Origin of the sequence: Pseudomonas fluorescens (assembly GCF_902497775.2) — a bacterium.
GTDB lineage: Bacteria > Pseudomonadota > Gammaproteobacteria > Pseudomonadales > Pseudomonadaceae > Aquipseudomonas > Aquipseudomonas putida_F.
This window is the reverse complement of sequence record NZ_OZ024668.1, coordinates 2441866-2891969: the sequence shown is the minus strand read 5'-3', so window position 1 is coordinate 2891969 and position 450104 is coordinate 2441866. Positions and strand designations below refer to the sequence as shown.

The 450104-nt window shown below is 63.2% G+C and carries 398 protein-coding genes, 1 tRNA gene and 8 pseudogenes (2 of these 407 only partly in view); 202 read left to right on the top strand and 205 right to left on the bottom strand.

The genetic code is table 11. From position 1 onward, the window contains the following. The 6 genes from modC to F8N82_RS13145 all read right to left on the bottom strand — a co-directional run. Positions 1 to 249: the 5' end (the start) of a molybdenum ABC transporter ATP-binding protein gene (modC, locus tag F8N82_RS13170; RefSeq protein WP_038995742.1), read on the bottom strand. It extends 840 nt beyond the left edge of the window; the window shows 249 of its 1089 coding nt (coding positions 1-249); its start codon is at positions 247 to 249; its stop codon lies beyond the left edge, outside the window. Positions 250 to 251: 2 nt separating this feature from the next. Next, entirely contained in the window at positions 252 to 932 is a 681-nt protein-coding gene (gene modB, locus F8N82_RS13165) for a molybdate ABC transporter permease subunit (protein ID WP_038995741.1), read from the bottom strand. Next, positions 932 to 1690 carry a molybdate ABC transporter substrate-binding protein gene (gene modA / locus F8N82_RS13160; protein WP_038995740.1) on the bottom strand — a complete coding sequence of 253 codons (759 nt, stop codon included), beginning with the start codon at positions 1688 to 1690 and terminating at the stop codon, positions 932 to 934. The genes modB and modA overlap by 1 nt, the downstream gene beginning before the upstream one ends. Positions 1691 to 1771: 81 nt before the next feature. Next, positions 1772 to 2845 carry an NAD(P)H-dependent flavin oxidoreductase gene (locus tag F8N82_RS13155; protein WP_038995739.1) on the bottom strand — a complete coding sequence of 358 codons (1074 nt, stop codon included), beginning with the start codon at positions 2843 to 2845 and terminating at the stop codon, positions 1772 to 1774. Between the two features lie 33 nt (positions 2846 to 2878). Continuing rightward, positions 2879 to 3049, bottom strand: a complete 171-nt coding sequence (locus F8N82_RS13150) for a hypothetical protein (RefSeq protein ID WP_095162989.1) — start codon at positions 3047 to 3049, stop codon at positions 2879 to 2881. A gap of 4 nt (positions 3050 to 3053) precedes the next feature. Further along, entirely contained in the window at positions 3054 to 3356 is a 303-nt protein-coding gene (locus tag F8N82_RS13145) for a DUF1883 domain-containing protein (RefSeq protein ID WP_038995738.1), read from the bottom strand. A gap of 158 nt (positions 3357 to 3514) precedes the next feature. Here F8N82_RS13145 and F8N82_RS13140 point away from each other — a divergent pair, with 158 nt between their 5' ends. The 7 genes from F8N82_RS13140 to ahpF all read left to right on the top strand — a co-directional run bounded on the left by F8N82_RS13140 (position 3515) and on the right by ahpF (position 10486). Next, positions 3515 to 3865, top strand: coding sequence for a hypothetical protein (locus F8N82_RS13140; RefSeq protein WP_038995737.1), 351 nt, complete (start codon positions 3515 to 3517; stop codon positions 3863 to 3865). Positions 3866 to 3998: 133 nt separating this feature from the next. Beyond that, positions 3999 to 4649: a c-type cytochrome gene (locus F8N82_RS13135; RefSeq protein ID WP_038995736.1), complete on the top strand. Its 651-nt coding sequence runs from the start codon at positions 3999 to 4001 to the stop codon at positions 4647 to 4649. Next, on the top strand, positions 4646 to 5551 hold the full coding sequence (locus tag F8N82_RS13130; RefSeq protein WP_038995735.1) for a c-type cytochrome: 906 nt from the start codon (positions 4646 to 4648) through the stop codon (positions 5549 to 5551). The genes F8N82_RS13135 and F8N82_RS13130 overlap by 4 nt, the downstream gene beginning before the upstream one ends. Before the next feature lie 191 nt (positions 5552 to 5742). Next, the gene (galU, locus tag F8N82_RS13125) at positions 5743 to 6582 is read left to right on the top strand and encodes a UTP--glucose-1-phosphate uridylyltransferase GalU (protein WP_038995733.1); all 840 of its coding nucleotides are present in this window, start codon (positions 5743 to 5745) and stop codon (positions 6580 to 6582) included. Between the two features lie 96 nt (positions 6583 to 6678). Continuing rightward, a complete protein-coding gene (gene gorA, locus F8N82_RS13120; RefSeq protein WP_038995731.1) occupies positions 6679 to 8034 on the top strand; it encodes a glutathione-disulfide reductase in 1356 nt (451 codons plus the stop codon). A gap of 204 nt (positions 8035 to 8238) precedes the next feature. Continuing rightward, positions 8239 to 8802 (top strand): alkyl hydroperoxide reductase subunit C, encoded by a 564-nt coding sequence (gene ahpC, locus F8N82_RS13115; protein WP_010223911.1) that lies wholly within the window; start codon positions 8239 to 8241, stop codon positions 8800 to 8802. Between the two features lie 121 nt (positions 8803 to 8923). Then, complete coding sequence (gene ahpF / locus F8N82_RS13110; RefSeq protein ID WP_038995730.1) at positions 8924 to 10486, top strand: alkyl hydroperoxide reductase subunit F; 1563 nt, start codon at positions 8924 to 8926, stop codon at positions 10484 to 10486. A 67-nt stretch (positions 10487 to 10553) separates the two neighbouring features. Here the strand turns inward: ahpF and F8N82_RS13105 are convergent, their stop codons facing one another. Genes F8N82_RS13105 through F8N82_RS13090 form a run of 4 tightly spaced genes read right to left on the bottom strand, consistent with a single transcriptional unit; the run spans position 10554 to position 14477 of the window. Then, positions 10554 to 11702: an ABC transporter ATP-binding protein gene (locus F8N82_RS13105; RefSeq protein WP_038995728.1), complete on the bottom strand. Its 1149-nt coding sequence runs from the start codon at positions 11700 to 11702 to the stop codon at positions 10554 to 10556. A gap of 19 nt (positions 11703 to 11721) precedes the next feature. Next, complete coding sequence (locus F8N82_RS13100; protein ID WP_038995727.1) at positions 11722 to 12531, bottom strand: ABC transporter permease; 810 nt, start codon at positions 12529 to 12531, stop codon at positions 11722 to 11724. A gap of 6 nt (positions 12532 to 12537) precedes the next feature. Beyond that, entirely contained in the window at positions 12538 to 13455 is a 918-nt protein-coding gene (locus F8N82_RS13095; RefSeq protein ID WP_038995726.1) for an ABC transporter permease, read from the bottom strand. Further along, on the bottom strand, positions 13452 to 14477 hold the full coding sequence (locus F8N82_RS13090; RefSeq protein ID WP_038995725.1) for a polyamine ABC transporter substrate-binding protein: 1026 nt from the start codon (positions 14475 to 14477) through the stop codon (positions 13452 to 13454). The genes F8N82_RS13095 and F8N82_RS13090 overlap by 4 nt, the downstream gene beginning before the upstream one ends. Positions 14478 to 14716: 239 nt before the next feature. On the opposite strand from F8N82_RS13090, the gene F8N82_RS13085 reads away from it, so the two are divergent. Next, the gene (locus F8N82_RS13085) at positions 14717 to 14905 is read left to right on the top strand and encodes a hypothetical protein (RefSeq protein WP_038995724.1); all 189 of its coding nucleotides are present in this window, start codon (positions 14717 to 14719) and stop codon (positions 14903 to 14905) included. A 64-nt stretch (positions 14906 to 14969) separates the two neighbouring features. Here F8N82_RS13085 and ribBA read toward each other — a convergent pair whose 3' ends face one another. Beyond that, the gene (ribBA, locus tag F8N82_RS13080) at positions 14970 to 16091 is read right to left on the bottom strand and encodes a bifunctional 3,4-dihydroxy-2-butanone-4-phosphate synthase/GTP cyclohydrolase II (RefSeq protein WP_150776945.1); all 1122 of its coding nucleotides are present in this window, start codon (positions 16089 to 16091) and stop codon (positions 14970 to 14972) included. A gap of 74 nt (positions 16092 to 16165) precedes the next feature. Here ribBA and F8N82_RS13075 point away from each other — a divergent pair, with 74 nt between their 5' ends. Then, positions 16166 to 16453, top strand: a complete 288-nt coding sequence (locus tag F8N82_RS13075) for a DUF1330 domain-containing protein (protein WP_038995721.1) — start codon at positions 16166 to 16168, stop codon at positions 16451 to 16453. 124 nt (positions 16454 to 16577) lie between these two features. Continuing rightward, positions 16578 to 17585, top strand: a complete 1008-nt coding sequence (locus tag F8N82_RS13070; RefSeq protein ID WP_038995720.1) for an Ldh family oxidoreductase — start codon at positions 16578 to 16580, stop codon at positions 17583 to 17585. Between the two features lie 20 nt (positions 17586 to 17605). On the opposite strand, the gene F8N82_RS13065 is transcribed toward F8N82_RS13070, so the two are convergent. The 25 genes from F8N82_RS13065 to F8N82_RS12945 form a co-directional block, all read right to left on the bottom strand. Continuing rightward, positions 17606 to 19186 (bottom strand): aldehyde dehydrogenase (NADP(+)), encoded by a 1581-nt coding sequence (locus tag F8N82_RS13065; protein ID WP_038995719.1) that lies wholly within the window; start codon positions 19184 to 19186, stop codon positions 17606 to 17608. A gap of 26 nt (positions 19187 to 19212) precedes the next feature. Beyond that, positions 19213 to 20595, bottom strand: coding sequence for a fosfomycin efflux MFS transporter AbaF (abaF, locus tag F8N82_RS13060; protein ID WP_038995718.1), 1383 nt, complete (start codon positions 20593 to 20595; stop codon positions 19213 to 19215). Between the two features lie 69 nt (positions 20596 to 20664). After that, entirely contained in the window at positions 20665 to 21582 is a 918-nt protein-coding gene (locus F8N82_RS13055) for a dihydrodipicolinate synthase family protein (RefSeq protein WP_010223887.1), read from the bottom strand. 124 nt (positions 21583 to 21706) lie between these two features. Then, positions 21707 to 22735: a trans-3-hydroxy-L-proline dehydratase gene (locus F8N82_RS13050; protein ID WP_038995716.1), complete on the bottom strand. Its 1029-nt coding sequence runs from the start codon at positions 22733 to 22735 to the stop codon at positions 21707 to 21709. Positions 22736 to 22831: 96 nt separating this feature from the next. Continuing rightward, the gene (locus F8N82_RS13045) at positions 22832 to 23554 is read right to left on the bottom strand and encodes an amino acid ABC transporter ATP-binding protein (RefSeq protein WP_038995715.1); all 723 of its coding nucleotides are present in this window, start codon (positions 23552 to 23554) and stop codon (positions 22832 to 22834) included. Further along, the gene (locus F8N82_RS13040) at positions 23547 to 24197 is read right to left on the bottom strand and encodes an amino acid ABC transporter permease (RefSeq protein WP_010223884.1); all 651 of its coding nucleotides are present in this window, start codon (positions 24195 to 24197) and stop codon (positions 23547 to 23549) included. The genes F8N82_RS13045 and F8N82_RS13040 overlap by 8 nt, the downstream gene beginning before the upstream one ends. 10 nt (positions 24198 to 24207) lie before the next feature. Continuing rightward, the gene (locus F8N82_RS13035) at positions 24208 to 24879 is read right to left on the bottom strand and encodes an amino acid ABC transporter permease (protein ID WP_038995714.1); all 672 of its coding nucleotides are present in this window, start codon (positions 24877 to 24879) and stop codon (positions 24208 to 24210) included. Beyond that, positions 24872 to 26653 (bottom strand): aconitase X, encoded by a 1782-nt coding sequence (locus F8N82_RS13030; protein WP_038995713.1) that lies wholly within the window; start codon positions 26651 to 26653, stop codon positions 24872 to 24874. The genes F8N82_RS13035 and F8N82_RS13030 overlap by 8 nt, the downstream gene beginning before the upstream one ends. A 10-nt stretch (positions 26654 to 26663) precedes the next feature. Beyond that, the gene (locus F8N82_RS13025) at positions 26664 to 27482 is read right to left on the bottom strand and encodes a transporter substrate-binding domain-containing protein (RefSeq protein WP_038995712.1); all 819 of its coding nucleotides are present in this window, start codon (positions 27480 to 27482) and stop codon (positions 26664 to 26666) included. Positions 27483 to 27724: 242 nt separating this feature from the next. Further along, on the bottom strand, positions 27725 to 28474 hold the full coding sequence (locus F8N82_RS13020; RefSeq protein WP_038995710.1) for an AraC family transcriptional regulator: 750 nt from the start codon (positions 28472 to 28474) through the stop codon (positions 27725 to 27727). 56 nt (positions 28475 to 28530) lie between these two features. After that, positions 28531 to 29787: an NAD(P)/FAD-dependent oxidoreductase gene (locus tag F8N82_RS13015; RefSeq protein ID WP_038995709.1), complete on the bottom strand. Its 1257-nt coding sequence runs from the start codon at positions 29785 to 29787 to the stop codon at positions 28531 to 28533. Further along, positions 29784 to 30020, bottom strand: coding sequence for a (2Fe-2S)-binding protein (locus F8N82_RS13010; protein WP_038995708.1), 237 nt, complete (start codon positions 30018 to 30020; stop codon positions 29784 to 29786). Before F8N82_RS13010 ends, F8N82_RS13015 begins: the two co-directional genes overlap by 4 nt. Further along, complete coding sequence (locus tag F8N82_RS13005) at positions 30013 to 31128, bottom strand: NAD(P)/FAD-dependent oxidoreductase (RefSeq protein WP_038995707.1); 1116 nt, start codon at positions 31126 to 31128, stop codon at positions 30013 to 30015. The genes F8N82_RS13010 and F8N82_RS13005 overlap by 8 nt, the downstream gene beginning before the upstream one ends. Then, positions 31125 to 32057 (bottom strand): 4-hydroxyproline epimerase, encoded by a 933-nt coding sequence (locus tag F8N82_RS13000; RefSeq protein WP_038995706.1) that lies wholly within the window; start codon positions 32055 to 32057, stop codon positions 31125 to 31127. The genes F8N82_RS13005 and F8N82_RS13000 overlap by 4 nt, the downstream gene beginning before the upstream one ends. Before the next feature lie 235 nt (positions 32058 to 32292). After that, complete coding sequence (locus F8N82_RS12995; protein ID WP_038995705.1) at positions 32293 to 32964, bottom strand: GntR family transcriptional regulator; 672 nt, start codon at positions 32962 to 32964, stop codon at positions 32293 to 32295. Positions 32965 to 33056: 92 nt separating this feature from the next. Then, complete coding sequence (locus tag F8N82_RS12990; protein ID WP_038995704.1) at positions 33057 to 33620, bottom strand: NUDIX hydrolase; 564 nt, start codon at positions 33618 to 33620, stop codon at positions 33057 to 33059. 2 nt (positions 33621 to 33622) lie between these two features. Beyond that, complete coding sequence (locus tag F8N82_RS12985) at positions 33623 to 34375, bottom strand: GntR family transcriptional regulator (RefSeq protein ID WP_038999423.1); 753 nt, start codon at positions 34373 to 34375, stop codon at positions 33623 to 33625. A 44-nt stretch (positions 34376 to 34419) separates the two neighbouring features. Further along, on the bottom strand, positions 34420 to 34809 hold the full coding sequence (locus F8N82_RS12980; protein ID WP_038995703.1) for a carboxymuconolactone decarboxylase family protein: 390 nt from the start codon (positions 34807 to 34809) through the stop codon (positions 34420 to 34422). Positions 34810 to 34827: 18 nt separating this feature from the next. Further along, positions 34828 to 35313 carry a flavin reductase family protein gene (locus F8N82_RS12975; protein WP_038995702.1) on the bottom strand — a complete coding sequence of 162 codons (486 nt, stop codon included), beginning with the start codon at positions 35311 to 35313 and terminating at the stop codon, positions 34828 to 34830. A gap of 12 nt (positions 35314 to 35325) precedes the next feature. Further along, on the bottom strand, positions 35326 to 36807 hold the full coding sequence (locus F8N82_RS12970; protein WP_038995701.1) for an aldehyde dehydrogenase: 1482 nt from the start codon (positions 36805 to 36807) through the stop codon (positions 35326 to 35328). Further along, on the bottom strand, positions 36804 to 37637 hold the full coding sequence (locus tag F8N82_RS12965; protein ID WP_038995700.1) for an alpha/beta fold hydrolase: 834 nt from the start codon (positions 37635 to 37637) through the stop codon (positions 36804 to 36806). Before F8N82_RS12965 ends, F8N82_RS12970 begins: the two co-directional genes overlap by 4 nt. 26 nt (positions 37638 to 37663) lie before the next feature. After that, the gene (locus F8N82_RS12960) at positions 37664 to 38254 is read right to left on the bottom strand and encodes an amino acid synthesis family protein (RefSeq protein WP_038995699.1); all 591 of its coding nucleotides are present in this window, start codon (positions 38252 to 38254) and stop codon (positions 37664 to 37666) included. Between the two features lie 189 nt (positions 38255 to 38443). Beyond that, complete coding sequence (locus F8N82_RS12955; RefSeq protein WP_038995698.1) at positions 38444 to 39490, bottom strand: class I SAM-dependent methyltransferase; 1047 nt, start codon at positions 39488 to 39490, stop codon at positions 38444 to 38446. A 92-nt stretch (positions 39491 to 39582) separates the two neighbouring features. Then, on the bottom strand, positions 39583 to 40449 hold the full coding sequence (locus tag F8N82_RS12950; protein ID WP_038995697.1) for an alpha/beta fold hydrolase: 867 nt from the start codon (positions 40447 to 40449) through the stop codon (positions 39583 to 39585). Positions 40450 to 40476: 27 nt separating this feature from the next. Then, positions 40477 to 41532 (bottom strand): sugar phosphate isomerase/epimerase family protein, encoded by a 1056-nt coding sequence (locus F8N82_RS12945; protein WP_038995696.1) that lies wholly within the window; start codon positions 41530 to 41532, stop codon positions 40477 to 40479. Between the two features lie 110 nt (positions 41533 to 41642). Here F8N82_RS12945 and F8N82_RS12940 point away from each other — a divergent pair, with 110 nt between their 5' ends. Beyond that, positions 41643 to 42239, top strand: a complete 597-nt coding sequence (locus F8N82_RS12940) for a TetR/AcrR family transcriptional regulator (protein WP_038995694.1) — start codon at positions 41643 to 41645, stop codon at positions 42237 to 42239. Position 42240: 1 nt separating this feature from the next. On the opposite strand, the gene F8N82_RS12935 is transcribed toward F8N82_RS12940, so the two are convergent. After that, positions 42241 to 42837 carry a DUF4157 domain-containing protein gene (locus F8N82_RS12935; protein ID WP_038995693.1) on the bottom strand — a complete coding sequence of 199 codons (597 nt, stop codon included), beginning with the start codon at positions 42835 to 42837 and terminating at the stop codon, positions 42241 to 42243. Further along, the gene (locus F8N82_RS12930) at positions 42824 to 43378 is read right to left on the bottom strand and encodes a TetR/AcrR family transcriptional regulator (protein ID WP_038995691.1); all 555 of its coding nucleotides are present in this window, start codon (positions 43376 to 43378) and stop codon (positions 42824 to 42826) included. The genes F8N82_RS12935 and F8N82_RS12930 overlap by 14 nt, the downstream gene beginning before the upstream one ends. A gap of 91 nt (positions 43379 to 43469) precedes the next feature. On the opposite strand from F8N82_RS12930, the gene F8N82_RS12925 reads away from it, so the two are divergent. The 7 genes from F8N82_RS12925 (at position 43470) to F8N82_RS12895 (ending at position 50634) form a co-directional block, all read left to right on the top strand. Then, complete coding sequence (locus tag F8N82_RS12925) at positions 43470 to 44201, top strand: SDR family oxidoreductase (RefSeq protein ID WP_038995690.1); 732 nt, start codon at positions 43470 to 43472, stop codon at positions 44199 to 44201. Positions 44202 to 44235: 34 nt separating this feature from the next. Beyond that, the gene (locus F8N82_RS12920; RefSeq protein ID WP_038995689.1) at positions 44236 to 44844 is read left to right on the top strand and encodes a 2-hydroxychromene-2-carboxylate isomerase; all 609 of its coding nucleotides are present in this window, start codon (positions 44236 to 44238) and stop codon (positions 44842 to 44844) included. Positions 44845 to 44923: 79 nt separating this feature from the next. Then, positions 44924 to 45553 carry a LysE family translocator gene (locus F8N82_RS12915; protein ID WP_176470467.1) on the top strand — a complete coding sequence of 210 codons (630 nt, stop codon included), beginning with the start codon at positions 44924 to 44926 and terminating at the stop codon, positions 45551 to 45553. 17 nt (positions 45554 to 45570) lie between these two features. Next, entirely contained in the window at positions 45571 to 46443 is an 873-nt protein-coding gene (locus F8N82_RS12910; RefSeq protein ID WP_038995687.1) for an alpha/beta fold hydrolase, read from the top strand. A 105-nt stretch (positions 46444 to 46548) separates the two neighbouring features. Beyond that, positions 46549 to 48006: an efflux transporter outer membrane subunit gene (locus tag F8N82_RS12905; RefSeq protein ID WP_038995686.1), complete on the top strand. Its 1458-nt coding sequence runs from the start codon at positions 46549 to 46551 to the stop codon at positions 48004 to 48006. Next, positions 48003 to 49130: an HlyD family secretion protein gene (locus tag F8N82_RS12900; protein ID WP_038995685.1), complete on the top strand. Its 1128-nt coding sequence runs from the start codon at positions 48003 to 48005 to the stop codon at positions 49128 to 49130. Before F8N82_RS12905 ends, F8N82_RS12900 begins: the two co-directional genes overlap by 4 nt. Continuing rightward, positions 49120 to 50634 carry an MDR family MFS transporter gene (locus tag F8N82_RS12895; protein WP_095162999.1) on the top strand — a complete coding sequence of 505 codons (1515 nt, stop codon included), beginning with the start codon at positions 49120 to 49122 and terminating at the stop codon, positions 50632 to 50634. Before F8N82_RS12900 ends, F8N82_RS12895 begins: the two co-directional genes overlap by 11 nt. On the opposite strand, the gene F8N82_RS12890 is transcribed toward F8N82_RS12895, so the two are convergent. Beyond that, on the bottom strand, positions 50635 to 51408 hold the full coding sequence (locus F8N82_RS12890; RefSeq protein ID WP_038995684.1) for an AraC family transcriptional regulator: 774 nt from the start codon (positions 51406 to 51408) through the stop codon (positions 50635 to 50637). It abuts the gene before it with no gap. Positions 51409 to 51716: 308 nt separating this feature from the next. Here F8N82_RS12890 and F8N82_RS12885 point away from each other — a divergent pair, with 308 nt between their 5' ends. After that, positions 51717 to 55247 (top strand): RCC1 domain-containing protein, encoded by a 3531-nt coding sequence (locus F8N82_RS12885; RefSeq protein ID WP_038995683.1) that lies wholly within the window; start codon positions 51717 to 51719, stop codon positions 55245 to 55247. A 189-nt stretch (positions 55248 to 55436) separates the two neighbouring features. Here the strand turns inward: F8N82_RS12885 and F8N82_RS12880 are convergent, their stop codons facing one another. The 4 genes from F8N82_RS12880 to F8N82_RS12865 form a co-directional block, all read right to left on the bottom strand. Beyond that, a complete protein-coding gene (locus F8N82_RS12880) occupies positions 55437 to 56723 on the bottom strand; it encodes a hypothetical protein (RefSeq protein WP_038995682.1) in 1287 nt (428 codons plus the stop codon). Then, on the bottom strand, positions 56720 to 58453 hold the full coding sequence (locus tag F8N82_RS12875; RefSeq protein WP_038995681.1) for a hypothetical protein: 1734 nt from the start codon (positions 58451 to 58453) through the stop codon (positions 56720 to 56722). The genes F8N82_RS12880 and F8N82_RS12875 overlap by 4 nt, the downstream gene beginning before the upstream one ends. A 44-nt stretch (positions 58454 to 58497) precedes the next feature. After that, positions 58498 to 59319, bottom strand: coding sequence for a WG repeat-containing protein (locus tag F8N82_RS12870; protein ID WP_038995680.1), 822 nt, complete (start codon positions 59317 to 59319; stop codon positions 58498 to 58500). Between the two features lie 77 nt (positions 59320 to 59396). Continuing rightward, positions 59397 to 59876, bottom strand: coding sequence for a GNAT family N-acetyltransferase (locus F8N82_RS12865; RefSeq protein ID WP_038995679.1), 480 nt, complete (start codon positions 59874 to 59876; stop codon positions 59397 to 59399). Between the two features lie 116 nt (positions 59877 to 59992). Here F8N82_RS12865 and tam point away from each other — a divergent pair, with 116 nt between their 5' ends. Then, on the top strand, positions 59993 to 60757 hold the full coding sequence (gene tam, locus F8N82_RS12860) for a trans-aconitate 2-methyltransferase (RefSeq protein WP_038995678.1): 765 nt from the start codon (positions 59993 to 59995) through the stop codon (positions 60755 to 60757). Here tam and F8N82_RS12855 read toward each other — a convergent pair. Beyond that, positions 60754 to 61137, bottom strand: a complete 384-nt coding sequence (locus F8N82_RS12855) for a DUF2784 domain-containing protein (RefSeq protein WP_038995677.1) — start codon at positions 61135 to 61137, stop codon at positions 60754 to 60756. The two genes, tam and F8N82_RS12855, sit on opposite strands and share 4 nt — an antisense overlap. 128 nt (positions 61138 to 61265) lie before the next feature. On the opposite strand from F8N82_RS12855, the gene F8N82_RS12850 reads away from it, so the two are divergent. Next, positions 61266 to 61895, top strand: coding sequence for a LysE family translocator (locus F8N82_RS12850; RefSeq protein ID WP_038995676.1), 630 nt, complete (start codon positions 61266 to 61268; stop codon positions 61893 to 61895). A gap of 56 nt (positions 61896 to 61951) precedes the next feature. On the opposite strand, the gene preA is transcribed toward F8N82_RS12850, so the two are convergent. From preA to hydA, 3 genes are all read right to left on the bottom strand, one after another. After that, a complete protein-coding gene (preA, locus tag F8N82_RS12845) occupies positions 61952 to 63229 on the bottom strand; it encodes an NAD-dependent dihydropyrimidine dehydrogenase subunit PreA (protein ID WP_095163033.1) in 1278 nt (425 codons plus the stop codon). Continuing rightward, entirely contained in the window at positions 63226 to 64593 is a 1368-nt protein-coding gene (locus F8N82_RS12840) for an NAD(P)-dependent oxidoreductase (protein WP_038995674.1), read from the bottom strand. Before F8N82_RS12840 ends, preA begins: the two co-directional genes overlap by 4 nt. 102 nt (positions 64594 to 64695) lie before the next feature. Next, positions 64696 to 66141 (bottom strand): dihydropyrimidinase, encoded by a 1446-nt coding sequence (hydA, locus tag F8N82_RS12835; protein WP_038995672.1) that lies wholly within the window; start codon positions 66139 to 66141, stop codon positions 64696 to 64698. Between the two features lie 330 nt (positions 66142 to 66471). Here hydA and F8N82_RS12830 point away from each other — a divergent pair, with 330 nt between their 5' ends. Together F8N82_RS12830 and F8N82_RS12825 are read left to right on the top strand one after the other, a co-directional pair. Further along, positions 66472 to 67959 (top strand): NCS1 family nucleobase:cation symporter-1, encoded by a 1488-nt coding sequence (locus F8N82_RS12830; protein ID WP_038995671.1) that lies wholly within the window; start codon positions 66472 to 66474, stop codon positions 67957 to 67959. A 45-nt stretch (positions 67960 to 68004) separates the two neighbouring features. Beyond that, entirely contained in the window at positions 68005 to 69288 is a 1284-nt protein-coding gene (locus F8N82_RS12825; RefSeq protein ID WP_038995669.1) for a Zn-dependent hydrolase, read from the top strand. A 117-nt stretch (positions 69289 to 69405) separates the two neighbouring features. On the opposite strand, the gene F8N82_RS12820 is transcribed toward F8N82_RS12825, so the two are convergent. Further along, positions 69406 to 70275 carry a LysR family transcriptional regulator gene (locus F8N82_RS12820; protein ID WP_038995668.1) on the bottom strand — a complete coding sequence of 290 codons (870 nt, stop codon included), beginning with the start codon at positions 70273 to 70275 and terminating at the stop codon, positions 69406 to 69408. A gap of 190 nt (positions 70276 to 70465) precedes the next feature. On the opposite strand from F8N82_RS12820, the gene F8N82_RS12815 reads away from it, so the two are divergent. The 3 genes from F8N82_RS12815 to F8N82_RS12805 all read left to right on the top strand — a co-directional run bounded on the left by F8N82_RS12815 (position 70466) and on the right by F8N82_RS12805 (position 73994). Beyond that, positions 70466 to 71782 carry an MFS transporter gene (locus F8N82_RS12815; RefSeq protein WP_038995667.1) on the top strand — a complete coding sequence of 439 codons (1317 nt, stop codon included), beginning with the start codon at positions 70466 to 70468 and terminating at the stop codon, positions 71780 to 71782. Between the two features lie 18 nt (positions 71783 to 71800). Then, the gene (locus F8N82_RS12810; RefSeq protein WP_038995665.1) at positions 71801 to 73192 is read left to right on the top strand and encodes an FAD-dependent oxidoreductase; all 1392 of its coding nucleotides are present in this window, start codon (positions 71801 to 71803) and stop codon (positions 73190 to 73192) included. Between the two features lie 94 nt (positions 73193 to 73286). Further along, positions 73287 to 73994, top strand: a complete 708-nt coding sequence (locus tag F8N82_RS12805; protein WP_038995664.1) for a YebC/PmpR family DNA-binding transcriptional regulator — start codon at positions 73287 to 73289, stop codon at positions 73992 to 73994. Between the two features lie 97 nt (positions 73995 to 74091). On the opposite strand, the gene F8N82_RS12800 is transcribed toward F8N82_RS12805, so the two are convergent. Beyond that, positions 74092 to 75384, bottom strand: coding sequence for a leucine-rich repeat-containing protein kinase family protein (locus tag F8N82_RS12800; RefSeq protein ID WP_038995663.1), 1293 nt, complete (start codon positions 75382 to 75384; stop codon positions 74092 to 74094). Positions 75385 to 75526: 142 nt separating this feature from the next. On the opposite strand from F8N82_RS12800, the gene F8N82_RS12795 reads away from it, so the two are divergent. Then, positions 75527 to 77416, top strand: a complete 1890-nt coding sequence (locus tag F8N82_RS12795) for a propionyl-CoA synthetase (RefSeq protein ID WP_150777004.1) — start codon at positions 75527 to 75529, stop codon at positions 77414 to 77416. Between the two features lie 111 nt (positions 77417 to 77527). On the opposite strand, the gene zapE is transcribed toward F8N82_RS12795, so the two are convergent. Further along, the gene (zapE, locus tag F8N82_RS12790; protein WP_224793844.1) at positions 77528 to 78625 is read right to left on the bottom strand and encodes a cell division protein ZapE; all 1098 of its coding nucleotides are present in this window, start codon (positions 78623 to 78625) and stop codon (positions 77528 to 77530) included. A gap of 242 nt (positions 78626 to 78867) precedes the next feature. On the opposite strand from zapE, the gene F8N82_RS12785 reads away from it, so the two are divergent. The 7 genes from F8N82_RS12785 to F8N82_RS12755 all read left to right on the top strand — a co-directional run bounded on the left by F8N82_RS12785 (position 78868) and on the right by F8N82_RS12755 (position 85203). Then, positions 78868 to 79395: a Csu type fimbrial protein gene (locus F8N82_RS12785; RefSeq protein WP_038995661.1), complete on the top strand. Its 528-nt coding sequence runs from the start codon at positions 78868 to 78870 to the stop codon at positions 79393 to 79395. Between the two features lie 32 nt (positions 79396 to 79427). Further along, positions 79428 to 79955 (top strand): Csu type fimbrial protein, encoded by a 528-nt coding sequence (locus tag F8N82_RS12780; protein WP_095163011.1) that lies wholly within the window; start codon positions 79428 to 79430, stop codon positions 79953 to 79955. A 17-nt stretch (positions 79956 to 79972) separates the two neighbouring features. After that, entirely contained in the window at positions 79973 to 80506 is a 534-nt protein-coding gene (locus F8N82_RS12775) for a Csu type fimbrial protein (protein ID WP_038995659.1), read from the top strand. A 33-nt stretch (positions 80507 to 80539) separates the two neighbouring features. Beyond that, entirely contained in the window at positions 80540 to 81013 is a 474-nt protein-coding gene (locus F8N82_RS12770) for a Csu type fimbrial protein (RefSeq protein WP_038999419.1), read from the top strand. Positions 81014 to 81053: 40 nt separating this feature from the next. Continuing rightward, positions 81054 to 81845, top strand: coding sequence for a fimbrial biogenesis chaperone (locus tag F8N82_RS12765; protein WP_038995657.1), 792 nt, complete (start codon positions 81054 to 81056; stop codon positions 81843 to 81845). Positions 81846 to 81913: 68 nt separating this feature from the next. Next, complete coding sequence (locus F8N82_RS12760; protein WP_224793845.1) at positions 81914 to 84241, top strand: fimbria/pilus outer membrane usher protein; 2328 nt, start codon at positions 81914 to 81916, stop codon at positions 84239 to 84241. Continuing rightward, complete coding sequence (locus F8N82_RS12755) at positions 84238 to 85203, top strand: Csu type fimbrial protein (protein ID WP_038995655.1); 966 nt, start codon at positions 84238 to 84240, stop codon at positions 85201 to 85203. The genes F8N82_RS12760 and F8N82_RS12755 overlap by 4 nt, the downstream gene beginning before the upstream one ends. Here the strand turns inward: F8N82_RS12755 and F8N82_RS12750 are convergent. Further along, positions 85167 to 86375, bottom strand: a complete 1209-nt coding sequence (locus F8N82_RS12750) for an MFS transporter (RefSeq protein WP_038995654.1) — start codon at positions 86373 to 86375, stop codon at positions 85167 to 85169. The genes F8N82_RS12755 and F8N82_RS12750 overlap by 37 nt on opposite strands. 91 nt (positions 86376 to 86466) lie before the next feature. On the opposite strand from F8N82_RS12750, the gene F8N82_RS12745 reads away from it, so the two are divergent. From F8N82_RS12745 to F8N82_RS12720, 6 genes are all read left to right on the top strand, one after another. After that, positions 86467 to 86916, top strand: a complete 450-nt coding sequence (locus F8N82_RS12745) for a winged helix-turn-helix transcriptional regulator (RefSeq protein WP_038995653.1) — start codon at positions 86467 to 86469, stop codon at positions 86914 to 86916. Between the two features lie 105 nt (positions 86917 to 87021). Beyond that, complete coding sequence (locus F8N82_RS12740; protein ID WP_038995652.1) at positions 87022 to 88524, top strand: APC family permease; 1503 nt, start codon at positions 87022 to 87024, stop codon at positions 88522 to 88524. Next, the gene (locus tag F8N82_RS12735) at positions 88484 to 89068 is read left to right on the top strand and encodes a DUF3156 family protein (RefSeq protein WP_038995651.1); all 585 of its coding nucleotides are present in this window, start codon (positions 88484 to 88486) and stop codon (positions 89066 to 89068) included. Before F8N82_RS12740 ends, F8N82_RS12735 begins: the two co-directional genes overlap by 41 nt. Before the next feature lie 117 nt (positions 89069 to 89185). Beyond that, positions 89186 to 90130 (top strand): transcriptional regulator FeaR, encoded by a 945-nt coding sequence (gene feaR / locus F8N82_RS12730; protein ID WP_095163014.1) that lies wholly within the window; start codon positions 89186 to 89188, stop codon positions 90128 to 90130. Positions 90131 to 90261: 131 nt separating this feature from the next. Then, positions 90262 to 91485, top strand: a complete 1224-nt coding sequence (locus F8N82_RS12725) for a multidrug effflux MFS transporter (RefSeq protein WP_038995649.1) — start codon at positions 90262 to 90264, stop codon at positions 91483 to 91485. A 27-nt stretch (positions 91486 to 91512) separates the two neighbouring features. After that, positions 91513 to 92097 carry a TetR/AcrR family transcriptional regulator gene (locus tag F8N82_RS12720; RefSeq protein ID WP_038995648.1) on the top strand — a complete coding sequence of 195 codons (585 nt, stop codon included), beginning with the start codon at positions 91513 to 91515 and terminating at the stop codon, positions 92095 to 92097. A gap of 47 nt (positions 92098 to 92144) precedes the next feature. Here the strand turns inward: F8N82_RS12720 and F8N82_RS12715 are convergent, their stop codons facing one another. Continuing rightward, entirely contained in the window at positions 92145 to 92510 is a 366-nt protein-coding gene (locus F8N82_RS12715) for a cupin domain-containing protein (protein WP_038995647.1), read from the bottom strand. 34 nt (positions 92511 to 92544) lie between these two features. Beyond that, positions 92545 to 93843, bottom strand: a complete 1299-nt coding sequence (locus F8N82_RS12710) for an NAD(P)/FAD-dependent oxidoreductase (protein WP_038995646.1) — start codon at positions 93841 to 93843, stop codon at positions 92545 to 92547. 164 nt (positions 93844 to 94007) lie between these two features. On the opposite strand from F8N82_RS12710, the gene hpaR (F8N82_RS12705) reads away from it, so the two are divergent. After that, positions 94008 to 94430 carry a homoprotocatechuate degradation operon regulator HpaR gene (gene hpaR / locus F8N82_RS12705; RefSeq protein ID WP_038995645.1) on the top strand — a complete coding sequence of 141 codons (423 nt, stop codon included), beginning with the start codon at positions 94008 to 94010 and terminating at the stop codon, positions 94428 to 94430. A gap of 73 nt (positions 94431 to 94503) precedes the next feature. On the opposite strand, the gene hpaI is transcribed toward hpaR (F8N82_RS12705), so the two are convergent. From hpaI to F8N82_RS12665, 8 genes are all read right to left on the bottom strand, one after another. Continuing rightward, positions 94504 to 95307 carry a 4-hydroxy-2-oxoheptanedioate aldolase gene (gene hpaI, locus F8N82_RS12700; RefSeq protein WP_038995644.1) on the bottom strand — a complete coding sequence of 268 codons (804 nt, stop codon included), beginning with the start codon at positions 95305 to 95307 and terminating at the stop codon, positions 94504 to 94506. 10 nt (positions 95308 to 95317) lie between these two features. After that, a complete protein-coding gene (gene hpaH, locus F8N82_RS12695; RefSeq protein WP_038995643.1) occupies positions 95318 to 96121 on the bottom strand; it encodes a 2-oxo-hept-4-ene-1,7-dioate hydratase in 804 nt (267 codons plus the stop codon). A gap of 11 nt (positions 96122 to 96132) precedes the next feature. After that, entirely contained in the window at positions 96133 to 97437 is a 1305-nt protein-coding gene (locus F8N82_RS12690) for an MFS transporter (protein ID WP_038995642.1), read from the bottom strand. Positions 97438 to 97488: 51 nt separating this feature from the next. Then, a complete protein-coding gene (locus F8N82_RS12685) occupies positions 97489 to 97881 on the bottom strand; it encodes a 5-carboxymethyl-2-hydroxymuconate Delta-isomerase (protein ID WP_038995641.1) in 393 nt (130 codons plus the stop codon). 76 nt (positions 97882 to 97957) lie between these two features. Further along, complete coding sequence (gene hpaD / locus F8N82_RS12680; protein ID WP_095163016.1) at positions 97958 to 98815, bottom strand: 3,4-dihydroxyphenylacetate 2,3-dioxygenase; 858 nt, start codon at positions 98813 to 98815, stop codon at positions 97958 to 97960. Between the two features lie 120 nt (positions 98816 to 98935). Further along, entirely contained in the window at positions 98936 to 100396 is a 1461-nt protein-coding gene (gene hpaE, locus F8N82_RS12675; RefSeq protein WP_038999417.1) for a 5-carboxymethyl-2-hydroxymuconate semialdehyde dehydrogenase, read from the bottom strand. 5 nt (positions 100397 to 100401) lie between these two features. Continuing rightward, entirely contained in the window at positions 100402 to 101175 is a 774-nt protein-coding gene (locus F8N82_RS12670; protein WP_038995640.1) for a fumarylacetoacetate hydrolase family protein, read from the bottom strand. Continuing rightward, on the bottom strand, positions 101175 to 101846 hold the full coding sequence (locus tag F8N82_RS12665) for a fumarylacetoacetate hydrolase family protein (protein WP_038995639.1): 672 nt from the start codon (positions 101844 to 101846) through the stop codon (positions 101175 to 101177). The genes F8N82_RS12670 and F8N82_RS12665 overlap by 1 nt, the downstream gene beginning before the upstream one ends. A gap of 144 nt (positions 101847 to 101990) precedes the next feature. Between F8N82_RS12665 and hpaA the strand changes: the two genes are divergently transcribed. Then, a complete protein-coding gene (gene hpaA / locus F8N82_RS12660; RefSeq protein WP_038995638.1) occupies positions 101991 to 102893 on the top strand; it encodes a 4-hydroxyphenylacetate catabolism regulatory protein HpaA in 903 nt (300 codons plus the stop codon). Here the strand turns inward: hpaA and F8N82_RS12655 are convergent. The 3 genes from F8N82_RS12655 to F8N82_RS12645 are packed head-to-tail and all read right to left on the bottom strand — an operon-like array spanning position 102890 to position 106888. Then, on the bottom strand, positions 102890 to 104449 hold the full coding sequence (locus F8N82_RS12655) for an ABC transporter substrate-binding protein (protein ID WP_038995637.1): 1560 nt from the start codon (positions 104447 to 104449) through the stop codon (positions 102890 to 102892). The two genes, hpaA and F8N82_RS12655, sit on opposite strands and share 4 nt — an antisense overlap. A gap of 4 nt (positions 104450 to 104453) precedes the next feature. Further along, positions 104454 to 105653, bottom strand: a complete 1200-nt coding sequence (locus tag F8N82_RS12650) for an LLM class flavin-dependent oxidoreductase (protein WP_038995636.1) — start codon at positions 105651 to 105653, stop codon at positions 104454 to 104456. Positions 105654 to 105664: 11 nt separating this feature from the next. Next, positions 105665 to 106888: a lipase family protein gene (locus F8N82_RS12645; RefSeq protein WP_038995635.1), complete on the bottom strand. Its 1224-nt coding sequence runs from the start codon at positions 106886 to 106888 to the stop codon at positions 105665 to 105667. A 274-nt stretch (positions 106889 to 107162) separates the two neighbouring features. Between F8N82_RS12645 and F8N82_RS12640 the strand changes: the two genes are divergently transcribed. The 5 genes from F8N82_RS12640 (at position 107163) to F8N82_RS12620 (ending at position 111868) form a co-directional block, all read left to right on the top strand. Beyond that, positions 107163 to 108236, top strand: a complete 1074-nt coding sequence (locus F8N82_RS12640; protein WP_038995633.1) for a sigma-54 interaction domain-containing protein — start codon at positions 107163 to 107165, stop codon at positions 108234 to 108236. Positions 108237 to 108393: 157 nt separating this feature from the next. Beyond that, positions 108394 to 110076 (top strand): nitrite/sulfite reductase, encoded by a 1683-nt coding sequence (locus F8N82_RS12635; protein ID WP_038995632.1) that lies wholly within the window; start codon positions 108394 to 108396, stop codon positions 110074 to 110076. Beyond that, on the top strand, positions 110064 to 110558 hold the full coding sequence (locus F8N82_RS12630) for a DUF934 domain-containing protein (protein WP_038995631.1): 495 nt from the start codon (positions 110064 to 110066) through the stop codon (positions 110556 to 110558). The genes F8N82_RS12635 and F8N82_RS12630 overlap by 13 nt, the downstream gene beginning before the upstream one ends. 58 nt (positions 110559 to 110616) lie before the next feature. Continuing rightward, complete coding sequence (locus F8N82_RS12625; RefSeq protein ID WP_038995630.1) at positions 110617 to 111123, top strand: GNAT family N-acetyltransferase; 507 nt, start codon at positions 110617 to 110619, stop codon at positions 111121 to 111123. 49 nt (positions 111124 to 111172) lie between these two features. Continuing rightward, a complete protein-coding gene (locus tag F8N82_RS12620) occupies positions 111173 to 111868 on the top strand; it encodes a glutathione S-transferase N-terminal domain-containing protein (RefSeq protein ID WP_038995629.1) in 696 nt (231 codons plus the stop codon). A 62-nt stretch (positions 111869 to 111930) separates the two neighbouring features. On the opposite strand, the gene F8N82_RS12615 is transcribed toward F8N82_RS12620, so the two are convergent. After that, the gene (locus F8N82_RS12615; protein WP_038995628.1) at positions 111931 to 113547 is read right to left on the bottom strand and encodes an inorganic phosphate transporter; all 1617 of its coding nucleotides are present in this window, start codon (positions 113545 to 113547) and stop codon (positions 111931 to 111933) included. Between the two features lie 128 nt (positions 113548 to 113675). Here F8N82_RS12615 and F8N82_RS12610 point away from each other — a divergent pair, with 128 nt between their 5' ends. Both F8N82_RS12610 and F8N82_RS12605 read left to right on the top strand, forming a co-directional pair. Continuing rightward, positions 113676 to 114074: a DUF488 domain-containing protein gene (locus F8N82_RS12610; RefSeq protein WP_038995626.1), complete on the top strand. Its 399-nt coding sequence runs from the start codon at positions 113676 to 113678 to the stop codon at positions 114072 to 114074. A gap of 36 nt (positions 114075 to 114110) precedes the next feature. Then, a complete protein-coding gene (locus F8N82_RS12605) occupies positions 114111 to 114542 on the top strand; it encodes a GNAT family N-acetyltransferase (protein WP_080764751.1) in 432 nt (143 codons plus the stop codon). 267 nt (positions 114543 to 114809) lie between these two features. Here the strand turns inward: F8N82_RS12605 and F8N82_RS12600 are convergent. The 11 genes and pseudogenes from F8N82_RS12600 to F8N82_RS12550 form a co-directional block, all read right to left on the bottom strand. Then, positions 114810 to 115757, bottom strand: a pseudogene (locus F8N82_RS12600) (right-handed parallel beta-helix repeat-containing protein); the annotation flags it as partial. A gap of 248 nt (positions 115758 to 116005) precedes the next feature. Continuing rightward, positions 116006 to 117121, bottom strand: coding sequence for a polysaccharide lyase (locus F8N82_RS12595; RefSeq protein ID WP_038995623.1), 1116 nt, complete (start codon positions 117119 to 117121; stop codon positions 116006 to 116008). Continuing rightward, positions 117112 to 118515 carry an alginate O-acetyltransferase AlgX-related protein gene (locus F8N82_RS12590; RefSeq protein ID WP_038995622.1) on the bottom strand — a complete coding sequence of 468 codons (1404 nt, stop codon included), beginning with the start codon at positions 118513 to 118515 and terminating at the stop codon, positions 117112 to 117114. The genes F8N82_RS12595 and F8N82_RS12590 overlap by 10 nt, the downstream gene beginning before the upstream one ends. Before the next feature lie 2 nt (positions 118516 to 118517). Then, on the bottom strand, positions 118518 to 119162 hold the full coding sequence (locus tag F8N82_RS12585) for an alginate O-acetyltransferase AlgF (protein WP_038995620.1): 645 nt from the start codon (positions 119160 to 119162) through the stop codon (positions 118518 to 118520). Between the two features lie 10 nt (positions 119163 to 119172). Beyond that, a complete protein-coding gene (locus tag F8N82_RS12580) occupies positions 119173 to 120267 on the bottom strand; it encodes an alginate O-acetyltransferase (RefSeq protein WP_038995619.1) in 1095 nt (364 codons plus the stop codon). 9 nt (positions 120268 to 120276) lie between these two features. Further along, the gene (locus F8N82_RS12575) at positions 120277 to 121704 is read right to left on the bottom strand and encodes an MBOAT family O-acyltransferase (RefSeq protein WP_038995618.1); all 1428 of its coding nucleotides are present in this window, start codon (positions 121702 to 121704) and stop codon (positions 120277 to 120279) included. A gap of 14 nt (positions 121705 to 121718) precedes the next feature. Continuing rightward, positions 121719 to 123170, bottom strand: a complete 1452-nt coding sequence (locus tag F8N82_RS12570) for an alginate export family protein (RefSeq protein ID WP_150777029.1) — start codon at positions 123168 to 123170, stop codon at positions 121719 to 121721. After that, positions 123167 to 124615, bottom strand: a complete 1449-nt coding sequence (locus F8N82_RS12565; RefSeq protein ID WP_038995615.1) for a sel1 repeat family protein — start codon at positions 124613 to 124615, stop codon at positions 123167 to 123169. The genes F8N82_RS12570 and F8N82_RS12565 overlap by 4 nt, the downstream gene beginning before the upstream one ends. Positions 124616 to 124639: 24 nt before the next feature. Beyond that, positions 124640 to 125791 carry a PilZ domain-containing protein gene (locus F8N82_RS12560; protein WP_095163021.1) on the bottom strand — a complete coding sequence of 384 codons (1152 nt, stop codon included), beginning with the start codon at positions 125789 to 125791 and terminating at the stop codon, positions 124640 to 124642. 15 nt (positions 125792 to 125806) lie between these two features. Continuing rightward, entirely contained in the window at positions 125807 to 127339 is a 1533-nt protein-coding gene (locus tag F8N82_RS12555; RefSeq protein ID WP_080764750.1) for a glycosyltransferase, read from the bottom strand. A gap of 162 nt (positions 127340 to 127501) precedes the next feature. After that, the gene (locus F8N82_RS12550; protein ID WP_038995613.1) at positions 127502 to 128809 is read right to left on the bottom strand and encodes a nucleotide sugar dehydrogenase; all 1308 of its coding nucleotides are present in this window, start codon (positions 128807 to 128809) and stop codon (positions 127502 to 127504) included. Between the two features lie 658 nt (positions 128810 to 129467). On the opposite strand from F8N82_RS12550, the gene F8N82_RS12545 reads away from it, so the two are divergent. From F8N82_RS12545 to F8N82_RS12525, 5 genes are all read left to right on the top strand, one after another. Beyond that, entirely contained in the window at positions 129468 to 129854 is a 387-nt protein-coding gene (locus tag F8N82_RS12545; protein ID WP_038995611.1) for a helix-turn-helix domain-containing protein, read from the top strand. 99 nt (positions 129855 to 129953) lie between these two features. Then, on the top strand, positions 129954 to 130592 hold the full coding sequence (gene gacA / locus F8N82_RS12540) for a response regulator transcription factor GacA (protein WP_010221877.1): 639 nt from the start codon (positions 129954 to 129956) through the stop codon (positions 130590 to 130592). Between the two features lie 8 nt (positions 130593 to 130600). Further along, on the top strand, positions 130601 to 132424 hold the full coding sequence (gene uvrC, locus F8N82_RS12535) for an excinuclease ABC subunit UvrC (RefSeq protein WP_038995610.1): 1824 nt from the start codon (positions 130601 to 130603) through the stop codon (positions 132422 to 132424). Between the two features lie 32 nt (positions 132425 to 132456). Beyond that, the gene (gene pgsA / locus F8N82_RS12530) at positions 132457 to 133017 is read left to right on the top strand and encodes a CDP-diacylglycerol--glycerol-3-phosphate 3-phosphatidyltransferase (protein WP_038995609.1); all 561 of its coding nucleotides are present in this window, start codon (positions 132457 to 132459) and stop codon (positions 133015 to 133017) included. A 63-nt stretch (positions 133018 to 133080) separates the two neighbouring features. After that, a tRNA-Gly gene (locus tag F8N82_RS12525) sits at positions 133081 to 133156 on the top strand. 257 nt (positions 133157 to 133413) lie between these two features. Here F8N82_RS12525 and F8N82_RS12520 read toward each other — a convergent pair. From F8N82_RS12520 to tssB, 23 genes are all read right to left on the bottom strand, one after another. After that, positions 133414 to 133848: an SMI1/KNR4 family protein gene (locus F8N82_RS12520; RefSeq protein ID WP_052251514.1), complete on the bottom strand. Its 435-nt coding sequence runs from the start codon at positions 133846 to 133848 to the stop codon at positions 133414 to 133416. 151 nt (positions 133849 to 133999) lie between these two features. Continuing rightward, on the bottom strand, positions 134000 to 134338 hold the full coding sequence (locus tag F8N82_RS12515) for a hypothetical protein (protein WP_038995608.1): 339 nt from the start codon (positions 134336 to 134338) through the stop codon (positions 134000 to 134002). A 120-nt stretch (positions 134339 to 134458) separates the two neighbouring features. Then, positions 134459 to 135028 carry an Imm15 family immunity protein gene (locus F8N82_RS12510; protein ID WP_150777031.1) on the bottom strand — a complete coding sequence of 190 codons (570 nt, stop codon included), beginning with the start codon at positions 135026 to 135028 and terminating at the stop codon, positions 134459 to 134461. 68 nt (positions 135029 to 135096) lie between these two features. Further along, positions 135097 to 135894, bottom strand: a complete 798-nt coding sequence (locus F8N82_RS12505; RefSeq protein ID WP_038995605.1) for a GNAT family N-acetyltransferase — start codon at positions 135892 to 135894, stop codon at positions 135097 to 135099. Positions 135895 to 136190: 296 nt separating this feature from the next. Continuing rightward, positions 136191 to 137042 carry an alpha/beta hydrolase gene (locus F8N82_RS12500; RefSeq protein ID WP_038995604.1) on the bottom strand — a complete coding sequence of 284 codons (852 nt, stop codon included), beginning with the start codon at positions 137040 to 137042 and terminating at the stop codon, positions 136191 to 136193. Next, positions 137042 to 139657, bottom strand: a complete 2616-nt coding sequence (locus tag F8N82_RS12495) for an autotransporter outer membrane beta-barrel domain-containing protein (protein WP_425328534.1) — start codon at positions 139655 to 139657, stop codon at positions 137042 to 137044. The genes F8N82_RS12500 and F8N82_RS12495 overlap by 1 nt, the downstream gene beginning before the upstream one ends. A 144-nt stretch (positions 139658 to 139801) precedes the next feature. Continuing rightward, complete coding sequence (locus tag F8N82_RS12490; protein ID WP_038995601.1) at positions 139802 to 140452, bottom strand: hypothetical protein; 651 nt, start codon at positions 140450 to 140452, stop codon at positions 139802 to 139804. Positions 140453 to 140566: 114 nt separating this feature from the next. Beyond that, a complete protein-coding gene (locus F8N82_RS12485; protein WP_038995600.1) occupies positions 140567 to 142306 on the bottom strand; it encodes a dipeptidase in 1740 nt (579 codons plus the stop codon). A 273-nt stretch (positions 142307 to 142579) separates the two neighbouring features. Continuing rightward, a complete protein-coding gene (locus F8N82_RS12480) occupies positions 142580 to 143563 on the bottom strand; it encodes a hypothetical protein (RefSeq protein ID WP_038995598.1) in 984 nt (327 codons plus the stop codon). 12 nt (positions 143564 to 143575) lie between these two features. Next, entirely contained in the window at positions 143576 to 144700 is a 1125-nt protein-coding gene (locus tag F8N82_RS12475; protein ID WP_141231075.1) for a hypothetical protein, read from the bottom strand. A 6-nt stretch (positions 144701 to 144706) separates the two neighbouring features. Continuing rightward, positions 144707 to 145063, bottom strand: coding sequence for a DUF4150 domain-containing protein (locus F8N82_RS12470; protein ID WP_038995597.1), 357 nt, complete (start codon positions 145061 to 145063; stop codon positions 144707 to 144709). A 1-nt stretch (position 145064) separates the two neighbouring features. Next, entirely contained in the window at positions 145065 to 146429 is a 1365-nt protein-coding gene (locus tag F8N82_RS12465; RefSeq protein ID WP_052251512.1) for a DUF2169 family type VI secretion system accessory protein, read from the bottom strand. A gap of 10 nt (positions 146430 to 146439) precedes the next feature. Next, positions 146440 to 148452 carry a type VI secretion system Vgr family protein gene (locus F8N82_RS12460; RefSeq protein WP_038995596.1) on the bottom strand — a complete coding sequence of 671 codons (2013 nt, stop codon included), beginning with the start codon at positions 148450 to 148452 and terminating at the stop codon, positions 146440 to 146442. 24 nt (positions 148453 to 148476) lie between these two features. Next, on the bottom strand, positions 148477 to 148734 hold the full coding sequence (locus F8N82_RS12455; protein ID WP_038995594.1) for a PAAR domain-containing protein: 258 nt from the start codon (positions 148732 to 148734) through the stop codon (positions 148477 to 148479). A gap of 75 nt (positions 148735 to 148809) precedes the next feature. Then, a complete protein-coding gene (locus F8N82_RS12450; RefSeq protein WP_038995592.1) occupies positions 148810 to 149322 on the bottom strand; it encodes an Hcp family type VI secretion system effector in 513 nt (170 codons plus the stop codon). A gap of 120 nt (positions 149323 to 149442) precedes the next feature. Continuing rightward, positions 149443 to 150234 (bottom strand): type IVB secretion system protein IcmH/DotU, encoded by a 792-nt coding sequence (gene icmH, locus F8N82_RS12445; RefSeq protein WP_080764749.1) that lies wholly within the window; start codon positions 150232 to 150234, stop codon positions 149443 to 149445. After that, complete coding sequence (gene tssK / locus F8N82_RS12440; protein ID WP_038995591.1) at positions 150227 to 151573, bottom strand: type VI secretion system baseplate subunit TssK; 1347 nt, start codon at positions 151571 to 151573, stop codon at positions 150227 to 150229. Before tssK ends, icmH begins: the two co-directional genes overlap by 8 nt. A 37-nt stretch (positions 151574 to 151610) precedes the next feature. Beyond that, positions 151611 to 153020 carry a type VI secretion system lipoprotein TssJ gene (tssJ, locus tag F8N82_RS12435; protein WP_038995590.1) on the bottom strand — a complete coding sequence of 470 codons (1410 nt, stop codon included), beginning with the start codon at positions 153018 to 153020 and terminating at the stop codon, positions 151611 to 151613. After that, positions 153017 to 154042 carry a type VI secretion system baseplate subunit TssG gene (gene tssG / locus F8N82_RS12430; protein WP_038995589.1) on the bottom strand — a complete coding sequence of 342 codons (1026 nt, stop codon included), beginning with the start codon at positions 154040 to 154042 and terminating at the stop codon, positions 153017 to 153019. Before tssG ends, tssJ begins: the two co-directional genes overlap by 4 nt. After that, the gene (gene tssF / locus F8N82_RS12425; protein WP_038995587.1) at positions 154006 to 155772 is read right to left on the bottom strand and encodes a type VI secretion system baseplate subunit TssF; all 1767 of its coding nucleotides are present in this window, start codon (positions 155770 to 155772) and stop codon (positions 154006 to 154008) included. The genes tssG and tssF overlap by 37 nt, the downstream gene beginning before the upstream one ends. Before the next feature lie 7 nt (positions 155773 to 155779). Next, on the bottom strand, positions 155780 to 156196 hold the full coding sequence (gene tssE, locus F8N82_RS12420; protein WP_080764748.1) for a type VI secretion system baseplate subunit TssE: 417 nt from the start codon (positions 156194 to 156196) through the stop codon (positions 155780 to 155782). Continuing rightward, complete coding sequence (gene tssC / locus F8N82_RS12415) at positions 156197 to 157675, bottom strand: type VI secretion system contractile sheath large subunit (RefSeq protein ID WP_038995586.1); 1479 nt, start codon at positions 157673 to 157675, stop codon at positions 156197 to 156199. Between the two features lie 61 nt (positions 157676 to 157736). Then, positions 157737 to 158252: a type VI secretion system contractile sheath small subunit gene (gene tssB / locus F8N82_RS12410; RefSeq protein ID WP_038995585.1), complete on the bottom strand. Its 516-nt coding sequence runs from the start codon at positions 158250 to 158252 to the stop codon at positions 157737 to 157739. 355 nt (positions 158253 to 158607) lie between these two features. Between tssB and vasI the strand changes: the two genes are divergently transcribed. The 6 genes from vasI to hemN all read left to right on the top strand — a co-directional run bounded on the left by vasI (position 158608) and on the right by hemN (position 167608). After that, on the top strand, positions 158608 to 159225 hold the full coding sequence (gene vasI / locus F8N82_RS12405) for a type VI secretion system-associated protein VasI (RefSeq protein WP_176470461.1): 618 nt from the start codon (positions 158608 to 158610) through the stop codon (positions 159223 to 159225). Continuing rightward, the gene (tssA, locus tag F8N82_RS12400) at positions 159213 to 160643 is read left to right on the top strand and encodes a type VI secretion system protein TssA (protein ID WP_038995584.1); all 1431 of its coding nucleotides are present in this window, start codon (positions 159213 to 159215) and stop codon (positions 160641 to 160643) included. Before vasI ends, tssA begins: the two co-directional genes overlap by 13 nt. Positions 160644 to 160653: 10 nt before the next feature. After that, positions 160654 to 164253 carry a type VI secretion system membrane subunit TssM gene (gene tssM / locus F8N82_RS12395; RefSeq protein WP_038995583.1) on the top strand — a complete coding sequence of 1200 codons (3600 nt, stop codon included), beginning with the start codon at positions 160654 to 160656 and terminating at the stop codon, positions 164251 to 164253. A gap of 116 nt (positions 164254 to 164369) precedes the next feature. Next, positions 164370 to 164813 (top strand): CopD family copper resistance protein, encoded by a 444-nt coding sequence (locus F8N82_RS12390; RefSeq protein WP_038995582.1) that lies wholly within the window; start codon positions 164370 to 164372, stop codon positions 164811 to 164813. An 88-nt stretch (positions 164814 to 164901) separates the two neighbouring features. Further along, positions 164902 to 166236 carry a hypothetical protein gene (locus F8N82_RS12385; RefSeq protein ID WP_038995581.1) on the top strand — a complete coding sequence of 445 codons (1335 nt, stop codon included), beginning with the start codon at positions 164902 to 164904 and terminating at the stop codon, positions 166234 to 166236. Further along, complete coding sequence (gene hemN, locus F8N82_RS12380; protein WP_038995580.1) at positions 166223 to 167608, top strand: oxygen-independent coproporphyrinogen III oxidase; 1386 nt, start codon at positions 166223 to 166225, stop codon at positions 167606 to 167608. The genes F8N82_RS12385 and hemN overlap by 14 nt, the downstream gene beginning before the upstream one ends. Here hemN and F8N82_RS12375 read toward each other — a convergent pair. From F8N82_RS12375 to F8N82_RS12325, 11 genes are all read right to left on the bottom strand, one after another. After that, positions 167605 to 169089 carry a cytochrome D1 domain-containing protein gene (locus tag F8N82_RS12375; protein ID WP_038995579.1) on the bottom strand — a complete coding sequence of 495 codons (1485 nt, stop codon included), beginning with the start codon at positions 169087 to 169089 and terminating at the stop codon, positions 167605 to 167607. The two genes, hemN and F8N82_RS12375, sit on opposite strands and share 4 nt — an antisense overlap. Then, on the bottom strand, positions 169086 to 169916 hold the full coding sequence (gene cobA, locus F8N82_RS12370; RefSeq protein ID WP_038995578.1) for a uroporphyrinogen-III C-methyltransferase: 831 nt from the start codon (positions 169914 to 169916) through the stop codon (positions 169086 to 169088). The genes F8N82_RS12375 and cobA overlap by 4 nt, the downstream gene beginning before the upstream one ends. A 72-nt stretch (positions 169917 to 169988) precedes the next feature. Further along, the gene (gene nirJ / locus F8N82_RS12365; protein ID WP_038995577.1) at positions 169989 to 171167 is read right to left on the bottom strand and encodes a heme d1 biosynthesis radical SAM protein NirJ; all 1179 of its coding nucleotides are present in this window, start codon (positions 171165 to 171167) and stop codon (positions 169989 to 169991) included. A 14-nt stretch (positions 171168 to 171181) separates the two neighbouring features. Further along, positions 171182 to 171682, bottom strand: coding sequence for an Lrp/AsnC family transcriptional regulator (locus tag F8N82_RS12360; RefSeq protein WP_038995576.1), 501 nt, complete (start codon positions 171680 to 171682; stop codon positions 171182 to 171184). Then, a complete protein-coding gene (locus F8N82_RS12355; RefSeq protein ID WP_038995575.1) occupies positions 171657 to 172100 on the bottom strand; it encodes an Lrp/AsnC family transcriptional regulator in 444 nt (147 codons plus the stop codon). Before F8N82_RS12355 ends, F8N82_RS12360 begins: the two co-directional genes overlap by 26 nt. Beyond that, positions 172093 to 172608 (bottom strand): Lrp/AsnC family transcriptional regulator, encoded by a 516-nt coding sequence (locus tag F8N82_RS12350; protein ID WP_038995574.1) that lies wholly within the window; start codon positions 172606 to 172608, stop codon positions 172093 to 172095. The genes F8N82_RS12355 and F8N82_RS12350 overlap by 8 nt, the downstream gene beginning before the upstream one ends. Further along, positions 172605 to 173063: an Lrp/AsnC family transcriptional regulator gene (locus tag F8N82_RS12345; RefSeq protein WP_038995572.1), complete on the bottom strand. Its 459-nt coding sequence runs from the start codon at positions 173061 to 173063 to the stop codon at positions 172605 to 172607. The genes F8N82_RS12350 and F8N82_RS12345 overlap by 4 nt, the downstream gene beginning before the upstream one ends. Before the next feature lies 1 nt (position 173064). Further along, on the bottom strand, positions 173065 to 174243 hold the full coding sequence (locus F8N82_RS12340; protein WP_038995570.1) for a cytochrome D1 domain-containing protein: 1179 nt from the start codon (positions 174241 to 174243) through the stop codon (positions 173065 to 173067). Beyond that, positions 174240 to 174563: a c-type cytochrome gene (locus tag F8N82_RS12335; protein ID WP_038995569.1), complete on the bottom strand. Its 324-nt coding sequence runs from the start codon at positions 174561 to 174563 to the stop codon at positions 174240 to 174242. The genes F8N82_RS12340 and F8N82_RS12335 overlap by 4 nt, the downstream gene beginning before the upstream one ends. Before the next feature lie 19 nt (positions 174564 to 174582). After that, the gene (locus tag F8N82_RS12330; protein WP_038995568.1) at positions 174583 to 174897 is read right to left on the bottom strand and encodes a c-type cytochrome; all 315 of its coding nucleotides are present in this window, start codon (positions 174895 to 174897) and stop codon (positions 174583 to 174585) included. Positions 174898 to 174921: 24 nt separating this feature from the next. Next, positions 174922 to 176610, bottom strand: coding sequence for a nitrite reductase (locus F8N82_RS12325; protein WP_038995567.1), 1689 nt, complete (start codon positions 176608 to 176610; stop codon positions 174922 to 174924). A 199-nt stretch (positions 176611 to 176809) separates the two neighbouring features. Between F8N82_RS12325 and F8N82_RS12320 the strand changes: the two genes are divergently transcribed. The 6 genes from F8N82_RS12320 to F8N82_RS12295 all read left to right on the top strand — a co-directional run bounded on the left by F8N82_RS12320 (position 176810) and on the right by F8N82_RS12295 (position 182299). After that, positions 176810 to 177604 carry a CbbQ/NirQ/NorQ/GpvN family protein gene (locus F8N82_RS12320; protein ID WP_038995566.1) on the top strand — a complete coding sequence of 265 codons (795 nt, stop codon included), beginning with the start codon at positions 176810 to 176812 and terminating at the stop codon, positions 177602 to 177604. Beyond that, positions 177588 to 178166, top strand: a complete 579-nt coding sequence (locus tag F8N82_RS12315; protein WP_038995565.1) for a cytochrome c oxidase subunit 3 — start codon at positions 177588 to 177590, stop codon at positions 178164 to 178166. Before F8N82_RS12320 ends, F8N82_RS12315 begins: the two co-directional genes overlap by 17 nt. Before the next feature lie 9 nt (positions 178167 to 178175). Then, positions 178176 to 178412 carry a cytochrome C oxidase subunit IV family protein gene (locus F8N82_RS12310; protein ID WP_038995564.1) on the top strand — a complete coding sequence of 79 codons (237 nt, stop codon included), beginning with the start codon at positions 178176 to 178178 and terminating at the stop codon, positions 178410 to 178412. A 97-nt stretch (positions 178413 to 178509) separates the two neighbouring features. Continuing rightward, entirely contained in the window at positions 178510 to 178950 is a 441-nt protein-coding gene (locus F8N82_RS12305; RefSeq protein ID WP_038995563.1) for a c-type cytochrome, read from the top strand. Positions 178951 to 178953: 3 nt separating this feature from the next. Continuing rightward, on the top strand, positions 178954 to 180381 hold the full coding sequence (locus F8N82_RS12300; RefSeq protein ID WP_038995562.1) for a cbb3-type cytochrome c oxidase subunit I: 1428 nt from the start codon (positions 178954 to 178956) through the stop codon (positions 180379 to 180381). A gap of 79 nt (positions 180382 to 180460) precedes the next feature. Continuing rightward, positions 180461 to 182299 (top strand): nitric oxide reductase activation protein NorD, encoded by a 1839-nt coding sequence (locus F8N82_RS12295; RefSeq protein ID WP_038995561.1) that lies wholly within the window; start codon positions 180461 to 180463, stop codon positions 182297 to 182299. Here the strand turns inward: F8N82_RS12295 and F8N82_RS12290 are convergent. Continuing rightward, positions 182296 to 182487 carry a hypothetical protein gene (locus F8N82_RS12290; RefSeq protein ID WP_038995560.1) on the bottom strand — a complete coding sequence of 64 codons (192 nt, stop codon included), beginning with the start codon at positions 182485 to 182487 and terminating at the stop codon, positions 182296 to 182298. The two genes, F8N82_RS12295 and F8N82_RS12290, sit on opposite strands and share 4 nt — an antisense overlap. Then, positions 182484 to 183167 carry a Crp/Fnr family transcriptional regulator gene (locus tag F8N82_RS12285; RefSeq protein ID WP_038995559.1) on the bottom strand — a complete coding sequence of 228 codons (684 nt, stop codon included), beginning with the start codon at positions 183165 to 183167 and terminating at the stop codon, positions 182484 to 182486. Before F8N82_RS12285 ends, F8N82_RS12290 begins: the two co-directional genes overlap by 4 nt. Positions 183168 to 183541: 374 nt before the next feature. Between F8N82_RS12285 and F8N82_RS12280 the strand changes: the two genes are divergently transcribed. Next, a complete protein-coding gene (locus tag F8N82_RS12280) occupies positions 183542 to 184732 on the top strand; it encodes an NnrS family protein (protein WP_038995558.1) in 1191 nt (396 codons plus the stop codon). 17 nt (positions 184733 to 184749) lie between these two features. After that, positions 184750 to 185187: a membrane protein gene (locus tag F8N82_RS12275; protein ID WP_038995556.1), complete on the top strand. Its 438-nt coding sequence runs from the start codon at positions 184750 to 184752 to the stop codon at positions 185185 to 185187. A 61-nt stretch (positions 185188 to 185248) separates the two neighbouring features. On the opposite strand, the gene F8N82_RS12270 is transcribed toward F8N82_RS12275, so the two are convergent. Continuing rightward, on the bottom strand, positions 185249 to 185743 hold the full coding sequence (locus tag F8N82_RS12270; protein WP_080764747.1) for a hemerythrin domain-containing protein: 495 nt from the start codon (positions 185741 to 185743) through the stop codon (positions 185249 to 185251). Positions 185744 to 185851: 108 nt separating this feature from the next. On the opposite strand from F8N82_RS12270, the gene norR reads away from it, so the two are divergent. From norR to ubiT, 7 genes are all read left to right on the top strand, one after another. Then, positions 185852 to 187372 carry a nitric oxide reductase transcriptional regulator NorR gene (gene norR / locus F8N82_RS12265; protein WP_038999409.1) on the top strand — a complete coding sequence of 507 codons (1521 nt, stop codon included), beginning with the start codon at positions 185852 to 185854 and terminating at the stop codon, positions 187370 to 187372. Between the two features lie 81 nt (positions 187373 to 187453). Continuing rightward, positions 187454 to 188101: a pyridoxamine 5'-phosphate oxidase gene (gene pdxH / locus F8N82_RS12260; RefSeq protein ID WP_038995554.1), complete on the top strand. Its 648-nt coding sequence runs from the start codon at positions 187454 to 187456 to the stop codon at positions 188099 to 188101. A gap of 90 nt (positions 188102 to 188191) precedes the next feature. Continuing rightward, positions 188192 to 188746, top strand: a complete 555-nt coding sequence (moaB, locus tag F8N82_RS12255) for a molybdenum cofactor biosynthesis protein B (protein WP_038995552.1) — start codon at positions 188192 to 188194, stop codon at positions 188744 to 188746. Next, a complete protein-coding gene (gene glp / locus F8N82_RS12250) occupies positions 188743 to 189978 on the top strand; it encodes a gephyrin-like molybdotransferase Glp (RefSeq protein ID WP_038995551.1) in 1236 nt (411 codons plus the stop codon). The genes moaB (F8N82_RS12255) and glp overlap by 4 nt, the downstream gene beginning before the upstream one ends. A 132-nt stretch (positions 189979 to 190110) precedes the next feature. Further along, complete coding sequence (gene ubiU / locus F8N82_RS12245; protein ID WP_038995550.1) at positions 190111 to 191106, top strand: ubiquinone anaerobic biosynthesis protein UbiU; 996 nt, start codon at positions 190111 to 190113, stop codon at positions 191104 to 191106. Between the two features lie 10 nt (positions 191107 to 191116). Next, positions 191117 to 192007: a U32 family peptidase gene (locus F8N82_RS12240; RefSeq protein WP_038995549.1), complete on the top strand. Its 891-nt coding sequence runs from the start codon at positions 191117 to 191119 to the stop codon at positions 192005 to 192007. Beyond that, complete coding sequence (gene ubiT / locus F8N82_RS12235) at positions 192001 to 192471, top strand: ubiquinone anaerobic biosynthesis accessory factor UbiT (protein ID WP_038995548.1); 471 nt, start codon at positions 192001 to 192003, stop codon at positions 192469 to 192471. The genes F8N82_RS12240 and ubiT overlap by 7 nt, the downstream gene beginning before the upstream one ends. A gap of 12 nt (positions 192472 to 192483) precedes the next feature. Here ubiT and F8N82_RS12230 read toward each other — a convergent pair whose 3' ends face one another. The 3 genes from F8N82_RS12230 to F8N82_RS12220 all read right to left on the bottom strand — a co-directional run bounded on the left by F8N82_RS12230 (position 192484) and on the right by F8N82_RS12220 (position 195704). After that, positions 192484 to 193161 (bottom strand): Crp/Fnr family transcriptional regulator, encoded by a 678-nt coding sequence (locus F8N82_RS12230; RefSeq protein WP_038995547.1) that lies wholly within the window; start codon positions 193159 to 193161, stop codon positions 192484 to 192486. A 96-nt stretch (positions 193162 to 193257) separates the two neighbouring features. Continuing rightward, entirely contained in the window at positions 193258 to 193905 is a 648-nt protein-coding gene (gene narL / locus F8N82_RS12225; protein WP_038995546.1) for a two-component system response regulator NarL, read from the bottom strand. Further along, positions 193902 to 195704: a HAMP domain-containing protein gene (locus F8N82_RS12220; RefSeq protein ID WP_038995545.1), complete on the bottom strand. Its 1803-nt coding sequence runs from the start codon at positions 195702 to 195704 to the stop codon at positions 193902 to 193904. Before F8N82_RS12220 ends, narL begins: the two co-directional genes overlap by 4 nt. A gap of 315 nt (positions 195705 to 196019) precedes the next feature. On the opposite strand from F8N82_RS12220, the gene F8N82_RS12215 reads away from it, so the two are divergent. The 12 genes from F8N82_RS12215 (at position 196020) to F8N82_RS12160 (ending at position 212169) form a co-directional block, all read left to right on the top strand. Continuing rightward, on the top strand, positions 196020 to 197315 hold the full coding sequence (locus tag F8N82_RS12215; protein ID WP_038995544.1) for an MFS transporter: 1296 nt from the start codon (positions 196020 to 196022) through the stop codon (positions 197313 to 197315). Next, entirely contained in the window at positions 197302 to 198699 is a 1398-nt protein-coding gene (locus tag F8N82_RS12210; protein WP_038995543.1) for a NarK family nitrate/nitrite MFS transporter, read from the top strand. Before F8N82_RS12215 ends, F8N82_RS12210 begins: the two co-directional genes overlap by 14 nt. A 73-nt stretch (positions 198700 to 198772) precedes the next feature. Next, positions 198773 to 202540, top strand: coding sequence for a nitrate reductase subunit alpha (locus F8N82_RS12205; RefSeq protein ID WP_038995542.1), 3768 nt, complete (start codon positions 198773 to 198775; stop codon positions 202538 to 202540). Positions 202541 to 202551: 11 nt separating this feature from the next. Beyond that, on the top strand, positions 202552 to 204090 hold the full coding sequence (narH, locus tag F8N82_RS12200) for a nitrate reductase subunit beta (RefSeq protein WP_038995541.1): 1539 nt from the start codon (positions 202552 to 202554) through the stop codon (positions 204088 to 204090). Positions 204091 to 204092: 2 nt separating this feature from the next. Further along, the gene (narJ, locus tag F8N82_RS12195; RefSeq protein WP_038995540.1) at positions 204093 to 204848 is read left to right on the top strand and encodes a nitrate reductase molybdenum cofactor assembly chaperone; all 756 of its coding nucleotides are present in this window, start codon (positions 204093 to 204095) and stop codon (positions 204846 to 204848) included. Continuing rightward, positions 204841 to 205521 (top strand): respiratory nitrate reductase subunit gamma, encoded by a 681-nt coding sequence (gene narI, locus F8N82_RS12190; RefSeq protein ID WP_038995539.1) that lies wholly within the window; start codon positions 204841 to 204843, stop codon positions 205519 to 205521. The genes narJ and narI overlap by 8 nt, the downstream gene beginning before the upstream one ends. A gap of 10 nt (positions 205522 to 205531) precedes the next feature. Beyond that, the gene (locus tag F8N82_RS12185) at positions 205532 to 206458 is read left to right on the top strand and encodes a peptidylprolyl isomerase (protein ID WP_038995538.1); all 927 of its coding nucleotides are present in this window, start codon (positions 205532 to 205534) and stop codon (positions 206456 to 206458) included. Between the two features lie 10 nt (positions 206459 to 206468). Next, positions 206469 to 207461 carry a GTP 3',8-cyclase MoaA gene (gene moaA, locus F8N82_RS12180; protein ID WP_038995537.1) on the top strand — a complete coding sequence of 331 codons (993 nt, stop codon included), beginning with the start codon at positions 206469 to 206471 and terminating at the stop codon, positions 207459 to 207461. Between the two features lie 172 nt (positions 207462 to 207633). Beyond that, positions 207634 to 209646: a ribonucleoside triphosphate reductase gene (locus tag F8N82_RS12175; RefSeq protein WP_038995536.1), complete on the top strand. Its 2013-nt coding sequence runs from the start codon at positions 207634 to 207636 to the stop codon at positions 209644 to 209646. A gap of 31 nt (positions 209647 to 209677) precedes the next feature. Further along, entirely contained in the window at positions 209678 to 209845 is a 168-nt protein-coding gene (gene nrdD, locus F8N82_RS12170) for an anaerobic ribonucleoside-triphosphate reductase (RefSeq protein ID WP_038995535.1), read from the top strand. Further along, on the top strand, positions 209842 to 210537 hold the full coding sequence (locus tag F8N82_RS12165) for an anaerobic ribonucleoside-triphosphate reductase activating protein (RefSeq protein WP_038995534.1): 696 nt from the start codon (positions 209842 to 209844) through the stop codon (positions 210535 to 210537). The genes nrdD and F8N82_RS12165 overlap by 4 nt, the downstream gene beginning before the upstream one ends. 12 nt (positions 210538 to 210549) lie before the next feature. Continuing rightward, positions 210550 to 212169 carry a methyl-accepting chemotaxis protein gene (locus tag F8N82_RS12160; RefSeq protein ID WP_095162719.1) on the top strand — a complete coding sequence of 540 codons (1620 nt, stop codon included), beginning with the start codon at positions 210550 to 210552 and terminating at the stop codon, positions 212167 to 212169. On the opposite strand, the gene F8N82_RS12155 is transcribed toward F8N82_RS12160, so the two are convergent. The 4 genes from F8N82_RS12155 to F8N82_RS12140 are packed head-to-tail and all read right to left on the bottom strand — an operon-like array spanning position 212166 to position 215256. Further along, positions 212166 to 213545, bottom strand: coding sequence for a 4Fe-4S binding protein (locus F8N82_RS12155; RefSeq protein ID WP_038995532.1), 1380 nt, complete (start codon positions 213543 to 213545; stop codon positions 212166 to 212168). The two genes, F8N82_RS12160 and F8N82_RS12155, sit on opposite strands and share 4 nt — an antisense overlap. Next, positions 213533 to 214387 carry an FTR1 family iron permease gene (locus tag F8N82_RS12150; protein WP_038995531.1) on the bottom strand — a complete coding sequence of 285 codons (855 nt, stop codon included), beginning with the start codon at positions 214385 to 214387 and terminating at the stop codon, positions 213533 to 213535. The genes F8N82_RS12155 and F8N82_RS12150 overlap by 13 nt, the downstream gene beginning before the upstream one ends. Before the next feature lie 17 nt (positions 214388 to 214404). Then, the gene (locus F8N82_RS12145) at positions 214405 to 214725 is read right to left on the bottom strand and encodes a cupredoxin domain-containing protein (protein WP_036995865.1); all 321 of its coding nucleotides are present in this window, start codon (positions 214723 to 214725) and stop codon (positions 214405 to 214407) included. After that, on the bottom strand, positions 214726 to 215256 hold the full coding sequence (locus F8N82_RS12140) for an iron transporter (protein WP_038995530.1): 531 nt from the start codon (positions 215254 to 215256) through the stop codon (positions 214726 to 214728). 174 nt (positions 215257 to 215430) lie between these two features. Between F8N82_RS12140 and F8N82_RS12135 the strand changes: the two genes are divergently transcribed. Then, positions 215431 to 215652 (top strand): DUF3079 domain-containing protein, encoded by a 222-nt coding sequence (locus tag F8N82_RS12135; protein ID WP_038995529.1) that lies wholly within the window; start codon positions 215431 to 215433, stop codon positions 215650 to 215652. Positions 215653 to 215680: 28 nt separating this feature from the next. Here the strand turns inward: F8N82_RS12135 and F8N82_RS12130 are convergent, their stop codons facing one another. The 5 genes from F8N82_RS12130 to F8N82_RS12110 form a co-directional block, all read right to left on the bottom strand. After that, positions 215681 to 215929, bottom strand: coding sequence for a hypothetical protein (locus F8N82_RS12130; protein WP_038995528.1), 249 nt, complete (start codon positions 215927 to 215929; stop codon positions 215681 to 215683). Positions 215930 to 216034: 105 nt separating this feature from the next. Further along, positions 216035 to 217078 carry an LLM class flavin-dependent oxidoreductase gene (locus F8N82_RS12125; RefSeq protein ID WP_038995526.1) on the bottom strand — a complete coding sequence of 348 codons (1044 nt, stop codon included), beginning with the start codon at positions 217076 to 217078 and terminating at the stop codon, positions 216035 to 216037. 94 nt (positions 217079 to 217172) lie between these two features. After that, entirely contained in the window at positions 217173 to 217658 is a 486-nt protein-coding gene (locus F8N82_RS12120; RefSeq protein ID WP_038995525.1) for a flavin reductase family protein, read from the bottom strand. 333 nt (positions 217659 to 217991) lie between these two features. Further along, complete coding sequence (gloA, locus tag F8N82_RS12115; RefSeq protein ID WP_038995524.1) at positions 217992 to 218513, bottom strand: lactoylglutathione lyase; 522 nt, start codon at positions 218511 to 218513, stop codon at positions 217992 to 217994. A 216-nt stretch (positions 218514 to 218729) separates the two neighbouring features. Then, a complete protein-coding gene (locus F8N82_RS12110) occupies positions 218730 to 219089 on the bottom strand; it encodes a histone-like nucleoid-structuring protein, MvaT/MvaU family (RefSeq protein ID WP_038995523.1) in 360 nt (119 codons plus the stop codon). A gap of 365 nt (positions 219090 to 219454) precedes the next feature. Here F8N82_RS12110 and F8N82_RS12105 point away from each other — a divergent pair, with 365 nt between their 5' ends. Together F8N82_RS12105 and cobF are read left to right on the top strand one after the other, a co-directional pair. Then, positions 219455 to 220744, top strand: coding sequence for an OprD family porin (locus F8N82_RS12105; RefSeq protein WP_038995522.1), 1290 nt, complete (start codon positions 219455 to 219457; stop codon positions 220742 to 220744). A gap of 72 nt (positions 220745 to 220816) precedes the next feature. Further along, a complete protein-coding gene (gene cobF / locus F8N82_RS12100) occupies positions 220817 to 221566 on the top strand; it encodes a precorrin-6A synthase (deacetylating) (RefSeq protein ID WP_038995521.1) in 750 nt (249 codons plus the stop codon). Here cobF and F8N82_RS12095 read toward each other — a convergent pair. Both F8N82_RS12095 and F8N82_RS12090 read right to left on the bottom strand, forming a co-directional pair. Further along, positions 221532 to 222851 carry a glycosyltransferase gene (locus tag F8N82_RS12095; RefSeq protein WP_038995520.1) on the bottom strand — a complete coding sequence of 440 codons (1320 nt, stop codon included), beginning with the start codon at positions 222849 to 222851 and terminating at the stop codon, positions 221532 to 221534. The two genes, cobF and F8N82_RS12095, sit on opposite strands and share 35 nt — an antisense overlap. 77 nt (positions 222852 to 222928) lie before the next feature. Beyond that, entirely contained in the window at positions 222929 to 223294 is a 366-nt protein-coding gene (locus F8N82_RS12090; protein ID WP_038995519.1) for a response regulator, read from the bottom strand. Between the two features lie 296 nt (positions 223295 to 223590). On the opposite strand from F8N82_RS12090, the gene F8N82_RS12085 reads away from it, so the two are divergent. The 5 genes from F8N82_RS12085 to F8N82_RS12065 are packed head-to-tail and all read left to right on the top strand — an operon-like array spanning position 223591 to position 230140. Next, positions 223591 to 227082, top strand: coding sequence for a response regulator (locus tag F8N82_RS12085; protein ID WP_038995518.1), 3492 nt, complete (start codon positions 223591 to 223593; stop codon positions 227080 to 227082). Continuing rightward, positions 227079 to 227900 (top strand): CheR family methyltransferase, encoded by an 822-nt coding sequence (locus F8N82_RS12080; RefSeq protein ID WP_038995516.1) that lies wholly within the window; start codon positions 227079 to 227081, stop codon positions 227898 to 227900. Before F8N82_RS12085 ends, F8N82_RS12080 begins: the two co-directional genes overlap by 4 nt. Continuing rightward, positions 227897 to 228472, top strand: a complete 576-nt coding sequence (locus tag F8N82_RS12075) for a chemotaxis protein CheB (RefSeq protein WP_038995515.1) — start codon at positions 227897 to 227899, stop codon at positions 228470 to 228472. Before F8N82_RS12080 ends, F8N82_RS12075 begins: the two co-directional genes overlap by 4 nt. Continuing rightward, positions 228466 to 229710 carry a hybrid sensor histidine kinase/response regulator gene (locus F8N82_RS12070; RefSeq protein WP_150776742.1) on the top strand — a complete coding sequence of 415 codons (1245 nt, stop codon included), beginning with the start codon at positions 228466 to 228468 and terminating at the stop codon, positions 229708 to 229710. The genes F8N82_RS12075 and F8N82_RS12070 overlap by 7 nt, the downstream gene beginning before the upstream one ends. 52 nt (positions 229711 to 229762) lie before the next feature. Further along, positions 229763 to 230140 carry a response regulator gene (locus F8N82_RS12065; RefSeq protein ID WP_038995513.1) on the top strand — a complete coding sequence of 126 codons (378 nt, stop codon included), beginning with the start codon at positions 229763 to 229765 and terminating at the stop codon, positions 230138 to 230140. A 13-nt stretch (positions 230141 to 230153) separates the two neighbouring features. On the opposite strand, the gene F8N82_RS12060 is transcribed toward F8N82_RS12065, so the two are convergent. Genes F8N82_RS12060 through F8N82_RS12050 form a run of 3 tightly spaced genes read right to left on the bottom strand, consistent with a single transcriptional unit; the run spans position 230154 to position 232806 of the window. Continuing rightward, positions 230154 to 230747, bottom strand: a complete 594-nt coding sequence (locus F8N82_RS12060; protein WP_038995512.1) for a TetR/AcrR family transcriptional regulator — start codon at positions 230745 to 230747, stop codon at positions 230154 to 230156. Positions 230748 to 230758: 11 nt separating this feature from the next. Next, the gene (locus F8N82_RS12055) at positions 230759 to 231607 is read right to left on the bottom strand and encodes a 3-hydroxybutyryl-CoA dehydrogenase (protein WP_038995510.1); all 849 of its coding nucleotides are present in this window, start codon (positions 231605 to 231607) and stop codon (positions 230759 to 230761) included. 14 nt (positions 231608 to 231621) lie between these two features. Beyond that, on the bottom strand, positions 231622 to 232806 hold the full coding sequence (locus F8N82_RS12050) for an acetyl-CoA C-acyltransferase family protein (RefSeq protein ID WP_038995508.1): 1185 nt from the start codon (positions 232804 to 232806) through the stop codon (positions 231622 to 231624). Between the two features lie 170 nt (positions 232807 to 232976). On the opposite strand from F8N82_RS12050, the gene F8N82_RS12045 reads away from it, so the two are divergent. Continuing rightward, entirely contained in the window at positions 232977 to 234008 is a 1032-nt protein-coding gene (locus F8N82_RS12045; RefSeq protein ID WP_038995506.1) for an AraC family transcriptional regulator, read from the top strand. On the opposite strand, the gene F8N82_RS12040 is transcribed toward F8N82_RS12045, so the two are convergent. From F8N82_RS12040 to F8N82_RS12030, 3 genes are all read right to left on the bottom strand, one after another. After that, on the bottom strand, positions 233977 to 235506 hold the full coding sequence (locus F8N82_RS12040) for a catalase (protein ID WP_038995505.1): 1530 nt from the start codon (positions 235504 to 235506) through the stop codon (positions 233977 to 233979). The genes F8N82_RS12045 and F8N82_RS12040 overlap by 32 nt on opposite strands. A gap of 158 nt (positions 235507 to 235664) precedes the next feature. Further along, positions 235665 to 236549, bottom strand: a complete 885-nt coding sequence (locus F8N82_RS12035) for a dihydrodipicolinate synthase family protein (RefSeq protein ID WP_038995503.1) — start codon at positions 236547 to 236549, stop codon at positions 235665 to 235667. Positions 236550 to 236585: 36 nt separating this feature from the next. After that, on the bottom strand, positions 236586 to 237368 hold the full coding sequence (locus tag F8N82_RS12030; RefSeq protein WP_038995502.1) for an aldolase: 783 nt from the start codon (positions 237366 to 237368) through the stop codon (positions 236586 to 236588). Between the two features lie 160 nt (positions 237369 to 237528). Between F8N82_RS12030 and F8N82_RS12025 the strand changes: the two genes are divergently transcribed. Both F8N82_RS12025 and F8N82_RS12020 read left to right on the top strand, forming a co-directional pair. Then, entirely contained in the window at positions 237529 to 238065 is a 537-nt protein-coding gene (locus F8N82_RS12025; RefSeq protein WP_038995501.1) for a helix-turn-helix domain-containing protein, read from the top strand. A gap of 5 nt (positions 238066 to 238070) precedes the next feature. Next, a complete protein-coding gene (locus F8N82_RS12020) occupies positions 238071 to 238856 on the top strand; it encodes an AraC family transcriptional regulator (RefSeq protein WP_038995500.1) in 786 nt (261 codons plus the stop codon). Here the strand turns inward: F8N82_RS12020 and F8N82_RS12015 are convergent. Beyond that, positions 238845 to 239432, bottom strand: a complete 588-nt coding sequence (locus tag F8N82_RS12015) for a LysE family translocator (protein WP_038995499.1) — start codon at positions 239430 to 239432, stop codon at positions 238845 to 238847. The genes F8N82_RS12020 and F8N82_RS12015 overlap by 12 nt on opposite strands. Positions 239433 to 239613: 181 nt before the next feature. Between F8N82_RS12015 and F8N82_RS12010 the strand changes: the two genes are divergently transcribed. The 3 genes from F8N82_RS12010 (at position 239614) to F8N82_RS12000 (ending at position 241635) form a co-directional block, all read left to right on the top strand. Beyond that, complete coding sequence (locus F8N82_RS12010; protein WP_038995498.1) at positions 239614 to 240324, top strand: SDR family oxidoreductase; 711 nt, start codon at positions 239614 to 239616, stop codon at positions 240322 to 240324. A 94-nt stretch (positions 240325 to 240418) separates the two neighbouring features. Continuing rightward, a complete protein-coding gene (locus F8N82_RS12005; protein ID WP_038995496.1) occupies positions 240419 to 241030 on the top strand; it encodes a hypothetical protein in 612 nt (203 codons plus the stop codon). Between the two features lie 17 nt (positions 241031 to 241047). Then, positions 241048 to 241635: a hypothetical protein gene (locus F8N82_RS12000; RefSeq protein WP_038995495.1), complete on the top strand. Its 588-nt coding sequence runs from the start codon at positions 241048 to 241050 to the stop codon at positions 241633 to 241635. A 50-nt stretch (positions 241636 to 241685) separates the two neighbouring features. Here F8N82_RS12000 and F8N82_RS27595 read toward each other — a convergent pair. Continuing rightward, positions 241686 to 241760 (bottom strand): annotated as a pseudogene (locus F8N82_RS27595) (DUF7693 family protein); the annotation flags it as partial. Between the two features lie 166 nt (positions 241761 to 241926). Here F8N82_RS27595 and F8N82_RS11990 point away from each other — a divergent pair. From F8N82_RS11990 to F8N82_RS11975, 4 genes are all read left to right on the top strand, one after another. Further along, positions 241927 to 243327 carry a M16 family metallopeptidase gene (locus F8N82_RS11990; RefSeq protein ID WP_338918727.1) on the top strand — a complete coding sequence of 467 codons (1401 nt, stop codon included), beginning with the start codon at positions 241927 to 241929 and terminating at the stop codon, positions 243325 to 243327. 89 nt (positions 243328 to 243416) lie between these two features. Continuing rightward, a complete protein-coding gene (locus tag F8N82_RS11985) occupies positions 243417 to 243923 on the top strand; it encodes a sigma-70 family RNA polymerase sigma factor (RefSeq protein WP_038999408.1) in 507 nt (168 codons plus the stop codon). Further along, entirely contained in the window at positions 243920 to 244894 is a 975-nt protein-coding gene (locus tag F8N82_RS11980) for a FecR domain-containing protein (RefSeq protein ID WP_038995490.1), read from the top strand. Before F8N82_RS11985 ends, F8N82_RS11980 begins: the two co-directional genes overlap by 4 nt. Before the next feature lie 87 nt (positions 244895 to 244981). Then, positions 244982 to 247423 (top strand): TonB-dependent siderophore receptor, encoded by a 2442-nt coding sequence (locus tag F8N82_RS11975; RefSeq protein WP_038999406.1) that lies wholly within the window; start codon positions 244982 to 244984, stop codon positions 247421 to 247423. 39 nt (positions 247424 to 247462) lie between these two features. Here F8N82_RS11975 and gcvA read toward each other — a convergent pair. Continuing rightward, positions 247463 to 248331: pseudogene (gcvA, locus tag F8N82_RS11970) on the bottom strand (transcriptional regulator GcvA). Between the two features lie 150 nt (positions 248332 to 248481). Between gcvA and F8N82_RS11965 the strand changes: the two are divergent. Beyond that, on the top strand, positions 248482 to 249426 hold the full coding sequence (locus F8N82_RS11965) for a DMT family transporter (protein ID WP_038995489.1): 945 nt from the start codon (positions 248482 to 248484) through the stop codon (positions 249424 to 249426). Positions 249427 to 249454: 28 nt separating this feature from the next. Here F8N82_RS11965 and F8N82_RS11960 read toward each other — a convergent pair whose 3' ends face one another. Further along, positions 249455 to 249841 carry a hypothetical protein gene (locus tag F8N82_RS11960; protein WP_176470462.1) on the bottom strand — a complete coding sequence of 129 codons (387 nt, stop codon included), beginning with the start codon at positions 249839 to 249841 and terminating at the stop codon, positions 249455 to 249457. Between the two features lie 296 nt (positions 249842 to 250137). On the opposite strand from F8N82_RS11960, the gene F8N82_RS11955 reads away from it, so the two are divergent. The 7 genes from F8N82_RS11955 (at position 250138) to F8N82_RS11925 (ending at position 255941) form a co-directional block, all read left to right on the top strand. Next, positions 250138 to 250494: a hypothetical protein gene (locus tag F8N82_RS11955; RefSeq protein ID WP_038995487.1), complete on the top strand. Its 357-nt coding sequence runs from the start codon at positions 250138 to 250140 to the stop codon at positions 250492 to 250494. A gap of 13 nt (positions 250495 to 250507) precedes the next feature. Continuing rightward, positions 250508 to 251611: a S1 family peptidase gene (locus F8N82_RS11950; RefSeq protein WP_080764745.1), complete on the top strand. Its 1104-nt coding sequence runs from the start codon at positions 250508 to 250510 to the stop codon at positions 251609 to 251611. 14 nt (positions 251612 to 251625) lie between these two features. After that, positions 251626 to 252561, top strand: a complete 936-nt coding sequence (locus F8N82_RS11945; RefSeq protein WP_038995485.1) for a hypothetical protein — start codon at positions 251626 to 251628, stop codon at positions 252559 to 252561. Beyond that, positions 252555 to 253253, top strand: a complete 699-nt coding sequence (locus F8N82_RS11940) for a M12 family metallopeptidase (protein WP_052251510.1) — start codon at positions 252555 to 252557, stop codon at positions 253251 to 253253. Before F8N82_RS11945 ends, F8N82_RS11940 begins: the two co-directional genes overlap by 7 nt. A 19-nt stretch (positions 253254 to 253272) precedes the next feature. Next, a complete protein-coding gene (locus F8N82_RS11935) occupies positions 253273 to 253914 on the top strand; it encodes a DUF1353 domain-containing protein (protein WP_200889124.1) in 642 nt (213 codons plus the stop codon). A 68-nt stretch (positions 253915 to 253982) separates the two neighbouring features. Continuing rightward, the gene (locus F8N82_RS11930) at positions 253983 to 254681 is read left to right on the top strand and encodes an MOSC domain-containing protein (protein ID WP_038995484.1); all 699 of its coding nucleotides are present in this window, start codon (positions 253983 to 253985) and stop codon (positions 254679 to 254681) included. Positions 254682 to 255017: 336 nt separating this feature from the next. Then, on the top strand, positions 255018 to 255941 hold the full coding sequence (locus tag F8N82_RS11925; protein ID WP_052251506.1) for an EamA family transporter: 924 nt from the start codon (positions 255018 to 255020) through the stop codon (positions 255939 to 255941). A 47-nt stretch (positions 255942 to 255988) separates the two neighbouring features. On the opposite strand, the gene F8N82_RS11920 is transcribed toward F8N82_RS11925, so the two are convergent. Then, positions 255989 to 256804 carry a gamma-glutamyl-gamma-aminobutyrate hydrolase family protein gene (locus F8N82_RS11920; RefSeq protein ID WP_038995483.1) on the bottom strand — a complete coding sequence of 272 codons (816 nt, stop codon included), beginning with the start codon at positions 256802 to 256804 and terminating at the stop codon, positions 255989 to 255991. Between the two features lie 367 nt (positions 256805 to 257171). On the opposite strand from F8N82_RS11920, the gene hpaR (F8N82_RS11915) reads away from it, so the two are divergent. Continuing rightward, a complete protein-coding gene (hpaR, locus tag F8N82_RS11915; RefSeq protein WP_038995481.1) occupies positions 257172 to 257594 on the top strand; it encodes a homoprotocatechuate degradation operon regulator HpaR in 423 nt (140 codons plus the stop codon). A gap of 161 nt (positions 257595 to 257755) precedes the next feature. Then, the gene (locus F8N82_RS11910) at positions 257756 to 258049 is read left to right on the top strand and encodes a hypothetical protein (RefSeq protein ID WP_038995480.1); all 294 of its coding nucleotides are present in this window, start codon (positions 257756 to 257758) and stop codon (positions 258047 to 258049) included. A gap of 42 nt (positions 258050 to 258091) precedes the next feature. On the opposite strand, the gene F8N82_RS11905 is transcribed toward F8N82_RS11910, so the two are convergent. The 7 genes from F8N82_RS11905 to F8N82_RS11875 form a co-directional block, all read right to left on the bottom strand. Further along, positions 258092 to 259237, bottom strand: a complete 1146-nt coding sequence (locus F8N82_RS11905) for a DUF1624 domain-containing protein (RefSeq protein WP_038995478.1) — start codon at positions 259235 to 259237, stop codon at positions 258092 to 258094. 153 nt (positions 259238 to 259390) lie between these two features. Then, entirely contained in the window at positions 259391 to 260179 is a 789-nt protein-coding gene (locus F8N82_RS11900; RefSeq protein ID WP_038995477.1) for an amino acid ABC transporter ATP-binding protein, read from the bottom strand. A gap of 18 nt (positions 260180 to 260197) precedes the next feature. Beyond that, positions 260198 to 261439, bottom strand: coding sequence for an NAD(P)/FAD-dependent oxidoreductase (locus F8N82_RS11895; protein ID WP_038995476.1), 1242 nt, complete (start codon positions 261437 to 261439; stop codon positions 260198 to 260200). Between the two features lie 25 nt (positions 261440 to 261464). Further along, positions 261465 to 262175 carry an ABC transporter permease gene (locus F8N82_RS11890; RefSeq protein ID WP_038995475.1) on the bottom strand — a complete coding sequence of 237 codons (711 nt, stop codon included), beginning with the start codon at positions 262173 to 262175 and terminating at the stop codon, positions 261465 to 261467. Continuing rightward, positions 262172 to 262891: an ABC transporter permease gene (locus F8N82_RS11885; RefSeq protein WP_038995474.1), complete on the bottom strand. Its 720-nt coding sequence runs from the start codon at positions 262889 to 262891 to the stop codon at positions 262172 to 262174. Before F8N82_RS11885 ends, F8N82_RS11890 begins: the two co-directional genes overlap by 4 nt. 136 nt (positions 262892 to 263027) lie before the next feature. Further along, positions 263028 to 263786, bottom strand: a complete 759-nt coding sequence (locus F8N82_RS11880) for a transporter substrate-binding domain-containing protein (protein ID WP_038995472.1) — start codon at positions 263784 to 263786, stop codon at positions 263028 to 263030. 34 nt (positions 263787 to 263820) lie between these two features. Then, entirely contained in the window at positions 263821 to 264690 is an 870-nt protein-coding gene (locus F8N82_RS11875; protein WP_038999396.1) for a MurR/RpiR family transcriptional regulator, read from the bottom strand. A gap of 150 nt (positions 264691 to 264840) precedes the next feature. Here F8N82_RS11875 and F8N82_RS11870 point away from each other — a divergent pair, with 150 nt between their 5' ends. The 9 genes from F8N82_RS11870 to F8N82_RS11830 all read left to right on the top strand — a co-directional run bounded on the left by F8N82_RS11870 (position 264841) and on the right by F8N82_RS11830 (position 281072). Then, positions 264841 to 265866, top strand: a complete 1026-nt coding sequence (locus F8N82_RS11870; RefSeq protein WP_038995470.1) for an Ldh family oxidoreductase — start codon at positions 264841 to 264843, stop codon at positions 265864 to 265866. Between the two features lie 132 nt (positions 265867 to 265998). Next, positions 265999 to 267192, top strand: coding sequence for an aromatic amino acid transaminase (locus F8N82_RS11865; protein WP_038995469.1), 1194 nt, complete (start codon positions 265999 to 266001; stop codon positions 267190 to 267192). A 250-nt stretch (positions 267193 to 267442) separates the two neighbouring features. Continuing rightward, the gene (locus F8N82_RS11860) at positions 267443 to 268720 is read left to right on the top strand and encodes a serine/threonine transporter (protein WP_038995468.1); all 1278 of its coding nucleotides are present in this window, start codon (positions 267443 to 267445) and stop codon (positions 268718 to 268720) included. A gap of 159 nt (positions 268721 to 268879) precedes the next feature. After that, complete coding sequence (gene tpx, locus F8N82_RS11855; RefSeq protein WP_038995467.1) at positions 268880 to 269380, top strand: thiol peroxidase; 501 nt, start codon at positions 268880 to 268882, stop codon at positions 269378 to 269380. A 233-nt stretch (positions 269381 to 269613) separates the two neighbouring features. Continuing rightward, positions 269614 to 270897, top strand: a complete 1284-nt coding sequence (locus tag F8N82_RS11850) for an MdtA/MuxA family multidrug efflux RND transporter periplasmic adaptor subunit (protein ID WP_038995466.1) — start codon at positions 269614 to 269616, stop codon at positions 270895 to 270897. After that, the gene (locus F8N82_RS11845) at positions 270894 to 273989 is read left to right on the top strand and encodes an MdtB/MuxB family multidrug efflux RND transporter permease subunit (RefSeq protein WP_038995465.1); all 3096 of its coding nucleotides are present in this window, start codon (positions 270894 to 270896) and stop codon (positions 273987 to 273989) included. Before F8N82_RS11850 ends, F8N82_RS11845 begins: the two co-directional genes overlap by 4 nt. Positions 273990 to 274107: 118 nt before the next feature. Further along, positions 274108 to 277215, top strand: coding sequence for an efflux RND transporter permease subunit (locus F8N82_RS11840; protein ID WP_038995464.1), 3108 nt, complete (start codon positions 274108 to 274110; stop codon positions 277213 to 277215). Continuing rightward, complete coding sequence (locus F8N82_RS11835; RefSeq protein WP_038995463.1) at positions 277212 to 278717, top strand: efflux transporter outer membrane subunit; 1506 nt, start codon at positions 277212 to 277214, stop codon at positions 278715 to 278717. Before F8N82_RS11840 ends, F8N82_RS11835 begins: the two co-directional genes overlap by 4 nt. 270 nt (positions 278718 to 278987) lie before the next feature. Then, on the top strand, positions 278988 to 281072 hold the full coding sequence (locus F8N82_RS11830) for a putative bifunctional diguanylate cyclase/phosphodiesterase (protein WP_038995462.1): 2085 nt from the start codon (positions 278988 to 278990) through the stop codon (positions 281070 to 281072). Here F8N82_RS11830 and F8N82_RS11825 read toward each other — a convergent pair whose 3' ends face one another. Next, a complete protein-coding gene (locus F8N82_RS11825) occupies positions 281073 to 281333 on the bottom strand; it encodes a DUF1652 domain-containing protein (RefSeq protein ID WP_038995461.1) in 261 nt (86 codons plus the stop codon). It lies immediately after the preceding gene. Positions 281334 to 281641: 308 nt separating this feature from the next. Here F8N82_RS11825 and F8N82_RS11820 point away from each other — a divergent pair, with 308 nt between their 5' ends. Next, the gene (locus F8N82_RS11820) at positions 281642 to 282898 is read left to right on the top strand and encodes a pyridoxal phosphate-dependent aminotransferase (RefSeq protein WP_038995460.1); all 1257 of its coding nucleotides are present in this window, start codon (positions 281642 to 281644) and stop codon (positions 282896 to 282898) included. Here the strand turns inward: F8N82_RS11820 and F8N82_RS11815 are convergent. Then, entirely contained in the window at positions 282824 to 283471 is a 648-nt protein-coding gene (locus F8N82_RS11815) for a DUF1345 domain-containing protein (protein ID WP_038995459.1), read from the bottom strand. The genes F8N82_RS11820 and F8N82_RS11815 overlap by 75 nt on opposite strands. A gap of 115 nt (positions 283472 to 283586) precedes the next feature. Between F8N82_RS11815 and F8N82_RS11810 the strand changes: the two genes are divergently transcribed. The 3 genes from F8N82_RS11810 (at position 283587) to F8N82_RS11800 (ending at position 286053) form a co-directional block, all read left to right on the top strand. Beyond that, on the top strand, positions 283587 to 284393 hold the full coding sequence (locus tag F8N82_RS11810) for a hypothetical protein (RefSeq protein ID WP_141231068.1): 807 nt from the start codon (positions 283587 to 283589) through the stop codon (positions 284391 to 284393). 181 nt (positions 284394 to 284574) lie between these two features. Then, a complete protein-coding gene (locus F8N82_RS11805; RefSeq protein ID WP_038995458.1) occupies positions 284575 to 285489 on the top strand; it encodes a site-specific integrase in 915 nt (304 codons plus the stop codon). 63 nt (positions 285490 to 285552) lie between these two features. Beyond that, the gene (locus F8N82_RS11800) at positions 285553 to 286053 is read left to right on the top strand and encodes a GNAT family N-acetyltransferase (RefSeq protein ID WP_052251502.1); all 501 of its coding nucleotides are present in this window, start codon (positions 285553 to 285555) and stop codon (positions 286051 to 286053) included. 17 nt (positions 286054 to 286070) lie between these two features. Here F8N82_RS11800 and F8N82_RS11795 read toward each other — a convergent pair whose 3' ends face one another. The 3 genes from F8N82_RS11795 to F8N82_RS11785 are packed head-to-tail and all read right to left on the bottom strand — an operon-like array spanning position 286071 to position 289443. Further along, complete coding sequence (locus F8N82_RS11795; RefSeq protein WP_038995457.1) at positions 286071 to 286817, bottom strand: enoyl-CoA hydratase-related protein; 747 nt, start codon at positions 286815 to 286817, stop codon at positions 286071 to 286073. A 24-nt stretch (positions 286818 to 286841) separates the two neighbouring features. Then, complete coding sequence (locus F8N82_RS11790; protein ID WP_038995456.1) at positions 286842 to 287447, bottom strand: helix-turn-helix domain-containing protein; 606 nt, start codon at positions 287445 to 287447, stop codon at positions 286842 to 286844. Between the two features lie 46 nt (positions 287448 to 287493). After that, complete coding sequence (locus F8N82_RS11785) at positions 287494 to 289443, bottom strand: FAD-dependent oxidoreductase (protein WP_038995455.1); 1950 nt, start codon at positions 289441 to 289443, stop codon at positions 287494 to 287496. 184 nt (positions 289444 to 289627) lie between these two features. On the opposite strand from F8N82_RS11785, the gene F8N82_RS11780 reads away from it, so the two are divergent. From F8N82_RS11780 to F8N82_RS11690, 19 genes are all read left to right on the top strand, one after another. Further along, a complete protein-coding gene (locus F8N82_RS11780) occupies positions 289628 to 290665 on the top strand; it encodes an ABC transporter substrate-binding protein (protein WP_038995454.1) in 1038 nt (345 codons plus the stop codon). Between the two features lie 71 nt (positions 290666 to 290736). Next, on the top strand, positions 290737 to 291492 hold the full coding sequence (locus F8N82_RS11775) for a class II aldolase/adducin family protein (RefSeq protein ID WP_052251500.1): 756 nt from the start codon (positions 290737 to 290739) through the stop codon (positions 291490 to 291492). A 124-nt stretch (positions 291493 to 291616) separates the two neighbouring features. Next, positions 291617 to 292261, top strand: a complete 645-nt coding sequence (locus tag F8N82_RS11770) for a TetR family transcriptional regulator C-terminal domain-containing protein (RefSeq protein ID WP_038995453.1) — start codon at positions 291617 to 291619, stop codon at positions 292259 to 292261. Positions 292262 to 292330: 69 nt separating this feature from the next. Continuing rightward, on the top strand, positions 292331 to 293047 hold the full coding sequence (locus F8N82_RS11765) for a response regulator (protein ID WP_038995452.1): 717 nt from the start codon (positions 292331 to 292333) through the stop codon (positions 293045 to 293047). Between the two features lie 4 nt (positions 293048 to 293051). Beyond that, complete coding sequence (locus tag F8N82_RS11760) at positions 293052 to 293822, top strand: substrate-binding periplasmic protein (RefSeq protein WP_052251498.1); 771 nt, start codon at positions 293052 to 293054, stop codon at positions 293820 to 293822. Then, positions 293819 to 296074: a hybrid sensor histidine kinase/response regulator gene (locus F8N82_RS11755; RefSeq protein ID WP_038995451.1), complete on the top strand. Its 2256-nt coding sequence runs from the start codon at positions 293819 to 293821 to the stop codon at positions 296072 to 296074. Before F8N82_RS11760 ends, F8N82_RS11755 begins: the two co-directional genes overlap by 4 nt. Positions 296075 to 296276: 202 nt before the next feature. Further along, a complete protein-coding gene (locus F8N82_RS11750; protein ID WP_038995450.1) occupies positions 296277 to 297680 on the top strand; it encodes an amino acid permease in 1404 nt (467 codons plus the stop codon). Positions 297681 to 297823: 143 nt separating this feature from the next. After that, positions 297824 to 304123, top strand: a complete 6300-nt coding sequence (locus F8N82_RS11745; RefSeq protein ID WP_038995449.1) for a hypothetical protein — start codon at positions 297824 to 297826, stop codon at positions 304121 to 304123. A 395-nt stretch (positions 304124 to 304518) separates the two neighbouring features. Further along, positions 304519 to 305310, top strand: a complete 792-nt coding sequence (locus tag F8N82_RS11740; protein ID WP_038995447.1) for an enoyl-CoA hydratase/isomerase family protein — start codon at positions 304519 to 304521, stop codon at positions 305308 to 305310. Between the two features lie 31 nt (positions 305311 to 305341). Continuing rightward, entirely contained in the window at positions 305342 to 306502 is a 1161-nt protein-coding gene (locus tag F8N82_RS11735; RefSeq protein WP_038995446.1) for an acyl-CoA dehydrogenase family protein, read from the top strand. A 14-nt stretch (positions 306503 to 306516) separates the two neighbouring features. Further along, a complete protein-coding gene (locus F8N82_RS11730) occupies positions 306517 to 308607 on the top strand; it encodes an acetate--CoA ligase family protein (protein WP_038995445.1) in 2091 nt (696 codons plus the stop codon). A gap of 4 nt (positions 308608 to 308611) precedes the next feature. Beyond that, positions 308612 to 310225 carry a 5-guanidino-2-oxopentanoate decarboxylase gene (locus tag F8N82_RS11725; protein ID WP_414602466.1) on the top strand — a complete coding sequence of 538 codons (1614 nt, stop codon included), beginning with the start codon at positions 308612 to 308614 and terminating at the stop codon, positions 310223 to 310225. Positions 310226 to 310253: 28 nt separating this feature from the next. Continuing rightward, entirely contained in the window at positions 310254 to 311444 is a 1191-nt protein-coding gene (locus F8N82_RS11720; protein ID WP_038999390.1) for a pyridoxal phosphate-dependent aminotransferase, read from the top strand. Then, the gene (locus F8N82_RS11715; RefSeq protein ID WP_038995443.1) at positions 311437 to 312852 is read left to right on the top strand and encodes an aldehyde dehydrogenase family protein; all 1416 of its coding nucleotides are present in this window, start codon (positions 311437 to 311439) and stop codon (positions 312850 to 312852) included. Before F8N82_RS11720 ends, F8N82_RS11715 begins: the two co-directional genes overlap by 8 nt. Positions 312853 to 312888: 36 nt before the next feature. Further along, the gene (locus tag F8N82_RS11710; protein ID WP_038995442.1) at positions 312889 to 313590 is read left to right on the top strand and encodes an NAD(P)H-dependent oxidoreductase; all 702 of its coding nucleotides are present in this window, start codon (positions 312889 to 312891) and stop codon (positions 313588 to 313590) included. 161 nt (positions 313591 to 313751) lie between these two features. After that, positions 313752 to 314855 carry a polyamine ABC transporter substrate-binding protein gene (locus tag F8N82_RS11705; protein WP_038995441.1) on the top strand — a complete coding sequence of 368 codons (1104 nt, stop codon included), beginning with the start codon at positions 313752 to 313754 and terminating at the stop codon, positions 314853 to 314855. A gap of 33 nt (positions 314856 to 314888) precedes the next feature. After that, entirely contained in the window at positions 314889 to 316307 is a 1419-nt protein-coding gene (locus F8N82_RS11700; RefSeq protein ID WP_038995440.1) for an aminotransferase, read from the top strand. A 77-nt stretch (positions 316308 to 316384) separates the two neighbouring features. After that, complete coding sequence (locus F8N82_RS11695; protein ID WP_038995439.1) at positions 316385 to 317206, top strand: response regulator transcription factor; 822 nt, start codon at positions 316385 to 316387, stop codon at positions 317204 to 317206. A 23-nt stretch (positions 317207 to 317229) separates the two neighbouring features. Next, positions 317230 to 317982: a phytanoyl-CoA dioxygenase family protein gene (locus F8N82_RS11690; protein ID WP_038995438.1), complete on the top strand. Its 753-nt coding sequence runs from the start codon at positions 317230 to 317232 to the stop codon at positions 317980 to 317982. A gap of 3 nt (positions 317983 to 317985) precedes the next feature. Here the strand turns inward: F8N82_RS11690 and F8N82_RS11685 are convergent, their stop codons facing one another. The 6 genes from F8N82_RS11685 to F8N82_RS11660 are packed head-to-tail and all read right to left on the bottom strand — an operon-like array spanning position 317986 to position 323527. After that, positions 317986 to 318882 (bottom strand): universal stress protein, encoded by an 897-nt coding sequence (locus F8N82_RS11685; RefSeq protein ID WP_038995437.1) that lies wholly within the window; start codon positions 318880 to 318882, stop codon positions 317986 to 317988. A 47-nt stretch (positions 318883 to 318929) separates the two neighbouring features. Then, on the bottom strand, positions 318930 to 320066 hold the full coding sequence (locus tag F8N82_RS11680) for an AI-2E family transporter (RefSeq protein WP_038995436.1): 1137 nt from the start codon (positions 320064 to 320066) through the stop codon (positions 318930 to 318932). A 24-nt stretch (positions 320067 to 320090) separates the two neighbouring features. Beyond that, entirely contained in the window at positions 320091 to 320642 is a 552-nt protein-coding gene (locus F8N82_RS11675) for a PqiC family protein (protein WP_038995435.1), read from the bottom strand. 17 nt (positions 320643 to 320659) lie between these two features. Continuing rightward, positions 320660 to 322312, bottom strand: coding sequence for an intermembrane transport protein PqiB (locus F8N82_RS11670; protein ID WP_038995434.1), 1653 nt, complete (start codon positions 322310 to 322312; stop codon positions 320660 to 320662). Continuing rightward, positions 322302 to 322931 carry a paraquat-inducible protein A gene (locus tag F8N82_RS11665; RefSeq protein WP_038995433.1) on the bottom strand — a complete coding sequence of 210 codons (630 nt, stop codon included), beginning with the start codon at positions 322929 to 322931 and terminating at the stop codon, positions 322302 to 322304. The genes F8N82_RS11670 and F8N82_RS11665 overlap by 11 nt, the downstream gene beginning before the upstream one ends. Continuing rightward, a complete protein-coding gene (locus F8N82_RS11660) occupies positions 322928 to 323527 on the bottom strand; it encodes a paraquat-inducible protein A (protein WP_038995432.1) in 600 nt (199 codons plus the stop codon). Before F8N82_RS11660 ends, F8N82_RS11665 begins: the two co-directional genes overlap by 4 nt. A 142-nt stretch (positions 323528 to 323669) precedes the next feature. Here F8N82_RS11660 and F8N82_RS11655 point away from each other — a divergent pair, with 142 nt between their 5' ends. Beyond that, complete coding sequence (locus F8N82_RS11655; RefSeq protein ID WP_038995430.1) at positions 323670 to 324428, top strand: DUF2092 domain-containing protein; 759 nt, start codon at positions 323670 to 323672, stop codon at positions 324426 to 324428. 12 nt (positions 324429 to 324440) lie between these two features. Beyond that, the gene (locus tag F8N82_RS11650; RefSeq protein ID WP_038995429.1) at positions 324441 to 324998 is read left to right on the top strand and encodes a hypothetical protein; all 558 of its coding nucleotides are present in this window, start codon (positions 324441 to 324443) and stop codon (positions 324996 to 324998) included. A 14-nt stretch (positions 324999 to 325012) separates the two neighbouring features. Here the strand turns inward: F8N82_RS11650 and F8N82_RS11645 are convergent, their stop codons facing one another. The 5 genes from F8N82_RS11645 to napE are packed head-to-tail and all read right to left on the bottom strand — an operon-like array spanning position 325013 to position 329070. Beyond that, complete coding sequence (locus F8N82_RS11645) at positions 325013 to 325609, bottom strand: cytochrome c3 family protein (RefSeq protein ID WP_038995428.1); 597 nt, start codon at positions 325607 to 325609, stop codon at positions 325013 to 325015. Positions 325610 to 325618: 9 nt separating this feature from the next. Beyond that, complete coding sequence (locus tag F8N82_RS11640; RefSeq protein ID WP_038995427.1) at positions 325619 to 326104, bottom strand: nitrate reductase cytochrome c-type subunit; 486 nt, start codon at positions 326102 to 326104, stop codon at positions 325619 to 325621. A gap of 11 nt (positions 326105 to 326115) precedes the next feature. After that, positions 326116 to 328620, bottom strand: coding sequence for a nitrate reductase catalytic subunit NapA (napA, locus tag F8N82_RS11635; protein ID WP_038995426.1), 2505 nt, complete (start codon positions 328618 to 328620; stop codon positions 326116 to 326118). Then, entirely contained in the window at positions 328617 to 328877 is a 261-nt protein-coding gene (locus tag F8N82_RS11630) for a chaperone NapD (protein WP_038995425.1), read from the bottom strand. Before F8N82_RS11630 ends, napA begins: the two co-directional genes overlap by 4 nt. Before the next feature lie 22 nt (positions 328878 to 328899). Beyond that, a complete protein-coding gene (gene napE, locus F8N82_RS11625; RefSeq protein WP_038995424.1) occupies positions 328900 to 329070 on the bottom strand; it encodes a periplasmic nitrate reductase, NapE protein in 171 nt (56 codons plus the stop codon). Between the two features lie 234 nt (positions 329071 to 329304). Between napE and F8N82_RS11620 the strand changes: the two genes are divergently transcribed. Both F8N82_RS11620 and F8N82_RS11615 read left to right on the top strand, forming a co-directional pair. Continuing rightward, positions 329305 to 329673, top strand: coding sequence for a DUF3302 domain-containing protein (locus F8N82_RS11620; protein WP_038995423.1), 369 nt, complete (start codon positions 329305 to 329307; stop codon positions 329671 to 329673). A gap of 3 nt (positions 329674 to 329676) precedes the next feature. Continuing rightward, a complete protein-coding gene (locus F8N82_RS11615) occupies positions 329677 to 330636 on the top strand; it encodes an HlyD family secretion protein (protein WP_038995422.1) in 960 nt (319 codons plus the stop codon). A gap of 27 nt (positions 330637 to 330663) precedes the next feature. On the opposite strand, the gene F8N82_RS11610 is transcribed toward F8N82_RS11615, so the two are convergent. Both F8N82_RS11610 and F8N82_RS11605 read right to left on the bottom strand, forming a co-directional pair. Then, entirely contained in the window at positions 330664 to 331404 is a 741-nt protein-coding gene (locus F8N82_RS11610; RefSeq protein WP_038995421.1) for a Crp/Fnr family transcriptional regulator, read from the bottom strand. A gap of 60 nt (positions 331405 to 331464) precedes the next feature. Beyond that, entirely contained in the window at positions 331465 to 340059 is an 8595-nt protein-coding gene (locus F8N82_RS11605) for a glycoside hydrolase family 94 protein (protein WP_038995420.1), read from the bottom strand. Between the two features lie 154 nt (positions 340060 to 340213). On the opposite strand from F8N82_RS11605, the gene F8N82_RS11600 reads away from it, so the two are divergent. Further along, on the top strand, positions 340214 to 340774 hold the full coding sequence (locus F8N82_RS11600) for a YSC84-related protein (protein ID WP_150776741.1): 561 nt from the start codon (positions 340214 to 340216) through the stop codon (positions 340772 to 340774). A 71-nt stretch (positions 340775 to 340845) separates the two neighbouring features. Continuing rightward, positions 340846 to 340950: pseudogene (locus tag F8N82_RS11595) on the top strand (endonuclease/exonuclease/phosphatase family protein); the annotation flags it as partial. Positions 340951 to 341012: 62 nt separating this feature from the next. On the opposite strand, the gene F8N82_RS11590 reads toward F8N82_RS11595, so the two are convergent. The 7 genes from F8N82_RS11590 to F8N82_RS11560 form a co-directional block, all read right to left on the bottom strand. Further along, positions 341013 to 341960, bottom strand: a complete 948-nt coding sequence (locus F8N82_RS11590) for an NAD-dependent epimerase/dehydratase family protein (RefSeq protein WP_038995418.1) — start codon at positions 341958 to 341960, stop codon at positions 341013 to 341015. Positions 341961 to 341991: 31 nt separating this feature from the next. After that, positions 341992 to 343035 (bottom strand): HlyD family secretion protein, encoded by a 1044-nt coding sequence (locus F8N82_RS11585; RefSeq protein ID WP_038995417.1) that lies wholly within the window; start codon positions 343033 to 343035, stop codon positions 341992 to 341994. A 7-nt stretch (positions 343036 to 343042) separates the two neighbouring features. Further along, positions 343043 to 345175: a TolC family protein gene (locus tag F8N82_RS11580; RefSeq protein WP_038995416.1), complete on the bottom strand. Its 2133-nt coding sequence runs from the start codon at positions 345173 to 345175 to the stop codon at positions 343043 to 343045. Next, the gene (locus F8N82_RS11575; RefSeq protein WP_038995415.1) at positions 345176 to 346504 is read right to left on the bottom strand and encodes a glycosyltransferase family 2 protein; all 1329 of its coding nucleotides are present in this window, start codon (positions 346502 to 346504) and stop codon (positions 345176 to 345178) included. 10 nt (positions 346505 to 346514) lie between these two features. Continuing rightward, positions 346515 to 347909, bottom strand: a complete 1395-nt coding sequence (locus F8N82_RS11570; protein WP_038995414.1) for a diguanylate cyclase domain-containing protein — start codon at positions 347907 to 347909, stop codon at positions 346515 to 346517. 243 nt (positions 347910 to 348152) lie between these two features. Further along, on the bottom strand, positions 348153 to 349967 hold the full coding sequence (locus F8N82_RS11565) for a DAHL domain-containing protein (RefSeq protein ID WP_038995413.1): 1815 nt from the start codon (positions 349965 to 349967) through the stop codon (positions 348153 to 348155). Continuing rightward, the gene (locus F8N82_RS11560) at positions 349964 to 350926 is read right to left on the bottom strand and encodes a cytochrome-c peroxidase (protein ID WP_038995412.1); all 963 of its coding nucleotides are present in this window, start codon (positions 350924 to 350926) and stop codon (positions 349964 to 349966) included. The genes F8N82_RS11565 and F8N82_RS11560 overlap by 4 nt, the downstream gene beginning before the upstream one ends. A 130-nt stretch (positions 350927 to 351056) precedes the next feature. Between F8N82_RS11560 and F8N82_RS11555 the strand changes: the two genes are divergently transcribed. From F8N82_RS11555 to F8N82_RS11535, 5 genes are all read left to right on the top strand, one after another. After that, complete coding sequence (locus tag F8N82_RS11555) at positions 351057 to 352409, top strand: HD domain-containing phosphohydrolase (RefSeq protein ID WP_038995411.1); 1353 nt, start codon at positions 351057 to 351059, stop codon at positions 352407 to 352409. Between the two features lie 134 nt (positions 352410 to 352543). After that, a complete protein-coding gene (locus F8N82_RS11550; RefSeq protein WP_038995409.1) occupies positions 352544 to 353455 on the top strand; it encodes an aldo/keto reductase in 912 nt (303 codons plus the stop codon). A gap of 4 nt (positions 353456 to 353459) precedes the next feature. After that, complete coding sequence (locus tag F8N82_RS11545) at positions 353460 to 354731, top strand: NTP/NDP exchange transporter (protein WP_038995408.1); 1272 nt, start codon at positions 353460 to 353462, stop codon at positions 354729 to 354731. Positions 354732 to 354824: 93 nt separating this feature from the next. After that, complete coding sequence (locus F8N82_RS11540) at positions 354825 to 355274, top strand: YMGG-like glycine zipper-containing protein (RefSeq protein WP_038995407.1); 450 nt, start codon at positions 354825 to 354827, stop codon at positions 355272 to 355274. 49 nt (positions 355275 to 355323) lie between these two features. After that, the gene (locus tag F8N82_RS11535) at positions 355324 to 356277 is read left to right on the top strand and encodes a Dyp-type peroxidase (RefSeq protein WP_038995406.1); all 954 of its coding nucleotides are present in this window, start codon (positions 355324 to 355326) and stop codon (positions 356275 to 356277) included. Positions 356278 to 356280: 3 nt separating this feature from the next. On the opposite strand, the gene F8N82_RS11530 is transcribed toward F8N82_RS11535, so the two are convergent. Beyond that, complete coding sequence (locus F8N82_RS11530) at positions 356281 to 357180, bottom strand: LysR family transcriptional regulator (protein ID WP_038995405.1); 900 nt, start codon at positions 357178 to 357180, stop codon at positions 356281 to 356283. A gap of 224 nt (positions 357181 to 357404) precedes the next feature. On the opposite strand from F8N82_RS11530, the gene moaB (F8N82_RS11525) reads away from it, so the two are divergent. Next, positions 357405 to 357944 (top strand): molybdenum cofactor biosynthesis protein B, encoded by a 540-nt coding sequence (moaB, locus tag F8N82_RS11525; protein ID WP_038995404.1) that lies wholly within the window; start codon positions 357405 to 357407, stop codon positions 357942 to 357944. A 78-nt stretch (positions 357945 to 358022) separates the two neighbouring features. Here the strand turns inward: moaB (F8N82_RS11525) and F8N82_RS11520 are convergent, their stop codons facing one another. Continuing rightward, complete coding sequence (locus F8N82_RS11520) at positions 358023 to 358922, bottom strand: bestrophin family protein (protein ID WP_038995403.1); 900 nt, start codon at positions 358920 to 358922, stop codon at positions 358023 to 358025. Between the two features lie 5 nt (positions 358923 to 358927). After that, positions 358928 to 359932 carry a GTP 3',8-cyclase MoaA gene (moaA, locus tag F8N82_RS11515; RefSeq protein ID WP_038995402.1) on the bottom strand — a complete coding sequence of 335 codons (1005 nt, stop codon included), beginning with the start codon at positions 359930 to 359932 and terminating at the stop codon, positions 358928 to 358930. A gap of 341 nt (positions 359933 to 360273) precedes the next feature. On the opposite strand from moaA (F8N82_RS11515), the gene F8N82_RS11510 reads away from it, so the two are divergent. The 5 genes from F8N82_RS11510 (at position 360274) to F8N82_RS11490 (ending at position 366337) form a co-directional block, all read left to right on the top strand. After that, positions 360274 to 362598: an FdhF/YdeP family oxidoreductase gene (locus F8N82_RS11510; RefSeq protein ID WP_338918719.1), complete on the top strand. Its 2325-nt coding sequence runs from the start codon at positions 360274 to 360276 to the stop codon at positions 362596 to 362598. Positions 362599 to 362696: 98 nt separating this feature from the next. After that, the gene (locus F8N82_RS11505; RefSeq protein WP_038995400.1) at positions 362697 to 364073 is read left to right on the top strand and encodes a cytochrome ubiquinol oxidase subunit I; all 1377 of its coding nucleotides are present in this window, start codon (positions 362697 to 362699) and stop codon (positions 364071 to 364073) included. Positions 364074 to 364087: 14 nt separating this feature from the next. Then, the gene (gene cydB / locus F8N82_RS11500; protein ID WP_038995399.1) at positions 364088 to 365104 is read left to right on the top strand and encodes a cytochrome d ubiquinol oxidase subunit II; all 1017 of its coding nucleotides are present in this window, start codon (positions 364088 to 364090) and stop codon (positions 365102 to 365104) included. A 150-nt stretch (positions 365105 to 365254) separates the two neighbouring features. Continuing rightward, a complete protein-coding gene (locus F8N82_RS11495; protein ID WP_095162781.1) occupies positions 365255 to 365950 on the top strand; it encodes a hypothetical protein in 696 nt (231 codons plus the stop codon). 69 nt (positions 365951 to 366019) lie between these two features. Continuing rightward, a complete protein-coding gene (locus F8N82_RS11490; RefSeq protein WP_038995396.1) occupies positions 366020 to 366337 on the top strand; it encodes a DUF2388 domain-containing protein in 318 nt (105 codons plus the stop codon). A gap of 6 nt (positions 366338 to 366343) precedes the next feature. On the opposite strand, the gene F8N82_RS11485 is transcribed toward F8N82_RS11490, so the two are convergent. The 3 genes from F8N82_RS11485 to F8N82_RS11475 form a co-directional block, all read right to left on the bottom strand. Beyond that, entirely contained in the window at positions 366344 to 367222 is an 879-nt protein-coding gene (locus F8N82_RS11485; protein WP_038999389.1) for an alpha/beta hydrolase, read from the bottom strand. A gap of 115 nt (positions 367223 to 367337) precedes the next feature. Continuing rightward, entirely contained in the window at positions 367338 to 367961 is a 624-nt protein-coding gene (locus tag F8N82_RS11480) for an FMN-dependent NADH-azoreductase (RefSeq protein ID WP_038995395.1), read from the bottom strand. Beyond that, the gene (locus F8N82_RS11475; RefSeq protein ID WP_038995394.1) at positions 367954 to 368415 is read right to left on the bottom strand and encodes a GNAT family N-acetyltransferase; all 462 of its coding nucleotides are present in this window, start codon (positions 368413 to 368415) and stop codon (positions 367954 to 367956) included. Before F8N82_RS11475 ends, F8N82_RS11480 begins: the two co-directional genes overlap by 8 nt. A gap of 87 nt (positions 368416 to 368502) precedes the next feature. On the opposite strand from F8N82_RS11475, the gene F8N82_RS11470 reads away from it, so the two are divergent. Further along, entirely contained in the window at positions 368503 to 369915 is a 1413-nt protein-coding gene (locus F8N82_RS11470; protein WP_038995393.1) for a PLP-dependent aminotransferase family protein, read from the top strand. Between the two features lie 12 nt (positions 369916 to 369927). On the opposite strand, the gene F8N82_RS11465 is transcribed toward F8N82_RS11470, so the two are convergent. Beyond that, positions 369928 to 371319: an aldehyde dehydrogenase family protein gene (locus F8N82_RS11465; RefSeq protein ID WP_038995392.1), complete on the bottom strand. Its 1392-nt coding sequence runs from the start codon at positions 371317 to 371319 to the stop codon at positions 369928 to 369930. Positions 371320 to 371422: 103 nt separating this feature from the next. On the opposite strand from F8N82_RS11465, the gene ptrR reads away from it, so the two are divergent. Continuing rightward, positions 371423 to 372310, top strand: a complete 888-nt coding sequence (gene ptrR, locus F8N82_RS11460; protein WP_038995391.1) for a putrescine utilization regulator PtrR — start codon at positions 371423 to 371425, stop codon at positions 372308 to 372310. A gap of 2 nt (positions 372311 to 372312) precedes the next feature. Here ptrR and F8N82_RS11455 read toward each other — a convergent pair whose 3' ends face one another. Beyond that, complete coding sequence (locus F8N82_RS11455; RefSeq protein ID WP_141231069.1) at positions 372313 to 372510, bottom strand: hypothetical protein; 198 nt, start codon at positions 372508 to 372510, stop codon at positions 372313 to 372315. 123 nt (positions 372511 to 372633) lie between these two features. On the opposite strand from F8N82_RS11455, the gene F8N82_RS11450 reads away from it, so the two are divergent. After that, the gene (locus F8N82_RS11450) at positions 372634 to 373362 is read left to right on the top strand and encodes a TraX family protein (RefSeq protein WP_038999388.1); all 729 of its coding nucleotides are present in this window, start codon (positions 372634 to 372636) and stop codon (positions 373360 to 373362) included. 86 nt (positions 373363 to 373448) lie between these two features. Beyond that, positions 373449 to 373619 carry a hypothetical protein gene (locus tag F8N82_RS11445; RefSeq protein WP_157771862.1) on the top strand — a complete coding sequence of 57 codons (171 nt, stop codon included), beginning with the start codon at positions 373449 to 373451 and terminating at the stop codon, positions 373617 to 373619. A 28-nt stretch (positions 373620 to 373647) separates the two neighbouring features. Here the strand turns inward: F8N82_RS11445 and F8N82_RS11440 are convergent, their stop codons facing one another. Continuing rightward, positions 373648 to 374979 (bottom strand): cation:proton antiporter, encoded by a 1332-nt coding sequence (locus F8N82_RS11440; RefSeq protein ID WP_038995388.1) that lies wholly within the window; start codon positions 374977 to 374979, stop codon positions 373648 to 373650. 196 nt (positions 374980 to 375175) lie between these two features. Here F8N82_RS11440 and F8N82_RS11435 point away from each other — a divergent pair, with 196 nt between their 5' ends. Beyond that, positions 375176 to 375448, top strand: a complete 273-nt coding sequence (locus tag F8N82_RS11435; RefSeq protein WP_038995386.1) for a PepSY domain-containing protein — start codon at positions 375176 to 375178, stop codon at positions 375446 to 375448. A 25-nt stretch (positions 375449 to 375473) separates the two neighbouring features. Further along, positions 375474 to 376034 carry a cupin domain-containing protein gene (locus F8N82_RS11430; protein ID WP_038995385.1) on the top strand — a complete coding sequence of 187 codons (561 nt, stop codon included), beginning with the start codon at positions 375474 to 375476 and terminating at the stop codon, positions 376032 to 376034. Here F8N82_RS11430 and F8N82_RS11425 read toward each other — a convergent pair. The 4 genes from F8N82_RS11425 to F8N82_RS11410 form a co-directional block, all read right to left on the bottom strand. Beyond that, the gene (locus F8N82_RS11425) at positions 376018 to 377187 is read right to left on the bottom strand and encodes an HlyD family secretion protein (protein WP_038995383.1); all 1170 of its coding nucleotides are present in this window, start codon (positions 377185 to 377187) and stop codon (positions 376018 to 376020) included. The genes F8N82_RS11430 and F8N82_RS11425 overlap by 17 nt on opposite strands. Further along, entirely contained in the window at positions 377184 to 378842 is a 1659-nt protein-coding gene (locus F8N82_RS11420; protein ID WP_038995381.1) for an MFS transporter, read from the bottom strand. The genes F8N82_RS11425 and F8N82_RS11420 overlap by 4 nt, the downstream gene beginning before the upstream one ends. Positions 378843 to 378893: 51 nt before the next feature. Then, entirely contained in the window at positions 378894 to 381284 is a 2391-nt protein-coding gene (locus tag F8N82_RS11415) for a DUF3772 domain-containing protein (RefSeq protein WP_038995380.1), read from the bottom strand. A gap of 259 nt (positions 381285 to 381543) precedes the next feature. Beyond that, entirely contained in the window at positions 381544 to 381744 is a 201-nt protein-coding gene (locus F8N82_RS11410; protein ID WP_038995379.1) for a hypothetical protein, read from the bottom strand. Between the two features lie 410 nt (positions 381745 to 382154). On the opposite strand from F8N82_RS11410, the gene F8N82_RS11405 reads away from it, so the two are divergent. Both F8N82_RS11405 and F8N82_RS11400 read left to right on the top strand, forming a co-directional pair. Beyond that, positions 382155 to 383720 carry a hypothetical protein gene (locus tag F8N82_RS11405; RefSeq protein ID WP_038995378.1) on the top strand — a complete coding sequence of 522 codons (1566 nt, stop codon included), beginning with the start codon at positions 382155 to 382157 and terminating at the stop codon, positions 383718 to 383720. Positions 383721 to 383734: 14 nt separating this feature from the next. Then, the gene (locus tag F8N82_RS11400) at positions 383735 to 387994 is read left to right on the top strand and encodes an AAA family ATPase (protein ID WP_235376740.1); all 4260 of its coding nucleotides are present in this window, start codon (positions 383735 to 383737) and stop codon (positions 387992 to 387994) included. A gap of 73 nt (positions 387995 to 388067) precedes the next feature. On the opposite strand, the gene F8N82_RS11395 is transcribed toward F8N82_RS11400, so the two are convergent. Continuing rightward, on the bottom strand, positions 388068 to 389369 hold the full coding sequence (locus tag F8N82_RS11395) for an MFS transporter (protein WP_038995376.1): 1302 nt from the start codon (positions 389367 to 389369) through the stop codon (positions 388068 to 388070). A 67-nt stretch (positions 389370 to 389436) separates the two neighbouring features. After that, positions 389437 to 390750: an L-fuconate dehydratase gene (locus tag F8N82_RS11390; RefSeq protein ID WP_038995375.1), complete on the bottom strand. Its 1314-nt coding sequence runs from the start codon at positions 390748 to 390750 to the stop codon at positions 389437 to 389439. Between the two features lie 101 nt (positions 390751 to 390851). Between F8N82_RS11390 and F8N82_RS11385 the strand changes: the two genes are divergently transcribed. The 7 genes and pseudogenes from F8N82_RS11385 (at position 390852) to F8N82_RS11355 (ending at position 397770) form a co-directional block, all read left to right on the top strand. Beyond that, positions 390852 to 391799 carry a LysR family transcriptional regulator gene (locus tag F8N82_RS11385; RefSeq protein ID WP_038995374.1) on the top strand — a complete coding sequence of 316 codons (948 nt, stop codon included), beginning with the start codon at positions 390852 to 390854 and terminating at the stop codon, positions 391797 to 391799. A gap of 34 nt (positions 391800 to 391833) precedes the next feature. Next, on the top strand, positions 391834 to 392799 hold the full coding sequence (locus F8N82_RS11380) for a LysR family transcriptional regulator (RefSeq protein WP_038995373.1): 966 nt from the start codon (positions 391834 to 391836) through the stop codon (positions 392797 to 392799). Between the two features lie 165 nt (positions 392800 to 392964). Next, the gene (locus F8N82_RS11375) at positions 392965 to 394512 is read left to right on the top strand and encodes a UxaA family hydrolase (protein ID WP_038995371.1); all 1548 of its coding nucleotides are present in this window, start codon (positions 392965 to 392967) and stop codon (positions 394510 to 394512) included. 39 nt (positions 394513 to 394551) lie between these two features. Beyond that, entirely contained in the window at positions 394552 to 396132 is a 1581-nt protein-coding gene (locus tag F8N82_RS11370) for an aldehyde dehydrogenase (NADP(+)) (protein WP_038995370.1), read from the top strand. A gap of 16 nt (positions 396133 to 396148) precedes the next feature. Then, on the top strand, positions 396149 to 396343 hold the full coding sequence (locus F8N82_RS11365) for a hypothetical protein (RefSeq protein ID WP_038995368.1): 195 nt from the start codon (positions 396149 to 396151) through the stop codon (positions 396341 to 396343). After that, positions 396344 to 396532 (top strand): annotated as a pseudogene (locus F8N82_RS11360) (Ldh family oxidoreductase); the annotation flags it as partial. A 20-nt stretch (positions 396533 to 396552) separates the two neighbouring features. Further along, on the top strand, positions 396553 to 397770 hold the full coding sequence (locus F8N82_RS11355; protein WP_038995367.1) for a fumarylacetoacetate hydrolase family protein: 1218 nt from the start codon (positions 396553 to 396555) through the stop codon (positions 397768 to 397770). Here F8N82_RS11355 and F8N82_RS11350 read toward each other — a convergent pair whose 3' ends face one another. From F8N82_RS11350 to F8N82_RS11325, 6 genes are all read right to left on the bottom strand, one after another. Next, the gene (locus tag F8N82_RS11350; protein ID WP_157771861.1) at positions 397771 to 397923 is read right to left on the bottom strand and encodes a hypothetical protein; all 153 of its coding nucleotides are present in this window, start codon (positions 397921 to 397923) and stop codon (positions 397771 to 397773) included. 80 nt (positions 397924 to 398003) lie between these two features. Then, entirely contained in the window at positions 398004 to 399257 is a 1254-nt protein-coding gene (locus F8N82_RS11345; RefSeq protein ID WP_038995366.1) for an OprD family porin, read from the bottom strand. A gap of 92 nt (positions 399258 to 399349) precedes the next feature. Beyond that, on the bottom strand, positions 399350 to 400738 hold the full coding sequence (locus F8N82_RS11340; RefSeq protein WP_038995365.1) for a tripartite tricarboxylate transporter permease: 1389 nt from the start codon (positions 400736 to 400738) through the stop codon (positions 399350 to 399352). Next, positions 400735 to 401211 carry a hypothetical protein gene (locus tag F8N82_RS11335; protein ID WP_038995364.1) on the bottom strand — a complete coding sequence of 159 codons (477 nt, stop codon included), beginning with the start codon at positions 401209 to 401211 and terminating at the stop codon, positions 400735 to 400737. The genes F8N82_RS11340 and F8N82_RS11335 overlap by 4 nt, the downstream gene beginning before the upstream one ends. A gap of 58 nt (positions 401212 to 401269) precedes the next feature. After that, positions 401270 to 402181, bottom strand: coding sequence for a hydroxymethylglutaryl-CoA lyase (locus F8N82_RS11330; RefSeq protein ID WP_038995363.1), 912 nt, complete (start codon positions 402179 to 402181; stop codon positions 401270 to 401272). Further along, on the bottom strand, positions 402181 to 403467 hold the full coding sequence (locus F8N82_RS11325) for a hydroxymethylglutaryl-CoA reductase, degradative (RefSeq protein WP_038995362.1): 1287 nt from the start codon (positions 403465 to 403467) through the stop codon (positions 402181 to 402183). The genes F8N82_RS11330 and F8N82_RS11325 overlap by 1 nt, the downstream gene beginning before the upstream one ends. Positions 403468 to 403604: 137 nt before the next feature. Here F8N82_RS11325 and F8N82_RS11320 point away from each other — a divergent pair, with 137 nt between their 5' ends. Beyond that, positions 403605 to 404975 (top strand): PLP-dependent aminotransferase family protein, encoded by a 1371-nt coding sequence (locus tag F8N82_RS11320; protein WP_038995361.1) that lies wholly within the window; start codon positions 403605 to 403607, stop codon positions 404973 to 404975. A gap of 107 nt (positions 404976 to 405082) precedes the next feature. Next, positions 405083 to 405727, top strand: coding sequence for an acetyltransferase (locus F8N82_RS11315; protein WP_038995360.1), 645 nt, complete (start codon positions 405083 to 405085; stop codon positions 405725 to 405727). A gap of 92 nt (positions 405728 to 405819) precedes the next feature. Here F8N82_RS11315 and F8N82_RS11310 read toward each other — a convergent pair whose 3' ends face one another. Further along, complete coding sequence (locus F8N82_RS11310; RefSeq protein ID WP_338918711.1) at positions 405820 to 407175, bottom strand: MFS transporter; 1356 nt, start codon at positions 407173 to 407175, stop codon at positions 405820 to 405822. A gap of 271 nt (positions 407176 to 407446) precedes the next feature. Here F8N82_RS11310 and F8N82_RS11305 point away from each other — a divergent pair, with 271 nt between their 5' ends. Both F8N82_RS11305 and F8N82_RS27590 read left to right on the top strand, forming a co-directional pair. Then, positions 407447 to 409075 carry a mechanosensitive ion channel family protein gene (locus F8N82_RS11305; RefSeq protein ID WP_080764743.1) on the top strand — a complete coding sequence of 543 codons (1629 nt, stop codon included), beginning with the start codon at positions 407447 to 407449 and terminating at the stop codon, positions 409073 to 409075. Further along, complete coding sequence (locus tag F8N82_RS27590) at positions 409072 to 409332, top strand: histidine phosphatase family protein (RefSeq protein WP_080764742.1); 261 nt, start codon at positions 409072 to 409074, stop codon at positions 409330 to 409332. Before F8N82_RS11305 ends, F8N82_RS27590 begins: the two co-directional genes overlap by 4 nt. Before the next feature lie 139 nt (positions 409333 to 409471). On the opposite strand, the gene F8N82_RS11300 is transcribed toward F8N82_RS27590, so the two are convergent. Both F8N82_RS11300 and F8N82_RS11295 read right to left on the bottom strand, forming a co-directional pair. Then, a complete protein-coding gene (locus tag F8N82_RS11300) occupies positions 409472 to 410131 on the bottom strand; it encodes a YcxB family protein (RefSeq protein ID WP_038995358.1) in 660 nt (219 codons plus the stop codon). A 59-nt stretch (positions 410132 to 410190) separates the two neighbouring features. Further along, a complete protein-coding gene (locus F8N82_RS11295) occupies positions 410191 to 410916 on the bottom strand; it encodes a hypothetical protein (RefSeq protein WP_038995357.1) in 726 nt (241 codons plus the stop codon). Positions 410917 to 411080: 164 nt separating this feature from the next. On the opposite strand from F8N82_RS11295, the gene F8N82_RS11290 reads away from it, so the two are divergent. After that, the gene (locus tag F8N82_RS11290) at positions 411081 to 412247 is read left to right on the top strand and encodes a M50 family metallopeptidase (protein WP_095162805.1); all 1167 of its coding nucleotides are present in this window, start codon (positions 411081 to 411083) and stop codon (positions 412245 to 412247) included. Here the strand turns inward: F8N82_RS11290 and F8N82_RS11285 are convergent. Then, positions 412174 to 413205, bottom strand: a complete 1032-nt coding sequence (locus tag F8N82_RS11285) for a hypothetical protein (RefSeq protein ID WP_038995356.1) — start codon at positions 413203 to 413205, stop codon at positions 412174 to 412176. The genes F8N82_RS11290 and F8N82_RS11285 overlap by 74 nt on opposite strands. A gap of 273 nt (positions 413206 to 413478) precedes the next feature. Between F8N82_RS11285 and F8N82_RS11280 the strand changes: the two genes are divergently transcribed. The 4 genes from F8N82_RS11280 to F8N82_RS11265 all read left to right on the top strand — a co-directional run bounded on the left by F8N82_RS11280 (position 413479) and on the right by F8N82_RS11265 (position 416560). Then, positions 413479 to 414120 carry a dTMP kinase gene (locus F8N82_RS11280; RefSeq protein ID WP_038995355.1) on the top strand — a complete coding sequence of 214 codons (642 nt, stop codon included), beginning with the start codon at positions 413479 to 413481 and terminating at the stop codon, positions 414118 to 414120. Between the two features lie 42 nt (positions 414121 to 414162). Next, positions 414163 to 414672, top strand: coding sequence for a GNAT family N-acetyltransferase (locus F8N82_RS11275; protein ID WP_224793692.1), 510 nt, complete (start codon positions 414163 to 414165; stop codon positions 414670 to 414672). A 35-nt stretch (positions 414673 to 414707) separates the two neighbouring features. Continuing rightward, entirely contained in the window at positions 414708 to 415556 is an 849-nt protein-coding gene (locus tag F8N82_RS11270) for an APH(3') family aminoglycoside O-phosphotransferase (RefSeq protein ID WP_200889123.1), read from the top strand. Between the two features lie 95 nt (positions 415557 to 415651). Beyond that, positions 415652 to 416560 carry a LysR family transcriptional regulator gene (locus F8N82_RS11265; RefSeq protein WP_038995353.1) on the top strand — a complete coding sequence of 303 codons (909 nt, stop codon included), beginning with the start codon at positions 415652 to 415654 and terminating at the stop codon, positions 416558 to 416560. 29 nt (positions 416561 to 416589) lie between these two features. On the opposite strand, the gene F8N82_RS11260 is transcribed toward F8N82_RS11265, so the two are convergent. Both F8N82_RS11260 and F8N82_RS11255 read right to left on the bottom strand, forming a co-directional pair. Then, positions 416590 to 418023, bottom strand: a complete 1434-nt coding sequence (locus F8N82_RS11260; RefSeq protein WP_038995352.1) for a PLP-dependent aminotransferase family protein — start codon at positions 418021 to 418023, stop codon at positions 416590 to 416592. Positions 418024 to 418417: 394 nt separating this feature from the next. Next, positions 418418 to 418660, bottom strand: a complete 243-nt coding sequence (locus F8N82_RS11255) for a co-regulatory protein PtrA N-terminal domain-containing protein (RefSeq protein WP_038995351.1) — start codon at positions 418658 to 418660, stop codon at positions 418418 to 418420. A gap of 251 nt (positions 418661 to 418911) precedes the next feature. On the opposite strand from F8N82_RS11255, the gene F8N82_RS11250 reads away from it, so the two are divergent. From F8N82_RS11250 to F8N82_RS11220, 7 genes are all read left to right on the top strand, one after another. After that, a complete protein-coding gene (locus F8N82_RS11250; protein ID WP_052251492.1) occupies positions 418912 to 420117 on the top strand; it encodes an efflux RND transporter periplasmic adaptor subunit in 1206 nt (401 codons plus the stop codon). Positions 420118 to 420140: 23 nt separating this feature from the next. Further along, on the top strand, positions 420141 to 423347 hold the full coding sequence (locus tag F8N82_RS11245) for an efflux RND transporter permease subunit (RefSeq protein WP_052251490.1): 3207 nt from the start codon (positions 420141 to 420143) through the stop codon (positions 423345 to 423347). Positions 423348 to 423350: 3 nt separating this feature from the next. Continuing rightward, on the top strand, positions 423351 to 424802 hold the full coding sequence (locus F8N82_RS11240) for an efflux transporter outer membrane subunit (protein WP_095162817.1): 1452 nt from the start codon (positions 423351 to 423353) through the stop codon (positions 424800 to 424802). A 122-nt stretch (positions 424803 to 424924) separates the two neighbouring features. After that, positions 424925 to 425365, top strand: coding sequence for a carboxymuconolactone decarboxylase family protein (locus F8N82_RS11235; RefSeq protein ID WP_038995349.1), 441 nt, complete (start codon positions 424925 to 424927; stop codon positions 425363 to 425365). Positions 425366 to 425883: 518 nt separating this feature from the next. Then, a complete protein-coding gene (locus tag F8N82_RS11230) occupies positions 425884 to 428883 on the top strand; it encodes an autotransporter serine protease (RefSeq protein WP_038995347.1) in 3000 nt (999 codons plus the stop codon). A gap of 189 nt (positions 428884 to 429072) precedes the next feature. After that, a complete protein-coding gene (locus F8N82_RS11225; RefSeq protein ID WP_038999382.1) occupies positions 429073 to 432090 on the top strand; it encodes an autotransporter outer membrane beta-barrel domain-containing protein in 3018 nt (1005 codons plus the stop codon). A 609-nt stretch (positions 432091 to 432699) separates the two neighbouring features. Further along, positions 432700 to 434112, top strand: a complete 1413-nt coding sequence (locus tag F8N82_RS11220; RefSeq protein WP_038995345.1) for a PAAR domain-containing protein — start codon at positions 432700 to 432702, stop codon at positions 434110 to 434112. A 479-nt stretch (positions 434113 to 434591) separates the two neighbouring features. On the opposite strand, the pseudogene F8N82_RS11215 reads toward F8N82_RS11220, so the two are convergent. Further along, positions 434592 to 434903, bottom strand: a pseudogene (locus F8N82_RS11215) (Tn3 family transposase); the annotation flags it as partial. Positions 434904 to 435057: 154 nt separating this feature from the next. On the opposite strand from F8N82_RS11215, the gene F8N82_RS11210 reads away from it, so the two are divergent. From F8N82_RS11210 to F8N82_RS27585, 3 genes are all read left to right on the top strand, one after another. Then, the gene (locus F8N82_RS11210; RefSeq protein ID WP_038995343.1) at positions 435058 to 435918 is read left to right on the top strand and encodes a CAP domain-containing protein; all 861 of its coding nucleotides are present in this window, start codon (positions 435058 to 435060) and stop codon (positions 435916 to 435918) included. 131 nt (positions 435919 to 436049) lie between these two features. Beyond that, positions 436050 to 437516, top strand: a complete 1467-nt coding sequence (locus F8N82_RS11205; RefSeq protein WP_038995342.1) for a glycosyl hydrolase family 18 protein — start codon at positions 436050 to 436052, stop codon at positions 437514 to 437516. A 127-nt stretch (positions 437517 to 437643) separates the two neighbouring features. Further along, a complete protein-coding gene (locus F8N82_RS27585) occupies positions 437644 to 437793 on the top strand; it encodes a DUF4113 domain-containing protein (protein ID WP_256584628.1) in 150 nt (49 codons plus the stop codon). Between the two features lie 15 nt (positions 437794 to 437808). Here the strand turns inward: F8N82_RS27585 and F8N82_RS11195 are convergent, their stop codons facing one another. Then, a complete protein-coding gene (locus tag F8N82_RS11195) occupies positions 437809 to 438210 on the bottom strand; it encodes a winged helix-turn-helix transcriptional regulator (RefSeq protein WP_038999380.1) in 402 nt (133 codons plus the stop codon). A 118-nt stretch (positions 438211 to 438328) separates the two neighbouring features. Here F8N82_RS11195 and F8N82_RS11190 point away from each other — a divergent pair, with 118 nt between their 5' ends. Then, positions 438329 to 439330, top strand: a complete 1002-nt coding sequence (locus tag F8N82_RS11190; RefSeq protein ID WP_038995341.1) for a zinc-dependent alcohol dehydrogenase family protein — start codon at positions 438329 to 438331, stop codon at positions 439328 to 439330. Between the two features lie 122 nt (positions 439331 to 439452). On the opposite strand, the gene F8N82_RS11185 is transcribed toward F8N82_RS11190, so the two are convergent. The 3 genes and pseudogenes from F8N82_RS11185 to F8N82_RS11175 all read right to left on the bottom strand — a co-directional run. Continuing rightward, entirely contained in the window at positions 439453 to 440391 is a 939-nt protein-coding gene (locus tag F8N82_RS11185) for a DMT family transporter (protein WP_038995340.1), read from the bottom strand. A 133-nt stretch (positions 440392 to 440524) separates the two neighbouring features. Continuing rightward, positions 440525 to 441241 carry an AraC family transcriptional regulator gene (locus F8N82_RS11180; RefSeq protein ID WP_080764739.1) on the bottom strand — a complete coding sequence of 239 codons (717 nt, stop codon included), beginning with the start codon at positions 441239 to 441241 and terminating at the stop codon, positions 440525 to 440527. A gap of 203 nt (positions 441242 to 441444) precedes the next feature. After that, positions 441445 to 441615: pseudogene (locus tag F8N82_RS11175) on the bottom strand (DUF3363 domain-containing protein); the annotation flags it as partial. Between the two features lie 340 nt (positions 441616 to 441955). On the opposite strand from F8N82_RS11175, the pseudogene F8N82_RS11165 reads away from it, so the two are divergent. Beyond that, positions 441956 to 442882 (top strand): annotated as a pseudogene (locus F8N82_RS11165) (IS3 family transposase); the annotation flags it as partial. Between the two features lie 260 nt (positions 442883 to 443142). Here the strand turns inward: F8N82_RS11165 and yidD are convergent. From yidD to F8N82_RS11150, 3 genes are all read right to left on the bottom strand, one after another. Further along, on the bottom strand, positions 443143 to 443349 hold the full coding sequence (gene yidD / locus F8N82_RS11160; protein WP_200889122.1) for a membrane protein insertion efficiency factor YidD: 207 nt from the start codon (positions 443347 to 443349) through the stop codon (positions 443143 to 443145). Next, positions 443346 to 443588 carry a hypothetical protein gene (locus F8N82_RS11155; protein WP_038995339.1) on the bottom strand — a complete coding sequence of 81 codons (243 nt, stop codon included), beginning with the start codon at positions 443586 to 443588 and terminating at the stop codon, positions 443346 to 443348. The genes yidD and F8N82_RS11155 overlap by 4 nt, the downstream gene beginning before the upstream one ends. A 408-nt stretch (positions 443589 to 443996) precedes the next feature. Continuing rightward, positions 443997 to 448256, bottom strand: coding sequence for a DUF5801 repeats-in-toxin domain-containing protein (locus F8N82_RS11150; RefSeq protein ID WP_338918708.1), 4260 nt, complete (start codon positions 448254 to 448256; stop codon positions 443997 to 443999). A gap of 423 nt (positions 448257 to 448679) precedes the next feature. On the opposite strand from F8N82_RS11150, the gene F8N82_RS11145 reads away from it, so the two are divergent. Beyond that, positions 448680 to 449921: a type II and III secretion system protein family protein gene (locus tag F8N82_RS11145; RefSeq protein ID WP_038995337.1), complete on the top strand. Its 1242-nt coding sequence runs from the start codon at positions 448680 to 448682 to the stop codon at positions 449919 to 449921. A gap of 26 nt (positions 449922 to 449947) precedes the next feature. Continuing rightward, a protein-coding gene (locus tag F8N82_RS11140; protein ID WP_038995336.1) for a tetratricopeptide repeat protein crosses the window boundary here: on the top strand, positions 449948 to 450104 show its 5' end (the start). It continues 581 nt past the right edge of the window; 157 of the gene's 738 nt are visible here — the first part of the coding sequence; its start codon is at positions 449948 to 449950; its stop codon lies beyond the right edge, outside the window.

Sequence of the window (450104 nt, the reverse complement as noted above, 5' to 3'; positions counted from 1 at the left end):
GTAGCCGATCGGGCGCTGGTGCGGGGCAATGAAGTGCTCGCGGCGCGAGTCCTGCCAGATCTCGCCGTTAACCTCGATATAGGCCTCGGGCGCGCGCTCAAGCCCGGCCAGGCAGCGCAGGCAGGTAGTCTTGCCAGAGCCGGAATGGCCGAACAAGGCACTGATGCCGTGCCCGGGCAGTTGCAGGTCGACATCCAGAGTGAAGTCGTCACGGGCAAGTTTCAATCGGGCATGAATCATCGCCGCCATGCTCAGCTCCAGGCCGATTTGCCCCGGCGGCTGGAGTACAGCGCCAGCAGCACGAGGAAAGAGAACGCCAGCATGGCCCCGGCCAGCCAATGGGCTTGCAGGTATTGCATGGCTTCGACATGGTCGAAGATCTGCACCGAGACCACCCGGGTCTTGTCGGGAATATTGCCGCCGATCATCAGCACCACGCCGAACTCACCGACGGTGTGGGCAAAGCCGAGGATGCTGGCGGTGATAAAGCCTGGGCGGGCCAAGGGCAATACCACATGGACGAAGGTGTCCCAGGGGCTGGCGCGCAAGGTCGCAGCCACTTCCAGCGGTCGCTCACCGATGGCGCTGAAAGCGTTTTGCAGTGGCTGTACGACAAAGGGCATGGAATACACCACCGAACCGATCACCAGGCCGCTGAAGCTGAACACCACGGTGCCCAGCCCAAGCGCTTCGGTGGTCTGGCCGATCCAGCCGTTGGGGCCCAGGGCCAGTAACAGGTAAAAGCCGATCACGGTCGGCGGTAGCACCAACGGTAGCGCCACCACCGCGCCCACCGGCCCGCGCAGCCATGAGCGCGTGCGCGCCAGCCACCAGGCGATGGGGGTGCCGACCAGCAACAAAATCAGCGTGGTCAGGCTGGCCAGTTTGAAGGTCAGCCAGATGGCGCCGAGGTCGCTGGCATCCAGTGGCATCAGATTTCGTAACCGTAGGATTTGATCAGGGCAGCGGCTTTCGGGCCTTTGAGGTATTCAACCAAGGCTTTGGCAGCAGCGTTGTCCTTGCCTTTGTTGAGAATCACTGCGTCCTGCTTGATTGGCTCATGCAGGTTCGACGGCACGATCCAGGCCGAACCGCTGCTGACCTTGCCGTCCTTGTAGATCTGCGACAGGGCGACGAAGCCCAGTTCGGCATTGCCGGTGGAAACGAACTGGAAGGCCTGGGTGATGTTCTGGCCCTCGACGATCTTGGCTTTGGTGGCCTCGGTCAGTTTCAGTTTGTCCAGCACTTGGGTCGCGGCCAGGCCATAAGGTGCGGCTTTCGGGTTGGCAATCGACAGGTGCTTGAACTGGTTTTTCTTCAGCACATCACCCTTGCCATCGACATAGTCGTCCTTGGCCGACCACAGCGCCAGGGTGCCGATAGCGTAGGTAAAGCGCGAGCCTTTGACCGTGTCGCCTTCTTTCTCGAGCTTTTCCGGGGTGCTGTCGTCGGCGGCGAGGAACACTTCGAACGGCGCGCCGTTCTTGATCTGCGCATAGAACTGGCCGGTGGCGCCATAGGCGGCAACCAGCTTGTGGCCGGTGTCTTGCTCGAAGTCCTTGGCAATCGCCTGGATCGGCGCGGTGAAGTTGGCGGCGACGGCCACCTGTACCTCATCGGCCCAGGCGCTGTTGAAGGTCATGAAGGTGGCCAGGGCGGCCAAGGCAAAACGCGGTGCGCACTTACTCATGAAAAACAGCTCCACAGGCTGAAGGGTATTCGTTGTATAGATTAATATATAGCGAATGCCCGACCAACGGGAAGTACTGCTTCAGCGCTTGAGCTGGGCGAGGGCTTTTTCAGCCAGGCTGCGGGTCAGTTCGCCAGCCGGCAGGGCCTGGCCCAGACGCAGTGCCTGGCCCGACCAGAGGTTGCTGAAATCGCTGTTGCCTTTTGGTTCGCTGATCGCTCGTAGCGGCATCAGCGCACCTGCGGCCAGGGGGAAGTGTGGCGCAAGCTCACTCATGGGCCCCAGTTCGCGCATGATTCGTGTGCTGATCCCGCGTGCCGGGCGCCCGGTAAACAGATTGGTCAGCGCCGTGTCGCTTGCCTTGGCGCTGTGCAGGGCCTGGCGATGGGCTGCCGAGACCTTGGCCTCGGGGCAGAACAGGTAGGCGGTGCCCAGTTGCACCGCCGAGGCGCCCAGGGCCAGGGCGGCGACGATGCCGCGATGGTCGCCAATGCCGCCAGCGGCGATCACCGGCACGTTCACCGCATCGACGATCTGCGGCACCAGCGCCAGGGTACCGACCTGGGTGTTGAGGTCGCTGCTGAGGAACATCCCGCGATGGCCCCCGGCTTCGTAGCCCATGGCGATGATTGCGTCGCAGCCGTGATCTTCCAGCCACAGGGCTTCGTCGACCGTGGTGGCGCTGGACAGCACCTTGGCCCCCGTGGCCTTGACCCGCTTGAGCAGGCTGGCTTCGGGCAGGCCAAAGTGAAAGCTCACCACCGCCGGCGTGAATTGCTCGATCAGCTGGCAGCTGGCGTCGTCGAACGGCGTACGGTTGGAGACCGGCGTGGGCGCCTCGAAGTCGGCGCCCAGCTCTTCATAGTACGGTTTGAGCGCCTGCTTCCAGGCTGCGTCGTGGGCAGGGTCTGGTTGCGGCGGCTGATGGCAGAAGAAGTTGACGTTGAGCGGGCCGTTGCTGGCCTCGCTGAAGGCTTGCAGCTCGGCGCGGATCTGTTCCAGGCTCAAGGTCGCACACGGCAGCGAACCCAGGCCGCCGGCGTTGCTCACGGCGATGGCCATGGCCGAACCGGTGGAGCCGGCCATTGGCGCCTGAAGGATCGGCAATTCGATACCGAGCAGATCGAGCAGACGGGTGTCCGGCCATTGGCTCATGCCTGGGGTTCCTTGTGTGTGCTGAGGGTGGTTTTACAGCGCTTTGCTCACCTTGATATCAGTGATCTTCTTGGCGTCTTCGCCGTGGAGCTGCTGCAGCGCTGCCTGCACATGTTCTGGTGCATCGCTGATCATCTGGGCGAAGTCGAAACGTTGTTCGCCGTCGATCTTGTACTTGATGACGTACTTGGTGGTCTGGCTCATGGGCTTATCTCAGCTTCGACGACGAACGGCGAATGAACTTGATGGTATGGGTGAAGGTTGGCTTGGTCACCGCCGACAGGGCCCGGGGGCCGACCGTGTCGATGGTGATGTTCCAGAAACCAGTGCTGGGCACGGTGATCTTGGCCGGGAAGTCGACGAAGGCGCCGCCGTGGTAGGTGTGACGGCCGCCGTTCTTGAAGCTGCGGAAGTTGGCGTCGTTCATCAGGCGGATATTGCAGCGCTGAGAGCAATGGATGACCACGATGTCATCCTCGTTGAGGTGCTCGCGCTGGTGTACGAATTTCATGTTGCACTCCGCATTGGATCTGTCAGCAAATCAAAACGATACCATGATGTCGGTTACACTGTCGGCCTTCGTGCCAGGCCCAGGATAAAACTGCCATTCAAGGGAGCAAAATGGTCTGCGCGTGGTCTTAATCTTTTTCCGTGGTGGAGGTGTGTTTGATGAAGTGGGTCGTAGCAGCGTTGGCAGTAACGCTGGGTGGTTGTGTCAGTGTGTCTGAACTGGAGAGTAGCCCGGAAACCCTCAACGTTATTTCTGGCAAGAAACCCCAGGAATATGCCGACTGCGTACAGCAGCAGTTGAAGGAGAGTCGCGGGCAGCTGGAAGTTGAAGAGCGCCACGACGGTCTGCGTCTGGTCGTGCCACAAAAGGTTGGTGCCGGCCCGGCCGCACTGGTGGACATTGACAAGCGTGGCAGCGGCAGCAGCATCAAGCTGTATGAGCGGTTGAACAACTTCCCGCTGCGCCTGGGTGATGTGAAGACTGCGGCGACGCGCTGCATCTCCGGGTAATTTCTTTAATCACCTAACCGATTCAGCTGGCATCTAGCCATCTTTCTGCGTTGTAGCTCACGGCGGATAGGCCTACTATCCATAGGCTTATACTTATTAAGCCTAAGCTTATAACAAGAAAATGGAGTCCGTGATGATCCCACTGGATCGCATCCTGATCAGCAGCTTGCTGCTGTTTTCACTGCCTGCCGCTCACGCCGCCGATGGTCAGAAAATATTCACCCAAGGCGGCCAGAACCCGGCCGCCATGGCCTGCCTGGGCTGCCATGGCCCAGATGCCAAGGGCATAGCGCCTGCCGGGTTTCCGCGCCTGGCCGGCTTGCCAGCGGCGTACTTGAGCAAGCAACTGCATGACTTTCAAAACGGCAGCCGCAAGCATCCGATCATGGAACCGCTGGCCAAGGCCCTGAGTGCTGAAGAAATCCAGGCGGTCAGCACAACCCTGGCCGCCATGCCCAGCGAACCCGCCAGCGATCTTCACCGCCAGCAAATGGCTGCGGATCCTGTGCAGAAGCTGGCGCTGTATGGCGACTGGAACCGCAAGATCCCCGGTTGCGTGCAGTGCCACGGGCCTGGAGGGGGCGGTGTCGGCGAGCATTTCCCGCCCTTGGCCCATCAACCGGCGACCTACCTGATTGCCCAGCTCAACGCCTGGCGTGACGGCAGCCGCAGCAACGACCCCAACCAACTGATGGTCGGCGTGGCCAAGTCCATGACCGATGACGAAATAAAGGCCGTGGCCAATTACTTCGCAAACCCTGTCAGCCCGGAGGTCAAGCCATGAAGCCGATGATTCTCGCCGCCCTGGCCTTGAGCCTGGGCAATGTCCATGCCGCGCCGATTGCAATGGAAGACCAGTCGCAACTCAAGACCCCGCCGGCCGCGGCGCCAGGCTTCACCCCGCCCGCGGAGAGCGAACTGCCCGACAACGCCTACGGCAAGATGGTCCGTGATGGCTATGCGCTGTTTGTCGACACGCGCCGGTTGATGCCCGACTACGTCGGCAACGGCCTTAACTGCAGCAACTGTCACCTCGACCAGGGCCGCCTGGGCAACTCGGCACCGCTGTGGGGCGCGTACCCGATGTATCCGGCCTATCGCAAGAAAAACGACAAGGTCAATACCTTTGCCGAGCGCATCCAGGGCTGCTTTCAGTTCAGCATGAACGGCAAGCCACCGGCGGCTGACAGCCCGCAGATGACTGCCTTGTCGGTGTATGCCTACTGGTTGGCAAGCAAGGCGCCGATTGGTGTCGAGAGCGCTGGCCGCGGCTACCCGGACGTGCCGCAATCGGCTGAAGGCTATGACTTCAAACGGGGTGAGCAGGTGTACCAGGCCCAGTGCTCCATTTGCCACGGCGCCAATGGCGAAGGGCAGAAAGTGGCCAAGGACTACGTGATGCCGCCGTTGTGGGGCAAGGACTCCTACAATTGGGGTGCCGGCATGCACCGGATCAACACTGCGGCCTCCTTCATCAAGCACAATATGCCCCTGGGCAAGCCCGGCAGCCTGAGCGACCAGCAGGCCTGGGACGTGGCGGCGTACATCAACCGCCACGAACGGCCGCAGGATCCGCGCCTGGTCGACGGCTCGATCGAGAAGACCCGGCTGAAGTTCCATGCCAATGATGGCGTCAACCTCTATGGCCAGAAGGTCGACGGTGTGCTGGTAGGGCAGGGCCTGTAGAGGCCTCGATGCCCGAGGTTTTACCTGCCGGTGGTCAGTCACCGGCGCATTATTTGTGGTCCCGGGGAACTATCCACCCCGGGATTTCATCTATGATGGCATCGGCCAGTGGTGGCGGGGCATTGTAAGGTGACCGCCGCCTGATTAGACTGCGCCGAATTTCGTACGCAAAGCCCTTGTTAAGGACGTATATGATCAAGAAATGCTTGTTCCCTGCAGCCGGTTACGGCACTCGCTTCCTGCCCGCTACCAAAGCCATGCCCAAGGAAATGCTGCCGGTGGTGAACAAGCCACTGATCCAGTATGGCGTTGAAGAAGCGCTGGAAGCTGGGTTGAACGAGATTTCCATCGTCACCGGTCGCGGCAAGCGCGCTCTGGAAGACCACTTCGACATCAGCTACGAGCTGGAAAACCAGATCAAGGGCACCGACAAGGAAAAGTACCTGGTCGGCATCCGTCGCCTGCTTGACGAGTGTTCCTTCTCCTACACCCGTCAGACCGAAATGAAAGGCCTGGGCCACGCAATCCTCACCGGTCGCCCGCTGATCGGCGACGAGCCGTTCGCCGTGGTCCTGGCTGACGACCTGTGCGTCAACCTCGAAGGCGACAGCGTGCTCAAGCAGATGGTCAAGCTGTACAAACAGTACCGCTGCACCATCGTTGCCATCATGGAAGTCGACCCGCAGGAGACCAGCAAATACGGCGTGATCGCCGGTGACCTGATCGGTGACGACCTGTACCGCGTGCGCAACATGGTCGAGAAGCCAAAGCCTGAAGATGCTCCGTCGAACCTGGCGATCATCGGCCGCTACATCATGACCCCGGACATCTTCAAACTGATTGAAGAAACCGAACCGGGCAAGGGCGGTGAAATCCAGATCACCGACGCCCTGATGAAACAGGCTCAGGACGGCTGCGTCATTGCCTACAAGTTCAAGGGCAAGCGTTTCGACTGCGGTGGCGCCGAAGGTTACATCGAAGCAACCAACTTCTGCTTCGAGAACTTCTACAAGACCGGCAAGGCTTACTAAAGCTTCAAGCGGCAAGCTTCAAGCTGCAAGTGGATCGCGCATGGCTGCTTCTTCTTGTAGCTTGTAGCTTGATACTTGTAGCTTGAGACCCTCGAAATGACCTACGATTTTGATCTGTTCGTGATTGGTGCCGGGTCTGGCGGTGTGCGCGCTGCGCGCTTTGCCGCAGGCTTCGGTGCAAAAGTGGCGGTTGCCGAAAGCCGCTACCTGGGTGGTACCTGCGTCAACGTCGGCTGCGTGCCGAAAAAACTGCTGGTCTATGGGGCGCATTTTGCCGATGACTTCGAGCAGGCTGCAGGCTTTGGCTGGTCGCTGGAAGATGCCCAGTTCGACTGGGGCCAGTTGATCGCCAACAAGAACCGCGAAATCGAGCGGCTCAACGGTATTTACCGCAACCTGCTGGTCAACAGCGGCGTGACCCTGCTTGAAGGCCACGCCAAGCTCACCGGCGCCCATGAGGTGGAAGTCGATGGCCAGCGCTACAGCGCCGAGCATATCCTCATTGCCACCGGCGGCTGGCCGCAGATCCCCGACATTGCCGGCAAAGAACTGGCGATCAGTTCCAACGAGGCGTTCTACCTCAAGGACCTGCCCAAGCGCGTGCTGGTGGTTGGCGGCGGCTATATCGCCGTGGAGTTCGCCGGGATCTTCCAGGGCCTGGGGGCCAAGACTTCGCTGCTGTACCGTGGCGACCTGTTCCTGCGCGGCTTCGACGCCAGCGTGCGCGAGCACCTCAAGGAGGAGCTGGAAAAACGCGGCATGGACCTGCAGTTCAACAGCGACATCCAGCGTATCGAGCGCCAGGACGACGGCAGCCTCAAGGCCACCCTCAAGGATGGCCGCGAGCTGGTGGCCGACTGCGTGTTCTACGCCACTGGCCGGCGGCCGATGCTCGACAACCTGGGCCTGGAAAACACCGGCGTCGAACTCGACCCGCGTGGGTTTATCCGCGTCGATGACCTGTACCAGACCACCGCGCCGTCGATCCTGGCCATTGGCGATGTGATCGGCCGGGTGCAACTGACCCCGGTGGCCCTGGCCGAAGGCATGGCCGTGGCACGGCGCCTGTTCAAGCCTGAGCAATACCGCCCGGTGGATTACCAGAACATCCCTACTGCAGTGTTCAGCCAGCCACCAATCGGCACCGTTGGCCTGACCGAAGAGCAGGCCCTGGAGCAGGGCCACAAGGTGCAGATCTTCGAAAGCCGCTTCCGGCCGATGAAGCTGATTCTCACCGAGGTTCAGGAAAAGACCCTGATGAAGCTGGTGGTCGATGCCGACACCGATCGCGTGCTGGGTTGCCATATGGTCGGCCCGGACGCCGGCGAGATCATCCAGGGCCTGGGCATTGCCCTCAAGGCCGGGGCGACCAAGCAGCAGTTCGACGAGACTATTGGCGTGCACCCGACGGCGGCGGAAGAGTTCGTCACCTTGCGTACGCCGACCCGTTAAGCGGCGCCTGCAATCGCGGGGCAAGCCCGCTCCTACAGGCCTGTAGGAGCGGGCTTGCCCGCGATAGCTTCAAACCCTCTATTAATACGCCCCCCTTATAGCCAAAACCAATCAGCAACATGAGCTTTGCCAATGAGCATTAATCCAATGCATTGGCTACGATTCTCCCATCAGTTTTTTCAACCCCCTGAAGGAGCGTCACTCATGCCTATCATCAACAGCCAGGTTAAACCGTTCAAAGCTACCGCTTACCACCAGGGCAAGTTCGTCGAAGTCTCGGATGCCGATCTGAAAGGCAAATGGTCCGTGGTGTTCTTCTACCCGGCCGACTTCACCTTCGTCTGCCCGACCGAGCTGGGCGACCTGGCCGACAACTACGCGCAGTTCAAAGACCTGGGCGTGGAAATCTACGGCGTGTCCACCGACACCCACTTCACCCATAAAGCCTGGCACGACACTTCGGACACCATCGGCAAGATCCAGTACCCGCTGATCGGTGACCCGACCCACGTCATCTCGCGCAACTTCGACGTGCTGATCGAAGAAGCCGGTATCGCTGACCGTGGCACCTTCGTGATCAACCCTGAAGGCCAGATCAAGATCGTCGAACTCAACGACGGTGGTGTAGGCCGTGACGCCAGCGAGTTGCTGCGCAAGGTCAAGGCTGCCCAGTACGTTGCCGCCCACCCAGGCGAAGTCTGCCCGGCCAAGTGGAAAGAAGGCGAAGCGACCCTGGCGCCATCGCTGGACCTGGTCGGCAAGATCTAAGACCGTGAGCCAGCCGAGGGCGGTGGGCTACCGCACCTGACGTTGTCACCGCCCCGCAAAACGCCCGGGCGCTTTCGCCCGGGCGTTGTTATTTCTACCGTTTGAAAAAGGAATCGCCCGTATGTTGGACGCCACGCTTAAAACTCAGTTGAAAGCCTACCTGGAGCGGGTCACTCAGCCGATCGAGATCGTTGCTTCCCTCGATGACGGCGCGAAATCCCGCGAATTGCGCGACCTGTTGGTGGAAATCGCCGGCCTATCGCACCTGATTACCCTGCGTGAAGATGGCAGCGATGCCCGTCGCCCGTCGTTCTCGCTCAATCGCCCGGGCGCTGACACTAGCCTGCGCTTTGCCGGCATCCCCATGGGCCACGAGTTCACCTCGCTGGTGCTCGCCCTGCTGCAGGTCGGCGGTCATCCGTCCAAGGCCAGCGCAGAGGTGATCGAGCAGATCAGTGCGCTCAAGGGTGAATTCAACTTTGAAACCTACTTCTCGCTGTCGTGCCAGAACTGCCCGGACGTGGTCCAGGCGCTGAACCTGATGGCGGTGCTCAACCCCAATATTCGCCACGTCGCCATCGACGGTGCGCTGTTCCAGGCCGAAGTCGAGAGCCGCAAGGTCATGGCCGTGCCCAGCGTCTACCTCAATGGTGAAGTGTTTGGCCAGGGCCGCATGGGCCTGGAAGAGATCCTCAGCAAGCTCGACACCAGCGCCGGCGAGCGTCAGGCCGAGAAGATCAACGCCAAGGATGCCTTCGACGTCCTGGTCGTTGGTGGTGGCCCGGCGGGCGCTGCGGCGGCGATCTATGCCGCGCGTAAGGGCATCCGCACCGGCGTTGCCGCCGAGCGCTTTGGTGGCCAGGTACTCGACACCATGGCCATCGAAAACTTCATCTCGGTGCAGGAAACCGAAGGGCCGAAACTGGCCATGGCCCTTGAAGAACACGTCAAGCAGTACGACGTCGACATCATGAACCTGCAGCGCGGTGAAGCGCTGATCCCGGCCACCGACGGCGGCCTGCACGAAGTGCGCCTGGCCAGTGGTGCCTCGCTCAAGGCCAAGACCGTGATCCTCGCCACCGGTGCGCGCTGGCGCGAAATGAACGTGCCGGGCGAGCAGCAATACCGCAGCCGTGGCGTTGCCTACTGCCCGCACTGCGATGGCCCGCTGTTCAAGGGCAAGCGCGTGGCGGTGATCGGTGGCGGCAACTCCGGTGTGGAAGCGGCCATCGACCTGGCCGGTATCGTCGCCCAGGTGACGCTGATCGAGTTCGACAGCCAGTTGCGTGCCGACGCGGTGCTGCAGCGCAAGCTGCACAGTTTGCCGAACGTGAAGGTGATCACCAGTGCGCTGACCACCGAAGTGCTTGGTGATGGCGAGAAGGTCAACGGCCTGCGCTACAAGGATCGCAACAGCGATGAGCTGCATGACATCGCGCTGGAAGGGATCTTCGTACAGATCGGCCTACTGCCCAACACCGACTGGCTCAAAGGCACGGTCGAGTTGACCCCGCGTGGCGAGATCATCGTCGATGCCCGCGGCCAGACCAACCTGCCGGGCGTGTTCGCTGCCGGTGACGTGACCACTGTGCCGTACAAACAGATCGTGATTGCCGTGGGCGAGGGGGCCAAGGCTTCGTTGGCGGCCTTTGATCACCTGATCCGCTCCTCGGCGCCAGCCTGACCGGCCTTATCGCGGGGCAAGCCCGCTCCTACAGACTAGGTAGGAGCGGGCTTGCCCCGCGATGGTTTCAATGCGCCCCAGCGGCCTTGTTCAAATCACTCTCGGTCCACTGGGTATACACGCAAGCATCCGCCACCGCCCAGCGCACCTTCACCGTATCGCCCGACTGCATCGGCATCCCCGCCGCTGACAGCGCCTTGACCGTCATCGCCGTGCCACCCGTGGTCACCACGCTGCAGGTCTGGCTCTCGCCCAGAAACAGCACTTCTCCGACCCTTGCCGTGACCTCGTTCCAGCCCGCGGGCAAGGCCTCACGCGCCGCTTGCTCGACACTCAGGGCCAGGGCTTTTTCCGGGCGGACCATCAACAGCACCTCCTGGCCCTCAGCCAGCCCCGGCGTAAGCCGCATCGCCAGCGGCTGTCCCTCGAAACTCGCCGCGCCGTTGCCATGGGCCTTGACCCGCAAGAAATTGGAGTTGCCCAGAAACGAGGCAACAAAGGCATTCGGCGGGTTCTGGTAAAGGTCATAGCCGGTGCCCAGGCCGACGATTTTGCCGTGGCTGAAGATAGCGATGCGCTGGGACAGGCGCATCGCTTCTTCCTGGTCGTGGGTGACGTAGACGATGGTGATGCCCAGGCGCCGGTGCAGTTGGCGCAGTTCATCCTGCAGGTCTTCACGCAGTTTTTTGTCCAATGCCCCCAAGGGTTCGTCCATCAACAGGATGCGTGGCTCGTAGACCAGCGCCCGGGCGATCGCCACCCGCTGTTGCTGGCCGCCGGACAGTTGCGCCGGGCGCCGGTGGGCAAAGCTGTCCAGTTGTACCAGCTTGAGCATGGCGTCCACTTGTTTGTCGCGTTCGGCGGTGCTGCGCTTGCGGATTGCCAGGGGGAAGGCGATGTTGTCGCGCACCGACAGGTGCGGGAACAGCGAATAGCGTTGGAACACCATGCCGATATCGCGCTTGTGCGGCGGCACGTTGACCAGGGAGGCACCCTTGACCAGGATCTCGCCGCTGCTCGGCGTCTCGAAGCCGGCAAGCATCGACAGGGTGGTGCTCTTGCCCGAGCCGCTGGAGCCGAGGAAGGTGAGGAATTCACCGTCCTGGATGTCCAGGCTGATGTCATCCACGGCGGCAAAGTCGCCATAGTGCTTGTTGAGGTTGCGCAGGCTGACCAGGGTCTTGGCCGCTTGCTTGTCGTTGAGGACTGCACTCATCTTGTTGTTCTCCAGGGGCTCAGGCGCTAACCGGGTTGCGCCGGCGCAGAGCGGCGGCAATCATCATCACCAGCACTGACAGGCCGATCAGCAGCGTCGAAGCGACAGCGATCACCGGAGTCAGGTCCTGGCGCAGGGTGGTCCACATTTTTACCGGCAGGGTCTGCAGGTTGGGGCTGGCCATCATCACGCTGAGCACCACCTCGTCCCACGACACCAAAAAGGCGAACAGGGCGCCTGCGATCATCCCCGGGCGAATCGCCGGGAAGGTCACCTTGACGATCGCCTGCAGCCGCGAGGCGCCGCAGATCACCGCGGCGTCTTCGATCGACTGGTCGAACAGCTTCAGCGAGTTGATGATCGAAATAATGGTAAAGGGCAGGGCGACGATCACGTGGCTGACCACGAAGGAAAACAGCGTGCCGGTGTAGCCGAGCTTGAGAAACAGCGCATACACCGCCACGGCGATGATCACCAGCGGCACGATCATCGGCAGGGTGAACAGGCCATAAAGCATCTCCCGGCCGGGGAAGCGTCCGCGCACCAGGGCAAAAGCGGTGGGCAGGCCCAGGGCCACGGCAAACACCGTGGTCAGCACCGCGACTTTGAGGCTGGCCAGGGCCGCGTCCATCCACTCGGCGTTGGAGAAGAACTGCCCGTACCACTTCAGTGTCCAGCCCGGGGGCGGGAACACCAGCCATTGTGACGAGCCGAACGACAACAGAACGATGAACACGATCGGCAACAGCAAGAACAGCGCGATCACCCCGGTGGTGGTGTACAGGCCCAAGCGCAGGCGCCGGCTCATGGCATTAGGGGTCAGGAGCATTTTGGCTTACCTCGCGTTACTGTTGCCGACCGGCGATTCCGGTTGCAGCTTCAGGTAGAAGTAGAACAGCACCAGGGTGATGGCGATCAGCAACGCGGCGGCGGCACTGGCCAGGCCCCAGTTGAGGAACGACTGTACCTGCTGGACGATGAACTCGGGCAGCATCATGTTCTGTGCGCCACCGAGCAGCGCCGGGGTCACGTAGTACCCCAGGGACATGACGAACACCATCAAGGCCCCGGAGAACATCCCGGAACGGCACAGCGGCAGGAACACCTTGAAGAAATTGGTCCAGGGGCTGGCGCCGCAAATGGAACCGGCTTGCAGCACCATCGGGTCAATCGCCTGCATGGTCGCCTGCAGCGGCAGGACAATGAACGGGATCATGATGTAGCTCATGCCTATCACCACGCCGGTGAGGTTGTGCACCATCTCCAGCGGCGCATCGATGATACCGATAGCCATCAGCGCCTTGTTGATCACCCCAGAGGCCTGCAGCAGCACCAGCCAGGAGTAGGTGCGGGCGAGCAGGCTGGTCCACATCGACAGCAGCACGATGTTCAGCAGCCAGCGGCCCCAGCCACGTGGCACCAGGGTAATGGCCCAGGCCAGGGGAAAGCCCAGCAGCACGCTGATCAGGGTGACCAGGCCGGCTACCGAGAAGGTATTGAACAGCACCCGGGCATAGGCCGAGTTGGCAAACAGTTGCTCGTAGTTGCCCAGGCCCGGGACGGGTTCGAGCACGCCGCGCAGCAGCAGGCCGATCAGCGGCGCGAAAAAGAACAGGCCGAGGAACAACAAGGCCGGCAGCAGGTTGCGGCTGCCGCGCCAGCGTTCACGCAAGGGTGGCGTGTGCTGCATCGCTGCTCCCTTGGCGCCGACGGCGCCGGACGGGGTTTGCAGGGTATTGATGGCGACTTTCATTTGACCAGCCACTCATTCCAGCGGGTGGCGATGGCCTGGCCGTTCTTGGCCCAGTAGGCGAAATCGAGGGTCACCTGATCCTGAGCGTAGGCGGTCGGCAGGTTGGGCGCGAGTTCAGGCTTGAGCAGGCTGATGCTGTCGAGGTTGACCGGCGCGTAGGCGGTGAGGTTGGCAAAGTCGGCCTGGCCCTGGGCACCGCTGGCATTGGCCAGGAACTTCATCGCCGCGTCTTTGTTTTTCGCACCTTTGGGGATGACCAGGAAGTCGGCCATGACCAGGTTCTGCTTCCAGCTTACCCCGACCGGTGCGCCATCTTGCTGCAGGGCATAGACCCGACCGTTCCAGAACTGGCCCAGGCTCGCTTCACCGGAGGCCAGCAACTGCTGCGACTGGGCGCCGCCGCCCCACCAGACGATGTCATTCTTGATGGTGTCGAGTTTCTTGAAGGCGCGGTCCAGGTCCAGCGGATAGAGCTTGTCGGCGGCGACGCCGTCGGCCAGCAGGGCCAGTTCGAGCACGCCGGGGCTTGGCCATTTGTACAAGGCGCGCTTGCCGGGGTAGGTCTTGGTGTCGAACAGCGCGCTCCAGTCCAGGGGCTTGTTGGCGCCGAGCTTGCCTTCGTTGTAGCCCAGAACGAACGAGAAGAAGAACGACCCTACGCCGTGATCGGAGACGAAACGCGGGTCGAGGCGATCACGCTTGATGGTGTTGAAGTCCAGCGGCTCGAGCAGGCCTTCGCTGGCTGCACGCAGGGCGAAGTCCGCCTCGACATCGACCACATCCCACTGCACGTTGCCGCTTTCGACCATGGCCTTGAGCTTGCCGTAGTCGGTGGGGCCGTCCTGGACTACGCGAATCTTGCTGCTGGCAGTGAAGGGCTCGGCCCAGGCCTGCTTTTGCGCATCCTGGGTGGTGCCGCCCCAGCTGACGAAGTTCAGGCTGTCGGCGGCCAGGGCAGCCTGGCAGGTCAATGTCAGCAGGCTGGCAGCCAGCACTGCGCTTGCGCGTTTGGAGAACAGCATAGGTACGCCCTCATTTCTTGTGTTTTGAGCGGGCTTTGTATTGCCCGCCTTGTAGTGGGGAGCATCAAACGTTTTTAGGTCTACGGGATATCATATTATGGTATTCCAAGTTTTTGACAAGAGCCTGCCCGCTACCGGCTATCACCCGGCACCGCTGCGCAGGCGCGGATGCCCGAGGCAGAGCCCTCGCGGTCTACCGTCTATAGTGAAGTATTGTGTTTCAAGCGAGAGCCATTGCCATGCAGTTGATCAGTCGCGAGCCCTGGTGGCGTAATCCGCCCAAGCCTGGTCAGCACGAACAGGATCTGGAATGGGGTTATCTGGAGATCTACAAGGATGGCCGCGCGGTGTTCGTCGAGCAGCGTCCTACCGACAAGGAGCTGGCCGAGCGCAAGAGCTGCCGCCATTTTCCCGAGGCTGAGGAGTAGGCAGGGGATCGCGGGTCAAGCCCGTTCCCACATCCGTGGGAACGGGCTTGACCCGCAATAGGCCCTACAAGGCAGTGCTGAATGCAATGCTCTGTACCACCTCCAGGTCATAGCCGGTAAGGCCGGCGTATTTCAGTGGCGGGCCCAGGTGACGCAGTTTGCCCACGCCCAGGTCCTGAAGAATCTGCGCGCCGGTGCCCACTTCCGAGTACGTGCGTGATTGCCCGCGCTGGTAGGGCCTTGGTGGCTGGGTCAGGTGCGGCACGCGTTCCAGCAGCGCCTGCGACGACTCATGATTGGCCAGAATCACCACCACCCCGCAGCCTTCATCGGCCACTTTCTGCAGCGCCGCCCACAGGGTCCAGTTGGCCGGCCCGCTGTACTCGGCACCGACCAGGTCGCGCAGCGGGTCGATCACATGCACCCGCACCAGGGTCGGTTGTTCACGGCGGATGTCACCCATGACCATGACCATGGCCATGTGCACGCCGCCTTCGATGCAATCCTCATAGGTCACCAGGCGAAACACGCCGTGCACCGTGGGCAGCTCGCGCTCGCCGATGCGCTTGACCGTCTGCTCCGTGCTCAGGCGGTAATGAATCAGGTCGGCGATGGTCCCGATCTTGATCCCGTGACGGGCGGCGAACACCTCCAGGTCCGGGCGCCGGGCCATGCTGCCGTCGTCGTTGAGCACTTCGACGATGACCGAGGCCGGGCTGAAGCCGGCCAGGCGCGCCAGGTCGCAACCGGCTTCAGTGTGCCCGGCGCGGGTCAGCACGCCGCCTTCGCGGGCGCGCAGGGGGAAGATATGCCCGGGTTGCACCAGGTCTTCGGCGCGGGCAGCGGGTGCCACGGCTGCGGCGACCGTGCAGGCGCGATCAGCGGCGGATATGCCGGTGGTCACCCCGCGCGCCGCCTCGATCGACACGGTAAAGGCAGTGCTGAAGGCGCTGCCGTTGGCCGGCACCATCTGCTCAAGGCCCAGGCGCTGGCAGTGCTCGTCGCTCAACGTCAGGCAGATCAGGCCGCGGGCTTCGCGGGCCATGAAGCTGATGGCCTGGGCGTCGCAGCGTTCAGCGGCGATCAGCAGGTCGCCTTCGTTTTCGCGGTCTTCGTCGTCCACCAGCAGGACCATCTTGCCCTGGCGGTAGTCCTCGAGGATATCTTCGATGCTGTTGAAGGGCATTGCGGCGTGCTCGCTGTCCGGGTTGGATTTTGTGGTATACCATAATACAAAACTACCTGAAGTGGGAGCGCGCAATGAAGGCTTACTGGATTGCCCATGTCGATGTCAGCGACCTTGAGCAGTATCAGCAATACACCCAGCGGGCCCCAGCGGCGTTTGCCGCGTTTGGCGGCAAGCTGCTGGCCCGTGGCGGGCGCAGTGAGGCCATGGAGGGCAGGGCGACACCGCAGCGCAGCGTGGTGATCGAGTTTGAATCCTACGAACGGGCATTGGCCTGCTATCGGTCAGACGCGTATCAGCAGGCGTGCGCGTTCAGGCAGGGGGTGGCGAGGGCCGAGGTGATTATCGTCGAGGGGGTGTGAGGGCAGGGCGAAGCATCGCGCGCCGCTCCCACTGTGCCGAGTTCGTCATCGCCGGGGGCTAAAGCGATCAAGTCGTCGCACCGGGACTTGAGGCAGGCTGGACAGTCAGCCCAAGGAGATGACCATGACCCGCCTGACCCTGTCCGAAGCCCATTCGCTGGCCTATTCAATCCTCTTGCATAACGGTTTTTGCGCCGACCACGCCCAGGCGGTGAGCGACACCATCGTCGCCGGCGAGCGCGATGGCTGCGCCTCCCATGGCCTGTATCGGGTGCTGGGCTGCGTCAGTTCGCTCAAGGCCGGCAAGGTGGTCGCCGATGCCCGTCCCGAAGTCATAGACCAGGCGCCCTCGATCGTGCGCGTGGACGCCGGTGGCGGGTTCTCCCAACTGGCGTTCCAGGCCGGCCTGCCGATGTTGCAAGCCAAGGCCCGCAGCAACGGCATCGCCGCGCTGGCGATCAACCGCTGTGTGCACTTTTCCGCATTGTGGGTCGAGATCGAGCAACTGGCCGAGGCTGGGCTGGTCGCCCTGGCGTTTACCCCCAGCCATGCCTGGGTGGCGCCGGCCGGCGGCCATCGGCCGGTGTTCGGCACCAACCCGATCGCCTTCGGCTGGCCGCGGGCGGGCAAGCATCCCTATGTATTCGACTTCGCCACCAGTGCCATCGCCCGGGGTGATATCGAACTGCATCGGCGGGCGGGCAAGGCCATTCCCGAAGGTTGGGGCGTTGACCAGCATGGCCAGCCCAGCACCGACCCCAACGTGGTCCTGGACCGCGGCGCGATGCTGACCTTCGGCGGGCACAAGGGTTCGGCGCTGGCGGCGATGGTCGAGCTGATTGCCGGGCCCTTGATCGGCGACTTGACCAGTGCCGAGTCCCTGGCCCATGCCGACGGCAGCAAGGCCTCGCCGTACCATGGCGAATTGCTGATCGCCCTGGACCCGCGGCGGTTTCTGGGTGATGCCGCCGATCAGCACCTGGCCCGGGCCGAGGTGGTATTCGAGAGCATCGAGGGGCAGGGCGCGCGGCTGCCGTCTGCGCGCCGCTATGCAGCACGCGCGCGCAGCCTGGTGGAGGGGGTGGAGATACCGCAGGCCTTGTACAACGATCTCAAGGCGCTGCTGGCATAAGCTGCAGGAGCGGGCTGCGCCTAGAAGGCGGCGCGGCTGCTCTGGCCGTCGACCAGGCGAGCGATGCCCAGTGGGTTGGCGTTCTGCAGGGCCGGCGGCAACAGCGCATCCGGGCAGTTCTGGTAACACACCGGACGCAGGAAGCGGTCGATGGCAAGGCTGCCGACCGAGGTCCCGCGGGCATCCGAGGTGGCCGGGTAGGGCCCGCCGTGCACCATCGCATCACAGACTTCAACGCCTGTCGGGTAGCCGTTGAACAGCACGCGACCCACTTTCTGCTCCAGCAGCGGCAGCAGCTCGGCGTGGGCTTGCAGGTCCGCAGCTTCGGCGATCAGGGTGGCGGTGAGTTGACCGTGCAGGCCGTTCAGTGCCTGCTGCAGTTGGTCGTTGTCGGCCACCTCGACCAGCACGGTGGCCGGCCCGAAGACCTCTTCCTGCAACAGCGCATCGCCCTCGAGCAGCAGGCTCGCATCGGCCTTGAACAGTTGCGGCTGCGCCTGGTTGCCTTGTTGCGGCTGCCCGGCCAGGTGGCTGATGCGAGGATGCGCGCGTAGCGCCTCGACGCCCTTGCGGTAACTGGTAAGGGTGCCGGCATTGAGCATGGTTTGTGCCGGTTGCTCGGCCAGTTGCGCCGTCAGTTGCTCGGTAAATGCGCTGAAAGCCTGCGAGCGCAGGCCGATGACCAGCCCCGGATTGGTACAGAACTGCCCGCAGCCGAGCACTACTGAGGCAGCCAGCTCGCGGGCGATCTGCTCGCTACGTTGGGTCAGTGCCTGGGGCAGTATCAGCACCGGGTTGATACTGCTCATTTCGGCGAATACCGGGATCGGTTGGGCCCGCGCGGCCGCCATGTCGCATAACGCCCGGCCGCCCTTGAGCGAGCCGGTAAAGCCCACAGCCTGGATCGCCGGATGCTTGACCAGCGCTTCACCGACGCCGGCGCCGTAGATCATGTTGAACACGCCTTTGGGCATGCCGGTGAGTTCGGCCGCGCGGATGATCGCATCGGCGACCCGTTCGGCCGTGGCCATGTGGCCGCTGTGAGCCTTGAACACCACCGGGCAGCCGGCGGCCAGCGCAGCGGCGGTGTCGCCACCGGCGGTGGAGAAAGCCAGCGCAAAGTTGCTGGCGCCGAACACCGCGACCGGGCCGACGCCCAGGCGGTACTGGCGCAGGTCGGCACGGGGCAGCGGTTGGCGATCCGGCTGCGCGCGGTCGATCCTCGCGCCGAGAAAATCGCCCCGGCGCAGTACCTGGGCGAACAGGCGCATCTGCCCGCTGGTGCGCCCGCGCTCGCCGAGGATCCGCGCCGCTGGCAAAGCCGTTTCACGGCTCACCAGGGTGATGAAATCATCGCCCAGGGCCTCCAGTTGCGCGGCGATGGCCTCAAGAAACTGCGCTCGCCGCTCTGGCGACAGGCTGCGCAACACCGGGTAAGCGTGGGCAGCGGCCTTGGCGGCGGCATCCACTTCTTCGGCCGTAGCCTGGTGAAATTGATAGGGCAAAGCCTCGCCGCTGGTCGCGTCGTGGCTGAGCAGGGTGAGGTTGCCAGCGGCGCTGCGCGTGCCGCCGATGTAGTTGTGGCCGATGATAGCCGCCATGGAACACTCCTGAAAAAAGGTTGGGGTCAGGCCAGCGAACTGCCCTGGCGAACAGGCGCAGCGTGCCCGGCGGCGATGCGCGCGGCGGCTTCGGCGTCTACCTGGTGCAGCGACTTGCCGCGGGTTTCGCGGGTCAGGCCGACGGCGACGATCGAGATCAGCGCAGCACCGACCAGGTACCAGGCAATCGGCGTCGAGCTGTGGAACTCATTGAGCAGGCTGATGGCGATCAGCGGGGCCAGGGAACCGGCGAAAATCGGCGCCACCTGGTAGCACAGCGACAGCGCGGTGTAGCGCACATGGGTCGGGAACAGCTCGGCCATCAGTGCCGAGTAGGGCGCGTAGGTCATCGACTCGATGGCCAGGCCCAGGGTGATAGCGGCCATGATCAGCCAGTTGTTGCCGGTGTCCATCAGCGGGAAGCCGACGAAGCCCCAGAACGCCGTGAGCACCGCGCCGGTCAGGTACACCGGCTTGCGCCCGACCAGGTCGGACAGGTAACCCATCAACGGAATCATGAAAAAGTGCAGCAGGTGCGCGCCAAACATCAGCAGGAGGATCTGCGAGGTGTCCTTGTGCACCACCAGCTTGAGGTAGGTGATGGAGAAGGTCACCACGGTGTAGTAAAGGATGTTCTCGGCAAAGCGTGCGCCGATCCCCACCAGCACCGCGCGCCAGTGATGGCGCAACACTTCGACCACGCCCAGTTGCTGCTCGGTTTTCTGCGCCTGGCGAGCCTGAGCCTCCTTGAAGATCGGCGCGTCGTCGACGCTGGTGCGGATCCAGTAGCCAATCAAGACCACCACCGCCGAGAACCAGAACGCCACACGCCAGCCCCAGGCCAGGAATTGTTCTTCCGAGAGGTTACTCGACAACAGCAGCAAGGCGACGGTCGCCACCAGGTTGCCGGCCGGCACCCCGGCTTGCGGCCAACTGGCCCAGAAACCGCGGCGGTTGTCCGGGCAGTGCTCGGACACCAGCAGGATGGCGCCACCCCATTCGCCACCGAAGGCAAAACCCTGAATCAGCCGCAGCAGCACCAACAACACCGGCGCGGCATAGCCGATGGTGTCGAAGCCCGGCAGGCAACCCATCAGGAAGGTGGTGATGCCGACCACCACCAGGCTCAGTTGCAGCAAGCGCTTGCGGCCGAATTTGTCACCGTAGTGACCAAACACCAGACCGCCCAGCGGGCGGGCCAGAAAGCCCACGGCGTAGAGGGCGAAGGCGGCGATGATGCCGTCGACAGGGCTGTCGGTCTGGCGAAAGAACAGCTGGCCGAAGACCAGTGCCGAGGCGGTGCCGTAGAGGAAGAACTCATACCATTCGGCGACGGTGCCGGCCATGGCCGCGGCCACGACACGTTTCAATCCCGAAGGGCTGGTTGCGCTGGAAGGGTGACTGGACATGCTGGCATTTCCTGTATGGGCGCAAAACAGGCAGGCCGGTCTCCAGGACGGAGCCGGCCCGGCAATCACTCAGAGGCCGACGTCCGGCAGCTGCGGACGGTTGGCCAGGGCCTTGGCCATGATCTGCTCGACGTAGACGCGATCAGCTTCCGGCAGGGCCAGGCGTGGCGGGCGGGTCAGCGCGCTGCCGCGACCGGCGATGGCTTCGCACAGCTTGATGCACTGCACCAGGTCCGCGCGGGCGTCCAGGTGCAGGATCGGCATCAGCCATTCGTAGATCGGCATGGCCTCGGCGAAGCGCCCGGCCTTGGCCAGGCGGAAGATCGTCTCGCCCTCTTTGGGGAACACGTTGGACATGCCCGAGACCCAGCCCTGGGCGCCGACCGCGATGCTTTCCAGGACCACGTCGTCCAGGCCCGCGAACAGTACGAAGCGGTCGCCGACTTCGTTGCGCACGTCGATGAAGCGGCGGGTGTCGCCGGAGGAGTCCTTGAAGCACACCACGTTGTCGCAGTCGGCCAGGGAAATCAGGATGTCCGGGGTGACGTCGTTTTTGTAGATCGGCGGGTTGTTGTAGACCATCAGCGGCACGTCGGTGTGCTTGGCCACGTAACGGTAGTGCTCGGCGGTCTCGAACGGCTTGGAGCCGTAGACCAGCGCCGGCATCAGCATCACCCCGTCGACGCCGACCTGGCGCACCGCATTGGCCACTTTGGCGGCCTGCACGCTAGTGAACTCGGCGACGCCGCAGATCACCGGAACCCGGCCGCGGGAGGCATCGACGGCGACCTCGGTGACGGCGATTTTCTCTTCGGCGCTCAGCGAAGTGTTCTCACCCACCGAACCACAGACCACCAGGCCCGAGACGCCGTCACGGATCACATTGGAAATCACCTCGTGGGTCTTTTCCAGGTTGATCGAGAAGTCGTCGTTGAATTGAGTGGTGACCGCAGGGAAGACGCCGCTCCAGTTTACGTACTTGCTCATGGTGTTCTCCGGTTGTTTATTGTATTTCGTATACGATATTTTAAGTGGTTAAAATCGACCAGCGTTTTTTCACGGTTAGGGCTGATCGGTTTTCAAGGGTGTCGCGAAATCAACGGGTTAGGTTTCAGGCGCCGGGCCAGGTGTCCGACAACCGGTAGCCTTGTGGCCAGGGATCGCTTGGATCGAGCAGCAATTGATGGGTGCCAGTGATCCAGGCACGGCCGGAAATGCACGGGTAGATGGCCGGGCGGCCGGCGATTTCGGTCAGTGATTCGATGCGGCAGTCGAACCGCGAACCGATGATCGAGCGGCCGATGAAACGATCGCCGACTTTCATCAGACCTTTGGCCTGCAGCACCGCCATGCGTGCCGAACAACCGGTGCCGCAGGGCGAGCGGTCGATCTTGCCGGGGCGGATGACCACGGCGTTGGCGCCGCTGGCGACGCCATCCTCATACTCGATGGGCGCGGCGATCTGGCAGAAGGAAATGTGCGCCCAGTCCGGGTTCAGCGGGTGGCTGAAACCCAGTTGCTCGTTGGCGGCGCGGGTGATTTTAAGGCCGATCTCGACGATCTCCCTGGCTTCGTCGGGGTGTATCGCAAAGCCCAGTTGCCGGGCATCGGCGATGACGAAGCTGTCGCCACCATAGGCGGTGTCGACCTGCAGCGAGCCGTAGCCTTCGACCTCGATCCAGGCGTCGAGGCGGTCGGCGAAGGATGGCACGTTCTTCACTTCCACCCGCTGCACCTTGCCGTCGCGGCATTGGGCGACGGCCTCGATCAGGCCGCCGGGGGCTTCGAGCACCAGGCGCGTCTCGGGCTCGGTCATCGGCAGGATGCCGCTGTCGAGCAGCACCGTCGACACGCACAGCGAGTTGGAACCGGACATCGGCGGAGTATCGGCCGGCTCCATGATGATCCAGGCCATTTGCGCGCGCGGGTCCTTGGGCGGGACCAGCAGGTTGACGTGGCGAAACACGCCGCCGCGCGGTTCGTTGAGAACGAAGTTGCGCAGGGTCTGGTCCTGGGCGATCCAGCGCGATTGCTCCCAGACGGTGGCGCCCGGTGGCGGGGCGACACCGCCGACGATGACGTCGCCGACTTCGCCTTCGGCGTGGCAGTTGACGATGTGGACTATTTTCGATGAGCGCATTCACAGGACTCCTTGTGTTGTTAGGGCAGGCCTTATCGCGGGGCAAGCCCGCTCCTACAGAGATCTCTGTAGGAGCGGGCTTGCCCTGCGATGCTTCTATTTCACCGACTTCAAGAACGCCGCCGTCTCCGGTTGCAACGGGTTGCCGATCACCTGGTCCGGCGAGCCGATTTCGTGCACCAGGCCGTTACGGAAGAACGCCACCCGGTCCGACACATCCCGGGCAAAACGTATCTCGTGGGTCACCAGGACCATGGTCATGCCGTCCTCGGCGAGCATGCGCATGGTGTCGAGCACCTCGCCCACCAGCTGCGGGTCGAGCGCCGAGGTGGCCTCGTCGAACAGCATGTAGTCCGGCGACATGGCCAGCGCCCGGGCAATTGCCATGCGTTGCTGCTGCCCGCCCGAGAGCTTGCCGGGGAAGGTCTTGAGCTTGTCGCCCAGGCCCACGTGGGTCAGTTGCTTGACGGCCAGCGCTTCGGCATCGTGCTTGTCTTTGCCGAGCACCTTGCGCGGCGCGAGCATGACGTTTTCCAGCACCGTCAGGTGCGGGAAGGCATTCCACTGCTGGAAGACAATGCCGATCTTCTGGCGCAGGCGGTTGAGGTCGGTGGCCCGGTGGTGGACCTCGACGCCGTCGACGCGGATGTTGCCTTTCTGGATCGGTTCCAGGCCGTTGATGCACATCAGCAAGGTCGACTTGCCCGAGCCCGAGCCGCCGATGATCGACACCACTTCGCCCTTGTTCACGGTCAGGCTCACGCCCTTGACCACTTCCAGGTCGCCGAAGGATTTGTGTACGTTCTCGATCTCAATCATTTTCCTGCCACCTTCTTTCCAGACGGGCGCCCAGGCGGGCAACCACCAGGCTCATGACGTAGTAGATGAGGCCTGCGATGCACAGCACCAGCAGGGGTTCCTGAATCCGCGTAACGATGGTCTGCGAGGCGCGCAGCAGTTCGACGATGCCGATCCACATCACCAGCGCCGTGTCTTTCATCACCCCCAGCACCAGGTTCAGCCAGCCGGGAAACGCCACCCGGGTGGCCATCGGCAGGACGATCCAGCGCAGGTCCTGCAGGTAGCTCATGCCCAGCGAGCGGCTGGCCCGGCGCACGCTCAGCGACACCGCCAGGACGCCGCCACGGACGATCTCGGTGAAGTACGCGGCGGTGTAGACCCCCAGCACGATGCAGCCGACGCTGAAGGCGCTGATGTCGAGGCCGACGATGCTCTTGAACGAGTTGAACAGCACGAACTGGATCAGCAGCGGCACGCTGCGAAACACATCCAGCACCCACGCCAGCGGCAGGCTCAGCCGTGGCCACAGGGCCCGGGCCAGGCCGAACAGCAGCCCGGCGAAAGTGCCCAGCAGGATGGCCCAGAAGGTCAGCTGCAAGGTGATGCGCGCCCCGTCGAGCAGGAACACCAAGTCGTTCCAGGTAAAACCGGTGGAAAACATGCCGAGCTCCTCAGTAACGGAACAGCCGCCAGGCCATCAGCCGGGCCAGCGCGACGATTGCCTTGGCAATCACGTAGTACAGCGCCGCCGCCAGGGCGAAGTATTCGAAGGTGCGGAAGGTCTTGACGTTGTAGTCCTGGGTCACGCCGGTCAGGTCGTTGTTCAGGCCCACGATCACCCCCAGCGACGTCATCAGCACTGCCCAGACCATCTGGTTGGTCAAGGGGTAGAACACCACCCGCAACAGTTGCGGGATGACGATCATCCGGTAGGTCTGAAAGGCGCTCATGCCCAGCGAGCGCGCCGCCCGCATTTGCGTGGTCGGCACGGCCTTGAGGCCGCCGCGAAAGTTCTCCGCCAGGTACCCGGCGTTGTTGAAGGTGATCCCGGCCAGCAGGGCGATCCAGGAACTGACGTGCAGCCCCAGCGAGCCCAGGCCGAAGTACAGGATGTAGATCTGGAACAGCGACGGCGTGTTGCGCGCAATCGACACCCAGCCATTGGCAACGCCGCGCAGCAGCGGCTGCTTGCCTTCGCGCATCACGGTCAGGGCCAGGGCGATCAGCACCCCGAAGATCATCGACAGTGCGGCGGTCTCGAAGGTCACCCAGGCACCGGCCAGCATGTCGGGCAGCGCGCGCAGGGCCGAGCGCCACTGGAAGGTGTAGTCAAAGTCAAACATGCGCGCGGCCCTCCGTGCACCCGGCAGGTTGCAGCCAGGCCGGCAAGTGGCCACTGGCCTGGCCGCTGCAGGCCGACTCGACGCATTCGGCGAGGCTGGCGAAATGCACCGGGCGACCGGCCAGGCCCGGTCCGTAGTGGGCATATTTGCCGGAATTGGTCATCAGCGTGCGCGCCGCTGGCGGGATCACCGGCTCACCGAGCATGCACCAGCAGGTGTCGGTCACCAGGGTGACGCCGAAGCGTTCAAGCCCGGCGATCAACCCGGCGGCGCGGGCTTGTTCGAGCACCGCGCGACCGCAGGTGATGGCCACGACCACCTCGGGGTGCTTGCGCCGACCCTGGCACAGCTGTGCGAGCGCCGCGAATTCGCTGAAGGAAAAGTGCGGGTTGCCCAGCGACACCACATCCACCTGAGGCTCGTGGGCACTGTTGAGCGCGCGCCAGCTGTGCAGCAAGTTGTGCAGTTCAATATGCTCGCTGGTCAGGCTGGCGCCGGGTTCGAGGACCTGCGCCGGGTCCAGGGCTTCGGGAGTGACCCCGGCGATATGAAACAGCGGCGCGGCCGAGGTGGTGGCAAAGGCGGCGCCGAAGGCCTTGAGGTCGTCCAGGCTCGGCTGCGCCTGTTCCAGCCCGTATACCAGGGGGATCCGCGAGCCGGCCAGGGCGCCGATGTGATAGCCGAGCAGGGGGTAGAAGCTGTCGTCCAGCGGCTGCAGCGCCGGCACCTGCACCAGCAACTGCGCCTTGCGCTGGCTGTCCAGGTGACAGCCGATGCGTGGCGCGCGGCCGGTCAGGGCGATGCAGATATCGAGGTAGTCGGGGTACTTGAGGGTGCGCGCACCCAGCACGCTGTTGGCGAAGACCACGGCGTTGGATTCAGCCCAGACGATCTGTTCGCCCTGGGTCGGCGCGCTGTCGAGCAGGTAAGGCGCGCAGGTGAAGCTCATCTGCGCACCCATGGCCATATAGGCATCGCCCAGGGCGCTGGCCGGTTCGCCCAGTGCCGGGTCGATGCCCAGCTCGCGCCAGCGGCGCTGGTCGACCGAGATGGCATTGAGCGTGGTCGGCACCCGCACCTTCGCGCCCCAGCGCAGCAGTCGTTCGGCGAAACCGAGGCTGGCGGGGCCGGTGTAGATGCAGCCGTCGATATGCGCCTGGGTCACGTCCAGCAACTGCTCGGCGCCTTGCAGCTCGGCCATGCGCAGGACGATCTGCATGGCCATCTGCGCAGCCTTGCCGTGGCTGCCGTCGAGCAGCGCCTGGTCCTGTGCTTGCAGCTTCAGACCCGTGCTAAACGGCCGGGCGCCCTGGTTAAAAGGCGCGGCCTGCCAGTGATCGGTGGGTGCCCGGGCATACAGGCTCAGGCGCTCGCCTTCGACCCGCGCCCAGCCTGCACCACGCAAGTTGGCGAAGGCCTCCTTGCCGATGCACAGCACCGGCAGGGAGCGTTGGAACAACGTCTGCGCGACCAGCACGCCGAGGGTGAGGATCTCGTCGGCTTCGGCCAGCACCAGCGCCGCCGGGGCGTGGCCGTTGCTGATCAGTTCCATCATCACGCTGCTGCCGGTGCACGAGCCGCGCCCGCTGGGAATCGCCAGTACGCGCCCGGCGATGCACTGGCCGCTCAGTGGATGATGATGGTCGATGACTTCGCCGCTGGCGGGGTCAACCCCACCCCAGAAGCTCAGCCCGGTATCGGCGAACAGCAAGGGGCCCTGGGCCGCGCCCTCGACCAGGCTGCGCCCGGTCAGGGGGATGGGTGTGCTGGTCATGCTGCCCACCTCAGTAGTAGACCTGTGGCACGGTCAGGTCGGTCGGGGCGATTTCAGTGCCCACCCACTTGGTGAACAGCTCCTTGTAGCGCCCGGTGCGTACCTGCTGGTTGACGAACAGGTCCAGGTAGCGCAGCAGGCCGTATTCATTGCGCTTGGCGCCCAGCGACACGTAATCGATCACGTAGGGGGCGTTGCCGGCGACCTTGAGGTTCTTGTACTTGCCGGACTTGAGGGTGGCCGCGGCGACGGTGTTGGTGACCACGGTGGCGTCGATGTGCCCCTGGGCGACCGCCAGCAGGGTGTCGTTCTGCGACTGGTAGGCGCGGAAGGTGCCGCTGCCCCAGCTCTTCACGTCTTTTTCCAGGGCGATGGCTTCATAGGTGCCGCTGGTGTTGCCCAGTGCTTTGCCCTTGAGGTCGTCGAAGCTGTTGATGCCGGTGTTGTCGCGGGTCAGTACCACCATCTGGAAGGCGAAGTAGGGCACGGTAAGGCCGACGGTCTTGGCCCGCTCAAGGGTGTCGGAGGTGGATGCCACGATCACGTCGGCGCGGCCGGAGACCAGGGCCGGGATGCGGTCGGGGAAGGGTGTTTCGACCACTTCTGGCTCGACCCCCAGCACCTTCGCCAGGTCGCTGCAGTAGTCCACGTCGAAGCCGGCGGGTTTGTTGGCTTCATCGCGAAAGCCCATGGGCGGGAAGTCCAGGGTCACGGCGCAGCGCAGCTTGCCGGAGCCGATGATGTCGTCGAGCTTGTCGGCCTGGGCGTTGGCAATGCAGGCGGTACTGAGAACAGCGCCGAGGGCTACGGCAAATGTGCGGTTTTTCATAGGTGCCTCGTGGTCGGATAAGTGCTGTTAGATATCGTATTGGAGATTTCGTATACGATATTTTTTAGTGCAATGGCCGTGCCTGTTTTATTGTGGGTGTAGGAATAATCCTGCGGCCCGTGCGCTAGGGCGCCTGCAGCAAAGGCGGGGTGTTGTCGGTGGTTTCACCGCAACTCAACGGGCGCTACGCAGGTGTTACATATCGGAGCACTGCTGGCGCGCGGCGCCCGCTAAAGGAACACTCAGCGCTGGCTGTCGCGGTACTGGCTCGGTGAAAGCCCGGTGAGGGCGCGAAACTGCCGGCTGAAGGCACTGTGGTCGGTGTAACCGCAGCGCAGGGCGATGTCGGTGATGGGCAGGTCAAGGTCTTGCAGCAGGCGCGAGGCTTCTTCCAGCCGCGCCTTGTGGATCATCTGCCGCGGCGTGAGTTGGAAGATGCGTTTGCAGTGGCGTTCCAGTTGCGCTATCGAGAGGCCTGCAATAGCAGTCAGTTCGGCGAGGCTGACAGGGCGGGTGAAGTGGGCGCGGATATGCGCGTCGACCGCGGCAAGCTTGTGGAACGCCGGGTGGTTGGACTGGGGCAATTGCAGGTCGCGGGAAATACCGGCGAGCCCGACAATATTGCCCTCGGCGTCTTTGAGCGCACGTTTGTGGGTCAGGCACCAGATGGGCTGGTTGCCGTAGTAAAGGTGCAGCTCGAGCTGGTCGGTCAGTTCCCGGCCGCTGCTGAGCACGCGGCGGTCCTGCTCGGTGTAGAGCGGGCCGAAGCGGGCGGGGAATACGTGCTCGGCGGTGAGCCCGAGCAGCTCTTCGCGGTGCTTGCGCCCGCAGCGCCGGGCCAGGGTCTGGTTGACGAAGGCGTAGCGCGCCTGGCGGTCCTTGATGAAGAACACCACATCGTTGAGCGTGTCGAGCAGCGGCGCGATGGGCTGCAGGTTGCTGAGCAGGGTCGGCAGGTCGCAGGGCGCGAAGTGGTTGAGCGTGGCGTGCATGGCGCTGACGTTCCGGGGGCGATCGTCGGGATCATAGAGCGCCCCCGGTATTTATCTCAAGCGTCGCTGGTTTGCTCAAGGCACAGCAGGGTGTCGATGCGCGCCGGGCTGAACGGCGGGCGTGGCGCCGAGGGTTGCCAGCCGAACAGGTACTGCGTGGCCGCGCCGCACACCCGGCCCTGGCAGGCGCCCATGCCGCAACGGCTGGCGAGCTTGGCCTGGCGCCAGTCGCTATGCCCGGTGAGGGCGGCATAGGGGACGTCTTCGCAGCGGCACACCAGGGTGTCGGCAGCGGCCAGCGATTTTAGCGCAGGGTCCAGGGCGAAGGCGTTATGCAGCGCCCTGGCAAACGCGTGCCAGCGGGCGCGCCGGCGCCACAGCCGCTGCGCCGCCTGGCTGTTGCCGGTCGCAGCATTTCCGGCAATAGCACCTTCGACCAAGGCCCGCTCGCTGCCGCCAAAACCTGTGCATTCGCCTGCCGCGTAGACGCCGGGCTGCGAGGTCGCCTGCCAGGCGTCCACGGTAATCGCCTGCTGCTGCACGGCGCAGCCCAGGGCCTGGCCCAGCTGGATGTTGGGGATCAGGCCGAAGCCGCAGGCCAGTCGATCGCAGGCAATTTCCACCACCTGGCCCTGCTGACGCAGGCGCACGCCTTCGAGCCGGTCAGTGCCCAGTGCGGCCAGGACATGGCTGGCGGTGCGGTACTGGCGGTCGAACAGACCGATCGATTGCAGCAGCTTGTGCGGCCAGCGCGGCAACTGCGCGGCAAAGCCTGCGACGGCCGCGCGCGAAGCTTGTTCAGCAATGCGCAGGACCCGGGCGCCGTGTTCTCTGGCGGTGGCAGCGCTGGCCAGCAGCAAAGGGCCGCTGCCGGCGATGACGATGCGCTCATCGCGCACCGGCATGCCGCCCTTGATCAGCGCCTGCAAGCCACCGGCACCGCTCACCCCAGACAGCGTCCAGCCGGGGAACGGCAGCAGCAGCTCGCGGGCGCCGGTACAGAGGATCAAGCGCTCGTAGTGGATCTGCCAGCCGCGCTCGGCGTTCTCCACCAGCAAGGTATTCGGGCCGGGGTTGGCGATCACCCGTGTGCCGCTGTGCCAGTGCACATTGGTGCAGGCCAGCACCTGCTCGCGCAGCCGGCGCGCCTGGGCGGGCACCTTGGCCTGGGGCCCGTCGCGCCAGATCTGCCCGCCCGGCAACGGGTTGTCGTCGAGCAGCACGATGCGCGCGGCCCGGGGCGCAGCGGCCAGTGCCGCAGCCAGCCCGGCGGGGCCGGCGCCAATGATCAGCAGGTTGGTCTGTTCGTTCATGCGTGGGTCTCCACCTGCATGCCGTCGCGGCACTGGGTCTGGCAGGCCAGGCGTCGACGGCCGTCGATGGTCACCCGGCATTCCTGGCAAATGCCCATGCCGCACAGCGGTGCACGGCGGTGGCCGCTGACCGAGGTGCGCGCGCAGCCATCGCCACCCAGGGCCAGGGCGGCGGCCACACTGGTGCCGTCGGCCACGTGCAGCGGGCGGCCATCGAGGGTCAGGTCAGGCATGGGCGAGTGCTCCGAGGAAGCGATCTGGCAGGTAGGGGATGGCCGCCAGCGGCGGCGTTTCGTCGAACAGTTGGGCGCTCAAGAGGTCGGCAGTTGCCGGCGCGGTGGTGACCCCCAACCCTTCGTGGCCGACCGCCAGCCACAGGCCGTCCTGCTGCGGATGGCGGCCCACCAGCGGCAGGCCGTCGGGGCTGGCGGCGCGAAAGCCGGTCCAGGCGCGGATGCCGTTGAGGTTGGCCAGGTCCGGCATGTACTCGGTCGCGCGCTTGAGCATGCGCGCGAGCATCCAGCCTTCCACGGCTGGGTCGGTGGTGCCGAACTGGCGCGAGGCGCCGATGAACAGCTGACCGGTCGGGCGCGGCTGGATGTTGCAGGCGGTGGACGGGCCACTGGCAGTGTGCGCGCTGGTCACGTAGCCCAGCTCTACCAGGGTGTGGGTGACGGTGCCGGGGTAGCGGTCGGTGATCAGCAGGTGGCCTTTCTTCGGCTCGATGGGCAGCTCCGGGCACAGGTCAACGGCCTGGATGCCGTTGGCCAGCACCACGGCTTCGGCGCTCAGCCACTGGCCATTGTCCAGCCGCACGCGCTTGCCTTGCACTGCGCTGACCCGCGCCCGACGCTGCTCGATCCCTGGCGATTGCAGCATCCAGCCGGCAGTGGCCGGGGCGTAGAGGATGCCGTCGCCGTTGATCAGCAAGCCGCCTTCGAGCCCCTCGCGCAGGGCCGGTTCGCGCTGGCGCAAGGCGCGTCCGGCGACCAGCTCGCAGGTCACACCCTGTGCTTGCAGTAGGTTGAATTTGTGTTCGGCCACGGCCATTTCTTCGCCGTTGGCCGCCAGCCACAGCGTGCCGTTGCTGCGGTAGGCGCAGGCCTCTGGCAATTGCGGCGCCAGTTCGCGCCAGCGTTGCAGCGAATATTGGCTCAGTGCCAGTTCCGCAGGGTTGTCGTCGAGCACCAGCAGGTGGCCCATGCCGGCGGCGGTGGCGCCATGCAGCCCGGCGTCCAGCACCAATACACGCAAGCCACGGGCGGCCAGCGCCTGGGCGCAGGCCGCGCCGATGATACCGGCACCGATCACGATTACATCGGCCACGGCAGCGCCGCTCACGGGCGAATGCCCCAGGCGAACGGGTCGTCTTCCTGCAGAATGAGCGTGGCTTCGGCGCTGATGTGCGCACGGCCGCGAATGGTCGGGATGATCCGCTCGCCGTCGGCTTCGAACGAGCCCTCGAAGGTGCTGCCGATCACGCTGGCCTGGCGCCAGTGCTGACCCGGCTGCAGCTTGCCGTCGGCGGCAAGGCAGGCGAGCTTGGCGCTGGTGCCGGTGCCGCAGGGCGAGCGGTCGTAGGCCTTGCCGGGACAGAGCACGAAGTTGCGGCTGTCGGCGTCGGGGTCGTCGGCGAACAGTTCGATATGGTCGATCAGGCCACCGTCCTCGCCACGGATGCCCTGATCCTCCAAGGCTTGCTGCACGGCGTAGGTGTAGGCGGTCAGCGCCTCGATGTTGTCACCGGCGACCTGCTGGCCGTGGTCGGCGATCAAAAAGAACCAGTTGCCGCCCCAGGCCACATCGCCCACCACCCGGCCTAAGCCCTGCACGTCCAGCGCCAGGTCCTTGCGGTAACGGTAGGCCGGCACGTTGCGCACACTGACCGAGTGATCCTCGTGCAGGGTCGCCTGCACGGTGCCGACCGGGGTTTCGATGCGGTGCACGCCCGGCCCGATCCGCCCAAGGTGGGCCAGCGACACCACCAGGCCAATGGTGCCGTGGCCGCACATGCCCAGGTAACCGCTGTTGTTGAAGAAGATCACCCCGGCGCAGGCGCTCGGGTCCACCGGTTGGCACAGCAGCGCGCCGACCAGTACATCGCTGCCGCGCGGCTCCAGCATGCAGGCCGTGCGCCATTGATCGTGCTCCTCGGCAAGGCGCTGGCGGCGCTGAGCCATGCTGCCGTTGCCCAGTTCAGGGAAGCCGTCGGTGACCAGGCGGGTCGGTTCGCCGCCGGTATGCGAGTCGATCACGGTAATGCGTTTCATGGGAGGCCGCGTCCGTTCAGGGAAGTGAACGACAGAGTGGCGTGTCCCCCAGTGCGCAGGCTTGATGCCTTTACGCCACGCCCATGACGAAATCGGCACAGCGGCGGAACCTGTAGGAGCGGGCTTGCCCCGCGAAGAGGCCAGTCCATCCAACACAACAGCTGGCGCCTGGATGGCGAGCGCTTCGCGCTCGATCGCGGGGCAAGCCCGCTCCCACAGGTCCACCAGGTTGCCATTATTTGGTGGGAGGCAGGTGCTCGAAGAGGGTCTTGCAGACGCCGGCGATGTGTTCGTCGAGCAGCCTGACCGCCAGCTCGACATCCTTGGCCCGGCAGGCGTCGAGGATGTCGCGGTGTTCGTGATCGGCGCGATCCTTACCTGCCGACAGGCTCATCTGCATGCGCAGGTAGCGCTCCAGCTTGTCGTTCACCGAGCGGATCATATTGACCAGGAAGGGTCGCTGCGCCGGTTCGTACAGGCAGGCGTGCAACTCCCAGTTAAGCTCGGCCCAACGGCCGACGTCGTTCTCGCCGACGAACTCCTGGCAGATGCGTTCGGCGCGGGCGAAGGTCGCTTCGGTCATGTTCGGGATGGCCAGGCGCAGGGCCTTGTCTTCGAGCAGCATGCGCACTTCGAACATCTGCGCCAGCTCTGATTCGGACATGCGCGTGACCATCGCCCCGCGATTGCGCTGGAACATCACCAGGCCTTCGGCCTCCAGGCGCTTGAGCGCCTCGCGCACGGGGATCTTGCTGACGTTGAACTGGCGGGCGATATCGTCCTGGCGGATCGGTTCGTCTTCGGCGAAGTGCCCGGCAATGATCGCATCGCGCAGGTGACGGGTGATGATTTCCGAAGTCGAAGGCGTGTTGCCCAGGTCCGGGGCATTGAGGCGGGGTACGGTCACGGTGGCGTCGTCCGAAGTTATTTCTGGATATGGTATACGAAACTATCCGGGCATGGCGCCAGACATGCCCGACGCACAGCGCTGGGGGCGGGTTAACGGATGAAGTGCACCTTGCCGGTGTCATCGTTGCCCATGTAGATCCCGTACACCCCGGCCTGGCGCTCTTCGATGTAACGCTCGAGAATCTGCCGGATCGCCGGGTAGTAGATCTCGTCCCAGGGGATGTCTTCGGGGGCGAAGAAGCGATAGTCGAGGGTCTCGGGCCCATACTGGCCGGTAATCTCCAGGGCGATGGCGCGAAAGATGATGTACACCTCGCTGATGGTCGGCACGCTGAAGATCGAGTAGGGCGAGATGATCTCGCCGCGCACACCGCTTTCTTCCCAGACCTCACGCAGCGCCGCCTGTTCAGTGGTCTCGCCGCTTTCCATGAAGCCTGCCGGCAACGTCCAGGTGCCCGGGCGCGGCGGGATCGCCCGCTGGCACAGCAGGTACTTGCCGTCCTGCTCGATGATGCAGCCGGCGATGATCTTCGGGTTCACGTAGTGAACATAGCCACAGGCGCTGCACAGCAAGCGCTCGTGGGTGTCGCCGCTGGGCCGTCCCTGGTGCAGCTCGGCAGTGCAATGCGGGCAGTAACGCGGGACGGCGGGCATGGTCAGCGGCCTATGCGGGGTTCTTTGAGGGCAATGGGCGCGGCGATGTCGCGCACCTTGCTGTTGTCGTTCTGTTTCAGGCGCAGGTAGTCCAGCGCCACTTTGGCGGCGGCGCGTACGTGATCGACCGAGGCCTGGTGAGCGGCCAGCGGGTCACCGGTCTTGATCGCCGCGACGATCTTTTCCATTTCCTGGTTGCTGGCGCCGCGGCGGTTTTCCTGGGACACCGAGGTCGCGCGAAGGTAGCTGATGCGCGCCTGCAACTGGCGCAGCTGGGTCGCGGCCACGTGGTTGCCCGAGCCTTCGAGCAGCACGTCGTAGAAGCCCTGCACCGAATCGATCACCTGTTGCAGTTCGCCTTCTTCGAGGGATTTGCGGTTCACTTCCAGAGCTTTTTCCAGGGCGCGGATATCCTTGGCCTTGGCGTTCAAGGTGAACAGCTGGACGATCAGGCCTTCGAGCACGCAACGCAGCTCGTAGATGTCGCGGGCGTCTTCGAGGGTGATGATCGCGACGCGCGGGCCCTTGGCATCGGCGAACTCCACCAGGCCTTCGGACTCCAGGTGGCGCAGGGCTTCGCGTACCGAGGTACGGCTGACGCCGAGGCGGTCGCAGAGGTCGCGCTCGACCAGGCGATCGCCCGGCAGCAGCTGGAAGCTCATGATCGCCCCGCGCAGTTTGTCGAGGACGATTTCACGCAGGGTGACGGGGTTGCGGTTGACCTTGAAGCTGTCGTCGAGAGGCTGGCGTTTCATCATCGGTGCTCTGCTGAGGGCTGTTGCAGGTGAACAGCCCGTCGTTATCGGGTGGGCTCCGAGTCGGCCTCGGCGAAGGCTTCGCGGGCCAGCCGGAAACTGTCCACGGCTGCGGGCACACCGCAATAGATACCGACTTGAAGCAGGATTTCGCGTATTTGCTCACGACTCAGACCGTTACGCAAGGCGCCACGTATATGCAGCTTGAGTTCGTGAGGGCGATTGAGCGCGGAAATCATCGCCAGGTTGATCATGCTGCGTTCCTTGAGCGACAAGCCGTCGCGGCCCCAGACATGCCCCCAGCAGTACTCGGTGACCAGCTCCTGCAAGGGCCTGTTGAAGTCGTCGGCGTTCTTGATCGATTGGTTGACGTAGTCCTGGCCCAGCACCTGGGTGCGGATCTGCAGGCCTTTTTCGTACTTCTCGTTGTTCATCGCTGCGCTCCGAATCAATCAGGCCAGCGGCGGCAGGGCGCCGAGCTTGCCTTTGTGGTAGATCATCGGTGTTGCCGGTTGCTCGGGCAGGATCAGGTGCTTGACCGCGCCAACGATGATGGCGTGGTCGCCACCGTCGTACTCGCGCCACAACTCGCACTCGATGATCGCCGTAGCGTTGCGCAGCAGCGGGTTGCCCAGCTCGCTCAGGTGCCAGTCGATACCCTTGGCCTTGTCTTTGCCCTTGCCGGCAAAGGCATAGGCTTCGGCGGTTTGCCCGGCGGCCAGCAGGTGAATGGCGAACTGCTTGCTGTCGCGCAGGATCGGGTAGGTGTCGGAGGCGTAATTGGGACAGAACAGCACCAGCGCCGGGTCGATCGACAGTGCACTGAAGGCACTGGCGGTGATGCCGACGATGGCGCCGTCGGCGTCCAGGGTGGTGACCACCGTGACGCCGGACGGGAAGGAGCCCATCACGTCTTTGTAAATGCCGGGTTCGATCATGGACTGGCGCTCCTAACGCATGACAAAGGGGTCGGGCATGGGCGCGGTGGAGAGGTTGATCCACACCGTTTTCAGCTCGGTATACGCCAGCACCGAATCGATGCCGCTTTCACGGCCGTAGCCGCTGTTCTTGAAGCCGCCGATCGGCGCCATGGCCGACACCGCGCGGTAGGTGTTGACCCAGATGATCCCCGAGCGCACGTCCCGGGCCAGGCGATGGGCACGGCCCAGGTCGCGGGTCCAGATACCGGCGGCCAGGCCAAACTGCGAGTCATTGGCCATGGCCAGCGCCTGGGCCTCGGTCTTGAAGCGGATGACTGCCGCCACCGGGCCAAAGACTTCTTCCTGCATGATCTTCAGCGAATGGCTGTCGCATTCGAACAGGGTCGGCTGGTAGTACCAGCCATTGCCTTCGACCTCGGCGCGCTGGCCGCCCAGGCGCAGTTTGGCGCCTTCGGCCTTGGCCGCGGCCACCAGGCTTTCGACCACCGCCAGTTGCTGGGCGGTGGCCATCGGGCCCATTTCGCTGCTTTCATCCTGCGGGTTGCCGATCTTGATGCGTTTGGCCCGCTCGATCAGGCGCTCGACGAACTCATCGAAAATCTCCTCCTGCACCAGCAGGCGCGAACCTGCCACGCAGCTCTGCCCGGAGGCGGCGTAGATGCCGGCCACCGCGCCATTGATGGCGCTGTCCAGGTCGGCGTCGGCGAAGATGATGTTCGGCGATTTGCCGCCCAGCTCCAGCGACAGCTTGGCGAAATTCTCGGCGCTGCTGCGCACTACGTGGCGGGCGGTGGCGGCGCCGCCGGTGAAGGCGATCTTGCGCACCAGCGGGTGGCGGGTCAGCGCGGCGCCGGTGCTTGGGCCATAACCGGTGACGACGTTGACCACCCCTGGGGGGAAGCCGGCTTCAAGGGCCAGCCGCGCAAGCTCCAGGATGGTCGCCGAGGCGTGCTCGGAGGGTTTGATGACGATGGTGTTGCCGGCCGCCAGCGCTGGCGCCAGCTTGATCGCGGTGAGGTACAGCGGGCTGTTCCAGGGAATGATCGCCGCCACCACGCCGATTGGCTCGTGCACGGTGTAGGCAAACAGGTCGGGCTTGTCCAGCGGCAGCGTGCCGCCTTCGAGCTTGTCGGCAAGGCCTGCGGTGTAGTGGAAAAACTCCGGCAGGTAGCCGACCTGGCCGCGGGTCTCGCGGATCAGCTTGCCGTTGTCGCGGCTTTCCAGTTGGGCCAGGTGCTCTTTGTTGGCGCTGATCAGGTCGCCGAGGCGGCGCAGCAGCTTGCCCCGGGCAGTGGCGCTGAGACCGCGCCAGACCGGGTTGTCAAAGGCTGTTTGCGCGGCCTGTACCGCCCGTTCGACATCCGCTTGATCGGCATCGGGCAGTTGCGCCCAGGCTTGCGCGGTGGACGGGTCGAGGCTGTCGAAGGTCTTGCCGCTGACGGCATCGAGCCACTGGCCGTCGATGCACATCTGGAAGGATACGAGTGTCATGCAACGATCCCCTTGGCTGAATCGCAGAGGGTTCGGGCGTGCCCGAGAAAGTCCAGGAGCATCTGGTTGACCAGGCGCGGCGACTCTACCGGCATCATATGCCGTTGCTCGGCCAGCACCACGCTCTGGGCGCCGGGAATGCGCTGGGCCAGTTGCTCGGTCATGGCCGGGGTCGAGCCCAGGTCCCATTCACCGGTGGCGATCAGGGTCGGCACCTGGATACTGGCCAGGTCATCGGCGCGGTACATGTCCTGGGTGGCGAACAGTTCATAGGTGGTCAGGTAGCCCTGCGGATCGTTGCTGGCCAGGGTCTGGCGAATGGCCGCGATCTGCGCTGGATTCGCCGCCTGGTACTCGCGGCTGAACCAGCGTGCCAGGGCCGCTTCGGCGTTGGCGTCGGGGCCGTGCTCGGCAGCCTGGGCGGTACGCGCTATCACCCCGGCGCGCTGTTCGGCGCTGCGGTTGAACACGCTGTTGAGTACCACCAGCGCAGCCAGGCGCTGTGGGTAGTGCAGGGCGAAGGCGCGCGCCACCAGGCCGCCCATGGAGAAGCCGATGATGGTTGCCTGCGGCACTTGCAGGTGCTCGAGCAGCTCGGTCAGTTGCGCGGCATAGCCGGGCAGGCCGGTGCCGGCGGCCGGACGCGGGCTCTGGCCGTGGCCGAGCATGTCGTAGGCAATCACCTGGTAGTCGCAGGCCAAGCCAACGATCTGCCCGCCCCACATTTCTTTGTTCAGGCCCACCCCGTGGATCAACACCACGGGGTGGCCTTGGCCGGTCGCCAGGTAACTGGTGCCGGCCGGGGTGCGTTCAGCAGCAGGCTGAATCATCGGTCGCTCCTAGGGCGTAATTATTGTTATTGCGCTTTTTCAGCGGCCAGCTCTTCCAGGTCGATGTAGCGGTTGCCGATGCGCGGGTGCAGGCGGCCACCGTCGGCGCAGCCGAGCACCACGACGATCTCGTCGGCACGCGGGGCGTCTTCGATCTGCATTTCCAGGGTGATGTAGTGCGAGCGCAGGCCTTCGTCGTCCTTGTGCATCATCGGGATCTGGATCGAGGTCCCCGGGCCGCCGCGCTTGTTGGTGAAGCTCAGGTAGCTCTTGGCCTGGACCGCCTCGCGGTAGTGGTTGCCAAAACGCAAGGTATGGATCACCGCCGAGGCGTGTTCGATCTCGCCATCGGCACCGACCACCGCAGCCTTGCCATAAGCCTCGATCTTCTCGGCACCACCGATGGCCGCGCACAGGCGCTCGACCATTTGCGCACCCAGGTCCGAGCAGTTGGCGCGGATTTCGGGCTTCAAGTCCTCGACAAAACCACGACCCAGCCATGGGTTCTTGAGCACCACAGCCAGGCCGACCATGGTCACTGGCTTGTCCGTGGCCTTGCCGCCTTCAATCAGGGTTTGTTCGCTGTAGGTGACGATCTTGCGGATTTCGAAACTCATGGGCTGCTCCCGTGCAGGATGGGTTGGTCTTGTTGTCTGATGGTATACCATAATATTTGGCGTGCAAGTGCTTCCTGCAAATTTCTCTGCTCGGGGGACGGGTGGGGATGTACAGCATCGCGGGTCAAGCCTGCTCCCACAGAGGTTCAGATAACCTTGTAGGAGCGGGCTTGACCCGCGATAGGGGGACTACTTGCGCGCTTCAAGAATCAAATTGAACGGTGTTTCGGTGGCCCGGCGAAAGCGCTTGAACCCGGCCTCTTCAAACACTGCCCGCAGCCTCGCTTCCCCCGCCTGGGCACCCAGCCCGAGGCCGACTTCCTGGGACAGCGAGTTGGGCGTGCAGATAAAGGTCGAGGCGGCATAGAACAGTCGCCCGACCGGCGTGCTGTTTTCATCCAGGGTGTCGTTGGCATAGGGCTCGACCAACAGCACCGTACCGTCGGGTTTGAGTGTGTCGTAGGCATGCCGGGCGGCGCCGACCGGGTCGCCCATGTCGTGCAGGCAGTCGAAATAGCAGATCAGGTCGTAGTCGTTGCCGGGGAAGTTCTTGGCGCTGGCCTGGACGAACTGCGTGCGCTCGGCCACCCCGCCTTCGGCAGCCCGTTCGCTGGCGATAGTGATGGACGGGCCATGGTAGTCAAAGCCACTGAAGCGCGAGGCGGGGAAGGCCTGGGCCATGATCACCGTCGAGGCGCCATGGCCGCAGCCAATATCGGCGACCTTGGCCCCGGCCTGCAGTTTGTCGATCACCCCGGTCAGGCTCGGCAGCCATTCGGCCACCAGATGGGCACGGTAACCGGGGCGGAAGAAACGCTCGGTGCCACTGAACATGCACGGGTGATGATCGCCCCAGGCCAGGGCGCCATCGCCGCGCATGGCGGCAACCAGTTTGTCTTTGTCATGAAACAGCGCGGCGATCACCGAAGCGCCACCGGCCACATACACCGGAGAGTCTTCGATGGCCAGGGCCATGGCCTGTTCTTCCGGCAGGCGAAAACGCCCGTCGCTGTGTTCCATGTAACCGGAAGCGGCCTGGGCGCTCAGCCATTCGCGCAGCAGGCGGGTATTGCAGCCGGTCTTGTCGGCCAGTTGTTCGGGGCTGATGAATTGGCTGTCGGCCATGGCCCGGTACAAACCGAGCTCATCGCCAAGAATCAGGTTGGCAAGCATGGCGGCGGCGCCCATGTCGGACACCAGCTTGCCCATGAAGTCGTTAAGCCTGGCTTCGTCCATTGCGTGTGCTCCTGTGCGAAGTCCTACGTCAACGCGGTTGCCGGCGGGCCGGCAACCTCGGGCCAATGTGTTGCGGGGGGCAATTTTTAAGTCTAGTTCGCTTCGAAGAACGCCAGCACTTGCGCGCTGAACGCTTCGTCCGCTTCTTCCATGACGAAGTGCCCGCAGTCGGCGATGACGCTGCCGCGCAGATTGTCGGCATGGGCCTGCAGGGTCTGCAGCGGCACCTCGGCGGTAGCATGCTCGGCGCCGATGGCCAGTACCGGCATGCCCAGGCGTTTGCCGGCGCGCTGGCGGTTCTGGGCGATGGTCTGGCTGATCGAGCGGTAATAGGCCAGCCCGCCACTGAGGCCTCCGGGCTTGCTGTAGGCCTTGATGTAGGTGTCGACCGCTACGCGGTCAACATGATGCGCCCAGCGCTCGAACATGAACGTCAGGTAGCGGTCCTCGCGGCCGGTGATCAAGGCCTCGGGCAAGTCCTGCAACTGATTGAACAAAAAGTGCCAGATGAAGATGTTCTGCTCGGTGCTGACGAAGATCGGTGGCGCCTCGGCCAGGCCCGGAATCACCGCCTCGCTGAGCACCAGTTGGCTGACCGCGTCGGGGTAGTCGCTGGCCAGCGCATAGCCGACCCACATGCCCACGTCATGCCCGGCCAGCCGGTAGCGTTGATGGCCCAGTTGGCCCATGGCCCGGTGCAGCAGCGCGGCGATGTTGCCGGTGTCATGTCCTTCGGCGGCCGGGTCGGACAGGCCGGTGCCCGGCAGGTCGACGGCGATGGCCTGGTAACCCTGGCGGGCCAGGGCGCTCATCACGTGCCGCCAGGCGTACCAGGTCTGCGGCCAGCCGGGGATCAGCAGCACCGGCTGGCCGCTGCCCAGTTGCACGCAATGCAGGCGACGGCCGGGTTCCAGGATCAAATAGCGATGTTCGAAGTTGGCTTCGGGGCTTGCTGACATCTGTTGCGCTCCATGTGAAAAGGGCATTCAAGCCAGGCCCAGCAGGGTCTGGATCTGTTGCGGGTCGACCGGTGCGCCGGCGAAGTCGTCGAAGGTGCGGGTGGTGACCTGGATGATGTGCTCACCGATGAACGCCGCACCTTCGCGGGCGCCGTCTTCCTGGTCCTTGAGGCAGCACTCCCATTCCAGCGTGGCCCAGCCGGGGAAGTCGTATTGGGCGAGCTTGGAGAAGATCGCCTTGAAATCGACCTGGCCGTCGCCCAGCGAGCGGAAACGTCCAGCCCGTTCGCTCCAGTCGCAGTACCCGCCGTAGGTCCCCTGGCGGCCGGTGGGATTGAACTCGGCATCCTTGACGTGAAACATGCGGATGCGCGTGTGGTAAATGTCCAGGTAGTCGAGGTAGTTCAGTTGCTGCAGGACGAAATGACTGGGGTCGAACAGCAGGTTGCAGCGCGGGTGCTGATCGACCAGGTCGAGGAAGCGTTCGAAGCTGCTGCCGTCGTGCAGGTCTTCGCTGGGGTGGATTTCGTAGCAGAGGTTGATGCCGTGCTCCTCGCAGGCATCGAGGATGGGCCGCCAGCGTCGTGCCAGCTCCTCGAAGGCCGTCTCGATCAAGCCCGCCGGTCGTTGCGGGAAGGGGAACAGGTAAGGCCAGGCCAGGGAGCCTGAGAAGGTGCCCATGTCGGTCAGGCCCAGGCGTTGCGAGGCCTTGATTGCCAGGTGCAGCTGCTCCAGCGCCCAGGCCGTGCGCGCCTTGGGTTTGCCGTGCAGCGCTGGCGGGGCGAAGTTGTCGCACAGGGCGTCGTAGGCCGGGTGTACCGCCACCAGTTGGCCGAGCAGGTGGGTGCTCAGCTCGCTGACCTGCAGGCCGTGTTCGGCAAGCATGCCGCGCAGCTCATCGCAGTAAGTCTGGCTTTCGGCGGCCAGCTCCAGGTCGAACAGGCGCCGGTCCCAGGCCGGCACCTGCAACGCCTTGAAACCATGGCCGGCCGCCCAGCGGGCGATCTCTGGGAGGCTGTTGAACGGTGCTTGCTCGGCGCTGAACTGGGCCAGGTGCAGGCTGGGGCCTTTGAGGGTACGCATGCTGACTTCCTATTGTTTGTCGATCGACAAACAATAGGGCGGCAACGGGCTTGCGTCAACTGTCTTGCAGGGTAGAATCCGCCACACCTGATTTGATGGACACACAACCCATGGCCGGACGTCCCCGGGAATTTGATCGCGACCAGGCCCTGCACAAGGCCCTGGCAACCTTCTGGCAGTACGGTTACGAAGGCACTTCAATGGCCTTGCTGGTCAGTGCTCTGGGCATTGCCTCGGCGCGCATCTACGCCGCCTTTGGCAGCAAGGAGCAGTTGTTTCGCGAAGTGGTGGCGCTGTACCTGGCCGAGCAGGGCGGCTTTGCCGAGCGGGTCATCAGTCGTGGCCTGCCGGTGTGCCAGGCGGTGGAGCAGATCCTGCTGGATGCCATCGCTACCTACACCGCAGCGGATGGCCCACGCGGCTGTCTGGCGGTGTCATCGACCGCCAGTGGCGGGCCGGATATCACTGGCGTGCTCGACTGGATGAGCGAGCTGCGCCGTCAGCGCACCCAGTCGATCATCGACCTGCTGCGCCAGGCCCACGGCCGTGGCGAACTCCAGGCTGATGCCGACCCTGAGGCCCTGGGCGACCTGTTCGCCACCTTGCTGCACGGCATTGCCATTCAGGCCCGCGATGGCATTGACGCACCGCGCCTGCAGGCGATGATCAAACCGGCGTTGAGCGCACTGCGCGCGGCCCGGGCCTGACTCAGCGCGCCTGCCCTGAGGCCCGCTCGCGCAAGGCCTTGCTTACTTTCGCCTGGATCGCGTAGGCCGGGGCTTCGACAGCGTCGAAGTCACGCGAGTAGCGCCGGGCGAATTCCTCCACGCCCCATTGCTGGTACTGCTGCACATGCTGCAGTTCGTGGGCCCAGAGCGCGACGTTGTCCTGGGCATCGGCGTCGTTGCGAAAAACGATGATGTCGATCAGGGTCACGGCATTGACGTCGGGGTTCTGCAGCAGGGCATTGGCGCTGTCCAGGGCTTGTTGGTCGCCGACCTTGTAGCGCGCTGCATCAAGCACCTGGAAGTCATAGAACGGCTCAAGTTGGGCGCGGATGTGCAGGGGGATCGGCAGCACCGTGCCGGCCGCCGCGCTGTCGCGCGCCTGCTGCAAGGCGAGGGCCAGGGAGCTGCTGGCCATGCGCCCGAGATCGTCGAGCACGGTGCCGGCCTGGCCGGGGTCGATAGGGGAGCAGATGCAACTGCCCAGGCAGATTTCGTACTGGCCGACCGGGCAGGCAGCGAGGGCGCCAAGCGGGGCAGCCAGGGCAAGGCTCAGCAGCAGCGACTCAAGGGGCTTCATGCATGGCCCCGGCAATGAAGTCGCGGGAGGCCTTGAGCACCTCTTGCTGGGTCGGCTCGTTGGCCAGCATGCGCGCAATCACCAGCGCGCCCACGCACTGGCTGATCAGCGCCCAGGCCAGGGCCGGGTCTTCCAGGGTCTGCGCCCAGGCCTGTTGCAGGCTGCACAGCCAGTGTTCGGCTTCTGCCCGCACCGGTTGCTCAGCACGGGCGATTTCTGCGCCCAGGGTCGGGAGCGCGCAACCGCCTTCGACATTGTGCAGATGGGCCATGCTCAGGTACTGGTCCAGGCAGCGCTCCAGCCGCGCGCGGCTCATGGGTCGCTGGGCAATCGGGCTGTTGCACAGCTCGCGGCGCACCACTTCGGTGAACAGGTCGTCCTTGGACGGGAAGTGGTTGTAGAAGGCACCACCGGTCAGGCCGATGGCCTTCATCAGCCCGGCCACGCCGGTGGCCGCGAAGCCACCGCGCTTGGCCAGGGCGCCGCTGCTTTCCAGCAACTTTTGCCGGGTTTGTTCTTTGTGGTTGGTCGAATAGCGCACGCCGATACGCTCCCTAGGGCTGGCTTGACGAGAGCTGGATCATAGCATAGCGTTCGTTTACTAAATGATCGTTTACCAATGGAGGCGAGACATGACCCAAGGCAAGAAGGTGGTACTGGTGGTAGGGGCCGGCGATGCAACCGGCGGCGCGATTGCCAGCCGTTTTGCCCGCGAGGGTTATGTGGCCTGCATGACCCGGCGCAGCGCCGACAAGCTGCAGCCGCTGGTGGACGAGATTCGCGCCGCCGGTGGCGAGGCCCACGGCTTTGCCTCGGACGCGCGCAAGGAAGAGGAGGTGGCAGCGCTGGTCGAGGAGATCGAAAGCAGCATTGGCCCGATCGAAGCCTTTGTCTTCAATATCGGTGCCAACGTGCCATGCAGCATTCTCGACGAGACCGCGCGCAAGTACTTCAAGATCTGGGAAATGGCGTGTTTCGCCGGCTTCCTGACCGGCCAGGCGGTCGCCCGGCGTATGGTCACCCGCGAGCGCGGGACTATCCTGTTCACCGGTGCCACCGCCGGCTTGCGCGGCGCTGCCGGGTTTGCCGCCTTTGCCGGCGCCAAGCATGGTATTCGCGCCCTGGCCCAGAGCATGGCCCGCGAGCTGGGACCGCGCAATATTCATGTCGCCCATGTGGTAGTGGACGGGGCGATCGATACCGCGTTCATCCGCGACAGCTTCCCCGAGCGTTATGCGCTCAAGGACCAGGACGGCATTCTCGACCCGCAGCACATCGCCGACAGCTACTGGTTCCTGCACAGCCAGCCGCGCGATGCCTGGACCTTCGAGCTCGACCTGCGGCCGTGGATGGAGCGCTGGTAAGTCACTCACAACAACAAAAAAGGAACCGCTGCAGATGAGCAAAACTGTCGAATTCTTCTTTGACCTGGGTAGCCCGGCCAGCTACCTGGCCTGGACCCAACTGCCACGACTCTGCGCCCAACACGCTGCGCAGCTTGTGTACCGGCCGATGCTGCTGGGCGGGGTGTTCCAGGCCACCGGCAACGCTTCGCCGGTGATGGTGCCGGCCAAGGCCCGGCATGTGTTCGTCGACTTTCAGCGCTATGCCAAGCGCTATGGCGTGACCCTGGCGTTGCCGCCAGGCTTTCCGATCAATACCTTGGGCCTGATGCGCGGCACCGTTGCCGTGCAGCGTTATCAGCCGGAGCGTTTCGAGGCCTACCTGAGTGCAGTGTTCCAGGCTATGTGGGTGCGCCAGCGGAATCTGGCTGACCTGCAGGTGCTGGCGGCGGTGCTGCAAGAGACCGGTTTCGACCCTGAGCAATACCAGGCCTGGAGCGCCGATCCCGAGGTCAAGGCCGCGCTCAAGGACACCACCGAAGAGGCGGTGCGCCGCGGCGTGTTTGGCGCACCGACCTGCTTTGTCGGCGAGCAGATGTTCTTCGGTCAGGACCGCCTGGAGTTCGTCGTCGAGGCGCTGGCGGAGCAGGACAGTCAAGTGTAGCGGCATTATTTTCCCTAACTGTATGGTCGAGGCGGATCAGGACTCCGTTAGTGTCAGCGCAGCCCAATAAAAAAACTGGATGCCTGCCATGCTCAGCTCACTGGACCTGATCACTGCCTTCGTGTTGTTCGCGTTCGTCTCCTCGATCACCCCGGGGCCCAACAACACCATGTTGCTGGCCTCCGGGGTGAACTTCGGCGTGCGCCGTTCGATCCCTCATGCGCTGGGCATCAGCGTGGGTTTCATGGTCATGGTCCTGGCGGTGGGCTTTGGCCTGGGCGAGGTGTTCAAGGCCTACCCACCGATCTACACCGTGCTGCGTTATGTCGGCGCTGCCTACCTGTTGTACCTGGCGTACAAGATCGCCACGTCCGGGCCGCTGTCGGTCAGCGATTCGGCCAGCCGCAAGCCCCTGGGCTTCTGGGGCGCGGCGGCATTCCAGTGGGTCAACCCAAAAGCCTGGGTGATGGCCGTGGGCGCGATTACCACCTACACCCCGGCCCAGGGCTACGTCACCAACGTCATCGTCATTGCCGCCGTGTTCGCCCTGGTCAACCTGCCCAGCGTGTGCGTCTGGGTGATGTTTGGCAGTGCCTTGCGCACGGTGCTGCAGAACCCGCGCTGGCTGATGCTGTTCAATCTGCTCATGGCCGTGCTGCTGGTGATATCCCTGTACCCCTTGCTGTTTGTAGAATCGAGCTTTTCCTGACGTGAGTGCGCTGGTACATGCAGTTGATTCCCTGGTCCCATGACACAAGTGCTGGCTTCACCCTGCGCGGCTGGCGCTCCCCAGCCAGTGGCAAACCGCTGCTGCATTTTCTTCACGGCAACGGCTTTTGCTGCCTGGTCTACCAGCCGTTGCTGGCGCGCCTGGCCGAACAGTTCGACCTGTGGTTGTGCGATGTCCAGGGCCATGGCGACAGCGACCATGGCGGCCCGTTCGCCGGCTGGAACCGCACCGCGCAGCTGGCCATCGAGGCCTTCGACGCGGGCCGCGGCGAGTACGGCGACGTGCCGCGGTTTGCCGTCGGCCACAGCTTTGGCGGGGTGCTCACCGGCTTGATGCTGGCCCAGCAGCCACAGCTGTTCCAGCGCGCGGTGCTGCTCGACCCGGTGCTGTTCAGCCGCGCCATGATGGGCATCATGGGCGCTGCGGCCCTGGTCGGCCTGCACCGTCGCCACGCCCTGGCCCGCAAGGCCGCCAGCCGCCGCAGCCACTGGCCGGACCGCAACGCGGCGCGAGCGTCGCTGGAGGGGCGGGGGATCTTCAAGGGCTGGAGCGAATCGGCGTTGCAGTCCTATATCGAACACGCCATCGGCGATTGCGGCGAGGGCGTGGTGCTCAAGTGCCGGCCCAGCCGCGAGGTGGAAATCTTCAGCTCCTTCCCCCGGCGCATGTGGGCCTCACTGACCCAGGTGAGCACCCCGAGCCTGGTGCTGTATGGCGAGTCCACCTATCCCTTCGTGCCCCAGTCGGTACAGCGCTGGGCCGAGGGCAACCGTCACGTCAACGCGACTCAGGTGCCGGGCGGTCACTGCTTCATGCAGGAAGATCCGGCGGCCTGCAGCCAGCAGGTCGAGGCCTTTCTGCTGGGTTGATACGGCTGTTGTCCATTTTGCGACGATAGCTGACCTTATCGCGAGCGAACGACACCGCGCCTTTGCCTAAGCTGCTGCTCCAATGACAACAACAGGAGAAGCAGCATGGGACAGGCGCGTTGGCCGTTGCTGTGCGCAGGGGTAGTGCTGAGCGGGGCGTGCAGCCATTTTGACCAGGACCGGGCACTGACACCGGCGCAGCGGCCGGAGGTGGAGCTGAGCCGCACCGCAGGTACCCGTGCGGATGCACTGGCGCAGGATTGGTGGTCACTGTACCAGGACCCGCAACTGAACCGACTGGTGAGCGCAGCCCTGGCATACAACCATGACCTGGCCGCCGCTCAGGCGAACGCCCAGGTACTGCTTGGCGGCCTGCGCGGTGCCGCCGCCGGCCGTTGGCCAAGCACCCTGGTGGGTTATGGCTACCGATATGGCCGCGATGGTGATGACCAGACCCTGGCCCAAGCCACCGACAGCCATGCCGACAGCCAGTGGCAGCATGAAGCGCAGGTGGGCCTGGACTACGAGCTGGACCTGTGGGGCCGGGTTGCCGCCGGTATCGTTGCCGCCCGCGCCGATGCTGAAGCGGCGCAGGCCGCCAGTGACCAGTTGCGGGTCAGCGTGGCGGCACAAACCACCCGGGCCTACTTGCGCATCTGCGCCCTGGGCGCTCGCCGCGAGGTGCAGCAACAGTCGGTGGCGCTGTTGCAAAACAGCCTGGCCCTGACTCGCCAGCAACGCGCTGCCGGGGTACTCACCGAACTGGATGTCAGCCGCCAGCAAAGCCTGCTGGAGCAGACCCGCGCGCTTTTGCCCTGGTTGCAGGGCCAGCGTCAGGCCGCCTTGTTCGAGCTGGCGGTGCTCAGTGGCCAGCCGCCGCAACAGGTCGATGAACACGCCAGCCGCTGTCAGCGTTTGCCCAGCATTGCCCGGCCATTGCCGGTGGGCGATGCCTGGAGCCTGTTGCAACGCCGTCCGGACATCCGCCAGGCCGAACGCCAGTTGTTCGCCGCCCGCGCCCGGATCGACACGGCCAACGCCGAGCTGTATCCGCAGGTGCATTTTGGCGCGGCGCTGGAGTCGTCAGCGGCAACGATTGGCGCCATGGGTGACAGCAAGGCGCTGACCTTTGCCATCGGCCCGTTGATCAGTTGGCGCTTGCCCAACCGCGAGCAGGCCCATGCCCGGGTCGAGCAAGCGCAAGCGAGCAGCGCCGGAGCCCTGGCGCATTTCGACAGCGTGGTACTGAGCGCCTTGCGCGATGTCGAGCAAGCCTTGGCGCTGTACGCCGGCGAACGCCAGCAACGGGCGGCGCTGGCGCGAGCCACGGGGCAAAGCCTGCGTGCCTTCGAACGGGTCCGGCTGAACCTGGAGGCCGGCGCCGCGGACGGCCTGGAGCTGCTCGACAGTCAACGCACCCTGGTCCGCCAACAGGCCGAACTGGCCGAAGCCGACCTGCGCCTGCTGGAGCGTCAGGTCGCGCTGTTCCGCGCCCTGGGTGGCGGCTGGCAGCGTAGCAACACCCCTCAAGCCCTTGCCTTGCACACCGGAGCCCGCCCATGAACCAGGCCGTTAGCCCTGATCCGCAGATTGCCACCCGGCCATTGACCCGTCGCCGCCAGGCCAGCTACGTGCTGGGCGCCGCCGGGCTGTTGGCGCTGCTGGCCTATGGCGGTTACTGGTGGAGCAGCGCGCGTTTCTTCGAGCAGACCGACGACGCCTACGTGCGTGCCGACTGGGCGCCGATCAGCGCGCGGGTGGCCGGTTATGTCGCCGAGGTGCGCGTGGCCGACAACGCACGGGTCAAGGCCGGTGAGGTGCTGGTGCGCCTGGACCCTCGCGACTACCAGCAGCGCCTGCGCCAGGCCCGTGCCCAACAGGCTGCCAGCGCCGCCGCGGTGCAGGCTCAACAGGCGCGCCTGGCCACCTTCAGCGCGCAGCTTGACGAGCAGCGCCAGGCCATCGCCCGGGCCCAGGCCGAGCACGCCGCCAGTGAAGGCGAAGCCCGGCGCGCGCAGCTCGACTGGCAGCGCTACCGGCAGTTGGCCGGGCAACAGGCCGCCAGCGCCCAGCGCCTGGAAAGCGCCACCGCCAGCCGGGTCAAAGCGCAGGCGCTGTTACGTGCAGCTGCCGCAGAACTTGAGCGCCAGCAGGCGCGGCAACGGGTGCTGAGCAGCCAACGGCAACAGGCCCAGGCCGATCTGGCATCGCGTCAGGCGGCCCTGGAAGAGGCCGAGGCGCAGTTGGGCCTGGCTGAAAACGCCCTGGCCGACACCGAAATTCGCGCGCCTTTCGATGGCGTGGTCGGCCAGCGCAAAGTACGCCAGCAGCAGTACGTCAGCCCCGGTTTGCCGTTGCTGGCGGTGGTGCCGGTGGCCCAGGCCTATGTGATCGCCAACTACAAGGAAACCCAGCTTGAGCACCTGCGCCCTGGCCAGCGGGTCACCCTGGACGTCGACACATTTGGCCGTCACTGGCAGGGCACGGTCGACAGCGTGTCGCCTGGCTCCGGCGCGGTGTTCGCATTGCTGCCGCCGGACAACGCCACCGGCAATTTCACCAAGATCGTCCAGCGCTTCCCGGTGCGCATCCAGCTCGATCCGTCGGCCGCCGGTGAAGCGCAACTGCTGCCCGGCATGTCGGTGATCGCCACGGTCGACACCCGGGAGGCCCGGCATGGCCGTTGAAGACAAAGTCTCGCTGCGCGCCTGGGTGGCGGTGATCGGCGGATTGTTCGGCTGCTTCATGGCCGGGATGAACGTGCACGTCACCAGCGCTGCCTTGCCGGAGATCGAAGGGGCGCTGGGGGCCAGTTTCGAGGAAGGCTCGTGGATCTCGACAGCCTACCTGGTCGCCGAAATCACCATGATCCCGCTCACCGCCTGGCTGGTGCAGGTGTTCTCCCTGCGGCGGGTGATGCTGGTGGGCTCGGTGGTGTTTCTGCTCAGTTCGGTCAGTTGCGCCCTGGCGCCGAGCCTGCAGGCAATGATCGCCATCCGGGTGATCCAGGGCGCCTCGGGGGCGGTGCTGATTCCGCTGTCGATGCAGTTGATCATCACCGAGCTTCCAGCGAGCAAAATCCCCTTGGGCATGGCCTTGTTCAGCCTGTCCAACAGCGTCGCCCAAGCGGCCGGGCCATCGATTGGCGGCTGGCTGACCGATGCGTATTCATGGCGCTGGATCTTCCTCTTGCAGTTGCTGCCGGGTATCGCCCTGATCGCGGCCGTGGCCTGGTCGATTGGTGCAAAGGAGGGTGACCGACGCAAGTTGCGCCAGGCCGACTGGCTGGGCATCGCCGCCATGGCCCTGGGCCTGGGGGCCTTGCAGATCGTGCTGGAAGAGGGCGGGCGCAAGGAGTGGTTCGACTCCTCGTTCATTGTCGGCTTCAGCCTGGTGGCCGGTTTTGCCCTGGCGCTGTTCATCCAGCGCCAGCTGTGGGGCGACCGGCCGTTCATCAATCTGCGGCTGCTGGCCAGTTACAACTTCGGCGTTGCCAGCCTGGCCATGGCGGTGTTCGGCGCGGCGACCTTCGGCCTGGTGTTTCTGGTGCCCAACTACCTGTCGCTGGTACAGGGCTACAACGCCCGCGAGATCGGTGTCAGCCTGATTGCCTATGGCCTGGTTCAATTGCTGCTGGCGCCGTTGCTGCCACGGCTGATGCGCTGGCTCAACGCCAAACTGCTGGTGGCCAGTGGCTTTGCGATCATGGCCCTGGGGTGCTGGCTGGGGGCACACCTGTCGGATGATGCCGCCGCCAACGTGATCATCCCCTCGACCGTGGTCCGCGGCATCGGCCAGCCACTGATCATGGTGGCGCTCTCGGTGCTGGCGGTCAAAGGCCTGGACAAGGCCCAGGCAGGCTCCGCCTCGGCGCTGATCTCGATGCTGCGCAACCTCGGTGGCGCAGTGGGCACGGCCTTGCTCACGCAACTGGTGTCCCAGCGTGAGCGCTTTCATTCCGAGCGTATCGGCGAGGGCTTGACGATGTTCGATGGCGCCGTGCAGCAGCGCCTGCCGGGCGGGCTGGTGGATGTGCAGTCGCCGGCAGTGGTGCAGACGCTGGACCTGATCGACCACAGTGTGCGCCAGCAGGCCTACCTGATGGCCTATTCGGATGCCTTCTACCTGTCCTGCCTGGCCCTGGCCGCCTGCGCCCTGGCGTCGTTGCTGCTGCGCCAGAAGGACGGCTGATCAGTCGGTCTGCGCCGCGCCATAGGCCTGGGCCTTGCCGAAGTAGGCCGAGGGCGATACCCCGAGGGTGCGGCGGAACATGGCGCTGAAGGCGCTGGGGCTGTCGTAGCCCAGGTCCAGCGCCACATCGAGGATCGGATGCCCGGCGGCCAGGGAGTCGAGGCTGGCCAGCAGGCGCATGCGCCGCAGCCACTGGATGAAGCTCAGGCCGGTCTCGCGCTGAAAGGCCCGGGTCAGGGTGCGGGCGCTGGTGCCGAGCAGGCGGCCGGCGCGTGCCAGGTTCCAGTCTTCGCTGGGCGCATCGCGCAGGGCCTGGCACAGCTCGGCCAGTTGCGGGTCGCGCGGCGTGGGTACATGCAGGGCCAGGATCGGCAGCACACGGATTTCATCGAGGATCAGCTGCATCAACCGTTCGTCGCGCCCGCCTGGTGGGTAGTCGGCGGGTATGTCCATGGCACTGATGATCAACTGGCGCAGCAGTGGCGAGATGTCGACCACCTGGCAATCCTGCGGCAGGTCGGTGCGGGCTTTCTGGTCGATGAACAGGGTGCGCATGCGTACGGCGCCGGCCATCTTCAAGTCGTGCTCGACCGCCGTCGGTACCCACACCCCACGCCCCGGCGGCACCACCCAACTGCCCTGCAGCGAGTTGACCGTGATCACCCCGCTGAGGGCGTGGATCAACTGCGCGCGATTGTGACAGTGGGCCGCAATGCGTTCGCCGTGGCGGTAGTTTTCGGCCAGGGTGAGGATGGGTTTTTCCGGGGGCGACATGAGCAGGGCCGTGTTGAGCGGGAAGCGCGATGGTAGCAAAAAGGGGGGCACTCTGTTCGCTGGCAAGCCAGCTTCAGGGGCGGTGCACGCAATTGCATTGTGGGAGCAGCGCGCGAATGTCCGGATGGCTCAGTGCATAACTCCAGTTATCGATATTAGGTTTTGCTCCTGGCCATGAATGCCCCTGTCGAATCCGCGCGACCTGGCATTTTTGTCAGTAGCGGCACGGCGTATCGAGGTATTGAATAAGGGTCGACCGGCGTTCTCGACGGGAACGCGCCTTCTGCCATCGACACCAGGGTACCCCCATGAATCAGGACTCGCCGTTCCCAGCTGTTACGCCACTGCTCCCCGACGAAGATCCCAGCCCCTGGTACCTGCGCGTTGAGCAGATCCAGTCGATCGTAAACAGTCATGTTCGCATTCCCTACATGACCGAGTTGTTCGATCACCCGGACGGTTTGGATGGCGGGATCACTGCTGCCGTGTTGCAAACCAACCCCAATGGTTTGCTGGTACTGGTGGAGCCGTACCTGCAAATGGCCCCAGGCGATGAAGTACGCGTATTCTGGGGCGATCCGGAGCAGGCGGCCACACCTGTTCCCTATGTGGTGCAACGGGACGACCTGAATAAGTTGCTGTACCTCTACGTGCCAGCACAAAACATCCCGAATGGCGTCGCGCAGGTCTGGTTTCAGGTCAAGGCACTGAGTGGCGATGAAGCCGACTCGGGACGCCTGCTGCTCAAGACCAAGCGCGCGCTGCCAGGCGGGCCGGACCCCCGGCCCGACCTGGAAGGTCATTACGGGCTGGTCCCGCCGGATGTACCGGTCGAGCTCATCGATGAAGAGTACGCCCGGCGCGGCGTGGAGGTGTATATCTTCCCTTGGCTGAACATGGCCGTGCGCGACACCGTACGCTTGAGCTGGGGTGGAGTGATCGTGGGCCATGAAGTCCAGGCGCAGGAAGTGGGCAAGCTGATCGAGATCGTCGTCGATTACGACACCATCATTGAAGCGGGCGACTCCGATGAGCTGGCGGTGGTGTACCAGTTGCTCGATGAGGTCGGTAACTTTTCGGATGGCTGGTCGCTACACAGCCATGCGCAGGTGGAGGCGGGTGGCTTTCGCCTCGATCCGCCACTGATCGCAGAAGCCGACGATGAAGGTTACGTCGATCTGGCGCAACTGGAGGGGGCGGATGTGACGGTGCAGGTCTACGCCTCACGGGCAACCGGTTTTGCCGTGAACGACCGGATCCAGGTCAAGTGGCGAGGGTTTACCGAAGAGGGGAGTGGTATAGCGCCGTTTGAACCGGAGCCTTTCATCCTTACGCGACTCCCTCATCTGGCACCGTTCAGTATTCCCAATGCTGTCGTTGCAGCGATTGCCCAAGGCATGGCCTTTGTGTCCTATGAACTGGACAAAGGGGTGGGGGGCGTGATTCCTTCCAAGCGCACCACGGTCGGGGTCAGGGGCGTGAACCTGGGGCTGGCCGCCCCGACCGTGGCCGAGGCGGTGGAGCAGCATCTACCTGCCGACCTGCCCCGGGCGCATGTGATTGTGCCGGCCTATGCCGGCATGGCGGTCGGGCAGCGGGTGGTGGTGGTCTGGCATGGCATACGTGCGGATCAGCGGCCGTACCTACATGAAGCGCATCGCTTGATCAGCAATAACAACCAGCTAGGTCAGCCGCTGGTGGTGGAGGTGAAGGCAGATCATATAGCCCTGCTCGATGGCGGTACGCTTGAAGTGTTCTACCGGGTCATCTACTCCAGCGGCCAATACCAAGAGTCGCAACGGCTGGGCCTGTACGTCGGTGAGGCGGTGGCGGAACTGGCGGCGCCGAGCGTGGACGATGTCGACAACGGTGCGTGGGACCCCGAAGGACGGCTGGTGGCCACGGTGCGCATTTTCCTCTACGACGGCATGCGCCAGGGGCAGAAATTGGTCCTGGCCTGGGGCAGTTATACCGACGAGATCACCGTTCCCGAAGTAGTGCCTGAAGTAGTCTTTACTGTGCCGGTAAGCGAAATCCTCCCCAGCCTGGGCGACGAGGTCCAGATCAGTTACTCGGTCGTCGAGGATAACCAGCGTCCCCGCTATTCCGACACCTTGACCCTGTACATCGGCGAGGCAGGATTGCGCTTTCCCGCCCCTGGTATTGTCGAGGCCGAGGGCGACGGGCTTGATCCGATCAATGTCCCCAGTGGCGCGACGATCACCATTGGGGTGGAGGCCGGCTTGCGTGTGAATGATGTGGTCACGGTGTACTGGCGCGGTGCTGAAGGGGCTGGCTCAGTGAGCAAGAGCCGCACGGTACGGACAGATGAAGTGGGTGAGGTTTACCGGGAGACGATCGAGCGGGAGGTGGTGCTGCTCAATCAGGAGGGCAGTGTGACCCTGGATTATACGGTCGAGCGTGATGGCGAGGTGTTTGAGTCGGCGGTGCGTGGGTTCAACGTAGGTAAGTTGATTGCGAGCGGGATTCCCAAGGTGATGGGGGCGCGGAGTGGTTCTGGCGGTGTCGACTGGGGTTACAGCATGAAACGTCTGCTGGTTGCAGTGGATACTGTTTCATTGCAACCCATTGAAGCGCGTTGGCGCTATGACGGGGACACTGAACCGCAGGTGGGCATGCATTTCCTTGATCAGGCACCTTCGCGGCTGCTGTACGTATGGACGGAAACTGCAGGTTCTCTCACGTTGGTCAATCGCTCCAATATTGGAGCCAATCCCTATTCATATACTGCAATCACCGATAGCGGTTCGATGATCGCCTGGGGTGCTCCATTAAACGGTGGCGTGCTTTCGCCTGTGGCGGCTCAGGTACGTGATGCGGTGGCGGTGGTGGGGGGGGACTGGGCGATGGTTGCTCGACGTGCTAATGGGGCGCTGGTTACCTGGGGGAGCAACCCACTTAGTTTGAGTGGTAACTTCACTCAGGCCATTGGCACATACTACGGCATGGCTGCTTTAACAGCGCAACGCAAGATACAGGCTTGGGGTAGAGATCTACCACCTGCCCCCATTGTTGCGCTCACGGATGTGGTGGAGTTGTACGGCGGACGGGCATCTTTTGCGGCACGAAGAGCTAGTGGTCATGTTGTGGGTTGGGGATATTATGGCGACGTACCTGCAGACATCGCCCAATTGACCGATATTGTCGATGTGTGTGCCAATGGACTTGCGTTTGCAGCCTTGCGTCGTACTGGCCAGGTGAGGGCTTGGGGGGCCGCTGACTATGGCGGCATTTTGCCGGAAGATATTGCTCGGTTGACCGACGTTGTTCGGGTCGCGGCCGCAGGTCATGGATTCGCCGTTTTACGCGCGAACGGCCAAGTCCAGTCGTGGGGGATAGGCTTGCCCGTTGAACTGGTTCCAATCAATGACTTTATCGACATACGAGGAGCGGGCGTAGCCTTTGCTGCAGTGCGCAGTGATGGCAGTGTAAAAGCATGGGGGAGGGTCGCTGGGGGAATCTTGCCGGACGAGATCGCCAGCTTGAAGAATATTGTTCAACTGGTTGCCTCCCTAGGCGCTTTTACTGTGCTGCTCAGCGATGGTCAGGTTCGCAGTTGGGGAGCCGCCCATCTAGGTGGAGCTATTCCGCCAACGCTTGTCGGACAGTTGGTTAACGTGCAGGCTGTGTACGCTAATTTCTTCGGGTTCGCAGCACTGACTGCAGATAAGCGCGTAGTTGCCTGGGGCAATTCACTGTATGGCGGAAATGCTCCCCCCAGCCTCAACGGCCAACTCACCTACTCCACCCCCGCCAGCCAGGCGCAGTTGAGCCAGCTGTCTGAGCAGGCCGTTCAGGAGACTCCACAACCCACCTGACCCTGCACCCAGCCGGGGGCGGTGTCCGCCCCTGGCCCTTACACCTCAGGACGCCTCGCGATTTAAGGATGGGCTTTTCCGGGGGCGCGGCAGGCGACATGAGCAAGGGCCGTAAGTGAGCGGGAAGCACGATGGTAGCAAAAAGCGCTTGGACTACGACCAACTTGACCCGAGATAAAACCCCGCAGATCAAAAGCTGATCTCGATCTCCTCACACAACACCCCGGCGCCCAAGCCATCGGTGCTGTGCAACTCGCTCTCCTTGCCCAGCGCTTCCAGCAATGGCCGCCGCGGTACTTCGGTGCCGGCCTCGGGGTTGCCGTGCTTGCCGGGCATGGTCGACAGCACACTGGTCAGGCGCTGCGGCGTACCGGCCTTGCCGCGCTTGCTGAAGCCGCCCCAGAGGCTTTTCGGCGTGGCATTGAGGCTGCCATGGTGGCCGACCTTGTACAGGTCGACGTCCGCCAGCAGCGCGCGAATTTCCGGGTGGCTCAGGGCATAACTCCAGTTTTCGATCTGCGCATCGCCCGGGAACAGCAGCTTCTTGCCTGCCACCTCGAACAGCAGGATCAGGCTGGTGTTGTTCATGGCCTTGTCCAGCGCCGTGACGATCTGCAGCAGTTGCTCGCCACGGGCTTCGCGCACCCGCCGGGCGATCCAGCGGGTGCTCATCGGCAGCTTGCTGCCACGGGTCGCCGGGTAGTCGGCAAAGGGCCCCGGGTCATCGTCCGGTGGGTTGACCTGGGCATCGAGCAACTGCCGGTGCAGGTGCCAGAACTCGGCCGGGTCGCGGCTGCGCTGCTTGCGGATCGAAGCGCTTTGCTCGACCGTGGGCGGGCCGAGGATATGCGTGCGCACACCGGGCAACAGCTCAGCCAGGGCATCCTCGCTGCCGAAGAAGGCATAGGCGTTGCGTGTGCCCATGCTCGCCAGGTTGTTCACGGCGCTGGCGTTGGAGATGTTGTCTTCGCCGATAAACCCCAGGCGCCTGGCCAGTTCCTCGGACAGCCCATGCCTGCCTTGGTCGAGCAGTTTGACCACGGCGCTGGCCAGGGCATTCATGCTCTGCAGGGTCTGGGCCATGCTGCGTGCACCGCGCAGGCCGGGTTGCTCGGGGGCGCTGGCGTCTTCAGCGAGCTCCAGCTGTTCGGTCCAGGGTTGCAGCACCAACTGCGGCGCCAGGCGGCGAATCACATCGCCGCTGGCGGTGCCGGCGCGGTTGCGGGCAAAGCCGCTGATATGGTCGGCATGGCGGTGGGTCGCGACCACCGCATCGAGCTTGCCCGCGCACTTGGCTTCAATGTCCTGGGCAATCGCCAGCAGGCGCTGGCCCTGGGTGACGCCCTTGGGCATGCCCATGGACCCGAAATCGATCAGCACGTGGCGGCGCACCCCGCCTGGGTAGTTGAAGCGCAGCAGGAAGCAGTCGCCAAAACCGACCTGGTAGGCATAGAGGGTCAGGCTGGTCGGGTTCATGCTTGCTCCTCGCGCAGTGGCCCAACCTGCCAGGCGCGCTGGCGATGCAACTGGGCCAGCGGGTTGCGCAGGTCTAGCTCGCTGGTTTCCAGGCCGGCCAGGTAGCTCAAGCGGCGCAGCTGCCACTGGCCGTCATTGAGCGGGCGCTGGACGTGGTACTTGATGCGCCCGTACTGATCGAAAATCAGCGTACCGGCGCCATACACGGTGAGGGCGTCGGTGGTCTTGATCCAGGCCGGACGCGGGCTGATGTTGCACACGCTCTTGAGTTCGGCGCCAAAAATGTTGGCCTTCATGATGTATTCACAGACGCTTTCGCGCAGCAGCAGGCCGTCGGTGCCCAGGCGGATACTCGGGCGCACTGACACCACCTCGGTGTAGGCGCGCTCGTCGATACCCAGCGCCGCGCGGTTCTCCCAGAGAAAACGAAACACCTCTTCGTCGTCGCGCAGCATCGAGTCGAAATGGCTGTTGCGGTACTGCACCTGGCCGTTGTCGGCAAAGCCGTGCCAGCAACCGTCGCTGTCGGTGCGCGCCGCTGGCGGGACGATGCCGAAGGCCTCGAAGGTGGTGCGGATGATCAGCCGGTAGTCGTAGCGCGAATCGTCCGGAGCCACCTGGGCGTCGACGGTGAGCAGGGCGGCCAGGTAGTCGCCGAACTCCAGGTCCAGCGGCGGGCAGTAGTCCAGGGCGCGGATGGCGATGGTCAGCAGCTGGTCGGCGGCCTTGGCGCCTTCCTCGACCACTTCACGCAGGTTGTACAGGTTGTCGCCAAAATTGCCCAGCTCGCCCAGGCGCGCCACCCACAGGGCGAGCATGCTGCGCAGCATGGCGGCGGCGAAGATTTCGCCGCGGTTGTGGGCTTGGGCAAACTGCTCGTCGCTCAAGTAATCGGCCGACGGCGCCAGCATCACTGAGCGGCGCAGGGCATTGGCGCGCAGGCCTTCAAGCTGTTGGCCGAACTCTTCGCCGATGCCGAACAGCAGCGATTCGGCGAGGTTCTGTGGGCTCAGTTGATCGCCATTGAGCAGCCGGCGCTCGCCCTGCACGGTCAGCTCGATGCGTTCGCCATTGGTCAGGGCGAACTCGATGATTTCGCGCAGGGAAAACACCGACAGCAGCGCCACCACGTCGGCAAAGCCTTCGTGGAAGGCGGCCTGATCCGGCCCCGAGGCATTCATGAAGCCGCCGCGCAAGCCATCGAGAATCGCGTGGGTGGCCTCGTGGGCGACGATGTCGTGGGACAGGCAGGTGAACACGTGCTGGCCGTCCAGGCCCTTGAAGTAGCCGAACATCAAGGCGCGATCAGCCCGTGAATAAAAGGCGTTGGCCTCGACGAAGGCGTGCGGCACCACGTGCAACTGATGCCCTTCGAAGCCCCAGCCAACCCGGCGCCCCAAGGCCATCTCGAAGCGCGCCAGGGTACGCATGACCACCGCGTAGACGTGCTGGCAATGAAATGCCGGATTGCCCAGCAGCGCCTCGCCGGGCGGATCGAAGGGGTCGACCATCGCACCACTGGTGGCGTCCTGCTGGTAGGCGTGGGCGTGGTACAGCTGGTTGCGCGAGGCATCGAAGTCGACCACCTTCAGGCGGTAGCCGGTGGGGCCCAGGCCGAGGGTTTCCAGCGGCACGCTGACCCGGGCGAACAGCAGCTCGCCGCGGGCATTACGTACCGCCGGGTCCTGGGCGAGGATGGTGAAGGTCTGGGTGTTGGCTTTCACGACCATGGGCAACGCTCCTGTGCACCAGGCTTACATCAGCGGAACTGCAGTCAGGGTAGCTTCAACGGCTCGTATTCCAAGGGCGTTTCATTGCCCTTGCGGTCAATCCGGTAATGCTTGCCGTCACGTTTTACGATGGCCTGGCCGTCACGGAAGAAGGCCCGGCTGTCGTAGATATACGGTAGCACCAGCTTGCCGGAGAGATCGACGAAGCCCCATTTACCTTCCTTGGCCACGCTCAGCAGACCGTCGTTGACCAGCCGCCCGCCCCAGGTATTGTAGGCGATGGCGTCGTATTCGAAGGGCAGCACGACTTTGCCGGCGGTGTTCATCAGGCCGCTTTTGTCGCTGTCACTGTCGTTTAGCAACACTAGGCCCTTATCGGTGAGGGGCCGGGAGCTGAAACGCAGGGGGATAACCTGCTTGCCCTTGCGGTTGATCATGCCGTACCGGTTGTTCTTGGCGACCACCGCCAAACCGTCCTGGGCGTCACTGAAACTCTCTACCCAGTCATAATCGAAGGGGATCACGGTGCGCCCCTGGGCATCGATGTAGCCACATTCGGAAGACGACAGGCAGACGCCTGCCAGGCCATCTTTGAAATGCCCGGGGCGCGTGTAGATCGTCGGGATGACCAGCTTCCCGTTGCGATCCATGAAGCCCCATTTGTTGTTGATGCGCACGGCGGCCATGCCTTCGTGGAAGGTCGGTTGCAGGTCGATGGAGGGCGCCACGATGACCTTGCCGCTGGCGTCTTTAAAGCCATACAGGCCATTTTCTTTGAAACTCACCGGGTCGGCGGGGGTGAGGCTGCAGCCGGTCAGGGCAAGTCCCAGGCACAGTACCGGGAGGGAGCGAAGTAAAGCCTTCAATTCAGTGCATTCCTTGGCAAGGCGAGAGTAGGGCAAGGCGCGCACCTTAGCCGATCGCGCCACCTTTGCCCAGCCACTCAACCGCGGGCGAAAGCCTCAAGGCCGGCGCCTTCAAGACGGTAGCGCACCCATTCATCCTGGGGCAGGGCGCCCAGGGACTTATAGAACTGGATGGCCGGCTCGTTCCAGTCGAGCACGCTCCACTCCAGGCGCCCGCAGCCGTTCTCGCAGGCTTCGATGGCGATATGGCGCAGCAGCTGCTTGCCGGCGCCGCCACCGCGTTGCTCAGGGGTGATGTACAGGTCTTCGAGGTAGATGCCGTTGCGCCCAAGCCAGGTCGAGTAGCTGTAGAAGTACACCGCATAGCCGATGGCCTGGCCATCGCGCTCGCAGATCAGGCTCAGGGCCTTGGCGCCGTCGTCGAACAGGGTGCGCTCGATATCGGCCTGGGAGGCGATCACCTCGTGGACGGCGCGTTCGTAGTCGGCAAGTTCGGTGATGAAGGCGAGGATCTGGGCGGCGTCGTCGCGCCGGGCGGGGCGGATGGTCAGGCTCATGGCAGGCTTCCGGCAAGTAAAGGAGCCGCCCATGTTAGCGGGAACTGGTCATCAGTGTTAGCGCACGGCATGCTAGGGCCACGCTCGAATTCCCAAGGCCACTAAAGGAACCTGCGATGACCTGGTCCGCCGCGCAGTACAGCACCTTCGAGAACGAACGCACGCGCCCGGTGCGCGATCTGGTGGCGGCGTTGCCCAACCAGACGGTTGCCCGCGCCGTGGACCTTGGCTGCGGTCCGGGCAACTCCACGCAAGTGCTCGCCAGCCGCTACTCCGAGGCGCAGGTCACAGGCGTCGACAGTTCCGAAGACATGATCGCCGCGGCCCGCCAGCGCTTGCCGCAACTGGCGTTCGAAGTCGGTGATATCGGCAACTGGAGCGCCGAACAGGGCGTCGATGTGATCCTCGCCAACGCCTCGCTGCAGTGGTTGCCCGACCACGCGCTGCTGTACCCGCACCTGGTGCGTCAGCTGACGGCCGGTGGCAGCCTGGCCATCCAGACCCCGGACAACCTCGATGAACCGGCCCACCGGCAGATTCGCGAGATCGCAAGGCTGGGTAGCTGGGCCGGCAAGGTCGGTGACCTGCAGTTGCCGCCACGGCACACCGCCGCCTATTACTACGATGTGCTCAGCCCCCATTGCCGGCGGGTCGATGTCTGGCGCACCACCTATTACCACCCGCTGGCAGGCGGCGCGCCGGCAGTGGTGGAGTGGTTCAAGGGATCGGCGCTGCGGCCGTATCTGGCGGCGCTGGATGCCCAGGAGCAGGCAGACTTTTTACAGTACTACCTGCAGGCCATGGAGCAGGCTTATCCGCTGGCGGCCGATGGCACGGTGCTGTTGCCATTCCCGCGGCTGTTTATCGTTGCAACCCGTTAAGCGATGCGTTGCTGGCGGCGCGCCTGCCACTGGCGCAACACGCGCAGGTAGACCAGGCCGTTGACCAGCACCACCACCGCGCCGAGCACCAGTTGGATGCTTGGTGTCAGCCCGGCCGGGTAGATGATCGGCCAGATGTAGTGCTCGATGAAACCGCCTTCGTAACCGGCCAGGCCCGAGGCCTGGCGCAGGCGGTTTTCCCATTCGGTGAGCGGGCAGGTGAGGTGAAAGAACTCCACGGCCGTCCCCCAGCACACCGCCGGCAGGTGCCACCACATCGCGCCGCGCCATTTGAGTACCAGCAAACCGCCAAACAGCACGAACAGAATGAAACACAAGTGAAACAGCACCAGACCATCGGCGCCCAGGCGGTAAAGCATGACGATTCCTTCCTCGGGGGGGGGGATTTTCCTGTAGTCACCATGATATAGGCATTCGTGGGTCGGTACGATTGCCATGAACCGCCTGGCCGAGGCATGCTGGGGCCTTTCTGCCCGCGGAGCCCGCCATGGAAGCCTCGACCCTGCTGCTCTATGTTATCGCCGCCAGCGCGGTGATGATCACCCCCGGCCCGGCCATGCTCCTGGCCCTGAATAATGGCGCTTCCCATGGCATGCGCGTGGCGGGGTTCGGCATGGCCGGGGCGATGCTCTCCGACCTGCTGTTGATCGCCGCGGTGGGCTGCGGCCTGGGCGCCTTGCTGCAAGCCTCGGAACAGCTGTTCAGTGTGGTCAAGTGGGTGGGCGCGGTGTACCTGCTGTACCTGGCCTGGGTGCTTTGGCGGGCGCCGAGCAGCGCTTTGCAACGTAGCGCGGTGAGCGCTGGCGCCAGCGGGCGTTCGGCGTTCTTGCGGGCCTTGTTCGTGGGTTTGTCCAACCCCAAGGGCTTGCTGTTCTTCTCGGCGTTCCTGCCGCAGTTCATTCGCCCTGAACAACCGGTGGCCGAGCAGTACCTGGTGCTGGCGATCACCAGCGCGGCGATCGACGGGGTGATGATGGCCGTCTACGCCTATGGCGGGCGTCACGCCATGCGGCGCTTTTCGGCGCGCACCCTGCAGTGGATCAACCGCAGTTGCGCCGGCATGCTGGCGGCGCTGGCGGTGGGCTTGAGCCTGTACCGGCGCAGTGAACTGCGCTGAGGGCAAACAGGCGAGGGAGGCTCAATGAGCCTCCCTCGCTGTTTTTACCCTCTGCCTCAGGACGCTTCGCAATACGGGTTGCGCGGGTCATGCAGCCAGTCGAGGAACGGCTTGCCGGTGTCCTGCGGGACCATCTCGATGCAGTCCTGCACCGGGCAGGTGATCTGGCACAGGTTGCAGCCCACGCATTCGGCGTCGATCACCTCGTAGCGGTGGCTGCCGTCGGCCTGCTTGAGGTTGGCGATGGCCTGGTGCGAGGTGTCTTCACAGGCGATGTGGCAGCGGCCGCAACCGATGCACGCTGCCTGGTCGATCTTGGCCACCACCTGGTAGTTGATGTCCAGGTACTTCCAGTCGGTGGTGTGGCTCACGGCGCGGCCCTGGAATTCCTTGAGGCTGCGGTAGCCCTGGCTGTCCATCCAGCGCGAAAGGCCGTCCTTCATTTCGTCGACGATGCGAAAACCATGCAGCATCGCCGCCGTGCACACCTGCACCGCGCCGCAGCCGAGGGCGACGAATTCGGCGGCGTCACGCCAGCTGCCAATGCCGCCAATACCGCAGATCGGCAGGCCGTGGGTGGCCGGGTCGCGGGCGATTTCGGCGACCATGTTCAGGGCGATCGGCTTGACCGCCGAGCCGCAGTAGCCGCCGTGGGTGCTCATGTCGCCGACGATGGGCAGGGCGACCATGCGTTCAAGGTCGACGCTGGTGATCGAGTTGATGGTGTTGATCAGCGACACCGCGTCGGCGCCACCGCGATGGGCGGCGCGGGCCGACTGGCGGATGTCGGTGATGTTCGGCGTCAGCTTGACGATCACCGGCAGCGAGCAGTAGGTCTTGCACCAGCGGGTGACCTGTTCGACGTACTCGGGAACCTGGCCGACCGCCGCGCCCATGCCGCGTTCGGGCATGCCGTGGGGGCAGCCGAAGTTGAGTTCGATGCCGTCGGCGCCGGTGGCTTCGACCAGCGGCAGGATGGCTTTCCACGACTCTTCGACGCAGGGCACCATCAGCGACACGATCAGCGCGCGGTCAGGCCAGTCCTTTTTCACCTGGGTGATTTCGCGCAGGTTGATCTCCAGGGAGCGGTCGGTGATCAGTTCGATGTTGTTGATGCCCATGACTTCGCGGTTGACCCCGTAGTGCGCCGAATAGCGCGACGAGACGTTGACCGCGGCGGGGTCTTCGCCCAGGGTTTTCCAGACTACGCCACCCCAGCCGGCCTGGTAGGCGCGGACCACGTTGTAGGCCTTGTCGGTGGGCGGTGCGGAGGCCAGCCAGAACGGGTTGGGCGCCTTGATGCCAGCGAATTCGATCGACAGGTCAGCCATTATGCAGCCTCCACATTGAGCATCAGGTGCGCATGCATGGCCTCGGCGGCCAGCTTGCCGTGCTGCACGGCCTGGACGGTGAGGTCCTGGCCGAGCTGGGTGCAATCGCCGCCGGCATAGACGCCGGGCAGGCTGGTGCGCAGCTGTTCGTCAACGCGAATGCGCTCGCCGTCGCGGGCCAGTTGCTGCCCGCTGCTGTCGCTCAGGGCGCTGTCATCGAACACCTGGCCGATGGCTTTGAAGATCGCGTCGGCGGCCAGCTCGAAGGTTTCCCCGGTTGGCTGCAGGCGGCCATCAAGCAGATACGTGCGGGCAAAACGCATGCCGCGCACCCGGCCCTGATCGTCGAGCAATACTTCCTCAGGTTGGGCCCAGGTCAGCAGGCGTACCTGGTTCTCCTTGGCGATGTGTTGCTCGTGTTCGGTGGCGCCCATGTCCTCGACGCCACGGCGGTACACCAGGTTGACGTCGCGGGCACCGAGACGGGCCATCTGCACGGCCATGTCGATGGCGGTGTTGCCGGCGCCGAGGACGATGCAGCGGCCGGCCACGGGCAGGGCGCTGAGGTCATCGGCCTGGCGCAGTTCGCGGATGTACTCGGTGGCGGCGAGCATGCCCGGCGCCGCTTCGTTGGTAAGGCCCAACTGGCGTACGGCATTCAGGCCCAGACCGAGGAACACCGCGTCGAACTGCTGTTGCAGCTCGGCCAGGCTGAGGTTGTCGCCCAGCACCTGGCCGTGGCGGATTTCGATGCCGCCGATCTGCAGGACGAAATCCACCTCGCGCTGGGCGAAGTCGTCCACCAGCTTGTACTTGGCGATCCCGTATTCATTGAGGCCGCCGGCTTTTTCCCGGGCTTCGAAAATCACCACGTCATGGCCGTGCCAGGCCAGCCGATGGGCGCAGGAAAGCCCTGCCGGGCCGGCACCCACTACGGCAATGCGCTTACCGGTGCTGGCGGCGCGCTGGAACGGGTGCTGGGCAAACTCGGCGTGGTCCACGGCATAGCGCTGCAACAGGCCGATCAGCACCGGCGCGCATTCCTGGTGGTTGTTGCGCACGCAGGCCTGCTGGCAAAGGACTTCGGTGGGGCATACCCGCGCACAACTGCCGCCGAGGATATTGGCCGAAAGGATCTTCTGCGCCGCGCCCTGGACGTTCTCCTGGTGGATGTTGCGGATGAACGAGGGAATGTCGATCTCGCTGGGGCAGGCGTTGACGCACGGGGCATCAAAGCAGTACAGGCAGCGCGAGGCTTCCAGCTCGGCCTGGCGGGCGGTCAACGGCGGTGCCAGGTCGCTGAAGTGCTCGGCGAGGGTGGCGTTGTTCTCGGACGGTCGGGGGAGGTGGTTGAGGGAATCGATCACGGTGGGTTCCTCTTTTTTTCTTGTTTTTTGGGAAGGCTTCGCCTTCCATCGCGGGTCAAGCCCGCTCCCACATGTGGGAGCGGGCTTGACCCGCGATGCTCTTCAGCGCTTAACGGCAACCGGCCGGGAATGCTCGGCCCGCTTGCTGAGCAGATCGAACACCGCCGGGTACGCCGGCCGCTCGATGTAACGCCCGGCACCGCGCTCGGCGCGCAGGTCGCCGTTGGCCCAGACCAGCTTGCCCTGGCTGATGGTGTGGCTGGGGATGCCGCGCACGGTCTTGCCTTCGAAGATGTTGAAGTCAACCTTTTGATGGTGCGTGGCGGCCGAGAGGGTCCGCGTGCCTTGCGGGTCCCAGAGCACCAGGTCGGCATCGGCACCCACGCGCAGGGCGCCCTTGCGCGGGAACAGGTTGAAGATCTTCGCGGTGTTGGTTGAGGTCAGGGCGACGAAGTCCTGCATCGACAACTTGCCGCTGTTGACCCCTTCGTCCCAGAGCACCGCCATGCGGTCCTCGATGCCGGCAGTGCCGTTGGGGATACGGCTGAAGTCGTCGCGCCCGGCGGCTTTCTGCTCTGCGCAGAAGCAGCAATGGTCGGTGGCGGTGGTGTGCAGGTTGCCCGATTGCAGGCCATGCCACAGTGCCTCCTGGTGGCCTTCCTGGCGCGGGCGGAACGGCGGGCTCATGACGTAGCCGGCAGCGGTTTGCCAATCGGGGTGACGGTAGACGCTGTCGTCCAGCAGCAGGTGGCCGGCCAGCACTTCACCGTACACCTGCAGCCCCTTGTTGCGCGCGTAGGTGATTTCATCCAAGGCTTCGCGGGTCGAGACATGCACCAGGTACAGTGGCGTGCCCAGGGTTTCGGCGATGCGAATGGCGCGGCTGGCGGCTTCACCTTCGACCTGCGAGGGCCTTGATAGCGGGTGCGCTTCCGGGCCGGTGATGCCCTGGGCCAGCAGCTTGCGCTGCAGGTGATAGACCAGCTCGCCGTTCTCGGCATGCACGGTGGGCACCGCGCCCAGTTCCAGGCAGCGCTCGAAGCTGGCGACCAGGGTGTCGTCGGCGGCCATGATCGCGTTCTTGTAGGCCATGAAGTGCTTGAAGCTGTTGATCCCGTGTTGGCTGACCAACTCGGCCATCTCTTCACGCACCTGCTCGCTCCACCAGGTGATGGCGACGTGAAAACCGTAGTCGCTGGCCGACTTCTCGGCCCAGCCACGCCACTGGTGAAAGGCTTCGAGCAGCGACTGCTGCGGGTTGGGGATGACGAAGTCGATGATCGAGGTGGTACCACCGGCCAGGCCCGCGGCGGTGCCGCTGTAGAAGTCTTCGCTGGCCACGGTGCCCATAAAGGGCAGTTGCATGTGGGTGTGCGGGTCGATGCCGCCGGGCATCAGGTACTGGCCGCTACCGTCGATCACTTCACAGCCGGCCGGCACCTCAAGGTCACTGCCGATGGCCTTGATCACGCCGTCGGCACACAAGACATCGGCACGGTAGCTTTCTTCATGGGTAATCAGGGTGGCGCCACGAATCATAAGCGTCATCAGATGCTCCTCGCAGGCTTGACCGGTTGTTACCGGTTCTAGGTTTTGTACTTTTTCAGCGTAGGCGAAAACCTGTCATCGCTGACAGGAATTGAATCTAGTTGGCGATTTTGGATAGGGCAAATATTTAATTTATAAGCTTATATTCAATATAAGTAGATGATTTATAAGGTTTATATGTTTTTTGGCGTGACAAGAGAAAACGACCAGTGGTCCTGTCGTTCTTGACAGGTTGTGGAAATGGTCAAGATTTCTCATGGGCAGCCGTGATTGCCCACATGCCAGTGCAATGCAACCAACTCCCAAAAACACAACAACAGTGGAGCGGCCATGCAGCAGACCAGATCGCAGGTGAGCGAACGCGACGGCTTGTATGAACTCGACGCCGGCAGCGACGTCCTCGACAGCCCCCGCTACAACCACGATATCGCCCCGACCAAGGTGCACGAGCGCACCTGGAACAAATGGCACATCACCGCGCTGTGGGTCGGCATGTCGATCTGCGTGCCGACCTACACCCTCGGCGGCGTGCTCACCGCCTATTTCGGCCTGACCGTGGGCGAGGCGTTGTTGGCGATCCTGCTGGCCAATACCGTGGTATTGATCCCGCTGACCTTGAATGCCTTTCCCGGCACCAAGTACGGCATTCCCTTTCCGGTGCTGCTGCGTTCGTCCTTCGGCATCCTCGGCTCCAACGTGCCGTGCCTGATCCGCGCCCTGGTGGCCTGCGGCTGGTTTGGCATCCAGACGATGTTCGGCGGCCTGGCCATTCATCTGTTTCTCGGATCGTTGTCAGCCGACTGGAAGGCGCTCGGCGGCACTGGCGAGGTGATCGGCTTCATGCTGTTCTGGTGCCTGAACCTGTGGGTGGTGCTGCGCGGCGCCGAGTCGATCAAGTGGCTGGAAACCCTGTCGGCGCCGTTGCTGGTGCTGGTGGGCGCCGGGCTGCTGGTGTGGGCCTTGCCCAACGTCTCGATCAGCGAGCTGATGGCCCAGCCGCCCAAGCGCTCGGAAGGCGCCAGCGTGTACGGCTACTTTTTTGCCGGGCTGACCGCCATGGTCGGTTTCTGGGCCACTTTGTCGCTGAACATCCCTGACTTCAGCCGCTACGCGAAAAGCCAGAAGGACCAGATCCTCGGGCAGATCTTCGGCCTGCCGCTGACCATGTTCCTGTTTGCCGCCCTCGGCGTGGTACTGACCGCCGCCTCCGCCTCGCTGGTGGGCGAAACCGTGTCCGACCCGGTCAGTCTCATTGGCCATATCCAGAGCCCGATGTGGGTGGCGCTGGCCATGGCCCTGATCATCATCGCCACGCTGTCGACCAACACTGCAGCGAACATCGTCTCGCCGACCAACGACTTCCAGAACCTCGCGCCGAAATGGATCGGCCGCACCACGGCGGTACTGCTGACCGGCCTGGTCGGCTTGCTGCTGATGGGCCATGAGCTTCTGAAAAAGCTCGGCTGGATCGTCAGCGACGTGAGCCTGGAGAGCGTCTATTCCAACTGGCTGCTGGGCTATTCCAGCCTGCTCGGGCCGATTGCCGGGATCATGGTGGTGGACTACTTCATCACCCGCAAACAGACCCTGGACCTCGCCGGCCTGTACCGCGACGACGTCTATCCGGCCTGGAACGCCGCTGGCTTCATCGCTTTCGGCGTACCGGTGGCGCTGACCCTGCTGTCGTTGCACAGCACCGCCTTCAGCTGGTTCTACGACTTTGGCTGGTTCACCGGCTCCGCGCTGGGCGGGTTGATCTACTTCGCCCTTGGCAGCCTCAGGGCGGCCCGTACCGCCAACCTCAAACCCACCGTGTAACCCTTAAGGCCCGCAGAGGCCAGACACGTGATGCAGGAGAACACCATGCAAACAGCTCAGGACGTTCTGCAATCGACCCAACGGCATATCAACGGCGAGCGCTTGTGGCAGTCGCTGATGGAGCTGGCCCAACTGGGCGCCACGGTCAAGGGCGGCGTCTGCCGCCTGGCCCTGACCGATCTCGATCGTCAGGCCCGCGACCTGTTCGTCAAATGGACCCAGGAAGCCGGTTGCACGGTGAGCATCGATGGCGTCGGCAACATCTTCGCCCGCCGCCCGGGGCGCAACCCGCAACTGCCGCCGGTGATGACCGGCAGCCATATCGACACCCAGCCCACCGGCGGCAAGTTCGACGGCTGCTTTGGCGTGCTGGCCGGGCTGGAAGTGCTGCGCACCCTCAATGACCTCAAGGTCGAGACCGAGGCGCCGCTGGAAGTGGTGGTGTGGACCAACGAAGAGGGCTCGCGTTTTGCCCCGTGCATGATGGGCTCGGGGGTGTTTGCCGAGAAATTCACCCTGGCCGAAACCCTGGCCAAGACCGACGCCGAAGGCATCACCGTCGGCGCGGCGCTCAATGCCATTGGCTATGCCGGGCCGCGGGCGGTCAGCGGCCATCCGGTGGGCGCGTATTTCGAGGCGCATATCGAACAGGGGCCGATCCTTGAAGACCAGCACAAGACCATCGGCGTGGTACTCGGCGCGCTTGGGCAGAAGTGGTTCGACCTGACCCTGCGCGGCGTCGAGGCGCATGCCGGGCCCACGCCGATGCACCTGCGCAAGGATGCCCTGGTCGGCGCCAGCGCGGTGGTGGCAGCAGTCAACCGCGTGGCCCTGGAGCACCAGCCCCATGCGTGTGGCACGGTCGGTTGCCTGCAGGCCTATCCGGGGTCGCGCAACGTCATACCTGGCGAGGTGCGCATGACCCTGGATTTCCGTCACCTGGAGCCGGCGCGGCTGGATTCGATGATTGCCCAGGTCAAGGAGGTGATCAGCAGCACCTGTAAGCAGCATGGGTTGACCCAAAGCCTGACGCCGACCGCCGACTTTCCCCCGCTGTACTTCGACGAGGGCTGCGTGGAGGCGGTGCGCAGCGCGGCCAAGGGCCTGGGGCTGTCGCACATGGATATCGTCAGTGGCGCCGGGCATGACGCGATCTTCGTCGCTGAACTGGGGCCGGCGGGGATGATCTTCGTGCCCTGCGAAGGCGGGATCAGTCATAACGAAATCGAGAATGCCGCGCCTGAAGACCTGGCCGATGGCTGCGCGGTGCTGTTGCGCTCGATGTTGGCGGCGGCGCAGGCGGTGGCGCGGGGCAGGGAGGCGGCTTAGGGCCTATCGCAGGTCAAGCCCGCTCCCACAGGAGATGGACTGCCCCCAAGAAGTTGGACACCAATCCAACCTTTGGGGCAGCCCAGGATGTGGGAGCGGGCTTGACTCGCGATGGGACTAAAGGCTGTCCTGGACCATCTGCAAAAACGTCGCCACCAGCCGCCGTGAGCTCTGCTCGCGCAAGCACACCAGGGTTTCGGTCAAACGCCGCTGGCAATCGACAATCGGCAAGGCACACACCCGCGCATCGGCGCCGAACTCGGCGGCCGACACCACCCCCACACCAATCCCCACCACCACCGCCTCGCGCGCCGCTTCCCGGCCTTCGACCTGGATTGCCGCGCGGATGCGCAGGCCGGCGCGGGCCATTTCTTCTTCCAGCGTCTGGCGGGTTACGGAGCCCGGTTCACGCAGCACGATCGGCGTGTCGTCCAGGTCAGCCAGGCTGATTGAGCCGCGGCTGGCCCACGGGTGGTGGTGCGACACAAAGGCAACCATCGGGTCGCTGCGCATCGGCACGCACAGTAGCCGCTCGTCATCCACATCTCGGCCGAGCAGGGCGAGGTCGGCCTGATAGTTGAACAGCCGCAGCAGCGACTCGTCGGTGTTGCCGGTTTCGATCTTGACGCTGATCCCCGGGTATTGCTGGCAGAAGCGGGCGATCTGCGGCAGCACGTGCACCGGCGCATCCACCGCCAGCACCAGCGTGCCGGTCTGCAGGGCACGCGAATCCTGCAGCAGTTCATGGGCTTCAGCTTCGCAGACGAACAGGCGCTGAGTGATCGCCAGCAGGCGCTCGCCCAGGTCGGTCAGTTGCACCGAACGTTTATTACGGTGAAACAGCAATACGCCGAAGCGTTCTTCGAGTTTGCGCACCTGGTCGGAGATCGCCGGCTGGGTCAGAAACAACCGCTCGGCGGCGCGGGTGAAGTTGCCGTGTACGGCAACCGCGTGGAAAGCCTTCAACTGAGCATGGGACACCGACATCGCAGCACCTGTTACAAGCTGAGCTTATTTGTGAAATACGATAAATCGATTTTATTTATCAGTCAGTAATTGTTTCCATCTGAGCAGGTGACGGGTTCGACCGGCCGTCACGCAGTGCGCAACACAACAACAAAACAGGCGTTTTTTCCAAATTCTGCCGGCACACTCAGCTTCCGAGGTCAGATCCACCATGAACAACTACGTCGCAGATATCAAACGTTGGCGCGTGCAGATTTTTGCCATCACCTGGCTGGCCTACGCCGCGTTCTACTTCACCCGCAAAGCCTTTTCGGTGGCCAAGCTTGGCATCGCCGAAGACCCAAGCTTTACCCTCGACAAAATGGCCATGGCCAACCTCGACGCCATCTACCTGACCGCCTACGCAGTCGGGCAGTTTACCTGGGGCATGCTCGCCGACCGCTTTGGCCCGCGGGTGGTGGTGCTCGGTGGCCTGGTGATCTCTGCCGCCGCAGCGGTGGTGATGGGCAGCTACGCGACCTTCCCGATCTTCGCCACCTGCATGCTGGTCCAGGGCCTGGCGCAGTCGACCGGCTGGGCCGGGCTGTGCAAGAACATCGGCAGCTTCTTCCCCTCGTCACAGCGTGGGCGGGTGCTGGGGTTGTGGAGTTCATGCTATGCCTTCGGCGGCCTGGTGGCGTCGCCGTTCGCCGGCTGGTGGGCCTATACCCTGATCGGCAGCTGGCACGCGGCGTTCATCTCCAGCGCGGCGGTGGTGGCAGTGGTGGCGCTGCTGTTCTTCATCTTCCAGCGCAACAAGCCCGAAGACGTCGGCTTGCCGGCCGTGGAGCCGGAGCCTGAAAGCATGGTCCCGGGTTCGAGCCTTTGCAGTATCTGGGCACCGCTGCGCGAGATTCTGCGCAACCGCACGGTGCTGACCCTGGGCCTGGCGTATTTTCTGCTCAAGCCGGCGCGCTACGCGATTCTGCTCTGGGGCCCGGTGATCGTCTTCGAACAGATGCCCTCGGTGGGCAAGGTCGGTGCGGCGATCATCCCTACCGCCTTCGAGCTGGCGGGTTTGCTGGGCCCGATCATGATTGGCCTGGCGTCAGACAAACTCTTCGGCGCCCGGCGCATGCCGGCCTGCGTGATCAGCCTGGTGGTGCTGACCGTGACCCTCGGGCTGTTCATGGCCGCGCTCAATACCGGCAGCGTAATCCTGGTGGTGGCTTTGCTGTTCGTCATGGGCCTGACCCTGTACGGGCCGGATTCGATGATCAGCGGCGCTGCGGCCATCGACTTCGGCACCGCCAAGGCCGGCGCCACTGCGGCAGGCTTCGTCAACGGCTGCGGGTCGGTCGGGGCGATTCTCGGTGGCCTGCTGCCGGGCTACTTCGACAGCGTCACGGTGTTCATCGTCTTTGCCGGCTGCGCGCTGTTCTCCGCCCTGGTGCTGCTGCCGCACTGGAACAGCCGCCCGGCCAGCGCCGAGCACACTCCGGCGGTCGCCCCCAACACGGCCATGGCTATCAAACCGCTGCGTACTTGAACTTAAAAGGAAGCCCACATGAGACCGTTCTGGCTACAACAGGCGCTGGACCAGGAAGTTGCACCCGCGTGCCCGCCGCTGGCGGGCGATATCGACTGCCAGGTGTGCATTGTCGGTGGTGGTTACACCGGCCTGTGGACGGCGCTCATGCTCAAAGCGCACGCCCCGGCGTTGGATGTCGTGCTGATCGAAGCCGATATCTGCGGCGCCGGTGCCAGCGGGCGCAACGGCGGTTGCGCGCTGTCCTGGTCGGCCAAGTATTTCACCCTTGAGCGGCTGTTTGGGGTGGAGGAGGCAGTGCGCCTGGTCAAGGCTTCGGAGCAGAGCATCTACGCCATCGGCGAGTTCTGCCAGGCCCATGGCATCAACGCCGACTATCGCCTGGACGGCACCCTGTACACGGCCACCAATCGCGCCCAGGTCGGCGCAACCGATGGCGTGATCGCAGCGCTTGAGCGCCAGGGTATCAACTCGTTCCGGCGCCTGGCGGTGGAGCAGGTGCAGCGTCTGGCAGGCTCGGCCAAGCACCTGGAGGGCTGGTTCTCACCGGCCGCGGCTACGGTGCAGCCGGGCAAGTTGGTGCGCGGCCTGCGCCGGATTGCCTTGCAAAAGGGTGTGCGCATTCATGAAGGCACGGCCATGACCGGCTTGCAGGAAGGGCCGCAGGCGCTGGTCGAGACGGTCACTGGCACTGTCCGCGCCGGCCGCGTGGTGCTGGCCCTCAATGCCTGGATGGCGCGGGCCTTCCCGCAGTTCGAACGCAGCGTGGCGATTGTCTCCAGCGACATGATCATCACCGAGCCGCAACCGCAGTTGCTCGAACAGATCGGCTTGAGCAGCGGCATCAGCGTGCTCGATTCGCGGATCTTCGTGCATTACTACCACAACACCAGCGATGGTCGGCTGATGCTCGGCAAGGGCGGCAACACTTTCGCCTATGGCGGGCGCATGCTGCCGGTGTTCGACCAGCCGTCGCCCTACGAGCCGTTGCTGCGCCGCAGCCTCGGCGAGTTCTTCCCGGCGCTGACCCAGGTGCCGATCGCCGCGACCTGGAACGGGCCGTCGGACCGTTCGGTGACCGGTTTGCCGTTCTTCGGCAGGCTCAACGGCCAGGGCAATGTGTTTTATGGCTTTGGTTATTCCGGCAGCGGCGTTGGCCCCTGCCACATGGGCGGGCAGATACTCTCATCACTGGCCCTGGGCCTGGACAACCAATGGACCCGTTCGCCGCTGGTCAACGGCCCGCTGGGCTATTTCCCGCCGGAGCCGATCCGCTACCTGGGCTCGCTGATGGTGCGCAATGCCATCCGTCGCAAGGAACAGGCCGAAGACAACGGTCGCCGCCCGCGCCACTTCGATGTGCGCCTGGCGCGATTTGCCGCTGCCGCGGGCAAGGCCGACAAGGGCTGACCGGTTTTTTTGTCGATGGCCTGCGGAGCGTATAAACTGCTTGCCACTTTGGCCGGTCGCTACCTGAACCGGCACCTGAAACAAGAGAGTCGAGATGGGCGCACAGTGGAAAGCCAAGCATAGAGAAGTAGCAGCCAACGCCAAAGGCAAGATCATGGGCAAGCTGTCCAAAGAGATCCAGATCGCGGCCAAGTCCGGCGCCGACCCGGACATGAACCCGCGCCTGCGCCTGGCCATCGAGCAAGCCAAAAAGGCTTCGATGACCCGCGAGACCCTTGAGCGTGCTATCCGCAAGGGTGCCGGCCTGGACGGCGACGCGGTGCAGTACACCGCCGTGACCTATGAAGGTTTTGCCCCGCACCAGGTGCCGCTGATCGTCGAGTGCCTGACCGACAACGTCAACCGCACCGTGGCGCAGATCCGCGTACTGTTCCGCAAGGGTCAACTGGGCGCTTCCGGCTCGGTGGCCTGGGATTTCAACCACGTCGGCCTGATCGAAGCCACGCCGAACAGCCCTGACGCTGATCCGGAAATGGCCGCCATCGAAGCCGGCGCCCAGGACTTTGCCGAAGGCGAAGAAGAGGGCGCGACCCTGTTCATCACCGACACCACCGACCTCGACGCCGTGCAGAAAGCCTTGCCGGGTCAAGACTTCACCGTGGTCTCGGCGAAAATCGGCTACACCCCGAAGAACCCGGTCAGCACCCTGAGCGATGAGCAGATGGAAGAGGTTGAAGCCTTCCTGCAGGCGATCGACGATAACGATGACGTGCAGAACGTTTATGTAGGTCTGGCGGGTTAAGCCTTCAGGGCCTCATCGCGGGGCAAGTCGAGGCGTCGCACCGCCGCTCCCACAGTGTGTAGGAGCGGCGGTGCGACGCCTCGACTTGCCCCGCGATTCAGACACCGCGAAGCTGCTGACAGACCTCGTTGAAGCTTGGCCGACGCATTACCTCAGCCTGCACACAACCCCGCTGCACCGCCCTCAATCCCTCGCAATCCCCCTCGCAACACGCCAGCAATTCCCCTAGCAAAACCCCAAACGCCAATACCTCGATCCGCTGCAACGCTTCAGCCGCCACACTGCCATCCAGGGGGTGAAACGACGCCGCGCCAAAATCCCCCAGCAAGCAGTCGCCAGCCTCATCACACAGCACATTGTGCGCATACAGGTCGCCATGGGTAATGCCGTGCCCGTGCAGGTGCGCGCCCACTGCAGCAATGGCGCTGGCCAGGTGCTGCACGCTGGCCAGGCTCAGGCGTCGCTCGGGCGGATAACAATCGCGGGTGCACGAGTCCAGGCTCGGCGGCCCGGCCAGGTTGAACCAGCTCGGCTCGATCAACTGCATCACCAGTGCCGGCAAGTGCTGCGGGTGGTTGTCAATGCGCCCGGCCAGGCGGACCAGTTGCGGGTGATCGCCCGCCGCAATGCAGGCGCTCATTTCGTTGAGCGGCAAGCCGTCGCTGGTGATCTCGCCTTTGTATAGCTTGACCGCCACCGGCGCGCTCTGCTGCTGCCAGCGGGCCTGGTGAATGACCCCGGACGCGCCCTGGCCCAACACCTGTTCAAGGCTGATCTGCTGCCAGTCAATCACCTGGCAATGGCCAGGATCCTCCGGTGTGCAGTAACCCGTCGCCATTGGGTTGCCGGCGTAGGCCAGCCAGGCCAGGCGCGGCATCTGCAGCAGCCAGTCGGGCAGAGCGGGCAGTTGGTTGGCCGACAGGCGCAGCAGTTCAAGCTTGGTGCAGCGCGCGAGGCTCGCCGGTAGCGCGCGCAGGCGGTTGCCGGCGAGCATCAGCTTTTGCAGATCGGGGCAGTCGCCCAAGGCCTCGGGCAAGGTTTCGATGTGGTTGTCGGTGAGCACCAGGGCGCGCAGCCGGGGTGGCAGCGCGGCGCCGCTGACCTGCGCGATCTGGTTGCTCTTGAAGCCGACCATTTCCAGCATCGGGCATTGGCCGATGCCTTCGGGCAGGTGGTGAAAGCGGTTTTGCGAGCAGAACAGCACCTTGAGTTGGTGCAAGCGGCCGAGATCCCCAGGCAAGTCGCTGAGGCGGTTGCCGGTCAGGTTGAGCACTTGCAGGCTGTCGGCCAGGTCGAAAATTTCCCGTGGGAACTGTTCCAGCCCGCAGGCCAGGTCGAGGCGGGTAATGCCCGCCAGACGGCCGGCTTTGAGGTCTTCAAGGGTATGCATGGGGGCTACGGCAGGCTCGTCAATAATCGCCGCCCATCATACCGGCAAGATGCGACTTAAGTCCCATGGCACACTGACAACTGCGGTCCATACTCGAAGCTCGCCCTTTATTAATAACAACAAGTTCAGGGTTTTACATTCGATGACATACCAGCACAGCTACGCCCGCTCCATCGCCGATCCTGCCGCCTTCTGGGCCGAACAGGCCGACCACCTGGCCTGGTACCGCAAGCCCCTGCAAACCCTTGTTGAAAATGCCGATGGCACCCACCAGTGGTTCGCCGACGGCCGCCTCAATAGCTGCTACCTGGCCCTTGATCATCAGATCGAGCAAGGCCGTGGCGAGCAGACTGCGCTGATCTACGACTCGCCGGTAACCGGCAGCCAGCAGCAGTTCAGCTACAACCAACTGCGCGATGAAGTGGCGCGCCTGGCCGGGCTGTTGCGCGACCTTGGGGTCGAGAAGGGCGACGGGGTGATCATCTACATGCCTATGGTGCCCCAGGCGGCCATGGCCATGCTCGCCTGTGCGCGCATCGGTGCGGTGCATTCGGTGGTGTTTGGTGGCTTTGCCGCCAACGAGCTGGCCCTGCGCATCGACGATGCCCGGCCCACGCTGCTGCTGACCGCCTCGTGCGGGCTGGAGTTCGACCGGGTCATCGAGTACAAGCCGCTGGTGGACCGCGCCTTGCAACTGGCCAGGCACCAGCCGCGCCAGGTGCTGGTGCTGCAACGCCCGCAAGCCACCGCAACCCTGGTCGCAGGCCGCGACCTGGACTGGCTCAAGGCCTTGGCCACGGCCAGCCCGGTGGCGCCGGTGGAACTGGCTGCCGCCGACCCGCTGTACATCATGTACACCTCCGGCACCACCGGCAAACCCAAGGGGATCGTCCGCGAGAACGGCGGTAACGCCGTGGCCCTGCGCTTTGCCATGCGCCACATCTATGGCATGCAGGCGGGTGACGTGTGGTGGGGGATTTCCGATGTCGGTTGGGTGGTCGGCCATTCGCTGATCGTCTACGGGCCGTTGATGAATGGCTGCACCACGGTGTTCTACGAAGGCAAGCCGATCCGCACCCCGGATGCTGGTGCCTATTGGCGGGTGGTCGAGCAGTACCGGGTCAACGGCCTGTTCTGCGCGCCCACCGCCATGCGCGCGATCCGCAAGGAAGACCCCGACGGTGCGCTGCTGCGCCGCTATGACCTGAGCTCCCTGCGCCAGCTGTTTCTGGCCGGTGAGAAACTCGATTCCAGCACCCATCAATGGCTGGAGGCAACCAGCGGCAAGACCGTGCACGACCACTGGTGGCAGACCGAAACCGGCTGGCCGGTGACCGCGCCTTGCGTGGGCATGGAGGGCAGTGCGGCGCGGCCGGGTTCGAGCAACCGGGCGGTGCCGGGCTACAACGTGCGGGTGCTGGATGATGACGGGCATCTGCTGGGCGCCAACCAGCAAGGCTCGATTGTCATCGCCTTGCCGCTGCCGCCCGGTTGCAGCCAGACCTTGTGGGGCGATCACCAGCGCTACCTGGATGCCTACCTGAAGACCTATCCCGGCTATTACCACACCGGTGACGGCGGGTATCTGGATGAAGACGGTTTTGTCTACATCATGGGCCGCACCGATGACGTCATCAACGTCTCTGGCCATCGACTGTCCACCGGCGAGATGGAAGACCTGGTGGCCCGCCATCCGGCGGTGGCCGAATGCGCGGTGATTGGCGTGCACGACGACATCAAAGGCCAGGTGCCGCTGGCGCTGGTGGTGCTCAAGGACGGCGAGGAAGTTTCTGAGGCGCAGTTGCAGAGCGAGCTGGTGGCCAGCGTGCGCGAGCAGATCGGCGCTTTGGCGTGCTTTAACCAGGTACGGGTGGTCAAGCGCCTGCCCAAGACCCGTTCGGGCAAGATCTTGCGCGCAGTGCTACGCAAGATTGCCGACCAGCAGCCGTATACCCCGCCTTCGACGCTGGATGATCCGGCGGTGTTGGTGGAGATCGAGGCGGTGTTGGAGAGCCTGGCACGGGTTGGGTAGGGCTTTCATCGCGGGTCAAGCCCGCCCACAGGACCAACCTTGAGAACACAGCCAATCCTGTGGGAGCCGGCATTTCCGGCGATCGAGCGCGAAGCGCTCGTAGTTCAGGTCTCAGCCGCCAGCCTGACGCAACTGCCCCAACCGACTACGGGTGCGGGCCAGGTCGCTGGCGCTGCCGCCCAGGCTGGCGGCCAGTGGCAGGCTGCCGATCAGCACCAGGTGCTTGTCCTGGTCATAAAGCACATCGACCAGGTTGATGAAGCGCTGCTGGGCGGCAATCGAGCAGTCTTCAAGGTTCGGCAGGCGGTCGATGATCCAGTGATCAAAACGCCGCGCCAGTTCCAGGTAGTCGATCACCGCCGTGGGTTGTTCGCAGAGTTCGACAAAATCAAACCCCACCGTGCGTTGCTCGCTCAGGCGTGCCCGCAGTTTGCGCTTGCCAACCTCCAGTAAAACCGGCGTATCTCCTGGCTCAGGCAACTGCAAGGCCTGGCGCTGTTCGCGGCTGCCCGGCCACAGGTAGTGCCCCTGGGTAAACCGCTGCTGACCAGCCGCGCTGGGCAGGCTGCGAAAGTCCTGTTCGCCGCCGACTTCCAGCACCTGCATCTGGCTGTTGATTAAACGGATAACCGGCTCGAACCGCTGGTGATACAGCGGGTTGGGCAACAAGCCTTGCGGCGCGTAGTTGGAGGTCACCAGCAAAAACATCCGCCGCTCGAACAAGGCCTGAAACAACCGGGTGATGAGCATGGCATCGCCGATGTCATGCACGTGGAATTCGTCGAAACACAGCACCTGGCAGTCTTCGAGCAGTTCATCCAGGGAGCAGGCGAGGGCGTTTTGCGCGTGGCGATGCTCGAACATGCCCTGGTGCAGGCGGGCGAAAAAGTCATGAAAGTGCAGACGGCGCTTGTCGGCCTGGGGCAAGGCCTGGAAGAAACCATCGAGCAGCCAGCTCTTGCCGCGCCCGACCGCGCCATACAGGTACAGGCTGCGCGCTTGGCCGCGTTCAAGTTGCGCTGCCTGGGTCGCCATGTGCTCGATAACGCGCAGCTGGCCGGCGCTCAAGGTGTAGCCGCGGGCCTCGGCTTTGACGAAGAAGTGCTGGCGAACGGTCGCTGCCAGGGGGCTGTCATCAGCCGCCGGCTTGCGCAAACGGCGCAAGGCGCGCAACGGCGAACGTATCCAGGAAGGGGACAGGGTAGGCAAACCGGGTTCCTCGGGGCAACGGGACTCAAGGGCCAGCTTGAGCGAGGGCGGCTAATTTAACCAATATGATTGAGGGCGGCCAGTGATCTGGAAAGGGGATAGGTGGTGGTTTTTATCGCGGGGCAAGCCCGCTCCTACAGAGGAATCTTGTACGGGGGCTATACATTTCCCTGCGAACTGGCAGGTTTTTCCTTCACTGCTACCCTCAAGCTCAGATCACTCCTGCGTTGAAGGATGACAAGGTGAAGGGACGCTCTTTGGCGACGCTATTCGGGCTGAGCATGGCCAGCACGGCAGGCGCCGCCGATTTCATGGTTGAGGTCAAAGTGGAGGTGCAGCGCGGTTGCGTGCTCATCCACCAGCCCCGCGATGCCGGCGCCCAGGCCCTTGGCGTGCTCGATTTCGGTAGCGCCGCGCGGCTGGACGACCCGACCGGCCCGCTCAGCAGCCAGTTGATCGCTCGGCGCCCACCTCGCCTTGAATGCAACCCCGACACCGCTTACCAGGTACAGGTCGATGGCGGCCAGCACGGCGGCATCGGCGAGGTGCGCTACCTGGCCAGCAACCAGCCTTCGGCACAACTCATTCCCTACCGTTTGTATCAGGACCCGGCCTGGCGCATGCCACTGCCGGTCAATGTCGCCCAGCATGCGCGGGTGCCCGACTCGGGCTCGGTGGCGCTGCCGTTATATGCGCGTATCGACCGCCTGGCCCAGGTGCCGGCGGTGGGGCGTTATTCGGATCTGCTCAAAGTCACCGTCACCTGGTAACCGGGGCGGCGCCTGTTAAAGGAACTGGCAGTATGAAACGGGTATTGCTGTTGACTGTTGGCCCACTGCTGTTGATCGGCCCCGATGCCTTTGCGGCCATGAGCGGGCATATCCAGGCGCGCCTGGTGATCAGCAGTGCCTGCCAGATCAGCGGCGGCCCCGGCACGCTGGAGACGCCTGGGGGCGGCGTGCTGGACTTCGGCAGTCAGGGCCCGAGCTGGACCAACCCGCTGCGCTCCGGCATCGAAGAAACTACCGGCGACGGCAGCCTGCAAGTGCGCTGCAACCCGGCGGTGCGGGCCTTTACCGTGAGTATCAATGGCGGTACCAACGGTGACGGCGCCACGCGACGCCTGAGCAACGGCCGTGAGCTGATTCCCTATGAGCTGTCTGCCGACCCGTCGGGCCGGGCCCGCTACAACATCGGCCAGACCCGCAATTTTTCGGTCAGTAGCGCCGCACAGATTCCAATTCCGATCTACGGTGCAGTAGTCGCCCATCCCAAGGCGCTGCCGGCCGGCATTTACCGCGACACCCTGATGGTGACCCTGGACTGGTAACACGCAAGGAGTGATTCATGCACCCAAACCTTTCACGCTTGATTTTCGCCGGCATCGGCCTGGCGCTCGCGGCCCAGGCCCAGGCGGCCACGGTAACCGGCAACATCAGCGCCACCCTGACGCTGACCGCCAGTTGCCAGGTCAACGGTGGCGGCGGCGCCAGTGGTCTGAACTTCGGTACGTTGAACTTCGGTACCCAGGAAGCGCTGTTTACCACTGCCGCCGGGCAGGTGCTGGGTGGTGGCGGTGGCGCCATGAGCATTCTTTGTTCCAGCGGCACCGTGCCCGTGGTCAAAATTGGCGCCGGGGCGCATGACAGCCAATCGGCTGGCGGCAGCCGCGCGCTCTACGATGGCGTCGCCAATTACGTGCCCTATGACTTCTACACCGATTCAGGGCACACACAGCTGCTGGTCATCGACGGCACCATTACGCTGCCGACCAGTACCGGCGTGGCGCAGACGGTCAACCTGTATGGCCTGGCCAAAGGCAAGGCGGGCCTGCCGGCCGGGGTGTACACCGACACGGTGGCAGTCGAGCTGAGTTTCTGAACCGTGACCCGCGCCTTGCCTGCGCTGCTGGCCATGGTTGCCTGCAGCCTGCCGCTGCCGTTGGCGGCGGTCACCACCAGTACCTTTCAGGTCAGTGCCACGGTGGCGGCCGGTTGCCTGGTGGTGGGCGGGGTGAGCAACTACGGCAACCTGGATTTCGGCAGCTATTCGGCGCTGTCGACCAGCAGTGTGACCACGGCCCTGGGCGGCACCACGGTGACCCTGCAATGCACGCCGGGGGTGAGCCTGAGCATGAGCGTGGATGCAGGATTGAACAGCGCCAGCGGCACGCGCAACCTCAAACGCAGCAGCGGCACTTCGCTGGTGGCCTATCAATTGTTTCGCGACGCCGGTTTCAGCCAGAGCCTGGGCATCAACCAGAGCGTGGCGGTGAGCTACAGCGACCCGACGGCGATCAAGCTGCCGGTCTACGCCCGAGCCCAGCTGACCGGCAGCCTGCCGGCCGGCAGCTATACCGATGTGGTGCAGGTGGTGCTGACTTTTTGAGCAGCGCCGCTGGATGATTTCGACAATAAGGAGTGTGTGCATGGAAGTAGGCGCTGGCAGTTCGCGCTTGAGCTACAACCTGTTGGCGTGTGCCCTGGCCTTGCTGTGCAGTGCGCCGTTGCAGGCCGCCACTTCGGTACTGATCTGGCCGATCGATCCGGTGCTGGAGGCCAATCAGAAAGCCGGTGCGCTGTGGCTGGAAAACCGCGGCGACGCGCCGGCCAACCTGCAGGTCCGGGTGTTCGCCTGGCGCCAGGGCGAGTTCGACGACCAGTACCAGGCCCAGCGCGAGATCATCGGCAGCCCGCCGGTGGCCAACATCGCCCCCGGGCAAAAGCAGTTGATTCGCCTGACCCGCACGGGCAGCTCCCCGGTCGGCCAGGAGCAGGCCTACCGGATCATCATCGATGAAATTCCCCCGGCCTTGCCGGCAGCGGCCAACGCCGACAAGGCCCAGGCGGCGATTCGTTTCCAGATGCGCTACTCGGTGCCGCTGTTTGTCTACGGCGAAGGCCTGTGGGGCAAGCCGGACGTCACGGGCCAGCGCGGTGACAGTGCGCTGGGCAAGCCGGCCTTGAGCTGGCGCCAGGTCTCGGTGCAAGGCAAACCCTATGTAGAAATCCGCAACACCGGCCCGGTGCACGCGCGCCTGACCGACGTGGTGCTGCAGCAGGGCGGGCAAAGCCGGCCGCTGGTGGAAGGTTTGCTTGGCTATGTATTGCCCGGTGCAAGCATGCGCTGGCCGGCGCCACAGCCGCTGAGTGCCGCTTCGGTGCTCAAGGGCCGGGTCAATGGCCAGGAGCCTGCGCAAACCCTGAGTCAGGGCCAATGAACGACAGCTAGCGGCAAGACAACAGGGGCCAGGGAGGACCCGGTAATGGTCGGATACAGTGTGTGAGCATCTCTTCGGCGCTGCGGGCCTGTGGGCTGACCGTGCTGTGCTGTGGTTCGCTGCTGGCCGGCGAACTGCCGCCGCCCCCGGCCAGCCTCGAGGCGGTTGCCGATGCGCCGTTGTTCCTGGAACTGGTGGTCAACCAGATGAGCAGCCCTGAGCTGGTGGCTGTGCAGCAGCGCGCCGGGCGCCTGTACATGGCCACGGCCGACCTGCAGGCCGCCGGTATCGAACTGCCCGGCGAGTACGGCGACGAGGTGGCGCTGGACAGCATCCCCGGCCTGCACAGTGACTACGACAGCCAGGGCCAGCGCCTGGTTTTGCAGGTGCCGCCGACCTGGCTGCCGACCCAGCGCATCGGCAGCCGCCAGTTGTACCCCGCCAGCGAAGCGCAGAGCAGCTTCGGTGCGCTGCTCAACTATGACCTGTACCTCAACGACACCGACGACGGCGGCCGTTATCTGGCGGCCTGGAACGAACTGCGCCTGTTCGACAGCTGGGGCACGCTGTCGACCACCGGCCAGTGGCGCCAGTCCCTGGGCGGCAACGACTACGCCGACAGCCAGGAAGGTTTTCGCCGCTACGACACCACCTGGCGCTACACCGACGAAGCGCGCCTGTTGACCCTGGAGGTCGGCGACGTGATCAGCGGCGCCTTGCCCTGGACCGGCTCGGTGCGCCTGGGTGGCCTGCAACTGTCGCGCGACTTTGCCGTGCGCCCGGACCTGGTCACCTATCCACTGCCGGCCTTTGCCGGGGAGGCGGCAGTGCCGTCTTCGGTGGACCTGTTCATCAACGGCTACAAGAGTTCCAGCGCCGAGCTGCAGCCAGGCCCCTACACCCTGACCAACGTGCCGTTCATCAACGGTGCTGGCGAGGCGGTGGTGGTGACCACCGATGCCCTGGGGCGGCAGGTATCGACCACCTTGCCGTTCTATGTCACCAGCAGCCTGCTGCAGAAGGGCCTGGCGGATTTTTCGGTGGCTGCCGGTAGCCTGCGCCGGGATTACGCGATTCGCGATTTTGCCTATGGCCCGGGGGTTGCCGCGGCCAGCCTGCGCTACGGCCTGAGCGACAGCTTCACCCTCGAAAGCCATGCTGAAGCGGCCGAGTCCCTGGCCCTTGGCGGGCTGGGCGGCAACTGGCAGGTGGGCAACTGGGGCGTGGTCAACGCCGCGCTGAGCCAGAGCAGCTTCGACAGCCGCAGCGGCCAGCAACTGAGCTTCGGCTACCAGTACAACAGCCAGCGCCTGGGCTTCAACTATCAGCGCCTGCAACGGCGTGGCGACTACGCCGACCTGTCGCTGGTCGACAGCCCCTACACGCGCCTGAGCCAGCGCAGCGAGCAGGTGACCATGAGCGTCAATCTGGAGCGCTACGGTAGCCTCGGCGCCGGTTATTTCGATGTGCGCGCCGGTGACAACTCGCGCACCCGCTTGCTCAACCTCAGCTGGAGCAAGCCGCTGTGGCGCAACAGCAGCCTGTACCTGTCGGCCAACCGCGAAATCGGCGACAGCCAGTGGGCGGTGCAGGCGCAACTGGTGATCCCTTTCGATTTGCGCGGCACCCTGAGCTTCAGCGTCGAGCGCAACAAGGACGGCGAGAACCAGCAACGGGTCAACTACAGCCGCGCGGTGCCCAGCGAAGGCGGGGTCGGCTTCAACCTCGGTTACGCCGACGGCGACCGCGAGGCCTATCGCCAGGCCGATGTCACCTGGCGCCTGCAGTCGGTGCAACTGCAGGCCGGCGCCTATGGCGGCAGCGACAGCATGACCCGCTGGGCCGATGCCAGTGGTTCGCTGGTGTGGATGGACGCCGGGGTGTTCGCCGCCAACCGCATCGACGATGCCTTCGTGGTGGTCAGTACCCAAGGCTTTGCCCAGGTGCCGGTACGCTACGAAAACCAGTTGATTGGGCGCACCGACAAGAACGGCCATTTGCTGGTGCCCTGGAGCAGCGCCTATTACCGGGCCAAGTACGAGATCGACCCCATGGAGCTGCCGGCCAACGTCCAGAGCCCGCAGGTCGAGCAACGGGTGGCGGTGCGTCGCGGCAGCGGCTACCTGCTGGAGTTCCCGCTGCAGCGCGTGGTGGCGGCGAGTATCGTCCTGGTCGATGGCAACAATAAGGAACTGTCCCTGGGCAGCCAGGTGCGCCACGAGCAGAGCGGGGCGTTGGCAGTGGTCGGCTGGGACGGGCTGGTGTACCTGGAAGGGTTGGCCGCAGACAACAGCCTGCAGGTGCATCTGGCCGATGGCGGCAGTTGCCGGGTGCAGTTCAAACTGGACCCCGAGCAGGACCAGGTGCCGCTGATCGGCCCGCTGGTGTGCCAATGAAGCGCCTGCTGATGCTGCTGGCAGTGCTTGCCAGCCCGCCGGTGCAGGCGTTGTGCGCGGTGATCGATACCGCGCCGGCCAGTTTCGGCAGCGTCAGTTCGACCCTGGTGCGCAATGCCATCCAGTCGGCCTCGACCCTCAACGGCGGGCTGCAATGCACAGGCTCGCTGGTGAGCCTGCTGGCCAGCGACGATCACTTCTACGCTACCTTCACCCCGCCCGCGGGCAGTACCGGTATGCTCGGGCCCACAGGCGATGTGATCAGCTACACCCTGTACGCCAACAACACCAGCAACTTCCCGGTCGCCCGCAGCCTGCCCTACGACTTTGCCCGCAACGGCATTATCGATGCCCTCGGCTTGCTCAACGGCACCACGCCCAAGTCGGTGCCGCTCTACGTGAAGACCCTGACCGGCAGCAACGTCGCCGCCGGCCTCTACCAGGAAACCCTGTCGGTGTACTGGAACATCAGCTACTGCTGGGGCATCGGCCTGGGCAATATCTGCCTGGGCCGGCAGAACCTCACCGGCACCACCAGCCTGACCGTGAGCCTGACCGTCACCAATGATTGCCAGATCACCAGCCCCAACATCAGCTTCGGCAGCGCGCCGGTGGTCGGTGGTTTCAGCACGGTCACCAGCAACGTCAACGTCTCTTGCACCAAGGGCAGCAACTACACCGTGGGCCTGGACGATGGCCAGAACGTGTCCGCCGGGCGCCGGCGGATGAAGTCGGCGGCCAACAACTATATGGCCTATGACATCTTCAAGAGCGCCGGCAGCGTGCGCTGGGGCAGCGTCACCACGGCCCGGCGGGCCAGCAGCGACGCCGATATCAACCCCGGTGTGGGCACCGGCACCGGCAGCCAGATCTTCAACTACAACGCCAAGGTCTACACCGATCAGAGCACACCGCCCGCCGGTACCTACCTGGACAACGTGATACTCGACGTGCAGTTTTGAGCCCGCGCGCCTTCGCTCAGCCACCAGTAACCCAGGGCCACGGCATTGAGCAGCGCGCCGTAGGCGCATACCAGCAGCCAGCCGCCCCAGGCATAGACCAGGGTCGAGCTCAGCGCGCCAAAGGCGCTGCCCACCGAATAGAACAGCATGTAGGCGGCGGTCAGGCGGCTGTGGGTGGCTTCGGGCAGGCGATAGATCAGGCTCTGGCTAGCCACGTGCACGGCCTGCAGGCCAAGGTCGAACAGTACAACGCCCAAAAGCAACGCCCACAACGAATAACCGGTCAGGGCGATGGCCGCCCAGGACGCCAGCATCAACAACAGCGAGCCGCCACTGACCCACTGGCCCAGGCCGCGATCCACCAGTGCCCCGGCCCGTGCTGCGGCGAGTGCGCCTGCTGCGCCCGCCAGGCCGAACAGGCCGACTTCGCTGGTCGACAACGACAACGGCGGGGCGCTCAGGGGCAGCACCAGCGGCGTCCACAGCACCATCGCCGAGGCGAAGCTGAGCAGGGCCAGCAACGAGCGCCGGCGCAGCAGCGGTTCATCGCGCAGCAGCAACGCCAGTGAGCGCATCAGTTCGCGGTAACTGCCCGCCGCCTGCGCCGGTTCCTGGCGTGGCAGCACGCGCCAGAGCAGGGCGGCAATCAGCAGGGTCAAGGCCGCCGACAGCCAGTAGATCGAGCGCCAACCGGCCAGATCGGCCATGGCCCCGGACAGGGTGCGGGCTAACAGGATGCCGATGACGATGCCGCTGGTGATTACCCCCACCACCTGGCCCCGCTCGCTGGCCGCCGACAGCGTGGCGGCATAGGCCACCAGCACCTGGGTGACTACCGCCAGCAGGCCGCTCAGGCCCATGCCCAGCAACAGCCAGGGCGTGCTCGGTGCCCAGGCAATCAGCAGCAGGGCGAGGGCCGACAACAGCGACTGGCCGACGATCAGCCACCGCCGGTTGAGGCGATCGCCCAGCGGCACCAGCAGTAACAGGCCCAGGCCATAGCCGACCTGGGTCAGGGTCACTACCAGGCCGACCAGGCCCGGGTCGATGGCAAATTCCCGGGCCATGGCTTCGAGCAAAGGCTGGGCGTAATAGACATTGCCCACCGCCAGGGCGCAGGCCACGGAGAACAGCAAGACAACGGCAGATGACAATCGATGGGCGGGCGGCATGGTTCAAGTCCTTGTGGTTGCATAATGAAACCAGTTGTACGCTAGAGAAACTGGTTTTATATTGCAACCACTTTTATTGGCGAGATTTCCCATGGTCCAACGCACCCGCCTGCAAGACGCCGAATGCCCGGTGGCCCGTTCCCTCGATGCCATTGGCGACTGGTGGTCGCTGCTGATCGTGCGAGATGCCTTCGACGGCTTGAAGCGCTTCAGTGAGTTCCAGCGCAACCTCGGCATGGCCAAGAACATCCTCAGCACCCGCCTGCGCCATTTGGTCGAGCACCAGATCTTCGAACTGGTGCCGGTGTCCGAAGGCAGCGCCTATCAGGAATACGTGCTCACCGAAAAAGGCCTGGGCCTGTTCCCCTTGGTCGTCGGCTTGCGCCAGTGGGGCGAGGCGTTCTACTTCGCTGAAGGTGAGGCCCATTCGCAGTTGGTCGATCGTGAACAGGGCAAAGCGGTCCGGCCCTTGGAGCTGCGCGCCGCCGACGGCCGCCTGCTCGGCCCGCAGGACTGCGTGCGCCTGCCGGCTGCGGGCTGAACCTGGCAGCCAGCTACAACCTTGACGGCAGGCACGGGCAAGACGGCCATTGCCACCGGGCGCAGAGTAGGACCACTGTCATCCTTCTGCTCGAGGTCTTTTGCCATGTCGCTCAACGACACGCTCAGTGCGCACCTGAATCGCGGCACGGTCGGCTTTCCCACCGCCCTTGCCAGTACCATCGGCCTGATCATGGCAAGCCCGGTGATCCTTACCGCGACCATGGGCTTCGGCATCGGCGGCAGTGCTTTCGCCGTGGCCATGCTGATTGCCGTGGTGATGATGCTGGCGCAGGCGACCACCTTTGCCGAGGCGGCGTCGATCCTGCCGACCACCGGCGCGGTCTACGACTACATCAACTGCGGCATGGGCCGCTTCTTCGCGATCACCGGCACGTTGTCGGCGTACCTGATCGTCCATGTCTTCGCCGGCACCGCCGAGACCATGCTGGCCGGGGTCATGGCCCTGGTGAACTTCGAGCACCTCAACACCCTGGCCGAATCGGCCGGCGGCTCGTGGCTGTTGGGCGTCGGTTTCGTGATCATCTTCGCCATCCTCAATGCCTTTGGCGTCAGTGCGTTCGGCAAGGCCGAGATCATCCTCACCTTCGGCATGTGGACCACCTTGATGGTCTTCGGCGTGCTCGGTCTGGTCGCCGCACCGGCAGTCGAGCTGGAGGGTTGGTTCGGGGTGTCGCTGGTGGGCACGGACCTGGTGACCATCCTCTCGCTGGTGGGCATGGCGATGTTCATGTTCGTCGGCTGCGAATTCGTCACGCCACTGGCCCCGGACCTGCGCCAGTCGGCCAAAAGCATGCCGCGGGCCATGGCCCTGGGCCTGCTCGGGGTGGCGACATGCATGTTCATCTACGGCGCGGCGATGAAGCGCCAGGTCGAGAACGTGCTGCTCGATGCCGCCAGCGGTGTGCACCTGCTCGATACGCCCATGGCCATCCCGCGCTTTGCCGAACAGGTGATGGGCGATATTGGCCCGCTGTGGCTGGGCATCGGCTTTCTGTTCGCGGGCGCGGCGACCATCAATACGTTGATGGCCGGGGTGCCGCGGATTCTCTATGGCATGGCTGTCGACGGCGCCTTGCCCAAGGTTTTTACCTACCTGCACCCGCGCTTTAAAACGCCGCTGCTGTGCATCCTCGTCGCCGCACTGATTCCGTGCCTGCATGCCCTGTGGCTGGGCGGCAACACCGACCGCATCATGCACCTGGTGCTGGCGGCGGTGTGCGCCTGGAGCACCGCTTACCTGCTGGTGACCCTGTCGGTGGTGATCCTGCGCATCCGCCGCCCGGACCTGCCACGGGCCTATCGCTCGCCGCTGTTTCCGCTGCCGCAGATCCTGTCTAGCGTCGGCATTGTCCTGGGCATGTGGTTCATCACCCCGCCCGGCATGGACCCGGCCGATATCTATGTGCCTTTCGGCCTGATGCTGGCCGGCACGGCGGTGTATGCGCTGTTCTGGACGCTGCTGGTGCAGAAGGTCAATCCGTTCAAGCCGGCCTCGGTGGAAGAGGTGCTGGCGCGTGAATTCGCTCACCAACCGGAGACCGCACATGGCTATTGCCCTGCGCCAACTGTGGCAAAGGCTGTCTGAACGGGCGCCGGCCGGTTATCGGCCGGGGCTGACCCTTGAGAGGGTGCAACACAACCTGGGCCTGGACAGCTTCGAGGTGCTCGGCCCGGGCCTCGGCCGCTTCGCCTGGGCCGGGCAGGCGGTGCAGGTGCGCGAGCGTTGCGAGGCGCAATTGCTCATGCACCTGGTGCTGACCGAGTTCAGCTTGACGCTGCCTGCCACAGGGCAGGGCAATGCCCGCCTGGAACTGCACCATAGCGGGTCGTTGCGGCGCAGCGACCTGCGGGTTCAGTTGCGCAAGGGTGAACCGGCGCTGCAGGCCGAACTGCAACGCCGCCTGCAGGCCGACGGGCCGTTGCTGCAGGCACTGATGCCCCTGGACTTCAAGCGCCTGCTGCTGCACAGGTGCGCCGGCCAGTGGACCCTGACCCTCGAACACGTCGGCGCCAGCGAGGTGGTCAACCGCCTGCCGGCCTTTCGTCGCTACATTCGCCTGAGCCCCGAGCAACGCCAGCACCTGCTGGTCGCGCTGCAAGGCTTGCCGGCGCTCTTGGCCGGGCTCTGACCCGGCCATCTGGCATCAAACCTGCTTTCATTCTGGCTGCTTCAAGCAAGTTGCGCGCACATAGATAACATGTTAACTATTGCCCAACAAAAACAAGATGCCATTGTGGAGGTACCCATGAGTATCCATCACGCCAGCAGCCCTGCGCTGGAACGCTGGAACGCAACGATGCAGAACATCTGCGGGGTGTACGAGACGGAACTGGCGTTCAACCCCTCGTTGTTCATCGGCGAGATTTCCACCTGGTCGCGTGGCGGCCTGGCCCTGGCCAACCTGCGCACCAATGCCGGGCTGATCCGCCGCAAGGGCTTGAACAGTGACCGCGACAACGACCAGCATTGCTTCCTGGTCAGCCAGCGCACCGGCTTCTCGCAGATTACCCAGAACGGCGTCAGCATCCAGCTGGCGCCCGGCGAAATGCTTCTGATGGACGCCGCAGGCGCTTGCGAAATCATGCCCTTCGGCCTGATCGAGCACGCCTCGCTGTCGTTGTCGCGGGCCGAGGTGTGCAAGCAGTTGGGCAACGACAGCCGCACCTTCGGCAAGATCTCCCAGACCCGCGCCTGCGGGCGCATGCTGCACTTGTTGATGGACCAGTTGTGCAAAGAGCACAGCGCCGGTGAAGACGAGCAGGGCGAGGGCCAGGCGCTGCACAGTGCCTTCCTGTCGTTACTGGGTTCGGCCCTGGAAGGCAGCGACGATCTTGCGGCGTTGCCGGCTTCACTGCAGGGCGCCAACCTGCGCAGTTATGTGCAGAAAGTCATCGACGACTCCCTCGGCCAGGCCAACCTGACCCCGGTCAACCTCGCCAACCGCCTGAACATTTCCGTGCGCCACCTCTACCGCCTGTTCGAAGAGCAGGGCGACAGCGTCTGCCGCTACATCCAGCGCGCGCGGCTCAAGCGCAGCGCCGCCGACCTGGCCAACCCGGTGCTCAAGCGCGAATCGATCACCACCATCGCCTACAAATGGGGCTTCACCGACTCGGCGCACTTCAGCCGCTCGTTCAAGAAGCAGTTCGAGCAGTCGCCCAAGGACTACCGCGCCAGCAGCCTGGCCTGAGCATCGCTTCATCGTTGTTGACTTGACCGCAGGATGCGGTCTGTATAGGCTCGCCCAATCTGGCTACCTACCGATAGGTAGGTTTAGCGGTAAGCGCCAGCCAGGTCCCGTTTTTATCTGGAATCGAGCCTATGCACAGTGCAACCTCCACGCCGACCGCCCAGGTCGGCTTTGCCATTTCCCTGGCCTTGATCGGCGCCCTCGGGCCCTCGGCGGTCGACATGTACCTGGCCAGCATGCCGAGTATTGCCAGCGAGTTCGCCACCTCCTATGCCGGGGTGCAGCTGACCCTGACCGTGTTCCTCCTGGCCATGGGCGCCGGGCAGCTGTTGTTCGGCCCGCTGGTCGACACCCTTGGCCGGCGCCGGCCATTGCTTGCCGGTCTGCTGGTGTTCGTCTTGAGTTCCCTGGCCGCCGCTGCGGCGCCAGACCTCAACAGCCTGCTGCTGGCGCGCTTCATCCAGGGCCTGGGCAGCGCCCTGACCCTGGTGGTGATCATGAGCATGGTCCGCGACGTCGCCGAAGGCGCGCGGGCTGCGCAGATCTTTGCCTTGCTGATGACCATCGAAGGCCTGGCACCGGTAATCGCCCCGGCGCTGGGCGGTTTTGTCGGTGCGCACTTTGGCTGGCGGGCGATCATGCTGGTGCTGGCAGGATTGGGTGTGCTGGTACTGCTCAACTCTGCCGTGATGCTCAAGGAGACCTTGCCCGAGGACCAGCGCATGGCCTGGCAGCCACGGGAGTTTTGGCGCACCTACGTGCGTATTGCCTGTGACCGCCAGTTCCTGCGCCCGGCCCTGGCCTTGTCGGCGGTGTTCTTTTTCCTGTTTGCCTACATCGGCGGTGCGGCCTTGGTTTACCAGCACCATTTCGGCCTGTCGGTAGAAGCCTTCGGCACATTGTTCGGGGCTACCGGTGTGGCCATTTTGCTCGGCGCCATCACCGCTGGCCGCCTGGTGGCGCGCAAGGGGCTGGTGCGCCTGGCGCGTTGGGGCGCGGCGTGCATGTTGGTCGGTGCGGCGCTGGTGCTGGCCGGTGCGCTGAGTTCGGCAGGGCTGGTGGGCATCGTCGCCGGTATGGCCGTGGCCATGTTCGGCCTGGGCATTGCCGAGGCGACCCTGATGTCGCTGGTGATGTCCTCGCAAAGCAAGGCGCTGGGCTCGACCGCCGCTTTGCTGGGGGCCTTCCAGTTGATCATTTCGTCGTTTGCCACGCCATTGTCGGGCATCATGGCGCCTTTGGGTGCGTCGCACTGGGCGCTGTTGCTCGGCCTCTCGGCGGTATTCGTCGCCCTGCTGGTGCATGTCAGCACCCGCCATGCCGAGCCGCACCTGCAGAGCCTGGCTGGCCATTGATCCGTATTTGTTGTGGGAGACACCGCTATGAGAAGCTTGACGCCGTCGGCACAGAAGATCTGCGCGATTGCCGTCGAGCAGTTTGCCGAGCTGGGTTATGACGCTTCGTCGCTGAACGATATCGCTGCCGCTGCAGGTATGCGCAAGCCGTCGTTGTATGCGCATTTCGCTGGCAAGGATGACCTGTTCCAGGTGGTTTACGCGTTGGCATTGCATGCTGAGCACGAGTACCTGGAAGCCTGCTTTGCCGAGCAGGTGCCGGCCGGTGAACTGCCCGGGCAGCGCTTTGTCGAGCGCTTGAACGAGCGCTACCAGGCCTCGGCGCATCTGCGCTTCATGCTGCGCACGGCGTTTTTCCCGCCGAGTGAATTGCGGCCGGTGATCTGCGCCGGGTTCGAGGCGTACCTGGCGCGGCTGGGCGAGTTGTTTGCCCAGGCGTTGCGCACGTTCGCGCCGGGGCTGGAGGAGGGGCAGCAGCGCCTGTATGGCGATGCGTACCTGGGGATCGTCGACAGTTTGAATGTCGAGTTGATTTATGCGGGGGCGGATGCGTTCGAGCGGCGGTTGGCGGCGTTGTGGTGGATGTTCGGGGCGTCTTTGGCCAGGCTTTAGGGCCTCATCGCGGGGCAAGTCGAGGCGTCGCACCGCGATGCTTTCAGTCAGACCACCGCAACGTAATGCTTCACAAAGCTCTCGCTGAGAATCTCCCATAACACCGGCGTGCCCTTGGTCACGAACCAGCTGTCACCCTGGTTGTAGGTGCGGCTCACCCCCGTTGCTTCGTCGGTCAAGCGCACCTGGCCGGTGACCACCACCGCCTGTTCGTTGAACGGGTAGACCATGCGGAACTTGCCCGTGGTGGTGCCGAAGTAGGCGCTGCTGATGGCATCGGTCGGTGCGCCGAAGGTCATTTTGCCGAAGGCGCGTACTTCGCCTTCGAGTATTTCCGAGCCCAGGTCGGCAACGGTGCCCCAGGCGTCGAGTTCGCTGAGCTGGATGTTCTGTTTAACGGCAGTCAGGGTCATGGCAGTGTTCCTTGAGGGTTGAAAACAATCGGGTTCAGCGCCGGCCATTCCAGTAGCCGGACAACTGGTGCCAGGACTTGCCGGCAGTCAGCAGCACTGAGCGCAGTTGATCCTTGGCCGGGATGGTCGGGCGTGGCACCGAGCTGATCAGGTCATAGCGCGCCGAGCCTTCGCTCATGCCTTCGGCCAGGACCTTGCAGATGATGTGGCTGGGGGTCACGCCAAAACCGGAATAGCCTTGCACGTAAAAAGCGTTGCGCCGACCGGGCAGGGTGCCGATCTGCGGGAACAGGTTGGGGCTGCAGGCCATCGGCCCGCCCCAGGCGAGGTCGATCTTCACGTCCTTGAGGTAGGGGAAAATCTTCAGCATCAGGTTGCGGTTCCAGGCCTTGAGGTCGCGCGGGATGTGTTCGACCAGTGGCGTGGCGGCACCAAACAACAAGCGGTTCTCGTTGGTCACCCGGTAGTAGTCGATCACCGGGCGGATGTCGCTGTAGGCGCCGCGAATCGGGCTGATGCGCTGGATCAGTTCTTCTGACAGCGGCTCGGTCATCATCTGGAAGGCATAGGTGTTGATGGTCGAGCGGTGCAGTTCCGGTTCCAGCTTGTTGAGGAAACTGTCGCAGGCCCACAGCAGCTTGCTGGCAGTCACCGAACCGCGGCCGGTGCGCACGCGAATGCGCTCGCCGTACTGCACTTGCAGCGCCGGGCTGTTCTCGAAGATGCGCACGCCGTGCCCGCTGAGCGCCTTGGCTTCACCGAGCAACAGGTTCAGCGAGTGCACATGGCCACCGCCCATGTGCAACAGGGCGCTGCTGTAGGCGTCGGAGCCGATGATCTGCTTGACCTCGCTGCCACCGAGAAAACGGATCTCATGCTGGGAGTTGACCGACTTGAAGTCCTTTTCCCAGGCGCGCAGGGTCTGTTCCTGGCGGGCGTTGAAGCCCATGTAGCCGTAGCCGTGGCAAAAGTCGGCGTCGATGGCGTACTTGGCGATGCGGCTCTTGATGATGTCGGCGCCCAGGTCGCTGATCTCGAAGATCTGCCGCAGGCCATCGTCGCCGACGTGCTGCTTGATCTTCTCCAGGTCGTGGCCGATGCCGGCCATGATCTGCCCACCATTGCGCCCAGTGCCGCCAAAACCCAGGTAGCGGGCTTCGAGCACGACGATGTTGGTGATGCCTTTTTCCGCCAGTTCCAGGGCGGTGTTGATCCCGGAAAAGCCACCGCCGATGATGACCACGTCGGCGTCCACGTCCTCTTCCAGGGTCGGGAAGCTCAGGTTGTATTTTTTGGTGGCGGTGTAGTAGGTCGGCGTTTCGATGTTGATCATGGCGCAGCCTGAAAAGTGAAGTACTGATGGGCTCTATTAAGGCCTTGTACCGCGCTTGCGTCTTGACCCTGCGTGCCGCCGGGCTTGACTGCCGGTGCCAGGGCTGTGGCAAGGCGTTGATTTTGTTAAAGTGTTAACAAAATAGCCTGATGATTAGCCATTCCATGCCCCAACCGCGCCCGTCCCTGACCCTGACCTTGCTGCAAGCCCGTGAAGCGGCCATGCGTTTTTTTCGACCCTCGCTCAACCAGCACGGGCTCACCGAGCAGCAGTGGCGGGTGATCCGTATCCTGCGCCAACAAGGGGAAATGGAGATCTACCGCCTGGCGGAACTGGCCTGCATCCTCAAGCCGAGCATGACCGGGGTGCTGGTGCGCATGGAGGCGGCCGGACTGGTCAGCCGGCGCAAGGCCGAGCAGGATCAGCGTCGGGTGCGGGTCAACCTGACGGCCCAGGGGGAGGAGATTTTTGCTTCGATGAGCCAGTGCATGGAGAGCAACTACCGGCGGATTCAGGAGCAGTTCGGTGAGCAGAAGCTGCAGGCGCTGCTGGGACTACTGGAGGAGTTGAAGCAGGTAGGGCGGTAACTGCATCGCGGGGCAAGCCCGCTCCTACGGGGATGTGTAGGAGCGGGCTTGACCCGCGATGAGGCCGGGACTGTCAATACACAGAAGGCCCAGACGAACCCACCCGCACATCCCCCTTGAACGTGCCCGCCAACCCCTGCAAGCCCTTCATCAACACCGTGGTATCCACCCCCACCGCGACAAACCCGGCGCCCAGTTCCAGGTAGCGCCGCGCCAAGGCCTCATCGGCACTGAGAATCCCCGCCGCCTTGCCGGCTTTTTGAATCTGCACAATCGCCTGTTCAATCGCCGCCTGCACCTCGGGGTGGCCGGGGTTGCCGCGATAACCCATGGACGCACTCAAGTCCGCCGGGCCGATAAACACCCCGTCAACGCCCTCGACCGCCGCGATCGCCTCGAGGTTGTGCAGCCCTTCAAGGCTTTCGATCTGCACCAGCAGGCACATCTGTTCATCGGCCTGGTCCAGGTAGCCGGGGATGCTGTTCCAGCGCGAGGCCCGCGCCAGGGCACTGCCGACGCCGCGCACACCTTTGGGTGGGTAGTGCATGGCGCGCACCAGTTCGCGTGCCTGTTCCGCGCTTTCGACCATCGGCACCAGCAGGGTTTGCGCGCCGATATCCAGCACCTGCTTGATCAGCGCGGTGTCGCCGATCACCGGGCGGATGATCGCCTGGGCCGGGTAGGGGGCGATGGCCTGCAACTGGCCGAGCATGCCGCGCAGGTCGTTGGGCGCGTGTTCGCCGTCGATCAGCAGCCAGTCGAAACCGGCGTTGGCAGCAAGTTCGGCGCAGTACGGCTCGGCCAGGCCAAGCCACAGGCCGATTTGCGCCTCGCCCCGTTGCAGGCGTTGTTTGAAGCGGTTGATGGGTATGTCCATGGGCAAGTCCTCAAACGAAACGGCAGGCAATCGAACCGAGCATGTCGTAGTCGACATGGAAGGTATCGCCCGGGTTGGCCGCCACCGGGCGGGTGAAGGAGCCGCCGAGGATGATCTGCCCGGCTTCGAGGGTGACGTCGTACGGTGCCAGTTTGTTGGCCAGCCAGGCGACGCCCTTGGCCGGGTGGTTGAGCACCGCGGCCGAGACCCCGGACTCTTCGATCACGCCATTGCGATAGAGCACCGCCGGCACCTTGCGCAAGTCGATATCGCCCGGGCGCACCGCGCGCCCGCCCATGACCACGCCAGCGTTGGCGGCGTTGTCGGAGATAGTGTCGAAGACCTTGCGGGTGGCCTGGGTGTGCGGGTCGACCTGCTGGATGCGTGCGTCGATGATTTCCAGCGCCGGGATCACCCACTCGGTGGCGTCGAGCACGTCGAACAGGGTCACGTTCGGCCCCTTGAGCGGCTTGCCGAGCACGAACGCCAGCTCCACCTCGACCCGCGGCACGATAAAGCGCTCGAAGGGAATATCGCTGCCTTCGTCGAAGAACATGTCATCGAGCAGCGCGCCGTAGTCCGGTTCGGTGATGTTCGACGACACCTGCATGGCCCGCGAGGTCAGGCCGATCTTGTGGCCGACCAGCTTGCGCCCGTCCTCGATCTTTTGCGCAACCCAGGCGCGCTGGATGGCGTAGGCGTCCTCGATGCTGATGCCCGGGTGCTCCAGGGAGAACTGCCGCACCTGTTCGCGGCTGCGTTCGGCGCGGTCCAGCTGGGCGGCGGCTTGCAGGATCTGGCTGTGGTCAAGCATGGCGAAATCTCTTACTGAGGGTTGACGATGGCAGCCTTGGTGCGCAGCACCAGCAAGCCGCCGAGGGTGATGAACAGCGCCAGCACGTACAGGGCCAGGCTGGCGCTCTGGGTGGTGTCGCGCATCCAGCCGATCAGGTACGGGGCGAGGAACGAGGCGATGCTGCCGAACGAGCTGATCAGGGCGATGCCGGCCGCCTGGGTGGTGTTCGACAGGAACGCCGGTGGCAGTTGCCAGAACATCGGCAAGGCGGCGCTGGCGCCCATGCCGGCGATGATCAGGCCGCCCAGCACCATCACCGGGTTGCCCGGCGCCAGGCCCGCCACGGCGATGCCGATGGCCGACATCAGCAGCGGTACGCACAGGTGCCAGCGGCGTTCACGCTGACGGTCCGATGAACGCCCGCAGGCGATCATGAAGAAGCATCCGGCAAGATAGGGCACGGCGCTCAGCAGCCCGACCCGGCCATCGCTGCCGATGCCGGCGCCATGGATCAGGGTCGGCATCCAGAACGCCAGGGTGTTGACCGCCAGCATCACCGCAAAGTACACCGCCACCAGCAGCCAGACCTGGCTGTCACGCAGGATGCCGGCAAACGAGGTGATGGATTTGCGCTGCTCTTCCTGGTTCAGTTGTTCGCGCAGCTGCTGCTTTTCAGTGCCGTTGAGCCAGCTGACGCTTTCGAAACTGTCCGGCAGGCACTTGAGCACCACCAGGCCGAGGAGGATGACCGGCGCGCCCTCGATCAGGAACATCCACTGCCAGCCACGCAGGCCGGCGGCGTCGTGGAACAGTTCGAGGATGCCGCCCGACAACGGCCCGCCGACCACACCGGCCATGGGTACGGCAATCGCGAACAGCGCGGTGATCTGCCCACGGCGGCGGGCCGGGTACCAGCGGTTGAGGTAGACCAGGATACCGGGGAAGAAGCCGGCTTCGGCGACGCCCAGCAAAAAGCGCAGGACGTAGAAACCCGAGGCCGATTCGACCCAGAGCATGCTGGTCGACAGGGTGCCCCAGACCACCATCAGGGTGGCGATCCAGCGCCGTGGCCCGACCCGGTCCAGAGCCATGTTGCTCGGCACGCCGAACAGCGCGTAGGCGATGAAGAACAGCCCGGCACCAAAGCCGTAGACCGTGTCGCTGAAGTGCAGGTCGCTGCTCATCTGCATCTTGGCAAAGCCGATGTTGATGCGGTCCAGGTGAGCGAACAGGTAGCAGATCAGCAGCAGCGGCATCAGCCGCCAGGTGATCTTGCTGTGGGTCGAGTCATGTTGGGCAAGGGCAGCGTGTTCGGCAGTATTGGCTGTGCTCATGATCTTGTACTTTTTGTCAGAGGGCCGTTGGGGAGGGCGGGTGGCTGTGGCTCAGCCCGCCTGGTTTTGCAGAAAGGCGTGCACGTTGTTCTGCTTGAAATTCAGCTGCGGGTGCAGCTCGATCATCTCGAACGACAGGGCCAGCAGGCGTTGGCTTTGCAGCTCGGCAAAATGCGCGGTGATCACCTCGAACAGCGCCTGGGCGACCTGGGTGCGGGTCTCCAGGTCACGGCCGTGGCCGACCTTCAGGGTCATGTGGACGAAGGCATAGTCATGCTTGCCATCGGCCATGCGCCAGCTGTCCAGGCGCACGCCACGGCTGCGGATGCCGCCCAGGGGGAACACGCCGCTGGCGCCCAGGCTGGCGTGGACCTTGTCGAACAGGCCGGGCAGGTCGGCCTGCTGCTCGATGTTGTCGGTGTACTCGGCGATGAAGTGCGGCATGAGGATCTCCGTCTCATGTAGGAGCGGGCTTGCCCCCGCGATGGGGTGATCGCGGGGCAAGCCCGCTCCTACAGGGTTACAGGGGGAAGATGGCGTTGATTTGCCCGGTGCCGGAGCTGCCGAACGGCTCGGTCAGTACCTCGACCGGCTTGTTGTAGTCGGCGCCGCCGAGCAGGCCCAGGAGCATCGCCGTGTCGTGCATGCCGCCTTCGCCATAACAGTGGTTGGCGTAGTCCGGGAGCATCGCGCAGAACTCCTTGAAGCGGCCCTGCTTCCACAATTCGACCACGCGCAGGTCCATCTGCTTGTCGAATTCACGGGTCCAGTTGTGGATGTTGGCTTCGGCGTTGCGGTCATCGGAGAAGCGGTGCGACAGCGAACCCGAGGCCAGTACCAAGACCTTGCGGTCGCTCTTTTCGATGGCCCGACGCACCGCGGCGCCAAAGGCGAAGCTGTCTTCAAGGCGGTGCCAGGCGCACCAGGCGGCGATCGACACGACCTTGAGCTTTTGTTCGTTGGGCACGTCCATGTGCATGTAGCGCATCGGTACCAGGGTGCCGTACTCAAGCTCAAGGCTCTGGATGTTGTGGGCCAGGGTGCGCACGTCGGCGGCGTTGGCTTCAAGGCCGATCAGTTCGCCCAGTTCCGGGCAGCCGGGGTACTCGAAGTCCATGTTCTTGATGAAGTGCGGCAACTCGTTGCTGGTGTAGGTACCCTTGAAGTGCTCGCCACAGTTGATGTGGTAGCCGCTGTTGACCAGCCAGTGGACGTCGAACACCACGGCGGTATCGGCGCCCAGTTCGCGGGCGCGGCGGCCGATTTCCTTGTGCCCGGCGATCGCCGCCTCGCGGCAGCCATGATGCTTGCCGGGCAGTTCGGACAGGTACATCGAGGGTACGTGGCAGACTTTGGCTGCCAGGACGACTTCGCCCATGATGGAACTCCTGGAGATTGTTGTTCTTGTTTGCGATCGGTTGCGCCTTCATCGCGGGTCAAGCCCGCTCCCACAAGGCAGCCTCAAAACCTGTGGGAGCGGGCTTGCCCCGCGATGCTGTCAGACGCCCCAGCGCGGAATATGATGACTGCCCATCGAGATACACACGTTCTTGATCTCGGCAAACACCTCGAAGCTGTACTGCCCGCCTTCACGGCCGGTGCCCGAACCCTTGACCCCGCCGAACGGCTGGCGCAGGTCGCGCACGTTCTGGCTGTTGATGAACACCATGCCGGCCTCGATGCCGCGGGCCAGACGATGCGCCTTGCCGATGTCCTGCGTCCAGATGTACGAGGCCAGGCCATACTCGGTGTCGTTGGCCAACTGCAGCGCCTCGGCTTCGTCCTTGAACGGGATCAGGCACACCACCGGGCCAAAGATTTCTTCCTGGGCGATGCGCATGTTGTTGTTCACATCGGCAAACACCGTCGGCTGGATGAACTGGCCACGGGCCAGGTGCGCCGGCAGGTTGGCCGGGCGCTCCAGGCCGCCAGCGAGCAGGGTGGCGCCTTCCTCGATGCCGATCTTGATGTAGCCGGTGACCTTGTCATAGTGGGCTTGAGTGATCATCGAGCCTACCTGGGTTTTCGGGTCTTGCGGGTCACCGACGATCAGCCGTTTGGCTCGCGCAGCGAACTCGGCGACGAACTGCGGGTAGACGCTCTGCTGGATGAAGATACGGCTGCCGGCGGTGCAGCGCTCGCCATTGAGCGAGAAAATGGTGAACAGCGCCGCATCCAGGGCGCGCTCAAGGTCGGCGTCTTCGAAAATCAGCACCGGCGACTTGCCGCCCAGCTCCATGGAGTACTTCTTCAGGCCCGCGGTCTGCATGATCTTCTTGCCGGTGGCGGTGCCGCCGGTAAAGGAGATAGCGCGCACGTCCGGGTGGCGCACCAGGGCGTCGCCAGCGGTGGCACCGTAGCCCTGGATGACGTTGAGCACGCCGTTGGGAATCCCGGCTTCCACCGCCAGGCGCCCCAGTTCGTTGGCGGTCAGCGGCGACAGTTCGCTCATCTTCAGCACCGCGGTGTTGCCCAGGGCCAGGCACGGCGCGGTCTTCCAGGTGGCGGTCATGAACGGCACGTTCCATGGCGACACCAGCCCGCACACGCCCACCGGCTGGTACAGGGTGTAGTTGAGCATCTGGTCGTCGACCGGGTAGCTGTGGCCGTCCATGCGTGTGCAGACTTCGGCGAAAAAGTCGAAGTTGTGCGAGGCACGCGGGATCAGCACGTTCTTGGTCTGGTGGATCGGCAAACCGGTGTCGAGGGTTTCCAGTTCAGCCAGGTGCGGCACGTTCTGCTCGATCAGCTCACCGAGTTTGCGCATCAGCCGCGCGCGCTCCTTGGCCGGGGTGTTGGCCCATTTCGGGAAGGCTTCTTTCGCCGCTGCTACTGCCTGGCCGACCTCTTCGGCGCCGCCGCTGGCGACTTCGCCAATGGCTTCGCCGGTGGCCGGGTTGTAGTTGACGAACACGTCTTTGCTTTCGACCTCACGGCCGTTGATCCAGTGTTTGATCATGTTGCTCATGCCTCTTGGCGGTTGAGGGCGAAGAACTCGGCTTCGCTGACAATACGGTTGACCAGGCGCCCGACGCCTTCGACTTCGACCACCACTTCATCGCCCGGCACCACGTCGGCCAGGCCTTCGGGGGTGCCGGTGGCGATCATGTCGCCCGGCTGCAGGGTCATGAAGCTGGACAGGTATTCGATCAGGTAGGGAATGTCGAAAATCATGTCTTTGGTGCTGCCTTGCTGCTTGAGCTCACCGTTGATCCAGGTGCGCAAGGTCAGGTTGGAGGCGTCCGGCACATCGGCGGCATCGACGATCCACGGCCCGACCGGGGTGGTGGCGTCGCGGTTTTTCACCCGCAGGTTGGGCCGGTAGTAGTTCTCCAGGTAATCGCGAATCGCGTAGTCGTTGCACACCGTGTAACCGGCCAGGTAATCCAGGGCGTCCTCGCGCTTGACGTTGCGCGCCGGCTTGCCGATCACCGCCACCAGCTCGCACTCGTAGTGCATGTAGGCGACGTTGTCCGGGCGCCAGCTGACCTGGTTGTGGCCGGTGTAGGTGCCCACCGACTTGACGAACGCCAGCGGCTCGGTGGGCGGCGTGAAGGCAAGCTCTGCCGCGTGGTCGGCGTAGTTCAGGCCCAGGGCGAACATGTTGCCGGTGGCCGGTGGCAGCCACTCGACCTGCTGCTCTGCCAGCAAGCGGCCGTCAGCCAGGCGCACGGCGTTGTCGGCCTCGACGGTGACGGCGTGGACTTGGCCCTGGTAGCGGATACGTGCGTGTTTCATCAGCGCTTCTCCTGCGCGGCAACGATGCTGTTGGTCAGGCGCCCGAGGCCGCTGATCTCGACTTCTACCTGGTCCCCGGGCAGCACATCGACGCGGCCCTCGGGGGTGCCGGTGATCAGCACATCGCCCTCGTGCAGGGTCATGAACTCGCTGATCTCGGCAATCAGCTGGGCGATGCTGCGGACCATGTTGGCGGTGCTGTTCTGCTGGCGCAGGGCACCGTTGACGAACAGCTTGATGCTCAGTTGCTGCGGGTCGCCAATCTGCGCGGCGGGTACCAGCTCAGGGCCCAGGGCGCAGAAGCCGTCGCGGCACTTGGCCTTGACCGCCGGGCGGTAATAGCTGTCTTCCGGCAGGCTGAATTCATTGACGATGGTGTAGCCGGCGACATGGCTGAGGGCATTGTCGACGCTGACCCGGGTGGCACGCTTGCCGATCACCACGCCCAGGGCCGGGCCCGGTTGCAGCTGTTCGATGCCTTGCGGATAGACCACGGGCTGGCCGTGGCCATTGCGGGTGTTGGGGGTCTTGATGAACAGCACCGGCTTGACCGGCGGCTTTTGGTACGGCGGCTGTTCGAATTCGGCGAGACGCTGGTTCAGCAAACCCTGGTAGTTCAGCGCAACGCCGAACAGGGTACCGCTGGCAGCATCGTGCAAGGCACGGCTCATGGGGTTCTCCTGGCTGGGGCAGGGGGCAGGGTCCCTGCTCGAATAATTGTTAATGTATTAACGTTATAATTAAGATGTTAACGAAATGCAAGCGGCTTGCTGCAGGAGTAAGCTGGCGACAGAGCAACAAGAGTGAGCAGGGCCATGAGCGAGCGCCAGCCAATCCCCAACATCAACATCGGTCAGGTCTATGACCAGCGCTACAGCGATGCCGAGGTGCACTACGACAAGCTCGGCAACCTGGCCGGGTTTTTCGGCCGCAACATGCCGGTGCACCGCCATGACCGGTTTTTCCAGGTGCATTACGTCAAGAGCGGCACGGTGCGGGTGTACCTGGACGACCAGCAGTACGTTGAATCAGGGCCGATGTTCTTCCTCACGCCGCCGACCATCCCGCATTCCTTCGTCACCGAGCCCGATGCCGACGGCCATGTGCTGACCGTGCGCCAGCAACTGGTCTGGCAGTTGCTCGAAGCTGATCCGGGGTTGGCGCCGGGGCCGCAGGTGGCGCCGGCCTGCGTGGCCTTGAATGGCCTGGAGCCGAGCTACGCCGCCGAGGCGCGGCGCCTGGCGCTGCTGTTCGACGAGCTGCACAGTGAGATCAACGCCAGCGCAGCCGGGCGCGGGGCGGCGCTGGAAAGCCTGACGCGGCTGATCATGACCAGCCTGCTGCGCCTGTGCGCGCGCTCGTTGCCGGCACGGCAAACCCGCCATGAAGACTTGCAGGTGTTCCATCGTTTCAACGAGCTGATCGAAGCCCACTACCTCGAACACTGGCCGCTGGCGCGCTATGCCCAGGGCATCGGCGTGACCGAGGCGCGGCTCAACGAAGTGTGCCGGCGTATCGCCGACCTGCCGTCCAAGCGGCTGATCCTTGAACGGCTGATGCAGGAAGCGCGGCGCCTGTTGCTGTACACCGGCAGTTCGGCCAACGAGATCTGCTACAGCCTGGGCTTCAAGGACCCGGCGTATTTCAGCCGGTTCTTTTTGCGTTACGCGCAACAGACGCCGGGGGAGTACCGTCAGCGTCAGGCGGGGTTGCGCTAGGCCTGGCCGCGCAGCCAGAGGTTGTCGAAACGCCAGGTGCTGAACAGCGTCTGCTCGGCCGCGGCGCCGCCGACCTGGCGCGAGAAGGCATCGAGCAGATTCACATAGCCCCAGATCAGCAGGCCGCCACGCTCGTACTGGATCTGCTGGGCCTGGTGCACCAGGGCGCTGCGCTTGGCCAGGTCCGGCTGGGCCATGGCCTGGAGGAACAGTTCGCTGAACTGCGGGTCGTTGAAGTGGGTCTTGTTGGCCACGGCGAAGGGCGCGTCGATATGCATGGCGCTGGCCAGAAACGGCGCGCCGATGGTGCCGCCGGTGCTCAGTTGCCACTGGTCGTGCTGCGGGCCGTCGAAGGTGGCCTGGTCGACCTGGCGCACCTTGAGGCTCACGCCCATGGCCTTGGCCTGTTCGGCGAACACCAGCGCCGATGCCAGGGCTGGGCCGCTGGTGGTCACCAGCTCGACTTCAAGTTGCTCGTAACCGGCGTCGCGCAGCAGTTGCGCCGCCCGTTGCGGGTCATGCGGGCGCGGGCCGAGGCTGTGATTGAAGGTCGGGTCGTTCGGTGCGTACAGGTCGTTGGCCACCCGGCCCTGGCCGTTCAAGGCACGGCGCACCAGCTCCGGGCGGTCGGCGAGCAGGCGAAACGCCTCGCGGACCTTCGGGTTGTCGAACGGCGGCTTACGGGTGTTCATGTCGAACGACAGCCAGTTGCCGCTGACCGAGGTCACCAGTTGCAGGCGCGGGTCGCGTTCGATGATCTGCAATTGCTCGCTGGGCAGGCCGTTGGCCATGTCGATCTGCCCGGCACGCAAGGCAGCCAGGCGCGAGACCTGGTCCTTGAAGTCGATGATCTCCAGTTCGTCGGCGTAGGGTTTGCCGTCCTTGTAGTAGTTCTCGAAGCGGCTGAACACCGAGCGCTGGCCGGGGGTGAAGCTTTTCAGCTTGTAGGGGCCGGCACCCACCGGGTTGGTCAGCGGGTGGTAATCGACCGGGACGATGCCGCCGAAGTTGACCCAGGTTTCTGCCAGTGGCAAGTAGCTACGGCCGTCCTTGAAGCGGATGCGCACGGTGCGCGCGTCGAGTTTTTCCAGGTTGTCGCGGTCGACCCAGTGCAGCAGCGCGGCATAGGGCGAGGCCAGTTTCGGGTCGGTGAGGCGGCGAATGGAGAAGATCAGGTCGTCGGCATCGATAGTCTTGCCGTTGTGAAACTCAAGGCCTTGGCGCAGGCGCACGGTCCAGCTGCTGGCGTCGGCGCTGGCCTCGGCTTCTTCGGCCAGGGCCAGGCGCGGCTGCATCTGCTCGTCCCATTCCCACAGCTTGCTGTACAGGGCAAAGCCGCGAACGATGCCGCTGCCGATCGGTTTGTGGGCATCAAGGTTGCCGACCTGGCCGCCCGACAGCACGCCCAGGCGCAGGCGCCCGCCATGGCGGGGCGGGTCGCTGGCCAGGTTGCTGGCGGCAGGTGTGTCGGGGCCGCAGCCACTGAGCAGCAGGCCGCCGCCCAGCGCCAGGCTGTAGCCGAGAAAGCGCCGGCGCTGTCGATCAAAAGTGTCCATGGCCTCAGGCTCCTGCCGCACGCAGGGCCGGCGCCTGGGTGTCGATGCGCTTGAGCGGCGCTCGTTCGCTGCGAAAATGCGGGAGGATGTGCTCGCCCAGGCGGTAGGCTTCTTCCAGGTGCGGGTAACCGGCGAGGAAGAACAGGTCGATGCCTAACTGGTTGTACTCGCGAATCCGCGCCACCACGTTCTCGTAGCTGCCAACCAGCGCCAGGCCTGGCGGGATGCCGATATAACCGAAACCGGCCCAGACGTTGGGGTAGATGAAAAAGTCGTCGAACGGCCGGGTTTCATCCTTGGCCGCGTACTCACTTTCGTAGCTGAGCTTGCGCGCGGTGCGCAGCCCGGCATGGGCGGCCACGGCCTTGACCGCGCCCTTGGCCACGCCTTCGTCGAAGAAGCGCTTGGCCTCGGCCAGGGCCAGGGCTTCGGTCTCGCGGGTGATGACATCGATCGACAGGCCAAAGCGGATATTGCTGCGGCCATGCTTGAGCGCCCGCTCGCGAATGTCGGCGATCAGCGCGCGGATCTCGCTCGGGTGCTCGGCCCGCATCAGGTAGAAGTCGGCGTGGCGGGCGGCGAATTCCCGCGCCGCAAGCGACGAGCCGGCGGTGCAGATCAGCGGCAGTTCGGCCTTTTTCTGCGGGCCGCGCAGGCCGCCACCTTCGGCCTTGTAGAAGCGCCCCTGATAGTGGAAGTTCTCCGAGTGCCAGTAGCCCTTGACCACGTCCATGAACTCGATCGCGCGCTCATAGCGTTCATCGTGGTCGCTGAAGTCGCCAACCTGGCGCTGCACCGTATCCGAGCCGCCATTGATGATGTTCCACACCAGGCGGTTGCCGCTGGCGCGCTGGTAGGTCGCCGCCTGCTGCACGGCAACCCAGGGCGTGTAGTGGAAGGGTTGGAAGGCGGTGACGTAGCTTAAGGTACGGGTCTCGCGGGCCAGCAGCGAGCACACCGTCCATGGCTCTTCACCGGACGGCGCGTTGACCATCAGTGCGCCACCAAAGCCGTTGATCTCGGCGGCGCGGGCGATCTGCCCGAGGTAGTCGATGTAGGTGAAGTGATCGCCCACGGCAAAGTTCGAGACCGCGCCGGTGCTGTCGTCGGCGTCGGCATGCCAGTCGCCGCGGTTGCGCGGGTCGCCAGGGAGGAACTGGGTTTCGCCGTGCAAGGGCAGGCGGGTGAAGAATTCGATGCTCACGGTCAGCGTCCTTATTGCACGGTGGGGTTGCAGATCGGTGCGATGGGCTGGTCGCTGAACACTTTGCGGGCGAAGGGCAGCGAGTCCTTGAGCGAGGCATTGACCGTTTCGCTATGGCCCAGGCCCTTGTACAAGTGACCTTCGACGATCGAGCCGGTCTTGCAGGCGTCCTGCATCAGCGCTACCTGGGTGGCGGCGGCCGGGGTCTTGTCTTCGGCGCCGGTGCCGATGAAGATCGGCTGGGCGAGTTTCAGGGTTGGGTAGGACACCTGCGCCAGCCAGGGTTTGAGCTGCTCGCCGCTGTTGGCCTTGCGGGTGTTGGCCGGGGTCAGGCCGGTGCCGACCACATCGGCCACCAGCGACGACAGGCAGGTGGTGCGGGCCTGCTCGAACAGCGGCAGGGCCTTGTCGGTGTAGAAGTCGCGCGGGTCGATGCTCGGGTCGTACTGCTGGGCTGCCAGCAGGGTGTAGAAGCCATAGGCCAGGGAGGCGTCGACCTTGTCCTGGTCCTGTTCGCCGACGTTCTTCGCGCCGACGGTGTAGATCACCCCGGTGCCGACGCTGCCCTTCAGGCCCAGCTCCGGGGCGTAGGTCGGCGCATAGGCGGCCGAGGCGAAGGCGCCGGCGCCGCCCTGGGACTGGCCGACCACCAGCACCTTGTTGGCCAAGCCCGGCACCCCGGCAATCGCCGCGCGGGCAGCGTCGAGGATGCCGTAGGCAGCCATGCGGTTGTTCAGCAGCGGGTGGCCGCCGGGCACGCCCAGGCCCTGGTAGTCGGTGGCGACAATGGCATAGCCCTCGTTGAGCCAGCGCGCCAGGTACTGCACGTCGCGGTACGAGCGCCCGGCCCAGGACGGCGCGCAGACATCCGCCACGCCCACCGTGCCATGGCCCCAGGTCACCACCGGCCAGCCGCCTGCCGGCGCCTTGCCCTTGGGAATGAACAGCGCGCCGGAGACGGCCACCGGGGTCTTGCCGTCGATGCCGTCGGTAGAGCTGTAGAGGATGCGCAACTGCGAGGCGGCGCCGGGCAGGCTCAGGGTTTGTTCCAGGGGTTCGCTGCGCAGCAGTTTGCCTGGGCTGGCCGGGATGGCCTGGCTCCAGCTGTAGAACGCCGAGACCCGGCCATCGCCTTGCAGCGGGTCGGCTTTGGGCGCGAAGGTTTCAGCGGCCACGGCGCTGAGCGACAGGGCCAGCAGGCTCAGGCCGAAGGCGAAGGTTTTTTGCAGTGTCATCGAGAGGTCCTTGCACGGTGCGTTTGCCCAGGCTTGAGCGAAATGCGTGCCAGGGCGCTGCAGGCCCCGGATTTGTTGGGCTACGTTGCCAACGAGGATGTTCTCGGGGATCGATGCTGCTGGCCAGCAGCCACGGATTGCTGGGCGACTGTTGCTGGGGCAGCAGTGCAAAACACATATCTCTTATTGGAATATATAAATGCTAATTAATAATTATTTGTTCTAATTTGTTTCGGGCACTATGGCCCTGCGCTTTCACTGCCAGGAATGCACCATGTCGCTGATAACCCATCCCCACGCCCGGGAACTGACCAAATCCGTTCGCGCCACCGTTCTGGTGTTCAAGGACCCGCGCTCCCAGGAACTGCTCAGCCGCATCGAACGCCTGGCGCCGAGTGAAGCCAATACCCTGATCATTGGCGAGACCGGCACCGGCAAGGAGCTGGTCGCCCGGCATATCCATCAACTCAGCCGCCGCGGGCGCGAGCCGTTCGTGGCGGTCAACTGCGGTGCCTTTGCCGAAACCCTGGTCGAGAGCGAGCTGTTCGGCCACGAGAAAGGCGCCTTTACCGGCGCCACCAACAGCAAGGCCGGCTGGTTCGAAGCGGCCAACGGCGGCACGCTGTTCCTCGATGAAATCGGCGACCTGCCGTTGAACATGCAGGTCAAGTTATTGCGGGTGCTGCAGGAGCGCGAGGTGGTGCGCCTCGGTTCGCGCACACCGATCCCGATCAACGTGCGCCTGGTGGCGGCGACCAACGTCAACCTGGCCGATGCGGTGGTGGCCGGGCATTTTCGTGAAGACCTGTTTTACCGCCTGCACGTGGCAACCATCCGTCTGCCGCCGCTGCGCGAACGGCCGGGGGATATCCTGCCGCTGGCCGAATTCTTCCTCGAAGAGCACTGCCAGCGCCTGGGTTACAGCCGCGCCAGCCTAAGCCTGGAAAGCGAACGCAAGCTGCTCTCGCACAGCTGGCCGGGCAACATCCGCGAGCTGGAAAACGCCATTCACCATGCCTTGCTGGTATGCCGGAAACAGGTGGTGCAGCCGGCCGACCTGCATTTGGTGGACATGCGTTCGGTGGGCATCCGCCAGGAGGAACACAGCCAGCCGCTGCGCATCGCCAGCGAGCCGCCGAACCTTGAGGCGGCGCTGACGGCGCTGTTCGAGCAGAACATCCCGGACTTGTACGAGCATATCGAGGAGACGGTGTTTCGCACCGCGTACCGCTTCTGCCATGGCAACCAGTTGCAGACCGGGCGCCTGCTCAATATCAGCCGCAACATCGTGCGGGCGCGGTTGGAGAAGATTGGTGAGTTGAAGCGCAGCGAAGGTGTAGTGGGGTAGGGCCTCATCGCGGGGCAAGCCCGCTCCTACAGGGTGGGAGCGGGCTTGCCCCGCGATGCTTCAAGTCCATCTGATCCGTATAAATACCCCCAACCTGAATCTGTAACTCAGTACACCCAAAAGCCATAGTGACGGCCTCCCTGATGAGGTCCGAACCATGTATCACTATGACGAGTATGACCGTGCACTGGTGTTCGAGCGCGTGGCGCAGTTTCGCGATCAGGTGCGCCGGTTCATGGCTGGCGAACTGAGCGAAGAAGAGTTCCTGCCCCTGCGCCTGCAGAACGGCCTGTATATGCAAAAGCATGCCTACATGCTGCGCGTGGCCATCCCCTACGGCACCCTCGGCGCCCGGCAGATGCGCACCCTGGCGCAGATCGCGCGCGAGTACGACCGTGGCTACGGCCACTTCACCACGCGCCAGAACATTCAGTTCAACTGGATCGAACTGGCCCAGGTGCCGGACATCCTTCAGCGCCTGGCCGAGGTCGAGATGCATGCGATCCAGACCTCCGGCAACTGCGTGCGCAATATCACCACCGAAGCCTTTGCCGGTGTTGCCGCCGACGAGCTGCTCGACCCGCGGCCGCTGGCCGAGATCCTGCGCCAGTGGTCGACCATCAACCCGGAATTCCTGTTTTTGCCGCGCAAGTTCAAGATCGCCATCTGCTCGGCGATTGAAGACCGCGCGGCGATCATGATGCATGACATCGGCCTCTACCTGTACCGCGACGGCCGTGGCCAGATGTGCCTGCGGGTGATGGTCGGCGGCGGCCTGGGGCGCACGCCGATCCTCGGTTTGCAGATCCGCGAAGGGCTGGCGTGGCAGCACCTGTTGTCGTATGTCGAAGCGATTTTGCGCGTGTACAACCGCCATGGCCGGCGCGACAACAAGTACAAGGCGCGGATCAAGATCCTGGTCAAGGCGCTGGGCATCGAGGCGTTCTCCCGCGAGGTGGAGGAGGAGTGGCAACACATCAAGGACGGCCCGGCGCAACTGACCGAAGACGAGTTCCAGCGGGTCGCCGCCGCCTTCGAACCACCGGCCTACGACAGCGTCATCGACAATGAACTGGCCTACGACACCCACCTGGCCCAGGACCACGCCTTCGCCCGCTGGGTGGCCTGTTGCGTCAAACCGCACAAGGTGCCGGGCTATGCCAGCGTGGTGCTCTCGACCAAACCGGGCGATGCCTCGCCACCGGGTGACCTGACCGATGCGCAGATGGATGCCGTGGCCGACTGGTCGGAGCAGTTCGGTTTTGGCGAGATCCGCATTGCCCACGAGCAGAACCTGATCCTCCCCGACGTGCGCAAGCGCGACCTGCATGCACTCTGGCGCCTGGCCTGCGAGCGGGGCCTGGGCACGGCCAACATTGGTCTGTTGACCGACATCATCGCCTGCCCGGGTGGCGACTTCTGCGCTCTGGCCAACGCCACCTCGATTCCCATCGCGCAGTCGATCCAGCGCCGCTTCGATGACCTGGACTACCTGCACGACCTGGGCGAACTGAGCCTGAACATCTCCGGCTGCATCAACGCCTGCGGCCACCACCACATCGGCAATATTGGCATCCTCGGCGTCGATAAAAATGGCAGCGAGTGGTACCAGGTGACCCTCGGTGGCGCCCAGGGCAAGCACAGTACCCTGGGCAAGGTCATCGGCCCGTCGTTCAGCGCCGCCGAGATCCCGCAGGTGATCGAACAGATCATCGCCACCTACTGCGCCTATCGCGAGCTGGATGAGCCCTTTGTCGACACCGTGCGCCGGGTCGGCCTGGAACCCTTCAAGGAACGGGTCTATACCAAGCGCCCGGAGGAGCTGATATGCGTAATGTAATTGGCCTGCGCAATGGTCAAGCGCAGTTGATCGAGCACGATCCCTGGCAGCTGTTGCGCGAACCCGGCGAGGTGCTGCCCGATGGCCTGCTGATCTTGCCGCTGGCCACCTGGATTGCCCGCCGCGCCGAGCGGCCCATGGGCCGTGACGGTTTGTGGCTGGGGCCGGACGATGAGATCGAGCCGCTGCGTGCCTGGCTGCCCCAGGTGCCGCTGATCGCGGTGGATTTCCCCAGCTTTCGTGACGGCCGTGGCTACAGCCAGGCGTACCTGTTGCGCACCCGGCTGGGCTGGCATGGTGAGCTGCGCGCGGTGGGTGATGTGCTGCGCGACCAGCTCAGCCATATGCGCCAGTGCGGCTTCGACAGTTACGCCGTGCGGGAAGACAAATGCGCCGAGGATGCCTTGCTGGGCCTGGCCGGCATGAGCGTGCTGTACGGGCGTTCGGTGATCGAGCCGCGGCCGTTGTTTCGTCGGCGCTGACGGCGTCGCCGGGTTCGGGCTACCATGCCGGATCGCCCGTTCGACAGGATGTTGCTGCATGCCATTCACTACCCGTGTTGCCCGGCCCAGTGATGCCGAGGCGCTGAGCATCATCGCTGGCCAGACCTTCGCCCTGGCCAGCCCGCCGGACGCTGCCGCCCAGGCGTTGCAGGAATACATCGACACCCGGCTGCAGCCCGAGCATTTCGTCCTGCACCTGCTCAACCCGCGCAAGCGCCTGCGGGTGCTGGAGCACCTGGGTGAGGTGGTGGGCTACAGCCTGGTCGACAACGCGCCCGAGGTGCTGGGAATTGCCGAGGCGGACGGCCTGCCGGAGCTCAGCCGCTGCTATGTGCTGCCCGAGCAACATGGCCAGGGCGGCGCGCAGCTGTTGCTCGACGACACCCTGGCGCAGGTGCGCGGCGGCATTCGCCTGACCGTCAACGAACAGAATGCCCGGGCCATCCGCTTCTACCAGCGCAATGGTTTTAGCAAAGTGGGCGAGGCGTTTTTCGAATGCGGGCCGGAGCGCCATCGCGACTGGGTGATGGTCGCGCGGCGGTGACAAAACTGGTTACAGTGTCGCTCTCATCTTACGGCCCAAGGTCCTGCTCATGACTGATCTCAGTGCATTCCCGATCACCCGCAAATGGCCTGCCCGACAGCCTGAGCTGCTGCAGCTGTACTCGCTGCCTACGCCCAACGGCGTGAAAGTGTCGATCATGCTCGAGGAGATCGGCCTGGCCTACGAGGTGCACAAGGTCAGCTTTGAAACCAATGACCAGCTGACTCCGGAATTCATCTCCCTGAGCGCCAACAACAAGATCCCGGCGATCCTCGACCCCAATGGCCCGGGCGGCCAGGCGCTGGCATTGTTCGAGTCCGGGGCGATCCTGATCTACCTGGCGGAAAAGACCGGCAAGCTGCTGCCTGCGGACCCGGCCAAGCGCTACGAAACCCTGCAGTGGTTGATGTTCCAGATGGGCGGGATCGGGCCGATGTTTGGCCAGTTGGGGTTCTTCAACAAGTTTGCTGGCAAGGCGTATGAAGACAAGCGTCCGCGTGATCGTTACGTGGCCGAGTCGCGGCGTTTGCTCGGGGTGCTGGACAAGCGCCTGCAGGGGCGCGATTGGGTGATGGACGAGTACAGCATTGCCGACATCGCGATTTTGCCCTGGGTGCGCAACCTGATCGGTTTTTACGAGGCCGGTGAGCTGGTCGGCTTTGATGACTTTGCCAACGTCAAGCGGGTGCTGGCGGCGTTTGTGGCGCGGCCGACGGTGGAGCGGGGGTTGAAGATTCCTGCTTAGCGCCCTATTGCGGGGCACGCCCGCTCGCACATACCTGTGGGAGCGGGCTTGCCCCGCGATGGCTAAAACACCTGCCGAAACACCCAATACAACCCCCCCGCCAGCACAATCGCCGCCGGCAAGGTCAGCACCCAGGCCATCAGCAGGTTGAACAGGGTGCGCATCTGCAAGCCCGAGCCGTTGGCAACCATGCTCCCGGCTACCCCGGACGACAGGACATGGGTAGTCGACACCGGCAGCCCGTACATGTCCGCCGCACCGATGGTGCACATCGCCACCAGCTCCGCCGAAGCGCCCTGGGCGTAGGTCAGGTGGGTCTTGCCGATCTTCTCGCCGACGGTCACTACGATCCGCCGCCAGCCGACCATGGTCCCCAGCCCCAGGGCGATGGCCACGGCGATCTTCACCCACAGCGGAATGTAGCGGGTGGCGCTGTCGATCTGTTGCTTGAACAGCTGCACCTTGGCCTGGGTATCGGCATCGAACTGCCCCAATTGATGCTTGTCGATCAGGCGGATGGCCTCGCTGGTCAGGTACATGTCGTTGCGCACGTTGGCCATGGCCTCTGCCGGTACCTTGTTCAGCGAACCATAGCCTTTGACCTCGGTGCCGATCATGCCGGCCAGCGCCGCCAGGGCCGGTAGCAGCTCGTCGCTGGCCTGCGGCTGGCGGATGAAGGCGCTGAGGGTCTGACGTGGATCCGCCGGTGCCGGGTGCGCGGTACTGCGCTGCAAGGCCTGCTGGGTGACCTCGGCTACCGCGGCAAACTGCAGCGACTGGTCTGCCGGCATGGTTCGGTTGAGGGCATAGGCCATGGGCAGGGTGCCGACCAGGATCAGCATGATCAGGCCCATGCCTTTTTGCCCGTCGTTGGAGCCATGGGCGAACGACACCCCGGTGCAGGTGAGAATCAGTAGCCCGCGAATCCACCAGGGTGGCGGCGTATTGCCCACCGGCGCCTGGTACAGCTCGCGGCGCTTGACCAGCATGCGCAGGGCCAGCAGCAACAGCGCCGCGCAGGAAAAACCCACCAGCGGCGAGAGCAGCAGCGAATAGCCGACCTTGCTGGCTTGGGTCCAGTCCACGCCGCTGCTGCCATCGCGTCCGTGCATCAGCGCGTTGGCGATGCCGACGCCGATGATCGAGCCGATCAGGGTATGTGACGACGAGGCCGGCAGGCCCAGCCACCAGGTACCTAGGTTCCAGATGATTGCCGACAGCAGCAGGGCGAAAACCATCGAGAAGCCGGCCGAGGAGCCGACCTGCAAAATCAGCTCCACCGGCAACAAGGCGATGATGCCGAATGCCACTGCGCCACTGGACAGCAGCACGCCGAGAAAATTGAAACAGCCGGACCAGACCACAGCCACCGACGGTGGCAGCGAATGGGTGTAGATCACCGTGGCCACGGCGTTGGCGGTGTCGTGAAAGCCGTTGACGAACTCGAAGCCCAGGGCAATCAGCAATGCCAGGCCGAGCAGCAGAAACGGTGTCCAGGTGGTGACCACGGTGCCGGTGGCGTCGATGTCGCGCATCAGGCTCCAGGCGGTATACACCAGGCCGGCCACGAGCAAGCCAAAGAACAGGGTCAGGGTGGTGCGGCCGGGTTTGTGATCGAGACGGGGGCGTGGGTCGTGGTTGGCCAGCGATGGGCTGCCAGCCAGGGTCGGGGTGGTCATGATGACGGGTCCGGGTTACCAGGAAGGGTTTAGCCTTGCCCGGCCATGATAAAAACAATCGCTGACAGTGCCGTGACCTCGGTCAAGGAAAGTCTTAGCATCAAAGGACCTGCCGATGGAGCGTAACGATGATCCGCTGCAAACGCGTTTATGACCCGCAGGACGCCGCCGATGGCCAGCGGGTGCTGGTCGACCGGCTGTGGCCGCGCAACAAGCGCAAGGACCAGCTGCAGGCTTTGTGGCTGCCGCAGGTGGCGCCTTCAACGGCGTTGCGTCAGGCTTTTCACAAGGGAGAGATGGATTTTGCCGGCTTTGCCGAGCAGTATCGCCAGGAGCTGACGGCCCAGCCTGTGCATTGGTGGAAGCTACTGGGCATGGCCGGGCAGGGCGATGTGACCTTGCTGTATGCCGGCAAGGACACCGCGCACAACAATGCCACGGTACTGGCGCAGTGGCTTGAGGATGAGTTGGAGCGCCAGGGGCCGGGGAGTTCGCCGGTGTGTTATGCCGACGAATTCAAACCTTGAAAAGCATCGCGGGCATGACCCGCGAAGAGAACCACTATGACTGTGCAACTGACCCCCGCCACCGACCAGTACCGCACCTTCGCCCGCGACCTCACGCGCCGGGCCATGCTGGCGTATTACCGCGAGTTCGATCTGCTCTGGCAGGAAGAAGCCTTCGACCAGGCCTGGGAGTGGCGCGAGCAGTGGCTGATCAGCGAAGCCGAGCAACCGCTGGGCTACTTCAGCCTCAGCCAGGACCGCCAGGCCCTGTTCATCCGTGAACTGCACCTGCTCGAAGGCTTTCGCGGCCGTGGCGTCGGCAGCTGGGTGTTAGCGCAACTGGCCGACTGGACCCGCCAACGGCAATTGCCGCTGCTGCGCCTGATGGTGTTCAAGAGCAACCCGGCACGGTTCCTGTACCTGCGCGAGGGCTTTGTCTGTGTCGGCGAAGACGAGTGCTTTTTGCGCCTGCAGCGGGCGATCGCCTAGCTCGACCCGCACCACGCAACCCCGGCGCTGGGTGGCATCGAGCAGCAGGCTCTGCACCGGCAACAAGTCACCGATCAGCAAGTTCTGCTGGATCGGCTTGCCCTCGAAGGTGTTCGGCCCCAGCACCACCTGCTGCAAACCCTCGACCCGTACCACCGCCTTGCCGACCTTGCCCAGGGTGTTGCCGCTCAAGGTCAGGGGGCCGGCCAGCGGCGCGGCATTGCGCAGGCTGACGGCGTATTCCGGGCTGTTGCCGATGCGGTTGCCGATCAGGCTGACGGCGCCGACCTCGCTGGCATCCACTGCGCTGCCCTGGCTGTTGCCGATCAGGTTGTCGCTGATCAACAGCGGCGCGGCAGGCGTCGGCGCCAGGTTGCGCAGCTGGATGCCGTTGCCACGGCTGTCGCCGATCAGGTTGCCGGTCAGCAGCAGCGCACCCTGTTGCTCGCTGACTTCGATGGCCGCCTTGTGCGCGCCGAGGATCAGGTTGTGCTCGATGCGTGCGCGGGTCTGGCCGCGCAGGCGGATGCCGCTGTTGTTGTCGATGCCGCGCAGCTGGTTGTTGCGCACTGTCACCTGGCTGTCACGCACGTCGATGGCGTACTGCTGGGACTGGCCGAACTGGCTGTTGTCGATCTGCGCCTGGCTGTGTTGCAGCTCCACCGCGCTGGACAGCTCATTGAACTGGCTGTCGCGGATGATCACTGTGGCCGGGCGGGTGGACGCTGCCTGCTGGCTGCTCAGGGCGGTGGTCAGGCCGCGCGAAAGGTTGGCGTTGTAGCCCAGGCGGTTGAGGGTCGAGCCCAGCACCTGGGTGTGGCTGCCGGCCCAGGCCACCACGAACGGGCGCCAGGCGCGGTCGGTGCTGGCGGTTTTGTCGCCGGCGACGCTCTCCAGGCGCGACTGGTTCAAGCCCAGCCAGCCCTGGTTGATCAGCGCCGTGCCGGAGTAGCTGTACAGGTACAGGCTGGTGCCTTCGAGCAGCAGGCCGCCGTCGCTGGCGATCACCAGCGGGTAGCTGAGCAGGTAGCCGTCCTTGTAGCGCTTGATGATCTTCGGGTCGCTCAGGGCATCGTGCAACTGCGCGAGCGTGATGCTGCCACCGCGCACCAGCACCGCTTGCGGGTGATGCGCCTGGTAGCCGGCGATGGCGCGGAACAGGCCGTTGTTGACGAACGGCTCGAACGGCCAGCTGCCAGCCTGGGACGAGAACATCGGTTGCAGGCTGACGCTGGCGCGGCCAGCCGGGCGCGCACGTTCGCTGACCTGCAGTTGCACGGCCTGGCTGACCTGTTGCTGCAACTGTTGCAGGTCGCGCTGGTGTTCGGCGCTGTTCACCGCGCTCAGCGATTGCTGCAGCGCCAAGCTCTGGCTGGCAGCCTGGGCCATGGCGCTGAACAGCAGCGCAAGGCAGGAAAGGGTAAGCGGGCGGGCAAGCATGGCCATGACGGTTCGTCCTTGGGTTACGGCAGTTTGGGATAGAACGGCTTGAGCGGGCCGCCGATCTGGCTGTAGTTGTCGACCTCGCCATCCTCGCTGTCATACAGCTGGCGGGCCAGGCGGTTGCCCGGGGCGCGCTGCAGGAAGGGGATCAGCCAGGCCAGTTTGTACGGGGCGACGTCGCTCTGTGACTTGCCCTTGAGCTCGGGCAGGCCGTCGGGGTCGAGGATGCTGCGCGCGGCGAAGTTTGCCAGCCGTTCCAGGGTCTGCTGATCGTCGCTGCTCCACGCCAGGCCATTGGCCCGCGCCGATTCGGCCAGGAGCACCAGCGGCACCAGGGCGTACTGGCTGTAGGTGGCGGCCAGCTTGCTGCGCGCCACTTCCAGCGGCAGGTAGGCGTAGCTGCCATCGGCGGATTTGACCGCCTGCTGCAGGCCACGGCGCAGGTTGCCGTCGGCCCACTGGATGAAATCGTCGCGCTGCACCAGCATGCCGGTCGCCGCCACGGCCCAGGCCGCCCAGTAGTCATGGTTGTTGAACCAGGCAAAGCCCGGGGTACGGCGCGGCTGGTACTCGGCGATGATGCGCTCGCCCAGTTGACTGAACCAGGCCTTTTGCGCCGGCGACAATTGCAGCTTGGCGTCGCTGGCGGCCTGGGTCATCAGCAGGGTCGAGGCCATGGCCGCCACTGCCCATTTACGTGCGGCCATGCCGGTGCTGCTGGCGTCGGGGTTGAGCAGCGCACCGGCCTGGGCCCAGCGCTCCAGCCACTGGTCCTGACAGGCCAGGGCCATGTTCGCTTCCTGCGGATTCTTGGCCCGCTGGAAGCGCTTGCTGGCGTAGATCAGCCCGCCGATGAACGGCTTGACCTGCTTGTCGATCTGCTCGCTGCTGGCATCCGGGGTGCTGCGCAGGGTCGACTTGCTGGCGTCGCGCTGGTCGTACTTGCTCTGCATCTGCAAGCTGCCGGTGTAGGGCGGCGGTACTTCCTTGCTGCAGCTCAAGGTCCGGTAGTCGGCGATCATCGCCGACTGCGCGGTGGCCCGCGGCGGCCAGATCGAGGTGGCGGCCAGGCTGCTGCCCAACTGCAGGCTGGCGCACAGGCCCAGGCCCAGTGCTGCCCAGGTTTTTACAGGCATACGCGGGTTTCCACTTGAGTGGCGGCAGTGCCAGGCTTGGTCGGCTCCATGAACACCGACAGCAGGTTGGCCCCGGCGAACTCCTTGGCCCGGCTCAGCTCCAGGTAGTACTGGCCGCCGGTGACCACCGCCTCGCGGCGGAACCAGACTTTGTCGCGGGCACCGTTGTCGTAATAGACGATCACGTAGAAGTCCTTGACGTTCTTGTCGCTGATACGGATGTCGAGAAAGCCCTGGCCGTTGCTGAGGTTCTTGCGCGCCTCGCCGGCATTGCTGAGCAGCTCGATGCGCTCGTTGACCCGCAGCGGCGGGCGCTGCACCCGGTTGGCCAGGACCTCGGTCGACACCGGGCAACCGCCCTTGATCGCCGGGATCAACTGGCGGTACATCTGCTCGGACTCCAGTTGGTAGTTGGCCGGCAGCTCCCAGATGATCAGCTTCGGTGGCGCCTTGGGCTTGTAGTTCTCCGACAGCAGGTATTCGAGCAGCGAGCCGTCCTGGCCGACGCCGGGCAGGGCGTAGTTGAGGATGTCGACTTCCAGGTACTGCTTGAGGTAGCCGTCGAAGTTGAACTGCTTGCTCTCGTCTTCACGGGCGGCGGCGTTACTGTCGCCGACCAGGATCACCTCTGGGTCCGGCGCGTCGTCGAACAGCGCATCGGCGCCGTCGGCTTCGGGGATGGTCTGGTAGCCGCGTACATACTGGAAACCATAATTGTTGCCGCAGATATAACTCAGCGCCAGGTTCATGGTGCCGTCCTTGGGCACCATGACGCCGGGTTCGGTGCGGTAGCGCTTTTTGCTCAGCTGGGCATAAAACGGCTGGCGGCGTACCTCTTCGGCGACCAGTCGCGCGGTGGCTTCGGCGCCGGCCGGGGTCCAGTGGTGGTCACGGCGAAAGAAGAACTCGCCCTTGGGCGGAGTGTGCACCAGTTGCATCAAGGGCGGCACCACCGCGCCACCGGCGCGCAGTTGCTGCAGGTAGCTGTCCAGGTTGCCGCTGGCGCGGGCAAAGTCGAAGCCATGCAGCTTGTCGGCATAGAGTTTGTCGCGGTGCATCAGGCCACGGGTGGGTTGCACCGCCATGGCTACATGGATGCCCTGCTGGCGAAAGGCGGCCATCAAACGCGCGAACTCCGCACGCATGGGCGCCGGGATGCCGAAATCGTTGGTCAGGTCGACCGCCGAGCGGAACAGCCAGCGGTCCTTGGCCGGGACGATCTCGCGCATCAGCTTCATACGCCCTTCGGCGTAGTTCTGCGGGTTGCTCAGGCCCGGGCAAACCATGCATTCAAGGCTGGTGCAGGTGGCCTTGGCGGGCTCTGCGGCCACGCCCGGGGTGCTCAGCAGCGGGCCCAGCAGGGCCGCCAGGCCAAGGGGAAGAATGCGCTTCATGATCACTCGCTCGGGTCGATGCTGTTGGCCAGGCTCATGCTCTGGTAGCCGGCGCCCTTAGGCAGCAGCACGTAGCTGTAGGAGCGGCCTTTTTTCAGGAACAGTTCATCGAACCTGGCCACGTTCTGCTCCTGGACGTAGGCGGCAAAGCCGATCTTGATCTCGTTGACCATGCGGCTGCCGGTCTGGTCCTTGCCCAACGGGTCGACGATCACGTGCTTGCCGTCGACGGTTTTCAACGCCGCCTGGGCCGGGGTCAGGTTGTAGAAGGCGACCTGGGCTTTCTTCGGTTCGTTGACGTACTTGTCGGCGATCAGGGTCAGCTTGCTGCCATCAAAGACCACGGTGCTGGCGGCGTTGGCCTTGAGCTGCGGTTCGATGGCGGTGCCACCAACGGCGATCTTGTGCGCGCCGGCCGGGGTGAAGCGGTAGCCGCTGAGCTGGCCGGCGGCGACCCGCTGCGGGTTGATCTTGCCGCTCAGGGTCACGTCGATGTTGCTGCTCGACAGATTGAGCACCCGGACGAAAGCCGAATCGGCCGGGGCCACGGCGTCGTACAGGTCGGCGTTGCCTTCGGCGGCATGAACGGCGGCGCTGCCCAGCAGCAGGGCGGAAGTGGCGAGCAGGCGTTGCAGTGCGGTATTCATCAGTCTCTCCTTAGAAATGTTGGGTCTGGCCGGGGCGGCTCAGGGAGCCGAGGCGGTGGGCGAGCAGGGTGCGCAGGGGGAACTCCCAGACCACGGTGTCGATCTCGGGGTTGCTCAACTGGTCGCTGGCCAGGAACTGGCTCATGGCCTCGAACGGCCCGCGCGCTTCCACCGACACGCTCAGCAGGTCGCGGTTGAGTGCCTCCTTGAGGAAGCCGACGAAGTTCCAGTCATCGATCTTGCTGTAGCTGGTGCCCACCAGCATCAGGCTCTGGTTTTCGCTGGCGAACAGGTCGCTGGCGCTCTGTTCGGCCTTGAGGGTTTCGTACAGGGCGATCTGGCTGGGGCCGAACTGCGGCGCCAGCTGCGCGTGGTTGAACTGGATGTAGTTCATCAGGTCGCCCTTGACCGTCTTGTCGGCGACCTTGTGCGACAAGTAGCGCTCGTCACCGAGCAACTCCGGGCGCTGGTGGGCCAGTTCGTAGGCGCTCAGGCGCGCACCTTCCGGGCTCCAGTGGGTGTCCGACTTGAGGAACAGCTCGGGGCCGGCGAGGTTGGCTAGGAATGCCGAACGCAGCGGGGTCACCGCAATGTCCTGCGCCTGCAGACGCTCGACGAAGCGCTCGTACAGGCTGATCGCCCGCGGGTCGACCGCGCGCTGGGTGTGGGCGGCATACACGTCGACTTTCATCGGCAGCGGCAGCACGATCAGGCGCTTGTTGTGGGCCTTGAGCCGTTGCTCGATCTCGGCGATCTGTTTGAGCTGGCCGTCGAGGTTGGCCTCAAGGTTGTTCGGTACGCGGTACTCCTGGTTGGTGTAAAGCCAGCCGTCCTTACCCAGCACCACGCCCTTGGTGCCTTCGTCGAACAGCCGGTACTGGGCGTTGGCCCACAGCTCGACCGACGGCTCACGCAGGAAAAAGCGCTTCTCGTAGACTTGCTCGAACTTGCGCAGCAGCTTGCCGTCGACGAACAGGTTCCAGGCGTCGGTCTGGTTGCGGGCAAAACTGAACACCGGTGGCAGCGAGTAGACGAACATGCCCGCCAGCAGGACGCCGAAGGCAATGCCGTTGACCTTGCTGGCCGAATTCATGACCGGGTACATGGCGGTCTCCTAGAACTGAAAGTACAGAAAGGGCGAGAACGAATGCGCCGCCAGGCTGCTCAGCGCCAGGGCAAACCCTGCCCACAGCAGCAGGGCCTTGAGGCCGCCGACATGGCGCATGAAGTACTGCTCCTTGTTGCCGGCGTAGAACCGCACGTTGTTGCTGCCAGCCAGCACCAGCCAGCACAGGGCAATGGCGGCGAACGACATGGCCATCTTCGAGGCGCCAAGGACGTACAGGTCCAGCGAGCCGAGGCCGTTGAGGCCGAACAGCGCCTGGTAGATGTCGATGCTGTGGCGCAGGTCGTTGGTGAAGAACAGCGGCATGCTCAGGATGATCAGCACGAAGGTGCGCAGGTTGCGGCCCAGGTGGTAGGGCGTGGTGATCTTGGTCGCCAGGTTGAATTTGCGCTCGATGACCATGCCGAACCCGAAGAACAGCCCCCAGCAGATAAAGGCGAAGCTGGCGCCATGCCACAGGCCCGACAGCAGCATGGTGTAGACCAGCGCCGGCAGCGCCCCGGCGATGCGCTTGCGCACCAGCGGCATGTACACGTAGTCGCGCAGAAAGTGCGCCAGGGTCATGTGCCAGCGCGCCCAGAACTCGGTGATGCTCTGCGACACGTAGGGCTGGTTGAAGTTTTCCGGAAAGCGGAACCCCATCATCAACGCCAGGCCCAGGGCCATGTGGCTGTAGCCGGCGAAGTCGAAGTACAGCTGCAGGGTCGAGACCACCAGGCCGAACCAGGCATCGCTCAACTGCAAGGTGCCTTCGCTGATGAACAGCACGTTGATCGGCGCCAGTTGGTCGGCGATCAGTACCTTCATGATGAAGCCGAGCATGAAGCGGCACACGCCCAGGGAAAACAGCTCCAGCGAGTGGGTACGCTGGCGCAGCTGCGGCGCCAGCTGGCTGTAGCGCAGGATGGGCCCTGCCACCAGGTGCGGGAACAGCGCGACGAAGGCGGCGAAGTCGATGAAGTTGTTGGTCGGCGTGGCGTCCTTGCGGTAGATGTCGACGATGTAGCTCAGGGCATGGAACACATAGAAGGAGATGCCCAGCGGCAGGAAGATCGTCTCCAGGGTGAAGGTGTTGATGCCCAGCGGCGCGAGCAGGGCGGCCAGCACGTCGGCGCCGAAGTTGGCGTACTTGAAGTAGCCCAGGGTCGACAGGTTGCCGATGATGCCGATCCACAGCAGGCGGAACGCCCAGCGCTTGTCGCCGGCATCCAGGCGCGCCTTGATACGCAGGCCGAACCAGTAGTTCCAATAGGTGATGGCCACGAACAGCAGGAGAAAGTCCGGCCGCCACCAGGCGTAGAAAATGTAGCTGGCGGCGACGATCACCGTCGAGCGCCACTGCGCCCGGGCGAGGAAGTACACGGCCAGGAACAGCGGCAGGTAAAGGAACAGGAAGACGTTGGAGGCGAAGATCATCTCGGGTTCCGTCCTTAGTAACTGACCACGACGCCGAAGGTCAGCTGGTAGTCATCACCACTGTCCAGGGCATTGCCGGCGTTGAGGTAGCTGGCGCTGACCAGGGCGTTGACGTCCAGGTGCTTGCCGTCGATGGCCACCGGAAACATCTTCCAGTAGTAATTGAGGTCGAGCATCTGCCCGACATCCTTGCCGCCGCCGTGGGTGCCCTGGGCAATGGCGCGGTTGCGCTCGCTGCGCTGGTCGCCTTCGAGGCGGATCGGCAGGGTGCCGTTGGCATCGCGCAGCTTGAGTTCGGTCAGGCGAAAATCCAGGGCGCTGCGCGGCGTCGGGTTGGTTTCCAGGGCGATGCCGTAGTAACTGAGGTTGCGCAGATCGAGGCTGACGAAGGCGCTGGCCAGGCGCGTGCTGTAGCTGCCCTGGCGGGTGATGCGGTCGGACTGGATGGCGTTCAGGCGAAAGCCGTCGTTGTCGTTGCTCGGTTTGTCGGTCAGGCCACCGCGCAGGGCTACCCGTGGCGTCCACGGCAAGTCGTGGAATCGCTTGCCGATTTCACCCAGGGCCGCCCAGCCGCTGGCGTTGTGGCCGGTGCTGGTGACGCCGTTGACGTCGGTGTTGTCGACCTTGCCATCCAGGCCCGCGAGCTCCAGGTGGTAGTCGCTGAACAGCGGCGTCACGTCCAGGTCGTCAGCCTTGAAGAACAGCCCGTAGCGCATGCCCTTGAAGTCGTAGCGGTCTTCGGCGTCGTGGCCGCTGTGGTCGTTCTCGTGCAGCAGGCGTACGCCGGCCCAGTTGTGCTCGCTCCAGCGGTAGGCGTATTCGCCCATCAGGTAGGTGGTGCGCTCCTCGCTGTCGGCCAGGCGGTTGACGTCGCTGTTGTAGTTGTAGAACTTCTGCGCCACGGCGACGAAGCCACGGGAGAAGGTGTCGTTGTAGTTGAAACGCAGCGACTCGATGCTGTCGTCCCACCAGATGCCGTAGTCGTCGAAATAGCGCTGGCGCCCGGCCGACAGCGAGAAGCGCGGGTCGTCGCCAAGCAGGTTGCGCTTCACATACAGCTCGCGCAGCTCGGCGTACCAGCCTTTGGGCTGTTCACGGTCGAGGTTGTTGGCGTTTTCGTTCTGCACGCTGGCCGACTCGCTGGAGTCGTAGTTCAGCCACACACGGCCATAGACCATCCACTTGGCCCAGCGTTTTTCCGGTGAGTACCAGGCAAACGATGGCTCGTAGCGCAGGCTGTAGAACATCTCGCGGCTGCGGCCGACTTCGGAGTTTTCCGGGCCGTAGCCGGTCTGCACGGTGAGCTTGTTGAAGAATTCCGAGGTGATCACCGGTTCGCTGGCGCCAGCGACCCGCACCGGCTCGCTGCTGTCGGCCTCGGGGCCGGTGACTTCTTCCAGGGCTTGCGCCGGGTACAGCGGTGCCAGGGCCAGCAGGGCGCCGAACAGGGTGTGGTGGGCTTTCACAGGGTTGCCTCCTTCAACAGATCGGTACGCGCCGCCAGGGCACGCTCGATGTCATCCTTTTTCAGGGTCTTTTCCAGGCGTTTGACCAGGCTGCGGGCACCGTTCTCACCCAGCGCCAGGGCTACCTGGGCATAGGTGTAGGCCTTGACCGGGTCGTGGCAGATGGCGCGCCCGTAAGCATGCAGGGTGGCCATGCGGTACCAGGCGGCGGTGGAGCCGGCCCGGGCCTGGGCCTGGAAAATCTCCAGGGCCTTGTCCTGGTCGGGCTGGTCGGCCACGCCCTTGCTGTAGTACTCGGCCAGCAGCAGTTCGGCGTCGGGGTAACGGCTGGCGAGCAGCTCGTCGATCAGTGCGCGGGCCTTGTCCGGGTCCAGGGTCAGCCAGTTGTTGACCATGTAGAACGAGGCCTGCAGCGCCTTGGCCCGGGTTGCTTCGCGGGCCTGGACCTGGTCGATCAGCGCCTGGGTCTCTTCGGCGTTGTGCTCGGTGGGGTTGGAAATCATGTAGTTGGCCTTGGACACCATCGCCGGCACAAACCCGCGTTCGACGGCGTTGTCGCGCCAGCGGTGGGCTTCGGTGCGGGCCAGGTCCAGGGCATCGCTGCGCTGCTTGTCGGCGGCCAGTTGCGCGGCATCCTGCACCCGGGCCGGGCCCATGGCGCTGGCCTGGCGCTCATAGCGGTCGGCCTCCTGCTCGGCGCGCTGCACGCTGTTGATGCTGTCGAGCAACGAGCCGATGCGGTGCACGATCTCTACCGCCAGGGCCGGGCGCAGCGCTTCGAGGCTGCGGGCAAAGGCCGGGAAGGCGCGGTCCTGATCGTCGCCGAGGAAGCGGTAGTAGCGATCGATCGCCCGCACATCCACGCGCACCGCCTGCTGGTAGAAACGCTCGGCGCCCGCGCGGTCACCCTGACGCTCGGCCAATACCGCCTGGTACAGCTCGGGGCGGCAATTGAGCAGGCACGACTGCTGGTACAGCGCCAGTAACTGCGCCGCTTGCTCGGTGGAGACCCGTTGCGGGTAAACCAGGAACACTTCCAGGGTGGTGCTGGCATTGCGCGGGTCGAGGGTCGCCGGGTAGCGCGTCAGGGCCTGGGCCATCCACTGCTGCTGGCCCTTTTGCAGGCTCGGGGTGCGGTCCAGCAGGCGCGCCAGCGAGGCCAGTGCCGGTACCTGGCCACGGCCATCGGCAAACGCCTCTTTGTACAGGGCGATGATTTCTGCGCGGCTGGCGCCATCGCTGTTGGCTAGCACATCACCGAGCAACAGCTTGGACGCCAGGTCTCCGCGCTCGGCCAGGGCGCGCAGGTCGGCACTGACGTTGGCACTGGGATCTTTGTACAGCGCGTAGCGGATCTGCTCCAGGCTTTGCCCGGCCAGGGCGCTGCCGGCGCAGGCAAGACCGATGCTTGCCAGCAACAGGCGGGAGGGCGTCTTCGCATTCATTGCCTATTCCTTCCTTGGTGGGGCTTAGCGCGAAGCCGTGAACGGCAGGCCCAGGTACAGGTCCACCGCTACCGGCTTCTGGTACGCGGCGCGCGGCAGCGGGCTGTCGGGGGCGATGGTCAGGGCCAGGTTCTTGTTGGCCTCATCGACGCGCGAGTCGATGACCTTGCCGCTGAAGGTTTCATCCAGGCCGAACACCTTAAGGTCCACCGAGGTCACCCGGCCGATGTCGGTGAGCTTGTCGAACGGCACGTTGGCGGTGACGAACAGGCCTTCATCCTTGGGCAGCAAATGCACCAGTGGCGCCTGCTTGTAGCCATAGCCGTCCAGTGGCTTGCTGGGGAAGTAGACTTCGCAGTCGCACGGGCTGTTGATCACCGTCTCGATGGTGGCGCGCCCAAGCAGGGTCTGCAGGTCGCCGGGCGAGAGGTCGGCCACCGCCTTCATGTCGGCCGGGCTGGTGAAGCTGGTGGCCAGCTGAGTGGAAATGCTCGCCACTGGCGTGCCGGCCTTGACCTCGGTTTGCCCAGGCGCGAGGAGGAACTTCACATAGCCGTTGTCGGGCATGCTGATGACCTGGGCGTTGGCCGAGACCTGGGCCTGCACTGCCGGGATGCGGAAGAACAGCAGGTAGCACTTGTAGGCGACAAAGCCCAGCGCGGCGATGCCGGCAGCGGCATACAGCAGGGTGCCGACAGTGGCCTTGAGACGCTCGCCGGAGCTGCGCGCACTGGCGTACTTGTGCTTGCGTTCCTTGATGTAGTTTTCCCGCTGCATCACGTTGAACAGGCCATTGATGTCGGCGATCTCGCCCGACAGGTAGGCGCTGATGATGTAGCGCAGGATGTCGCGCTTTTGCGCGTCGAGCTCGACGAACTGGGCGCCGACTTCCTGGCCGCGCTGGGAGACGATTTTGATCTGGCTGTCGATGTTCAGGTCGACCTGGTTCAGGCGCAACTGGATCGAGGCGTGGTACAGGCTGCCGATCTTCAGCGGCTCGGGATGAACCAGGCCGATGCCGCCCAGGGAGATGTCCTGCAGGGTGCTGTCGAACGGCGGCTGGCCGGCCGCGCTGAGCTTGACCCGGGCGTTGAGTTTGGTGCGCACGTACTGGCGTTCGTCGATGGCTTCGTGGACTACGTTGGCCGGTACTGCGGGTGTACTTGAGCTACTCATGGCAGGCGCCTTTCCTTAACGTTGCGTGAGTTCGAGAAGAACCGAGATGACCCCGAAGAAAATCGCGATGGATGAAAACAGCATCGCCTTGGAGGACCAGCGGTTCAGGGCGGCATCGAAGTTGACGGCGCCGTTGCTTAACGTGGTTTTTTGCCGGGTCCAGCTCTGCTGGTCCATGTGGAACAGGGCGTAGACTTTCATCAGCGAGCCGATGATCTGGTTGTAATAAAGAACGAACGGGTACACCGGGCTGACCGGGTGGCCGGCGAACAGAAACAGCACGGTGACGATGCTGCGCGACAGCAGCACCCAGAACAGGTACACCAGCAGGTACTGGATGCCGAACACGATGCCGGCGACCACCGAGGCGGTCAGGCCCATCAGGCAGGTCCACATCGACACACGCTGGTCGAGCAACACGTACAGGGTGAACAGGCCCAGGCGGGCGCGGCCGAGCAGGGCGGTGGCACGGAAGTTCTGGCGTAGCGAGTTGCCGTACCAGCGAAACATCAACTGGCGGGTGGCGCGCCAGAAGCTGTTGTCTGGCGGATGCTCGACGGTCAGGGTGTTGCTGTCGGGCACGTAGAAGGTGTCCCAGCCAGCGCGCATCAGGCTCAGCCACGACGACTTGTCGTCACCGGTGAGGAACTGAAAGCGCCCCAGGCGCCAGTGCTGGAGAAAATCCGCTTCGACGTCGCGGATGAAGTCTGGGTCGGTCATGACACTGGCGCGAAAGAACGACAGCCGCCCGGTCAGGGTCAGCACCCGCTGCGACAAGGCCATCGAGCACATGTTGATGTGCCGCTGGACGAAGCGCATCGAGTGCCACTGGCGCATCAGGTTGCTGCCTTCGACTTCGCAGAACTCGTTGGTGGTCAGGCCGCCGACGTTGGGCAGGTAGGCAAACAGCTTGACCGCGCGCTCGACGCAGCCGGGCAGCATCATGGTGTCGCCGTCGACCACACCGACCACCGAGTCCTCCAGCGGCATCTGCCGCGACAGGGCGCGGAAGGCATGGGCCAGGCCATCACGCTTGCCGGTGCCGCGGGCGCGGACGATCACCAGCCTGATGTCGTCGCGGTCCTTGACCTCGTTGCGCATGATCTCCTTGATGAACTGCTCATCGCCCTTTTCGACGATCGAGGCGATCACCGTGCACGGCACCTTCAGCCGCTGCACCTCCTGGAACACCGACTGGTAGACCTTGAAGGTGGTGTGGGTGGGGATGCGAAAACTGGTCACCACCATGAACATGTGCGCCGGCAGTGCCGCATCGCCCATGCGCTCGACCGCCTTGCGCATGCGTGGGAACTTCCAGTGCAGGAAGTACATGCCGCGCAGGTAGTGGACGATGGCATTGCCATAGCGCCACATGCCCAGGGCACCGATGATGAAGATGAACTTGTGGTGCGCAGGGTCCAGGTACTGCGGCGCGACCATCTCCGACGCCAGCGCGATCAGGCCGAACAGGCAGGCCCAGGCGCAAAAACGCGCGCCTGCCTGCAGGTAGTCCGGCCGGCCCGAGGGCGGCTGTTGCTGTCGTTCCATGTAGTCGTTGCTCCTGTGTTCGGGCCACGCCCGGCTGAATGACATGCGCACTTTTCGCCCCTGGCCAAGACAGGGTCGGCCGGGCAGGAGGCAGGTGAGCAGTCAGTCAGGCGGGGTGCCTGGGTGAATCGCCGGGTACTCTCTGAATGGAGTATTGGGGCCTTACCAGCAGATACCTTCACGCTGGGCATCGCTGCCGTGGGCCATGAAGCCGACCAGGTCGATGATCTGCTTGCCGTCGCTGGCATCCAGGGCTTGAGCGAAACGGTCATCGTTGTTGCCCAGTACCACCACCTCGGCGTCGCGGATCACCTGCTGCAGGTCGTTGCACAGCAGCGACGAAACATGAGGGATCTTCGACTCGATGTACTCGCGGTTGGCGCCGAACACTCGGGCGTACTCGACGTTGGCGTCGTAGATGGTGAGGTCGTAGCCTTTGCCGATGAGCATTTCCGCCAGTTCCACCAGCGGGCTTTCGCGCAAGTCGTCGCTGCCGGCCTTGAAGCTCAGGCCCAGCAGGCCGATGCGGCGCTTGTCCTGGCGGGTGATCAGGTCGAAGGCGTTTTTCACCTGGTTGCGGTTACTGGCCATGATCGAGGCCAGCAGCGGGTGCTCGACGTCCAGCTGGCCGGCGCGGTAGGTGAGGGCGCGCACGTCCTTGGGCAGGCACGAGCCGCCGAAGGCGAAGCCTGGGCGCAGGTAGTAGCGCGACAGGTTGAGCTTGTAGTCCTGGCAGACCACATCCATCACTTCGCGGCCATCGACCCCGGACGCCTTGGCAATGTTGCCGATTTCATTGGCAAAACTGACCTTGGTGGCGTGCCAGACGTTGCAGGTGTACTTGATCATCTCGGCGACTTCGATCGACTTGCGGATCACCGGGGCATCCAGGCCCTGGTACAGCGACTGCAGCAGGTCGCCCGATTGCGAGTCCAGCTCGCCGATCACAGTCATGGCCGGGAAGTCGTAGTCCTGGATCGCGGTGCTTTCACGCAGGAACTCGGGGTTGACCGCCACGCCGAAGTCGATGCCGGCGCGCTTGCCGGAGTACTTCTCGAGGATCGGGATCACTACGTTCTTGGCGGTGCCGGGCAGCACGGTACTGCGCACCACAACGGTATGGCGGCTGGCCTTGTCACGCATGGCGGTGCCGATTTCGCGGCAAACCGCTTCCATGTAGACCAGGTCCAGGTCGCCGTTTTTCTTGCTTGGGGTGCCGACGCACAGCAGCGACATTTCGGTGGCCAGTACCGCGGCCTGGACATCCGTGGTGCCGCGCAGGCGGCCATGACGCACACCATCGAGCAGCAATTGCTCAAGGCCCGGCTCGACAATGGGCGACTTGCCCTGGTTGATCATGTCGATCTTGGCCGGCGAGATATCCACGCCCAGCACCTGGTGCCCACGGGCGGACAAACAGGCGGCACAGACAGCGCCCACATAACCCAATCCAAAGATACTGATATTCATAGTTCCCTCTCCCAAGGTGCAGCAAAGGCTGACCGAGATACTCAGTTAAACGGCATAGTCGACGCGGCAGACGCGCAAGAAAAAGCAGCGCGCTAAAAGGAGGCGATGCAAGCGTTTTTCGTTGTCTTATTACATCCTAAGGGAGTTTTTTTAACTTCGGCAAGCTGTCTCTAACTCTGAGTTGGATAAAGTTTAAATTCGTTCTGTTAAAGTTTAAAAACCGTTATAAATCAATGAGTTAAAGTTTGTGGTTAGTTCGGCGTCAAAAAACCGATATCTGCATATTGTCGTGAAAATGACGCCAGAAAGCCGTTGCCTCGGCTGCATCTGGCGATTTTCATGGTTTTTTTGACGGGGCTTTTCAGGTCCTCTTGAACTTATTTATTCTTCGCACAACGTTGTATTAGAGCGCCACAAATGGTCCGGTGATGGCACGTTAGCTATTAATGGAAGTTGTCGGTTTATTAGTGCCTTGTACAACAACTGCATAGGCGAGCGGCCGAGGGCCTGACGGTTGTCCTGACAATCCCTGACAGGTAGAGCGGGCTTTGACTTGTGCAGCGGACCTTATCGCGGCATAGTTCTGGCTTCGTTCGAGGCACGCCATTGAGGGCTGTGTGCTCATCCATCCGGATGCTGGATAAGGGACGTCAGACAGATGAACGGAATCGGTTCGCGTATCAGGGAAGAAAGAGAACGCCTGGGCCTGACCCAGCGTGCCTTTGGCGACATCGGTGGGGTAGAACCCAACGCCCAGGGCAAGTATGAAAGCGGTGAGCGTACCCCCAAGGCCGACTACCTGGCGGCGGTGGCGGCGCGTGGGGTCGATGCGTTGTATGTGTTGAGCGGGATGCATACCCCGGTTGAGCACAGCAGCCTGAACGCCGAAGAAGAGCAATTGCTCAGCAGTTTTCGCCTGCTGCAAACGACCGACCAGGCCGCCGTTCAGCAATTGCTGGGCAGCCTTGCCGAGCGAGGGCAGCGGCCACCGGTAAAGGCCGGTGGCTATGAGCGGGGGATGTATGGGCGGCTGTCGGGCAAATGAAAAATGACGTCAGGCAAATGACGTGTTCCGTTAGGTCTACGGCTGTATTTTTTGCTAAGGTGGCGGGATCCAATTACCGCCGCAGTGCGAGGTGTCTGCTTGATTAGGGTGCTGGTGGTCGATGACCACGATCTGGTGCGTACGGGCATCACGCGCATGCTGGCCGATATCGATGGCCTGCAGGTGGTGGGCGAGGCCGACTCCGGCGAGGCATCGCTGAAAGTTGCGCGCGAGCTCAAGCCCGACGTGGTCCTGATGGATGTGAAAATGCCCGGGATCGGCGGCCTGGAGGCGACGCGCAAACTGCTGCGCAGCCACCCGGACGTGAAAGTGGTGGCGGTAACCGTCTGTGAAGAAGACCCGTTTCCCACCCGCCTGCTGCAGGCCGGTGCCGCCGGTTACCTGACCAAGGGTGCCGGGCTGGATGAAATGGTCCAGGCCATACGCCTGGTATTTGCTGGCCAGCGCTACATCAGCCCGCAAATCGCCCAGCAGCTGGCGCTCAAGTCGTTCCAGCCGCAAGGTTCGCCATTCGATGCGTTGTCGGAGCGGGAAATTCAGATCGCCCTGATGATCGTTGGCTGCCAGAAGGTGCAGATCATCTCCGACAAGCTGTGCCTGTCACCGAAAACGGTCAATACTTACCGTTACCGGATCTTCGAAAAACTCTCGGTCACCAGCGACGTCGAGCTGACGCTGCTGGCGGTCCGCCACGGCATGGTTGACGCCAGTCTCTGAGCGCATTCATGACACCTGAGTTCGATTCAAGCGCATTCCTGGCGACCTGCAGCGGTCGCCCGGGCGTCTACCGGATGTTCGACGGTGAGGCCCGGCTGCTGTATGTGGGCAAGGCCAAGAACCTCAAGAAGCGCCTCGCCAGCTATTTTCGCAAGACTGGCCTGGCGCCGAAGACGGCTGCCCTGGTGGCGCGCATCGTCCAGGTCGAGACCACCATCACCGCCAACGAGACCGAGGCGCTGCTGCTCGAGCAGACCCTGATCAAGGAATGGCGGCCGCCGTACAACATCCTGTTGCGCGACGACAAATCCTATCCTTATGTGTTCCTCTCCGACGGTGACTACCCGCGCCTGGGCATTCACCGTGGGGCCAAGAAGCAAAAGGGCAAGTATTTCGGTCCGTACCCCAGCGCCGGTGCCATCCGCGAAAGCCTGAGCCTGCTGCAGAAGACCTTTTTTGTCCGCCAGTGCGAGGACAGCTATTACGCCAACCGCACCCGGCCGTGCCTGCAATACCAGATCAAGCGCTGCAAGGCGCCTTGTGTCGGCCTGGTCGAGCCCGAAGAGTACGCGGTGGATGTGCGCCACTCGGTGATGTTCCTTGAAGGGCGCAGCCACCAGCTGACCAACGAGCTGAACGCCGAGATGGAGCAGGCGGCCATGGCCCTGGAGTTCGAGAAGGCCGCCGAACTGCGCGACCAGATCGCCTTGCTGCGCCGGGTCCAGGACCAGCAGAGCATGGAAGGCGGCAGCGGCGACGTGGATGTCGTCGCCGCGTTCGTCAACCCCGGCGGTGCTTGCGTGCACCTGATCAGCGTGCGCGGCGGGCGGGTACTGGGCAGCAAGAACTTCTTCCCGCAGGTGGGCATCGAGGAGGAGGTGGCCGAGGTCATGGCCGCGTTCCTCTCGCAGTATTACGTGGGCAACGCCGAGCGCGAGCTGCCGGGCGAGTTGATCGTCAACGTGGTGCACGAGGACTTCGCCGCCATCACCGCCGCCATCGACACCCTGCGCGGCCGCGAACTGACCATTAGCCACCGGGTGCGCGGTACCCGTGCGCGCTGGCAGCAACTGGCGGTGACCAACGCCGAGCAGGCACTTAGCGCACGCCTGGCCAACCGTCAGCACATGGCCTCGCGCTTCGAGGCGCTGGCCCAGGTCCTGGCCCTGGACGAAACCCCGCAGCGCCTGGAGTGCTACGACATCAGTCACTCCAGCGGCGAAGCCACCGTTGCCTCCTGCGTGGTGTTCGGCCCGGAAGGGCCGCTCAAGTCCGATTACCGCCGCTACAACATCGAAGGCGTGACCCCGGGCGACGACTACGCGGCCATGCACCAGGCCCTGACCCGGCGCTTTGGCCGGCTCAAGGAAGGCGAGGGCAAGCTGCCCGACGTGCTGCTGGTGGACGGTGGCAAGGGCCAGTTGAACATGGCCCGTGAGGTGCTGCAGGAACTGGCGGTGCCCGACCTGATCCTGCTCGGGGTGGCCAAGGGCACCACGCGCAAGGCCGGTTTCGAAACCCTGTACCTCAATGACGTGGCCCACGAGTTCACCCTCAAGGGCGACTCACCGGCGCTGCACCTGATCCAGCAGATTCGCGACGAAGCCCACCGCTTTGCCATCACCGGCCACCGCGCCCGGCGTGGCAAGACCCGCCGCACCTCGACCCTCGAAGGCGTCGCCGGCGTCGGCCCGAAACGCCGCCGCGACCTGCTCAAACACTTCGGTGGCCTGCAGGAACTGACCCGCGCCAGCGTCGAAGAAATCGCCAAAGCACCGGGAATCAGTAAAAAGCTTGCCGAGTCGATTTATGCCAACCTGCATAGCGAGTAGAATGCTCGCTCACTTTGCAGCCAGTTGTGCCGATGAATATTCCAAATCTGCTTACCGTTCTTCGCGTCCTGCTCATTCCGTTCTTCATTTTGCTGTTCTATGTTCCGTATCACTGGAGCTATATCGCAGCGAGCAGTGTCTTCGCCATCGCCGCGGCCACTGACTGGCTGGACGGTTACCTGGCCCGTCGCCTGCAGCAGAGCACGCCGTTCGGTGCCTTCCTGGACCCGGTGGCCGACAAGCTGATGGTCGCTGTGGCCCTGGTCCTGCTGGTGCAAGTGCACGCCAACTTCTGGCTGACCCTGCCGGCGGCGGTGATCATCGGCCGCGAGATCGTGGTTTCGGCGCTGCGTGAATGGATGGCCGAGCTTGGGGCGAGGGCGCACGTTGCGGTGTCGAACCTGGGCAAGTGGAAGACTGCGGCGCAGATGCTCGCCCTGGTGATCCTGCTGGCCAACCCGCCGGTACTGACGTTCTGGGTGATTCTCGGCTACGCCTTGCTGATGATTTCCGCGGGCCTGACCCTGTGGTCGATGGTGCATTACCTGCGCGCCGCCTGGCCGCACCTGCGCGAAGGCTCGGAACAGAAATAAAGCTTTTTTGAATCAAGGGCTTGACGAGATTTATTGAATCGTTACAATAGTCCCCATCACGACGCGGGAATAGCTCAGTTGGTAGAGCACGACCTTGCCAAGGTCGGGGTCGCGAGTTCGAGTCTCGTTTCCCGCTCCAAATATGGCGCTACAGCATTCAGCAGAGTGCTGTAGTGATAGAAAAAAGGCCCTTCGGGGCCTTTTTTCGTTTCTGCTGTTCTGTCGTGGGCAGGTGCTTTGCCTGGCCAATAGCTCATGCGCCCTCCATCAGTGCGATTACCTGCTCCGCAAATTGGGCTAGCGGTCATTTCCAAACTCGAAAATTTACTGTTCAAGTGCGCTGTTCGCCAGATTCAGTTGCGGGTGGGCTATCTTCTGAGTGCGCCAAGGCGATTGCTATGAAATACGCAAGCTTGGAGGGATTTTCAGAAAGGCGGAAAAACTGTCGGCAATGAAGAGTGCCTCCCCCGTCTCGTGCGACCACCGGGTGACTGATGGTTCTCCGCTGAGCCCGGGCTTAGAGTAATCAAAGCAATAATAATCGCCGGTCCCGAACTCCGCGAAGGGGACGATGCATTCAAGATTCTGCCGGCTTTGCGGGAAGTTTTCGATCCAGCCCTGCCAGTTTTCTTTGAAATGTCTAACAATCGAGTCCCAGGTTTTTCTTGGGTCACGAGCGTCGTACACCGGAAAGACAGTCAGGCTGTCGATTGATTTTCCGTTATTATCCATTAGCCACTCCGAGAAAGAGCTTGGCAGCTGTCGGCCTAGTTCTGCCTCTGCGGCGTGGATCGCCTCTGTGGTTGTTCCAATTACGCGTGACTTCGACATCGGTATCTCCTCGCTTTTTGAATGAAGGAGGCGCGGTCCCAGTAGTTGTTGAGGGTAATGCCGTCGGCGTTCTGGCGTTGCTGGGTCAGGTCGGCTTCGTGGCATTGCTGAACAGTTTGGCGACGGAGCGCTCCGGTATGGCTGAGTAGCCCTACGACCTGGCGGTACTCACTGTGATGCGACCAGCCTGAAGCAGCTCGATATGGATGACCGTTTCGTCGTCTGGGGTGGGTGTTGACTCCTGAATGATGACTCCGTCAATACAGGCTACCCGCATGCGATGGCGCAGGGCCCTTCCTTGCGGATCGAAGAAGAGCTCACTGGCGAGGCTTTCCACCTGCTCAACCAAGGTGCGGGTGCGTTCGTCGGTTGTACAGAAGAACAGCACGCCACTCCAGTGGTCATCATCGTCCGGGTTCTCGACGTTGTGGTCGACGAGCTGCTGCAGGGCTTGCCTTAACTCGGCAATTTGGGTTTTCAGTGGGCCCATGGCCTCATCCTCCGTTGATGCTGAGGTGTGGTCGCAATCCGTGCGAGCAAAACCGCCGTGGTCTGTAAGAGTCGTCGAGGCGAACAATGGCGCTCATGTAGTCTCCATCATTGCGTGTAACTATCTCGCTATTTTTTTGCGGGATCGTTTAGGGACGGCAAATATTCTTATGATGTCTTCATTGCAGGCATCGTCAAAAAACCTGCTTTCATAGAATGTAAAGCTACTTTTCAGATTGCACCTTGAAAAGTGCTCTTGAATGGTTGCGAGCTCAACGGATTTGTTGTTCGGGTTGTTGTTCTTTAGGGCTTTTTGGAATTGATGATTCTTGCTCTTGTTTGGGTAAATGAATATATTTGGAATGATGTGGGGGTTTTCAGAAGAGGTGGAGAAATCTGTAAATGTTATTGCGACGAATAGCTCGCTTTCATTGATGTTTTTTGATCTTGCCAACGTGGTTATTGAGTTGATCAAGAACACTGAAAGTCCTATCAGGAAATCTAGAGCATTGCTGTCTCCTAAAGCGGCGGCAAGCGGGTCTAGTCTGCTGTATCTTGAAATAAGTGGAATTTCTTCAAAGCTTTCGTGGCCAAGAAAAAATACGTCTAGGTCATTGTATGGTTCCTTGCTTATTATCGAGCTGTATAGGTCTGTCATTATCATTTTGGGGTATGCTCCAGCCGTGATCATTAAGCCATTCAATTATTTTTTTGGAAAATGTTACCTCGCTGCGGCCCTTGTCGTGGATTGGTTTTAGGTCAAGGCTTGGGCATGTACGCTCGAAACCTTGTGACCCGGTGGTAGCCAATACGCTCATACACGGGAGCACCGGCCTCGGTGGCATGCAAGCTGGTTCGAGTCAGGCCGGTAGCTTCGTAGGCACACTGCAGGGCATGGCGCACGGTGGCATGGCCAAACCCCTTGCGTTGCGCTTCAGGCAGCGTCGCCACCAAGGCCAGGTACAACTGCCCGTCATTGACGATGGCGGCAGATGTCGAGACCGGCACGCCGTTATCGTAACCGACATAGGCATACGCACTGGACCTCCACAGATCCGATCCCATCAGGCCCGCTCGACCCGCCGCAAGGGGCAAGCCGTAGCCTGCACTGTTGATATCGGCATAGGCCTGCAGGATTTCTTCATTCTCCGCTCGCTTGAATGTCAGGGCCGGGTGCAGGTTGTGTTCGGCGAACGGCAGGAGGTTACCCACCATGCCCGTCAGGTGCAGGGCAAACACCAAGCCTGTGCTATCGACGATGGTCTCCATTTGCTCCAGCAGGCTTGCGCTCAAATAGTCCTCGCACACATACACCAAGCCGTCGTGCTGTTTGCTTTTCATATACCTCTGGGCGGTTGTGAGCCGGGTGCGCAAATGTTCAGCGTCGCTGATCTGTTCGGTCAGGTACAGCGCGTTCCAGAACGCAAAGGCATTGTCTGCCCAGCGCATCGACAGGCCAGGTTCGTCGGCCAGATTGGCACCCGGGTGATCACCGGCGAGGCGTTTCCACATCGACAGAAATTGGAAGTTACTTTCATCTATTTCATTTTTGTTCATTGTTTTAGCGGCTCGTTGTTCAGAGCTTCAAGCTCCGGAGGCGGGAGTGCACGCGGTAAACACGATGACGCGCGAAGATGCAATTCGTGCAGGCCATCGGCCTGTCACCCGTGATATTGATCGGGGCAAACAGGGCAACCTGTCCGTCGTCAGCGAAGTTTAGGAAGCTAGGCTTTCGTCCACAATTCGCTAGCGGAATTCAGGACTGGTCTGACGCTAAATGTATCAGTGGTCTGACAGGTACGACCTACAGCGGGAGCGGTCTATCTCGTTTGCGACCGCTGGAATGCCCGGTTTTACAGGCACGGTCCGATCACCTGGCCTTGCCAGATTGCCCAGGCGGCTTCCCAGCCTTGCTCATGCGTCGCAGCAGGGATGATCACCCGTTGATTGCACCGGCTTGAGCCGGACGTGCCGCGAAAGCTGGCGGATATGTCGCCAGTAATCATCTTGTCTGCGCCTCCCAGCAAGTGGCGCTGAGGGAGTGACTTGAGGCGGTCCCGATAGACCATCGGGTCCAGCGAACCGTTCAGGGGCGACAAGCCTTTGAGCTGTACCCACAAGCCTGGATCAAGATTGCCGGCGATGGTCTGGATCTGTGCGACATCGTCCCGTTGCGCGGCCAACAGTACGGCCAACGCCGCGCCACCTGAATAGCCCACCAACTCGAACTGGCGATTGCCAACACGCTGCTTGAGCCGGTCCAGCGCCTCGCTGAGGCTGGTCACCACCTCTTGCGAAAAGCGTCGATCAGTCCACAGCGCCGCCGTGCAACCGGCAGCCGAGACAAACTGGCATGGCCGGGCAAGGTAGGCATTGGGTGTTGGATCATTGATTGCCAGGCGCGCCACCAGCAGGTTGCGCGGGCTTGGGTCGAGGCTCGGCTGGGTAGCCGTGGCCCAGGCATGGCCGTCGCCTTCCAGGTACACCCGCAGGCGCTCGGTTGGGCGCTGTGCAGACGGCGGCAGCAGGGCCAGCGGGAACGCCTGGCCCGGCACGATTTCTACGTGGCGACCGTGCTGTTCAGCCAGTTGTTGCAACCCTTGATAGGGGGATTGGCAGGCACAGAGAAGGGCGCTGACCAGCAGCGCCCCCACGGTTTGCCAGAGGCCGGCCCACGGGCGTGGGCCGGCAAGACGCATGCTCATCAGAAGTCGTAACGGACTTTCGCCGAGAACACGTCGGCATCGAAGCCCGACTTGCCGATGTAGTCGTAGTTGACGCCCAGGGTTACCGCGCCCAGTTTGTAGTCGGCACCCACGCCGGCTTCATAGCTGTCACGCGCCGCCTTGGCACCGCTGGTCACGAACGGCGTGCTGCCGGCCAGGAAGGTCGAGGTGCTTTTCGCTTCGTCAGCGGCAAAGTCGTGATATGCCATCAGCTTGGCTTGCGGCTCCAGGGTACCGGCGCCCAGGGCGAAGCTGCCGGCCACGCGCAGGCCTGCACCCAGCTCGATGGCTTCGTAACGCTGGTCTTCAACTTTCAGCGCCGCCGAAGAGCCTTTTTCACGGTAGCCGTCGATGTTCACCAGGCTGTAGCGGGCAGCCAGGCGCGGTTCGACCAGAACCTGCGGGTTGATGTGGTAGGTGTAGCCACCGATCAGGTTCAGGCCCAGCAGATCGCTGTCATAGTCAGCTTTGGCTTGCGTGCCGGCAATGCTGCGCTTGCTCTGGTTGTCGTTGAAGCCATAGGTCAGGCTGGCATCGACGAAGTAGTTGCCGTGCTCGAACCCGCCGTAGAGGGTAAAGGCATGGCTGTCGACTTCGGTCTGGTTGCCGCTTTTGCCGTTCACGTCGGTGTTGATGAAGCTGTAGGCCAGACCCAGGGTCAGGTTGTCGTTGAGCTTGCCATCGGCACCCACGGCGATACCGCGGCTATAGGCGTTGTAGCCGGCCACGCCGTCACGCAGGTCCTGGCTGGCGTCGCTGTACAGCGACTGCACCCAGACACCGGCTTCCTTGAAGCCTTCGCCCGAGGAGGCGCCGCGCAGCGAGCTGGTGCGGCTGCCGGTGACGTTGCTCACCAGGTTCTGGCTGGTGGTGGCTGCCTGGGTCGCGCCGCCGTTGGTTTCCGGGGTCAGTTCCGAGGCCAGCTTGGCGATCTGGGCTTCGTCGGCGTTGAGCAGGGCCTGCTTGAACGGGTCGTTGTTGGCCAGCTTGCCGATCATGCCGTCGGCGGTCAGGCTGTTCAGGGCTTTCTGGCTGTTGGCCGAACCACCCTGGTTGGTGATGATCTGCTCGACTTCTTCCTTGCCCTTGCCGGTGACTACCGCCACCACCTGGTTGTTGTCGACGGTGAAGCTGTCGACCTTGAGCAGCGCCGAGCTGCTGACCAGGTTGAGTTTGCCGTTCGGGTCGACGCTTTCGCCGTCGGCGCCCAGCAGCTCGATCTGGCCGGCTTCGAGCAGTTTGTAGGTGCTGCCGTTGGCGTTGAAGTCTTCGCCTTTGGCCGCCAGTTGCAACTGGGCGCCCTGGCCGAACTGGGTGGTGCCGCTGACCTTCAGCACGGCTGTGTTGGCGTCGGTGGCGCTGCTCAGGTTCAGGCCCAGGGCCGAATTGCCGGCGACGTACAGGTTGCCGTCGATGCTGCTGTGCGGGGCCTCGAAGGTCAGGGTGGTTTTCAGGTTGTCGCTGACGCTGCCGACATCGATCCAGCCGCCGTCTTTGAGGCGAATGTTGGCGCCGTCAGCGCGGCTGTCGGTACCGGTGAACGAGGTGTCGCCTTCGATCTCGATGTTGCTCAGGTCGATCAGGTTACCGACGATGACGCTGCCTTTGCGCAGGATCAGCTCGACCGGGCGGTTGCTTTGCGAGGCGTCGATGGCCTCGTCGGCAGAAATGATCGAACCGCTGTTGAAGATGTTGAAATCGCCTTCTTCTTTGTACCAGGGCTGGGCGCCCGGGCTGTCGAAGTCGCTGAAGCCAATGGCGATGGCGGCGTCTTCGGCGCGGATGGTGCCGGTGTTGACCAGGTGGTTGTTCATGCCGGTGAAGCTGGCACCGTCGATGCGGATGCCCTCGGCGTCGTTGCCGTTGGCAATGATGGTGCCGTGGTTCTCGATGCCGGCCAGGTCGACCATGTCGGTGTAAACGCCCGAGCCGCTGGTGGTGGCGTCGATGCCGGTGGCGCCTTCGCCGGTGACTTCGATCAGGCCGCGGTTGATGACCTTGCCGACGATCTCGCCGCCTTCAAGGTTGATGCCTTTGGCGTCTTCGCCCTTGGCGATGATCTTGCCGCTGGCGGCGTTGAGCAGGTCACCCTTGATTACCGAGGAGCCGGAGAAATCCACCGCGCGGGCGACATCGCGGCCGCCGTCGTCGTTCAGCGGTGCGCCTTCTGCGTAGAGCAGGCCTTCGTTGATGACGCTGCCGCCGATCTTCGCCGGGTCGATCATCAGCGCGTTGGCGCCACCGCCGATGGCGGAAATGCTGCCCTTGTTGATCACGTCGCCGCCAACGCTGTTGGCGACCCACGGCTGCGTGCCTTCCCAGACATCCATGTCGACGCCGCCGGCGAAGTCACCGGTGCTGTTGATGGTGGCGTTGAGAATCAGGTCTTTCTCGATGCTCGAGCCATTGAGCTCGATAGCATCTTCGTCGCTGCCGCCGGTGTAGGCGCCGTTGATCTCGAGATTACCGCTGTAGCGCTGGTGCTCGCTTTTAAAGCCGGCGTTGGTCAGTTGGACAGTTTCAGCGAGGGCGGGCAGGGCAGTGGCGGTTACGGCCAGGGCGAGCAGGGTTTTGCGGAACATCACGGGGGTCACGGTTCATTCCTTTAGCGGCGTTTTGAGTGCTTCGCTTCCGTGCGGGCTGGACCTTGCAGCGACAAAAAAAGGTGGGCCACGCAGAAGAGCGCGGCGATGGTAAATTAGTTGACGTCAAAATGATATCACTTGCCTGTACAACCGCTATTTGACCCGAAACGGTTGCGCCGCCATGAATGCCACCGGCAGCAGCGGCGCGGCGAGGATCATCAACACGCCATCAGCGGTGACAGTGACCGGTGTCAGCAGCACTTGGGTGACCTTGCTCTTTTCTCTGTAGGCCGAAACCTGAAGGGTATAGCTGCTGTTGAGTGCGCTGCCCTCAAGGGCGCTGATGTCCTTGCTGGATTTAAAGCGGCTGCCTTTTATCTTGTAGCGATGCAGCAGGGCGTCCTCTTGCGCTGACGCCACGAAGCCCAGCGTTTTGGCCTCGTTGACCTCGTGTGCTTGAAGTTGCTCAAGCCCGGGAATCTTGAGTTCGAATTCGCCGTCCAGGGTTTCGTACATGCTGACGTGGACCGGTAGAAACTTGGCCTGCATCTTGGCATGCAACCCTGAGCGGATCGCCTGCAACAGTTTGGGTTCGACCAGGATGAAGTAGTGGTACTTTTTGCCCAGCACCACAAAGCTCTTCTGGTCCGCCGTCACATACAGCTGGCTCACCTGCTCTGTATAGACTTCGTCGCTGGCCCGCGGCTCGTACAGCTTGCTGGTCAGGCAGCCACTGATGCTGGCGATGGCCAGCGCAGACAATGCGGCCCTGAGCAATCCTGGCCTGGCTGGGGGCTTGTGCATGTTTTATCCATTCCATGGAGGGGGCGTTGGTGGATCATAACCTGTAAGTGGTGCGATAGCGTTTAACAAACTGCGCAATGCAGGCCCGCCACAACAGCGGGCCTGCCACACGCGTCAGAGCTTGGGAAGTTGTCCTACACGTCCCATCATTTCCGTCACCACCTGCAGGTCCAGAAGGAACTGCTCCACCGTCTTGAACTCGTTGTCGTTATGCCCGGTGTACTTGACGTCGGGCATGGCCAAGCCGAACTGCACGCCGTTGGGCAGTTCATGCACGGAGGTAGCGCCAGCGGAGGTGCCGAACTCGTGCTTCATGCCCAGGTTCTCGCTGGCGACGGCCAGCAGCGCCTTGACCCATTCACCCTCGGGGTTGCGGTACATCGGCTCGGCGATCGAGTAGTCGAAGGTCGGCGTGATGTGGCTCTGCTTGCTCCACGCGTCCAGCTTGCTGGCGATTTCGCTCTTCAGGGTTTCTGGGCTTTTGCCCTTTGGCACCCGCAGGTTGACCGCCAGTTTCAAGGCTTTGTCATCCAGGCCGACGTAGGTCAGCGAGGTGGTCAGCGGGCCCATGAAGCTGTCCGAGAAACCGACCCCCAGCTTGCCGCCCAGGTAGTCCAGGCCCCAGTTGTCGGCAGCGTAGCGGGCGGCATCGGTGACGTGGTTGTGCTTGAGCGCGACCTTGGCGTCGAGGCCGTTGATGAAGTCGAGCATCCGCGCCACCGGGTTGACCCCGGACTCCGGTTCAGAAGAGTGCGCCGAGACGCCGGTGACGGTCAGTTTGACGTCCTTGCCATCGACCTTGGCGCTGACCTCGAAGTTGCCGCCATTGGCCTTGGCATACTCGGCGCCGGCTTTTTGCAGGGTCGCGGCCAGCGCGTCGGGCTTGTCGGTTACCAGGGTAGCTACCGAGGTCGAAGGGATCTGGTTGGTGGCCAGGCCGCCGGTCAGCGTGGTGATTTCCGCGCCTTTGCCATCGCCTGCGCGCCGGGCAAAGCTGGCCATGACCGTGCCGTAGCCTTTCTCGGCAATCACTACCGGGTAGCCACCGTCCAGTGCCAGGTTGTAGTTGGGTGTCGGGTTGCGCTCGAAGTAGTAGGGAATGGCGTCGCCGGTGGTCTCTTCGGTGGTGTCGACCAGCAGCTTGAAGTTGCGTGCCAGCGGCAGCCTCTCTTCTTTGATGATTTTCATGGCGTACATCGCCACGACGATGCCGTTCTTGTCGTCTTCGGTGCCGCGACCGTACATGCGATCGCCAACCAGGGTGACCTTGAACGGGTCGAGTCGGGTTCCATCCTTGAGTACCCAGTTCTCCGGGGTTACCGGCACTACGTCGGCGTGGGCATGAATGCCGACCACTTCATCGCCTTGGCCTTCGAGGGAAATTTCGTAGACACGGTTGTCGATGTTGCGAAAGTTCAGGTTGAAGGCCTGGGCCAGGCTCTTGATCTTCTCGGCGATCTTGATGAACTCGGGGTTGTCGTGCTGATTGACGCCGTCGACGCGAAAGGTCGGTATGGCCACCAGTTCACGCAAGGTCTGGGTGGCCGCATCGCCGTACTTGACCCGCGCATAGATGCCCAGCAGGCGATGGATTTCGTTCTGTTGTTCAGCTGTCAGCTGCTTGTTGGTGAGGAAGGCGGCGATGCTCTGGTCGAGCTTGTCGGCCTTGCCGAGTTCGCTTTTCTCCACACTGGCCAGGAACTGGCGAAAATCCTTGACCGAAGCGTCGCTGAAGCGCTTGAGAATGGCCGCGCTCTGCTGCGGGGTGAGGTTGGCATAGGCAGGCGAGGTGATCGATGCCAGGCCAGCGAGCATCAGAGTGGCCGCAGCCAGTTTTTTCAGGGCGAAATTCATTGCGGGGGGCATTCCTTTGCGGGCAAATGATGAGAAAGGATGGGTGCAACAAAACATTTCCAAGCTACCACTTAGAGGGGCTGGTACGGGAGTACCTGAAGTGGGATGTGTCGCACAGAATCGTAAAAGCGGCGCAGAAACGAAAAAGCGTGCGGACGAGGGCTTCATTTCAAGCGGCAGTTGGGGTCTGGCCGAGCAGATGCAGGCTAAAAGGCCGGGGGAGCCGGACCCAATTGATAACGTTGCCGCAGTCGATCAGTTGTCCCTGAGCAATCAGTTATCGACATGTTTGAAGAACTCCCATTGTCTGCCGTCGAAACGCATCAGCTTGTCGGATGCTAGGGCCCACATGACTCCGTCCTTTGATTCAATGCTGGATACTTCATGCGCGGTAACGCGCAGTTTTTTAATTGCTCCATCTTGCAAGCTGTAAATTCCATCACTGCCCCCGATGTACGTTACTCCTTGGTACTCGGTTGCAGAGTAGAAGTCTATGGTGGTGTTTTTTCGTGCAATGACATTGAATCCGCTCTTGGCGTTTCCTTTAAGAATGGTGCCTTGTGCGCCTACTATCAGTACGGTGGTGAGGTCAGGGTATAACAGTAGCGCGTGCAGGTCCGCTGCTGTTAGTTGCTTTAAGGTGTTCCAGTGTGTTCCGTCATGATGAGCAATAAAGCCACGAGAGCCGACAGTGTATATATTGTTTTTCAAGCCGGCGATATCGAACAAGTCGACTGTTTGTTTAATTATAGTGTCGATTGTTTCTCTGTATCTTGGGTCTTCGGGATCGAGGTGTGTGCTTGCTGTTTGCAATATGCCATCGTCAAACTGTTCCCAGTTTGAGTGGTTTCTCCTGTAAATTTGTCCTCTTCGCCCGCACGCGTAAAGCATGCCGTTGATATAGCTAAGCTTATTGACGTAGCCATATAGTTTGCTGGTGGGTAATAAACCGGCATCTTCTATTTTTTCGAGGGTTGTTTCTTGGCGGCTAAAGCACTCAATATCACCCTCTTCACTGAGCGCATAAACTTTTCGCACCTCACCGGGCACCGGTGGTGGAAAGCACGTTGAGACGACATGCCAGTTTGGTAAATCATGGTAAAACCATTTGTCACTGTTTTTATGTTGGTAGAAAAACATTCTCGAGTACGGTAGGTCAAAAGAAGAGTTGGTAAAGGAACAGGACATATAGTACATGTCTTTGTCGATGGCTGAGCCGGTATTCATTGTTATAGTGTTGCTTTGATTTGCAGGCATATATTTTTCTCCTTAAAAGTCGCCGGCTCCCATTTTTCCGAGCGAGTGTGGTGGTACTGATTTAATGAGCTTTCCAGACTTGTCCGCCCGAACCTTTAGGTTTCCCGGTAAACCTTTTATTTCGTGATAAGTTCTCAGCTGGGCTTCAAGCAGTGCAGGGTTACAGCCGGTGACGTTTGCCACGGCCAACGCACCTATAACTTCAAGGTCGAATAGACGCGCCGTGCCAGGAGGGTGATTTTTTAAACCTAATACCGTCTCCAGTGGGTCATAAATTTTGTGTATTTTTCCGTGTTGGTCGGTTAGTCCTTTGCCTTTGACACAAATAACCAAACCATCTGATTCGCTCAACCCACCAGAAATTTGATTTCTGTTCTTCCCCGTTCGTGGTCCTTGGCGAAAAACACGATCAGGCACCACATGATGCCCCGTCAAACCCTGGGCTTTACACGTGTCGGGCTTATATGGTCGTAACCGGCATTTTTCGTTACCTAAGATTCTTCCGCCGCTATTGTTTTTCTTGGCTTGATTTTTGGTAGATTTTTTTCCTGTTTTACTAATGCTTTTCCCAATCAATACGCTTCCTTTTATTGTATCTCCTACGAAGGGTATTGCTGCCGTTGCGGATAAAGTAGCGTTTGCAGTGTCGCCTTCTACTGCGTAGATGCCCGCATTAATCATATCGGGTATGGCGCCAATTCCGGGGGTGAACCCCATTAAATCCAAACTTCCATGAGCCCATGGGCTGATATGAGTCCACCAATTTTTTTCCAGTTCTGCTTCAACTTCGATAGATGGATTCGCTTGCCATGCTGAAACTTTCGAAGGTGCTGTCTCCCCCACAACCCGCCCCAACGTATTCCCCGACCTGAACGAACCGAACGGCGGCATTGCGGCAACTTCTAGTTCTAACAAGGTCGTTCGAAGTTGCTCATAGCGCTCTTCATCCAGGGCGCGTGATTCGTGGTAGGGCTTACCCTGTGCATCGGTACCGAAGAGATCCACTTGCACCGTACCGTCGCCGTTGGCCTGCAGCAGCATCTCGTCGAGTTTGAGCAACTGGTTCGGATGCGGACGCATCGGCACGCTGATCGCTCGTACTTCGGTGCGGGCCAGTTCGGTAATGGACTCACTCATCGTCCATCACCGCCCGTTCATCCAGAACAGATCGTTGTGGCGCACAACTCGCTTCTTCTCAGCCCTTACCGTGCTGCTTTTTTCTTTGGGGTAGCACTTGCCGGCTACCGTGTTGCTCTTGATGCCTTTGGCAGCGCCCGCCTGATCGCCGTTGGTCTTGGGCACCAGGCTTTTGTCGAACACCACCACCGGTTTGCCATTGACGCGTACAGAGCCGGCCACGCCGGTGGCAGATTTGAGCTCGGCGGTGACCGGGTAGGGCACCGGCGGGACAGCGCCGCCCATTGGCGTCTTGCAAACATCCGGCACGATGCTGACGACCTTCCACCGGTCCTGCTTGCGGGCGATGACATTGTCGGCCATGTCAGGGCGTCTCCTGTTCCGTGTGGAGTTGCCTAGGCGATACACACGTGATAAGCGGCGCGTTTGGGTCAATTTCGAAACGCGCTTCCAGTACGCGAATGTCATCCGGGTTGGGCAAGCTGACACGGTGGGTCAACGACAAGGTCATGGCATCGGTATCGATGCACAGGGTGTCGGTGAGCATCGGCAGTGGCAGGATCACGCCGTTGTGCATGCGCATCAGCACAAAGGGGCGATGGCCCGGCAGTTCAATGCGCAGGTGACCGTTGTGACTAAGTTCTGGTGGGGTGAGGTTGAACAGCTCGAGGCGAAGGTTCGGTGGTGCGAAGTCGATTTGTTGATCGGCAGGCGCACCGTTCCAATAGGCAAAGTTGAAGTCTTCGGGCAGTCCCGGCCAGCGTGTCGCCTGCCAGGATTCATCGTAAGTGCCGGCAAGCGCCAGGCGCGGGGCCCATGCACGGCCGAGTACACCAAATCCTGCAGGTCGGTAGCCGTAGGTAGCCGACAACTGAGCCATGTCTGCTGCGCTGATGTCGCCGTCCGGATGGTCGGTGACATGCAGGTGAGTGACGGGTCTATCCAGTGCTTCAATCTGTGGTGCGGGCAGTTGCTGGATGGCTGCATTCATTGCCCAGGCGAGCTTTTCATGGCGTTTCTCAATCCAGCCTCGGCCTAATGGATTGCAGTAGCAGGCATGATTGAGCAGGTAGGGCTGCGCTGTACTGTCGGGATAGGCGGGATCAAGCAGTACGCTGCTGCCGCCAAAAGCGTATTCCCAGCGCAGCGGCACACGGGTTGCCGGTTCGGCATCAAACAGGCGCCAGCCGCTGAACAAGCCGTGCTGGAAATGTCGGGGGCCGCTGAAGCGCAAGTGCTTTTCCAGCAGAACGTCGCGAGTGGGGGCCGATGCCCGACGGTGTTCGGCGTCCAGGCGTGCATCCCGCCACTCGTAGAGTTGTTGTTCGGTCAGCGGTGCGCCGGACTGCCAGGGTGCTGGCAGCTCGACGTGAATCCTGGGCGGCGTCGCTGGCACGCTCAGTTGGATACCTGCCGTCCAGGAGGTTGCCGGCACGCCGTCAGGGGCGTGGGCATGGCCGTTGATGATTACATCGCAACGAGGTTTGAACGGCGCCAGGTCACTTTCTTCGCGGACGCTGCTCTGACCCTCCTCAGCGAAGTAACGATCAGCAGTACATAAGGCTACCGCTTCGTCATCCATGACCTCGGCACTGCAATGCCCGGGTTGGCCGGCGATGGGGTGCAGGTGATAGCCGACCTTCATGACGATGACAGGGTGCTCTTTGTCCTGCGTATCGAGTGCACTGAAGCACAACGCGGCAAATGGCGTGAGGTTGCGAAATTCCATGTTGGGTCCTTCAGTTGATGTCGACGTCCTTGCCGTTGATTTGCACAGCGCCGGTCGCACTGAAGTCGAAGGTTCTGCCGTTGATCAGCACCGTGCCGTCGGACTTCATCACCAGGGTGGATTTGCCCACGGTGACGGTGAATTCCTCGCCTGCCGTAATGTTGAAGCGCCTGCTGACCATTACCGATTTGTGGAGGCCGACCTGTTCGCTCTGGCTTAGGCCCACACTGGTGTTCATCGCCGCGCCGACGCTGGTCTGGTAGCCCGCACCAATGGTCAACGCTTTGGCCAGCCCGATGGTTTCCGCCTTGGCGAGGGTGATGGTCTCGGTTTTGTTGGCACCGATGGTGACGCTGCGGTTGGCGCCAATGCTGATGGTTTCGTTGTTGCCGACATCTTCGTTGCGGTTATCACCGATGGAGATGGTCTCGTTGTGGTTGACGCGTTCACTGCGATCATTGCCAACAAACACCCCATTGTTGTGCTTGATATGAACGTTCTTGTCCTTCTGGGCATGGATGAACACCTCTTCCTGCCCCAGCTCATCCTCAAAGCGCAGTTCGTTGAAGCCCTGGCCCTTGTGGCTGCGGCTTTTGATTGTCATGCGTGTCTTGTGCTTGGGCAGTTGATACGGCGGCAGGTTGGTTTCGCGGTAGGCGCGGCCGGTGGCGATGGGTTGGTCGGGGTCGCCGTCCAGGTAGCTGATGATCAATTCCTGGCCGACCCGCGGGATGGCCATGGCGCCCCAGGTGGCGCCGGCCCAGCCTTGGGCGACGCGGATCCAGCAGGAGCTGTGGTCGTCCTGGTTGCTGTCGCGGTCCCAGGGGAAGCTGACTTTGACCCGGCCCCATTCGTCGCAGTAGATCTCTTCGCCGGGCGGGCCGACCACGGTGGCGATCTGCGGGCCGTCGATGCACGGTTTGGCCCGTAGCGGCGCTTTCCAGTCGGCGTCCCAGCGGATGGCGCTGGCACTGAGCCGGTAGGCGGTGCCGCTGTCGCTGCCAAAGGCTTCTTCGAGCAGGCTGCTGTGCTGCGTGCCGTGGTGCTCGATGGCGAGGGTGCGCCAGCGGTCGTTGAAGTCCTCGCGCGGATGGTCGTTGAGGTCGAAGGCCAGGCCCGGTTGCAGGCGCGCGTCGTCGCCTTCCATGTGGGCCAGGCGGGCGTCGCTGCGCAGGGCGGTCAGGCGGGTCTTGGTGAAGGGCTTGCCGCTGGCGTCGCGCTTGTAGCGGCCGGGGTAGTCGTAGCGTTCGTAGTCAGTGTGCTGGTGGTCGAGGTCACTGGCGCCGACGGCGTTGTGCTGCAGGTTGTAGTAGGGGTGGGTGAAGGTGTAGTCGCGCTGCACCTGGCGCGCGCTGCGCACCTGTTCGGTGTAGTGAAAGCGGTGCAGGGCGGGCTCGGCGCTGTCGCCGCCGGCGAGCGGCTGGTAGTGCACCGGGCAGTGCTCATGGGTGCCGATGGTGCCCAGGCCGCCGACGCGGTCGGTGAGCCACAAGGTATGGCCGTCGGCACGGTGCTCAAAGCTGTACAGCAGGCCTTCTTCGGCGGCCAGGCGGGCGATGAAGTCGAGGTCGCTTTCGCCGGCCTGGACGCAGTACTCGCGCGGCGGGTGGTCGAAGCACAGGTAGGTCTTGACCTCGCTCAAGCGCTGGGCCTTGAGCACCGCGAGGATGATCTCGGGCACGCTCTGGCCCTGGAACATCCGCCAGTTCGAACGCAGGCCGGCGCGGGCCAGGCTAGGCTCGACCACGGCGCGGTAGCGGGTGCGGCGAAAGCCGGTGTCGCCCTGGCTGAACAGGCTGACCAGGCCGTGCACGTAGCGCACCGGGGTGTCGCCCCGCCAGATAGTGAACAGCGCGGCAAGGTCGAGCACGCGGTTGAAGTCGATGGCCGGGTCGTGGCTGGCCAGCTCCAGGCTCAAGTGAAAGGGCTGGGACAGGCCTTCTTCGAGGCGGAACTCGACCACCTCGAAGGCATCGCCCTGCAGGGGCTCGAAGGTGAAGCGCAGGTCGCTTTGGCGGGGCATGGGAGGCTCCTTGTGCGGGCGGGGTTAGTCGACCAGCCAGCTGGCGTCGCCGTTTTCCAGGGTGCCACCGTGGTCGGTGGAGTCGCCGACCCGGGCAACCGGGTGGCCGCCGATGGTCATCGACGGCGAGCCGCTGGTGATGGTGGCGCCGCAGCCGAGGGTGTCGCCGAGCCGGGCGATGGCGCGGCCGTTGACGGTGAAGCTGTCGGCGCCACTGTCGACCGTGGTCGGGCCGCAGGTTGGGCAGTGATGGCTGTGGCCAAGCAGTACGATGGCGGGCATATCGCCTCCTGATAGTTGCAGCAGGTAAGGGATGCGCCACAGGCGGGCCGTGGCGCAACGGTACGGGCGTAGCGGTTACGCCGGTTTGCGCCAGTCGTCAGAGGCCTCGGTGCCGGCCACTTCGTGGCTCCAACTGACCTTGCGGTAGGCCAGGCTGGTTTTGATCAGCTGGGTGTAGTTGGCGTTGTTGCTGTCCTGGGCATGGGGCAGCACGGTGTGGATGTCGACCACGGTGGCGTCCTCCAGCTTGGTGGTGAAGAAGTGCTCCTGCTTGCCGTCTACCGAGGTCCGAAACCATTTCACCTCGACGGTCGGCAGCATTTCGCCAGTGGCCAGGGCCTGGTAGAGCATGGGCGAGGCCTTGCTCAGGGCGCTGGTGAAGATCAGCGGTTTGTGCACCCGTTGGCCGGACGGCTGGCCGCTCTGCGGGTCGGTCGGGGTGGTGATCTGGTGATCGATTTCCTGGGCGAGGATCTCGTCTTCATGGCCTTCGACATAGACGTTGCCGACCGAGTCGGCGGTGAAGGCACCCTTGGTGATGTGGCCCTGGTTCTGGCCGTGGATGCTGATGTACGCAGGTGTTGGCATGACAAGCTCCGTGTCGCGTTCGATTGAACGACCCGCAGGTCGCCACCGTCGCCATGACGGTGAGAGTGTTGGCCCGATGGGCCAGGCTTTGCAGGCGCCCGGGGGCGCGCTGAAAATCGTTCAAAGGCTGAGAATCCGTTCCAGGGACACCAGCACCTGTTCGCTGATGCTGTTAAGGTGCAGGGCGTAGGCGCTGTAGGCGCCCACCAGGACCACGCCGGCCAGGGCCCAGGGTGTCCACAGCGCCAAGCTGCGTTTGATCCGGTAATTGCGTGGGGCGATGTTGCGCAGCGGCTCGGTCAGCTGCCGGGGCGTTTCCCCCCTGAGCGGGCGCAGCACGCCGTGCAGCTGACTGATGATCTTCTGCACCTCGGCTTCGCCGTTGGCCTGGTTGCCGTATTTGCCCTTGAGGCCCACGCACAGGCACAGGTACATGAACTCCAGGACGTGCTGGTACTTGGCCGCTTCGCTGGACATGCGTGCCAGCAGGGTGAAGAACTTTTCGCCGCCCCAGGATTCGTGGTGCAAGGCACTGAGCAACGACTGCTGTCGCCACTCGCCGTGAAAGCCCCAGGCGCTGGCCATGACCACTTCATCCACCAGCAGGCACAGGCTGTAGGAGTAGGCCTTGAGGGTGCTGGGTTCGTAGTCGAGTTGGGCGACTTCTTCCATCACCGTGACGATCTGGTTGTGAATGCTCTGGCGCAAGGCCAGCGCATCATCGTGCGCGTCCAGGCTATGCAGGCGCAGGACCAGCCCGATCAGCGGCATGGCGGCATCGCACAGCGGGTTCCACGACAGCCCGCGCAGCTCGAACTGCGGGTCGCAGCGCAGGGGTGGTGCCTCGGTTTCCGAGGCTTTGGATGGGGAGAGAAAGCTGTCTAGGGCTGACGCCTGGTCGGTCTCACGCATCTTTTTCACTCCTGATGGCCCACAGCTGCAGCTCAAGCTCAGGGAAATCGCCAGCGATGTGGAAGCCAAAGCCACTGGCGCTGCGCAGGCTTTGCCAGGCCGGGTCGTGGCGGTCGAGTTCGAAGTAACTGAAGCCGGCGTGGAAGGGCAGGTGGCGTGGCGCCACCGGCAAGGGGATCAAGGGAATGCCAGGCAGTTGCAGGCTGATCAGTTGGCCCAGGGTCTCGCTGGCGCTGATCTTGATTTGCCGGGGCAACTGTTGGCGCAAGGTGTCCAGGGGCAGGTTGGCGCGCACCGCCAGAATGAACTCGGCGTTGTCCAGCAGGCGTTTGTCGCCCAGCGCGGCGCTCATCACGCCGTATTCCAGGGTTTCGATCGGCAGCGACACCGCCCGCGGTTGCAGCACCGTGCCCAGGGCCCGGCGCAGGGTCAGTTCCAGGGGCTTGAAGCACTGGTGCAGGTTGTCGTGCTGGTAGGCCGGGCATTCCTCGGGCAGGTGGCTCTCATCGGTGAAGGTCACCAGCTCGCCGCAGGCCTGGGCAAAGGCGATGTACAGGCGTTCGGGGTGAACATGGCGCTGACGGGCCAGGTGCTGGAACAGCGGGAACCAGCGATTGAGGGTTTGCAGCAGGTTGAAGTCGGTGACATCGGCCACCCCGGACTGCCCTGGCGAGCCGATGCGCTCGGCCAGGTTGCGGGCCCGCTCGCGCATCAGCCCGGTGACTTCGCCCAGGTAGCGGTGCAGCGCCGGCACCGCCTGGAGTGACAGGCTGGTGGGATAGAACTGCTCATCCATCACCAGGCTGCCGTCCGGGCGCTTGTCGTGGATCCTGCCGACGGCAATGCTGGTGAAGGCGCTGCGGTCATCGCGCTCAAGCATCAATTGCAGGTTGGGCACCGCCAGCGCCATGTCCACCTGGTCGCCGTCCTCGCTCTGGGTGTCGTGTACTAGCTTGCGCTGCAGGGCGTAGCGGCTGTTGGCGTACTGCTCGGGCCAGCGCACCTCAAGGGCGCCAGCGGATTGGAGCGGCAGCGTCAGGTACACCACCTGGTTGACCAGGCTGCTGTCGGCGATTTCCAGCGGCGCAGGCGGCGCCAGGTCGCCGGGGATGTCGAATATGCTGCCGTCGGGCAGGATGCCCCGCGCCTTGTTGATCGCCACTTTGCCGAAGCTCAGGAACGCGCTGTTCAGCTCCAGCTCACTGAAGCCGTACAGCGCCGGGTTGAGGCTTTCAAAGCGCTGTTGCACAGCGGCCTCGGCGGCGCGTGCCTGTTGCTGGAAGTGTTGGGGTTTGACGAACAAACCCTCGTGCCAAATGACCGGGTTGCGTGAGCTCATTGTGGGGATCTCTGGATGTCTGGGGCGCAAGGCAGCGTCATCGGGTTTCACCTTTGAGGGCGACCTGGGCCTGGCCAAGCTCGACCAGCAACGCATAGCGTCGGCCTTTGGGTTCAACACGCAGCAGCTGCTTCCACTGGCTGACGTCTTCGTTGTGGTAGTCGGCGATCACCGCGATGAAACGGGCTCGTTCATCGACAGGCTGCAGGTCGACGAACTTGAACTGGCCGGGCCGCAACAAGTAGTCATCGACGCGCAGGTAAGTGCTGCCCAGGGCTGTTTTCAGGTCGAGTGCCAGGGCCTCGGCGCTGGCGGTCATCAGCAATGAGTCGTCGCTCAGTTGCAGGACCCTGAAGGCCACCGGCGTGGCTATCTGTTGCGGGGCGGTGTGCTGCGCCGCGGTGGCAAGGTGGACGCCGGCAGCCTGGTAATCCCCCAGCGGCGATTCGTCGATCCACGACACCTGCGGCTCTGGCGCAAGTGCGTCACTGACGGGCGATTGCCCCGGGGCGTTTTCGTACAGATGCTCAAGCACCGCTTGCAGCTTGTCTGCCAGGGCCTGGGGGCTGCTGGCCTTGATGTCGAGGCTGTAGGGCGCCAGCGCGGGCTGCTCGCCAGCCATGAGCGCGGTTCCCGGAGTGACCAGGCGCCGGTTGACGTCATCGCTGGCGTGCAGGCTCAGGGAGTAGCGGCTGGGTTGATCATCGGGCCCGCCCACCGGCGTCGAAGGGTCGATGATCACCTGGCCGAGCTTGCCCAGCAGTGTGCAGCCGCCGAGGGCCAGGGCCGCCAGCAGCAACAGGCACAGGCGCAGGGTACCGGCCTGTAGCGATTTTTTGCTGCGACGTGCAACCAGCGGGCGGTGATGGTTTTGTGCAAGTTGCCCATGGGCAGCCGTCGACGGCATTGACGGTAGCGTCGCCAATGCCAGCAACGGGTCGTGTTGTTCGCGCGGATCCAGCGGCCGACACAGACGCTCGAATTCGGCGCACAAGGCCGGGGCTGGCACTGGCGCCGTCTCCATCGTCCGGGTATTGGCGCACCAGTCCTCCAGGCCATCCTCGTGTCCGCTGAGCAACTCGGCGAGCGAGCGCTGGCTGAGGTGGCGTGGGTCATCATCCGCGCAGGCATCGGCTTGCAGGTGCACGACGATCCGGTAGGCACCGACCTGCAGAACGTCGCCTTCGTTCAGGCGAACCGTAGCGCCGCGGCCCAGGGGTAGGTCATGGCCATTGAGGTAGGTGCCGTCGCACAGGTCGGTGACGCAGAAGCGGCCTTCATGCCAGTGAATCCGGCAGTGCTGTGGGCGCACGCGGCCAGAGCGGTCACGCAGCAGCCAGTCGCAGCCGTAGCTGCCGATCAGGCCACCGCTGTAATCCATGCGCCGGCTGGGCAGGCAGCCATGCAGCAGTTGCGCCGGATTGCCGATCACCAGGGTCAGGTTCATGCGCGCCCCCTGATCCGTACCACGGCGGGGGGGTGCTGTTGCTGGCTCTCGATGAAGCTGGTCCAGCCCAGGTGCGTACCGCCCTGGCGTTGCAGGTTGAACGGCGGTACGTCCTCTTCGCACAGGCGCAGCTCCAGATCGTAGGCAGTCACGTCACGCAGCAGAAACTCCAGCAGCTGGCGCAGGCGTGCGAACTGCGCGCCACTGGGTAGAAACTCGCGAAAGCGCGCCTGGGACAGGTTGGGGATCACCAGGGTGAACTTGCTGGCGCGGGTCCGGGTGCGCTCGCCGACCACGAAGCTGCTGCCCAGCCGGCCGTTGGCCTTGCCCAGTACCAGGCGCTGACGCGGTGGCACGGGCACGGTGCGCCGTTCGAACTCACGTATGTAGACACCCTGTACATCGAAGCAATGCTCGACGATGCCGGACACCATCGACGGCGGGCGACTGCGGCTGGCGATCAGCCCGGCAAAGCTGAGCAAGCGGCCCCAGGGCAACGGCGTGGCACCGCGCAGGTTGTTGTCGTTCAGCCCGATCAGCGAAAACACGTAGCGCGAAAAGCGGTCGCTGGCCTGGGGCTGGAAGCGGATGTAGTAGCGGTACTTGCGCCAGCTCTGGTGCAACAGGGTTAGTAGGCGATGATTGAAAAAATCCAGGAACGCCGGGCGAATGCCGCTCTCCTGGGCTTGTTCGTAGGCCAGGCGGTCGAGGTAATAGGCGGGCAGGGGCGAGTCGCTGCCCTGCAGGCCGAAGAACGTGGTCTGCACCCGATAACGCCGATTGCCGCTGCCGTCGTCGGCCAGGTAACCCGCTTGGGCCACATCGGATGCCGGAAAGCCCAGGCTGGCCTGGCTCTGCAGGCGGATCCGGCGGCGTGTGGCCGGGCTTGCAGGCAGCGCCTCGAGGTCATCGCCATGCAGAGCGTGCAACTGCTCCAGCAAACGGTGGAACGAATAGTTCCGCGCGTCGGCCAGCAGCGTTTCGGCTAGATCAGGGGTTGTCTGCCGGTCAACAGTGGCCATTCATAGTGCTCGTTATTGGTGGTGTTGATCACTTCCAGGCGATGGAAGGCGTTGATGCTCGCGTAGAGGGCAAAGAACTGCGACAACACGCTGGCAAACAAGTACAGGTCGCCCTCGCACAGGAAGGCGTTCTGGTCCAGTTGCAGACGGGTTTGCAGGCCGCGAACCGGCAAGCCTTTCATCAGCCAGTCGAGCGGTGTGGTCTGCGCCTGGCCGATGCCGTCGAGGCGTTTGCGCGTGGCGCGGGCCTGTTGCAGGTCGTGCAGGGCGGCAAAGTCATAAGCGCGAATCACCGCCTTGAGTGGCTCGGCCGACAGCAGCGACAGGTAGTTCAACGACAGGTTGGAGATCAGCGTCCAGTGCAGGCTGCTGTCGAGCACCGGCCGGTAGGCCCGGGTCGGGGCGATCAGGTTGGTATAGGTGGCAAACGAAGGCGTCGTCTCGGTAGACCACGACAGGTCGCCGATTCCCAACGCCTGGGGCAGGTCGCCATTGCTGCAGGTCAGTTCGATGGAGGCGGTTTCACGCTCGCCGATGTAGGCGCTTTCATCACCACGGACAAAGGCAATGCGATGGAGCAGGCCTTCGCGGCCATGGGACTCTTCGATGTGGGTGCGAAAGTACAGCGCCGTTCGCCCCCGGGCGTGCTCAATCTCGTGTTGGAACGACTCAAAGGGCGTAAAGGTGCGTAGCGGATCGCCCTTGCGCTCCTTGTCGGTCGCATCCCAACCCGAGACCCGGTCGACACTGAAAACTTCATAGGCTTCAGGTTGCGCGCCGGTGGGCCGGATACGCCGCTCCAGGCTGCGTCCGTCCAGGGCAATGGGCTCGGCATCGTGGCTGAACAGGTTGACTGCCGGCGCGCAGTACAACTGCAGGTCGCGGGTGTGCAGGTGAGTATTGCTAGGCATGGGTCGGGAGAATTCGAACTCGAAGCGAATTTGCCCGCTGCTCAGCGCGGGCCATGCCCGGGCCAGGCGGGTCAGGCTGAAGAAGTGAAAACGCTGGGGGAAGACAAAGTACTCCTGCAGGATCCGGTAGCCATCAAAGACATTGCGCGGGTAGGGCAGCAGGGCTTCTTCGGCGCTGAAGCCGGGAAAGACGATGTCCTGGACAGACAGCCCGTAGACCTGGCCATCGATGTGCAAGGTGAGGCGTTGCAGGTAGTGGGCAATCCACAGGTACAGGGTCTGGGCGGTAACGTCGTCGCCACTGAGGTGAAAATCCAGCTGATCGCAGCCCAGGCTGTCGAGTGACTGTTGGGTGAGCACCCGCAGATCGATGCGCATCAGCGACGCCTCACGGCTGTGGGCGTCGCTGACCTGCTGCAGGGCCAGGGGATACAGATTGACCTCGGTACAGGTGCGAAACTCGCAGGACACGCCATCCACAGGCTTGGCGAACAGCCGTGTGCCCTTGGGCAGCAGCTGGCGCTGGCTGATTGCATCAGGCAGCGGGTCGAAGCGCACGATGGTCGCGCTGGGCAGCGGTCGCAGGTAGTTCGGCCAGAGCAACTGCAGCAAGGGCTGGGTCAGCTCGGGCAGGTCGTCATCGATCTTCATGCCCAGTTTGGCAGTGAGAAAGGCGAAGCCTTCCAGCAGCCGCTCGACGTCCGGGTCCCCGGCCTGGTCGCCGAGAAACTGCGCCAGTTGCGGATTGTCTTCGGCGAACTCGCGGCCCAGTTCACGCAGGTAACGCAGTTCTTCGGCAAAGCGTTGCTTCAAGCTCATGGTCTTCTCATTTCACCCGGGTGTAGCCGTCGCGACCATGCATGGCCACTTCCAACTGCACCTGTTCTTCCCTGTGGTCGAGCCGGAGCTGGCAGTCGAGACGAAAGCTCAGCTCCAGCGGCAGGTCCGGGTCGGGCTGGTAGCGCACGCCGGTGACCTTGATTCGCGGTTCGAACGCTTCGACCGAGCGGCGAATGTCGGCGCTGATAGCGATCAGCAGGTCATTGCTGCCCTGGGTAGCCCCGTTGAAGTCGCGCAGGCCCAGTTCAGGGCTGCTTTGCGAGCAGCCCTGGCGGGCGTTGAGCACCTGTTCGAGGTGACGCTTGATCGCTTCGATCGCCTGCTGGGCCTGGCTCTGCGCCGTGCCCGGGCGATAGCGCGGGGCCTCGGGCTCGAGGCGTTCGAACAGGCTGGTCAGGCTCATTTACTGGGTGTCCAGGCGGCCAACCAGCGAGATCTCGAAGTTGGCGCCCATGTATTTGAAGTGCGGGCGCACCGCCAGCGCGACCTGGTACCAGCCCGGGTTGCCGGCCACCTCCTGCACTTCGATCTGCGCGGCGCGCAAGGGCCGGCGGCTGCGCACGTCGGCGGACGGGTTGTCCTGGTCGGCAACGTACTGCTTGAGCCAGGTGGTGAGTTCGCGCTCGACGTCCTGGCGCTCCTTCCAACTGCCGATCTGCTCGCGTTGCAGCACCTTGATGTAATGGGCCAGGCGATTGACGATGAACAGGTAGGGCAGCTGGGTGCCCAGCTTGTAGTTGGTCTGCGCTTCCTGGCCCTCGCGGGTCTTGGGGAAGGTCTTGGGTTTTTGCACCGAGTTGGCCGAGAAGAACGCCGCGTTGTCGCTGTCTTTGCGCATGGTCAGGGGGATGAAGCCGGCTTCGGACAGCTCGAATTCCTTGCGATCGGAAATCAGCACTTCAGTGGGGATCTTGGCCTGCAACTGGCCCATGGCTTCGAACAGGTGCACCGGCAGATCATCCACCGCGCCGCCCGATTGCGGGCCGATGATGTTCGGGCACCAGCGGTAGCGGGCAAAGCTTTCGGTGATGCGCGAAGCCATCAGGAACGCGGTGTTGCCCCACAGGTAATGATCGTGATTGGCGTCGATGCCCTCGTCGTAGCAAAAGCTGCGAATCGGGTTCTCGGTGCTGTGCCAGGGCGAGCGCAACAGAAAGCGCGGCAAGGTAGCGGCCAGGTACTTGGCGTCTTCCATCTCGCGCAGGCCACGCCACTTGGTGTGGCCGGGGCCTTCAAAGATGTCACTGACTTCCTTGACCCCGGCCAGGTCCTGAAAGCTCTTGAGGTTGAAGAACTCAGGCGCCGCGGCCATCACGAACGGCGCATGGGCCATGGCGCCAACGGCTGCCACATAGCCGAGCAGCTTGATGTCCGGTGACGACGGGCCGAAGGTGTAGTTGCCGATCATCGCCGCCACCGGCTCGCCACCAAACTGGCCGAAACCTGCGCTGTAGACGTGCTTGTACAAGCCGCTGCGGGTGATGTCGCCGGCATTGTCGAAATCCTCGAGCAATTCCTCTTTGGTGACATGCAGCACCTCGAGCTTGATGTTCTCGCGAAAGTCCGTGCGATCGACCAGCAGCTTCAAACCGCGCCAGGCCGATTCCAGTTGCTGGAACTGCGGCTGGTGGAGGATCTGGTCGATTTGCCCGCTCAAGGCCTGGTCGATCTCGGTGATCATCTGGTCGACCCGGTGCTTGTTCACCGGTTGCTGGTGATCGCCGCTCTGCAGGATTTCGCTGATGTAGGCAGCCACGCCCTGGCGGGCGATGGCGTAGCCTTCCTGGGCGGGGCGGATCGTGGTGTTGGCCAGTAGTTGATCGAGCAGCGAGGCGTGTTCATCGGTCGCCAGGACCTGGGCGGCAGCACTTTCCTTGGGCATGGTGGGTTCTCCGGTTATAACTGGATGCAGGGCAGGTGAATAGGGCCAAGTTGCTTGATGGTTAGGTATCTGTTGAGGTGTTTGCGCCATCCAGTACCAGATCCAGTTCCTCGGCCAGGCGCTGGCGAGTGGTCTCGTCACTGAGCAAGTTTTGCAAGTGCTTGCGAAAGGCCGGTACATTACCCATCGGGCCTTTAAGTGCGACCAGCGCCTCGCGAAGTTGCAGCAGTTTTTTCAGCTCCGGCACTTGCCGGGCGATGGCATCCGGGCCAAAGTCATTGATGGAAGTGAATTGAAGTTGCACGTTCAGGTCATTTTCGCCGTCGGCGCAGAGCGTCGAGGGCACCGCCATGTGCAAATCGACTTCGGCCTCCGCCAGCACGGCGTTGAAGGTGTCCTTGTCAATGCGTACTGGCCGGCGTTCTTCAACGCTCGAGGTATCGCTGCGCCCGAGGAAATCACCGGTGATCAGCAGTTTCAGCGGAAGCTCGACTTCAGCCTGCTGATCGCCGGTAGCCGGCACATATTTAATGTTGATGCGCTCTTTCGGGGCAACGGAACCGTGCATCTTTGACATGGGATTATCCACTTCAGGCTGTAGGTCATTTATATAAGAATGGATCCAAAACCCTTTGTCATGTCAGACGCGTCCTAAATTAATCCGATAATTGTGTAGGGTAATTCGCCTGCATTCTGACTTTCGTTAAAAAGCGTGTTTATGTTTCTTACACGCACTTCCTATATTCATTGATTTGCTGTTTTTTAGTCGGCTGTGGCTTGCATTTCATTTTTTATCTGAGTGATTCTTTAAAGGCTTTGAAATTCAACGGATCAACTATCGGCAACTTGCAGGTGCTGCAGGTAATCGCTGAGGAGTGGCTATGGGCAAGGGGTGGCGATACAGATGGCTGGGCCTGTGCTGGTATGTAGTGATGCCTGCCGGTGCCATGGCGGCGGCGCAGGATTGCACCGCAATCGTTTCGCCGCTCAAGCGCCTGGCCTGTTTCGATGAAGCTGCCGGTACGCCACCTGGGCCGGCGCCGGTACTGGCTCCGGCTTCGCGGACGGGCGTGCTGCCCGCCGTCGTCGACCTGGTCCAGCGCAACGAGCAGCGCCGTGCAGCGGATGACTTTCGCTTCCTCGCATCGCTCTGGCCAGAGACCGATGACGACAGACGCCAACGGATGATCATTTCCGCGCCAGCACTGGGCGTCCCACCACCTCGGCCATACCTTGCGATCAGCTGCGAATCGAGTATTTCCCGGGTGCAGCTGGTGCTGGATGATCCGCCCGGCCCCAACCGCATCCGCATACAACTGTTCAAGGACGGGCAGCCGGTTGCCGATGCCTATCCGTGGCAGGTGCTGGACGATGCCGGGCTGGTGGTCGACGCCGGGCGCGGGCTGCAAGCCATTGCCTTACTACGGCGCATGGGCGGTGGCCAGCGCCTGAGCGTCAAAAGTGACTACTCGCCGCTCGACGGGCTGGTCTTTGACGCGCAAGGCCTGGGTGAGCTGATCGAGCAGGAGCGCCAGCTATGTCGTTGGTGATCGATGTCCCGGCCGGCGCCCTCCAGCAGCTGTTGGCGCCCATCGAGGCCGAGCAGCCCGCCGGTTTCTTTGATGTGGAAGATGAAACCTTCCAGGCCATCGACCAGGAAATGGTCAAGCTGGGTGGCCTGCGCGAAAACACAATCGACTGGCCGTACATCGATGAAGCCTCGCGCCAGTACCTTGCCACTCAGTGCAAGCACCTGCGCATCCTTGGCCATTTGCAAGTGGTGTGGCTGCGCACGAGGGAATGGGAGCATTGGGTGGATGCCGTGAAGCTGCTGGCAGGCATGCTCGAGCACTACTGGGACAGTGCTCACCCGGTGCCAGGGCCGACCGGTTACCTGAACAAACGCAAGCAGGTGCTGCGCCTGCTCGAGGGGCTTGGCCAGGCACTGCCGAGCCTGCAGCGCAGCAGCTTTGCCGAGGCCCATCAAGCCGAAGCCGAACAGGCCCTGGCCAGGCTGCTGGGTTGCGTCGAGACCACACGGATCGAACCTGCGGCGATCGAAGCACTGCAACAGCAACTGGGCAAGTACCGCGAGCGGGCCGTCCCGAGCCAGGCAAGCCGCCCCGTGGCCAGCGGCGCAGGTTTGAGCCCGGCGTTCTTCGCAAGCACGGCGCCGGTGGGCAATGAGCGCGAGCAGCGGCGCGCCTTGCTGAACATGGCCGAGCAGATCAACCAGCAGGATCCTTATGACCCGGTAGGTTATCAGTTACGCCGCTTTGGCCTGTGGACGCATGTGCGCAATGCGCCGTCGATCAGCCGTGAGCGGCGTACCGAACTCAGTGCGGTGCCCCGCGATATCGTCGACAGCTACCAGGACGCCCTGGCTGCCAACAACGTCGAGCCAGCCCTGTTGATGCGCATCGAGAGAAGCGTTGCCGCATCGCCCTACTGGCTACGAGGCAGCTTCCTGGCGGCCAGCGTCGCCTCGCGCCTGGCCATGGACGAAGTGGCAGGCGCCATTCGCCAGGCCTGTGAACGTTTTGCCTGTCGGCTGCCGGGGTTGACCGGGTTGTGCTTCAGCGACGGCACACCGTTCGCCGATGCCCAGACCCAGGCCTGGATCAGCGGAGCCGATCAGCACGAGCCGGCGCACAGCCCGGTGCAGGAGTTTGCCGGGCTGCGCGACGAATTGATTGCCCAACTCAATAGCGAAGGCGTGGAGGTGGTGCTGTTGCGTTTGCAGGAATTGCACGCTGAGCAGGATGCCCCGCGCCAGCGCAGCTACGCCACGGTGATTGCCGCCGACCTGCTGGCATCACGCGGGTTGTCGTGGCTGGCGGACGATCTGTATGCCGGTGTCGCCCGCTTGATGCGCGACACCAGCGCACAGGGCTGGGAGCCACAGTTGTACCAGAAGGTGGCACAGCGCCTTGGCGCCGACCCGCTGATCATCGCAGTCAAGGAGTAGGAGCGAATTTATGGGGATGGTCTGGAGTCACCTCAAGCGTTGGGGGCTGCCGCTGCTGCGTCAGTTCAATCGGGCCTTGGCGCTGCTGGTGCTGCTGGGCGTGGCGCTGATGCTGGGCGCAATCTGGTGGCTGGGCCCGCAGTGGGCCTGGAATGCACATCGACCACTGGCGCAGGCGCCGATGCGCGTGGCGGTCAGTATCGTGGTGCTGGTGGTGCCGCTGCTGGTCTGGGCCTGGCGGGTACGCCAGCGTTACCAGCGTTTTCAGGTCGAGCGCCAACAGCAAGCGGCGCGACAGGCCGATCCCTGCCTGCCCCATGTGCAGGCGCAGGAGCGGGCACTGGCGCGCAGCCTCGATCACCTGCTCAACAACATGGAGCGCCGCGGTTCGCTCTACCAACTGCCCTGGTATCTGGTGCTCGGGGAGCAGAACGCCGGCAAGACCAGCCTGATCACCCGCTCCAACCAGAGCTTCGCCCTGTCGCAGGTCACCCGCGCTGGCGCCAGCGCCCATCAGGATGCAGACCTGGCCTATCCGATCGACTGGTGGATGGGGGGTGAGGCGGTGCTGATCGACCCGCCAGGCGAACTGCTCAGCCAGCCTGAATGGCCGCTGCCGCACGAAAGCAGTGCCGAGGGCGAGGGCAGCGTTCACCTGGGACTCCCCGCGGGCACTCACCAGCGGCTCTGGCTGCACCTGCTCGACTGGCTGGCCCGCACCCGCAGCCGCCGCGCACTCAATGGCGTGGTGCTGGTGGTTGACCTGCAGGCGTTGCTGACCCGGCAACCCGAGCAACGCAAGGCCCAGGCGAACCTGCTGCGCACCCGGCTGTATGAACTGACCCGGCAACTGGGGACACGGCTGCCGGTGTATGTGACGTTGAGCAAGGTCGACTTGCTGGAAGGGTTCGAAGAGTTCTTTGCCCGGCTTTCTCCGAGTGGGCGCGAAGCGCTGCTGGGGTTCACCTTTAGCCTGGACGCGGTGGATGACTTCGATGCCTGGCAGGTGGAACTGGCCAGCCGATACGACCGCTTTATCGAGCGCCTTGGCGCGCAAGTGTTCGACAGCTGCGCCCAGGCCCATTCGCTGACTGAGCGCCAGCGCCTCCTGGCCCTGGTGCGCCAGCTATCTGGCCTGCGTCCGGCACTGCTGGGGTTTTTGGCTGAAATGCTCGGCAGCGACCGCTTCACTACGCCTGCGCTGGTGCGTGGGGTGTACTTTTCATCGGTGTACCAGCAGGGCACATTGACCAACGCCTTCGTCAACGAGGCCGGCAAATCCTATCAACTGGCGCCCCCGGCGGCCGAGGTCAAACCTGCTGGCGGCAAGGTCGTCTATTTCGCCCAGCAACTGTTCCAACGGGTCATTTACCCGGAGGCCGGGCTGGCCGGCGACAACATCAAGGTCGCCCGCAGCAAGCGCCGGCTGTTGCTCGCGGGGTTCGGCGTTGCCTCGCTGGGCTGCTTGCTGGCGGTGGGGCTCTGGCAGCTGTACTTCACCGTCAACCGAGACAAGGCGGCCAGTGTCCTGGCCAAAAGCCAGGAGTTCAGTGCGCGGGACATCGATGCCACGGTCGACACCACCGGCCGCAACCTGCTGGCGCCGCTGGATCAGATTCGTGACGCGGTTTCGGTGTATGGCGATTATCGCCAGGCCTGGCCGCTGTTGTCCGACATGGGCCTCTACCAAGGCAAGAAAATCGGCCCGACGGTGGACGAAGCGTACCTCAACCTGCTGTCCAAACGCTTCTTACCGGCCATTGCCAGCCGCGCCCTGGAAGCCATCAATGCGGCGCCTTCTGGCAGCGATGAGCAACTGGCGGCGTTACGCGTGTACCGCATGATCGAAGATCGTGCCAACCGCCAACCGGCCATTGTCCAACAGTGGGCGGCCAGGCAATGGCAGCGGGCCTACCCGGGGCAGGGGCAGGTACAGGTCGACCTGATGCGTCACCTTGACTACGCGCTGAAGTACGCCGACGCCGACCTGCCGCAGCACCACGAACGGATCGCCCTGGTGCAACAGACCTTGCGCCAGCGGCCCATGGCCGAGCGGGTCTATCTCTCGCTCAAGCGCCAGGCGCAGGCACGCTTGCAACCGGCGCTGGACCTGCGCAGTGAAGTGGGCCCGGCCTTCGACATCATCTACCAGGTACCGCCAGCCAGTGACGGCGAAAGCAGCGGCCTGCTGTTGGCTCCGCTGCTCACGGCCAAAGGCTACAAGGCGTACTTCGAGGCGGGCAGCGGTAACCTCATAGAGCTGGCGATGATCGATCAGTGGGTACTCGGTGAACGCCAACGGCTGGACTTCTCCGAGCATGACCGCGAGGTGCTGAGCCAGCGCATTCGAGCCTTGTATCACGCCGACTATGTGGACAGCTGGCGCCGGGCCCTGAACCAGATCGCGATCGTCGATTTTCGCGACTTGAGCCATGGCGTCGCAGTACTGGAACAGGTGACCGGGCCGAGCGCACCGATACGGCGCCTGCTGGAAACCCTGCGCGATAACAGCGTGATCTATCCGTCGCTGCCGCTGGCCGAGGAGCAGGCGGGCGGCGCGCAAAAAGCGGCGGATGGGTCACTACAGGCATTGGCGATCCGCCGGGCATTTTCCGGCCTTACCGAGCTGATCACGGCCCAGGGGGATCGGCCGTCCTACTATGAAGAAACCTTGCGCGCGGTCAGCGTGGTCTACGACTACACCAAAACCGTGCACGACAGCCCCGACCCGGGCAAAGCTGCATTGAAAGCCGTGTTGCAACGGTTTTCGCTGGGCGGCGCCGATCCGATTGCCAACTTGCAACGTATCGCTGCCGGCCTGCCCGAGCCGCTCAACCAGCAGGCCAGAAAGCTTGCCGACCAAAGCGCCCAGGTCCTGATGATCGCCGCCCTGGGCGAGCTGGAAAAACGCTGGGACAGCGAGGTCTACAGCTTCTACCGCGAACGTCTGGCCAATCGTTACCCGTTCACGCCGGGGGGGGAGGATGCTTCGCTGGAAGACTTCGAAACCTTCTTCGGCCCCAAGGGGCGCTTACAACAGTTTCAGGACCAATACCTGAGCGTGTTCCTCAAGGACAACCTCGACGCACTGTACTCCGACGCTCTCGGCGGCTACCTGGTGCGCAACGATGTACTGGAGCAACTGAACCATGCCGAGCGTATCCGTGACACGTTCTTCAACAACCGCGGCCACCTGGCGGTGCAGCTGAGCATCGAGCCCCTGGCCTTGAGCAGCACTCGCCTGAGTAGCCTGTTGAGTATCGATGGCCAGTTGATTCCTTACCGGCATGGCGCGCCGCAGCGCACCGGGCTGGTCTGGCCCAACGATCTGGGCAGTGCCAGCGCCAGCCAGCTGACGCTGGTGCACAGCAGCGGTAACACCGCCAGCCTCAGCTATCGTGGGCCCTGGTCGCTGTTTCGCCTGCTCAGCCGCGCGCAGCTCAATGGCCGCACCGAAACCAGCGTCGACCTGACCTTTGCCGTGGCCGATGGCCTGATGCGCTACCGCGTCGGGGTACAAAAGGCCAACAACCCAGTCACCCAGCGCAGTTTTGCAGGATTTGCCTTGCCCAGGACCTTGCTCGAAGCACGCCGCCCTGAAGAGTCGTAGATGTACACCGGAGTAGGAGCGGGCTTGCCCCGCGGCTTTTCTTGATTGCCGTCAACCACCCCACCTCAGCGCCGCGCTAGTCTCGAGCCCAGTGCCAGACTCGCGCCGAGGCCCCGATGTTTTATCCGCTGTTGTTAACCCTGCACCTGTTCGGCGCAGTGATTTTCATCGGGACGGTGTTCTTCGAGGTGTTGTTCCTGGAACACATCCGCAAGCAGTTGCCGGCCAGGCTCATGCTGCTTCTGGAACAAGCCATCGGCCAGCGCGCCCGGCAGTTGATGCCCTGGGTGCTGCTGGTGTTGTTCGGGGCCGGTGCGGGGATGGTCTGGCAGCGTTATGTGCCGGTGCTGCAGGCGCCGCTGCACTCGTCGTTCGGTACCTTGTTGCTGGTGAAAATCGTGCTTGCCGCCAGCGTGCTGGGGCATTTTCTCGTGGCCATGCTGTGGTTTCGCAGCGGGCAGATGAGCACTGGCCGGGTGAAGTTCATTCATCACAGTGTGTTCGTTCATCTGTTGCTGATCCTGCTGCTGGCCAAGGCCATGTTCTACCTGAGTTGGTAGCCAGCCGCGCCGCGCTTGATGCAAATCAAGGCCCCCGGGCCGCTCAGGGCGGACACTGATGCTCCGCAGCCCGTCTCGGAGCCCCGCCATGCTTGACCCACGCCATCGCCACCCGCAGCAGATCACCCCGCACGGGCAATGGCCGGGCGAGCCCGGGGGGCATGCCGACACCCGCAGGTTCCATGCCGGCATCGGTTCGCTGGATGTGTTGCGCGCCCTGCGTGCCAGCCGTCAGCAGCACCGGCCGTTGTCCTTGAGCGTCGAGCTACCGGCCGGGCTCGATGGCCAGGAGCAGGACGCCTATCTGCGCGGCTTGCAGCGGGAGATTGCCCTGGTGGGCTGCCACCTGGGCGCCGACCAGAGCATCGAGCAGTTCCAGCTGAGCGGCGCCACGCCAGGCCCCGAGGTGCTGCGGCGGTTGATGGAGCAACTGCGCCAACGCTTCAACTTGCTCCAGCACGAGCTGGGTGACTACGGTGTTGAAGTCGATCTGCATCACACCGATTGGGCGACCATGGGCCTGTTGCGCGACCAGGGTTTCAACCATGTCAGCATCGGCGTGCCCGATTGTGGCCAGGGTGGGGTGCTGTCGGCCGCCCGCTGCCGGAACCCGGCGCCGATTCATTCGTTGATCGATGCCGCGCGCACCTTCGATTTTCGCTCGGTGAGTGTCGACCTGGGTTACGGCCACGCCTGGCAAACCCCGGATAGCTTCGCCCGCAAGCTTGCCACCCTGATCGTACTTGAGCCCGACCGCCTGCGGGTGTTCGATTATGCCCAGCCGCCGGCGCGTTATGCCCACAGTGCCCCGCAAGCGCCCTGCAGCGAGCAGGACAAGGCGCTGATGCGCCGAAGCTGTTTTGCGCAGCTGCTGGCAGCGGGGTACCAGCACATCGGCCTGGGCCAGTTCGTGCGCGCCGACGACGACCTGGCCATCGCCCAGGAACGTGGGCGCCTGCGGCGCAATTGCCAGGGCTTTACCCGGCACGGTTACTGCGACCATATCGGCCTGGGCCTGGGCGCGATCAGCCAGTTCGACGAGCTCTACACGCAGAATGCCCTGACCCTGGCGCACTACCTGCAACAGTTGGGCAACGACCAATTGGCCACCTGCCGAGGCTGGCGCTGCGAGGCGGATGATCATCTGCGCCAGCGCGTAACCGAACGCCTGGCCTGTGACCTGGAGCTGGATATCCAGGCCATCGAGGTCCGCTACGGCGTGGATTTTCGCCAATACTTTGCTTGCGCCTGGCGCCAGCTGGAGGCCATGAGTCGGGCCGGGCTGGTCGAGCTGTCGGCGCGTTACATCAGCATATTGCCCGCCGGCCGGGTGGAAGTGGATGCCATCTGCCAGCTGTTCGACCAGAGCAGCCCGGGGCTTTCCCTCCATCAGCAATGGGTCGATCACGATGCCAGCCTTTGAATTCAACCGCGCCCTGGTAAAAAAGTACGACTGTCCGGGGCCGCGCTACACCTCGTACCCGACCGCGCCGCAGTTTCACCCGGCGTTCGCCATCGATGACTACCTGCAGGCCGTGCAGGCCAGCAACCTGGCGCCTAGCCCCAAGCCGCTGTCGGCCTATATCCATATCCCGTTCTGCCAAAGCCTTTGCTACTACTGCGCCTGCAACAAGATCATCACCCGCAAGACCCACCGCGCGGCCGAGTACCTGGGCTACCTGAAACGCGAGATCGCCTTGCAGGGCGCGCTGTTCGAGCGCAGCCGCAAGTTGACCCAACTGCACCTGGGCGGCGGCACGCCGACCTACCTGAGCAACGCGCAACTGGCCGAGTTGATGGACTGCCTGCACCAGGCGTTCAACCTCGATGACAGCGACGAGCACGAGTTTTCCATCGAGGTCGATCCGCGCACCATCAGTACCGGGCAAATCCAGATGCTGCGTGGCCTGGGCTTTAATCGCCTGAGTTTCGGCGTGCAGGATTTCGATGCCGATGTGCAGGCTGCGGTCAATCGCCGGCAAAGCGAAGCGCAGATCTACGCCTTGGTGGCCGCCGCACGCCAGGCGCGCTTCAAGTCGATCAGCGTCGACCTGATCTATGGCCTGCCACTGCAAACGGTGCAGAGCTTCGACGTGACTCTGGAAAAGATCATCGCTCTGCGCCCGGACCGCATTGCCGCCTACAGCTATGCCCACCTGCCCGAGCAGGTGCGCGCGCAGCGCATGATCCGCCGCGAAGACATGCCGCCGCCGGAGCGCAAGCTGGAGTTGCTGGAACTGACCATTGAGCGCCTGACCGATGCCGGTTACGTGTACATCGGCATGGACCACTTCGCCTTGCCGCAGGATGAGTTGGCCCTGGCCCGCGCCAATGGCACCCTGCAGCGCAATTTTCAGGGTTACTCGACCCATGCCGACTGCGACCTGATCGGCCTCGGTGTGTCGGCCATCGGCAAGGTCGGCGACAGCTACAGCCAGAGCGTCAAGCTATTGTCCCAGTACTACGCGCGACTCGATCAGGGCATGTTGCCGATTCAGCGCGGTTATCGCCTGAACGCCGACGACCTGCTGCGCCGCGAGGTGATCAACCAGCTGATGTGCCATGGCCGTATCGATTTTGACCGGTTCCAGGCTACACACGGTATCCGCTTCAACGACTACTTCGCCGAGGCCCTGGAGCAGTTGGCCGAGCAGGTGGATGACCAGTTGCTGGCGCTTGATCAACACGCCTTGCAGTTGCTGCCCCAGGGCCACTTGATGATGCGCAACACCGCCATGGCCTTTGACGCCTACCTGGGCGGTGGGCGCAAAGGCCAGTTTTCGCGCACGGTCTAATGCGAGGTACCTTCGGCGAACTCGATCTTGTTGCCGACGTTGTACTTGCCCGAGGGCTTGTTCATGGGTAGGCGCTTGATCTCTTCGAGGGTTTGGCTGTCGTAGACGATCAGTGCGCCGTCGTTGGCCCAGATGCTCAGCAGCAAGTAGCGGCCGTTGTGGCTGAACTCGACATGAGCGGCGGTCTTGCCCGGCATCGGCCGCAGGGTGTGGGCGATCTCCAGGGTCTGCTTGTCGATCAGGTGGATGGCGTCGTTGTCGGGGCCGAAGAATACATCGGTCCAGGCATAGGCCGATTTGGCATGGCTGCGCATGAAAAAGCCCGGGCCGAGGGTGGGGATCTCCTTGATCAGGCGCCAGGTCTTGAGGTCGATTACCGAGATCAGGCCCTTGCTGATGTTCGGCGTGGCAAACACCCAGGCACCGTCGCGTTGCCACCAGGTGCCGGAGCCCAGGTGCGGCATGCCGGGCAGGGCGATGCGACTGACGACCTGGCCGCTGTCGAGGTCGAGCACCTGGCCGCCGTTGGCCTTGCGTGAGGTGGCCAGCAGTTGCCGGTAGTCTGGCGAGAAGGAGAAGTCGTCGAGAAAGTCCTCGGCGACAATCCTGCGTGGCACGAAGTCGGGTTGGCCGGCGCTGGACAGCTCCCAAACCTCCTTTACGTCCTTGAGCGCGACGATGAAGCTGTCCCGTGGCGGCGCCGTGTACACCGCGCTGACCCGCGACGGCCTGCCATCCAGGCCAACCGCGGCGATGGTTTTCACCGGCGTCAGGTCACGGGCATCGAGCAGCACCAGGTTGCCTGGCAGGTAGTTGCCCACCAGCACCCAGCGTCCGTCCTTGCTCACTGCCAGGTTGCGGGTATTGAGCCCGGCGCGCACCTCGGCGATCAGTTTGAGGTTGTGCAGGTCGTACTGGCTGACCCAGCCATCGCGGGAGGCGAAGTAGACGAAGCGGCCATCGGGCGAGAACTTCGGCCCGCCGTGCACGGCAAAATGCGAAGCAAAGCGCGCCAGCACGGTGAAACGGTCGCCGTCGAGGATGTTGATGTGGTGGTCGCCGGCTTCGACCACCACGAACAGGTTCAGCGGGTCGGCACCGTGCTGGGGCGTGCCTGGCAAGCTATCGACGGCGTTCAGTAGCTGGTGGCTGGCGCGGATCTGGGTATCGCTCCAGGTCGGTGGTGTGGCCGGCGGCTGTTGCAGGTAGGTCACCAGGCCGTCGATCCGGGTTGGGCTCAGCACCTTGGCAAAGCCGCTCATCTGGCTGGCCGGGCGGCCCGCGCTGATCACCTGGCGGATCTCGGCCGGCTTGATCCGGCTCAGGCTTTCCGGCAGCAGGGCTGGGCCGCTGGCGCCGAAACGCGTGGCGCCATGGCATTGCTGGCAATGTTGCTGATAGTCCTGGGCGGCCTGGTCGACAACGGCGCTGCCCTGGGCCGAAGCCATCCACAACAGCGGGACAAGGGCCAGGGCTTTCATGGCGCGACCTCGGCGGCCAGCGCGGCAGCGGCAAAGTGCGCCGGGTAGCGCAGTGCCTGGTCGGCGAACAACCCGACCACCTTGCCGATCACCGTCAGCGTTGGCGTGGCGCCGGGGCATTGCCGGGCCAGGCGTGGCAACATCGCGAGCGTACCGCGCAGCACCTGCTGGTCGGCGCAGGTGCCGTGGCTGATCAGGGCTGCCGGCGTATCGGCGGCGAGCCCGGCGGCTATCAACTGCTCAGTGATCAGCCGCAGATTGGACAGGCCCATGTAGAACACCAGGGTCTGGCTGCTGTCGGCCAGGCTCTGCCAGGGCAGGTTGAGTGCGCCGTCTTGTTGCAGGTGGCCGGTGATGAAGCGGCAGGAGTTGACCAGGTCGCGGTGGGTCAGGGGGATCCCGGCATAGGCGCTGCAGCCGGCGGCGGCGGTGATGCCCGGCACCACCTGGCAATCGATGCCGTGCTGCAGGAGAAAGTCGAGCTCTTCGGCGCCCCGACCGAAGATGAACGGGTCGCCGCCTTTGAGCCGCACCACCCGCTGGCCGCGCGCCGCGAGGTCGACCAGCAGCTGATTGATCTGCGCCTGGGGCAGGCTGTGGTAGCCGCTGATCTTGCCCACGTAATGGCGGCTGCAGCCAGGCGGAATCAGTGCCAGCAGTTCGCTGCTGATCAAGCGGTCATAAACCACGGCATCGGTCTGCATCAGCAGGCTCCAGGCGCGCAGGGTAAGCAGGCGCGGATCGCCGGGCCCGGCGCCGACCAGGGCGACTTCACCGGGGTTGAAGGGCGAGTGCAGGGCGGCGGGTAGAACGGAGGCACAATGCATGAGGGCGTTCCTTGTTCCATCATCAGGGGCGCCGGATGGCCGCCTGTGTCGGCGGCTTGTCCGGTCAGGTTGTCAATGCGTGACGCAAGGAATGCAGGCGGTTGGCGGCAGGCCGATTTCTTCATCGCTCAGGTGGCAGCCCGGGTCCTGGCCCCAGAGGTCACCGGCGGCCCAGGCGCGGGTGCGGGTGTTGCCGTTGCAGATACTCAGCCAGCGGCAGGCGGCGCAGCGCCCGGTGACGGCCCGGGGATGCTCGCGCAGGCGCAACAGCAGCGGGTCGGGCTGCTCCAGCCACAGGGTGCGGAACGGCGTGCGCCGCACGTTGCCCACCGAGTGTTGCCACCAGTAGGTGTCGGGGTGCACTTCGCCCGTGTTGTCGATATTGGCGATGGCGCAGCCCGACGCATTGCCGCCCCAGGCGCGCAGCATCTGTTCCAGCTGCGGGTAATGGTCGGGCAGATGGCGCGCTGTCCACTGCAGCAACAGGATGGCATCGGCATCGTTGTTGCCGCTGACAAAGTCGCTATCGCGGCCGTGTTGGATATCCTCCCAGGCCTGGTCGAACAGCAGGTTCATCGCTTCACGGCTCATCTGCTGCAGTGCGTCGAGCTTGCGGCTGCGCTTGCCGCGGCCGCTGTAGTTCAGGTGCGAGAGGTAGAACTTGTGCACGTCACAGTCGCGCATCAGTGCCAGCAGCGCCGGCAACTGGGCGTGGTTGTCCTGGGTCAGGGTGGTGCGCATGCCGACGCGAATGCCCTGTTCGCGGCACAGGCGCATGGCCTTGAGCGATCTGGCAAAGCTGCCCTTGAGCTGGCGAAAGGCATCGTGGGTGGCCTCCAGGCCATCGATGCTGATGCCGACGTAATCGAAGCGGGCCGCGCGAACCTGGGCGATGTTGCGCTCATCGATCAGCGTACCGTTGCTCGACAGGGCGACGAACATGCCTTGGTCGCGGGCATGGGCACTGAGCAGGAACAGGTCGGCGCGCAGCAGCGGTTCGCCGCCAGAGAGGATCAGCACCTTGACCCCGGCAGCGGCCAGGTCATCGATCACCTGCAGGGCCGCTTCGGTGTCCAGCTCGTCACGAAACACACTGTCGGCCGAGGTGGCGTAGCAGTGCTTGCAGGTCAGGTTGCAACGCCTGAGCAGGTTCCAGATCACCACCGGCGCGCGCGGGCTGCCCGGTGGGCTGGTGCGCGGGGCCGGGCTTTGGCCGGCCAGGGCGCGCAGGTAATGGCTGATCCTCAACATGCAACGCTCCTTGCTCAGGGGTTGGTGGGTAGGCGCAGACCGGTTTTTTTCAGGATGCGGCTGCTGACCAGCATGTCGTCGGCCCGGCAGGCATCACCCAGCAGGTAGCGCAGGTGTTCGCGGTAGCTGTCGATTTCGCAGGCACTGCGGCCGTGGACCATGGCGAACAGGTTGTAGCGCCAGCTGCCGTTGCGCGGGCGCCGATAACAGTGGCTGACGAAGGGCTGGGCGCCGATCAGCCGGCCCAGGCGCGGCATCTGCGCATCCTCGACATCCCAGACGGTCATGCCGTTGAAGCGATAGCCCAGGCGGTAGTGGTTGGGTACTGCGCCAATGCGCCGAATCGCGCCGTCGGCCTGCAGGCGCTTGAGCAGCTCAAGGGTTGCCTCGACGCTCAGTTGCAACTGCCCGGCCAGCCAGCCCCAGGGATCCTCGACCAGCGGCAGGCCGGCCTGGGTCAGCTCGACCAGGCGCAGGGCCAGGGCCTGTTCAGAGCGGGAAGTACAAGCCGACATGGTAGGTCTCCTCCTTGGGCAGGTTCAGCGGCGCCAGGCCGGTGCGTTGCTCGATGCGCTGCAGGGCCTGGTTCAACTGCTCAAGGCTGGCGCAACCGAGGACGAACCACATGTTGAAGGCGTGTTCGCGGCGGTAGTTGTGGGCGACCTCGGGCATGGTTTCAAGCGCGGCGGCGACCGCCTCGAAGCGCGCTTCGGGCACCTTCAGCGCCGCCAGAGTAAAGGCGCCGCCCAGGCGTTCGATGTCGAACATCGGCCCGAAGCGGGTCAGGGTGCCGTCGTCGAGCAGGCGTTGCAGGCGTTCACGCAGTTGCTGGCTGCTGCTGCCCAATTCCTCGGCCAGCACCTGCCAGGGCTGGGGCACCAGCGGTAGGCCCAGCTGCAGGCGGTTGATCAGGCGGCGGTCGAGTTCATCCATGGGCGAGGGCTACGCTGACGGCGGGGGCGAAGCGGCCACCGCACTGTTTGAACGCCTGGGTGCTGAACAGCACCTGATAGGGCAGGTCGCTGAGCAGGTGCTGGGCGAGCAGGGATTCAATCTGCACCTGGACCCGTTCGCGCTGACGGCCATGAACCATGCAGAACAGGTTGTAGCGCCACTGCGGCAGGCACCGTGGGCGCTGGTAGCAGAGGCGTACCAGCGGCTCGCTTCCCAGGCGCTGGCCGACTTCGTCGATCAGGGCGTCGGGGACGTCCAGCACCAGCATGGCGTTGGCGGTAAAGCCCAGGGCACGGTGGTTGAGCACCAGGCCCAAGCGGCGGAACAAGCCTTGCTGCTGCCAGAGGCTGAGCTGTTCGATAACCTGCTGTTCATCGGCGCCGATTTGCTCGGCCAGGGCCAGATAGGGCCTGGGCAGCAGGGGCAGGCCGCCTTCGAGCAGGCGCCGCAAGGCCAGGTTTTGCGCAGGTGCCAGCGGCCGGTTCATGTTCCGTCTCCCAGGGCGAAGCCGAGGTCGATGCGGTAGGCGGTCAACATCGGCAGGTCGAGCGGGGTCAGCCCGGTGTCGGCCGCAAGCTCGTCGAGGATGCACTGCAGGTGCGCGCGGTCGGGCCCGGTCAGCACGAACCAGAGGTTGTAGTGGTGCTCGCGGGCATAGTTGTGGTTCACCTCGGGATACTGGTTGATACGCTCGGCCACCTGCTGCAGGCGCTCGGCGGGCACGGCGAGGGCGGCGAGGGTGCTGGCGCCGGCATGGCGGTGGTCGAACACCGGGCCGATGCGCGACAGGCTGCCGCGCGCGGCCATCTGTTGCAGGCAGGCGATGACCTGCTCCTCGCTACAGTCCAGCACCTGTGCCATCTGGCGGTAGGGTTCGGCGCAAATCGGCATGCCATGCTGAAAGTGTTCGATCAGGCGTTGTTCCAGGGCGTGTACTGGCATCTCAATACCCCATCTGCTGGGCGCGGCTGCTGAAGAAGATGCCGCTGGGGGCGGCAGCGGGCAGGCTGGCAAGGCGCTTGAGGCTATACGGGTCCCAGACCTGCACCTGGTCGCGGTCGCGCACCGACAGCCACAGCTGGTCGCCCCGGGCGGTGAACTCCATGTGCAATACGCCAGGGCCGGGCTTGAGGTCGGCGACCACCTGGTGCGATTCGCTGTCGATGACCTGCACCCGGTCGTTGTCCGGGTAGGCGAAGTTGACCCACAGCTGGCGCCCGTCCGGCCGCGCGGTGACGAACACCGGTTGCCCGGCGACGGCAATGGTGTCGGTCTGCTGCCAGGTGCGCGCATCCATGACCAATACCTGATGGTGCCCGACCGCCGGCACGAAAGCCTGGTTGTCGGCCACCGCCCAGCCTTCCAGGTGCGGCATCTTGTACACCGGCAATTTGGCCTGGCCGCGTCCGTAGTCGCCGAGCACGCGCTTGACCCCGCGCTCCGGGTGCCAGAGGTCGAGCTGGGCCATGCCGTCTTCACCGAACAGCCCAGCCATGTAATAGCGGCCATCGGCGGTGATCAGCGCGTCGTAGGGTTGCTCGCCGATAGCGGTGAAGCGGGTGATCTGCGGCGTATTGCCGTGGCTGAAGTCGGCACTCCAGATTTCGCCGCTGTCGAACAGGCTGAACACGAAGCGCTGGCCGGGCGCATCCACCAGGCCGACCACCCGCGAGCGTTTTTTACCGTCGGCGAGCAGGGTGGCGGGGATATCCGCGACCAGTTCCAGGCTGTGGGCATCGAAAACCTTGACCCCGCCCGGCACGTAGTTGGATACCGCAATCAGCTTGCCGTCCTGGCTGATGGCGCCGCCGATGCTGTTGCCGCCCTGGATCAGGCGTTTGTCGATGCGCTGGGCAAGCAGGTCGATTTTGCTCAGGCCGCCGTCGCGGCCGAACACATAGGCATAGCGTTGATCGCGGGAGAACACCGCCGAGGCATGGGACAAATCGCCCAGGCCGTCGATCCGCGCCAGGGCTTTGCCGGCGCTGCTGTCGATGATCTGCACGCTGGCGCTGGCGCGCTCCACCACCAGGCCCAGGTCGCCCGTACCCCGCAGTGGGGCCTGGGAGCAGGCGGACAACAGCAGCGCGCAGGTGGCGGGTAACAGTACGCGTCGGATCATGGGGCAGGTGCTCCTTGCAAAAGATGATCGACCAGCCAGCCGATGTCGTCGGCGCTCAGCAGCGCCTCCCAGGCCGGCATGGCGGTGCCGGGGCGGCCCAGGCGCACGGTGGCGATGAGGCTGTCGCGGGGTTTGCCGGCCAGGGCTGCCGGGGTCAGTTGCGGGCCCAGGCCGCCGGTCAGGTGCAGGCCATGGCAGGCGCCACAGTCCTGGGCCAGCAGGTGTTCGAGCTGCGCCTGGCGCTGGGCGTCAGGCGCGGCGAATACAGCGGAGCAGAGCAGGAGGGTCGCCAGGCTCGCAATACAGCGGTAAGTCTTCATGACGCCCTCCCTGGATGGGTTACTTGAGGCTCAAGACCCAATTGGCCAATTGCTTGGCTTCATCATCACTGAGCGCATTGGCCGGCATCGGGATCGGCCCCCAGTTGCCCTGGGTGCCGTTCTTGATGTGGCTGGCCAGCGTCTGGGCAGCACCACTGACGCCGGCATTCTTTGCCGCCACCTCCTTGAGCGCCGGGCCCACCAACTTGGCGTCGACGGCATGGCAGGCGACACAGGACTTGCTCTGGAACAGCGCCAGTCCGTCATCGGCCAACGCCGTTTGCAGGCTCAACGCAGTGGCGAGGGTGCACAGTGAAAGCAGGGTATTTTTCATGACGGCTCCTTGCGTTGATGAGGCTCAATAAATGTCGTATTGGGTGTTGTAGACATTGAACTTGCCGGTCGGGGTGATCAGCCGCTTGTCCTTGATCACCTGTTTGAGCGCCAGGGTCTTGTCGTCGATCACCACCAGCGCCGACTCCTCGGTCTGGCCGTTCCACACCGAGAACCACACCTCGTCACCGGCCTTGTTGTATTCCGGTTGCACCACGCGCAGGGCGCCTTGCTTGATCCCCGAATACTCGGCGATCGGCAGCACCTTGTAGCCGGCATCGAGCTTGTCGATATCGAACACCGCCACCGACTGGCTGAGCTTGGCATCGGGGTTGAGGGTGGTGTCGACATACAGGTGGCGCGACTCGGGGTGGGTCTTGATGAACAGCGAGCCGCCGCCCTGGCCCTTGAGCGAGCCGACCTGTTTCCAGGCGTACTGCGGGTGCTTGGCCGGGTCGGTGCCGATCATCGAGATACCGGAATCGCCCAGGTGGCTGGTGGCCCACACCGGACCGAACTGCGGGTGCACGAAGTTGGCGCCACGGCCGGGGTGCGGGGTCTTGCCAACATCGACCAGGGCGGTCAGGCGCCGCTCCTTGGAGTCGATCACCGCGACTTTGTTGGCGTTGTTGGCGGCAGTCATGAAGTAGCGGTGGCTGCTGTCCCAGCCGCCGTCATGCAGGAACGGCGCGGCGTCGATACTGGTGATGGTGAGGTTCTTGATGTCTTCGTAGTTGACCAGCATGACCTTGCCGGTTTCCTTGACGTTGACGATGAACTCCGGCCATTCGTGCGAGGCGATGATCGCCGCTACCCGAGGTTCTGGGTGGTACTCCTGCTTGTCGACGGTCATGCCACGGGTCGAGACGATCTGTTTCGGCTCCAGGGTTTCGCCGTCCATGATGGTGAACTGCGGCGGCCAGTAGGAGCCGGCGATGGTGTATTTGTCTTCATAGCCCTTGAACTTGGAAGTTTCCACCGAACGCGCCTCGATGCCGACCTTGATCTCGGCCACCTTGGTCGGCTCCTTGGGCCACAGGTCGATCATGTCGATGCGCGCATCGCGACCGATCACCAGCAGGTAGCGGCCCGAGGCGGAGATCCGCGAGATGTGCACGGCATAGCCGGTCTCGATGAGCTTGACGATCTGCTTGCTGTCGCCATCGATCAGGGCAATCTTGCCGTCGTCGCGCAGGGTCACCGAGAACAGGTTCTGCAGGTTGAGCGTGTTCAATTGCCGGGTTGGGCGGTCCTCGGGTTTGACCAGCAGCTTCCAGGTGTTGCGGGTTTCGGCCATGCCCCATTCCGGCGGGGTGGGCGGGGTGTGCTGGATGAAGTGGGCCATGCTGGTGATCTGCGCCTTGGTCAGCGCATTGGAAGTACCCCAATTGGGCATGCCGGCGGGCGAGCCGTAGCTGATCAGCGCCTCCAGGTAGGCCTGGCCGCGGGCCTGGGTAATGTCCGGGGTCAGCGGCTTGCCGGTGGCGCCCTTGCGCAGCACACCGTGGCAACCGGCGCAGCGCTGGAAGTAGATCTCCTTGGCGGCATCGAAATCGGCTTGGGTCATGTCCGGCGCGCCGCCGGTGGTGACCATGGCCGCTTGCGCGGTAGCGCTTTTCTGTTCGGCGCTGACGCTGGAGGGCAACGCCAGCGCCAGCGCCGAACAGAGGCTGGCGAGGCTCAGGGCAAAGGTTTTTCGGTTACTGATCAGCATTCCTTCTCTCCTCAGGCTGGACCTTTGCGATGTGCTGGAACACCAGGACAGAGCGCAGGTTCTTGGTGCCGGGAAAGGCTATGCCGGAGCGGGCCGCCGACCGCTTGACGGCGATCAAGTTTGCCGGCCATGGCGCTTGCCAGGTTGTCGCAGGGGCTCTTAGCGTGGTCGTCGAACCCGCTGTTTATCCAGGTAAACCATGGACCTCACACAACCCCGCTGCGAACCTTTTTACCAAGCGCAAGGCAATGAACTGGCGCTGTTCGAACAGGCCTGGCAGCACGGCATGCCGGTGCTGATCAAAGGCCCGACGGGCTGCGGCAAGACCCGCTTCGTCCAGCACATGGCCCACCGCCTGAACCTGCCCCTGCACACCGTGGCCTGCCACGATGATCTCAGCGCCGCCGACCTGATCGGTCGCCATCTGATCGGTGCCCAGGGCACCTGGTGGCAGGACGGGCCGCTGACCCGGGCGGTGCGCGAGGGCGGCATCTGCTACCTCGACGAAGTGGTCGAGGCGCGCCAGGACACCGTGGTGGTGCTGCACCCGTTGGCCGATGGCCGTCGCGAACTGTTTCTCGAACGCACCGGCGAAGTGCTGCAGGCGCCGCCGTCGTTCATGCTGGTGGTGTCGTACAACCCCGGTTACCAGAACCTGCTCAAGGGCATGAAGCCCAGTACCCGCCAGCGTTTTGTGGCCCTGCGATTCGATTACCCGCCGGGCGTTGAAGAGGAGCGCATCGTGCGCCGCGAGGCCGGGGTCGATGGCGCCCTGGCCAGCCAGGTGGTCAAGCTTGGCCAGGCCCTGCGCCGGCTCGACCAGCACGATCTGGAAGAAGTGGCCTCGACTCGCCTGCTGATTTTCACCGCACGCATGATCGGCGCCGGCATGAGCCCTCGGGAGGCTTGCCTGGCCTGCCTGGCCGAGCCGCTGACGGATGATCCGGCGACGGTTGCGGCGCTGATGGATGTGGTCGATGTCCACTTCGCTTGAAGCTCGCGCCCGGCGTTTGCCGGGCGACCTGGCGATGTGGCTGTTCATCCTCGCCGAGCTGTCGGTGTTCGCCATCCTGATCCTGGTGTTCGCCATCACCCAGCAGCTCAAACCGCAGCTGTTTGCCCACAGCCGGCAACTGCTCGATACCTCCACGGGCCTGGCCATGACCCTGAGCCTGCTCAGTGCCGGGGCGCTGGCGGCGCTGGCCCAGCAGCAGGTACGCCAGGCGCGCTCACGCCCGGCCGCGCTGTTGTTGCTGGCGGCCTTGCTGGTCGCCTGCGGCTATGTGTGGCTCAAACTCGGCGAGTACCGCCACCTGCTGGGCGCGGGGCTGGGAATCGAGCACAACACCTTCTTCACCTTGTACTGGATTGTCACCGGTTTTCATTTTCTGCATGTGTTGCTCGGCATGTTGATTCTGGCCTGGCTGGCGCTACGGGCCTGGCAGCATAGCGATGGCCCTGGCCCGTGCAGCGGCTTCGAGTCCGGGGTGCTGTATTGGCACATGGTCGATCTGGTCTGGGTGCTGCTGTTTCCGCTGGTTTACCTGCTGGATTGAGGACGGCACATGTCGACATCAAGCGTGCTGGTGCTGTGCTGGCTGGCCCTGGCGGGCCTTAGCCTGGGGACAGTGATGCTCGGCCAGGGGGCGGGGATTCTGCTGTTGGCGGTGGCCAAGGCCTGGTTGATTTGCGACGGTTTCATGGAGCTGCGCCACGGCCCGCAGCGCTGGCGCTGGCTGCTGCTGAGCTGGGCCCTGGTGCTGGTGGCGCTGGTTGGCCTGAGCCGCTTCCTGCACGGCTAATACCCGAGTAAAACCATCGGCGTTTCTTGATTGCCATCAAGCAGGTTTTGCCCTTGCGCTTTCTATCATGGCCGGGCCAAGCAATGAGGAAGCGACCATGTCAGAGACCTTCACCAAGGGCATGGCCAGGAACATCTATTTCGGGGGAAGCGTGTTCTTCTTCCTGATATTCCTGGCCTTGACCTACCACACCGAACAAACCTTTCCCGAACGCAGCAACGAAGCGCAATTGACCGATGCCGTGGTGCGCGGCAAGACCGTCTGGGAGCAGAACAACTGCGTCGGCTGCCACACGATGCTGGGCGAGGGCGCCTACTTTGCGCCGGAGCTGGGCAACGTGTTCAAGCGCCGTGGCGGCGAGGAGGGCTTCAAGCCGTTCATGCACGCCTGGATGAAGATGCAGCCACTGGGGGTGCCCGGGCGCCGGGCCATGCCGCAGTTCAACCTGAGCGAGCAGGAGGTCGACGACATCGCCGAGTTCCTCAAATGGAGCTCGAACATCAACACCAATGGCTGGCCGCCAAACCAGGAGGGCTGAGTGATGAACGTTGCCAATCCACACCTGAAATTTGCTTCCCAGGCCGTCGCCAAACCCTACTTTGTGTTTGCCCTGATCCTGTTTCTCGGCCAGGTGCTGTTCGGTTTGATCATGGGCCTGCAATACGTGATCGGGGACTTCCTGTTCCCGGCCATTCCCTTCAACGTGGCGCGCATGGTGCACACCAACCTGCTGATCGTCTGGCTGCTGTTCGGCTTCATGGGCGCCGCCTACTACCTGGTACCGGAGGAGGCCGACCGCGAGCTGCATAGCCCAAGGCTGGCGATCCTGCTGTTCTGGGTGTTCGCCGCCGCCGGGGTGCTGACCATCCTCGGCTACCTGCTGGTGCCCTATGCCGGCCTTGCGCGGCTGACCCACAACGAGCTGTTGCCGACCATGGGCCGCGAGTTTCTCGAGCAGCCGACCATCACCAAGCTGGGCATCGTCGTGGTGTGCCTGGGCTTTCTCTACAACATCGGCATGACCCTGCTCAAGGGCCGCAAGACCACCGTGAGCATGGTGATGATGACCGGCCTGGTTGGTCTGGCGGTGTTCTTCCTGTTCTCCTTCTACAACCCCGGCAACCTTGCCCGTGACAAGTTCTACTGGTGGTGGGTGGTGCATCTTTGGGTCGAGGGCGTGTGGGAACTGATCATGGGCTCGATGCTGGCCTTCGTGCTGATCAAGATCACCGGCGTCGACCGCGAAGTGGTGGAAAAATGGTTGTACGTGATCATCGCCATGGCGCTGATTACCGGCATCATCGGTACAGGGCATCACTTTTTCTGGATCGGTGCGCCCGAGGTGTGGCTGTGGGTCGGTTCGATCTTCTCGGCGCTGGAGCCGCTGCCGTTCCTGGCCATGGTCATGTTCGCCTTCAGCATGGTGAAAAACCGCCGCCGTCAGCACCCCAACCGCGCCGCTACGTTGTGGGCCAAGGGCACTACGGTGACGGCGTTCTTCGGCGCTGGGGTCTGGGGGTTCCTGCACACCCTGGCCCCGGTCAACTACTACACCCATGGCACGCAACTGACCGCCGCCCACGGCCACCTGGCCTTCTACGGCGCCTACGCGATGATCGTCATGACCCTGATCAGTTATGCCATGCCACGTTTGCGCGGGCTCGGCGAGGCGGCCGATGAACGTTCGCAGACTCTTGAAGTGTGGGGCTTCTGGCTGATGACCCTGTCGATGGTGATGATCACCTTGCTGCTCACCGCCGCCGGCGTGGTCCAGGTGCTGCTGCAACGCTGGGCCGAAGACGGCACGGCCTTGCCGTTCATGTCCACCACCGAGCAACTGCGCGGGCTGTTCTGGGCGCGGCTGGTTAGCGGCGTGGGCTTTCTCGCCGGCTTGTTGTGCTACCTGCTGAGTTTTCGCCAGCGTGGTCGCGCGGCTTTGCGTGCACCGGCCAGGGTAGTGCCTTCTTGATTGCTGTTTATCGTTGAACAGGTGCGGCCCGGCTGATTCAGCGGGCCGCTTTCTGCGTCGTGCAAAGGGAGGCGCCACCATGGCCTTCACGGTTGAGCTGGAAGAGTGGGTGGGTAGCGTCTGGCATCGCTTCATCACCCGTCGGGCGAGTGTGGATTTCCCCGCGGCGCGGGTCGAACTGGCGCCACGGCAACGGGCTCTGGCCTTGTTGTTCCGGGCCATGGGCGGAGCTGGCGGCATGGGCGTTGAAGCCGCCAGTGAGCGTGATCTGGTGCTGCGGCGCAACCTGTTGCAGCAGATCGCCGGCACCTGCAGACAGGCGCCATTGGCCTGGTGCGATGCGCATAATCTGCGCCTGCCAGCGCACCTGGCGGTGTTCGCCGATAGTGCATTGAACGAAGAGCTGTACCGCTGGCTGGTCTTGCTAGCGGCCCAGGCGGGGCCCATGCGCCACTGGGGCCGGGACAACCAGCGCTGGACCCAGGCATTACTGCAACGCTTTCCAGGGCTGCGGTGCCGCTACCAGCGACTGGTCGATGCGCACCTGCAACTGCGTCCGGATCCGGCAGCGCTCAGCCCGGATGAAGCGCTGCTTGAGCGCGCCTTGCGCCAGGCCTTGCGCGACCCCGGCAGCGTCGCCGACTTTCCGCGCAGCGAACGGGCCGCCTGGCCGCTGCCGCTGTGGTTGTATCCGCCGCTGCACCTGGCCAGCCCGCAGGCGGGTGATCTGGAAGACGGGCAGAGCGATTTGCCCAACACCTGCGGCGAGCAGCAGGGCGGTCGCAAGCGCGCCACCCGCATCGATGACAGCCCGGCCAAGGGCGGCCTGTTGATCGTGCGCCTGGAGAACCTGTTCAGCTGGACCGAACACGTTGACCTCGACCGTTGGGAGGACGACAGCGAAGACCCGCAGGCTGCCCGGGTTGCCGAAGACCTCGATCAGTTGACCCTGTCGCGCACCCGAATTCGCAAGGGCGGTGGCCTGAAACTGCACCTGGATCTGCCCCCGGCGCAGATCGACGACATCCCCCTGGGTGAGGGCATCAAGCTCCCGGAATGGGACTACCGCCAGGGCCGCCTGCAGCCAGCTTTCGTCAACCTGCAGATGTTTGAACCGCGTGACGGGAGTGCCCAGCCGTTACCGGCGCGCTTGCAAGCCTCGGCGCGGCGTCTGCGCCGACAGTTCGAGCAGTTGCGCACTGATCGCCGCTGGCTGCGCCAGCAGCCTCAGGGCAGTGAGCTGGACTTGCAGGCCTGGGTGGACTTTCAGGTTGAGCGCGTGCACGGCCAATGCGCCGAGCGTGGCTTGTTCATGGAGCAGCGCGTCACTCATCGCGATCTTGCCTGCCTGTTGCTGGCCGACGTCTCGATGTCCACCGACGCACACCTGAACGATGAGCAGCGGGTCATCGATGTGATTCGCGACAGCCTGCTGTTGTTCGGCGAAACCCTGGCGGCGCTGGGGGATGACTTTGCCCTGTACGGCTTCTCGTCGTTGCGTCGCCAACAGGTGCGCCTGCAGCAATTGAAAGCTTTCGAGCAACGTTACGACGACCTGGCCCGTGGCAAGATCCAGGGGCTCAAACCGGGTTACTACACGCGCATGGGCGCCGCGATTCGCCAGGCCAGCCAATTGCTTGGCGGCTGCAAGCGCAGGCGCAAGCTGTTGCTGCTGCTCACCGATGGCAAGCCCAACGACCTGGACCTGTATGAAGGACGTTATGGCGTCGAAGACACCCGCGAAGCGCTGCGTGAAGCGCGGCGCGTGGGCCTGATACCCTTTTGCATCACCATCGATAGCCAGGCCGGCGCCTACCTGCCGTACATGTTCGGCAGCAACGGCTATGCCCTGATTCGCCAGCCTGAGCAGCTGCCGCAACGCTTGCCGCAGCTGTATCGGCAGTTGACCCAGCCCTAGCGCGGCAACCAGAACACCATCGCCACGCAGAACAGCGTCAGGCCGATGCAAAACCACAGAAAGCGCAACTGCTGCCGCGCCCCGGCCAACGCGGCGGTGGCCGGCAGGGGCATGGCGCAGTGCTCGCAGGTGCTGGCCTTGGCCGGGTTGGTGTGTTCGCAGTACAGGCACACGGGCAGGGCGTTCATTCGAACTGCTCCAGGCGCGGTCGATCGAGGATGGCGATGCGCCGGCCGTCCTGGGTGATGATCTTCTCATCAATCAAGCGGCGGATGATCCGCGAGAAGGTCTCCGGTTGGATCGACAAATGCCCGGCGATCAGTTGCTTGGCCATCGGCAATTCGAACTGCGGCTCCACCGGTTGCGCATGCATCAGTTGTGTCAGCAGGTAGCGCACCACCCGGTGGGTGGCGTTCTTCAGCGACAGCGTCTCGATCTCGTTGACCCGCTGGTGCAGGCGCACGCACAGCTTGCCCAGCAGGGCGAAGGTCAGCCGGCCATTGCTCTGTAGCAGGCGCATGTAGGTGCTGGTCGACAGCCGATACAGCTGCGATTGCCCGACCGCTTCAGCCGAGGCGACGTAGTTGGGGGTGTCCATCAGCATCATTGCTTCGGCGAAAGTCTGCCGCGGGCCGATGACTTCGAAGACTTTCTCCTGGCCGTCCGGGGTCAAGCGGTAGATTTTCACCGCGCCGGCGATCACGAAGTAGAACGCCTCGGCCGGCTCGCCCTGGCGGAACAGTGGGTCGCCCTTGTCGACACTGAGTAACTGGCTGCTGCCCATCAGCTCGTCGAGCTGCTCGTCGTTCAACGGCTCGAACAGGTGGTGAGTGCGCAAGATCTGGTGGTGGACGCGGTGAAGCACCATGGCGATTCATCCTCAAGCGGGAAAAGGGGCAGAGCTTGGACCAAGGGCTTGGACCAGGATGTACTGATCGAGCAAGAGCCGGGCCAGGCGGCAAGCCCCGTGTTTTCTGGCGCGCTGCTACGTCAGGGTGAAAAACACCCAGGGCTATAAGGTGCCATTGACCATGAAAGGGTCATTTTTACCCTGAGCCTGTCGACTTCAGCCCACAATCACGCCAGGGCACAACCTTTGCACTAGCGTAATCAACAGCGATTGGCAGGCTACGCCGTTACACGTCGCGCGCCTTGACGTGCGACAAGGGCAGCAGGTTGCCGATGGCAGATGATGACGCCGGGTATTTCTGCAGTTCCGGCAACAAGGTAAGGAGAGGCTTGATGCAAGTTCTTGATCGCCGAAAAGCGCTGGCCATTACGCCGCTGCTGCGCCTGGCGTTCCGACCGATGTTCCTCGCCGGCTGTGGCCTGGCGGTGGTGGCCATTCCCTTGTGGCTGTCGGCCTTGAACGGATCGCTGGGCAACTGGCAGCCGGCCGGGGGCTGGCTGGCCTGGCATCGGCATGAACTGGTGTTCGGCTTTGGCCTGGCGATCATTGCCGGCTTTCTGCTGACAGCGGTGCAGACCTGGACCGGGCAACCGGGCCTGAGCGGCAAGCCGCTGGCCGGTTTGGCGTTGCTGTGGCTGGCCGGGCGAGTGGCGTGGCTGGCGAATGCACCCTGGCCATTGTTGGCGCTGCTGGAGCTGGGCTTCCCGCTGCTGGTGGCGGTGTTGATGGCCAGTACCCTGTGGCGCGTGCGGCAGAAGCGCAATTACCCGATCGTGATGGTCTTGCTGTTGCTCACGGCAGTCGATGGCCTGGCTGTGTATGGCGTGGTGCATGGCCACGACGGGTGGCAGCGCCAGGGCGTGCTCGGCGGCATCTGGCTGGTCGGGGCCATGATGGGCCTGATTGGTGGGCGGGTGATTCCGTTCTTTACCCAGCGCGGCTTGGGGCGGACCACGGCGGTCGTGCCCTGGCCCTGGCTTGACTGGCTACTGCTGGCGGGCTCGGCGCTGGTGGCGATGCTGTATGCGGCAGGGTCGGCGTTGACGGCCCATGCCGGGATCGGCGTGCTGTTTGCCGCCCTGGTGTTCGGGCACGCCCTGCGCCTGTGGCGCTGGTATGACCACGGGCTGTGGCGGGTACCGCTGCTGTGGTCGCTGCACCTGGCCTATGGCTGGTTGGTGCTGGCGTGCCTGGGCATGGCCCTGTGGCATTTCGGCGTGGCGCTGAACCCGAGCCTGGCCGTGCATTGCCTGACCATCGGCGCCATGGCCGGGTTGATCCTGGCGATGATCGCCCGGGTCAGCCTCGGCCACACCGGGCGGGCGTTGCAGCCGCCGGCGGGGATGACCCTGGCGTTCTTCTTGCTCAACCTGGCCGGGGTCAGCCGGGTGCTGCTGGTGCTGTGGCTGCCGCTGGGCGGTTTGTGGCTGGCGGGCGTGTGCTGGGTGCTGGCGTTTGCCTTGTATGCCTGGCGCTATGCGCCGATGCTGTTGCGCGCCCGGGTTGACGGGCACCCTGGTTAAGCGCCTGGAGGCGAAGGATGTGGTATCCGTATTTGTTGGTGGTTCATCTACTGGCGGCCATTGCCTTTATCGGCACCCTGTTTTTTGAAGTGCTCATCTGGCAGGCGGCACGCCGGCAAGTGCCGGCTGCGGCGCAGCCCGGGGTCGATCAGGCGCTGTCGGTGCGTTCACGCAAGGTACTGCATGGCGTGGTGCTGCTGTTGTATGGCGCGGGGCTGGGCCTTGCCTGGCATCACCGCGCGGCCTTGAGTCAGCCCTTGGCCAGCAGCTTTGCCAGCCTGCTGAGCCTGAAGATCGTCCTGGCCCTGAGCATCATCGGGCATTACCTGTTGCTGGCGTTCTGGCTTAAGCGAGGGCACCTGAGCGAGGGCCGGGCGCGCGGGATTCGCTGCAGCATCCTTGGGCATATGCTGCTGATCGTGATCCTGGCCAAGGCGATGTTCTACTGGCATTAACTACGCCTCGGTGGGAGCGGCGGTGCGACGCCTCGACTTGACCCGCGATGAGGCCAGTACATCAAGCCAAGGCGTTGGTGAACAGCACGTCGTTCTCCAACTCGATGTGCTGCAGCAAATCTTCGCGAAATTCCTCTAGCCCTCGGTACAGGGTACGCCAGGTATTGCACGCACCATCCGGCGCGGAGATGTCGCGGGTAAGCTGCATCAGGTGCGCCAGCGCCTCGCCATGCTGGTCATGCTCCATGCGCATCACCTGGATCGGCGCACCCGCCTGGCGGCCCATGCCGCGTTGCAACATCGGGAACAGCACCTGTTCTTCCTTGAGCATGTGCCCTTCAAGTTCCTGCTGCATGTCCTGCAGGTGGTCGGCCAGGCCGTTGGGGCACTGTTCGTGGCCGCCATGAACCTGCTCCACGCGCCGGGCCAGGCGGATCAGTTCCGGCAGTTGCTGGCGGTGGCGGTCGTGGTAGCGCGAGAGGATATGGGCGATCAGTTCGTTCGGGTTCATCAGGATGCCTGCTCTGGTTGCGAAGGATCCCAGGGGTAATTGCATCGCTCATGCCAGCTTTACTTGCCCGAAATCAAGGGCCGTCGCCGTGGTTATGGTGAAATCTACCCGCATACCTCAGGGTAGCGATAACCACAGAGGGTGATGACTACCATGTTGCGTGAAAGCCTGGCCGCCGACCTGATCGTCGAGTTACCCAATGCCGTGCGCTTGCAGCGCCTGGTGCAAACCCTGCGCGAATACTTCAACTGCGGCGCCGTCGGCCTGTTGCGCCTTGAGGGTGACAGCCTGCGCCCGCAGGCGACCGTCGGCCTGGTCCATGAAGCCCTCGGCAGGCGCTTCGTGATCGCCCAGCATCCGCGCCTGGCCGCCATTATGGCCTCGCGCGAGCCGACCTGGTTCGAGCCCGACAGCCGCCTGCCGGACCCCTACGATGGCCTGCTCGATACCGCGCTGCACGAGCCTTTGGCAGTGCACGACTGCATGGGCGTCAGCCTCTATGTCGAGGGCCAGGTCTGGGGCGCGATCACCCTCGATGCGTTGCAGCCCGGGACTTTCGACAGCGACGCCCGCGATGAGCTCAAGCGCTGCACCCTGCAGATCGAAGCGGCCCTGCGGGTCACGCGCCTGGAGCAGGAAAGCCGCAGCCTGCGCCTGTCGCGCAGCGCGCCCCAGGACCTGCGCAGTCCGCTGGAGGAGGGCGAGATTCTTGGCCACAGCGCGGTGCTGCAACAGTTGCTCAACGAGCTGGAGGTGTTGGCGGATTCAGAGCTGCCGGTGTTGCTGTTGGGCGAGACTGGAGTCGGTAAAGAGCTGTTCGCCCGCCGTCTGCATCGCTTGTCGCGACGCAGCCACAAGCCGCTGATCCAGGTCAACTGCGCGGCCTTGCCCGAGTCCCTGGCCGAGAGCGAGCTGTTCGGCCACGTCAAAGGTGCGTTCTCCGGCGCCAGCAGCGACCGCGCCGGGCGCTTCGATGCGGCCAACGGCGGCACGCTGTTTCTCGATGAAGTCGGCGAGCTGCCCCTGAGCGTCCAGGCCAAGCTGTTGCGCACCCTGCAGAACGGCGAGATCCAGCGCCTGGGCGCCGACAAGCCGCTGCATGTGGACGTGCGCATCATCGCCGCCACCAACCGGCACTTGCCCGACAGCATTCGCGACGGCCTGTTTCGCGCCGACCTGTACCATCGTTTGTCGGTGTACCCGGTGCCGATCCCACCGCTGCGCGAGCGTGGCAACGACGTCCTGATGATTGCCGGGCAGTTTCTCGAACTCAATCGCACGCGCCTGGGCCTGCGTGGCTTGCGCCTGTCGGCGGCGGCCGAGCGGGCGCTGCTGGCTTACCACTGGCCGGGCAATGTGCGCGAGCTTGAGCATGTGATCAGCCGCGCCGCGCTCAAGCAGTTGAGCCGCGAGGGCAGTCGCAATCTGATCATCAGCCTGGAGCCCGAGGTGCTTGATCTGGACAGCGCACCGGCCCTGGCGCCGCAGGTGGATGCGCCGGCGCAACCTGGCTTGGCGTTTAGCTCCCTGAGCGCCGCCGTCGATGCCTGTCAGCGCCAGGCCATCCTCCAGGCCCTGCGCCTGAGTGGCGACAACTGGGCCAGCGCTGCGCGTTTGCTGGCGGTCGATCCGAGCAACCTGCACAAGCTGGCCAGGCGTTTGCGCCTCAAGTAACGCCGCTGGCGTTGATGGTGATCAAGGTGCGGGCGTGGCGCTGCTTACAGACTGCGCACAACTACACAGGAGATCACCGCCATGCCGTTGTCCCTTGCCCAGATGCGTCGCAACTACACCGTGGGCGGCCTGCAGGAAGCCCAAGCCCCGCTTGAGCCGCTAGCCCTGTTTACGCAGTGGCTGCAGCAGGCCCGCGAGACCGAGCGCGAGCCGGTGGAGGCCAACAGCATGCACCTGGCCACCGTCGGCAGCGATGGCCGCCCGCACTGTCGGGTGTTGCTGCTCAAGGGCTTTGACGAGCAGGGCTTTACCTTCTTCGGCAACTATCAGAGTGCCAAAGGGCAAGAACTGGCGGCCAACCCCTATGCGGCGATGACCTTCTTCTGGCCAGGGCTGGAGCGCCAGGTACGCGTTGAAGGGCCGGTGACCCGGCTCGATCCGCGGCTGTCCGATGCCTACTTCGATTCGCGCCCCGAAGCCAGCCGCCTGGGTGCCTGGGCCTCGCCGCAAAGCCAGCCGTTGGCCGACCGCGAGGAGCTGCAAGCCTTGCTGGCGCAGACCATCCGCCGCTTCGTCGAACAACCTCTGCGCCGTCCCGAGCACTGGGGCGGCTATTGCCTGGCCCCAGAACGCATGGAGTTCTGGCAGGGCCGTGCCGATCGCCTGCATGACCGCCTCGACTACCGCCGCCAGGGCGGGCAGTGGAGCCGCCAGCGCCTGGCGCCCTGAGCCTGAAGACATACCTCCAACGAGGAATAGGTTCGTCCAGGCTTTAGGTTCAGGCTTGGGTCCATCCACATTTCACGGGAAGCCCAGGCCATGGCCCATCTGGCGCAACGCACGTTTGAACCCCTGAACATCGCCGTGCTGACCATCAGCGATACGCGCACCTTCGACACCGACAGCTCCGGGCAGACCCTTATCGACCTGCTGCAGGGCGCCGGGCATGTGCTGGTCGACCGGGATCTGGTCAAGGACGATATCTACCAGATCCGCGCCACGCTCTCGCGCTGGATCGCCGACCCCACGGTACAGGTGGTACTGACCACCGGCGGCACCGGTTTTACCGCCCGCGACAACACTCCGCAGGCCGTGCTGCCGTTGCTGGATAAGCACGTCGAAGGTTTTGGCGAGTTGTTCCGCCAGGTGTCGCTGGCCGAAATCGGCATGTCCAGCCTGCAGTCCCGCGCCCTGGCCGGCATGAGCAATGGCGTGCTGGTGTGTTGCGTGCCGGGTTCGCCCGGCGCGTGTCGCACGGCCTGGACGCAGATCCTCAACAGCCAGCTCGACAGCCGCACCGGCCCGTGCAATTTCGCCCCGCACCTCAAGGCCCAGGCCGCGCAGGCTATCGAGGCTTGTGGAGCACGGCCATGAGCGGGCGGGTCTGCGACAGTGGCAGGTTGATTCCGGTCGATCAGGCCATCCGCCATTTGCTTGAGCAGGCGCCCCCCGCGCCAGCGGTGCAGATGGTACTGCTGGAGAAAGCCCTGGGCCGCGTGCTGGCCACTGATCTTCATGCCCCGCGCAGCCTGCCGGGCTGGGACAACAGCGCCATGGACGGTTTTGCCTTCAGGGCGGCCGACCTGCCCGCCGCCGGTGGTTGCCTGATCCTGGCCGGGCGTATCGCCGCCGGCCAGCAGGCCAGCACCGCGTTGCAGCCGGGGCAGGTGGTACGGATTTTCACCGGCGCACCGTTGCCGCCGGGCGCCGACACGGTCGCCCCCCAGGAGCTGTGTCGGGTTGACGGCGAGCAGGTCTGGCTGCCGGCCGCGAGCCTTGGCGAGCATGTGCGCAAGGCCGGCGAAGAGGTGCGCGAAGGCCATCTGCTGCTGCAAGCCGGCAAGCGCCTGCGCGCCCAGGAGCTGGGCCTGCTGGCCGCTGCTGGCGTGGCCTGGGTCGAAGTCCATCGGCCATTGCGCATCGGCCTGCTGAGCAGTGGCGATGAATTGCGTGAGCCCGGCCAACCCCTGGCGCCAGGACAGATCTACAACAGCAACCGCTATTGCCTGACAGCCCTGTTGCAGGGCTGGGGCGTCGAGGTGCATGACTACGGGGTGATGGTCGACGAACTGGCGGCCAGCAAGCATGCGCTGAACCTGGCGGCGGCCGAGTGCGACCTGCTGCTGACGTCCGGCGGCGTTTCGGTGGGCGAGGAAGACCACCTCAAGCAGGCCATCCAGGACCTGGGCAGTGTCGACTTCTGGCGCCTGGCGATCCAGCCGGGCAAGCCCCTGGCCTTTGGCGAAGTGGCGGGCCGGCCGTGGATCGGCATGCCGGGCAACCCGGCGGCGGCGCTGATCACCGCCCTGGTGGTGGTACGGCCCTTCCTGCTGCGGGCCCAGGGCGTGCGCGATGTGCTGCCACGGCCTGTGGCGTTGCCGGCGGGTTTTGACTGGCTGCAGCGCAACAAGCGCCGCCAGTACCTGCGGGCGCGCTTGCTGCCCGAGGCCAACGGCCAGTCCAGCGTGCAACTGCACCCGCAGCAAAGCTCGGCGATGCTCAGCGCCGCCTGCTGGGCCGATGGCCTGGCCGTGGTGGAGTGCGAGCAGCAGGTGCACAAGCACGACACTGTGCAGTTCCTGTCATTTGCCGAGCTGATGCAGTGAGCGACCTTGATTGCCGTCAAGGCTCTACTGGGTGCGCTGGCTAGACTGGCAGCGCTTTTCCCAGTGCTCCGGGCCTGTTCGAATTTTACCGTGCAGGCCAGTGGAGATAGGTTTCTTTGATGAGGAAAACCCATGCAACTGGTCTGCCCGGCAGGCAACCTGCCTGCGCTCAAAGCCGCGGTGCGCCAAGGCGCCGATGCGGTGTATGTCGGCTTTCGCGATGACACCAACGCCCGGCATTTCGCCGGCCTGAACATGGACGACAAGCAGTTCGACGCCGCCGTCGCCCATATCCGTCAGCACAATCGCAAGCTCTATGTCGCGGTCAACACCTACCCGCAGCCGCTGGGCTGGGAGCGCTGGCAGCGGGCGGTGGACCGCGCCGCCGACCATGGCGTCGATGCCTTGATCGCCGCTGACCCGGGGGTCCTCGGCTACGCCGCTCAGTGCCATCCGCAGCTCAACCTGCACCTCTCGGTTCAAGGCTCGGCCACCAACGCCAGTGCCCTGGCGTTCTACGTCCAGCACTACAACATCCGCCGCGCGGTGCTGCCGCGGGTGCTGTCACTGGCCCAGGTGCGCCAGGTCGCCGCCAGCAGCACGGTGCCCATCGAAGTGTTCGCCTTCGGCAGCCTGTGCATCATGGCCGAGGGGCGTTGCCACCTGTCGTCGTACATCACCGGCGAATCGCCGAACCTGTGTGGGGTCTGCTCGCCGGCCAAGGCGGTGCGCTGGAGCGAAGACGCCGATGGCCTCAGCGCGCGCCTGAACGAAGTGCTGATCGACCGCTACCAGCCTGACGAGCCAGCCGGTTACCCGACCCTGTGCAAGGGCCGTTTCCTGGTCGACGGCAAGCGCTTCCACGCCCTGGAGGAGCCCACCAGCCTCGACACCCTCGACCTGTTGCCGGAGCTCGCCGCCATGGGCGTCGAAGCGGTGAAGATCGAGGGCCGGCAGCGCAGCCCGGCCTATGTCGAGCAGGTCACCCAGGTCTGGCGCGCCGCGCTCGACGCCCATCGCCTGGCGCCACAACGCTTTACAGTCAAGGACCAGTGGCGCCGGGTGCTGGCCGGTCTGTCCGAAGGCAGCCAGACCACCCTGGGTGCTTACCATCGATCATGGCAATGAGGGACTGGACATGAAGCTCAGCCTGGGACCCGTTTTGTACTACTGGGACAAGGAACAATTGGGGCGTTTCTACAGCGAGATGTCGGCCTTGCCCCTGGATGTGATTTACCTGGGGGAAACCGTGTGCTCGAAACGCCGGGCCATGAACCTCGACCACTGGCTGGGCCTGGGCCGCGAGCTCAAGGCCTGCAGCCCGGCGCAGATCGTGCTGTCGAGCCTGACCTTGATCGAGGCCGCTTCCGAGCTCTCCAGCCTGCGCCGCCTGTGCGACAACGGCGAATTGCTGGTGGAGGCCAATGACATGGGCGCGGTGCACTACCTGGCCGAGCGCAAACTGCCGTTCGTGGCCGGGCCGGCGCTGAACCTCTACAACGGCCACGCCGTGGCGAAACTGCTCGATTGCGGGATGATCCGCTGGGTGCCGCCGGTGGAGTGCTCGGCCGCGCTGATTCGCGCGGTGCTCGAGCAGGTGACCGAACTCGGGCGGGCACTGCCGCAGCTGGAAGTCTTCGCCTACGGCCACCTGCCGCTGGCTTATTCGGCGCGCTGCTTTACCGCGCGGGCGGAAAACCGGCCCAAGGATGACTGCCAGTTCTGCTGCATCAACTACCCCGATGGCCTGGCCCTGAGCAGCCAGGAAGGCCAGGCGCTGTTCACCCTGAACGGTATCCAGACCATGTCGGCCGAGGTCACCAACCTGCTGGCCGACTATCCTGGGCTTGAAGCCTGCGGCGCCGACCTGCTGCGCCTGAGCCCACGCGCCCAGGGCATGGCCGAGGTGATCGAAGCCTTTGCCCGGGTGCGCCAGGGCGAAGCGCCACCGTTGTGCGTCGACGGCTGCAACGGCTACTGGCATGGCCAGGCGGGCATGCTGCGGGTCGAGGAGGTGGGCCTGTGCTGAACCGTTCGCAATGGTTGTTGAAGGGCGCCGACAAGGTCCTGCCATTGATCCGCAAGGTACCCTTCGTGATCCAGCGTGTGGCCTTGCAGCAGGCGCTCAACCGCTGCCTGGCCGCGCCGCTGCGCGATGGCGAGTTCGACCTGTTGCGCGGGCGCTGGCTGTGCCTGCGCATCCCCGACCTGGACCTGACCTGGTACCTGACGCGCAACCGCGATGGCCTGCAGATCGCCGAGCGGGCCAAGGCCGATGTGACCATTCGTGGCAACTGGCGCGAGTTCCTCCTGCTGGCCAGCCGTCAGGAGGACCCGGACACGCTGTTCTTCCGCCGCCGCCTGGTCATTGAAGGCGACACCGAGCTGGGCCTGACCCTGAAAAACCTGATCGACAGCCTCGACCCCGAGGTGTTGCCGATATGGTTGTGGCGCAACCTGGAACGTGCCGGCAAGGGCCTGGCGGCCAGTTGAGGGCAGGGCCGGCTAGCCTTGATAGTCGGCCAGCTCATCGGCGGCGAGGATATGGATGTTACGCCGCTCCATGGCGATCAGACCGCTTTCGACCAGGCGGTGCAGGGTGCGCGAAAAGGTCTCCGGCTGGATGCCCAGCTTGGAGGCCACCAGGCGCTTGGATATCTGCAGCTCGAGCCGGCCGCTGTCCGGGTCGCACTCCTGCAACAGGAAGTTGATCACCCGCCGGCTGGCGCTGGCCGAGGTCAGGGTGTCGATGTCCTTGAGGCGTTGGTGCAGGTGGATGCTCATGCTCGCCAGAATGGCCAGGCACACCTGCGGCTGGTCTTCCAGGGCGTTACGGTAGTGGGCGCCGTCGATGCTGATCAGCACGCAATCCTTGAGCGCCGTGGCCGTCACCGGGTAGCTGCGCGCCTGGCTGAACAGCAGCGCTTCGGCAAAGGTCTGACCCGGCTGAATGATCTCCACCAGGTGCTCCTGGCCGTCGGCGCTGAGCCGGTACAGCTTGATCTGGCCACTGACCAGCAAAAAGAAACGCTTGGCCGGATCGCCCTGGTGCATGAGCGTGTCATGACAGCTCAGGCGCCGGAGCATGGCCAGGGCGCAGACGCCTTCGAAGACTTTCTCGGGCAGTTGGTTGAACAAGTGATGGCGACGTAAAACCAGAACGGTAGAAGGGTGGGTCAGCATGGCGTACCTCCGCTGGCGCCTATGGTAAAACCCGCGGCGCCGGCGGCCTATGCCTCTGCCGGTCTACCTCCAAAGGGGCAGCCTGCAAAGGGGCGCTCAGGCGCTGTGGCGCAGGTGTTCCATGGCCCACACCGCCGCCTCCACCCGCGAACGCAGGCCAAGCTTGTGCAGCAGGTTCTTCACATGCACCTTGACCGTGCCTTCGGTGATCCCCAGTTTATGGCCGATGACCTTGTTGCTGTAGCCGCTGGCGATGGTCCTGAGCACCTGGCGTTCGCGCTCGGTCAGCTCCACTTCCGCCTGGCGCGGCGGTGAGCGCAGAGCCTGGGCCATGACCCGGGTCAGCCCCAGGCTGATCACCAGGGCGCCGTTCATGGCGTCGCGGATGTACTGGATCAACAGCTCCGGCTCCATGTCCTTGAGCAGGTAGCCGTCGGCATCCAGGCGCAGGGCGTCGCGGATATCGTCTTCGGCATCGGACACGGTGAACAGCAGCACCTTGCCGGCATAGCCCTGGCTGCGCAGGTGGCGCAGGGTCTCGATGCCGTTCATCTGCGGCATGTTGTTGTCCAGCAGCACCAAGTCCGGCTGCAGCGGCGCGATCAGGGCCAGGGCTTCTTCGCCGTGGCTGGCCTCGCCGACGATCTGGAAGTCGTCTTCCAGTTCGAGCATCTGGCGAATGCCACGGCGCATCATCGGGTGGTCGTCGACCAGCAGTATCCGGTAGCGCGGGGAGGGGTTCATACAGGGTTACCTTCGCTCAAGTGCCCGAGAAATTCCGGGCGAAATTCCATCTGTACCCGGGTGCCTTGCGGCTCCCGGCCAACAATTTGCAACTGGCCGCGCAGGCTGCGGGCCCGCTCGTCCATGATGTTCAAGCCATGGTGCTCGCGCAGGTCATGGGTGCCGCTAAAGCCTCGGCCATCGTCCTCGATCGACAGGCAGACGTTCTCGCCGTGCTGGCGCAGTTGCAGCCAGGCGTTCTGCGCGTGGGCGTGGCGCAGGCAGTTGGACAGCGCCTCGCGGGTGATCTGCAGGATGTGGATCTGCTCGCTGGCCGACAGCTCGAAGGCCAGGCTGTCGACGTGTAGGTGCACCTGGAATTCGCCACGACGGGAGAATTCCTCGGCGGTGTCCTTGAGCTCCTGCACCAGGCCTGCGTCGTGGATCTGCAGGCGGAAGGTGGTGAGCAGCTCGCGCAACTGGCGGTAGGCGTTGTTCAGGCCTTCGCGCAGCTCGGCGGTAACGTTCTCAAGCGTTGCCACCGGCTCGCCACGGCGCATCAGGGTTTGCATGCGGCTGACCTGCAGCTTCATGTATGACAGCGCCTGGGCCAGGGAGTCGTGCAGCTCGCGGGCGATGATCGCGCGCTCTTCGAGCAGCACCAGGCGGTGGTCCTGTTCGCGCTGGCGCTTGAGCGACAGCGAGGTCCCGATCAGGTTGGCCAGGGCCTGGATCAGCTCGGTTTCCCAGGCTTGCGGCTCGTGGCCGTCGATAAAGTGCGCCTTCAGCTCGCCGAGGGTGCTGCCCTGGTTGCTGATGCTGAAGGTGTGGCGGTTGGTGCGCTGGTGCCGTTGGCAACTGGCGCAGTCGCTGCTGGCGCAGATCTTGCGGCTGTCGGCGCCATGCAGGGCCAGCAGTTGCTGGGCCGGGGCCTGCAACTGGCCTTGCAGGCACAGCGACAGGCGCAGCCCCGGCAGGCGTTGCTGAAAGCGCCGGATCAGCTCATCCAGGCCCTCGGCGTTGGCCAGCCGTGTGGCCAAGCTGCGGCTGCTCTGGTACAGCAGCTCGAGGGCGGCGTTGGCCTGCTGCAGGTTGAGGGTTTTTTGCTGCACCTGGGTTTCCAGGGTGCGGTGGGATTGCTCGATGGTTTCGGCCATGGCGTTGAAGCTGGTGGCCAGCTCGCCGAGTTCGTCTGCGGACTGGTGGTTGACCCGCGCCTGGAACTCGCCGCGGCGAAAGCGCTGGGTGGCGTCCACCAGTTCCTTCAACGGCGTGATGACGTTGTATTGCAACTCATACAGGCCGAACAGCAGGACGATCATGGTGGTGAACAGCGCCGCCCCCTGGATCACCTGCTGCCAGCCCTGCTTATGCTCGCTCTGGCGTTGCAGCTGGCTGACGAACTGGTTGAGCTGGTTGACGAAGGGCAGGGTGCTGGCCTGAAAGCCGGCGGCGTCGCCCTGGTGCAGGGCCGGCAGCAGGGTCTCTTGCCAGTAGTCCTGCAACTGCTGGTAACTGGCTTGCAGTTCAAGGTTCTTGCCGTCTTCGAGCACCGCTTGCAGGGCCGGGCTGTTGAGCCGCTGCTGCAGGCTGTCGCGGATGCGTTCGAGCTCGGCAGGTTCGGCGTTGGCGGCCAGCTTCCAGCTCAGGTGGTAGGTCTCCATGCGCACGGAGCCTGCGGTGTTGATCGCCGCCGCATCGCCCTGGCTGAACCAGGCGATCAGGCCGGCGCTGAGCGAGCTGGCCAGGGCCAGCACGGCAATCAGAATCACCGCCAGTCCCGCGCGCGCGGGCAACGAGCTGCGCAGCCAGCCGATCATGGACGGCGGCCGGGGGCGAGGAGGGGAAAACGGCACATGAGCACTCCAGGGTGTTGCAGCTGATCGTTTCGCAGCCGGTCCCTGGCGCTCTACCTCTAAAGAGTTTGCAACTGTCAGATTTCTTGCGATGGCGCTGAGAAAGTTGACAAGGCCCTGATAAACAAAGGGTTTAGAGGATTTTCGGCTCTACCTCGTTGGAGGTAGGCAGTACAAGCATAGGCCCATGAGCGCCAGGGCTTCTTTGATCGGGGTCAAGTTTTATCGGGGTTTGCCTCTCTAGTCTGCGGGCCATGGCTACCTGACTGGAGACCCAAGATGACTCAACCGCGAATACGCCAAGGCCTGGTACTGGGCATGAGTACGCTGGCCTTCACCGTCTGTTTCATGGTCTGGATGATGTTTGCCGTGCTCGGTGTGCCGATCAAGGATTTGCTCCAGCTCAACGAAACCCAATTCGGCCTGCTGGCCGCCACCCCGGTGCTGACCGGCTCGCTGGTGCGCCTGCCGCTGGGCATGCTCACTGACCGCTTCGGCGGGCGCAGTGTGTTCTTCCTGCTGATGCTGGCCTGTGTCTTGCCGCTGTACCTGATCAGCCACGCCACGGCGTACTGGCAGTTCCTGGTGCTGGGCCTGTTCGTCGGCCTGGCTGGCGGCTCGTTCTCGGTGGGCATTGCTTATGTCGCCAAGTGGTTCGAGCAGGGCAACCAGGGCCTGGCCATGGGCATCTTCGGCGCGGGCAATGCCGGCGCTGCGGTCACCAAGTTCCTCGCCCCGGCGCTGATTGCTGCCGGCAGCTGGCAACTGGTGCCGAAGGTGTTCAGCGCCATCCTGTTCATCAGCGCTTTGCTGTTCTGGTTTCTCAGTGCCGACAACAAGGCCCACCGCAGTGCCTCGGGGGCGAGCCTGGGCGAGCAGCTCAAGGCTCTGGCTGAGCCTGCGGTGTGGCGCTACTGCCAGTACTACTCGATCGTCTTTGGCGGCTATGTGGCCCTGGCGCTGTGGATGACCAAGTACTACGTCCAGGAATACGGCTTCAGCCTGCAAAGCGCGGCGCTGCTGGCGGCCTGCTTCTCGCTGCCGGGCGGTGTGCTGCGCGCCGTCGGCGGCTGGATGTCGGACCGCTGGGGCGCCCAGAGCGTGACCTGGTGGGTGCTCTGGGTCAGCTGGATCTGCCTGTTCCTGCTCTCGTATCCACAAACCCAACTGCACGTGCAGACCATCAATGGCCCGCTGGACTTTCACATCGGCCTGAATCCTGCGCTGTTCACCGTGCTGCTGTTCGTCATGGGCATCGCCTTCGCCTTCGGCAAGGCCTCGGTGTTCAAGTACATCGCCAACGACTACCCGCAGAACATGGGCGCGGTGTCCGGCATCGTCGGCCTGGCTGGCGGCCTGGGCGGCTTCATCCTGCCGATTCTGTTCGGTGCGCTGGTCGACCTCACCGGCGTGCGTTCCTCCTGCTTCATGTTGATGTACGGCGTGGTCTGGGTGTCGCTCATCTGGATGTACTTCAGCGAAATCCGCAAACGCCCGCTGCTCGGCAAGCAGCCAGCGGCCGTTGCGCCCCCGTTTTCCAGCATTGCCCAAGGAGAAGACCATGTCGGTTCTTAAACAGCCTGACCAAGGCCCGGTGATTCACGACTGGCGCCCCGAAGACCCCGCGTTCTGGGGCCGTAGCGGCAAGAAGACCGCCACCCGCAACCTGTGGATCTCGATCCCCGCACTGCTGCTGGCCTTTGCCGTGTGGATGGTGTGGAGCACGGTAATCGTGCGCCTGAATGCCATCGGCTTTAACTTCACTACCGACCAGCTGTTCTGGCTGGCAGCCTTGCCGGGGCTCTCGGGGGCGACTTTCCGGGTGTTCTACTCGTTCATGGTGCCGATCTTCGGCGGCCGGCGCTGGACCGCCCTGAGCACCGCCTCGCTGCTGGCGCCAGCGCTGTGGATGGGCTTTGCCGTGCAAGACCCGAACACCCCTTACAGCGTGTTCGTGATGATCGCCCTGCTGTGCGGCTTTGGTGGCGGCAACTTCGCCTCGAGCATGTCCAACATCAGCTTTTTCTACCCCAAGTCGCAGCAGGGCACCGCCCTGGGCCTGAACGCCGGCTTGGGTAACCTCGGTGTTTCGGTCATGCAGTTCTGTGTGCCGCTGGTGATCACCTTCGGCCTGTTCGGCGCCCTCGGTGGCCAGCCGCAAGTGCTCGCCGACGGTGGCCAGCTGTGGCTGCAGAACGCCGGGTTCATCTGGGTGCCGTTCATCATCCTGGTCACCGTGCTGGCCTGGTTCGGCATGAACGACCTGTCCAGCGCCAAGGCTTCGTTCAGCGAACAGGCAGTGATTTTCAAGCGCAAGCACAACTGGCTGATGTGCTGGCTGTACCTGGCCACCTTCGGCTCGTTCATCGGCTTCTCGGCGGCCTTTCCGCTGCTGATCAAAACCGCCTTCCCACAGGTCAACGCGCTGACCTTCGCCTTCCTCGGCCCGCTGGTCGGCGCCCTGGTACGCCCGCTGGGTGGCTGGCTGGCGGACAAGCTCGGCGGCGCCCGGGTCACCCTGTGGAACTTCGTGCTGATGATCGTCATGGTCTTCGGCGTGCTGGCGTTCATCCCTGCCCAGGGCGAGAGCGGCAACTTCTACGGTTTTCTCGGCATGTTCATGCTGCTGTTCATCACCACCGGCATCGGCAACGGTTCGACCTTCCGCATGATCCCGGTGATCTTCCGCACCCTGCACGAACAGGCTGCCAGCGGCAAAGGCGCCGCCGCCCGCGAACAGGCGCTGAAAAACGCCGGCAAGGAATCGGCCGCGGTACTCGGCTTCAGTTCGGCCATGGGCGCCTTCGGCGCGTTCTTCATTCCCAAGACCTTTGGCTCGTCCATGGCCCTGACCGGTAGCCCGCAGATGGCCTTCTACATGTTCGTCGGCTTTTACCTGAGCTGCATCGTCGTGACCTGGTGGTGGTACGCGCGCAAAGGCGCCGCGACCCCCTGCTGACAGAAACCCGAATTCACACCTTGCACGGGCGGGGCGCAGAACCCCGCAGCAGCAAGCCTGAGAGGAAAGCACCATGAGTCATTTACTGGATCAACTGCGGTTCTTCAACCGCAAGCAAGGCGAGTTTGCCGACGGTCATGGCGAAACCCGCAAAGAGTCGCGCGACTGGGAGAACGTCTACCGTTCGCGCTGGCAGTACGACAAGATCGTGCGCTCCACCCACGGGGTCAACTGCACCGGCTCCTGCTCGTGGAAAATCTACGTGAAGAACGGCCTGATCACCTGGGAAACCCAGCAGACCGACTACCCGCGCACCCGCAACGACCTGCCCAATCACGAACCGCGCGGCTGCCCGCGGGGTGCCAGCTACAGCTGGTACATCTACAGCGCCAACCGCCTGAAATACCCGAAGATCCGCAAGCCGCTGCTCAAGCTGTGGCGTGAGGCGCGCCAGCGCATGGCGCCGGTCGAAGCCTGGGCGAGCATTGTCGAGAACAAGGCCAAGGCCGATTCGTACAAGAGCAAGCGCGGCATGGGCGGCTTCATTCGTTCCAGCTGGGATGAAGTCACCGAGATCATCGCCGCCGCCAACGTCTACACCATCAAGCAGTACGGCCCGGACCGGGTGGTGGGCTTCTCGCCGATCCCGGCGATGTCGATGGTCAGCTACGCCGCTGGCGCCCGCTACCTGTCGCTGCTGGGCGGCACCTGCCTGAGCTTCTACGACTGGTACTGCGACCTGCCGCCGGCCTCGCCGATGGTCTGGGGCGAGCAGACCGACGTGCCGGAGTCGGCCGACTGGTACAACTCCAACTACATCATCGCCTGGGGCTCGAACGTTCCGCAGACCCGCACCCCCGATGCGCACTTTTTCACCGAGGTGCGCTACAAGGGCACCAAGACCGTGGCCATCACCCCCGACTATTCGGAAGTGGCCAAGCTCACCGACCTCTGGCTCAACCCCAAGCAGGGTACCGACGCCGCCTTGGCCCAGGCCTTCAACCATGTGATCTTCAAAGAGTTTCACCTGGACCAGCCGAGCGCCTACTTCACTGAATACGCCAAGCGTTACACCGACCTGCCGGTGCTGGTGCTGCTCAAGCCGATGCTGGGCACCGCGCCGGGCAACGGCTACCAGCCGGACCGCTTCCTGCGTGCCTCGGACCTGGCCGGCAATCTTGGCCAGGACAACAACCCCGAGTGGAAGACCATTGCCATCGACGCCGACGGCGAGCTGGTCTCGCCGCAGGGCTCGATCGGTTATCGCTGGGGCGAGCAGGGCAAGTGGAACATCCTTGCCCGTGAAGGCGGCGAAGGCCGCGAGATCGACCTGAACCTGAGCCTGATCGGTGGCGATGTCGCCGAAGTGGCTTTCCCGTACTTCGCTGGCGAAAGCCACGAGCACTTCCAGCATGTCGCCGGGGACGCCGTGCAGTACCGCCGCGTGCCGGTGCGCAGCCTGACCCTGGCCGACGGCAGCCAGGTCAAGGTCGCCACGGTGTTCGACCTGTCGGCGGCGAACCTTGCCATCGACCGTGGCCTGGGCGGGGCCAACGTGGCTCGCGACTACGATGACGCCAACGTACCGGGCACCCCGGCCTGGCAGGAGCAGATCACCGGCGTCAGCCGCGAGAAAGCCATCCAGATCGCCCGCGAGTTCGCCGACAACGCCGACAAGACCCGTGGCCGCTCGATGATCATCGTCGGCGCGGCGATGAACCACTGGTACCACATGGACATGAACTACCGCGGGCTGATCAACATGCTCATGCTCTGCGGTTGCGTCGGCCAGACCGGTGGTGGCTGGGCCCACTATGTCGGCCAGGAAAAACTGCGTCCGCAGTGCGGCTGGCTGCCGTTGGCCTTTGGCCTGGACTGGAGCCGGCCGCCACGGCAGATGAACGGCACCAGCTTCTTCTACGCCCACAGTTCGCAATGGCGTCACGAGAAGATGAGCATGCACGACGTGCTCTCGCCGCTGGCCGACAAGCGCGAGTTCCCCGAGCACGCCCTGGACTACAACATCCGCGCCGAACGCGCCGGCTGGCTGCCCAGTGCGCCGCAGCTCAACACCAACCCGCTGCACATCTGCCGCGACGCCGCTGCAGCCGGCATGGCGCCCAAGGACTACGTGGTCAAGGGCCTGCACGAAGGCAGCCTGCGCTTTGCCTGTGAGCAGCCGGACAACCCGGTGAACTTCCCGCGCAACATGTTCATCTGGCGTTCCAACCTGCTCGGCTCCTCGGGCAAGGGCCATGAGTACATGCTCAAGTACCTGCTCGGTACCCGCAACGGCGTGATGAACGAGGACATCGGCCAGGTCGGCGACTGCAAGCCGCAAGAGGCCGAATGGGTCGACGAGGGCGCCATCGGCAAGCTCGACCTGGTCACCACCCTGGATTTCCGCATGTCTTCGACCTGCGTGTACTCCGACATCGTCCTGCCGACCGCAACCTGGTACGAGAAGGACGACATGAACACCTCGGACATGCACCCGTTCATCCACCCGCTGTCGGCAGCCATTGATCCGGCCTGGGAATCGCGTTCGGACTGGGAGATCTACAAGGGCATCGCCAAGGCCTTCTCGGCCATGGCCCAAGGGCACCTGGGCATCGAGCAGGACCTGGTCACCGTGCCGCTGATGCATGACAGCGTCGGCGAGCTGGCCCAGCCATTCGGCGGTACCGACTGGAAAACCGCCGGTGTCGCGCCGCAGCCGGGCAAGAATGCGCCGAACCTGCAGGTGGTCGAGCGCGACTATCCGAACATCTACAAGCAGTTCACCTCGCTCGGTCCGCTGCTGGAAAAACTCGGCAACGGCGGCAAAGGCATCAACTGGAACACCGATGAGGAAGTGCAGTTCCTCGGTGAGCTGAATTACCGCGAAGTCGAGGCGGGCATCAGCCAGGGCCGGCCGAAAATCGACACCGCCATCGACGCTGCCGAGGTGATCCTCTCGCTGGCCCCGGAAACCAACGGCCATGTCGCGGTCAAGGCCTGGGCGGCGCTGTCGCAGTTCACCGGCATCGACCACAGCCACCTGGCGCTGCCCAAGGCTCACGAAGCAATCCGCTTTCGCGATATCCAGGCGCAGCCGCGCAAGATCATCTCCAGCCCGACCTGGTCGGGTCTCGAAGACGATCACGTCAGCTACAACGCCGGCTACACCAACGTTCACGAGAACATCCCGTGGCGGACCATCACCGGCCGCCAGCAGTTCTACCAGGATCACCCGTGGATGCAGGCGTTCGGCGAGCAGTTGATGAGCTACCGGCCACCGGTCAACACCCGCACCATCGCCGGGGTGAAAGGCAAGCGCAGCAATGGTGAGACCGAGATCGTCCTCAACTGGATCACCCCGCACCAGAAGTGGGGCATCCACAGCACCTACAGCGACAACCTGCTGATGCTCACCCTGAGCCGTGGCGGGCCGATTGTCTGGCTCTCGGAAATCGACGCGAAGAAGGCCGGCATCGAGGACAACGACTGGATCGAGTGCTTCAACGCCAACGGCGCGCTGACCGCGCGGGCGGTGGTCAGCCAGCGGGTCAAGGAAGGCATGGTGATGATGTACCACGCCCAGGAGCGGATCGTGAACGTGCCGGGCGCCGAGACCACCAAGACCCGCGGTGGCCACCACAACTCGGTCACCCGCGTGGTGCTCAAGCCGACCCACATGATCGGCGGTTATGCCCAACAGGCCTATGGCTTCAACTATTACGGCACGGTCGGCTGCAACCGCGACGAATTCGTCGTGGTGCGCAAGATGGCCAAGGTCGACTGGCTCGACGGTTCGCGCGGCGATGAGCTGCCAGGTCCGCTGCCGACCGAGATGGAATAAGGAGTGCTGTCATGAAGATCCGTTCACAAATTGGCATGGTCCTGAACCTGGACAAATGCATCGGTTGCCACACTTGTTCGATCACCTGCAAGAACGTTTGGACCAGCCGTGAAGGCATGGAGTACGCCTGGTTCAACAACGTTGAATCCAAGCCCGGGGTCGGCTACCCGAAAGAGTGGGAAAACCAGGACAAGTGGAAGGGCGGCTGGGTGCGCAACGCCAACGGCTCGATCAACCCGCGCATCGGCGGCAAGTTCCGGGTGCTGGCGAACATCTTCGCCAACCCCGACCTGCCGAGCCTGGATGACTATTACGAGCCGTTCGACTTCGACTACCAGCACCTGCACACCGCGCCCCTGGGCGAGCACCAGCCGACGGCGCGGCCGCGCTCGGTGGTGTCCGGCAAGCGCATGGAGAAGATCGAGTGGGGCCCGAACTGGGAAGAGATCCTCGGCACCGAGTTCGCCAAGCGGCGCAAGGACAAGAACTTCGACCAGATCCAGGCCGACATTTACGGTGAGTACGAAAACACCTTCATGATGTACCTGCCGCGCCTGTGCGAGCACTGCCTGAACCCGGCGTGCGCGGCGTCCTGCCCGAGCGGGGCGATCTACAAGCGCGAAGAGGACGGTATCGTCCTCATCGACCAGGAAAAATGCCGCGGCTGGCGCATGTGCATCAGTGGCTGCCCGTACAAGAAGATCTACTTCAACTGGAAGAGCGGCAAGTCCGAGAAGTGCATCTTCTGCTACCCGCGCATCGAGGCCGGCATGCCCACCGTGTGTGCCGAAACCTGCGTGGGCCGTATCCGCTACCTCGGCGTGCTGCTGTATGACGCCGACCGCATCGCGGAAGTGGCGAGCACCGCCAACGAGCACGACTTGTACGAGAAGCAGCTGGAGATCTTCCTCGACCCCAACGACCCGGCGGTGATCCGCCAGGCCCTGGAGGACGGCGTACCGCAGTCGGTGATCGACGCCGCGCAACGCTCGCCGGTGTACAAGATGGCCGTCGACTGGAAGCTGGCGCTGCCGCTGCACCCGGAATACCGCACCTTGCCGATGGTCTGGTACGTGCCGCCGCTGTCGCCGATCCAGAACGCCGCAGCTGCCGGCACCGTGGGCATGAACGGGGTGATCCCGGATGTCGACAGCCTGCGCATCCCGCTGCGCTACCTGGCCAACCTGCTGACCGCCGGTGACGAAAAACCGGTGAAGCGCGCCCTCAAGCGCCTGCTGGCCATGCGCGCCTACAAGCGTGCCGAGCAGGTCGAAGGCGTCCAGGACCTCAAGGTGCTCAGCGACGTCGGCTTGAGCGTGAACCAGGTCGAGGAGATGTACCGCTACCTGGCCATCGCCAACTACGAAGACCGTTACGTGGTACCGAGTGCCCACCGCGAAGAGGCCATGAGCGACGCCTTCGCCGAGCGCTCCGGGTGTGGCTTCAGCTTCGGCAGCGGCTGCAGCGGCAGCTCCGACACCAACATGTTCGGGGCGAAGAAGGCCAACCGCCGCGACATCCTCAAAACCGTACAGCTGTGGGAGGAATGAGCATGCGCATCCTTAAAGTGATTTCACTGCTGCTCGATTACCCGAACGAAACCCTGGTTGCCGGCCGCGACGAGCTGGAGCAGGCGATCATCCAGGCGCGGGAAATCAGCCCGCGCCAGCGCGGCGCGCTGTTCGAGCTGCTGGAGCTGATCTGCAACAACGACCTGATGGATGGCCAGGAGCATTACGGCGCGCTGTTCGGCCGTGGCCGTTCGTTGTCGCTGTTGCTGTTCGAGCATGTGCATGGCGAGTCCCGCGACCGCGGCCAGGCCATGGTCGACATGCTTGCCCAGTATGAAAACGCGGGCTTTGCCATCGGCGTCAAGGAGCTGCCGGACTACATCCCGCTGTACCTGGAATACCTCTCGACCCGCGAAGACCTCGACGCCCGCGAGGGCCTGGCCGATGTCGCGCACCTGCTGGCGCTGCTTGCCGCACGCCTGGAGGAGCGCGAGAGCGCCTACGCCAGTTGCTTCCGGGCGCTGCTGCAGATTGCCGGCGCCGAGCCGCACCAGGCGGTGGCCGACCTGCGCGAACAGGTGGCCGCCGAGCAACGCGATGACTCCCTCGAAGCCCTGGACAAGATCTGGGAAGAGGAGGCGGTGGACTTTCTCAAGGCTGAGCAGCAGGAGCGCTGCAGCTCAATGCCAAGCGCGCCGGGCAAGGCCCGGGAAGAGAGCGCGGTACCGCTGCACTGGGTCGATTTTCAGCATCAGGGCCAGGCCAGCGCGCCGGCCGGGGAGGTGAGCAATGTTTAAGTGGAACCTGTTGTTGTTCGGGGTGTATCCCTATGTGGCGCTGGCGATTTGCTTGCTTGGCAGCTGGGCGCGATTCGACCTGTCGCAGTACAGCTGGAAGGCCGGCTCCAGCCAGATGCTCGACAAGCGCGGCATGCGCGTGGCGAGCAACTTCTTTCACATCGGCGTGCTGTTCGTCCTGGCCGGGCATTTTGTCGGCCTGCTGACCCCGGCGTCGGTCTATCACCATGTGATCAGCACCGAGCACAAGCAACTGCTGGCGATGGTCTCTGGTGGTTTCTTCGGCTTGCTGTGCCTGATCGGCCTGATCATGCTGCTGCACCGGCGCCTGACCGAGCCGCGGGTACGCGCCACCTCCAGCACCTCGGACATCCTGATTTTGCTGGTATTGCTGGCGCAACTGGTGCTCGGCTTGCTGACCATCGTCGCCTCCACCGGCCATATGGACGGCTCGGTGATGGTGATGCTCGCCGACTGGGCGCAGAACACCGTGCTGCTGCGCCCGGTTGAAGCGGCGGCAGCGATTGCCCCGGTCAGCCTGGTGTACAAGCTGCACGTGCTGCTGGGCCTGACCCTGTTCGTGCTGTTCCCCTTCACCCGCCTGGTGCACATCGTCAGCGCGCCGGTGTGGTACCTGGGGCGGCGTTATCAAATCGTTCGGCAGAAAGCCTGAGGAGGTTGCCATGACTAGCGGATGTGGATGTGGTGGCGGTAACGGCGGTAACGGCGGTGGCGGTGGTTGCGCGTCTTCGACGGTCCTTGAAACCGCGCCAAGTGCCCTGGCGGTGGAGCTCGAGCCGCCGGCGCAACTGATCGCCAGCAGTGAACAGGAATGGCCGATCATCAGCGTCAACGGTGTATCCCTCAGCCCCGAGGCGTTGGCCCAGGAGCTGCAATACCACCCGGCAGCGGATCGCGAAGAGGCGGTGTACATGGCCGCCCGCGCGTTGGTGATCCGCGAGCTGATGCAGCAGCGGATTGCCGAGCTGGGGCTGCAATTGCAGGTCGGCGCCGGCGAGAACCAGGAGGAGGCGGCCACCCGCTTGCTGCTGGAGCGCGAAGTGCAGGTACCGGTGTGTGACGAGGCCACCTGCCAACGCTACTACCACAGCAACCGCGCGCGCTTTCACAGCGCGCCGCTGCTGGCGGTGCGGCACATCCTGCTGGAGTGTGCGCCGGATGATGCCGAAGCGCGCAGCCTGGCGCTGGCACAGGCCGAGATCCTCCATGAGCGCCTGATGCAATTTCCCGAGCAGTTCGCCGAGCTTGCGCAGAAGTATTCGGCCTGCCCGTCGAAGGCCCAGGGCGGTGAGCTGGGGCAGATCAGCAAAGGCCAGACCGTGCCGGAGCTGGAGCGCCAGCTGTTCACCCTGGCCCCGGGGCTGGCCGGCAAGCCGCTGGAAAGCCGCTACGGCTGGCACCTGGTCAGTGTCGACCTGCGTATCGAAGGCCAGGCCTTGCCTTATGAGGCGGTGGCCACGGCGATCCGCACCCAGTTGCAGCAGGGCGTGTGGCAGAAGGCGTTGGTGCAGTACCTGCAAACCCTGATCGGCGCCGCCGATATTCGCGGCATCCGCTTGCAGGGCGCCGATTCACCGCTGGTGCAATAAGGGGAAGGTGATGAGCACTGTGATGCAGGACGGCTTCGGACGGCAGATCGATTACCTGCGCATGTCGGTGACCGATCGCTGTGACTTTCGCTGTGTGTACTGCATGGCCAGGCACATGACCTTTTTGCCGCGCCAGCAGGTGCTGACCCTGGAGGAGTTGCGGCGCCTGGCCACGCTGTTCGTGGGCCAGGGCGTGCGCAAGATCCGCCTGACCGGTGGCGAGCCGTTGATTCGCCCCGGCATCGTCGACCTGTGCCGTGACATTGCCGCCTTGCCGGGCCTGCGTGAACTGGTGATGACCAGCAATGGCTCGCAACTGCAGCGTTTGGCCCGGCCGCTGGTAGACGCCGGGGTCAAGCGCATGAACATCAGCCTCGACAGCCTGGATGGCGAGCGCTTTCGGGCGATTACTCGCAATGGCGATCTGGACCAGGTGCTGCGCGGTATCGAGGCAGCGCGCGATGCCGGCTTCGAGGGCATCAAGCTCAACTGTGTGGTGATGAAAGGACGCAATTTCGACGAAGTGCTGGACCTGGTGCAGTACGCCATCGACCAGCGCATCGACATCACGTTTATCGAGGAAATGCCCTTGGGCGAGGTGGGCCGTTCGCGCGGTGAGTCGTTCTGCGCCAGCGATGAGGTGCGCACGCTGATTGCCAGCCGCCATGCCTTGCTCGACAGCGCCGAGAACAGCGGCGGGCCGGCGCGCTATGTGCGCCTGGCCCGGCACCCGGCGACCCGCATCGGTTTCATTTCGCCCAACAGTCACAACTTTTGTGCCAGCTGCAACCGGGTGCGGATGACTGTGGAGGGGCGCTTGTTGCTGTGCCTGGGGCAGGAGGATTCGCTGGATTTGCGTGGCTTGTTACGGCGCTACCCGCTGGATGACCAACCCATTGTCAACGCACTGCAACAGGCGTTGCGGCGCAAGCCGTTGCGCCATGATTTCAGTGCGCAGGGGGAGGTGCAGATCTTGCGGTTCATGAACATGAGCGGCGGGTGAGGGTGGCCGTCAGGGCCTTATCGCGGGGCAAGCCCGCTCCCACCCTGTAGGAGCGGGCCTGCCCCGCGATTCTTGATATCGATCAATTTCTTCCACCCGCTTTACCCGTAGCCTTCACCGCATATTGTGTTTTCTATCTAATAAACATCTATATGTAGTGTCTGGAGGGCAAATGCACAGCACGCTGATCAGGGTAGGGCATAACCGGTTGCACAAGCGCGATGGCAGCCTGGTGGCCTTCGATGCCGACAAGATCCGCCAAGCGTTGATCGCCGCCGGCAAGGCCACTGGCGAGTATGCCGACGCCGAGGCAGAGGGTTTGCTTGAAGCAGTCCTTGCCCACCTTGAAGGCTACTCCAAGCTGCACGTCGAGCAGATCCAGGACCGGGTCGAGCGGGTGCTGATGGACGCCGGCCACTTCCTTTCGCTACGCGCCTACATCGTCTACCGCGAACAGCACGGGCGCCTGCGCCGCGATCGCAAGACCCTGGTCGAAGTCGCCACCTCGATGAACGAATACCTCAACCGCGAAGACTGGCGGGTGCAGGCCAACGCCAACCAGGGCTACTCCCTCGGCGGGCTGGTGCTCAACGTCTCCGGCAAGGTCACCGCCAACTACTGGCTCGACGAGGTCTACAGCGAAGCCATCGGCCGCGCCCACCGCGAGGCCGACCTGCACATCCATGACCTCGACATGCTCGCTGGCTATTGCGCCGGTTGGTCGCTGCGCAGCTTGCTGCACGAGGGCCTCAATGGTGTGCCCGGGCGGGTCGAGGCCGGCCCGCCCAAGCACCTGAGCAGCGCCCTGGGGCAGATGGTCAACTTTCTCGGCACCCTGCAGAACGAGTGGGCCGGGGCCCAGGCCTTCAGCTCGTTCGACACCTACCTCGCGCCCTATGTGCGCAAGGACCGGCTGAGCTTTGCAGAGGTGCGCCAGGCCCTCCAGGAATTCATCTACAACCTCAACGTGCCGTCACGCTGGGGTACGCAAACGCCGTTTACCAACCTGACCTTCGACTGGGTCTGCCCGCAGGACCTGCGCGAGCAGATTCCGATAATCGGTGGCGAAGAAATGCCTTTTGCCTATGGCGAACTGCAAGCGGAAATGGACCTGCTCAACCGGGCCTACATCGAGGTGATGCAGGCTGGCGACGCCAAGGGACGGGTGTTCACTTTCCCGATCCCGACCTACAACATCACTCACGACTTTCCCTGGGACAGCGCCAACGCCGAGCGCCTGTTCGAGATGACCGCGCGCTACGGCCTGCCGTACTTCCAGAACTTCCTCAACTCGGACATGCAGCCCAACCAGGTGCGCTCGATGTGCTGCCGCCTGCAACTGGATGTACGCGAGTTGCTCAAGCGCGGCGGCGGCCTGTTCGGCTCGGCCGAGCAGACCGGCTCGCTGGGCGTGGTTACGATCAACTGCGCGCGTCTGGGCTACCTGTTCAAAGGTGATATCAGCGGCCTGCTGCAGCGCCTGGATGCCCTGATGGAACTGGCCATGGAGAGCCTGGAGGTCAAGCGCAAGGTGATCCAACACCACATGGACGCGGGCCTGTACCCCTACACCAAGCGTTACCTGGGTACCTTGCGCAATCACTTCTCGACCATTGGCGTCAACGGCCTGCACGAGATGCTGCGCAACTTCAGCGACGACCAGATGGGCCTGCACACCGCCCAGGGCCGGCGCTTCGCCTTGAATCTACTGGACCATGTACGCGCCACCCTGGTGCGTTTTCAGGAAGACACCGGCCACCTCTACAACCTCGAAGCGACCCCGGCCGAAGGCACCACCTACCGCTTCGCCAAGGAAGACCGCAAGCGCTTCGCCGACATTCTCCAGGCCGGCTGCAGCCAGGCACCGTACTACACCAACTCCTCGCAACTGCCGGTGGGCTACACCGATGACCCGTTCGAGGCCCTGGAGTTGCAGGACGAACTGCAATGCAAGTACACCGGCGGCACTGTGCTGCACCTGTACATGGCCGAGCGTATCTCCTCGGCCCAGGCCTGCAAGCAACTGGTACGCAGGGCCCTGGAGCGCTTCCGCCTGCCGTACCTGACCATCACCCCGACCTTCTCGATCTGCCCGGTGCATGGCTACCTGGACGGCGAACACGAGTTCTGCCCCACGTGCGACGAGGCCCTGTTGCTGGCGCAGCAGCAGGGCAGCGTGCACTGACTCATTACCCTCAACTGCAAGGAGCTTCAACATGACTGCACAGCAATCCCTGCCCGTGGCGCAACGCCAACGGTGCGAAGTCTGGACCCGGGTCATGGGCTATCACCGCCCGGTGTCGGCGTTCAACCCCGGCAAACAGTCCGAGCACCACGAGCGGCTGCACTTCAATGAGGGCGCGGCAACGGCCGGGCATCCATGAAACGAGCGCTACGGGTCGGGGGCATGGTGCCTCTGACCACCCTCGATTACCCCGGCAGACTGGCCTGTGTGCTGTTCTGCCAGGGCTGCGCCTGGCGCTGCCGTTACTGCCACAACCCGCAACTGATCCCGCCCCGGGGCAGCGATGAACTGCCTTGGGCGCAGGTGCTGGAATTTTTGCAACGGCGCCAGGGCCTGCTCGACGCCGTGGTGTTCAGCGGTGGCGAGCCGACCCTGCAAGACAGCCTGCCCGAGGCCATGGCCCAAGTACGGGCCATGGGCTTTGCCATCGGCCTGCACAGTGCCGGGATCAAGCCCGAGGCCTTGGCCCGGGCGCTACCCGGCGCCGACTGGGTGGGCTTTGACGTCAAGGCACTGGCCGAGGACTGCCAGGCGGTCACCGGCGTGCGCGGCAGCGGCCGGGCCAACTGGCGCAGCCTGGATTACCTGCTGGCCAGCGGCGTCGACTACGAATGCCGCACCACGGTGCACTGGCACCTGATCGATCCCCCCCGACTCATCACCCTGGCCCGACGCTTGAACGCGCTCGGGGTCAAACGCTTCGTCGTGCAGTTGGTGCGCACGGCACGCATGCTCGATGGGCAGTTGCCGAGTGCTTCGGCACAAAGCTTGCTGCCCGAGCTGTGGGGCACCCTCCACGCGCTGTTTCCCGCGTTCGAAGTACGCGACTAGTAAGGCTTTGAAATGACCAGATTGACCACAGCACAACGTATCCTCATCGGTTTTGCCATCGCGCCCCTGGCGCTCCTGGGCCTGGCCTTCTATGCACTGCACGACCTGGCCACGCTCAAGGAGCAGGCGGTGGTAATCGTCAAACAGGACTGGCCGAAGATCGAGCCGATCATGCTCATCGCCACCGGGGTGCGCGATAACGCGCGCAACACCCGCGACCTGCTGATCGACAAGGACAACCTGCAGGTGCAGCAGGCCATCGACACCACCAAGCAGCGCATCACCCAGGCCCTGGCGACGCTTGAACCGTTGTTCTACCTGCCCGAAGGCAAGGCCGCCTATGCCGCGCTCAAAGCCAGCCGCGAAGCCTATGTCGCGGCGTTCACTCAAGTGCAGACGCTGATTCGCCAGGGTGACGGGCAAGCGGCCATGGCCCAGCTCAAGCAAAATGTGGTACCCGCCGAGCGCGAAGTCTACAAACACCTGGAACGCCTGATGGCCCTGCAGGGGCAGATCTTCGTCGAGCGCGAGCAGGCCGCCCAGGCTCTGTACAACGATGCGCGGCTGAACATGCTCGGCTTGTTCGTGCTGTGCCTGCTGGCGGTGGTCGCCGCCGCGCTGCTGGTGACCCGCAGTGTCACCCGGCCGCTGGGCGGCGAGCCGGCTACCGCTGCGCGGGTGCTCAGCCAGATCGCCGAGGGCGACCTGACCATCGAAGTGCCGACCCATGGCAGTGCCGACGGCAGTGTGATGCTCAACATGCAGCAGATGCAGCAGAGCCTGAACAGCATGGTCAAGCACATCGCAGCCTCCGTGGAGCGGGTCGCCAGTTCCTCCGAGGAACTCAGCGCGGTCAGCAGCCAGACCAGCAGTAGCCTGCAGTTGCAGGGCCTGGAAATCGAACAGGCAGCAGCGGCGGTCAACGAGATGACCGCTGCGGTGGACGAAGTGGCGCGCAACGCGGTGAGTACCAGCGAAGCTTCGAAGGTGTCCGAGCAAACCGCCCAGCGTGGCCGCGAACAGGTGCGCGAGACGGTGGCTTCGATCAGCACCCTGGCCGACGGCGTCAGCGATACCTCCGCGCGCATCCAGCAACTGGCCGGGCGCGTGCAGGACATCAGCACCGTGCTCGATGTGATCCGCAGCATTGCTGAGCAGACCAACTTGCTGGCGCTCAATGCCGCCATTGAAGCGGCGCGCGCCGGGGATGCCGGGCGCGGCTTTGCCGTGGTCGCCGACGAGGTGCGGGCGCTGGCCCATCGTACCCAGGTGTCGACCCAGGAGATCGAGCAGATGATCGGCAATATCCGTCAGGACACCAGCGAGGCGGTGACCGCCATGCTCAGCAGCAGCGAGCGGGTGCACACCACCCTGGACGTGGCCCAACGCGCCGGCGAGGCGCTGGAGGCGATCACCCGGTCGATCTCGCAGATCAACGAGCGCAACATGATGATCGCCAGTGCCACCGAAGAGCAGGCCCTGGTGGCGCGCGAGGTGGACCGCAACCTGGTGGGCATTCGCAACCTGTCCGAGCAGGTGCTGCTTGGCGCCCAACACACTGACACCGCCGGCCAGGACCTGGCGCAGATGGCCGGCAGCCTGAGCCAGACCGTGGCGCGCTTCAAGGTTTAGCTCCAGCCCCAGAACTGCAACCACCCGCCATAGCCCACTGCGGCTATGGCCAACAGCAGGCAAACGCTGGCGCCGCAACGGCGCCAGCCTCGCACCTGTTGCACTGCCAGCAGCTTGCTCGCCAACAACAGGCTCCAGCCCATGGCCGCGATCAATAATGCGGCCCGGGCCGGCTGCACCCAGTCCAGCAGCAAACCTTCATAGCGCAGCAACTTGACCGTGGTCGCCGACAGGCCGAGGAACAGGCCCGCACCGCCAAGTGGCGTGAGGCACAGGCTCAGGGGCCAATACAGGGCAGGATTGCCCGCCAGCCGCGCTGCCAGGCGCAGCAGGATCAGCAACCCGCCACCGAGCAGCAGGGCACTGCCACACAGGTACAGCACGATGCTCAAACCGTCGAGCCAGCTGAAGCTGTCGTTGAGTTGCGGGTAGTGGGTCAGCAGCCACCAGGGCGCGTTGTCCTGTAGCGGCCAGGGCACCTCATGCGTCACCAGCCAGTTCGCCAGCCCTTGTTTGAGGGCGATGAACCAGGGGCTGACGGTCCACTGGAAGGCGCCCATGGCCAGGCCGATCACCCCGAACAACAGCAAGCGGGTGTCCCAGGGCGAAGGTGTGTGCGTGGCCGATTCCAGGATCTCCTGGTTGCCGGAACGGGCTATCAGTTGCACCGCACCGCGTTGCCCGCTGCAGCGGCCGCAGGCATGGCAGTCACGGGCGCCGCGCATCCGCCGGATATCCAGCAGGGGGGCGCAGTTGGGCGGTGCCAGGCGTGGCCCGGCATTGGCCTGCCAGCGCTGTTCATCCACCTGAAAGTGCACCGGGGCCAGGCGGGCGAGCAAGGCGAACACGCCGCTGACCGGGCACAGGTAGCGGCACCAGATGCGTTTGCCACGCACGAACAGCAAACCGACGATCACCGCCGCCACCGTCGAACCACCCAGGATCAGCAGCGCCGCCTGGGCGTAGTCATAGACGCTGATCAACTGGCCATAGAGGGTGGTCAGGCAGAACGCCAGGGTCGGCCAGCCGCCCCAGCGTACCCAGCGCGGTACACCCATGCCCTTGCCGTACTGGCTGGCCCATTCGCTCAGTGATCCCTCGGGGCAGAGCACGCCGCACCAGAGCCTGCCGAACAGCACGATCGACAGCAGCACGAACGGCCACCAGATCCCCCAGAACAGGAACTGGGCGAACAGCGTCAGGTTGTCGAGCATCCGCGCCTGGCTATCGGGCAAGGGCAGCAGCGCTGGCAGCACCAGCAGCAGGGCATAGAACAGCACCACCGCCCACTGCAGCAGGCGAATCACTGCGCCATTGTGGCGCATGCCGTCACCCAGGCGTTGCAGCCAGCGGTTGACCGGGCTCAGGCGGGACATGCCAGGGCGCCTGTTCTGCGTTGCAGCATCCAGCAACCGACGCTCAGCCAGTAGCCGGCGAGTACCAGCACCGTCAGGGCGCTGGGGCTGGCCCGGTAACCGGCGAAGCCCGCCAGGAAGCTGCCCAGGCCATGACTGTCGTTGAGCCAGGCGCTGCTGTCCCACAGCGCATCGCCAACCAGGGTGTAGGCCATCTCCGGAAGGTCCATGGCCAGCAACTGACCGCCGATCCGCTGCGTTGCGCTGGCCAGCAAGCTGGCGGCAAGCAACAGCAGAATAGATTCGCTCAGGGCAAAAAAGCGCCGCCAGGAAATCCACTGGCGGCTGCCGTGGAGCAGGGCGATGGTCAGGCCCGAGAGCACCAGCCCGGCGATCCCGCCCACAGCAAACAGGCCCAGTTGCGACCCGTGCAGGCGGGCGCCGGCGCCATACAGAAAGACCACGGTTTCGCTGCCTTCACGGCTGACCGCCAGCATCGCCAGCAGCAACAGGCCCAGGCCGCCCTGGCGCGTCAGTTGCCGCTCGGCCTGGCGCTGCAGTTCGCCCTTGAGCGTGCGCCCGTGGCGCCGCATCCAGGCAACCATCTGCACCATCAGCAGGCTCGCGGCCAGGGCCAGGCCAGCCTGGAACCACTCGTTGGCGGCGCCGCTCATGGCCTCGCCGGCAAACAGGATCAGCAACGCCAGCAAACCGCAGAGCAGCAGGCCCAGCGCCACGCCCGCCCAGACAAACCTGAGCAGGCGTCGGGCGCCTTGCTGCTGGTCGGCCCAGGCCTGGAGGATGCCGATCACCAACAGGGCCTCGACGCTTTCGCGCCAGACGATGAACAGTGCCTGATTCATGAAACCTCCTGCACAGGTTATTTCGCGAGGATGCCGCCTTCGGGCAACTGCGGATTGAATTCGTCGAAGAACGGGTAGTGGCCGGGCCGCAACGGGTGGATAACGACGAAGCTGGTCACCCCGGGCGACAGCACTTTCTCGACCCGCAGCGGTGTGCTTTCGAATTCCGCCGGGCCTTCGCCGAGGTTTTTCAACACGATCTTGAAGCGCTGCCCGGCCGGCACTTCGAGCAGGGCCGGGGTGAAGTGGCCGTCGCGCAGGATCAGCTCGAAGCTCGGCAACGGCGCGGCGCTCAGCGGCAGGGCCGCACAGGCGAGCAACAGGGCCAGGGCCTTCATTCAGTAACCGCCTTTCTTGCCGATCCCGGCATAGACGAACTCATAGTGCAGTTCACAGCGTTCAAACCACGGCTCGACCCCGGTTTCCTTGTCGGTATGCCGGCCCAATGCGCCATGGCCGGCCGGTGGCAGCAGTGTGAAGGTCAGCCTGTACTTGCCGGGCCCCTGGAGCTTGACGTTGTCGCCATAGTGCGGCCCGTCGTTGGCGACCATGGCGTGAAAGTCACCGTGGATGGGCGTGTCGCTGCCTTGTTTTTGCAGGCTGAAGGCAACGCTCAGGTAGGGCACGAAACTGCCTTCCTGAAAGCCCTGGCGGTTGTTTTCGGTGGCCCGCACGTCGGCTTCCAGATGGATATCGGAGTCAGTGGTCGCGCGCATCATCCCGGCGGGTGCCATTTCGATCGGCTGCAGGTACACCGCAGCGACCTCAAGGCCGGGGCACAACTGCGGCTCGCCAATGGGGTATTCCTTGGCGTGGGCAAGCGGGGCGATCAGGAGCAAGGCAAGAGGGAGCGAAAGGGCGCTACGCATGATGACTTCCTGGGCTGGGCAATGGGAGCCCGAGTCTAGGAAGCTTCTGTGCGAACAATAATGATTATTATCAATTTTACGGGATGTCGGTCAGCGTCCTTGATCTGCATCAAGGGCAAGCCCGCAACTGCGCAGTAGCGTGGAAACTCGCCCATTGCCCGTCAGAGGCAGCTTATGGCCAAGCCTTTTCCCATCAACCCCAAGCACCCCGAGCGTATCTGCTGGGGCTGTGATCGCTACTGCGCGGCCAACGCCCTGGCCTGCGGCAACGGCGCCGACCGCACCATGCACCCGGCGGAAATGTTCGGCGACGACTGGAACGAGCAGGGTGATTACGGGCTCGAGTTGCCCTCCGCCAGCGAGGCAACGGAGCGGGGAGGAGCGGGCCGCCTTTGAGCTGCAGGCGGCCCGGGATTGAATCGTATCAGGCCCGCTGGGCGCGCTGGTCGAGCTGTTGATCCACCAGCCACTTGCCGTGGGCCAGCGCCGCATGCTGGGCGTTTTCCAGGTCGGCCAGGTAAGCCATCTGCACCGGCAGCGACAAACGCCGGCTGGTGTGGCCGTCGGGATAGGTAATTAGGCATCCGGCGTTAAACGGGGTGGGGATGCCAGGATGGGTTTCGACGCTGGCGGTGATGGTGTGGTTGCGATGCACGCATTGGAGGGTCTTCATCGTCCTTACCTCGCTGCTGTGGTATCGAAAGCGCCTCAGTCAGGGTGCTTTTTCTGGTATACCACAGCAGCGGCCCGATTGGATCCTGGCCGACGAACGTGAGCGTCAGCGAAACGCCGGCAGCACTTCGTTGATGAACAGCGCCAAGGACTTTTTCTTCTCGGCATGGGGCAGGCTGTTATCGCACCAGAAGCTGAACTCATCGACGCCCAGTTCCTGGTAGTAGCGGATGCGCGCGATGATCTCGGCCGGAGTGCCGATCATGGTGTTCTTGCGGATGTTGTCCAGCGCGAACTCCGGGCGCTCCTTGAACTTGTCTTCCGGGCTGGGCGCCAGAAAGCCGTTGTCCGGCACCTGCTTGTTGCCGAACCAGGCATCGAAGGTGCGGTAGAAGCGCGAAATGGCCTGGGCCCCGACTTTCCAGCCGTCGACATCTTCGGCCGTATGCACGTGGGTATGGCGCAGCACCATCAGTTGCGGGCGCGGGACCTCGGGGTTGTTGGCCAGCGCTGCTTCGAACTTGTTTTTAAGGTCCAGAACCTCTTCATCGCCTTTCATCAGCGGCGTGACCATGACGTTACAGCCGTGTTTGACTGCAAAGTTGTGCGAGTCCGGGTCGCGGGCGGCGATCCACATCGGCGGCATGGGCTTCTGGATCGGCTTGGGCACGCAGGTCGAGGTGGGAAACTTCCAGATCTCGCCATCATGGGCGTAATCGCCTTGCCACAGCGCGCGGATTACCGGAACCATCTCGCGCAGGGCCTGGCCTCCCTCGGAGGCGGGCATGCCGCCGGCCATGCGGTCGAACTCGAACTGGTAGGCGCCGCGGGCCAGGCCGACTTCCATGCGACCGTTGCTGATTACGTCGAGCAGGGCGCATTCACCGGCCACCCGCAACGGGTGCCAGAACGGCGCGATGATGGTTCCGGCACCCAGGTGAATGGTGCTGGTGCGCGCTGCGAGGTACGCCAGCAGCGGCATCGGGCTTGGCGAGATGGTGTATTCCATGGCGTGGTGTTCGCCAATCCATACGGTGCTGAAACCGCCGTCTTCGGCCATCAGGGTCAGTTCGGTCAGGTCTTCGAACAGCTGGCGGTGGCTGACCTGTTCATCCCAACGTTCCATGTGTACGAACAACGAAAATTTCATGACGCATTCCTCGGATCTTGTTGTAGGTCGCCTGTCGGATCAGGCGGCATGACTCTCGACCTGCGCCCTGCGCCCGTCGTAAGAATAGTGCGGCTCAGGCGAAGGCTGGCAGCTCGGCCATCTTTCCGCGGCAGTACACCAGCGGGCTCGGGGCCTGTTCGGAGACAATGAGGTTTTTCACCGCGCCAACCATGATCGCGTGGTCACCGCCTTCGTATTCGCGCCACAGTTCGCACTCGATGATTGCGGTGGCGTTGGCCAGCAACGGATTGCCCAGGGCGCTCAGGGTCCATTCGATGCCTTGGGCCTTGTCTTTGCCTTTGCGCGCAAAGGCGTAGGCCTCGGCCTGTTGGGCGCCGGACAGCAAGTGGATGGCGAAGCGCTTGTTGCGGATCAGTACCGGGTAGGAGTCGGAGCTGTAGTTGGGGCAGAACAGCACCAGCGGCGGGTCCATGGACAGCGAGCTGAAGGCGCTGGCGGTCAGGCCGACGACCTGGGCGTCGTCGTCCAGGGTGGTAATCACCGTGACGCCGGACGGGAAGGAACCCAGGACGTTTTTGTAGACGGTTGCGTCGATCATGGCGTGGTCCTCGGAAGCAGCGGTGGTCCGCGTTTTTGTTTTATGTGTCTGATGGTATACCGTAATACGTGTTTTGCAAGTGTAATTTTCAGCCACGACGAATGGCACGAAATTGCTTAAAGGCCAGTAAATACGCGGCTTTTAGCAAATCGAGAAGAATGATGGCGTGAAGAAAATCAGATCAGTTGCAGTAAAAGCCGCCAGATCGGCCTTATGGAAATGTTGGAATACCATAATATCGACGATGCGGGGAGGGGGTGGTTGCAGGAGAGCCAGTTAGCTGCGAGCGCTGGCAAGGCCAGCCCCCACGGGCGTGGGAGCCGATGGAAGGGATCAGAACTCGGTCGGCTGAATGATCTCGACCCAGTAGTCGTCCGGGTCCTTGATGAACGCCAGGTGCTTCATGCGGCCGTCGCTCAGGCGCTTCTGGAAGTTCACGCCCAGTTGCTCGAAACGCTCGCAGGCGGCACGGATATCCGGTACCGAGATGCAGATATGGCCGAAACCGCGCGGGTCGGTGTTGCCGTTGTGGTAGGCAAACGCCGCGTCGTTCTCGCTGCCGTGGTTGTGGGTCAGTTCGAGGATGCCGGGGATCGATTTCATCCACTCGGTACGCTTGGCCGCATCCGCGGGGATCTGCGCCTTGTCGACCAGGGCGAGGAAGTACAGGCTGAACTCGGCTTCCGGGAAGTCGCGTTTCTCGACCAGGCTGAAGCCCAGCACGCGGGTGTAGAAGTCCAGGGATTTGGCAACGTCCTTGACCCGCAGCATGGTGTGGTTGAAAACGAAGTTGTGGGTCGCGGCATCCGGTTGCGCGGTGACACCAGGGAGGGTGTCGAGATGGTTCAGGCTCATGGGCTCTCCGCATTTGAGGCCGGCAACAGCGCTGCCAGCAAAACAGTCAGGGCGTCATGATACGGAACTGAAGCGATTGCGCAAACGATTTGCGCCCCGCCTTTGTGGGGCGGGGCGCAAGAATTAGAAGCCCGCCGAGGCGGGCGTATGGGGCGCTAGTCCGTTAGCAGCCTTCATCCTGATCCAGTCGATGTGAAAAAAGTGTGAAGGTGTTTTTCACGTGCGCAACCAGCTGTCGACTGTCTTGGCGCCGTACTGTTCTTTCCAGGCTTTCAGGCCCCGGTGGTTGCCGCCTTTGGTCTCGATCAGTTCGCCGGTGTGCGGATTTTCATAGACCTTTACCACGCGCGCGCGGCGCTGTTTTGGCGCGCTGACCGGGCCTTTGTGGGACGCCTTGGGGTCGAGGATGGCGATAACATCGCGCAGGCCCTTGTCGTAGTGTTTCATCAGGTCGACAAGTTTCTTTTCGAACTCGATTTCGCGCTTCAGGCCGGCGTCCTTTTTCAGCGCCTCCAATTGCGCCATTTGTTCCTGAAGGGCCTTTTCGGCAGCGCGGAACTCTGCAAGTCTGGACACTGTCATCACTCCTTTAAGTCTGCAATGGCCCGGCATGCGTGAAGATCAGCAACATTCTGTATAACGCAGCCGCCACCGGGTTGGGTACAACATCGCACTAATAAAGAGTGTAGTAGTCTGCACGTGGCCGGTAAACATTAAACTTATATATTGCTGATAACGGAACTTTCTTAATTAGCCACGGCCCTTGACCAAAGAACTAGTCGGCACTGCGCTCGGCACCTTAGACCATGGTCCAATGGCCCGGTCTAGAGCGGTTGCGAGATGATGGTCGATCACCGTCGACTGCCATCGACGCTGGGAGCATTGTCGGCGCCGGGACCGGCGCCGGTTGTTTTTTGCCTTTCTTTCGGATTTCGCTTCTCATGTTTGCCCCCTACCCTCTCGCGCCCGGGCGCAGCCTTGTTGGCCTGCTCGCGATGTTTGCTGCTGTATCGACTCAAGCCGCTGGTTTTCTTGAAGACAGCAGCGCCAAAGTCGAAGCACGCAACGTCTACTTCAACCGTGACTTTCGTGATGGTCATACCCGTTCCAATCAGGGAGCCTCGAAACGCGAAGAGTGGGCCCAGGGCTTTATTCTCAATATGCAGTCCGGCTACACCGAAGGCACTGTAGGGTTTGGTGTCGATGCGATAGGCATGCTCGGGTTCAAACTCGACTCCAGTCCGGCCGACAGTAACAGTGGTCTGTTGCCCTCCAGCGGACATGATCCACGGGGTTCGGTGGATCAGTACGCGAAGATGGGTGTGGCCGGCAAGATGCGTTACTCGCAGACGGTGCTTAAAGTCGGTTCGATGATGCCGGACATGCCGTTGCTCAAGTACAACGACGGGCGTCTGTTGCCGACGATGTTCCAGGGCGCGATGCTGACGTCCGAAGAAATCAAGAACCTGAAGTTCACGGTTGCCCGCCTGGACAAATACACCGCGCGCGATTCCACCGACCGCCAGGACATCCGCGTTCACTGCAAGAACAAACGTTACGCCTGCAATACCACTGCCGATCATTTCGACATGGCCGGGGTCGATTACACGTTCAATGACCGCCTGAGCGCGCAATACCAGGTGGCCAAACTTGAAAACATCTACCGCCAGCACTTCTTTGGCCTGCTGGCCAGCCAGCCGCTGAGCGTCGGCAGCCTCTCGGCCGACCTGCGCCTGATCAAGAGCGACGACATCGGCCGTGCCCGCGCCGGTGACATCGATCACCGCGCCTTCAGCGGCATGCTCGGTTACAGCCTCGGTGGCCACAAGGTCAGCGCCGGCTGGCAGCGCATGTTTGGCGAGAACGCCATGCCGTACCTGGATGGCAGCAACCCGTACCTGGTCAACTACGCCCAGGTCAACGACTTCGCTGCGGCCCAGGAGCGTTCCTGGCAACTGCGCTACGACTACGACTTCAAGGCCATGGGTGTGCCGGGCCTGAGCTTCTTCACCCGCTACATCAACGGCGACCATATCAAGGTCCCGGGCAGCCTGGCCGAGGGCAAGGAGTGGGAGCGCGACAGCGAGCTCAAGTACCAGATCCAGAGCGGCACCTTCAAGGATGTCAGCGTGCGCCTGCGTAATTCTACTTATCGCAGCAACTACGAGAAATACGCGCGCGACATGGACGAAACCCGGGTAATCGTCAGCTACAACTTCTCGATCTTCTAACCAGCAGTACGTTGCCATTGTGCTTCGGCCAGCCGACTATAGAGGCTGGCCGGGCCATGGAAGTGACGTGCAATGAAACAACTGCTGTTGATTGGTATCGGGCCGGGCAATCCGCGCCAGATCACCCTTGAAGCCATCGACGGGCTGAACCGTGCCCAGGTGTTCTTCGTGCTCGACAAAGGCGCAGCCAAGGATGAGTTGCTGCAGCTGCGCAAGAACATTCTCGAACGTTACATCGATCAGCCCGGCTATCGCCTGGTGCAGGTCGAGGACCCGCTGCGCGATGGCGCTGCCAGCGATTACGTCGGCGCCGTGCAGGACTGGCACCAGCAGCGCGCGGCGTTATACGCCCAGCTGATCGAAAACGAACTGGCTGACGGCGAATGCGGGGCTTTCCTGCTTTGGGGCGAACCGACCCTGTACGACAGCACCTTGCGCATTCTCGACCTGGTGCAGGCCCGTGGCCTGTCGCTGGCACTTGAAGTAATCCCCGGCATCAGCAGCGTCCAGGCCCTGGCCGCCGGTCACCGCATCCCCTTGAACCGTATCGGCGAGCCACTGACCGTGCTGCCCGGGCGCCGCCTGGCTGAACAGCCGCGTATCGACAACCTGGTGGTCATGCTCGATGGCCAGTGCGCCTTTGCCGCGCTGGAAGATGCGCAGTTGCACATCTACTGGGGTGCCTACCTGGGCACGGCCGATCAGATCCTGATTGCCGGGCCGTTGCTTGCGGTCAAGGCGCAGATCCTTGCCGCCCGTGAACAGGCACGGGCGCGCAAGGGCTGGATCATGGACACGTATCTGCTGCGTCGGCCGCTGTAGCCAGGCGGGTCTTGGCCTCGATCCACTGGGACATGTACTGGGTACTTTTGTGCTGGTGGTGACGGAGCATGGCGCCGGTGAAGTTGAACAGCCGGTGCTGGTCGAGGTCGGCCAGGGCGTACTCGATGCGCTCGACCAGAGCACTGGCGTGCTGGCGCCGGTCGTAGCGCGCGCCGAGCAAGCGCAGCGCGTCCTGCTGGGCGCGGTTCCAGCGTGCTTCATCGCTGTACAGGGTGGCGGCGGCTTCGGCCAGGCCTTCGGCGGTTTCGGCGATTGCCCCGGGCCAGGGCAGGGCGCCGTGCATGGCTTCGGCGCCGATGGGGGTGGTGACGCTGGGGGTACCGCACTGCATGGCGTCGGTGAGCTTGCCCTTGATCCCGGCGCCAAAGCGCAGCGGCGCCAGGCAAATGCGCGCGTTGCTCATCACCACAAGGGCGTCTTCGGCCCAGTTCATGATGTGAAAGCCCTCGGCGGGTTTGTGCAGCGCCGTGGCCTTGGGCGGGGTGTAGGCGCCGTAGATGTGCAGCTGCGCCTGTGGCAAGCGCCGGCGGATCATCGGCCACAGGCTGTTCTTCATCCACAGCACCGCGTCCCAGTTCGGCGCATGGCGAAAGTTGCCGATGCTGAGAAAATGCGCGCGCTCGGCAAATGGCTTGAACGGCTCGCTGGGGGCGTCGAGCATCAGCGGGCACCAGTGCAGCAAGTGCTCGGGCACGCCGAAGCCGTTGATCAGCAGGTCGATCTCGACATCGGAAATCATCAGGCTCAGGTCGCTGCGGTAAATGGCGGCGAGTTCGCGCAGGGTCAGGTCGGCGCTGGCCATCTGCCGATAGAGGTCGGGGCCGGAAGTGTTGAATAGCGCGCGAAAGTCATTCGGGTCCAGGCCTTCGATCAGGCGCCGGCGCAGCAGTTGCTGGCGGGCGTCGCGCAGGCTCTGCAGGTCGGAGGTTTCCAGCACGCGCAGGGCATTGGGGCAGTGTTTCTCCACGCGCCAGCCGAACTGCTCTTCCATCATGAAGCGGTCGAACAGCACCACGTCCGGGGCCAGTTCGCTGACGAAGCGGTCGAAACTGCTGTCATTGAGGGCGATGGCCTGTTCGGCGATGCCCAGGCTTGCCAGGTCGGCCTTATGCTCGCCAATGGCCGCGGGGCTGCTGAAGGTGACGCGCCAGCCGCGCTGCACGAAGCTTTCAAGGATCTGCATCATGTGCGAGCCAGCGGCCGAAGAGCGCGGCTCGGGCCAGACGTAGCCAATGACCAGGAGGTTGAGGGCAGGGGCGGACATGGGGATCGGGGACCTTGGCAAAAGCGCGTATTAAAGCAGATTCCGTGGGAGCGTCGCACCGCCGCCTCTACTCATCCTTAAACGGCCGGGAGAATGCCCTGCACCTTGTCACGTAACTGGTCGATGCTGAAAGGCTTGGCAATCTGGTGCATGCCGGCCGGTACGTCGAGGTTGTCGCCGTAGCCGCTGGCAAACAGCACCGGCAGCGCCGGGCGCAGTTCCCGGGCTTTGACTGCCAGATCCTTGCCGTTCATGTCCGGCAAGCCAACGTCGGTCAGCATCAAGGCCAGGGATTGTTGCGAGTCGGTCAATATTTCAAGCGCCGCTTGTGCATCGGCAGCCTGCAGCACCTGATAGCCGAGCTCTTCAAGCACCTCGACCGTCAGCATGCGCACGATAGCGTCATCTTCGACGACAAGCAGGGGCTGGGGTGTCTGGGGCATGGCGGTATTCCTGTACAAAAGTCTGTTCATTATCTGTAAGCCGGGTGCGCCCCGAAGTTCCCTCTGCGCTGAAAAAAGCCTCCCGAATGAACAGCATAGCGGTCATTGAAAAAGCAGGGAACGTTTGCGCAAGGTACCTCTCAAATGCTGGCTAAATGCCCTGCCAGAATGGCCAAAGGCGTTTAGACTCGGAGTAGGGAAGGCTGGCAGAATGACCGTTCCCGCGGAAAATAGAACCTTTACTCGAAAAATCCGCCACACTCTTTCGTTTGCTACCTTTGCTCGGGCGTCTTGAGATGATTCAACCAGCCTCAATCGATCAGCGCAGCTTTCGCAAGCTGCTGACCCGCAACATCGGCCTGCCCCTAGGGGTTGGACTGCTCAGTGCGGTGGTGTTCGTCACCATCATCAGCTACCTGCTGGCGGCCATTCAATGGGTCGAGCACACCGACCGGGTGATCAATAACGCCAACGAGACGGTCAAGCTGTCGATCGACATGGAAACCGGCATGCGTGGCTTCCTGCTCACCGGCGAGGAGCGCTTTCTAGACCCTTATGAAGTGGCCAAGCCCCAGGTGACTGCCGGGATCAAGGGTTTGGAGCAAATGGTGGTCGACAACCCGCAACAGGTTGACCGCCTGGAGCGCCTGCTGGGCCTGCAGGAAGAGTGGAACACCTTCGCCGCGACCATGATCAACCTGCGTCGCGACAACGGTAATTTTCGTGAGGCCATCGGCTCCGGACGAGGCAAGCGCCTCACCGACGAAATTCGCAAGGAGTTCGACGCGTTCATTGCCATGGAGCATCAGTTGCGGGTCGCCCGCAACGAAACGGTGAATACCACCACCATCGTGTCGATTTCAGCCTACCTTGTGTTCGTCATCCTGCTCAGTGGGCTGCTGGCCTACCTGGGCCGTCGCGACCTGTTGGCGCTGTCCAGCAGCTATGCCAGCACCCTGGAGTCGCAACAGCGCTCCAATCAGCGCCTTGAACGCCAGGCCTGGCTGCGTACCGGGCAGACCGAGCTGGCCGGCCAGGTGCTGGGGCAGCTGACCTTGCCGATGCTCGGCAGCAATATTCTGCGCTTCTTTGCCGGTTACCTGGGCAGCGCCGTGGGTGCCATGTACGCCCGTGATGAGCACGGTGGCTTGCGCCGGGTCGCCAGCTACGGGTTGTCGGCCGAGCAGGCTGCGCAGGAGCAGGTGGTCGGCAGCCACGAGGGGATTCTGGCCCAGGCGGTGATGCAGGAGCGCCTGCTGCGCCTGGACGATCTGCCAGCGGATTATTTCAAGGTCAGCAGCGGCCTGGGCGAGGGTTTGCCGCGCAGTGTGCTGGTAATGCCGACCAGCAACGACGGGCAGATCAACGGGGTGGTCGAGCTGGGCTTTTTGCGCAGCCTTGATGAGCGGGACATCGAGTTCCTCGAACTGGTCGCGGCCAACATGGGCACCTCGATCGAAAGCGCCCGCTACCGCCAGCGCCTGCAGGAAGTGCTGGCCGAAACCCAGCAGCTCAACGAAGAGCTGCAGGTGCAGCAGGAAGAGCTGAAAACCGCCAACGAAGAGCTCGAAGAGCAATCGCGGGTGCTCAAGGAGTCCCAGGCGCACCTGGAAACCCAGCAGGCCGAGCTGGAACAGACCAACGAGCAGTTGGCCGAGCGCACTGAAGCCCTGGCCGAACAGCGTGACGCCCTGGACCGCAAGAACGGCGAGTTGAACCAGGCCCAGGTCGAGCTGCAGGAGCGCGCCGAAGAGCTGCAGCGCTCGAGCAAGTACAAGTCCGAGTTCCTCGCCAACATGTCCCACGAGCTGCGCACGCCGCTCAACAGTTCGCTGATCCTGGCCAAGTTGCTGGCCGAGAACGCCGAAGAGAACCTCTCCGGTGAGCAGGTCAAGTTTGCCGAGTCGATCTATTCGGCGGGCAACGACCTGCTCAACCTGATCAACGATATCCTCGACATCGCCAAGGTCGAGGCCGGCAAGCTGGAAGTGCGTCCGGAAACCACCCACGTGGCGCGCCTGACCGAAGGCTTGCGCAACCTGTTCGAGCCGCTGGCCAACGAAAAACAGCTGCGCTTTACGGTGTCGGTCGAGGCGCAAGTCCCCGCGACCCTGTACACCGATCGCCAGCGCCTGGAGCAGATCCTCAAGAACCTGCTTTCCAATGCAGTGAAGTTCACCGAACGCGGCGAGGTCAGCCTCAGCGTGGGTTGGCAGGCCGGCGCCGGGATTGTCTTCTCGGTGCGCGACAGCGGCATCGGCATTGCCGCCGACCAGCAGCAGAGCATCTTCGAAGCCTTCCACCAGGCCGATGGCACCACCAACCGCCGTTATGGCGGCACTGGCCTGGGCCTGTCGATTTCGCGGGACCTGGCACAGTTGCTCGGCGGCCAGATCAGCGTCGACAGCAGCCTGGGCAAGGGCAGCGTGTTCAGCCTGATCCTGCCGGAGCGCTACGAGCCTATTGTCGACCAGAGCCCGGCGCTGGTCGTTCATCAGCCGGCACGGGTGGTCGCGGCCCCGGTGGCGGAGGAGGTCCCGCTGGCACCCGTGCCACGCCCGGCGCCAAGCTTTGCTGACGATCGCAACAAGGCGCCGTTCAGCAACCGGCTGATCCTGGTGATCGAAGACGAGCCCAATTTCGCCCGTATTCTCTATGATCTGGCCCATGAACTGGGCTACAGCTGCCTGGTGGCCCAGGCTGCCGACGAGGGCTTTGAACTGGCGGCAAGCTTCATTCCCGACGCCGTGCTGCTGGACATGCGCCTGCCGGACCATTCCGGCCTGACCGTGCTGCAGCGGCTCAAGGAGCAGGCCAGCACCCGGCACATTCCGGTGCATGTGATCTCGGTCGAGGACCGGGTCGAGGCGGCGCTGCACATGGGCGCCATCGGCTATGCGGTAAAACCTGCGACCCGCGAAGAGCTCAAGCAGGTGTTCGCCCGCCTGGAAGCCAAGCTGACCCAGAAGCTCAAGCACATCCTGCTGGTCGAGGACGATGACCTGCAGCGCGAAAGCATCGCCCGCCTGATCGGCGACGAAGACATCGAGATCACTGCGGTGGGCATGGCCCAGCAAGCCCTGGACCTGCTGCGCGAAAATATCTACGACTGCATGATCATCGACCTCAAGCTGCCGGACATGCTCGGTAACGAGCTGCTCAAGCGCATGTCCGACGACGACATCCGCTCGTTCCCGCCAGTGATCGTCTACACCGGGCGCAACCTCACCCGCGAAGAAGAAGCCGACCTGCTCAAGTACTCGCGCTCGATCATCATCAAGGGCGCACGCTCGCCCGAGCGCCTGCTCGATGAAGTGACGCTTTTTCTGCACAAAGTCGAATCCAAGCTGTCCCATGAAAGGCAGCGCATGCTCAAGACCGCGCGTAGCCGCGACAAGGTCTTCGAAGGCCGCAAGCTGCTGCTGGTGGATGACGACGTGCGTAACATCTTTGCCCTGACCAGCGCCCTGGAACACAAGGGTGCGATCGTCGAGATCGGGCGCAATGGCCGCGAAGCCATCGAGCGCCTGGAACAGCACCAGGACATCGACCTTGTGCTGATGGACGTGATGATGCCGGAAATGGACGGCTACGAAGCCACCCGCCTGATCCGCAAGGACCCGCGCTGGCGCAAGCTGCCGATCATCGCCGTTACCGCCAAGGCGATGAAGGATGACCAGGAACGTTGCCTGCAGGCCGGCGCCAACGACTACCTGGCCAAGCCCATCGACCTCGACCGGCTGTTCTCGCTGATCCGTGTCTGGCTGCCGCAACTGGAGCGAATTTGAGTATCGAACGCAATACCGACATTGAAATCCGGCTGCTGATCGAGGCGATCTACCTCAAGTACAGCTATGACTTTCGCGATTACTCCGGCGCCTCGATCAAGCGCCGGATCCAGCACGCCCTGCGCCAGTTCGACTGCAAGACTGTCTCGGCCCTGCAGGAGCGGGTGCTGCATGACCCGGGGATGTTCATGCAGTTGCTGCAGTTCCTGACCATCCCGGTCAGCGAGATGTTCCGCGACCCCGAGCACTTTCTCGCGGTGCGCCAGGAGGTGGTGCCGCTGCTGCGTACCTGGCCGTCGATCAAGATCTGGATCGCTGGCTGCAGCACGGGTGAGGAGGTCTACTCGATGGCCATCCTGTTGCGCGAAGAAGGTTTGCTGGAGCGCACCATCATCTACGCCACCGACATCAACCCCAGCTCCCTGGAAAAGGCCAAGCAGGGCATCTACAGCATGCACAACATGCGCCTGTATGCTGACAACTACCGCAAGGCCGGCGGGCGTGGTGAGCTCAGTGACTACTACACCTCGGCCTATGGCAACGCCATCGTCGACAGTAGCCTGCGCGACAACGTGACCTTCGCCGACCACAGCCTGGCCACCGACAGCGTGTTCTCCGAAACCCAGTTGATCTCCTGCCGCAATGTGCTGATCTACTTCAACAAGACCCTGCAGGATCGCGCTTTCGGCCTGTTCCACGAGTCGCTGTGCCATCGCGGCTTTCTGGTGCTGGGCAGCAAGGAAACCCTGGACTTCTCGGCCTACTCCGACCAGTTCGAGGCGCTGGTCAAGCCTGAACGGATCTACCGCAAATCATGAACGGCGTTCAGGCGATTGCCCTTGGCGCCTCGGCGGGCGGCGTCAGCGCCTTGCTCGCGGTATTCCACAGCCTGCCGCCGGCGTTTCGCATCCCGCTGCTGTGCGTGCTGCACCTGCCGGACGATCGCCAGAGCCATCTGGCCGAGGTCTTTGCCCGCAGGCTCCAACGCCCGGTACACGAAGCCCGCGACAAGGAAGATATCGTCCCCGGCACCATTTATGTGGCAGGGCCCGGTTATCACCTGTCGGTGGAGCGCGATTACAGCCTGTCGCTGAGCCAGGAAGAGCGCGTGCATTTTTCCCGGCCTTCGATCGACTTTTTGTTCGAGTCGGCGGCCGATGCCTATGGCCCGGGCCTGCTCGGTGTGCTGCTGACCGGCGCCAATGAAGACGGCGCCCGTGGCCTTGCCAGTATCAAGCGCCAAGGTGGCCGGACCATCGTCCAGGACCCCCAGGAGGCGCAAGTGTCGACCATGCCGCGCGCGGCGCTGGCCCTGCACCGGCCCGACTACATACTCCCTTTGAATGGTATCGGGCAACTGCTCGCCAGCCTGGAAGCCCCTGAATGCTAAGGCACATACAAGCAAAACTGCTGATCGTCGACGACCTGCCGGAAAACCTCCTGGCCCTTGAGGCGTTGATCAAAGGCGAAGACCGCGAGGTGCATCAGGCCCAGTCCGCCGACCAGGCCCTGGCGCTGCTGCTTGAGCACGAGTTCGCCCTGGCCATTCTCGATGTGCAGATGCCCGGCATGAACGGCTTCGAGCTGGCCGAGCTGATGCGCGGCACCGAGAAGACCAAGAACATCCCCATCGTCTTTGTCAGCGCCGCCGGGCGCGAGATGAACTACGCCTTCAAGGGCTACGAAAGCGGCGCGGTGGACTTCCTGCACAAGCCGCTGGACAGCCTGGCGGTGAAAAGCAAGGTGGCGGTGTTCGTCGACCTGTTCCGCCAGCGCAAGGCCCTCGGCCAGCAACTGGAGGCCCTGGAGCGCAGCCGCGAAGAGCAGGAGTTGTTGCTGGCCCAGTTGCAGGTGACCCGCCGCGAGCTGGAGCACGCGGTGCGCATGCGCGATGATTTCATGTCGATCGTTTCCCATGAGGTGCGCACGCCGCTTAACGGCCTGATCCTCGAAACCCAGTTGCGCAAGCTGCACCTGGCCAAGGACAACGCCGATGCCTTTACCCTGGACAAGATGCGCGCCATGGTCGAGCGTGACGAGCGCCAGATCAACAGCCTGATCCGCCTGATCGAGGACATGCTCGACGTGTCGCGGATCCGCACCGGCAAGCTGTCGATCCGCCCCAGCCAGTTCGACCTGGGGCAACTGGTCGGCGGCTTGATCGAGAACTTCGAAGCCCAGGCCGCAGCGGCCGAGTCGCATATCGAGTTCGACGCTGGCGTGCCGTTGGCCGGGGTGTGGGACGAGTTTCGCATCGAGCAGGTGGTCGCCAATCTGCTGACCAATGCCCTGCGCTATGGCGCTAAAAGCCCGGTGCAAGTGCGCACGTTCAAGGACAGCGGCATGGCCTGCATCGAGGTGCGTGACCACGGCATTGGTATCAGCGAGCACAACCAGCAGCGGATCTTCCAGCAGTTCGAGCGGGTTGCTTGCAGCCAGAGCAGCGCCGGCTTGGGCCTTGGCCTGTACATCTGCGAGCAGATCGTCCTGGCCCATGGCGGCAGTATCAGCGTGCACAGCATCGAAGGCCAGGGCGCGACCTTTACCGTACGCCTGCCGCTGCCGCTGCCGCTGCCGCTGCCGCAGCTACCGCGAGAAAATGACCGGCAGCAGGCAACCTCTGCCTGAGGCCGGGGTCGTATAGCGATGCAATCGAGCATTTACAGAACAAGGCAATGGCATGAGTGAAGATGCGCAAGACGTAGTACTGGTGGTCGAAGACGAACCGGTGATTCGCATGATTCTCGAGGACTACCTCAAGGGCGAGGGTTACCACGTGCTGGTGGCGGAGAACGGTGAGCAAGCCTTTAAGATTCTGGCGAGCAAGCCGCACCTGGACCTGATCGTCACCGATTTTCGTTTGCCGGGCGGGATCTCCGGGGTGCAGATCGCCGAACCTGCGGTCAAGTTGCGACCGGACCTGAAAGTGATCTTCATCAGCGGTTACCCGGCAGAAATTCGCGAGTCAGGCAGGCCGATCGCCTTCAAGGCGCCGATCCTGGCCAAGCCTTTCGACCTGGACAGCCTGCGCGACCAGATTCAGGAACAGTTGCGCTAAGGCAGTGTTTGATTCACGCCATCGAGTTCAGGCTCTCGCCACGCAAGGTCCGTTCGATCCCGCCCAGCAGCATGCTTTCCATCAGCGCCAGGCCCTGGGCCTGGGGCAGTTGTGAGGTTTGCAGCCAGCCGGGCAGGCTGTTGAGCAAGTTGGCGATGACATGGGCCGTGACTTCAAGGGCCTGGCCGCGCAGGGTTGCCTTGGGCACCAACAGACGCAGCAGGGCGCTTTCATACTGTTGGCGCAATTGGCCGATGCGCGCCTGTTGCTCGACACTCAGGCAGCACAGGTCACGCTCGGCCAGACGAAACTGCAGCGGCCGCTCGGCATGCAAGCCCCAGTGGGCGGCAATCACTTCGACCAGTGTTTGCTGCTGGTTGCGACGCCCCGGGTTGAGGGTCGCCAGCAGCTCCTCGAACAGCTCCTCGATCAGATCGAACAGCAAGTGCTGCTTGCTCGGGAAGTGATGGTACAAGGAGCCTGCGGTCAGCCCCAGGTGCGCAGCCAGTTCACGCATGCTGACCTGGCCGAAGCCCTTCTCGGCGAACAGCTCCAGGGCCTTGTCACGCCGCTCTTCAAAGTTCGCACAACGCAAAGCGGCGTCCATGACAAGGCTCCCTAGTAGGTGAAGAAACCGCGACCGCTCTTGCGCCCCAGGTAGCCGGCGGCAACCATTTCCTTGAGCAGCGCAGCAGGGCGGTATTTGCTGTCGTTGTAGCCTTCGTGGAAGGCTTCGATGATCGCCAGCAGGGTATCGAGGCCGATCAGGTCGGCCAGGGCCAGCGGGCCGATCGGCTGGTTGCAACCCAGGCGCATGCCGGTGTCGATGTCTTCGGCGCTGGCCAGGCCTTCCTGGAGCACGAAGATCGCTTCGTTGATCATCGGCACGAGGATGCGGTTGACCACAAAGCCTGGGCGGTTGCCGGCACTGATCGGCGTCTTGCCGACTTTTTCGGTCAGGGCCATGGCCTTGGCGTAGGTGGCATCACTGGTTTGCAGGCCGCGGATAATCTCGACCAGGGCCATCATCGGCACCGGGTTGAAGAAGTGCACGCCAATGAAGCGCTCAGGCTGGCTGACCGCCGCGCCCAGCTGGGTAATCGACAGCGACGAGGTGTTGGTGGCAATCACGCACTGGTCGCTGACGCTGGCGGCGATCTGTTTGAGGATACGCAGCTTGAGCTCGAGGTTTTCGGTAGCGGCCTCGATCACCAGCTCGGCCTGTTGCAGTTGCCCGTAGTCGGTGCTGGTGCGGATGCGCGCCACGGCGGCTTCGGCATCTTCAGCGGCCAGGGTCTGTTTGCTGACCTGGCGCTCGAGGTTCTTGCGCAAGGTCGCCACACCGCGCTCAAGGGCGGCGTCGGACACATCGATTAGCGTTACCTGGTAACCGGCCACGGCACACACCTGGGCAATGCCATTGCCCATGGTGCCAGCACCGATCACCGCAATATTTTCAATACTCACCTTTTACTCCTGGCTCAGACGCGTTCGAAGACGATGGCGATACCCTGGCCACCGCCGATGCACATGGTAGCAAGGGCGTAGCGGCCCTGGATGCGCTGCAGTTCATGGATGGCCTTGGTGGCGATGATCGCCCCGGTGGCGCCCACCGGATGGCCGAGGGAGATGCCCGAACCGTTGGGGTTGACCTTTTCCGGGTCAAAGCCCAGTTCACCGGCCACCGCGCAGGCTTGTGCGGCAAAGGCTTCGTTGGACTCGATGACGTCGAGGTCGGCCACGCTCAGGCCGGCTTTGTCGAGCACCTTGCGGGTGGCCGGTACCGGGCCCAGGCCCATCAGCTCAGGCTCGACGCCAGCATGCGCGTATGCCACCAGGCGGGCCAGCGGTTGCAGGTTGTGGCGTTTGACGAAGTCGCCGGTGGCCAGCACCAGGGCACCGGCACCGTCGTTCAGGCCGCTGGCGTTACCGGCGGTGACCGTGCCGTCTTTCTTGAATACCGCTTTCATGCCGGCCAGTTGCTCGGCGGTCACTTCACCGCGCACGTGCTCGTCGACCTCGAACCGTACCGGGCCTTTGCGGCTGGGAATCTCGATCGGCACGATCTGGCTGGCGAAGCGGCCTTCAGCGATGGCACGGGCGGCGCGGCGCTGGCTGGTCAGGGCCAGCTCGTCCTGCATCTGGCGGGTGATGCCATTGCGCTCGGCCACGTTCTCGGCGGTGATGCCCATGTGGAAACCGGCGAAGGGGTCGTGGAGGATGCCGAGCATATAGTCGATGCCCTGCAGATCACCCATGCGTGCGCCCCAACGGGCGTGCGGCAGCAGGTAAGGGCCGCGGCTCATGGATTCGGCACCGGCGGCGACCACCGCTTCGGCATCGCCCAGCAGCAGGCTTTGCGCCGCCGAAACAATGGCCTGCAGGCCCGAGCCGCACAGGCGGTTGACGTTGAACGCCGGGGTTTCCTTGGGGATACCGGCATTCATTGCCGCAACCCGCGCAAGGTAGGCGTCGCGCGCCTCGGTCGGGATCACGTTGCCCATGACCACATGGCCGATCTGCTCAGGCGCAACGCCTGCACGGTCGATGGCGGCACGGGTCACGGTGCTGGCCAGGTCCGCCAGAGGCAGGTCCTTGAGGGCGCCGCCGAAGCTGCCGATGGCCGAGCGTACAGCGCTGACTACATAGATGTCCGGGGTGTTCATGATCGACTCCAGTGTGCGAAAGCGTGGCGGGGCAGGCCTGGCGTCTGCCAGAATGCTGCCCACAGCCACCTTCAGGTGGGGATCGAGTCTAGGCAAAGCCTGCGCGCGGGCCTATGCCATAACTGTCCACTGATACTGGTATTTTTTGCCACACCCTTGCGGAAACCGCCATGCGGGAAAACGATACAGTCGCCATCTACTTCGTCCATACCATGCTCCACACCCTGCGCGCCCAGCCTGAGCGGGCGGCGGCGCTGCTGGCGGACGCCGGGATTGAACCTGCGGTGTTGCAGACGCCCGGAGCGCGCGTGCCGGCGTCGGCCTTTGCGCGCTTGTGGCTGCTGTTGATCGAGACCCTCGATGACGAGTTCTTCAACCTCGACAGCCATGGCATGCCGTTGGGCAGCTTTGCCCTGATCTGCCGCGGGCTGATCCAGGAACCGACCCTGGAAAAGGCCCTGCGCCAGTGCCTGAACAATTTCGCCCTGTTCCTGCGCGATATTCGCGGGCAATTGACGATCAAGGGCGGGCGCGCGGTGATCAGCCTGCGTACCGATATTGATGATCCGCTGACCCGGGTGTACGCCGAAGAAACCTTCCTGGCCCTGGTGATCAGCCTGCTGTGCTGGCTGGCCGGGCGGCGCATCGTCATTGATCGCACGGCGTTGACCGACACGCGTCCGGCCCAGGAGGATGATCCGTTGCTGTGGGGCGCCAACGTGCAACTGGGCAGTGGCCGCACCGAGATCGAATTTTCCGCCGATTACCTGCGCCTGCCGGTGGTCCAGGACCTGGCGGCGTTGAAGACTTTCCTGCGCAGTGCCCCGCAATGGCTGGTGATTCGTTACCGCAACCAGAATGGCCAGGTGGCGCAGGTGTATCGCTACCTGCGCGCCCGTCAGTACGGTCAGTGGCCGACCCTGCTGGCCATGGCCGCGCGCCAGGGCCTGAGCCCCAGCAGCTTTCGTCGCCAGCTTGAGCGCGAGGGCCGCTCGTACCAGCAGATCAAGGACGAGGTGCGCCGGGCCATGGCCTTTGAATGCCTGCGCCAGACGCACCTGAGTATTGCCGAAGTCGCCGAGCACACCGGCTTTCAGGAGCCCAGTGCGTTCCACCGGGCGTTCAAGAAATGGACCGGCGAGAGCCCCGGCAGTTACCGTCAACGCATGCTCAGTCCTGCAGCTGCGCCGCCAGTTGCTTGACTCTGACCAGGTCGCCGCCGGCAACTTTGGCCACGCCCTTGCCGTAAGCCGGGTCGGCTTTGTACAAGTACGAGAGCATGATGTGCTTGCTTTGGTCATCGCTGCTGGCCAGCGACTGGCCGAAGCTGTTGATCAGGTCGCGGCGGTTGCTTTGGTCGTAGGCGCGGAACAGTTCGCCCGCCTGCAGGAAGTTCTGCTGGCGCTCGATGCCCTGTTGCTGCGTACTGCCGCTTAGCGGCAACTGGCTGTAGCGCGCTGACTCGGTCGGTGGGCGTGGCATCAGGCGGCTGGGCTCGTAGTTGACCCCACCAACTGTACGCGAAGCGTTCAGGGCACCATCCTGGTTGCCGTTGTTGACTTTGACCCTTGGCTGGTTGATGGGCAAGCCGGCGGCGTTGGCGCCGACCCGGTACATCTGGGTATCGGCATAAGAGAACAACCGGCCTTGCAGCAGGCGGTCTTCCGAGGGCTCGATGCCGGGAATCAGGTTGGAAGGCGCCAGCGCTACCTGCTCGGTTTCCTGGAAGAAGTTGCTGACGTTGCGATTGAGCACCATCTGCCCGACTTTGCGCTCAGGTACCCCGGGCCAGATCTTGGTCGGGTCGAGCGGGTCAAAGGCAAAACCCGCCAACTGCCCGGGCTTGAGCGTCTGGATGTACAGGTCCCACTTCGGATGGTCGCCGCGGTTGATGGAGTTGACCAGATCGGTGGTCATGTGGCTGAAGTCATGCCCCTGGATTTTCGCCACTTCTGCGGGGTTGAGGTTTTTCTGGCCTTGTAGGGTCTTCCAGCGGAACTTGACGTAGGTGGTTTCGCCGTCTTTGTTGACGAACTTGTAGGCATGCACACTGTTGCCGTCCATGTGCCTGTAGCTCAGCGGCGTACCTTCGTTGGAGTACAGCAGGGTCAGGGTGCGGGTGGCTTCGGGCATGTGCGAGAGCAGGTCGAAGCGCCGGGCGTCGTTGCCAAGGTTGCTGCGCGGATCGGGTTTGAAGGCGTGGACCATGTCCGGGAACTTGATGGCATCGCGAATGAAGAAGGTCGGGAAGTTGTTGCCAACCAGGTCCCAGTTACCGTCGGCGGTGTAGAAACGCGTGGCAAAGCCGCGTGGGTCACGCAGGGTTTCCGGGGAATGCAGGCCATGCACCACCGAAGAGAAACGCACGAATACCGGGGTTCGCTCACCCGGGGTGAACACCTTGGCCCGGGTCAGCTCGGAAATATCGGCTGAGGCGATGAATTCGCCATGGGCGCCGGTGCCACGGGCATGCACGACACGCTCGGGGATGCGTTCGCGGTCGAAGCGTTGCAGCTTCTGGAGCAACTGCACGTCCTGCAGCAGGGTGGGGCCAGAGCCGCCGGCAGTTTGCGAGTTCTGGTTGTCGCCTACCGGGGCGCCGTTGTCGCGGGTAAGCGGAGCGGCGAGGGCGTTGCTGGCCATCAGTAAGGCCGAGGCGATTACGCCCAGGGTGGAGCCTGAAAAACGGTGGGTGCTCATGGTGACTGTCCTGTCAGTGGGGGGCAGTCGATGATAAAAACGTTGGAACAGCGAACCCAGATGGGGTTTCCTCAAGCGATGCAGGACGTTTCTTGAGCTGACTGGCGATTCTAGACCGGTTCCCGGCACTGCCTCAGTGCCGGGTTGCTCCCGTGCCTCTACAGCATTTGCTTGAGCAACTGCTGCAAGCGCGCCTGGCCTGCGCTGTCGAGGGCGAACACAGGCCGGCGCGGCTCACCCACCGGCAAGCCGGTCATGCCCAGGCCAGCCTTGATCGTCGCCGGCAGGCCACCCTTGAGGATGAACTCCAGCAGTGGCAACTGCCGGTAGAACACCGCCGTGGCCGTGCCCAGGTCGTTGGCCTGCACGGCCTGGTACAGCTGCTGGTTGAGCGTCGGGATCAGGTTCGCTGCTGCGGTGCACCAGCCGCTGGCGCCGGCCACGAATGCCTCCAGTGCCAGCGGGTTGCAACCATTGTAGAACGGCACCTTGCCTTCACCGAGCAACTGCAGCTTGTGCATGCGCTGGATGTCACCGGTACTTTCCTTGACCATGGTGACGTTCTCGACCTCGCGCACGATGCGCAGAATCAGCTCCACCGACATGTCGGTACCGCTGGTGGCCGGGTTGTTGTAGAGCATGATCGGCAGTGTGATGCTGGCGCCAATGGCCCGGTAGTGTTCGAAAATCTCCGCTTCGCTGAGCTTCCAGTAAGCCGCCGGCAGCACCATCACCGCATCGGCGCCGTGTTCCTGGGCAAAGCGCGCGCGGCGAATGGCGCCAGCGGTGGTCAGGTCGGAGACGCTGACGATGGTTGGCACCCGCCCGGCAATGTGGCGCAGGCTGAACGCAGCCACGTGTTGCCATTCCAGGTCGCTCAGGTAGGCACCTTCACCAGTGCTGCCCAGGGGCGCGATGGCGTGTACGCCGCCGTCGATCAGGCGATCGATCGAGCGGCCCAGGGCATCGAGGTCAAGCTGTTCGCCGTCGGCACTGAACGGGGTGATGGTGTAGCCGATGATGCCGTGAAAAGTCTTGGACATGAAATCTACTCCGCAAGGTAAGTCAACAGGCTCGGATCAGTTCAGGCAGTCGCCATGCACCCGCAGGCACTGGCGCGCATAGTAGTTGAAGGCGGCGCTGTGGCGTTTGGGCCGGGAAATCCAGTCATGGGCTTCACGACCCAGTTCCGCCGCAATCGGCTTGATGCTGCCGGCGGCCATGGCCAGCAGTTGCAGTTTGGCGGCGCGCTCGATCAACTGGGCGATCACGCAGGCTTGCTCGATACTCGTGCCGGTCGACAGCTGGCCGTGGTGCGACAGCAGGATGGCGCGCTTGTCGCCCAGGGCGGCGCTGATGATTTCGCCTTCTTCGTTGCCCACCGGCACGCCGGGCCAGGCTTCGAGAAACGCGCAATCCTCATACAGCGGGCAGAGGTCCATGTGCGACACCTCAAGCGGCACCTCCAGCATCGACAGGGCGGCGACGTGGGTCGGGTGGGTGTGGATGATGCAGTTGACATCCGGGCGCGCACGATAGACCCAGCTGTGGAAGCGGTTGGCCGGGTTGGGCATGCCCTGGCCTTCGAGGACTTCCAGGTCTTCGTTGACCAGCAGCAGGTTGCTGGCAGTGATCTCGTCGAAACCCAGGCCCAGTTGCTGGGTGTAGAAGGTGCCCGGTTGCGGGCCGCGGGCGCTGATCTGCCCGGCGAGGCCGGAGTCGTGCCCGTTGTCGAACAGAATCCGGCACGTCAGGGCCAGCTTTTCGCGCACGGTCCACGTATTATCGGCAAGCGAGCCTTGCATCTGGGTCAGGGCTTTGTGAATCAGTTGATCCTTGGGGAGTGCCATTGTCTTGGCCATGGGGCTATCCTCGGTGGCGTGATGGGTTGTCAGGGCTGGCCCACCCCGGTTGCTTGGAAGGTGACGGGGTGGTCAATCGCATGACACAATAAAGGCTATATGACACAAGGTGTCATTAGCAAGAAAATACTTGCCCATGGCATTGGGAAAATTGCGTCACATGTCTATCCGATTGAAACTGTTAAGAAAAAAACTAGGTATTACCCTGGAAGCGTTGGCCGAAATGTCCGGCATGACCAAGAGTTACCTGTCCAAGGTCGAGCGTGGGCTAAACACCCCGTCGATTGCAGCGGCGTTGAAACTGGCACGTGCCTTGAACGTCAATGTCGAGGAGTTGTTTGCCGAAGACCAGCCAGGCCAGGGCCGTTACAGCCTGGTGCGCAGCCACGAGCGTCAGGCAGTGTCGGGGCAGGGGCCGGGCTATACCGTGCTGGCCAAGCAAATCGGTAGCCGCAGCCTGTTGCCGTTCATCATCAGCCCGCCGCCAGAGTTCAGCGACGCCACTTTCAAAGAGCATCTGGGTGAAGAGTTCCTGTTTGTTCATGAAGGCCAGGTGGAGGTCGATTTTGTCAACGAGCGGGTGTTTCTCGAGCGTGGCGACGCGCTGTATTTCAATGCCCAGACCCCGCATCGCCTGCGTTCACTGGGCGAGGCGCCGGCCCAGGTGCTGGTCGTGGTGCACGACGCCGAGGATTGATGCCGATGGATGCGAACTCGCGCTTCTGGCGTGACCCGGCGCTGCCTTTTGTCGAGGCGCGCAGCGTCAGCGATGGACGCAAGGTCTGTTATGCGGCGCATTCGCACGAGAGCTTTTCGATTGGCGCCATCACCGCCGGACACAGTACCTATGTCAGCGGCGAGCGCCATCAGCAGGTTGCGGCCGGCACCGTGGTATTGATGAATCCGGGGGTGGTGCACACCTGCAACCCGATTGCCGGCCAGCCCTGGTCGTACCTGATGCTCTATGTCGACTGGCCCTGGTTGCAGGCCTTGGGGTTTTCACCGCTGGCGGCGATCAGCAGTAGTTCGCCGGCGTTGTTCAACGACCTGCTCAGGCTGTTTGACGCGCTGCTCGATGAACAATGCCCGCCAGCCAGCAAAGAGACCGCACTGCGGCTGTTTTTCAGTGGGCTGAGTCTGCGCCTTGGCGGGGGCGAGCGCCCGGTGCTGCAACCTGACCCGCGCTTGTTGGCCGCTGCGGCATTCATCCGTGAGCACTGCACCGAGCCGTTGCGCCTTGCGGCCATCAGCCAGGCTGCCGGGTTGTCGACGTCCTACCTGATCAGGGCCTTCAAGCAGCAGTTCGGCCTTACCCCTCATGGTTATCTGCTTGATCAGCGCGTGCAGTATGCCCGCGCCCAGCTACGGCGCGGACGGTTGATTGCCGAGGTGGCACTGGAGGCTGGCTTCGCCGATCAGGCGCATTTGCAACGGGCCTTCAAACAGCATCTGGCGGCGACCCCGGGGCATTACCGGTCAGCCCAGTAGCAGGTACAGGGCGCTGGCCAGCAACATCAGTGCCAGGCTGCGATTGAACAGGCGCACGCGCCGCGGATCGCCCAGGTAATGGCTGATCATGCTGCCGGCCCAAGCCCAGGCGGCAATCGACAGGTAGCAGATGACCAGGTAGATGCCGGTGAATTGCCACAGCAGGCGGGGCTCGCCGTCGCCGACATAGGCGCCGATGCCAGCCACGCAGGCCAGCCAGGCCTTGGGATTGAGCCATTGCAGGGCGGCGCCGGCCAACATCGACGGCGCATTCTGGCCGCCGCCTGTGGTCAGTTCACCGTTATCGCTGGCCAGTTTCCAGGCCATGTACAGCAGGAACAACACGCCGGCCCCATGCAGCACCTGAGTCAGCCCTGGCCAGTAACGCAGCAACTCGTGCATGCCAAGGCCGATCAATAACAGCAGCAGGCAAAACCCCAAGGTGGCACCGCCGACATGCCGCAAGCTGGCGCGCAGGCCATGGCGGGCGCCAGCGCTCAGGGCGACGATATTGACCGGGCCAGGGGAAATGGAAGCGGCCAGCGCGAAGGCGGCCATCGACAGCATCAGGCTCATGGGAACAGCATCCAGAAGTGGGAGTGAGCAGAGCCTAAGGGGTGGGAGCGAGCGCGTATTGAAGAAAATTACCCTGAATATCCTCAAGTAATTTTTACAGGTGCTTCGCCTTTGGCGAGGTTTTTCTTTGATTGGCAAGCCATCAGCATGTAATCACTTTCAACCACAGGCAGTGATCATCATGTACAACCCGTCTCCATCCTTGTTGAACCAGACCGTCGTCGTGCTCGGTGGCGCCAGTGGCATCGGCGCGGCAGTGGCGCGCCAGGCCCGGGAGCGTGGCGCCCGTGTCATCGTCGCCAGTCGCCGACCGGGTGCTGTTGGCGAAGGTATTGAAGCCTTGGCGCTCGACATTACCGATGCCGTTGCGCTGCATGCAGCGTTTGCCAACATTGGCCAGGTCGATCACCTGGTGATCACTGCGGGCCCCGCGGTACAGGCCAAGCCGCTGGCAGAGAGCGACCTGCAACTGGCCCGCGAAGCGTTCGAGGTGAAATTCTGGGGTGCCTTGCAGGCCATCCAGGTTGCGTTGCCGCACCTTGCGCCAAGCGCCAGCATCAGCCTGACGTCGGGGCTGCTGTCGCGTAAGTTCGTCCCCGGGCAGTTGATCAAAACCACCCTTAATGCTGCCCTTGAGGCCCTGGGCAAGCAACTGGCCAAGGAACTCGCGCCACGTCGCGTCAATGTTATCAGCCCCGGGTTGACCGAAACCGAGGCTTACGCGGCCATGGATAGCGGACAGCGCGTGGCGATGTTTGATCGCGCGGCGGCCGGGCTGCCGGTCGGGCGGGTGGGCCAGGCCGATGAGGTTGGCGCAGGGTTTGTCCTGGCCATGGAGAACGGCTTCATGACCGGCAGTATTCTCGACATCGATGGTGGTGGGCTGCTGTAAAGCGCAGGTGATGCTGCGGACCGGCCCAGCGCCTCAAGTTTCAGCTTCTGGCGCCGAAGCACTCTGGCACCGGGCTCTAAAATAAGGACATTCCGTGTTGAGAAAGCTGCTTCAGGCCACCGCTATCATCGCCACCCTGTCGATGACTGGCTGCGTGTCCTATAACGTCACCGGCCCTCTGGGCGCTCCGCAACATCCTGCCGCCAGCACCAGCCCACGGACCGCACAAGTGGCCGATGTGGCGGTCACCGCGCCGGGTATCGACGAAGCCACGCGCAAGGCCATCAGCCGCTCGCTGACCGTGCAGCTCGACCAGTACGTCGAGGCCGGCAAGTACTTCAGGCAGGTCAGTGAATACCCGACCCGCCTGGATGAGCAGGACGTCCTGCTCAAGTTCAACATGACCTCGCTCAAAGGCCATCGTGGACCGCATCCAGGCTATGTGCCGGGGGCTTTGCTGACCCTGACCGTGTGGATCTGGGTCAATGGCCCGATCTACGTCGACACCTTCGACGTTGCCGGTGACCTGATGATCGAGGATCGCAACGGCAAGGTCCTGGCAAGCTCCCGCCAGGCGCTCAAGCTTGAGCGCAATGTCGGCCTTTATCGCCGCGAATACTGGTCGCCGACCTTGGGTGCGCCGCAACTCAACGACGTGGTTGCCAAGCTGCTCGACGACGCCACGCTGAAGCTGGCCAAACAGTAATTTCAAGGAAGAATTCCATGCTGCGTATGATCAAAGCCAACCTGCTGCTCGGCGCTGTGCTGCTGACCGGCTGCGTTTCCTATTCGCAACACGAACTGGCGCCGGTGCAGAGCTGGCCACCGCAGGCGCAAGCCCAGGCGGTCAAGCCTACCGCCTACGTGCGCACCACCGCGCAATACCAGGTCAATCGTGGCCAGCCCAATGCCACCGCCGGCAAGCCGGCCGAAGCCTGGGAGCAGGCGCTGGTCGAAACCTACAACCAGTCCGGGCGCTTTGCCCGGGTGAGCACCGAGAAGGTCGCGGCGGACATCTACGCCGAATCGACCCTGACCAACCATGAGCAGTACAGCGTGGCGTCGGCAATCATTACCGGGGCGACCTTTTTCATCATCCCGTCCACGGCGCGCAATACCTTCACCCTGGACACGGTGTTCAAGGACAAGGACGGCAAAGAGTTGGGGCGTATCAGCAAGAGCGAATCGGTGCGCACCTGGATGCACCTGGTGTTGATCGTCGGTATTGCGTTCCAGCAGGACACCCGCGAACTGGTCCGGCAGTTGACCCAGAGCACCCTGGATGAGGCGGTCAAGCGCCAGTTGCTGTAAGGCGTCATCGGATGTGTGCCGGTGTGGCCGGCGACGGGCTAGGCAGTAGCCCTGCGCAACGGGCGCACGCCCAGGGCGGCGTCACGCAATTGCTGGCAAACCTCGCGGGCACTCAGGGCTGGCATCTGCTTCACGCTCTCAAGGTCAATGGCATCGGCAATCGGCAATCGGCAATCGGGGCTGAGCATAAAGCCTGCGGGCAGGCGTGTCAGCCGTTGCCCAGGCTTGATCTGCCGCGGCCAAGTGCGTAGCGTCCGCGCCCTGGTCCTTTGAGTAATTGCTATGACCCTGATGGAACGACTCTTCACCTGCGCGTTTGGATTGAGCGCGATGACCCCGGCCCTGGCTGCCGACAGGCTGGCCATTGAACACTGGACCCAGGCCAACGGCGCGCGGGTCTACCTGTTGCCACAACGCCAGGCCAGCGACCTGCAGATCCAGGTCGACTTTGATGCCGGCAGCCGCCGCGACCCACAGGACCAGCCGGGCCTGGCGGTGCTCGGCGCGGCGCTTGCGGTGGAAGGTATCCGTGCTCAGGGCGATGACCCGGAGTTGAACGGCAACGCGCTGCGAATGGCCTGGATGCGCCTGGACAGTGCACTGAATACCCAGGTCGATGCCGACCGCTTCAGCTACATCCTGACCATCACCGACAACAGTCCCCAGCGCCAGGCTGAGGCCACGGCGTTGCTGGGGCGGCAGATTGGCGAACCGGCCTTTGCCGGCAGCATCTGGTTCCGGGCCAAGCCGTATTACATACGCCAGGTCAATGGTGAAAGCCCCCGGCGTTTTGCCGGTGTCGGGCAACGCTTTGCCCAGGCGGTCTATGGCGACCATCCCTATGGCCGCGAGTTGGCCCGCCCAGGGTTGCAACGCAACAAGCAGATCGACCTGTACGAATACTCGCTGCCGTTCGGCTATGCCCTGACCCCGGCCATGCTCGAGCGCACCCGTATGCAAGATTTGCGCGCGCACTACAGTGCAATGATGCTGCCATGCCGGGCCACGGTCAGCCTGGTCGGCAACCTTGATCGGGCGCAAGCCGAAGCCGTGGCCAGCGCAGTGCTCGGACGCTTGCCACAGCACGGCTGCGAGGCCCTCCCTGCGCTGCCCAAGGTACAAGCATTGAGCCAGGCCAGCCGTCTGCAACTGGAGCCGCAGCAGGGGACGATGTGGGTGCAGATCGGCCAGCCAGCGGTGCCGCGCAGCGACCCGGACTTCTTCGCGCTGCTGCTGGGCAGCGACATTCTCGGTGGCGAGCACTGGCCGACGCGAATCAATCGGGCTGTTGGCAAGGCGCTTGGCGGCGATGTGAGCTGGGAGTCGGCCAGCTACTTTGCCATGGGCCAGCAGGGCGGGGCCTTGGTGATCTCACTGGAAGTCCCTGCCGGGTACCAGGAGCAGGCGGAGAAAGCTGCCTATCAAGCGCTGGCGCGCTTCGTCAGTGAGGGCCCGAGCGCCGAGGAGCTGGACGAGGCCAAGGCGCGGCTACTTGCCCATTTTGACGGCACCAGCCGCCAGCGTTTGCTGGAGCATGTCGCCCAGATTGCCTTGAACCAGCTGCCGGACGATACGCTGGTGACCTGGCGGCAGCGGCTGGAGGCGGTGACGCCTGACCAAGTAAAAACGGCGTTCAAACGCGTAGTGCAGCCGCAGAAAATGGCGACGGTAGTGGTGGGGCAAGATCAGTAGGCGCGGGCTTGCCCCGCGAAAAGGGGATTGTGAAATTCCCCACGCATCATGATAATGAGAGTAATTACCATTAATGTGTGATCACTTTCGTGCCGAGCTCTGTCGACTCCAAGGCTATCGTCGCCCACCTCTACAGTGACCATCATCGCTGGTTGCGCGCCTGGCTGTACCGCCGCCTGAACTGCCCGCACGATGCGGCGGACCTGGCCCAGGACACCTTCGTCCGGGCCATGACCAGCAGCGCCTTGCCCGCCCTCGACGAGCCTCGCGCTTTTCTCGCCACCGTTGCCCGCCGCCTGCTGAGCAACCTGTTTCGCCGCCGGGCGCTGGAACAGGCTTACCTCGACGAGTTGGCGGGCCTTGCGGAACATTGCCTGCCCTCGGCTGAAGACGTGTTGCTGGTGCGCGAAGCCCTGGCCGAAATCGACCGTATGCTCGACGGTCTGCCGGCGCGGGTGCGTCACGCTTTTATCCTGCATCGCCTCGAAGGCATGAGCCAGCCGGACATTGCCGCGCAGCTGGGTGTGTCGCTGGCCACGGTCGAACGTGACCTGCGCCGGGCCTTCCTGCATTGCCTGAGCGCGAGGCCGGAATGAGCAACATGCAACTGGACCGCGCCACCCACGAAGCGGTGGACTGGCTGCTCAAGCTGGAGAACGCCCCTGTCGGTAGCCCGTTGCTGCTGGCGTTCAACGCCTGGCTCAAACAGTCGCCCGGGCATCAGGCCGCCTGGCAGCGGGTCAATGCCCTGCTTGGCGAGCCCCTGGCTGACCTGCAGCAGGCCGAGCAGCGCAACCCGGGCCAGTTGGCCATGGCCAGCCGCAGTTTGCGCGCCTTGCCTTCGCCGTCGCGGCGTAAAGCGCTGGGCGGCGGTCTGGCGATGTTGTTGCTGGGCCTGGGCGCCGGCGCAATCGGCAATCGTGTGGCGCCGCTGGGTGATCTGCTGGCCGACCTGCGCACCGGAACCGGTGAGCGCCGCACCTTCACCCTCGCCGATGGTTCGCGCCTGTGCCTGAACGCGCGCAGCGCAGTGGATGTGCGTTTCAGCGCCGGGCAGCGACTGGTGCTGCTGCGCGATGGAGAGCTGCAAGCCGATGTTCGTGCAGAGCCGGGCCGGCCGTTTATCGTCGCGACCCGCGAAGGCCAGGTGCAAGCCCTGGGCACGCGCTTTAGCGTGCGCCAGGAAGAGCGCCAGAGCCTGGTCGCGGTGCAGCAGCACAGTGTCCTGCTCAGAAGCGGCAGCGCACCTGCCCAGCGCGTGGAGGAGGGCCAGGCCTTTCGTTTCGACGGTCATACCAGCCAGCCGCTGGCCGCTTCGCTGCGCACCCGGGCGAGCTGGACCGAAGGTCGCCTGGATGTTCGCGACGAGCCCTTGGGCGAATTGATCGAGGCCTTGCGCCCGTACCGCGCCGGGGTGCTGCGCATCAGCCCGCAAGCCGCGCAGGTGCGCGTCTACGGTAGCTTTCCGCTGGACGACAGTGAGCGTACTTTGCGCTCCCTGGCCGAGACCCTGCCGATCCGTGTCGACAGCTTTGGCAGCTGGCTGACCCGTATCGATGTGATCTAAATAAAAATAATTGCGATTTCCCTGAGGGGATTCGGTCACTGGCGTGTCCTCGTTATGGACAACAACCTTCAACGAGCCAACACCTCCATGCCCGACTCCATGATCCGCCCCAGCCTGCTGGCCCTCGCCATCGCCCTGGGCAGCAGCGCACCGCTGTACGCCCTGGCACAAACCGACAGCAGCGTCAGCGCCAGCCAACGCTTTGATGTCCCGGCCGGTGACTTGGGCGAAGCCCTGAGCCGCATCGCCCGTCAGTCTGGTCGGGTGCTGTCGGTCAAGCCAGCGCTGGTGCAGGGTAAGCGCTCGGCTACGGTCAGCGGCCAGTTCAGCCCCGAGCAGGCCGCCACCCAGGCGCTCAATGGCAGCGGTCTTAACCTCAACATCACCGCCAACGGCACCTGGAACCTGGTGCCGGCCGAGCAGAGCGGGGCGCTGGAGCTGGGCCTGACCCAGATCGTTTCCAACGCCAGCGAAGATGCCTGGGGCCCAGTCCAGGGCTATGTGGCCAAGCGCACCGGCACCGCGACCAAGACCGACACTTCGGTGCTGGAGGTGCCGCAGACCATCAACGTCATCACCCAGGATGAAATCAAGGCGCTTGGCTCGCAGACGGTCACCCAGGCCCTGCGCTACACCCCGGGTATCACCGGGGGTGGTTTCTCCGACCGGGTCGGGATCTTCGACGAGCCGACCTCCCGCGGCTTCAGCCCGACGCCGCTGTACCTGGACGGCCTGCACCTGCCTTATGGCGGCGGCAGTACTGGCGGTGCGCTGCAGATCGATCCGTACGCGCTGGAACGTATCGAGGTGATGAAGGGCCCGGCCTCGGTGCTCTATGGCCAGAACCAGCCAGGCGGCCTGATCAACATGGTCTCCAAGCGCCCGACCGCGACGCCGCTGCATGAAGTCAAACTCGGTGGCGGCAGCCAGGACCGGCGTTACGGCGCGTTCGATTTTGCCGGCCCGGTGGATGACCAGGGCGAGTACCAGTACCGCGTGACCGGCATGGGCCTGGACAAGAACGGCGAGGCCGACTACGTCGAACAGCAGCGCTACATGATCGCCCCGAGCCTGACCTGGAGCCCCAACGAGCAGACGCGCCTGACCGTTTACGGCCACTACCAGCGCGACAACGGTGTGCCGGAAGCCCAGGGCCTGCCGGCGGTGGGCACGGTGTTTGCCAGCCCCAATGGGCGGATCAAGCGCAGCCGATTCATCGGCGAGCCGGGGGTCAACTCCTACGATCGCGAGCAGTACACCTTTGGCTATGAAGTCAGTCATGAGCTGGACGACGTCTGGACCCTCAAGCAGAACACCCGCTACGCCTACGTCGATGACAAATACCGGGCGCCGCTGCACGGCTACGCCTTCGTGCCCAACCCGGTCACCGGGGCCGACGACCAGAGCGCCATGACCCGCTTCGGGGTCGACTGGGCCCAGCGCAACAAGGTGTTTGGCATCGATAACATGGCCCAGGCCAAGTTCAACACTTTCGACGTCGCCCACACCCTGTTGATCGGCGTTGATTACTACCACTCCAACTCCAAATTCCTCGGCCTGTACGACCGCAATCCGCCGGTCATCGACCTGTACAACCCGGTGTACGGCAAGCCAATGAACTTCGGCCAGCCGTTCAAGTGGGACCGCACCATCAATCAGACCGGCCTGTACGTGCAGGATCAGCTCAAGTGGGACAACTGGTTCCTGACCCTCGGTGGCCGCTACGACTGGGCCGAGGCCGATAACAAGGAGCCGATCGCTGGCACCCATACCACCGTCAAGGACGAGAAGTTCACCGGCCGCGCGGGGCTTGGCTATGCCTTCGACAATGGCGTGACGCCTTATGTCAGCTACTCCGAGTCGTTCCTGCCGCTGAGCGGTGCCGACTACGCGGGCAAGGCGTTCGAGCCGTCCACCGGCAAGCAGGTCGAGGCGGGTATCAAGTACCAACCGCCTGGCCAGGACAGCTTCATTCAGTTGTCGGTGTACGAGATCAACCAGCAGAACATCCTCACCGCCGACGTCGGCAACCCCGGCTTCAACAGCCAGGTCGGCGAACTGCGCTCGCGCGGCGTCGAGCTTGAAGGCAAGGCCAACCTCACCGATAACCTGGGCCTGATCGCTTCGGTATCGCACAACGACGTGGTTTACACCAAGGACAACGATGGCCGTGAAGGTCGTCATCCGTCGGGCACCCCGCCGATGACCGCATCGCTGTGGCTGGACTATCACTTCACCGGTGATACCCCGATTGCCGGCCTGGGCATGGGGTTGGGTGCACGTTATGTGCGCGGCAGTGACGGCACCGATTTTGCAGATGGCCACTTCAGCATCCCGTCCTACACCGTGTACGACGGCATGGTCTCCTACGACTTGCAGCAGTCGCCATTGCGCCTGAAAGGGGTGAAGTTGCAGGTCAACCTGCAGAACCTGGAAGACAAGGTGTATGTCAGCCGTTGCACCAGTGACGTGGATTGCTACTACGGCGAAGGGCGGACCATTACCACTGACCTGACCTATAACTGGTAAGACCGACTTGCCCGGCGATGGGCTGCAAAGCAATCCCTGCTAGCGACAAGCCAGCAACCACTGACGAAACCCGGCCACCTGCGGCCGTTCCAGTGCCGTCGCCGGGTACACCAGGTAATACGCCAGCTCACTGGCGATGCCCTGTGCAAAGGGCGTCACCAGCATGCCTTCATCCAGCTCCCGCTGCACAAAGCCGCGGCGCACCAGCGCCACGCCCAGCCCCGCCTTGGCCGCTTCAATCGCGCCGTTGCTGTCTACGAACAAGGTACCGCCACTGGCCTCCACCTGTGGCGCCCCGGCTGCATCCAGCCACATCCGCCAGTCGTGGCGGTGCTCATCGTGCAGCAGGTGCACGCTGGCAAGGTCGCCGGGTTGTGCAGGGCGTGGATGTTGCGCAAGTGCGGGCTGCACACCGGCACCAGATCATCATCCAGCAAGCGTTCGGCGACCAGCCCGTCATAGCGGCCATAGCCATGACGCACCGCCAGGTCGATGCCGTCGCGGGCGAAATCCACCAGGCGCTTGCAGGCGCTGATGCGTACATCGACACCGCTCTGCTGCGCCTCGAAACCGCCTAGCCGTGGCAGCAGCCACTGAACGGCAAACCCGGGTGTGCAACTGAGCGTCAGTACCTGTTGTCTGGCGCGAGCAGTGAGGGCACTGGTGGCCTCACGAATCATGCGAAAGGCGCTGCGCAGGGTCGCGAAGTAGTCCTCGCCCTCCGGGGTGAGGCTGAGGCTGCGCGGGCGGCGGACGAACAACTGCACGCCCAGGGCCGCTTCCAGTTCCTTGATCTGCAGGCTGACCGCACCGGGGGTGACGCACAACTCGCGGGCGGCAAGGGTGATACTGACATGCCGGGCGGCGGCTTCGAAGGCGCGCAAGGCGCTGAGTGAGGGGAGGGTCATGATGCTTTAGTTCACCTCAATCATCTGGCGAAAAATGCTCGTTTGTCGTGGTGCTGGTGCCCATGAATACTGGCATTGAAGGGCTCCAGAGGCTGCCAATTGACCTTAGCAGAGCTCAATCTCGATCGCCCGTTTGAGGAGTTAGCCACGATGAACAAAGTCATGAGCCTGAGGGAGTGGGGCCTGTTGATTGCCCTGTCGCTACTGTGGGGTGGTTCGTTCTTCTTCAATGGTATTGCCGTGAAGGAACTGCCGCCTTTCACCCTGGTGATGCTGCGCGTGGGGCTGGCGGCGCTGGTACTGCTTGCGCTGGTACGGCTGCTGGGGCTGTACATGCCGCGAGAGTGGCGGATCTGGCGGGCGTTTTTGGCCATGGGGCTGCTCAACAACCTGTTGCCATTCTGCCTGATCGTCTGGGGCCAGGCCCGCATCGGCAGCGGCCTGGCCTCGATCCTCAATGCCACCACGCCGCTGTTTGCGGTGATCGTTGCGCACCTGCTGACCGAGGACGAAAACATCAGCGTCAACAAGCTGGCCGGTGTTGCGCTGGGCTTTGTCGGAGTGGCGATCATGATTGGCTCGGCGGCTTGGTCCGGCCTGGACGGCAACCTGTGGGCACAACTGGCAGTGTTGGCGGCGGCCTTGTCATACGCCGTGGCCGGGGTTTACGGGCGGCGCTTCAAGGTCATGGGGGTGGCGCCGCTGATCACTGCCGCCGGACAGATCAGTGCGTCGGCCGTCTTGTTGGTGCCGCTGGCGTTGCTGATCGACCTACCCTGGAAGCTGGCCGCGCGAAGCCTGACAACCTGGGCGGCGGTGGCCGGTTTGGTGTTGCTTTCCACCGCGCTGGCCTATGTGGTGTTCTTTCGTATCTTGGCCACGGCCGGGGCGACCAACCTGATGCTGGTGACCTTCCTGATTCCGCTCAGTGCCATCGTGCTTGGCGTGCTGGTGCTGGGGGAGCGTCTGGAGACCAGGCACTTTATCGGTATGGGGCTGATTGCCCTGGGGTTGGCGGCGATCGACGGGCGCTTGCTGAAGTGGCGGCGGGTGGCGGCGGAGGATCCGGACCGTTTTATCGGCCGGGATATTTAGGTCGCAGTCAGCTTGCCGCGCTGCTGTGTCAGGCATCGCGCAACAGGTCATGGGCATCGAGCAGCCGGTAGGCAATCTCCGGTTGCTTCTCCAGCGCCCGCCGGATCGCCGCCGGAATATTCTGCCGGGTCTTGCGACACAAGCCCGGCAGGTCCTCGATTTGAATATTGATGCCACGTATGGTCCGCACTTCATTGAAGCTCGGGGTGATCTGCACGCGAATGCCCAACTGCTCATACAAGCGTCGTTGCATGTGCTCCAGGTCCGCCAGGCTCTGCAGGTTTTCCAGGCGTTCGAGCAGGCGCTTTTCTTCCTGGCGGGTCAGCAGCAGGATGCGCGGGTCCTGCAGCGTCTCGCGGCCGCAATCGCAGGCGCCGGGCGGGCAGGGGGTGCGGGTGGGCAGGGTGGCGTTCATGCCTTGCAGCATAGCGAGGCAAAGGGCGTTCTGCCTACGTGAGCGTGATCAAACCCAGGGCTGGGCTAATCCTGTTTCAATTTGGAAGCACAGGCCGCACGGGGTTGGCAACCTGCCGCTATATAGAGGTTGGCGTTTATTCGAAAAACAATAAGGAAAAAATAATGACGCAGAAAATAAAGCTGCTTTACTTAACTTCATATCCGTCTGTCATGGATCCAAAGCATTCAGTAAAGGTGCCAGAAATCAGTTTATATTGATCGGTATTTACGCTTTTATACTTGGAGGGTTCGACAATGAAACTTGCTGTCGGAGTGACCTGTGCGATGCTGCTTGCGATGACTTCGTTGGCCCGGGCTGAGCACCTTGAAGGCCAAGTTCGCGAAGCCATAGAAGCGGCGATGCAAGGTGAATGTTCGGAGGTATTGAGTACCATGGTAAAGGCAAGCTGTGAGGGCCAGATAGATCGCATGACGCAGGCTTTATCCCAGTTGGGCCCGTTGGCCAGCGTCGAGTTCAAAGGTAATGAAGATACGCCCTCAGGTTCGGCCGAGGTCTACCAGGCCACTCACGCCAATGGCAAGATGCTGTGGCTGGCGATCAAGGCACCCAGCGGAAAGTTGAGTATGTTCTGGTCGCCAGGCCCTCAATAACGGGGTGTTAAATATGCGCTGCCTGATGGTATTGGGTATGCTGTTCTTATTTCTTCCCGCGTGGTGTGTTGCCGGCAGTGAAGCCACGTTGATATGGGATGCTCATCATCAAAAAATAGTGCATGTCGAAGTAATTGGAAAGTTGGCGAACGGTACCAGTGAGTTGGTTCAGGCCGCCTCAGGGTTCCGCGTGGCGCAACCTTACGTTGTCACCAATGCCCACTTGTTTAGTTCGATCGGTAACTATGACTCTGTGCAGATCAATGTACGTTTGGAGTCGCGTAATACCAATCCCTACTCGGCTCACCTGGAAATTACCGACACGGATGTGGATGTTGCCCTGCTAAAGGTCGACGGTCTGCCTGTAGAAGCCGGTTGTCCGTACTTTCTGGTCACGGATTCCAACGCAGTCCGCCCGGGGGCTGACCTGTTTTTTCTGGGATTCCCTATCGATGACGTGCTGCGCATATCAGTCGGCATCCTTTCGATCAATGCCGATCCGACGCTTGCGTTATGGCAAACCGACGCCAATTTGAATGTCGGCAACAGTGGAGGGCCAGGCTTTACCAGTGGCGGCTATCTGGTCGGGATTGTCAAAGGCGCTGTAACTGGCTTCCAGGTAGGTGAGCAAACCAGTAACGTGCAAGGTATTGCGCAGTTCGTACCTTCCATCCGCTTCCAGCAGAGCCAGGTCGGTAAACGCGTGCTGGAAGAGCAGGAGGATGTCAGGTGCTTGCGCGCGGTCGCCATGAACGCTGACGGATCGTTCGGCCTTGGCAGCGATCCACTGGCGCCCATCGACAAGCCCACGCCATTGACGCTGGCCCTGCCGGTTGCGCTGAACTGGAAGGATGGTTCGCCGTTACCGACACCACGCAAGTTCAGCGCCAGCGACAACTATAGAATTACTCGTTGCAAGTTTGAAGGTGTGTCGGTTGAGGGGGCTGAAGTCTGGTGCACTGCCAGCGAATCGGGAACTTATGCCACGCTGGATCTCAAGCCTGTAGGTGCACAAGAGCCAGGTAAAGCACGACGGGTGGTCGGACGGGTAGTGTTGGATCAGATCCCGACGGCAATGGGGTCAGTTGCCCGGCTCCAGTCGCCGGTGGCGAAATGAACAGGGGACCACGAGTGCTGCTGATTCTGTTGAGCGTGATCGCCGCGACGCAGGCTGTTGCGCAGGACTGGTCGAAGCAAGCGATTCGCGTCGAACACAGCACGGATAGGCTGGCCCGTTTGCACGACAAGATTCAGAGCCAAGGGACTGCAGCGCTCAAAGACATCGCAAGCCAGGTCGAGTGGGTGATTTCAGTCAATTCCAGCAGTGAGCCAAACTCGATCTATAACGCTCAAGGGCGCAAAGTTGAGATTCCTGACGCTTTTGTTGCCAGGACTATAAACCTGGCTCGCATGGCAACCCTGGCTACCCAAAGTGGGGAGCTCAACTGCATCGCTCGCTACCGCAAGCACATGGATAGGACTGGGTCGCGCACGGTTCCTGAGAAGTACCTTGAACAGACAGGCGCCGATTGCAGCGCGATGCGGGCACGCTTGCCGCTTGGTGCGCTTCAAGAGGCCCGGGCCGAACAAGAGCTTGATGCGACGCTTGAGTTTGCTTATCTGCATGAACTCGGACACCAATATCACAACCACTATCGCGTGCCTTTACCACCTGATGTCGCGACCCCGCAACACCAGTGCGACTATCTGCGCATCAAGGCACTGTATCGGGCTATGGAGTACGAAGCCGATGATTTCGCGGTCGATGCCCTGGCCAGCCTTGGGGATTCGGCGATTGTTCTATCGATGGCCAACATGTGGTTGCCAGAGCCCGTAGACCCCGACCCGGGGAACATTGCGCGCAGCGAAATGCTCTCGCAACGGCTATCGGAGCATCCGGTTTCGATCTTGCGCTACATCCGGGTCCTGGATCGAACCTCCGGGGTGCTGGCGCGCCAACCTAACGTCAACCCCGAGATTCTGCAGATTATCCAGCAGTTCATCGACGTGCAGAAACGCGCCGAGCAATTTATTGCCGAGAGCGACGAAGAGCTCTCGCCATGTTGAGTCGCATGGCCGGGGTTGCGATAGGTCTGAGTGTTGTTCTGCTGAACCAGACAGGCGCAGCGCTCGCTCAGCCGGCTTTACCCGCAGGAAAGATCATAGAGCAGGACTTCGGCACCATAGTGCGATTGAGCAAGTGGCCCGGCACAACCATCGCGGTGTGCTGGGAGAGCTCCCAAAGTACGGACAGGCAGTTGCGGGAAGTGGTCAAACGTGCCGTTGAAGACACCTGGCAGCGTAACAGTGCGTTGCATTTCGAGGGCTGGCAAGCCTGCCAGGCTGCCAGTCCGGGCATACATATCAGAGTTGCTGAGGATCACCCCCATACCAAGCGAGTAGGCAGATACCTGGATCAGATGCAGGACGGCATGGTGCTCAACTTTCGCCCCGAACGCTGGAGACCTTCCTGTCACTGGCAACTGGAATTTTGTGTGGCGGCCATCGCGGTACATGAGTTCGGCCATGCCATTGGCTTTACCCATGAGCAGAACCGACCGGATGCTCCTGAAGAGTGCAAGGCCGATTCGCAGGGGATCCGTGGCGACTACCTGGTCACTCGCTATGACCCATCGTCGATCATGAACTATTGCAATCCGGTTTGGATTGGAGACGGAAAACTCAGCCAGCTGGACATAGCATCCGTGCGGACAGTCTATGGGGCACCTGTGGTTTCAGCTGTGCACCCAAGCCCATAACGCAGAGGGAAATGAAATGATGACCCGACGTACAACACTGGCGTGTCTTGGCGGCGCCCTGATCATGCCGATGCTTGCCTGCACAGCGAGGAAAGCCGACACAGCGGTGGACTATGCGGATCAGGGAGTGGCTGATGAGTGGATGCGTCAGTGGATGAACGAAGCTGGTAAACGCTCGCCCACTGGTGAGCAGGTACCGGTGGGGCCGTTGTTCATTGGGCGATTCGCCGACCCAGTGTACTACCTGAGGGAGCCCATCGGCTGGAGGCCTGGGCGGGGCGAAATCGGCAAGCATGAGGCGGTCGAAGTGCCTGTCGGTTTTGTGACTGATTTTGCCAGTATTCCCAGGGAGTTTTATTCACTCCTGCGACCGGACGGTCTTTATGCGTATGCAGCGGTTATTCATGACTATCTGTATTGGGACCAATCCCTTGAACGGGACGCTTGCGATGAGATCCTCAAACTGTGCATGAAGGATTTCAGGATTGACTTCGCTACGGTTACTACGATCTATACCGGCGTTCATGCCGGTGGCTGGAAAGCCTGGGCTGACAACGCTGAACTCAAGCGCCGAGGTGAAAAACGCATTCTCAAGCGTTTTCCCATGGATCCGACGATCCGCTGGGCACAGTGGAAGGTGCAGCCAGGTGTCTACCGTTGACGCTTGTTGCCAATTGAGTAACCAGGCTGTAATAGAGACAGTCTTGACATCTGTATAAGAGTGAACCCATGCAGAAGCAGCAACTGACCCTAGACAACGTATTGACCGGCCGTGCCGTGCCCTTCACCCGACCGGATTCAGCCAGCGCTATCGCCAAGCTACCGCGCGACGGTGAGGTAGCAGTGACCGCGCTGGGCCTGGCCGGCGACGAGCAGGGTGATTTGCGCGTGCATGGCGGGATCGAAAAGGCCATCCACCACTATCCGCGTGAGCACTATGCCGCCTGGGCTGCGGAGTTGGGCGAGCATCCGCTGCTGCAAGCACCGGGCGCTTTCGGCGAAAACCTCAGCACGAGTGGCTGGACCGAACAGACCGTCTGCCTGGGCGACCGTTTTCGCGCTGGCAGCGCCCTGCTGGAAATCTCCCAGGGTCGCATGCCGTGCTGGAAGCTCAATGACCGCTTTGGCGTGAAGGACATGTCGCTGCGGGTGCAGCAAAGCGGCCGCACCGGCTGGTACTACCGGGTGTTGGAGGAGGGCGTGCTGGCCGCCGGGATGAATATCGAGCTGATCGAGCGGCCGCATCCACAATGGTCGGTGGCACGCTTGTCTTCGGTACTGTTCGACAAGCAGGTCGACCTTGAGGTCATTCGCCAGTGCCTGGAACTGCCGTTAGCTGCCTCCTGGCGCCGGACGCTTTCGCGGCGTCTGGAAAAGGCCGAAGTCGAGGACTGGGCACCGCGTTTGCAGGGGCCTGTACAGGGATGACGTAGCAACTCACAGCTGCGTGGTTACATCCTTGGAATCTTTTCCGCGGCTGCGGTCTTTAGAGTGTGCCGCCAGTCGGCACCTCTCGATTCCACAGGATCTGGAATACCCCATGAAGAAAGTCATGCAATCGCTGCTGGGTGCAGTCGTGCTCGGCCTGGGCACTGCTGTGTTTGCGGCAGGTGGTCCGTAAACCGGAGACATGCTTTACAGGTCTTTCCCTAGCTGGGATAACCAGGATCAATCCTTCGTGAATGTCAGAGAAGTCGCATTTCGACAAATCTGAATATCGAATAGGCTCAGCGCCTCCTGCCTCTGGCCCCGCCTGGTCCTTCCATGTCGCCTTTAGAGTCCGTAACGACAAAGTCTAAGCAGCTAATAGGCAACAGCAACTTACTTGCGATCATCGCTGGGGTGGGCGCCAATATCTGGTTGGGAGGGTCGGCACTGTACTGGAAGGCGCTGCGGGAAATTTCACCCTTGGTGCTCGTTGCGTACCGGGTGTTCCTTTCGCTGGCTGTGTTGATGCTGGTGCTGGTGGTACTGGGCAAGCTGATTACGCTCTACCGGAATTTAACGCCCAAGAGTGTGGTCGTTCACGGGGTAGCTGGATTACTCCTGGCGACGAACTGGGGAGTATTTATTTACGCCTCCATCCAGGGCTACGTTCTGGAGTCTGGTCTGGGGTACTTGATCGCTCCCTGCATCACGGTAGCGGCCAGCGTGTTGATGCTGAGCGAGCGATTAAGCAGGCTGCACTCCGTTGCCTTTCTCCTGATTGGCATCGCACTGGTCTATTTGGTGGTGTACGCAGAGGGGCTGAATACTGGCATCTATCTGGCGATAGCACTTACGTGGGGCGGGTATGTGTGTCTGAAAAGGTTTTCGATGATTGATGCCTTTTGTGGCACTACGCTGGAAACGTTACTGTTATCACTGATCTGTCTCGGAGCGATGTTTTTTACTTCGTGGGATATGGCACTACCTAGGACGTTGCCTCAGTCGACGTCGATTATCCTGCTACTTGCCGGGTTCGTGTCGGTCTTGCCTTTACTGCTGATCGCTTTTTCGGCCAAACACTTAGCGTTGACGACAATGAGCGCATTCCAGTTTCTGTTACCAACCACTCAGTTCGTACTGGCTGTAGTCGTGTACAAGCAGCCGATCAACGTTACCGTCGCGACAGTTATAGTGTTTGTCTGGATACTATTGGCACTGCTGGTGGCCATGCCAGCGATGAAAAAAATGTGTCAGCAGTGATTTGAACTGGTCCCAAGGAATCACGAAGGAACCAGTTCAATCAACAATCAGGCAGCCGTACCCAGCTTCTTTACCACCTGACCCTTGGCAGCCTGCTTGCGGCAGGCTTCGCCGAAGGCCTGGAACATCTTCACCGAGTCGGGGTTTTTCGCCGCTTGCCATTCCGGGTGCCATTGCACCGCGAAGAGGAACGGCGACAGGCTCGGGGCGTGGATGGCTTCGACCAGGCCATCTTCGGCGCGGGCCAGGGGTTCGATGCCTTCGCCGAGGTTTTTCAGGCCCTGGCCGTGCAGCGAGTTGACGCGGATTTCATCGCTCTGCAACAGCTTGTGCAGCCAGCTGCCTTGCGCCAGTTTGACGCTGTGAACAGCGCTGTACTGAACATCGACAGGATCATCCGGGTTTTCCCGGTGGTCGTTGAAGCCAGGTTCGGCGTAGACCTTCTGGTAGATGTCGCCACCCAGGGCCACGTTGATTTCCTGCATGCCACGGCAAATGCCGAAGATCGGCAGGCCACGGGCGATGGCCAGTTGCACCAGCGGCAGGTCGAACAGGTCGCGGTTGCGGTCCTGGGCCTTGCCCGGGGTTTCGTTTTCCTGGCCGTACAGGGCCGGGTCGATGTTGCTGCCGGCGCCGGTCAGGTAAACACCGTCGGCCATGTCCAGGTAGGCTTCGAGGTCGTCGGTACCGCAGCAGGTCGGCACCAGCACAGGTACGCAACCGGCGTGTTCAACCAGCGGTACGATGTATTTGTGGGTCATTACCTGATAGTCGTGGCCTTTGCGCTCCTGGGAGCCCATGGTCATCAGCACGACGGGTTTGCGAGAGGTTTGATTCTTATTGCCAATGTTGCTGTTGGGCATATGTCACCTTGGGACAGGCGCAGCCTGTCATTATTGTGCAGGCGCGCAGCTGGAACCTTTGCGCTGCCTGAGGTTTCGAGCACTGCCGGTACGCCAAGCAAGGGGCTGTATCCGGTCGAAACCTGTCATATAGCTTGCCAGAGCCGTTTAATATGTCAAACGACTTCAGATTGCACGGGCGAAGCTTGAGATTGCCTGAATGCAATTATTGGCCTGTAGCCCCCGGTAACCGGTGTGGCGCCTGTTGCGGCCAGTTCATTATATTTAACAAGTGTCCGGCATATGGCCGAAGCAGCGCCCGCGCGGCTTTGCTGCATCGCGCGGTTTCTCTTAAGCTGACTGTCACCGATGACTACCAGCCTGAACCATGCCCACGCCAAGACCGTCCCTGACCCTGACCCTGTTGCAAGCCCGCGAAGCCGCCATGGCCTTCTTCCGCCCCTCGCTCAACGCCCATGGCCTGACCGAACAGCAATGGCGGGTGATCCGCATCCTGCGCCAGCAAGGCGAACTGGAAAGCCATCAACTGGCCGAGCAGGCCTGCATCCTTAAACCCAGCATGACCGGCGTGCTGGCGCGCCTGGAGCGTGACGGCCTGGTGCGGCGCAAGAAGTCCACCCAGGACCAGCGGCGGGTGTTCGTCGGCCTGACCGAACAGGGCCAGCAGTGCTTCGTCGACATGAGCGAAGACATGGAACACAACTACCAGCGCATCCTTGAGCAGTTCGGCGAAGACAAACTGCAAGAACTGTTGGGGCTGCTCAACAGCCTGAAGAACATCAAGCCCTGAGCGCCGTTTTGGCGCGCTGGCCGCTTGCTACCTATACTGTGCCCATCCGCAACAGCGTGCCGTCGTTGACCGGAGCCAGGCGCCTCTGTTCCCGTGGTCGTGACTTTCTGAAGTAGCAGGACGCGAGTCGTCAATTCTCAACGCTACAAAGGGGTTGGATCATGGATATTGTCAGTCTGATTATTCAGATTGTTGCCGGTGTAGTGGGCGGTAACGCAGCCGGTATGAGCAAACAGAGCATGGGGCCGCTACTGAACTCGATTTTCGGTGGAGTTGGCGGGGTGATTGTCGGGCAGATAATTGCGGCGTTTACCGGTGAGCCCGGTGCGGCGGTGGCTGCGGGCGGCTCGCTCGACCTGCCGGCGCTGATCAGCAGTATCGTCGGCGGTGGTGCCGGTGGCGCCGTGCTGACGTTCATCGCCGGCCTGATCAAATCGAAAATGCACCCGCAGTAGGCTGTGCCAGGGTTGCCCCTGTTTGCAGGGGCAACCTTGTGCTCAGAAGTACTTCAGCCAGCCGATATCCCGGCGCCGGGCCTTGAGCGTGGCGAACCAGCGCACCGGCGGATAGAGCGCGAGGCTCAAGGCGATGGCCGTCAACCAGATGGCCCAGATCCCGTCGAAACCAAAGTAGCTGCCCTGGTTCAGGCCGAAACAGGCGACACCGATCAGGTACAGCACCTTGAGTACATACAGGTGCAGCAGGTAGAAGAACATCGGCGCAGCACCGAACACACTCAGTACCTGGATCGCGCGGCCGCTTTGCAGGTGCTCGAACTTGCGCAGAAGCAACAGGCCGACGCCCAGGGTCAGGGCCAGGAACAGCAGCGACGGCGGGTATTTGGTGATGTTGAAGAAGCTCATCAGGGTACGCAGTGGAGTTTCGCCGAACTGCCACGGCGCCTCGCCGTAACGGTTGAACAGGCGCAGCAGCAGGAAGCCGGCAAGTGCACCGGTAGCGCTGATCAGCAGCTTGCGTTGACGTGTGAGCGCGTCCGAACTCTTGGCAAACCAGGGGCCCATGGCGTAGCCCAGGGCAATCACGCCGATCCACGGCAGCAGCGGGTATGAGGTGCGCAGGCGCAGGTTGTCGGCTACTTCGATCCAGCCGCGGTCATGCAGGATGGCCCAAGGGATGTGCAGCGTCGATTCCGCAGCGAAGTGCAGCGGATCGAGCAGGTTGTGCCCGGCGACGATCAACGCGCCTAGAGCTACTAACAGCGGTCGCGGCAGCCACACCAGGCCAGCCAGGGCGATCATGCTCAGGCCGATGGCCCAGATCACCTGCAGGTAGATCACCTTCGGCGGCAGCTCCAGGGTCCAGGCCAGGCTGACCAGGGTGAACTCCAGCAGCACCAGGACCAGGCCGCGCTTGAACAGGAACGTCGAAACCGCGGCTTTGCCCTGGTGCTTTTCGCCATACAGATAAGCCGCCAGGCCGGTGAGCAGGACGAAGACCGGGGCACACAGGTGGGCGAGGGTACGGCTGAGGAACAGCCAGGGGTCGGTGTTGGCGACGTCCATCGGGTCGCCGACCTGGCGGTGCAGCAAGAAGGTTTCGCGCACGTGGTCGAGGAGCATGAAGACAATGACCAGGCCGCGCAGGGCGTCGATGGAGAGCAGGCGTTGGGTGGCGGGTGGCATGGGTGAGGTCGCGCCGTGGAATGATGAGGTGGTGCGTTATAACATAACCAATATTATTGCGCTGGCCTCATCGCGGGACAAGCCCGCTCCCACAGGTTCGCTGTAGGAGCGGGCTTGACCCGCGATCGAGCGCGCAGCGCTCGTAATCCCAGGTTAATGCAGTATCTGCGCCAAAAAGCCCTTGGCCCGTGCACTCTGCGGGTTGTTGAAGAACGCCTCGGGGCTGGCGTCTTCAATGATCTGCCCGCCATCGAGAAACAACACCCGCTCGGCCACCTGACGGGCAAAGCCCATTTCATGGGTAACGCAGAGCATGGTCATGCCGGTATCGGCCAGTTTCACCAGTACATCCAGCACTTCAGCGACCATCTCCGGGTCCAGCGCCGAGGTCGGCTCGTCGAACAGCATGATCTTCGGCTTCATGCACAGCGCCCGGGCAATCGCCACCCGTTGCTGCTGGCCGCCGGACAGCTGGCTGGGGTATTTGCCGGCCTGGCTTTCGATGCCCACCTTGTTCAGGTAAAAACGCGCGCGCTCTTCGGCTTCCTTGCGCGACAGGCCGCGCACGCTCATCGGTGCCAGGGTGCAGTTGTCGAGCACGCTCATGTGCGGGAACAGGTTGAAATGCTGGAACACCATGCCGATTTCGCTGCGCACCTCGCCAGCCTGGCGGGTGCTCAGGGCGAGGTCGGTGTCGTTGACGCGGATGCTGCCCTGTTCGGCGATTTCCAGGCGGTTGATGCAGCGGATCAGCGTCGATTTACCGGAACCGGAAGGGCCGCACAAGACGATGCGCTCGCCCTCGCGCACGTTGAGGTTGATGTCGCGCAGCACGTGGAATGCACCGTAGTGCTTGTTCAGGCCTTCAATCTTTACCACGACTTTGCGCGGGTCGGCCTGGGGGGCAGGGGTTGGGGTCGCAAGGCTCAGTGAAGCGGTCATGTTGTTATTCTCCCGCGATCAGTTGAAGCGGTCCGCGCGGTAGGGCGCAGGATCGGTAAAAGGGGTTTGGCCGGTGATCATTTCCGCCAGCAGGCGGCCGGTCACCGGGCCCAGGGTCAGGCCGTGGTGGGCATGGCCGAAGTTGAACCACAGGCCCTTGTGGCGAGCTGCCGGGCCAATCACCGGGCGCATGTCCGGCAGGCATGGGCGGCGGCCCAGCCAGGGTTCGGCTTCGATCCGCTCGCCCAGCGGGAAGACCTTGCGCGCCAGGGCTTCGCAGCGTTGCAGCTGGATCTGGTTGGCGGCATCGCTGCTGGCGGCGAACTCGATGCCGGTGGTCAGGCGGATGCCCATGGCCATGGGCGCGAGCACGTAGCCGCCCTGGGCATCGCAGATCGGATGCTTGAGTTGGGCGCCGTCACGGGCGCGGTAGTGCATGTGATAGCCGCGCTTGATCTCCAGCGGAATGCGATAACCCAGCGGCTTGAACAGCTCGGCCGACTGCGGACCGAGGGCGATGACCACTTCCGGCGCGCTAATCGGCCCCTGGCGGCTGTCGACCTGCCAGTCGTTGCCGATCTGGCGCAAGGTGCGGGCGTCTCCCTGAATAAACTGGCCGCCACGCTGCACGAACAGCGCCGCATAGCCACGGGTCAGGCCGCCGGGGTTGCTGACGGTCTTGGGGTCGAGCCAGTGGATACCGCCAACCACGTTGTCACTCAGGTCCACTTCACGTGCGTGCAACTGCTGGCGGTCGAGGATTTCGTATTGCAAGCCATAGGCCTGCAGCGCGTGGGCATCGGCCACGGCTTTGCTGTAGGCGTCTTGATTGCGGTACACCTCGATCCAGCCGTTGGCCTTGACCAGCTCGCCAAGGCCCGCCGCGTCGATCAGTGCATCGTGTTCTTCAACGCAGCGCTGCACCAGCGGCAGCATGGCCTGGGTCGCTACGGCAAGGCCGGCGGGCGAGGAGTTCTGCCAGTACTTGAACAGCCACGGGCCGATCTTCGGCAGGTGGGTAAAGCTGTAGCGCACGTCCGGCTGGCGGTTCAGGCCATAGCGCAGCAGGCTCGACAGCTCATGGGGGAAGGCATAGGGGATGACGCTTGAGCGCTCGATCAGCCCGGCGTTGCCATGGCTGGTGCCGCTGCCCGGCTCTTCGCGGTCGATGAGGATCACCTTGCGCCCGCGTGCCTGCAGATGAAGGGCCGTGCAGACGCCGATGATGCCGGCGCCCAGAACGATGGTTTGACAATGCATTGGAACGCTCCTCACAAACAGGCGGTCAGCGCAGATGGCGGCCCAGGCGGGCTTCTATGTGTTTCAGGCTGCGGCGCACGATCTCGACGATCAGCAGGTAGAGCACGGCGGCCCACAGGTAGATCTGGAAGTCGAAGCTGCGCGAGAACGCAAGCTTGGTCACCCCCATCAGGTCGTAGATGGTCACCAGCGAGGCAATGGCGCTGGCCTTGATCATCAGGATCAACTCGTTGCCCAGCGGGCCGATGGCGACGATCAGCGACTGCGGCAGGATCACCTTGAAGAAGGTGGTCGAGCGCTTCAGGCTCAGGGCCTTGGCGGCCTCGTACTGGCCGGGCGCGACTGCCAGCAGGCTGCCACGGAAGATCTCCGCCTGGTAGGCGGCGGTGTTGAGGGTGAAGGCCAGTACCGTGCAGTACCAGGCATCGCGGAAGAACCACCAGAGGCCGACGTCCTGCCAGAAGCCCTTGAGTGAACCCAGGCCGTAGTACAGCAAGAACAACTGCGCCAGCAGCGGCGAGCCACGGAAGAAGTAGATGTAGCCGGCGCTCAGGCGTTGCAGCACCAGGTTGTTCGACAGCCTGGCCAGGGCCAGGAGCATGCCGAGCAGGGCGCCTAGGGTAAACGACAGTGCCACCAGCTTGCCGGTCACCAGCAGGCCGTCGATAAAGCGCGGGCCGTAGCGTTCCAGCAGATCGGGGTCGAGCACCAGCGCCAGCAGTTGATCGAAGCTCATGTCCGTGCCCCCCGCAGATGGCGGCTGAAGTACTGCTCGATAAAGTTGAACACCCGCCCCGACAACGCCGAGAACAACAGGTAGCCCAGGCACGCGACGCCGTAGAAGAACATCGGCTCCTTGGTCACGCTGACCGCGAGGTTGGTCTGGCGCATCAGGTCGACCAGGGAGATGGTCGAGACCAGCGAGGTGTCCTTGAGCAGCGACAGCCAGTTGTTCGAGAGGCCCGGCAGGGCGATGCGCACCAGTTGCGGGAAGACCACCTTGCGAAAGGTGGTGGCCTTGCTCAGGCCCAGCGCGGCCGACGCTTCGTACTGGCCCTTGGCGACGGTCTTGAACGCGGCCAGCCAGATTTCGCTGGAGAATGCGGCGAACACCAGGCTGAAGGCAATCATCGCCGCCAGGAAGGTGTTGATCAGCACTTCACCTTCATAGCCCATGGCCAGGAGGATTTTTTGCGCGGCGATCTGGCAGCCGTAGTAGATGATCAGCAGCGTGAGCAATTCCGGCAGGCCACGGAACACGGTGGAGAACACCGTCGCGGCGGCGCGCGGGAAGCGCTTGGAGGAGCGGGCGGCGAGGGCCACGCCCAGGCCCAGCGGAAGGCCGATCGGCAGGCAGGCCAGGGCCAGGGAAATGGTCACCAGGGCGCCGGCCAGCAGAGCCTGGCCCCAGCCGCCGCTGGCGAAGGATAACAGTGACAGTTGTTCGAGCATGGGCGAACCCTCTCGGTTCAAGAGTGATGGTGCTTTGGAGGGCCTCTTCGCGGGGCAAGTCGGGACGCCGCACCGCCGCTCCCACAGGGTATTTGTGGGAGCGGCGGTGCGACGCTTCGACTGGACCCGCGATCAGTCACTGATAGATATCGAAGTCGAAGTAACGACTGGCGATCTTCTGGTAGGTGCCGTTGGCGACGATTTCATCCAGGGCCTTGTTCAGGCGCTCGCGCAGGGCTTGGTTTTCCTTGCGCACGGCAATCGAGGCGTCGGCCTTGGTGCCGTTGACGTCGCCAAGGATCTTGCAGCAGTCCTTGCCGGCTTTGCCCAGCCATTCGGTCAGCGGGAATTTGTCGGCAATCACCCCGTCCAGGCGCCCCGCGGCGAGGTCGGCGTTGGCTTCATCGAGAGTGGGGTAGAGTTTGACGTCGGCACCGGCTTTGCCGTAGACGTCTTCGGCGTAGATGGCCTGGGTCGAGGAGGACTGCGCGCCGACCGTGTAGCCTTTGAAGTCGGTCTGCGCGTCGGTGATTTCGCTGTCCTTGGCCACTGCCACCGACAACGGGGTCTTGTAGTAGTGATTGGTAAAGGCGATCTTCTTGCGGCGCTCTTCGGTGTTGATCATCGAAGCGACCACCGCATCGTATTTCTTGGCCATCAGCGCCGGGATGATGCCTTCCCAGTCCTGGGCCACCAGGGTGCACTCGACCTTCATCTGCTCGCACAGGGCGTGAGTGATGTCGACGTCGAAGCCGTGCAGCTTGTTGTCGGAGTCAACGTAGTTGAACGGTGGGTAAGCGCCCTCGGTGGCGATCTTCAGAGTTTCGGCCTGGGCCATGGTCGAGCCGGCGAGCAGCAGGGCGCAAGCCCCTGCGAAGCGGATAACGGGTTTCATGACGCACCTCGATCTGTTGTTGATTGCACTCTTGCTATTGTTTGCTCGTTGACGTGTAGCCAACGAATTCGTTGTGTAGAGCTGCAGTTGCTTCCAAGCGTTTTTCAACATCCGGTCCTAGCTTCTTGCAGACCTCGTTGACCATCAGGTGTACCCACGACAGCATCGTCGCGGTGGACTCCCAGAACAGATTGAATTCGGTGGGGATGCGAAATACCTCACTGGCGTTGGCATCGGCCCAGTCACAAAAGGTGTCGGTCACCAGGGTGACCGGAATGCCCGCCGCATGCGCCTTGCGGCACAGGTTCAGGGCGTGGCGGGAATAGCGGCGGGCCTCGAACACCACCAGGGCGCAGTCGGCCGGATCACTGAGCAGCACCTCGCCAAAATGCCCGGCACTGCCATCGACCACCTGCACGCCGTCGCGCAGGTATTGCAGCAGGTGGGCCATGCACTGGGCGATGCCGCGTTCGGTCTGGAAGCCTGCGACGAACACCTTGCGTCGCTGCGCCAGGCGCTGGCTGACGGTGCTCCAGGCCGGGGTGCGGCTGTACTCGTAAACCCGCACCAGCGCGCCGACTTCCTGCTCAAGGCTGCGCGCCAGGCCTGCGGCGTCCTTGCCGTGCTGCTGGCGAAATTCTTGCAGACGATCACCGACCAGCCACGGGCCTTCGCCGAGGTCGTCTTTAAGGTCATGTTTGAGGGCCTTGAGGTGCTCGTAGCCCAACGAGCGGCAGAAGCGCCCGACACTCGACTCGCTGACGCCGATTTTCGCCGCAAGGCTGGCGGAGGTTTCGAAGGGCAGGTCGGTGAGGTGGGCGAGCATGTAGCTGGCGATCTTGCGCCCGGACGCCGATGCGTTGTGCAGGCTGTGTTCCAGGCGCTGTTTGATCGGTTGGCTCACGGGGCGATACTCGAAGGCGGTGGCACGTGGAAACAGAAAATGAATGTTTTCTGTCATCAAGTCAATATTTGACAGTTTGCTGTCACTGGAGGAAAGTCAGGCCATTGCCCATCGCTGTCGCCCATTCCAAATCCAATAAGGGAGCTTCAGATGTCCGCACGTCCCGACACTGCTGTCGCGCAGATCGCCTTTGCCGACTTGCAGGCCTTGCTGCAACGCATTTTCGTCTGTCACGGTTGCAGCGCAGCGGTGGCTCAGGCCTTGGCTTTCAACTGCGCCAGCGCCCAGCGCGACGGTGCCCACAGCCACGGTGTGTTCCGTATTCCCGGTTATGTCTCGACCCTGGCCAGTGGCTGGGTGAACGGCCAGGCGCTGCCTGAAGTCGAGGATGTGGCCAGCGGTTATGTGCGCGTCGATGCCCAGGGCGGTTTTGCCCAGCCTGCACTGGCTGCGGCCCGCGAGCTGTTGGTGGAAAAAGCCCGCAGCGCCGGGATTGCCGTGCTGGCGATCCACAACTCGCACCATTTCGCCGCCCTCTGGCCGGATGTCGAACCCTTTGCCGATGAAGGCCTGGTGGCCTTGAGCGTGGTCAACAGCATGACCTGCGTGGTGCCTCATGGCGCCCAGCAGCCATTGTTCGGCACCAACCCGATTGCTTTTGCCGCGCCGTGTGCCGGCAGCGATCCGATTGTCTTCGACATGGCCACCAGCGCCATGGCCCATGGCGATGTGCAGATCGCCGCGCGCAAGGGCGAGCTGCTGCCTGAAGGCATGGGCGTCGACAATAAAGGCGAGCCGACCCGCGACCCGCAGGCGATTCTCGACGGCGGCGCCTTGCTGCCATTTGGCGGGCACAAGGGTTCGGCGCTGTCGATGATGGTCGAGTTGCTGGCGGCGGCGCTGACCGGCGGTAATTTCTCGTTCGAGTTCGACTGGTCGCAACACCCGGGGGCAAAAACGCCCTGGACCGGGCAGTTGATCATCGTCATCGACCCGGCCAAGTCGGTGGGCAACCGCTTTGCCGAGCGCAGCCGCGACCTGGTGCGGCAGATGCAGGCGGTGGGCTTGCAGCGCATGCCGGGTGAGCGCCGCTTCCGTGAGCGTGAGCAGTCGGCGAAGGAGGGGGTGACCCTGACAGTAGCGGAGCTTGAGCAGTTGCAGGGGTTGGCGGGGTAGCGCTTAGCCGCCGATTACTGTGCACACATGCATTAATCAGTTGCACCGGGGGTAATGTTCCTCAGCCCGCAGTACAGGTATCCTCGGCATAGCTTTTAGTCCGAACTGTCCTGACCCAAGGAGCTGTGCGCTGTGTTCAAACATGTCGATGCCTATGCCGGCGATCCGATTCTCTCCCTGATGGAGACATTCAAGGCCGATCCGCGCGCCGCCAAGGTCAACCTGAGTATCGGCCTGTATTACGATGCCGCAGGCGTGGTGCCACAGCTGGCCGCGGTGCGCGAAGCCGAGCAGCGCTTTGCCGCCCAGCCTCACGAAGCCTCGATGTACCTGCCGATGGAAGGCTTGAACAGCTATCGCCAGGCGATCCAGGCGCTGTTGTTCGGCGCTGGCCATCCAGCCGTTGCAAGCGGCCGTGTCGCCACCGTGCAGACGGTCGGTGGTTCTGGTGCGCTGAAAGTCGGTGCCGACTTCCTCAAGCGCTACTTCCCCGACTCGCAGGTGTGGGTCAGTGATCCGACCTGGGACAACCACCGGGCGATCTTCGAAGGCGCGGGTTTCAAGGTCAACACCTACCCGTACTTCGACCAGGCCAGCCGCGGCGTCGACTTCGACGGCATGCTCAGCGCCCTCAACGGCCTCCCGGCCAACAGCATCGTGCTGTTGCACCCATGCTGCCACAACCCTACCGGGGTCGACCTGAGCCAGGCGCAGTGGCAGCAAGTGATCGAAGTGGTCAAGGCGCGCAACCTGATCCCGTTCCTCGACATCGCCTACCAGGGCTTTGGCGAAGGCCTGGCAGAAGACGCCTACGCCATTCGCGAAGCGGCCCGCGCCGGCGTGCCGTGCCTGGTGAGCAACTCGTTCTCGAAGATCTTCTCGTTGTATGGCGAGCGAGTCGGTGGCCTGTCGGTGGTCTGTGACGACGCCGATACCGCGCAAAGCGTGCTCGGCCAGCTCAAGGCCACCGTGCGCCGCAACTACTCCAGCCCGCCAAGCTTTGGTGCCCAGCTGGTCGCTGCGGTGCTCGGCGATGCCGAGCTCAACGCCCAGTGGGAGGCGGAAGTGGAGAAGATGCGCCTGCGTATCCTCGACATGCGCCAGGCCTTGGTCGATGCCCTGGGCGAACTGCTGCCGGGTCAGGACTTCCAGTTCTTCCTGCGCCAGCGTGGCATGTTCAGCTACACCGGCTTGAGCGTCGAGCAGGTCCGTCGCCTGCGTGACGAGTTCGGTGTGTACCTGATCGACAGCGGCCGGGTGTGCATGGCCGGCTTGCGTCCGGACAACCTGCAGCAAGTGGCCAAGGCGTTCGCTGCGGTTCAGTAAGTCACTTCAATCGCGGGGCAAGCCCGCTCCCACCGCTACTCACCTGATGTCAAGGATGGGGTGGTTCCGGTGGGAGCGGGCTTGCCCCGCGATGCTTTCAGCCCAAGGTGCAACCACTCCTCGGCCAGGGCTTTGCAAGTGCAACCAAACGGCGCACAATCGCGCCCCTCTTTGTATGGCTAAGAGGGGTGAAGCGTCTGTTTCGCCACTCTCAGCCCTGTTGCAGTCTTGCGAGTGGAGTTGCACCCGGATGAATGAGCAGGCCCCAAGCGTTGAACAACGCTTTGAATCGACCCCCGCCGCCCTCGGCAGCTGGGCCCGTCAGGACACAACCTGGATGCTGGGCCTGTTTGGCACGGCGATCGGCGCCGGGACCCTGTTCCTGCCGATCAACGCCGGCCTCGGCGGCTTCTGGCCGCTGCTGATCCTGGCGCTGCTGGCCTTCCCGATGACTTTCTACGCGCACCGTGGCCTGACCCGCTTCGTGCTCTCCGGGCGCGACGGCGCCGACATCACCGACGTGGTCGAAGAGCATTTCGGCCTCAGCGCCGGTGCCCTGATCACCCTGCTGTACTTCTGCGCCATCTTCCCGATCCTGCTGATCTACAGCGTGGCCCTGACCAACACCGTCGGCAGTTTCATGGAGCACCAGCTGCACATCGAGCCGCCACCGCGCGCGATATTGTCGTTCGTGCTGATCCTCGGCCTGTTGGCCATCGTGCGCTGCGGCGAGCAGGCCACGGTCAAGGTCATGAGCTGGCTGGTTTATCCGTTCATCGTTGCCCTGGCGTTCCTGGCGGTGTTCCTGATTCCGCACTGGAGCGGCGGCATCCTCACCACCGCAACCGAATTGCCTTCGGGCTCGGCGTTCCTGCACACCCTGTGGCTGGCGATCCCGGTGATGGTCTTCTCGTTCAACCATTCGCCGATCATCTCGGCCTTTGCCGTTGACCAGAAACGCCGCTATGGCGTGCACGCCGACGAGCGCAGCGGGCAGATCCTGTGCCGCGCCCACCTGTTGATGGTGGCCATGGTGATGTTCTTCGTGTTCAGCTGCGTACTGACCCTGACGCCTGCGCAACTGGCCGAAGCCAAGGCGCAGAACCTGTCGATCCTGTCGTACCTGGCCAACCACTTCAGCAACCCGACCATCGCCTTTGCCGCGCCGCTGATTGCCTTCATCGCCATCGCCAAGTCGTTCCTGGGCCACTACATCGGTGCCAGCGAAGGCCTCAAGGGCCTGGTGCTCAAGACGGGCAAACGCCCAGGTGCCAAGGCCCTGGACCGCATGACCGCAGCCTTCATGCTGATCATCTGCTGGATCGTCGCCACCCTCAACCCGAGCATCCTCGGCATGATCGAGACCCTCGGCGGCCCGGTGATCGCTGCGATCCTGTTCCTGATGCCGATGTACGCCATCCGCAAGGTCCCGGCCATGAGCAAGTACCGCGGGCAGATGTCCAACGTGTTCGTCGTCGCCGTCGGCCTGGTCGCCATCTCGGCGCTGGTTTACTCGCTGCTGAGCTGAACCGCTGGATTCGGGAGCCGGCAATCGGCTCCCGAACAACTAAAAATTGTCCACAAAAGTTGTCTGGCAATTCAACAATTTAACATTGGGCCATAGGTAGACGGGCACTTTCATGGTTAACTCTGGTCCTTTACTCACCCCCGCATAAGGACTTCGTTCATGGCTCAAGTGACTCTCAAAGGCAACCCGGTTCAGGTCAAAGGCGAGCTGCCGAAAGTCGGCGCCCAGGCACCTGCGTTTTCCCTGGTTGGTGCTGGCCTGGCTGACGTGACCCTGGCTTCCCTGGCCGGCAAGCGCAAAGTGCTGAACATCTTCCCAAGCGTCGATACGCCAACCTGCGCCACTTCGGTGCGCAAGTTCAATGCCCAGGCCAACGAGCTGAACAACACCGTCGTACTGTGCATCTCCGCAGACCTGCCGTTCGCTCAAGCGCGCTTCTGCGGTGCTGAAGGCCTGGAGAACGTGCAGAACCTGTCGCTGCTGCGCGGTCGTGAGTTCTTCGGCGACTACGGCGTTGAAATCGCCGACGGCCCGCTGGCCGGCCTGACTGCCCGTGCTGTGGTCGTGCTGGATGAGAACGACAAGGTGCTGCACAGCGAGTTGGTAGGCGAAATCGCTGAAGAGCCGAACTACGAGGCTGCTCTGGCTGTGCTGAAGTAACAGTGGCAGCCAGTCGCGGGGCAAGCCCGCTCCTACACCACCCCTGTAGGAGCGGGCTTGCCCCGCGAAGAATTGCGAAGAGATGTAACGGCCTGGCCCAAGTCCAGGCCGTTTTTATTTATAGTTCATTACTTTAGCAACGTAAGCTCAAGGTAAAGTGCCGGTAAAGGCGCTTTGCTTATCCGTCTGCAGTGCTTATCGTTCAGCCTCCTCAAAAATTTCTTTCCCGCACAATGGTCGATCAACCCATGCTTTCTCGTTCCCGTTCCCCTCGTCGCTGGCTTGTCGGCCTGCTGATCCTGTTGCTGGTCGCCGGCCTGTGCTGGTGGCTGTGGCCGTCACCGGCCGGGCAAAAGGCTGGTGCGGCGCCAGGCGGCAAGGGCGGGCGGCCGGGTTTTGGCGCGTTCGCAGGCCCCGTACCGGTGCGGGTCGAGCCAGCCACGGTGGGTGATTTCCCGGTGTACCTCAAGGCGCTGGGCACGGTGACCGCGACCAATACGGTCAACGTGCGCAGCCGGGTGGGCGGTGAGCTGGTCAAGGTCAACTTCCAGGAAGGGCAGAAGGTCAAGGCCGGCGACCTGCTGGCCGAGATCGACCCGCGCAGCTACCAGATCGCCCTGCAGCAGGCCGAAGGCACCCTGGCGCAAAACCAGGCGCAGCTGAAAAACGCCCAGATCGACCTGCAGCGTTATAAAGGCCTGTACGCCGAAGACAGCATCGCCAAGCAGACCCTCGACACCCAGCAGGCACTGGTCGGCCAGTACCAGGGCACGATCAAGACCAACCAGGCCGCGGTGGGCGACGCCAAGCTCAACCTCGACTTTACCCGCATTCGTGCACCGATCAACGGCCGTCTGGGCCTGCGCCAGCTGGACGTCGGCAACCTGGTGGCGGCCAACGACACCACTGCCTTGGTGGTCATCACCCAGACCCAGCCGATTACCGTGGCCTTCACCTTGCCCGAGTCGGAGCTCAATGCCGTGCTGGCCCGCTACCGTAGCGGCGCGCAATTGCCGGTCGAGGCCTGGGACCGCAGCGACGTCAAGCAACAGGCGGTCGGCGTATTGCGCAGCCTCGACAACCAGATCGACACCACCACCGGCACCCTGAAGTTCAAGGCCTTCTTCGAGAACCAGGACGAAGCGCTGTTCCCCAACCAGTTCGTCAACGTGCGCCTGCTCGCCGATACCCTCAAGGGCGTGGTGCTGGCGCCGTCGGCGGCCATTCAGTTCGGCACCGATGGCTCGTTCGTCTATGTCATGGAAGGCGACAACAAGGTGCGCATCCGCAAGCTCAAGCTGGGCGCCAGTGATGGCGACCATACCGTGGTCAGCGAAGGCCTGGCCAACGGCGAGCGGGTCGTGCTCGAAGGCACCGACCGCCTGCGTGACGGCAGTGACGTCGAAGTGGTCAACGACAGCGCCGAAGTACCCGTCACCCCCGGCCAGCACCTGCAGGGCCAGGACAAGAAAGAAGCCTCCGCCGTTAGCGGCGAACAGGGCAAGGCCGGCGCATGAACCTCTCGCGGCTGTTCATCCTGCGCCCGGTGGCGACCACCCTGAGCATGCTGGCCATCGTCCTGGCCGGTCTGATCGCCTACAAGATGCTGCCGGTGGCGGCGCTGCCCCAGGTCGATTACCCGACCATCCGGGTCATGACCCTGTACCCCGGCGCCAGCCCCCAGGTGATGACCAGCGCGGTTACCGCGCCGCTTGAGCGCCAGTTCGGGCAGATGCCCGGGCTGACCCAGATGGCCTCGACCAGCTCCGGCGGCGCCTCGGTACTGACCCTGCGCTTCAGCCTGGACATGAACATGGACGTTGCCGAGCAACAGGTGCAGGCGGCAATCAACGCCGCCAGCAACCTGCTGCCCAGCGACCTGCCGGCACCGCCGGTGTACAACAAGGTCAACCCGGCCGACACCCCGGTGCTGACCCTGGCGATTTCGTCGAAAACCATGCCGCTGCCCAAGCTCAACGACCTGGTCGACACCCGGGTCGCGCAGAAGATCGCCCAGATCGGCGGCGTCGGCATGGTCAGCATCGCCGGCGGCCAGCGCCAGGCGGTGCGGATCAAGGTCAACCCCGACGCCCTGGCCTCGGCCGGGCTGAACCTGGCCGATGTGCGCACGCTGATCGGTGCTTCCAACGTCAACCAGCCCAAAGGCAACTTCGATGGCCCGACCCGGGTATCGATGCTCGACGCCAACGACCAACTGCGTTCGCCCGAGGAATACGCCAACCTGATCCTCGCCTACAAGAACGGCGCGCCGCTGCGCCTCAAAGACGTCGCCGAAATCGTCGACGGCGCCGAGAACGAACGCCTGGCAGCCTGGGCCAACCAGAACCAGGCGGTGTTGCTGAACATCCAGCGCCAGCCCGGGGCCAACGTCATCGAGGTGGTCGACCGGATCAAGGCCATGCTGCCGTCGATCACCGACAACCTGCCGGCGGGCCTGGACGTCAGCGTTCTCACCGATCGCACCCAGACCATCCGCGCCTCGGTCAAGGACGTGCAGCACGAGTTGTTGATCGCCATTGTCCTGGTGGTCATGGTCACCTTCGTGTTCCTGCGCCGCTTCAGCGCTACCATCATTCCTTCGGTGGCCGTGCCGCTGTCGTTGATCGGCACCTTTGCGGTCATGCACCTGGCCGGGTTTTCGATCAACAACCTGACCCTGATGGCCCTGACCATCGCCACCGGCTTTGTGGTCGACGATGCCATCGTCATGCTGGAGAACATCTCCCGGCATATCGAAGAAGGCGAAACGCCGATGCAGGCCGCGCTCAAGGGCGCCCGGCAGATCGGCTTCACCCTGATTTCCCTGACCTTCTCGCTGATTGCGGTACTGATCCCGCTGCTGTTCATGGCCGATGTGGTCGGCCGGCTGTTCCGCGAGTTCGCCATCACCCTGGCGGTGGCCATCCTGATTTCCCTGGTGGTGTCGCTGACCCTGACGCCGATGATGTGCGCGCGCCTGCTCAAGCGTGAACCGAAAGAAGAAGAGCAGGGCCGTTTCTACCGCGCCAGCGGTGCCTGGATCGACTGGATGATCGACTACTATGGCCGTGGCCTGCAGTGGGTGCTCCGGCATCAGCCGCTGACCCTGCTGGTGGCCGTGGCGACCCTGGGCCTGACCGTATTGCTGTACCTGGTGGTGCCCAAGGGCTTCTTTCCGGTGCAGGACACCGGGGTGATCCAGGGTATTTCCGAGGCGCCGCAGTCGGTGTCGTTCACCGCCATGAGCCAGCGCCAGCAGGAACTCAGCGCGGTGATCCTCAAGGACCCGGCGGTGCAGAGCCTGTCGTCGTACATCGGCGTCGATGGCGACAACGCCACCCTCAACAGTGGCCGTCTGCTGATCAACCTCAAGCCCCACGGCGAGCGTGACCTGACCGCGGCCCAGGTGATTGCCCGGTTGCAACCGGAGGTCGACAAGCTGCTCGGTATTCGCCTGTTCATGCAGCCGGTGCAGGACTTGAGCATCGAAGACCGGGTCAGCCGCACCCAGTACCAGTTCAGCCTGTCATCGCCCGATGCCGAGCTGCTGGCGCAGTGGAGCGGCAAGCTGGTCGATGCCCTGCAGCAGCGCCCGGAACTGACCGATGTCGCCAGCGACCTGCAGGACAAAGGCCTGCAGGTATTCCTGGTGATCGACCGCGATGCCGCCAGCCGCCTGGGTATCAATGTCGCCGACATCACCAACGCCCTGTACGATGCCTTCGGCCAGCGGCAGATCTCGACCATCTACACCCAGGCCAGCCAGTACCGCGTGGTGCTGCAGGCCGAGGCGGCGTCGAGCATCGGTCCGCAGGTGCTTGAGCAGATTCACGTCAAGGCCAGCGACGGCGGCCAGGTGCGGCTGTCGAGCCTGGCGCGCATCGAGCAGCGCCAGGCGCAACTGGCGATTGCCCATATCGGCCAGTTCCCGGCGGTGATGATGTCGTTCAACCTGGGTGACGGCGTCGCCCTGGGTGAGGCGGTCAAGGTCATCGAGCAGGTGCAGCAGGAGATCGGCATGCCGGTTGGCGTGCAAACCCGCTTCCAGGGCGCGGCCGAGGCCTTCCAGGCATCGCTGTCGAGCACCTTGCTGCTGATCCTGGCGGCGGTGGTGACCATGTACATCGTGCTCGGTGTGCTCTACGAGAGCTACATCCACCCGGTGACCATCCTCTCGACCCTGCCGTCGGCAGCGGTGGGGGCCTTGCTGGCGCTGATCCTCTCCGGCAACGACCTGGGCATGATCGCCATCATCGGCATCATCCTGCTCATCGGTATCGTCAAAAAGAACGCGATCATGATGATCGACTTTGCCCTGGAGGCCGAGCGCAACCAGGGCATGGCCCCGGAGGCGGCGATCTACCAGGCGGCGCTGCTGCGTTTCAGGCCGATCCTGATGACCACCCTGGCAGCGCTGTTCGGCGCCATCCCGTTGATGCTCGCCACTGGCTCCGGCGCCGAGCTGCGCCAGCCGCTGGGCCTGGTGATGGTCGGTGGGCTGCTGCTCAGCCAGGTGCTGACGCTGTTCACTACGCCTGTCATCTACTTGTACTTCGATCGGCTGGCGCGGCGCTTTCGTCAGCGTGGGTTGACTGAGGACTTGGTATGATCGGCGCCAGCTGCAAGCTTCAAGCTTCAAGCTGCAAGCGGTCTGGTGTAGGACCACAGTTGCAGAGGTCACCTCAAACTGCTTGCAGCTTGAAGCTTGCAGCTTGGAGCTACCGCCCATGAACCTGTCCGCGCCTTTCATCCGCCGCCCGGTAGCGACCATGCTGCTGAGCCTGGCGATCATGCTGCTCGGTGGCGTCAGCTTCGGCTTGTTGCCGGTGGCGCCGCTGCCGCAGATCGAGTTCCCGGTGATTGTGGTCCAGGCCAACCTGCCCGGCGCCAGCCCCGAGGTCATGGCCTCGACCGTGGCCACGCCGCTGGAGCGCTCGATGGGCGCGATCTCCGGGGTTACCACGCTGACCAGCAGCTCCAGCCAGGGTTCGACCCGGGTGATCCTCGCGTTCGACCAGGGCCGCGACATCGACGCCGCAGCGCGGGAGGTGCAGGCGGCCATCAACGCCTCGCGCAACCTGCTGCCCAGTGGCATGCGCAGCATGCCCACCTACAAGAAGTACAACCCGTCCCAGGCACCGATCATGGTCCTGGCGCTGACCTCCAGTGTGCTGCAAAAGGGCCAACTGTACGACCTGGCCTCGACCATTCTGTCCCAGAGCCTGTCCCAGGTGCCGGGGGTAGGGGAGGTGCAGATCGGCGGCAGTTCGCTGCCGGCGGTGCGCGTCGAGCTCGAACCGCAGTTGCTCAACCAATATGGCGTGGCCCTCGATGACGTGCGCCAGACCATCGCCAACGCCAACCAGCGCCGGCCCAAGGGTTTTATCGAAGACGGCCAGCGCAACTGGCAGGTGCAGGCCAATGACCAGTTGGAGAAGGCCAAGGACTATGAGCCGCTGGTGATTCGCTACCAGGACGGCGCGGTGCTGCGCCTGAGCCATGTGGCCAAGGTCAGCGATGCGGTGGAAAACCGCTACAACAGCGGCTTTTTCAATGACCAGGACGCGGTGCTGCTGGTGATCAACCGCCAGACCGGCGCCAACATCATCGAGACCGTGAGCAAGATCAAGGAGCAACTGCCGGCCCTGGAGTCGCTGATGCCGGCCAGCGTCAAGCTGGACGTGGCCATGGACCGCTCGCCGGTGATCAAGGCGACCCTCAAGGAAGCCGAGCACACCCTGATCATCGCCGTGGTGCTGGTCGTGCTGGTGGTGTTCCTGTTCCTGGGTAACCTGCGCGCCTCATTGATCCCGACCCTGGCGGTACCGGTGTCGCTGGTCGGCACCTTCGCCGCCATGTACCTGTGCGGCTTTTCGTTGAACAACCTGTCGCTGATGGCCCTGATTCTCGCCACCGGCCTGGTGGTGGATGATGCCATCGTGGTGCTGGAGAACATCTCCCGGCATATCGACGACGGCGTGCCGCCGATGCGCGCCGCATACCTGGGCTCCAAGGAAGTCGGCTTTACCTTGCTGTCGATGAACCTGTCGCTGGTGGTGGTGTTCGTTTCGATCCTGTTCATGGGCGGGATTGTCGGTTCGTTGTTCCGCGAGTTCTCCATCACCCTGGCAGTGGCGATCCTGGTCTCCTTGCTGGTGTCCCTGACCCTCACGCCAATGCTCTGCGCGCGCTGGCTCAAGCCCCATGTCGAGGGCCAACAGACGCGCCTGCAACGCTGGAGCGAGCAGCTCAACCAGCGCATGATGACCGGTTACGGGCGCAGCCTGGACTGGGTCATGCGCCATCGGCGCCTGACCCTGCTGAGCCTGCTGGTGACCATCGCGGTGAACATCGCCCTGTACGTGGTGGTGCCCAAGACCTTCCTGCCGCAGCAGGACACCGGCCAGTTGATGGGCTTTGTCCGCGGTGACGACGGCCTGTCGTTCCAGGTCATGCAGCCGAAGATGGAAATCTACCGCCGCGCCTTGCTGGCGGACCCGGCGGTGGAAAGCGTGGCCGGTTTCATCGGCGGCAACAGCGGCACCAACAACGCCATGGTGATCGTGCGCCTCAAGCCGATCAGCGAGCGCAAGGTCTCGGCGCAGAAGATCATCGAGCGCCTGCGCAAAGAAATGCCCAAGGTGCCGGGCGGGCGCTTGTTCCTCATGGCCGACCAGGACCTGCAGTTCGGCGGCGGCCGCGACCAGAGCAGTTCGCAGTTCCTCTACACCTTGCAGAGCAGCGAGCTGTCGGCCCTGCGTGAGTGGTACCCGAAGGTGGTCGCTGCGTTCAAGACCCTGCCGGAGCTGACTGCCATCGACGCCCGCGAAGGCGGTGGTACCCAGCAGATCACCCTGGTGGTCGACCGCGAACAGGCCAAGCGCCTGGGCATCGACATGAGCATGGTCACCTCGGTGCTCAACAACGCCTACAGCCAGCGGCAGATCTCGACCATCTACGACAGCCTCAACCAGTACCAGGTGGTGATGGAGATCAACCCCAAGTATGCCCAGGATCCGCGGACCCTGGAGCAGGTGCAGGTGATCACCGCCGACGGCGCGCGGGTGCCACTGGCCACCTTTGCCCACTACGAGAACAGCCTGGCGGATGATCGCGTCAGCCACGAAGACCAGTTTGCCTCCGAGGATATCAACTTCGACATCGCCGAAGGCTACAGCCAGGAGCAGGCCCTGGCTGCGGTGGAGCGGGCGGTGGCCAAGGTCGGCCTGCCCGAGGATGTCATTGCCAAGCTCGGCGGTACCGGCGATGCCTTCGCCGAAAGCCAGAAGGGCCAGCCGTTCATGATCCTCGGCGCCTTGCTGGCGGTGTACCTGGTGCTGGGCATTCTTTACGAAAGCTACATTCACCCGCTGACCATCCTCTCGACCCTGCCATCGGCCGGGGTAGGGGCCTTGCTCACCCTCTACGTGGTCGGCAGCGAGTTCAGCCTGATCTCCCTGCTGGGCTTGTTCCTGCTGATTGGCGTGGTGAAAAAGAACGCGATCATGATGATCGACCTGGCCCTGCAGTTGGAGCGCCACGAGCACCTGAGCCCGGAGGAATCGATCCGCCGTGCCTGCCTGCTGCGCCTGCGGCCGATCCTGATGACCACCCTGGCGGCCATCCTCGGCGCCTTGCCACTGCTGCTCAGCCACGCCGAAGGGGCCGAGATGCGCCAGCCGCTGGGCTTGACCATCATCGGCGGGCTGGTCTTCAGCCAGATCCTCACGCTTTACACCACCCCGGTGGTCTACCTCTATCTGGACCGCTTGCGCCATCGCTTCAACCGCTGGCGCGGCGTGCGTACCGACGCTGCTTTGGAAACCCCGCTATGACCCGACGTCCGCTTTTTTCCGACCGTTCGCTGCAGCTGTTGCTGGCTGCCCGCGGCTCGCGCCTGCTGGCCTCGGCCTTGTGCCTGGCGATGCTCAGTGCCTGTACCCTGAGCCCGGACTACCACCGGCCCGAGACCCCGGCGCCGATGGTGTTCAAGCACGCCGAAGGCTGGACCCAGGCCAACCCCTCGGACGCCATCGCCCGCGGCGCCTGGTGGGAGCTGTACGGTGATGCCCAGCTCAATGGCCTGGTCGAGCAGCTCAATGCCGGCAACCAGACCGTCGCCCAGTACGAAGCCCAGTACCGCCAGGCCCAGGCCCTGGTGCGCAGCGCCCGTGGGGCACTGTTCCCAAGCCTGAATCTTTCGGCCGGCAAGACCCGCTCCAGCCAGGGCACCGGCAGCTCAAGCTCGAGCCTGAGCAACAACAGCAGCGGCATTCGCAACACCTACAACACCCAGTTGGGGGTGAGCTGGGAGGCCGACCTGTGGGGCAAACTGCGTGACGGCCTGGCCGCCAACCAGGCCAGCGCCGAGGCCAGCCTGGCCGACATGGCGGCAATCCGCCTGAGCCTGCAGTCGGAGCTGGTGCAGAACTACCTGCAACTGCGGGTGATCGATGAGCAGAAACGCCTGCTTGAGGCCACCGTCGAGGCCTATGAACGTTCGCTGAAGATGACCGAGAACCAGTACCGCGCCGGGGTTTCGGGCAAGGATGCGGTGGCCCAGGCGCAAACCCAGCTCAAAAGCACCCAGGCCGACCTGATCGACCTGGTGTGGCAGCGCGCGCAACTGGAAAACGCCATTGCCGTGCTGCTCGGCAAGGCCCCGGCCGAGTTCGCCCTGGCCGACAGCAAGGCTATCCCGGCACTGCCGCAAGTACCGCTTGCCTTGCCCTCGCAGTTGCTGGAGCGCCGCCCCGACATCGCCAAGGCCGAGCGCAACGTGATGTCGGCCAACGCCAGCATTGGTGTAGCCCGTGCTGCCTACTTCCCGGACCTGACCCTGAGCATGAGCGGCGGCTACAGCAGTAGCAGCTTCAGCGACTGGATCAGCCTGCCGAACCGCTTCTGGTCGGTCGGCCCGCAGCTGGCCATGACCCTGTTCGACGCCGGCCAGCGCGCGGCAGAAGTGGACCGTAGCGAAGCAGTCTACGACCAGACCGTGGCCCAGTACCGGCAGACCGTGCTCGATGGCTTCAAGGAAGTGGAAAACTACCTGGTGCAGCTCAAAGTCTACGATGACGAAGCGCAGGTGCGCAGCGAGGCCCTGGCTTCGGCCCGCGAATCCTTGCGCCTGACCAACAACCAGTACAAGGCCGGGCTGATCGCCTACCTGGACGTGGTCAACGTACAGACCACCGCCCTGAGCAATGAGCGCAGCGTGCTCAACCTGCTGCAGGGGCGGCTGGTGGCCAGCGTGCAGCTGATCGCGGCGTTGGGCGGGGGCTGGGACTCGCAGGCGGCGTTTGCTGAGCAAGGTGAAGATAAAAAATCGTTATAAAACAAGCATGTAAACTACTTTATTAAAGTCCTTTATCTGATCTGGCGGCTTTTGATGCAAATTGCATCGCTTTCTCCCTTGTTGCTTTAATTTATAAATGTAATTTATTGTTTTATAGGGTTTTTATGCGCTATAAATGTTGTCGGAAGGCAATGATTCGTTATTGCCATCTTCCACCGAAACTCCGTGCGTTTCGCTAAAGGTTGAGTACAATCATCGGCTTTTATCCGGGCCTCGCCAGTGCCCGGCCTACGGGTTGTGGAAGGCCTCATGCTGATCGGTAGTTACTCTTCTTCGCTGGTATTGATTTCGCTGTGTGTGGCCATCCTTGCTTCGTATACCGCCCTTGACCTGACCGGCCGGATCACCACCGCCAAAGGGCGCGCGGTGTACCTGTGGATGGTAGGCGGGGCGCTGGCCATGGGCACCGGGATCTGGTCGATGCACTTTATCGGCATGCTCGCCCTTAGCCTGCCGATCGAGCTGGGCTATGACATCACCCTGACCCTGTTGTCGCTGCTGATCGCCGGGTTGTCGTCGGGCTTTGCCCTGTGGCTGGTCAGCCAGCCGACCTTGCCCTGGCTGCAACTGGGCTTCGGCGCGCTGATCATGGGCAGCGGCATCAGCACCATGCATTACACCGGCATGGCCGCGCTACGCATGGCACCAGGCATCGACTACGACCCCACACTGTTCAGCGCCTCGTTGCTGATTGCCGTCGGGGCTTCGGCGGCGGCGTTGTGGATCGCTTTCCGCCTGCGCCAGCAAACCCTCTATGTGCGGCAGATCCGTGGCGGCGCGGCGATCATCATGGGCGTGGCGATTGTTGGCATGCACTACACCGGCATGGCCGCGGCGAACTTTCCCGAAGGCAGTTATTGCGGTGCCCTGGGCAGCGGCCTGAGCGGCAACGGCCTGGATTACCTGGTGCTGATCACCACCCTGGCGGTACTGGCCGCGGCCTTGTTGACCTCGGTGCTGGACGCTCGCCTGGAAGCGCGTACTGCAGAACTGGCCCGCTCGCTGACCCTGGCCAACCAGGAACTGACCCAACTGGCCCTGCATGACACGCTTACCGGCCTGCCGAACCGTACGCTGCTGGCCGACCGCATCGACCAGGCGATCAGCAAGGTGGCCGAGCAGGGCGGCTGCTTTGCCCTGATGTTCATCGACCTGGACGGCTTCAAGCCGGTCAACGACGCCTTCGGTCACCATATGGGCGACCAGTTGCTCAAAGAGGTTGCCCTGCGCCTGCGTGGCCACCTGCACAGCCAGGACACCCTGGCGCGGATCGGTGGCGACGAGTTCGTGCTGCTGGTGGACCTGCAGGAGGCCGATGACGCCGTGGGCGTGGCGGCCAAGCAGGTCAACCTGATCTCGCGCAGCTTTCGCGTTGCCGAGCAGAACCTGCAGATCTCGGCGAGTATCGGTATCGTCCTGTACCCCGGCAATGGCATCGACCAGCATGAGCTGCTGCGCAATGCCGACGCGGCCATGTACCACGCCAAGAGCGCCGGCAAGAATGGCTACAGCTTCTTCGACGTGTCGATGAACAGTAACGCGCGCCTGCAACTGCAACTGCTGCAGGATCTGCGCGTGGCCCTGGAGCAGGGCCAGTTCCGCCTGTACTACCAGCCCAAGTTCGACGCCCACGATTGCCAGCCAATCGGCGCCGAAGCGCTGCTGCGCTGGGAACACCCGCAGCACGGCCTGCTGCTGCCGGACCGTTTTATCATCCAGGCGGAGAAAACCGGGCTGATCATCCCGATTGGCGAGTGGGTACTGGACGAAGCCTGCCGACAGATGCGCATCTGGATCGATCGAGGCCACAGCCATTGGCGTATCGCCGTGAACCTTTCGGCCATCCAGTTCTGCCACACCGGCCTGGTAGAGAGCGTCGCCAAGGTGCTGGCGCGTCACCGGTTGCCGGCCAACAGCCTGACCCTGGAAATCACCGAAACCACCGCCATGCGCGATGCCGACGCCAGCATGCAGGTGCTGCAGCAGCTTTCGGACATGGGCGTGGACCTGTCCATCGACGACTTTGGTACCGGCTATTCGAGCCTGATGTACCTCAAGCGCCTGCCAGCCAACGAGCTGAAGATCGACCGCGGCTTCGTTCGAGATCTTGAGCAGGACAGCGACGATGCCGCCATCGTCTCGGCCATCGTGGCGCTGGGCCAGGCCTTGGGCTTGCGGATTGTTGCCGAAGGGGTCGAGACCGACCGCCAGCAGAGCTTCCTGACTCGGCTGGGGTGTGACTCGTTGCAAGGTTATCTGCTCGGCCAGCCACAGCCGGCCGAGCGCTTTATTGCCGATGTCGAGCGAGGGCGCGAACCCCAGGCTGCCAGCTGATCAGCCGACGGCGCGCAGGTCGCAGGACGGTTTGAAGGCGTCCAGTTCAGCCTCCACCGCTTCGATGATGCGTTCGACGTCCGCCGCATGCATCAGTGTGGCACAGGGAATACCGGCGATCGCCAGCAGGGTTTCGCCGGTAGCCCGGTCGAACAGGCGCGCCACCATGCTGCGCGGGGCGTCCATGCTGGCCTCGAAGCCCAGCGGATGAAAATGCCAGCGCATCATCTGGCAGGCGTTAGGGAACGTCAGCTTGTTCATGCCGGCCTCCTTGTACGGTGAACCTCACGCAAGAATGGGCGGGTCGGTGGGACCCGGCGAGAAACCTAAACATAGCATCACTGGCGCCAGTGTCGGCCTTTGATCATGACGGTTTTTGGATTGTTTGACCCAGGTCACGCTCGGTGAAAAGCAGGGCGCACACCTTTCTTTATCCGGCAAACGTTTGCCCGGAATATTTCCCCGCGCCGGCCAATGCCGTTCTGCTATTTTTACCGGCAGTCGGCTGGGATGCTTGCCCGGGAGTTTCAGACCAATGGCGCGTCCAGGTTCAGTCAAGGAGACCGTCCATGCGTTATTCCGCGCTCACCCAACGTATCGCCGGTGACGGTGCTGCTGCCTGGAACATCCATTACCGTGCGGTCGAACTGCAAAGCCAGGGGCGGGATATCATCCTGCTGTCGATTGGCGACCCGGACTTCGATACCCCGCAACCGATAGTCGACGCTGCCATCGACAGCCTGCGCGCCGGTCATACCCATTATTCCGATGTGCGCGGCAGCGAGGCCTTGCGCCGGGCCATTGCCGCTCATCACACCCGCCATAGCGGCCAGCCGGTCGACCCGCTGGAAGTGGTGGTACTGGCCGGGGCGCAATGTGCGCTGTATGGCGTGGCTCAGTGCCTGTTCGACCCCGACGACGAGGTGATCGTTGCCGAGCCCATGTACGTCACTTACGAGGCCGTGTTCGGTGCGTGCGCAGCCAGGGTCATCCCCGTGCCAGTGCGCCCGGAGCAGGGCTTTCGCGTCGACCCTGAAGATGTCGCCTCGCGGATCACCCCGCGCACTCGCGCCTTGTTGCTCAACAGCCCGCACAACCCCTCTGGCGCGAGCCTGCCCGAGACCACCTGGCAGCGCCTGGCGCAGCTGTGCATCGATCACGACCTGTGGCTGATCTCCGATGAGGTCTACAGCGAGCTGCTGTACGAGGGCGAGCATTTCAGCCCGGCCAGCCTGCCGGGCATGGCCGAGCGCAGCGCGACCATCAACAGTTTGTCCAAGTCCCACGCGATGTCCGGTTGGCGAGTTGGCTGGGTGATCGGTCCGCCGTTGTTGACCGAGCACTTGAGCAATCTGGCGCTGTGCATGCTTTACGGTCTGCCGGACTTTATCCAGGACGCCGCCCAGGTCGCCCTGGAGCAGGACCTGCCCGAGGTGCGGCAGATGCGCGACACCTACCGCGAACGGCGCGACCGGGTCTGTGCCAGCCTCGCGGGTTGCCCGGGTATCCGCGTGCACAAGCCCGATGGCGGCATGTTCGTGATGATCGATATCCGCGATACCGGCATTGGCGCCCAGGCCTTTGCCGAACGCCTGTTGGAGGAACATGGCGTGTCGGTGCTCGCCGGTGACGCCTTCGGCCCCAGCGCCGCCGGCCATCTGCGCTTTGGCCTGGTGCTCGACAGCGAGCGGCTGGAGCAGGCCTGCCAGCGTATTGCCCGTTGCGCGGTAGAGGTGCTCGAAGGCGTGCGGTCAGTTCAGCAGGCCGGCGGCGATGTTGATGGTAAAGCCCAGAATCGCGGTGTTGAACACGAAGCCTACCAGTGAGTGAGCCAGGACGATGCGGCGCATCTGCCGGTCGGCAACGCCTACATCCGATGTCTGCACCGCGACGTTGAGGGTGAACGAGAAGTAGTGGAAATCCCAGTAGTCGGGGTTCAGCTCGCCGTCGGCAAAGCGCAGCAACGGCTCCTTGCTGCCGGCGGTATAGAACAGCCTGGCGTAATGCAGGCTGAAGATGGTGCCGATCATCAGCCAGGAGCCGGCGACGGTGAAGCCGGTATAGGTGTAGTGCAGCAGCTGTGAGCCACCGGCAAGTCCGCGGCTGGCGGCCAGTTGCAGGGTGACCGCGGCAAGGCTGGCGATCGCCGCGATACTCACGGTGAACAGCACCAGGCCTGCGTTTTCATCCTCGACGCAGGCCACTTCGCGAACCTTCTCGGGGTTGGCCCGCAGTGTCAGCCACAGCACCAGCAGCAGGTACAACCAGACGCCGATGTTCCAGCCGGTGAGAATGTGCTGAACCAGATTGTCGGCGGGGATCAGCCAGCCGCCAAGGCAACCGGCCACGGCAGAAAAGCTCAGGCGCGGGTGGGTACGGGTCAATCGATGGAAAGCCATAGTGCTTCTAGTCAGGGGGTACCTGGGCAACTGTAGCCCATCACCACCCCCTGCGGGCGCGGAAATGCTTGCTGGCAGGCGCTGGCTTGGGCATTCTTGCGCGCCTCGCATGCTCATGGATGACGCCCCTTTGTTCGCCCCCTCTTTACGCCTGGCCGCGTGCGCCCTGGGCGCTGCAGTATCGCTTGGCGGTTGCAGTCACGGTATCGACTCGATGCCGTTGCAATTCAGCTCGTTCAGCTATCACGATGGCTCCTACTACTTGCGTTTTCGCAGCGACGAGGAAATTGTCAGCCTGTTCGAGCGGCATACCGGCGACGGGCAGATCGGCGAGTGGTTCACCTGTGCCCTGGACGATGACCAGGATTTCACCGTCGGCCATGCGATGATCTACAGCCTGGTCGGCGGCGTCGACTTCGAAGGCATCTCTGAAATCAAGGGCTACAACTACGTGGTCAGCGCGCATTTCTACAAGACCACCCCCGACCGCAGCACGCAGACCGATCTCCTCAAGCCGGCGATCCATCGCCTGCTGGCGGGCAAGACCAGCATCCCCTGCAAGCTGAGCATCACCGCGTTTGCCTACGATGCCTATTACTCGAAAACCATGCAGGTGCCGGTCAACCAGTTGCTCACGGAAGTGGCCAGGCATCGCGACCCTTTACCGGAATGGCTGCCCGAGCCGATAGTGGCCGGTCGTTCGCCACTGGTACCGCTGATCGACCCGTTGCCGCTGTACACGGCTCGGCTGCAGATCATCGATAACGACACCGGCAGGCCACGCAACCGTGTGGCGTATACCATCAAACGCAGTGACGGCTACCTGGAGCATGGCGAGGCCGATTTCGACGGCATGACCCATGAAGTCCTGTCGCTGACCCGGGAAACGGTAAAGCTTTACGTGGAAGATCCGGTGCCATGAAATTGCCCTCAATCGATTCCGGGGGTGTCGATGAGGTACTATCGGGGTTCTTGCCGTGGCTAAAAAGACTTGCCAATCAATGACCTGATTGTGATGCAGGTCAGCCGCCGCGGCGTTGTCACGAGTCAGACTGGCCCGTTGCAGGCCCCTGACCTCTGTTGCGCTCTACAGGATTCCCGGTTTGTCCGATTCACTGCACAACCCCTTGCTGCAATACCTCGCCCGCCTGGCGCCGTCCAGCCAGCTGACCATGAAGTACATCCTCCAGGATGCCGCCGACCGACTGGGCTTCGAGGATTGCGACATCGCCGAGGTACCCTGGCACCAGCTCGAGCCCGGGCATGTCACCGCCCTGGTGGCGGCCTTGCGCGCCGACGGCTACGCGCCGAACACCTCGTCGCTGTACGTCAACGCGGTGCGCGGGGTCATGAACGAGGCCTGGCGCCTGAGCCTGATCAGCCAGGAACAATTGCTCAAGATCCGCACGGTCAAGCCGACCCAGGGCACGCGCCTGCCGGCCGGGCGCAACCTCAAGCGCAGCCTGATCCGCGAACTGATGGACGCCTGCGCTGCCGACCCGCGCCCCCAGGGCCTGCGCGATGCGGCGGTGATTGCCTTGTTGTATGGCACCGGCATGCGCAAGTCCGAGTCGGTCAACCTGAGCTTGAGCCAGGTGGATTTCGACGAGCGCAGCCTGCAGGTGCTGGGCAAGGGCAACAAGCAACTGATCAAGTACGCACCGCCCTGGGCATTTGAAAAGCTCAATGCCTGGCTGGCGTTTCGTCGCGAGCAGTTGCCTGAAGGGCAGCCTGACGACGAGTTCCTGTTCAACCGCATTCGTCGCGGCAGTCACATCACCCGCGAACGCATCACCAAGCACGCGATCTACTACATTGCCCGCCAGCGTGGCACCCAGGTTGGGGTAAAGATCATGCCTCATGATTTTCGTCGCTCGTTCATCACCCGGGTGATCGAGGAGCATGACCTGTCGATTGCGCAAAAGCTTGCCCACCACACCAACATCCAGACCACCGCCAACTACGATCGGCGCGATGACAACGAGCGGCGGCGCGCGGTGGATCGCTATGATTACTGACAGCAACCCTGGCCGCTGGCTATGCAATACTGCTGGGCTCTGCCTTTTTTGGACCGCCCTGTAATGGACTTGCCCCGTCGCCTGCGCAGCAAACAGCTGAAACTCCACGCCCCGGAACTGACTTTCGCGGCGCAACTGCAGGCCGTGCTCAACGCCAACTTCGCCTTCCACCGAGAATTTTTGCCCTGGGCCCGCAACGACTGGACCCTGGAACAGGTGCGGCAAAGCCTGCTTGAGGCCCGGCACAATTGGGCGGCGGCGCAGGGCGAAAAACGCTACTACCTGTTTCTCGCCAGTGGCGAACTGGTCGGCTGCCTCGGCGTGCGCCCCGATGCGCAGGGCAAGGTCGGGCTGGGCTACTGGATGGCCGAGGCCCATGCCCGCCAGGGCCTGATGAAAGAAGCACTGGAAACCCTGCTGCCGGTACTGCAAGGCTCGTTGCTGTGGCTGACCACGTCACCGGCCAATGTCGCCAGTCAGCGGCTGGCCGAAGGCCTGGGGTTGCGGCGGGTTGCTGCGGCGGGCGGGGTGAATGCGCGGTTGCGCTATGAGTTGAGGTGCTGATTCGCCCTCATCGCGGGTCAATCCTTGACCAACGCCCGCAGCGCCGCTTTCGCCTCGGGCGTCTGCAGACGCTCGATAAATAGCAAACCTTCACGCTGAACCGTCGCCGCCAGTTCCTGGCGATGGGCGTCCTTGAGCAAGCGCTTGCTGATCCGTAGCGCGTCCTGGGGCAAGGCCTGCAGGCGAGCGGCGAGCTTGCGTGCTGCCGCCAGGCACTGTTCACCGTCTTCATGCAGCTCATTGGCCAGGCCCCACTCGACGGCCTGTTCGCCCGTGAGCAGTTCATTGCACAGCAACAACCGCGCCGCACGCGCATGCCCGAGCTGGCGTGGCAGCAGCAGGCTGGAGCCAAACTCCGGGCACAGGCCCAGCGGCACGAACGGCATGCGCAACTTGGCCGAACGACTCACCAGAACCTGGTCACAGTGCAGCAGCAGGGTAGTGCCGATGCCGATGGCCGCGCCGGCCACCGCCGCAATCAACGGCTTGTCCAGGGCCATGACCACGCGCATCAGGCGGAACACCGGGCTGTCCATGTCGGTCGGCGGGTTGTCGAGAAAGTCCTTCAGGTCGTTGCCGGCGCAAAAGCACTGCGGGCCGCCGGTGAGTAGGATCACCTCGACTTCGGCGTCCTCGGCCGCTGCCAGCAGATGGTCGCCCAGTTGCGTGTACATCGCCGAGGTCAGCGCATTGAGCTTGTCTGGTCGATTGAAGCTCAGGGTCAGCAGGCCCTGGTGCAGTTCGTGTGTGATCAACTCGTTCATGGCGTGCCTGTGTTGTTGTAGGTATCAGAACGTCGGCGGGGTAATCACCCAGATCACCACCGCATCCACTTCGCCAGGGTTGCCATAGCGGTGCGGCTCCTGGCTGGAAAAACTGAAGCTGTCGCCTTCGCTCAACTGAAAGTGCCGCTCACCGACCCACAGCTCGAAAGTGCCCGTCAACAGGTAGCCGGCTTCTTCGCCGTCATGGCTGTAGCTTTGCTGGCTGTAGGTTCCCGGCGGGAAGCGTGAGTGGAGGATTTCCAGCTGGCGGTTGGGTTGTGGGGTCAGCAACTGGTCGACGATGCCGTCCTCGTAATGCACGCTCAGGCGACTGTTTTTGCGCACCACGTAGCCGTTGTCTGCCGGATCGGTGCTGGCTTCACTGGCGAAAAACCACTGGATGGTCACGCCCAGGCTGCGGGCGATGTTGAACAGTGCCGGGATCGACGGGTAGGAGAGGTTGCGCTCCAGCTGGCTGATGTAGCCGGCAGTCAGCTCGCTTTGCTCGGCAAGCTCGGCCAGGGTCATGCCGCGGCGCTTGCGCAGGCCGCGGATGCGGGTGCCGAGAAAATGCGGGGCGGCGGCGCCTTCCTGGCTGGCGGCGGGCGGCGTCTTGCTGCTGTTGCTCATGGCGTGCTCCGAACCGCACTGTCAAAGCCCCGGAGTATAAACAGGCTTACAGGCTCCAGGCGACCTTCAAACCGTCGTAGACGGCTTCTTCAACCGTGCGCGGGGCCAGGCAGTCGCCGATGCGTTTTACCTCGACCAGGCCGTGCAGCTCGGCGGCCAGGGTATCGACTGGCTGATGGCCCTGACACAGCACCAGGGTGTCGATGGCTTCGAAGATCATCGGCTCGCCGCTGGCGGTGTGCTGCAGGTACACGGTGTTGTCATCACAGCCGTACAGGCGCGCATAGGGGGTGATCGGGATGCCCAGCTTGTGCAATTCGCCGGCCATCTGGTCGCGCACATACAGCGGCAGGCTTTCGCCGCAGTGGGTGCCGTTGACCGCCAGTTGCACCTGGTGGCCTTCGCGCACCAGGCGCTCGGCGATGCCCGGGCCGATCCAGTCGCAGCGCCAGTCGACCACCAGCACCGAGCGCCCGGGCTGGACCTCTGCGCGCAGGATCTGCCAGGCATCGACCACCTGCAGCTCACCGCCGCGCTCGAACGTCGGCCAGTAGGGCTCGGCGCCGGTGGCGACGATCACCAGGTCCGGCTGCTCGCGCTCGACCAGGGCGCGGTCGACGCGCAGGTTGCGCACCACCTTGACCCCGGCCAGTTGCATCTCGCGCTGCAGGTTGGTGCTGGCGCCGCCGAACTCGGCCCGGCGCGGCAGCAGTTGCGCGAGCAGCACCTGGCCGCCGAGCTGCGCGCTGGCTTCATACAAGGTGACGTCGTGGCCGCGTGCCGCTGCCACCGCCGCGGCCTTCATGCCGGCCGGGCCGCCACCGGCGATGATGATGCGCTTACGTACAGTTGCCGTCTGAAGGGTGCCGAACTGCTGCTCGCGCCCGGTTTCCGGATGCTGAATGCACGAGATCGGCAAGCCCTTGTGAAAATGGCCGATGCAGGCCTGGTTGCAGGCGATGCAGGCGCGCACGTCTTCGACGCGATCACTGCCGGTTTTGTTGGGCATCTGTGGGTCGCAGATCAGCGCGCGGGTCATGCCGCAGACATCGGCCTGGCCTCGGGCGAGAATCAGCTCGGCTTCCTGGGGCTGGTTGATGCGCCCGGTGACGAACAGCGGAATGTTCAGTTGCGCCTTGAAGGTCCCGGCTTCACGCGCCAGGTACGCCGCCTCGATGGCCATGGGCGGGACGATGTGCACGGCGCCACCGAGCGATGCCGAAGTGCCGGCGACGATATGCACGTAGTCCAGCTCCGCTTGCAGCAGCTTCACCGCCGCCAGCGATTCATCCTCGCTCAGGCCCTCGGCATCGCGCTCATCGGCGCTGATGCGCAGGCCGATGATGAAATCGTCTGCCGTCGCCGCGCGTACTGCGCCGATCACTTCGCGGACAAACCGCAGCCGTTGTTCCAGCTCACCATTGTAGCCATCGCTGCGCCGGTTGACCCGTGGGTTGATGAACTGCGCGGGCAGGTAGCCGTGGCTGGCGACCACCTCGACGCCATCGATACCGGCCTGATGCAGGCGCCGGGCAGCAGCGGCGTAACCGCCGACGATCTCGTCGATCATGGCCTGGTCGAGCGCCCGCGGCATGACCCGAAAACGCTCGTTGGGCACCGCCGATGCCGAGTAGGCCACCGCCAGCAAGCCATCGCTGGACTCCATGATTTCCCGCCCCGGGTGGAAGATCTGCGACAGCACTACGGTGCCATGGGCATGGCAGGTCGCGGCCAGCTGGCGGTAGCCGTCGATGCAGGCGTCGTCGGTGGCCATCAGCACATGGGAGGTGTAGCGGGCACTGTCGTGCACCCCGGCCACCTGCAGCACGATCAGGCCGACACCGCCTGCGGCGCGGGCCTGGTGGTAGGCGATCAGGCGCTCGTTGACCAGGTTGTCGGTGGGCATCGAGGTGTCGTGGCCGCTGGACATGATGCGGTTCTTCAGGCGTTTGCCACGGATTTGCAGCGGTTCGAACAGGTGCGCGAAGGTCGGCATGCGGGTCAGGCTCCAGCGGGGGTGTTGTTATTATTTTTCTATAGAAGTGTACCAACAGTAAAAAATCAACTTGTTTTTTTACTGGCCTTTGACTAGCGTGCAATCACCCCGGGTCCTGGGGCACACCTCACAACAACAAGAAAACGGGCCACGCATCACGTGGCACCGGCGAGAGGAACCATTGATGAAATCGAACCTGCTCAAGCTCTCTCCCTGGCTGCTCGCCCTTGCGGTCGGCGGCGCCCAGGCAGCACCGGACATGGTCGTGGTCGCCTATGGCGGCGCCGGCCAGAAAGCCCAGGATGCGGCGATCTTCAAGCCTTTCAGTGCCCAGGACGGCAGCACGTTGATCCAGAGCGAATACAACGGTGAAATGGCCCGGATCAAGGTCATGGTCGATACCGGCAATGTCGACTGGGACCTGGTACAGATCGAAGGCCCGGACCTGATGCGCGGCTGCGACGAGGGCATGTACGAGCGCCTCGACTGGACCCAGCTCGGGCGTGCCGAACAGTTGATTGCCGATGCCGCCCAGGAGTGCGGCTCGGCGGTGCTGGTGTGGAGCGTGGCGATTGCCTACGACCGCAACAAGCTGGCCCAGGCGCCGACCTCGTGGGCAGACTTCTGGGACGTGAAGAAAATCCCCGGCAAGCGCGGCCTGCGCAAGCGTGCGGTGTACAACCTGGAGTTCGCGCTGATGGCCGACGGGGTCAAGGTCGAGGACGTGTACAAGGTCCTGGCCACCCCCGCGGGCGTTGACCGCGCCTTCAACAAGCTCAGCGAGCTCAAGCCCTATATCCAGTGGTGGGAAGCCGGCGCGCAACCGGCGCAGTGGTTGAGCGCCGGCGACGTGGTGATGACCTCGACCTACAGCGGCCGGGTCGCGGTTGCCGCCCAGGAAGGCAGCCCGCTGGCCCTGGTGTGGCCGGGCAGCCTGTACGGCATGGACTACTGGGCGATCATCAAGGGCTCCAGGCATGTCGACCAGGCCAAGCGCCTGATCGCCTTTGCCAACCAGCCCGACACCCAGGTGCGCTACGTCAAGGAAATTCCTTACGGGCCAACCAACACCCAGGCCGCTGCCGAGCTTGATCCGAAACTGGCCCGTTGGGTGCCGACCTCCAGGCAGAACCTTGAAGGCGCCTTGTCGATGAACGTCGAGTTCTGGGTCGACCACGGCGATGAACTCGAAGAGCGCTTCAACGCCTGGGCCAGTCGCTAACCCCTGTGGCTGGACATCGAGCGGTGTCCAGCCCTATTGTCTGGCCAGCCTTTCGCCTGAGGACAACAATAATGACCGAGACCGAAATCCACCTGCGCCAGGAGCTGGCCGCCTGCTACCGGTTGATCGCGCACTTTCGCATGACCGACTTGATCTTCACCCACATCTCGGTGCGCATTCCCGGCCCCGAGCATCATTTTCTGATCAACCCTTATGGCTTGATGTTCGATGAGATCAGCGCCTCGAACCTGGTCAAGATCGACCTGCAGGGGCACGCCGTGGAGCCTTCGCGATACCCGGTCAACCCGGCCGGCTTCGTCATTCACAGTGCCATTCACGGTGCCCGCGAGGATGCCCAGTGCGTGCTGCACACCCACACCAAGGCTGGTTGCGCGGTGGCGGCGCTCCAGTGCGGGTTGTTGCCGGTCAACCAGATTTCCATGGAATTCCATGGCAAGGTCGCCTACCACGACTACGAAGGCATCGCCCTGGACATGGACGAGCAGCAGCGTCTGGTTGCCGACCTTGGCGACAAGCCGGTGCTGATGCTGCGTAACCATGGTTTGCTGACCGTGGGCGAGAACGTCAGCGAGGCGTTCCTGCGCATGTATTACCTGGAAAAGGCCTGTGAAATCCAGCTGGCGGCGCAAGCGGCCGGTGAAATTGTCCTGCCGTCGGAGGCGGTCTGCGCCCATACCGAGCGCCAGTTCAACGATCACGCGCGGCAGTTGAAAGAAGGCGAGTTGACCGATAGCGGCGCCATGCAACTGGCGTGGAAGGCCTTGTTGAGGATGCTGGAACGGGTGGCACCGGACTATCGCGACTGATCGGGACTTGTTGTACAGTTGTTCAACAGCATCGCGGGGCAAGCCCGCTCCCACCGGGATTGCCCATCCCCCTGTGGGAGCGGGCTTGCCCCGCGAAAAGGCCCCCACCCGAAGAGAACCGCCAATGAGCCAGGAAGCCCGTTTCAGCCGTATGGTTCCGGAGTTGCGCAAGGCCAACCTGGTCGAAGCGACCCTGGTGTGTCTGAAGCGGCACGGCTTTCAGGGCGCCTCGATCCGCAAGATCTCCGCCGAGGCCGGCGTTTCGGTGGGGCTGATCAGCCATCACTATTCCGGCAAGGACGAACTGGTCGCCGAGGCGTACATGGCCGTCACCGGCCGGGTCATGGGCCTGATCCGCGAAGCCATGGCCCAGGCTGCGCCCAATGCCCGCGAACGGCTGTCGGCGTTCTTTCGTGCCTCCTTCTGCGCCGAACTGCTCGACCCGCAGCTGCTCGACGCCTGGCTGGCATTCTGGGGCGCGGTAAAAACCGCCGACGCCATCAACCAGGTGCACGATCACTCCTACGGCGAGTACCGCAACGAACTCGGTCGGCTACTGGCCGAGCTGGCCGCAGAGGAGGGCTGGCAGGCTTTCAACGCCGACCTTGCGGCGATCAGCCTGAGTGCCTTGCTCGATGGCCTGTGGCTGGAGTCGGGGCTCAACCCCGGCACCTTCACGCCTGAACAGGGCGTGCAGATTTGCGAGGCCTGGGTCGATGGTCTGCAGGCCGGTGGCCGCCGGCGCTTCACCCTGACCGAGGGCTGTTGATCGGTCGTTCAGTAATAGGTACGCTGGCTTCGCGAGTTACAAAACAATTCCTATAAGAGACAACACGCAATGACGCCTCGGGTACTGGTCGTCGATGACGATCCGCTTATTCGCGACTTGCTGCACGCCTACCTGTCCCAGGAAGGCTACGACGTGCACTGCGCCGCCACCGCGGAGCAGGCCGAGCATTTTCTCGGCGAGCAGGCCGTCGACCTGGTCATGCTCGACATCCGCCTGCCGGGCAAGGATGGCCTGACCCTGACCCGCGAACTGCGGGTGCGCTCGGAAGTCGGCATCATCCTTATCACTGGGCGCAACGACGACATCGACCGTATCGTCGGCCTGGAATGCGGCGCCGATGACTACGTGATCAAACCGCTGAACCCGCGCGAGCTGGTGTCGCGGGCCAAGAACCTGGTGCGCCGGGTACGCCATGCCCAGGCCGGCAAACCGCCCAGCGCCGCCAATCATCCGCTCAAGCAATTCGCCGACTGGGCCCTGGACACCGACCGCCGCCGCCTGATCGACCCGCAGGGCGGCGAAACCCTGCTGACTCACGGCGAATTCCAGCTGCTCAGCGTGTTCCTGCGCAACAGCGGCCATACCCTGAGCCGCGACCAGTTGATGGACCAGATCCGCAACCGCGAATGGGTGCCCAACGACCGCTCCATCGACGTGCTGGTCGGCCGCCTGCGGCGCAAGCTGCACGACGATCCGGCCGAGCCGCAACTGATCATCACCATTCACGGCGCCGGTTACCTGTTTACCGCCAGCGTGGCGGCCTGAGCGCATGTGGCGGTTGCTCTGGCTCGCCATGCTGCTCGGCGCCCAGGCCCAGGCCGCCGAGCGCATCCGCTATTGCGACTACCCGGTGTACCCGCCGATTTCCTGGAGCGACGGCAAGCAGGTACGCGGCCTGGCGCCGACGGTGGTGCGCCAGTTGTTCGCGCGCCTGGGCTATGAGGTGGAGATCGTCGTGCTCGGCAACTGGAAGCGCTGCCTGCTTGATGCCGCTGAAGGCCGGGTCGACGTAGTGCTGGCTTACAACAGCGACCAGCGCGACCAGGGCATGCGCTTTTCTAACGTGCCGGTGCTGCGCGAGGAAGTGGCGGTGTTTTTCAACCGCCAGCGCCCGGTGAAGTTCGAGCGCCTCGAAGACCTGGCCAACTACCGCGGCGGGTTGTTGTTCGGCGAAAGCTATGGCGCCGACTTCGACCGCTTCGTCGCCCGCCACCAGAACATCGAGTGGGTGTCTGACAGCCAGCAGAACTTCGGCAAGCTGATTCGCGGGCGCATCGATTTCGTCATTCAGGAGCGGCGCACCGGCCAGCTGTTCGTCGAGCATTTGCCCGGCGCCAAGGACATCCAGGCCTTGCCCACTGCGCTCAGTGTCGACTACCTGCGGGTGGCGGTGTCGCGGCATTCGCCCGTGAGCCGGCACATGGCGCAGATCGATCAGCAGTTGCAGCGCATGACCGACAACGGCGAGATCCAGCGCTGGCTGGAGCAAAGCGAAGTCACCTACCGCGACATGGTCAACCTGCCGGCGGATGCCCGATGATCCGCCTGCAACCCGGCGGCCTGCTGCGGCGCCTGCTGCTGTTCATCCTGTTGTTCAGCCTGTGCTTTACCGTGCTGGCCAGCACCGTGCAGCTGTACTTTGAGTACCGCCGCGAAATGCGCGACATCGACGCGCGCATGGCGCTGATTCGCGCCGGTTACCTGGCAAGCCTGGAGCGCAGCCTCTGGGACCTCAATCAGGAGCAGTTGAACGTGCAGTTGCGCGGCCTGGTGGACTTCTCCGATGTGGCGCGGGTGCGCCTGAGCAGTGCCGACTTCGATTTGCTGCAGGGCGAGGCGAAACCGCAAGGGCCGCTGCGCATCGAGCATTTCGCCCTGGACTATCAGCCGCCTTCGGGGCCACCGCGCCACCTGGGCGAGCTGGAAGTCAGTATTGACCTGGGGGCGGTGCACCGGCGCCTGTTCGCCACCGGGCTGACCAGCCTGCTGTGGATGAGTATGTTCCTCTGTGGCCTGGCGGTGGCGCTGTCGGGGTTGTTCTACCGGCTGGTCACCCGCCACCTGCAAGTGATGGCCGAGTTTGCCCGGCGCGTTGGCGCCGGCGACTGGCAGCAGCCGCTGCGCCTGGACAAACGCCGCTCCAGTCGCGAAGACGAAATCGATACCGTGGCCCACGCCCTGGACGACATGCGCAGGAACATTCTCAGCGACATCGACCGCCGTGAAATCGACCGCCTGGCTTTGCAGGACAAGCGCGACGAACTGCAAAAAATGGTCGAGCGGCGCACCGCCAGCCTGATGCGGGCCAAGGAGGAGGCCGAGGCCGCCAACCTGGCCAAGTCGCGCTTCCTGGCGACCATGAGTCATGAACTGCGCACCCCGCTCAACGGCATCCTCGGTATGGCCGAGCTGCTGCGCGAAGCGGATCTGCACGCCCGCGACAGCAAGCGCCTGGATGCCCTGTACAAAGCCGGCGAAGGCCTGCTGACCATCCTCAATGAAGTGCTCTACTTCGCCCGCCTGGAAGAGGGCGAAAGCCACCCGGAAGCAGTGGATTTTTCCTTGCGCCAGTTGTGCGAGGAGGTCATGACCCTGCTCGAACCGCGCGCGCTCAACAACGACACGGTGTTGCGCTGTCGTATCGATACCCGGCTGGCGCCCCGCCAACACGGCGCCGAACAGTTTCTGCGCCAGGTGCTCAGCAACCTGCTGGCCAACGCCATCAAGTTCACCGAGGCCGGTGAGGTGAGTGTCGAGGTCCAGGTGCTGGACCAGGAGCAGGGCCGGCAGCGACTGCGGGTCAGTGTCCGCGACAACGGCATCGGTATTGCCCCGGCGGTGCAAGGGCGGATCTTCGATCGGTTCGTCCAGGCCAGCGAAGCCGTGGCCCGGCGCTACGGCGGTACCGGCCTGGGCCTGGCGATCTGCAAGCACCTGGTCGAACTGCTCGGCGGGCGCATTGGCCTGGACAGTGTCGAAGGGCAGGGCAGTTGCTTCTGGTTCGAATTGAGCCTGCAAACGGCGGCCGCCGAGGCCGCAACCGTGCTGCCGGCAGCAGCGGTCCAGGCCCTGGATATCCTCGTGGTCGAAGACGTCGAGCTCAACCGCGAGGTGGTGCGCGGCCTGTTGCAGCGCGACGGGCATCGCTTGTGGATGGCCGAGGACGGCGAACAGGCCATGGTGCTCTGTGCGCAACGTCGTTACCAGCTGATCCTGCTCGATGTGCACCTGCCGGGCATCAGCGGCGTCGAGTTGTGCCGGCAGATCCGCCGCACGCCCGGGCCAAACCGCGATTGCCGGATTTTGGCATTGACCGCCAGCGTACAGCCGGCGCTGGTGCGCGGTTATCTTGAAGCGGGCATGCAGGGCATCCTCGCCAAGCCGCTGAAGCTCGACAGCTTGCGCCAGGCATTGGCGCAACAGGTGCAAGTGGTCGAGGCGGTTGTGCCAGAGCAGGGCATGGACTGGGCGCTGCTCGATACTCACCGTAGTTTGCTGGGTGAACAGAAAGTCCAGGGGCTACTGGCGGTGCTGCGTGATGCCATCGAACATCAGCAGGGCGCGCTGGCCGAGGCGCTCAAGGCCGAAGATTGCACCGAGGTCGCCCATCTCGCCCATCGCCTCGCCGGGAGCAGCGACTCCCTGGGCTTTCGGGGCCTGGCAACGGTATTGCGTGAGGTGGAAGAGGCGGCGCTAAGCAAGGACCAGGCTGCCTTGAAAACGCTGCAAGCGCCCTTGGCCGAGCAGTTGCGCCTGGCCGGCGACACTCTGAAACAGCTGATCCAGAGCTGACGTACAAAAACCTTACGACTTTTTACATCTTCGATCTTTGCGTACAACCCCAGCTTACATCGCTTTCCAATAATCGACGGCAACCGCTGCCCGCGGTCTTCGAAGCTTATTGGAGATAATAATAATGAACTGCCGTAAAGCTCAGCCGTCCCCGCACCATTGCCTGTCCCTCCCGCGCTTCAACCACTGTTGAGGTGCCGACATGACTGACTCTACTGACCGTAAAGGCATCCACCTTACCCGCGCCCTGAAAAGCCGGCATATCTTCATGCTCTCGCTGGGCGGGGTGATCGGCACCGGGCTGTTCATGGGCTCGGGGGTGACCATCAACCAGGGCGGCCCCATGGGCGCGATCCTCGCCTACCTGGTGGCAGGCTTTCTGATGTACCTGGTGATGGTCTGCCTGGGCGAGCTGTCGGTGCAGATGCCGGTGTCCGGCTCGTTCCAGACCCACGCCACCAAGTTCATCGGCCCGGCCACCGGGTTCATGATCGGCTGGGTGTACTGGATGAGCTGGGCCACCACCGTGGGCCTGGAGTTCACTGCCGCCGGCATGCTGATGGTGCGCTGGTTCCCCGAGGTGCCGATCTGGTATTGGTCGGCGCTGTTCGTGGTGGTGCTGTTTGGCCTCAACGCCCTGGCCACCCGCGCCTTTGGCGAAGCCGAATACTGGTTCTCGGGGATCAAGGTGGCGGCGATCCTTGGCTTTATCATCGTTGGCGTGCTGGTGATCTTCGGCGCGATCCCGCTGACCAGTGGCGAACCGGCGCCGATGATGAACAACCTGATTGGCGACTCGATGTTCCCCAATGGCCTGTCGGCGGTGTTCGCGGTGATGATGACCGTGGTCTATGCCTTCCAGGGCTGCGAGATCATGGGCGTGGCCGCCGGTGAAACCGACCAGCCGGAAAAGAGCATCCCGCGCGCTGTGCGCAACGTGGTGTTCCGCGTGCTGATCTTCTACGTGCTGGCCATCGTCGTGCTCTCGGCCATCGTCCCGTGGCAGCAGGCCGGCCTGATGGAAAGCCCGTTCGTACAGGTCTTCGACAGGGTCGGCATTCCCTATGCGGCGGACCTGATGAACTTCGTCATCCTCACCGCGATCCTCTCGGTGGGCAACTCCGGCCTGTACGCCTCGACGCGCATCCTCTGGGCCATGTCCAAGACCGGCATGGCGCCAAAAAGCCTGTCGGCGCTGAGCACGCGCGGCGTGCCGCTGCGGGCCCTGAGCATCACCCTGTGCTTTGCCCTGGTGTCGCTGATGACCAGCTTCGTCGCCGCCGACACCTTGTTCATGGTGCTGATGGCGGTGAGCGGCATGTCCGGCACGGTGACCTGGATCGTCATTGCCCTGGCCCAGTATCGCTTTCGCCGCGCCTACCTGCAGGGCGGCGGCAAGCTGGCCGACCTCAAGTACCGCGCGCCGCTGTTCCCGCTAGTGCCGCTGCTGTGCATCACCCTGTGCAGTTCGCTGTTCGTGTTCCTGGCGCTGGATGAAACCCAGCGGCCGTCGCTGTACTGGGGTTTTGGTTTCATCGCAGTGTGCTACGCGGCGTACTTCATCATTCACCGCAAGCGCCAGGGGGTGTTGGCGCCGTCGGTGTAAACCCGGCCACCTAGCATTTTTGTCAGTTGTTGGCCGCGATAACGAGGTATTGAATAAGGGTCGACTTCCCCCAGTCGACCCTTTCTTCATGGCGTTTCCTGCACAGGGTCGAAGCCGTTCCCCCTGCTGACCGAGGCAATGCCATGAATGATCTGCAAACACCGATTACCGCAGTGCCGACAGCACTGAGCCCGATCGCGATTTATCGTATGGCGGCTCCAGTAGAGGGCTTTGACGGGGGTATCAGTATCGACACCCTGGCCACCAGCGTGCTCGGCGTGCTGGCCACGGTGCCGACTTTCCGTGAGGCCCAGGTGGGCGACCTGCTGCAGGTGTTCATGGAAGGCGAGGCTGCGCCGATTGCGCCGGCGTTTCAGGTTGCCGAGCGCGACCTGAACCGGCCTCTGTCGCTGTACCTGGCTACCGAGCGTTTTACCCCGGGGCCCAAGCGCATCTACTACACCTTCACCCGCCAGGGCCTGGAATACGAGCGCTCCAGCGTGTTGTCGGTACAGGTCAAACTGACCCGGCCCGGCGGCGAGGATATCGACCCCGAGCCCGGTCACCAGGGCCTGGTGGCGGCCGAGGTGGCGGCCAACCCGGTGACCGCCGCGCACCTGGCCGCAGGGGTGGATGTGCGGATCTTTCACTACGAGAACAAGGCCATTGGCGATGTGATTCGCCTGAGCTGGGGCGGCATCATGCGCACCCATACCGTGACGGAAGCGGACCTCAACCACCCGGCGGTCATCAACGTTCCCGGCAGCGTCATCCGCGAAGCCGGCGACAGCCCCAACCTGGTGGTCAGCTGGGAAGTCCATGACGTCGTCTACAACACCAGCCAGGCCTGGGCGCCGCATGTCTCGATCGTGGTCGACACCGGTAACGCGCAGTTGCCGGTGGCGGCGGTGCAGGGGGTCGACAGTGATGGCTATCTTGATCTGGAAGCGCTGGGTGACGCACCGCTGTTGATCGCGGTAAACGCCACTGCACCGGACTTCGCGGTGGGCGATCAGCTCAAACTGCGCTTTACCGGCTACATCGATTCCGGGTTGCCCACCCATACCGATCTTGAGCAGGTTATCCGCGGTCATCTGCCTCAGGTGATCCTGTTCAGCATCCCCAACGACAAGCTCTGGGCGCTGGCCAGCGGCCTGGCGGTGGTGTCCTATACGCTGGTGACGGCCAGTGGCGAGAAACGCTCGCAACGCCTGACTGTGGGGGTCAAGGGCCAACCCGTCGCCCTGCAGGCCCCCAGTGTCCGAAACGTTGATGGCGAGCTTGCCTATGATGCAATACGCGCCACGGTGGACATTCCCAAGTACCTGGGGCGTACCGCCGGCCATGAGATCGTACTGGTGTGGCTGGGGACCATGTTTGACGGTAAACCTACCGTGCATGAACGGCCCTGGACGGTTAGCGCTCAGCAAGGAGGCTCGGATACAGTCATCCCGATCAACGTGACGGCAGAGCACATCCGGCTGCTCGAGTCGGGCTCGGTAACGATCTACTACCGGGTACGCATGGCCACTTCACGCAGCGTCGGTTACCGCGAGTCGGCGCCGCTGCGCTTGACGGTCAGCGCTGCGGGGTTGCTGCCGGCGCCAAGCGTGGAGGCACCCGGCAATCAGCTTGATCCGCATTTCTTCCCCAGCGGGGTGCAGGTCAGCGTCAGCTATCCGGTGATGCAGGCCCAGGACAAGGTCACCCTGACCTGGCAAGGTGTCGGCTCGGATGGTAGCTTCAGCGAGGAAAAAACCGTCAGCCAGCCGGGCACACCGTTACTGTTCAGCGTGCCGCAAGCCGTGGCTCAGGCGAGCCTGGGCGGCGCGGTGCAGGTCAGCTACCAGGTTGAACCACGCACTGGCCGGCCTTTGCCATCCGACGTGTTGAGCCTGGCTATCCGTTCGCAACCGCCGGTACCGGGCCTGCCCACCCTGACGGGAGCACAGAGCGGCAACTACGATGCCATGCTCGGCTTGCACGGCGCCCAGGTACGCGTCAGCTACCCCGGCATGCGCGCCAGCGATCGTATCCGCGTGTTCTGGCAAGGCACGCCGGGCACTGGCACGCCGGAGCTGGCCGAACGGCCGGGTAGTGACAGTGGCTTCATTGTGGTCCCTGTGCCACCCTCGGCAGTGGGGGCGAACATCAACGGCGAGGTGCGGATCAGCTATCAGGTGCTGCGCAATGAGCTGCCCGCCCTCGATTCGCCGGCGTTGGCCATTCAGGTGCGGGCACCGGCGCAAAGCGCGCTGTCTGAGTCTAAGCCCGCCCTCGAGCAGGCTGTCGGCGACGAGCTGGAGCTGGACAGCTTCGACGGCCCGGCCACTGTCAGGGTCGCACCCTGGCCCTTTATTGCCCTCGGCCAGCGGGTATGGCTTGAAGCACGTAGCGCCAGTGGCGTGCAGCCCCTGCTGGTGGCCAGTGCCGTCGACGCCTCAGCGGTTGCCAATGGCTTGACGGTCGAGCTGCCACGTGAGTTTTTGACCGGACTGGCCGATTCCGCCAACCTGACCTTGCACCTCAAAGTGAACTTCGCTGCCAGCGCCGATCCGGCCAAGGCGGTGGACTTTCCGGTGCGCACTTACCGGGTACGCCAGGGCCAGTTGCATATCGTCGTCTCCGACCGGGGCCTGGCCACTTCGGCCTTGCCCCAGGATTGGCCATTGCCCACCCAGACCTGCGGTATCACCTTGATCGGACGCCCTGGCGCTCAGGGCACGGTGTCGGTCAATGGCTCGGCGCAGTTCGACAACGCCAATCAGCAACTGGCCTTTACCCTCGACAGCCGCGGCGAGTTCGTCGCCTGGCTGGGCGACCCCTATGCCGAAACCGTGCTGGTCAGCGGGGTGATCGATGGCGTGGCGGCGCGTCATGTGCCGGTGCGCTTCAGCGACGTCTTCGTCTTTGACCAGCAACAACAAGAGCAGGGCGTGCGCGCCCGCGCCGCCACGGGTGCGCTGGCCAACGGGCGTTCGGGCAACCGCGTGTGTTTCGACGCCCATGGCTTTACCGATGTCACTTACGTGCAGGTTGAACTCAGCGGCAGTGCCAGCATTCCCGGCTACCCCGGGCAGATCGTCAGCCTGCCGCTGGCGCAGCTGTCCGGCGACTGCCTGTTCGAGGTGGTCAACAGCGTGGCCGAGGAAGTCACCCTGACCTTCCAGTTGCCCCAGGGCGGCAGTTGGACCCGCTTCAGCAAGACTCTGTACTTCTCAAGCCTGGCCTCGAAGTACTCACCCAGGGCCCCCGGGGGGGACCGTCGGCCCTGGTTCATGCGGGTCAACCAGATCAAGCCGCTGAGCTTGAGTGAGTTGCGCATACCCAACATGCGCGAGTTCGTCGATCATCCCGCCGGCTTGCATGGCGGGATCAGCAAGGCGGCCTTGGACAACGATCCCAAGGGCCTGCAAGTGATCGTCGAACCCTACCTGAACATGGCCGCAGGCGACGAGATCCTGATTTACTGGGGTGACGAGGATACCCCGGTTACGCCGTTCCCCTACGTGGTCAAGCCAGAGGACATAAATGGACTGCTGTTCATCCACGTGCCGCCCGCGCGCATCCCCAAGGGCAACAGCGAGGTCTGGTTCACGGTCAAGGCGCTCAGCGGTGACGGTGATGCGTCAGCGCGACTGCTCATCAAGGTCAAGCGCACCTTGCCTGGCGGGCCCAACCCCAACCCGGGCAGCCCGCACCATGATGGCCTGATGAGGCCGATCATTCCTTCCGGCATCATCGACCTGGACGTTGCCATGGAAGGCGTTACCGCCTATGTGATTTCCTGGCACTACATGGAAGTCGGCGACCGCCTCAACCTGAGCTGGGGTGGCGTCAAGGTTCAGCATGTGTTGCAGCCAGGGGAGGTGGGCAAAGTCATTCCGGTGTTTATCGACTACGCAACGATCCAGGCCGGTGGTGACTCAGAAGAACTGCTGGTGCTGTACTGGCTGGAAGACGAAGTCGGCAATGAGTCGGATGGCGCTTCGCGGCCCAGCTATGCCTTTGTCGAGATCAGCGCGTTCCTGTTGCCCCGGCCAGTGGTAGAACCGCTGGACAGCGAAGGCTACATCGATTTGGCGGCGCTCGGCCCGCAGGATGCCACGGTCTCGGTATTTGCCGACCTGCCCCTGGGCTTTGCCCCGGGGGATCGAGTTGAGCTGTTCTGGCGTGGCTACACCGCCGATACCATCGGCTTGCCGGTGCACCGTGAGGAGTCGGCGCCATTACCCAGCATGCCGCCGCCGCAACGAATCACCTACACCATTCCTAATGCATTGGTGCAGGCCATTGCGGGCGGTCTGGCCTATGTGGCCTACAAGGTCAACCGGCCTGGCTTTCCGCTGCCATTGCCTTCGCGCACCACGGCCATTGGCGTTCGGGGGGTACCGACACAGTTAGGCAAAGCCGAGGTTGAGGGCCGCGATGAAGACTACCTGCCCGATACCCTGCCGCGGGTGGTCATCACAATTCCACCGTGGCCAGCTATGTTCGCAGGCCAGGAAGTGAGGGTGGTATGGCAGGGCACCAAGGCCAACGGCAACGAATACATTGTTATGGAAGACCAGCGCCTCAGCGGAGCCCAAGTAGGCAACGACGTGCTGTTTGTCTGGCACGACCCTGAGCATCTCGTGGCCATTGCCGGTGGCAGCCTGGTGCTGTTCTACCAGGTCATGAATGCTTCGGGAGAGCCCTGGGTGTCGCAGCGACTGGAAGTCTGGGTGGGTGAGCCGGCGCCGGAGTTTATCCGGCCTGAAGTAGACGAGGCCGAGAATGGCGTGCTCGACCCGGTGGGTATTGTCGTGGCCAGTACCCTGGTACCGATCTACACCGGTATGGCACAGGGCCAGAACATTCATCTGGAGTGGCTGAGCCCTGTGGTGGCCGGCAATTGGTTCGATTATTTGCCCGTGCAAAGTGCTCGGGATGAGTACTTCAACGTGCCGGAAGAGAATATCTTGCCCAGCCTGAACCGGCCGGTGCGAGTGCGTTACGTGGTCAAGGAAACTGGAGAGCGAAGCCGCTACTCGGACTACCTGAACCTGTGGATCGGCCCGATGTTGACCAATCCGCCGCAGCCGCAGATTGAGGAGGCCAAGGGCGATGTGCTTGATCTGCTGTTGTTCCCCGGAAATGCCTTGCTGACAGTCGCCCGTTGGGACGGTATCAACGAAGGGCAATACTACTGGTTACGTTGCATTGGAGAGGATGAAGCTGGCAATGAAAAGACCATTACCCTGGCTGAACGGCAGACTATTGCGCCAAGTGAAGTTGATCTTGGAATACGCGCGGTGTTACCACGGGTTGAGCTTCAAAGTTTCGCCCATGAAAGCTGGATCCGCTTGGAAATGCTGGTAGCGTTACACGATGAAATCGAGGAAGACGACGCGATTAGATTTCCCGAGCGCCACTACCAATTTCTTCAAGTAAACGTTAGCCTGACAACGCCAGAAATTCTAGAAGCTCGTGGTAATGTACTGAACTTGGCCGCCTTTGCAGGGGATGCCACTCTATATGTTCAGCGATGGCAGGGTATAGCAGCAGGGCAAGTGATCTGGATCATCTTGAAAGGGTCACAGATGGAGCGGGCTCCCTGGGAACTTCCACTGGTGATTGCCCAGCGCGTGACGCTGGAAGAGGTGGATAACGGTATCCGCAAAAATATTCCTCGCTCGGCACTTACTACGCTTTCTGATGGTTCTAGGCTAAGTGTTCATCTGTGGGTAGATGTTCGTGGGGGAGGGGATCAGGAGCAGGCTATCGAGGCACCTGAGAAAGCCTATGAAATGCTAAATGCACCTGTTGTTTTGAATGTCTCTACCGGAGGGTTGGCCAGCACTGTATTACCTAATATCTGGGCCCATCCAACTGAAACCAATGCTGTAACTGTCAAAGGCGTCGCTGATCAGCAAGTGAGCCTGAGGCTATCAGGGCAAGGCAGATTCGCCAATGGACAGCAAACGCTTGCCATTACGCTTGACAAGTATGGTGAGTCGCAACAAAGGATCCGTAATCCTAACGCCAGTACAACGGTCACCGCTTCTGCAGTTGGCTTCAAGGATGTAACAGCGAATCTTCAGTTTCAAACAACCTTTCCGCCTGCAAAGTCAATTTCGTCAAGCGGTTTCGTTAGAGCGAATCTCGCCAGTGGTGCGTTGGCAAATGGCCGAGCCAGCAACAGAGTTGTATATGATGCAGCGCTAACGGACCTGTGGTACATGTTCGACACCCCTGATTCCCAGCCTTGGAATCTGACGGTTACGGTAACTGGAAGTGCCAGGATTGTAGGGTTTTCTGGTCAGGTCGCGGTGATGAGAATCAATCCGCCTGCTTGGAATCTTTTTTTTGATGTAACAAACACTCAAGCAGAAGAAGTAGTCATAACGTTCAGAATCAGGGACCCTTGGACGCAATTCTCTAGGGTGATGACGTTTATTTAGTCGATTGACATTTAGGGGAGGTCTGAAGTGCCCACCAATTTTTTATATTCCAACTGGTTAGAATTCAAAAATTCGGCGGCTTGCTAAAAATCAGGCGGTGGTTATTCTTAATTCAGTAAAGAAATGCAATTTACCTGAACCCGCACCATTCCCCACTGAGGACCTCCCGTTTCGGGCGGTCCTTTTTTTATGCCTGTGGCGAGTTGTTCAAAGTTGTAACAGAGCTGTTGGTTGCTTTTTTTTTAGTTCATAAAAAACACTAAAAACAATTAGTTATATGCTTTTGTTGAAGTGATTTAACACATTTCGTCCACGATTGCCTGCTTACTGAACACTCGTTTAGTATGGCCTCACGCCCCACCTCTCATCCCCACCACAATAATTCGAGGCCACCCATGACCCCTCCTGCGTCGCTGCTCAGCCAGGTCGAAGCTGGCATTGCCTGGATCACCCTCAACCGCCCCGACCAGCGCAACGCGCTGGACATCCCCAGCCTGAAAAACCTCCACGCCTTGCTCGAGGCCCATAACGCCGACCCGGCTGTGCGCGTGGTGGTGCTGACCGGCACCGGGCGCAGCTTCTGCGCCGGCGCGGATCTGGCCGAATGGGCCGAAGCCGAAGCCCGCGGCGCCCTGGAAAGCTATGGCTGGACCGAAACCGCCCATGCCCTGATGCAGCGCCTGCACAGCCTCGACAAACCGACCATTGCCGCCATCAACGGCACCGCCGTCGGCGCCGGCATGGACCTGACCCTGTGCTGCGACCTGCGCGTGGCGGCGGCCTCGGCGCGCTTCAAGGCCGGCTACACCAGCATGGCCTACAGCCCGGACGCTGGCGCCAGTTGGCACCTGCCACGGCTGATCGGCAGCGAACAGGCCAAGCGCCTGCTGTTCCTCGATGAGCTGTGGGGCGCCGAGCGTGCCCTGGCGGCCGGGCTGGTCGGTGAGGTGTGCGCCGATGACCAGTTGCTGGCGGTAACCGCCGAGCTGGCCGGGCGCCTGGCCACTGGCCCGACCTTTGCCTTCGCCCAAACCAAACGCCTGATCCGCGACGGTGCCCAGCGCACCCTGGCCGAGCAGTTGCAGGCCGAACTGGCTGCCGGCCTGCTCTGCGGGCGCAGCGAAGACGGCGCCGAAGCCTTGCGCGCAGTGGTGGAAAAGCGCGCGGCTAAATTCGTTGGTAAATAAACACTTACACGCACTTCTTCAGGATCGACTCATGAATTTCCAACTGACCCAAGAACAACAAATGTTGGTGGAAGCGGTACGCAGTTTTGTCGCCAAGGAGTTACTGCCCCATGAAGAGGCTGTCGACCGCGCCGACGAAGTCTCGCCCGAGCTTGCCGCGCAGATTCGCGGCAAGGCCGTCGCCGCCGGTTTCTACGCCTTCAACATGCCCGAGGAAGTCGGCGGTGGTGGCCTGGATTACCTGTCTCAGGCGCTAATCGAGCGGGAGCTGTCGAAGGTGTCGTGGGCCGTGCATGTGTTTGTCGCACGCCCGTCGAAGATCCTCATGGCCTGCAAGGATGAACAGATCAACGACTACCTGCTGCCGTGCATCCAGGGCGAGAAAACCGATTGCTTTGCCCTGACTGAGCCTGGCGCCGGCTCCGATGCCAACGCGATCAAGACCCGCGCCGTGCGCGAGGGCGACAACTTCGTACTCAACGGCAGCAAGCACTTCATCAGCCATGCCGGGCATGCCGATTTCGCCATCGTCTTTGCCGTCACCGATACCTACGAACACAACGGCAAGAAACGCAACGCAGTGACCGCCTTCCTGGTCGACCGCGGTACCCCTGGCATGACCATCCGCCGCGGGCCCACGTGCGTGAGCAACCGCGGCTATCACACCTTCGAGCTGTTCTTCGATGACTGCAAGGTGCCGGCCAGCAAGGTGCTGGGTGAAGTCGGCAAGGGTTGGGAGGTGGCCAACGCCTGGCTCACCGCCGGGCGGGTGATGGTCGCCGCCAACTGTGTCGGCCAGGCCCAGCGCGCCCTGGATGTGTCGCTGCAATGGGCGGCCGACCGCAAGCAGTTCGGCCAGCCGATCGGCACCTACCAGGGTATCTCGTTCAAGCTCGCCGACATGGCCACGCAGATCCGCGCCGCCGAGCTGTTGACCCTGCACACCGCCTGGAAGATGGACCAGGGCACGATGACCGACGGCGAGGCGGGCATGGCCAAGCTGTTTGCCAGTGAAGTGCTGGGCAAGGTTGCCGACGAGGCGGTGCAGATCTATGGCGGCATGGGCCTGATGGATGAAGGGCCGGTCGAGCGGATCTGGCGCAATGCGCGCATCGAGCGGATCTGGGAGGGGACTTCGGAGATCCAGCGGCACATCATTTCCCGTGAACTGCTGCGCCCGTTGTTGCGCTGATCAGGAGCCTGCTCATGTTACGAGACAATCTCAAACGCATGCTCGCCCCGCGCCACCTGGCGTTCGTCGGCGGGCGCAGCATGGCCCGGGCCTTCAAGCGGTGCGCCGAGGGTGGCTACCAAGGGCAAATGTGGCTGGTCAACCCGCAGCACGACAGCCTCGATGGCGTGCCGTGCGTCGCTTCGGTGGCGGACCTGCCCGAAGCGCCAGATGCCGTATTCATCGCCACCAACCGCGAATTGACCCTGACCTGTGTGGCGGAACTGGCCGCCAAGGGCGCCGGCGGGGCGATCTGCTATGCCTCGGGCTTTGCCGAGTGCGGCGCTGAAGGTCTGGCCCTGCAGCAGCAATTGCTCAAGGCCGCTGGCGACATGGCGCTGCTGGGCCCCAACTGCTATGGCCTGCTCGACTATCTGCACAGCGCCGCACTGTGGCCGGTGGCCCATGGCGGCAAGGCGGTAGAGCAGGGTGTGGCGGTGCTGACCCAGAGCGGCAACTTTGCTTACAACCTGTCGATGAGCGACCGCTCGCTGCCGGTGGCCTACATGGCCTCGGTGGGCAACCAGGCGCAGATTGGCATCGCCGAACTGATGGACGCGTTGCTCGATGAGCCACGGGTCACCGCCATCGGCCTGCACCTGGAAGGCCTGAAGAACGTGCCGGGTTTTGCCCGCGCCGCGCACAAGGCGCTGGAGAAGGGCATCCCGATCATAGCCCTGAAAACCGGTGTATCGCAGATCGGCGCGGAACTGGCGCTGAGCCACACCAGCTCGCTGTCCGGCTCCGATGCCCTGTACGACAGCCTGTTCGAGCGCCTGGGGGTGATTCGTGTCAGCGGCCCGGTGAGCTTTGTTGAAACCCTCAAGGCTGCGGCTTGCGGCCATTTTCCCAAAGGTAACAGCCTGATCGCCCTGGCCTGTTCCGGCGGTGATGCCGGGCTGATTGCCGACTATGCCGAGCGCAACGAGCTAAGCCTGCCCAAGCTCGACGACGGCCAGGTCGGCGAGCTGGCCCAGGTACTGCCGGCCTATGCCAACCTGATCAACCCGCTGGACTTCACCACGGCTATCTGGGGCGACGGCGCAGCCCTTGAACGCATGCTCGACAGCGCCCTGCGCACCGAGGCCGATGCAGCCATGCTGGTGCTCGACTACCCGGCCGAGTTCACCGGCGAGCGCAAGGAGTGCGACCTGCTGCTGGCGCTGTACTGCGCGGCGCTTAAACGTCACGGCAAGACCGGTTTTGTCACCTCGGCCTTGCCTGAGCTATTGCCGGCCTTTGCCCGCGAGCGCTTGCATAGCCATGGCATCGCCGCGCTGCAGGGCGTCGAAGATGGCCTGGCGGCCTGGGGCCGGATTGCCGCTTACCAGGCCAGGCGCCAGGCTTTGCTTGATCTGGGCGAGTCGGCATTGCCGCCGTTGTGCCCGCAGGCGCTGCACGGCGAGGGCGAACTGCTCAACGAGTGGCAGTCCAAGCAAGCCTTGCAGGCGTTCGGCCTGCCGGTGCCCAAGGGTGTGTTGAGCACCCCGGAGCAGGCACTCAAGGATGCGCAACCCCTTGGCTACCCCTTGGTGCTCAAGGCGCTCAGTGCGCAACTGCCCCACAAGACCGAAGCCGGCGCTGTCGCCCTCAATCTGCGCGATGCCCAGGCCTTGGGCGCGGCGCTGGAGCAGATGCGCGCCCGCATCGGCGCTTATGCGCCCGGTGTGCCGTTCGACCAGGTGCTGCTCGAACCCATGGCCAGCGCGCCGCTGGCTGAGCTGATCGTCGGCATCAAGCGTGAGAACGACTTCGGCCTGGCGCTGGTGATCGGCGCTGGCGGCATCCTCGTCGAGCTGCTCAAGGACAGCAAGAGCCTGCTGTTGCCAACCACCGACGGCGCCATCCGCAACGCCGTGCTTGGCCTGCGTAGCGCCGCCTTGCTCCAAGGCTTTCGTGGCCGTGAAGCGGCGGACCTGGAGGCACTGGTGGCGGCCATCCGTGCGGTCGCCGACTACGCCTGCGAAAACGCCGCGCAGTTGCTGGAGCTGGACGTGAACCCATTAATGGTCGGTGCCCAGGGCACCACTGCGGTCGATGCGTTGATTCGCCTTGGCCAGGTGTAAGGAGATGAACATGCACAACAGCCCAATGACCGGTGGCCAGGCCCTGGTGCGCCTGTTGGCCAACTACGGGGTCGATACCGTGTTTGGCATTCCCGGGGTGCACACCCTGGAGCTGTACCGTGGCCTGCCCGGCAGCGGCATCCGCCACGTGCTGACCCGCCATGAGCAGGGCGCGGGTTTCATGGCCGACGGCTATGCGCGGGTCAGCGGCAAGCCGGGGGTGTGCTTCGTCATCACCGGCCCGGGTGTGACCAACGCCGCCACCGCCATCGGCCAGGCCTATGCCGACTCGATCCCGATGCTGGTGATTTCCAGCGTCAACCACACCGCAAGCCTGGGCAAAGGCTGGGGCTGCCTGCACGAAACCCAGGACCAGCGCGCCATGACCGCGCCGATCACGGCGTTTTCCGCCGTGGCCTTGAGCGCCGAGGACCTTCCCGAGCTGATCGCCCGTGCCTATGCGGTATTCGACAGCGAACGCCCGCGCCCGGTGCATATTTCGGTGCCGCTGGATGTGCTGGCCGCGCCAGTGGCCCGCGACTGGAGCAATGAGGTAGTGCGCCGCCCGGGCCGGGGCGTGCCGGCCAGCAGCGCGCTGGATCAGGCTGCCAACAAACTGGCAGGCGCCAAGCGGCCGATGATCATTGCCGGTGGCGGTGCCCTGGGCGCGGCACAGCAGTTACAGCAACTGAGCACGCGCCTGGCCGCGCCGCTGTTCACCAGCGTTGCCGGCAAAGGCTTGCTGCCAGCGGATGCGCCGCTCAATGCCGGTTCGTCCTTGTGCGTCGAGCCTGGCTGGCAACTGATCGCCGAGGCCGACGTGATCCTTGCGGTCGGTACTGAAATGGCCGACACCGATTTCTGGCGTGAACGGCTGCAACTCAATGGCGAGCTGCTGCGGGTGGATATAGATCCGCGCAAGTTCAACGATTTCTACCCTTGCGCCGTGGCCTTGCAGGGCGATGCCCGGCAGACCGTCGTCGCCTTGCTCGAGCGCCTGGTGCAAGCGCCGCGCGATGCCGGTGCCGCCAGCGATGCCGTCGCCAGCCTGCGCCAGGCGGTCAAGGCCAGCCATGGCCCGCTGCAGGCGATTCACCAGGCGATTCTTGACCGGGTTGCGGCCGAGCTGCCGGCCAACGCCTTCATCAGCACCGACATGACCCAGCTGGCCTACACCGGCAACTACGTCTATGCCAGCCGTGCGCCCCGCAGCTGGCTGCACCCGACCGGCTACGGCACCCTGGGCTACGGCTTGCCTGCCGGGATCGGCGGCATGTTCGCCACCCAGGACCGCCCTGGCCTGGTGCTGGTCGGTGACGGCGGTTTCCTCTACACCGCCCAGGAACTGGCCACCGCGGTAGAAGAACTGGACCGGCCGCTGGTGGTCCTGCTGTGGAACAACGATGCCCTGGGACAGATTCGCGACGACATGCTCGGCCTGGATATCGAGCCGATCGGCGTGCTGCCGCGCAACCCCGACTTCGCCGCCCTTGGCCGCGCCTTTGGTTGCAGCGTGGCGCAGCCGCAAAGCCTGGATGACCTGCAACGGGAATTGCGCAGCGGCTTTGCCCGCAACGGCGTAACCCTGATCGAGCTCAAGCATGCCTGCGCGCGCTGAGCTTCAACCGCTTTTTTGGGAGACTGCCATGCGCTTTTCCGATCTGACCCAACGTATCGCCGGTGACGGCGCCGCTGCCTGGGACATCCACTACCGCGCCCTGGAACTGCTGGAAAAAGGCCAGGACGTGCTGCTGCTGTCGGTCGGCGATCCGGATTTCGACACTCCGGCGCCAATCGTTCAGGCCGCCATCGACAGCCTGCACAACGGCCACACCCATTATTCCGACGTGCGCGGCAAACTGGCCCTGCGCCAGGCCATTGCCCGCCGCCATCAACAGCGCAGCGGCCAGCCGACCGGCGCCGATCAGGTGACCGTGCTGGCCGGGGCCCAGTGCGCGCTGTTCTGCGTGGCCCAGTGCGTGCTCAACCCTGGTGATGAAGTGATCGTCGCCGAGCCCATGTACGTTACCTATGAAGCGGTGTTCGGCGCCTGTGGCGCCACGGTGATCCCGGTGCCGGTGCGCCCGGAGCACGGCTTTCGGGTGCAGGCCGAGGATGTCGCCGCGCGCATCACCGCCAAGACTCGCGCCCTGGCCCTGAACAGCCCGCACAACCCCTCCGGCGCCAGCCTACCGCGCAGCACCTGGGAGGCCTTGGCCGAGTTGTGCATCGCCCATGACTTGTGGCTGATCTGCGATGAGGTCTACAGCGAGCTGCTGTACGACGGCGAGCACATCAGCCCCGGTAGCCTGCCCGGCATGGCCGAGCGCACGGCGACCCTCAACAGCCTGTCCAAGTCCCATGCCATGACTGGCTGGCGAGTGGGCTGGGTGGTCGGCTCGCAAGCCCTGGCCACGCACCTGGAGAACCTGGCGCTGTGCATGCTTTATGGCTCGCCCGATTTCATCCAGGACGCCGCAGTGGTCGCCCTGGAACAACAACTGCCGGAGCTGGCAGTGATGCGCGAAGCCTATCGCCAGCGCCGGGACCTGGTCTGCGAGTGCCTGGCCGATTGCCCGGGCCTGCGCGCGCTCAAGCCCGATGGCGGCATGTTCGTGATGGTCGATATCCGCGCAACCGGCCTCAGCGCCCAGGCATTCGCCTATCGTCTGCTTGATCACCATGGCGTCTCGGTGCTCGCCGGCGAAGCCTTTGGCCCCAGCGCCGCCGGGCATATCCGCCTGGGCCTGGTGCTCGGCGCCCAAGCGCTGCGCGAGGCTTGCCAGCGCATTGCCCGCTGCGCCGCTGAACTGATGGAGGCCAAGGCTGATGCGTGACTATTCGCGGCTGTTTATCGATGGCGGCTGGCAGCTGCCGTCGGGCCAGGGCCTGGCCGAAGTGATCAACCCGGCGACCGAAGCAGTAGCAGGCAGGGTGCCGCTGGGTGATGAGCAGGACGTCAACCGGGCGGTCGCGGCGGCGCGTCATGCCTTTGCCAGTTGGTCGAAAACCCCGTCCAGCGTACGCGCAGGCTACATTCGCGCCCTGGCCGAACAACTCAAGGCCCGCGCCGATGAAATGGCGGCCGTCATCACCTGCGAGTTGGGCATGCCAGTGCAGTGGTGCCGGGCAGTGCAGGTCGACGGGCCGATTGCTGGCCTTGAGCAATACATTGAACTGGCCGGGCTGATGGATGAGGTGCGCGAGGTCGGCAACTCGCTGGTGGTGCGCGAAGCGGTGGGCGTCTGCGCCTTCATCAACCCCTGGAACTACCCGCTGCACCAGTTGATTGGCAAGCTGGCCCCGGCGTTGGCCGCCGGTTGCACGGTGGTGCTCAAGCCGAGCCAGGAAACCCCGCTGCATGCGTTTTTGCTGGCCGAGATGATCGAAGCCATCGGCTTGCCGGCCGGGGTGTTCAACCTGGTCAGTGGCCCCGGTTCCAAGGTCGGTGAGGCGTTGGCCCGCCACCCGCAGGTCGACATGGTCTCGTTCACCGGCTCCACCGGCGCTGGCGTGCGCGTGGCCCAGGCCGCAGCGCCGTCGGTCAAGCGCGTGTGCCTGGAGCTGGGCGGCAAGTCGGCGCTGCTGATCACCGCCGATGCTGACCTGGAAGCGGCGGTGCGCTATGGCGTGCAGGACGTGATGATCAACTCTGGGCAGACCTGCACGGCGCTGACGCGCATGCTGTTGCCGGCCAGCCGCTATGAAGAGGCGCTGGCAATCGCCCTGGATGAAACCCGCAGCCTGGTCATGGGCGACCCGCAAGATCCGCACAGCTTCCTCGGCCCCATGTGTTCGGCGGCGCAGCGGCGCACGGTGCTGGACTACGTCCGCATTGGCCAGGAGGAGGGCGCGCGGCTGCTGTGTGGCGGCGACACGGTGCCAGGCCTGGAACGCGGCTTCTACGTGGCGCCGACCCTGTTCGCCGACGTCGACAACCGCATGCGTATCGCCCAGGAAGAGATCTTCGGCCCGGTACTGTGCCTGATCCCCTATGCCGATGAGGCTCAAGGGGTTGCCCTGGCCAATGACTCCCCCTTTGGTTTGTCCAGCGCGGTATGGGCGGCGGACCGCGAGCGGGCCCTGCAACTGGGCCGGCAGCTGCGCGCCGGGCAGTGCTTCATCAATGGCGCGGCGTTCAACTACCAGGCGCCGTTCGGCGGTTACAAACAGTCGGGCAATGGCCGCGAGTGGGGCGAGGAGGGCCTGGCCGAGTTCGTCGAGACCAAGGCCATTCAGCTCTAAGGCATTGCGAGATACCCACCGTTCAAGGAATTTTCAATGAATGTACTGATCGTTCACGCTCACCCCGAGCCGCAATCCTTTACCGCCGCCTTGCGTGACCAGGCTGTCGCAACCTTCACTGCCCAGGGCCATCAGGTGCAGGTCAGCGACCTGTATGCGATGGACTGGAACCCGGTGGCCAGCGCCGCTGACTTCGTCACCCGCGAGAACCCGGATTACCTGGTGTATGCCCTGGAGCAGCGCCTGGGGGTCAAGAGCCAGTCGATTGCCGCCGACATCCAGCAGGAGCTGGACAAACTGCTGTGGGCGGACCTGGTGGTGCTGAATTTCCCGATCTTCTGGTTCTCGGCCCCGGCCATGCTCAAGGGCTGGATCGACCGGGTGCTGGTCTCGGGGGTGTGCTATGGCGGTAAGCGTTTCTATGACCAGGGCGGGCTGGCGGGCAAGAAAGCCCTGGTGACCGTGACCCTTGGCGGGCGCGAGCACATGTTTGGCGACGGCGCGATTCACGGGCCGCTGGAAGACATGTTGCGCCCGATCCTGCGTGGCACCCTGGCCTATGTCGGTTTCGAGGTGCTGGAGCCGTTCGTGGCCTGGCATGTGCCGTATATCAGCGATGAGGCGCGCAAGGACTTTTTGCGCAGTTACCAGCAGCGCCTGGCGCATTTGTCCGATGACCAGCCGCTGGTGTTTCCACGCTTGGCGCAGTTTGACGAGGCGTTGTATCCGTTGGCTTGAGGGCCTGATCGCGGGGCAAGCCCGCTCCCACCGTGGGAACGGCTTGCTCCGCGATAGAAACGACACCTACCCATTCGGGGTATGGTTCCAGGCGCCCGCTCCCTCGATAGTAACCCCGTCGGCTCACACCGAGCAGATCCTGGTGACACGACGGAGTGGCTATGCGAAAGACACTGAAGGTGATTTCCAGTCTGTTGCTCGCGCCCCTGGCAACGGCGGCGCTCGCCGCCGGCGAGGAGGCGGGCAACACACTCAGGCTGTACAACTGGACGGATTACATCGGCGAAACGACCCTCGCCGACTTTGAACAAGCTACCGGCATCAAGGTGATCTACGACACCTTCGACGGCTACGAAACGGTGCAGACCAAACTGCTGACCGGGCGCTCGGGCTACGACCTGGTGGTGCTCAACGCCTCCCTGGTGCCGCCGCTGATCAAGGCCCGGGTGTTCCAGCCGCTGGACAAGCAGCAGCTGCCAAGCTGGCACAACCTCGACCCGCAGGTGCTGAGCAACCTGCAAGGCTACGACCCGGGCCTGGCATATTCTGCGCCTTACACCTGGGGCAGCTCCGGGGTGACCTACAACGTCGACAAGATCAAGGCGCGCATGCCCGATGCGCCCATTGGTTCGCTGGCCATGCTCTTTGACCCGAAGATCGTCTCGCGCTTTGCCGACTGCGGCGTGACTCTGATGGATGCACCTAGCGAAGTGATCCCGCTGGCCCTCAAGTACCTGGGCCGCGACCCCAACAGCGCCAAGGCCGACGACCTCAAGGCGGCCCAGGACCTGCTGCTGAGCGTGCGTCCGTTCATCAAGAAATTCGATTCGGTCAATTACCTCACCAGCTTGCCCAACGGCGATACCTGCCTGGCCCTGACCTGGTCCGGCGACTACGCCACCGCCCAGGCACGGGCAGAGGAAGCGAAGAAGAACATCAAGCTGTCGTTCTTCATACCCCAGGAAGGCTCGCTGATCTGGTTCGATAACCTCTACCTGCCCAGTGACGCGCCGCACCCGGCCAATGCCCACCGCTTCATCGAGTTCCTCCTGCAGCCGCAGAATATCGCCAAGGTCAGCAACTACATCCACTACGCCAACAGCAATGCCGCCGCAACAAAGCTGGTGCAGGCCGAAATTCGCAATGACCCGGCGATCTACCCGGACGCCAGCACCCGCGAGCGCCTGTTCGCGCAGAAAACCCAGAGCGGCAAGGACATGCGCGCTATTACCCGGGTCTGGAGCACGGTCAAGACCGGTAGCTGAATTTTCAATTTTCCCCTCGCCAAGGACACTGCCATGGCCACGCCAAACAACGCCTTCACAGCACCCGCCGCCAACGACGCCCTGGTGGCAGCCGACAAAGCCCACTACCTACACGGTTACCACGTGTTTGATGAGCATGCCGAGCAAGGCGCGCTGAACATCGTCGAAGGTGAGGGCGCCTACATCTACGACACCGACGGCAACCGCTTCCTCGATGCCGTTGGCGGCATGTGGTGCACCAATATCGGCCTGGGCCGCGAGGAGATGGCCCTGGCCATCGCTGACCAGGTACGCCAGCTGGCCTATTCCAACCCGTTCTCGGACATGGCCAACAACGTCGCCATCGAGTTGTGCGCAAAGCTTGCCAGCCTGGCCCCGGGCGATCTCGACCACGTGTTCCTCACCACCGGCGGCTCGACTGCGGTCGACACCGCCTACCGGCTGATCCAGTACTACCAGAACTGCCGCGGCAAGCCGCACAAAAAGCACGTGATTGCCCGCTACAACGCCTATCACGGCTCCACTTGGCTGACCATGTCGATCGGCAACAAGGCGGCCGACCGGGTGCCCGAGTTCGACTATGCCCATGAGCTGATCCACCACGTCTCCAACCCCAACCCGTACCGCGCGCCGGACGACATGGACGAGGCGCAGTTTCTCGACTTTCTGGTGGCCGAGTTCGAAGACAAGATTCTGTCGCTTGGCGCCGACAATGTCGCCGCGTTCTTTGCCGAGCCGATCATGGGCTCGGGCGGGGTGATCATCCCGCCCAAGGACTATTTCCTGCGCATGTGGCAGGTGTGCCAGACCTACGACATCCTCTTCGTGGCCGACGAGGTGGTGACCTCCTTTGGCCGCCTGGGCAAGTTCTTCGCCTGCGAAGCGCTGTTCGGCGTGCAGCCGGACATCATCACCACCGCCAAGGGCCTGACCTCGGCCTACCTGCCGCTGGGTGCGTGCATTTTCTCGGCGCGGATCTGGAAGGTTATCGCCGAGCCAGGCAAGGGCCGCTGCTTCACCCACGGCTTTACCTACAGTGGCCACCCGGTGTGCTGTACGGCGGCGTTGAAGAACATCGAGATCATCGAGCGGGAAAACCTGCTGGCCCATGTCGAGGAGGTTGGCGGCTACCTGGAGCAGCGCCTGCAAACCCTGGCCGGGCTGCCGCTGGTGGGTGAGGTGCGCTGTATGAAACTGATGGCCTGTGTCGAGTTCGTCGCCGATAAGCGCAGCAAGGCGCTGTTTGCCGATGAGGTCAACATCGGCGAGCGCATCCACCGCCGGGCCCAGGCCAAAGGCTTGCTGGTGCGGCCGATCATGCACCTGAACGTGATGTCGCCGCCGCTGATCATCACCCGTGCGCAGGTGGACGAGATCGTTGAAACCTTGCGCCAGTGCATTGTCGACACCGCTGAAGAACTGCACCGCGAAGGGTTGTACGCGGGGGCATGAGAAGCGATCCATTGTGGGAGTCGGCGTTGCCGGCGATGGGCTGCATCGCAGCCCCCTGGCGGGTTAGACTGCCGGGCATGAGCCGAGCTACCGCCGACAACCCGATGTGCCTGTCTTTCGCCGCCCTGCAGCAATGGCACGCAGCGCTGCAGCACGCCTTTGCCCGCAGCGGCGAGGCCGATGCCCTGGCCGCCGTGGCCGCCGCCCTGAACCAACTGGTGGCGGTCGAGTCGATGATGATCAGCCTCGAACGCCAGGGCCAGCCGCCGCAACTGCTCTATCAACAGGGCATCCCCGAGCGTTACCGCGACGCCATCCTCAACCGCTACTTTACCGTCGGCTACCTGCTCGACCCGTTTTGCCTGGCGGTGGAGCAAGGCCTGGCCCAAGGCTTTTACCATTTGCAGGACATCGCCCCGGACCACTTCTTCGACAGCGACTACTACAAGACCTACTACCTGGGTACCGGCTGCACCGAAGACAGTTACTACATCGTCGACATCGACCCGCACAGCAAGATCTCCCTGAGCCTGTTCCAGGGCAGCGGTGCCAGCACCCTGAGCGATGAACAATTGCACCTGTTGCAGGCGGTCGAGCCGATGGTGCGCGAGCTGCTCAGCCGCTTCGCCCAGCACGGCCTTGAGCCCAGCAGCGAGGCCAATAGCCCGACCAGCATCCAGGCGGCTTTCGACAGCTTTGGCTGCAACGTACTGACCGAGCGCGAACGGCAGGTGGCGCAGATGATCCTGCGCGGTCACTCGGTGAAATCCACCGCCGCCGAGATGGGCATTTCACCGGAAACCGTGCGCATGCACCGCAAGAACCTCTACCTTAAACTGCAGATCAACTCGCAGTCCGAGCTGTTTGCGCGCTTTATCGACTGGTTGCGCCAAGGCTGACCGGCGGCCTTGTGGAGGCCCTGATGAACCGCTCTACCGAGCAACACCTGCAGGCCTTGAAAAACGACGGCTTCGTGTTGTTGCCGGGCGTGCTCGACCGCGCCCAGGTCAAGCTGCTGCGCCAGGCCATCGAGGTGCTCCAGGCATTTCACTGGGATTATCGCGGCGGCCTGATCGAGCACTACAAGTGCGTGTTCAACCGCGACCCGCTGTGGCTGGCGTTTCTCGACCTGCCTGGGGTGATCGAGCTCGCCGAGGCCGCCCTGGGCGATGACTGCCATATCATCGGTCAGACTGCCTGGCGCTGCCATCCGGGTTACCAGGGCATGCCATTGCACCTGGATTACCTGATAATGGAAGTGCCCGCGGCGCTGTGGGCCGCTCCCGGTTTCGAACTGCCCATGCAGATATGCACCCTGCAGTTGTACCTGGATAACATCGACGCCGACCTGTGCCCGACCCGGGTGGTGCCCGGCAGCCACAGGGCAGGGCGTGCGCCGCTCAAGGGCGAGCAGGGCTGGCAGGGCCGTCCAGCACAACCGGTGTTGTGCCAGGCCGGCGATGGGCTGATGTTTCGTAGCGAGCTCTGGCATGCCGGTGCTGACAACCGCAGCAAGCGCAGCCGCTATATGCTGCAGGTGCACTACGGCCGGCGCATGGTTGCGCAGAAGTTTTCACCTTACCTGCACTTTCACTTCAACCCGGCGGTACTGGCCGCCGCCACGCTACGCCAGCGCCGCCTGCTGGGCGAACACGCCGAAGCCGAGTACGACTGAGACTCAGGCCACGCCTCTGATCGCCAGCACATTGCACAAACGGTGTTCCAATACATGCTCGGTGGTGCTGCCGGTCAGGCGTTCGAGCAGTTTGCGCGGGTGGTTGCCCATCACCAGCACATCGGCGCGGCTGTGGCTGACGAACTCGGCGATGCTGCGGGTGATCGGCGCCGACAAAAAATGCTGGCGCTCCACCGGCACGGCATGACGCTTGGCCATCTGCTCGAAGGCCTTGTGGATCGACTTGCGCACATCGTCACCAAAGCCCGGCATGGTCACGGTGCCTGCGCCGAAGTCGGCCATGTGCGTGTGGGCGCTGTCGCACACGTGCAACAGGTGCAGTTCGGCGTTGCACTGGCGGGCCAGGTCAGCCGCAGCGCCGATCACGCTTTCATTGAGGTCGCTATGCGGGTGTTCCGGGTGGGTCGGGTCGACGGCGGCAACGACAATGCGCGGCAGCGGGCAATGCACGTCGGTAACCAGGTGCACCGGGCACGGGCACTCGCGCAGCAGTTGCCAGTCCAGTGGTGCAACCACCAGGCGCTTGAGCAGCGGTTCGTGTTGTACATCCTTGATCAACAGGTCGGGGGCAATCTCGGCGACCTGGGTCAAGGCCGCTTGTAGCACGTCGCGGGCCAGGATCACCTCGGTGCTGACGCGAATGCCGTTTTCGTGCAGCAAGGTCGCTTCATCGGCCAGCCACTGGCGGTTGTCCTGCATCAGGGTATCGAGACGGTGCTCGTCGCCGCTCATCAGCCCCAGGGTGTCGATTTCGTCGATAAAGGCGCAGATATGCAAGGCGGCGCCCGTGGCGTGGGCCAGGGCGGCAGCGCGCTCCAGCGCCGGGGTGTGGCGCAGGTCCGAACCGACCATCAGGAACAGGCGTTGGTACTGGCTCATGGGGTACCTCCGGTAGCGTTGTGTTGCCAGCCCCCAGTGCTTGAAGTCTAGTCCATGGTGTTGCCCGAAGCGCCGGGCTGATGCACAGCAGGTTCTTCGGCCGGGGTGTCGACGGCCAGCGGCTGCGCCACCCAGCTCATGAACAGCTCGTAGCCCACGGCCAGCATCACCGGGCCAATGAACAGGCCGATGATGCCGTTGGTCAGCATGCCGCCCAGGGCGCCGATCAACACCACCGGCATCGGTACGGCCACGCCGCGGCCCAGCAGCATGGGCTTGAGGACGTTGTCGGCGAGCCCGGCGAGCAGCATCCAGATGGCAAAGATCACTGTGCTGGCGCCGACGCCGTCATGGGCAAAAACGTAAACCACCACCGGCAAGGTGATCAACAGCACCGGCAGCTGGGTGATGCCCACCAGCAGCACCAGCAAGGCCAGCACGCCGGCCGCCGGCACCCCCATGACCACCAGGGCGATGCCGACCAGCAGCATCTGGATGAAGGCGATGCCGACCACGCCCTGGGCCACGGCGCGGATGGTGGCGGTGCACAGTGCGGCCAGCTGTTCGCCGCGCTGCGGGCCGGCGACGCGGTTGGCAATGGCCACGGCGGTGCGCTGGCCACTTTCGCCCTTGGCCATGATCAGGCCGGCGACGATCAGGGCGACAACGAACACCAGGATGCCCGAACCGATGCCGGCCAGTTGCGTCAGCAGGGTCTTGCTCAGGCCCTTGAGGTGCGGGGCGACCTGGGTCGCCGCCCAGCTCAGGTCGTTGCTGGCATGGGCCCAGATGCCATACAGCGGCGCGCCGATCAGCGGCCAGTCGCGAACGTTGGCCGGTGGCGGCGGGATTTCGATGTGCTGGTCCTCGAAGCCGACAATGCCTTGCTGCACGGTCTCGGCCACCGAAGCGCCCAACAGGCTCAAGGGCCCGATCAAACAGGCCAGGCCGATGACCACCAGGATAATAGCGGCCCAGCCCGGGCGCCCGCCGAGCCAGCCGCCCAGGTGCTGGCCCAAGGGGTAGAGGGTGATCGCCAGGATCACCGACCAGAGCATCAGGCTGAGGAACGGCTTGAAGATGTCGAAGCAGAACATCACCAGCACGGCGATCAGCCCGGCGCGGATCAGCACGTCGAGCAGTTCCCGGGCAGTGCTCAGTTGGATCGGACGGTTGTCGGCCATGACGGGCTCCGTGGGTGGTGGGATTCAGCGGCTCGCCGGGCAGCGGCTGGCGCCGTTGCTGGCGGCCTGACTGACCAGTTCGGTGAAGCGCTTGAGGTTCTGTTGGTGGGCTATTACCAGCGCTTCGATAGTGACACCGGCCGGGGTCTGGATGACGCTGCGGCAGGTCAGGGCGCCGGCATCGTTGCCATTGGCCGCGCGCAGGCGCCAGCGCGCGTCGAACAGGGCGTACTGGCCCGGTACCGAATCAAAACGCTGCACATCCACGCGCAGGCCCAGGCGTGGCTGGCCGCTGTTGCTGGAGAACTGGTTGATCAGGGCGTTCTGCAACTCGTCCGCCAGGCTTGCTCCCCACCATTCGGTCTCGAGGATCGCCAAGCTGCTGTTGCTCTGGCGAATCACCACCTGCGGACGGTCGACCTGGGGCGGCACGCTGATCCGCTCTAGTTGCACATCGATGCTGCTGGCCGCTACCGGTTGCTGCGGTATCAGGGTGTGATAGTGGATAGGGTCGCTGCGGCAGGCGGCGAGCAAGAGAATCAGGCCCAGCAGTGCGAAACGGGTGACGTGCGCCATGGTCGGAGCTCCTGCGGTCAATTGCGCGACGGTTTCAAGTTGTCGGCCGGGGCATCCTTGGGCCTGCCGCGTAGCAGGGATTCAGGGTTGCGTCCGAGGTAGTCGGCCAGCTCGCGCAACGAACGTGACATGCGCCCCAGTTCGTCGAGGGTCTGGGTCAGCTGTTCACGCTGCGGCGAGTCGTCGGCCAGGGTCGAGTTGGCCGATTGCAGGGTTTTGCTGACTTCCTGCAAGGTGCCCTGAACGCCCGGCAAGGTGCGGCTGTTGAACTGTTGCAAGCCCTTGCGCAGCTCCACCAGGTTGGCGTCGAGGTTGTTGGCGATGCGCTCGACCGGCAGGCGGTTGAGCTTCTCGACCATGGCCTGGAACTGCTCCTGCAACTGCTCCAGGCTGCCCGGCACGGTCGGGATGCTGATCGGCCGGGCCGTCGGGTCAAACACCACCTTGGGCGCCTTGGGGTCGAAATCCAGGGCGATGTACAGCTGCCCGGTGAGCAGATTGCCGCTGCGGGCCTGGGCGCGCAGGCCGTTGTCGACGAAAGTGCCGAGCAACTGTGCAGCGGCTTTTTCATCGTCGGGGTCGTGGTTGAGCGCCTTGAGCAGCTTGGTATGGGCCCGGCCCAGGCGTTGCGGATAGATGACGATGCCGACGTTGACCGGGAAGGTGCGTTTTTCTACATCGAAATCCAGGTTGATCGACACCACCCGGCCGATTTCGACGCCGAGGAACTCCACCGGTGCGCCGGTTTTCAGGCCGCGCAGGGCCTGTTCGAAGCGCAGGGTCAGGTACTGGGCCTTGCCGTTGGGCGGAGCGAGGGCGGTCAGTTCGTTTTCGAACAGCTCGAAGACCTTGTCCTCGCTGGCCACCTGGTCTTCGGGGTTGTATTGCGGGGCGCGAAAGGCAATGCCGCCGACCAGGATCGACGACAGCGACTCGGTGCGCACGGCAAAGCCATTGGCGCCGGCCTCGACATCGATGCCGCTGGCGTTCCAGAAGCGCGTGTTGTCGGTGACATAGGCATCATTCGGGGCGTTGACGAACACTTCGATATCCACGCCCTTGCCGTCCTTGGACAGCTCATACGCCACCACCTGGCCGACCGGGATCTTGCGGTAGTACAGCGGCGAACCGACACCCAGCGAGCCGAGGTCGCTGGCGTGCAGGATAAAGCGCTTGCCGGGCTCTCCATAGGTGATCGGCGGCGGCGACTCAAGACCGCTGAAGACCTTGGCGCGGGTGCTGGACTCGCCGGAATCGGCGCCGATGAAGTCGCCGGACAGCAGGGTGTCGATACCCGAGACACCGCCGGCGCCGATGCGCGCGCGCACCACCCAGAACTTGGAGTCTTCACGGGTGAAGTTTTCTGCCTGCTTGACCAGCTTGACCGTGGCGGTAACGCTCTTCTGGTCTTTGCTCAGCTCAACCGCGGTGACCTGGCCGATCACCACGTTGCGGTACTTGACCGCGGTCTTGTTGGCCTCCAGGCCCTGGCCGGTCTTGAAGGTGATTGCGATGGTCGGGCCTTGCTGCATGACGTTGTGCACCACCAGCGACAAGCCCACCAGCACCGCAACCAGTGGCACGATCCACACCAGCGAAATGCTGAAACGGCGCGTTTTGACCCCGGGCTCGCCGGGTTGTGGCCGTTCTTCTCTGGTCTCAGAGGTCATCCGCATGCTCCTTGTCGTGCTGCCAGATCAGTCGTGGGTCGAAGCTCATTGCCGCAAGCATGGTCAGCACCACGACCATGCCGAAAAACAGAATGCCCGGGCGCGGTTCGATATCGCCCAGGGCCTGGAACTTGACCAGCGCCGCCACCAGGGCGACTACCAGCACATCGAGCATCGACCAGTAACCGATCAGCTCGACGAAACGAAACAGCCGCGCGCGCTGGGTCTGCGCCCAGGTGCTCTGGCGCTGCACGGTAATCAGCAGCAGGCCGAGGGCGACGAACTTGGTCGCAGGCACAGCGATACTGGCGATGAAAATGATCAGGGCGATGTCCCAGGCGCCGTGCTCCCAGAACTCCATGACCCCGCTCATGATGGTGCTGTCGGCGCCGCTGCCGAACAGCGTGGTGTTCATCACCGGCAGCAGGTTGGCGGGAATGTAGAACACCAGCGCGGCGATCAGGTAAGCCCAGGTGCGGGTCAGGGAGTTGGGCTTGTGCGCGTGCAGGGGCGCGCCACAGCGCTCACAGTCGTGCGGCTGGTGGGTGTTGTCACAGGCCAGGCCGCAGGCGTGGCAGAGCACCAGGTTGAGCTCGGCGGCCCGTGGTGGGCGGCTCATGGCAGCAGCTCCCAGAGTTCGCGGATATCGCGCCCGGCGATGCGCAGTATCAGCAGGCTCAGAGCCGCCAGTGCGAGCAGGCCGATGCCCGGCAACACATCGAGCATGCCGGCCAGTTTGAACACCGCGACCATGGCACCGAGCAGGCATACCTCGAGCATGCTCCACGGGCGCAGGGTTTCCAGCCAGCGCATGCACAGGCGCAAGCCCGGCGCGCGGCCACCGGCCAGGGCAAAGCCGAGTACCCAGATCAACAGCAGCAACTGGAACACCGGGGCGATGATGATCGAGATTGCCGCCACCAGGGCAATGAAGGTAATCGGTCCGGTGGCCAGGGCCCTGACCGAGTCCCACAGGGTGGCACTGTTGTGCAGGCCTTTGAGGCTGATGCTCATGATCGGGTAGAAATTGGCGAACACCCAGAGGATCAACGCCGTGACGCTCAGGGCCAGGCGTTGCTGCACGCTCAGGCCGTTATAGCGCTGCAGCACTGCGCCGCAGCACTGGCACAGGGCTTTTTGGTGTTTGCCGAGGCTGACCTTCTGGTACACGCAGTCGCAATGTTCGCAGATGATCAGCTGATGGGTATCCAGCATGGCGCGCGCTCTGGCTGCGGGCGGGGACTAGCTCAATATAGTCGGCATGTGAAGATCTTCGCGGATTTTTCCGCCCGCCAGCATCCGCCGATAAACATGGGCTATACCTATCAGGCCCGATTCACCCGCACGGAGTGCGCCGATGAAGCCGCTAGCTGCTGTCTTGTGCCTGTCGTTGATTGCCCAACCGCTGCTGGTTCATGGCGAAGACGCCGCGCCGGCCAGTGCCTCGTCAGCGATTCGCAACCCCCAGGTGATCGACAAGGTCATCGACATGGGTGAGTACCTGCGCAGCCTCAAGGTGTTCAAGGTCAGCGCCGAGGTTTCGCGCGACACCGTGCTGGACTCCGGGCAGAAAATCCAGAGCCAGTCGAGCAATGTCCTTCAGGTTGGCGGCGACGATCGCCTGTATGCCCGCAGCGATGGCGATACCCGTTCTCTGGAGTTCTTTTACAACGGCAAGCAGCTGACTCAGTACTCGCCGTACCTCAAGTACTACACCACGGTGCAGGCGCCGCCGACCCTGGCCGAAACCTTGCACCGCCTGGAGGACTACTACGGTATCCAGTTGCCGCTGGAAGACCTGTTTCTGTTTGGCAGCGATCAGGCGCAGATTGATGTGATCCAGAGTGCGCTGTACGTAGGGCCTTCAAGCATCAATGGCCAGTTGTGCGATCACCTGGCGTTTCGCCAGGCCGATGTCGACTGGCAGCTGTGGCTGACCCGCGCCGACCAACCGTTGCCCTGCAAGCTGGTGATCACCACCACCGGCCAAGCCAGTGCGCCGGAATACAGCGCCGTGTACCACTGGGACCTCAAGCCCGACGGTAAACCGGTGAAGTACACCTTCGTGCCAGGCAAGGGCGATGTTGCCATTGCCTTGAAAAAAGCCAGCGAATAGGGAGATGCGATCATGATCAGGACTGCCTCATGCGCTGTGCTGTTGTCGCTGTTGAGTGTGTCGCTGCTGAGTTTCGCGCCGGTGCCTGACGCCGAAGCCGGCCCCCGCGCCATGGGCCATGCCCGCGCATCGGTGAACCGTGCGCCGCCCATGGGCGCGCCGCGGGCCCAGCGCATCAATACCCGGCAGAATGTCGCGGGCAACCGCGTCAACAGCAACCGCCCGGTCAACAGCAATCGCCAGGTCAATTCCGGCAACCGCGCCTACATCAACAACGGCACGCGCAACGTCAATATCGACAACCACCGCGATGTGGATATCGATGTCGATGGTGGCGGCCGCTGGGGTTATGACGATGACTACCATCCAATTGCCACGGCAGCGGCGGTGACCGCTACCGTGGTCGCCACCTCGGCGGTGGTCGGCGCGATCTTCAGACCCTCGCAGATGCCCGCCGACTGTGTGCAGGTAATGCGCTACAACACTACTTACCTGCAGTGCGGCTCGACCTGGTTCCAGCCGCAGTATCAGGGCAGCAACGTCACCTATGTGGTGGTCAATGCGCCGTAAGTGCGGCGGGCTTTTTACCATCCCTTGACCCCGCGCATGTCCGGCAGCTTGTGGGCGATGCCCTTGTGACAGTCGATGCAGGTGGCCTCGCCACTGGCCAGTGAAGTCGAGTGCATGGCTGCGGCGCGCTTGCTCTGGCGGGTGAAGTCCATGAACTCGAAGTTGTGGCAGTTGCGGCATTCGCGCGAGTCGTTGGCCTTGAGCCGCGCCCATTCATGTTCGGCCAGTTCGCGGCGGTGGGCGAGGAATTTGTCGCGGGTGTCGATGGTGCCGAACAGCTTGCCCCAGACCTCCTTGGAGGCCTGCATCTTGCGCGCGATCTTGTGCGTCCATTCATGCGGTACGTGGCAGTCGGGGCAACTGGCACGTACGCCGGAGCGGTTGCTGTAGTGGATGGTTTCCTTGAGTTCGACGAAGACGTTGTCGCGCATCTCGTGGCAGGAAGTGCAGAACTTTTCCGTGTTGGTCACCTCCAGCGCGGTGTTGAAGCCGCCCCAGAAGATAATCCCGGCGACGAACCCGCCCAGGGTCAGAAAACCCAGGCTGTAGTAGACGCTTGGCCGCCAGAGGATGCCCCAGTATTCCTTGAGTAGCCTGAACAGTGCTTGCATGGCGCCTCCTCAGGGTTTTTGCGCGGCGTTGGCGTCGTCTTGCAGCAGCTTGTCGATGGTTTCGAAGCTGTTGCCCACCAGCGGCTGTACCTCTTTTTGCACGACATGACACTGGGTACAGAAGTAGCGCCGGGGCGAGACCGCCGCCAACGCCTGGCCGTCACGGTCCATGTAGTGGGTGATGCTGATCATGGTGGCCTGGCTGCGCGCGCTGTTGGCACGGCTGTGGCAGGTCAGGCACTTGTTGCTGTTGAGGTCGATCTGGTAGCCGCGAATGCTGTGCGGGATGGTCGGCGGCTGATCGGGGTAATTACGTTCGCGCTTGAGGTCCTTGTTTTCATCGTTGGCCAGCGGTGGTGCCGGCATATTCTGCGTCAGTGTGCCGCCGGGGCGTCGGCCGTCCGGGCCGGGGGCGTCGAGGGGGTAGTCGACCTCGGCGGCGACCACCAGGCCGATTACCGCGAACATCAGCAAAGGCAGGCTGCGAATAGGCATGACGGTTCTCCTCAGGCCGCGCTGATCAGCTCGATGCGTATGGCGCATTTCTTGTAGTCGGTTTGCTTGGAGATCGGGTCTGTGGCGTCGAGGGTGACCTTGTTGATCAGCTTGTTGGCATCGAAAAACGGTACGAATACCAGGCCGCGTGGCGGCTTGTTGCGGCCACGGGTTTCGATGCGGGCACGGATTTCGCCACGCCGGCTGATCAGTTTCACCTCGCTGCCACGCCGCGCATTCAGGGCCTTGGCGTCGTCCGGGTGCATGTACACCAGGGCGTCGGGCACCGCCTTGTACAGCTCCTCGACGCGCTGGGTCATGCTTCCGGTGTGCCAATGCTCAAGCACCCGGCCGGTGCTGAGCCAGAACGGGTAGTCGGCGTCCGGTGCTTCGGCCGGGGGCTCGTAGGGCAGGGCGAAGATGATCGCCTTCTTGTCCGGGTAGCCGTAAAACTGCACTTCACTGCCTTTTTCCACGTACGGGTCCAGGCCTTCGCGATAGCGCCAGCGGGTTTCCTGGCCGTCGACCACCGGCCAGCGCAGGCCGCGCTCGCTGTGGTAACGGTCAAAAGCAGCCAGGTCATGACCGTGGCCACGGCCGAACTGCGCGTACTCTTCGAACAGGCCTTTTTGCGGGTAAAAGCCAAAGGCCTTGGCTTCATCGTTCTGGTAGCCGGCCTCCAGTTGCTCGACCGGGAACTGGTCGACCTGACCATTTTTGTACAGTACCTCGAAAAGGGTCTTGCCCTTGTATTCAGGGGCTTTGGCCAGCAGCTCGGCAGGCCAGACCTCATCGGTGGTAAAGCGCTTGGAAAACTCCATCAATTGCCACAGGTCGGACCGCGCCTCTCCTGGCGCGGTCACCAACTGATGCCAGAACTGGGTGCGGCGTTCGGCGTTGCCGAAGGCGCCTTCCTTTTCCACCCACATGGCACTGGGCAGGATCAGGTCGGCGGCCTGGGCCGATACGGTCGGGTACACGTCCGAGACGATCACGAAGTTCTCCGGTTTGCGCCAGCCCGGCAGTACCTCCTGCATGATGTTGGGCCCGGCGTGCATGTTGTTGCTGGCCTGGGTCCAGTAGACGTTGAGCACGCCGTCCTTGAGCATGCGGCTCTGCTGCACGGCATGAAAGCCGACTTTTTCCTGGAGGGTGCCAGCGGGCAGTTTCCAGATTTTCTCGGCGGTGGCGCGGTGCTTGGGGTTGGTCACCACCAGGTCGGCGGGCAAGCGATGGGAAAAGGTGCCGACCTCGCGGGCGGTGCCGCAGGCCGAGGGCTGGCCGGTCAGCGAGAACGGGCTGTTGCCCGGTTCGCTGATCTTGCCGGTGAGCAGGTGGATGTTGTAGATCAGGTTGTTGGCCCACACCCCGCGGGTGTGCTGGTTGAAGCCCATGGTCCAGAACGACACCACCTTGCGCTTGGGGTCGGCGTACAGCTCGGCCAGGGCTTTGAGCCGTTCGGCCGGTACTCCCGATTCTTTGGCCGCACGCTCCAGGGTGTAAGGCCGCACGAAGGCGGCAAATCGTTCGAAGTCGATATCGCTCCAGGTATTGGCCTTGTCGGCGTTTTTTGCCTCGGCTTCCCGTGGATCGTCTGCACGCAGGCCGTAGCCGATGTCATCGGCGCCCTGGGCAAAACGCGTGTGCTTGCTGATGAAGTCCTTGTTCACCGCGCCGCTTTCGATGATGTGATTGGCGATGTAGTTGAGGATCAGCAGGTCGGTTTGCGGCTTGAACACCATGGGAATGTCAGCCAGGTCGAAACTGCGGTGCTCGAACGTCGACAGCACCGCGACCTTGACCTGCGGTTGGCTCAGGCGCCGGTCGGTGACCCGGCTCCAGAGGATCGGGTGCATCTCGGCCATGTTCGAGCCCCAGAGCACGAAGGCGTCGGTGGCTTCGATGTCGTCGTAGCAGCCCATCGGCTCGTCCATGCCGAAGGTGCGCATGAAACCCATCACCGCCGAGGCCATGCAATGGCGCGCGTTGGGATCGATGTTGTTGCTGCGAAAGCCGGCCTTCATCAGTTTGTTGGCGGCGTAGCCTTCCCACACCGTCCATTGCCCGGAGCCGAACATGCCGATCGATTCCGGGCCCTTGGTCTTGAGCGCCGCCTTGTACTTTGCGGCCATGATGTCGAAGGCTTGTTCCCAACTGATCGGCTGGAACTCGCCCTGCTTGTCGTACTGGCCGTTGTTCATGCGCAACAGCGGCTGGGTCAGGCGATCGTTGCCGTACATGATCTTTGACAGGAAATAGCCCTTGACGCAGTTCAGGCCGCGATTGACTTCGGCCTTGACGTCGCCATGGGTGGCCACCACACGGTTGTCGCGGGTCGCCACCATCACGCTGCAGCCGGTGCCGCAGAAGCGGCAGGGCGCCTTGTTCCAGTTCAGGGTGACCATGTCGGCTTCGGTCACCAGGTTGCTGGCACTGGTGAAGATCGGCAGGCCAGCCGCCGCGGCAGCAATGGCGGCGGCCTGGGCCTTGGCGAATTCACGGCGGGTCATGCTCATTCGGCGTCTCCTTCTGGGGCGAGGAGTTCGTGGTAGATCAGCGCGGCGTTGAGCACGCCGGGCAGGTTGTTGATCTGCTCGATACGCTGCAGGATCTGCTGTTCATCCACGGCTTCGAGCACCACCACCAGCTTGCCGGCGGGGCTCTGTTGATGCAGTTCGAGGTTGTCCAGCAGGCTCAGGTTGGCCTTCACCGCCTCGAACAGTTCGGGGCGGGCATGTACCACCAGGCTGGCAATGTGCAGAACGTCGTCCATTGGCGGGCTCCGGTAGTCTCGGCTATCCGTTGGGTGGGCCGGGTGGGCCATACAACAGTTGGAAAAACCAGATGAGAAAGCCGTAGCCACCGACAAGGGTGACCGATAGCAAGGGGAACAGGCAGACGATCAGAAACACGAACAGCAGGGTTTCCTTTCTGCGCGCTGTCTTTTGATCTTCAGCCAGCGACATGGAGAGCTCTCCGGGCGAAATTGAACTGAGCCTAGATCAGTGGTTGGCGTTCGCGCCCGAATACAGCGGGCGGGCGACCAATGGCGCTTTTTTTGTAAGGTCTTTAGTGCGAATTGGTTGTGTTCAGATTTTTATCTGTCGCAGCACAAGCTTCACATGCGAGGTTGCGCCTGGGCAGAGCGCGGTGATCTACACTCTTTTGCACTGATCACGTCACTGCGCTGAGAAGAAATCATGCTTGATTACTTCGCCTTGGGTATTTTGATTTTTGTCGGCCTGGTGCTGTTCTACGGGATCATCGTCCTGCATGACATCCCCTACGAAATCGCCGTGCACCGCAACCACCCGCACCAGGACGCAATCCACGCCACCGGCTGGGTCAGCCTGTTCACCTTGCATGCGCTGTGGCCGTTCCTGTGGATCTGGGCAATGCTTTATCGCGAAGACCGCGGGTGGGGCTTTGGCGATGGTAAATCGCCGCAATCGCATGTGTTGCACCTGGAACAACAGGTCGCCGAGTTGCAACAGCGTATCGCCCACCTTGAGCGCGCAGCCGCGCCTGACCAACCAACAGCCAGCACCAACGCCGGCGAAGGAATCTAAGCCATGGACCTGCTGCTGATCCTCACGTATGCGGCGATTTGCGTGGCGATCTTCAAGCTGTTTCGCATCCCCTTGAACAAATGGACAGTGCCCACTGCGGTGCTCGGCGGCATCGTGATGATCGGCGCGCTGATCTTCACCATGAACTACAACCATCCCTACTCGGAAGTGGCGCGCTCCTATTTTGTCTCGGTGCCGGTGATCCCGGCGGTCACCGGGCAGGTGATCGAGGTGCCGGTCAAAGGCAACCAGCCGCTGGAGAAGGGCGATGTGCTGTTTCGCATCGATCCGGCGCCTTTCGAGTACCGGGTGCGCTCGCTCAAGGCCCAGCTCGTTGCGGCCCGTGGCGACCTGTACCGCATCAACGAACTGATCAAACGCAACTTCGGCACCCGCCGCGAGCAGGAAGCGGCAATTGCCCAGGTCGACGACCTGCAGGCACAGCTGGACAACGCCCAGTTCGAGCTCAACAGCACCGTGGTGCGGGCGCCGAGCAAGGGCTATGTCACCCATGTGTCGCTGCGCGCCGGGATGCGCGCCAGCGCCTTGCCGCTGCGCCCGTCAATGGTCTTCATACCGCAGGAAGGCCAGTACTTCGCTGCCTGGATGCGCCAGAACAGCCTGCTGCGCCTGGTGCCGGGGGATGAGGCGGAAGTGGCTTTCGACGGTATTCCGGGCAAGGTCTTTCGCGGCAAGGTCAAAAACGTCATCGCGGTGATCGCCGAGGGCCAGGTGCAGCCGTCCGGCACGCTGATCGGCTACACCGGTTCGCCACCGGCCGGGCGGGTGCCGGTCATCATCGAAATCGACGACCCGGCGTACGCCCAGTACAGCGCGCAGATGCCCGGCGGTGCCTATGGCCAGGCGGCGCTGTACAGCAAGCACTTTCCGCACATTGCCACCATGCGCAAGATCCTCCTGCGCATGGCGGCGTGGATGAACTATATCTTCCCGTTCCACTGATGGAGTACAGATGTACTCCTTGCTTGTTTACGCCTGCGGCCGCGTAGGCAGGTACGGCAACAGGCGCTCGGTTTCCTTGCGCACCACCGCATAGCATTCGCAGCTCAACTGCTCCAGGCGCGGGCGGTCGAGGACCTTGATGTGGCCGCGGCTGTACTCGATCACGCCCAGGCGCTGCAGCTTGCCGGCAGCATCGGTGACGCCTTCACGGCGCACCCCGAGCATGTTGGCAATCAGCTCCTGGGTCATGGTCAGCTGGTTGTCGTTGAGCCGATCGAGCGACAGCAGCAGCCAGCGACACAGCTGCTGGTCGATGGAGTGGTGGCGGTTGCACACGGCGGTCTGCGCCATCTGCGTGATCAGTGCCTGTGTGTAGCGCAGCATCAGCACCAGCAGCTCGCCATGGCGATTGAATTCGTCTTTCAGGCGCTGGCCGGGCAGGCGGTAGGCGTGACCGGCGCTCTGCACGATGGCGCGGCTCGGGGTGCTTTCACCGCCCATGAACACGGCAACGCCGATCAGGCCTTCGTTGCCAACCACGGAGATCTCCGCCGAGGCGCCGTTTTCCATGACGTATAGCAGCGAGACGATGGAGTTGGTCGGGAAGTAGACGTGGCGCAAGGCATCGCCGGACTCATAGAGCACCTTGCCCAGCGGCAGGGCGATCAGTTCCAGGTGCGGCAGCAGGCGCTCCAGCGCACAGGTCGGCAAGGCCGCCAGCAGGTGATTATCGTGGGGCCGGGCCTGTGGCTTGGTTGATGCGGGCATACGGAGCCACCGATGGCAGACGAGAGCTGTCTGGCTTCAGGGTACTCCTATCCGCGCGGCCTAGGGGAGGCTGGCGGTGGTCGGCAGGCATTGCGCGGTAATCTGGTGCAGTTCGCCGTCATCCACCAGGCGCACCACGCCGTCGGCCAGCGTCCGGCCGTCCAGGCTCAGGCTCAACTCGCCGGCAGCGCCATGGCGTACCTCGATGCGATAGCGGGTTGCCCCATAGCGATAGTGCAGCACGTAACCCGGCCACTCGGCCGGTAACAGTGGTTGCAGGCTCAAGGTCTGGCCACTGCGCTGCAGGCCCAGCAGCGACTCGACGATCAAGCGGTACATCCAGCCGGCGGCACCGGTGTACCAGCTCCAGCCGCCGCGCCCGGCGTGGGGCGGGGCGGCGTAGACATCGGCGGCCATCACGTAGGGCTCGACCTTGTAGGTCTCGATCTGCTCGGCGCTGCCCTGGCGCAACGGGTTGATCAGGCGCAGCAGCTCCCAGGCCCTGGCGCTGTCGCCCAGGCGGGCAAAGGCCATGCTCGCCCAGACTGCGGCATGGCTGTACTGGCCGCCGTTTTCACGCACGCCGGGCACGTATCCCTTGATGTAGCCCGGGTCCAGCGTGCCCTGGTCAAAGGGCGGATCGAGCAGCTGGACGATGCCGATATCGCGGCGCACCAGGTGGCGATCGAGGGCATCCATGGCCAGGCGGCAACGCCCCGGGGCGGCTGCGCCCGAAAGCACCGCCCAGCTCTGGGCGATGGAGTCGATACGGCATTCCTGGTTGGCCGCCGAGCCCAGCACCTGGCCGTCGTCGAAATAGGCGCGGCGGTACCAGGCGCCGTCCCAGCCATGGGCTTCGAGGTTGCCGCGCAGGGTGACGGCGCGCCCGTTGCAAGCCTCGGCGAACGCAGTGTCACCGTGGCGCTGGGCGGTACGGGCGAACTGCTGCAACACTTCGACGCCGAAGAACCCCAGCCACACGCTTTCGCCCAGGCCCTGCTCGCCGACCCGGTTCATGCCGTCGTTCCAGTCTCCGCTGCCCATCAGCGGCAGGCCATGCACGCCGCACTGCAAGCCATGTTGCAGGGCCCGCTGGCAATGCTGGTAGAGGCTTTCGTCCAGGGCTGAGCGGTTTGGCAGGTCGTAGTAGGACTCCTCGCCGGGGTTCAGCGCGCGGCCTTCGATATAGCCGACCTGTTCATCGAGCACGCCCAGGTCGCCCGTCACCTGCACATAACGGCTGGTGGCCAGGGGCAGCCAGAGCAGGTCGTCTGAGCAGCGGGTGCGTACGCCGCGCTGCAATGGCGGGTGCCACCAGTGCTGGACGTCGCCTTCAAGGTATTGATGGCTGGCACACAGCAACAGATGCTGGCGCGCCGCTGCCGGGTCGGCATGGATCATGGCCATGCTGTCCTGCAACTGGTCGCGCAAACCAAAGGCGCCCCCCGACTGGTAGAAGCCGCTGCGCGCCCAGAAGCGGCAGGCGATCACCTGGTACATCAGCCAGCCGTTGACCAGCACATCCAGGGCCGGTTCGGGGGTTTCGATGCGGATGCCGCCGAGCACCGTGCGCCAATGTGCCCGTACGCGGTCCAGCTCGACCGCCGCCGCGCGCAAGCCACGGTACTGCTGTACCCGTCGGGTGGCGGCGGTGGCGTCGTGCTCGGCGCCCAGGCGAAACACCACTTCCTGGCTTTCGCCGTCGGCCAGTTCCAGGGCGACTTGCAGCGCCGCGCAGGGGTCCAGGCCTGCGCCGGTGCGCCCGGAGAGCCTGGCCCGGCCCATGGCTGCCGGCGCACCCAGGCTGCCGTTGCGGCCAATGAACTCCAGGCGGTCGCAACTGAGGCTGCGGTTGGGCAGGTCGGCGTCGAGGAACGCCACCCGCGTGGAAAATTCGATCGAGTAGGCATTGCGCGCAAACAGCGCGCCGCTGAACGGATCGGCCTCGCTGGCCACGTGCATGGCCGCCTTGCTACGCAGGTCGCCCAGCACCCATTCCACGTAGCTGGTTACTGACAACCGGCGGGCCCGGCCCGAGCTGTTACGCACCTTGAGCCGCGAGAACTTCAGCGGTGCATCGAGGGCGACGAACACCCACAGCTCGCTGTGCAGGCCGTCTTCGTCATGCTCGAAAACGCTGTAGCCAAAGCCGTGGCGGGTACGGTAGCTGCCCTGGCCAGGGCACGGCTGCGGGGTAGGCGACCAGTAGCGGCCGCTGTCTTCGTCACGCAGGTACAGGGCTTCGCCGCTGGAGTCACTGACCGGGTCGTTGTGCCAGGGTGTCAGACGAAACTCGTGGGCGTTCTCGCTGAAGGTATAGGCGCCGCCGCTTTCGGATATGACCGAGCCGAACTGCGGGTTGGCCAGCACGTTGACCCAGGGCGCCGGGGTCGGTTGGCCCGGGCGGTGGTTGATGATGTACTCGCTGCCGTCGGCGCTGAACCCGCCGTAGGGGTTCTCCAGCAGCAATCCCGGCTGCACGCTCGGTGGTGGCCGTACCGGCGCCTGCAACAGGCTGGCCGGGTTGGGCTCGAAGCGCGGCAAGGCGTGTTCGCTGCGGCGTTGATGTACCTGTTCGGCGAGGCTGCCGCGGCTGTCGCTGAGCACCAGGCGGGCGACACTGAGCATCAGCGTGCGGTCTTCGCTGGACAGTTGCTGCGCCGGACGCACGAAGATCCCGCCCGGGCGGTCGAGCAAGCCCGCTTCGCTGCCCGAAGTCACCAGGCCCATGATCAGTTCCTGCAGTTGCTGGCGGTAGCCGGCCTGGTCCTCGTTCCAGATCACCAGGTCCAGGCTCAGGCCTTTCTGCCGCCAGTAGGCATGGGCCTGGACCATCTGCCGCACCAGTTCGATGTTGGCCGGGTCGCTGATCTGCACCAGCACGATCGGCAGGTCGCCGGAAATCGCCTGGCCCCAGAGCCCGGACTGGTTGCGCCGGTTGTTCATCAATAGCGCGCTTTCGCTACGCAGCGACGGGTTGGCATAGATCACCGAAGCGGCCATCTGCTCGAACAGCCGCGCATCGGCCAGGGAGGCGTTGAGCTGGCGCAGCAGCACCTGGCCGTGGGTCCAGGCCAGGTCGAAGACCCGGTCCGCCAGGTGGCGATCGCGGTACTTGTGAATCTGCTGCAGGCAGCTTTCGCGGCTCTGGGCAATGCCGGTGACCAGGTCGATGGTCGCGCTCTGCCCAGGCTCGAGGCTGATCCGGCAGCGAATGGCTACGATCGGATCGAGCACCGCCCCGGCGCTGTCGGACAACTGCTCAACGCTGGGTAGCAACGCCGCCGGGGCCTTGAGGGTACGGCCACGGCCGATGAAGCGGGCGCGGTCGGTTTCATACGAGATCGCTTCGATATCCACGCCATGGGCGGCCAGCAGGTGGCACAGCCACGGCACGGCTTCTTGCTGCGAGCGCGGTCGGCGGCTGCAGACGATGGCCTGCAATGGGCGCAGCAGCTCGCTCTGCACGAACAGCTTGCTGAACGCCGGGTGCAGGGCATCGCTGATGGCCGGGGCCAATACCACCTCGGCATAGCTGGTCAGCTCCAGGCTGCGGCGCTGGCGGCCATGGTTGGTCAGGTGCAGGCGGCGAAGTTCGACATCGTCCTCGGGCGACACGACGATCTCGGTGTGGCAGTCGATGTCGCGCTCGCGCAGGCGGAACTCGGCGCGTGCGTCACTGAAGATCGCCTCGTGGCTTTGCGGCCGGTACAGGGTCGGCTGGTGCGCCGTGGACCAGAATGCGCCGCTGGCGACATCGCGCAGGTAACAGAAGATGCCGAGGGTATCGCTGGCGATGTCCTCGTGCCAGCGGGTGACGGCAAGGTCGTTGCAGCGGCTGTAACCTGCGCCGGCGTTGTTGACCATCACGTGGTAATGACCGTTGGACAGCAACTGCACCGCCGGGCAGCGCCGGTTGGGCTCGGTGAATACCCGCAGTTGCTGCTCGCTGGGCGCGGCGCCGTCTTCGCTGACCGGCGCCTGTGCGGCATGCAGGTACGCGGCGGCGGTTTTCGGTACGCGCTCCTGAAGCAACAGGGCGCTGGCCTGGAACTGCGGGTCGGACTCGAAGCGCTGCTGCATGGGGCGATCAAGCAGCAGTGAGGTCAGGGCCAGCAAGCTCATGCCCTGGTGATGGGCCATGAACGACTTGATCACCACCGCGTTTTGTCCGGGCGGTAGCCGTGCTTCGCTGTAGTCGACGGCCTCATAGAGGCCGAAGCGCCCGGCGACGCCCAGTTCGGCCAGGCGCTGGAGGTTGGCGCAGGCTGCGGCGGGGGCCACCATCAGCGCCAGGGCACTGGCATAGGGTGCCACCACCCGGTCTTCACCCAGGCCGCGTTTGAGGCCCAGCCCCGGCACGCCGAAGGCCCGGTACTGGTAATTGAAGTGGGCATCGAGGCTGTTATACGCCGACTCCGATACCCCCCAGGGAATGCCCAGCTGGTTGCCGTGGGCGATCTGCCGGTTGACCGCGGCGCGGCAGGACTGCTCCAGCAACGTGCCTTGGTAGGAGGGCATCACCAGCATCGGCATCAGGTACTCGAACATCGACCCCGACCACGACAACAGCACCGGTTCGCCGGCATTGCTGGTGAGCAGGCGACCGAGAGCGAACCAGCTCTCCTGGGGGATCTGGCCCTGGGCGATGACGACGAAATTGGTCAGGCGCATTTCCGAGGCCAGCAGGTCGTAGAAGGCGCTGTCCAGGCGCTGTTCGTCGACGTTGTAGCCGATCACGAAGAGGTCACGCTGGTGGTCGTAAAGAAAGCTGAAATCCATCCTGGCCAGGGTTGCGGCCTGTTCGGCCAGCAGTACCGCGCTGCGGATGCGCTCGCGGGCCAGGCTGCGCACGGCGTTGACCTGCGCCTGCTCGGCGGCGGGCCAGTGCTGGGCATCGAGCTGCGCCAGGTGCCGCCAGCTCAGCGCTTGTGCTGCTGCCGGGTCGTTGCCTGCGGGCAGTTCGAAGGCGCGCAATTCGCCGAGCACGTCCTCGCATTGCTCATGCAGGGCGCCGAGCCAGAAGGTGCAATCGCCGGAGGGATCGGGTTGCGACAGGGGGCAGTCGATCAACCGTTGCAGCAGGCCTGGCAGTTGCTCAGGCGCTTGGCTGGCGTCGAGCTCTACGCGCAACGTCTGCAGCTCGGCGTCGGCGATGCCCGCCGCCTTGTAGGCTTGCAGCAGCACATCCAGGCTGTCCAGCAGCCCTTGGCGCAGGCGCCCATCCAGCAACGGCGCATCGGCCAGGGCCAGCAAGCCGGGCCTCAAGGTCAGCAGCAGGCCGGCGAGGTTGCCGCTGTCGACTGTCGACACATACAGCGGGCGCAGCGCCAAGCCGCTGCTGGTGTCGTACCAGTTGTAGAAGTGCTGGTGATGACGTTCCAGGCTCTGCATGCTGTGCAGCATCGCTTGCAGCCGTTGCAGCAGGCGCGCACTGCCCAGGTAGCCAAAATCATGGGCGGCCAGGTGGGCGAGCAGGGCCATGCCCATGTTGGTCGGTGAGGTACGGTGGGCGACGTTGGCGTAGGGCGCTTCCTGGATATTGTCTGGCGGCAGCCAGCGTTCTTCGGCATTCACGTACTGGTTGAAAAACGCCCAGTTGCGCCGGGCCAGCAAGCGCAAGAAGTGTACGCCCTGCGCCGACACGGCCTGGCTGGTGCCGCTGTCGGCGCGGCTGATCCACCAGGCCAGGGCCGGGGCTGCCAACCACAGCAGCAGGAACGGCGCGGCGAGGGCGAGCAGGCGCGGCGAGGGCGCCAACAGGGCGATCAAAGCCAGTGCCAGCGTGGGCGCGATCCACAGGGTGCGGTACAGCCCCGGCAGGCTGTTGACGCTGGTGCGTTCGACCTCCCGCGACGGGCTCCACTGCAACAAGCGGCGCTTGCTCACCAGCATGCGCCACAGCGTGCGGGCGATGGCATCCAGGCTGTAGTGGGCCTCGAACGGCAACCAGGCGAGGTTGAAGGCGGCGCGCACACCCTGCTGGCCGGCGCTGTACAGCACCGCCAGCAGGTGCTCGGCGACCGGCACATCGGTGGTTTTGCGCAGCAGCGCGAGCAGGGTGTCCAGCAGTGGCTGGGTCAGCAGCAGGGCGACCACGGCCAGGGTCCAGAGCCCCGCTTGCGGGGCGATCAACCAGGCGCAGAGCAACACGCTGAGGAACGCGGCTGGTTCCAGGCTGCGGCGCAGGTTGTCGAAAATCTTCCAGCACGCCAGGGCGCTGAGGCGGTTGCTGTGCAGGCCGGTAGCGCCCGGCGCCCAGGGCAGCAACCACGGCAGCAGTTGCCAGTCACCGCGAATCCAGCGGTGCCGGCGCTTGACGTCGGCGCTGTAGCGCGCCGGGTACTCTTCGAACAGCTGTACATCGCTGAGCAGCCCGGAGTGGGCATAACAGCCTTCGATCAGATCGTGGCTGAGGATGCGGTTCTCGGCAAAGCGGCCCTCCAGTGCCTGTTCGAAGGCATCGACTGCATAAATGCCCTTGCCGATGAACGAGCCATGCAGGAACAGGTCCTGATATACATCGGACACCGCGCGCGTGTACGGGTCGACCCCGGCGTCGCTGCCAAACAGCCGCGCATAGCGCGAACGTGTGGCGCTGGGCAGGCTGATGCCGACCCGCGGTTGCAGAATCGCGTAGCCACGGTGGATTCGGCCCTGGGCGTCGAAGTGCGGTTGGTTGAGCGGGTGCTGCATGGCGCCGATGAACTGGCGGGCGGCATCGCGGGGCAGTTGGGTGTCGGTATCGAGGGTGATGACGTAGCGAACCCCGCCCAACGCGGCGATATCGCCAACAATCAAGGCAAAGCGCTCAAGCCCGTGCCCGCGCAGCAGCGCATTGAGCTCGGCCAGCTTGCCGCGTTTGCGCTCGTAGCCCATCCAGGTGCGCTCGGCCGGGTTCCAGCGCCGTGGCCGATGCAGCAGGAAAAACCGCTCGCCAAGCTCGGCCGGGTATTTGTGGTTCAAGGCGCTGATCCTTTCGCCGGCCATGCTCAGCAGCCCTGCGTCCTGGTCCTGTACCTCGACCGGGCTGTCCATGAAATCGGTGAGCAGGGCGAAATACAGCTGCTCGTCGCGGTTGGCCAGAAAGCGCACCTCAAGCCCTTCGACGAGTTCCTCGACATCGGCACTGTTGGCCATCAGGGTCGGTACTACCACCAGGGTGCGGGCCTCGGCCGGCAGGCCTTCGCGGTAGTCCAGGCGCGGCAGCAGGCACGGGGCGACGGTAAGGGTCACCAACCAGTTGATCAGGCCGATGGCCAGGCGGCTGGTCATCAGCAGCAGCGGCAGGGCCAGCAGCACCAGGCCCCAACCGGGCCAGCCGGCACGGTAGCCGTCGAGCAAAAACGGCCAGGCAAAAATCAGCGACAGCAGCGCCACCGGGGCCAGAAAAAACGTCAGCGGCGCGCGGTGCAATAGCCGTTGCCAGCGCAGGTCCTGCGGCACGCGGGCGCCCAGGCGCTGCTCCAGTTGTGGCAAGCCGGGGCCGATCAGGTAGAAGCCGACATGCCCGGCGACGTCCGCCGCAGGCGGAGGCTGGCCACGCTGCCGGGCCAGGTTGACCGCCAGTTGTGCTACCTGTTCTTCGCTGTGCGGGCAATGGCGCGCCAGGCGCTCGATCACGTGGCGGTAATGATCACGGCTGGCGAAATCCATCTGCGGGTACGCCCCCGCCGGGTCATTGTGCAACTGCCGTTCTACCAGGCTCAGACGCTCGACGAACGCCCGCCAGTCGCTGGTCGACAGCAGGCGCAGGCTGGCAATGCTATTGCTGATCGACACCTGGTCGGCGGCCTGTTGCTGGGCATCCAGCTGTACCAGGCGCTCGATGGTCAGGCCGGACTCGGCCAGCGATTGCTCGATCCAGGTCAGCGGCTGGATCAGGGTTGCGCTCTGGCCCTGCAGCCTGCGGGTCAGTTCGGCGACGAAGGCGGCGGTCATCGGTGGTTGCGAGCGGGCCATATCGGCCACCACCAGCACCACGCTCTTGGCATCGTGCTCGGCGGTTTCGCTCAGGCGGTCAGCCCAGTCGTTGGCCTGGTTGCGGTCGGCCCAGCTGGCCATGACCCGCGCAGCGATGCGTCGCAGGTTTTCGATCAGGGCCAGGCGCAACATGATCGGGATCGCCCACAACTCACCGAGCGTCAGCGCGGTGACGCTCTGATAGGCCTCGACGAAGCGGCCCAGGCTTTCGTCATCGACCCGGCCATCGCCGTGGCTGATGGTTTCCAGGGCGATATCGTAAACCCTCGGCAAGCCTGCCGACGGGCCGTTGCCCAGGCGCGGCAACTGGCGGCTGTAGCCTTTGGGCAAGTGAGTCTTGGCCAGGCGGATATGGGCTTCGACCAGGTAATAGTTGTCGAGCAGCCATTCGGCGGCCGGGGTCACCCGCCGGGTGGTGGGTTGGGCGTCGATGAACTGCGCGCAACTGCTGGCCAGGACCCGTTCATTGTCGGCCAGGCGCGCCAGCAGGCCATCGGCTTTGGGTGCCGGATCAAGCCGGTGCTGGCGGGCGAGCAAGGTGCCATGGTTGGCCATCTGTTCGGCGCTGAACAGCTCCGAGCGCAGTAGGGCCTCGTAGCCGAACGTACGCGGTGCGGGTCGCCATGACAGGCGTTTGAGCAGCATCAGGGCACGGGGCCAGGGGTTGTCCATGATGTCCTTGTATGGGCTGAGGCTGACTGGCCCAGTGTGTCGCGCCGGTGGTGGCGGGTCTGTACGCTAGCGAACAGACCGCTTGCGCCATTGCGCTTAGCCTGAGGTGTGTCATCCATTGAGTGCCGGCGCCGGCCGGTGTTGGAGCACAGCCATGAAACATCCATTGCGAATCCTTTTCGCACTCGTTCTTTCGTTCGTCGCCCTGGCCGCCGTGGGCCTGCACAACAGCGCCAGTGCCGCCACGGCCGAAGACCTCGACAAAGACGCCCGCCAGGCGTTGCAAATCCTCTACAAGGCTCATCCTTTGGCCGAAACCATGTCGCGCACGGCCAAGGGTGTGCTGGTGTTCCCGAAAGTGGTCAAGGCCGGGCTGGTATTTGGCGGCAGCTATGGCGAAGGGGTGCTGTACAAAGGCAGCAAGGTCTCCGGTTACTACAACTCGGTCACCGGCTCCTGGGGCCTGCAGGCAGGGGCGCAGTCCTATGCCTATGCGGTGTTTTTGATGACCGACAAGGCGGTCAAGTACGTGCAGGACACCAAAGGCTGGGAAGTGGGTGTCGGGCCGACGGTGGTGCTGGTTGACCAGGGCGTGGCGAAAAACCTCTCGACCTCGACCCTCACGCAGGATGCCTATGCGTTTGTGTTCGACCAGCAGGGCCTGATGGCCGGGGTGAGTATCGAAGGGACGAAAATTTCGTTGATCAAACGCTGACGGTGTCGGTCTGAGTGTGTGAGGCGTGCTCCATCGCGAGTCAAGCACGCTCGCACAGGAGGAAGAGCCCCTTGAAGATCGCCACCTTCAACATCAACGGCATCCGCGCGCGCTTGCCCAACCTGCTCGACTGGCTGCAGCGCGAACAGCCCGATGTGGTCTGCCTGCAGGCGCTTCTGGGATTACTTTCGCCAGCACTGGCAGAAAAACTCAGGCCTGCGCATCGATCACCTGCTGGTTAGCGGCCCTGGCATCTGAGACTTGTCAGCAGGCGCCGCAGGCCTTCCTGCAGGCCGGTTGCCGCTGGCAGGCTGAACTGGTCGAGCAGGCGGCGGTTATCCGCGCGTGAATGGCGGATATCGCCAGGCCGGGGGGCGTCGTAGCGCAACGCCGGTGACTTGCCGGTTACCTGGCTCAAGGCTTTCACCAGGTCGTTGAGACTGGTGGCACAATTGAGCCCGACATTGACCGGCTCATGACGCACCGCCGGGCTTTCCAGGGCCTGGATCAGAATCTGCACCAGGTCGGCGACATAGACAAAATCGCGGGTTTGTTCACCGTCACCGTAAATGATGATCGGGCTGTCGGAGCTTACCCGCTCACTGAAAATGCTGATGACTCCAGAGTAGGGCGACAAGGGGTCCTGACGCGGACCGAAGATGTTGAAAAACCTCAGGACCACCGGCTCCAGCCCGTGCTGGCGCTGATAAAAACCCAGGCAGTGTTCACTGGCAAGTTTGTCGAAGGCGTAAGGCGTCAGCGGCATTTTGGGCGTGTCCTCATGGATGGCTGCGCCTTGGCCGTTACTGCCATAGATTGCCGCGCTGGAGGCGAATACCACCCGTTTGATCGCCCGTTCGCGCATCGCCTCACAGAGGTTCAAGGTCCCGATGAAGTTGCATTGATGGGTGCGTAGCGGGTCGTCCACCGATGCCTGCACCGAGGCCACGGCCGCCAAGTGGACGACCGCTGTGCAGTTTTTCAAGGTCTGGGAGACTATTGCGGCGTCCGCCACGTCGCCAATCATCACGCTCAAGTGCGGGTTGTCGACCGGCAGGTTGCTCAACTTGCCGCTCGACAGGTCGTCCAGCACCCTTACGCAGTAGCCTTTTTCCAGTAGCGCTTCGACCAGGTGCGAGCCGATGAAGCCGGCCCCACCGGTAACCAGGATTTTCTTGGCAGCCATCTTCGGTTACTCCGCAAATGAACAAGCGAGCTCAGTCAATGCTCAGGGTGCGCTTCCAGTCGGTCGGGAAGCGCACATGCAGCGGCAACTGGTCGATACGCCAACGCGCTGGCAGCGCCTGATCGAAGCGCGCGGCCACTTGCAAGCCCATCTCGCTGGCGGCAAACGGGCCGCGCAGCACCACTGGTGTGCGGCCGGCGCTATCGACCGCCTGCACCACATGGGCATCGCGCCATTCACCATCGGGCATGCGCACCTGCAGGGCTTGGCCAACGCCGGCATAACTGATGTTCTGCGGCTCCAGGTAGATCCACAGGAGTGGATCGTCCATGCGCTCCAGGCGCATCAGCAAAGTCCCGGGGCCGACATTCTCTCCGGGGATGACCATCACTTCGGCGATGCGCCCGGCCTCGGGCGCAGTGAGCGACAGCGCCGCCAGCCGGGTTTGCAGCCATTGTCGCTCGGCATTTTGCTCGATCAACTGGCGGTCAAAGTCGCGCGGCGGCTGGCGGGTCAACTGCTCGCGCCGCTCAAAGGCCGCCAGTTCTGCCTGGAGTCGATCGCGTTCGCTCTGCGCCGCCTGCAGTTCACCGCGGGTGGCGGCGCCCTGGGCAAGCAGTCCCTCGACCTGCTGTACGCGCTGCCCGGCGCGGCCGGCATTGGCACGCAGCGACTGCCGCTCACGGTTCACCCACTCGGAATCAGCGGCCACCGGTACTTGCGTGGGCAAGGCTGCCAGTTGCAGCAGGCGTATGCGCCATTCCGGGTTTTCCAGGTTGACCAGCAACTGCCCGGGCTGGACCTGTTCACCGGCGGCGACATGCACTTGTTCGACCCGGCCGGCATCACGTGCGCGCACCTCCTCGATCGGCAGGCGCAGTTGCGCGGGCGCGTCGATCAGGATCAGGCCAAACAGCAGTTTGCCTACCAGCCAAAGCAAGGGGCTGGCGACCAGGAACAGGATCAGGTACCAACGCAGACGGAAGGCCATGCGCTTGCCAGGGGCATACAGCACCTTGAGGCCGTGATCCTGGGTTGGGTTGAGTTCCTTTGGACTGTCAAAGCGAATGTTCATGAGCCGTTCACCGTTTTGGATAGTCAGCCCAGGCTTGCCAGTCAATGCCGGCGATGCCGTGAGGGGATAGCTGCGTGCGCCAGTCGGCGACTTGCTGTTGCAACTGCTCAGGTGAATGCCCGGCCCAGCTCTCGGACTTGAGCAGTTGTGGCTCTACGCTTTGGGCCAGGCGAAAACGCAAGTCCGGCCAACGCCGGGCAATGGCTTTGGCGCGTTCGGCGCCTCGCTCGCCATTACTTGTGTAAATCATCACGCTGACCTGGCGCACATCCAGGGCGGGCAGGGCGCAGGGCACGCAGGTCTTGCCCGGTGGGTCGGGCTCGAACCAGCGCGGGTGGCTGGCAATTTCAACTGGCCACGGGCTGGTAGCGGCGGCGGCCTTCAAGGTGTCGAGCCAGTCGCGCAGACGTTGATCGGCTACCGGCCAACCCAGTTGTTCGACTTCCAGGTCCAGGTGCAGGCTGGTGAAGGCCAGGCCCTGGAGCTTTTCCAGCAGTTCGATCAACTCATGACGCTGGCCGGCTTCGATCCAGCTCGGGTCGCCGAGCAGCAGGCTGATCTGCATGTCCTGGCGCGTGGCTTTTGCCAGCAGTTGTTCCAGCGCTTGGCGGGTGGCGGCCAGGTTGCGCACTTGTGCGCCGTTCAGCCCCAGGTAGATTTTCGACATGCCGGCCGTTCGCAGCGCCTGTAGTTCTGTGTCGCTGCGGCGTCTATCGAGCAAGGCCGAACTGTTCCAGACATAGGTGGCCTGGTTCCAGGTCGCGGTGGTGGTTGTCGATGTGCGGCCAGGGGCGCTGGGCAGGAGGGTGTTGGCAAGCAGGGGGAAGGCAGTTGCCGTACTGTTCAACGGTGACCATTGCTGTCGCTCGCGACCGAGCAGTTGCTCGGCCTCGGGGGCGTCCTCGACCAGCAGGTCAAGGTTGGCCTGGCGCAGCCAGGCGGCATGCCAGGCGGCGATCAGGTCGAAGCCGCTCTGGTGGTAGAGCCGTTTGGCCAGCAACTGGCCGTCGAAACCCTCGTCGCTACCGCTGGTATCGCGCCGTTCTTCTTCCTGCAGGGCCTGGGCAACCACGCTGCGTTGCTGGCGCCGCTGCTCCAGGCTGATTTGCCCGGCGTACTGAGCGCGCAATGCTTTGCTGAGCTCCAGGCCAAGGGTCTGGCGTTCGGCTTCGAGGCGCTCGGTGGCGGCGTCATAACGGGCTTCGGCCAGTTGCTTGCGTGCCCGGCTGTTGCCGACCAGGTCAAAGGGCATGGAGAAGTTCAGCGCGACCAGCATGCCACTGCCGGATTTCTCTGCGCCACTGCGGTACTCCTTGCTTGCGGCAACGATGACGTCCGAATCGACAGCGTGATACCACGGGCTGTGACGCTGCTCGTCAGCCTCGGCGCGCAGGTTCTGTTTCTCGCTGATCCGTGGGTGACGGTTGAGCATGGTTTGCCAACGGTCTGGTGGTTCGGGAGCCAAGGCCAGTGGTTCGGCCACGGCCTGGGCACTGGCCGGCACCGGGCGGGCGCTGAGCACGCTGATGTCGGCGCGGATGTCCGCTTCCAGTCTGGGCAAGCCCTCACAGCGCTGGGTCATGGCCTGCCATTCGCCAAGGCGCAACTGCGCCTGCGAATCACGCAACCAGCCACTGCGGTGGCGCAGGTGAATTTTCTCGGCGGCTTCGACGGCGGCTGTGTGCAAGGTCTGGCACAGCGCTAGCTCCTGCTGCGCGCGCCACCAGTCGGCGTAAGCACTGCGCAGTGCCAGACGCCGGCTGGCCCGGAGCAGGGCCTGGCGCAGTTGCTGGCGTTGCTGTTGATACTGATTGGCCTCAAGCAGTTCAAGCTGGCGGTTGAGGCTGCCGAGCAGTGGGTGGCGGACACCCAGGCTGAGGTTGCGGCCATAGTAATCATCGCGAATATCATCGGTAACCAACTCTTCGAATCGCCCAACGCCGGCCCCGGCAAATACCTGCCAGCCGGCTCGGTCCTCGTGCAGTTTGGCTTCGGCTTCGAGCGCGCGCAGGTCGGCTGCGCCGGCGCGCAGCAAAGGATCATTCTGTTGCCGATCGAGCAGTTCCTGAAGCGTCAGAGGCTCTCCCTGGACAAGGCTACAGGTCATGGACAGGGTCAATATCAGGAGAAATGAGCGCATTTAGAACCTCGTGGCTTTTTTCAGGACCCACCAAGGCGCCATGCTGCTTTCCTCATGGCCGCGACGGAACACCTCATTGAGCATGGCCACCGCACTCCAGCAGCGCATGATCAGCATAAACAACGGGAACACTGGCACCAGCACGGCCAGGCGCACGTCCTGGCGCGGTCGGTCGGAGACCATCAGCAACATGACCATGAACAGCACCAGGGTGATCGACAGGTACAACAGGTAGATCAATGAGGCGAGGATCAGCAGCGTGGTGCCGGGCAGCACGAACAGCGCAAGCAGTAGGTAGCCGAGGATGATGAACGGCAACACCAGTTGGAAAAAGAACCCACTGACCAGCACCATGATGAACGTTGGCCAGCCCAGCAGTGTGGGATTGATGTTGTGGTTGTGCTTGCGCACATACAGGAAGAACAGGTCGCCATCCCAGCGCAAACGCTGCATTAGAAATTGCCCGAAAGTGGCCGGTGCGTCGGTGTGGCCGACGGCCTGGGGTTCGAACGGGATGCGCAGGTTGTGGCGGGCGAAATAGCTTTTGATCCGCAGAGTCAGGTCCAGGTCTTCGGCGGTGTGGGTGTTCCAGCCACCGATCTTGACCAGAAAACTGCGACGAAAGGCCCCGAAAGCGCCAGACACATTGTTGACCAGATTCCACTCGGCCAGGCCGATCTTGGACATGTGGATCGACAGCAAGTATTCCAGTGCCTGCATCGCCGTCGATACCGAGGACCAGATATTGCGCACCCGCAAGCTCCCCGCCACGGCAGGCACCGAAGGGTCGGCGAAATGGCGGACAATCGAGCTGACCATGTTGTTGTCGAACGAGGTATCGCCATCCAGGGCCATGACAATCTCGCCACTGGCAAATGACAGTCCGGCGTTCAACGATGACACCCGGCCTCCGCGCTGCCATTTGGCGATGGGGCGCAAGTGGCGCTTGGGGTATAGCCGCGGATCGAGGCGAAAGCTGCGCACGGCGCGCAGGGTTGGTTGATTGACGGTGGCGCCATCGACCACCGGAATCAGCTCAATATGCCCCGGATAGGTTTGTTCGCACAGGCTCAGCAGGGTCTTTTGCACATCCAGGCCCTCGCTGTAACAGGTGATGATGCACGACACCCGCGGCAGGTACAGATTCAGTTGCGGCGTGGAGGACTGGCGGCGCACGAACCAGCGCAACACGCCCAGCAGCACCAGCAGGGTCAACGGCAGCTCCAGCAGCAGGAAGTAGGGAAAGAGCATGAAGAACAAGCGGCTCAGGCCATCGGGCCCGGTTAACGGGTACAGCGCGTTGTAGAGCTGTTCAAGAAACGGCGGCATGGCGATCTCCTCATGTCAGCTCACTGGCTACGCGGGCCAGCAGCAGCTCGGCATTTTCATCGCCATGAAGGTCATGCGGCGCCGTCAGGCTGGAAATCCGCAAACTGATCGAGCTGACTTCGGGGGCGGTGAACAGTTCGGCCACCTGGCCCAGGCGCTGCTTGACCGTATTCAGTCCCCCGGCACCGGTCTGCGGGAGCATGACCCAAAGGATTTCTTCGGTGCTGCGCGAGCAGCGGTCGGTCTCGCGCAGGACTTCCTGCAGGCGCGCTACCAGGCTGTCGACAAAGGCATGCCCGCGGTGTTCGCCCAGGCGTGTGACTGTCTCGTCAAGGTTGACGAAGCGCAGGCCCAGCACCGAAAAGGTCGAGGGGGTGTAGCGGCGGGCAATCTGCAATTGCCAGTTGAGCAGGTCGTAGAAGGTTCGCCCGCCCAGCAGGTTGAGCCGGCTGAAGTGACTGATATCGCCGGCTTGACCGTCCAGGCCCTGGCGGCAGCGCAGCCGACCGGCTTCGGTCAGGCGATAGTGGCGAATCTCGCGGACCCGCAAGCGGTCCGGTGCATGGGCCAGGCCACAATCCATACAGCGCGCCTGCACGGCCGCATCGACAAAGAACGCCTGGCAGCCGCGGCAGCAGTAGTTTTCCAGCGGGCGGTCATAATCGCTGCCGATATGGCGCAACTGCTTCAGGCAGTTGGGGCACAGCAGCATGGCATTCTTCAGGAATGCATCCTGCGGTGCTACATGGCCGCAGGTAAAGCAATGCAGCGACGGTTGCCGGGAGATGCTCAAGGCTTGGCATTCGGGGCAGACATCCACGAAGTTCAAGCGCCCCGAGCCGCATTCGCCACATAGGCGGATACGGTCGAGCATCTCGCCTTCTTCCAGCCAGTCCTGCTGGACCATCAGGCCCAGCCAGGCAAAGCTGCTGACCAGTTCTTCACCGGCCAGCGCCTCAAGCAGTGGATATCGGTAGTGCTGGGCCACCTGCGGATCGCGCACGGCGAGGACTTGTGCGCTGGCGCGCATCCACAGCCAGGACAGCACCCGGCTTTCGAAGCGCTCACGCCCCGGTGATTGCTCGAAGCGGGCAAAGCGCGACTGCCATAGTTGCCAACGTACCGTCAGCTCGTCCAGGTCGGCAGGTGCCGGCCCATCGCTCAGGGCAATGCAGGTGTCATCCAGCTCACGGCAGCAATAGATCAGTTGGAAGCGGTAGGGGCTTTCAGCGCGCAAGGTACGCAAGGCCCGGCTGGCAATAGCGGCGGGTTGGTCCAGCAACAGAACGTCGAAAGAGGGGGCAGCCAGCAGGCTGTCCAGATCGGCAAAGCAGTCCAGTGTCGCGCCGCTATGGCTCGACACAAGTCCGCCCAGCACCGCAATACGGGGGGTCGGGTTTGGCATGTTGTATTTCCCTGAGTGTCAGACAAATAACCAGTAGCCAGAAGACAGCCCGACCGACTTTAACAGTGCGCCAATATCCTGCTACCCATTTCGGATGAGCAGCATTTATTAATTTTTCTGACGTTTTTTTGACTTTTCCTCGAGTTGCCTGTTTCAACAATGCGCTACTGTTTTTCAAGCATTTAGCGAAGATCGTGATCATTGGCCACTTAAAAGCCACTATTGACCGAAAATTGACGGCGCTCAGCCTGCTTTGTGCGTTTGGCGCACCGGCAGTTCGATCCTGAACCGGGTACCGACCCCTACCTCGCTATCGACCCGTATCTGCCCCAGGTGTCGCTTGATGATCCCGTACGACAACGACAATCCCAGCCCCGTGCCCTGGCCGACGGGTTTGGTGGTGTAGAAAGGGTCGAAGATCTTCTGCAAGGTATCGTTGGGAATACCGCAGCCGTTGTCAGAGACCTCGATCCATACCTGTTCGCCATCGCTACCGGTGCGCAGGGTGATGGTGCCGCGCTGCGGGCCCATGGCCTGGGCAGCATTGACCACCAGGTTCATGATCACCTGGTTGATCTGCGAGGGCAGGCACTCGACCTCGGGTAACGGCGCAAAGTCCTTGATCACGTCGGCTTTGTATTTGAGTTCACTGGCCACGATGTTCAGGGTCGACTCTATGCCCTGCTGCAGGTTGGCCCACTGCCAATCCTGGTTGCTATCCACCCGGGAAAAGTCCTTGAGGTCTTTGACGATGCGCCCGACGCGGCTGATGCCATCCTTGGATTCGCGGATCAGCAGCGGGATGTCGTCAAGGATGTAGTCCAGCTCGATCTCGGTACGCAGGGTCGCAAGATTTGCACTCAAGACCGCCGGGTCGATGGCGGTTTCCGCCTCGCGGTAGGCCTTGAGCATGCCCTGCAAGCGGCTGAAATAATCGTCCAGCGCGCCCAGGTTGGAGGAGACGAAACCGATCGGGTTGTTGACCTCATGGGCAACGCCTGCGGCCAGTTGGCCCAGGGAGGCAAGTTTTTCCGATTGCACCAGCTGGCTTTCCAGCAGCTTGCGTTCGTCGATCTCGCGCTGCAGCGCGGTGCTGGCCTGGGTCAGGGCCTGGGTGCGGCGTTCGACCCGCTGTTCCAGTTCGTCGTTGGCGCCGACCAGGGCGCGGTTGACCCGGTTGATTTCAGCAAAGCTGCGCATCAGGCATACGGCCATGTATAGCAGCAACAGCACCAGCAGGGTCGAAAACACCAGCAGATAGAAGTGGTAGCGCTGGTCGATCAAGAGCGCTGCGCGTTCATCGCGGTCGAGCATCTGGGTAATGGCGTCCAGGCGCTCGGCCAGCGGTATCGCCTCGATCTGTTCCAGCAACTGATTGACCTTGGGTTGCTCGCGCAAGATCAAGGCGATGTGGTTGCTGAGGGTGTCGATGGGGGCGTGGAACTCTTCGGGCAGGCGCTCTTTGTTGACCGCCAGCTTGTTCAGACCCACGAGAATATCGGCTGCCTTGTCATCGGTGGTCATCTGGGCGAATTCCAGGCTGCTGAGCATCAGGTCGTAGGTCTCGGTGGCGATGCTATGTAAACGCAGGGTGTCAGCATCGGCCAACTGCCCAAGCTGGACCTGGATGCCATCGGCGGCGGTGGGCAAAAACGCCAGGGAGTTGCGCAGCACGGCGTTATGCGACTTGAAACGTTCGACCCGCTGGGATTTGTCCTCGAATGCCTGCTGATACTCGGCGTAGGCCGTGCGCCAGGCAGGCGTGTCGCCGTGCTGGTGGCGGGCTTCGATGCTGTCGAAGGTGTGCCACAGGCGTTTCATTTCCAAAAGCGGCGCCACCAGCGGGTCGTAGTTGTAGTTGATGGCGGTGCGCGCCTTGAGAATCTCGTTTTCCCATTGCGAGTCGTTCTGCTTGAGCTGACGGATCAGGTCGCGGGCCTGGGCATAGGTGTCACTCTCGTCGGCCTTGGACATCAGGTACAGGTACGTCAGTACCGAGGCCAGCAGCGCGGCGCTGGTTGCCAGTAACAGGAAGCTGCGACGGCGGGTCAGGATCATAGTGGTTTGCCCTGCCACTCACCGGTGAGGGTCTTGAGAAACTGAATGATCAGCGCCTTGTCTTCGGCGCTCGGCGTGCGCCCGAGCTGGTAGCGGAACATCACATCCACCGCGGCCTCCAGGGTGGCTGCCGAACCATCGTGAAAGTACGGGGCCGTGACGGCGACATTGCGCAGGCTCGGGACTTTGAACACATGGCGGTCCTCTTCGTCGCCGGTGATGTTGAAGCGGCCGAGGTCGGCGGCGGTGGGGTTGCCGCGATCCTTGAAGTAATCACCTAGCACGCCGAATTTCTGCAGCATGTTGCCGCCAATGTTGACCCCTTGGTGGCAGGCGATGCAGCCGTATTCCTGAAAGCGCTGGTAGCCGTACTTTTCTTCGATAGTCAGGATCGCGGTGTCGCCCTGCAGGTAGCGGTCGAAGCGAGAGCCTGGGGTCAGCAAGGTGCGCTGGAAGGTGGCCAGGGCATTTTCGATGGCGGCTGCGTCGACCTCCTGGCCATAGGCCTGGGCGAAGCCTGCGCGGTAGTCAGGGTCCTCGGCAATGCGTTGCACCACCACCTGCCAGTCGCTGCCCATCTCACTGGGGCTCTGCACCACCAGATGCGCCTGCTCCTCCAGGTTTTGCGCGCGGCCATCCCAGAACTGGCGAAAGTTCAGGCTGGCGTTGAACACACTGGGCGTGTTGACCGCTAGCGGCTGACCATCGACACCCGGCGCGCGCGCCTGGTTGTCGGCGCCGCCACGCTCCAGGCGATGGCAGCTGGCACAGGACAGGCTGTTGTTACGCGACAGACGCGGGTCGTTGAACAGTTTGCGGCCCAGTTCCACACGCTGCGGCGCAAGTTCGGGCACTGCCGGCAAGGGCGACAGCGGGCCGCCAACGGCCTGGGCCAGCGCTACGCCTGGCAGCAGCACCAGGATGCCTGCGAGGATCCGCAACTGAAACGCGATAGGCATCGGGCAACCCTCCGTGGTGACAATGCACGATGAGCCTGAGAATAGTCAGGCCCGGGCATCAGCGCTAACCGCCAGGGCAAATCTCATCTAGCCTGTGATCAGGGACACTGTTTGAAACAGGGAGGGGAGCATGGAAGAACCCGAAATGGAAAAGCCGGTGGTACTGCTGGTTGACGATGAAACCTCGATCCTCAGCAGCCTGCGCCGTTTGTTGCGCAGCCAGCCGTACGAAGTGCTGCTGGCTGAAAGCGGCGCACAGGCCCTCGAAGTGCTTGCGCAGCGCCCGGTCAGCCTGGTGATCAGCGATGCGCGCATGCCCAACATGGACGGCGCCACCTTGCTGGCGCACATCCACCAGCGCTATCCCGCCACCTTGCGCATCCTGCTCACCGGCTATGCCGACATGGACACCATCGCCAAGGCAATCAACGACGGCCAGATCCATCGCTACATCAGCAAACCCTGGAATGACGAAGAGCTGCTGGTGACCCTGCGCCAGGCGCTGTCCTACCAGCACTCGGAAAGCGAACGACGGCGCCTGGAGCAACTGACCCAGGCCCAGAACCAGCAACTCAAGGCGCTCAACGCCAGCCTCGAACAGCGCGTCGCCGCGCGTACCGTCGAGCTGCAGCAGACTGCCGATATGCTCGACCTGGCCTACGAAGAGCTCAAGCGCAGTTACGTGACCGGCACCGAAGTGTTCTCGCTGCTGGCCAACCTGCGCCTGCCCAAGGCCAAGCAGACCAATCGCCAGGTCATCGAGCTGATCCGCGTGTACTGCGCCCGCCACGGCCTGGACGAAGGCCACAGCCGTGATCTGACCATGGCTGCGGCGCTGTACAACATCGGCAAGATGAGCTGGAACGACAGCATGCTGACCTGCCCGGCAGACCTGCTGCCGCACACCGAGCGCGATTTGTACCGTGCCTACCCGAAGCACAGCGAATCATTGGTGATGACCCTGGAGCCGATGAAGGAAGCGGCGCGGATCATCCTCCACCATCAGGAACGCTGGGATGGTAGCGGCTTTCCCGAGCGCCTCAAGGGCGAGGCGATTCCCTTGGCGGCGCGCTGGTTGAAACTGGCGGTGGACTTTATCGAGCTGCAACGCGGCCTGGTGCTGGAGCGGCAAATGAACAGCGACGAAGCGCTGGTGTACATCCGCAAGTACGCCGGCAAGCTCTACGACCCGGGGTTGGTGGAGGATTTCGTCCAGGTCTGCGCCGAGTTCCTCAGTGACGTGACCCTGGCCGATCCGTCGGTCAAGGTGCTGACCACCCGGGAACTGGCGGGTGGCATGGTCCTGGCGCGCAACCTCAACGCCGATAACGGCATGCTCCTGCTCAATGCTGGCAAAGTGCTTAGCGCGGCGCTGGTCGACAAGCTGATTGCTTTCGAAGAAATGGAGGGTGGCAAATACAGTGTTTTCGTCAAGGACCCTGAAGAACAGGAACTGGCCGTCGCCGTCGGAGTAGGGGGTTAATGGGCTGGAGTACAAATGTACTCCTCCCTGGCTTCACATGCAGTTACGAATACCCGTGAGCGGTTTTCGGCGTGCCGATGCAGGTAGCACTAAGCTTTTAGCCCTTGAGTTCAGGTCTTCTCAGGAGGTGTGCCATGCCTACTCGTCGCCACTTTCTCGCCGCCAGTGCCACCCTGGCCGCAGGGCTGGCTTGCAGAGGTGCAGCCTTTGCCCAGAGCAGCAGCGGTTTGCTGGCCCGCAAGATCCCGTCCACGGGCGAGGCGCTGCCGGTGATCGGTGCCGGTACTTCCGGGAGCTTCGAGGTCGAGGTCGGCTCGGCCGAGTACCAGCAGCTCAAGGACGTGCTCAAGGTGTTCTTCAATGGCGGCGCCCGGGTCATCGACACCTCGCCCAACTATGGCGGCGCTGACGCGATCCTTGGCCGGTTGCTGGAGGAGGGCGGCTGGCGCGACAAAACCTTCATCGCCACCAAGATCGCCGCCGACAGCCGCGCTGCTGCCGAGGCGCAGTGGGCCGGATCGTTGCAAAAACTGCGCACCGACAAGGTCGACCTGCTGCAGATCCACAACCTGCGCGACTGGCAACGCCAACTGCCTTACGCCCGCGAACTCAAGGCTCAGGGCCTGACCCGCTATGTCGGCGTGACCCACTACCTTGACAGCGGCCTGGCCGAGCTTGAGCAGATCCTGCGCAGCCAAGCCCTGGACTTCATCCAGATCCATTACTCGGTCAATGCCCCGAATGCTGCCCGTACGGTGCTACCCCTGGCCCAGGACAAAGGCGTGGCGGTGTTGATCAACCGCGCCTTCGACGATGGCCGGCTGTTTGCCAAGGTCAAGGGCCAGGCATTGCCCGGCTGGGCGACCGAGGCGGGAATCGGCAGCTGGGCGCAGCTGTTTCTCAAGTTCGCCATCAGCCACCCGGCAGTGACCACGGTGATCCCGGCCACCAGCCGAGCGGACCGCCAGCTTGATCAGCTCAAGGCCGGCAGCGGGCCTTTGCTCACCAGCGTGCAGCAACAAGACCTGATCAAGCAGTTCGCCTAAGACGATGAAACGCCTGAGCACGCGTCTGTTCAATATCAGGCCCGGCGAAGCGCCGGCAGTCGCTGCCGGCCTGGCCTTGTTCTTCTTGCTGTTCGCCGGCTACTTCATGCTGCGCCCGGTGCGCGAAACCATGGGCGTGGCCGGTGGCGTGGAGAACCTGCAGTGGCTGTTCACTGGCACCTTTGTCGTCACCCTGATCGCCTTGCCGCTGTTCGGCTGGCTGGCCTCCCGAGTGCAGCGCCGGCGCATCCTGCCCTGGACCTACGGCTTCATGGCCAGCAACCTGCTGTTGTTTGCCGGGTTGTTCGCCGTGCAGCCCGACAACCTCTGGGGCGCGCGGGCGTTCTATATCTGGTTGTCGATGTTCAACCTGCTGACCATTTCCCTGGCCTGGAGCGTACTCGCCGACCTGTTCTCCAGCGAGCAGGCCAAGCGCCTGTTCGGATTGCTGGCGGCGGGGGCGAGTTTCGGCGGCTTGGTCGGGCCGTTGCTCGGCACCTTGCTGGTGGGGCTGATCGGCCATGCCGGGCTGGTGGTGCTGGCCACGGTGTTGCTGCTCGGCAGCGTGGTGGCGGCCATGTACCTGCAGCACTGGCGCGACCTGTATCCACTGCCGGCGCAAACCGAGCATCCCCGTTCACAGCCCTTGGGCGGCAATCCTTTTGCCGGTGCCAGCGAGGTGTTGCGTTCGCCTTATCTGCTGGGTATTGCGCTGTTCGTGGTACTGCTCGCCAGTGTCAGTACCTTTTTGTATTTCGAGCAGGCGCGGCTGGTGGCCGCGCACTTCACCAGCCGCACCGAACAGACCCAGGTATTCGGCCTGATCGACAGCGCCGTACAGGCCCTGGCGATCCTTACCCAGGTGTTCGTTACCGGCCATATCGCCCGCAAGCTCGGGGTCGGGGTGTTGCTGGTGGCAGTGCCGCTGGTGATGGTGCTGGGGTTTATCTGGCTGGCCCTGGCACCGCTGTTTGCCGTGTTCGTGCTGGTCATGGTGGTGCGCCGGGTGGGTGAGTACGCGCTGGTGCGGCCGGGGCGCGAAATGCTCTACACTGTGGTCGAACCAGAGCAAAAGTACAAGGCCAAGAACTTTACCGACACCGTGGTCTATCGTGGCGGCGATGCCGTGAGTGGCTGGGTCAAGCGCGGGCTGGATGTCATGGGCGATCATCCGCAACTGGCGATGTTGATCGGCGCGGGTATTGCCTTGGGCTGGGCGGGGACCGGATGGTGGCTGGGGCGTCAGCAGCGCCGGCGCGAGGATGGGCGCCATTGATGTGCTGGCTGAACTGGCCCCATCGCGGGTCAAGCCCGCTCCCACAAGTTGCCAGCTACACTGTTTCTACCGCCCGCTACCCCGGAGTCCATCATGAACAGGTTGCCATCCATCGGCCTGGGCCTGGCTTTGTCGGCTGTGTGTGCCCAGGGCTGGGCCGAAACCGTGGTACCGATCAAGGGCCAAAGCGCCCAGCAGGTGCAGGTCGATATCAACGATTGCCATAACGTTGCCGCCAGTTCCACGAGCACCCAGCCCCATGTCGGGGGCCGGGTACGCGGTGCTGCGGTGGGGGCTGCTGCCGGAGCCGTAGGCGCTCAGGTGCGTGGTAACCAGCACGATGAGGTCTACGATCGAGTCGACGACGACGTCAAACAGCAATACCGGCAGAACCGTGCCGGTGAAACCGCCGCTGCCGGCGCGGTAGTCGGCGGCGCCCGGCAGCGTCAGGAGCGACGCGAGGACCGGCGCACCAGCGAGTCAACCAGCGCCTCGGCCTACACCAGTTGCCTGCAGAACAAGGGGTACCAGGTCACGCCATAGGCGCCGTTGATCTGCTAGTCTGCTGGCTTTGATCTGTGTGCAGGCAGCCATGAACAACGATATTCCTGAACCCCAAGCGGTGTGCAGCCCGATCACCAGCAGCGCGATTTTCATGGTCGCCACCCTGGCGCCCGGCAGTGATGCGCTGCAAACCGTGCGTGAATGGTGCGCCGATATCGCCGGCCTGACCCGCTCGGTCGGCAAGCGCGTGCCGGCGGGCAACCTGTCGTGCGTCTGCGGTTTTGCCTCCAGTGCCTGGGACCAGCTGTTCGGCGGCCCACGACCCGCGGCCTTGCACCCGTTCCGTGAGTTCGGCGTAGAAGGGCGCCGGGCACCGGTAACGCCCGGCGATATCCTTTTGCACATTCGCGCAGAGCAGATGGACCTGTGCTTTGAGCTGGCCACCCAGCTGATGACGGCCTTGGGCGATGCGGTCAAGGTGGTGGATGAAGTGCAGGGTTTTCGCTATTTCGACATGCGCAGCATCGTCGGCTTTGTCGATGGCACCGAGAACCCGGTCGGCCGCCAGGTGCCCAAGTTTACCCTGATCGGCGATGAAGACCCGGCGTTCAGCGGTGGCAGCTATGTATTGGTACAGAAGTACCTGCACAACATGAAAGCCTGGAACGAGCTGAGCGTCGAGGCGCAGGAGCGGGTGATCGGCCGCACCAAACTGTCAGACATCGAACTCGGTGACGAGGTCAAACCGAGCAACTCCCACAGCGCCCTGACCACCATCACCGACGAGAACGGCGAAGAGCTGAAGATCCTGCGTGACAACATGCCGTTCGGCCGCCCTGGTGCGGGGGAGTTCGGCACCTATTTCATCGGCTATGCGCGCTCGCCCGCACCGATCGAACTGATGCTGGAGAACATGTTCGTCGGCCGCCCGGTGGGCAACTACGATCGCCTGCTGGATTTCAGCAGCGCAGTCACCGGCGGCTTGTTCTTCGTGCCCTCGGCCGAGCTGCTTGAAGATCTGGCCGAGCGCACACCAGGCTAGTGTTTACGCCGGTTTCAACTCGCTGTTGAGTAGCGCTTGAACCTCGGCAAAGCACTTTTGCGCGATCGCCGAACGCGGTTCGGTGCGGCGCAGCAGCAAGCCGATCGGTGCGTGCACGCTGGCCGCACTGATCGGCACGATGCGCAGGTGCTCACTCAAGCCTTCCAGGCCGTAATCCAGCGGCATGATCGCGCAGCATATGCCGGCGCAGGCGGCCTGGATCAACTGGTAGCTGGAGTCGCTTTCGAGCACCGCATGGGGTTGCAGGTTGCGGCTGCGAAAGCTCAGGTCGACCGACTGGCGATAATGCATGCCTTTGCTCAGCAGCCCCAGGGGCACGGCGCTGACAGCTTCCCAGGCCAACTCGGCATCGTCGAACTGAAAGTGGCGCACGTCATAGAGCAGGCCCATGCGCGTGGTGCCCAGCTCGATGACTTCGAAGTAGGCGCTGTTGATCTGGTCCAGGTAGCAGATGCCCAGGTCCAGCTGGTTGCGGCTCAAACCCTCGGTGATCTGCTCGGAGCTCAAGGAGGACAGCTGGAACTGCAGCTCCGGATAGCGCTGGGCCAGGGGCTGGAGAAACTGCATGGGATTGAAGCTCGACAGCGGCACCATGCCCAGGCGCAGGCTGCCAACGATCTGCCCGCGGCAGCTGGCGGCTTCGGCCTGCAAACCGTCATAGGCGGCCAGCAGGGTGCGGGCCCAGGCCAGGATACGCTCGCCGGCCTCGGTAAAGCCTTCAAAACGCTGGCCACGGGTTACCAGCACCAGGCCCAGTTCGTCTTCCAGGTTACGCAGGCGCATCGACAGGGTCGGCTGGGTGATATGGCACAGCGCGGCGGCCTGACCGAAGTGACGGGTCTGGTCCAGGGCGAGGAGAAACTTCAGTTGTTTGATATCCATGGCACAGCCTGGCAAGTCAGTGGGAGCGGGTGGGGAAACGGTAAAGCAAAGGGCCTGGACCGTCCAATGAGCATTAGTGACCGGCTGATAGAGGCGCTTGATCAGCAGATGATAGACCCACGATAGACCCACTCGATAAGCCGGTCGGATCTATCGATTGGACGCTGTTGCGGTTTGGCTCTAGCGTTGGCCGCAACTTCCTGACTGCTGCCAAGGGGCTGTGTATGAGTATCAAACTGGATGCGGTGTTCGTGCCGCTGAATATTGCCGTGCTGACCGTCAGTGACACCCGCAGCTTCGACAACGACACCTCCGGCGAACTGCTCGCCAGCCGCGCCGTAGAAATGGGCCATCGCCTGGTTGAGCGGGTGCTGCTCAAGGATGACCTGTACAAGATTCGCGCCCAGGTGGCCGGCTGGATTGCCGAGGAAGACGTGCAGGTCGTGCTGATCACCGGCGGTACCGGTTTTACCGGGCGTGACAGTACCCCGGAGGCGGTGGCCTGTCTGTTCGACAAGCACATCGATGGTTTTGGCGAGCTGTTCCGCGCCTTGTCGATCCTTGACATCGGCACCTCCACCGTCCAGACCCGGGCCCTGGCGGGCTTGGCCAACGGCACCCTGGTGTGCTGCCTGCCGGGCTCCACCGGCGCCTGCCGGACGGCCTGGGAAGGCATCCTGGCCGATCAGCTGGATGCCCGCCATCGCCCTTGCAACTTCGTCGCCCACCTCAAGCCTGGCACGCTGTGCGAATCGCGCCAGTGAACGGATCGCGGGGCAAGCCCGCTCCTACAGAATCGGTGCAAGACCTGTAGGAGCGGGCTTGCCCCGCGATGAGGCGCTTCAGCTCAAGACAAAATCCACCGGCAACAGCGGCGGCGGCAGGTCCTTGCGCCCGGTCGCACTCAGCAGCTCACGCTCCAGCGTACGCACCATGGCATCGGTAGGCAGGTCGTTTTCATCGCGGCCAAACGGGTCCTCCAGCTCGTCGCTGATCGCATCCAGGCCGAAGAAGGTGTAGCTGACGATCAAGGTGAAAATCGGGGCCAGCCAGCCCAGCGGCTCGGCCATGGCGAACGGCAGCAGGATGCAGAAGATGTAGATGGTGCGGTGCAGCAGCAGGGTATAAGGGAAGGGTAGCGGCGTGGTCTTGATCCGTTCGCATACCGCCTGCGCTTGCGACAAACCACGCAGGCGCTGCTCCAGATTGACGTAACGCCATTCGCTGATCTGCTGTTGCTCGGCCAGTTGCGAGCAGGTCTTGCCGATGCGCTGCAAAATGCCGTCGCTGACATTGTGCAGCGGCAAGCTCGACGCCTCGGCCACCCAGGGCTGCGCCGCCTGCAGCTCATCTTCGCCACGCAACCTGGCGTTGAGCGCATGGGCAAAACCACACAGTGCCAGCAACAAGCTATTGCGGGTCTGCGGGTCGGCAATCACCACGCTCTCGCGAATGAACGAGCGCACTTCGATGATCATCTCGCCCCAGGCCTTGCGCCCCTCCCACCAGCGGTCGTAGCAGGCGTTGTTGCGAAAGCTCATGAAGATCGACAGGGAAATACCCAGCAGGGTGAAGGGCGTGGCGTTGACCTTGGCGAAGAACGCCGGGTGCAGGTTCTCCACCAGTACGATCAGCGAGGCGAGCACAGTGACCATTACGCTGCGCCGGGCAATGCGCTTGGCGATCGAGCCTTTCAGGGACACCAGGACGTTGAGCAGGTTGGGTTTGGGATGGACGATCATCGGGGCTAGCCGCCAGTCATGTTCATGAAGCGCAAAATCTGCACCTCACCGTTGATATCGAAGTTATGGCTGTAGGGTTTGAGGGTCATGGCCTGGCGGATGGCCTTGTCCAGGCGCTCGGTATCACCCGGGTGGGCGCGCAGGACCTGTTTGAGGTCGGCGCAATGTTCATTGCCCAGGCACAGCAGCAGGCGGCCTTCAACAGTCAGGCGCACGCGGTTGCAACTGCCGCAGAAGTTGTGACTGTGCGGCGAGATGAAGCCGATACGGATGTCCGGCGCTTCGGCCAGGCGCCAGTAGCGCGAGGGGCCCTGGGTCGATTCGGCCGATTCGAGCAGGGTGAAGTGCTCGGCGATGCGCGCGCGTACTTCGTCGCTTGAGCAATAGGACTCGCTGCGCTGGTGCTCGCTGATCACCCCCAGGGGCATTTCTTCGATGAAGGAGATGTCCAGTTGGCGGTCGATGGCAAAGCGCACCAGGTCGACTACCTCATCATCGTTGCGGCCCTTGAGCACTACGCAGTTGAGCTTGGTGCGGCGAAAGCCTGCGGCATGGGCGGCGTCGATGCCGGCGATCACCTGGGCCAGGTCGCCGGTGCGGGTCAGGGCCTTGAAACGCTCGGCATCGAGGCTGTCGAGGCTGATGTTCAGGCGCGACAAGCCGGCATCGAACAGCGGCTGGGCCAGGCGGGTGAGCTGCGAGCCGTTGCTGGTCATGCACAGTTCGCGCAGGCCGGGCAGGGCGGCAATCCGGGCGCACAGTTCGACGATGCCGGCGCGCACCAGCGGCTCGCCTCCAGTCAGGCGGATCTTGCGGGTGCCCATGGCGACGAAACGCTCGGCGAGCTGATACAGCTCCTCAAGGGTGAGGATGCGTTGGCGCGGCAGGAACTGCATGTCTTCGGCCATGCAATAGACGCAGCGAAAGTCGCAGCGATCGGTGACCGACATGCGCAGGTAATCGATTTTACGACTGTAGCCGTCGACCAGTTGTTTGCCGTTTGCACTCATGATGGGCAGGGCCTCTTATATCGCGGCAGAGATGCGGTTTGCGGAATAAACCTTTGATGATTATTGAGGGTAAATAGCCGAGGCAAGTCGGTCAAATCACTAATAATGACCACGTGATAAGGTTCATCTATCGGTAGCCTGGAGGCCCCGTATTCATTGGCTTGCAGCGGCGTGATAGAAGGTTTTGATCGGTTTGTCATTACTTTTGATTAGACGCAAAAGTCCACGCTCAATAGGCTCAAAGGGTAGAAACGAAGTTCGCCATTAATCACGCTGACATTAACAAGTTGTTGAGTGGCGAAACGTTAAAGATGTCCTGCGTGCCAAGCGAGGAAGCCCCGATGAGCCAAGATGAACATATAAAAAACTATGACGCCCCTGCCGCCGGTTGGGGGGCGCTGAAAAGCGTGACCAAGAGCTGGCTGGGCAGTGAAAACGCCTTCAAGAACCTGCGGGTGATGCTCAAGACCAACCAGAACGGCGGTTTCGACTGTCCGGGCTGCGCCTGGGGCGAGTCGCCGGAAAGCGGCATGGTCAAGTTCTGCGAGAACGGCGCCAAGGCGGTCAATTGGGAGTCCACCGGGCGTCTGGTCGATCCGGATTTCTTCGCGCGGTACAGCGTCACCGAACTTGCCCGGCAGAGCGATTACTGGCTCGAATACCAGGGCCGCCTGACCCATCCGATGCGCTATGACGCTGCCACCGACCACTACGTCGAGACCACCTGGGAGGACGCCTTCGCGCTGATCGCCAAGCACCTGAACAGCCTCGAGTCCCCCGACCAGGCCGAGTTCTACACCTCGGGCCGGGCCAGCAACGAGGCGGCGTTCCTCTACCAGCTGTTCGTGCGCGCCTATGGCACTAACAACTTCCCCGACTGCTCGAACATGTGCCATGAGGCCAGCGGCGTCGGCATGTCGGAAACCCTCGGGGTCGGCAAGGGCACCGTGGTATTCGACGACCTGGAGCACGCCGACGCGATCTTCGTCATCGGCCAGAACCCCGGCACCAACCATCCGCGCATGCTCGAACCACTGCGCGAGGCGGTCAAACGCGGTGCCCAGGTGATCTGCCTGAACCCGCTCAAGGAGCGCGGCCTGGAGCGCTTCCAGCACCCGCAGCATCCGTTCGAGATGCTCAGCAATGGCTCGGAACCGACCAACACCGCGTACTTGCGCCCGGCCCTGGGCGGCGACATGGCGGTGATGCGCGGCATCGCCAAGTTCCTGCTGCAATGGGAACGCGAAGCCCAGGCCAAGGGCGAGCCGGCGGTATTCGACCATGCCTTCATCGCCGAGCACACCTCGGGGCTGGACGCCTACCTGGCCGAAGTCGATGCCACCGGTTGGGCGCATATCGTCGAGCAGTCGGGTTTGAACCTGGCCGAGCTGGAGCTGGCCGCGCGCATGTACCGGCGCGCCGAGCGGGTGATCATGTGCTGGGCCATGGGCGTGACCCAGCACCGTCACTCGGTGCCGACCGTGCAGGAAATCATCAACCTGCAACTGCTGCGCGGCAACGTCGGCAAACCGGGCGCCGGGCTGTCGCCGGTGCGTGGCCACAGTAACGTGCAAGGCGACCGCACCATGGGCATCGACGAACAGCCCCCGGCACGCCTGCTCGATGCCCTGGAAGCGCGCTTTGCCTTCAAGGCCCCGCGCCTGCACGGGCACAACGCGGTGCTGGCGATCCAGGCCATGGAAGAACAGCGCGCCAAGGTGTTCATCGCCCTGGGCGGCAACTTCGCCCAGGCCACCCCGGATACCCCGCGTACCCACGATGCCCTGCGCAACTGCGATCTGACCGCGCACATCGCCACCAAGCTCAATCGCTCGCACCTGGTCACCGGTCGTGATGCGCTGATTCTGCCGTGCCTGGGCCGTACCGAAATCGACGTGCAGGCCGAAGGCCCGCAAGGCATCACCGTTGAAGACACCTTCAGCATGGTGCATATCTCCCACGGCCAGCTCAAACCCTGTTCGCCGCTGCTGCGCTCAGAGCCGTCGATTGTCGCCGGCATCGCCAAGGCCACCCTCGGTGACCGGCCGATCGACTGGGAGTGGACCGTCGCCGACTACAGCCGCATTCGCGACCTGATTGCCGATGTCATCCCGGGCTTCGAGGACTTCAACGCACGCCTGCAGCACCCCGGCGGCTTCCACCTGGGCAACACCGCGGCGCTGCGCGAATGGCACACGCAAAGCGGCAAGGCGCAGTTCACCGCGAGCGTACTGCCAGCGCAACTGGTCAACGAGGAGGTGCTGGCCCGTGGCGACACCCCGGACCTGATCCTGCAAACCCTGCGCTCCCACGACCAGTACAACACCACCCTGTACGGGCTCGACGACCGCTACCGTGGGGTGTTTGGCCTGCGTGAGGTGGTCTTCGCCAACGAGCAGGACATCCTTCGCCTGGGCTTCAAGCCCAACGAAAAGGTCGACATGGTGTCGCTCTGGGAAGACGGTCGCGAGCGTCGGGTCAGTGGCTTTACCCTGGTCGCCTACGACATTCCACCGGGGCAGGCTGCGGCCTACTACCCGGAGACCAATCCGCTGGTGCCGCTGGAAAGCTACGGCGACCGCACTTTCACCCCAACCTCGAAGTTCATCGCCATCAAGCTCGAGAAAGCCAGCCCCGACAACCTGATTCCCTCAGCGCACGTCTGACGCCGCACTCGATTTCCACTTACTGACTGAAACCTGGACCCTGCAGCCGCCATTCGCTGGTGGCTGCGGGTGGGCCAGCGGTTTCTCGGGATACTGTCATGCTCAATCTGGATGCGTTGGATCTGGCGCGGATTCAGTTCGCCTTTACGGTCTCGTTTCACATCATCTTTCCGGCGATCACCATCGGCCTGGCCAGTTTTCTGGCCGTGCTCGAAGGCTGCTGGCTGAAAACCAGCAACCCGGTGTACAAGGACCTCTATCACTTCTGGTCCAAGTTGTTCGCGGTCAACTTCGGCATGGGCGTGGTCTCCGGCCTGGTCATGGCCTATGAGTTCGGCACCAACTGGGCGAGGTTCTCCGACTTTGCCGGGAGCATCACCGGGCCCTTGCTTACCTATGAGGTGCTGACCGCGTTCTTCCTCGAAGCGGGCTTTCTCGGCGTGATGCTGTTTGGCTGGGACCGGGTAGGGCGGCGCCTGCACTTTTTCGCGACGATCATGGTGGCGATCGGCACGCTGATCTCGATGTTCTGGATCCTCTCGTCCAACAGCTGGATGCAGACCCCGCAAGGCATAGAGATCATCGACGGCCGCGTGGCGCCGGTGGACTGGTTCAAGATCGTCTTCAACCCGTCGTTCCCTTACCGGCTGATGCACATGGCGTTGGCGGCGTTTCTCTGCACCGCGTTCTTTGTCGGCGCCTCGGCGGCCTGGCACCTGCTGCGCGGCAACAACACGCCGCAAATCCGCAAGATGCTGTCGATGGCCATGTGGATGATCCTGGTGGCAACGCCGGTGCAGATTGCCGTCGGCGATGCCCACGGCCTGAACACCCTGGAGCACCAGCCGGCGAAAATCGCCGCCATCGAAGGCCATTGGCAGAATACGCCCGGTGAACCGTCGCCGCTGGTGCTGTTCGGCCTGCCGGACATGCAGGCCGAAACCACGCGCTACAGCCTGGAAGTGCCGTACCTGGGCAGCCTGATCCTGACCCACAGCCTGGACAAGCAGATCCCGGCGCTCAAGAGTTTTGCCAAGGAAGACCGGCCCAACTCGACCATCATCTTCTGGAGCTTCCGGGTCATGGCCGGGCTCGGCATGTTGATGCTGCTGTGTGCCCTGGCGGCCCTGGTGTTGCGCCGCAACGGCGCGCTGTACCGCAACAAGGCGTTCTTGTGGCTGGCCTTGCTGATGGGCCCCTCGGGGTTGATCGCCTTGCTGGCCGGCTGGTTCACCACTGAGATCGGCCGCCAGCCCTGGGTGGTCTACGGCTTGCTGCGCACTACCCAGGCGGCCTCAAACCATGGCGCCTTGCAGATGAGCGTGACCCTGGCGTTGTTCGTGGTCATTTACTTCTCGGTGTTCACCGTCGGCATCGGCTACATGATGCGTCTGGTGCGCAAGGGCCCGAACGTCGCCGATGCGCTGCACACCGATGACGCCACCGCGCGCAGACCGCTGTCTGCGGCTGATTGAGAGAGGATTTCAACATGGCAATTCAAGGCATCGACCTGTCGATCATCTGGGGCGTGATCATCGCCTTCGGGCTGATGATGTACGTGATCATGGACGGCTTCGACCTGGGCCTGGGCATCCTCTTTGCGTTGATCGAGGACTCCCGCGAGCGTGACGTGATGATGAACACCGTGGCACCGGTCTGGGATGGCAACGAAACCTGGTTGATCCTCGGCGGCGCGGCGCTGTATGGCGCCTTTCCACTGGCCTATGCGGTGATCCTCGAAGCGTTGTACCTGCCGTTGGTACTGGTGCTGGCCGGGCTGATCTTCCGTGGTGTGGCGTTCGAGTTCCGCTTCAAGGCCCAGGCGCATAAGCGTCACCTGTGGGACAAGGCATTCATTGGCGGCTCGATCGTCGCCACCTTCTTCCAGGGCGTGGCGATTGGCACCTACATCTGTGGTATACCGGTGGTCGACCGCCAGTTCGCCGGCGGCGCCCTCGACTGGCTGGCGCCGTTCCCGCTGCTGTGCGGCGTGGGCTTGCTGCTGACCTATGCCTTGCTCGGCAGCACCTGGCTGCTGATCAAGACCGAGGGCATGCTCGAGTCGCGCATGCGCCATTACAGCCGGCCGCTGACCTACCTGCTGGCCTTGGTGATCGTGCTGATCTGCGCCTGGACTGCCTGGATTCACGCCGATATCGCCCAGCGCTGGTTGGCCGGCAGCCACTGGATGCGTTCGCTGCTGCTGGCGCTGCTGGCCATCGGCGCGGTGGTGGTGATCCAGAAGACCCTGCGCAAGCGCCATTCGCACTTGCCGTTCATCGGCGTGGTGGCGCTGGTGTTCCTCGGTTACCTGGGCCTGGCCATCAGCATCTGGCCGAATATCGTGCCGCCTGGCATCAGCCTGTGGCAGGCCGCTTCGCCGCCGTCGAGCCAGCTGTTTGCCCTGATCGGTGCGCTGTTCATCATCCCGGTGATCCTGGTCTACACCTTCTGGAGCTACCACGTGTTTCGCGGCAAAGTGAAAGTCGGCGACGCCTATCACTGAGGCAATTGCGCCCGCCATCGCACTTTTTCCGGTTTGTCGGCTCTATTCATGGCCAGGCGGTGCTGATCCCCAGCGCTGCCGCCGATTACCGACCCGGTGCCGATGGTTGATCCGTTTCTCGTTTTACTGCGACACCTGCGCCTGCCAGTAATGGCGGGCGCCTTGCTTGCCAGCCTCAGCGCCTGCACCCAGCAACAAGGCCGCGACATCGCCAACCAGTTCAGCGAAGGCCGCCCCCAGGAGCTGTTCCAGACCAGCGTCGACCGCATGGCCACGCTGGCGATGCGCGACAACCTGCGCAGCCTGTACCTGCTGATGAACAAGCTGTACCTGCGCAATCCCAACCAGTGGCGCCAGTCCGGTTATGTCGATGCCAGCACTGCCGAGCGGCAGATCCGCCAGGCCATCGAGCAGCGCCAGCCCTTGCCGCAACTGGGCGAGCGCCGCGACCTGGCTGCCCTCAGCTATGCGCTTAGCCCGGAGTTTCGTGGCGACCGCGTCGGCGCCTTCATCTATGCCATCGGCAGCATGCTGGTCACCGCCCACGGCGGGCGCACCGAGTTCTTCATGACCGATAGCATCGACCCGCAGTTCGTCAGCAATGCCGCGCGCAACATAGAAAAGGCCACCTGGCTGCTCAGCCAGCGCCAGGACGCCAACGGCGTGCTGCTGTTGTTTTCCAACGAGATATCGGAGGAGGGCAGCAACCTGAGCTTTGCCGTAGAGTTCGGCAAGATCGTCGCGCGCCTGGACCTGCTGGCGCAGATGCTCGACGAGCGCTACCGGCGCATTGGCTTGAACTACGCGCAAAGCCTGCTGCTGATGAATTTCCTGCCGGTGCAATAGGCCAGGGAACTCAGGGCTACTTGCGGCAATCCTAGTTGATGTAGGTACTCTTTATCCGGAGGCACCACCATGCGCCGTTTACTGCTCGTTTCCTCGCTTGTGTTCTGTCTGCCCTTCGGCTCGGCCCTGGCCAAAGTCGACGCCGGTGATGTTGCCACCTCGGCCGGGGTATCCGCTTCGCTGTACTCGACTTTCAAGGATGACAAACGGATCATCCCGGCGCGTGACGATGCCTCATCGTTCATCGCCAGTGACGGTGCGATCCGCGGGGTGTATCTGGAGTCGATGCTGCAGAGCATCCGCGCGCAGAACCCGGACCTCAAAGCCAGCGACGAAGAGCTGGCCCGGGCAATCCTGCTGCAAGACACCTTCGGCGCCGGGCAGTAACCCGCATCACAGCGCTTCAATCGCCTGCCGGTAACGCTGGCCGGCCAGGCTCATGCTGTTGTTGTGGGTAGCCCCCGGCACCAGCAGCAGGCTTTTGGGCTGCTGCGCCGCAGCGAACAGCTGTTCGCTGAAGCGCGGTGGCACAAAGCGGTCGTCCAGCCCATGCACCACCAGCAACGGCATGCCGATATCGGCAATCTTGTCGATCGAATCGAACTTCTGCGACAGCAGCCAGCGCACCGGCAATGAGGTCTTGGCCACTGCCGTAGCGGCATCGCCCAGGGAGGTAAAGGTCGATTCGATGATCAAGCCGCGCGCCTGTACCGGGCGCTGGGCCTTGTGCGCCTGCTGCCCCAGTTGCGCCGCCAGCTCGACCGCCACCGCGCCACCTAGCGAGTGCCCGTAGATCAGGCGCTTGTGCGGGTCGGGCTGCAACGCCTGCAAGCGTTCCCAAGCCACTCGCGCATCCTCGTAGACCGTCGCCTCGGACGGCAGCTCGCCACGGCTCTGGCCAAAGCCGCGGTAATCGATCGCCAGCACCGAATAGCCGAGGTTATGCAACTGCTGGATGCGAAACAGCTGGCCGGTAAGGTTCCAGCGCACCCCGTGCAGGTAGAGGATGGCCGGCGCATCGGGGTTTTTCGCCGGCCACCACCAGGCATGGATGTTCTGCTCGGCCTTGAAGCTTGTGGGCCGCAGCTCAAGCTCCTGCACGCCGCCGGGCATGCCGCGGTACCAACTGGCGTTGCCCGGCTCGATACGGAACAGCAGCTCTCGTTCCTTGTGCTCAAGCACCGCGCAGCCCACCGGCAGGCCGATGATCACGCTGGCCAGGGCCAGCCCGTAGAGCCAGCGGCGAGGGCGCTTGAGCGAGAAAAATGCCATGGGAAATCGTTCGTCTGAATGCAAAGACGCGTTGTAACAGAAGCACCGACCAGGCTGAACGGAAATTTTGCGAACGGCGCGCTGATTCGGTTACAGGATGTTGGGTACGCCGGGCTCAGGCGGGTGCGACCCATTCGCCAAACAACGGTTGCCGGGCAAGTTCGAGCCTGGCCTGAGTGAGAGCGGCAAGCGCTGTTTGCTCATTGATGGCCAGGCCCTCCAGGTAGACGAAGTGCACATTCTGCAGGCCGAGCGTACCCAGTACGTGGCGCAGGTAGGCGCTGAGAAAATCTGGCTGGCGGGCCCGCGCACCCCGATGAAAGCCACCTGAACTGACGATCAGGTAAACGGGTCGATCGCCGAGCAAGCCCACCTTGCCTTCAGGGCCGGCAATGAAGGTGCGGTTGATCCGCAGCACATGATCGATCCATAGCTTGAGCGCCGCCGGTACCGTGAAATTGTGCATGGGAGTTGCAATCAGCAGTAAGTCGCAACGCTCCAACTCGCCCACAAGTGCCTCGGAGCTGGCAAATACCGGGTCGTGAGCGGGCGTCAGGCGGGTCAGCGCCGTTGCGTAACCGGCGCTCAGCGGCGCCAGTGGCTCTGCTGCCAGGTCACGCAGGGTTACCTTGACCTGAGCGTGCCGTTGGCGGATGCAGTCGACCAGTTCGCTGGCAAGGCGCAAGCCAATCGAAGCACTGCCGCGCATGCTGGCATTGATCAGCAGCAGGTTATCCATGGCGCTGTGCCTCGGCTGCCGGCAGTGCCTGAACGAAATGCATGCCTTTGGCCAGCAGCCCCTCGCGATAATAGAAGCGCTGGGCCAATGGCATATGCAAGCCGGTATCCAGTACCAGGTACGCATGGCCGTTACGCAGGCCTTCTGTACGTGCCGCATCGAGCAAGGCTGCGCCCACACGCAGGCCACGCATCGCGGGGGCTACGACCAGATCGTCAACGTAGGTAAAACGCCCGTAGAGCAGATTTTCGCTGGTCCGCACGCCGGCCAGCCCCAGCAGCTGTTTACCATAAAAAGCCCCGAGCAACCGGTAGCCCTGCAGCGCTTGGCGCCTGACTTGCTGTGCAAACGAGTCGGCGTCGATCAGGTGCGGCCGAAGCTCACGCATGAGCTCGAATGCTGCCTGCTGTTCGGCGCCTTCTTGCAGGTAGCGGATGGTTGCCTGTTCGCCCACGGGTATCTCCCTGATGAATTTGAGGCGTTACTTTACGGTTACAACGGACTACCTTATAGATCCAAAAAGTGCAAAAACGACTAGGACATGCCGAATACCTGCCCGCCACTCGACCCGCATGCGCCGACGCCGATCTATCGTCAGATCTATCTGCGTTTTCGCGACGCCATCAGTGCCGGGCGCCTCAAGCCAGGCGAGCGCCTGCCGTCGGTTCGGGCGCTGGCGGCGGAGCTCAACCTCGCACGCGGTACAGTCGAGGCGGCTTACCAGATGCTCGGCGGTGAAGGCTATGTCCAGTCCAGAGGTCCGGCCGGTACGGTGGTGACTCCTTTGCTCAGCGCAACGGCGATTGATGCCGGTGCGCCGGGGCTTGAGCGGCCACCGCTAACCCCGAGGGCGCAAACGTCTGTGCCCATGCCTTTGCAGATCGGTTTGCCGGCACTGGACGCCTTCCCGCGCAAGCTGTGGACGCGCCTGGTCGCCCGCACCTTGCGCCAAAGCGGCCTGGAGGGGCTGGCATACCCGGACCCTCAGGGGCACCTTGCACTACGCCATGCGTTGGCTGGCTACCTGGCGGTGTCGCGGGGGATCACCTGTACAGCGCAACAGATTTTCATCTGCGCCGGATACCGTGCCTGCCTCGACCTGATATGCCGTAGCCTGCTGCAGGACGGTGATCGCTGCTGGTTCGAAGACCCGGGCTACTTCCAGGCCAGGCGTTTTCTTGAGCAAGCCCGGGCGCAGTTGGTCCCGGTTCCGGTGGATGCCGACGGCCTGAACGTCGAAGCCGGTATCGCTCGGGCCCCGGACGCGCGCTTTGCCCTGGTGACGCCCCATCACCAGAGCCCCCTTGGGGTCACGCTTGCGCTGCCCCGGCGCCAACGCCTGTTGGAATGGGCCAGCAACCAAGGCAGCTGGGTCATCGAGGACGACTACGATAGCGAGTACCGCTACCGCGGTCGCCCGGTGCCGGCCCTCAAGAGCCTCGACACCCAGGGGCGGGTCCTGTACTGCGCCACCTTCAGCAAAGTGCTGGCACCCGGCATACGTCTGGCCTATCTGGTGGTTCCCCAGGCCCAAGTGGCACGCTTCGCCACCGTGGTGGAGGACATGCACAACCACTGCCCGCAGCTGATGCAGGCGACGGTGAGCGCATTTATTGAAGAAGGGCATTTTGCCAGGCACTTGAGAAAGATGCGTGGCCTCTATGCCGACAGGCGCAGGCAGCTGATAGACGCCTTGCAGGCTGAGGTCGGCGAGTGCCTGCAACTGGACAACAAGGCGGGAGGCATGCACCTGGTGGGGTATTTGCGCGGCGGCCTCGACGATTGCGCGGTCGCCCGGCGCGCGCGGGACCTTGGCCTGGCGATCGAACCGCTGTCTGGCTGGTATCACCAGCCCGGGCAACGGCCCGGGTTGTTGATCGGCTTTACCAATGTCAGCAGCCGTGAACAGGCCGCTGAGCTGGCCAGGCAGTTACGCCTGGCGATGGACCTCTAGCCGTGGCGGCTGTCAGTTGCGATCCACCCATACCGTCTGCGCATTGCAGAACTCGCGCACGCCGAAGTGCGACAGCTCCCGGCCAAAGCCGCTTTTTTTCACGCCACCGAAGGTCACGCGCGGGTCGCTGGCGCAGTAGCCGTTGATGAACACGCCGCCGGTGTCCAGTTCATCGGCCAGTTGCTCGGCCAGCGCGGCGTTGCTGGTGTAGATAGTCGAGGCCAGGCCGAATTCGCTGTCGTTGGCCAGCTCCAGGGCGTGGCGGGCATCACGGGCAGTGATGATCGAGGCCACCGGGCCGAACAATTCCTGCTTGAACGAAGTCATCTGGTCGGTGACGTCGGCCAGCACGGTGGGCTGGTAGTAGTTGCCAATGCCTTCGGCCTTGCCACCGCCAAGCAGCAGGGTCGCGCCTTCGGCCAGGGTTGCCTGGACTTGCTGGTCCAGTTCCTCGCGCAGGTCGAAGCGGGCCATCGGGCCAATGTAGGTCTCGCTGGCGTGTGGGTCGCCCGTTACCAGGGCTTTGGTGGCTTCGACGAACTTGCGGGTGAATGCCTCGACCACGCCTTGCTCGACGATCAGGCGCTTGGCGGCGGCGCAGACCTGGCCGGTGTTCTGGTAGCGGCCGATTACCGCGGCGTTTACCGCTTCATCGAGGTTGGCATCGTTGAGCACGATGAACGGATCGGAGCCGCCCAGTTCCAGCACGCACTTTTTCAGTGCGGCACCGGCCTGGGCGCCGATGGCGGTGCCCGCCCGCACGCTGCCGGTCAGGGTCACGGCGGCGATGCGCGGGTCGGCAATGGCCTTGGACACGCCGTCCGGGGTGACATTGATCACCTCGAACACACCCTCAGGGAAGCCAGCCCGCTGGAACGACTCCAGCAGCAGGTAGGCGCTGCCCATCACGTTCGGCGCGTGCTTGAGCACATAGGTATTGCCAGCCAGCAGCGCCGGTACCGCGCCGCGCAGCACCTGCCAGATCGGGAAGTTCCACGGCATCACCGCCAGCAGCGGGCCGAGCGGGCGGTATTCGATACGTGCCTTGCCAGCGGGCACCTGGGCCGGCTCGGCCTGGAGCATGGCCGGGCCGTTGGCTGCGTACCACTCGCAGAGCTGGGCGCATTTTTCGATCTCGCCCTTGGCCTGGGCGACCGGCTTGCCCATTTCGTCGGTAATCATGCGTGCCATGGCCACGGCGTTGTCGCGCAGGGTGCCAGCCAGGGCCAGCAGCAGCTCGGTGCGCGCGGCTACCGGCGTGCGGCGCCAGGCCGCGAAACCTTTAGTCGCCCGGGCCAGGGCTGCATCGAGGACAGCGTCGCTTTCATAGGCATAATGGCCGATCTGCTCGCCGGTGGCGGGGTTGATCGACAAAGCGTGGGTCTGGAAGTTGATCGCGGTCATCACGGCGGTCCTGATGGGAGGGGAACGGCTTCAGACTACTGCGTTGTACCTTTGCCTTAAACTGAATAATACTGAGCAAAACATTCACGCAGAGAGAATGACGATGGACCTGGTGCAACTGGAGATGTTCAAGGCGGTGGCCGAGCAGGGCAGCATCAGCGCTGCAGCGCAGCACATCCACCGTGTGCCGTCGAACCTGACCACGCGGATCAAGCAGCTGGAGCAGGAACTCGGTGCCGAGTTGTTCATCCGCGAGAAAAGTCGCTTGCGCTTGTCGCCAGCGGGCTGGAATTTTCTCGACTATGCCCGGCGCATTCTCGACCTGGTGGCCGAGGCGCGGCTGACTGTGGCCGGTGACGAACCGCAGGGCGCCTTTGCCCTCGGCTCGCTGGAAAGCACGGCCGCCGTGCGTATCCCGACACTGCTGGCGGCATACAACCAGGCCTATGCCAAGGTCGAGCTGGACCTGACCACCGGGCCTTCCGGGGCCATGATCGACGGGGTGCTGGCCGGGCGCCTGAGTGCGGCGTTTGTCGACGGCCCGGTGCTGCATCCGGCGCTTGAGGGAGTGCCGGTGTTCGTCGAGGAGATGGTGCTGATTGCGCCACTGAACCATGCGCCGATCAGCCGCGCCGCCGAGGTCAACGGCATGACCATCTACGCCTTTCGCGCCAACTGCTCGTACCGGCATCACTTCGAGAGCTGGTTTGCCCAGGACCAGGCGGTGCCCGGCAAGATCATCGAGATGGAGTCATACCACGGCATGCTCGCCTGCGTCAGTGCCGGTGCCGGCCTGGCGCTGATGCCGCGCAGCATGCTCGAGAGCATGCCCGGCTGCAGCACGGTCAGTGTCTGGCCGCTGTCGCAGCGCTTTCGTTACCTGCGTACCTGGCTGGTGTGGCGGCGGGGCACGGTATCGCGCAGTTTGAGCACCTTTGTACAGTTGCTGGAGGAGCGCGGCGAGGTACTCAAGGATGAGGAGACTGCGTGAGCTCATCGCCCACGCACGCCGCGCAACTGGTCCGCAAGTTCGGCATTGATCGCCACCAGCTTGGCAATGTTCTGCCGCGCCTTGAGCAGCTCGGTGTTCAGGTACTCAGCTTCGTTGGTCATCAGCACCACCTGATGCTTCCACATGTCCACCAGGGTTGGTGAGTCGGGCGCGGCGAAGTCTTCATCGTAGTCGGTCATCATGGTTATCCGTTGATGCTGTATGCATGTACAGTATTCCATGTTTGCAACTTTTTGCCAGCCCAACCGACAAACTGCAAGGTGTGGCATTGTCAGAGCAGCATCATGCTGACCGGGATCGATATGACAGCGCCGCACACACATCAACGGGATACCGGCCTGGACCTGCTCAAGTGGCTGGCGATCCTCACCATGGTCGCCGATCACCTGCGTTTTCTCTGGCCCGAGCAGGTTTGGTTGTTCATCGTCGGACGCCTGGCATTCCCCTGGTTTTGCCTGGCGATTGCCGCCAATGTCACCCGTTCTGCGCCCGGGCAGGCCTTTAGCCAGGCGAACGGCCGCTACCTGATGTGGCTGGTGCTGTTCTCGCTGCTGTCCGAGGCGCCTTACCGCTGGTTGAATGTCGATTCGCCAACCCTCAGTGTCATGCCGACCCTGACCCTGGGTCTGCTGATTGCCTGGGGCGTGCACCATCGCAGCCATACGGCAGCCCTGGTTGCCCTGGGCGCGTTGATTGCCTCGACAGGGGCCGCCGAGGTGCTGATGTACGGCATGCCCGGCGTATTGCTGCCCGCCGCGTTCGTGCTGGCTTTGCGCTTGCGCGGGTTGGCCTGGCTGCTGCCCGGCGTGACGGCGGCAGCGGCGAACCTGACCGATCATTGGCTACAGCGGCACACTGTCCATCCGCTTGCATTGATGGCCCTGGGCATGGCCTTTTGCGCCGCCCCCCTGGGGCTGGCGATGCTGCGCCATGCCTGGCCGCAGCGAATCTGGCGGGTCGGGCGTTGGGGCTACTGGTTTTATCCGCTGCACCTGGCGTTGATCAAAGCCCTGATCGAACTCGGTCGCTAATGGCCTTCTATACTCCACTGACCGACTGGTTCACCCGCCGCAGTAACGCCGACCCAGGATAATGCGATCAATTGATCAATGTGGGCATGATCAAAGCCCTGGTGTGCAAGATGATGAATATTCATTGGGGTTACCTGTTGCTGGCGGCGATGCTGATCGCCTCAGTCGTCGTCCTCGCCTTGGGTTCGGCGCTGGCCCGACGGCGCCGCCGCGAAGAGTCCATCGCCCGGCAAAACCAGCGCAAGCCTGACGAGTAATGTCCCTCGAGCGCCAGGCGGGGCGGTGTCAGCGCGGCTGATACCTGCTCAGCAGCGGCTGGGTGGTCAGCCCATGTACGACGATGCTCAGCGCCACGATTGACAGCACCAGGTCCGTGCACTGGCCGCTGAACGCCTCCGGCAGGCCCAGGTTCAAGGCATAGAACAGGTAATAGAGGCTGCCAATACCGCGGATGCCGAACCAGCCCACCAGCAGTCGCTGGCGGTGATTGAGCAGGGCGCCCCAGGGCAGCAGGTAGACTCCCAGAGGGCGTATCAGCAGAAACAGAATCAATCCCACGCTTACCGCTCGCCAATCCCAGTGGTTGAGCAGCACGATGCCCAGCAGGGTCACCAGGAACACCTCCATCACCCGTTCCACCAGGTTCCCGAAGGCCAGCATGTCGCCCATCATGATCCCGGCGGCCACTTCGCTGTCCTCAAGCGTTGCCGTGTCGCCGTGTACGGCCTGATCCGGTTCGAGGTGCTGGTGCCCGACTACCGGTTGCACCCGATGCTCGGCCGGCACACTGGCGCTGCCCGAGGAGTTCACCTCGACCCGGCGCAGGCCAAGCCCGGCGGCGAACACCGAAAGAAAACCATAGCCCTCGATCATCTGCGCCCCGACGTACGCCAGGGCGATCAAGGCCAGGGTCAGGTAGTCGTTGGGCGATACCGTGCTGTCGTCGTTACGGATGCTCAAGGCCAGGGTTAGCCGGCCCAGGCCGCGGCCCATGACATAGCCCAGCAGCAGGCCGGCCGGCACCGCCCAGAGCAGGTCGTGGAGCGTCCAGTGCAGCAGGGATGAGGCGTTGAATGCCTGCGGGCCGATCATCAGCAAGCCCAGCAGCACGAACGGAAATGCCACGCCGTCATTGAGCCCGGCTTCACCGCAAAGCCCAAAGCGCACCGCATCCACGTCCTGGGCATTGCTGACCTGCACCAGTGAGGCGAGGACCGGGTCGGTAGGCGCAAGAATCGCCGCAATCAACAGCGCTACACCCCAAGGCAGGTTGAGCAACAGGTGTAGCAGCAGGCACAAGCCGGCGATGCTCAGCAGCATCACCGGGCCGGCCAGGCCAAAAGCGACGCGCCACAGGCGTCGGCTCAAGGCCAGGCGTAACTTCAGGCCGCTGACGAACAACGAAAACAGCAGCGCGACTTCGGTCAGATGCTCCATCCACGGCGCTGCTGCCACCAGATCCAACTGCAACAGCCCAACGCCCGAGGGGCCAATGGCGATGCCCAGCACCAGGCACACCGCCGAGGTGGTCACCGGCAACCAGCGCAAGTAGGACGCTGCCAGGGCCAAGGTCAGCAGCACGGCACCGAGCACGGCCATCCAGAGAATGAAACTCATCGCTGCGCCTCGAATGGCCTGACCGTTTCGATACAGCTTAGAGCGCTGCGGCCGGTGGCATTGTTCTGTTGGCCGGGAGGATTCCCGACCGGTGGACGTCGGCACCGGCAAAATCTGCAGCCGGGCGGGTCGCTCGAACTAATGCAAGGGCCGCAGGGTCCACCGATAACCTTCATGCACTACAGGAAGTCGCACGATGAAAACCCTGAAAACCCTGTTCACAGGCCTGGGCCTGCTGGGCGCCGTCGCTACCACGTCGATTTGGGCCGATCAGCCCGGCGCCGACTGGAAGGTCGATCAGGCAGAAGCGCAAGCTACACTCAAAGCAGCTGGCTACACACAGATCACCAAGATTGAAGCCGACGATGATCACTGGGAAGGCGAGGGCATCAAGGCGGATGGGATGAAGTACGAATTCCACGTCGATGCCAACAGCGGCAAGATCACCAAGGATGAAATGGATCATTGACCGGCAATAGCGCAGGGCTTCGTCCATGAACCGGCAAGGCAGCTACATTGAGCCACACACCGCGCTCGGCAATCGCCGGACGTTCTACTTCGACGACGACGGCGCAACGCCAAACAGCCGCCTGCCGGTGCTGTTCTATCACCTGCGCCTTGATGAACGGGCCGATAACGCTGCGGCGTTCGAAGCCCTGTTCAGCGAGCATCAATGGCTACCGCTGTGGCGGGCGGGCATCTTCGATTATCAGCATTATCACTCCAATGCCCACGAAACCCTCGGCGTTGTCAGTGGACATGCACGGGTCATCCTGGGCGGTGCGCAGGGGCAAACCCTGGCGCTCAAACGCGGTGATGTGCTGGTGTTGGCGGCCGGTACCGGGCACTGCTGTGTCGACAGCAGCGAAGACTTTCTGGTAGTGGGGGCCTACCCGCTGGGCCAGCAAGACTACGACATTCAGCGCCCCAGCCCCGCCAGCCATGACCGCTGCCAGGCCCGCATCGCCCAGGTGCCGTTGCCTCGGCAAGACCCGGTGACCGGCCCGGACGGTTGGCTGAACTCAGCCTGGCACGTGCTTACTGATCCTGCCTGAGCGCGGCGCCTTCACGGTCGCTTTCAACCACGTACCGGGTGTCGATACTGACCACTACCGACATCCCCGGGCGCAGGCGTTGCGCTTCGGGCTGCTCAGGATCGACGCTGATGCGTACGGGGATGCGCTGGGCGATCTTGACGAAGTTGCCGGTGGCGTTGTCGGACTGCAGCAGGGCGAACTCGGAGCCGGTGGCCGGCGAGATGCGCTGCACATGCCCGCGCAGTTTCAGGTGGTTGAGCGCATCGACGGTGAAGGTCACCGGCTGGCCGATACGCACGTTGTCCATCTGGGTTTCTTTCATGTTGGCGATCACCCACAGGGTATCGGGCACTAGCGCCATCAACTGTGCGCCGGAATTGACATAAGCCCCCAGGCGCACACCAATCTGCCCCAGCTGGCCGTCGCGCGGGGCGGTGACCCGGGTGTTGTCCAGATCGATTCGGGCCAGCTCCAGGGCGGCCTTGGCGTTCTCCACCGAAGCCTCCAGCGAGTCACGGTTGACGATCACCGTCTGCAGGTCCTGGCGGGCGATTTCCAGCGCCGCCTTGGCCTGGGCCAGGGCGGCCGCGGCTCGGGCGTCGGCGGCGCGGGTGAGGTCCAGGTCGCTGCGTGACACCGAGCCATCGCGGATCAGCGCTTCGTTGCGCTGCAGGTCGGCGCGGCTCTTGCGCGCCTGGGCCTGGTTATCGGCAATGGCTGCCTGACGCTGGAGGATGGTGGCTTCGGCGCTGTTGCGTTGCTGCAGGTTGTTGGCCAGCGCCGCCTTTTGTTGCTCAAGCTGAGCCTGGGCCTGATGCAGGCGCTGCTTGTAGATGCGGTCATCCAGGCGCACCAGCAGGTCGCCGGCCTTGACGAACTGGAAGTCCTGCACCGGCACTTCGAACACATAACCGCTCAGTTGCGGGCCGATGATCGTCACCTGGCCACGCACCAGGGCGTTCTCGGTGCTTTCGATGGCGCTGCTGAACGGCGGCAATTGCCAGGCATAGAGCACCACCAGCACGCCGACAATGGCCACGCTGGCAAAGATCATTGACGACAGCACCCGCCGGCGCGTTGAGCGTTGTTCACTGGCGGCGTTGGCAGGTGGGGTGACCCCTTCGGGGGTTTCGGCGATGGCGGTGGTGGTCGTGGTCGTCGGTTGGGTCATTGAGCAGGGGCACCACGGCTAGAGTCCAGGGTTGCAACCGCACTGACGGTGCGGGTGGTGTACCACAGCCACAGGCTGCGGATGAAAATCCAGATCATGGTCAGTATGGCAATGCTGCCGATCAGAATGAAGACATCGTTGTAGGCCAGAATGTTCGCCTCGCGGGTGGCGGCGTTGGCCAGCAGACGGTTGCCCACCGAGGTGCGCAGCGCCGGGTCAGCGATGACCCCGGCATAGGACGCCGCGCCGCCTTGTATGCGGCTGAGCACCTGCGGGTCGAGCAGGGTCAGTTGCTCGACCAGGTAGCTTGAGTGGAATTTCTCCCGGGCGATCTGGAAGGTACCCAGCAAGGCCGCGCCAATCAGGCCGCCAAGGTTGTTGCAGATACCGAACATCACCGAAAAACTGACCAGGTTGCGCGGGTTGGTGCGGATATGGCTGATGCCCAGGGCCATGGTCGGGCCGAGAAAGAACGTGCCGCCGAAGGCCAGCAGGAACTGGCTGAAGTACATCTGCGCCGGGCGGGTCAGGTTGCTCGATGAGCTGTCCATGAACGAGCCGGTGGCCATCAGCGCCAGGGAAATGAACAACGGCAGCACCAGGTGCTGCGGGTTGATGGTCAGGGCGCTGACCACCAGCCCCGACACCGCGCCCAGCAGCATCACCCAGTACAGGCTACGCATCTGTTCGCTGCCCAGGTTCAATGCTTGCAGAAAGCCCACCGCGCCGGTGGACTGCTCGGAGGTGACCATGCGGATCAGGATCACGCAGAATGCCAGGCGCAGGGCCACGCCGCTGCCCAGCCAGCGGGTCATCAGCAGCGGGTTGCTGCGGTTGTGCTCGATGGCAAGGCCGGTGATGATCAGGGCGATCGAGGCGGCAAGGGCGACGCCGATCCACGGCGCTTCCAGCCACCAGTCGATGCGCCCCAGCGACAACACCGCGCAGAGCAGGGCAACGCCGCTGGACATGATTGCGAAGGTGAGAAAATCCAGTGGCTCGAAGGTCTTGAAGCGGTCGCCTGGCGGCAGCTTGAGCAGCAGCACGCAGCCCAGCGCCGTCAGCGCCAGGCCCAGTTCGAACAGGTACAGGCCGCGCCATTCGGCGATCTGCAGCAGGTCTTCGGAGAAAATCCGCGCCAGCGGTAGCGCCAGTTGCGAGGCGCCCAGCCCCAGCACCAGGGCTTTGAGCCGCCACTGGGCCGGGAACGCCTGGATCATGTAATACAGCCCAAGCGAGCTCAGCACCGCACCGACCATGCCATGGGCGGCGCGCACGGCGATGGCCGAGTTGAGGTCGTTGACGAACAGGTGGGCGAAGGTCACCAGGGCATACAGCGCCAGGAAGATCTCGGTGAAGGCGCGCAGGCCGAACTCCTGGCGAAACTTCACCAACAGCAGGTTCATCGACACGTTGGTCATGACGTAAGCGGCCGGCAGCCAGGCCATTTCTGCCGTGGTTGCGCCCAGGGCACCTTGCAGGAACTGCAGGTTGGCGGTCACCAGGGCATTGCCCAACCCGCCGGTAATGGCCACCAGCAAGCCGACCAGGCCAAAAGCCAGGCGCTTGGGCACAGGGTGCAGGGGTGTCGACGGCGAGCCCGGCATCGAGGGCTTTTCATGGGGCAGCCACTGGCGGGTCGCGTATTTATCCATTGATTCCTGCGCATCGCCGGCAAGGCCGGCTCCCGCAATCAATACCACCGTTCAACTTGCCGGAGCCGCAGGTTTGGCCAGTTCGATACCCGCCGCGCCCAGGCGTTTGAGTATCTCGAACAACAGGTCACTCTTGGTGACAGCGACGATCCGCGGGCTGCTGACGTAACCGGTGACCTTCAGGGTAATGCCGTCCGCGGTGAGGTTGCTGAAGCGCACAAACGGCGCTGGCTTGTCGAGGATGGTCTCGTGCTCGCAGTAGGTCTCATACAGCAAGGTCTGGACCTGCTCGGGGTCGATGTCCAGGGGAAACACCAGTTCCAGGGTCGCCACCCCCTGGGCACTGCCGCCGAGGGTGACGTTGCGCAGGTTCTGCGAGATCAGTTGCGAGTTCGGCACAATGACAATGGAGCGGTCGCTCAGTTGTATCTCGGTGGCGCGCACGTTGATGCGGCGGATGTCGCCCTCGACCCCGCTGATGCTGATCAGATCACCCACCTTGACCGGGCGTTCAGTGAGCAGGATCAGGCCGGAGACGAAGTTCTTGACGATTTCCTGCAAGCCAAAGCCGATACCCACCGACAAGGCGCTGACGATCCAGGCCAGGTTGGTCCATTTGACCCCCAGGGCCGACAGGGTCAGGAGGATTACCAGGGCGTAGCCAATGTTGGCGAACAGGGTGCTGAGCGAGGCGCACATGCCCGGGTCCATGTCGGTCTTGGGCAGAAACTCGTTGTCCAACCAGCGGCGCAGGGTGCGAATCAGGTAGATGCCCAGCACCAGGGCCAAGACGGCATTGAACAGATGCCCGGGGATGATGTTGAACTGCCGCAGGCCGGCGCCGCCGAGGAACGCCGCGATATTACTGAGCAGTTGCCTGAGGGTGGTGCCGATGCCACCGACGAACAGGGTGATGACTGCCAGCAGCAGCAGCGCGGCACGGCCAAATCCGCTGATCAGGGTCTCGACCTGGTCCAGGCGCCGGTCACCGATACCCAACAGCTCCTTGAGCGCTTTTCCGCTGGCCTGGCGCGGTGAAAAGACGTACTCGCAGCTGTCTTTGAACACCTGCATCAGCAGGTAGAAGCCGGCCAGCAGGATGAAGAACCACACCACTTCGTAGGTGACGAAGCGCGCCAGCGACACGTAGCCGGTCAGCAGGGCAAGCGCCGAGGTCAACATCGCCAGGCTGGCGCAAGTGTAGATCAGCCCGGCAAGCGTCGACGCTGCTTCCGGGACGTCACCGGCGGCAGCCATGGCGCGACGGGCGCGGCTGGTGCGCACCAGCAAGGCGATGATCAGCGCGGTGATCACCAGCGCGGCGATACCGCGGCCAGCAATCACCAACTGATTGCTCATGCCGGCGGCATTGGCGATCTGGACCAGGGTCACCAGTACCAGCAGGGCAAGCGCCAGCCAGCGCGCGAATGGTTTTAATGTCAGGGCTACGGGATCGGCAATGTCCGGCAGCCGCCAGGACGGGTGCTGGGTCGACAACAAGGCGCGGCTCAAGCCGGTGATCAGCACACAGGTATAGACGAGCTTCTCGAATTCCTCGGAGAACGTCGTCAGCATCGGCGGTAACGGCAGGTTGTGGGTACAGGCATAAAACAGCAGTTTCAAGGCTATACCGGTGGCCAGCAGCGTTGCCAGCACCGAGGCCAGGGCCAGTGAGCTGCGGCGCAAGCGGCCCTCGGGCACCCGGTGCATGCACGCCCAGGCCATCCAGCGCTCGGCCAGGCGGCGGCCCAGAGTCCAGATGAGCACGGCCAGCGCTATCAGTGCCACGGTGTAGATTCGTTGACCCGGTTGCCAGACCGCCTCAGCGGCTTTTCCGACCTCGGCCATGAAGGCTTGCAGGTGCTGGCGGTCGTCGGCGGATGGCTGGAACAACGGTGACCAGAAGGCCGGATTGAGCAGGCTGTAGGTGCTCAAGGTCAGTTCGCTTTCCAGCATGCTGCGGCGCAGACCGGAAATCTGCGTGAGCAGGTTGGAGGCGTTCTCCTTGAGCGTCGCCAGGGTCTTGAGGGTGCTGTCGAGGCTGTTCTTCTGTTCGGTGAGGGCGGTGCGCTGCGCGGCGATATCCGATTTGCCCGGCACCAGGCCGTCAACCGAAGCCGGGCCGAGCACCTCCAGTTGTGCGCGTAATTGCGCCTGCTCGGGCAGCAGCGCAGCGGACAATCGGTCGATATCGACAATCAGCGCTTGCAGACGGTCCTGCGGGCCCTCGAGCTGGTTGTAGTTATTGGCCTGGGAAATCTCCTGTTTGAGGCTGTCCAGGCGCAGTTGCAGGGCCTGCAGGTCATTCTGCGTGACCTTGGCGGTGGCGGCGGCACCGGCGGGTGCAGGGGCTGATGCAGGCTCGGCGGCCAGAAGGCTGTTAGTCCCTGCAAGCATCAGGGTGAGGGCAAGGATGGCGATGGTCGTCAAAGCACTGCGCATGGTAATGCCCGATTCCGTTATTGATCTCCCAGCCTATGAGGGTAGGTCATCAATGCACAATCGAGCGGCTGAATTTGCGTACCTCATGCCTGGGGCAGGCATGCATAACCCAGCAGCTTCAAATGCTGCGTCGACGGCAAAAGTGTCGATCAAGTAGATGAGTGCTTCGCTGCCGAGCTCACCGCCTCTGAGCGGGGAGGTGAGTTTCGGCTGGGCAGCGGTGCTTGTTTGTAAAGAATAGCTAGCGACTATCCGAGCTTCATGACAGGCAAGTGAGGTGGCTGGGTTCCTGGGCTGCCAGCATCAGGTGCAGCGGAACAGGCGCGTGCCCGTCAAGGGCAGCGGGGGCCTGGAACCCCACTACCAACAGCGGCTGGCGCTCGCTTGGCTCGGTCGTGCCTGCTGCCACGGCGTTGGTCATTCTGGCGTGGTTGGCTGCAATTTCATTGAGAGTAGACACGTTACATCTCCGGTGACCGAGCAAGGCTATTGCTGGCGTCCATAAGCGTTGAGTTAGTCGCCGTCGCGTCAGGATTACGTCGCGCCACGACGGCAAGCGCCAGCCTGTGCAATCTGTACGCCAGTTTTGTCAAAAAAACGGACAGGATTTGGCGGTTTTCGATGAACGGAAGTAAACCGCAAAGCCCTTCAAGCAAATCGTAAAAAGATGGCCATAAGACACTATTGCGATTACTGTTCCTGTCCTTTGTCAGGTCGCTTCGCACAACACTGACACCACCTGTCAATGCCGAGCGCTAGAGTCGCGGCCAACGCTGATTTGGCACAGGACCCGCCGTGGCAGCCAACGAGCATGACACGCTGGCCTTGCGTCTCGCAGAGATCCTGAACACCGATTCAACAGGACGAACGATGAACCAAGACGTGGAAAAGAACCTGACTGACGAATACGCCAGCGAGCAGCAGACCGACCTTGAACACAACGCTCAGGCCGAGCGCCTGGACGTCGTGCTGTTCAACAACGAGCAGGATGCCGGCAAGACTACCGAGGTGATTGCGGCCTTCGTCGCTTCCTGTAATGCGCGCGGCGAAAAGCCGCTGGATCAGTGGCTCAGCGACGAATTTCGCAAGTATCCGCACTTATGGAAGAGCGACGAAGAACTGCTGGACACCACGCACCAGGTGATCAAGGCCACGGACGCCTTCAACCAGTCCCGCGCCTCGTTGCAACTGCACCTGGACAAAGGCCGCAGCAGCGCCTCCTGGCTGGCCGGCGAGATCGAGAAGAACGCTGGCGTGACCGGCTCGGTGTACGTCGGCCAGTATGCCGGTCGCCTCGACCAGGCCTTGGCGCAAGCCACTGCCAATGCCCGGGATATCATCACCAGGCACGACGGTCAGGTAAACGGCAACTGGAACCTGGACGGGTTTATTGCCGAGCAACATCACGTCGACACCTTCAACATCGATGCTACCACCAAGGGCAGTGACTACCGGGCGCGCCTGGTCGGCTCCCAGGAAGCGAATTCGGTGGACATCGAGATCATCGATGGCAATGGCAATGTGGTTGGCAACTACCAGTCCAAGTATGGCGCCAACGCCGGTGAAACCATCAAGCAGCTGGAACGTGGCGATTACGAGGGCCAGGAGCGCCTGGTACCTGAGGGGCACTCGAGCGAGGTGCCCAATAGCACCGAAGTGCTTGAAGCCGACGGGGTGAAATCCCGGCCACTGTCCAAGGAAGAGGCCAAGGCCCTGCAGAAGAAGGCCCAGGCCGAGGAGGAGTCGCGTCAGTACGAGTGGAAAGACACCAACCGGATCGACATTGCCAAGCAGATCGGCAAGCAAGCACTGGTGGGGGCCTGTATCGCCGCAGGTATGCAGGGTGCACGAATCCTCGCTCGGCGGGCGTGGAACCGTCTCAATGGCCGGGCAAATCCAGAGGCCAGTGAAGACCTCAAGGCGTTTTTCGAAAGCTCGCTGCGTGCCACTACCCAGACTGCCGCCCAGGTGGCGGTTTCCGGCGCCGTGGTCGTCGCGGTCAAGAATGGCTGGCTGGGAGCGGCGTTGCGCAATACGCCGGCCGGACTGATCACCAACATTGCCTGTGTTGGCCTGCAGAACGCCAAGGTGCTGTACAAACTGGGCAAGGGCGAGCTTACCCAGGGCGAAGCCCTGGAGGCCATCGGCAACACCACCGTCACCACCACCATGGCCATTGCCGGGGCGACGAAGGGGGCCTCAGTGGGGGCAGCGATAGGCACCGTGTTTGGCCCCGTCGGCATCGCGGTGGGTGGCTTCGTTGGCGGAGTGGCCGGCGGTATCGCCGGTGGCCAGATCGGCGAGGTGGTATACAACGCCGGCAAAGCTGTGGCCAAAACCGCAGTCAGGGTAGTGGCCAGCCTTGCCGAAGGTGCCGGTCGTGCACTCGAATCGGCGGGACGTGCCCTCGGTGCATTCGCCAGCCTGTTTTCGTGATGACGGACATGACCATGCTCGAACTCAAGGACAAGATCAAATCCCACCTGCTCGCCGGCTATCCCGGGCTGTACATCCAGTCGGGCGAAGAAGCCCGGGTCGACGCCATGCTCGAAGACATCGCCGTGCAATTGGGTCTGAGCCCCAAGGAATGGAACCTGGGTTACGGCTGGGTAGACTTTTTCAACAAACAGCCGCGCGGCAGCCAGAATGCCAGCATCGAGCTTGCCACCAGCCTGCCAGCACTGCTCGACGATGACCTGGACGACAAGCTGTTCATCATCAAGGACGCCCGTAGCGCTCTGGAACATCAGCCCCTGGCCGTCGCGCGGCTCAAGCAGTTGCTCAACCGTATCCAGCGTCATCACCGCGGCAGGGCCGCCGTGGTACTGGTCTCGGAGAGCCTGCATATCCCGCCGCAGATCGAAGGGCAGATAACCCTGTTGCCGTTGCCACTGCCCGGCAGCGAAGAGATTCGCGTGCAACTCGACAGTGTTTGCCGACAGTTGGACCTGTTGATCCCCGAGCACATCGGTCAGCGCCTGCAAGCGGCCTGCTGTGGCTTGAGCCAGGAGGAGATCCGCACCGCACTGGCCATGGTCCGCCAGCAGCATGAGCAGATCAACGACGCGGCGCTGTCGCTGATCCAGCACGAAAAAGAGCAGATCATCGCCAAGAGCGGTGTCCTGGAAATGATCAAGGTTGGCGAGAGCGCGGTGGACGTCGGCGGCCTGGAAAACCTCAAGGGCTGGCTTGGCCGTCGTGCACAGATTTTCCGCCGCCTTGCCCAGGCCCGCGAGGCCGGTGTCCAGGCGCCCAAGGGAGTGTTGATCGCAGGCATGCCCGGCTGCGGCAAATCGCTGACGGCCAAGGCTGCCGCCGGTCTGTTCCAGTTGCCGTTGCTGCGCCTGGATATCGGTTCGCTGCTGGGCAAATACGTGGGTGAGAGCGAGCACAACATGCGCCGCGCCCTGACCATGGCCGAGTCGGTCAGCCCCTGCATTCTCTGGATCGACGAGCTGGAAAAGGCTTTCGTCGGCATGAACAGCGGCGGTGGCTCGGAGGTATCGTCACGCCTGTTTGGCTACTTCCTGACCTGGATGCAGGAAAAGACCGGTGCGGTATTCGTCATCGCCACGGCCAACAACATCACCGCGCTGCCACCCGAGTTGCTGCGCAAAGGCCGTTTCGACGAGGTGTTCTACGTTGGCTTTCCAAACGCCGCCGAGCGCGCGGCCATCCTCGATATCCACCTCAAGGGCGATGGCCTGCAGCTCTCGAGCGATCAACGCATCAAGCTGGTTGCTCAGTGCCGCGACTATGCCGGGGCGGACATCCAGAACGCGATCAACGAAGCACGCGAGTCGGCGTTCCTCGACCATCGCGAGCTCAAGCTGGAGGACCTGGAAGCGGCGATCGCGGCAACCGTGCCGTTGCGCGAAACCCTGCGTGAGCAGGTCGGTAAATATGAAGAACTGTTCGAAAAGCTCAAGCTCAAGGCGGCGTCGACCTGCGAAGGCCTGAGTGTCGCGCAGATGATCAAGCTGGCCGATGATCCCAACGCCATCCGCCGGGAAACCGTGGCCAGCAACCCGGACTGCCCGGACGACCTGCTGGAAAAACTGGCCGGGGATGCGGTGCTGGCCATACGTACCGCGGTTTACCGCAATCCCAACTGCCCGGAACGCCTGCTGACCCTGCGGATCAATATCGAGGCCGGGCGGCCGGATTATGACCTTGGCTTGTTGCACCTGGCCTGCATTCATCCGCTGGCCCCCCATGACTTGCTGGCATCGCAGTTTTCGCGGCTCAAGTTTGAGTCCGAACACAAACAGGCGCTGGCGCAAAACAGCACTCATCCCCTGTTGCTGGAGCAACTGGTGGTTGAAGAGGACGTGCTGGTTCGCCAGGCGCTTGCGCATAACAAGGGCCTGGGTATCGATATTCAACGTGTGCTCAGCAAAGATGCCCAGGCCCAGATTCGCCTGGCACTGGCAGGCAACAGTGGTTTGCTTGCGGAAGTGCAGGCACTGTTGGCCCGTGATGAAGATTTCGATGTGCGCGAAGCGCTCGCCAGGCTGCCTGGGCTGGCCGAAGTGGTGCAGGTGGCATTGCTGAGCGATGATGACCTGGATGTGCGCCTGGCCCTGGCAAACCGTGTAGGGGAAGGGCAATTGCCCGAGACGGTGCAACTGCAACTGGTCAAGGATTGCGTCGAGGTTCGCCTGGCGCTGGCCGCGAACCCCACTACCGCTGGCGCAGCGCAATTGCTGCTGGCCCAGGACGCCTACCTCCAGGTACGCATCGCCCTGGCCGAACACCCTGCATTGGGCGCTGCCACCTTGCAGTATCTTGCCCAGGACAGCGACGCGGTACAGCGGGCGCTGGCCGCCAACCGCCACTGGAATTCACCACACCTGCAACGCGCACTGGCGCACAGTGCGGCGCGCGATGTGCGTGCAGCCCTGGCCGGTAATCCGCAGGTCGCTACCGATGTGTTGGCCCTGTTGGCCGAGGATGCCGACCCGGCGGTACGTGAAGCCTTGGCCAGCAACGACAGCCTGGTTGCGCCGATCATCGAAACGCTGCTGAACGATGCCCAAGCGGATGTCCGCGCTGCGGTGATTCTCTGGCACACCAGGTTACCCGAAGCCCAGCAACTGCACATTGCCCGGGATAGCGAGGCCAGCGTGCGCGGGCGCATGGCGACATTCGTCAGCCTGACCGATGCGGTTCAAGCGCTACTGCTCGACGACGTTGCCGACGTACAGGAGGAACTGGCGGGCAATCGCTATATCAATATCAGCACGCAACATCAGCTGTTTGCCAAGGGCACTGTCGAAATACGCCGGGCCCTGGCGCAGAACCCTGAGATCGACGGCTCCACGCAAGCGATGCTCGCCGACGACATGGCCGTTGCGGTGCGCAGCGGCCTGGCAAGCAATACCGCGCTGGTGGCCCCGGTGTTCGACAAGCTGCTCAAGGATGTGCAGGAAGTACAGGTTCAACTGGCAAGCAACACCAGCCTTGGCGAGGCTCAGTACGGGCAACTGCTGAAAAGCCGTTTCGATGAAGTGCGTGAGGCGCTCGCAGGCAATCCGCACATCAGTGAAGCCTTGATGGCGGCGCTCAGTCAGCCTTGGACACCCCCTGCCCAGGGGCGTCATCACCCCATTTCCAAATACACGGCACAACCCAAGCCTCCGGCTGTCAACCTCGTGCTGGCCGGCAACAGCAAGCTTTGCGAAGCCTTGCAGGGCGAGTACGTCAGCCAGTGCTTTGCCTGCGTGCCGCTAATGGAAGCATTGGCACGCAACCCTGCTTTGGACGAAACCGTACAAATGCGCATAGCAGGTCACGATGAAATGTACGTGCGAGAATTTCTCGCCGCCAATCCTGGCCTGGCGCTCAATGTCGCCCGCAAACTGGTGAAGGATTCCACCGCAACGGTACGCGCGGCACTGGTTCGCAACCAGGCGCTGGACCGGGATATCGAGCAACGCCTGGCGGCGGATACCACCGCCAGGGTGCGCCGCGCCCTGGCCGTCAACCAGCGCCTGAGCAAACGTACGCAGTTGCTCCTGGCCGTTGACCCGGAAAAAGATGTGCGTACCGCGTTGCTGCAGCGTGAGCCCTATGACCGTGCACCGGCGCTGCGCCATCTGGTCCAGGCCCGACTGGCAACCGACAAGGACCTCGACATTCGCAAGCTGCTGGCGGCGTACCCGCGGCTGAGCCCTTCGCTGCAGCGGCAGCTGGCCAGCGATGAGTCGATCACTGTGCGCAAGGCCCTGGCCCAGCACAACGGTAGCTCCAGTTTGAGCGAAGAGGTCCAGCTACGCTTGCTCAACGACCCGGAAACCAGCGTACGCCTGGCGCTTGTAACGAACCGGCAATTGTTGCCACAGGTCCAGTTGATGCTGGCCCGCGACAGCAACATCAAGGTGCGTCTGGCCCTGATCGACAGCAGCTACCAATGGCACCCGCACCTGTCGCTGGATGCCCAGATGCACCTGGCCAACGATCCCGAGCCTGAAGTCCGTGTGGCCTTGGCGGACAAACTGTTCGGTATGTACGCATTACCCAGTGCCGAGCCCATTCTCCTGGCGCTGGCAGGCGACAAGGAACCGAGCGTCAAACAGGCGATTGTCGACTGCCTGACCTTCGGTGGCATCCGCTACAGCGAAGCAGTCAAGACGTTGCTGCTCAACGACGTGGATGAGGACACGCGGGAAATGTTGGAGGACTTGCTCGAAAGCAGCGTCGAGGACTGACGTGCTGCACCGCTGATGTTCGAGGCTCAAGCGAATGGAGTGCAAGCACTCCATTCGCTCCGCCGCAGCTTCTCTACGACTCCTGCCCTTGGCGCAAACGGGTACTGATCAACGCCGCCAGCACCAGCATCGAGGCGATCAGCCACAGGCCATTGCGGGTATTGCCGGTGGTCTGTTCGATCAGGCCCATGACCGACGGCCCGACAAAACCGCCGAGCAGGCCGCAGGTGGTGACAAAGGCCAGGCCTGCCGCCAGGGCGTTGCCGCTCAGGCGGCTGGAGGGGAAGACGAAGATGATCGACTGCACCACGAACAGCATCAACGCGGTCAGCGAAAAGCCGATCAGGCCGACGAACGAATTCGACAGCGAGGCCAGCAACAACCCGGCGGCCATGGTCAGCAGGCCGAAGAACAGCAAGGTACGGCAGCGTCCGGGCGAGGTGGCCAGACGCGGCAGGGTGGCCGCGCCGATGGCTGCCGCAATCCAGGGCACCGAGGTCAGCAGGCCGATCTGGAAAGGAGTCAGGGCGGCGTAGGTGCCAATAATGCCCGGCAGGAAGAAGATCACCGTGTAGATGGTGATCTGGTGCACGAAGTACACCGCGATCGCCAGCCAGATCTGCTTGTCGCGAAACATCTGGCTCAGCCGGCTCTGTTGTGGCACCGCGGCTTTTTCAGCGTTCAGGCGCCGTGCAATGTCCTGGGCGTCGGCGGCCGACAGCCAGGGCGCGGAGGCCGGCCCGTCCGGCAGCTTTTTCCACACCACATAGGCCAGGGCTACCGCCGGCAGGCCTTCGATCACGAACAGCCACTGCCAGCCGTGCCAGCCCAGCAGGCCATCGAGCTCGAGCAAGGCGCCGCCCAGCGGACCGCTGAGAATATTGGCCAGGCACACCCCGAGCAGAAAGTAACCGGTAGCCCGCGCCCGTTGCTCGCGGTCGAACCAGTACGTCAGGTAGAGCATGACCCCAGGAAACAGGCCGGCCTCGGCCACCCCCAGCAGCAGGCGCATGATGTAGAACGAGGTTTCGCCCTGGACGAAGGCCATGCCCGCCGAGAGCAGGCCCCAGGTGATCATGATGCGGGTGATCCAGAACCGCGCGCCGAGCCGGTGCATGATCAGGTTGCTCGGCACTTCGGCCAGGGCGTAGGTCAGAAAGAACAGCCCGGCGCCCAGGCCATAGGCCGCCGCCGACAGCCCCAGGTCGATGCCCATGCTGGCCTTGGCCAGGGCAATATTGGTGCGATCCAGAAAACTCATTACATAGACCACGATCAGCAGCGGCATCAGCTTGCGCAGCAGCAGGCTGTTCAGGCGCTGGTCGTCAGCGACGGCAGGCGCGGGGGCCGCTGTCGCGGTATTGAGGATTGTCATTGTTGTTTCCCCGTTGAAATGTGCGAGCTGCGCGCCGCAGGTGCTGCGGCGCGCAACGGTGAGTCAGTCAGGCACGGTTGATGTCGAGCCACACGGCGCCATCGGGATACTGGTAGCGCTCCAGGGTTTGCGCGTGCATCTCGATGCTGTAGCCAGGACGCTGCGGCGGCATGTAGCGACCGCGGCGGATCACCACCGGGTCGAGGAAGTGTTCGTGCAGGTGATCGACATACTCCAGCACACGGTTGTGCAACGAGGCCGAGACGGCGATGTAGTCGAACAGGGCGATGTTCTGCACATACTCGCACAGTCCGACGCCGCCGCCATGAGGGCAGACCGGCACATCGTACTTGGCGGCCATCAGCAGCACGATCAGCACCTCGTTGAGGCCACCCAGGCGGGCGGCGTCCAGCTGGCAGAAGTCCAGCGCACCGGCCTGGAACATCTGCTTGAACATCACCCGGTTGTGGCAGTGCTCGCCGGTGGCGACGCCGATCGGTGCGATGCGCTTACGGATGGCGGCGTGGCCGAGGATGTCGTCAGGGCTGGTTGGCTCTTCGATCCACAGCGGCTCGAACGCCGCCAGGCGGCGCATGTTGGCCACCGACTCATCGACGCTCCAGACCTGGTTGGCGTCCATCATCAGGGTGCGCTCCCAGCCCATTTCGTCGCGCAGGATGCTGGCGCGGCGGATATCGTCTTCGAGGTTGGCGCCGATTTTCTGCTTGATGTGGGTCCAGCCTTCGGCGATCGCCTCCCGGGCCAGTTGGCGCATTTTCTCTTCGCTATAGCCAAGCCAGCCGGGCGCAGTGGTGTAGCCGGGGTAGCCTTCGCGCAACATCTGCGCCTCGCGCTGGGCCTTGCCAGGCACCTGGCGGCGCAGCAGGGCGATGGCTTCTTCGGGGGTGAGCACGTCGGTGACATAGCTGAAGTCCAGGCAGCGCACCAGTTGCTCCGGGGTCATGTCAGCCAGCAGCTTCCACACCGGCTTGCCTTCGTGCTTGGCCCACAGGTCCCACACGGCATTGACGATGGCGGCGGTGGCCAGGTGAATCACGCCTTTTTCCGGGCCAAGCCAGCGCAACTGGCTGTCACCGGCGGTGAAGTGGTGCCAGAAGGCGCCCATGTCGGCGACGATTTCTTCCAGGGTCTTGCCTTCGATCAGTGGCGCCAGCGATTGCACGGCCGCCACGCAGATCTCGTTGCCGCGGCCGATGGTGAAGGTCAGGCCATGGCCTTCCAGGCCGGCGGTGTCGGTGTGCAGCACGACATAGGAGGCCGAATAGTCCGGGGCGCTGTTCATCGCGTCGGAGCCGTCCAGCGACAGCGAGGTGGGGAAACGAATGTCGCGAACGCTCAGGTGGGTAATGCGTATGCTCATGGCGGGCTCTTGTTCTGGGTTGGCACATGGAGACCTGACTGTAGGTTGCCGAGCGATACAGGCATAATCGCCAATTCCTAAGTAGGGATACCGGATTTGATATGTCTCTGACCGACAAAGCCCAGCCACCGGCGCCGGCCAACCTTGGCGTGCTGAAGATTTCCAGCCGGCAGATCACCTTGCTCAATGCCCTGGGCGAGTTCGGCAACCTGCGCCGCGCCGCGGCGGCGATGCACACCACGCAACCGGCGGCCAGCCTGTTGCTGCAGCAACTGGAAGAGCGCCTTGGCGTGCGTCTGTTCGAGCGCTTGCCACGGGGCATGCAGCCGACGCTGTATGGCGAGGTGATGATCCGTTATGCCCAGGGTGCCCTGCATGAGTTCGAGCACGCCCAGGCGCAAATCGCCGAATTGGCCCGCGGTGCTTCAGGCCTGGTGCGGGTCGGTAGCGTCATGGGCCCGGTGCCGGGGCTGTTGACCCAGGCGGTGCTGGCCTACAAGCGCGAGCATCCGAAGGTGCGCATTTCGTTGGAGGTCGGCACCAGTGACACCTTGTTGCCGTCGTTGCTGCGCGGTGATTTCGATCTGGTGGTCGGGCGCCTGCCGGACCAGAGCGACAGCCACGAGCTGAACATCGAGTTGTTCGACAGCGACGAGCAGATGCGCGTGGTGGCCCGCGCCGGTCACCCGCTGGCCAGTGCGTCGGCCCTGGCGCTGGCCGACCTGGTCGAGCTGACCTGGATCCTCCACCCGATTGGCAGCCCCATGCGCCGGCGGGTCGAGAACGCCCTGCAGGCGGCCGGCATGGTGCAATCGCTGGACATCGTCGAAACTGCGTCGATCCTGGCCACTACCGCGATGCTCGAGGCCTCGGACATGATTGCAGTGGTGCCCAATGACGTCGCCGAGCATTATGCCCGCTACGCCATGGTCGCTATCCTGCCGGTGGAGCTGCCGATCTCGATGGTCAACCTCGGGCTGCTGACCTTGCGTTCGCGGCCGCGCTCGGTGGCCCTGGAAACCTTGCTGCACTACCTGCGAGCTCAATAGCCATGCGCTTTTATCTGCAAGAGGCAGTCCGTTGATGGCTTCAGACATTACCCATGCCAGTTTCTGCAACTGGATCCGCTTCAAGCACCTGGTGCTGATCGACACCCTGGCGCGTACGCGCAACATGCACGCCACCGCCACGCGCATGAACCTCAGCCAGCCGGCCTTGAGCAAGATGCTGCGCGACCTCGAAGAGCAGTTCGGCTTTGCCCTGTTCGAGCGCCTGCCGCGCAGCATGCCGCCCACCGAGCTTGGCGAGTACGTGGTGCGCTATGCCCAGGGGGCGCTGGCCGAGTCGCAGCAGTTTGTCGACCAGGTCAACCGCCTGCGCAAGGGTGGCCATGGTTTTATCCGTGTCGGCGGGATTTTTGCCGCAACGCCCCTGGTGCTGCCCCAGGCCATCGCCGCGATCAAGGCGCGCAGCCCGCTGCTGTCGATCGAAGTGGTCGAGCAGTCCAGTGACCATCTGCTGGCGATGCTTGAGCAGAACAGGCTCGACCTGATGATCGGCCGCTTCACCGAAGAGCGCTTCAGCCAAGTGTTCGACTTCCAGGCGCTGGAGCCGGAACCCTTCAGCCTGGTGGTCAACAAGGACCACCCGCTGATCCAGCAGGGCGGCGCGCCACTGGAGGCGCTGGGGGAATGGCCCTGGGTGTTGTACCCGGTCGGCACGCCGCTGCGCGAGCGTCTGGAGCAGGCCTTCAGGGCGGTCGGCATCGCCACCCCGGCCGACAGCGTCAATACCATCTCGATGCCGATGTTCCTGCACTTGCTGGAGTCCGGGCCGATGATCGCCATGTTGCCGCGCTCGATGGTGGCGGCGCAGTTGAGCAGCGGCCAGTTCTGCGAACTGCAGTCGCCGTTGCAGCTGGCGCCGCTGGAGTACGGGGTGATTACCCGCAAGGACGAGCCCTTGAGCGCAGCGGCGCAGCAGTTTGTCGAGCTGTTGCTGGACTTTGCGCGGCAGCGCCGCGTAGAGGAGGGCAGCAGTAGCGATTGATAAAAATCGCTCACTGACCGCCTGCGATAACCCAGGGTTATCGCTTGATCGGATCATCTCATTGGGAATGTTACGCCCGGCTCCTTAGAGTTATCGCAGATTCGCCCGGCACAGCACGGGCGGCGCCATAACAAGAAGCCGGCCGCATCCGCCCTGAGAGGTCCCATGCAACTGATTGCCAGCACCCGCACCGACGACCCTGCCGTCATCCGCCTCAACCCCCTCGACAATGTACTGATTGCCCGCCAGGCCTTGCCTGAGGGGCTGCGCCTGGACGCCGAAGCGATCACCGTGCGCCAGCCGATCCCCTCTGGCCACAAGCTGGCCACTGAGCACGTGGAGCAGGGCCAGCCGCTGCGCCGCTACGGGCAGATCATCGGCTTTGCTTCGCAAGCGATCGAGGCCGGTGAGCATGTGCATGTGCACAACGTCGAGATGGGTGATTTTGCCCGTGACTATGCCTTCGGCGTCGATGCCAGGCCGACGCCGGCCAGCGAGGCGATGTTTCAGGGCATCGTGCGCGCCGATGGTCGGGTCGCGACCCGCAACTACATCGGCATTCTCACCTCGGTGAACTGCTCGGCCACCGTCGCCCGCGCCGTTGCCGACCACTTTCGCCGCGACATTTACCCCGAGGCGCTGGCCGCCTACCCGAACATCGATGGCGTGGTTGCCCTGACTCACGGCGCTGGTTGCGCAGTGGACCCCAGTGGCGAGGCCCTGGGCCTGCTGCGCCGGACCCTGGGCGGCTACGCCATTCACCCGAACTTCGCCGCAGTGCTGATCATCGGCCTGGGTTGCGAGACCAACCAGATCGATAGCCTGCTGCAAACCCAGCACTTGCAAACCAGTAATCAGTTGCGCGCCTTTACCATTCAAGGCATCGGTGGCACCTCGAAAACCATCGCCGCCGGCATCGAGCAGGTCAAGGCGCTGCTGGCCGAGGCCAACCAGGTCAAACGCGAGCCGGTCAGTGCCCGCCACCTGGTGGTCGGCCTGCAATGCGGCGGCTCCGATGGCTACTCGGGCATCACCGCCAACCCGGCCCTGGGCAATGCCGTTGACCGCCTGGTTGCCGCCGGCGGCACCGCGATCCTCTCGGAAACCCCAGAGATCTACGGCGCCGAGCACTTGCTCACGCGCCGCGCGGTGAGCCGTGAAGTGGGTGAGAAGCTCATCGCCCGCATCCACTGGTGGGAAGACTACTGCCAGCGCATGAACGCCGCGCTGAACAACAACCCCTCGGCTGGCAATAAGGCCGGCGGCCTGACCACCATCCTGGAGAAATCCCTGGGGGCAGTGGCCAAGGCCGGCTCGAGCAACCTGGTGGACGTGTACCAGTACGCCGAAGCGGTACAGGCCCAGGGCCTGGTGTTCATGGACACCCCCGGCTACGACCCGGTCTCGGCCACCGGCCAGGTCGCCGGCGGCGCCAACCTGATTGCCTTTACCACCGGCCGCGGTTCGGCCTACGGCTGCGCGCCGGCGCCTTCGATCAAGCTTGCCACCAACAACCGGGTGTTCGAGCACCAGCTTGAAGACATGGATGTGAACTGCGGCGGCATCGCCGACGGCAGCACCAGCATCGAAGAACGCGGGGCCTACATCTTCGAGCAGATGCTGCGCATCGCTTCCGGTGAGCGCAGCAAGAGTGAACAGCACGGCTACGGGCAGAACGAATTCGTGCCCTGGCAGACCGGTGCCGTGACCTGATTGACAGCCCTGCAACCTTCTTGACGAGGCGACATGCACATGAGCTTTAGCGGATACAACTTCATTGGCGGCCAGCGCAGCGCCCTGGGCGATACCCTGGTCTACAGCGTCGATGCCCACACGGGCGAGCGCCTGCCGGGCGCCTTTCACCAGGCCAGCCTGGACGAAGTCGACAATGCGGTGACAGCAGCCAGCACCGCGTTCCCGGCGTTTCGCAAACTCTCGGCCGAACGCCGGGCGCAGTTCCTTGATGCCATCGCCGACGAACTCGACGGCCTGGGTGAGGATTTTATCGCCGTGACCTGCCAGGAAACCGCACTGCCCAGTGCGCGCATTCTTGGTGAGCGCGCACGTACCAGCGGCCAGATGCGCCTGTTTGCCCAGGTGTTGCGCCGTGGTGACTTCTATGGCGCGCGCATTGACCGTGCCTTGCCAACGCGCACGCCGCTGCCACGCCCGGACCTGCGTCAGTACCGCATCGGTGTCGGTCCGGTGGCGGTGTTCGGTGCCAGCAACTTCCCGCTGGCGTTTTCCACCGCCGGCGGTGATACCGCCGCCGCCCTGGCCGCCGGTTGCCCGGTCGTGTTCAAGGCCCACAGCGGCCACATGGCCACCGCCGAACGGGTCGCCGAGGCGCTGGTCCGTGCCGCCGAGCGTACTGGCATGCCGGCTGGCGTGTTCAACATGATCTTCGGCGGTGGCGTCGGCGAGGCGCTGGTCAAGCACCCGGGCATCCAGGCCGTGGGCTTTACCGGCTCGCTCAAGGGTGGTCGTGCCCTGTGCGACATGGCTGCCGCCCGGGCGCAACCGATTCCGGTGTTCGCCGAGATGTCGAGCATCAACCCGGTGCTGGTCCTGCCGCAAGCCCTGGCCAGCCGCAGTGCGCAACTGGCCAAGGAGCTGAGCGCTTCGGTGGTGCAGGGTTGCGGTCAGTTTTGCACCAACCCGGGCCTGGTGCTGGGCATTCGCTCGCCGGCCTTCAGTAGCTTTATCGAACAACTGACCGGGCATATGGCCGAGCAGTCGTCGCAGACCATGCTCAATGCCGGCACCCTGAGCAGCTACGGCAAAGGTATCCAGGCGTTGCTGGAGCACCCGCGCGTGCACAAGCTCTGTGGCCTGGCGCAAAGCGGCCACCAGGCGCAGCCACAGCTGTTCAAGGCCGATGTCAGCCTGCTGCTGGAACAGGACGAGCTGCTTCAGGAAGAAGTCTTCGGCCCGTGCACGGTGGTGGTCGAGGTCAATGATCAGGCCGAGCTGTTGCGCGCGGTCAATGCCCTGCATGGTCAGCTGACCGCCACCTTGCTGGCTGACAGCGATGATCTGGCCGCCTTTGGCCATCTGTTCGAGGTACTGGAAGTGAAGGTCGGACGGGTGCTGCTCAACGGTTACCCGACCGGTGTCGAGGTCTGCGATGCGATGGTGCATGGCGGCCCGTACCCGGCGACCTCCGATGCCCGTGGCACATCGGTCGGTACCCTGGCGATCGATCGCTTCCTGCGCCCGGTGTGCTACCAGAACGTGCCCGATGCCTTGCTGCCCGAAGCCCTGCGGGACGCCAACCCGTTGGGTATCCAGCGCCTGGTCGATGGCAAGCCGAGCAATGCGGCCCTGAACTGATCACGGAGCAACAGCGATGAGCGTAGCCAGCCGTGTTGATGTGCAGACCCTCACAGCCTTTGTCGAGCAACTGTTCGAAAGCGCCGGTGCCGATACCGAGGTGGCCCAGGTGGTGACCCGGGCAGGCGTGCTCGAGCAGGTTTCGGACAGGGGTGTTTCGACGCTGTTCGACGGTCATTATCTGCTCGGCCCTTGCCGCACCCGGTGCTGATCGTTCCTCGGCCAACTGATCCTCGCCAGCCGCTCGGTCGACCCCGAGCGACCGGTGCGCCTGCCAGGGCAGACGGGATTGAAATTGCGCAAGCAGGCTTTGAGCGAAGGGTTGAGCCTGTCGCCACAGCTGATCGACGACCTCAACCAGATTGCCGGGCAACTACAGCTCCCGACACTTTCGCATTAACTGACAACAAGAGTACTGACATGACAGAGCAAACGAACACCCACGCACCGTTGCACCTGAGCAAGGACGCTGCGTTATTGAACACTGGCACCTGGATCGGCCGCGTCTGGCTCCCGCAGCAAGGCCCGGCGGTGGTGCTGGTCAAGGCCGGCGCCGTGCACGATATCAGCGCCCATGTGGCGACCGTTTCTGCCTTGCTGGAAGTGCCGGAGCCGGTGGCCTACCTGCGTTTGCTGCCACTGGGCGAGGCGTTGATCGAGTTGCCGGCGCTGCTGGCCAACAGCGACCCTAACCATCGCGACCCGGCCTTGCCCTGGCTGCTGGCGCCGATCGACCTGCAGGCGGTCAAGGCCGCTGGCGTGACCTTCGCCGCCAGCCTGCTGGAGCGGGTGGTCGAAGAGCAGGCCAAGGGTGACCCGGCCAAGGCCGACGCCATCAGGGCGACCCTGGCGAGTCGCATCGGCGCGGACCTTTCGCAGATCGTCCCAGGCTCCGAGCAGGCCGAAGCCTTGCGCAAGGTGCTGGTGGAGCAGGGGCTGTGGTCGCAGTATCTGGAAGTGGGTATTGGCCCGGACGCTGAAGTCTTCACCAAGGCGCAGCCGTTGTCGGCGGTCGGCCATGGCGCCGACATCGGCATTCATCCGAAGTCGAGCTGGAACAACCCCGAGCCGGAAGTGGTGCTGGCAGTGTCGAGCAACGGCCACGTGCATGGCGCCACCCTCGGCAACGACGTCAACCTGCGCGACTTCGAAGGGCGCAGCGCCTTGCTGCTGTCCAAGGCCAAGGACAACAACGCCTCCACGGCGCTGGGGCCGCTGCTGCGCCTGTTTGACGAGACTTTCTGCCTGGAGGACGTGCGTAACGCCGATGTGGATCTGCGCGTCGAAGGGCTGGACGGTTTTGTCCTGCAGGGCCGCAGTTCGATGCGCCAGATCAGCCGCGACCCGCTGGACCTGGTACAGCAAACCCTGAATGAAAACCACCAGTACCCCGACGGCCTGGTGCTGTTTCTCGGCACCCTGTTCGCGCCCAAGCAGGACCGCGACCAGCCGGGCAACGGCTTTACCCATAAACCCGGCGACGTGGTGACTATCAGCAACCCGCAGTTGGGCAGCCTGTGCAATCGGGTGACGACCAGCGATCTGGCGCCGCAGTGGGAGTTCGGTTTGCGCGCACTGATCGACAGTCTCGGTCGTCGTGGCCTGCTGGAGGTGGCGGTAACAGCTCGTCAACCCTGATCAACCGATGTTCCCAAAGGAGGCGTGTGTCACCGACTGAAGGATCGCCCCGCTGCAACAACAATAGTGCCTGGCGCTGTTCAGCATCAACATGGCCAGCGCCAATGCCTGGATGATCGTCAACACCAGCATCCAGTATTCGGGCTCGTTCAACACCGCTCTCACTTCTGATTCTATTCCTTCCTCAAGACACAAGCGGCGGTGCGGCGATCCGACTTGACCGGCGATCGAGGTTAAAGAAACTTGATCGGATAATTGACGATCAAGCGGTTCTCATCGATGTCGTAACTGCTGAAATCCCGGCGCAAGGTCGAGTTGCGCCAGCGCACCGACAGGTCTTTGAGCGGGCCGCTTTGGAACACGTAGGCCAGTTCCGACTCACGGCCCCACTCCTTGCCGTTGTCGGTCGTGCCGGTTTGCACATGGTCACCTGAGAGGTAGCGGTTCATCAGGGTCAGGCCCGGTATGCCGAGGGCGACGAAGTCATAGTCGTGACGCAGCTGCCAGGAACGCTCGCGGGCACTGTCGTAGCTTGAGTTGTAGGTGTCGTTGGCCAGCGGGTAGCCAGCCGTGCCGTTGACCCGCATCCAGCCGGTGTCGCCATATACCCGCTGCAAGCCGAGGGAAAAGGTGTGGCCTGCGGTTTTTGCACTAAGCAGCAAGGATGTGGTTTTATTGTCCATCTGCCCGGCTTTCGCCGAGCCGTCTTCATCGCCAAGAAACAGGCCAAGGTTGGCGCCCAGCCGCCAGGTGCCCACGGCCTGGCTATGAATCACGTTCAGGTACTGCTGCTGGTAGATGTCCTCAAGCTGGGCATACCACAGGCCCACTTGCGTGGCCTTGTCGTTGAACTGGTATTCGCCGCCAGCGAAGTTGAAGCGGTCTGAGGTCGCGTCGGGGCGGCCGGTCATGAACATGCGCTCCATGCTGGCATCGTTGCGTGGGCTGTTGCCGCGAAACTGGCCGGTATAGAGGGTCAGGTTGTCGATTTCCCGCGAAGTGAGCTGGGCGCCGCGAAAGGTCTGCGGCAATGAGCGGCCGTCATCGGAGCGCAGGATCGGCAGCAGCGATACCCATTCACCGACCTTCAGTTCGGTTGCCGAGTACCTGGCTTTGACCGCGACGCCCAGGCGGCCGAAATCGTCGGCCGGGTCGCCGCCATCGTGCACCGGCAGCAGTTGTGTACCTGCCGTGCCACGACCGCCGTCGAGCTTGAGCGCATACAGCCCCAGCAGGTCGACGCCAAAGCCTACCGTGCCCTGGGTGAAACCTGAACGCAGGTCGAAGATAAAACTTTGCGTCCACTCTTGGGCCTTGCCCTGGGGGTAGGCGGGGTCGACGAAATTACGGTTGTGGTAGAAATTGCGCAGGTTCAGCGACGCCGTAGTGTCGTCGACCAGGCCGGCTGCCGACACGCCGAGCGAGGCTGTCGAGCAGAGAATGAGGGCCGCAAGTTCTGGCGTTTTGGTGCGTGCAAGGATCTTCATTATTGTTATTTCCTTTTTTTTGAGCGCAGGACGCCCTCGCAGCGCAAAGGCTGCGAAAAGTGGCGGTGTCTGCGGTTACGGGGGGAGTGGGGTTAAGCGCCCAGCAGGGCAATCAGCGCGGGCACGGTCAGCACGGCGGTGTAGTAGCCCATGAACTGCACGCCAATGTTGAAGCCCAGAAAGCGTGAGAGAAATCCGCCCAGCAGGCCGATGGTGACAATCACCAGCAAACCGAGCAGGCCGCCTTCCCAGATACCGATCACCAGGATCAGGCCGACAAAAGTCGAGATCACAGCTTCATGGCTGATCTTGCGCGACACGTAGGCGGCCGCCCGGTGCGCGTAGTTCATGGTGAAGGGGTAGGCGATCAGGATGGCAACGATCACCGCGAGCATGCCGTAGCCGAGAAACTCCCAGGTGCTGAGCAGCGAGTGCAGGTTGTTCACCTGGCCGGTGGCGGCATCGACGCTAAAGCGTGGCGGCGCGTTGAACAGCGGCGCCGCCGGGCCTGCGGCGACCGGGCTCAGCGGCAGGCCGAAGGCGATCAGTGGAATCAGGGCTTCGGCGAGGTAGGTCGACTCGGTGACGCCGTTGCGCGCCGTGATCACCGTGGTCAGGCGATGGTAGACGTGCTTGACCCGCGAGCCGACGGCCTCGCCCATGATCACGGTCATGGCCACCGGGCTGAACACGAAGGTGGCGCTGGACACCACCGCGGTAACCGCAGTCCACAGGCTCTGCTTGCTATCCAGTACCCGCAGCGGATTGGGAAAGAACCCGCCCCAGCTTTTCACGTCCGGCGACAAGGAAAACGTCCGCGGTGCCTGGCGGCGCATACTGGCGCGCTCGGCCGGCGCCAATAGGGAGAACAACGCGGCGATCAACGGGCCGATGGCAATGCCGAGGAAGTAGCTGACGCTGAGCTTGACCCCATGCTGCGCGGTGAGGCTCTGCAGGCCGACAATCACCATGACGAAGGGGATCAAGGTCAGCACTGCGGCCAGGCGGCCTTTGGAGAACCAGGCGATGGCCACCGCCGCCAGCAGGAACACCCAGGGCGCCGCGTGCTTGATCATGTCGCCGAAGGGCGCCAGCATCACCGCGAACAACACCGCCATGGGCACCGCGATCAAGGCGGCAATGACTGCCCCGGAGATCATCTTGCGCAAGGCAATGTGCGGCACGCCGAGGTTGCGCAAGAAATTTGCCTCGCGCATCAGCGGCGTGGCCATGGTGTCGCCGGGGATCCCCAGCAACGCCGTCGGCACCGCATGGGTCATGTGCTTGGCCACTGCGCCCGCCAGGAAGAACGTCAGCACGCCGGGTGCCGGCACGCCCAGCAGCACCACCAACAGGGTCAGCGGGGCAAGGGTAGTGGTTTCATCGCTGCCGGAGATCAGGCCGATGCCGGCAAAAATCACCGCACCGAGCACACCCATGGCCAGGGCGATCAGGAATTGGTCCATCATCACGGCGATCATGGGCGACCTCCAGTGGCGCTGGCTGCGTGGACAACCACGGCAGGTGAGACATCAGGGTTGTCCGGGGGCGAGCGCAGGCCTTTTTCGTAGTCGGCAAACAGATCATAAAGATCCATCTCGCGCAGTTCGGCAAGGGTTGCCGCTGGCAGGTCACTCAGACTGCCCAGAGGGCCGAATTCGTTCTGCAGCTCGACGAGGATTTTCGCCCTCCAGGCCGGGTCTGCCAGGTGTTCGATGACGTTACGCTTGGGCTTGAATAGCGCCGCACTGATGGCGCCGCCTGCCAGGCAGCCGACAATGCCGATCAGCATGGCGTAGGCACGGGCCATTTGCAGCGACTCCACCCAGCCCACCAGCAGGTGCTGCGCGGTAAAAAAAGCGCCGAGGCTGACGCTGGCGCCGATGGCGATGGAGTAGATCAGGTGGCGACCGTCGACGGTGTCGCCCCAGACTTCGAACAGTTCGGGTTTCATCAAGATTCTCCCACTGCCCTTGCGGGCTTTTATTGTTATGAACGTGAAGAGATACCGCTTAACGCATTGCACACAGGCCTCGTTTGGCGAGCAGGGCACGGGCAACCCTGGATGCGCTTGGCCGGCCGAGTTCGGCACTGATGAACTCACCGGCATCGATCAGTGCCTCAAGATCGACGCCGTGGCGCAAGCCCAGGCCATCGAGCAGGTACACCAGCTCTTCGCTGGCGACATTGCCGGTGGCGCCTGGCGAATACGGGCAGCCACCCAGGCCTGCGACCGAGCTGTCGAACACCCGTACATCCGCCTCCAGCGCCGCATGGATATTGGCAATGGCCATGCCGTAAGTATCGTGGAAATGCCCGGCCAGCGCGCTGACCGGCACCACTTGGCGACAGGCTGCGATCAGCGCCCGGGTCGCCGCTGGCGTACCGCTGCCAATGGTGTCGCCCAGGCTTATTTCATAGCAGCCCATGGCGAACAATGAAGCGCTGACGGCCGCCACGGCTTCAGGTTTGACGGTGCCGGTGAACGGGCAGCCCATGACGCACGACACGTAGCCACGCACCCTGATGCCGGCGTCACGGGCGCGGACCATGACCTCCTGGTACTGGCGCAAGCTTTGTGCAATCGAACAGTTGAGGTTCTGCTGCGAGAACGCCTCGGAGGCGGCGGCGAACACCGCGACCTCACGGCAACCCGCCGCTATTGCGGCCTCCAGCCCCTTGAGGTTGGGCACCAGTGCTGTCCAGGTCACCCCGGGGCGTACCGCCAATGCCTTGAACACCTCATCGGAGCCGGCCATCTGCGGCACCCAGCGCGGCGAGACAAACGCTCCGGCCTCCAGGGTTTGCAGCCCGGCGTCGGCCAACCGTTGCAGCAACTGCACACGGATCTGTGGCGACAGCGTCAGCTGTTCATTCTGCAGGCCATCCCTGGCGCCCACTTCGACCAGCCGTACCGCCTCCATTACTGCGCCCGCTTGTGCTTGAGCAGTTCAGCCGCCTTGTCGGCGCGCACGTCGCGGGCCTCGACCATCTGCTTGACCAGCCAGTTGACCTCATCACCCCGGGCACCGGCCGACAAAGCAATGTTACGTGCATGCAAGGCCATGTGACCGCGCTGGATGCCTTCGGTCGACAGTGCCCGCAGGGCGCCGAGGTTTTGCGCCAGGCCCACGGCGACAGCGATTTCGGCCAGTTCCTGGGCGGTTTTCACCCCGAGGATGCGCAGTGACAGCTGCGCCAGCGGGTGGGTCTTGGTGGCGCCGCCGACCAACCCGACTGGCATGGGCATCTCCAGGGTGCCGACCAGGTGGCCCTGACGATCTTTTTCCCAGGTGGTCAGTGAGCCGTAATGGCCATTGCGGCAGGCATAGGCATGGGCACCGGCTTCCACGGCGCGCCAGTCATTGCCGGTGGCGACGATCAGCGGGTCGATGCCGTTCATGATGCCCTTGTTGTGGGTGGCGGCGCGGTACGGGTCGACCACGGCGAAGTTGTAGGCATCGAGGATGCCTTCGATGACGTCTTCACCTTTATAGGCGCCAGTGCTCAGCAACTCGGGGGCAATGCGCACCTGGGCCCGGGCCAGGCGCAAGTCGGCCAGGTTGGAGAGGATGCGCAGACGAACCTTGCCGCCAGTGATTTCCTCCATGAGCGGCGCCACCGCTTCGGCCATGGTGTTGACGGTGTTGGCACCCATGGCATCGCGTACGTCGACGATCAGGTGGGCAACCAGCATCGGCCCGCGCGGGCTTTGGGCAAAGGTATGCACTTCGATGTCGCGGCAACCGCCGCCGAGCTGATTGAGCAACTGGTCCTTGCGGTTGGCCAGTTCGATGATTTCGTCCTTGCGGCGCATCAGGCTCAGGCGGGCATTGAAGGGGTCGTCGATCTCGACGATCTGCACCTGGGCACGCATCAGCGGCAGGGAACTGGAAGTCTGAAAACCGCCCGCCTCGCGGGCAAGTTTGGCCATGAACGAGGCAGCGGCGACCACCGAAGGCTCTTCCACCACCAACGGCACGATGACGTCGCGGCCATTGATCTGGAAATTGCTGGCCACGGCGTAGGGCAATTCGAAGGTGCCGAGCACGTTCTCGATCATGCCGTCGGCGACTTCCAGTGCCAAGGCGCCGGCCTCGCGGAGCAGGGCGAGGTCTTCCTGGGGAAGTGCGAGCACTTCTTGCAAGTGGTTCAAGCGTTCGGCAGGCGACATGGCGCGGAACATGGGCAGGCGGGAGTCGATGCTCATGGGGAGGGCTCTCTGCAGTTATTGTTGTGAGATGACGCCACCCTAGTCCGAACTGTTGCGCCAAAGAAGGTACAGTTTGGACAGACAGTACCCAAGCTGTACCCTCAATGGATAAAAGGCATTCAGGACACCTGACGATGGCGCGGCTGACACTCGCAGAGCAACTGGCAGCATCACTGGTCGAGCAAATCGGCAATGGCACCTACCGCGTCGGTGAGCGCTTGCCGTCACTGCGCGAGTGCATGCGCTTGTTCGGCCATTCGAAGAACACCGTGATCAACGCCTATGAAGCGTTGGCCGCTCAGGGCCTGGTAGAGGCGCGGCACGGACAGGGTTTTTTCGTCAAACAAGGCGCGCTGAGCAACCACGAAGCTGAAGAGCCCATGCCCTACGAGCGGGCGATGGACACCATCTGGCTGATGCGCCAGCAGTTCGTCCGCGAGCCGGGCCACTCACCGCTGGGGGAAGGCTTCCCGCCGGTTGAGTGGCTGATGGACATGCGCCTGGACAAGTTCACCCGGCAGATCATGCGCACCGGTGTCACTACGCTGTTCCGCTACGGCAACCGCCTGGGCAATGCCAGCCTGCGCCAGCACCTGGTGCAGAAGCTGGCCAGCTATTCGATCAGCGCCAGCCCCCGGCAGATTGTCACCACCCACGGCGCCAACCATGCCCTGGACCTGATCATCCGCCGCTTCATTGCCCCGGGCGACAGCGTGCTGGTCGAAGACCCGGGTTATTACCCGCTGTTCGGCAAGCTGCAACTGCAAGGCGCGCGGATGCTCCCGGTGCCGCGATTGGCCGATGGCCCGGACATCGAGGTGCTGGAACAACACCTGCACGCGCACAAGCCCAAGCTGTTTTTCATCCAGTCCGTCGGCCACAACCCGACGGGTTCCGATATCTCCCCGAACAAAGCGCATCGGCTGGTGCAATTGGCTGAAGAGCACAATTTCATTCTGGTGGACGACGATGCTCTGGCCGACTTCAAACCGGCTTCGGCGATCAAGGTATCGGCGCTGGACCAGTTGCAGCGCTCGCTGTATGTCGGCAGTTTTTCCAAGTCTGTGTCTGCGGCTTTGCGAGTCGGATTTATCGCTGGCAATAAAGAGGTGATCGATGAGCTGGGTGACCTTAAAATGCTCCTGCACACCAGCACGTCGGAGCTGTGTGAACGCACGGTTGATGTCATCCTGACCGAAGGTCACTTCCTGCGGCATCTGATTCGTCTTCAGGAACGCTTGAAAACCGCTACCACGGCAGGTTTGCAAATGCTCGACGAGATCGGTGCCGAGGTGTTCGCCAGGCCTGGGCAGAGCCTGTATCTGTGGGTCAGGTTTCCCAACGTTGATGATGCCCGGGAGCTGACGCGACAGCTGCTGCCGAAGGGATTCATGATTGCACCAGGACATATTTTTTCGCCGGAACAGTCGCGGGTTAACCCGTGGACGAGGTTGAATGTGGCGTATCTGAATGATTCGTTGCTCAAGGCGGTGTTAAAGGAGTGAGGCGGGCCAACAGGGCAGGTGTTTGGGGCAGGGCGCTTGCGTGCAAATTATCAGTCGATAAGCCGTGTCGGGTTTTATCTTTTTGTCTATTGGGGAGGGGGGAATAAATGCAAAGAATGATTGGTGTCTATGGGGCAGGTGGTTTCGGTCGGGAAGTATTGCCGTTGGTGCGTGAGCAATATGTCGATGACCCGGTATGTTTCATTGTTGATGGCACAGAAGATAAGGAAGTCAACGGCTGCCCGGTCTACACCTACCAGGAGTATTTGCAGATACCGCATGCACGCAAAGCAGTGGTGCTTGCCATTGGCAGCAGTGCGGCACGTGAGTCCTTAGCCGCTCAGTGCAAGCAGGACAATATAGATGTGGTGTCGGTAAGAGCGTCGAATTCAATCATTCTGGACTCGGTTGAGATCGGTGAAGGCGCAGTGCTGTGTCACTTCACTCAATTGACATCCAATATAAAAATAGGCAAGCAATTCCAGGCCAATATCTACAGTTACGTGGCTCATGATTGCGTGATTGGCGATTACGTAACCTTTGCTCCCAATGTCAGCTGCAATGGCAATGTGCACATTGAGGATCATGCTTACATAGGAACCGGTGCAGTGATCAAACAGGGCAGTTCGGCACAGCCGCTGGTGATTGGTAAGGGCGCCATTGTTGGTATGGGCGCTGTGGTAACCAAAAGTGTTGCAGCTGGGGTAACCGTTGTGGGTAATCCAGCCAGACCTTTAGGAGCAAAAGCCTGACGTCCGGCGCTTTCGCCGCGCAACAGCGCCCGGTGAACTAGGCGCTGTCTGCTGAACCTGGAGGTCATCATGGCGCGGCGGGCAAGCAACCGCTAAGCGATTTCCTCGCGTGGAGCCGGCTGACTCAACGCCTCGCCGTTGACCGCATCGGCCATCGGCGGATGCTCCTGGGCGGCGTGCATCAGGTCGTCAGTGACCCGCAGTTCGGCACCGGTCGGCGAGAAAGTCGCCGACGCGGTGAACGGTGCCGGGTTGACCGGGGCTGGGCGCTTGCCACGGCGCCAGACGAAGAACATCACCATGCCCAGATTGACCACCGCGAAGGCCCAGAACAAGCCGGCTTCACTGAACGAGCTCATCAGCGGCGAGATCATCAGCGGGCTGAGGGCAGAGCCCAGGGAGTTGATCAACAGCAGCCCCTGGATCATCGGGACCAGCGCCTGCGCAGACGCGCGGTCGGCAGCATGGCTGACCGCTACCGGGTAAAGGGCAAAGATCCCGCCGCCCAGCAAGAACAGCATCAGCGCCAGCAGGGTCGACGACAGCGGCAACAGGCCGATGATCAGGGACAGCACACCGCAGGCCGCGCCCAGCATGATCAGCACCTCGAGGCGGTCCTTGCGGTCAGACCAGCGCCCGACCGGGTACTGCAACAGCATGGCGCCGAGGATCGTCCAGGCCATCATGTTGCCGACTTCGCCAACGTCGTGGCCAATGCGCTGCAAATACAGGGGCAGTAGCGAATACACCGCCGCAATGGCAATGCCCGAGCCGAAGCAGCCGACCAGCCCCGACGGGGTCACCCCCAGCAGTTGCCGCGGTTTGAGCGGCTCGACCTGCTCCAGTAACGGCGAGACCCGAGGCAAAATCACAATCGGCAGCACCGACAGCGACGCCAGCATCCCGGCGACCATGAACGGTGCGTTTTCGCCCAGGCTGGTGATTTCGCCCAGGGTCGCTTGCCCCAGCACACCGGCCCCATAGAGCACGATCATGTACAGCGCGAGCAGGCGCCCGCGGATCTTGGCGTCGCCGGCGAGCAGCAGCCAGCTCTCGATCACCAGGAAAACCCCGACCGTGGCCCAGCCATTGATCAGGCGCAGGGTGAACCAGCCCCAGGTATCAAAGAACAGGCCCTGCAAAAGGAGAGTTGCGGCGATCAACGAGGCGAAGCTGCTGTAGGCGCGGATATGACCGATGCGCAGGATCAGCCGGTCATTGAAAATCGCCCCCAGGGTCAGGCCGATGAAGTAGGCCGACGAGACCACGCCGATCATCGTTGTCGAGGCACCAGCCGCCCCCAGGCGCAGGGTGGTCAGCGACGACATGAAGCCGTTGCCCAGCGCAACAATGAACAAACCGAGCAGGGGCGCCAGCGCCATGGCCAGCAAACGCGAAGACATAAGGACCTCAGGTGATCTATCGGCAAAACATTGGCCTCTTCGCACGTTTACCGAACCGGACCAGGCTGCGCAGCGGCGAGCGTGCATTCCAGGCGACTGGCGAAAAGGACGCGCGATTTTAAGCCCTGGCGTGGATTTGCCAAGCGCCTGCCCTGCGGCTTTCGGCCGCAGGCCCGGTTGCTCGCGAGCACTACGTGCAAGCGGCAGGTGCAAGCGCCTAACCACGGCTATCCTGACCTTGCCTGTTTGAGCGTCAGGCACGCAGGGGCGATGGGCGCGTGTGGCCCGGACAAGGAATCTGGCTGGAGCAAGGGGCATGCACAAATGGCGACAACGCGGGTGGGTGTGGGTTTTCTGCCTGGTATGCGGCGTGTTGCAGGCGTCGGTCAGTGCCGCGCAAGCGGCGGCGGTGGTCTCGGCGCCAGCGGCGGAACTTAAGATTGCCAACCGCGAGATCATCACCTTCCATGCCACCTTGCTCGGCGAACCCCCCGCAGCCCGCGCCGAGCGGGCGCGCAGCGTGATCAACGAAACCCTCAGCGGCACTGAAAACCCGCTGGTGCGCCTGGATACCATTCAGGACAGCTACCTGGTCCTGCTCGGGGAGCGCCGGGCGTTTATCGTCACGCCCAAGGACACCGACCCGGACACCTCGGTGGCCGACGCCGCCGCTCAAGCCGCCGAGCACCTGAAACAGGTGGTGGATGAATCCCGGGAAGCCCGCAGCGTCCGTTTTCTGCTCACCGCTGGCGGCCTCAGCGCGCTTGCCACCGTGCTCTTTGTCGCCTTGCTGCGCCTGGCAGGCTTGGTCCGGCGCAAGATGCTGTCCTGGTTGCCCAAGCGCATACGCCGTCACCATGACGTGCTGAAAGTCGGCGAAACCGAGCTGCTGGACACCAGCAACCTGTTCCCGTTGGTCCGGCGCCTGCTGGCGGCACTGTACTGGTTGGTGGTGCTGTTGCTGACCTACGAATGGCTGACCTTCGTCTTGCAGCGCTTCCCATACACCCGGCCCTGGGGCGAACGGCTCGACCATTACCTGCTCGACCTGCTGCGCTATGTGCTGGATGCCATGGTCAGCGCGATTCCCGGGCTGGTCATCGCCCTGGTGATCTTCTTTATTGCCCGGGGCTTCAGCGCCTTCAGCAAGCGCGTGCTGGAGCGCTTGTCCAAGCCCGGGACGATCACCTGGCTCAATCACGAAACCCTGCAGCCGACCACCCGCCTGACTTCGTTGGCGATCTGGCTGTTTGCCCTGGCCATGGCCTATCCCTACCTGCCGGGCGCTGGCACCGAAGCCTTCAAGGGGTTGTCGGTGCTGATCGGCCTGATGATTTCCCTCGGCGCATCCAGTGTGGTCGGCCAGGCGGCTGCCGGACTGATCCTGACTTACACCCGTACCTTGCGCCCTGGTGAGTTTGTCCGCATCGGCGAGCACGAGGGCACGGTGACCGAGCTTGGCATGTTTACCACCAGTATCCGCACCGGCCTGGGTGAGGTGCTGACCATTCCCAATTCGATGATCACCGGTGCGGTGACCAAGAACTACTCGCGGGTGGTTCAAGGTGCCGGTTATGTCGTTGATACGGTGGTGACCATTGGCTACGACACGCCCTGGCGTCAGGTCGAGGCGATGCTGTTGGAGGCGGCGCAGCGTACTGCCGGGATCTTGCAAAGCCCGAGGCCGCAGGTGTTTCAGACGGCATTGTCGGACTTCTATCCCGAGTACCGCCTGGTCGCCCAGGCCGTGCCCAGCGAACCGCGGCCGCGCGCCGAGTTGCTGAGCATGCTGCACGCCAATATCCAGGACGTGTTCAACGAGTACGACGTGCAGATCATGTCGCCGCACTACCTGGGCGACCCGCAGCAGGAGAAGCGGGTGCCCAAGGCGCAGTGGTACACCGCGCCAGCGCAGGCCCCGGCAGACAAGCACGGCGGGGAATGAACTGGCCGGTCGATAGCCTTGTAGGCGGTTGGTTTGATTCCAGGTCAACCCCTAAAGGCATTGAACAGGCCGGTGATCTGGCGAGATTTTTTTCATCCCTGGAGCTGGCAAGTTGCACTGCAATTTACGCCTCTGATCTGCTGCGTTGCACAGAGACAGCAGAGGTAATTGCCAGTGTGCTGGGGCTTGAGGTCGACCTCGACCCAAGGGGTTGCCGCGAGTTTCTTGATCAGCGCGTTGCAACGAGTCCCTGTTGATGGAATGTCATTTATCTCTTTTAACGTGTCGCCAGGCAGTGTGTCCGAATGGGTCGAAGATGACCTGTTCAAGAATGTCACACTGACAAAATTGAATTTACACGTTTAGTCTGCGTCGCGGTGGCGGTTTGTGGCGTTATCAGTTCGCTGAAGGCGCCACCGGACACTGGCTCAGAAACGCTTGCAAGCCTTGCTGATACTCCTCGGCCGGCATCAGGTCGCTGTCTTTGACAACGACGCAAGCCACGCCCTGGCTCACCATTTTCGCGCAAGCCACGAGGTAGAAATACGGCGTTTCCTGCACCTGCACGATCTGGTCCCAGGTCAGGCTGCTCTTGCCGCCGCAGGCTTTGTCCAGGGTGAAGCCCTGCTCATCGAAGCTCAGGCAATAGGTGCTTTCGACGGATTTCAGCGGCGCCCGCAGCCTGGCTTCGATCAGCCGCTGATTCAACCCACGCAACGGCGCTCGGGGCTTGGTGTGGTTGGCGGCGATGCGCGATTGCAGGTGTTTGATCCAGCGCCCGGAAAAGCGCCACCAGAGCGGGATGAAGATCAAGCCGAACATCGCCATGGTGATGACCTTTTGCGGGGTGAAACGTTGCTCGGGGAAATAAATCGCCAGCATGCCGCCGACCAGGCACAGGGTGAACATCAGGGGGCCGACCAGGCGGCTTTGCCAACGGGCAACGTTGGCCATGGCCTGGGCCTGCTGCTGATCCTGCTTGAGCAATTCCTGCTCCAGCCGTTCGGCTATCCAGGTCCGGGTATGGGCGGGGGTGATGCTGTAGTGCAATTCCATGGGGGGCTTGATCCGAGGTCCGTCTTCGCTGAGGGCGGCAGTTTAGCAACTTTCGCCGCTCAGGCTGGAAACTGCTCTATATGGCGTAACACCCACTCATAAAGGTGTTCATCGAGCTGCGGCCGCTGCTGGTTGAAGCGCTCCTGGCAGACATTGAACAGCGCGTCCTGATTGACCCGCACGGCCAGCTCGATGGGGCCTTCGTTTTGCGCATGGGTCGCCCGTAGTTGCTGTTGGCGCTTGCCGGCCTGTTGCAATGTGTCCGCCAAGGCATCCAGCTGCAGGTGCCTGAGTTGGGCGATGGCCTGGGGCAGATGAAAGTGCAGGGCACAGTCAAAGCCTTCCCAGCCCTCGAAGGCCAGCCATTCGTGGAGCACCATGAAGCAGCGCGGTGCCGGCGCCAGTTGTTCCAGCCGCTCGAAGGCCAGCCAGTACTGACGTGGCAGTTGCTCGGCGATTTCTATGGCCTGGGCGATCAGGTCCAGGGCGTGGGCCTGGTCCTGATGATGTTTGCGCAGAATGCGCTGGGTCAAGGTGAAGCGCGCTTGTTCTAGCGCGTTCAAGGCGCGGTTCAGGTCATAGCCTGCGTTGTGCAGATACTCCCGGGCTTGATCGGCAGGCAGCCCGGACTTGTTCGCCAGCACCTGCAGGAGTTCGGTCTTGAACAGCCCGGCGGCCTGTTCGGGGTTGCCTGCACAGCGCTGGAGCAGGGCCTGGGCGTGGCGCAGGCCAATGGGGACGAGGCTACGTAGTTGAAGCAGGGCCTGGATATGCGTCGGGTCCATCGACTGTGGTACCTCGGATTATTCAGTGGGTCGAACCTGTCTCGGTTCGACAGCGTGCACCTCAGGCTAAAGTATTTATCTGCCCAAGAAAATTGCTGTTGGTGTAGAACCGGTGTTCAATGCGCGGCCCGCGTTGTCAGGCACGCCATCGAAAGGACTAGATAATGCTGTTCAGAGGGATATATCGGCTGTTGGTACTGCTGCAACTTGTCATCGGCATTGCGGGTTTTTTACTCTCGGCGCTCATCCTGGGCGAAAGGATCAATGTCGGCTTGCAGCCGTTTTCAGCCATGTTCATGGCTTTTATCCTCGGGGTGGTGAGCCTCTGCGTGCACGAGGGCGGGCATTATCTGGGCGCCAAATGGACTGGCATGACGGTGCTGTCGATGCGGGTGCTGGCCTGGGAGATTCAACCGTTGCAGCGAGGCTGGAAGGCTCGCTGGTCGCGCCGTGCCAAAGGCCAGCCACTGGCAGGCTATGTCATTGCGGTGCATCCCCCGCGCCAGCCTTTGCGGCGGGCAATGCTGGTTTTCACGCTGATGGGGCCGTTGCTCAACCTGTTGGTCGCCGGCCTGTGCCTGGCGCTGTTTGCGCTGCTGGGCGGCGAGTTCGCCGCGCTGGTGCTGGCCTTGGGGGTGAGCAATCTGGCCACCGGTCTGGCCAACCTGGTGCCCACGGTCGCGCCAGGGCGTGTCAGTGATGGGGCGGGGTTTCTGGCCTGGCTCTGCAAGCCTGATGAACGGGGACAGGCGCTGGCCAATGCGCGGCTGATGGCCCTGGGTGTTGCGGGTACGCAGGCAGAGGACTTGCCCAGCGCCGATCTTGAAGCCCTGAGTGCCCAGTCGATGCCCGCGCCGTTGAGTGCGCTGGGCTATCGCTTGTGTACCCGGCAAAATAAGGCGGATTGGGCGGGTGCCGTCGCCCTGGGTGACGAGCTGGAGGCAATGTTGGCAACGCACCCCCTGGTGCTGAAGCCCTACATGGTACTGCTGTCGATTTTGCGTGCGGAGCTGGCTTTCTCCCGGGCCATGCTTGAGCGCGATGCTCGTGAACTAAGTGACTATCTATTCAACGAAGAAATCGACTGGTACGCCCCAAGCTTCCGGCCGCGTTGCCTGGCACTGCGTGCTGCTGTAGCGGGCGATGCCAGCCAGGTGACGCTCTGTATGGAACAGGCCGTGCACCTGGCCCGTAACAGTCAGGACCGGTCTCTGGGCCCGCGAGAAGAACGGCTGGCCGGCTACATCCAGGCGTTGCTCACGGCACCTGCAAGCTCGGCAGCGCTGCCCGACCCTGTGTCGAGAGCAGCGGCTGTAACTGGTTCCAACTGAAGGTCATGTCAACGTCACAACCATCGCCGATGGGCTTGTTGGCGAGGCGCATGCCCTGGGTGTCGAAACTCAGGTCGTAGGACCCGTAGCTCGCCACGTCAGGGCACTCGCTGTCTGCTGTGGCCTGGGTCTGCAGCCAGCTAGCGAATTTTTTCGGCAGGCTGACATGCCCGGAAAACGGGCTGTACCACTCAAAGCGCGTACCGATCCAGGTCCAGGGGTCGACGCTTTCGCCGGTTTGCAGGTTCCAGGTGTGCAAACCCCAACTGATGCCGCTGCGACCAAAGCCTGCGCTCCAGCGGTAAAACCGGACGGTAATCCATTGCGACGACCAGTACGTGGGCATCACGCTGATCTCGCTGGTAGCGGCAGAACCGCTCATGCCGAGGAAATCACGACGCTCGTTGAAGAACGCTTGCGGGCCCTCGGGACTGACAGCGAGGCGCGCCAGTTGCTGATTGATCTTGTGGATCGCCGGACCATCCCCCGCAAGCTTCAAGGTGACCTGGGCGCCTTGGGTCGTGACGTGATAGGCGTGCTCGCCAAAGGTTTTTTTCTCCACCTTGACCGGCAGCGGTACCGCCTCCATGGGCGCGTTATAGGCGTCGCCCCCACAGCCTTCGGCACTTGAGCGCGTCAACGCCAAAGGCAACGGCGTGCCGCCCGGGGCCTTGCTCCAGGTTCCGCTCAGTGTATCGCCCCGAGGGGCGTCAAGTTGCCAGAACCCCGTCCTGCCGTCCTCGGCCCAGCGTTCACTGGCCCTTTCCTGGGTGAGCTGGATCGGCGTGAGGAAGCGCTGGTAATAGTAGCTGCCGTTGCTGTCGGGGGCGGCGTTGAAACAGGCAGTGATCGGGGTCTTGCCAAGGGTGCCTTGCCAGACGCCGGTGAGTTCAGGGGGCGCGGCGTTGGCACAGCCAGCAGCACAAGCGAGGGTCAGGACGGCCAAGGGCTTGAGCATGAGGATCGGACTTCCAGTTGTCTGACGGGCGAGCATCATAGTCGATGAATAACGCCTTCGGTGAGCGGCAGCGCCGGAAAGTGTAGCGCTGGGACAGCGGAGTATCTAAGTCTGCCAAACTCCAACAGTTTCTGAGCGTCTGTTTGTCCGAACTAGGTTAGAGTGTCCATCAATGTCTGTTCATCATTTCCCCCACTCGATTCGCGTAGTCGCGCCAAGCGCTTGCAGCGAGCGAGTCAGGCAAAAAACCGTGTATCAATTGTTGTTTGAAGAATGAATCGTCCGCTGTTCGTTTCTCTCGATGGGCCCAAGGGAACCGGTAAAACCACACTGTTGGAGGCCGTGACGAAAGCGTTGCGGGCAGACAACCAGAAGGTGATCCGGCTGTGCGAGAAAAAAAGCGATCCCTATCGGGGTGAAACCATGGCCCTGGTCAACAGACTCGTCCGCAGTCCCTGCCGGGATCTGGAACTGGCGGTTTGTCAGCGCCTTGCTGATAGCCGTTATTGGATTTCCCAGCACGTACTGACTAAACAGCCTGCGGACAGCATCATCCTGATCGATCGCTGGTACCCATCCGACGCCGCGTTTCGCCGGATCGTCCCGTTTGCCGAGATTCTGCGGTTGAACATCGATCGCGACGTGCGAGTACCAGACCTGCATGTCGGGGTTGTTACCGCGCCTGAAGTGTCATGGGCGAGGGCAGCGGCACGAACCCGTGGGCTGAGCAGTACGGTGATGCATCGACTGGAGGAGCATGTCGCCAGTACCCAGGCATTCGAGCGAGCGGTTGCAGATCACGGTTGGGTTTTATGCCGCAATGAAGGAACAATCGAAGACGCTACGATGCAGGTGGTTGCCGAGATTCATAAAGCGCTTCGATGCGCCGCCGAACGGCTTTCTGGGCGTGTGTGAAGTGACGCTGGCGATGGAGTAGTGAAGGGAGTGATGACTGAAATGGACAACCTGGTTATCCGTCGTGCCAGTGCGCTTGATGCGCCGGCGGTGTTGAGTATTTTTGATGAAGTGATTGCCTGGTTTGTTGCCATGGGCAATACCGGGCAGTGGGGCAGCGAACCCTGGTCAAAGTCACCTCGGCAGATCGAGCGGGTGACGGATGCCTGTGCGCTACCTGAGGCATGGGTCGCAGAAGATTGCACGGGCAGGGTTTGCGCCGCATTGATCCTGGGCGAGGCCATGCCCTACGTGCCTTGCGCTAGCCAGCCGGAAATCTACGTAAGAATGTTGATTGCATCGCGTGATACACAGGTTCGCGGTGTCGGCCGGCGTCTGTTGGCCTTTGCCGATGACCGCGCCCGGGCTGCACGAGTCAGTCGTTTGCGCGTCGACTGCTATGGTGGCGGGAAGAGGGCGCTGGTGCGCTTCTATGAGTCCTGTGGCTATGAGCAGATTTCAGCCTTCGACGTGGATGGCTGGCCAGGTCAGTTGCTGGGGCGTCGCTTGTGACTCGGGCATAGATATGTGCTCGAAGTACCGACTTCGTGTTGAGCTCTGTAGCACAGGCGGACTATGTAATACTGGGTAGCCACCGTTTCGAGCATATTTCATTGCAAGTTCCTTTCGAATTACCCAGCGCCATTTCCCAATTTATTGGTGCTAATCAACTGATAGCCGACGAGGTAGGGGAGTCTCCCGCCAGCGTTTACGGTTTCAGCCGAGGCAATGAACGGTTTTTCCTTAAAACCTGCGCAGCGGTCTACACGCCAACGACCTACAGCGTCTTGCGTGAAGCGCGCGTGTTGCAATGGCTGGACGGCCGGCTGAACGTTCCCGAGGTTGCAGTCGTTGCGCAAAGCAATGCCGGGGAGTTCATGATCACCCGTTGCGTGCCTGGGGAACCGATACAAGCCCGTTGCAACGATCAGGGCGCGATGTTGGCGCTGTTACGCGAAGCACTGCGGCAACTGCAGGCCGTGCCGATCACCCATTGCCCGTTTGACTCAAGTGCTTCGGTGCGCCTGAATGAACTGGAGTATCTCATCTCGCAGGATCTGTGTGCCGATGATGTCGACCTGGAGCAATGGCCGAACCTTGGCACGCCGCGCAAGTTATTGGCCCACCTGCATGCCACGCGACCGACCGAAGAGAAGGCGTTCAGTCATGGCGACCTATGTGACACCAATGTTTTCGTCGACGCCCATGACCAGTTGCACTTCATCGATCTGGGCCGTGGCGGCATCGCAGATCGCTGGCTGGATGTTGCGTTTGCTCATCGAAACCTGCGCGAAGATGTTTCGGACAGTGCAGCAAACGATTTACTCCGGGGGTTTGGGGAGCCTGACCAGCCGGCGAAGCGGGTGTTTTTCGAGCAGTTGGATGAGTTGTTCTAGATTTTCACCGAAGGCGCTGCTGCGCTGTTTCTTCACTCGATGCGCGCAGCGCCAGTGAAGCGCATCGACGGTAAGCGCCTCTGCCAGCTCAATACATGGATGATCTGGCGGTATTCCTCAAGGTTGTGGATTGCGGCGGCTTCTCAGCAGCTGCGCCGGTGATGGACCTTGCACCTGCCACAGTGAGCAAGCAGATAGCACGGCTGGAACAGGAGCTTGGCGCTCGACTATTCGAGCGAAGTACACGCCAGCTGCGCATCACCGACGAAGGTCGGGCCGTCGCCGAGCGTGTTCGCCCAGCACTGGCGCTATTGGCTGAGGCTAGCGAAGTCGCCAGGCAAGGCGTACAGACGCTCACCGGAACGATACGTCTGACGGCGCCTGTGCCGCTTGGCTCGCGCTATGTGGCACAAGCGATCGCGGCGTTTCGTGAGCATCACCCGCAGGTAGGGTTTGACCTGCAATTAAGCGATCACATCGTCGACCTTTACGACAGCGATCTGGACATCGCCGTGCGGGTGGGTGCGCTGGCCAGCTCGCGTCTCATCAGCCGCCGGCTAGCTGAAAGCCGGCGCATCCTGGTGGCGGCACCCAGCTACCTGCGACAAATGGGATTCCCTGCCGACCCTGGTGAACTGTACCTGCATCGCTGCCTGTTGTTCTCGTACCCAGGCCTTCGTCAAAACCACTGGACGCTCAGGCATGTAGGTCCAGGCGGCGACACCGAGCTCGTTGAGGTTTCGGGCGAGTTGCGCAGCGACAACGGCGACGCACTCAGGGCGTGGAGCAGAGCCGGGCTGGGGATTTCGTTGCGCGAGACCTGGGACGTCGCCGACGAACTGCGCAGGGGTGAGTTGGTGCGTGTCCTCCCCGATTGGGAGGAGCCAGCGGTGCCGATTCAGGCAGTACGTGTACAACGTTCGTTAGTCCCACGCAGGGTCAGCGCGTTTGTGGACTTTCTCGCCAATCAGTGGAGTTCGCCACCTTGGGAACACCAGGCCTGACCCGGATTTCCCGCTCGCGGGGAATACCGTCAGGCAATCTGCTGGAGGATGCCCCGCAACCGGTCGAGGGCGGGGTCGATGTCCAGTGTTTCGATGCCGCCGAACCCCAGCAACAAGCCTGACCGCACTGGCGCCTGGTAGTAGAACGCGTCGATTGGGTAAACACCGACCTCGACTTTGCGGGCTAGCTCTGTGAGCAGGCGGGTATCGACGGGCACTTTGAACAGTGCTCCGATATGAAACCCGGCGGTGTTGGCGATCGGCTCCAGCCAGGCTGCCAGATCGCCGTTCAGACGGTTGAGCAAACGCGTTCGGCGTCCTGCATAAATGGCATGGCAACGGCGGATATGCTTGAGCAGTTCGCCATCAGTGATGAACTTGGCCAGGGCCCACTGGGTGAGTGAGGAGGTATGCCAGTCGCTGACCTGTTTGGCCCTGATCACGGCGTCGATCAGTGAGCCTGGCAAGACGGCATAACCCAGGCGCATCTCCGGAAAGGTGGTCTTGGAAAAGGTCCCGACGAAGGCTACCAGGCCATGCTGGTCCATGCTCTGCAAACAATCGGTGGGCCGGCCTTCAAAGCGGAACTCGCTGTCATAGTCGTCTTCGATGATCAGCGCCCCCAGAGCCTTGGCGCGTCGCAACAAAGCCTGACGTCGCGCGGTGGTCATCGGCATGCCCAGGGGATACTGGTGCGCAGGGGTCACGTAGATCAATCGGGTGTTGTCGGGAATGAGATCGACGCGTATACCCTGGTGGTCGACAGGCACGCCTACCACGTTGGCACTCAGGGATGAAAAAAGCTGACGGGCAGGGGGGTAGCCGGGATCTTCGACAGCAACAATGCTCCCCGGCTCGAGAACAACCCTGGAGATCAGGTCCAATGCCTGTTGCGTACCATTGCAGACCACCACATCATGGTCCTGGCATATCACCCCGCGAGAAAACGAAACGTGCTGGGCGATCGCGCTGCGCAGCGCCGGCAAGCCTTCAGCATGGCTGTAGAACCCGGATGAGCGCTGCATCTGACGCAAGCCGTGCTGCACGCAGCGACGCCATTCGTCCTGGGGGAACTGCCCTTTGCTGGTGGCGCCGCCGATAAACTCGTAGCGCAGGGTGCCCTCCAGGGTCGGCGTGGGTATGGGGGCCGGCAGGTTGCGCCAACGATTGATCTGCGCCTCGCATGCCAAGCCCATGGCACTGGCGGGACGCGCATGGGCAACGGGGCGAGTATTGACGAAGGTGCCTTTGCCGACCCGACCAATCAGAAAATTCTCGTATGTCAGCTGTGTGTAGATGTCGGAAATGGTCTTGCGAGAAATACTTAGTTGCTCGGCCAATAGGCGTGTCGGCGGCAACTGCGTACCTGCTGCCAACCGACCGCTCTCGATCGCGCTGCGCAGTTGATTGTACAACTGCCCGGCGAGGTCCTTTCGGCCCTTAATGACAACATGAAGTTCCATACTGCTCCCTGTAGGGGTACTTATTAACTTGGCGGTGATTAGTATACGGAAAATAATTGCCAATGGTCTTCGACTTCGCCGTGGCGGCGAACTAGCATGGTCTGCGGATCGGGGCCCCAAGGTGCACGGAGCGCATCGCCGTGGCGACGTGGTCTGCAATAGCTGTCGGTGCTGGCAGTGATTTCAAATGGCTGAACGTTTCTTGATGTTTTGCCTCGACGACAGTCGCCCTTGAACAGCGAATATCATCCGTGCGTTATTCCGGCACGCAATCGGATTTTCTTCGCGTGATCTGACGTTAGGACTCGGCCAATTTCGCGAGTCCTTTTTTTTTGAAAATGCGAGGGCTAAAAAATACCCCGCCTGCACTGCGGGGCGGGTCAACGCAGCGGCTTCAACCGCTCTTGGATCGGGCACCATCCTTGGACTTCACCGTGCTGCGAAGCTCTTTCCCAGCGTTTTCGTCCTTGGATTTTACGGTATTGCCAATATTCTCCTCAGCGTTCTCCTGATCACTAGACTGGGCCTGGGTGCGTAACGTCATCCGTTCTATCAGACGGTCACTGCCACCTTCGGCAAAAGCGATGCTAGGGATAGCCAATACAAACAGTGCGCCAAGCGTCAGAATGCTTTTCATAAATATCCCTGCTGGAAAGTCTGTCGAAAATTAGGGCTGCACGTTAAGGATAGAAAATCGAGCGGCGTGATTGAATAGCCAATATTCAGTAAAAGTACGGTGCCAATCGGCACACAGCAGCGACAGCGCGGACTACCGGCTTAATCAATAATTGGTGCTTTCGTGGTGGGTATTAAGTTCATAAGGTGATGGCGCCAGGGAATAAACCCTCGTGTTTTTCGACGTGAATTTACTGTTAAGCGAGAACCGATATGAATGCCAATCTGCGCACGCGCTATAAAACCTGGGTCGTGCTCGCCATCAGCACGCTAATGGTAGTGGGCGTCGCCAGTTACTACCTCGATGGCGCCCTGGCTACCCCAACCCCATCACCCCCCCTGGCACTGACGCCGGTGGGAGTAGGGGTGGCCAGCGTGATCGAGAAGCACGTCATCGAGTGGAGCGAGTTCTCCGGTCGTGTCGAGGCGATCGAGCACGTCGAAATCAGGCCACGAGTCACCGGCACCATCGACACGGTGAACTTCCAGGAGGGGGAGATCATCGCCAAGGGGGCCCTGTTGTTCACCATCGACCCGCGCCCCTACCAGGCAGTACTGGCCAAGGCCCAGGCAACCCGTGAAAGCGCCGTCGTACGACTGAACCTGGCGCGTACCGAGTTGGCCCGCTCAAGCAAGCTGATCCAGGAGCGGGCGACGTCGCAACGCGAGCACGACCAGCGTGCCAACGAGCAACTCGAGGCGCAGGCTACCCTGGCGGCGGCGCAAGCAGACGTGCAGGCCGCCCGATTAAACCTGCAGTACACCAGCATTACGGCACCTGTCAGCGGGCGTGTGTCACGTGCGGAGTTGACCGTCGGCAATCTGGTCGGCACCGGGCCCGATGCACCGCTACTGACAACCATCGTTTCGGTGTCGCCGGTGTATGTGAACTTCGACCTCGATGAGGTCAGCTATATCCGTTACGCACGCAATGGCACCCGAGGCAGCAGCGGCGTCGCCGAACTGCCGGTGCTGATGGGGCTTGCCAACGAGACCGATTATCCCTACAGCGGGCGCATCAAGTCGCTGGACAACCAACTGGACCGCAGCTCTGGAACCCTGCGCGTACGCGCCGTGTTCGACAACGCCAACGGTGTACTGACCCCTGGCATGTACGCCCGGGTGCGTACAGGTGACGGCGCACCGCGCACAGCCGTGCTGATTGACGATCAGGCGGTTGGCACCGATCAGTCGAAGAGGTTCGTGTTCGTGGTCACCCAGGGCAATACCGTGGAGTACCGCGAAGTGCATCTTGGTCCGTTGATCGATGGCCTGCGGGTGGTGCGATCCGGGCTGGTACGCGGTGAACGGATCGTGGTGCAGGGCCTGCAGAAGGTGCGCCCCAATGATCAGGTAGACCCGCAACCGGTGGCGTCGCCCGTTGCACTTCAGCAACAAGATCGGCCAGCCCGGTCCTGACCCGCAGTCAAGAGGTCTAGTACATGAACATTTCCCGCTTCTTCATTGATCGGCCGATTTTCGCTGGCGTGTTGTCCGCGATCATCTTCATCGCCGGCTTGCTCTCGATCTTCAACCTGCCAGTGTCTGAATACCCGGAAGTCGCGCCGCCCTCAGTGGTGGTCAAGGCGCAGTATCCCGGCGCGCATCCGCAGACTATCGCTGAAACCGTCGCCACGCCCATCGAGGAGCAGATCAATGGCGTCGAAGGCATGCTGTACATGAATTCCCAGGCCACGGCGGATGGCCAGTTGACCCTGACCGTGACCTTCCGCCTGGGCACCGATCCCGACCTGGCCCAGCAGAGAGTTCAGAACCGCGTCAACCAGGCGTTGCCGCGCCTGCCTGAGCCGGTGCAGCGGTTGGGCGTGACCACCGTCAAGAGTTCTCCCGACCTGACCATGGTGGTGCACCTGCGCTCACCCAACGAGCGCTACGACATGCAGTACCTGCGAAACTATGCCCTGCTCAACATCAAGGACAGGCTCGCTCGCATCAACGGCATCGGCCAAGTGCAGGTGGCAGGTTCTGGTGATTACGCCATGCGCATCTGGCTTGACCCGCGCAAGCTTGCGGTGCGCAACCTGGCACCCGGCGATGTGGTCCAGGCCTTGCGCGAGCAGAACGTCAATGCCGCCGCCGGAGTGATCGGCGCCGCGCCTGCGGCGCCCGGGGTGGACTACCAGATTTCGGTCAATGCCCGAGGGCGCCTCAATAGCGAAGAAGCGTTTCGAGACGTGATCGTGCGCACCTCCACGGATGGACGCATCACCCGCCTGCGTGATGTGGCACGGGTCGAACTGGCCGCCGGGGAGCATGCGCTGCGCACGATGGTAGACAACAAGCAGGCCACGGCGATCCTGATCTACCAGTTGCCTGGTTCCAACGCCCTGCAGATTTCTGACGACGTGCGCAAGGCAATGGTCGAGCTCAAGCAAGCCATGCCCGAAGGCGTCGATTACCAGGTGATCTACGATCCGACCCAGTTCGTTCGGGCGTCCATCGATGCGGTCATTCACACCCTGCTCGAGGCGATCCTGCTGGTGGTCGTGGTGGTGATCGTGTTCCTGCAGACCTGGCGCGCTTCGATCATCCCGTTGCTGGCGGTACCGGTTTCGGTGGTCGGCACCTTCGCCGTCATGTTGGCCATGGGGTTCTCGATCAATGCCTTGAGCTTGTTCGGGCTGGTCCTGGCGATTGGCGTGGTGGTGGACGATGCGATCGTCGTGGTGGAGAACGTCGAGCGCAATATCGGCCTGGGGCTTTCGCCTCGCGAGGCGACTTATCAAGCCATGCGCGAAGTGTCCGGGCCGATAGTCGCCATCGCCCTCACGCTGTGTGCGGTGTTCGTGCCGCTGGCGTTCGTCAGCGGCTTGTCCGGGCAGTTCTTCAAGCAGTTCGCCCTGACGATCGCCATTTCGACGGTGATCTCGGCGTTCAACTCGCTGACCTTGTCGCCAGCGCTGGCGGCGATGTTGCTCAAAGGCCACGACGCACCCAAAGACGGCTTCCAGCGGGTGTTCGACAGGTTATTCGGCGGCTTCTTCGTGCGTTTCAACCGGCTCTTCGGTCGCGCCTGCGATCATTACGGCACCGGCGTGTCGCGGATTCTCAAGCGCAAGAGCGCAGCGTTGCTGGTGTATGCACTCCTGGCGGTAGCGGCGGTGCTGATCTTCAATCGCGTGCCCACAGGCTTCGTACCGCCGCAGGACAAGCAGTATCTGGTTGGTTTTGTACAACTGCCCGATGCCGCCTCGCTGGACCGTACTGAGTCGGTCTTGCGCGAAATGACCACCCTGGCTTTGGACCAGCCGGGCATGGAGGCGGTCACCGGTTATGCCGGCTGGTCGATCAACGGCTTCGTCAGTAGCCCCAACTCGGGCGTGGCCTTCTTCGTGCTCAAGGATTTCGCCGAGCGCAAGGGCCCCGGCATGACGGGCAATGAAATCGCCGCGCAACTCAACACCCGGTTCGCGGGTATCAAGGGGGCCTACACGGCGGTGTTTGCGCCACCTCCAGTGTCCGGGCTGGGTAGCGTGGGCGGGTTCAAGCTGCAACTGCAAGACCGTGCAGCCCTGGGCAGTGCCGCGCTGGACCAGGGGCTGCAAGCGTTCATGGCCGAAGCGCGCAAGGCCCCCGAGCTGGCGGGGTTGTTCTCGAGTTTCCAGATCAACGTGCCGCAGTTGTATGCCGACGTTGATCGTACCCGCGCCCAGCAGTTGGGCGTCTCCGTCCCGGCTGTGTTCGAAGCGTTACAGATCTACCTGGGGTCGATTTACGTCAATGACTTCAACAAGTTCGGGCGTACGTTGCAGGTCAAGGTACAGGCCGACGCGCAGTTTCGTGGGCATGCCGAAGACATCGGCCTGCTCAAGACCCGCAATGACAAGGGCGAGATGGTGCCATTGGCCTCGCTGCTCACGCTGCGACAGAGCTACGGTCCCGACCAGGCCATGCGCTACAACGGCTTCCCCTGCGCCGACGTCAGCGGTGCGCCAGCGCCGGGCTACAGCAGTGGCCAGGCCCTGCAGGCGGTTGAGCGTATCGCCGAACGGACCTTGCCGCGTGGCATCGGCTACGAATGGACCGAGATCACCTACCAGGACAAGATGGCCGGCAACACTCTGATCATCATTCTGCCGCTGGCGATGCTGCTGGTGTTCTTCGTACTCGCCGCGCAGTACGAGAGCCTGACCTTGCCGCTTGCCGTGTTACTGATCGTCCCCATGGGTATTCTGTCGGCGATCACCGGGGTATGGCTGACCGGTGGTGACAACAACCTGTTCACCCAGATCAGTTTTGTGGTGCTGGTGGGACTGGCCTGCAAAAACGCGATCCTGATCGTCGAATTCGCCCACGAACTGGAACACCAGGGGCGCTCCATCCGCCAGGCCGCTATCGAAGCTGCACGCCTGCGTCTGCGGCCGATCTTGATGACCTCAATCGCCTTCATCGCCGGTGTGGTGCCGTTGATCCTGTCGAGCGGGGCGGGCGCCGAAATGCGCCAGGCCATGGGCATCGCGGTGTTCACCGGAATGATCGGGGTGACCTTGTTCGGCCTGTTCCTGACGCCAGTGTTCTATGTACTGTTACGTCGTCTTTCGCTGCGCTTCTCACACCGTGGCCCCATTGCCGAGCTGCCCATCGAGCGCCCGCGCGAACCGCTTGGCCAACAGACCCAGGAGGCTTGAGCGATGAAACCTATCACGTTCGCATACAGCCTGCTGACCCTGGCAGTGCTGCTCGGTGGCTGCTCCCTGGGCAAACCTGCAGAGAGCATCGAGGTCGAGGCACCGGCCAACTACCGCGAAATCGCCGCAGAAAATGCCGATCGCTGGAAGTTGGCAGAACCCGCTGACGGTAAGGACCGTGGCCACTGGTGGCGGGTGTTCGCCGACCCGAAACTGGAGCAGTTGATCCTCCAGGCTGAGCAGGCGAGCCCAACATTGACTGTGGCCTTCGCGCGGGTCCAGGAGGCACGTGCGCAGGCGGGCATGGCCAAGGCCGATGGTGCCTTGCAGTTGGGAGTAGGGGCCGGGCCAACGCGCCAGGCTACCGCCCGGTCGTCCCAGACCCGCCTGCGCGCCAACCTAAACGCCAGTTATGAGGTGGACCTGTTTGGTGCACTGAAAGACAACTCGCGCGCTGCGGCCCTCGAGGCCATGGGCGAGGAAGCCGCTTATCGCTCGGTGTTGCTGGCCTTGCAAGCGGATGTGGCACGCAGCTATTTCAGCCTGGGTGCCCTGGATAGCGAGATCGCGGTGCTCACCGAGACCATCGGCCTGCGCCAGGAGGCGTTGCAGATGGTGCAGCGCCAATTCGATGCCGGCGATCGAAGTGAGTTGGAAACTGCCCAGGCCCGCACCGAACTGGCATCGGCGCAGGCTTCGCTGGAAGCTGTGACGCGGCAGCGGGCCAGCCAGGATCATGCCCTGGCAGTATTGGTCGGCAAGCCGCCTGCGGCGTTCAGCCTGACTGTCGGTGGGTTGCGCTCCAGCAGGATGCAGGTGCCTGCCGGGCTGCCATCCGAGCTGCTGGAGCGGCGCCCGGACATCGCCCAGGCGCAGCGGCGGATGGCGGCTGCCAGCGCTCGCATTGGCGTCGCCAAGGCGGCGTTCTTTCCACGCCTGGTGCTGACCGCCTCTGGTGGTTTCGAGTCCTCCGACCTCAACGACCTGTTCAAATGGTCGAGCCGCAGTTGGGTGCTCGGGCCACTGTTAGGCACGGTGATGAACATGCCGTTGCTCGACGGTGGTCGAAATCAGTCCGGGCTGGACAAGGCCAATGCCCAGTACGACGGCGCGGTAGCGGCGTATCGGCAACAGGTGTTGGTAGCCTTCAAGGACGTTGAGGACAGCCTCAGCGACATACGCACCCTCGACCGCGAACTGGCCTTCCAGGACGAAGCGGTGAACGCTGCTGGGCGGGCCGCAGCGCTGGCCGACACACGCTATCGCAATGGCTCGACCAGCTACTTCGAGAGCATCGATGCGCAACGCAGCAGTCTCGATGCCCAGCGTGCGCAGGTGCAGGTGGCGGGCGAGCGCTCCAGGGCCTATGTCCGCTTGATCACGGCCCTGGGCGGTGGCTGGGTGGATACGCCTGGGGCTGCTCAGGCGCAACTGGCGAAGGTCACCGAGCACTAGTGACCGGGCGCCAGGCCAGAAGCCGGTGGTTTATTGGTCTGGCGTTTTTCCCGGTTATTGGCTGTGGTTCGCGGGCGCACCGCGTCCTACAGTTGATCGACAACGACCATTGGAGCCAACGGATGGAATCTAGACTCGATTACTACTCGGCATCACCCAAGGCGATCAAGGCGATGATCACCCTGGAGGCCATGACCAATGACCTGAGCATCGAACAGCAACTGTTGCACCTGATCAAGATTCGCACCTCGCAGCTGAACGGCTGCGCCTTCTGTACCGACATGTACTCGATTGACTCCCGTCGCCTGGGCGAGACGGATCGGCGGCTGTATTCGGTGGCCGTCTGGCGTAGCAGCGACTTCTTCAGCGCGCGCGAAAAGGCCGCCCTGGCCTGGACCGAAGCGCTCGCCTCGCTGACCCAGGGCGATGTCTCGGACGAGCTTTACCGTCAGGTGAAAGCGCAGTTCAGCGATGCCGAGATAGTCGACCTGACCATGGTCATCAACGCCATCGGCAGTTGGAATCGGCTGGCGGTGAGTTTCAGGCAGAAACCCAGCATCTGAGCTGGACTTACGCTTGCCTCAGGCGATAGGCCGTGGCGCTCCAGTAGCTATTGCCATTGCGCTGTTGGCGATTTGCAAGCTGTCTTGCCGAGTGCGGATCGAGGTTCGCCGGGTGAGCTTTTCGCCCTCTTGCCGGACAACCTGGTTATCGTCACGGCACTCGACAATGCGCTCAACAGTTCGACCGGACACCAGGAGGATCAGCCGACTCTTAGTGTTGCTATCTCCCTCCCTAGTGTCGACCAGCCCAATCTGGAGGCAATAGACCCTGCTGATGCTATGAAAAACTTCGTTCACAACCAGGCCTGGCTACGGTAGGTGTTGCACAGATATTCGACGTGGGAGCAATATTTGCAGCCGCAGGCTGCCTCCTTGGCCTGAGGCCGAAGTAACCTGGCCAGGGGCGGGCGACCGCATCTGGCTCGATGGTGCCGCAGGCTTGCGGCCGAGCAATGCAGCGACATACCGGTCGACCCAGGACGGGCGACCCGATAACAAAAACAAGAGAAGTCATCGACATGGATGTGAGATGTGATCAGCTCAAGACGCTGACGGGAACCCTGTGCCTGGCGTTCGCCACCGGACTGCCGTTGTCGGCTGCGGCGGCCTATCAGGAGACTGGCCGCCCGGGCGACCCCGCCAGTTGGCGGCAGGCCGAATACCAGCAGGACTGGGGCCTGGAGCGCATGCAGGCGAGCCAGGCCTATGCCGCCGGGATCACCGGCGCCGGGGTCAGCATCGGCGCCCTGGACTCGGGGTTCGATGCCGCTCATCCCGAGGTCAGCCCCGGACGTTTTCACTCGGTTACCGCCACCGGCCAGTACCTGGACGGCACCCCGTTCAGTGTGTCCGGGGTGCTCAATGGCGCCAACGACAGCCATGGCACCCATGTCACCGGCACCATGGGCGCGGCCCGTGATGGCGTTGGCATGCAGGGCGTGGCCTTCAATGCCCAGGTTTACGTGGGCAACACCAACCACAACGACAGTTTCCAGTTCGGCACCGGCCCCGACCCGCGGTATTTCAAGGCGGTCTACGGTGCCCTGGTGGATGCCGGGGTACGGGCCATCAACAACAGCTGGGGCAGCCAGCCCAAGGGGGTCAGCTACCAGACCCTGGGCGACTTGCGCGTGGCCTACGCCCAGCATTTCCAGCAGGAAACCTGGCTCGACGCCGCCGGCGACGTGGCACGCGGTGGCGTGATCAACGTGTTCAGCGCCGGTAACAGCGGTTATGCCAATGCCAGCGTGCGCTCGGCGCTGCCATACTTCCAGCCGGAGCTGGAAGGCCACTGGCTGGCGGTGTCGGGCCTGGACAAGAACAACCAGCAGAAATACAACCAGTGCGGCGTCGCCAAGTACTGGTGCCTGGCGACCCCGGGTGCGGCGATCACCAGTACCGTGCCCGGTGGCGGCTACGCCACCTACAACGGCACCTCGATGGCCGCGCCCCATGCCACCGGGGCCTTGGCCCTGGTCATGGAGCGCTATCCCTACCTGAACAACCAACAGGCCCTGCAAGTGCTGCTGACCACCTCGCGCCAGCTCGATGGCTCGCCGACCCAGGGGCTCAGCGACCGGGTGGGCTGGGGCGTCCCGGACCTGGGCCGGGCGTTGCACGGCCCCGGGCAGTTACTGGGTGAGTTCGACGTCACCTTGGGCCGCGGGCAGGGCGATATCTGGAGCAACGGCATCTCCGACCAGGCCCTGGTGCAGCGTCAGGCCGAGGACGCCGTGGAACGCCAAGCCTGGCAGCAGACCCTCAAGGATCGCGGCTGGGAGAATGGCCTGGCACCGGGAGCCAGCCAGCAGGATCGCAGCGACTATGCCCTGGGCATGGCCCGGGACGCGGCTGCCGCACAGCGGGTCTACCAGGGCAGTCTGGTCAAGTCCGGGGCCGGCTGGCTGGTGCTCACGGGTGACAGTAGCTACCGCGGCCCGACCCGGGTCGATGGCGGGTTGCTGGCGGTCAACGGCAACCTGCAATCGGCGGTGACGGTCAACGCAGGCGCTACCCTGGGCGGCAACGGCCGGATCGGTGCCCTGACCGCCAGCGCCGGGGGGGTGGTGGCCCCGGGTAACTCTATCGGTACCTTGAATGTCGCCGGCAACCTGGACTTGCAGCCGGGTTCGACCTATCAGGTGGAGCTGTCGCCCACAGCCAGCGACCGGCTCGTCGTAGGCGGTCAGGCCAGTGTCGGTGGCGCCAATCTCAGCCTGGTGCCCCAGGCGCAGCCGAACCTGTTGGCCGGTGGCCCGGTATCCAGCGTGGTGGGGCGTCAGTTCGACATCCTGCAGGCAGCGGGTGGCGTCAACGGGCGCTTCGCCCAGGTCCAGCCCGGCTACCTGTTTCTGGAGACCGTACTCGATTATTCGGCCAACGGCGTGCAGCTGGACGTGACGCGCAGCGGCACGACGTTCGCCAGTGTCGGTGCCACGGCCAACCAGCGCGCCAGCGGCGGCGCCGTGGAACTGCTGGGACCGGGCAATCCCGTGTATGAAAGCCTGCTGCTCTGGACCTCGGTGGACCAGGCCCGGGACGGCCTGCGGCAGCTGTCCGGGGAGATCTACCCGGCGCTGGACTCGATGCTGCTCAGCCAGGGCTCGGTCTTGCGCGATGCCTTGGGCGAGCGTGTGCAAGGTCCTGCACTGAATGCCAACGCGCCTGGAACGACTGCGAGCGAGCCAGGCTCGACCCATCTCTGGCTCAAGGGCCTGGGCAGCTGGGGACGCATCGAGGGCGTGCAGGGCAGCGAGTCCTATACCAGTTCCCTGGGCGGCATGCTGCTGGGCGTGGACCATGACCTTGACGAGCAGACCCGCGCCGGCCTGGCCGCAGGCTACAGCGACAGCTCCCTGGGCATGGGCGGCAGCCACTCCCGGGCCACGGTCGACAGCTACCACCTGGGCGCCTATGCCCGCCACGACCTGGACCAACTGCGCTTGAGCCTGGGCGGCAGCTACAGCTGGCACCGTGCCGAGGTCCGGCGCGACTTGGCCTATGCCGAGGTGTCCGGCCGCCAGCGCGCACGGGTCGATGCCCGCAGCCAGCAGTTATTCGCCGAGGCGGCCTATCGCCTGGCTTTGCCGGCGCTGCAGTTGGAGCCCTTCGTCAACTTGACCTACCAGCATCTGGACCGCGATGCCTTCCATGAGAAGGGCGATGCCGCGGCGCTGCATGCTCGCGACGAGCAGCGTGATGCCTGGCTCAGCACCTTGGGCCTGCGTGGGCGCCAGCAATGGCAACTGGGCCCGCAGCAAGACCTGCAACTGGCGGCAAGCCTGGGCTGGCAGCACCGCCTGAGCGGGACCCAGGATCGCGAGCACCTGGCCTTTGCCGGTAGCGACCTGCCGTTCCGGGTGGAGACTGCGCCGGCCTTGCGCGATGCCGCGCTGGTGGGGCTCCAGGCACGGGTGGGGCTGACCCGCGACCTGGACCTGAGCCTGGACTACCAGGGGCGCCTGGCCAGTCGTGAGCAACAGCATGGCGCGGGACTCAACCTGCAATGGCGTTTCTGAAGCGCTGTGGCGCTGGTGGGGCCAAGGGCTCGCCGGCCAGGCGTTGCAATACGGAGTTTGACCAACGCAGTTTTTTATCAACGCAGCTTTTTATCAATGCAGCTAAGGAAGGTCGTAGTGAAGCAAGTCAGAAAGGATGACAGCGCGCTCGGGCAGGGCTGGTCCCTGGCCCCACTGGGTCGCGCATTGATGGGCTGGGCGGCGCTGATGGGCACGGCCCAGGCCGCACCCTACGTGGAGAGCGGGCGCCTCGGCGACGCCGGCAGCTGGCGCAGCAGCGAATTCAAGGCCGATTGGGGGCTTGGGGCGATCCACGCCGACAGCGCTTATGCCGCCGGCTACAGCGGCAAGGGGGTCAAGCTGGGGATCTTCGACCAGCCGGTATACGCCCAGCACCCCGAGTTCTCCGGCAAGGACAAGATGGTGACCCTGGTCACCACCGGCATCCGCCAGTACACCGACCCCTACATCCCGGTGAAGGCCGGCGATGTTTTCCGCTATGACGGCAGCCCGTCGGTGGGCTCGGATGGCAAGCTCGGTTCCCACGGCACCCACGTCGGCGGGATCGCCGCCGGCAACCGTGACGGCGTGTCGATGCACGGCGTGGCCTTCGATGCGCAGATCATCAGCGCCGACAACGGCGACCCCGGCCCCGAGGATGGCATCGTCCTGGGCAACGATGGCGCGGTGTACAAGGCCGGCTGGGACAGCTTGGTGGCCAGCGGCGCGCGGATCATCAACAACAGCTGGGGCATCGGCATCACCGATCGTTTCGCCAAGGGTGGGCGCAATCCGGAGTTCCCGCATTTCACCGTGGACGATGCCCGGGCGCAGTTCGCGCAGATCCAGCCACTGCTGGGCACCATGCCCGGTGGCGCCTATGACGGGGCCATCGGCGCCGCCCGCAGCGGGGTCATGACGATCTTCGCCGCCGGCAACGACTACAACCTGAACAACCCCGATGCGATTGCCGGGCTGGGCTATTTCGTCCCGGAGATTGCCCCCAACTGGCTGACCGTGGCGGCGTTACAGCAGAACCCCGACACCAGCAGCGCCAACCCGTACCTGATCAGCACGTTCTCTTCCCGTTGCGGCTATACCGCGAGCCTCTGCGTATCGGCCCCCGGCACCCGGATCTACAGCGCGGTGATTGGCGGCACCAGCCTGGAAGACCTGACCCAGGGCTATGCCAACAAGAACGGTACGTCCATGGCCGCGCCCCATGCCGCCGGTGCGGCGGCGGTGCTGATGGAGCGCTTCCCCTACATGAGCGGCGCACAGATCGCCAGCGTGCTGCGCACCACCGCCACCGACATGGGCGCGCCCGGCATCGATGCCTTGTACGGCTGGGGTATGATCGACCTGGACAAGGGGCTCCGGGGCCCGGGCATGTTGGTCACCGAACAGGACATTCCCGAGGCGTTCCGCATCGCCGGTGGCTACGGCCCGAGCCAGTTCGTGGTCGATCTGCCGGGTATCGGCGCCCTGGTGGATGCCGGCAAGCCGACCCAGCGGCGCTGCAACGACCTGGGCTGCGGGCTGGACCTGTGGAGCAACGATATCGCTGGCCATGGCGGCCTGACCAAGCAGGGCATCGGAACCCTGGTGCTCACCGGTAACAACACTTACTCCGGCCCGACCCTGGTCAACCAGGGACGGCTGGCGGTCAATGGTTCGCTGCAATCGGCGGTGACGGTCAATGCCGGCGGCGTGCTGGGCGGCAATGGCCGGGTCGGCGCGCTGCTGGCCAACGCCGGCGGCGTGGTGGCGCCAGGCAACTCCATCGGCACCTTGCACGTGAGTTCCGACGTGACCTTCCAGCCGGGCTCGACCTATGCCGTGGAGGTGGATGCCGCTGGCAGCGACCGCCTGGTCAGCGATGGCAAGGCTTCCCTGGACGGTGCGAACCTGGCCCTGGACCTGCAGAACCCCGGGGTTTCGCTGCAGTCCCAGCGGACAACCAGCCTGGTGGGGCGTCAGTTCGACATCCTGGAGGCCGCGGGCGGCGTGCAGGGCGGTTTCGCCAGTGTGCAGTCCAACTCACTGTTCCTCGGTGGTGGCTTGGCCTATACCGGCAGCGGGGTGCAGCTGGCGGTGCAGCGTAACGCCACTTCTTTCGCCAGTGTCGGCTTGAGCGCCAACCAGCATTCGGTGGCCACGGCCGCCGATCAGCTCGGCGCGGGCAACCCGGTCTACGAGAGCCTGCTGTTGTCAGCCAATGCCGGCAGCGCCCAGCAGGCTTTCGATCAACTGTCCGGGGAAATCCACCCGGCGGTGGGCAACCTGCTGCTCAACGACAGCCGCCAGTTGCGCGACGCCGTGGGCAAGCGTACCCGCCAGCAGGGCGTCGCCGCCGCGCCGGCCGAGGAAGGCCAGGGCAACGGCCTGTGGGTCAAGGCCCTGGGGGCCTGGGGCAAGGCCGAGGGTGATTCCGGTCGGGCGCGCTATAGCAGTTCTATTGGCGGCATGTTGCTGGGGATTGATGGGCAGATGAGCGAGGACACCCGCGTCGGGGTCTTCACCGGCTACAGCGACAGTTCGCTGAGCATGGGCGATGGTCGTCATTCCTCGGCCAGCGTCGATAGCTACCACCTGGGTGCCTATGCCGGCAAGGAACTGGAGCAGATGCGCCTGAGCCTGGGCGCCAGCCACAGCTGGCACCGGATCGAGACCAAGCGCGAGCTGCAGTACAACGAGGTCAGCGATCGCCAGAAGAGCAAGCGCGATGCGCAGAGCACTCAGGTGTTCGGCGAGGCCGCCTGGAAGGTCGCACTGCCGAGCATGGCGCTGGAGCCGTTCGTCAACCTGGCCTATGTGCATATAGCCAGCGACAGCTTCAAGGAACATGGCGGCGCCGCTGCGCTCAAGGGGGGGCAGGATAATCGGGATGCCTGGCTCTCGACCCTGGGCATGCGCGCCGGCAAGCAACTGCAATTGTCCAGCGGCCAGGCGGTGGAGCTTTCCGCCACCCTGGGCTGGCAGCATAGCCTGAGTTCCACCGGGGCCGACCAGCACCTGGCCTTCGCTGGCCAGGGCGATACCTACAAGGTCCAGGCGCTGTCCCTGGATCGCGATGCGGCGGTGGTCGGTGCACGGGCGGGGATCGTCCTGGGTCGCCAGGCCCGGGTCAACCTGGACTACAACGGACTGCTGGGTAGTCGCGACAAGAGCCACGGGGTCGGCCTGACCCTGGACTGGGCGTTCTGAGGCCCCGGCAACAGAGATGCAAGGTGTTGTACCAGCCCCGCAGACCTGGCAACGGGTTCGCGGGCGCGAGCTATCTCGTATCGGTGCGGTGCCAGGTAGTGCGCGGAGCCTGCATCGCGGGCAAGCCAACCCCCACAAGTACCGCGAACACCCCGGTTTATCAATAATCCAGCTCGGCCCGAGCTCGCCTGAGCTGCAGCCGGAGCAACTCGTGAAAGTGCACTTAAGCCTACCAGCGTGTGCATTCCGGAGATTGCGATCCAATCGCGCGTTGATAGTGCCCTGCTAATCAACCAAATTCTTTGGGCCTTTGGGAAAAGTCCTATTTATTTTCGATAACCACCGTTCCAGGGTGCTGCCTGTGAGTTACATCCTCCACTTATTGTCACCGGCCGAGATGCACCAGGCGTATCGCGCTCGCTGAGGTGACAAGAGGACAGCAGCCCAAAACCCCATGGATCAGGATCATACGAATGAATGCAGCAATGACGTCTCCCTTGAGTTTCTCCGCACTCTGGATAAATCCCATCCCCCGATCGCTGTTTACCGAGTGGCCACCGAAGGCAGCCAAACTCGTGACCTTTGACCAGGCGAAATGGAGAAAACTCAATGACTGACGGCTATTTCATTGGCTTGGGTGACAAAACCACCTGCGGTGGCAAAGTGCTGGATGGTGATGACAGAGTCAATTTCTTTGGTCTGCTTCATGCTCGCGAAGGTGATCGAGTTTCATGTGGCAAGGACGGAAAGATTTATCGGATCGTCGGTGGCATCTCGCACATGGAAAGTCATGGCAAACTCATGGCTGGCACACTGGATAGTTTCAGCGACTGCCCCTGTAGAGCCCGACTGATTCCCTCGGTGTTCACGGCCAGCTATCAGAACGAAAAGTCTACACCGCAATCAGCCAGGCGAGCAGCGCAACCAGGCTCTTCAACGGTAACCAACCCCTCGGTAGCGCCGCGTCAATCCAGTTTCGCGCCTTCGAGCCATCCAGCTCCCACGGCATTCAACCGCGTAGAGGCCCAGGAACCTGGCTTCTATGTGGCGCCCAAAAGCATGACCCGCGAAGCACTGGAGGCCACGCTTTTTCCCATGCGCGATTCGGCCGTGATGAGCAAGTTTCAGGCGCTCAACCCTAATCTAGGCGAGATCAAAGCCGGCTCTATGATCGTGCTCGGCGATCCGAACAACACTTCCTGTACCTACCAGGAAGCGCAACTGATGCAGGCAGCGCAACAGGTCAAGGCATCCCTGGATCCCCTGACGCCAGAGCAAGCCGACTTCATGCACCGCCACGGTGCTGAAATCGCCAGTTTTACTGGCCCGACCTCAACCTGGCTTGGGGTCAGCGCAGTGGTGATGGAGACGCACCTGACCAAACTGCGCGACACCCTTCAAGCCATAGAACGTTTGCACCAGCAAAGCTATCGACAGCACGGCCACCTTAAATCGCCGCAGTTCTTTGCTGATCGTAAGCACCTGCTCGCCAAGCTGGATGCACACCTATTTAGCTCAACGCGTCTGCGTGGCCAGACAACCTTCGGCGATCACCCCAAGCTAAAAACAGCCCTCGGTATTTCCAATCGGAGCCTGGTGCATCACTGGGACAAGGCTGGTGCGCCGGGTCAGATCCCGGGTTATACCACCCATGTGGATGCAACCAGTCGTGCTGCCAAGTACATGAAGACAGGCGGTTATATCGGTATTGGTATTGGCGGCGTGTCCTCGTTGCTGGCTATTGAGCAGGTGTGTAACGGCGATTCTGGAGCCGCTTGCGAGAAGATCAAGTTTACTGAAGGGGGGAAATTCGCCGGGTCCACTGCGGGTGGTGTCCTGGGCGGAGGAATGGCCGGATATGCCAGTGGTCCAATCTGCCTGGCGCTTGGCGTCTCGACAGGTATCGGGGGTGTTGTCTGTGTCGCGGCCATAGTGGGAATTGGCGCGTGGGGGGGTACGACTGTCGGTGGTATGGGTGGTGAAATAGGCGGAGAAATTTTATACGAGAAAACTTTACCATGACAATGGAGGCGTTCTGGAAGTCCTGGTTGGCTTTTTGGATTGTTGCCGGTGGTCCTGGTCTGCTCGCAGCTGCGGGTCTTGCATACAGTCTGTACCTGAGTCGCCGTCACCTGGACGCCATTAAGGAGGCCTTGAAGAACAGCCGTTATATTTATCTTTGGGGCACGAGCCTGGGGAAGCGGGGTTTGATTTGGTCCCTCTTGGAGATAGCAAAAATCGCACAGATGATCACGATGCCAAGGTCATCACTTCACATCGGTGAGCTGGATCCAGGCGATCTTGAAAACTTCCCTCCATATCTGAAACGTCTTCTGATCATTGATGTGACGATGATGGTCATCTCCTTCGCTTGGATGGTAGTTGTAGCCGTGCTGATCAAGTTTAAGTAACTTGATGGACGACTGCTCCAAATTGAAAACAGCCCTCGGAACGGGACGACGGACCTTAGCGTAGATTTCCGTTCCGTTGGGCTTCAAGCCAGCACCATCGAGCAGGCCTATACGCGGGTCGGCATAGCGCCAACTGGGTGAAGCAAAGACATCGCGGCGACGTAGGGCGGTGCGCAGTGCATCAAGCGTACAGAATACATAGGCGCCCATGTCGAGGGTGCCATCTTCTCTGGTGATGTGCTGCTGCCAAGCCTTGGCCATAATCTCCTGCGGAGCATCATCTTCCGGTTTCCGACGAGGTAGATTCAATTGCAACCAGTCCAGACTGGCCCCCACGCCCTTGCCAGCCGGGCCGAAGCCGAAGCGAATATGCTTCAATAGGTCGGGAAGAAAACGGCGTACGACGAACGCAGCGGCCCTCATTAGCCTGGAATGGACGCATTGCTCCAACAATAAATTTGTACCCTTTGCTCGTGAACCTTGTGTTGAGGATCGCAGTCTTAGCCGAGCCTTTTTTCGGCATTACCGCCGTCATCCCATCAGAGCTGTTCACCCCATGCGCCAAGCCGTCCGCTGCTCCCGCTTTGTCTCGCTCTGCCTCATTGCGTTGTTCCCCTTGCTCGCCAGCCCCGCCCATGCCAACGGGGAAAGGCAACTGGTGGAGGCCATCAACGACTACCGCGCCCAGCCCCAGCGCTGCGAGAGGCGCGTGGTTCGGGTCTCGACGCCGCTGGCGTTGAAGTCGAACCTGGCATTACCGATCGGTTATGGCGGCGGTTTGCGGGAAAGGTTGAAAGCCGCCGGCTACCAGGCGGTGACGGTGCGGAGCATCCGTCTGGTCGGCGTGCAAGATGCCGAGGAGGCCTTTGACATGCTCCAGAGCGACTACTGCGCAGCCCTGCTCGATAGCCAATTTGCCGATATCGGCGTCAGTCGCGCCCGCAACGAGTGGCGGGTGGTGCTGGCGCGCCCCTTGCTCGATGCCCAGCTCGGCGATGGGCGATCTGCGAGCAAAGCGTTGCTGGCACAGGTCAACGCCGCACGGGCGAAGCCGCGCCTGTGTGGTCGCCAGCGCTTCGCCGCGGCACGTCCGTTGACCTGGAATACCACCTTGGGGACGGCGGCGCAAAGACACAGCCGGGCGATGGCCAACGACAATTACTTCGCCCATCGTGCCCCCGACGGTGACTTGCCGGCAGACCGGGCGCGGGATGCCGGCTACCGAGGCCGTCAGATCGGCGAGAATATCGCCGCTGGACAGGGCTCACCAAGTAAGGCGATGGCAGGCTGGCTAGCCAGCCCCGGGCATTGCGCCAATCTGATGAACCCGATGTTTACCCAAGTGGGCGCGGCCTATGCCGTGAACTCGCGTAGTGATGAGGGCGTGTATTGGACCATGCTGTTCGGCGCGCCTTGAGGGAGGGCGAGCCCCTTTTTTAGGGTGGACAATCCAAATCCTTGCGCTAGCCTGAAAGTTCTCCTCTAGGGGAGAGATCAATTGATCAAAGGAATGAACCAATCTATAGACAGTTCTGAAGGAATAGAACTATGACTGATATTGACTTTTCATCGCTGAAGTCCAAAGTAAGTGATTCAGCATCCTTGATGCCGAGTATTGCCAATAAAAAAATCCTGATGGGTTTCTGGCATAACTGGCCAGCCGGCCATAGTGATGGCTATCAAGGTGGGCAGTTTGCCAATCTGGATGTGGTGGATGTACCCAAGGACTACAACGTTGTTGCTGTAGCGTTCATGAAAGGCCAAGGTATTCCTACCTTCAAACCTTACAACCTCTCCGACGATGAGTTTCGCCGTCAGGTTGGCGTGCTGAACAGCCAGGGACGGGCTGTGTTGATCTCATTGGGCGGCGCCGACGCCCATATTGAGTTGCACAAGGGGGATGAGCAGCCACTGGCGAATGAAATCATTCGCTTGGTTGAAGTCTACGGTTTTGATGGGTTGGATATCGACCTGGAGCAAAGCGCCATTGATTTTGCTGACAACAAGACGGTGCTGCCGGCGGCCTTGAAACTGGTGAAGGATCACTACAAGGACGAAGGGAAACATTTCATCATCAGCATGGCACCCGAGTTTCCCTACCTCAGAGTTGGCGGCAAGTACGTTGCCTACATTCACGCCCTTGAGGGGTACTATGACTTCATCGCGCCTCAATACTACAACCAAGGTGGCGATGGGATCTGGGTTCAGGAGGCCAACGGTGGTCAAGGTGCCTGGATCGCACAAAACAATGATGAGATGAAAGAGGATTTCCTCTACTACCTGACCGAAAGCCTGGTGACGGGCACTCGGGACTACATCGCCATCCCCGCAGATAAATTTGTCATTGGCTTACCGGCCAATAATGACGCTGCGGCCACTGGCTATGTGATTGATCCTGCTGCAGTTGTAAATGCATTCAAGCGTCTCGATACTGCCGGCCATTCCATCAAAGGGTTGATGACCTGGTCTATCAACTGGGACGATGGCATTACCAAGAACAATGTTCCCTACAACTGGGAGTTCTATGATCGTTACGCACCGTTAATTCACGGCGAGGCGGAGCCTGGTGACCGGCCAACGGCTCCCGCGAATCTGTTCGCCAGCGACGTAACCGACACGAGTATGACCTTGAGTTGGGGAGCTTCAAGCGGCCCTCGTCCGATCGAGACCTACACGCTATACCGAAATGGGGCTGCGATAGGCCAGGCGGCAGCTTTAACGCTGAAGGACACAGGCCTGACGCCGAGCACTCAGTACAGCTATTTTGTTACGGCAACAGACTCCCAGGGAAATGAGTCGCTTCCGAGCAAGATCCTGAGCGTTCGAACGGCTGGAGACATCACGGATCCAGAGTTCCCCGAATGGCAGTTGAACCATCTGTATCGCAAGGAGGATGGCGTGACGTTCGAAGGCAATAATTACGTGTGCCTGCAAGAGCACACTTCAAACTCAGGCTGGACACCACCCGTCGCCTTTACCCTTTGGTCGAAGGTCGCAATCAAACGGCGCGCTTAGAGTGCTATGCAAAGCCCGGCTTGAATGCCGGGCTTTCAATGCTTGCGGATATCCCGACCTTAGCCAGGCGAACGAAATCACGGGTGACCTTTTCGCAGTTGCTCAGCCAGTGGCGAGTGAAAAACTGATGGGCGTGCTCGATGCGCTAAACGGTAGGTGGGGAAGGGGGACGATGCGGTTGGCGAGCGCGCCTGTCGATATGAGCGCTTCGTTGGCACAGCAGAATATTGGCCGATTTCTGATGCACAGGTACAACTGGCAATGGCCACATCAATAGTGAGGTTGTGTGGCTTTAACTGGCCTCTAAATTACCGCCCGCAGCCGCCCGATTTGTCTCAATCTCATCCAGAAGATCCGCGTTATCTTCCGCCCACTCATAGAGCGCCATCAGCGGCTCTACAAATCTGTGCCCCACCTCAGTGAGTGAATACTCGACCATGGGTGGCACCACCTGGTGCACCTTGCGCTCGAGCAAACCATCACTCTCCAGCTCGCGCAGCGTCTGGGTAAGCATCTTCTTTGAAATTCCCGGCATCGAACGCTGAAGCTGGCCTGTTCGCATCGAGCCGAAACTCAGCACATAAATCACCATGGACGACCATTTGGGGGCCAAGAGAGCGTGAATTCTGCGAGGTGGGCATTGCTCACAGACCAACAGGGGATTTCCTGGATTGCGAACAGTTGGTTTAGTCATGGTTACCATTGGGTGCCTACGTTTCAAAAAAGTGCCTAATCGACAGATGATACCTAAAGGCTCAAGCTCACCCTAATCCCTAGATTGCACACTGTAAATAACCTCAACGGAGACCAGAATGAGCAGCCAGTCCACAATGCGAGCCTTGGTGCTAGACGACTACGCTACCGGGGCATTGGTGGAGAAAACTGTAGAACGTCCCTCTCCACGGGCGGGCGAGGTACTCGTGCGGATTGTAGCCAGCGGTGTTAACCCAATCGACAATATGATTCGTCAGGGACTTGCACCGTATGCCATGCCGGAGCTGCCCGCGATTCTTGGTACCGACCTTGCAGGCGTAGTGGTAGAGATTGGGCCTGAGGTGACGGCCTTCAACGTGGGGGATGAGGTTTACGGGCTAACCGGAGGCGTTCGGGGGCTGCAGGGCTCGCTGGCCGAATATGCTGCGGTCGACGCAGCACTTCTGGCGTTGAAACCGAAGAATCTCACGATGCGCGAAGCCGCGGCAATTCCGCTGGTATTTTTGACCGCCTGGGAAGGCATGGTAGATCGCGCCGGTGTCCAAGCCGGCCAGCGTGTGTTGGTGCAAGGCGGCGCTGGCGGAGTCGGCCATGTAGCAATCCAGATTGCGGTAGCACACGGCGCTGACGTGTACGCGACAGCGTCCGCTGGCAAGCAAGAAATCGTGGCATCTTTTGGCGCTACGCCTATTGATTACAACGCCAAAACTGTCGACGAATACGTTGCGGATTTCACCGAAGGCAAAGGGTTCGACATCGTTTATGACACCGTTGGCGGGCAGAGCCTGGACGACTCCCTTGTTGCTACCAAACCCTATGGCCATGTCGCCAGTTGTTTTGCTTTCGCCTCCCACAATCTGGCCCCTGGCTCACTGCGCTGCGTGACTCTGTCAGGCATATTCGTCCTTTTGCCAATGCTCAGCGGGGAAGGGCGTGCACATCACGGTCAACTCCTGCGTCATGCGACGCGGCTCGCAGAAGCAGGCAAGCTCAAACCGCTGATGGATCCTCACCGTTTTGGGCTAGCGCAAGCCCAAGCTGCACAGGTTTTGCAGGGTTCTGGTAAGGCCGTGGGTAAGGTCGTCATCGATATCGAGTAACGTTCTGACTTCCACGAAGACGGGATAAATCAGGTCGTCGGCGCCCAGCCGCGTTTCGCGCACCATGTCGCGCAGCAAAGGAGTTCGCCGCAGCCGCATGGAGGGAAGAGATAGAGGGGATGTCATGGAGAGGTCTCCAGGGAAGCAACACGGCTGGCGGGCCGCGCGGCAGGTGTCCGGGACAGCAAGACAATGCCTGCGGCGATCATCACGCCGCCCAGCATTTCGTGGGTGGAGAGCATTTCGCCACTGAGGGCGAAGACGATCAGGGCGGCGAAGAATGGACACAGAAACAGGAAACCGCTGGTGCGGACGGCGCCGCCCGTGTGCAGTGCCGCAAACCACAATCCCATCGCGCCCGTCGAAGCGGGAATGGCCAGCCACAGGAACGCGACCGCCGTATGGGCCGGCATGGCGAACGACTCGCCACGCCAGGCGGCCAGCAGGGCGAGGGCGAGGGCACCCATGAACATTTGCCAGAACGCCAGCGTCCAGGTATCGACGGCCAGGCGAAAGCGCTTGCTGGCCAGCGTGGCGAACGCCCAGCAGGCCGAGCCCGCCATGACCAGCGCTTCTCCGTGGCCGATCGCGCCGCTCATCACCGACTGCACCCCGATGCAGACCACCACGCCGGCGAAGGCCAGCAGCAGGCCCAACCAGGCCAGGGGACGTACCCGCTCCTTGAGCAGGATGCCGGCCAGCAGCGCCACCAGCAGCGGATTGCTGGCCATCAGGATCGCCGCCTTGGAGGCGGTGGTCTGCGTCAGGCCCATCGTCAGGAACGCCATGACACCCGCCGTCTGCAACAGGCCGATGATGGTCAGCCGCAGCCAGGGCATGGCGGCGACCGGAACCGCCGTGCCGGCAGCGATCCGGGCACGGCGGCGTAGCCACAACCAGGGCAACAGCGTCAGGGACGCCACGAAAAAACGGAGCGCCGCCAGCCACAGCGGCGGCAATTCGGTCAGGACGACCTTGCTGGCCACGAAGGACGAGCCTTGCAGAAAGGTGGAACTGAGTATCAGCAGGAGATAGCGGCGTTGCGCTACACGCGGGTTCATGAACTTCCTATTGAGCGTGGCGGCGGGCGGTATGCCGCCGTGTCACTCGACAGTGTGGTTTCCCGTCACTCGTCGCGCTTCGCGCAGAAAGACAATTTCTACGTCAAACAGGACAAGCGCACGTCCAGCCGACCTACGGAAAGTAGCGGCTGGGCGACGCGCCAAGCAGCCGCTTGAACATGGCCGAGAACGCGCCCGGTGTGTCGTAGCCCATCTCCAGTGCCACGGTCGTCACGGGTTCGCCCGCGGCCAGGCGCGGCAGCGCCGCCATCACGCGCGCCTGCTGTCGCCACACTTGAAAAGGCACCCCGAGTTCAGCAGTGAACAGGCGCGACAGGGTGCGCGCTGTCGCGCCGTGCTGGCTGGCCCAGTCGTCCAGCGTGCGGTTGTCCTGGGGGTTGGCCAGGATGGCTTCGCAGGTCGCCGCCAGGCGCTTGTCGCGGCCGGTGGGCAAATGCAGCCCTTGTTCCGGCGACCAGGCAATCTCTTCGAGGATCAGGCCCAGGATGCGGCCCTCCCGGCTGTCCTCGGCATGGTCAAGGGGAATCGTGGCCGCACGCAGGATGAGTTCGCGCAGCAGGCTCGAAACCTGTACTGCGCCGGGTTGCCCGGGCGCATCGGCCGGACACCGATCCAGGCGCACATACGCCGTGCGCAGTGCCACCGGGCTGCCTCGGGTACGCATGGCATGGGAAATCCCCGCAGGCATCCACAAGGCGCGTTGCGGCGGCACCAGCCACAGGCCCGCGTCCGTTCGAATCTCCATGACGCCGGAAACCGCGTAGATGAGCTGCCCGCAGGGATGGGTATGCGGCGACACGGCATAGGCGGCCGGATAGTCCTTCGCCATGACCACAATGGGGCGGCCTGCGTTCTCGTAGTCGCGTCTATCTACACTTTTTGCCAAAACAGAATCTCGCACGTTGCAATCGCTCAATGGCTACAGATTAATCCAGTAAAGCGTCTTCGTTCGGCCTGCTTCTCGCCAAAGCATGCGCGTTCGATGACCGGAGAGCGGCCGCGCTTCGTTGCCGCCCACGGCAGAGCAGGGGGCTAGCCGACTGATGGCCCTCGTGATCGTCCAATCTCCCACGATAATCCGCCGCCGCGCATCGTCGCAGTGAGCTGCTGCCCCAGGCGCTGTTCGATCACCGGACGCCACGGCACAAGTGAGAACCCCATGCCGTCGTCGAGCATCGCGTAGCGCCCGCTTGCCAGCATGATTAGCGCGGCGATAACGTTTTAAATACCACTCCACGTAGATATCCCGCACGGCAATCTTTGCCGACTTGTTGCTTTTGCCAATCGCGTGGTACCACCAGTTGCCTTCATCATCTAAGCGGAAGTCACCCATAGTGGGTTTCCAGTTCTTTCGTCCTGCGAGATCTGACGCGCGCAGGTACATGGCAAACAGCGTGGCAACAATAAATAATCTTTTTAAGCAGCCGAAACGGGTTGGTTTGGGCGAAGCCGTCTTCGATTAGACATTCATAGAATCGGCTGCGTTATTAAGGAATCGGCTGCGGGTAACCGGACCAATCCAGCCACAACAGTGTGAAAGAGCCGAAGCCGCCGCGTACTTTGCCAAGGAGTGCGGCTGAAGTACGCCTTTATCAAGCAGCGCGCCGGCGACTATTCGATTCGACGGCTTTGCCTGACGCTGAAAGTCCATCCCAGCGGTTATTACGCCTGGTTGTCTGCGCCGCAATCTGCACGCGCCAAAGACGACCAGCGACTGCTGGGTTTGATCAAGCATTCATGGCTGGAAAGTGGCGGCGTTTATGGCTATCGCAAAATCCATGACGATCTGTGCGAGGTCGGTGAAGTTTGCGGGCGCCATCGTGTGGCAAGGCTGATGCGTCTTGAAGGGCTGCGCTCTCAGACAGGTTATCGACGCCGCCCTGGAAAGTACGGCGGTAAGCCAGCGGTCGCCTCACCCAATTTGTTGAAGCGCCAGTTCGATGTCGTGGAACCCAACAAGGTTTGGGTCACCGACATCACCTACATTCGTACGTATGAAGGCTGGTTGTATTTGGCGGTGGTGCTGGATCTGTATTCTCGTCAGGTCGTTGGCTGGTCAATGAAGTCGCAGATGACCAGTGATTTGGCTATTGATGCTTTGTTGATGGCGGTTTGGAGGTGTAAACCGAAGCAAGAGGTGATAGTTCATTCCGACCAAGGCAGCCAGTACAGCAGCTCCGATTGGCGCAGCTTTTTGAAGGCAAACAATTTGGTTGCCAGCATGAGTCGCCGAGGCAACTGTCATGACAACGCCGTGGCCGAGAGCTTTTTCCAGCTTCTGAAACGGGAACGGATCAAGCGAAAAGTCTACACCACGCGGGAAGATGCTCGGAGTGATGTGTTCGATTACATCGAGATGTTCTACAACGTAAAACGTCGCCATGGTTTCAACAATCAGCTGTCACCGGTAGAGTTTGAAAAGCGTGTGTCTAGAGAATCCGGGGCGATTCACGGCACTGAATCAGCTTGATCGAAAGCCACCTCATCAACGACTAACCATGAACACGAAGTACATGGCCCGCTGAGAGAGTGGATGCCAGAAGCGGGTTTGTCGAATCAGTGGTTTAACACGCTCATGAACATATCTGACATAGCACCTTATTTAACATAATATACATTATGCGAAGTGTTCTATAGAGGGTCGGGGGCCGAGAGGCGCGATTTTCGAACCAGGTCAAAGCCTTTGCTCCGACCTGGAGCGTCAAGCATCCAGCAAATGCTGGACAGTCATCATGGGTAGTCTTCACCACCGTTCGGGAATCGGCACCGATGGATACGGTTCAAGGCCATTTTCCATCCGCGCACTGCGCCGTGCTTTTCGATTGCCAGCAACGCGTAATTTGAGCAGCTCGGCTCAAACCTACAGGCATCCCTAAGTCGGCTGGGACCAACGCGTTGATAAAAGTGAATGGCACGAACGGAAATCCAGGAAATCACCGCGGCTTACGGAAAGAAATGACGTAGTAGCTGGCCATCGAATCCTTTTTCCCCGACAGTGCGTCGAAGCAGCCAGCTTTCACCGAGACGCCGATCGAGTCGATCCGGTAGAACTCCCAGCCCTCAGCTGCATATTCATTGACGACCTTTTCTAGGTAGACCGCAGCTTCATTGCCGCGATGCTTGCTCGCCTGAACCTCAATGTTCGGTGGGACTTGGACCATTTTGTATACGTACATCGCGTTTTCCTTGCGTCAGGGCTTGATTGGCATCTTGCTAGGCATACTGGTCAGCAAAATGGCCTCAATGGTAGCCACCTGACAGCTAGGACTCCAGCTCCGGGGTTTGTTACCGATTACACGTACTTCTGGAACGCCCTTGAACGATACCGCACATGCCTGATAGATAGCGCTCAAGGATGAGCTACCCTTGATCACCTGGTGAGCCACTCTCCTCCCTCCCTCCCATTAATAGCTATAAATTATAACTCAACTAAATGACTATTTAGTTGAGTTATAATTGTCATGCGATACAGCCGCCTAAGTGGATAGCCACAGGCCCCCTGCTCCGGCCTACTGCCAACCACCGGTCTGGGCGTTACCGAGGGCAGTTTCCATGCCGCCCTCGCCTGTCACGCGTACGCTGCCTCAGGCGCCGCCAAACACAATGTCGCTATTGAGAAGGTCGACTCCGACCAAGGTGATGGTCGTTGTTTGTCCGCCAGTCTCGGCAACCGTCACGATGCTGTTTGCGCCACTGTTGTCGATCGACTGGACAACGGCGCTCTGGTCGCCGTTGAGCACCAGCGTGTCGCGCAGGCTCAGGCCCGCATCGAAGCCGGTGACCTGGTACAGGTTCTCGGCGACCGACAGATCGATGTTGAAGGCATCCTGCGCACTGCCCGTACCGACCAGGGTGAAGTCGAAGGTTGCCTCGGCCGAGTCGTTGGCGAACAGGTTGGCGTCGAATGCACTCGTCGCTGTGTCCCCGTCCTTGTCCGTCAGCGTCGCATTGAACGCCAGCTTGATATCGCTGGCCAGGCTCTCGCTCTCCTGGATGAACTGGATCACCGGTATCTTGATCACGCCCAGGCCCATGGTGAGCTGGACCGCGTCAATGAGCTTGGAATCCGATCTTTCGATGATGAAGGACGTCTGCCCTCCAGCCTCCGCGGTCAGATCGGCGGCAAGCACTTTCGTCGGTGAACCTGATGTCGTGCCGTCATCGTAGAAGATCGTGTAGTACAGCTCCTCTGTTGCCGGGTTGTACCCCTGCACCGAGTTGTCGATGAAAATCTTCATGCCGGTCAACAGGCTCTCGGGGTTGATGACGAAGCTCTCATCGCCGGCATTGATGCCTGCCGTCCCGTTGCCATCCAGGTTGTTGTTGGCAATGCCAATGCCGGACGTGCTGACGTTCATGTTCGCGCTGCCGATGAATGCAAACCCGCCAGCCTCTATCTGGGCTTCGGTGAGGTCAGGCGCTCCCGGGGCGATGGCAGAAAATAAATCGCTTGCGCTAGTGGTCGCGTTAACACCGAAGAACACAATCTCCTCAGATGGCGAAGGAATGGTCGGCGGATCCTGCGCCGGAATCAACAAGGTGCGCACGGGGTCCGGGCCGCCGGCACCGAGCGAGCCGTCGGCACTGCTGAGCACGATCGTCGAAGCAAAACCTTGCACCAGATCCAGTGCATAGCTGCCATTGGCATAGGCGGTCAGCGTGTAGTCGACGGTGGTGTCTGCCGTTGCTGCGTTGTTGTCGAAGTCGCCGGTCAACGTCCCGGCGAACTGGTACGCACCATTGACGTCCGGCGAGGGCACCAGTTCGGTGAGCGTGCCGGTCCCGGTCGTGGTCGTGTTGTCGGGCCTGACGAGGGTGAACTGGCCATTGACCAACGAGATGTTCAGACCCGTCGCCCCCAGTCCATCGGCGCCGGCGGCCATGCTCCAGAAGCCGTATTGCGCAAGGACGCTACCGGTCCCGATCAGGTTGCCAAAGGCGAGTGCCGGGCCGTCGTCCTTGATCACCAGGTTCTGCCCGATATTCAGGGTGGCCTGGGCGCTGTCGCCATCCCTGTCGGTTTTGGTTGCGGTGAGAGTGACCAGGTTGTCGGACGCAAGGCTGGTCGAATCATCCGGATTGGTCGCGTCGGGATGGATCACGGCGCGCAGTTGGTCAAGGGTGACGTCACCGTTGGTGGCAACGCTGACGGTGAACACCAGTTCGTTGGTCGTGGCCGTGCGGCCTTCCACCACGCCGCCATTGAGCGACAGATTCACTGCCTCACCGGTAGCGGAGTCGGTCAGCCCGGAAGCCCCCGCTACCACGCCCAGTGCATAGGTCAACGTACCGGCGCCATCGGCGCCGAACGCCGAGGTGAAGTTGGCAGCGAAGTTCTGCGTGGCGTTGGTCGCCAGCACGGTTTCGTCGACTGTCAGCGTCGGTTCCGTGCCGGTGGTGCTGATGCTCGGGCCGTCGTCCTTGAACACCAGGTTTTGCCCGATGTTGAGGGTGGCTTGGGCGCTGTCACCGTCCCTGTCGGTTTTGGTTGCGGTGAGGGTAACCAGGTTGTCCGAGGTCAGGCTGGTCGAATCATCCGGATTGGTCGTGTTGGGGTGTACTACGGCACGCAGTTGGTCGAGGGTGACGTCACCGTTGGCGGCGACGCTGACGGTGAATACCAGCTCGTTGGTCGTGGCGGTGCGGCCTTCGACTACGGTGCCGTTGAGCGACAGGTTGACGGCCTCACCGGTGGCGGTGTCAGTCAGCCCGGAAGCCCCCGCTACCACGCCCAGGGCATAGGTCAACGTACCGGCGCCATCGGCGCCAAACGCCGAGGTGAAGTTGGCGGCGAAGCTCTGCGTGGCGTTGGTCGCCAGCACGGTTTCGTCTACCGTCAGCGTCGATTCCGTGCCGGTGGTGCTGATGCTCGGGCCGTCGTCCTTGAACACCAGGTTTTGCCCGATGTTGAGGGTGGCTTGGGCACTGTCGCCGTCCCTGTCGGTTTTGGTTGCGGTGAGGGTAACCAGGTTGTCCGAGGTCAGGCTGGTCGAGTCATCCGGATTGGTCGTGTTGGGGTGTACCACGGCGCGCAGTTGGTCAAGGGTGACGTCACCGTTGGTGGCGACGCTGACGGTGAACACCAGTTCGTTAGTCGTGGCCGTGCGGCCTTCCACCACGCCGCCATTGAGCGACAGATTCACTGCCTCACCGGTAGCGGAGTCGGTCAGCCCGGAAGCCCCCGCTACCACGCCCAGGGCATAGGTCAACGTACCGGCGCCATCGGCGCCGAACGCCGAGGTGAAGTTGGCGGCGAAGCTCTGCGTGGCGTTGGTTGCCAGCACGGTTTCGTCGACTGTCAGCGTCGGTTCCGTGCCGGTGGTGCTGATGCTCGGGCCGTCGTCCTCGAAGATCATCTTCGAACCAATTTCGGCGGTCGTAGTAGAGGCTTGGAGCAGCTTGAAGCCACCGATATCGAAATCGGCGTGGTTATTGCCCTTGGCGTCGGTGGCCGCGCCGTTCTCGATGAGCACGCGATTGTGGTCTGTCGTTGTGGTGTATTCAATCTTGTAGCCGGCTTTAACGCCGGTGATGGTTGCAACCCCGGAAGCAAAGCTGATGACAATGGCCGGATCATTCGCCGATCCGTCCGAGTTCTCGATCACCAGCCCGGTGCTGATGTTGATGACGCGGACATTACCGATTGCAACCGATGTATCACCCACATAGCCGTTGATGAAATTCACGCCAGGTTCAGCCGCGGTGCTGAATGCGCTGATTTTTACCACCGCGCTCTTACCACTTTGCAACTGCACGACGTCGAAAGTGGCCGACCTCGTATTGAACACGGCGGTGAAGTCGATGTTGGATTCAACATCGGCTTCGTTCTGATCCAGGTTGGGAATGGTCACATTCTGCCTGGCACCGGTGACGAACGAAAAGCGGATGCCTTCCTGTTCCGTAATCATCTGATTGTTGGTGCCGAAGGTGGTCGGGCCACCCGCCTGGCTGGTATTGATCGTGTCGCCAGTCGTTATATTGGCGCCGCTCGACTGGTCAGCGGGGTTCTTGCCGGTGGCGATAATTGTCGGGTCCGTGATCCGCAAGACCCCACCTACGTCGACAACGGTCGGGCTCGCCGTCGTGAACATCAGGAACAGGTTTTGCCCGGAAGGCGCATTGGCCAGGCTGAATACCAGGTCCTGGCTAGCACCGATGAACACCTTGTTCAGCAGGTTGAGGGCATCGTCCGGGTTGCTGGCGTCCGGATGCTTGAGCGGTTGGTATTCCACGGTCCAGATCTTGCCGCCGGTGGCCGGTGATCCGGTTTCTTCAATGTAGGCCGCGAACACGATCGCGCCGGCCGGGCCCCCGGCTCGGCCGAGCAGGATGTTGTTATTGGTATCGGTATAAAGAAGGATATCGGTGCCATTGAGGGTATCGAGTCCGCTGTCCAGGCCATTGAGCGCTGCGCCAAGGCTGTCGGTGAAGCTGATATCGGTAACGCTGGCTCCGGGCGCTGCGGTGATGGTGAACGCATTGCTGCCCGTGTTGCCCACCGCCCCCGTATAGCCACTCAAGGCCGCACCTGTTGCGGTGCCTGCCCCAAGCGCTGTCAGCCGGGTAGCGAAGGCCGAGGGCAGCGCCGTCAGCAGAATGTCATTGTCGTCAGCGTCTCCCGCAGGGGCTGGGGTGGCCGTGCTGTTCTGCAAACCGGCTGTTTCGTCCAACGAAACGTTCACCCCCGTCGCCACGACACTCAGGGTGCTCGCCGCGGTGATGGCAGTGCTGGCGGGGGCGGAATGTGTCTGGTCGGCGGTGACGGCCGTGATGGGAAGCAGGTTGGCATCCGTGTCATCGGTAAGATCGCTCGTCGGCGATGCGATTTTTTTGCGGATAGTCATAACGTTCTCCCGAACAATCCCAGCCATAGGGGCCGGAGCGTGGACCTTTACTGCTACATGCCACCACTGTGAACAAGCGTCGGGAATTGCGCATCGGCCGATTCTCCCAGGCCGAATGGGAGTTTCAGCCTACCTGGGAGGGCCAACGAGATGATCTGGGCGCGCGCTACCGATCTTGTTGGTGAATTCGGCGTCCCTCTCCCCGTGAGGTTGATCGTTTGCGGGATTCAGGGGCTGTTGAAGGTAGTCCGGCTGGGAATCGTTTTTTTACAATTCATAGCATTTTGACCTTTCTACGCTAACGTCAAATATCAAGGACGGTTATTCAAACCAGAAGTGCAGTCCCCGCTCGGGATCGCCAGACAAACAACAGGTGTAAGCAATCCGTAACAACCAGACCTGAACCAGACAAGGAAGCAGTGAATGAACAATGATTACGTGCAAGTACTCAAGCGAGTTGCGTGGACTTTGGTTTTCACTGGATTACCTGCCAGTATGGCCCTGGCAGCCCCCGGCAATTGTTCAACATTGGCCCCCCTACCCGCCGTACTCGAAGTCGGTGAAGGCATGCAAACGGTGATGGGGTCGGAGGTGGCCATCACTCGATTGGCTGTCGGCGATCCGAAAATCGCCGACGTGCACCTCAATAACAATAAGGACTTCCTGGTGACCGGTGTTGCCCCCGGCGCTACCAGCCTGATGGTCTGGACCGCATGCTCCAGCTCACCTCGCCAGAGCATGGTGTTTGTCCAGGGCAAAGGCGCCGGTTCGCTGGTGAGCACGGTGTTGCCGCCCTCGGAAGACCCAATGCTACCCAGCCAGGTACAGACCGATATCCGCTTTGTCGAAGTCAGTCGTACCAAGTTGAAAGAGGCCAGCACGTCGATCTTCGGCAAAGGCGGCAGCTTTCTGTTTGGCTCCCCCGGCACTGTCCCCCTGGTGACCGTGTCGCCCGGCCAGCTTGGCAACACGGCAGCCCGTATCCCGCTGGATAATGGCAGTTTCAATATCGGCTTTGGTGGCGGCAACGTGCTTGGCTTGATCAACGCGCTCGAAGGCAGTGGCTTTGCCTATACCCTGGCGCGTCCGAGCCTGGTGGCGCTGAGTGGCCAGAGTGCGAGTTTCCTTGCCGGCGGCGAGGTGCCTATCCCGGTGCCCAGCAGTGGCAGCGACACGGTCACCATTGAGTACAAAGAGTTCGGGATTCGCCTGACCCTGACGCCAACCATCATTGGGCGCGATCGAATCGCCTTGAAGGTGGCACCGGAAGTCAGTGAACTTGACTATGAGAATGGCGTGAGGATCCAGGACTTTATCGTTCCCGGGTTGAGGGTGCGCCGCACTGACACCAGTATTTCTCTGGCAGACGGCGAAAGCTTCGTGATCAGCGGCCTGATCAGTTCGACCAACACCTCATCGGTGAGCAAGTTTCCTGGCCTGGGCGACGTTCCGATCCTCGGGGCGTTCTTTCGCGATTCCACTATCAGCCGCGAGGAAAAGGAGCTGCTGATGATCGTGACCCCGCGCCTGGTTCAACCGCTGGCGGCGAACGCCCGACTGCCTTCGTTACCGGGTGAAAAACTGCGTAATTACGACCCGAACTGGTTCCGTATGTATTTCCTCGAAGACGGTAACTTCGACAAGCTCAGCGGCTTGTCGAAATGAGCATCAGGACATTGCAGGAGCACAGAATGAAGACAATGATTGCTGCGTTGGGACTGCTGATGCTCAGCGGCTGTGCCACAGAGGGTGGCGCACAATGGTCCGGACTGGGTTCGGCCTCGTGCGCCAAGCCAAGCCCGGATCAGGAGCTGTCGTTGAGTATGGCGGATGACATGATCAGTGACG

What these genes read in the sequence shown, in the direction of transcription:
- modB (WP_038995741.1), bottom strand. Translation starts at nt 932, where the DNA reads ATGCCACTGGATGCCAGCGACCTCGGCGCCATCTGGCTGACCTTCAAA.
- modA (WP_038995740.1), bottom strand. Translation starts at nt 1,690, where the DNA reads ATGAGTAAGTGCGCACCGCGTTTTGCCTTGGCCGCCCTGGCCACCTTC.
- F8N82_RS13155 (WP_038995739.1), bottom strand. Translation starts at nt 2,845, where the DNA reads ATGAGCCAATGGCCGGACACCCGTCTGCTCGATCTGCTCGGTATCGAA.
- F8N82_RS13150 (WP_095162989.1), bottom strand. Translation starts at nt 3,049, where the DNA reads ATGAGCCAGACCACCAAGTACGTCATCAAGTACAAGATCGACGGCGAA.
- F8N82_RS13145 (WP_038995738.1), bottom strand. Translation starts at nt 3,356, where the DNA reads ATGAAATTCGTACACCAGCGCGAGCACCTCAACGAGGATGACATCGTG.
- F8N82_RS13140 (WP_038995737.1), top strand. Translation starts at nt 3,515, where the DNA reads ATGAAGTGGGTCGTAGCAGCGTTGGCAGTAACGCTGGGTGGTTGTGTC.
- F8N82_RS13135 (WP_038995736.1), top strand. Translation starts at nt 3,999, where the DNA reads ATGATCCCACTGGATCGCATCCTGATCAGCAGCTTGCTGCTGTTTTCA.
- F8N82_RS13130 (WP_038995735.1), top strand. Translation starts at nt 4,646, where the DNA reads ATGAAGCCGATGATTCTCGCCGCCCTGGCCTTGAGCCTGGGCAATGTC.
- galU (WP_038995733.1), top strand. Translation starts at nt 5,743, where the DNA reads ATGATCAAGAAATGCTTGTTCCCTGCAGCCGGTTACGGCACTCGCTTC.
- gorA (WP_038995731.1), top strand. Translation starts at nt 6,679, where the DNA reads ATGACCTACGATTTTGATCTGTTCGTGATTGGTGCCGGGTCTGGCGGT.
- ahpC (WP_010223911.1), top strand. Translation starts at nt 8,239, where the DNA reads ATGCCTATCATCAACAGCCAGGTTAAACCGTTCAAAGCTACCGCTTAC.
- ahpF (WP_038995730.1), top strand. Translation starts at nt 8,924, where the DNA reads ATGTTGGACGCCACGCTTAAAACTCAGTTGAAAGCCTACCTGGAGCGG.
- F8N82_RS13105 (WP_038995728.1), bottom strand. Translation starts at nt 11,702, where the DNA reads ATGAGTGCAGTCCTCAACGACAAGCAAGCGGCCAAGACCCTGGTCAGC.
- F8N82_RS13100 (WP_038995727.1), bottom strand. Translation starts at nt 12,531, where the DNA reads ATGCTCCTGACCCCTAATGCCATGAGCCGGCGCCTGCGCTTGGGCCTG.
- F8N82_RS13095 (WP_038995726.1), bottom strand. Translation starts at nt 13,455, where the DNA reads ATGAAAGTCGCCATCAATACCCTGCAAACCCCGTCCGGCGCCGTCGGC.
- F8N82_RS13090 (WP_038995725.1), bottom strand. Translation starts at nt 14,477, where the DNA reads ATGCTGTTCTCCAAACGCGCAAGCGCAGTGCTGGCTGCCAGCCTGCTG.
- F8N82_RS13085 (WP_038995724.1), top strand. Translation starts at nt 14,717, where the DNA reads ATGCAGTTGATCAGTCGCGAGCCCTGGTGGCGTAATCCGCCCAAGCCT.
- ribBA (WP_150776945.1), bottom strand. Translation starts at nt 16,091, where the DNA reads ATGCCCTTCAACAGCATCGAAGATATCCTCGAGGACTACCGCCAGGGC.
- F8N82_RS13075 (WP_038995721.1), top strand. Translation starts at nt 16,166, where the DNA reads ATGAAGGCTTACTGGATTGCCCATGTCGATGTCAGCGACCTTGAGCAG.
- F8N82_RS13070 (WP_038995720.1), top strand. Translation starts at nt 16,578, where the DNA reads ATGACCCGCCTGACCCTGTCCGAAGCCCATTCGCTGGCCTATTCAATC.
- F8N82_RS13065 (WP_038995719.1), bottom strand. Translation starts at nt 19,186, where the DNA reads ATGGCGGCTATCATCGGCCACAACTACATCGGCGGCACGCGCAGCGCC.
- abaF (WP_038995718.1), bottom strand. Translation starts at nt 20,595, where the DNA reads ATGTCCAGTCACCCTTCCAGCGCAACCAGCCCTTCGGGATTGAAACGT.
- F8N82_RS13055 (WP_010223887.1), bottom strand. Translation starts at nt 21,582, where the DNA reads ATGAGCAAGTACGTAAACTGGAGCGGCGTCTTCCCTGCGGTCACCACT.
- F8N82_RS13050 (WP_038995716.1), bottom strand. Translation starts at nt 22,735, where the DNA reads ATGCGCTCATCGAAAATAGTCCACATCGTCAACTGCCACGCCGAAGGC.
- F8N82_RS13045 (WP_038995715.1), bottom strand. Translation starts at nt 23,554, where the DNA reads ATGATTGAGATCGAGAACGTACACAAATCCTTCGGCGACCTGGAAGTG.
- F8N82_RS13040 (WP_010223884.1), bottom strand. Translation starts at nt 24,197, where the DNA reads ATGTTTTCCACCGGTTTTACCTGGAACGACTTGGTGTTCCTGCTCGAC.
- F8N82_RS13035 (WP_038995714.1), bottom strand. Translation starts at nt 24,879, where the DNA reads ATGTTTGACTTTGACTACACCTTCCAGTGGCGCTCGGCCCTGCGCGCG.
- F8N82_RS13030 (WP_038995713.1), bottom strand. Translation starts at nt 26,653, where the DNA reads ATGACCAGCACACCCATCCCCCTGACCGGGCGCAGCCTGGTCGAGGGC.
- F8N82_RS13025 (WP_038995712.1), bottom strand. Translation starts at nt 27,482, where the DNA reads ATGAAAAACCGCACATTTGCCGTAGCCCTCGGCGCTGTTCTCAGTACC.
- F8N82_RS13020 (WP_038995710.1), bottom strand. Translation starts at nt 28,474, where the DNA reads ATGCACGCCACGCTCAACCACTTCGCGCCCTGCGACCTGCCGACCCTG.
- F8N82_RS13015 (WP_038995709.1), bottom strand. Translation starts at nt 29,787, where the DNA reads ATGAACGAACAGACCAACCTGCTGATCATTGGCGCCGGCCCCGCCGGG.
- F8N82_RS13010 (WP_038995708.1), bottom strand. Translation starts at nt 30,020, where the DNA reads ATGCCTGACCTGACCCTCGATGGCCGCCCGCTGCACGTGGCCGACGGC.
- F8N82_RS13000 (WP_038995706.1), bottom strand. Translation starts at nt 32,057, where the DNA reads ATGAAACGCATTACCGTGATCGACTCGCATACCGGCGGCGAACCGACC.
- F8N82_RS12990 (WP_038995704.1), bottom strand. Translation starts at nt 33,620, where the DNA reads ATGCCCGCCGTCCCGCGTTACTGCCCGCATTGCACTGCCGAGCTGCAC.
- F8N82_RS12985 (WP_038999423.1), bottom strand. Translation starts at nt 34,375, where the DNA reads ATGAAACGCCAGCCTCTCGACGACAGCTTCAAGGTCAACCGCAACCCC.
- F8N82_RS12980 (WP_038995703.1), bottom strand. Translation starts at nt 34,809, where the DNA reads ATGAACAACGAGAAGTACGAAAAAGGCCTGCAGATCCGCACCCAGGTG.
- F8N82_RS12975 (WP_038995702.1), bottom strand. Translation starts at nt 35,313, where the DNA reads ATGATCGAACCCGGCATTTACAAAGACGTGATGGGCTCCTTCCCGTCC.
- F8N82_RS12970 (WP_038995701.1), bottom strand. Translation starts at nt 36,807, where the DNA reads ATGACACTCGTATCCTTCCAGATGTGCATCGACGGCCAGTGGCTCGAT.
- F8N82_RS12965 (WP_038995700.1), bottom strand. Translation starts at nt 37,637, where the DNA reads ATGATTCAGCCTGCTGCTGAACGCACCCCGGCCGGCACCAGTTACCTG.
- F8N82_RS12960 (WP_038995699.1), bottom strand. Translation starts at nt 38,254, where the DNA reads ATGAGTTTCGAAATCCGCAAGATCGTCACCTACAGCGAACAAACCCTG.
- F8N82_RS12955 (WP_038995698.1), bottom strand. Translation starts at nt 39,490, where the DNA reads ATGGACGAAGCCAGGCTTAACGACTTCATGGGCAAGCTGGTGTCCGAC.
- F8N82_RS12950 (WP_038995697.1), bottom strand. Translation starts at nt 40,449, where the DNA reads ATGTCAGCAAGCCCCGAAGCCAACTTCGAACATCGCTATTTGATCCTG.
- F8N82_RS12945 (WP_038995696.1), bottom strand. Translation starts at nt 41,532, where the DNA reads ATGCGTACCCTCAAAGGCCCCAGCCTGCACCTGGCCCAGTTCAGCGCC.
- F8N82_RS12940 (WP_038995694.1), top strand. Translation starts at nt 41,643, where the DNA reads ATGGCCGGACGTCCCCGGGAATTTGATCGCGACCAGGCCCTGCACAAG.
- F8N82_RS12935 (WP_038995693.1), bottom strand. Translation starts at nt 42,837, where the DNA reads ATGAAGCCCCTTGAGTCGCTGCTGCTGAGCCTTGCCCTGGCTGCCCCG.
- F8N82_RS12925 (WP_038995690.1), top strand. Translation starts at nt 43,470, where the DNA reads ATGACCCAAGGCAAGAAGGTGGTACTGGTGGTAGGGGCCGGCGATGCA.
- F8N82_RS12920 (WP_038995689.1), top strand. Translation starts at nt 44,236, where the DNA reads ATGAGCAAAACTGTCGAATTCTTCTTTGACCTGGGTAGCCCGGCCAGC.
- F8N82_RS12915 (WP_176470467.1), top strand. Translation starts at nt 44,924, where the DNA reads ATGCCTGCCATGCTCAGCTCACTGGACCTGATCACTGCCTTCGTGTTG.
- F8N82_RS12910 (WP_038995687.1), top strand. Translation starts at nt 45,571, where the DNA reads ATGCAGTTGATTCCCTGGTCCCATGACACAAGTGCTGGCTTCACCCTG.
- F8N82_RS12905 (WP_038995686.1), top strand. Translation starts at nt 46,549, where the DNA reads ATGGGACAGGCGCGTTGGCCGTTGCTGTGCGCAGGGGTAGTGCTGAGC.
- F8N82_RS12900 (WP_038995685.1), top strand. Translation starts at nt 48,003, where the DNA reads ATGAACCAGGCCGTTAGCCCTGATCCGCAGATTGCCACCCGGCCATTG.
- F8N82_RS12895 (WP_095162999.1), top strand. Translation starts at nt 49,120, where the DNA reads ATGGCCGTTGAAGACAAAGTCTCGCTGCGCGCCTGGGTGGCGGTGATC.
- F8N82_RS12890 (WP_038995684.1), bottom strand. Translation starts at nt 51,408, where the DNA reads ATGTCGCCCCCGGAAAAACCCATCCTCACCCTGGCCGAAAACTACCGC.
- F8N82_RS12885 (WP_038995683.1), top strand. Translation starts at nt 51,717, where the DNA reads ATGAATCAGGACTCGCCGTTCCCAGCTGTTACGCCACTGCTCCCCGAC.
- F8N82_RS12880 (WP_038995682.1), bottom strand. Translation starts at nt 56,723, where the DNA reads ATGAACCCGACCAGCCTGACCCTCTATGCCTACCAGGTCGGTTTTGGC.
- F8N82_RS12875 (WP_038995681.1), bottom strand. Translation starts at nt 58,453, where the DNA reads ATGGTCGTGAAAGCCAACACCCAGACCTTCACCATCCTCGCCCAGGAC.
- F8N82_RS12865 (WP_038995679.1), bottom strand. Translation starts at nt 59,876, where the DNA reads ATGAGCCTGACCATCCGCCCCGCCCGGCGCGACGACGCCGCCCAGATC.
- tam (WP_038995678.1), top strand. Translation starts at nt 59,993, where the DNA reads ATGACCTGGTCCGCCGCGCAGTACAGCACCTTCGAGAACGAACGCACG.
- F8N82_RS12855 (WP_038995677.1), bottom strand. Translation starts at nt 61,137, where the DNA reads ATGCTTTACCGCCTGGGCGCCGATGGTCTGGTGCTGTTTCACTTGTGT.
- F8N82_RS12850 (WP_038995676.1), top strand. Translation starts at nt 61,266, where the DNA reads ATGGAAGCCTCGACCCTGCTGCTCTATGTTATCGCCGCCAGCGCGGTG.
- hydA (WP_038995672.1), bottom strand. Translation starts at nt 66,141, where the DNA reads ATGACGCTTATGATTCGTGGCGCCACCCTGATTACCCATGAAGAAAGC.
- F8N82_RS12830 (WP_038995671.1), top strand. Translation starts at nt 66,472, where the DNA reads ATGCAGCAGACCAGATCGCAGGTGAGCGAACGCGACGGCTTGTATGAA.
- F8N82_RS12825 (WP_038995669.1), top strand. Translation starts at nt 68,005, where the DNA reads ATGCAAACAGCTCAGGACGTTCTGCAATCGACCCAACGGCATATCAAC.
- F8N82_RS12820 (WP_038995668.1), bottom strand. Translation starts at nt 70,275, where the DNA reads ATGTCGGTGTCCCATGCTCAGTTGAAGGCTTTCCACGCGGTTGCCGTA.
- F8N82_RS12815 (WP_038995667.1), top strand. Translation starts at nt 70,466, where the DNA reads ATGAACAACTACGTCGCAGATATCAAACGTTGGCGCGTGCAGATTTTT.
- F8N82_RS12810 (WP_038995665.1), top strand. Translation starts at nt 71,801, where the DNA reads ATGAGACCGTTCTGGCTACAACAGGCGCTGGACCAGGAAGTTGCACCC.
- F8N82_RS12805 (WP_038995664.1), top strand. Translation starts at nt 73,287, where the DNA reads ATGGGCGCACAGTGGAAAGCCAAGCATAGAGAAGTAGCAGCCAACGCC.
- F8N82_RS12800 (WP_038995663.1), bottom strand. Translation starts at nt 75,384, where the DNA reads ATGCATACCCTTGAAGACCTCAAAGCCGGCCGTCTGGCGGGCATTACC.
- F8N82_RS12795 (WP_150777004.1), top strand. Translation starts at nt 75,527, where the DNA reads ATGACATACCAGCACAGCTACGCCCGCTCCATCGCCGATCCTGCCGCC.
- F8N82_RS12780 (WP_095163011.1), top strand. Translation starts at nt 79,428, where the DNA reads ATGAAACGGGTATTGCTGTTGACTGTTGGCCCACTGCTGTTGATCGGC.
- F8N82_RS12775 (WP_038995659.1), top strand. Translation starts at nt 79,973, where the DNA reads ATGCACCCAAACCTTTCACGCTTGATTTTCGCCGGCATCGGCCTGGCG.
- F8N82_RS12770 (WP_038999419.1), top strand. Translation starts at nt 80,540, where the DNA reads ATGGTTGCCTGCAGCCTGCCGCTGCCGTTGGCGGCGGTCACCACCAGT.
- F8N82_RS12765 (WP_038995657.1), top strand. Translation starts at nt 81,054, where the DNA reads ATGGAAGTAGGCGCTGGCAGTTCGCGCTTGAGCTACAACCTGTTGGCG.
- F8N82_RS12755 (WP_038995655.1), top strand. Translation starts at nt 84,238, where the DNA reads ATGAAGCGCCTGCTGATGCTGCTGGCAGTGCTTGCCAGCCCGCCGGTG.
- F8N82_RS12750 (WP_038995654.1), bottom strand. Translation starts at nt 86,375, where the DNA reads ATGCCGCCCGCCCATCGATTGTCATCTGCCGTTGTCTTGCTGTTCTCC.
- F8N82_RS12745 (WP_038995653.1), top strand. Translation starts at nt 86,467, where the DNA reads ATGGTCCAACGCACCCGCCTGCAAGACGCCGAATGCCCGGTGGCCCGT.
- F8N82_RS12740 (WP_038995652.1), top strand. Translation starts at nt 87,022, where the DNA reads ATGTCGCTCAACGACACGCTCAGTGCGCACCTGAATCGCGGCACGGTC.
- F8N82_RS12735 (WP_038995651.1), top strand. Translation starts at nt 88,484, where the DNA reads ATGGCTATTGCCCTGCGCCAACTGTGGCAAAGGCTGTCTGAACGGGCG.
- feaR (WP_095163014.1), top strand. Translation starts at nt 89,186, where the DNA reads ATGAGTATCCATCACGCCAGCAGCCCTGCGCTGGAACGCTGGAACGCA.
- F8N82_RS12725 (WP_038995649.1), top strand. Translation starts at nt 90,262, where the DNA reads ATGCACAGTGCAACCTCCACGCCGACCGCCCAGGTCGGCTTTGCCATT.
- F8N82_RS12720 (WP_038995648.1), top strand. Translation starts at nt 91,513, where the DNA reads ATGAGAAGCTTGACGCCGTCGGCACAGAAGATCTGCGCGATTGCCGTC.
- F8N82_RS12715 (WP_038995647.1), bottom strand. Translation starts at nt 92,510, where the DNA reads ATGACCCTGACTGCCGTTAAACAGAACATCCAGCTCAGCGAACTCGAC.
- F8N82_RS12710 (WP_038995646.1), bottom strand. Translation starts at nt 93,843, where the DNA reads ATGATCAACATCGAAACGCCGACCTACTACACCGCCACCAAAAAATAC.
- hpaR (WP_038995645.1), top strand. Translation starts at nt 94,008, where the DNA reads ATGCCCCAACCGCGCCCGTCCCTGACCCTGACCTTGCTGCAAGCCCGT.
- hpaI (WP_038995644.1), bottom strand. Translation starts at nt 95,307, where the DNA reads ATGGACATACCCATCAACCGCTTCAAACAACGCCTGCAACGGGGCGAG.
- hpaH (WP_038995643.1), bottom strand. Translation starts at nt 96,121, where the DNA reads ATGCTTGACCACAGCCAGATCCTGCAAGCCGCCGCCCAGCTGGACCGC.
- F8N82_RS12690 (WP_038995642.1), bottom strand. Translation starts at nt 97,437, where the DNA reads ATGAGCACAGCCAATACTGCCGAACACGCTGCCCTTGCCCAACATGAC.
- F8N82_RS12685 (WP_038995641.1), bottom strand. Translation starts at nt 97,881, where the DNA reads ATGCCGCACTTCATCGCCGAGTACACCGACAACATCGAGCAGCAGGCC.
- hpaD (WP_095163016.1), bottom strand. Translation starts at nt 98,815, where the DNA reads ATGGGCGAAGTCGTCCTGGCAGCCAAAGTCTGCCACGTACCCTCGATG.
- hpaE (WP_038999417.1), bottom strand. Translation starts at nt 100,396, where the DNA reads ATGATCAAACACTGGATCAACGGCCGTGAGGTCGAAAGCAAAGACGTG.
- F8N82_RS12670 (WP_038995640.1), bottom strand. Translation starts at nt 101,175, where the DNA reads ATGAAACACGCACGTATCCGCTACCAGGGCCAAGTCCACGCCGTCACC.
- F8N82_RS12665 (WP_038995639.1), bottom strand. Translation starts at nt 101,846, where the DNA reads ATGAGCCGTGCCTTGCACGATGCTGCCAGCGGTACCCTGTTCGGCGTT.
- hpaA (WP_038995638.1), top strand. Translation starts at nt 101,991, where the DNA reads ATGAGCGAGCGCCAGCCAATCCCCAACATCAACATCGGTCAGGTCTAT.
- F8N82_RS12655 (WP_038995637.1), bottom strand. Translation starts at nt 104,449, where the DNA reads ATGGACACTTTTGATCGACAGCGCCGGCGCTTTCTCGGCTACAGCCTG.
- F8N82_RS12645 (WP_038995635.1), bottom strand. Translation starts at nt 106,888, where the DNA reads ATGACACTGCAAAAAACCTTCGCCTTCGGCCTGAGCCTGCTGGCCCTG.
- F8N82_RS12640 (WP_038995633.1), top strand. Translation starts at nt 107,163, where the DNA reads ATGTCGCTGATAACCCATCCCCACGCCCGGGAACTGACCAAATCCGTT.
- F8N82_RS12635 (WP_038995632.1), top strand. Translation starts at nt 108,394, where the DNA reads ATGTATCACTATGACGAGTATGACCGTGCACTGGTGTTCGAGCGCGTG.
- F8N82_RS12630 (WP_038995631.1), top strand. Translation starts at nt 110,064, where the DNA reads ATGCGTAATGTAATTGGCCTGCGCAATGGTCAAGCGCAGTTGATCGAG.
- F8N82_RS12625 (WP_038995630.1), top strand. Translation starts at nt 110,617, where the DNA reads ATGCCATTCACTACCCGTGTTGCCCGGCCCAGTGATGCCGAGGCGCTG.
- F8N82_RS12620 (WP_038995629.1), top strand. Translation starts at nt 111,173, where the DNA reads ATGACTGATCTCAGTGCATTCCCGATCACCCGCAAATGGCCTGCCCGA.
- F8N82_RS12615 (WP_038995628.1), bottom strand. Translation starts at nt 113,547, where the DNA reads ATGACCACCCCGACCCTGGCTGGCAGCCCATCGCTGGCCAACCACGAC.
- F8N82_RS12610 (WP_038995626.1), top strand. Translation starts at nt 113,676, where the DNA reads ATGATCCGCTGCAAACGCGTTTATGACCCGCAGGACGCCGCCGATGGC.
- F8N82_RS12605 (WP_080764751.1), top strand. Translation starts at nt 114,111, where the DNA reads ATGACTGTGCAACTGACCCCCGCCACCGACCAGTACCGCACCTTCGCC.
- F8N82_RS12595 (WP_038995623.1), bottom strand. Translation starts at nt 117,121, where the DNA reads ATGCCTGTAAAAACCTGGGCAGCACTGGGCCTGGGCCTGTGCGCCAGC.
- F8N82_RS12590 (WP_038995622.1), bottom strand. Translation starts at nt 118,515, where the DNA reads ATGAAGCGCATTCTTCCCCTTGGCCTGGCGGCCCTGCTGGGCCCGCTG.
- F8N82_RS12585 (WP_038995620.1), bottom strand. Translation starts at nt 119,162, where the DNA reads ATGAATACCGCACTGCAACGCCTGCTCGCCACTTCCGCCCTGCTGCTG.
- F8N82_RS12580 (WP_038995619.1), bottom strand. Translation starts at nt 120,267, where the DNA reads ATGTACCCGGTCATGAATTCGGCCAGCAAGGTCAACGGCATTGCCTTC.
- F8N82_RS12575 (WP_038995618.1), bottom strand. Translation starts at nt 121,704, where the DNA reads ATGATCTTCGCCTCCAACGTCTTCCTGTTCCTTTACCTGCCGCTGTTC.
- F8N82_RS12565 (WP_038995615.1), bottom strand. Translation starts at nt 124,615, where the DNA reads ATGAATGCGAAGACGCCCTCCCGCCTGTTGCTGGCAAGCATCGGTCTT.
- F8N82_RS12560 (WP_095163021.1), bottom strand. Translation starts at nt 125,791, where the DNA reads ATGAGTAGCTCAAGTACACCCGCAGTACCGGCCAACGTAGTCCACGAA.
- F8N82_RS12555 (WP_080764750.1), bottom strand. Translation starts at nt 127,339, where the DNA reads ATGGAACGACAGCAACAGCCGCCCTCGGGCCGGCCGGACTACCTGCAG.
- F8N82_RS12550 (WP_038995613.1), bottom strand. Translation starts at nt 128,809, where the DNA reads ATGAATATCAGTATCTTTGGATTGGGTTATGTGGGCGCTGTCTGTGCC.
- F8N82_RS12545 (WP_038995611.1), top strand. Translation starts at nt 129,468, where the DNA reads ATGAACGGAATCGGTTCGCGTATCAGGGAAGAAAGAGAACGCCTGGGC.
- uvrC (WP_038995610.1), top strand. Translation starts at nt 130,601, where the DNA reads ATGACACCTGAGTTCGATTCAAGCGCATTCCTGGCGACCTGCAGCGGT.
- pgsA (WP_038995609.1), top strand. Translation starts at nt 132,457, where the DNA reads ATGAATATTCCAAATCTGCTTACCGTTCTTCGCGTCCTGCTCATTCCG.
- F8N82_RS12520 (WP_052251514.1), bottom strand. Translation starts at nt 133,848, where the DNA reads ATGTCGAAGTCACGCGTAATTGGAACAACCACAGAGGCGATCCACGCC.
- F8N82_RS12515 (WP_038995608.1), bottom strand. Translation starts at nt 134,338, where the DNA reads ATGGGCCCACTGAAAACCCAAATTGCCGAGTTAAGGCAAGCCCTGCAG.
- F8N82_RS12510 (WP_150777031.1), bottom strand. Translation starts at nt 135,028, where the DNA reads ATGATCACGGCTGGAGCATACCCCAAAATGATAATGACAGACCTATAC.
- F8N82_RS12505 (WP_038995605.1), bottom strand. Translation starts at nt 135,894, where the DNA reads ATGAACAAAAATGAAATAGATGAAAGTAACTTCCAATTTCTGTCGATG.
- F8N82_RS12500 (WP_038995604.1), bottom strand. Translation starts at nt 137,042, where the DNA reads ATGAGCATGCGTCTTGCCGGCCCACGCCCGTGGGCCGGCCTCTGGCAA.
- F8N82_RS12490 (WP_038995601.1), bottom strand. Translation starts at nt 140,452, where the DNA reads ATGCACAAGCCCCCAGCCAGGCCAGGATTGCTCAGGGCCGCATTGTCT.
- F8N82_RS12485 (WP_038995600.1), bottom strand. Translation starts at nt 142,306, where the DNA reads ATGAATTTCGCCCTGAAAAAACTGGCTGCGGCCACTCTGATGCTCGCT.
- F8N82_RS12480 (WP_038995598.1), bottom strand. Translation starts at nt 143,563, where the DNA reads ATGCCTGCAAATCAAAGCAACACTATAACAATGAATACCGGCTCAGCC.
- F8N82_RS12475 (WP_141231075.1), bottom strand. Translation starts at nt 144,700, where the DNA reads ATGAGTGAGTCCATTACCGAACTGGCCCGCACCGAAGTACGAGCGATC.
- F8N82_RS12470 (WP_038995597.1), bottom strand. Translation starts at nt 145,063, where the DNA reads ATGGCCGACAATGTCATCGCCCGCAAGCAGGACCGGTGGAAGGTCGTC.
- F8N82_RS12465 (WP_052251512.1), bottom strand. Translation starts at nt 146,429, where the DNA reads ATGGAATTTCGCAACCTCACGCCATTTGCCGCGTTGTGCTTCAGTGCA.
- F8N82_RS12460 (WP_038995596.1), bottom strand. Translation starts at nt 148,452, where the DNA reads ATGCCCCGCCAAAGCGACCTGCGCTTCACCTTCGAGCCCCTGCAGGGC.
- F8N82_RS12455 (WP_038995594.1), bottom strand. Translation starts at nt 148,734, where the DNA reads ATGCCCGCCATCGTACTGCTTGGCCACAGCCATCACTGCCCAACCTGC.
- F8N82_RS12450 (WP_038995592.1), bottom strand. Translation starts at nt 149,322, where the DNA reads ATGCCAACACCTGCGTACATCAGCATCCACGGCCAGAACCAGGGCCAC.
- icmH (WP_080764749.1), bottom strand. Translation starts at nt 150,234, where the DNA reads ATGCGTGAGACCGACCAGGCGTCAGCCCTAGACAGCTTTCTCTCCCCA.
- tssK (WP_038995591.1), bottom strand. Translation starts at nt 151,573, where the DNA reads ATGAGCTCACGCAACCCGGTCATTTGGCACGAGGGTTTGTTCGTCAAA.
- tssJ (WP_038995590.1), bottom strand. Translation starts at nt 153,020, where the DNA reads ATGAACCTGACCCTGGTGATCGGCAATCCGGCGCAACTGCTGCATGGC.
- tssG (WP_038995589.1), bottom strand. Translation starts at nt 154,042, where the DNA reads ATGGCCACTGTTGACCGGCAGACAACCCCTGATCTAGCCGAAACGCTG.
- tssF (WP_038995587.1), bottom strand. Translation starts at nt 155,772, where the DNA reads ATGAGCTTGAAGCAACGCTTTGCCGAAGAACTGCGTTACCTGCGTGAA.
- tssE (WP_080764748.1), bottom strand. Translation starts at nt 156,196, where the DNA reads ATGAGCCTGACCAGCCTGTTCGAACGCCTCGAGCCCGAGGCCCCGCGC.
- tssC (WP_038995586.1), bottom strand. Translation starts at nt 157,675, where the DNA reads ATGCCCAAGGAAAGTGCTGCCGCCCAGGTCCTGGCGACCGATGAACAC.
- tssB (WP_038995585.1), bottom strand. Translation starts at nt 158,252, where the DNA reads ATGTCAAAGATGCACGGTTCCGTTGCCCCGAAAGAGCGCATCAACATT.
- vasI (WP_176470461.1), top strand. Translation starts at nt 158,608, where the DNA reads ATGCCTGCCGGTGCCATGGCGGCGGCGCAGGATTGCACCGCAATCGTT.
- tssA (WP_038995584.1), top strand. Translation starts at nt 159,213, where the DNA reads ATGTCGTTGGTGATCGATGTCCCGGCCGGCGCCCTCCAGCAGCTGTTG.
- tssM (WP_038995583.1), top strand. Translation starts at nt 160,654, where the DNA reads ATGGGGATGGTCTGGAGTCACCTCAAGCGTTGGGGGCTGCCGCTGCTG.
- F8N82_RS12390 (WP_038995582.1), top strand. Translation starts at nt 164,370, where the DNA reads ATGTTTTATCCGCTGTTGTTAACCCTGCACCTGTTCGGCGCAGTGATT.
- F8N82_RS12385 (WP_038995581.1), top strand. Translation starts at nt 164,902, where the DNA reads ATGCTTGACCCACGCCATCGCCACCCGCAGCAGATCACCCCGCACGGG.
- hemN (WP_038995580.1), top strand. Translation starts at nt 166,223, where the DNA reads ATGCCAGCCTTTGAATTCAACCGCGCCCTGGTAAAAAAGTACGACTGT.
- F8N82_RS12375 (WP_038995579.1), bottom strand. Translation starts at nt 169,089, where the DNA reads ATGAAAGCCCTGGCCCTTGTCCCGCTGTTGTGGATGGCTTCGGCCCAG.
- cobA (WP_038995578.1), bottom strand. Translation starts at nt 169,916, where the DNA reads ATGCATTGTGCCTCCGTTCTACCCGCCGCCCTGCACTCGCCCTTCAAC.
- nirJ (WP_038995577.1), bottom strand. Translation starts at nt 171,167, where the DNA reads ATGTTGAGGATCAGCCATTACCTGCGCGCCCTGGCCGGCCAAAGCCCG.
- F8N82_RS12360 (WP_038995576.1), bottom strand. Translation starts at nt 171,682, where the DNA reads ATGTCGGCTTGTACTTCCCGCTCTGAACAGGCCCTGGCCCTGCGCCTG.
- F8N82_RS12355 (WP_038995575.1), bottom strand. Translation starts at nt 172,100, where the DNA reads ATGGATGAACTCGACCGCCGCCTGATCAACCGCCTGCAGCTGGGCCTA.
- F8N82_RS12350 (WP_038995574.1), bottom strand. Translation starts at nt 172,608, where the DNA reads ATGAACCGGCCGCTGGCACCTGCGCAAAACCTGGCCTTGCGGCGCCTG.
- F8N82_RS12345 (WP_038995572.1), bottom strand. Translation starts at nt 173,063, where the DNA reads ATGCCAGTACACGCCCTGGAACAACGCCTGATCGAACACTTTCAGCAT.
- F8N82_RS12340 (WP_038995570.1), bottom strand. Translation starts at nt 174,243, where the DNA reads ATGATCCGACGCGTACTGTTACCCGCCACCTGCGCGCTGCTGTTGTCC.
- F8N82_RS12335 (WP_038995569.1), bottom strand. Translation starts at nt 174,563, where the DNA reads ATGAAGACTTACCGCTGTATTGCGAGCCTGGCGACCCTCCTGCTCTGC.
- F8N82_RS12330 (WP_038995568.1), bottom strand. Translation starts at nt 174,897, where the DNA reads ATGAAAAATACCCTGCTTTCACTGTGCACCCTCGCCACTGCGTTGAGC.
- F8N82_RS12325 (WP_038995567.1), bottom strand. Translation starts at nt 176,610, where the DNA reads ATGCTGATCAGTAACCGAAAAACCTTTGCCCTGAGCCTCGCCAGCCTC.
- F8N82_RS12320 (WP_038995566.1), top strand. Translation starts at nt 176,810, where the DNA reads ATGGACCTCACACAACCCCGCTGCGAACCTTTTTACCAAGCGCAAGGC.
- F8N82_RS12315 (WP_038995565.1), top strand. Translation starts at nt 177,588, where the DNA reads ATGTCCACTTCGCTTGAAGCTCGCGCCCGGCGTTTGCCGGGCGACCTG.
- F8N82_RS12310 (WP_038995564.1), top strand. Translation starts at nt 178,176, where the DNA reads ATGTCGACATCAAGCGTGCTGGTGCTGTGCTGGCTGGCCCTGGCGGGC.
- F8N82_RS12305 (WP_038995563.1), top strand. Translation starts at nt 178,510, where the DNA reads ATGTCAGAGACCTTCACCAAGGGCATGGCCAGGAACATCTATTTCGGG.
- F8N82_RS12300 (WP_038995562.1), top strand. Translation starts at nt 178,954, where the DNA reads ATGAACGTTGCCAATCCACACCTGAAATTTGCTTCCCAGGCCGTCGCC.
- F8N82_RS12295 (WP_038995561.1), top strand. Translation starts at nt 180,461, where the DNA reads ATGGCCTTCACGGTTGAGCTGGAAGAGTGGGTGGGTAGCGTCTGGCAT.
- F8N82_RS12290 (WP_038995560.1), bottom strand. Translation starts at nt 182,487, where the DNA reads ATGAACGCCCTGCCCGTGTGCCTGTACTGCGAACACACCAACCCGGCC.
- F8N82_RS12285 (WP_038995559.1), bottom strand. Translation starts at nt 183,167, where the DNA reads ATGGTGCTTCACCGCGTCCACCACCAGATCTTGCGCACTCACCACCTG.
- F8N82_RS12280 (WP_038995558.1), top strand. Translation starts at nt 183,542, where the DNA reads ATGCAAGTTCTTGATCGCCGAAAAGCGCTGGCCATTACGCCGCTGCTG.
- F8N82_RS12275 (WP_038995556.1), top strand. Translation starts at nt 184,750, where the DNA reads ATGTGGTATCCGTATTTGTTGGTGGTTCATCTACTGGCGGCCATTGCC.
- F8N82_RS12270 (WP_080764747.1), bottom strand. Translation starts at nt 185,743, where the DNA reads ATGCAATTACCCCTGGGATCCTTCGCAACCAGAGCAGGCATCCTGATG.
- norR (WP_038999409.1), top strand. Translation starts at nt 185,852, where the DNA reads ATGTTGCGTGAAAGCCTGGCCGCCGACCTGATCGTCGAGTTACCCAAT.
- pdxH (WP_038995554.1), top strand. Translation starts at nt 187,454, where the DNA reads ATGCCGTTGTCCCTTGCCCAGATGCGTCGCAACTACACCGTGGGCGGC.
- moaB (WP_038995552.1), top strand. Translation starts at nt 188,192, where the DNA reads ATGGCCCATCTGGCGCAACGCACGTTTGAACCCCTGAACATCGCCGTG.
- glp (WP_038995551.1), top strand. Translation starts at nt 188,743, where the DNA reads ATGAGCGGGCGGGTCTGCGACAGTGGCAGGTTGATTCCGGTCGATCAG.
- ubiU (WP_038995550.1), top strand. Translation starts at nt 190,111, where the DNA reads ATGCAACTGGTCTGCCCGGCAGGCAACCTGCCTGCGCTCAAAGCCGCG.
- F8N82_RS12240 (WP_038995549.1), top strand. Translation starts at nt 191,117, where the DNA reads ATGAAGCTCAGCCTGGGACCCGTTTTGTACTACTGGGACAAGGAACAA.
- F8N82_RS12230 (WP_038995547.1), bottom strand. Translation starts at nt 193,161, where the DNA reads ATGCTGACCCACCCTTCTACCGTTCTGGTTTTACGTCGCCATCACTTG.
- narL (WP_038995546.1), bottom strand. Translation starts at nt 193,905, where the DNA reads ATGAACCCCTCCCCGCGCTACCGGATACTGCTGGTCGACGACCACCCG.
- F8N82_RS12220 (WP_038995545.1), bottom strand. Translation starts at nt 195,704, where the DNA reads ATGATCGGCTGGCTGCGCAGCTCGTTGCCCGCGCGCGCGGGACTGGCG.
- F8N82_RS12215 (WP_038995544.1), top strand. Translation starts at nt 196,020, where the DNA reads ATGACTCAACCGCGAATACGCCAAGGCCTGGTACTGGGCATGAGTACG.
- F8N82_RS12210 (WP_038995543.1), top strand. Translation starts at nt 197,302, where the DNA reads ATGTCGGTTCTTAAACAGCCTGACCAAGGCCCGGTGATTCACGACTGG.
- F8N82_RS12205 (WP_038995542.1), top strand. Translation starts at nt 198,773, where the DNA reads ATGAGTCATTTACTGGATCAACTGCGGTTCTTCAACCGCAAGCAAGGC.
- narH (WP_038995541.1), top strand. Translation starts at nt 202,552, where the DNA reads ATGAAGATCCGTTCACAAATTGGCATGGTCCTGAACCTGGACAAATGC.
- narJ (WP_038995540.1), top strand. Translation starts at nt 204,093, where the DNA reads ATGCGCATCCTTAAAGTGATTTCACTGCTGCTCGATTACCCGAACGAA.
- narI (WP_038995539.1), top strand. Translation starts at nt 204,841, where the DNA reads ATGTTTAAGTGGAACCTGTTGTTGTTCGGGGTGTATCCCTATGTGGCG.
- F8N82_RS12185 (WP_038995538.1), top strand. Translation starts at nt 205,532, where the DNA reads ATGACTAGCGGATGTGGATGTGGTGGCGGTAACGGCGGTAACGGCGGT.
- moaA (WP_038995537.1), top strand. Translation starts at nt 206,469, where the DNA reads ATGAGCACTGTGATGCAGGACGGCTTCGGACGGCAGATCGATTACCTG.
- F8N82_RS12175 (WP_038995536.1), top strand. Translation starts at nt 207,634, where the DNA reads ATGCACAGCACGCTGATCAGGGTAGGGCATAACCGGTTGCACAAGCGC.
- nrdD (WP_038995535.1), top strand. Translation starts at nt 209,678, where the DNA reads ATGACTGCACAGCAATCCCTGCCCGTGGCGCAACGCCAACGGTGCGAA.
- F8N82_RS12165 (WP_038995534.1), top strand. Translation starts at nt 209,842, where the DNA reads ATGAAACGAGCGCTACGGGTCGGGGGCATGGTGCCTCTGACCACCCTC.
- F8N82_RS12160 (WP_095162719.1), top strand. Translation starts at nt 210,550, where the DNA reads ATGACCAGATTGACCACAGCACAACGTATCCTCATCGGTTTTGCCATC.
- F8N82_RS12155 (WP_038995532.1), bottom strand. Translation starts at nt 213,545, where the DNA reads ATGTCCCGCCTGAGCCCGGTCAACCGCTGGCTGCAACGCCTGGGTGAC.
- F8N82_RS12150 (WP_038995531.1), bottom strand. Translation starts at nt 214,387, where the DNA reads ATGAATCAGGCACTGTTCATCGTCTGGCGCGAAAGCGTCGAGGCCCTG.
- F8N82_RS12145 (WP_036995865.1), bottom strand. Translation starts at nt 214,725, where the DNA reads ATGAAGGCCCTGGCCCTGTTGCTCGCCTGTGCGGCCCTGCCGCTGAGC.
- F8N82_RS12140 (WP_038995530.1), bottom strand. Translation starts at nt 215,256, where the DNA reads ATGCGTAGCGCCCTTTCGCTCCCTCTTGCCTTGCTCCTGATCGCCCCG.
- F8N82_RS12135 (WP_038995529.1), top strand. Translation starts at nt 215,431, where the DNA reads ATGGCCAAGCCTTTTCCCATCAACCCCAAGCACCCCGAGCGTATCTGC.
- F8N82_RS12130 (WP_038995528.1), bottom strand. Translation starts at nt 215,929, where the DNA reads ATGAAGACCCTCCAATGCGTGCATCGCAACCACACCATCACCGCCAGC.
- F8N82_RS12125 (WP_038995526.1), bottom strand. Translation starts at nt 217,078, where the DNA reads ATGAAATTTTCGTTGTTCGTACACATGGAACGTTGGGATGAACAGGTC.
- F8N82_RS12120 (WP_038995525.1), bottom strand. Translation starts at nt 217,658, where the DNA reads ATGATCGACGCAACCGTCTACAAAAACGTCCTGGGTTCCTTCCCGTCC.
- gloA (WP_038995524.1), bottom strand. Translation starts at nt 218,513, where the DNA reads ATGAGCCTGAACCATCTCGACACCCTCCCTGGTGTCACCGCGCAACCG.
- F8N82_RS12105 (WP_038995522.1), top strand. Translation starts at nt 219,455, where the DNA reads ATGTTTGCCCCCTACCCTCTCGCGCCCGGGCGCAGCCTTGTTGGCCTG.
- cobF (WP_038995521.1), top strand. Translation starts at nt 220,817, where the DNA reads ATGAAACAACTGCTGTTGATTGGTATCGGGCCGGGCAATCCGCGCCAG.
- F8N82_RS12095 (WP_038995520.1), bottom strand. Translation starts at nt 222,851, where the DNA reads ATGTCCGCCCCTGCCCTCAACCTCCTGGTCATTGGCTACGTCTGGCCC.
- F8N82_RS12090 (WP_038995519.1), bottom strand. Translation starts at nt 223,294, where the DNA reads ATGCCCCAGACACCCCAGCCCCTGCTTGTCGTCGAAGATGACGCTATC.
- F8N82_RS12085 (WP_038995518.1), top strand. Translation starts at nt 223,591, where the DNA reads ATGATTCAACCAGCCTCAATCGATCAGCGCAGCTTTCGCAAGCTGCTG.
- F8N82_RS12075 (WP_038995515.1), top strand. Translation starts at nt 227,897, where the DNA reads ATGAACGGCGTTCAGGCGATTGCCCTTGGCGCCTCGGCGGGCGGCGTC.
- F8N82_RS12070 (WP_150776742.1), top strand. Translation starts at nt 228,466, where the DNA reads ATGCTAAGGCACATACAAGCAAAACTGCTGATCGTCGACGACCTGCCG.
- F8N82_RS12065 (WP_038995513.1), top strand. Translation starts at nt 229,763, where the DNA reads ATGAGTGAAGATGCGCAAGACGTAGTACTGGTGGTCGAAGACGAACCG.
- F8N82_RS12060 (WP_038995512.1), bottom strand. Translation starts at nt 230,747, where the DNA reads ATGGACGCCGCTTTGCGTTGTGCGAACTTTGAAGAGCGGCGTGACAAG.
- F8N82_RS12050 (WP_038995508.1), bottom strand. Translation starts at nt 232,806, where the DNA reads ATGAACACCCCGGACATCTATGTAGTCAGCGCTGTACGCTCGGCCATC.
- F8N82_RS12045 (WP_038995506.1), top strand. Translation starts at nt 232,977, where the DNA reads ATGCGGGAAAACGATACAGTCGCCATCTACTTCGTCCATACCATGCTC.
- F8N82_RS12040 (WP_038995505.1), bottom strand. Translation starts at nt 235,506, where the DNA reads ATGAGCACCCACCGTTTTTCAGGCTCCACCCTGGGCGTAATCGCCTCG.
- F8N82_RS12035 (WP_038995503.1), bottom strand. Translation starts at nt 236,549, where the DNA reads ATGTCCAAGACTTTTCACGGCATCATCGGCTACACCATCACCCCGTTC.
- F8N82_RS12030 (WP_038995502.1), bottom strand. Translation starts at nt 237,368, where the DNA reads ATGGCCAAGACAATGGCACTCCCCAAGGATCAACTGATTCACAAAGCC.
- F8N82_RS12025 (WP_038995501.1), top strand. Translation starts at nt 237,529, where the DNA reads ATGTCTATCCGATTGAAACTGTTAAGAAAAAAACTAGGTATTACCCTG.
- F8N82_RS12020 (WP_038995500.1), top strand. Translation starts at nt 238,071, where the DNA reads ATGGATGCGAACTCGCGCTTCTGGCGTGACCCGGCGCTGCCTTTTGTC.
- F8N82_RS12015 (WP_038995499.1), bottom strand. Translation starts at nt 239,432, where the DNA reads ATGAGCCTGATGCTGTCGATGGCCGCCTTCGCGCTGGCCGCTTCCATT.
- F8N82_RS12010 (WP_038995498.1), top strand. Translation starts at nt 239,614, where the DNA reads ATGTACAACCCGTCTCCATCCTTGTTGAACCAGACCGTCGTCGTGCTC.
- F8N82_RS12000 (WP_038995495.1), top strand. Translation starts at nt 241,048, where the DNA reads ATGCTGCGTATGATCAAAGCCAACCTGCTGCTCGGCGCTGTGCTGCTG.
- F8N82_RS11990 (WP_338918727.1), top strand. Translation starts at nt 241,927, where the DNA reads ATGGAACGACTCTTCACCTGCGCGTTTGGATTGAGCGCGATGACCCCG.
- F8N82_RS11980 (WP_038995490.1), top strand. Translation starts at nt 243,920, where the DNA reads ATGAGCAACATGCAACTGGACCGCGCCACCCACGAAGCGGTGGACTGG.
- F8N82_RS11975 (WP_038999406.1), top strand. Translation starts at nt 244,982, where the DNA reads ATGCCCGACTCCATGATCCGCCCCAGCCTGCTGGCCCTCGCCATCGCC.
- F8N82_RS11965 (WP_038995489.1), top strand. Translation starts at nt 248,482, where the DNA reads ATGAACAAAGTCATGAGCCTGAGGGAGTGGGGCCTGTTGATTGCCCTG.
- F8N82_RS11960 (WP_176470462.1), bottom strand. Translation starts at nt 249,841, where the DNA reads ATGAACGCCACCCTGCCCACCCGCACCCCCTGCCCGCCCGGCGCCTGC.
- F8N82_RS11955 (WP_038995487.1), top strand. Translation starts at nt 250,138, where the DNA reads ATGAAACTTGCTGTCGGAGTGACCTGTGCGATGCTGCTTGCGATGACT.
- F8N82_RS11950 (WP_080764745.1), top strand. Translation starts at nt 250,508, where the DNA reads ATGCGCTGCCTGATGGTATTGGGTATGCTGTTCTTATTTCTTCCCGCG.
- F8N82_RS11940 (WP_052251510.1), top strand. Translation starts at nt 252,555, where the DNA reads ATGTTGAGTCGCATGGCCGGGGTTGCGATAGGTCTGAGTGTTGTTCTG.
- F8N82_RS11935 (WP_200889124.1), top strand. Translation starts at nt 253,273, where the DNA reads ATGACCCGACGTACAACACTGGCGTGTCTTGGCGGCGCCCTGATCATG.
- F8N82_RS11930 (WP_038995484.1), top strand. Translation starts at nt 253,983, where the DNA reads ATGCAGAAGCAGCAACTGACCCTAGACAACGTATTGACCGGCCGTGCC.
- F8N82_RS11925 (WP_052251506.1), top strand. Translation starts at nt 255,018, where the DNA reads ATGTCGCCTTTAGAGTCCGTAACGACAAAGTCTAAGCAGCTAATAGGC.
- F8N82_RS11920 (WP_038995483.1), bottom strand. Translation starts at nt 256,804, where the DNA reads ATGCCCAACAGCAACATTGGCAATAAGAATCAAACCTCTCGCAAACCC.
- hpaR (WP_038995481.1), top strand. Translation starts at nt 257,172, where the DNA reads ATGCCCACGCCAAGACCGTCCCTGACCCTGACCCTGTTGCAAGCCCGC.
- F8N82_RS11910 (WP_038995480.1), top strand. Translation starts at nt 257,756, where the DNA reads ATGGATATTGTCAGTCTGATTATTCAGATTGTTGCCGGTGTAGTGGGC.
- F8N82_RS11905 (WP_038995478.1), bottom strand. Translation starts at nt 259,237, where the DNA reads ATGCCACCCGCCACCCAACGCCTGCTCTCCATCGACGCCCTGCGCGGC.
- F8N82_RS11900 (WP_038995477.1), bottom strand. Translation starts at nt 260,179, where the DNA reads ATGACCGCTTCACTGAGCCTTGCGACCCCAACCCCTGCCCCCCAGGCC.
- F8N82_RS11895 (WP_038995476.1), bottom strand. Translation starts at nt 261,439, where the DNA reads ATGCATTGTCAAACCATCGTTCTGGGCGCCGGCATCATCGGCGTCTGC.
- F8N82_RS11890 (WP_038995475.1), bottom strand. Translation starts at nt 262,175, where the DNA reads ATGAGCTTCGATCAACTGCTGGCGCTGGTGCTCGACCCCGATCTGCTG.
- F8N82_RS11885 (WP_038995474.1), bottom strand. Translation starts at nt 262,891, where the DNA reads ATGCTCGAACAACTGTCACTGTTATCCTTCGCCAGCGGCGGCTGGGGC.
- F8N82_RS11880 (WP_038995472.1), bottom strand. Translation starts at nt 263,786, where the DNA reads ATGAAACCCGTTATCCGCTTCGCAGGGGCTTGCGCCCTGCTGCTCGCC.
- F8N82_RS11870 (WP_038995470.1), top strand. Translation starts at nt 264,841, where the DNA reads ATGTCCGCACGTCCCGACACTGCTGTCGCGCAGATCGCCTTTGCCGAC.
- F8N82_RS11860 (WP_038995468.1), top strand. Translation starts at nt 267,443, where the DNA reads ATGAATGAGCAGGCCCCAAGCGTTGAACAACGCTTTGAATCGACCCCC.
- tpx (WP_038995467.1), top strand. Translation starts at nt 268,880, where the DNA reads ATGGCTCAAGTGACTCTCAAAGGCAACCCGGTTCAGGTCAAAGGCGAG.
- F8N82_RS11850 (WP_038995466.1), top strand. Translation starts at nt 269,614, where the DNA reads ATGGTCGATCAACCCATGCTTTCTCGTTCCCGTTCCCCTCGTCGCTGG.
- F8N82_RS11845 (WP_038995465.1), top strand. Translation starts at nt 270,894, where the DNA reads ATGAACCTCTCGCGGCTGTTCATCCTGCGCCCGGTGGCGACCACCCTG.
- F8N82_RS11840 (WP_038995464.1), top strand. Translation starts at nt 274,108, where the DNA reads ATGAACCTGTCCGCGCCTTTCATCCGCCGCCCGGTAGCGACCATGCTG.
- F8N82_RS11835 (WP_038995463.1), top strand. Translation starts at nt 277,212, where the DNA reads ATGACCCGACGTCCGCTTTTTTCCGACCGTTCGCTGCAGCTGTTGCTG.
- F8N82_RS11830 (WP_038995462.1), top strand. Translation starts at nt 278,988, where the DNA reads ATGCTGATCGGTAGTTACTCTTCTTCGCTGGTATTGATTTCGCTGTGT.
- F8N82_RS11825 (WP_038995461.1), bottom strand. Translation starts at nt 281,333, where the DNA reads ATGAACAAGCTGACGTTCCCTAACGCCTGCCAGATGATGCGCTGGCAT.
- F8N82_RS11820 (WP_038995460.1), top strand. Translation starts at nt 281,642, where the DNA reads ATGCGTTATTCCGCGCTCACCCAACGTATCGCCGGTGACGGTGCTGCT.
- F8N82_RS11815 (WP_038995459.1), bottom strand. Translation starts at nt 283,471, where the DNA reads ATGGCTTTCCATCGATTGACCCGTACCCACCCGCGCCTGAGCTTTTCT.
- F8N82_RS11810 (WP_141231068.1), top strand. Translation starts at nt 283,587, where the DNA reads ATGGATGACGCCCCTTTGTTCGCCCCCTCTTTACGCCTGGCCGCGTGC.
- F8N82_RS11800 (WP_052251502.1), top strand. Translation starts at nt 285,553, where the DNA reads ATGGACTTGCCCCGTCGCCTGCGCAGCAAACAGCTGAAACTCCACGCC.
- F8N82_RS11795 (WP_038995457.1), bottom strand. Translation starts at nt 286,817, where the DNA reads ATGAACGAGTTGATCACACACGAACTGCACCAGGGCCTGCTGACCCTG.
- F8N82_RS11790 (WP_038995456.1), bottom strand. Translation starts at nt 287,447, where the DNA reads ATGAGCAACAGCAGCAAGACGCCGCCCGCCGCCAGCCAGGAAGGCGCC.
- F8N82_RS11785 (WP_038995455.1), bottom strand. Translation starts at nt 289,443, where the DNA reads ATGCCGACCTTCGCGCACCTGTTCGAACCGCTGCAAATCCGTGGCAAA.
- F8N82_RS11780 (WP_038995454.1), top strand. Translation starts at nt 289,628, where the DNA reads ATGAAATCGAACCTGCTCAAGCTCTCTCCCTGGCTGCTCGCCCTTGCG.
- F8N82_RS11775 (WP_052251500.1), top strand. Translation starts at nt 290,737, where the DNA reads ATGACCGAGACCGAAATCCACCTGCGCCAGGAGCTGGCCGCCTGCTAC.
- F8N82_RS11770 (WP_038995453.1), top strand. Translation starts at nt 291,617, where the DNA reads ATGAGCCAGGAAGCCCGTTTCAGCCGTATGGTTCCGGAGTTGCGCAAG.
- F8N82_RS11765 (WP_038995452.1), top strand. Translation starts at nt 292,331, where the DNA reads ATGACGCCTCGGGTACTGGTCGTCGATGACGATCCGCTTATTCGCGAC.
- F8N82_RS11760 (WP_052251498.1), top strand. Translation starts at nt 293,052, where the DNA reads ATGTGGCGGTTGCTCTGGCTCGCCATGCTGCTCGGCGCCCAGGCCCAG.
- F8N82_RS11755 (WP_038995451.1), top strand. Translation starts at nt 293,819, where the DNA reads ATGATCCGCCTGCAACCCGGCGGCCTGCTGCGGCGCCTGCTGCTGTTC.
- F8N82_RS11750 (WP_038995450.1), top strand. Translation starts at nt 296,277, where the DNA reads ATGACTGACTCTACTGACCGTAAAGGCATCCACCTTACCCGCGCCCTG.
- F8N82_RS11745 (WP_038995449.1), top strand. Translation starts at nt 297,824, where the DNA reads ATGAATGATCTGCAAACACCGATTACCGCAGTGCCGACAGCACTGAGC.
- F8N82_RS11740 (WP_038995447.1), top strand. Translation starts at nt 304,519, where the DNA reads ATGACCCCTCCTGCGTCGCTGCTCAGCCAGGTCGAAGCTGGCATTGCC.
- F8N82_RS11735 (WP_038995446.1), top strand. Translation starts at nt 305,342, where the DNA reads ATGAATTTCCAACTGACCCAAGAACAACAAATGTTGGTGGAAGCGGTA.
- F8N82_RS11730 (WP_038995445.1), top strand. Translation starts at nt 306,517, where the DNA reads ATGTTACGAGACAATCTCAAACGCATGCTCGCCCCGCGCCACCTGGCG.
- F8N82_RS11725 (WP_414602466.1), top strand. Translation starts at nt 308,612, where the DNA reads ATGAACATGCACAACAGCCCAATGACCGGTGGCCAGGCCCTGGTGCGC.
- F8N82_RS11720 (WP_038999390.1), top strand. Translation starts at nt 310,254, where the DNA reads ATGCGCTTTTCCGATCTGACCCAACGTATCGCCGGTGACGGCGCCGCT.
- F8N82_RS11715 (WP_038995443.1), top strand. Translation starts at nt 311,437, where the DNA reads ATGCGTGACTATTCGCGGCTGTTTATCGATGGCGGCTGGCAGCTGCCG.
- F8N82_RS11710 (WP_038995442.1), top strand. Translation starts at nt 312,889, where the DNA reads ATGAATGTACTGATCGTTCACGCTCACCCCGAGCCGCAATCCTTTACC.
- F8N82_RS11705 (WP_038995441.1), top strand. Translation starts at nt 313,752, where the DNA reads ATGCGAAAGACACTGAAGGTGATTTCCAGTCTGTTGCTCGCGCCCCTG.
- F8N82_RS11700 (WP_038995440.1), top strand. Translation starts at nt 314,889, where the DNA reads ATGGCCACGCCAAACAACGCCTTCACAGCACCCGCCGCCAACGACGCC.
- F8N82_RS11695 (WP_038995439.1), top strand. Translation starts at nt 316,385, where the DNA reads ATGAGCCGAGCTACCGCCGACAACCCGATGTGCCTGTCTTTCGCCGCC.
- F8N82_RS11690 (WP_038995438.1), top strand. Translation starts at nt 317,230, where the DNA reads ATGAACCGCTCTACCGAGCAACACCTGCAGGCCTTGAAAAACGACGGC.
- F8N82_RS11685 (WP_038995437.1), bottom strand. Translation starts at nt 318,882, where the DNA reads ATGAGCCAGTACCAACGCCTGTTCCTGATGGTCGGTTCGGACCTGCGC.
- F8N82_RS11680 (WP_038995436.1), bottom strand. Translation starts at nt 320,066, where the DNA reads ATGGCCGACAACCGTCCGATCCAACTGAGCACTGCCCGGGAACTGCTC.
- F8N82_RS11675 (WP_038995435.1), bottom strand. Translation starts at nt 320,642, where the DNA reads ATGGCGCACGTCACCCGTTTCGCACTGCTGGGCCTGATTCTCTTGCTC.
- F8N82_RS11670 (WP_038995434.1), bottom strand. Translation starts at nt 322,312, where the DNA reads ATGACCTCTGAGACCAGAGAAGAACGGCCACAACCCGGCGAGCCCGGG.
- F8N82_RS11665 (WP_038995433.1), bottom strand. Translation starts at nt 322,931, where the DNA reads ATGAGCCGCCCACCACGGGCCGCCGAGCTCAACCTGGTGCTCTGCCAC.
- F8N82_RS11660 (WP_038995432.1), bottom strand. Translation starts at nt 323,527, where the DNA reads ATGCTGGATACCCATCAGCTGATCATCTGCGAACATTGCGACTGCGTG.
- F8N82_RS11655 (WP_038995430.1), top strand. Translation starts at nt 323,670, where the DNA reads ATGAAGCCGCTAGCTGCTGTCTTGTGCCTGTCGTTGATTGCCCAACCG.
- F8N82_RS11650 (WP_038995429.1), top strand. Translation starts at nt 324,441, where the DNA reads ATGATCAGGACTGCCTCATGCGCTGTGCTGTTGTCGCTGTTGAGTGTG.
- F8N82_RS11645 (WP_038995428.1), bottom strand. Translation starts at nt 325,609, where the DNA reads ATGCAAGCACTGTTCAGGCTACTCAAGGAATACTGGGGCATCCTCTGG.
- F8N82_RS11640 (WP_038995427.1), bottom strand. Translation starts at nt 326,104, where the DNA reads ATGCCTATTCGCAGCCTGCCTTTGCTGATGTTCGCGGTAATCGGCCTG.
- napA (WP_038995426.1), bottom strand. Translation starts at nt 328,620, where the DNA reads ATGAGCATGACCCGCCGTGAATTCGCCAAGGCCCAGGCCGCCGCCATT.
- F8N82_RS11630 (WP_038995425.1), bottom strand. Translation starts at nt 328,877, where the DNA reads ATGGACGACGTTCTGCACATTGCCAGCCTGGTGGTACATGCCCGCCCC.
- napE (WP_038995424.1), bottom strand. Translation starts at nt 329,070, where the DNA reads ATGTCGCTGGCTGAAGATCAAAAGACAGCGCGCAGAAAGGAAACCCTG.
- F8N82_RS11620 (WP_038995423.1), top strand. Translation starts at nt 329,305, where the DNA reads ATGCTTGATTACTTCGCCTTGGGTATTTTGATTTTTGTCGGCCTGGTG.
- F8N82_RS11615 (WP_038995422.1), top strand. Translation starts at nt 329,677, where the DNA reads ATGGACCTGCTGCTGATCCTCACGTATGCGGCGATTTGCGTGGCGATC.
- F8N82_RS11610 (WP_038995421.1), bottom strand. Translation starts at nt 331,404, where the DNA reads ATGCCCGCATCAACCAAGCCACAGGCCCGGCCCCACGATAATCACCTG.
- F8N82_RS11605 (WP_038995420.1), bottom strand. Translation starts at nt 340,059, where the DNA reads ATGGACAACCCCTGGCCCCGTGCCCTGATGCTGCTCAAACGCCTGTCA.
- F8N82_RS11600 (WP_150776741.1), top strand. Translation starts at nt 340,214, where the DNA reads ATGAAACATCCATTGCGAATCCTTTTCGCACTCGTTCTTTCGTTCGTC.
- F8N82_RS11590 (WP_038995418.1), bottom strand. Translation starts at nt 341,960, where the DNA reads ATGGCTGCCAAGAAAATCCTGGTTACCGGTGGGGCCGGCTTCATCGGC.
- F8N82_RS11585 (WP_038995417.1), bottom strand. Translation starts at nt 343,035, where the DNA reads ATGAACATTCGCTTTGACAGTCCAAAGGAACTCAACCCAACCCAGGAT.
- F8N82_RS11580 (WP_038995416.1), bottom strand. Translation starts at nt 345,175, where the DNA reads ATGCGCTCATTTCTCCTGATATTGACCCTGTCCATGACCTGTAGCCTT.
- F8N82_RS11575 (WP_038995415.1), bottom strand. Translation starts at nt 346,504, where the DNA reads ATGCCGCCGTTTCTTGAACAGCTCTACAACGCGCTGTACCCGTTAACC.
- F8N82_RS11570 (WP_038995414.1), bottom strand. Translation starts at nt 347,909, where the DNA reads ATGCCAAACCCGACCCCCCGTATTGCGGTGCTGGGCGGACTTGTGTCG.
- F8N82_RS11565 (WP_038995413.1), bottom strand. Translation starts at nt 349,967, where the DNA reads ATGATCCTGACCCGCCGTCGCAGCTTCCTGTTACTGGCAACCAGCGCC.
- F8N82_RS11560 (WP_038995412.1), bottom strand. Translation starts at nt 350,926, where the DNA reads ATGCCTATCGCGTTTCAGTTGCGGATCCTCGCAGGCATCCTGGTGCTG.
- F8N82_RS11555 (WP_038995411.1), top strand. Translation starts at nt 351,057, where the DNA reads ATGGAAGAACCCGAAATGGAAAAGCCGGTGGTACTGCTGGTTGACGAT.
- F8N82_RS11550 (WP_038995409.1), top strand. Translation starts at nt 352,544, where the DNA reads ATGCCTACTCGTCGCCACTTTCTCGCCGCCAGTGCCACCCTGGCCGCA.
- F8N82_RS11545 (WP_038995408.1), top strand. Translation starts at nt 353,460, where the DNA reads ATGAAACGCCTGAGCACGCGTCTGTTCAATATCAGGCCCGGCGAAGCG.
- F8N82_RS11540 (WP_038995407.1), top strand. Translation starts at nt 354,825, where the DNA reads ATGAACAGGTTGCCATCCATCGGCCTGGGCCTGGCTTTGTCGGCTGTG.
- F8N82_RS11535 (WP_038995406.1), top strand. Translation starts at nt 355,324, where the DNA reads ATGAACAACGATATTCCTGAACCCCAAGCGGTGTGCAGCCCGATCACC.
- F8N82_RS11530 (WP_038995405.1), bottom strand. Translation starts at nt 357,180, where the DNA reads ATGGATATCAAACAACTGAAGTTTCTCCTCGCCCTGGACCAGACCCGT.
- moaB (WP_038995404.1), top strand. Translation starts at nt 357,405, where the DNA reads ATGAGTATCAAACTGGATGCGGTGTTCGTGCCGCTGAATATTGCCGTG.
- F8N82_RS11520 (WP_038995403.1), bottom strand. Translation starts at nt 358,922, where the DNA reads ATGATCGTCCATCCCAAACCCAACCTGCTCAACGTCCTGGTGTCCCTG.
- moaA (WP_038995402.1), bottom strand. Translation starts at nt 359,932, where the DNA reads ATGAGTGCAAACGGCAAACAACTGGTCGACGGCTACAGTCGTAAAATC.
- F8N82_RS11510 (WP_338918719.1), top strand. Translation starts at nt 360,274, where the DNA reads ATGAGCCAAGATGAACATATAAAAAACTATGACGCCCCTGCCGCCGGT.
- F8N82_RS11505 (WP_038995400.1), top strand. Translation starts at nt 362,697, where the DNA reads ATGCTCAATCTGGATGCGTTGGATCTGGCGCGGATTCAGTTCGCCTTT.
- cydB (WP_038995399.1), top strand. Translation starts at nt 364,088, where the DNA reads ATGGCAATTCAAGGCATCGACCTGTCGATCATCTGGGGCGTGATCATC.
- F8N82_RS11495 (WP_095162781.1), top strand. Translation starts at nt 365,255, where the DNA reads ATGGCGGGCGCCTTGCTTGCCAGCCTCAGCGCCTGCACCCAGCAACAA.
- F8N82_RS11490 (WP_038995396.1), top strand. Translation starts at nt 366,020, where the DNA reads ATGCGCCGTTTACTGCTCGTTTCCTCGCTTGTGTTCTGTCTGCCCTTC.
- F8N82_RS11485 (WP_038999389.1), bottom strand. Translation starts at nt 367,222, where the DNA reads ATGGCATTTTTCTCGCTCAAGCGCCCTCGCCGCTGGCTCTACGGGCTG.
- F8N82_RS11480 (WP_038995395.1), bottom strand. Translation starts at nt 367,961, where the DNA reads ATGGATAACCTGCTGCTGATCAATGCCAGCATGCGCGGCAGTGCTTCG.
- F8N82_RS11470 (WP_038995393.1), top strand. Translation starts at nt 368,503, where the DNA reads ATGCCGAATACCTGCCCGCCACTCGACCCGCATGCGCCGACGCCGATC.
- F8N82_RS11465 (WP_038995392.1), bottom strand. Translation starts at nt 371,319, where the DNA reads ATGACCGCGATCAACTTCCAGACCCACGCTTTGTCGATCAACCCCGCC.
- ptrR (WP_038995391.1), top strand. Translation starts at nt 371,423, where the DNA reads ATGGACCTGGTGCAACTGGAGATGTTCAAGGCGGTGGCCGAGCAGGGC.
- F8N82_RS11455 (WP_141231069.1), bottom strand. Translation starts at nt 372,510, where the DNA reads ATGACCGACTACGATGAAGACTTCGCCGCGCCCGACTCACCAACCCTG.
- F8N82_RS11450 (WP_038999388.1), top strand. Translation starts at nt 372,634, where the DNA reads ATGACAGCGCCGCACACACATCAACGGGATACCGGCCTGGACCTGCTC.
- F8N82_RS11445 (WP_157771862.1), top strand. Translation starts at nt 373,449, where the DNA reads ATGATCAAAGCCCTGGTGTGCAAGATGATGAATATTCATTGGGGTTAC.
- F8N82_RS11440 (WP_038995388.1), bottom strand. Translation starts at nt 374,979, where the DNA reads ATGAGTTTCATTCTCTGGATGGCCGTGCTCGGTGCCGTGCTGCTGACC.
- F8N82_RS11435 (WP_038995386.1), top strand. Translation starts at nt 375,176, where the DNA reads ATGAAAACCCTGAAAACCCTGTTCACAGGCCTGGGCCTGCTGGGCGCC.
- F8N82_RS11430 (WP_038995385.1), top strand. Translation starts at nt 375,474, where the DNA reads ATGAACCGGCAAGGCAGCTACATTGAGCCACACACCGCGCTCGGCAAT.
- F8N82_RS11425 (WP_038995383.1), bottom strand. Translation starts at nt 377,187, where the DNA reads ATGACCCAACCGACGACCACGACCACCACCGCCATCGCCGAAACCCCC.
- F8N82_RS11420 (WP_038995381.1), bottom strand. Translation starts at nt 378,842, where the DNA reads ATGGATAAATACGCGACCCGCCAGTGGCTGCCCCATGAAAAGCCCTCG.
- F8N82_RS11415 (WP_038995380.1), bottom strand. Translation starts at nt 381,284, where the DNA reads ATGCGCAGTGCTTTGACGACCATCGCCATCCTTGCCCTCACCCTGATG.
- F8N82_RS11405 (WP_038995378.1), top strand. Translation starts at nt 382,155, where the DNA reads ATGAACCAAGACGTGGAAAAGAACCTGACTGACGAATACGCCAGCGAG.
- F8N82_RS11400 (WP_235376740.1), top strand. Translation starts at nt 383,735, where the DNA reads ATGCTCGAACTCAAGGACAAGATCAAATCCCACCTGCTCGCCGGCTAT.
- F8N82_RS11395 (WP_038995376.1), bottom strand. Translation starts at nt 389,369, where the DNA reads ATGACAATCCTCAATACCGCGACAGCGGCCCCCGCGCCTGCCGTCGCT.
- F8N82_RS11390 (WP_038995375.1), bottom strand. Translation starts at nt 390,750, where the DNA reads ATGAGCATACGCATTACCCACCTGAGCGTTCGCGACATTCGTTTCCCC.
- F8N82_RS11385 (WP_038995374.1), top strand. Translation starts at nt 390,852, where the DNA reads ATGTCTCTGACCGACAAAGCCCAGCCACCGGCGCCGGCCAACCTTGGC.
- F8N82_RS11380 (WP_038995373.1), top strand. Translation starts at nt 391,834, where the DNA reads ATGGCTTCAGACATTACCCATGCCAGTTTCTGCAACTGGATCCGCTTC.
- F8N82_RS11375 (WP_038995371.1), top strand. Translation starts at nt 392,965, where the DNA reads ATGCAACTGATTGCCAGCACCCGCACCGACGACCCTGCCGTCATCCGC.
- F8N82_RS11370 (WP_038995370.1), top strand. Translation starts at nt 394,552, where the DNA reads ATGAGCTTTAGCGGATACAACTTCATTGGCGGCCAGCGCAGCGCCCTG.
- F8N82_RS11365 (WP_038995368.1), top strand. Translation starts at nt 396,149, where the DNA reads ATGAGCGTAGCCAGCCGTGTTGATGTGCAGACCCTCACAGCCTTTGTC.
- F8N82_RS11355 (WP_038995367.1), top strand. Translation starts at nt 396,553, where the DNA reads ATGACAGAGCAAACGAACACCCACGCACCGTTGCACCTGAGCAAGGAC.
- F8N82_RS11345 (WP_038995366.1), bottom strand. Translation starts at nt 399,257, where the DNA reads ATGAAGATCCTTGCACGCACCAAAACGCCAGAACTTGCGGCCCTCATT.
- F8N82_RS11340 (WP_038995365.1), bottom strand. Translation starts at nt 400,738, where the DNA reads ATGATCGCCGTGATGATGGACCAATTCCTGATCGCCCTGGCCATGGGT.
- F8N82_RS11335 (WP_038995364.1), bottom strand. Translation starts at nt 401,211, where the DNA reads ATGAAACCCGAACTGTTCGAAGTCTGGGGCGACACCGTCGACGGTCGC.
- F8N82_RS11330 (WP_038995363.1), bottom strand. Translation starts at nt 402,181, where the DNA reads ATGGAGGCGGTACGGCTGGTCGAAGTGGGCGCCAGGGATGGCCTGCAG.
- F8N82_RS11325 (WP_038995362.1), bottom strand. Translation starts at nt 403,467, where the DNA reads ATGAGCATCGACTCCCGCCTGCCCATGTTCCGCGCCATGTCGCCTGCC.
- F8N82_RS11320 (WP_038995361.1), top strand. Translation starts at nt 403,605, where the DNA reads ATGGCGCGGCTGACACTCGCAGAGCAACTGGCAGCATCACTGGTCGAG.
- F8N82_RS11315 (WP_038995360.1), top strand. Translation starts at nt 405,083, where the DNA reads ATGCAAAGAATGATTGGTGTCTATGGGGCAGGTGGTTTCGGTCGGGAA.
- F8N82_RS11305 (WP_080764743.1), top strand. Translation starts at nt 407,447, where the DNA reads ATGCACAAATGGCGACAACGCGGGTGGGTGTGGGTTTTCTGCCTGGTA.
- F8N82_RS27590 (WP_080764742.1), top strand. Translation starts at nt 409,072, where the DNA reads ATGAACTGGCCGGTCGATAGCCTTGTAGGCGGTTGGTTTGATTCCAGG.
- F8N82_RS11300 (WP_038995358.1), bottom strand. Translation starts at nt 410,131, where the DNA reads ATGGAATTGCACTACAGCATCACCCCCGCCCATACCCGGACCTGGATA.
- F8N82_RS11295 (WP_038995357.1), bottom strand. Translation starts at nt 410,916, where the DNA reads ATGGACCCGACGCATATCCAGGCCCTGCTTCAACTACGTAGCCTCGTC.
- F8N82_RS11290 (WP_095162805.1), top strand. Translation starts at nt 411,081, where the DNA reads ATGCTGTTCAGAGGGATATATCGGCTGTTGGTACTGCTGCAACTTGTC.
- F8N82_RS11285 (WP_038995356.1), bottom strand. Translation starts at nt 413,205, where the DNA reads ATGCTCAAGCCCTTGGCCGTCCTGACCCTCGCTTGTGCTGCTGGCTGT.
- F8N82_RS11280 (WP_038995355.1), top strand. Translation starts at nt 413,479, where the DNA reads ATGAATCGTCCGCTGTTCGTTTCTCTCGATGGGCCCAAGGGAACCGGT.
- F8N82_RS11275 (WP_224793692.1), top strand. Translation starts at nt 414,163, where the DNA reads ATGGACAACCTGGTTATCCGTCGTGCCAGTGCGCTTGATGCGCCGGCG.
- F8N82_RS11265 (WP_038995353.1), top strand. Translation starts at nt 415,652, where the DNA reads ATGGATGATCTGGCGGTATTCCTCAAGGTTGTGGATTGCGGCGGCTTC.
- F8N82_RS11260 (WP_038995352.1), bottom strand. Translation starts at nt 418,023, where the DNA reads ATGGAACTTCATGTTGTCATTAAGGGCCGAAAGGACCTCGCCGGGCAG.
- F8N82_RS11255 (WP_038995351.1), bottom strand. Translation starts at nt 418,660, where the DNA reads ATGAAAAGCATTCTGACGCTTGGCGCACTGTTTGTATTGGCTATCCCT.
- F8N82_RS11250 (WP_052251492.1), top strand. Translation starts at nt 418,912, where the DNA reads ATGAATGCCAATCTGCGCACGCGCTATAAAACCTGGGTCGTGCTCGCC.
- F8N82_RS11245 (WP_052251490.1), top strand. Translation starts at nt 420,141, where the DNA reads ATGAACATTTCCCGCTTCTTCATTGATCGGCCGATTTTCGCTGGCGTG.
- F8N82_RS11240 (WP_095162817.1), top strand. Translation starts at nt 423,351, where the DNA reads ATGAAACCTATCACGTTCGCATACAGCCTGCTGACCCTGGCAGTGCTG.
- F8N82_RS11235 (WP_038995349.1), top strand. Translation starts at nt 424,925, where the DNA reads ATGGAATCTAGACTCGATTACTACTCGGCATCACCCAAGGCGATCAAG.
- F8N82_RS11230 (WP_038995347.1), top strand. Translation starts at nt 425,884, where the DNA reads ATGGATGTGAGATGTGATCAGCTCAAGACGCTGACGGGAACCCTGTGC.
- F8N82_RS11225 (WP_038999382.1), top strand. Translation starts at nt 429,073, where the DNA reads ATGGGCTGGGCGGCGCTGATGGGCACGGCCCAGGCCGCACCCTACGTG.
- F8N82_RS11220 (WP_038995345.1), top strand. Translation starts at nt 432,700, where the DNA reads ATGACTGACGGCTATTTCATTGGCTTGGGTGACAAAACCACCTGCGGT.
- F8N82_RS11210 (WP_038995343.1), top strand. Translation starts at nt 435,058, where the DNA reads ATGCGCCAAGCCGTCCGCTGCTCCCGCTTTGTCTCGCTCTGCCTCATT.
- F8N82_RS11205 (WP_038995342.1), top strand. Translation starts at nt 436,050, where the DNA reads ATGACTGATATTGACTTTTCATCGCTGAAGTCCAAAGTAAGTGATTCA.
- F8N82_RS27585 (WP_256584628.1), top strand. Translation starts at nt 437,644, where the DNA reads ATGGGCGTGCTCGATGCGCTAAACGGTAGGTGGGGAAGGGGGACGATG.
- F8N82_RS11195 (WP_038999380.1), bottom strand. Translation starts at nt 438,210, where the DNA reads ATGACTAAACCAACTGTTCGCAATCCAGGAAATCCCCTGTTGGTCTGT.
- F8N82_RS11190 (WP_038995341.1), top strand. Translation starts at nt 438,329, where the DNA reads ATGAGCAGCCAGTCCACAATGCGAGCCTTGGTGCTAGACGACTACGCT.
- F8N82_RS11185 (WP_038995340.1), bottom strand. Translation starts at nt 440,391, where the DNA reads ATGAACCCGCGTGTAGCGCAACGCCGCTATCTCCTGCTGATACTCAGT.
- F8N82_RS11180 (WP_080764739.1), bottom strand. Translation starts at nt 441,241, where the DNA reads ATGGCGAAGGACTATCCGGCCGCCTATGCCGTGTCGCCGCATACCCAT.
- F8N82_RS11155 (WP_038995339.1), bottom strand. Translation starts at nt 443,588, where the DNA reads ATGTACGTATACAAAATGGTCCAAGTCCCACCGAACATTGAGGTTCAG.
- F8N82_RS11150 (WP_338918708.1), bottom strand. Translation starts at nt 448,256, where the DNA reads ATGACTATCCGCAAAAAAATCGCATCGCCGACGAGCGATCTTACCGAT.
- F8N82_RS11145 (WP_038995337.1), top strand. Translation starts at nt 448,680, where the DNA reads ATGAACAATGATTACGTGCAAGTACTCAAGCGAGTTGCGTGGACTTTG.